The 399,761-nt window shown below is 60.9% G+C and carries 356 protein-coding genes, 8 tRNA genes, 1 other RNA gene, 4 pseudogenes and 2 riboswitches (1 of these 371 cut by a window edge); of the genes and pseudogenes, 178 read left to right on the top strand and 191 right to left on the bottom strand.

The features are described 5' to 3' along the window. Positions 1-71 precede the first annotated feature (71 nt). From dut to HB633_RS08745, 6 genes are all read right to left on the bottom strand, one after another. The gene (dut, locus tag HB633_RS08770) at positions 72-518 is read right to left on the bottom strand and encodes a dUTP diphosphatase (protein ID WP_213777674.1); all 447 of its coding nucleotides are present in this window, start codon (positions 516-518) and stop codon (positions 72-74) included. Beyond that, positions 515-1,528, bottom strand: a complete 1,014-nt coding sequence (locus HB633_RS08765) for an LLM class flavin-dependent oxidoreductase (RefSeq protein WP_213777673.1) — start codon at positions 1,526-1,528, stop codon at positions 515-517. The genes dut and HB633_RS08765 overlap by 4 nt, the downstream gene beginning before the upstream one ends. A 14-nt stretch (positions 1,529-1,542) precedes the next feature. Then, positions 1,543-2,760 (bottom strand): bifunctional phosphopantothenoylcysteine decarboxylase/phosphopantothenate--cysteine ligase CoaBC, encoded by a 1,218-nt coding sequence (gene coaBC, locus HB633_RS08760; protein WP_213777672.1) that lies wholly within the window; start codon positions 2,758-2,760, stop codon positions 1,543-1,545. A 32-nt stretch (positions 2,761-2,792) separates the two neighbouring features. Continuing rightward, positions 2,793-3,293 (bottom strand): signal peptidase II, encoded by a 501-nt coding sequence (gene lspA / locus HB633_RS08755; RefSeq protein WP_213777671.1) that lies wholly within the window; start codon positions 3,291-3,293, stop codon positions 2,793-2,795. Continuing rightward, positions 3,293-6,127, bottom strand: coding sequence for an isoleucine--tRNA ligase (gene ileS, locus HB633_RS08750; protein ID WP_213777670.1), 2,835 nt, complete (start codon positions 6,125-6,127; stop codon positions 3,293-3,295). The genes lspA and ileS overlap by 1 nt, the downstream gene beginning before the upstream one ends. 135 nt (positions 6,128-6,262) lie before the next feature. Further along, on the bottom strand, positions 6,263-7,252 hold the full coding sequence (locus HB633_RS08745; protein ID WP_213777669.1) for a bifunctional riboflavin kinase/FAD synthetase: 990 nt from the start codon (positions 7,250-7,252) through the stop codon (positions 6,263-6,265). A gap of 168 nt (positions 7,253-7,420) precedes the next feature. Here HB633_RS08745 and purN point away from each other — a divergent pair, with 168 nt between their 5' ends. The 15 genes from purN (at position 7,421) to hutG (ending at position 24,144) form a co-directional block, all read left to right on the top strand. Further along, a complete protein-coding gene (purN, locus tag HB633_RS08740; RefSeq protein WP_213777668.1) occupies positions 7,421-8,071 on the top strand; it encodes a phosphoribosylglycinamide formyltransferase in 651 nt (216 codons plus the stop codon). Then, positions 8,068-9,369, top strand: a complete 1,302-nt coding sequence (locus HB633_RS08735; protein ID WP_213777667.1) for an RsmB/NOP family class I SAM-dependent RNA methyltransferase — start codon at positions 8,068-8,070, stop codon at positions 9,367-9,369. Before purN ends, HB633_RS08735 begins: the two co-directional genes overlap by 4 nt. 279 nt (positions 9,370-9,648) lie before the next feature. Beyond that, entirely contained in the window at positions 9,649-10,845 is a 1,197-nt protein-coding gene (locus HB633_RS08730) for a fatty acid desaturase (RefSeq protein ID WP_213777666.1), read from the top strand. Positions 10,846-10,988: 143 nt separating this feature from the next. Further along, the gene (gene nadA, locus HB633_RS08725; RefSeq protein WP_213777665.1) at positions 10,989-12,119 is read left to right on the top strand and encodes a quinolinate synthase NadA; all 1,131 of its coding nucleotides are present in this window, start codon (positions 10,989-10,991) and stop codon (positions 12,117-12,119) included. After that, positions 12,120-13,007 (top strand): carboxylating nicotinate-nucleotide diphosphorylase, encoded by an 888-nt coding sequence (nadC, locus tag HB633_RS08720; RefSeq protein ID WP_213777664.1) that lies wholly within the window; start codon positions 12,120-12,122, stop codon positions 13,005-13,007. Between the two features lie 315 nt (positions 13,008-13,322). Further along, on the top strand, positions 13,323-14,189 hold the full coding sequence (locus HB633_RS08715) for a transporter substrate-binding domain-containing protein (RefSeq protein ID WP_213777663.1): 867 nt from the start codon (positions 13,323-13,325) through the stop codon (positions 14,187-14,189). Between the two features lie 52 nt (positions 14,190-14,241). Then, complete coding sequence (locus HB633_RS08710; RefSeq protein ID WP_213777662.1) at positions 14,242-14,964, top strand: ABC transporter permease subunit; 723 nt, start codon at positions 14,242-14,244, stop codon at positions 14,962-14,964. 27 nt (positions 14,965-14,991) lie between these two features. Further along, positions 14,992-15,777 carry an ABC transporter permease gene (locus HB633_RS08705; protein WP_213777661.1) on the top strand — a complete coding sequence of 262 codons (786 nt, stop codon included), beginning with the start codon at positions 14,992-14,994 and terminating at the stop codon, positions 15,775-15,777. 17 nt (positions 15,778-15,794) lie between these two features. Beyond that, a complete protein-coding gene (locus tag HB633_RS08700; protein ID WP_060856811.1) occupies positions 15,795-16,586 on the top strand; it encodes an ATP-binding cassette domain-containing protein in 792 nt (263 codons plus the stop codon). Between the two features lie 90 nt (positions 16,587-16,676). Then, positions 16,677-18,185, top strand: coding sequence for an aromatic amino acid lyase (gene hutH / locus HB633_RS08695; protein ID WP_213777720.1), 1,509 nt, complete (start codon positions 16,677-16,679; stop codon positions 18,183-18,185). A gap of 261 nt (positions 18,186-18,446) precedes the next feature. Further along, a complete protein-coding gene (hutU, locus tag HB633_RS08690; protein ID WP_213777660.1) occupies positions 18,447-20,129 on the top strand; it encodes a urocanate hydratase in 1,683 nt (560 codons plus the stop codon). 1 nt (position 20,130) lies between these two features. After that, positions 20,131-20,727, top strand: coding sequence for a HutD family protein (locus tag HB633_RS08685; RefSeq protein WP_213777659.1), 597 nt, complete (start codon positions 20,131-20,133; stop codon positions 20,725-20,727). Then, on the top strand, positions 20,714-21,949 hold the full coding sequence (gene hutI, locus HB633_RS08680) for an imidazolonepropionase (protein WP_213777658.1): 1,236 nt from the start codon (positions 20,714-20,716) through the stop codon (positions 21,947-21,949). The genes HB633_RS08685 and hutI overlap by 14 nt, the downstream gene beginning before the upstream one ends. Then, positions 21,946-23,331, top strand: a complete 1,386-nt coding sequence (locus tag HB633_RS08675; RefSeq protein ID WP_213777657.1) for a formimidoylglutamate deiminase — start codon at positions 21,946-21,948, stop codon at positions 23,329-23,331. Before hutI ends, HB633_RS08675 begins: the two co-directional genes overlap by 4 nt. 12 nt (positions 23,332-23,343) lie before the next feature. Next, the gene (gene hutG / locus HB633_RS08670) at positions 23,344-24,144 is read left to right on the top strand and encodes an N-formylglutamate deformylase (RefSeq protein ID WP_213777656.1); all 801 of its coding nucleotides are present in this window, start codon (positions 23,344-23,346) and stop codon (positions 24,142-24,144) included. On the opposite strand, the gene nadB is transcribed toward hutG, so the two are convergent. The 4 genes and pseudogenes from nadB to radC form a co-directional block, all read right to left on the bottom strand. Next, on the bottom strand, positions 24,141-25,739 hold the full coding sequence (nadB, locus tag HB633_RS08665; protein ID WP_213777655.1) for an L-aspartate oxidase: 1,599 nt from the start codon (positions 25,737-25,739) through the stop codon (positions 24,141-24,143). The two genes, hutG and nadB, sit on opposite strands and share 4 nt — an antisense overlap. Positions 25,740-25,965: 226 nt before the next feature. Next, positions 25,966-26,133, bottom strand: a complete 168-nt coding sequence (gene rpmG / locus HB633_RS08660) for a 50S ribosomal protein L33 (protein ID WP_006478046.1) — start codon at positions 26,131-26,133, stop codon at positions 25,966-25,968. A gap of 11 nt (positions 26,134-26,144) precedes the next feature. After that, positions 26,145-26,378 carry a 50S ribosomal protein L28 gene (gene rpmB, locus HB633_RS08655; RefSeq protein ID WP_031359861.1) on the bottom strand — a complete coding sequence of 78 codons (234 nt, stop codon included), beginning with the start codon at positions 26,376-26,378 and terminating at the stop codon, positions 26,145-26,147. Positions 26,379-26,673: 295 nt separating this feature from the next. Then, positions 26,674-27,356 (bottom strand): annotated as a pseudogene (radC, locus tag HB633_RS08650) (DNA repair protein RadC). A gap of 381 nt (positions 27,357-27,737) precedes the next feature. Here radC and HB633_RS08645 point away from each other — a divergent pair. The 7 genes from HB633_RS08645 to HB633_RS08615 all read left to right on the top strand — a co-directional run bounded on the left by HB633_RS08645 (position 27,738) and on the right by HB633_RS08615 (position 34,742). Then, positions 27,738-28,193 (top strand): peptidylprolyl isomerase, encoded by a 456-nt coding sequence (locus HB633_RS08645; protein ID WP_213777654.1) that lies wholly within the window; start codon positions 27,738-27,740, stop codon positions 28,191-28,193. A gap of 2 nt (positions 28,194-28,195) precedes the next feature. Beyond that, a complete protein-coding gene (ispH, locus tag HB633_RS08640) occupies positions 28,196-29,158 on the top strand; it encodes a 4-hydroxy-3-methylbut-2-enyl diphosphate reductase (RefSeq protein ID WP_213777653.1) in 963 nt (320 codons plus the stop codon). 440 nt (positions 29,159-29,598) lie between these two features. Then, complete coding sequence (locus HB633_RS08635) at positions 29,599-30,870, top strand: branched-chain amino acid ABC transporter substrate-binding protein (RefSeq protein ID WP_213777652.1); 1,272 nt, start codon at positions 29,599-29,601, stop codon at positions 30,868-30,870. Positions 30,871-31,055: 185 nt separating this feature from the next. After that, on the top strand, positions 31,056-32,006 hold the full coding sequence (locus HB633_RS08630) for a branched-chain amino acid ABC transporter permease (protein ID WP_213777651.1): 951 nt from the start codon (positions 31,056-31,058) through the stop codon (positions 32,004-32,006). 15 nt (positions 32,007-32,021) lie between these two features. Next, positions 32,022-33,191: an ABC transporter ATP-binding protein gene (locus HB633_RS08625; protein ID WP_061998740.1), complete on the top strand. Its 1,170-nt coding sequence runs from the start codon at positions 32,022-32,024 to the stop codon at positions 33,189-33,191. Positions 33,192-33,213: 22 nt separating this feature from the next. After that, the gene (locus HB633_RS08620) at positions 33,214-33,990 is read left to right on the top strand and encodes an ABC transporter ATP-binding protein (RefSeq protein WP_056351686.1); all 777 of its coding nucleotides are present in this window, start codon (positions 33,214-33,216) and stop codon (positions 33,988-33,990) included. A 47-nt stretch (positions 33,991-34,037) separates the two neighbouring features. Beyond that, a complete protein-coding gene (locus HB633_RS08615; protein WP_213777719.1) occupies positions 34,038-34,742 on the top strand; it encodes an ABC transporter ATP-binding protein in 705 nt (234 codons plus the stop codon). A gap of 48 nt (positions 34,743-34,790) precedes the next feature. On the opposite strand, the gene HB633_RS08610 is transcribed toward HB633_RS08615, so the two are convergent. From HB633_RS08610 to HB633_RS08600, 3 genes are all read right to left on the bottom strand, one after another. Next, positions 34,791-35,219, bottom strand: a complete 429-nt coding sequence (locus tag HB633_RS08610) for a GNAT family acetyltransferase (protein ID WP_213777650.1) — start codon at positions 35,217-35,219, stop codon at positions 34,791-34,793. Beyond that, positions 35,216-36,400 (bottom strand): acetylornithine transaminase, encoded by a 1,185-nt coding sequence (locus HB633_RS08605; protein ID WP_213777649.1) that lies wholly within the window; start codon positions 36,398-36,400, stop codon positions 35,216-35,218. Before HB633_RS08605 ends, HB633_RS08610 begins: the two co-directional genes overlap by 4 nt. 291 nt (positions 36,401-36,691) lie before the next feature. Then, complete coding sequence (locus HB633_RS08600; protein ID WP_213777648.1) at positions 36,692-37,723, bottom strand: CDP-6-deoxy-delta-3,4-glucoseen reductase; 1,032 nt, start codon at positions 37,721-37,723, stop codon at positions 36,692-36,694. Positions 37,724-37,782: 59 nt separating this feature from the next. Here HB633_RS08600 and HB633_RS08595 point away from each other — a divergent pair, with 59 nt between their 5' ends. Continuing rightward, entirely contained in the window at positions 37,783-38,859 is a 1,077-nt protein-coding gene (locus HB633_RS08595; RefSeq protein WP_213777647.1) for an NAD-dependent epimerase/dehydratase family protein, read from the top strand. Here HB633_RS08595 and HB633_RS08590 read toward each other — a convergent pair. The 3 genes from HB633_RS08590 to HB633_RS08580 all read right to left on the bottom strand — a co-directional run bounded on the left by HB633_RS08590 (position 38,825) and on the right by HB633_RS08580 (position 40,766). Beyond that, positions 38,825-39,001, bottom strand: a complete 177-nt coding sequence (locus HB633_RS08590; protein WP_167353928.1) for a hypothetical protein — start codon at positions 38,999-39,001, stop codon at positions 38,825-38,827. The genes HB633_RS08595 and HB633_RS08590 overlap by 35 nt on opposite strands. Positions 39,002-39,115: 114 nt before the next feature. Then, positions 39,116-39,988 carry an alpha/beta hydrolase gene (locus HB633_RS08585; protein ID WP_213777646.1) on the bottom strand — a complete coding sequence of 291 codons (873 nt, stop codon included), beginning with the start codon at positions 39,986-39,988 and terminating at the stop codon, positions 39,116-39,118. A gap of 64 nt (positions 39,989-40,052) precedes the next feature. Further along, a complete protein-coding gene (locus tag HB633_RS08580) occupies positions 40,053-40,766 on the bottom strand; it encodes a 16S rRNA pseudouridine(516) synthase (protein ID WP_213777645.1) in 714 nt (237 codons plus the stop codon). A gap of 212 nt (positions 40,767-40,978) precedes the next feature. Between HB633_RS08580 and poxB the strand changes: the two genes are divergently transcribed. Continuing rightward, on the top strand, positions 40,979-42,700 hold the full coding sequence (gene poxB, locus HB633_RS08575; RefSeq protein ID WP_213777644.1) for a ubiquinone-dependent pyruvate dehydrogenase: 1,722 nt from the start codon (positions 40,979-40,981) through the stop codon (positions 42,698-42,700). A gap of 85 nt (positions 42,701-42,785) precedes the next feature. After that, the gene (locus HB633_RS08570) at positions 42,786-43,082 is read left to right on the top strand and encodes a hypothetical protein (protein ID WP_213777643.1); all 297 of its coding nucleotides are present in this window, start codon (positions 42,786-42,788) and stop codon (positions 43,080-43,082) included. 63 nt (positions 43,083-43,145) lie between these two features. On the opposite strand, the gene HB633_RS08565 is transcribed toward HB633_RS08570, so the two are convergent. Further along, entirely contained in the window at positions 43,146-44,798 is a 1,653-nt protein-coding gene (locus HB633_RS08565; protein ID WP_213777718.1) for an NYN domain-containing protein, read from the bottom strand. A 122-nt stretch (positions 44,799-44,920) separates the two neighbouring features. Next, positions 44,921-45,826 carry a LysR family transcriptional regulator gene (locus tag HB633_RS08560; protein WP_213777642.1) on the bottom strand — a complete coding sequence of 302 codons (906 nt, stop codon included), beginning with the start codon at positions 45,824-45,826 and terminating at the stop codon, positions 44,921-44,923. Positions 45,827-45,943: 117 nt separating this feature from the next. Here HB633_RS08560 and HB633_RS08555 point away from each other — a divergent pair, with 117 nt between their 5' ends. After that, the gene (locus HB633_RS08555) at positions 45,944-46,969 is read left to right on the top strand and encodes an NAD(P)-dependent alcohol dehydrogenase (protein WP_213777641.1); all 1,026 of its coding nucleotides are present in this window, start codon (positions 45,944-45,946) and stop codon (positions 46,967-46,969) included. A gap of 106 nt (positions 46,970-47,075) precedes the next feature. Here the strand turns inward: HB633_RS08555 and HB633_RS08550 are convergent, their stop codons facing one another. From HB633_RS08550 to HB633_RS08535, 4 genes are all read right to left on the bottom strand, one after another. Continuing rightward, positions 47,076-47,369 (bottom strand): hypothetical protein, encoded by a 294-nt coding sequence (locus HB633_RS08550; RefSeq protein WP_213777640.1) that lies wholly within the window; start codon positions 47,367-47,369, stop codon positions 47,076-47,078. A 191-nt stretch (positions 47,370-47,560) separates the two neighbouring features. Beyond that, positions 47,561-47,645 (bottom strand) — tRNA-Leu (locus tag HB633_RS08545). A gap of 122 nt (positions 47,646-47,767) precedes the next feature. Next, positions 47,768-48,928: an ABC transporter substrate-binding protein gene (locus HB633_RS08540; RefSeq protein ID WP_213777639.1), complete on the bottom strand. Its 1,161-nt coding sequence runs from the start codon at positions 48,926-48,928 to the stop codon at positions 47,768-47,770. A gap of 40 nt (positions 48,929-48,968) precedes the next feature. Continuing rightward, a complete protein-coding gene (locus HB633_RS08535) occupies positions 48,969-49,910 on the bottom strand; it encodes a CysB family HTH-type transcriptional regulator (protein ID WP_061998752.1) in 942 nt (313 codons plus the stop codon). 219 nt (positions 49,911-50,129) lie between these two features. On the opposite strand from HB633_RS08535, the gene HB633_RS08530 reads away from it, so the two are divergent. The 6 genes from HB633_RS08530 to cobA all read left to right on the top strand — a co-directional run bounded on the left by HB633_RS08530 (position 50,130) and on the right by cobA (position 56,237). Next, positions 50,130-51,809 (top strand): nitrite/sulfite reductase, encoded by a 1,680-nt coding sequence (locus HB633_RS08530; RefSeq protein ID WP_213777638.1) that lies wholly within the window; start codon positions 50,130-50,132, stop codon positions 51,807-51,809. Between the two features lie 12 nt (positions 51,810-51,821). Beyond that, complete coding sequence (locus HB633_RS08525; RefSeq protein WP_213777637.1) at positions 51,822-52,358, top strand: DUF934 domain-containing protein; 537 nt, start codon at positions 51,822-51,824, stop codon at positions 52,356-52,358. Further along, a complete protein-coding gene (locus tag HB633_RS08520; protein WP_213777636.1) occupies positions 52,355-53,086 on the top strand; it encodes a phosphoadenylyl-sulfate reductase in 732 nt (243 codons plus the stop codon). Before HB633_RS08525 ends, HB633_RS08520 begins: the two co-directional genes overlap by 4 nt. A 67-nt stretch (positions 53,087-53,153) precedes the next feature. Further along, a complete protein-coding gene (cysD, locus tag HB633_RS08515; protein WP_213777635.1) occupies positions 53,154-54,116 on the top strand; it encodes a sulfate adenylyltransferase subunit CysD in 963 nt (320 codons plus the stop codon). Between the two features lie 30 nt (positions 54,117-54,146). Continuing rightward, entirely contained in the window at positions 54,147-55,472 is a 1,326-nt protein-coding gene (locus HB633_RS08510; RefSeq protein ID WP_213777717.1) for a GTP-binding protein, read from the top strand. Between the two features lie 9 nt (positions 55,473-55,481). Then, positions 55,482-56,237, top strand: coding sequence for a uroporphyrinogen-III C-methyltransferase (gene cobA / locus HB633_RS08505; protein WP_213777716.1), 756 nt, complete (start codon positions 55,482-55,484; stop codon positions 56,235-56,237). A 58-nt stretch (positions 56,238-56,295) separates the two neighbouring features. On the opposite strand, the gene HB633_RS08500 is transcribed toward cobA, so the two are convergent. The 5 genes from HB633_RS08500 to lptF form a co-directional block, all read right to left on the bottom strand. Continuing rightward, positions 56,296-57,600, bottom strand: coding sequence for a HipA domain-containing protein (locus HB633_RS08500; protein ID WP_213777634.1), 1,305 nt, complete (start codon positions 57,598-57,600; stop codon positions 56,296-56,298). Continuing rightward, the gene (locus HB633_RS08495; protein WP_213777633.1) at positions 57,590-57,931 is read right to left on the bottom strand and encodes a helix-turn-helix transcriptional regulator; all 342 of its coding nucleotides are present in this window, start codon (positions 57,929-57,931) and stop codon (positions 57,590-57,592) included. Before HB633_RS08495 ends, HB633_RS08500 begins: the two co-directional genes overlap by 11 nt. Before the next feature lie 182 nt (positions 57,932-58,113). Then, positions 58,114-58,482, bottom strand: coding sequence for a CbiX/SirB N-terminal domain-containing protein (locus tag HB633_RS08490; RefSeq protein WP_213777632.1), 369 nt, complete (start codon positions 58,480-58,482; stop codon positions 58,114-58,116). Between the two features lie 24 nt (positions 58,483-58,506). Then, entirely contained in the window at positions 58,507-59,655 is a 1,149-nt protein-coding gene (gene lptG, locus HB633_RS08485; protein ID WP_213777631.1) for an LPS export ABC transporter permease LptG, read from the bottom strand. A gap of 3 nt (positions 59,656-59,658) precedes the next feature. Beyond that, the gene (lptF, locus tag HB633_RS08480; protein WP_213777630.1) at positions 59,659-60,756 is read right to left on the bottom strand and encodes an LPS export ABC transporter permease LptF; all 1,098 of its coding nucleotides are present in this window, start codon (positions 60,754-60,756) and stop codon (positions 59,659-59,661) included. Between the two features lie 222 nt (positions 60,757-60,978). Here lptF and HB633_RS08475 point away from each other — a divergent pair, with 222 nt between their 5' ends. From HB633_RS08475 to HB633_RS08465, 3 genes and pseudogenes are all read left to right on the top strand, one after another. Then, positions 60,979-62,490, top strand: coding sequence for a leucyl aminopeptidase (locus HB633_RS08475; protein ID WP_213777629.1), 1,512 nt, complete (start codon positions 60,979-60,981; stop codon positions 62,488-62,490). Between the two features lie 37 nt (positions 62,491-62,527). After that, positions 62,528-62,959 carry a DNA polymerase III subunit chi gene (locus tag HB633_RS08470; protein ID WP_213777628.1) on the top strand — a complete coding sequence of 144 codons (432 nt, stop codon included), beginning with the start codon at positions 62,528-62,530 and terminating at the stop codon, positions 62,957-62,959. A 278-nt stretch (positions 62,960-63,237) separates the two neighbouring features. After that, positions 63,238-63,468: pseudogene (locus HB633_RS08465) on the top strand (DUF2486 family protein); the annotation flags it as partial. A gap of 9 nt (positions 63,469-63,477) precedes the next feature. Here the strand turns inward: HB633_RS08465 and HB633_RS08460 are convergent. Then, the gene (locus HB633_RS08460) at positions 63,478-63,822 is read right to left on the bottom strand and encodes a c-type cytochrome (RefSeq protein WP_213777627.1); all 345 of its coding nucleotides are present in this window, start codon (positions 63,820-63,822) and stop codon (positions 63,478-63,480) included. 105 nt (positions 63,823-63,927) lie between these two features. After that, entirely contained in the window at positions 63,928-65,601 is a 1,674-nt protein-coding gene (gene ilvD, locus HB633_RS08455; protein ID WP_213777626.1) for a dihydroxy-acid dehydratase, read from the bottom strand. Between the two features lie 105 nt (positions 65,602-65,706). Here ilvD and HB633_RS08450 point away from each other — a divergent pair, with 105 nt between their 5' ends. Beyond that, positions 65,707-66,654 carry a LysR substrate-binding domain-containing protein gene (locus HB633_RS08450; protein WP_213777625.1) on the top strand — a complete coding sequence of 316 codons (948 nt, stop codon included), beginning with the start codon at positions 65,707-65,709 and terminating at the stop codon, positions 66,652-66,654. A 21-nt stretch (positions 66,655-66,675) separates the two neighbouring features. Then, positions 66,676-67,581 carry a prolipoprotein diacylglyceryl transferase gene (lgt, locus tag HB633_RS08445; protein ID WP_213777624.1) on the top strand — a complete coding sequence of 302 codons (906 nt, stop codon included), beginning with the start codon at positions 66,676-66,678 and terminating at the stop codon, positions 67,579-67,581. A gap of 76 nt (positions 67,582-67,657) precedes the next feature. On the opposite strand, the gene HB633_RS08440 is transcribed toward lgt, so the two are convergent. From HB633_RS08440 to HB633_RS08420, 5 genes are all read right to left on the bottom strand, one after another. Further along, positions 67,658-68,326, bottom strand: a complete 669-nt coding sequence (locus tag HB633_RS08440) for an SIMPL domain-containing protein (RefSeq protein ID WP_255580823.1) — start codon at positions 68,324-68,326, stop codon at positions 67,658-67,660. 144 nt (positions 68,327-68,470) lie between these two features. Next, a complete protein-coding gene (locus HB633_RS08435; RefSeq protein WP_213777622.1) occupies positions 68,471-68,929 on the bottom strand; it encodes an EVE domain-containing protein in 459 nt (152 codons plus the stop codon). 150 nt (positions 68,930-69,079) lie between these two features. Next, positions 69,080-69,261: non-coding RNA, 6S RNA (ssrS, locus tag HB633_RS08430), on the bottom strand. A gap of 151 nt (positions 69,262-69,412) precedes the next feature. Then, positions 69,413-69,727 (bottom strand): cell division protein ZapA, encoded by a 315-nt coding sequence (locus HB633_RS08425; RefSeq protein WP_056351781.1) that lies wholly within the window; start codon positions 69,725-69,727, stop codon positions 69,413-69,415. Beyond that, on the bottom strand, positions 69,724-70,107 hold the full coding sequence (locus tag HB633_RS08420; protein ID WP_213777621.1) for an ATPase: 384 nt from the start codon (positions 70,105-70,107) through the stop codon (positions 69,724-69,726). Before HB633_RS08420 ends, HB633_RS08425 begins: the two co-directional genes overlap by 4 nt. Positions 70,108-70,467: 360 nt before the next feature. Next, positions 70,468-70,778: riboswitch (cobalamin riboswitch) on the top strand. Between the two features lie 73 nt (positions 70,779-70,851). Between HB633_RS08420 and HB633_RS08415 the strand changes: the two genes are divergently transcribed. The 6 genes from HB633_RS08415 to cobC are packed head-to-tail and all read left to right on the top strand — an operon-like array spanning position 70,852 to position 76,887. Continuing rightward, a complete protein-coding gene (locus HB633_RS08415; protein ID WP_213777713.1) occupies positions 70,852-72,717 on the top strand; it encodes a TonB-dependent receptor in 1,866 nt (621 codons plus the stop codon). 11 nt (positions 72,718-72,728) lie between these two features. After that, entirely contained in the window at positions 72,729-73,721 is a 993-nt protein-coding gene (locus tag HB633_RS08410; RefSeq protein WP_213777714.1) for an iron ABC transporter permease, read from the top strand. Then, positions 73,718-74,503: an ABC transporter ATP-binding protein gene (locus tag HB633_RS08405; protein WP_213777620.1), complete on the top strand. Its 786-nt coding sequence runs from the start codon at positions 73,718-73,720 to the stop codon at positions 74,501-74,503. Before HB633_RS08410 ends, HB633_RS08405 begins: the two co-directional genes overlap by 4 nt. 8 nt (positions 74,504-74,511) lie before the next feature. Continuing rightward, positions 74,512-75,561, top strand: coding sequence for a nicotinate-nucleotide--dimethylbenzimidazole phosphoribosyltransferase (cobT, locus tag HB633_RS08400; RefSeq protein WP_213777619.1), 1,050 nt, complete (start codon positions 74,512-74,514; stop codon positions 75,559-75,561). Between the two features lie 7 nt (positions 75,562-75,568). Beyond that, positions 75,569-76,330 carry an adenosylcobinamide-GDP ribazoletransferase gene (locus HB633_RS08395; RefSeq protein WP_213777618.1) on the top strand — a complete coding sequence of 254 codons (762 nt, stop codon included), beginning with the start codon at positions 75,569-75,571 and terminating at the stop codon, positions 76,328-76,330. Next, positions 76,315-76,887 carry an alpha-ribazole phosphatase gene (gene cobC, locus HB633_RS08390; RefSeq protein ID WP_213777617.1) on the top strand — a complete coding sequence of 191 codons (573 nt, stop codon included), beginning with the start codon at positions 76,315-76,317 and terminating at the stop codon, positions 76,885-76,887. The genes HB633_RS08395 and cobC overlap by 16 nt, the downstream gene beginning before the upstream one ends. 2 nt (positions 76,888-76,889) lie before the next feature. On the opposite strand, the gene HB633_RS08385 is transcribed toward cobC, so the two are convergent. From HB633_RS08385 to cobU, 4 genes are read right to left on the bottom strand one after another with little or no spacing between them, the layout of a single operon-like run. Further along, positions 76,890-77,780, bottom strand: coding sequence for a cobalamin-binding protein (locus HB633_RS08385; protein ID WP_213777616.1), 891 nt, complete (start codon positions 77,778-77,780; stop codon positions 76,890-76,892). Between the two features lies 1 nt (position 77,781). Next, complete coding sequence (cobD, locus tag HB633_RS08380; protein ID WP_213777615.1) at positions 77,782-78,780, bottom strand: threonine-phosphate decarboxylase CobD; 999 nt, start codon at positions 78,778-78,780, stop codon at positions 77,782-77,784. Further along, complete coding sequence (cbiB, locus tag HB633_RS08375; RefSeq protein ID WP_213777614.1) at positions 78,773-79,714, bottom strand: adenosylcobinamide-phosphate synthase CbiB; 942 nt, start codon at positions 79,712-79,714, stop codon at positions 78,773-78,775. The genes cobD and cbiB overlap by 8 nt, the downstream gene beginning before the upstream one ends. Before the next feature lie 2 nt (positions 79,715-79,716). Beyond that, positions 79,717-80,253: a bifunctional adenosylcobinamide kinase/adenosylcobinamide-phosphate guanylyltransferase gene (gene cobU, locus HB633_RS08370; protein WP_213777613.1), complete on the bottom strand. Its 537-nt coding sequence runs from the start codon at positions 80,251-80,253 to the stop codon at positions 79,717-79,719. 57 nt (positions 80,254-80,310) lie between these two features. On the opposite strand from cobU, the gene HB633_RS08365 reads away from it, so the two are divergent. Next, positions 80,311-81,786: a cobyric acid synthase gene (locus HB633_RS08365; RefSeq protein WP_213777612.1), complete on the top strand. Its 1,476-nt coding sequence runs from the start codon at positions 80,311-80,313 to the stop codon at positions 81,784-81,786. 20 nt (positions 81,787-81,806) lie between these two features. Here HB633_RS08365 and HB633_RS08360 read toward each other — a convergent pair whose 3' ends face one another. Beyond that, the gene (locus HB633_RS08360; protein WP_213777611.1) at positions 81,807-82,226 is read right to left on the bottom strand and encodes a PaaI family thioesterase; all 420 of its coding nucleotides are present in this window, start codon (positions 82,224-82,226) and stop codon (positions 81,807-81,809) included. Between the two features lie 178 nt (positions 82,227-82,404). Between HB633_RS08360 and HB633_RS08355 the strand changes: the two genes are divergently transcribed. Further along, the gene (locus HB633_RS08355) at positions 82,405-83,031 is read left to right on the top strand and encodes a ParA family protein (RefSeq protein ID WP_056351823.1); all 627 of its coding nucleotides are present in this window, start codon (positions 82,405-82,407) and stop codon (positions 83,029-83,031) included. 54 nt (positions 83,032-83,085) lie between these two features. Here HB633_RS08355 and panD read toward each other — a convergent pair whose 3' ends face one another. The 5 genes from panD to HB633_RS30795 all read right to left on the bottom strand — a co-directional run bounded on the left by panD (position 83,086) and on the right by HB633_RS30795 (position 85,931). Continuing rightward, on the bottom strand, positions 83,086-83,472 hold the full coding sequence (gene panD / locus HB633_RS08350; protein WP_213777610.1) for an aspartate 1-decarboxylase: 387 nt from the start codon (positions 83,470-83,472) through the stop codon (positions 83,086-83,088). An 11-nt stretch (positions 83,473-83,483) separates the two neighbouring features. Next, complete coding sequence (panC, locus tag HB633_RS08345; protein ID WP_213777609.1) at positions 83,484-84,317, bottom strand: pantoate--beta-alanine ligase; 834 nt, start codon at positions 84,315-84,317, stop codon at positions 83,484-83,486. Positions 84,318-84,417: 100 nt separating this feature from the next. Beyond that, positions 84,418-85,203 (bottom strand): segregation/condensation protein A, encoded by a 786-nt coding sequence (locus HB633_RS08340; RefSeq protein ID WP_213777712.1) that lies wholly within the window; start codon positions 85,201-85,203, stop codon positions 84,418-84,420. A 110-nt stretch (positions 85,204-85,313) separates the two neighbouring features. Then, the gene (locus tag HB633_RS08335) at positions 85,314-85,502 is read right to left on the bottom strand and encodes a DUF3460 family protein (RefSeq protein WP_172811963.1); all 189 of its coding nucleotides are present in this window, start codon (positions 85,500-85,502) and stop codon (positions 85,314-85,316) included. Positions 85,503-85,805: 303 nt separating this feature from the next. Then, the gene (locus tag HB633_RS30795; RefSeq protein ID WP_255580808.1) at positions 85,806-85,931 is read right to left on the bottom strand and encodes a hypothetical protein; all 126 of its coding nucleotides are present in this window, start codon (positions 85,929-85,931) and stop codon (positions 85,806-85,808) included. A gap of 152 nt (positions 85,932-86,083) precedes the next feature. On the opposite strand from HB633_RS30795, the gene HB633_RS08330 reads away from it, so the two are divergent. Both HB633_RS08330 and HB633_RS08325 read left to right on the top strand, forming a co-directional pair. Beyond that, positions 86,084-87,817, top strand: coding sequence for an autotransporter assembly complex family protein (locus tag HB633_RS08330; protein ID WP_346730287.1), 1,734 nt, complete (start codon positions 86,084-86,086; stop codon positions 87,815-87,817). 28 nt (positions 87,818-87,845) lie between these two features. Beyond that, positions 87,846-91,892, top strand: coding sequence for a translocation/assembly module TamB domain-containing protein (locus HB633_RS08325; RefSeq protein ID WP_213777607.1), 4,047 nt, complete (start codon positions 87,846-87,848; stop codon positions 91,890-91,892). 64 nt (positions 91,893-91,956) lie between these two features. Here the strand turns inward: HB633_RS08325 and metG are convergent, their stop codons facing one another. Both metG and HB633_RS08315 read right to left on the bottom strand, forming a co-directional pair. Then, positions 91,957-94,071, bottom strand: a complete 2,115-nt coding sequence (metG, locus tag HB633_RS08320; protein ID WP_213777606.1) for a methionine--tRNA ligase — start codon at positions 94,069-94,071, stop codon at positions 91,957-91,959. Positions 94,072-94,436: 365 nt separating this feature from the next. Then, a complete protein-coding gene (locus tag HB633_RS08315; protein WP_213777605.1) occupies positions 94,437-95,093 on the bottom strand; it encodes an OmpA family protein in 657 nt (218 codons plus the stop codon). A gap of 268 nt (positions 95,094-95,361) precedes the next feature. On the opposite strand from HB633_RS08315, the gene apbC reads away from it, so the two are divergent. The 4 genes from apbC to HB633_RS08295 all read left to right on the top strand — a co-directional run bounded on the left by apbC (position 95,362) and on the right by HB633_RS08295 (position 100,333). Then, positions 95,362-96,450 (top strand): iron-sulfur cluster carrier protein ApbC, encoded by a 1,089-nt coding sequence (gene apbC / locus HB633_RS08310; RefSeq protein WP_213777604.1) that lies wholly within the window; start codon positions 95,362-95,364, stop codon positions 96,448-96,450. A 106-nt stretch (positions 96,451-96,556) separates the two neighbouring features. Beyond that, positions 96,557-97,150, top strand: a complete 594-nt coding sequence (locus HB633_RS08305; RefSeq protein WP_213777603.1) for a superoxide dismutase family protein — start codon at positions 96,557-96,559, stop codon at positions 97,148-97,150. 200 nt (positions 97,151-97,350) lie between these two features. Then, positions 97,351-97,920, top strand: coding sequence for a dCTP deaminase (gene dcd, locus HB633_RS08300; protein WP_056351848.1), 570 nt, complete (start codon positions 97,351-97,353; stop codon positions 97,918-97,920). Between the two features lie 115 nt (positions 97,921-98,035). Next, the gene (locus tag HB633_RS08295; protein WP_213777602.1) at positions 98,036-100,333 is read left to right on the top strand and encodes an arginine/lysine/ornithine decarboxylase; all 2,298 of its coding nucleotides are present in this window, start codon (positions 98,036-98,038) and stop codon (positions 100,331-100,333) included. A gap of 54 nt (positions 100,334-100,387) precedes the next feature. On the opposite strand, the gene HB633_RS08290 is transcribed toward HB633_RS08295, so the two are convergent. The 7 genes from HB633_RS08290 to HB633_RS08260 all read right to left on the bottom strand — a co-directional run bounded on the left by HB633_RS08290 (position 100,388) and on the right by HB633_RS08260 (position 106,497). Next, the gene (locus HB633_RS08290; protein WP_213777601.1) at positions 100,388-101,329 is read right to left on the bottom strand and encodes a bestrophin family ion channel; all 942 of its coding nucleotides are present in this window, start codon (positions 101,327-101,329) and stop codon (positions 100,388-100,390) included. Between the two features lie 69 nt (positions 101,330-101,398). Continuing rightward, on the bottom strand, positions 101,399-101,842 hold the full coding sequence (locus HB633_RS08285; RefSeq protein WP_213777600.1) for a DNA-binding protein: 444 nt from the start codon (positions 101,840-101,842) through the stop codon (positions 101,399-101,401). Then, complete coding sequence (locus tag HB633_RS08280) at positions 101,808-102,413, bottom strand: nucleotidyltransferase domain-containing protein (protein WP_213777599.1); 606 nt, start codon at positions 102,411-102,413, stop codon at positions 101,808-101,810. Before HB633_RS08280 ends, HB633_RS08285 begins: the two co-directional genes overlap by 35 nt. 60 nt (positions 102,414-102,473) lie before the next feature. Further along, complete coding sequence (argH, locus tag HB633_RS08275; RefSeq protein WP_213777598.1) at positions 102,474-103,880, bottom strand: argininosuccinate lyase; 1,407 nt, start codon at positions 103,878-103,880, stop codon at positions 102,474-102,476. A 139-nt stretch (positions 103,881-104,019) separates the two neighbouring features. Further along, a complete protein-coding gene (locus HB633_RS08270; RefSeq protein WP_213777597.1) occupies positions 104,020-104,805 on the bottom strand; it encodes an anti-sigma factor in 786 nt (261 codons plus the stop codon). Continuing rightward, complete coding sequence (locus tag HB633_RS08265) at positions 104,805-105,389, bottom strand: sigma-70 family RNA polymerase sigma factor (RefSeq protein WP_056351862.1); 585 nt, start codon at positions 105,387-105,389, stop codon at positions 104,805-104,807. The genes HB633_RS08270 and HB633_RS08265 overlap by 1 nt, the downstream gene beginning before the upstream one ends. Before the next feature lie 283 nt (positions 105,390-105,672). Next, on the bottom strand, positions 105,673-106,497 hold the full coding sequence (locus HB633_RS08260) for a helix-turn-helix transcriptional regulator (protein WP_213777596.1): 825 nt from the start codon (positions 106,495-106,497) through the stop codon (positions 105,673-105,675). A gap of 143 nt (positions 106,498-106,640) precedes the next feature. On the opposite strand from HB633_RS08260, the gene HB633_RS08255 reads away from it, so the two are divergent. Beyond that, on the top strand, positions 106,641-107,393 hold the full coding sequence (locus HB633_RS08255) for a class I SAM-dependent methyltransferase (protein ID WP_213777595.1): 753 nt from the start codon (positions 106,641-106,643) through the stop codon (positions 107,391-107,393). Between the two features lie 46 nt (positions 107,394-107,439). Here HB633_RS08255 and ppc read toward each other — a convergent pair whose 3' ends face one another. Beyond that, complete coding sequence (gene ppc, locus HB633_RS08250) at positions 107,440-110,424, bottom strand: phosphoenolpyruvate carboxylase (RefSeq protein WP_213777594.1); 2,985 nt, start codon at positions 110,422-110,424, stop codon at positions 107,440-107,442. Positions 110,425-110,773: 349 nt separating this feature from the next. On the opposite strand from ppc, the gene hemC reads away from it, so the two are divergent. Genes hemC through HB633_RS08235 form a run of 3 tightly spaced genes read left to right on the top strand, consistent with a single transcriptional unit; the run spans position 110,774 to position 115,184 of the window. Beyond that, complete coding sequence (gene hemC / locus HB633_RS08245) at positions 110,774-111,775, top strand: hydroxymethylbilane synthase (protein ID WP_213777593.1); 1,002 nt, start codon at positions 110,774-110,776, stop codon at positions 111,773-111,775. Beyond that, entirely contained in the window at positions 111,775-113,991 is a 2,217-nt protein-coding gene (gene hemDX / locus HB633_RS08240; protein WP_213777592.1) for a fused uroporphyrinogen-III synthase HemD/membrane protein HemX, read from the top strand. The genes hemC and hemDX overlap by 1 nt, the downstream gene beginning before the upstream one ends. Then, positions 113,991-115,184 (top strand): heme biosynthesis protein HemY, encoded by a 1,194-nt coding sequence (locus tag HB633_RS08235; RefSeq protein ID WP_213777711.1) that lies wholly within the window; start codon positions 113,991-113,993, stop codon positions 115,182-115,184. The genes hemDX and HB633_RS08235 overlap by 1 nt, the downstream gene beginning before the upstream one ends. Before the next feature lie 54 nt (positions 115,185-115,238). Here HB633_RS08235 and HB633_RS08230 read toward each other — a convergent pair whose 3' ends face one another. The 6 genes from HB633_RS08230 to trxB form a co-directional block, all read right to left on the bottom strand. Continuing rightward, positions 115,239-116,741 (bottom strand): TolC family outer membrane protein, encoded by a 1,503-nt coding sequence (locus tag HB633_RS08230; RefSeq protein WP_213777591.1) that lies wholly within the window; start codon positions 116,739-116,741, stop codon positions 115,239-115,241. A gap of 33 nt (positions 116,742-116,774) precedes the next feature. Further along, positions 116,775-117,098 (bottom strand): rhodanese-like domain-containing protein, encoded by a 324-nt coding sequence (locus HB633_RS08225; RefSeq protein ID WP_213777590.1) that lies wholly within the window; start codon positions 117,096-117,098, stop codon positions 116,775-116,777. Between the two features lie 128 nt (positions 117,099-117,226). Next, the gene (locus HB633_RS08220; protein WP_213777589.1) at positions 117,227-117,880 is read right to left on the bottom strand and encodes a protein-L-isoaspartate O-methyltransferase; all 654 of its coding nucleotides are present in this window, start codon (positions 117,878-117,880) and stop codon (positions 117,227-117,229) included. A gap of 184 nt (positions 117,881-118,064) precedes the next feature. Further along, a complete protein-coding gene (locus HB633_RS08215; RefSeq protein WP_213777588.1) occupies positions 118,065-118,685 on the bottom strand; it encodes a TRIC cation channel family protein in 621 nt (206 codons plus the stop codon). A 2-nt stretch (positions 118,686-118,687) separates the two neighbouring features. After that, the gene (locus HB633_RS08210) at positions 118,688-119,515 is read right to left on the bottom strand and encodes a Smr/MutS family protein (protein WP_213777587.1); all 828 of its coding nucleotides are present in this window, start codon (positions 119,513-119,515) and stop codon (positions 118,688-118,690) included. 211 nt (positions 119,516-119,726) lie between these two features. After that, positions 119,727-120,722, bottom strand: coding sequence for a thioredoxin-disulfide reductase (gene trxB, locus HB633_RS08205; protein ID WP_056351891.1), 996 nt, complete (start codon positions 120,720-120,722; stop codon positions 119,727-119,729). Between the two features lie 352 nt (positions 120,723-121,074). On the opposite strand from trxB, the gene HB633_RS08200 reads away from it, so the two are divergent. Both HB633_RS08200 and lolA read left to right on the top strand, forming a co-directional pair. Beyond that, a complete protein-coding gene (locus HB633_RS08200; RefSeq protein ID WP_213777586.1) occupies positions 121,075-123,381 on the top strand; it encodes a DNA translocase FtsK in 2,307 nt (768 codons plus the stop codon). A gap of 44 nt (positions 123,382-123,425) precedes the next feature. Next, positions 123,426-124,106, top strand: a complete 681-nt coding sequence (gene lolA, locus HB633_RS08195; RefSeq protein ID WP_213777585.1) for an outer membrane lipoprotein chaperone LolA — start codon at positions 123,426-123,428, stop codon at positions 124,104-124,106. Between the two features lie 45 nt (positions 124,107-124,151). On the opposite strand, the gene cytX is transcribed toward lolA, so the two are convergent. Continuing rightward, positions 124,152-125,483, bottom strand: coding sequence for a putative hydroxymethylpyrimidine transporter CytX (cytX, locus tag HB633_RS08190; RefSeq protein WP_213777584.1), 1,332 nt, complete (start codon positions 125,481-125,483; stop codon positions 124,152-124,154). Between the two features lie 214 nt (positions 125,484-125,697). On the opposite strand from cytX, the gene HB633_RS08185 reads away from it, so the two are divergent. The 3 genes from HB633_RS08185 to HB633_RS08175 all read left to right on the top strand — a co-directional run bounded on the left by HB633_RS08185 (position 125,698) and on the right by HB633_RS08175 (position 128,666). Next, complete coding sequence (locus HB633_RS08185) at positions 125,698-127,008, top strand: replication-associated recombination protein A (RefSeq protein ID WP_213777583.1); 1,311 nt, start codon at positions 125,698-125,700, stop codon at positions 127,006-127,008. 137 nt (positions 127,009-127,145) lie between these two features. Continuing rightward, on the top strand, positions 127,146-128,444 hold the full coding sequence (gene serS, locus HB633_RS08180; protein WP_213777582.1) for a serine--tRNA ligase: 1,299 nt from the start codon (positions 127,146-127,148) through the stop codon (positions 128,442-128,444). A gap of 132 nt (positions 128,445-128,576) precedes the next feature. Beyond that, positions 128,577-128,666: transfer RNA gene (locus tag HB633_RS08175), tRNA-Ser, on the top strand. A 53-nt stretch (positions 128,667-128,719) separates the two neighbouring features. On the opposite strand, the gene HB633_RS08170 is transcribed toward HB633_RS08175, so the two are convergent. Further along, the gene (locus HB633_RS08170) at positions 128,720-129,088 is read right to left on the bottom strand and encodes a hypothetical protein (RefSeq protein ID WP_213777581.1); all 369 of its coding nucleotides are present in this window, start codon (positions 129,086-129,088) and stop codon (positions 128,720-128,722) included. 367 nt (positions 129,089-129,455) lie between these two features. Between HB633_RS08170 and HB633_RS08165 the strand changes: the two genes are divergently transcribed. Further along, the gene (locus tag HB633_RS08165) at positions 129,456-130,007 is read left to right on the top strand and encodes a porin family protein (RefSeq protein ID WP_346730286.1); all 552 of its coding nucleotides are present in this window, start codon (positions 129,456-129,458) and stop codon (positions 130,005-130,007) included. A gap of 71 nt (positions 130,008-130,078) precedes the next feature. Here the strand turns inward: HB633_RS08165 and HB633_RS08160 are convergent, their stop codons facing one another. Next, the gene (locus HB633_RS08160; RefSeq protein ID WP_255580806.1) at positions 130,079-130,447 is read right to left on the bottom strand and encodes a hypothetical protein; all 369 of its coding nucleotides are present in this window, start codon (positions 130,445-130,447) and stop codon (positions 130,079-130,081) included. A 230-nt stretch (positions 130,448-130,677) separates the two neighbouring features. On the opposite strand from HB633_RS08160, the gene map reads away from it, so the two are divergent. The 6 genes from map (at position 130,678) to HB633_RS08130 (ending at position 134,841) form a co-directional block, all read left to right on the top strand. After that, positions 130,678-131,460, top strand: coding sequence for a type I methionyl aminopeptidase (map, locus tag HB633_RS08155; protein WP_213777580.1), 783 nt, complete (start codon positions 130,678-130,680; stop codon positions 131,458-131,460). Between the two features lie 180 nt (positions 131,461-131,640). Continuing rightward, a complete protein-coding gene (locus tag HB633_RS08150) occupies positions 131,641-132,162 on the top strand; it encodes a GNAT family N-acetyltransferase (RefSeq protein WP_213777579.1) in 522 nt (173 codons plus the stop codon). Positions 132,163-132,359: 197 nt separating this feature from the next. After that, positions 132,360-133,115, top strand: a complete 756-nt coding sequence (gene minC, locus HB633_RS08145) for a septum site-determining protein MinC (protein WP_213777578.1) — start codon at positions 132,360-132,362, stop codon at positions 133,113-133,115. A gap of 96 nt (positions 133,116-133,211) precedes the next feature. Beyond that, positions 133,212-134,027, top strand: coding sequence for a septum site-determining protein MinD (gene minD, locus HB633_RS08140; RefSeq protein WP_213777577.1), 816 nt, complete (start codon positions 133,212-133,214; stop codon positions 134,025-134,027). Between the two features lie 9 nt (positions 134,028-134,036). After that, positions 134,037-134,291 (top strand): cell division topological specificity factor MinE, encoded by a 255-nt coding sequence (gene minE, locus HB633_RS08135; protein WP_056351927.1) that lies wholly within the window; start codon positions 134,037-134,039, stop codon positions 134,289-134,291. Between the two features lie 244 nt (positions 134,292-134,535). Continuing rightward, positions 134,536-134,841, top strand: coding sequence for a YXWGXW repeat-containing protein (locus tag HB633_RS08130; protein WP_213777576.1), 306 nt, complete (start codon positions 134,536-134,538; stop codon positions 134,839-134,841). 177 nt (positions 134,842-135,018) lie between these two features. Here the strand turns inward: HB633_RS08130 and HB633_RS08125 are convergent, their stop codons facing one another. Then, a complete protein-coding gene (locus HB633_RS08125) occupies positions 135,019-136,389 on the bottom strand; it encodes a chloride channel protein (RefSeq protein WP_213777575.1) in 1,371 nt (456 codons plus the stop codon). Between the two features lie 645 nt (positions 136,390-137,034). On the opposite strand from HB633_RS08125, the gene HB633_RS08120 reads away from it, so the two are divergent. After that, a complete protein-coding gene (locus HB633_RS08120) occupies positions 137,035-138,168 on the top strand; it encodes an OpgC domain-containing protein (protein WP_213777574.1) in 1,134 nt (377 codons plus the stop codon). A 7-nt stretch (positions 138,169-138,175) separates the two neighbouring features. On the opposite strand, the gene HB633_RS08115 is transcribed toward HB633_RS08120, so the two are convergent. Both HB633_RS08115 and HB633_RS08110 read right to left on the bottom strand, forming a co-directional pair. Next, positions 138,176-139,483, bottom strand: coding sequence for an MFS transporter (locus HB633_RS08115; RefSeq protein WP_213777573.1), 1,308 nt, complete (start codon positions 139,481-139,483; stop codon positions 138,176-138,178). 270 nt (positions 139,484-139,753) lie between these two features. Then, on the bottom strand, positions 139,754-140,236 hold the full coding sequence (locus HB633_RS08110) for a TonB family protein (protein WP_346730283.1): 483 nt from the start codon (positions 140,234-140,236) through the stop codon (positions 139,754-139,756). 113 nt (positions 140,237-140,349) lie between these two features. Between HB633_RS08110 and HB633_RS08105 the strand changes: the two genes are divergently transcribed. After that, positions 140,350-140,508 (top strand): hypothetical protein, encoded by a 159-nt coding sequence (locus tag HB633_RS08105; protein WP_213777572.1) that lies wholly within the window; start codon positions 140,350-140,352, stop codon positions 140,506-140,508. Between the two features lie 14 nt (positions 140,509-140,522). On the opposite strand, the gene HB633_RS08100 is transcribed toward HB633_RS08105, so the two are convergent. Further along, complete coding sequence (locus HB633_RS08100; protein WP_213777571.1) at positions 140,523-140,900, bottom strand: hypothetical protein; 378 nt, start codon at positions 140,898-140,900, stop codon at positions 140,523-140,525. Between the two features lie 24 nt (positions 140,901-140,924). Further along, positions 140,925-141,839 carry a transcriptional regulator GcvA gene (gene gcvA, locus HB633_RS08095; protein WP_213777570.1) on the bottom strand — a complete coding sequence of 305 codons (915 nt, stop codon included), beginning with the start codon at positions 141,837-141,839 and terminating at the stop codon, positions 140,925-140,927. A 138-nt stretch (positions 141,840-141,977) separates the two neighbouring features. Here gcvA and HB633_RS08090 point away from each other — a divergent pair, with 138 nt between their 5' ends. From HB633_RS08090 to HB633_RS08080, 3 genes are all read left to right on the top strand, one after another. Continuing rightward, positions 141,978-142,754: an SDR family NAD(P)-dependent oxidoreductase gene (locus HB633_RS08090; RefSeq protein WP_213777569.1), complete on the top strand. Its 777-nt coding sequence runs from the start codon at positions 141,978-141,980 to the stop codon at positions 142,752-142,754. A 132-nt stretch (positions 142,755-142,886) separates the two neighbouring features. Beyond that, entirely contained in the window at positions 142,887-143,165 is a 279-nt protein-coding gene (locus HB633_RS08085; protein ID WP_213777568.1) for a BrnT family toxin, read from the top strand. Then, the gene (locus tag HB633_RS08080) at positions 143,158-143,427 is read left to right on the top strand and encodes a BrnA antitoxin family protein (RefSeq protein WP_255580805.1); all 270 of its coding nucleotides are present in this window, start codon (positions 143,158-143,160) and stop codon (positions 143,425-143,427) included. The genes HB633_RS08085 and HB633_RS08080 overlap by 8 nt, the downstream gene beginning before the upstream one ends. A 193-nt stretch (positions 143,428-143,620) precedes the next feature. Here the strand turns inward: HB633_RS08080 and HB633_RS08075 are convergent. The 5 genes from HB633_RS08075 to rph form a co-directional block, all read right to left on the bottom strand. Beyond that, a tRNA-Ser gene (locus tag HB633_RS08075) sits at positions 143,621-143,710 on the bottom strand. A 106-nt stretch (positions 143,711-143,816) separates the two neighbouring features. Beyond that, entirely contained in the window at positions 143,817-145,007 is a 1,191-nt protein-coding gene (locus tag HB633_RS08070) for an MFS transporter (protein WP_213777707.1), read from the bottom strand. Positions 145,008-145,046: 39 nt separating this feature from the next. Beyond that, positions 145,047-146,285: a radical SAM family heme chaperone HemW gene (hemW, locus tag HB633_RS08065; protein WP_213777566.1), complete on the bottom strand. Its 1,239-nt coding sequence runs from the start codon at positions 146,283-146,285 to the stop codon at positions 145,047-145,049. Continuing rightward, positions 146,282-146,884, bottom strand: a complete 603-nt coding sequence (gene rdgB / locus HB633_RS08060; protein WP_213777706.1) for an RdgB/HAM1 family non-canonical purine NTP pyrophosphatase — start codon at positions 146,882-146,884, stop codon at positions 146,282-146,284. Before rdgB ends, hemW begins: the two co-directional genes overlap by 4 nt. Before the next feature lie 7 nt (positions 146,885-146,891). Beyond that, positions 146,892-147,638 (bottom strand): ribonuclease PH, encoded by a 747-nt coding sequence (rph, locus tag HB633_RS08055; protein WP_276572788.1) that lies wholly within the window; start codon positions 147,636-147,638, stop codon positions 146,892-146,894. A gap of 290 nt (positions 147,639-147,928) precedes the next feature. On the opposite strand from rph, the gene HB633_RS08050 reads away from it, so the two are divergent. From HB633_RS08050 to HB633_RS08030, 5 genes are all read left to right on the top strand, one after another. After that, positions 147,929-148,864 carry a YicC/YloC family endoribonuclease gene (locus tag HB633_RS08050; protein ID WP_213777564.1) on the top strand — a complete coding sequence of 312 codons (936 nt, stop codon included), beginning with the start codon at positions 147,929-147,931 and terminating at the stop codon, positions 148,862-148,864. Between the two features lie 6 nt (positions 148,865-148,870). Then, positions 148,871-149,536 (top strand): guanylate kinase, encoded by a 666-nt coding sequence (gmk, locus tag HB633_RS08045; RefSeq protein WP_213777563.1) that lies wholly within the window; start codon positions 148,871-148,873, stop codon positions 149,534-149,536. Between the two features lie 56 nt (positions 149,537-149,592). Beyond that, complete coding sequence (rpoZ, locus tag HB633_RS08040) at positions 149,593-149,796, top strand: DNA-directed RNA polymerase subunit omega (RefSeq protein WP_031359151.1); 204 nt, start codon at positions 149,593-149,595, stop codon at positions 149,794-149,796. 83 nt (positions 149,797-149,879) lie between these two features. Continuing rightward, positions 149,880-152,312, top strand: a complete 2,433-nt coding sequence (locus HB633_RS08035) for a bifunctional (p)ppGpp synthetase/guanosine-3',5'-bis(diphosphate) 3'-pyrophosphohydrolase (RefSeq protein ID WP_255580804.1) — start codon at positions 149,880-149,882, stop codon at positions 152,310-152,312. A 108-nt stretch (positions 152,313-152,420) separates the two neighbouring features. Beyond that, on the top strand, positions 152,421-152,912 hold the full coding sequence (locus HB633_RS08030) for a phage protein NinX family protein (RefSeq protein WP_213777562.1): 492 nt from the start codon (positions 152,421-152,423) through the stop codon (positions 152,910-152,912). 67 nt (positions 152,913-152,979) lie between these two features. Here HB633_RS08030 and HB633_RS08025 read toward each other — a convergent pair. Together HB633_RS08025 and HB633_RS08020 are read right to left on the bottom strand one after the other, a co-directional pair. Then, positions 152,980-153,056 (bottom strand) — tRNA-Arg (locus HB633_RS08025). A gap of 89 nt (positions 153,057-153,145) precedes the next feature. Then, positions 153,146-153,222, bottom strand: a tRNA-Arg gene (locus tag HB633_RS08020). Positions 153,223-153,361: 139 nt separating this feature from the next. Here HB633_RS08020 and greB point away from each other — a divergent pair. Beyond that, a complete protein-coding gene (gene greB, locus HB633_RS08015; protein WP_213777561.1) occupies positions 153,362-153,922 on the top strand; it encodes a transcription elongation factor GreB in 561 nt (186 codons plus the stop codon). Between the two features lie 83 nt (positions 153,923-154,005). On the opposite strand, the gene HB633_RS08010 is transcribed toward greB, so the two are convergent. Then, the gene (locus tag HB633_RS08010) at positions 154,006-155,160 is read right to left on the bottom strand and encodes a porin (protein WP_213777560.1); all 1,155 of its coding nucleotides are present in this window, start codon (positions 155,158-155,160) and stop codon (positions 154,006-154,008) included. A gap of 566 nt (positions 155,161-155,726) precedes the next feature. Beyond that, positions 155,727-155,978 (bottom strand): hypothetical protein, encoded by a 252-nt coding sequence (locus HB633_RS08005; RefSeq protein ID WP_255580820.1) that lies wholly within the window; start codon positions 155,976-155,978, stop codon positions 155,727-155,729. 324 nt (positions 155,979-156,302) lie between these two features. On the opposite strand from HB633_RS08005, the gene HB633_RS08000 reads away from it, so the two are divergent. Further along, entirely contained in the window at positions 156,303-157,448 is a 1,146-nt protein-coding gene (locus HB633_RS08000; protein ID WP_213777559.1) for an exonuclease domain-containing protein, read from the top strand. On the opposite strand, the gene HB633_RS07995 is transcribed toward HB633_RS08000, so the two are convergent. The 9 genes from HB633_RS07995 to pepN form a co-directional block, all read right to left on the bottom strand. Then, on the bottom strand, positions 157,445-158,053 hold the full coding sequence (locus tag HB633_RS07995) for a chorismate mutase (protein WP_213777558.1): 609 nt from the start codon (positions 158,051-158,053) through the stop codon (positions 157,445-157,447). The genes HB633_RS08000 and HB633_RS07995 overlap by 4 nt on opposite strands. A 193-nt stretch (positions 158,054-158,246) precedes the next feature. Beyond that, a complete protein-coding gene (locus tag HB633_RS07990; RefSeq protein WP_200945671.1) occupies positions 158,247-158,393 on the bottom strand; it encodes a hypothetical protein in 147 nt (48 codons plus the stop codon). A gap of 538 nt (positions 158,394-158,931) precedes the next feature. Next, a complete protein-coding gene (locus tag HB633_RS07985) occupies positions 158,932-160,473 on the bottom strand; it encodes a TolC family protein (RefSeq protein WP_213777557.1) in 1,542 nt (513 codons plus the stop codon). Next, a complete protein-coding gene (locus HB633_RS07980) occupies positions 160,460-162,454 on the bottom strand; it encodes an FUSC family protein (RefSeq protein ID WP_213777556.1) in 1,995 nt (664 codons plus the stop codon). The genes HB633_RS07985 and HB633_RS07980 overlap by 14 nt, the downstream gene beginning before the upstream one ends. Then, the gene (gene mdtN, locus HB633_RS07975; protein WP_213777555.1) at positions 162,435-163,484 is read right to left on the bottom strand and encodes a multidrug transporter subunit MdtN; all 1,050 of its coding nucleotides are present in this window, start codon (positions 163,482-163,484) and stop codon (positions 162,435-162,437) included. Before mdtN ends, HB633_RS07980 begins: the two co-directional genes overlap by 20 nt. Next, entirely contained in the window at positions 163,481-163,801 is a 321-nt protein-coding gene (locus HB633_RS07970; protein ID WP_213777554.1) for a YtcA family lipoprotein, read from the bottom strand. The genes mdtN and HB633_RS07970 overlap by 4 nt, the downstream gene beginning before the upstream one ends. A 244-nt stretch (positions 163,802-164,045) precedes the next feature. Next, positions 164,046-164,121, bottom strand: a tRNA-Thr gene (locus HB633_RS07965). 53 nt (positions 164,122-164,174) lie between these two features. Continuing rightward, entirely contained in the window at positions 164,175-165,200 is a 1,026-nt protein-coding gene (locus HB633_RS07960; RefSeq protein WP_213777553.1) for a class 1 fructose-bisphosphatase, read from the bottom strand. A gap of 152 nt (positions 165,201-165,352) precedes the next feature. Continuing rightward, positions 165,353-168,064: an aminopeptidase N gene (gene pepN, locus HB633_RS07955; protein ID WP_213777552.1), complete on the bottom strand. Its 2,712-nt coding sequence runs from the start codon at positions 168,062-168,064 to the stop codon at positions 165,353-165,355. Between the two features lie 267 nt (positions 168,065-168,331). Here pepN and HB633_RS07950 point away from each other — a divergent pair, with 267 nt between their 5' ends. The 8 genes from HB633_RS07950 to HB633_RS07915 all read left to right on the top strand — a co-directional run bounded on the left by HB633_RS07950 (position 168,332) and on the right by HB633_RS07915 (position 176,522). Beyond that, complete coding sequence (locus HB633_RS07950; RefSeq protein WP_213777551.1) at positions 168,332-169,066, top strand: DUF4136 domain-containing protein; 735 nt, start codon at positions 168,332-168,334, stop codon at positions 169,064-169,066. A 201-nt stretch (positions 169,067-169,267) separates the two neighbouring features. Next, a complete protein-coding gene (locus HB633_RS07945; RefSeq protein ID WP_213777550.1) occupies positions 169,268-169,975 on the top strand; it encodes a CDP-alcohol phosphatidyltransferase family protein in 708 nt (235 codons plus the stop codon). Next, positions 169,972-170,790 (top strand): 2OG-Fe(II) oxygenase, encoded by an 819-nt coding sequence (locus HB633_RS07940; RefSeq protein WP_218626691.1) that lies wholly within the window; start codon positions 169,972-169,974, stop codon positions 170,788-170,790. The genes HB633_RS07945 and HB633_RS07940 overlap by 4 nt, the downstream gene beginning before the upstream one ends. Then, positions 170,787-171,794, top strand: coding sequence for a flippase-like domain-containing protein (locus tag HB633_RS07935; RefSeq protein WP_213777549.1), 1,008 nt, complete (start codon positions 170,787-170,789; stop codon positions 171,792-171,794). The genes HB633_RS07940 and HB633_RS07935 overlap by 4 nt, the downstream gene beginning before the upstream one ends. 21 nt (positions 171,795-171,815) lie before the next feature. Continuing rightward, positions 171,816-172,583 carry a phosphocholine cytidylyltransferase family protein gene (locus HB633_RS07930; RefSeq protein ID WP_213777548.1) on the top strand — a complete coding sequence of 256 codons (768 nt, stop codon included), beginning with the start codon at positions 171,816-171,818 and terminating at the stop codon, positions 172,581-172,583. Continuing rightward, positions 172,580-174,286: a phosphoenolpyruvate mutase gene (aepX, locus tag HB633_RS07925; RefSeq protein WP_213777547.1), complete on the top strand. Its 1,707-nt coding sequence runs from the start codon at positions 172,580-172,582 to the stop codon at positions 174,284-174,286. Before HB633_RS07930 ends, aepX begins: the two co-directional genes overlap by 4 nt. After that, positions 174,283-175,458, top strand: coding sequence for a phosphonopyruvate decarboxylase (aepY, locus tag HB633_RS07920; RefSeq protein WP_213777546.1), 1,176 nt, complete (start codon positions 174,283-174,285; stop codon positions 175,456-175,458). The genes aepX and aepY overlap by 4 nt, the downstream gene beginning before the upstream one ends. Positions 175,459-175,463: 5 nt before the next feature. Beyond that, entirely contained in the window at positions 175,464-176,522 is a 1,059-nt protein-coding gene (locus HB633_RS07915; protein ID WP_213777545.1) for a 2-aminoethylphosphonate aminotransferase, read from the top strand. Positions 176,523-176,599: 77 nt separating this feature from the next. On the opposite strand, the gene HB633_RS07910 is transcribed toward HB633_RS07915, so the two are convergent. The 9 genes from HB633_RS07910 to HB633_RS07870 form a co-directional block, all read right to left on the bottom strand. Next, positions 176,600-177,040: a hypothetical protein gene (locus HB633_RS07910; RefSeq protein ID WP_346730282.1), complete on the bottom strand. Its 441-nt coding sequence runs from the start codon at positions 177,038-177,040 to the stop codon at positions 176,600-176,602. A gap of 144 nt (positions 177,041-177,184) precedes the next feature. Then, entirely contained in the window at positions 177,185-178,528 is a 1,344-nt protein-coding gene (gene guaD, locus HB633_RS07905) for a guanine deaminase (RefSeq protein WP_213777543.1), read from the bottom strand. Positions 178,529-178,552: 24 nt separating this feature from the next. Continuing rightward, a complete protein-coding gene (locus tag HB633_RS07900; RefSeq protein ID WP_213777542.1) occupies positions 178,553-179,914 on the bottom strand; it encodes an NCS2 family permease in 1,362 nt (453 codons plus the stop codon). Between the two features lie 14 nt (positions 179,915-179,928). Further along, the gene (locus tag HB633_RS07895; RefSeq protein ID WP_213777541.1) at positions 179,929-180,957 is read right to left on the bottom strand and encodes an adenosine deaminase; all 1,029 of its coding nucleotides are present in this window, start codon (positions 180,955-180,957) and stop codon (positions 179,929-179,931) included. A gap of 26 nt (positions 180,958-180,983) precedes the next feature. Beyond that, positions 180,984-182,009, bottom strand: a complete 1,026-nt coding sequence (gene xdhC / locus HB633_RS07890) for a xanthine dehydrogenase accessory protein XdhC (protein ID WP_213777540.1) — start codon at positions 182,007-182,009, stop codon at positions 180,984-180,986. Positions 182,010-182,020: 11 nt separating this feature from the next. Further along, positions 182,021-184,471 carry a xanthine dehydrogenase molybdopterin binding subunit gene (gene xdhB / locus HB633_RS07885; RefSeq protein WP_213777539.1) on the bottom strand — a complete coding sequence of 817 codons (2,451 nt, stop codon included), beginning with the start codon at positions 184,469-184,471 and terminating at the stop codon, positions 182,021-182,023. Between the two features lie 55 nt (positions 184,472-184,526). Further along, positions 184,527-186,029, bottom strand: coding sequence for a xanthine dehydrogenase small subunit (gene xdhA, locus HB633_RS07880; RefSeq protein WP_213777538.1), 1,503 nt, complete (start codon positions 186,027-186,029; stop codon positions 184,527-184,529). A 320-nt stretch (positions 186,030-186,349) separates the two neighbouring features. Further along, complete coding sequence (locus HB633_RS07875; protein ID WP_213777703.1) at positions 186,350-186,859, bottom strand: disulfide bond formation protein B; 510 nt, start codon at positions 186,857-186,859, stop codon at positions 186,350-186,352. Positions 186,860-186,976: 117 nt separating this feature from the next. Next, positions 186,977-188,353: an amidase gene (locus HB633_RS07870; protein ID WP_213777537.1), complete on the bottom strand. Its 1,377-nt coding sequence runs from the start codon at positions 188,351-188,353 to the stop codon at positions 186,977-186,979. Between the two features lie 521 nt (positions 188,354-188,874). On the opposite strand from HB633_RS07870, the gene HB633_RS07860 reads away from it, so the two are divergent. Beyond that, positions 188,875-189,336: a DUF2442 domain-containing protein gene (locus HB633_RS07860; RefSeq protein WP_213777535.1), complete on the top strand. Its 462-nt coding sequence runs from the start codon at positions 188,875-188,877 to the stop codon at positions 189,334-189,336. Between the two features lie 37 nt (positions 189,337-189,373). On the opposite strand, the gene HB633_RS07855 is transcribed toward HB633_RS07860, so the two are convergent. The 3 genes from HB633_RS07855 to hemN all read right to left on the bottom strand — a co-directional run bounded on the left by HB633_RS07855 (position 189,374) and on the right by hemN (position 195,238). Beyond that, positions 189,374-192,547, bottom strand: a complete 3,174-nt coding sequence (locus tag HB633_RS07855) for an efflux RND transporter permease subunit (RefSeq protein WP_213777534.1) — start codon at positions 192,545-192,547, stop codon at positions 189,374-189,376. A gap of 12 nt (positions 192,548-192,559) precedes the next feature. After that, positions 192,560-193,744, bottom strand: a complete 1,185-nt coding sequence (locus HB633_RS07850) for an efflux RND transporter periplasmic adaptor subunit (protein ID WP_213777533.1) — start codon at positions 193,742-193,744, stop codon at positions 192,560-192,562. 120 nt (positions 193,745-193,864) lie between these two features. After that, positions 193,865-195,238: an oxygen-independent coproporphyrinogen III oxidase gene (gene hemN / locus HB633_RS07845; RefSeq protein WP_213777532.1), complete on the bottom strand. Its 1,374-nt coding sequence runs from the start codon at positions 195,236-195,238 to the stop codon at positions 193,865-193,867. Positions 195,239-195,364: 126 nt separating this feature from the next. On the opposite strand from hemN, the gene HB633_RS07840 reads away from it, so the two are divergent. The 3 genes from HB633_RS07840 to HB633_RS07830 all read left to right on the top strand — a co-directional run bounded on the left by HB633_RS07840 (position 195,365) and on the right by HB633_RS07830 (position 197,222). Further along, a complete protein-coding gene (locus HB633_RS07840) occupies positions 195,365-195,670 on the top strand; it encodes a YkgJ family cysteine cluster protein (protein ID WP_213777531.1) in 306 nt (101 codons plus the stop codon). A gap of 38 nt (positions 195,671-195,708) precedes the next feature. After that, positions 195,709-196,308 (top strand): DUF1439 domain-containing protein, encoded by a 600-nt coding sequence (locus HB633_RS07835; protein WP_213777530.1) that lies wholly within the window; start codon positions 195,709-195,711, stop codon positions 196,306-196,308. 80 nt (positions 196,309-196,388) lie between these two features. Then, entirely contained in the window at positions 196,389-197,222 is an 834-nt protein-coding gene (locus tag HB633_RS07830) for an undecaprenyl-diphosphate phosphatase (protein WP_213777529.1), read from the top strand. A gap of 82 nt (positions 197,223-197,304) precedes the next feature. Here HB633_RS07830 and trmB read toward each other — a convergent pair whose 3' ends face one another. The 4 genes from trmB to HB633_RS07810 form a co-directional block, all read right to left on the bottom strand. After that, positions 197,305-198,060 (bottom strand): tRNA (guanosine(46)-N7)-methyltransferase TrmB, encoded by a 756-nt coding sequence (trmB, locus tag HB633_RS07825; RefSeq protein WP_213777528.1) that lies wholly within the window; start codon positions 198,058-198,060, stop codon positions 197,305-197,307. 116 nt (positions 198,061-198,176) lie between these two features. Continuing rightward, positions 198,177-198,251, bottom strand: a tRNA-Gly gene (locus tag HB633_RS07820). 62 nt (positions 198,252-198,313) lie between these two features. After that, complete coding sequence (locus HB633_RS07815; RefSeq protein ID WP_056352069.1) at positions 198,314-198,886, bottom strand: YggT family protein; 573 nt, start codon at positions 198,884-198,886, stop codon at positions 198,314-198,316. A gap of 103 nt (positions 198,887-198,989) precedes the next feature. After that, entirely contained in the window at positions 198,990-199,310 is a 321-nt protein-coding gene (locus tag HB633_RS07810) for an EthD family reductase (RefSeq protein ID WP_213777527.1), read from the bottom strand. A 1,081-nt stretch (positions 199,311-200,391) separates the two neighbouring features. Between HB633_RS07810 and HB633_RS07805 the strand changes: the two genes are divergently transcribed. Both HB633_RS07805 and HB633_RS07800 read left to right on the top strand, forming a co-directional pair. After that, a complete protein-coding gene (locus HB633_RS07805) occupies positions 200,392-200,715 on the top strand; it encodes a hypothetical protein (protein WP_213777526.1) in 324 nt (107 codons plus the stop codon). Between the two features lie 180 nt (positions 200,716-200,895). After that, complete coding sequence (locus HB633_RS07800; protein ID WP_213777525.1) at positions 200,896-201,861, top strand: threo-3-hydroxy-L-aspartate ammonia-lyase; 966 nt, start codon at positions 200,896-200,898, stop codon at positions 201,859-201,861. A 16-nt stretch (positions 201,862-201,877) separates the two neighbouring features. On the opposite strand, the gene HB633_RS07795 is transcribed toward HB633_RS07800, so the two are convergent. Genes HB633_RS07795 through ubiD form a run of 3 tightly spaced genes read right to left on the bottom strand, consistent with a single transcriptional unit; the run spans position 201,878 to position 205,221 of the window. Beyond that, positions 201,878-202,552: a LysE family transporter gene (locus HB633_RS07795; RefSeq protein ID WP_213777524.1), complete on the bottom strand. Its 675-nt coding sequence runs from the start codon at positions 202,550-202,552 to the stop codon at positions 201,878-201,880. Positions 202,553-202,594: 42 nt separating this feature from the next. Further along, entirely contained in the window at positions 202,595-203,617 is a 1,023-nt protein-coding gene (locus HB633_RS07790) for an asparaginase (RefSeq protein ID WP_213777523.1), read from the bottom strand. Continuing rightward, positions 203,617-205,221: a 4-hydroxy-3-polyprenylbenzoate decarboxylase gene (gene ubiD / locus HB633_RS07785; RefSeq protein WP_213777522.1), complete on the bottom strand. Its 1,605-nt coding sequence runs from the start codon at positions 205,219-205,221 to the stop codon at positions 203,617-203,619. Before ubiD ends, HB633_RS07790 begins: the two co-directional genes overlap by 1 nt. A 621-nt stretch (positions 205,222-205,842) precedes the next feature. On the opposite strand from ubiD, the gene HB633_RS07780 reads away from it, so the two are divergent. Continuing rightward, a complete protein-coding gene (locus tag HB633_RS07780) occupies positions 205,843-207,009 on the top strand; it encodes a transglycosylase SLT domain-containing protein (RefSeq protein ID WP_213777521.1) in 1,167 nt (388 codons plus the stop codon). Positions 207,010-207,095: 86 nt separating this feature from the next. On the opposite strand, the gene HB633_RS07775 is transcribed toward HB633_RS07780, so the two are convergent. The 9 genes from HB633_RS07775 to hemL form a co-directional block, all read right to left on the bottom strand. Then, positions 207,096-208,289 carry a pyridoxal phosphate-dependent aminotransferase gene (locus HB633_RS07775; RefSeq protein ID WP_213777702.1) on the bottom strand — a complete coding sequence of 398 codons (1,194 nt, stop codon included), beginning with the start codon at positions 208,287-208,289 and terminating at the stop codon, positions 207,096-207,098. 20 nt (positions 208,290-208,309) lie between these two features. Further along, entirely contained in the window at positions 208,310-208,747 is a 438-nt protein-coding gene (nusB, locus tag HB633_RS07770) for a transcription antitermination factor NusB (protein WP_213777520.1), read from the bottom strand. Then, positions 208,744-209,247, bottom strand: coding sequence for a 6,7-dimethyl-8-ribityllumazine synthase (ribH, locus tag HB633_RS07765; protein ID WP_047896193.1), 504 nt, complete (start codon positions 209,245-209,247; stop codon positions 208,744-208,746). The genes nusB and ribH overlap by 4 nt, the downstream gene beginning before the upstream one ends. Before the next feature lie 53 nt (positions 209,248-209,300). After that, complete coding sequence (gene ribBA, locus HB633_RS07760) at positions 209,301-210,473, bottom strand: bifunctional 3,4-dihydroxy-2-butanone-4-phosphate synthase/GTP cyclohydrolase II (RefSeq protein WP_213777519.1); 1,173 nt, start codon at positions 210,471-210,473, stop codon at positions 209,301-209,303. Between the two features lie 141 nt (positions 210,474-210,614). Then, positions 210,615-211,130, bottom strand: a complete 516-nt coding sequence (locus tag HB633_RS07755; protein ID WP_213777518.1) for a hypothetical protein — start codon at positions 211,128-211,130, stop codon at positions 210,615-210,617. Between the two features lie 3 nt (positions 211,131-211,133). Then, positions 211,134-211,481, bottom strand: coding sequence for a hypothetical protein (locus tag HB633_RS07750; RefSeq protein ID WP_213777517.1), 348 nt, complete (start codon positions 211,479-211,481; stop codon positions 211,134-211,136). A gap of 69 nt (positions 211,482-211,550) precedes the next feature. After that, positions 211,551-212,180: a riboflavin synthase gene (locus tag HB633_RS07745; protein WP_213777516.1), complete on the bottom strand. Its 630-nt coding sequence runs from the start codon at positions 212,178-212,180 to the stop codon at positions 211,551-211,553. A 25-nt stretch (positions 212,181-212,205) separates the two neighbouring features. Further along, on the bottom strand, positions 212,206-213,330 hold the full coding sequence (ribD, locus tag HB633_RS07740; protein ID WP_213777515.1) for a bifunctional diaminohydroxyphosphoribosylaminopyrimidine deaminase/5-amino-6-(5-phosphoribosylamino)uracil reductase RibD: 1,125 nt from the start codon (positions 213,328-213,330) through the stop codon (positions 212,206-212,208). Positions 213,331-213,363: 33 nt separating this feature from the next. Then, positions 213,364-214,647 (bottom strand): glutamate-1-semialdehyde 2,1-aminomutase, encoded by a 1,284-nt coding sequence (hemL, locus tag HB633_RS07735; protein WP_213777514.1) that lies wholly within the window; start codon positions 214,645-214,647, stop codon positions 213,364-213,366. 353 nt (positions 214,648-215,000) lie between these two features. Between hemL and HB633_RS07730 the strand changes: the two genes are divergently transcribed. Further along, the gene (locus tag HB633_RS07730) at positions 215,001-216,224 is read left to right on the top strand and encodes a Bcr/CflA family multidrug efflux MFS transporter (RefSeq protein WP_213777513.1); all 1,224 of its coding nucleotides are present in this window, start codon (positions 215,001-215,003) and stop codon (positions 216,222-216,224) included. Positions 216,225-216,240: 16 nt separating this feature from the next. On the opposite strand, the gene HB633_RS07725 is transcribed toward HB633_RS07730, so the two are convergent. From HB633_RS07725 to HB633_RS07705, 5 genes are all read right to left on the bottom strand, one after another. Then, complete coding sequence (locus tag HB633_RS07725) at positions 216,241-218,355, bottom strand: prolyl oligopeptidase family serine peptidase (RefSeq protein WP_213777512.1); 2,115 nt, start codon at positions 218,353-218,355, stop codon at positions 216,241-216,243. A 191-nt stretch (positions 218,356-218,546) separates the two neighbouring features. After that, entirely contained in the window at positions 218,547-219,665 is a 1,119-nt protein-coding gene (ugpC, locus tag HB633_RS07720) for a sn-glycerol-3-phosphate ABC transporter ATP-binding protein UgpC (protein ID WP_213777511.1), read from the bottom strand. Positions 219,666-219,777: 112 nt separating this feature from the next. Beyond that, positions 219,778-220,635 (bottom strand): carbohydrate ABC transporter permease, encoded by an 858-nt coding sequence (locus tag HB633_RS07715; RefSeq protein WP_075359593.1) that lies wholly within the window; start codon positions 220,633-220,635, stop codon positions 219,778-219,780. Beyond that, complete coding sequence (locus HB633_RS07710; RefSeq protein WP_213777701.1) at positions 220,625-221,503, bottom strand: sugar ABC transporter permease; 879 nt, start codon at positions 221,501-221,503, stop codon at positions 220,625-220,627. Before HB633_RS07710 ends, HB633_RS07715 begins: the two co-directional genes overlap by 11 nt. A 195-nt stretch (positions 221,504-221,698) precedes the next feature. Beyond that, complete coding sequence (locus tag HB633_RS07705) at positions 221,699-222,952, bottom strand: ABC transporter substrate-binding protein (protein ID WP_213777510.1); 1,254 nt, start codon at positions 222,950-222,952, stop codon at positions 221,699-221,701. Between the two features lie 520 nt (positions 222,953-223,472). Between HB633_RS07705 and zwf the strand changes: the two genes are divergently transcribed. The 3 genes from zwf (at position 223,473) to HB633_RS07690 (ending at position 227,733) form a co-directional block, all read left to right on the top strand. Continuing rightward, positions 223,473-224,933 (top strand): glucose-6-phosphate dehydrogenase, encoded by a 1,461-nt coding sequence (gene zwf / locus HB633_RS07700; RefSeq protein WP_213777509.1) that lies wholly within the window; start codon positions 223,473-223,475, stop codon positions 224,931-224,933. A 162-nt stretch (positions 224,934-225,095) separates the two neighbouring features. Further along, positions 225,096-225,827 (top strand): 6-phosphogluconolactonase, encoded by a 732-nt coding sequence (gene pgl / locus HB633_RS07695; RefSeq protein ID WP_213777508.1) that lies wholly within the window; start codon positions 225,096-225,098, stop codon positions 225,825-225,827. Then, on the top strand, positions 225,805-227,733 hold the full coding sequence (locus HB633_RS07690; RefSeq protein ID WP_213777507.1) for a bifunctional transcriptional regulator/glucokinase: 1,929 nt from the start codon (positions 225,805-225,807) through the stop codon (positions 227,731-227,733). The genes pgl and HB633_RS07690 overlap by 23 nt, the downstream gene beginning before the upstream one ends. Positions 227,734-228,284: 551 nt before the next feature. Here the strand turns inward: HB633_RS07690 and HB633_RS07685 are convergent. The 4 genes from HB633_RS07685 to hisQ all read right to left on the bottom strand — a co-directional run bounded on the left by HB633_RS07685 (position 228,285) and on the right by hisQ (position 232,243). Then, entirely contained in the window at positions 228,285-229,436 is a 1,152-nt protein-coding gene (locus HB633_RS07685; RefSeq protein ID WP_213777506.1) for a porin, read from the bottom strand. A 542-nt stretch (positions 229,437-229,978) separates the two neighbouring features. Continuing rightward, on the bottom strand, positions 229,979-230,758 hold the full coding sequence (locus HB633_RS07680; protein WP_213777505.1) for an ABC transporter ATP-binding protein: 780 nt from the start codon (positions 230,756-230,758) through the stop codon (positions 229,979-229,981). A gap of 21 nt (positions 230,759-230,779) precedes the next feature. Further along, positions 230,780-231,493, bottom strand: a complete 714-nt coding sequence (locus tag HB633_RS07675; protein WP_061998912.1) for an ABC transporter permease — start codon at positions 231,491-231,493, stop codon at positions 230,780-230,782. 60 nt (positions 231,494-231,553) lie between these two features. Further along, positions 231,554-232,243 carry a histidine ABC transporter permease HisQ gene (gene hisQ, locus HB633_RS07670; protein ID WP_060817068.1) on the bottom strand — a complete coding sequence of 230 codons (690 nt, stop codon included), beginning with the start codon at positions 232,241-232,243 and terminating at the stop codon, positions 231,554-231,556. A 579-nt stretch (positions 232,244-232,822) separates the two neighbouring features. Between hisQ and HB633_RS07665 the strand changes: the two genes are divergently transcribed. Beyond that, positions 232,823-233,521: a pirin family protein gene (locus tag HB633_RS07665; RefSeq protein ID WP_213777504.1), complete on the top strand. Its 699-nt coding sequence runs from the start codon at positions 232,823-232,825 to the stop codon at positions 233,519-233,521. A 104-nt stretch (positions 233,522-233,625) separates the two neighbouring features. Here the strand turns inward: HB633_RS07665 and HB633_RS07660 are convergent, their stop codons facing one another. Further along, positions 233,626-234,219 carry a periplasmic heavy metal sensor gene (locus HB633_RS07660; protein ID WP_213777503.1) on the bottom strand — a complete coding sequence of 198 codons (594 nt, stop codon included), beginning with the start codon at positions 234,217-234,219 and terminating at the stop codon, positions 233,626-233,628. A gap of 268 nt (positions 234,220-234,487) precedes the next feature. Here HB633_RS07660 and HB633_RS07655 point away from each other — a divergent pair, with 268 nt between their 5' ends. Beyond that, positions 234,488-235,210: a response regulator gene (locus HB633_RS07655; protein WP_031362548.1), complete on the top strand. Its 723-nt coding sequence runs from the start codon at positions 234,488-234,490 to the stop codon at positions 235,208-235,210. Further along, positions 235,194-236,540 (top strand): ATP-binding protein, encoded by a 1,347-nt coding sequence (locus HB633_RS07650; protein WP_213777502.1) that lies wholly within the window; start codon positions 235,194-235,196, stop codon positions 236,538-236,540. The genes HB633_RS07655 and HB633_RS07650 overlap by 17 nt, the downstream gene beginning before the upstream one ends. Positions 236,541-236,575: 35 nt before the next feature. Here HB633_RS07650 and HB633_RS07645 read toward each other — a convergent pair whose 3' ends face one another. Then, entirely contained in the window at positions 236,576-236,839 is a 264-nt protein-coding gene (locus HB633_RS07645; RefSeq protein ID WP_056352150.1) for a hypothetical protein, read from the bottom strand. 107 nt (positions 236,840-236,946) lie between these two features. Then, positions 236,947-238,623, bottom strand: a complete 1,677-nt coding sequence (locus HB633_RS07640; RefSeq protein ID WP_213777501.1) for a sensor domain-containing diguanylate cyclase — start codon at positions 238,621-238,623, stop codon at positions 236,947-236,949. Positions 238,624-238,673: 50 nt separating this feature from the next. Here HB633_RS07640 and HB633_RS07635 point away from each other — a divergent pair, with 50 nt between their 5' ends. The 4 genes from HB633_RS07635 (at position 238,674) to HB633_RS07620 (ending at position 245,793) form a co-directional block, all read left to right on the top strand. After that, positions 238,674-239,003: a hypothetical protein gene (locus tag HB633_RS07635; RefSeq protein ID WP_213777500.1), complete on the top strand. Its 330-nt coding sequence runs from the start codon at positions 238,674-238,676 to the stop codon at positions 239,001-239,003. Between the two features lie 141 nt (positions 239,004-239,144). After that, positions 239,145-240,932 (top strand): ABC transporter permease subunit, encoded by a 1,788-nt coding sequence (locus tag HB633_RS07630; RefSeq protein WP_213777499.1) that lies wholly within the window; start codon positions 239,145-239,147, stop codon positions 240,930-240,932. Between the two features lie 83 nt (positions 240,933-241,015). Continuing rightward, a complete protein-coding gene (locus HB633_RS07625) occupies positions 241,016-242,359 on the top strand; it encodes a nitrate/sulfonate/bicarbonate ABC transporter ATP-binding protein (protein WP_056352159.1) in 1,344 nt (447 codons plus the stop codon). A gap of 329 nt (positions 242,360-242,688) precedes the next feature. Beyond that, positions 242,689-245,793 (top strand): autotransporter outer membrane beta-barrel domain-containing protein, encoded by a 3,105-nt coding sequence (locus HB633_RS07620; protein WP_213777498.1) that lies wholly within the window; start codon positions 242,689-242,691, stop codon positions 245,791-245,793. A 27-nt stretch (positions 245,794-245,820) separates the two neighbouring features. Here the strand turns inward: HB633_RS07620 and HB633_RS07615 are convergent, their stop codons facing one another. From HB633_RS07615 to HB633_RS07605, 3 genes are all read right to left on the bottom strand, one after another. Beyond that, positions 245,821-246,336, bottom strand: coding sequence for a hypothetical protein (locus HB633_RS07615; RefSeq protein WP_213777497.1), 516 nt, complete (start codon positions 246,334-246,336; stop codon positions 245,821-245,823). Next, complete coding sequence (locus tag HB633_RS07610) at positions 246,333-246,845, bottom strand: hypothetical protein (protein WP_255580819.1); 513 nt, start codon at positions 246,843-246,845, stop codon at positions 246,333-246,335. The genes HB633_RS07615 and HB633_RS07610 overlap by 4 nt, the downstream gene beginning before the upstream one ends. A 289-nt stretch (positions 246,846-247,134) precedes the next feature. Continuing rightward, a complete protein-coding gene (locus HB633_RS07605) occupies positions 247,135-248,205 on the bottom strand; it encodes a sigma-54 dependent transcriptional regulator (protein ID WP_213777495.1) in 1,071 nt (356 codons plus the stop codon). A gap of 512 nt (positions 248,206-248,717) precedes the next feature. Between HB633_RS07605 and HB633_RS07600 the strand changes: the two genes are divergently transcribed. The 9 genes from HB633_RS07600 (at position 248,718) to HB633_RS07560 (ending at position 255,527) form a co-directional block, all read left to right on the top strand. After that, positions 248,718-249,029: a hypothetical protein gene (locus tag HB633_RS07600; RefSeq protein WP_213777494.1), complete on the top strand. Its 312-nt coding sequence runs from the start codon at positions 248,718-248,720 to the stop codon at positions 249,027-249,029. Between the two features lie 55 nt (positions 249,030-249,084). Continuing rightward, complete coding sequence (locus HB633_RS07595) at positions 249,085-249,402, top strand: DUF883 family protein (RefSeq protein ID WP_213777493.1); 318 nt, start codon at positions 249,085-249,087, stop codon at positions 249,400-249,402. Between the two features lie 43 nt (positions 249,403-249,445). Then, on the top strand, positions 249,446-249,700 hold the full coding sequence (locus HB633_RS07590; protein WP_213777492.1) for a hypothetical protein: 255 nt from the start codon (positions 249,446-249,448) through the stop codon (positions 249,698-249,700). Between the two features lie 336 nt (positions 249,701-250,036). Then, a complete protein-coding gene (locus tag HB633_RS07585; RefSeq protein ID WP_213777491.1) occupies positions 250,037-251,437 on the top strand; it encodes a sigma-54 dependent transcriptional regulator in 1,401 nt (466 codons plus the stop codon). A gap of 278 nt (positions 251,438-251,715) precedes the next feature. Next, positions 251,716-251,958: a hypothetical protein gene (locus HB633_RS07580; protein ID WP_213777490.1), complete on the top strand. Its 243-nt coding sequence runs from the start codon at positions 251,716-251,718 to the stop codon at positions 251,956-251,958. A 167-nt stretch (positions 251,959-252,125) separates the two neighbouring features. Then, the gene (locus tag HB633_RS07575; RefSeq protein ID WP_213777489.1) at positions 252,126-252,386 is read left to right on the top strand and encodes a hypothetical protein; all 261 of its coding nucleotides are present in this window, start codon (positions 252,126-252,128) and stop codon (positions 252,384-252,386) included. 198 nt (positions 252,387-252,584) lie between these two features. Beyond that, entirely contained in the window at positions 252,585-254,027 is a 1,443-nt protein-coding gene (otsA, locus tag HB633_RS07570; protein WP_213777488.1) for an alpha,alpha-trehalose-phosphate synthase (UDP-forming), read from the top strand. A gap of 120 nt (positions 254,028-254,147) precedes the next feature. Further along, positions 254,148-254,501, top strand: a complete 354-nt coding sequence (locus tag HB633_RS07565) for a chemotaxis protein (RefSeq protein ID WP_255580801.1) — start codon at positions 254,148-254,150, stop codon at positions 254,499-254,501. Between the two features lie 135 nt (positions 254,502-254,636). Then, entirely contained in the window at positions 254,637-255,527 is an 891-nt protein-coding gene (locus HB633_RS07560) for a YihY/virulence factor BrkB family protein (RefSeq protein WP_255580800.1), read from the top strand. Positions 255,528-255,582: 55 nt separating this feature from the next. Here HB633_RS07560 and HB633_RS07555 read toward each other — a convergent pair whose 3' ends face one another. Further along, positions 255,583-257,064, bottom strand: a complete 1,482-nt coding sequence (locus HB633_RS07555; RefSeq protein WP_213777487.1) for an RNA polymerase factor sigma-54 — start codon at positions 257,062-257,064, stop codon at positions 255,583-255,585. A 490-nt stretch (positions 257,065-257,554) separates the two neighbouring features. Between HB633_RS07555 and HB633_RS07550 the strand changes: the two genes are divergently transcribed. Further along, entirely contained in the window at positions 257,555-257,887 is a 333-nt protein-coding gene (locus tag HB633_RS07550; RefSeq protein WP_061998928.1) for a BON domain-containing protein, read from the top strand. Between the two features lie 167 nt (positions 257,888-258,054). After that, complete coding sequence (locus tag HB633_RS07545) at positions 258,055-258,348, top strand: hypothetical protein (protein WP_213777486.1); 294 nt, start codon at positions 258,055-258,057, stop codon at positions 258,346-258,348. A gap of 63 nt (positions 258,349-258,411) precedes the next feature. Here HB633_RS07545 and HB633_RS07540 read toward each other — a convergent pair. From HB633_RS07540 to HB633_RS07510, 7 genes and pseudogenes are all read right to left on the bottom strand, one after another. Continuing rightward, positions 258,412-258,663: pseudogene (locus HB633_RS07540) on the bottom strand (flavin reductase family protein); the annotation flags it as partial. A gap of 175 nt (positions 258,664-258,838) precedes the next feature. Further along, positions 258,839-259,294: a PA2169 family four-helix-bundle protein gene (locus tag HB633_RS07535; protein WP_213777485.1), complete on the bottom strand. Its 456-nt coding sequence runs from the start codon at positions 259,292-259,294 to the stop codon at positions 258,839-258,841. 113 nt (positions 259,295-259,407) lie between these two features. After that, a complete protein-coding gene (locus tag HB633_RS07530) occupies positions 259,408-260,013 on the bottom strand; it encodes a hypothetical protein (RefSeq protein ID WP_213777484.1) in 606 nt (201 codons plus the stop codon). Positions 260,014-260,079: 66 nt separating this feature from the next. After that, entirely contained in the window at positions 260,080-260,445 is a 366-nt protein-coding gene (locus HB633_RS07525; protein WP_346730281.1) for a DUF1488 domain-containing protein, read from the bottom strand. Then, positions 260,442-261,038 carry a DUF4142 domain-containing protein gene (locus HB633_RS07520; protein ID WP_213777483.1) on the bottom strand — a complete coding sequence of 199 codons (597 nt, stop codon included), beginning with the start codon at positions 261,036-261,038 and terminating at the stop codon, positions 260,442-260,444. Before HB633_RS07520 ends, HB633_RS07525 begins: the two co-directional genes overlap by 4 nt. Before the next feature lie 112 nt (positions 261,039-261,150). After that, a complete protein-coding gene (locus HB633_RS07515) occupies positions 261,151-262,518 on the bottom strand; it encodes an MFS transporter (protein WP_213777482.1) in 1,368 nt (455 codons plus the stop codon). Positions 262,519-262,617: 99 nt separating this feature from the next. Further along, positions 262,618-263,121 (bottom strand): YbhB/YbcL family Raf kinase inhibitor-like protein, encoded by a 504-nt coding sequence (locus HB633_RS07510; protein ID WP_213777481.1) that lies wholly within the window; start codon positions 263,119-263,121, stop codon positions 262,618-262,620. 189 nt (positions 263,122-263,310) lie between these two features. Between HB633_RS07510 and HB633_RS07505 the strand changes: the two genes are divergently transcribed. Next, positions 263,311-264,795: a sensor domain-containing diguanylate cyclase gene (locus HB633_RS07505; protein WP_255580799.1), complete on the top strand. Its 1,485-nt coding sequence runs from the start codon at positions 263,311-263,313 to the stop codon at positions 264,793-264,795. 13 nt (positions 264,796-264,808) lie between these two features. Here HB633_RS07505 and HB633_RS07500 read toward each other — a convergent pair whose 3' ends face one another. Continuing rightward, on the bottom strand, positions 264,809-265,264 hold the full coding sequence (locus HB633_RS07500) for a hypothetical protein (RefSeq protein WP_255580798.1): 456 nt from the start codon (positions 265,262-265,264) through the stop codon (positions 264,809-264,811). 187 nt (positions 265,265-265,451) lie between these two features. Between HB633_RS07500 and HB633_RS07495 the strand changes: the two genes are divergently transcribed. Together HB633_RS07495 and HB633_RS07490 are read left to right on the top strand one after the other, a co-directional pair. After that, positions 265,452-266,174, top strand: coding sequence for a TetR family transcriptional regulator (locus tag HB633_RS07495; RefSeq protein WP_213777479.1), 723 nt, complete (start codon positions 265,452-265,454; stop codon positions 266,172-266,174). 79 nt (positions 266,175-266,253) lie between these two features. After that, positions 266,254-266,412, top strand: a complete 159-nt coding sequence (locus HB633_RS07490; RefSeq protein WP_213777478.1) for a hypothetical protein — start codon at positions 266,254-266,256, stop codon at positions 266,410-266,412. 8 nt (positions 266,413-266,420) lie between these two features. On the opposite strand, the gene HB633_RS07485 is transcribed toward HB633_RS07490, so the two are convergent. Both HB633_RS07485 and HB633_RS07480 read right to left on the bottom strand, forming a co-directional pair. Next, complete coding sequence (locus HB633_RS07485) at positions 266,421-266,714, bottom strand: hypothetical protein (protein ID WP_213777477.1); 294 nt, start codon at positions 266,712-266,714, stop codon at positions 266,421-266,423. Between the two features lie 81 nt (positions 266,715-266,795). Then, complete coding sequence (locus HB633_RS07480; RefSeq protein WP_213777476.1) at positions 266,796-267,194, bottom strand: DUF1090 family protein; 399 nt, start codon at positions 267,192-267,194, stop codon at positions 266,796-266,798. A gap of 163 nt (positions 267,195-267,357) precedes the next feature. On the opposite strand from HB633_RS07480, the gene HB633_RS07475 reads away from it, so the two are divergent. The 4 genes from HB633_RS07475 to HB633_RS07460 all read left to right on the top strand — a co-directional run bounded on the left by HB633_RS07475 (position 267,358) and on the right by HB633_RS07460 (position 268,298). Beyond that, on the top strand, positions 267,358-267,579 hold the full coding sequence (locus HB633_RS07475; RefSeq protein WP_213777475.1) for a hypothetical protein: 222 nt from the start codon (positions 267,358-267,360) through the stop codon (positions 267,577-267,579). Positions 267,580-267,638: 59 nt separating this feature from the next. Then, a complete protein-coding gene (locus tag HB633_RS07470) occupies positions 267,639-267,842 on the top strand; it encodes a hypothetical protein (RefSeq protein ID WP_213777474.1) in 204 nt (67 codons plus the stop codon). Positions 267,843-267,884: 42 nt separating this feature from the next. Then, the gene (locus tag HB633_RS07465) at positions 267,885-268,046 is read left to right on the top strand and encodes a hypothetical protein (protein ID WP_213777473.1); all 162 of its coding nucleotides are present in this window, start codon (positions 267,885-267,887) and stop codon (positions 268,044-268,046) included. Between the two features lie 81 nt (positions 268,047-268,127). Continuing rightward, a complete protein-coding gene (locus tag HB633_RS07460) occupies positions 268,128-268,298 on the top strand; it encodes a hypothetical protein (protein WP_155524181.1) in 171 nt (56 codons plus the stop codon). A 78-nt stretch (positions 268,299-268,376) separates the two neighbouring features. Here the strand turns inward: HB633_RS07460 and HB633_RS07455 are convergent. Next, a tRNA-Arg gene (locus HB633_RS07455) sits at positions 268,377-268,451 on the bottom strand. A 300-nt stretch (positions 268,452-268,751) separates the two neighbouring features. Here HB633_RS07455 and HB633_RS07450 point away from each other — a divergent pair. After that, positions 268,752-269,078, top strand: a complete 327-nt coding sequence (locus HB633_RS07450) for a hypothetical protein (protein WP_213777472.1) — start codon at positions 268,752-268,754, stop codon at positions 269,076-269,078. Between the two features lie 89 nt (positions 269,079-269,167). On the opposite strand, the gene HB633_RS07445 is transcribed toward HB633_RS07450, so the two are convergent. Then, the gene (locus HB633_RS07445; protein ID WP_213777471.1) at positions 269,168-269,470 is read right to left on the bottom strand and encodes a hypothetical protein; all 303 of its coding nucleotides are present in this window, start codon (positions 269,468-269,470) and stop codon (positions 269,168-269,170) included. Between the two features lie 128 nt (positions 269,471-269,598). On the opposite strand from HB633_RS07445, the gene HB633_RS07440 reads away from it, so the two are divergent. Both HB633_RS07440 and HB633_RS07435 read left to right on the top strand, forming a co-directional pair. Continuing rightward, entirely contained in the window at positions 269,599-270,402 is an 804-nt protein-coding gene (locus HB633_RS07440) for a hypothetical protein (RefSeq protein ID WP_213777470.1), read from the top strand. Positions 270,403-270,425: 23 nt separating this feature from the next. Next, the gene (locus HB633_RS07435; protein ID WP_213777469.1) at positions 270,426-271,178 is read left to right on the top strand and encodes a class I SAM-dependent methyltransferase; all 753 of its coding nucleotides are present in this window, start codon (positions 270,426-270,428) and stop codon (positions 271,176-271,178) included. A gap of 20 nt (positions 271,179-271,198) precedes the next feature. Here the strand turns inward: HB633_RS07435 and HB633_RS07430 are convergent, their stop codons facing one another. Beyond that, positions 271,199-271,381, bottom strand: a complete 183-nt coding sequence (locus HB633_RS07430; protein ID WP_056352901.1) for a rubredoxin — start codon at positions 271,379-271,381, stop codon at positions 271,199-271,201. A 357-nt stretch (positions 271,382-271,738) separates the two neighbouring features. Between HB633_RS07430 and HB633_RS07425 the strand changes: the two genes are divergently transcribed. From HB633_RS07425 to HB633_RS07400, 6 genes are all read left to right on the top strand, one after another. After that, the gene (locus HB633_RS07425) at positions 271,739-272,143 is read left to right on the top strand and encodes a DUF4399 domain-containing protein (protein ID WP_213777468.1); all 405 of its coding nucleotides are present in this window, start codon (positions 271,739-271,741) and stop codon (positions 272,141-272,143) included. Between the two features lie 192 nt (positions 272,144-272,335). After that, positions 272,336-274,273, top strand: coding sequence for an ATP-binding cassette domain-containing protein (locus HB633_RS07420; RefSeq protein WP_213777467.1), 1,938 nt, complete (start codon positions 272,336-272,338; stop codon positions 274,271-274,273). Positions 274,274-274,529: 256 nt separating this feature from the next. Beyond that, positions 274,530-276,545 (top strand): DNA topoisomerase IV subunit B, encoded by a 2,016-nt coding sequence (locus HB633_RS07415; protein ID WP_213777466.1) that lies wholly within the window; start codon positions 274,530-274,532, stop codon positions 276,543-276,545. A gap of 52 nt (positions 276,546-276,597) precedes the next feature. Then, positions 276,598-278,910: a DNA topoisomerase IV subunit A gene (gene parC / locus HB633_RS07410; protein WP_213777465.1), complete on the top strand. Its 2,313-nt coding sequence runs from the start codon at positions 276,598-276,600 to the stop codon at positions 278,908-278,910. Between the two features lie 145 nt (positions 278,911-279,055). Then, complete coding sequence (locus HB633_RS07405; RefSeq protein ID WP_213777464.1) at positions 279,056-279,514, top strand: CopD family protein; 459 nt, start codon at positions 279,056-279,058, stop codon at positions 279,512-279,514. A 217-nt stretch (positions 279,515-279,731) separates the two neighbouring features. Next, positions 279,732-283,664, top strand: a complete 3,933-nt coding sequence (locus tag HB633_RS07400; protein ID WP_213777463.1) for an autotransporter outer membrane beta-barrel domain-containing protein — start codon at positions 279,732-279,734, stop codon at positions 283,662-283,664. 16 nt (positions 283,665-283,680) lie between these two features. Here the strand turns inward: HB633_RS07400 and HB633_RS07395 are convergent, their stop codons facing one another. From HB633_RS07395 to HB633_RS07380, 4 genes are all read right to left on the bottom strand, one after another. Beyond that, positions 283,681-286,080 (bottom strand): EAL domain-containing protein, encoded by a 2,400-nt coding sequence (locus HB633_RS07395; RefSeq protein WP_213777462.1) that lies wholly within the window; start codon positions 286,078-286,080, stop codon positions 283,681-283,683. A gap of 519 nt (positions 286,081-286,599) precedes the next feature. Beyond that, positions 286,600-287,064: a RidA family protein gene (locus HB633_RS07390; protein ID WP_213777461.1), complete on the bottom strand. Its 465-nt coding sequence runs from the start codon at positions 287,062-287,064 to the stop codon at positions 286,600-286,602. A 30-nt stretch (positions 287,065-287,094) separates the two neighbouring features. Next, complete coding sequence (locus HB633_RS07385) at positions 287,095-288,291, bottom strand: PLP-dependent aminotransferase family protein (protein WP_213777460.1); 1,197 nt, start codon at positions 288,289-288,291, stop codon at positions 287,095-287,097. A gap of 77 nt (positions 288,292-288,368) precedes the next feature. Further along, positions 288,369-289,241 (bottom strand): VOC family protein, encoded by an 873-nt coding sequence (locus tag HB633_RS07380; RefSeq protein ID WP_213777459.1) that lies wholly within the window; start codon positions 289,239-289,241, stop codon positions 288,369-288,371. A gap of 275 nt (positions 289,242-289,516) precedes the next feature. Here HB633_RS07380 and HB633_RS07375 point away from each other — a divergent pair, with 275 nt between their 5' ends. Then, entirely contained in the window at positions 289,517-290,959 is a 1,443-nt protein-coding gene (locus tag HB633_RS07375; protein ID WP_213777458.1) for a PLP-dependent aminotransferase family protein, read from the top strand. Between the two features lie 143 nt (positions 290,960-291,102). After that, positions 291,103-293,010, top strand: coding sequence for a molecular chaperone HtpG (gene htpG, locus HB633_RS07370; RefSeq protein ID WP_213777457.1), 1,908 nt, complete (start codon positions 291,103-291,105; stop codon positions 293,008-293,010). Between the two features lie 166 nt (positions 293,011-293,176). Here the strand turns inward: htpG and HB633_RS07365 are convergent, their stop codons facing one another. Further along, positions 293,177-293,434 carry a hypothetical protein gene (locus tag HB633_RS07365; protein ID WP_200945675.1) on the bottom strand — a complete coding sequence of 86 codons (258 nt, stop codon included), beginning with the start codon at positions 293,432-293,434 and terminating at the stop codon, positions 293,177-293,179. Between the two features lie 123 nt (positions 293,435-293,557). On the opposite strand from HB633_RS07365, the pseudogene HB633_RS07360 reads away from it, so the two are divergent. The 6 genes and pseudogenes from HB633_RS07360 to HB633_RS07335 form a co-directional block, all read left to right on the top strand. Next, positions 293,558-294,106, top strand: a pseudogene (locus tag HB633_RS07360) (chorismate lyase); the annotation flags it as partial. 14 nt (positions 294,107-294,120) lie between these two features. After that, the gene (locus HB633_RS07355; RefSeq protein ID WP_213777455.1) at positions 294,121-294,594 is read left to right on the top strand and encodes a DNA-deoxyinosine glycosylase; all 474 of its coding nucleotides are present in this window, start codon (positions 294,121-294,123) and stop codon (positions 294,592-294,594) included. Then, entirely contained in the window at positions 294,591-295,493 is a 903-nt protein-coding gene (locus HB633_RS07350) for a spermidine synthase (RefSeq protein WP_213777454.1), read from the top strand. Before HB633_RS07355 ends, HB633_RS07350 begins: the two co-directional genes overlap by 4 nt. Before the next feature lie 239 nt (positions 295,494-295,732). Continuing rightward, positions 295,733-295,987: a DUF3311 domain-containing protein gene (locus tag HB633_RS07345; RefSeq protein WP_213777453.1), complete on the top strand. Its 255-nt coding sequence runs from the start codon at positions 295,733-295,735 to the stop codon at positions 295,985-295,987. Further along, positions 295,987-297,537, top strand: coding sequence for a sodium:solute symporter (locus tag HB633_RS07340; RefSeq protein WP_213777696.1), 1,551 nt, complete (start codon positions 295,987-295,989; stop codon positions 297,535-297,537). The genes HB633_RS07345 and HB633_RS07340 overlap by 1 nt, the downstream gene beginning before the upstream one ends. 110 nt (positions 297,538-297,647) lie before the next feature. Next, complete coding sequence (locus HB633_RS07335) at positions 297,648-298,757, top strand: FUSC family protein (RefSeq protein WP_213777452.1); 1,110 nt, start codon at positions 297,648-297,650, stop codon at positions 298,755-298,757. Between the two features lie 14 nt (positions 298,758-298,771). Here HB633_RS07335 and HB633_RS07330 read toward each other — a convergent pair whose 3' ends face one another. From HB633_RS07330 to HB633_RS07310, 5 genes are all read right to left on the bottom strand, one after another. Continuing rightward, positions 298,772-299,188: a VOC family protein gene (locus tag HB633_RS07330; protein ID WP_213777451.1), complete on the bottom strand. Its 417-nt coding sequence runs from the start codon at positions 299,186-299,188 to the stop codon at positions 298,772-298,774. 167 nt (positions 299,189-299,355) lie between these two features. Further along, positions 299,356-300,309, bottom strand: a complete 954-nt coding sequence (tal, locus tag HB633_RS07325; protein WP_213777450.1) for a transaldolase — start codon at positions 300,307-300,309, stop codon at positions 299,356-299,358. A 280-nt stretch (positions 300,310-300,589) separates the two neighbouring features. Further along, positions 300,590-301,777 carry a benzoate/H(+) symporter BenE family transporter gene (locus HB633_RS07320; RefSeq protein ID WP_213777449.1) on the bottom strand — a complete coding sequence of 396 codons (1,188 nt, stop codon included), beginning with the start codon at positions 301,775-301,777 and terminating at the stop codon, positions 300,590-300,592. A 105-nt stretch (positions 301,778-301,882) separates the two neighbouring features. Further along, positions 301,883-303,058 carry a VWA domain-containing protein gene (locus tag HB633_RS07315; RefSeq protein WP_213777448.1) on the bottom strand — a complete coding sequence of 392 codons (1,176 nt, stop codon included), beginning with the start codon at positions 303,056-303,058 and terminating at the stop codon, positions 301,883-301,885. A gap of 11 nt (positions 303,059-303,069) precedes the next feature. Continuing rightward, positions 303,070-303,912 (bottom strand): MoxR family ATPase, encoded by an 843-nt coding sequence (locus HB633_RS07310; RefSeq protein WP_213777447.1) that lies wholly within the window; start codon positions 303,910-303,912, stop codon positions 303,070-303,072. 360 nt (positions 303,913-304,272) lie between these two features. On the opposite strand from HB633_RS07310, the gene HB633_RS07305 reads away from it, so the two are divergent. Together HB633_RS07305 and HB633_RS07300 are read left to right on the top strand one after the other, a co-directional pair. Next, a complete protein-coding gene (locus tag HB633_RS07305; protein WP_056352325.1) occupies positions 304,273-304,638 on the top strand; it encodes a c-type cytochrome in 366 nt (121 codons plus the stop codon). Positions 304,639-304,724: 86 nt separating this feature from the next. Beyond that, a complete protein-coding gene (locus HB633_RS07300) occupies positions 304,725-305,096 on the top strand; it encodes a c-type cytochrome (RefSeq protein ID WP_213777446.1) in 372 nt (123 codons plus the stop codon). Positions 305,097-305,177: 81 nt separating this feature from the next. Here HB633_RS07300 and HB633_RS07295 read toward each other — a convergent pair whose 3' ends face one another. The 4 genes from HB633_RS07295 to HB633_RS07280 form a co-directional block, all read right to left on the bottom strand. Beyond that, entirely contained in the window at positions 305,178-305,609 is a 432-nt protein-coding gene (locus tag HB633_RS07295; protein WP_061998960.1) for a DUF1841 family protein, read from the bottom strand. 84 nt (positions 305,610-305,693) lie between these two features. After that, positions 305,694-306,338, bottom strand: coding sequence for an endonuclease III (gene nth, locus HB633_RS07290; protein WP_213777445.1), 645 nt, complete (start codon positions 306,336-306,338; stop codon positions 305,694-305,696). A 4-nt stretch (positions 306,339-306,342) separates the two neighbouring features. After that, positions 306,343-307,182, bottom strand: coding sequence for an electron transport complex subunit RsxB (gene rsxB / locus HB633_RS07285; protein ID WP_346730280.1), 840 nt, complete (start codon positions 307,180-307,182; stop codon positions 306,343-306,345). Positions 307,183-307,435: 253 nt separating this feature from the next. Further along, positions 307,436-307,627: a hypothetical protein gene (locus HB633_RS07280; protein ID WP_213777443.1), complete on the bottom strand. Its 192-nt coding sequence runs from the start codon at positions 307,625-307,627 to the stop codon at positions 307,436-307,438. 9 nt (positions 307,628-307,636) lie between these two features. Between HB633_RS07280 and HB633_RS07275 the strand changes: the two genes are divergently transcribed. Beyond that, entirely contained in the window at positions 307,637-308,269 is a 633-nt protein-coding gene (locus tag HB633_RS07275; protein ID WP_056352913.1) for a TetR/AcrR family transcriptional regulator, read from the top strand. Between the two features lie 85 nt (positions 308,270-308,354). Here the strand turns inward: HB633_RS07275 and phaZ are convergent, their stop codons facing one another. Next, the gene (phaZ, locus tag HB633_RS07270; RefSeq protein WP_213777442.1) at positions 308,355-309,626 is read right to left on the bottom strand and encodes a polyhydroxyalkanoate depolymerase; all 1,272 of its coding nucleotides are present in this window, start codon (positions 309,624-309,626) and stop codon (positions 308,355-308,357) included. 247 nt (positions 309,627-309,873) lie between these two features. Further along, entirely contained in the window at positions 309,874-311,721 is a 1,848-nt protein-coding gene (locus HB633_RS07265) for a glycoside hydrolase family 15 protein (RefSeq protein WP_213777441.1), read from the bottom strand. A gap of 250 nt (positions 311,722-311,971) precedes the next feature. Here HB633_RS07265 and HB633_RS07260 point away from each other — a divergent pair, with 250 nt between their 5' ends. Further along, a complete protein-coding gene (locus HB633_RS07260) occupies positions 311,972-312,220 on the top strand; it encodes a hypothetical protein (protein WP_213777695.1) in 249 nt (82 codons plus the stop codon). Between the two features lie 187 nt (positions 312,221-312,407). Here HB633_RS07260 and HB633_RS07255 read toward each other — a convergent pair whose 3' ends face one another. Next, complete coding sequence (locus tag HB633_RS07255; RefSeq protein ID WP_213777440.1) at positions 312,408-312,560, bottom strand: DUF3096 domain-containing protein; 153 nt, start codon at positions 312,558-312,560, stop codon at positions 312,408-312,410. A 113-nt stretch (positions 312,561-312,673) separates the two neighbouring features. On the opposite strand from HB633_RS07255, the gene HB633_RS07250 reads away from it, so the two are divergent. Next, on the top strand, positions 312,674-313,966 hold the full coding sequence (locus tag HB633_RS07250) for a lactonase family protein (protein WP_213777439.1): 1,293 nt from the start codon (positions 312,674-312,676) through the stop codon (positions 313,964-313,966). 119 nt (positions 313,967-314,085) lie between these two features. Continuing rightward, a complete protein-coding gene (locus HB633_RS07245; RefSeq protein ID WP_218626688.1) occupies positions 314,086-315,147 on the top strand; it encodes a transporter in 1,062 nt (353 codons plus the stop codon). A gap of 4 nt (positions 315,148-315,151) precedes the next feature. Here the strand turns inward: HB633_RS07245 and HB633_RS07240 are convergent, their stop codons facing one another. Both HB633_RS07240 and HB633_RS07235 read right to left on the bottom strand, forming a co-directional pair. Further along, positions 315,152-318,508: a DNA translocase FtsK gene (locus tag HB633_RS07240; protein WP_213777438.1), complete on the bottom strand. Its 3,357-nt coding sequence runs from the start codon at positions 318,506-318,508 to the stop codon at positions 315,152-315,154. Between the two features lie 177 nt (positions 318,509-318,685). Next, positions 318,686-319,261 (bottom strand): META domain-containing protein, encoded by a 576-nt coding sequence (locus HB633_RS07235; protein ID WP_213777693.1) that lies wholly within the window; start codon positions 319,259-319,261, stop codon positions 318,686-318,688. Between the two features lie 226 nt (positions 319,262-319,487). Between HB633_RS07235 and purT the strand changes: the two genes are divergently transcribed. From purT to HB633_RS07210, 5 genes are all read left to right on the top strand, one after another. Further along, a complete protein-coding gene (purT, locus tag HB633_RS07230) occupies positions 319,488-320,729 on the top strand; it encodes a formate-dependent phosphoribosylglycinamide formyltransferase (RefSeq protein ID WP_213777437.1) in 1,242 nt (413 codons plus the stop codon). Between the two features lie 63 nt (positions 320,730-320,792). Then, positions 320,793-320,963 carry a DUF6726 family protein gene (locus tag HB633_RS07225; protein WP_213777436.1) on the top strand — a complete coding sequence of 57 codons (171 nt, stop codon included), beginning with the start codon at positions 320,793-320,795 and terminating at the stop codon, positions 320,961-320,963. A 49-nt stretch (positions 320,964-321,012) separates the two neighbouring features. After that, positions 321,013-321,408, top strand: a complete 396-nt coding sequence (locus tag HB633_RS07220; protein WP_213777435.1) for an MliC family protein — start codon at positions 321,013-321,015, stop codon at positions 321,406-321,408. A 243-nt stretch (positions 321,409-321,651) separates the two neighbouring features. After that, positions 321,652-323,121, top strand: a complete 1,470-nt coding sequence (locus HB633_RS07215) for an aldehyde dehydrogenase family protein (protein WP_213777434.1) — start codon at positions 321,652-321,654, stop codon at positions 323,119-323,121. Between the two features lie 425 nt (positions 323,122-323,546). After that, the gene (locus HB633_RS07210) at positions 323,547-325,163 is read left to right on the top strand and encodes a DEAD/DEAH box helicase (protein WP_255580795.1); all 1,617 of its coding nucleotides are present in this window, start codon (positions 323,547-323,549) and stop codon (positions 325,161-325,163) included. 69 nt (positions 325,164-325,232) lie between these two features. On the opposite strand, the gene gluQRS is transcribed toward HB633_RS07210, so the two are convergent. Together gluQRS and HB633_RS07200 are read right to left on the bottom strand one after the other, a co-directional pair. Next, complete coding sequence (gluQRS, locus tag HB633_RS07205; protein WP_213777433.1) at positions 325,233-326,117, bottom strand: tRNA glutamyl-Q(34) synthetase GluQRS; 885 nt, start codon at positions 326,115-326,117, stop codon at positions 325,233-325,235. Beyond that, positions 326,114-326,983 (bottom strand): sulfurtransferase, encoded by an 870-nt coding sequence (locus HB633_RS07200; protein WP_213777432.1) that lies wholly within the window; start codon positions 326,981-326,983, stop codon positions 326,114-326,116. Before HB633_RS07200 ends, gluQRS begins: the two co-directional genes overlap by 4 nt. Before the next feature lie 239 nt (positions 326,984-327,222). On the opposite strand from HB633_RS07200, the gene dnaE reads away from it, so the two are divergent. Both dnaE and HB633_RS07190 read left to right on the top strand, forming a co-directional pair. Further along, the gene (dnaE, locus tag HB633_RS07195) at positions 327,223-330,786 is read left to right on the top strand and encodes a DNA polymerase III subunit alpha (RefSeq protein WP_213777691.1); all 3,564 of its coding nucleotides are present in this window, start codon (positions 327,223-327,225) and stop codon (positions 330,784-330,786) included. Beyond that, positions 330,786-331,883, top strand: coding sequence for a glycosyltransferase family 4 protein (locus tag HB633_RS07190; protein ID WP_213777431.1), 1,098 nt, complete (start codon positions 330,786-330,788; stop codon positions 331,881-331,883). The genes dnaE and HB633_RS07190 overlap by 1 nt, the downstream gene beginning before the upstream one ends. Here HB633_RS07190 and HB633_RS07185 read toward each other — a convergent pair. After that, on the bottom strand, positions 331,852-332,619 hold the full coding sequence (locus HB633_RS07185) for a glycosyltransferase family 2 protein (RefSeq protein ID WP_213777430.1): 768 nt from the start codon (positions 332,617-332,619) through the stop codon (positions 331,852-331,854). The two genes, HB633_RS07190 and HB633_RS07185, sit on opposite strands and share 32 nt — an antisense overlap. Before the next feature lie 397 nt (positions 332,620-333,016). On the opposite strand from HB633_RS07185, the gene HB633_RS07180 reads away from it, so the two are divergent. The 6 genes from HB633_RS07180 (at position 333,017) to msbA (ending at position 340,842) form a co-directional block, all read left to right on the top strand. Then, on the top strand, positions 333,017-334,114 hold the full coding sequence (locus tag HB633_RS07180) for a glycosyltransferase family 4 protein (RefSeq protein ID WP_213777429.1): 1,098 nt from the start codon (positions 333,017-333,019) through the stop codon (positions 334,112-334,114). Next, complete coding sequence (locus tag HB633_RS07175) at positions 334,111-334,929, top strand: polysaccharide deacetylase family protein (protein ID WP_213777428.1); 819 nt, start codon at positions 334,111-334,113, stop codon at positions 334,927-334,929. The genes HB633_RS07180 and HB633_RS07175 overlap by 4 nt, the downstream gene beginning before the upstream one ends. A gap of 75 nt (positions 334,930-335,004) precedes the next feature. Beyond that, positions 335,005-336,285 (top strand): nucleotide sugar dehydrogenase, encoded by a 1,281-nt coding sequence (locus HB633_RS07170; protein WP_213777427.1) that lies wholly within the window; start codon positions 335,005-335,007, stop codon positions 336,283-336,285. A 103-nt stretch (positions 336,286-336,388) separates the two neighbouring features. Continuing rightward, the gene (locus HB633_RS07165; RefSeq protein WP_213777426.1) at positions 336,389-337,525 is read left to right on the top strand and encodes a glycosyltransferase family 9 protein; all 1,137 of its coding nucleotides are present in this window, start codon (positions 336,389-336,391) and stop codon (positions 337,523-337,525) included. After that, positions 337,522-338,808: an O-antigen ligase family protein gene (locus HB633_RS07160; RefSeq protein WP_213777425.1), complete on the top strand. Its 1,287-nt coding sequence runs from the start codon at positions 337,522-337,524 to the stop codon at positions 338,806-338,808. The genes HB633_RS07165 and HB633_RS07160 overlap by 4 nt, the downstream gene beginning before the upstream one ends. 315 nt (positions 338,809-339,123) lie before the next feature. Next, complete coding sequence (gene msbA, locus HB633_RS07155) at positions 339,124-340,842, top strand: lipid A export permease/ATP-binding protein MsbA (protein WP_213777690.1); 1,719 nt, start codon at positions 339,124-339,126, stop codon at positions 340,840-340,842. A 45-nt stretch (positions 340,843-340,887) separates the two neighbouring features. Here the strand turns inward: msbA and HB633_RS07150 are convergent, their stop codons facing one another. From HB633_RS07150 to HB633_RS07140, 3 genes are all read right to left on the bottom strand, one after another. Next, positions 340,888-341,535, bottom strand: coding sequence for a VC0807 family protein (locus tag HB633_RS07150; RefSeq protein WP_213777424.1), 648 nt, complete (start codon positions 341,533-341,535; stop codon positions 340,888-340,890). 31 nt (positions 341,536-341,566) lie between these two features. Then, positions 341,567-341,866: a hypothetical protein gene (locus HB633_RS07145; protein ID WP_213777423.1), complete on the bottom strand. Its 300-nt coding sequence runs from the start codon at positions 341,864-341,866 to the stop codon at positions 341,567-341,569. An 81-nt stretch (positions 341,867-341,947) separates the two neighbouring features. Beyond that, positions 341,948-345,139, bottom strand: coding sequence for a multidrug efflux RND transporter permease subunit (locus HB633_RS07140; protein ID WP_213777422.1), 3,192 nt, complete (start codon positions 345,137-345,139; stop codon positions 341,948-341,950). A 1,132-nt stretch (positions 345,140-346,271) separates the two neighbouring features. Here HB633_RS07140 and HB633_RS07135 point away from each other — a divergent pair. Then, positions 346,272-346,502 carry a hypothetical protein gene (locus HB633_RS07135; protein ID WP_213777421.1) on the top strand — a complete coding sequence of 77 codons (231 nt, stop codon included), beginning with the start codon at positions 346,272-346,274 and terminating at the stop codon, positions 346,500-346,502. 29 nt (positions 346,503-346,531) lie between these two features. Here HB633_RS07135 and rng read toward each other — a convergent pair whose 3' ends face one another. The 9 genes from rng to upp form a co-directional block, all read right to left on the bottom strand. Beyond that, on the bottom strand, positions 346,532-348,001 hold the full coding sequence (gene rng / locus HB633_RS07130) for a ribonuclease G (protein WP_213777420.1): 1,470 nt from the start codon (positions 347,999-348,001) through the stop codon (positions 346,532-346,534). A 7-nt stretch (positions 348,002-348,008) separates the two neighbouring features. Next, entirely contained in the window at positions 348,009-348,629 is a 621-nt protein-coding gene (locus HB633_RS07125) for a Maf family protein (RefSeq protein WP_213777419.1), read from the bottom strand. Between the two features lie 60 nt (positions 348,630-348,689). Next, a complete protein-coding gene (gene rlmH / locus HB633_RS07120) occupies positions 348,690-349,160 on the bottom strand; it encodes a 23S rRNA (pseudouridine(1915)-N(3))-methyltransferase RlmH (RefSeq protein ID WP_213777418.1) in 471 nt (156 codons plus the stop codon). Positions 349,161-349,226: 66 nt separating this feature from the next. Then, entirely contained in the window at positions 349,227-349,667 is a 441-nt protein-coding gene (gene rsfS, locus HB633_RS07115; RefSeq protein WP_213777417.1) for a ribosome silencing factor, read from the bottom strand. 4 nt (positions 349,668-349,671) lie between these two features. Then, positions 349,672-350,394 carry a nicotinate-nucleotide adenylyltransferase gene (locus HB633_RS07110; RefSeq protein ID WP_255580794.1) on the bottom strand — a complete coding sequence of 241 codons (723 nt, stop codon included), beginning with the start codon at positions 350,392-350,394 and terminating at the stop codon, positions 349,672-349,674. Positions 350,395-350,431: 37 nt separating this feature from the next. Then, positions 350,432-351,355: an oxygen-dependent coproporphyrinogen oxidase gene (gene hemF, locus HB633_RS07105; RefSeq protein ID WP_213777416.1), complete on the bottom strand. Its 924-nt coding sequence runs from the start codon at positions 351,353-351,355 to the stop codon at positions 350,432-350,434. 134 nt (positions 351,356-351,489) lie between these two features. Next, positions 351,490-352,779, bottom strand: coding sequence for a phosphoribosylamine--glycine ligase (gene purD / locus HB633_RS07100; RefSeq protein WP_213777415.1), 1,290 nt, complete (start codon positions 352,777-352,779; stop codon positions 351,490-351,492). A 349-nt stretch (positions 352,780-353,128) separates the two neighbouring features. Continuing rightward, complete coding sequence (locus HB633_RS07095) at positions 353,129-353,857, bottom strand: YebC/PmpR family DNA-binding transcriptional regulator (protein WP_213777414.1); 729 nt, start codon at positions 353,855-353,857, stop codon at positions 353,129-353,131. A 303-nt stretch (positions 353,858-354,160) separates the two neighbouring features. Beyond that, the gene (gene upp / locus HB633_RS07090) at positions 354,161-354,814 is read right to left on the bottom strand and encodes a uracil phosphoribosyltransferase (RefSeq protein WP_056352410.1); all 654 of its coding nucleotides are present in this window, start codon (positions 354,812-354,814) and stop codon (positions 354,161-354,163) included. 339 nt (positions 354,815-355,153) lie between these two features. Here upp and HB633_RS07085 point away from each other — a divergent pair, with 339 nt between their 5' ends. The 5 genes from HB633_RS07085 to kdpE all read left to right on the top strand — a co-directional run bounded on the left by HB633_RS07085 (position 355,154) and on the right by kdpE (position 361,178). After that, a complete protein-coding gene (locus tag HB633_RS07085; protein ID WP_213777413.1) occupies positions 355,154-355,933 on the top strand; it encodes an SDR family oxidoreductase in 780 nt (259 codons plus the stop codon). Positions 355,934-355,968: 35 nt separating this feature from the next. After that, positions 355,969-356,361, top strand: a complete 393-nt coding sequence (locus tag HB633_RS07080) for a methylglyoxal synthase (protein WP_213777688.1) — start codon at positions 355,969-355,971, stop codon at positions 356,359-356,361. A 48-nt stretch (positions 356,362-356,409) separates the two neighbouring features. Beyond that, on the top strand, positions 356,410-357,384 hold the full coding sequence (locus HB633_RS07075; protein WP_213777412.1) for an NADPH:quinone reductase: 975 nt from the start codon (positions 356,410-356,412) through the stop codon (positions 357,382-357,384). Between the two features lie 267 nt (positions 357,385-357,651). Then, entirely contained in the window at positions 357,652-360,483 is a 2,832-nt protein-coding gene (locus HB633_RS07070) for a sensor histidine kinase KdpD (RefSeq protein WP_213777411.1), read from the top strand. After that, complete coding sequence (kdpE, locus tag HB633_RS07065; RefSeq protein WP_213777410.1) at positions 360,480-361,178, top strand: two-component system response regulator KdpE; 699 nt, start codon at positions 360,480-360,482, stop codon at positions 361,176-361,178. Before HB633_RS07070 ends, kdpE begins: the two co-directional genes overlap by 4 nt. On the opposite strand, the gene HB633_RS07060 is transcribed toward kdpE, so the two are convergent. The 6 genes from HB633_RS07060 to HB633_RS07035 form a co-directional block, all read right to left on the bottom strand. Further along, positions 361,154-361,810, bottom strand: a complete 657-nt coding sequence (locus tag HB633_RS07060; RefSeq protein WP_213777409.1) for an SDR family oxidoreductase — start codon at positions 361,808-361,810, stop codon at positions 361,154-361,156. The genes kdpE and HB633_RS07060 overlap by 25 nt on opposite strands. A gap of 76 nt (positions 361,811-361,886) precedes the next feature. Beyond that, positions 361,887-365,195, bottom strand: coding sequence for an efflux RND transporter permease subunit (locus HB633_RS07055; RefSeq protein ID WP_213777408.1), 3,309 nt, complete (start codon positions 365,193-365,195; stop codon positions 361,887-361,889). Positions 365,196-365,199: 4 nt separating this feature from the next. Next, entirely contained in the window at positions 365,200-368,319 is a 3,120-nt protein-coding gene (locus tag HB633_RS07050) for an MdtB/MuxB family multidrug efflux RND transporter permease subunit (RefSeq protein WP_213777407.1), read from the bottom strand. Between the two features lie 33 nt (positions 368,320-368,352). Continuing rightward, positions 368,353-369,720 carry an MdtA/MuxA family multidrug efflux RND transporter periplasmic adaptor subunit gene (locus HB633_RS07045; RefSeq protein ID WP_213777406.1) on the bottom strand — a complete coding sequence of 456 codons (1,368 nt, stop codon included), beginning with the start codon at positions 369,718-369,720 and terminating at the stop codon, positions 368,353-368,355. Between the two features lie 497 nt (positions 369,721-370,217). Continuing rightward, positions 370,218-371,048 (bottom strand): IclR family transcriptional regulator, encoded by an 831-nt coding sequence (locus HB633_RS07040; protein ID WP_213777405.1) that lies wholly within the window; start codon positions 371,046-371,048, stop codon positions 370,218-370,220. 601 nt (positions 371,049-371,649) lie between these two features. Continuing rightward, positions 371,650-371,952, bottom strand: a complete 303-nt coding sequence (locus tag HB633_RS07035) for a hypothetical protein (protein WP_213777404.1) — start codon at positions 371,950-371,952, stop codon at positions 371,650-371,652. Between the two features lie 262 nt (positions 371,953-372,214). On the opposite strand from HB633_RS07035, the gene HB633_RS07030 reads away from it, so the two are divergent. Both HB633_RS07030 and HB633_RS07025 read left to right on the top strand, forming a co-directional pair. After that, positions 372,215-372,718: a hypothetical protein gene (locus tag HB633_RS07030; RefSeq protein ID WP_213777403.1), complete on the top strand. Its 504-nt coding sequence runs from the start codon at positions 372,215-372,217 to the stop codon at positions 372,716-372,718. Positions 372,719-372,844: 126 nt separating this feature from the next. Next, positions 372,845-375,421 (top strand): mechanosensitive ion channel domain-containing protein, encoded by a 2,577-nt coding sequence (locus tag HB633_RS07025; RefSeq protein WP_213777402.1) that lies wholly within the window; start codon positions 372,845-372,847, stop codon positions 375,419-375,421. A gap of 4 nt (positions 375,422-375,425) precedes the next feature. Here the strand turns inward: HB633_RS07025 and HB633_RS07020 are convergent, their stop codons facing one another. Next, complete coding sequence (locus HB633_RS07020; protein ID WP_213777401.1) at positions 375,426-375,974, bottom strand: cysteine dioxygenase family protein; 549 nt, start codon at positions 375,972-375,974, stop codon at positions 375,426-375,428. Positions 375,975-376,119: 145 nt separating this feature from the next. Between HB633_RS07020 and HB633_RS07015 the strand changes: the two genes are divergently transcribed. Then, on the top strand, positions 376,120-376,596 hold the full coding sequence (locus HB633_RS07015; protein WP_213777400.1) for an Lrp/AsnC family transcriptional regulator: 477 nt from the start codon (positions 376,120-376,122) through the stop codon (positions 376,594-376,596). 127 nt (positions 376,597-376,723) lie between these two features. Next, positions 376,724-376,930, top strand: coding sequence for a hypothetical protein (locus tag HB633_RS07010; RefSeq protein ID WP_213777399.1), 207 nt, complete (start codon positions 376,724-376,726; stop codon positions 376,928-376,930). A gap of 21 nt (positions 376,931-376,951) precedes the next feature. On the opposite strand, the gene HB633_RS07005 is transcribed toward HB633_RS07010, so the two are convergent. Then, complete coding sequence (locus HB633_RS07005) at positions 376,952-379,435, bottom strand: FUSC family protein (RefSeq protein ID WP_213777398.1); 2,484 nt, start codon at positions 379,433-379,435, stop codon at positions 376,952-376,954. A gap of 224 nt (positions 379,436-379,659) precedes the next feature. Here HB633_RS07005 and recC point away from each other — a divergent pair, with 224 nt between their 5' ends. Genes recC through arfB form a run of 4 tightly spaced genes read left to right on the top strand, consistent with a single transcriptional unit; the run spans position 379,660 to position 389,109 of the window. After that, the gene (gene recC / locus HB633_RS07000; protein ID WP_213777397.1) at positions 379,660-383,061 is read left to right on the top strand and encodes an exodeoxyribonuclease V subunit gamma; all 3,402 of its coding nucleotides are present in this window, start codon (positions 379,660-379,662) and stop codon (positions 383,059-383,061) included. Then, the gene (gene recB, locus HB633_RS06995) at positions 383,058-386,735 is read left to right on the top strand and encodes an exodeoxyribonuclease V subunit beta (RefSeq protein ID WP_213777396.1); all 3,678 of its coding nucleotides are present in this window, start codon (positions 383,058-383,060) and stop codon (positions 386,733-386,735) included. The genes recC and recB overlap by 4 nt, the downstream gene beginning before the upstream one ends. After that, a complete protein-coding gene (locus HB633_RS06990) occupies positions 386,732-388,699 on the top strand; it encodes an AAA family ATPase (RefSeq protein ID WP_213777395.1) in 1,968 nt (655 codons plus the stop codon). The genes recB and HB633_RS06990 overlap by 4 nt, the downstream gene beginning before the upstream one ends. Positions 388,700-388,704: 5 nt before the next feature. Next, positions 388,705-389,109, top strand: a complete 405-nt coding sequence (gene arfB, locus HB633_RS06985) for an alternative ribosome rescue aminoacyl-tRNA hydrolase ArfB (protein WP_213777687.1) — start codon at positions 388,705-388,707, stop codon at positions 389,107-389,109. Positions 389,110-389,125: 16 nt separating this feature from the next. Here the strand turns inward: arfB and HB633_RS06980 are convergent, their stop codons facing one another. The 4 genes from HB633_RS06980 to thiC form a co-directional block, all read right to left on the bottom strand. Then, positions 389,126-390,724, bottom strand: a complete 1,599-nt coding sequence (locus HB633_RS06980) for an L-lactate permease (RefSeq protein ID WP_213777394.1) — start codon at positions 390,722-390,724, stop codon at positions 389,126-389,128. A gap of 535 nt (positions 390,725-391,259) precedes the next feature. Continuing rightward, positions 391,260-391,730, bottom strand: a complete 471-nt coding sequence (locus HB633_RS06975; protein ID WP_213777393.1) for a hypothetical protein — start codon at positions 391,728-391,730, stop codon at positions 391,260-391,262. Between the two features lie 209 nt (positions 391,731-391,939). Next, positions 391,940-392,152 carry a glycine zipper 2TM domain-containing protein gene (locus tag HB633_RS06970; RefSeq protein WP_213777392.1) on the bottom strand — a complete coding sequence of 71 codons (213 nt, stop codon included), beginning with the start codon at positions 392,150-392,152 and terminating at the stop codon, positions 391,940-391,942. A 221-nt stretch (positions 392,153-392,373) separates the two neighbouring features. Beyond that, a complete protein-coding gene (gene thiC, locus HB633_RS06965) occupies positions 392,374-394,305 on the bottom strand; it encodes a phosphomethylpyrimidine synthase ThiC (protein WP_213777391.1) in 1,932 nt (643 codons plus the stop codon). A gap of 228 nt (positions 394,306-394,533) precedes the next feature. Further along, positions 394,534-394,663, bottom strand: a riboswitch (TPP riboswitch). Positions 394,664-395,064: 401 nt separating this feature from the next. On the opposite strand from thiC, the gene HB633_RS06960 reads away from it, so the two are divergent. Then, entirely contained in the window at positions 395,065-396,171 is a 1,107-nt protein-coding gene (locus HB633_RS06960) for an EamA family transporter (protein ID WP_213777390.1), read from the top strand. A 67-nt stretch (positions 396,172-396,238) separates the two neighbouring features. Here HB633_RS06960 and HB633_RS06955 read toward each other — a convergent pair whose 3' ends face one another. Continuing rightward, entirely contained in the window at positions 396,239-396,379 is a 141-nt protein-coding gene (locus tag HB633_RS06955) for an entericidin A/B family lipoprotein (protein ID WP_056352444.1), read from the bottom strand. Positions 396,380-396,696: 317 nt separating this feature from the next. Beyond that, positions 396,697-398,091: a sensor histidine kinase gene (locus tag HB633_RS06950; protein ID WP_213777389.1), complete on the bottom strand. Its 1,395-nt coding sequence runs from the start codon at positions 398,089-398,091 to the stop codon at positions 396,697-396,699. Positions 398,092-398,296: 205 nt separating this feature from the next. On the opposite strand from HB633_RS06950, the gene HB633_RS06945 reads away from it, so the two are divergent. The 4 genes from HB633_RS06945 to HB633_RS06930 all read left to right on the top strand — a co-directional run. After that, on the top strand, positions 398,297-398,473 hold the full coding sequence (locus HB633_RS06945) for a DUF1328 family protein (RefSeq protein WP_213777388.1): 177 nt from the start codon (positions 398,297-398,299) through the stop codon (positions 398,471-398,473). Positions 398,474-398,602: 129 nt separating this feature from the next. Then, positions 398,603-398,764 (top strand): DUF1328 family protein, encoded by a 162-nt coding sequence (locus HB633_RS06940; protein ID WP_075643217.1) that lies wholly within the window; start codon positions 398,603-398,605, stop codon positions 398,762-398,764. A 132-nt stretch (positions 398,765-398,896) separates the two neighbouring features. Further along, entirely contained in the window at positions 398,897-399,490 is a 594-nt protein-coding gene (locus HB633_RS06935; RefSeq protein ID WP_213777387.1) for a ferritin-like domain-containing protein, read from the top strand. A 112-nt stretch (positions 399,491-399,602) separates the two neighbouring features. Then, positions 399,603-399,761, top strand: partial view of a response regulator transcription factor gene (locus HB633_RS06930; RefSeq protein ID WP_060817169.1) — the 5' end (the start) only. Its footprint extends 474 nt past the window's final position; only the first 159 of its 633 coding nucleotides appear in the window; its start codon is at positions 399,603-399,605; its stop codon lies off the right edge, out of view.

Below are 399,761 nucleotides of genomic sequence, written 5' to 3'. Positions count from 1 at the left end.
GTGTTTGCCGCGTGGGGCCCAGTACCGATTTCGGCCTCGCTGCGTGCACTTGAGATCGATCGTTTAGAAGCTCAGTGCTTGCCCGTGCTGCCGAAACCGCCGGCGCCGCGCTCGCTCTGGGCGAAGTCATCGACTATATTGAACGTTGCCTGAACCACCGGCACGATCACCAGTTGCGCCAAGCGTTCCAGCGGGTTCAACGTGAATGCGGTCTGGCCGCGATTCCACGTCGATATCATCAGTTGCCCCTGATAATCCGAGTCGATCAACCCGACCAGATTCCCAAGCACCACGCCGTGCTTATGGCCCAGACCGGAACGCGGCAAGATCAGCGCCGCATAACCCGGATCTTCGATATGAATCGCCAACCCGGTCGGCACGAGCGTCGTCTGACCCGGCTCGAGCGTGATGGGCGCGTCCAGGCACGCGCGCAGATCGAGGCCGGCGCTTCCCGGCGTGGCGTAAGCGGGCAGGTAATCGCGCATGCGCGCATCGAGGATCTTGATGTCGAGTTTCATGGGTTCTGTTTGTTGAGTTCAAACGCTTCGGCCAGCAGTTCATACGAGCGCAGCCGCGCCTGATAACTTCCTGCAACGGTCAGCACGATCAGCTCGTCGGCATCGAAGCGTTGCTGGAGTTCGTGCAATTGTTCGGTCACGCGTTCGGGCGTGCCGATAATGCTGCGATTCTTTTCGCGCGCAATCACGCCCAGTTCGCGCTCGCCGAACGCCTGGTTGGCGCCCTGTGCAATCGATGGAATCGGCATGTTCAGCCCATAAGCCATCTGCACGCGACGCAAATCCACGGCGCGTTCGAGCGCGGCGGCTTCGGTTTCGGTATCGGCGCAAATCACGAACACGGCGGTCGCAAGATAAGGCTTCGATCCATTACGCGACACGAACCGCTCGCGATACGCCTCCGCCACCCTGTGCCCATATTGCGCGTTGATGAAGTGCGCGAACGCGAAGCGAATGCCCAATTGTGCCGCGAGCAAACCGCCAAAGTCGCTGGAACCGAGCATCCATAATTCGGGACGCGTTTCGATTTCCGGCTGCAGCAAAACGCCATGCGCGAGATGATCTTCAGGCAGGGTTCCGTCGAAGAGACCAACGAGTTCGCCGACCTGCTGCGGGAAAATATCGCCGCGATTGTAGTCGCCGGCGGCCACCGCTTGCGCCGTGCGCATGTCGCCACCGGGCGCACGTCCAACACCCAGATCCACGCGATTCGGAAACAGCGCTTCGAGCATCAGGAATTGCTCGGCCACCTTGAACGAGCTGTAGTAGGGCAGCATGACGCCGCCCGAACCAATGCGAATTTGTTGCGTGATGCTGCCAATGCGCGCAAGCAAAACTTCCGGACACGGATTCGATACACCCCGCAAACCGTGATGCTCCGCGCACCAGTAGCGCGTGTAGCCGAGTTCATCGGCGAGACGCGCGAGATCGAGCGTGGCCGCGATGGCGTCCGCGGTGGTATGGCCGTGAATGACTGGCGTTTGATCGAGTACGGAGAGTTTGATTGGCATGGCGGATTGACCGGTCAGGACAGCAGCGAGCCGCTGCGCGGCGCACGCTTCGCAATCTCCGCGATAAGCAAACGGGCCAGCAGTTTTTTATCGGCGCGAGGCAGGCGCGTGATGCCCGACGCTTCGAACAGCACGACCTCGTTGTCATCGAGGCCGAACGTCAGCGGCCCGAGGTTGCCAATCAGCAAAGGCACATTTTTGCGCGCGCGTTTCTCTTCGCCGTGCACTTCCAGATCGCCGCTTTCCGCCGCAAAGCCCACGCAATACGGCGGGTTCGGCAGACGCGCGACGGTCGCGAGAATGTCCGGATTTTCGATGAAAGTGAATGTAGGCATTGCGTGATCGGCGGCCTTCTTGATCTTGTGTTCGCTGACATGATCGACGCGCCAGTCGGCGACGGCCGCCACCGCGATAAAGATGTCCGAATCCGCCGTGGCGTGCAGCACGGCGTCGTGCATTTGCTGCGCGGTCTGCACGTCCTCACGATACACGCCCCAGGGCGTTTCAAGTCCAACCGGCCCAGCCACGAGATGCACGTCCGCGCCGGCCTGAGCCGCCGCACGCGCCAACGCAAAACCCATCTTTCCGGATGATCGATTGGTGATGCCGCGCACGGGATCGAGTGGTTCGAACGTCGGGCCGGCCGTGATCAACACGCGATGCCCGTGCAATATCTTCGGCTGGAAGAACGCGCAAATCGCTTCGAACGTAGCCGATGGCTCCAGCATCCGGCCATCGCCCACTTCGCCGCACGCCTGGGCGCCGGAATCCGGGCCGAGCACTTGCACGCCGTCGGCACGCAGTTGCGCGACGTTGCGTTGCGTCGCCGGGTTCTGCCACATCTGGCGGTTCATCGCGGGGACGACGAGCAGCGGACAATCGCGCGCCACGCACAACGTGGAGAGCAGATCGTCGCAATTCCCATGTGCAAGCTTGGCGATAAAGTCGGTGGATGCCGGTGCGATCACGATTGCATCGGCTTCACGCGACAAATCGATATGCGCCATGTTGTTCGCAATCCGCGCGTCCCATTGCGACGTGTACACGGGCCGCCCGGACAGCGCCTGCATGGTCACGGGCGTAATGAATTGCGTGGCGGCTTCGGTCATGACAATCTGAACCGTCGCGCCGGCTTTCACCAGCAAACGCGTGAGCTCAGCGATCTTGTAGCAAGCGATACCGCCCGACAGCCCAAGTACCAGATGCTTTCCTGCGAGTTCTGCCGTGTCCAACGCTGCCTCCGTGAGTCTCGCCATAAGGCGGGTTACTTCGCTCCGCGCACGCGCCGCAGTTCGTCGAATACGAGCAGCACCGCGCCGATGGTAATCGCGCTGTCGGCAAGATTGAACGCCGGCCAGTGCCACCCGTTGACGTGGAAATCCAGGAAATCGATCACATGCCCGTAAGCCACGCGATCGATCACGTTCCCCAGTGCGCCGCCCATGATCAGCGCAAGCGCCGTGCAGAACAAACGCTGCGTGCCGTGGCGCTTGAGCAAATAGATGATCACGATCGCCGCGACCACGCCGAGCGCCGTGAAACCCCAGCGCTGCCATCCGCCGGCGGCCGCCAGAAAGCTGAACGCTGCCCCTTTGTTATAGACGAGGAACAGGTTGAAGAACGGCGTCAGTGCGTGCGGTTCGGCATAGCTGAACACGCGCGCAACGGCGATTTTCGAAAGTTGATCGAAGAGAATCACGATCAACGACACACCCAGCCACGGCGCGAGTGAACCACTGCTTTGTTTCGACATCGTTCTTGCCATTATGCTGCGCTCCGCTTTTCGCCTTCGCCGAAGAGGTTGCTGATACACCGGAAGCACAAGCCCGGATGTTCCGCCGAAGCCCCCACGTCCTCCGTGTAATGCCAGCAGCGCTCGCATTTCAGGTACTTCGATGCAACCACATCGACGCCTTCGTCCGCTTCCTTCGCCACTTCCACAACCTGCGCCGCCGATGTAATCAGCACGAAGCTGAGATCGTCGCCGAGACTGGTCAGCGCCTGATAACGCGCGCCGCTTGCCCGCACTTCGACTTCAGCCTGCAACGACGAACCGATCAGGTTGGCCGTGCGCGCTTCTTCCAGCGCCTTGGTGACGTCGCTGCGCGCCGAGCGGATCAGCGTCCACTTGTCGAGCAACTCGCCCGCATCGGGCACTTGCGGATAGTCGTGATAAACCTCGGTGAAGATCGTATCGCGGCCGGGTTGCAGGACCTTGTACGCCTCTTCCGCCGTGAACGACAGATACGGCGCGACCAGTCGCAACAAACCATGCGCGATGTGATGCAGCACCGTCTGCGCCGCGCGGCGTTCGTGCGAATCGGGCTTCATGGTGTAGAGCCGATCTTTCAGCACGTCGAGATAAAACCCGCCGAGGTCTTCCGAGCAGAACGTCGCGAGCTTCGATACCACCGGGTGGAACTCGAACTTCTCGTAATGCGCGAGGACATCGTCTTGCAGGTTCTGTGCGAGTGCGACCGCGTATTTATCGATTTCAAGCCAGTCTTCGACAGGACGCGCGTCTTTCTCGAAGTCGAAATCGGAGAGATTGGACAAGAGGAAACGCAAGGTATTGCGAATCCGCCGATACGTCTCCGTCACACGCTTCAGGATCTCTTCCGAGATCGCGAGTTCGCCCGAATAATCCGTCGATGCAATCCACAAGCGGATGATTTCCGCGCCCAGCCGGTTAGCGACGTCGTGTGGATCGATACCATTACCAAGCGACTTCGACATCTTCCGGCCTTCGCCGTCGACGGTGAAGCCGTGCGTGAGAAGGGCGTTGTACGGCGGACGGCCATCGAGCATGGAAGCGGTCAGCAACGACGAATGGAACCATCCGCGATGCTGGTCCGAACCTTCAAGATACAAGTCGGCCGGGAACTGCAGCGAATCCTTGTGCGAGCCGCGCAGCACGTGCCAGTGCGTCGTGCCGGAATCGAACCACACGTCGAGCGTGTCGCGATTCTTCTCGTACATGTTGGCTTCGTCGCCGAGCAGTTCTTGCGGGTCGAGCGTTTGCCACGCCTCGATGCCGCTCACCTCCACGCGCTTCGCCACTTCCTCGAGCAATTCCAGCGTGCGCGGATGCAGTTCGCCGGTTTCCTTATGGACGAAGAACGCCATCGGCACGCCCCATTGACGTTGACGCGAAAGCGTCCAGTCCGGGCGATTCGCGATCATGCTGTACAAACGCTGCTTGCCCCACGCCGGGAAAAACGCCGTGTTTTCGATACCTTCCAGCGCGGTCTCGCGCAACGTGCGGGACGTATCGTTCGGCTTTACATCCATGCCCGCAAACCACTGCGACGTCGCCCGATAGATGATCGGCGTCTTGTGGCGCCAGCAGTGCATATAACTGTGTGTGTACTTCTCGGTCTTGAGCAGCGAATGCGCGCCGCGTAGCGCTTCGATGACTTGATCGTTCGCTTCCCAGATGGACAGGCCGCCGAAAAGCGGCAACGATTCGATGTAGCGGCCATCGCCCATGACCGGGTTGATGATGTCGGAGTCGGTCATGCCGTGCGCCTTGCACGACACGAAGTCTTCCACGCCATAAGCCGGCGACGAATGCACGATCCCCGTACCGCTTTCCGTTGTCACGTACTCGCCGAGGTACACAGGCGCCGTGCGTTTGTAGCCCGGATGCGCTGCGCTCAACGGATGATGAAAGCGCAGGCCGCTCAGCTTCTCGCCCGTCGTGGTCGCGATGGTCGTGCCTGTAACGCCGTACTGCTTCAGGCATTCCTCCACGCGATCTTCGGCCAGGATCAGCAGACCCTTTTCAGTATCGACGAGGCTGTAGACGATTTCCGGATGCACGTTCAGCGCCTGATTGGCCGGAATCGTCCAGGGCGTCGTGGTCCAGATCACGATGCCGCCATCCTGCTTCGGCAACTCGGCGAGTCCGAACGCCTGGGCGGTTTTCTCCGGCTCGGCGAAAGCAAACATCACGTCGATGGTCGGATCGGTCTTGTCCTTGTATTCCACTTCGGCTTCGGCCAAAGCCGAGCCGCAATCGAAACACCAGTTCACCGGCTTCAGCCCGCGATACACATAACCCTTCTCGAGGATCTTGCCCAACGCGCGAATTTCACCCGCTTCGTTGACGAAGTTCATCGTCTTGTACGGGTTGTCCCAGTCGCCCAGCACGCCCAGGCGGCGAAAGCCGACCTTCTGCTTTTCGATCTGCTCGCTGGCATATTTGCGGGCTTTTTCCATCACTTCGCGCGCCGGCAGCGACTTGCCGAACTGCTTCTCGATCTGGATTTCGATCGGCATGCCATGACAATCCCAGCCCGGCACGTAGACCGCGTCGAAGCCCGCCAGATTGCGCGCCTTCACGATCATGTCCTTCAGGATCTTGTTCACCGCGTGGCCGAGGTGGATGTCGCCGTTCGCGTATGGAGGGCCGTCGTGCAGGATGAACTTCTTGCGGCCTTGGCTGGCGGCGCGGATCTTCTCGTAGATCTTGTTGTCCTGCCATTCCTTGACCCATTGCGGCTCGCGCTTGGGCAAGTCGCCGCGCATGGGGAACGGTGTATCGAGCAGGTTGACCGGATATTTCGACTGGGGCTTGGCTTCTTTCTTGTTGCTCATGGATGACTCGATATGTATTCGATGAAGCGGCGGTTCCGGATTTGACTCGCATCCGGGAACGGGCTCGAAGTGCTTGATATGGGGTGGACGAGGCAGCGGGCAGCGCGTCGGGACTTGCGGCCCGGCACTACGCGCTCACCTAATTCGATCTGTTGCCGACGTTGCGAAACCGCTGTCACGGCCGCTTGAATTGACGTCGGCGGCGAAGTACGCGCGCGCGTTGGTCACGTCGCGGGCGATGGCCGCCGTCAGGGTTTCGAGGTCCACGTACTTTTCCTCGTCACGCAGCTTTTGCAGGAACTCGATCCGCACGAGCTTGCCATAGGCGTCGCCATGCCAGTCGAGCACGAAGGTTTCGAGCAGGACACGGCCGGAATCGTCGACGGTCGGGCGTATTCCAAGACTCGCCACGCCCGGCAGCGGGTCGGCTGCGAGCCCATGCACGCGCACGGCAAAAATCCCCGCGAGTGCCGGCCGCTTGTGCGCAATCGGAACGTTGAGCGTGGGAAAACCGAGGTCGCGCCCGAGCTTTTGCCCGTGCACCACGTGGCCGCTGATGACATAGGGGCGGCCGAGCGCAAGGCGGGCTGCGTCCAGATCGCCCGCAACCAGCGACGCCCGCACGCCCGAGCTCGAAATGCGCGCGCCGTTGAGGTCCGCGACGGTCGCCATTTGCTCGACTTCGAAGCCGTATTTGCGTCCCGCCGCTTCAAGCGATTCGAAATCGCCGGCGCGTTTGGCGCCGTAACGGAAATCGTCGCCGATCATGACCCAGCGCGCGTGCAGCCCGTTCACGATCACATCTTCGACGAACCTGTCCGGCGACTGGGCGGCAAAAGTCTTGTTGAAATGCTCGACCACGACGCGATCCACGCCGTTCGTGCGCAGCGCTTCGAGCTTGTCGCGCAGCATGGCGATGCGTGGCGGCGCGCCGGCGGGATTGAAGAATTCGCGGGGATGCGGCTCGAAAGTCATCACGCAGACCGGCAGCCCGCGGGCGTCGGCGGCGGCGCGGACGTGGGCGAGCAGTGCCTGGTGACCGCGGTGGACACCGTCGAAATTGCCGATGGTCAGCGCGCAGGGCGCACGGCTTTCGGCATTGGGTAGGCCGCGGAAGACTCTCACGATATCGGCTGGGTCGGCGGTTGGCGGTTAAATTGGCTGCAGCGCTTGAAGCACGGATGCCGCAAAGCGTTCGATTATAAACGCTCGAACGGATCGGCGGACGCCGCGCCCGCTTTGGGCGGTGCCGAATCGGACGGTTTTACGGGCATCGAATGATAAAATCGCCCGATGAAAAAAATCGTCATCCTGATTTCCGGGCGGGGAACCAATATGGAAGCCGTCGTGCGGGCCTGCGCGCGTGAAGGCTGGCCGGCCCGGGTGGCGGCCGTTATCTCGAATCGGCCCGATGCCGCCGGACTTGCGTTCGCGGCGGCAAACGGCATTGAAACAAACGCGGTCGATCATCGCAAATTCGAGACACGCGAAGCCTTCGATCAGGCGCTTTCACGCAGTATCGATCGTTTTGAACCGGATCTGGTCGTGCTCGCGGGCTTCATGCGCGTGCTGACTGACGCGTTTGTCGAACGCTACGCGGGACGCATGATCAACATTCATCCGTCGCTGTTGCCGGCCTTTCCAGGGCTGAAAACGCATCAACAAGCCCTGAATGCCGGCGTGCGCGTGCATGGCGCAAGCGTTCATTTCGTCACACCGGCGCTTGATCATGGTCCGATCATCGCGCAGGCAGCGGTGCCGGTCCTGGCCGGCGACGACCCAGCCGCGCTCGCCAACCGGGTGCTGGCTGTAGAACACATTATTTACCCACGCGCGGTGCGCTGGTTTGTCGACGGGCGTCTTGCCATCGACGGCGAGCGTGTCGTGCTCACGCCACCAGAGCCGCAATGGCTCTTTGCCGACATTGCCGGGGAGGGCGTATGAGGCTTCATGGATTTTTGATAGGACAGACAGAGACGTTGCTGGCTGACGTTTTGCGTTTCAGTGGTCCGGCGGACGCCGCGACCAGCCGGTTTTTCCGCGCGCATCCCAAGCTCGGCCACAACGAACGCGGGGTTATCGCCGAGGCGGTATTTGCGGTCTTGCGCCGGAAAATGGAGTTTTCGCATCTCGCGGAAAGCGGCGCGGGCAACCAGGCGCGGCGTCTCGCATTGCTGGGCCTGATGCAGACGGCGGGTTTATCGGCGGTAAAACCGTTCATCTCCGCCGACGAATACCAGTGGCTCAACCAGGTTTCGAAGATCGATCCGGGCAGTTTGCCGGTACGCGTGCGCACGAATCTGCCGCAGTGGATCTACGATTCCATGACCAAACGGTTCGACACCGACGAGCTTGCCCAGCTCGCCGCCGCGCTGAATTACCCGGCGCCACTCGATTTGCGCGCGAACCCGATCAAGGCGACGCGCGACCAGGTGATCAAGACGCTGACCGAAGCGGGTATCGATGCCGGTGAAATGCCGTTCGCGCCGTATGGCGTGCGGGTCGACGGCAAGCCGGCGCTGACGCGCCTGCAACCGTTCCAGGACGGCTGGATCGAAGTGCAGGACGAGGGCAGCCAGCTTCTTTGTTCGCTCGTCGCGCCCCGTCGCGGAGAAATGATCGTGGACTTCTGCGCGGGCGCGGGCGGCAAGACGCTGGCGCTCGGCGCGATGATGCGTTCCTCGGGCCGTCTCTACGCCTTCGACGTCTCCGACCGACGCCTCGCGAAACTCAAGCCACGCCTGGCTCGCAGCGGTTTATCGAACGTGAATCCGGTGTTGATCGACAGCGAACATGACGCGAAGATCAAGCGGCTGGCCGGCAAGATCGACCGTGTTCTGGTCGATGCTCCCTGTTCCGGCCTCGGCACGCTGCGGCGCAATCCGGACCTGAAATGGCGTCAATCGCCGGAATCGGTTGCTGAACTGACGCCGAAGCAGCTTTCCATCTTGACCAGCGCGTCCCGACTCGTGAAAGTGGGCGGCCGTCTCGTATATGCCACGTGCAGCATGCTCGAAGCTGAAAACGAAGGCGTCGTGACGCAATTCCTTTCGACGCATCCGCAGTTCAAGCTGGTTCCGGCGAAAGACGTGCTGGCGGAACAACGTATCGATCTCGATACCGGCGACTATCTGCAATTGTGGCCGCATAAGCACGGCACGGACGGTTTCTTCGCAGCTGTGCTCGAACGCCTGCCAAATCCGGCAAAAGAGACGCCGACGGATGAGGCCGCTGCCGAATAAGTGGTATCTGCCCATGTTGACTACGGAATGGCGTCAATCCGTGGTCAATCTCACTAAACAGGGGAAATTGGTGTTAACCGCGCTAAACACGACGGGAAATCAGCGGTCAAAATTCCCGTTGCTTTTGCGCGAAATCAAAAATTTCCTCCATCGACACAAAGACTTGGAACGCATGACGTAAAATGCCGTCGAACCACGTGCATAATCCTTTCATGCACCCAACAGCCGTCGATTCTGTTTTCGTTCGGCTAAATTTCACCGCCTTTTAGGTAAATTGCCTTGCTGAATTCATCGCTTGAATTTCTCGCCAACGGTTTGCTGGACCTCACGTGGTGGCAGATCCTGTTGTTCACGCTCGTGATGACGCATATCACGATCATCGGCGTGACCGTTTATTTGCATCGCTGCCAGGCGCATCGCGCGCTGGAGCTGCATCCGGTCGTCAGCCATTTCTTCCGCTTCTGGCTGTGGATGACCACAGGCATGTTGACCGGCCAATGGGCCGCGATTCACCGCAAGCATCACGCCAAATGCGAGACCGAAGAAGATCCGCATAGTCCGCAAACGCGCGGCATCTGGAAAGTCCTGCTCGAAGGCGCCGAGTTGTATCGTTCGGAAGCCAAGAACGAGGAAACCATGCGCAAGTTCAGTCACGGCACGCCGAACGACTGGATGGAACGCAACGTCTACACGCGTTATCCGATTCTCGGCATCAGCATCATGATGGTCATCGACATTGCGCTGTTCGGCATTGTCGGTCTGTCGGTCTGGGCCGTGCAGATGATCTGGATTCCGTTCTGGGCTGCGGGCGTGGTCAACGGTCTGGCTCACTGGTGGGGTTATCGCAACTTCAATTCGGCTGACGCGAGCACGAACATTTTCCCGCTCGGCATCCTGATTGGCGGCGAAGAACTGCACAACAATCATCACACGTACGCGACGTCGGCGAAGCTGTCGAACAAGTGGTACGAATTCGATATTGGCTGGATGTATATCCGCATCATGTCGGCGTTCAAGCTGGCCAAGGTCAAGAAGATTGCTCCCACGCCGCGTTTGTCGACGTCGAAGCCCGTGCTCGATCACGACACGCTGCAAGCCGTTTTGTCGAACCGCTATGAAGTGATGGCGCGTTACGGCAAGGCGATGAAGCGTGCGTATCGTCAGGAACTGCTGAAGCTGAAGGACGGCGGTTCCACGGACAAGTACCAGTTGATGCGCGGTGCGCGTAAGTGGGCGCACAAGGAAGAAGCGGGTCTCGACGAGCCGCAACGCCAGCAATTGCCGGCGCTGTTCTCGGACAACCACAAGCTGCGCACTTACATTGAACTGCGTCAGGATCTGGCGGCCATGTGGGACCGTTCCAACGCATCGCGCGAACAGTTGCTCGCGCAATTGCAGGACTGGTGCCATCGGGCGGAGCAAAGCGGGATCAAGGCGCTGCAGGATTTTGCTTCGCGCCTGCGCCGATACGCCTGAACCTCGGCTTGAAACGCAAGAACCTTCGTCACTGATATCCGTTAAAATTTCATGACGTTACGAGACCCCGCTCTGGCGGGGTTTTGTCGTTTTGGAGCGGCGATAAAACGCGCCGTTTTCACGATATCGGAGACAGGCAAGCGATGGAGCAGGCGATAAAAAGCGTCGAGTACGACCGGCCGCAAGGACTGACGTGTGGCATTGGTCAAGCATGGGCGAAAGTGCCCGATACGCCGTCGCGCGAAGAAAAGCGCGCGTTGAAGGAGCGCATTCGCGCGTTGCTCGTGCGAGAGAAGGCGGTGCTGGTCGCGCATTATTACGTCGATGCCGAGCTGCAGGAACTCGCCGATGAAACCGGTGGATGCGTCGCGGATTCGCTGGAAATGGCGCGCTTCGGGCGCGATCACGCCGCGCAGACGCTGGTTGTGGCCGGCGTGCGTTTCATGGGCGAGACGGCGAAGATTCTCAGCCCCGAAAAGCGCGTGCTGATGCCCGATCTGGACGCCACGTGTTCGCTTGACCTCGGTTGTCCCGCCGACGAATTCTCGGCTTTCTGCGATGCTCACCCCGACCGGACGGTCGTTGTGTACGCGAATACCAGTGCAGCCGTGAAAGCGCGCGCGGACTGGATGGTGACATCGTCGATTGGGTTGGAGATCGTCGCCGACCTGCACGCGCGCGGCGAGAAAATCCTCTGGGCGCCGGACCGGCATCTGGGCTCCTACATCCAGAAAAAAACCGACGCCGACATGCTGCTGTGGCAAGGCTCATGTCTCGTGCACGACGAGTTCAAAGGTATCGAGCTCGATTTGTTGCGCGCCGAATATCCCGATGCAAAGATTCTCGTTCATCCGGAATCGCCCGAAGGCGTGGTTGCGTTGGCGGATGTGGTTGGATCGACAACGCAATTGATCGATGCCGCCGTGAAGCTCGACGCGAAGCGTTTTATCGTGGCGACGGATCTCGGGATTCTGCACAAGATGCGGCTCGCGGCGCCGGGCAAGGAGTTCATCGAAGCGCCGACCGCCGGCAACAGCGCGAGCTGCAAGAGTTGCGCGCATTGCCCGTGGATGGCCATGAACGGCTTGACCAATCTCGCCGCGGTCCTCGAGCGCGGCAACAACGAGATTTTCGTGGACCGTGCGATTGGAGAACGGGCGCGTGTGCCTATCGACCGGATGCTCGATTTCGCCGCGCGTCACAAGAAGCGCGTGCAGGCAAGCGGCGATCTGGCGAAGGATGGTTCGTTGTTTTCAAATGTCGGAGCGGCGTGAATGTCTTCTGCAAGTCAGTTGGTGAGTCCTTTATTCGATGAAATCCGCACGCAATACGGCGCGGCCTTTGAGCAAGCGCTGGAGCGCAACGTGACCGATGCGCTTGCCGAAGATATCGGCGATGGCGACCGCACTGGGCTTCTTGTGCCGGCGAAGATCGAACGGACGGCGCGCATCATCGTTCGCGAGGAAGCGGTGCTGTGCGGCGTGCCATGGTTCGAGGGGGTGATTCGTCGCGTAGATGCATCGATTCGCGTTGAATGGCTTTATCAGGAAGGTGCGCGCATGCGTGCCGATTCGCCTGTCGTGCTGCTGCGCGGTCCGGCGCGCGCGTTGTTGACGGCCGAGCGTAACGCATTGAATTTCCTGCAGTTGCTGTCCGGCGTGGCGAGCGCGACGCGGCGGTATGTCGATGCCATCGAAGGCACGCGCGCGCAGATCCTCGATACCCGCAAAACCTTGCCCGGCTTGCGTCTCGCGCAGAAATACGCGGTTCGTGTGGGCGGCGGCGCGAACCAGCGTCTGGCGCTCTACGACGGCATCCTGATCAAGGAAAACCACATTGCTGCAGCGGGCGGCGTGGGCGCGGCAATGGACGCGGCGCTGGCGTTGAACGCCGGCGTACCTGTTCAAATCGAAGTCGAGACGCTGGAACAACTCGAAACGGCGTTGGCGCATCGGGCGGAATCGATTCTCCTCGATAACTTCAGCTTCGACGCCATGCGCGACGCCGTGGGCCTGACTGCCGGGCGCGCGGTACTGGAGGTTTCGGGCGGCGTGAACTTCGACAGCGTGCGCACGATCGCCGAGACCGGCGTGGACAGGATTTCAATCGGCGCCTTGACGAAGGACGTTCGCGCCACGGATTATTCGATGCGCCTGGAATAAGCCATCCAACGCAGTGACGATCATGGCGTGCAACGCGCCATGATCCTGAACCTCTCCTGCTGTACGCGTAACGTCGTGTCTAGACAACTTTGTGACGTTCCCTCCAAAGCGCGCTGATTCTTCTCCGAATTTCCTCCTATTGTCCTCGTAACTTCCCCGTAAGCCTTATCTGTCAAGCCGGTCGGTATTTTCCCTAACTTTTCGCGCTTGCAAACAAAAACCGTTGCCAGTCCTTTTTGTTCAATGCATGCTTGTCTATACAAGTTGGCGATTCGCCAATCGGTCAATCACTCATTTTCGGAAAAGTGGCTCAACATGACAGGCAAAATGAACTTGCTGGCGCGACTGGTGGCATCGGTGGCCGTTGGTGTTATCGCCTTTGGCGCTGCCAGCGCGCAGGCCAAGGACTGGAAATCCGTCACGATCGCTACCGAAGGCGCGTACGAACCGTGGAACCTGACGCTGCCGGGCGGCAAGCTCGGTGGCTTCGAGCCTGAACTGATCCAGAACGTATGCGACCGCATCAAGATTCAGTGCAAGCTCGTGACGCAAGATTGGGACGGCATGATCGCCGGTCTGCAAGCGGGCAAGTTCGACGTGCTGATGGACGCCATCTCGGTCACGCCTGAACGTGAAAAAATCATCGCGTTTTCGAAGCCTTATGCGTCCACACCCGCAGCGTTCGTCGCTTCCGGTGACGCGCCGGCCGCGCTCGCCAAGCAGCCGGGAGCAGGGCAGATCGTCAAACTCACCGGCGACGCAGCGCACGACAAAGCCACCGTCGACGCACTTCGCGTGGCGCTGAAGGGCAAGACCATCGGCATTCAATCGGGCACGGTATATACGAAGTTCATCGATACGAACTTCAAGGACGTCGCCACCATCCGCGAATACAAAACCGCGCCGGAGCATGACCTGGATCTGGTAGCGGGCCGTATCGACGTCGCGTTCGACGACAGCACGTATTGGGCATCCGCGTTCGCGAAGCCGGAAAACAAGGGCCTGGCATTCACGGGACCGAAGATCTCGGGACCCGTCTGGGGACCGGGCGAAGCGCTCGCATTTCGTCAGTCCGACAAGGACCTCGTAGCGAAATTTAACGAAGGCATTACCGCGGCGCTCGCCGACGGCACCGTCAAGCGTCTCTCGATGAAGTGGATGAAGGTCGACGCCACGCCTTGATTTGATCGCTGCTGATCAACGCCCGACGATGCACCACCGCAGGAGATAAACGATGAATCTGGTTCAACTACTCGGCTTCGGCGAGCAAGGGTGGGGCGGCGCGCTGCTGGTTGCGCTGCTCATGACCGTGCTTCTGACCATTGCCGCGCTGGCCGTGGGCGCTGTGTTCGGCGCGATGGTCGCGTCGGCGAAACTGTCGCGCAGCCGCACGCTGAGGGTTATCGGCGACGCTTATACAACGCTGTTTCGCGGGATTCCCGAACTGCTGATCATCTATCTCTTTTACTTCGGCGGTTCTTCGGTGGTCACCGCCGTCGGGCAGTTCTTTGGCGCCGATGGGTTTATCGGCGTACCGCCGTTCGTGGTTGGCGCGCTCGCCATCGGGCTGATTTCGGGCTCGTATCAGGCGGAGGTTTACCGGTCGGCCGTGCTGGCGGTGTCGCGTGGGGAAATCGAGGCGGCGCGCGCCATAGGCATGTCCATGCCGACGATGTGGCGGCGCGTGCTGATCCCGCAAGTCGTGCGTTTTGCGCTGCCGGGGATCGGCAACGTGTGGCAGTTGAGCCTCAAGGATTCGGCGTTGATCGCGGTGACGGGGCTCGCCGAACTGATGCGCACAAGCCAGGTCGCGGCTGGATCGACGCATCAATATTTCACGTTCTACGTGGTCGGCGGCGTGCTTTATCTGATCCTCACGAGCCTCTCGAACCGTGTCTTCGATCGCGCAGAAGCGCGCATCGGCCGGTCGTTCCGCGGCACGCTCGCGCGCCATTAAGACAAACGTCCCCAAGGAAATCCGACCATGAACATCGATTTCGAATTTCTCGGCGATACGTTGTCGAAACTCCTTGCCGCCGTCCCGACCACGCTAGGGCTTTTCTTTGCCTCGCTGATTATTGGAGGGCTGCTTTCCCTCGTGATCGTCGCGATGCGCGTGAGCCCGAACTGGGCGGTCAACCGTTTTGCGCGCGGCTACATTCTGGTATTCCGCGGCTCGCCGCTCTTGATCCAGATGTTCCTTGTCTATTACGGGCTCGGGCAATTTCCCGCAGTCCGTGCGAGCTTTGTCTGGCCCGTGCTGCGCGAACCGTACGCGTGCGCGATCCTTTCGCTGGCGTTGTGCACGGCCGGATATACCGCCGAAATCATTCGCGGCGGTCTGCAATCCGTGCCGCACGGCCAGATTGAAGCGGCGCTCGCGTGCGGCATGTCGCGCTGGACCGTGTTGCGCCGGATCATCGCGCCGATCACGCTGCGCTACGCATTGCCCGCGTATTCCACCGAAGCCGTGCTGCTCGTCAAATCGACCGCGCTCGCAAGTCTCGTCACCGTCTGGGACGTGACCGGCGTCGCGCAGCAAATCATTCAGCGAACCTATCGGACGATGGAAGTCTTCATCTGCGCCGCGGCCATTTATCTCGTGCTGAATTTCATCATCGTGCGTGCGCTCGGGATGCTCGAAAAGAAGCTCTCGCCGCATCTGCGCGACCGTAACGGCACGGCGGCGAAGAAGTCTGCGCCTGCATCGGCTTCTTCGCCTTCTTCGCTCAAGACGGCGACGGTGCCAAACACGCATATCGATTCGTGAATCAGAGGGAGAAACTCATGAACACCAGCAACTCCATTGCGCTTTCGGCGAGCAACATCCACAAATCTTTCGGCGATGCGCACGTGCTCAAGGGCATTTCCCTCGACGCGCACGAAGGCGACGTGATCTCGATTCTCGGCGCGAGCGGCTCGGGAAAAAGCACGTTCCTGCGCTGTATCAACATGCTCGAAACGCCCGATGACGGTGAAGTGAAACTGGCGGGCGAAGCCATCGAAATGAAGCGTGGTCGCGATGGCCGCCTGCAGCCCGGCAACCGCAAACAGGTCGACCGGATTCGTTCGCAACTCGGCATGGTGTTCCAGAGTTTCAACCTCTGGTCGCATATGACGGTGATGCAGAACGTGATCGAAGGGCCGTTGCGCGTGCAAAAGCGCACGCGCGCCGAATGCGTTGAAGAAGCCGAACAATTGCTCACGAAGGTCGGTCTGTACGAGAAGCGCGATGCATATCCCGCGCATTTATCGGGCGGCCAGCAACAGCGCGTCGCAATTGCGCGCGCGCTGGCGATGCACCCCAAGGTCATGCTGTTCGATGAACCCACGTCCGCGCTCGATCCCGAACTGGTAGGCGAAGTGCTTCGCGTGATGCGCGCGCTCGCCGAAGAAGGCCGGACCATGCTGGTCGTCACGCACGAAATGGGCTTTGCGCGCCATGTGTCGAACCGGGTGATGTTCCTGCATCAAGGACAAGTCGATGCCGAAGGCGCGCCCGACGACCTCTTTAACGGACGATGCTCGGAGCGCTTCCAGCAGTTTGTATCGAGTCATCATTCCCGTACCGCAAACTAATTTGCAAGCGAGGTTGACGTGCTGGCCAGTTCCCTTTTACAGGCGCCATCGATTGATTCCGTGGTCATCGGCGCCGGGTTGAATGATGGTATTGATCATGGATATAAAACGGCCGTGGTGAATCTCGATGCACCTTTAGGCTGGCGCGATATCGCGCGGATCGCGCTTGGCGCGAAGCTGGTTTTATCGCCTGATGCGCGCGCTCGCGTCGATCATGCGCGCGCGCTGGTCGAGCAGATCGTCGAGCGCCGGATTCGCGCTTATGGCGTGAACACGGGCGTGGGCGCGCTGTGCGATGTGATCGTGTCGCCGTCCGAGCAGCGCACGTTGTCGCGCAATATCCTGATGAGTCACGCGGTGGGCGTGGGCGAACCGCTGCGGCGCGAGGAAACGCGCGCGATCATCGCGGCGGCGGTGAACAACTTCGCGCACGGGAAGTCGGGCGTGCGCCTCGAACTGGTCGATCTGCTCGTCGCGCTGCTCGACAGCGGCGCGATTCCCGAAGTGCCGGCGTTCGGTTCGGTCGGATATCTGAGCCATATGGCGCATATCGCGCTGGTGTTGATCGGCGAAGGTTTTGTCCGCGATGACACCGGCCGGATCAGCGCGGCGCGTGCGCTGCAGCGGCTCGAGCGCGAACCGCTGGTGCTCGAGGCGAAGGAAGGCCTGAGCGTGGTCAACGGCACGCCATGCGTGACGGGGCTTGCGTCGCTTGCTTTGGCGCGCACCGAACGCCTGTTGCAATGGGCCGACACCATCTCCGCGATGACCTTCGAGAACTTGCGGGGCCAGGCCGCCGCTTTCGACAGCGATTCGCTCGCGCTGCGGATATCGCCGGGATTGTCGGCGGTGGGCGCGCATTTGCGCGAGCTTCTCGCCGACAGCGGGATCATCGCGGCATCGTTTGGGCGCAGCACGCAGGACCCGCTGAGCCTGCGCACGATTCCCCATGTTCACGGCGCGGCGCGCGATGTGTTCGTGACCACCGCCGAAGTCGTGAACCGCGAACTGGCGTCCGTCACCGATAACCCCGTTGTCACCGGTACACTCGCCGCGCCGCGCGTGTTTTCGCAGGCGCATGCGGTGGGTGCGTCAATCGGCCTCGCGATGGACAGCCTGAGCACGGCCGTTGCCGAAGTCGCGGCGATGGCGGAGCGGCGTATCGACCGGCTGGTGAATCCGTTGGTAAGCGGCCTACCCGCGTTTCTCGCCGATAGCGGCGGCACGTGTTCCGGCTTCATGATCGCGCAGTACACGGCGGCGTCGCTGGTCGCGCACAACCGGCGGCTTGCGATGCCCGCGAGCCTCGATGGCGGCATCACGTCCGGTTTGCAGGAAGACCATTTGTGCCACGCGACGCCGGCCGCGCTGAAGGCGCTGGAGATCATCGCGAACGCGGAGCGCATCTTCGCCATCGAGTTGCTTGCGACAACACAAGCTTACGACCTGCAACCCGCCGACCTGGCGCGTGCGCCGAAAACGGACGCGGTGTACCGGAGCGTGCGTGCCGTGATCTCGCAATATCGCGATGACCGGCCTCTCGCCGGCGATATTGCCGCCGCGGTCGCCTTCGTCTGCGAAGCCGCCCCAGCGTTTTAAACCCTGCTGTATAGACAGATTCGTGCCGCCATTTGCTGGCGGCACTTCCATTTGTTTCGCTCGCCGCCCCCCGCCAGGCCTCGCTCTCGTCTCATTAAAGTAAACCCCTACGCGATTGGATAAAGCTTCGCTTGCACTCCTTTTTATTTTAATTCAGACTTGTATATACAACTTGTCGGCCCAGCGCGCAAAGCTCATTGAAAGCCGCGCCACCGGCCTCAAGACACCGAATATTCCCCATCCTGTCCGAGGAGTGCTTTGATGAAAAACCACAATCCGCGTCCCCTGCGCGCACCGCGCGGCACCGAACTCACGTGCAAGAGCTGGCTCACTGAAGCGCCGTATCGGATGTTGCTGAACAATCTCGATCCCGAAGTCGCCGAGAACCCGGACAAGCTGGTCGTGTACGGCGGTATAGGCCGCGCCGCGCGCAACTGGGAATGCCTCGACAAGATCCTGGAAACGCTGCAGCGCCTGGAAAACGATGAATCGCTGCTCGTGCAATCAGGCAAGCCGGTTGGCGTGTTCAAGACGCACGCCGATGCGCCGCGCGTGCTGATCGCGAACTCGAATCTCGTGCCGAAATGGGCGACGTGGGAACATTTCAACGAACTCGATCGCAAGGGTCTCTTCATGTACGGCCAGATGACGGCCGGAAGCTGGATCTATATCGGCAGCCAGGGGATCGTGCAGGGTACGTACGAAACGTTCGTGGAAGCAGCGCGCCAACATTTCAACGGCAGCTGGAAAGGCCGCTGGATTCTGACGGCGGGTCTCGGCGGCATGGGTGGCGCGCAGCCGCTCGCGGCCACGCTCGCGGGGGCGGTATCGCTGAATATTGAGTGCGATCAGACGCGTATCGATTTCCGGCTGCGCACGCGTTACGTCGATAAACAAGCGAAGGACATCGATCACGCGCTCGAACTGATCAAGCAACACACGGCCGCCGGCGATGCAATCTCGATCGCACTTTTGGGCAACGCCGCCGAAGTGCTCCCGGAACTCGTGCGTCGCGCGAAGGCCGGCGCCATCAAGCCGGATCTGGTCACCGATCAAACCTCGTCGCACGATCTGATCAACGGTTATCTGCCGGCTGGCTGGAGCCTGGAAAAGTGGCGCGCGGCATCGCTGGATGCATCGCAACATGCCGAACTCAAGGCCGCCGCGCAACGCTCGTGCGCCCAGCACGTCCAGGCCATGCTGGATTTCCACGCAATGGGCATCCCCGCCGTCGATTACGGCAACAACCTGCGTCAGGTCGCTTTCGATGACGGCGTGAAAAACGCTTTCGATTTCCCCGGCTTCGTTCCCGCGTACATTCGCCCGTTGTTCTGCGAAGGCAAGGGCCCGTTCCGCTGGGTCGCGCTTTCCGGCGATCCGGAAGACATCTACAAGACCGACGCCAAGCTGAAAGAATTGTTCCCGCACAATGCCGGCATGAACCGCTGGCTCGATATGGCGCGCGACCGCATCGCGTTCCAGGGTTTGCCGGCGCGCATTTGCTGGCTGGGCCTGGGCGAACGTCACGTCGCCGGTCTCGCATTCAACGAGATGGTGAAGAACGGCGAGCTGAAAGCGCCGATCGTCATTGGCCGCGATCATCTGGACACGGGTTCTGTCGCAAGCCCGAATCGCGAGACGGAAAGCATGAAGGACGGCACGGACGCCGTGTCCGACTGGCCGTTGCTGAACGCGCTTTTGAACACGGCCGGCGGCGCGACGTGGGTCAGCCTGCATCATGGCGGTGGCGTGGGCATGGGTTATTCGCAGCACGCGGGCATGGTGATCGTTGCTGATGGCACGGACGCCGCTCACAAGCGTCTGGCGCGCGTTCTCGTGAACGACTGCGCATCAGGCGTGATGCGTCACGGCGATGCCGGTTACGAGCAAGCCATCGAATGTGCTAAAAAGTTCGGTCTCGACCTTCCGTTCATCACGACCTGATATGTCATTTGCCTTCAGCATCATCCGCGCGGCCGATTTGAAGGCCGTGCCGTGGAAAAACGGCGGCGGCGCAACGCGTGAGATCGCGGCGTCACCGAAGGGCGCCGCGTTCGATGCATTCGACTGGCGCGTGAGCGTCGCGGATGTATCGGCGGCGGGCGCGTTTTCGGTGTTCGAGGGAGTCGATCGCGTGCTGACGCTGATCGAGGGCAAGGAGATGGTGCTCATCGATTCAGACGGGCCGGAGTACGTCCTCTCGCGCTGGGATTCGGTCGCGTTTGCGGGCGAGTCGTCGATCAGCGCGGAACTGCCCCACGGTCCCACGCGTGATCTCAACCTCATGTTGAGGCGCGATCGCGTGTCGGGAAAAGTGACGGTACGGCGCGCTGCCGAAACGCTTCAAGTGGAGCAGGGCAGCGTCGTGCTGGTCTGCGCGCTGGGCGAGTTTGCGGTGGACGGCGAGCGACTAGCTCAAGGCGATGCGTTGGTTATCGATGCAAGCGAGAATGGCGCGCTGAGCATCGAGCCGCTTTCGCACGAGGCGGTTCTGATCGATGCCCGCATCGTTTCAAAGGATCCCGGCCATGGCCCTCGATAACGTTTTGCAGGTCTGGCGCAACGCACGTCTTGCGCCGCGCGCCGATCCGGCGGACGTCGTGGAAAACGCGGCGATCGTCGTACGCGGCGACCGCATTGAATGGTTCGGCGCGGAAGCCGATTTGCCGTCCGGGTTCGCCGACGCTTCAAATCATGATCTGCAGCAGAGAATCGTCACGCCGGGTCTGGTCGATTGCCATACGCACCTCGTCTACGCCGGAAACCGCGCCGAAGAATTCGCGATGCGCCTCGAAGGCGCGAGTTACGAAGACATCGCGAAACGCGGCGGCGGCATCGTCTCGACGGTGCGCAACACGCGCGCGGCGAGCGAAGACGAATTGTTCGCGCAATCTCTGCGACGCCTCGACGCGCTGCTCGCCGAGGGTGTGACGGCGCTTGAGATCAAGTCGGGTTATGGCCTGGATCTGGCGACCGAACGCAAGATGCTGCGTGTCGCGCGGCGCCTAGCCGAAACCCGGCCGGTAACGATTTCCACGACGTTCCTCGGTGCGCACGCGTTGCCGCCGGAATACGCCGGTCGCGCCGATGACTACATCGCCCACGTCTGCCAAGAGATGTTGCCGACGCTCGCGGCCGAAGGTTTGATCGATGCCGTCGATGTCTTTTGCGAGCGCATTGCGTTCACGCTGGAACAAGCCGAGCGCGTGTTCAACGCGGCATCGAAACTGAATTTGCGCGTGAAGATGCACGCGGAACAGTTGTCGCTGATGGGCGGCGCGGTGCTCGCGGCGAAGCATCACGCATTGTCCGCCGATCACCTCGAATTCCTCGATGAAACCGGCGCCATCGCCATGCGCGAAGCCGGCACGGTGGCCGTGTTGTTACCCGGCGCGTTTTATTTCATCCGCGAGAAGCAGTTGCCGCCGATCGACCTGCTGCGCCGTCACGGCGTGCCCATCGCGCTCGCAACTGACAGCAATCCGGGTACATCGCCGAGCACGTCATTGTTGTTGATGCTCAACATGGGTTGCACGTTGTTCCGGCTGTCGGTGGCCGAGGTGCTTGCGGGCGTCACGCGTCACGGCGCAAAAGCGCTCGGTCACGCCGATGTCGCCGGCGAAATCAAGCTCGGCGCGAAGGCGGATTTCGTCGCGTGGGATATCGAGACGCTCGCGGAACTGGCGTACTGGACCGGGCTGGACCGCTGCGCGCTGGTCGTGCGGCACGGCGCCATCACCGTAGACAAACGGAAAATCGCATGACAAAAAACAGCCTGTTTGCCGAACACGCGCGTTTGCAGGATGGCTGGCGCCGCGACGTGCTGCTCGAATGGGACGATCACGGCACGTTGATTGCCGTGACACCGGACACCACGCAGCCGGCGGGCGTGCAGAAAGCCAACGGCCCCGTGCTCGCCGGCATGCCGAATCTCCACTCGCACGCGTTCCAGCGCGCGATGGCCGGCCTCACCGAATATCGCGCGAACCCCACGGACAGTTTCTGGAGCTGGCGCGATCTGATGTATCGGTTCGCCGCACGGATATCGCCGGAAAGTCTGGGCGATATTGCGCGCTGGCTTTACATCGAAATGTTGAAGGCGGGCTATACGTCGGTCTGCGAATTCCATTACGTGCACAACACGCCCGACGGCGCGCCCTACGCGAATCCCGCCGAAATGGCCGCGCGCGTGGTCGGCGCGGCCGAGCAAACCGGCATCGGCATGACGATGCTGCCCGTGCTGTACCAGTTCAGCGGCTTTGGAGCACGCGAGCCTACGCCGGGCCAGGCGCGCTTCATCCATACGCCGGAAAGCCTGCTGGACGCGCTCGTTTCATTGCGCTCGACTCAACCGGAAAACGGCAATCGCCGATATGGCGTCGCGCCGCACTCGCTGCGCGCGGTATCGAAGGAGACGTTGGGACGGATGCTCGCCGGCCTCGACCGCGAATTTCCCGGCGCGCCGGTGCACATCCATGTCGCGGAACAGACGGCGGAAGTCGATGCCTGTCTCGACGTCCTGAAAGCGCGCCCGGTGCAATGGCTGCTCGACAACTTCGACGTGAACGAACGCTGGTGCCTCGTGCACGCAACGCACGTCGATGAAAACGAAGTCCGCGCGATGGCCGCAAGCCGCGCCGTAGCGGGTTTGTGCCTGACGACCGAAGCCAATCTCGGCGACGGCATTTTTCCGACGCACGCCTATCTCGCCGACAACGGCCGCTTCGGGCTCGGCTCGGACAGCCATATCGCGCTCGACTGGCGCTCCGAGCTGCGTCTGCTCGAATACGGACAACGTCTTACGCGGCGTGAGCGCAACGTGCTGGCATCGGAGAAGCAAACGCACGTCGCCGATCGCCTGTTCGATGCCGCCATGCAAGGCGGCGCGTACGCGACCGGCCGCGCGGTCGGTGCGCTGGAAACGGGACGCCGTGCGGATTTCATCGTGCTCGATCCCGACCATTCGGCCATCGCCGGGCAGGCGCCGGACGCGTGGTTATCGGGTGTCGTGTTCTGCGAACATGGCGAGACGCCCGTGCTGGATGTTTGTGTCGGCGGTAAAGTCGTGGTCGAAGCGCGCCGGCATCGCGATGAACGCGAGGCATTCGGGCAGTATCGGAAAACGCTGGCGGGCTTGCTCAAATAAAGGAACGCATCCATGACCGATCAGGTTTTCACCTTGAAGCGCGGCACGGCGCCGCTGCTGATTTCCATCCCGCACGCCGGCACGCAGATTCCGGAAACTATCGCGGCAACAATGAATCCCATCGCCCGCGAAGTCGACGACACCGACTGGCATCTCGAACGCCTCTACGCGTTCGCCGTGGACATGGGCGCGTCGATCCTGGCGCCGTTCAATTCGCGCTACGTGATCGATTTGAACCGTCCACCCGACGGCGCAAACCTCTACCCAGGACGCGATACAACCGGCCTGTGTCCCGTCGATACCTTCAACAGCGAACCGCTCTACCCGGAAGGCGGCGCGCCGACGGAAGCGCAGATCGCCGATCGTCGAGAAAAATACTGGCGGCCGTATCACAACGCGCTTGCCGAAGAACTCGCGCGTCTGAAAGCCACGCACGGCAAGGTGCTGTTGTGGGAAGCACATTCCATCCGCTCGCACGTGCCGCGTTTCTTCGATGGCAGGCTCTTCGACTTCAACCTCGGCACAGCGGGCGGCGAAAGCGCGGTGCCGGGTTTGGCCGAGAATCTCGAGGCGCTGGTCGCGGAGAACGGCGCATACACGGCTGTTGCAAACGGGCGCTTCAAGGGCGGCTACATCACGCGGCACTTTGGCAAGCCGCAGGACGGCATCCACGCGGTGCAACTGGAGCTCTCGCAAATCACGTATATGGAAGAAACGCGTCCATACAAATACGATGAAACACGTGCAGGGCAGGTCGCTCCGGTAATTCAGACCCTCGTGCAGCACGCGCTGGACGCGGTACGCGCGGCTTAACTTTCCCGCCGCCTGAGCACCGGCGGCGTGAGCACGGTCGGTAGCGCCTTCGGCAAGGTCTCCGGCCAATCGCGGCTGAAGTGCAGGCCGCGGCTCTCACGCCGCGAACATGCGCTTTCCACGATCATCGAAGCGACATCGACCAGATTGCGCAGTTCGAGCAAATCCCGGCTCACCTTGAAATTCGCGTAGTACTCGTGGATTTCATCGCGCAGCAATGCAATCCGATGCTGCGCGCGAGCCAGGCGTTTATCGGTGCGCACAATGCCCACGTAGTTCCACATCAGCCGGCGCAACTCGTCCCAGTTGTGCGCGACGACAACTTCTTCGTCCGGATCGGACACGCGGCTTTCGTCCCATGCCGGCAGCGGTTCGTGCGCACTCGTGGCATAGCCTTCGGCCTCCATAGCCTGCGCCGCAGCGCGTCCGATCACGAGACATTCGAGCAGGGAATTGCTGGCAAGCCGGTTCGCGCCGTGCAGACCGGTGCACGACGTTTCCCCCACGGCATAAAGCCCGGCGCGATCCGTGCGCCCGGCCAGATCTGTGACCACGCCGCCGCACGTGTAATGCGCGGCCGGCACGACGGGAATCGGCTCCTTGGTTATATCGATGCCAAATTCGCGACAGCGCGCGAGGATGGTAGGGAAGTGCTCCTGCAGGAACGCTTCGGGTTGATGGCTGATATCGAGATACACGCAGTCGATACCGCGCTTCTTGATCTCGAAGTCGATCGCCCGGGCCACGATGTCGCGTGGCGCCAGCTCGGCGCGTTCGTCGTGCGCGGGCATGAAACGGGTGCCGTCGGGTAGACGCAGGATGCCGCCTTCGCCGCGAACCGCTTCGGAGATCAGGAACGACTTGGCGTACGGATGAAACAGGCAGGTCGGATGGAACTGGATGAACTCCATGTTCGACACGCGGCAGCCCGCGCGCCAGGCCATCGCAATGCCATCGCCCGTCGCGGTATCCGGGTTCGTGGTGTAGAGATAGACCTTCCCGGCGCCGCCGGTCGCGAGCACGGTATGTGGCGCTTCGATGGTGACGGTGCGTCCGCTGGCAATGTCGAGCGCATACAAGCCGTGACATCGATGCCCGGGAAGCCCGAGGTGCTCCGACGTGATCAGGTCGATGGCGTGATGATCTTCGAGAACCGTGATGTTCGAATGATTGCGCACGCGCTCGTTGAGCGTGCTGACGACGGCGTGGCCGGTGGCGTCGGCGGCGTGAATGACGCGCCGGTGGCTATGGCCGCCCTCGCGCGTCAGATGAAAGCCGAGCTCGGCGGAAACATCCTTGGTGAACGGCACGCCTTGCTCGATCAACCATTCGATAGCGGCACGCCCGTTGTCCACGATGAACCGCGTGGCCGCCGCGTCGCACAGCCCGGCGCCGGCGACGAGCGTGTCATCGAAGTGATTGTCCGTGCTGTCGCCGGAATCGAGCACGGCTGCAATGCCGCCTTGCGCCCAGTCGCTCGCGCCCTCGCTCACGCTGCGTTTGGCGAGGATCACGACGCGCCGTGTGTCCGCAAGATTCAGGGCGACGCTCAGGCCCGCCAACCCGCTGCCGATGATTGCCACATCGAAATTCATCCTGCCACGTCTCCGTTTTTGATTGTCCGCCATGACCTTTTCGATTCACGCCGATGGCATGTGAAAAAGTATGGTCGATAAGCATAACGTGCGGCATGCAATCCGGTCACTTTGCCGTTCGGGCAGTAGGGGCAGAGGACGGCCGATGCGCAAGCGCTGGCGCAAAGCAAAAAGCCTCGCGTGAGCGAGGCTTTTTTTGTGCAGCGATACAACCGAAACCAAGACCTTATTTGATCTTCGTTTCCTTGTACTCAACGTGCTTGCGGACAACGGGATCGAACTTCTTGATCGCCATCTTTTCCGGCATGTTGCGCTTGTTCTTCGTGGTCGTGTAGAAGTGACCCGTGCCAGCGGTCGATTCCAGCTTGATCTTGTCGCGTGCGCCCTTGGCCATATTCGTGCTCCTTAGACTTCACCACGTGCGCGCAAATCTGCGAGCACGGAGTCGATGCCGTTCTTGTCGATCAGGCGAAGGCCGGCGTTCGAGAGACGCAGACGAACCCAACGGTTTTCGCTTTCAACGAAGAAGCGACGGTTTTGCAGATTGGGCAGGAAACGACGCTTGGTGCGGTTGTTCGCATGGGAAACGTTGTTGCCGCTCATCGGCCCCTTCCCGGTTACTTGGCATACACGTGCCATGAGAGCACTCCTAAGACGCTTTAATTCTGAGTTCGAACGGCAAGTACACTTTGGACCGCTACGGGCTAGCACAATGGCATGCCCGAAATGACTGCGTACGCTCGGAACAGGTTGGTTGAAAGAAGCAAACCGAGATTCTACCCGCAAAAAACTAGCAAAATCAACTCTTTTTGGTATCGGACGAGGTACCCGGCGACGCCATGGACGGCGGGTTTCGTGGCATTTTCGCCTCGCACAACGCCGTTACAAGGCCGTCCGGGCAAGGTTTCGCGGTTGTTCGTCCAATGAAGCCGTGTCAGCCCGGCATCCAGCCCTGTCGCGAAAAAGAAAATACTTCGTTCGACGCCACGACCAGATGATCCAGCAGCCGGATGTCGATGAGCGCGAGCGACTCGTGCAGCAGACGCGTAAGCCGGCGGTCACTCGCGCTTGGCGTAACGCCGCCGGACGGGTGATTATGCGCAACGATCAAGCTTGCGGCGTTCAGCGACAGTGCGCGGCGCACGATTTCCCGCGGATACACGGCGACTCGCGAAAGCGAACCTTTGGCGGATTCGTCTACGGTTATCAGGCAATGCCGGATGTCCAGGAACAGTGTGACAAACACCTCGTTGTGCCGGTTGCCGATCAGCCACTTCAAATAGTCTTCCACGGCCTGGGGTGCGTCGAGCAACGGCCGGTCGCGGGTTTTCTCGGCCAGCGCGCGCTGACACAACTCGGACACCGCCAGCAGCAGCGCCGCCTTGGCCGGTCCGATTCCCCAAACCTGCGTAATTCGGTCGCGGTCGCGCCAAGCACCCCGCGGATCGACTCGAACCGGGTGAGAAGGTCGCGCGCGACATCCACTGACGTCATGCCCGGTCGCCCGGTGTTCAGGAACAACGCCAGCAATTCAGCATCCGATAACGCGTGCGCGCCCTGCTGCAAAAGCCGTTCTCGCGGACGATCATGTTCCGGCCAGTCCAGAATGCGGGGCACGGCCGGGTTCTTGTCGTCGGAGAAAGGCGGCGGCAGGGATTCGGTGAGGCTGACGGCGTCGGCCTGCACTAAATCAAGACGGGCGTTCATGGCACGCTCCCGCCAAGGGCAAAATGGTTGCAGTGGGTCACAAGTTGTCTCGAAGAGCCGTCGGCGTGGCCCGGGCACTGTGGCTTACAATGGGGGTTTCGCGCCTGCCCGGGCGCCTTACCGATGGCTTGTCGGGCATTTACGTTCAACATCAGCCCTTTGGTAACGCGACTCCCGGGCGTCAGCCGGGCTTTTGCCACTGTTGCGTTCCGTCCGGACGCACGGCCCTTCATTGGGCGGCGAGGCTGGCTGACCAGGTGATTACGGCTTTTACGGCTAATACGATCAAACATGAGCATCATCGATATCTCCGAAGTGAAACCCGGTTCGCACGTTACGCTTCACTACCGGCTGGCGCTTGAGGATGGTGCGGACATTGTCAGCACGTTCGCCGACAAACCCGCCACGCTTTTGTTGGGCGAGGGCCACCTTGCTCCGCCGCTTGAAGACATTCTGCTGGGTCTGAAGGTGGGGCACCACTCGACCTTTCGGCTGACGCCTGAGCAGGCGTTCGGCCCGCGCAATCCTGAAATGCTGCAGTGGGTTTCGCTCGCCACGCTGCGTGAGAACGCCATGATCGGCGAGAACTTCTCCCCCGGCGATCTCGTGGAATTCAACGCGCCTGGAGGCGGCCGCTACGCCGGCGTGCTCAAGGAAGTCGGAGAGACCTCCGCGCTGTTCGATTTCAACCATCCGCTTGCCGGCCAGCCGCTGGCGTTCGAAGTGAAAATCATCGGAATTCTGTAGCCATGAGCTCCACTGACACCCTTCTCGATGTCGAAATTCTCCTCGCCCAGCCGCGCGGTTTCTGCGCGGGCGTCGATCGTGCGATTGAAATCGTGGAGCGGGCGATCGCGCTTTTCGGCGCGCCCATCTACGTGCGCCACGAGATCGTGCACAACGCTTATGTGGTCGAGGACCTGCGCAAGAAAGGCGCGGTGTTCATCGAAGACCTGGCGGATGCGCCCGAAGGCAGCACGCTGATTTTCAGCGCGCACGGGGTGTCGAAGGCGGTTCGCGCCGAGGCCGAAACGCGCGGTCTGCGTGTGTTCGACGCCACCTGCCCGCTCGTGACCAAGGTGCATATGGAAGTCGCCAAAATGCGTCAGGACGGCTTCGATATCGTCATGATCGGTCACAAGGGCCATCCAGAAGTGGAAGGCACCATGGGTCAGAGCGGGCAGGGCATGCACCTCGTGGAAGATATCGAGGACGTGGAGGCGCTGGCGCTCGCGGACCCGGACCGGATCGCGTATGTGACGCAGACCACGCTCTCGGTGGATGACGCGTCGGCCATCATCAATGCGTTGAAGTCGAAATATCCGTCGGTGAAAGAGCCGAAGAAACAGGATATTTGCTACGCCACGCAAAATCGTCAGGATGCGGTCAAGTTTCTGGCGCCGCAATGCGACGTGGTGATCGTGGTCGGCAGCCCGAATAGCTCGAATTCCAGCCGCCTGCGCGAAGTAGCCGAAAAACGCGGCATTCCTGCTTATATGGTGGATTCGCCCACTCAAATCGATCCGAAATGGGTGGAAGGGAAAAAGCGCATTGGCGTGACGGCGGGTGCATCGGCGCCGGAAGTGCTGGCGCAAGCGGTGATTGCACGGCTGCGTGAACTGGGCGTTCGGAATGTGCGGCCGCTTGAGGGGATCGAAGAGAAAGTGTCGTTTCCGCTGCCACGTGGATTGACCTTGCCGTCCGAGAAATAATCGCTTTTATATACATATAGGGCGCACCCTTCAAGGATCAGGCTGGAAAAGCCGCTCCAACTCATGTTGGCGCGGTTTTTTTTCGTCAAGAAATCGCGCTGGATGTCGTCAACAAGACGGCAGTCACACAAAGCGCCTTTGACATTGGCCGAATTGATGCACTAACAAGGTGCATCGACTAAAGATCCGCGATCCCGGGGACCAAATACTCACATCGGTGTTTACCCACAGCGCCAGTCGATGGTGCAACTGATGCACTGCTGCGGGGCGCAACCTGGTTGCGCTTTTAAGCGATTTCAAGCGCTAAAGAGGGGTTGCAATGGAGGAAAACCCCTGTCATTCAACAATATTGCACGTCTCAAAAACCGAGTTACAATGCGCGCGTTCCAAGCCGGATGGGCTGGAAACACCAGCTTTTCAAGGCGCCGGAGACCTACTGAATGCGAATTAAGTTTGGCTTTGTCGTGACCATCGCAGCCGCAGTTGCAATGGCAACGGCATGCAGCAAAAAGAGTGAAACCGAGCCGGCCGCGGGGGCATCGGCTGTGTCGGAAGCATCGGCAAGCGTCGCGGCGACTGCGCCGGCGGCATCGGCGGCGGATGTATCGGCGAGCGCGGCTTCTGCCCCCGTTCCCGCGAGCAATGCGACCGTTGTCAGGATTGGCCACGTGGCGCCGCTCAGCGGAGCGCTGGCTCACCTCGGGCAGGACAATGAGAACGGCGCGCGGCTGGCTATCGAGGAGATCAGCGCGCAGGGATTGACCATCGACGGTCATGCGATTCACCTCGAACTCGACGCGCAAGACGACGCCGCCGATCCAAAGAAGGGTGTCGCCGTGGCACAGCAACTGGTGGCGGATCACGTGGTGGCGGTGGTCGGTCATCTGAATTCGGCGGTATCGATTCCGGCATCGAAGATCTATAGCGACGCGAATGTGGCGCAGATTTCCGGCACGACGACGAACCCCGCGTTCACCCAACAAGGTTTCAAGACGACGTTCCGCGTGATCCCGACGGACGCTCGCCAGGGCGCTGTGCTCGCGGGCTACGCGGTGAAGACGCTGCGCGGCAAGCGCATCGTGGTCGTGGACGATGCCAGCATCTACGGCCGCGGCCTGGCGAATGAATTTGCGAAAGCGGTGGTGGCGAGCGGCGGCCGGATCGCGGGTCATGAAGCCACGACCGACAAGTCCAAAGACTTCAAGGCGATCCTGAACAAGATCAAGCGAGTCCAGCCCGACGTGGTGATGTTCGGCGGCATGGACGTGACCGGCGGCCCGTTTGCGAAACAGGCGGCGGCGCTTGGACTGAAGGCGAAGATTCTCGGCGGCGATGGAATCTGTTCGGCCGACCTGGCCACGCTCGCGGGCAACGCGTTGCCGAACGTGGTCTGTACGGAACTCGGCGTGGGCCTGCCGAAACTCGATAAAGGCGCGGATTTCGAGAAGCGTTACGAAGCGCGTTTCCACTCGCCGGTAGAAAGCTACGCGCCGTTCACGTACGACGCGGTCTATGTCATTGTCGATGCAATGAAGCGCGCCAATTCCGTTGAAGCGCCCAAGGTGCTGACGGCAATCGGCTCGACTGATTTCAACGGGCTGACGGGTCACATATCGTTCGATGACAAAGGCGATCTGAAGGGCGGCGGTGCGATCACGCTTATCGATTTCAAGGATAACAAGAAGAACGTCATTGACGTCATCACGCCTTAACCCCGTGCTGCAGCGCCGCGCGGCGCTGTACCGGACTTAAGGCAATCCCCTAGATATGTAGTCAGTTTCGGACGTTTTAAAGTTTTTTTTCAAGTACGCGCGGTGCCGTTGCGTTTTTTTCTTCCCTTCGGTTTATCGGCCAGCGATAAAGCGTAAATCTAGTCGCACGGGCTAAGGAGCCTTCAATGGATATTTTCATCCAGCAGATTATCAACGGGCTGGTGCTAGGCAGCGTCTACGCCATCATCGCGTTGGGTTACACGATGGTGTACGGGATTCTCGGCATCATCAACTTTGCGCACGGCGACGTGCTGATGGTCGGCGCCATGGTCGCGCTCTCCGCCATTGGCGTAATGCAGAATCATTTTCCAGGCATGAACCACGCGTTGATGCTGGTCGTCGCGCTGGCGGTCGCGGCAATTGTCTGCGCAGTGGTCGGCTACACCATCGAACGCGTGGCGTACCGGCCTTTGCGCCGCGCACCGCGTCTGGCGCCGCTGATCACGGCTATCGGCGTGTCGATTCTTCTTCAGACGCTCGCCATGATGATCTGGGGCCGCAATCCGCTCGCCTTCCCGCAACTGCTGCCAACCGATCCGATCAACGTGATCACCGCCACGGCCGATCGTCCGGGCGCCGTCATTTCGATGACCGAGATCGTGATCATCGTGGTGGCGTTCCTCGTGATGGGCGGCTTGTTGCTGCTGGTCCACAAGACGAAACTCGGCCGCGCGATGCGCGCCATTGCCGAGAACCCGGGCGTCGCGTCGTTGATGGGCGTGAACCCGAACTTCGTGATCTCCGCGACCTTCATGATCGGTTCGGCGCTGGCTGCCCTGGCCGGCGTGATGATCGCGTCCGAATACGGCAACGCGCACTTCTACATGGGCTTTATTCCTGGGCTGAAGGCATTTACCGCGGCGGTGCTGGGTGGTATCGGCAATCTCGGCGGGGCGATGGTCGGTGGCGTGCTGCTGGGGCTGATCGAGCAACTGGGGGCGGGGTATATCGGCAATCTGACGGGCGGGGTGTTCGGCAGTAACTATCAGGACGTGTTCGCGTTCGTGGTGCTGATCATCGTGCTCGTGTTCCGTCCGTCGGGCCTGCTCGGCGAACGCGTCGCAGATCGCGCTTAAACAGGGAGACCAAGAATGACTTCAATTCAACCGATCGAGCCGTCGACCACGCTCATCCCTGAACGTAAAACGGCGAAGAACTACGCGGTCACCGTACTGGTCGCCGCGCTCGTGATCCTGGCGCCGATGATCATCGGCGCGGCCGGCGGCAATTACTGGGTTCGCGTGCTGGACTTCGCGATGCTGTACGTGATGCTCGCGCTGGGCTTGAACGTGGTGGTGGGTTTTGCCGGGCTGCTGGACTTGGGCTACATCGCGTTCTATGCGGTTGGCGCTTATGTAGCCGCGTTGCTTTCGTCGCCGCAGCTGACTTCCCAGTTCGAATGGATCGCGCATCTGTTCCCCGGCGGCCTGCACGCGCCGATCTGGGTGATCGTGCCGTGCGCAATGGCGCTGGCCGCCACGTTCGGCGTGCTGCTGGGTGCGCCTACATTGCGTCTGCGTGGCGATTACCTCGCCATCGTGACCTTGGGCTTCGGGGAAATCGTCCGGATCTTCATGAACAACCTGGATCGTCCGGTCAACATCACGAACGGGCCGAAGGGGATTACAGGCGTCGATCCGGTGTCGTTGTTCGGCTTTGATTTATCGAAGACGCATTCGTTGTTCGGATTCAATTTTCCATCTGTCTACAACTATTACTACCTCTTCGTGCTGTGTTCGCTGTTCGTGATCTTCGTGTGCGTGCGCTTGCAGCACTCGCGCATCGGCCGTGCATGGGCCGCGATCCGCGAAGACGAAATCGCCGCGAAAGCGATGGGCATCAACACGCGTAACGTGAAACTGCTGGCGTTTGCGATGGGTGCATCGTTCGGTGGTTTGTCGGGCGCGATGTTCGGCACGTTCCAAGGCTTTGTATCGCCGGAATCGTTCACGTTCTGGGAATCGATCGTGGTGCTCGCCTGCGTGGTGCTCGGCGGCATGGGCCACATTCCGGGCGTGATTCTGGGCGCGGTGCTGCTCGCCGTGTTCCCCGAATTCCTGCGCTCGACCATGGGTCCGCTGCAGAACGCCATCTTCGGTCATCAGATCGTCGATACCGAAGTCATCCGCCAGTTGCTGTACGGCCTCGCGATGGTGCTGATCATGCTGTATCGCTCGGAAGGCCTGTGGCCGTCGCCGAAACACGAAGACAAGATCGCGAAGATCGCAAAGCGCGCCGGCAAGAAGCCGGTCCGCGCCTGACGCCACAAGCGGAGAAAACACAATGAGCGATAAACCCATTCGACTGTCGGTCAAAGGCGTGAACAAGCGCTTTGGCGGTTTGCAGGCGCTGTCAGAAGTCGGCCTCGAAATCAGGGAAGGCCAGATCTACGGTTTGATCGGCCCGAACGGCGCCGGCAAGACGACCTTCTTCAACGTGATCACGGGCTTGTACACGCCGGACTCGGGCTCGTTCGTGCTCGACGGCACGCCTTATACCCCGACCGCCGTGCATCAGGTGGCGAAGGCCGGCATTGCGCGCACGTTCCAGAACATCCGTTTGTTCGGCGGCATGACCGCGCTCGAAAACGTGATGGTCGGGCGGCACGTTCGCACGAAACACGGCTTGATCGGCGCGGTGTTGCAGACGCCGTCCGAGCGTCGCGAAGAGAAGGAAATCAAGGAGCGCGCGCTCGAATTGCTCGAGTACGTGGGCGTGCTGCAATACGCGGATTACACGTCGCGCAACCTGTCGTACGGTCACCAGCGCCGTCTGGAAATCGCGCGTGCGTTGGCGACCGATCCGAAGCTTCTCGCACTCGATGAACCCGCCGCCGGCATGAATGCCACGGAAAAGGTCGAACTCACGCGCCTGCTCGACAAGATCCGCAGCGACGGCCGCACGATCTTGCTGATCGAACACGATGTGAAACTGGTGATGGGATTGTGCAACCGGATGACGGTGCTCGATTACGGCAAGGTGATCGCCGAGGGTCTGCCGCAGGACGTGCAGAAGGACCCGAAGGTGATCGAGGCTTATCTCGGGGCAGGGGTTCACTGATGGCGACGACGAACGGTATGAATAACGGTATGACGGCCGGCACGGCGATGCTCAAGATCAAGGGCCTGCAGGTGAGCTACGGCGGCATTCACGCGGTCAAGGGCGTGGATCTGGAAGTCGGGCAGGGCGAGCTCGTGACGCTGATCGGCGCGAACGGCGCGGGCAAGACGACCACGATGAAAGCCATCACGGGTCTGAAGCCGTATTCGGCGGGCGATATCGAATACATGGGCAAGTCGATCAAGGGCGTGCCCTCGCATGAATTGCTCAAGCGCGGCCTCGCGATGGTGCCGGAAGGCCGTGGCATTTTCGCGCGCATGTCGATCCTCGAAAACATGCAGATGGGCGCGTACTTGCGCAACGACAGTGACGAGATCCAGAAGGACACCGATCGCATGTTCGGTTTCTTCCCGCGTTTGAAGGAACGCGCGGCGCAATACGCGGGTACGTTGTCGGGCGGCGAGCAGCAGATGCTGGCCATGGCGCGTGCGTTGTTGTCGCGTCCGAAGCTGCTCTTGCTCGATGAACCGTCGATGGGTCTTTCCCCGATCATGGTCGAGAAGATTTTCGAAGTGGTCCGTGAGATTTCTTCTGAGGGCCTGACGGTGTTGCTGGTCGAGCAGAACGCACGGCTCGCGCTGCAGGCGGCAAATCGTGGCTACGTGATGGATTCAGGTCTCGTCACCATGTCCGGCGATGCCAAGACCATGCTCGATGATCCGAAGGTTCGCGCGGCTTATTTGGGTGAGTGAAGTGATGTTGATAAAAAACCGCATGCCTTTATCAAGCATGCGGTTTTTTTACGTCTGAAGCCGTTTGCCGAGGCTCACGACTTCATCCATCTGATACCCGAGCTTCGCGTAAAACGCGCGCGTCTCTGGCTTGTTCGCCATGATCTGCAGATTGAGCTTCGGGCATCCGATCGATGCAAGCGCGCGTTCCGCATGTTCAACGAGCGCGCGCCCGTAGCCATTCCCGCGTTGATCCTCGGCGACGGCCAACGAATAAAGCCATCCGCGATGCCCGTCGTAACCCGTCATCACGGTTCCGATTACACGCTCGCCGAGCACGCCGACAAAGAACAATTCGGGCTGCATGGCCAGCTTGTTTCGTATCGATAAACGCGGATCACGCTGCGGTTTTCCCGGCACGGCATACTCCGGAAAAACAGTGGACCAGAGCGCGAGCACGGCATCCGTGTCGCGCTCATCGAAAACGCGGATTATCACAATTTGTCGAGGATGGAACGCAGCATCGACATCATCTGGTCGATCTCGTCCTTCGTCACGTTCAGCGCCGGCATGAAGCGCAACAGGTTCGGGCGCGCGGCGTTCAGCAGCAAACCGTCCGGGCCCATGTCGCGCGCCATTTCGACGATCTTCGGACCGTTGTCATTGTTCAACAGCAGCGCGCGCAGCAAACCTTCGCCGCGTTCGCCGTTGAAGCCGCGTTCTTCAGAAAGCTGCAGCAATTGCGCCTTGAGATACTCGGCGCGTTCACGCACGCCTTCGAGGAAGCCCGGTGCGGTAATTTGCGAGATCACCGAGAAACCCACGGCGGTCGTCAACGGATTGCCGTTATACGTACCGCCCTGATCGCCGGGTTCGAAGCATGCGACTTCTTTCGTCGACAACAAGGCCGCCAGCGGCACGCCGCCGCCAATGCCCTTGCCAAGCGTCATGATGTCCGGCTCCACGCCCGACAACTCATACGCGAACAAAGTGCCGGCACGGCCACAACCGCTTTGCACTTCATCGACGATCATCAGCAAGTTGTGCTTCTTCGTCAGCTCGCGCAGGGCCTGCATGAACTCGCGCGTCGCCGGGATCACGCCGCCTTCGCCCTGGATGGGTTCGAGCATGACGCCGACGGTTTTATCGGTGATGAGTTTTTCAACCGATGCAATGTCGTTCAGATCGGCCTTCGGAAAGCCCGGCACCTGCGGTGCGTAAATGGTGTCCCAACCCGGTTTGCCCGATGCCGACATGGTCGCGAGCGTGCGCCCGTGGAAGCTGTGATCGAAGGTGATGATCTCGTACGCGCCGCCCTTGAACTTCTTGCCCCACTTGCGCGCGAGCTTGATCGCGCCTTCGTTCGCTTCGGCGCCGCTGTTGGCGAAAAAGACCTTGTCGAAGCAGCTATTGGCGGTGAGCAGACCGGCAAGCTGGGCCATCGGCGCGTTGTAGAACGCCGGCGACGGGTTGATCAGCGTGCGCGCCTGCTTGTTGATGGCTTCGATCATGCCGTCGTTGCAATGGCCGAGACTGTTCACGGCCCAGCCCTGGATGAAATCCAGGTATCGCTTCTCGTTGTTGTCGTAGAGCCAGGAACCCTTGCCGTGCGTGAACACGATCTCGGGACGGTTCGTGATGAACATCAACGATTCGACGGGATACTCTTGGAAATTCATGACGGCGGGCTCCACAAAAACAACAAAGGAAAAAAGCGGCGAAGTTTGAGACGGCGCCAGAAATGCAAAAAGCCACGGATGTCCGTGGCTTCATGTTGGCGAAATGTGCGCAGGCTTGAGATCAAGCGCCAATCCGTGACGAGCCAGCGGCATCCCTAAGGGAGCAGCGAGCGGCGACGTCGAAGATTAGTCTGGAGGCTGAGCATTTGCGAAGAATACGATAGGAAGTTCCTGCGTGTAAACCGTGACGGCCGAAATTTATTGAACCGCCACGTCCGGAATTTGAAACGATCAAACCGGATTCGCGAGATCGGCCGCGCTGGTGAACGAATCGGCGAAGAACTCGTCCTCCGGCAAACGGTGATGATTCGTGAAATCGCGTTGCGCCGATTCCACCATCACCGGCGCGCCGCACGCGTACACCTGATATGCGCTCAAGTCTGGCAGATCTTCAATGACAGCACGATGAACAAAGCCGGTCCGGCCGGTCCATGCATCGGACGCGTCGGGTTCGGACAAAACCGGTACGAACGAGAAGTTCGGCACTTCTTTCGCCCAGGTTTCTGCAAGTTCCATCATGTACAGGTCCTGCTTGCGGCGGCCGCCCCAATAAAGCGTCATTGGACGGTTCAGATTCTTGAACACCGCATGTTCGATGATCGCCTTGATCGGCGCGAAACCTGTTCCGGAGGCGAGCAGAATGATCGGCTTGTCGGAATCTTCACGCAGGAAGAACGTGCCGAGCGGGCCTTCGAAACGCAAGATGTCGCGCTCTTTCATGTTGCCGAACACGTGATCCGTGAACGTGCCGCCGGGCATGTGACGAATGTGCAGCTCAATCGGGCCTTCGTGATGCGGGGGGCTTGCCATCGAATAACTGCGGCGCTTGCCGTCCTTCAAGATGAATTCGATGTACTGCCCGGCCAGATATTGCAGCCTTTCATTGGCCGGCAATTGCAGCTTCAGTTCCACGACATCCGTGCCTTTGCGCTCCAGCGCGTTCACGCGGCAGGGCAGCTTCTTGACCTGCACGTCGCCAACGCCGGCGACTTCACGCACATCGACTACGAGATCGCCCTTGGGCGTCGCGCAGCAAAGCAGGGCCATGCCGCGGGTTTTTTCGTCGTTGGACAATGCTGACGACGAATGGGGCGCCTGCTCGACTTCGCCGGACACGACCGTGCCCTTGCACGACCCGCAGGCTCCGTTCTTGCAACCGTAAGGAAGTCCGATGCCCTGGCGCAGCGCTGCGAGCAGCACCGCTTCGTCAGGTTCTACCTGAAACTGCCGGCCGCTTTGCCGGAGCGTAACGTTGAAAGCCATAGATCCTGGATGAGTTGGATGAAACAAAAGCCAAAGCGCTCGCGGCTACAATCGACAGCATGATCGCCACTCGAAAACTCCGCCGCGCGCGCGTGCTGATTGCCGGTTGCGGCGATGTCGGCCTGCGCTGTGCGCCGCTACTTGCCCGACGTGCAGCAGCACCCCGCGTGATCGCGTTGTCCAGCCAGCCCACGCGCGCCGCCGAACTGCGTGCAGCTGGTACGACGCCGCTGATTGGCGACCTCGACGATCGCCGCAGTCTGCGTCGCCTCGCCGGTCTCGCGCGCACGGTGCTGCATCTTGCGCCGCCCCAAAAAACCGGCGACGACGACTTGCGCACCCGTGCACTGATTGCAGCATTAAGCGCGCCGCGACGTTCCGTGGCGCGTGTTGCCACCGCAGCCGTAGCGCGACAACGGGCGTGGCGCGGATGGTTTCGGGCGACTTTCAGGCGCGGTGCCGGAGCCACAAAAAGACCGTCTATTGTACCCGACCGCGTATCGCCCACCGCCGCTCGCGGCCAGCCGATACGCGTGGTTTACGCGAGTACGTCCGGCGTTTATGGCGATTGCGGCGGCGCGTGGATCGATGAAACCCGCCCCGTGCGGCCGGACAACGGGCGGGCGAAACGGCGGGTATCGGCGGAAACGCAATTGCGCCGGGCGACACGACGCGGCGTGATGAGTGCATCGATTGTGCGGATTCCCGGCATTTACGCGGGAAACCGCTTGCCGCTCGCACGGCTGCAGAAGGGTACGCCCGCACTCGCGCCCGCCGACGATGTCTTCACCAATCACATTCACGCCGACGATCTCGCGGCCATCATGGTCCTGGCGATACAACGCGCCCGGCCGCAGCGCGTGGTGCATGCGTCGGACGATAGCGAACTGCGCATGGGCGATTACTTCGACCGCATCGCCGATGCCTACGGCCTGCCGCGCGCCCCGCGTGTTTCGCGCGAGCAAGCCGAAGCGCAACTCGAACCGATGATGCTCTCGTTCATGCGCGAATCGCGGCGTCTGCAGAACATCCGGCTGCGTGACGAACTGCGTTACGTGCTGCGTTATCCGAGCATCGACGATTTTTTGAAGAGCGTTCCGGTCACATCAGGACCGGCAACGTCTCCAGCAAAATGAAACACAGCAATGCGCCGATAAGCGCCCCGATCAGGTTCGGCTGATAACGGTGGCGAAGGTGCATCGTCACCATCAAACCGACAATAAACACCACGCTGATTGCCACGAACGCGATCATTGCAATGGTCATGTGGGCGGCCATGATGGCCCTCCTGCTTTTTTTAATAGTCGTGAAAGCAGTATAGATTTAGGTCCGAGGAAAGGCATGCTGCAGTGCGGCTACAGCGTATTGCGTTTTTGCAACGGTATAAACGGCTCAGCGTGAATCGATAAACGCCGAGACGTCGGCCAGCACGGTCGAGCGTCCGCGCAAAGGCAACGCCAGCGCCGAAACAATGCGCACGTGGCTGAAACCCTCGTAGTGTTTCACTTCCACCGAATCACCGTGACGGCGCAATACGGCTGCGAGGCGGTCGGTGTTGCCCGGATCGACGGTGGTGTCGTCGGTGCCGGCGGCAAGGAACATCGGCGGTTCGTGGCCGGTGACGTAGTTGACCGGCTGGCTTTCGGGGCGGGTCGTGGCGGGGAAGACGTCGAGCAAGGTGCGGTCTTTTATCGGCAGGAAATCGTAAGGGCCGGCCAGGCCGATCACGCCGCGCAGATCGGCCTTAGACATCGATTGCGACGCCAGGTAACGCGGGTCGGTCGCGATCAGCGCAGCCAAATGCGCGCCAGCGGAATGGCCCATCACGAACAAACGGCCCGGATCGGCGCCAAACTCGTGTGCGTGATCGCGCGCCCAGCGCACGGCGGCCGCGGCGTCATCGACAAAACCGGGAAAGGCCGTCTCAGGATATTTCCGATAATCGGGCAACACAGCCGCATAACCGCGCGAAGTCAGCGCTTGAGCGACGAATAGGTAGTTGCTGCGGCTACCGTTTTGCCAGCTTCCGCCGTAGAAAAACACGACGACCGGGCGCTTTTCTCCCGGCGCGGCAGGGTGCGAGGGAACGTAGACATCGAGTTCCTGTTCGGGGTCCGAGCCATAGGCAATGTCAGCCGTTCTCCGGTAGCCGCTCGAAGGAATCGCGGCGTTCAGGAGCTTGACCGGGCTGCATGCGGCCAGCGCCGTGGCGCATAAGCTGGAAAAACCGAGCATGAGGGTGCGGCGTTTTTGTTGGTCTGGCATGAAATTCTTGATGCGAAGGGTTGCCAGGATCTACGTCTGGCGCGCCCGGATGGATGCAGTGGGTTCAACCCTGCCTGAGCATCGCAAGGTCCGAATCGGTCAGCCAGCGCCACCGGCCTTCAGCGAGATCGTCCGGCAAACCGTATCCGCCAATCCGTTCCCGATGCAGCCCTTCCACGCGATTCCCCGACGCCGCGACCATGCGTTTGACCTGGTGATACTTACCCTCCAGCACGGATAGTTCCAGCAGCCGCTCGCCGCGTCGATTTGCCGAGACGGCGGCGATCGGTTGAGACTCGCCGTGCAGCAGGACGCCATCGCGAAGTGCGGAGAGCTGGGTTTCATCTATTGGATGCTTCGTGGTCGCGAGATAGACCTTCGGCACCTTCTTTTTCGGCGATGTGAACGCGTGGACGAACGCGCCGTCGTCGGACAGAAGCAGAAGGCCGGTCGTATCCTGGTCGAGCCGTCCGACGCACTGCACGCCGCGCTCCGCCAGTTGCGGCGGCAGCAAATGGAACACGCTCAAATGATGCTGCGGATCACGCGAGCATTCGTAGCCGGGTGGCTTGTTCAGCGCCAGATACGCTTTCTCGCGATACTGCCAGTTCGTGCCATCGACCTGGAACTCGAAGGACGCGAGGGCATCGGACGTGATCGTGTTGTCCGGATTGGTGCACGCCGATCCGCCGATAAACACCCGCCCGTCGGCAACCAGCGCGCGGCATTGGCGGCGCGAGCCGAAGCCCTGTGTGAAGAGAATGCGTTCGAGATCCATCGGGGCGTTGTCTGGCGCAATTGATAAGAAGGGCGGGCGCACATTCTAGCAAGGCGCGCGAAACGCCATCTTTCATGGATATGCCACCGAGCGCGGCCTATGCTTTTCCAGATCACGAACCACGAACCACGAACCACGAGCCACGAAAGGAAGCTGAAACCGCATTGACGCATCATCCATCGACACCCCTCTTTTTCCTCAAGGAGCAAGACATGGCAAAAAACACGGTCGCGGAGTTTCTGGCGAAGACATTGGCCGCAGCGGGCGTCGAACGAATCTGGGGCGTGACGGGCGACAGCCTGAACGGACTTGCCTACAGCCTCGACCAAGTTGGATCGATCAAGTGGATGCACACGCGGCACGAGGAAGTCGCGGCGTTCGCAGCCGGCGCCGACGCGGCATCCACAGGCAAGCTCGCGGTCTGCGCCGGGAGTTGCGGCCCGGGCAACCTGCATCTGATCAACGGTTTGTACGACTGCCACCGGAACCAGCAGCCGGTTCTGGCGATTGCCGCGCACATTCCGTCATCGGAGATCGGGCTCGGGTACTTCCAGGAAACGCATCCGACCGCGCTTTTCAAGGAATGCAGCCATTACGTGGAGCTGGTTTCCAACGCCGCGCAGTTTCCACGCGTGCTCGCCCGCGCAATGCGCACGGCGATTGAAGAACGCGGCGTGGCCGTGATCGTGCTGCCGGGCGATGTTGCGTTGAGCGAGGCGCCTGCCGAGACGCCTTCGTGGTCGCCGACGGGACCATCGACCATCCTGCCATCGGATATCGATATTGAACGGCTCGCGGCCATGCTGAACGAGTCGGACGCGGTCACGCTCATGTGCGGCAGCGGCACCGCGGGCGCGCATGACGAAGTCGTCGCACTCGCCGACGCGCTCGGCGCGCCGGTCGTGCACGCCATGCGCGGCAAGCAGTTCATCGAATGGGACAACCCGTATGACGTCGGCATGACGGGGCTGATCGGCTTCAGCTCCGGTTACCACGCAATGATGTCGTGCGACACGCTGCTTTTGCTCGGCTGCGATTTCCCGTACCGCCCGTTCTATCCCACCGACGCCAAGATCATCCAGATCGACTGGCGCGGCTCGAAACTCGGCGCGCGCGCACCGTTGTCGCTCGGACTCGTGGGCACGGTGAAGGAAACGGTCGCGGCCGTGTTGCCGAAGATCACGCGCAAGCCGGACCGCGATTTCATCGATACCGCGCGCAAGCACTATGCATCGGCAAGAAAAGGGCTGGATGAACTCGCGACGCCCTCCGGTCCCGGCCGGCCGATCCATCCGCAATACCTGACGAAGCTGATCAACGAAGCCGCCGATGAAAACGCCATTTTCACCGCCGATGTCGGTACGCCGACCGTCTGGGCCGCACGCTACCTGACCATGAACGGCAAGCGCCAGCTGCACGGCTCGTTCAACCACGGCTCCATGGCGAACGCGATGCCGCAGGCGCTCGGCGCGCAGGGCGCGCATCCGGGGCGGCAGGTGATTTCTTTATCGGGTGACGGCGGTTTATCGATGTTGCTCGGCGACCTTTTAAGCGCACGCCAACTGAACTTGCCAATCAAAGTGGTGGTTTATAACAACAGTCTGCTGGGCTTCGTTTCCATGGAGCTGAAGGCTGCCGGTTACCTCGATACCAACGTGGATCTCGCCAAGACCGACTTCGCGGCGATTGCGCAGGGCGCGGGTATTTTCAGCATCCGCGTGGAAGAGTCGGAGGACATCGCAGAGGCGCTGCAGAAGGCTTTCGCGCATCCTGGGCCGGCGCTGGTGGACGTGGTGACGTCCAAGCATGAGCTTGCGATGCCGCCCAAAGTCGAGCTGGCGCAGGCCAAAGGATTCAGCCTCTACATGCTGCGGGCGATCCTGAACGGTCGCGGCGACGAAATCGTGGAGCTCGCGAAAACTAATTTCCGATAGGAATATTCTGATTTCGTTGAAATTCTAGCTATTTCGAACAACAATGCGGTGCTGCAATCGATTTACAACTCCAGGGAGATTGGCAATGAAGAAGTTCTCGCAAATTGCATTGGTTGGTGCACTCGCATTCGCGTTTGCAGGCGCGGCAATGGCTCAGGGCGCAGGCGGTGGCGGCGGTTCGAAGACCGACGAAAGCAAGCCGCCGGTCAGCCCCGTTGAACCGAAGCCGCATCTGCCGCACTTGAAGCATCACAAGAAAGCAGCATCGGAAGCAGGCGGTACGACGTTGCACAAGCAGGACAAGGCATCACACCTGAAGGGCGCATCGGCTGCCGCAGCTGCATCGGCGCTGGGCACGAACGACAAGGGCGCACCGCAGTAAGCGGCCCTGGAGTAGATATGAAAAAGCGGCACGCGTGAGCGTGCCGCTTTTTTTCGTGTCGTTTTAGTCTTCGTTTGTCGCCGCAGCCTTCGGGCCACGGCTGCGCGGCGCTGTCTTGCGTGCCGTTTTCTTCGCCGCCGCTTTTTTCGCCGCGGGCGCTTTCTTCGTCTCTGTGCTTTGGGCTACTCCCGCGCTCTCGACCAACTCGGCCTGTGCCGGAGTCGCCGCAGCTTTCTTCGACGCAACCTGACGTCCACGCCGCGCCGCGCCGCGTTTCGGTTCCGGCGCCTCGTTGATCTCGCTCAGCAAGGCAAGCGCTTCTTCCTCGCGCTCCTTGATGGCGGGTATCGGTGCGATGGCAGGTTCTTCCGCGGCCGGTGGCGCCGGTTCGAAGAAGGGTTGGTCATGAACCGCAGCGGGTTGAACGCCGGGTGCATCGGCGAACAGCGGTTCACGCGCCTGCTGCGGCCGGGGATTGCGTCCGTTCCTGCGATTGCGTTCCCGGCCCGGGCCCTGACGCGGTTCCGCTTGAGATTCGGGCTGCACGTCGGTCTGCACCTCGGGCTCTTCTTCATAAAACGGCGATACCGGGCGTCGTGACTGCTCGCTCGGCGCGCTTCTGCGTTGCCATTCGTCGCCGAAATCAGTCTGCGCCTTGACCGGGGGGGCGGGTTGCACAGCGGCCTGCACTTCGGCAGGCGCATCAACTTGCGCCTCGGCGAAGAGCGGCTCGGAAGCTTGCGGTCGCGTATTACGGCCTCTGCGGCGATTGCGTTCGCCGCCCGATCTCGCCGCCTGGCGGTTTTCCGTTGCAGCGACCGGTGCTTCGACCTCGCGCGTCATTTCCACGACCGACGTTTCCACCGCGGCCACCGTCTGCGTCCGATACACAAACGCGCCCGACTTTTCGTCGCGTCCGACTTCGAGCAAACCCCGCGATTGCGCTTCCTCGAGCAGATTGCCGAACGCGCGGAAGCCGTAGTACGACTCGTTGAAGTCGGGCTTGCGCCGCTTGATCGCGCTCTTCAATACCGATGCCCAGATCTTCCCGCTCTCGCCGCGTTCGGAGGCGAGGTCATCGAATGTCTCGACCGCAATCGCGATGGCCTTCGCCTTGCGCGCCTCGATTTCCTGCTTCGGCTGGCGGTCGTCGTCGGAGCCGCGTTTGTTCGATGAAGACGCCGATGCCGCCGCCGCATTCGCGTCGCGCGCATCGCGGGCTTCACGGGCCTCGCGTGCTTCACGTTTGGCGATGGCGCGTTGCTGCTCGCGCACGAGGTCATCGTAGAAAATGAATTCATCGCAGTTCGCGACGAGCAGATCGGAGGTCGAATTCTTCACGCCTACGCCGATCACTTTCTTCGCGTTTTCGCGCAACTTGGATACGAGCGGCGAGAAATCCGAATCCCCGCTGATGATGACGAACGTATCGACGTGCGACTTCGTATAACAAAGGTCGAGCGCATCGACCACGAGGCGGATATCCGCCGAATTCTTGCCTGACTGACGCACGTGCGGAATTTCGATCAACTCGAAACTCGCTTCGTGCATGGCGGCTTTGAAACCCTTGTAGCGGTCCCAGTCGCAATAAGCCTTTTTCACCACGATGCTGCCCTTGAGCAGCAGCCGTTCGAGCACCGGCATGATGTCGAACTTGTCGTACTTCGCGTCGCGCACGCCGAGGGCGACGTTTTCGAAGTCGCAAAACAACGCCATGCTGACGCTTTCGGGGAATGAGGCCATAGAAACTCCAGCAGAATGCCGGGTGTGCACGGCAGTATTGAATTGTGCGCACATGATATCTGTTTGTGCGGCGGGGTTTGAGGCGCGGGAAACAATCAGTGCTCGGCGGAAGGCGCCGCTGGAAAACATCGCTCGCAAATAAAGTCGATGAACACCCGCAACTTCGGCGCCACATGTTTGCCCGAAGGCCACATGATGCGAAACGTCCCGCCGGTCTCCGAGCAGTCATCGAGCACGCTCACGAGCCGGCCCGATGCCAGATGCTCGTGAATTGCGAAGTCCGGCAAATAGGAGATTCCCACGCCTTGCAACGCGAAGCCGATCCGCGCTTCGAGGTTGTTGCAGACAATCGATGGCGGCAGCTGAAAATCGGATTGCACATCGTCACGATGAAGAGGCCAGACCTCCAGCTTTCCAGTATTGGGATAGCGGAATTGAATGCATGTGTGCTGCATCAAGTCGTTCGCACGCTGCGGTTTTCCGTGCGTCTCGAAGTAGGCCGGCGACCCGGCCAGCAGCATCCGGTACGCACCTATGCGCCGGCTCGTCAGCCGTGAGTCGAGCACATCGCCGGTGCGGATGACGGCATCGAAACCTTCTTCGATGATATCCACCTGCCGGTCCGTGAAATCCAGATCGAGATCCACCGCCGGGTACGCCAGTTTGAAGGCCGCCATGACATGCAGGAACGGCTCGGTGACGAGCGGGAGGCTGACCCGCAAGCGGCCGCGCGGCGCGACGTTCACTTGAGACAACTCGGCTTCGGCCGCCTCGATCTCCGCGAGAATGCGCCGGCTTCGTTCTAGAAACAGCGCGCCTTCGGACGTCAGCGTCACGCTGCGCGTGCTCCGATGAAAAAGCCGCACGCCGAGTCTTTCTTCCAGCGCGCTCACGCGCTTGCCAACTGCAGACGCCGATACCCCGAGCAGCCTGCCCGCCGCGACGAAACTGCGTGTCTCCGCGACCTGCACGAATACGTTGAAGGCGCTGACGCTGTCCATTTTTGGCTCCAATTGCGGAGGGTAGGCTCCGCACAGAGCGGAACTCTAACCTACTTACTCCGGAGCGGACCGTTCCCTACGATAAGATTTCGTCATTTATTTACGGAGTTCAATGCCATGAGCACCACGATCAATCGCTGGGAAATCCCGTCGCTGGGTCTTGAAACACTCGCTTTACACAGCGCACCGCGCCCCGTGCTGAAACCGGGCGAAGTGCTCGTGGAAGTCGAAGCGGTATCGCTGAATTATCGCGATGCCGAAGTCGTCGACAACGGCATGGGCAACGCCCTGCAATTTCCGTTCACGCCGGGCTCGGATATGGCCGGACGCGTTGTGGAACTGGGCGAGGGCGTGACGCGCTTTGCCATCGGAGATCGCGTGATTTCGGCTTATATTCCGGGCTGGATCGATGGCGCGCCGCGCTCTTGGGCCGAAGCGCCTACGCAAGGCGGACCGCTGCCCGGCATGCTGTCCGAGTTCATCGCGACGCCGGCTGAGTGGTGCGTGGCGGCGCCGGCAACGCTCACGCCCGCCGAGGCCAGCACGCTGCCCGTCGCGGCCGTCACGGCTTGGATGGCGCTCGTCGAACTTGGTCATCTCAACGCTGGTCACACGGTTGTGGTGCAAGGGACGGGTGGCGTGTCGCTGTTCGCGGTCCAGCTCGCGGCGGCCAACGGCGCGAGGGTGATCATCACCAGCAGCAGCGATGAAAAAATCGCGCGCGCGCTCGAACTCGGCGCCACGCACGGGATCAACCGCCACAAGACGCCAGATTGGCAGCACGAAGTTCGCGCGCTGACCGATGGCCGCGGCGCCGACCATATCCTCGAAATGGCCGGCGGCGATAATCTCGCGCGCTCGTTGCAGGCCGTGGCGACGGGCGGACGGATATCGGTGATTGGATTGCTGGAATCGAATGAACTGACGTTGCCTATCCTGCCGCTGCTTGGCAGCAGGGCGTCGATCGTGGGAATTGCCGTCGGGCCGCGTCGCGTGCTGGAGGACGTCGTGCGCATGATCGACCGGCACGGCATCAAGCCGGTTATCGATGCGGTTTATCCGTTTGAACAAGTGCCGCACGCGTTTGAACATCTGAAGCGTGGTGCGTTCGGCAAGGTCGTGGTGCAGGTCGCCAAATCATGACCCACGCGATAAAAACCCTCCAGCGCCATGTCGTACATTGCGCTGGGATTGTTTGGGTTCTATACGCTTGATTGATGGTGATCGTGGCGGCCCAGCCTGGTCGACTTTAGTCAACGCGCCCGTAGCCCATGTCCTGCAGCAGCAATGCGTAGGCGCGTTGTTCGTCGCCGCCGCATTCCGCGATCAGGCTTTGCCAGTTGCGTCGCGCGAAGTATCGGCGAATGACGGAAAAGACAGCGAACCGCATCGTCCACGCAACCAGCGTCACCCCGATGTATTGAACAACGGGCATGAAGTACCAGGCGCTCAAGGTGAAGCCGGTGAGGGCGAGTGTGACCAGCACCATCAGCGCATTGACCGTCGCCATCTGCATGTAGAGTCTTCGCGCTGGGTCTGCCATGTCGTTCTCATCGCCTTGCGTTGCTGGACGCCCGGAAAGCCATGCGTTTCCCGAGACTATGGGAGGCTTTACGGCAAATTTTGGGGAAACTTGAGAACGCCGGTTCGTGTTCGCATGACGAGGAACACGACCTGTAGCCAAGAACGGCTTGCTGCGTAACGATTCAAACGAGAACTTTCAGATATTTTGCGTGGTGCCCGGGGCCGGAATCGAACCGGCACGCCTTGCGGCGGGGGATTTTGAGTCCCCTGCGTCTACCAATTTCACCACCCGGGCAAACAGCATTTGAACCTGCCGGCAGACACGGAGTAAATCCGACGCCAACCGGCAAGTCAGCGATTATGCCTAAATTCGTTTCCGGCGGCAAGCCTCTGGATGTTTGCCCCGGATCACGATGTTCACTGGCTCAGATACGTGAACTGGCCGTTCTTGACGATGCCCATCACGCTCGCCCGCTGATCGAGTCCAACGTGATCCGTGACGCTGGTATTGACCACGCCGTTCGGCACGACCAGCTCATGCGCGTGTTCCAGTTCCGCGCGCAACGCGACGCGAAACGCCGGCGTTCCCGGTTGCCCCGCTTTCAACGCGCGCCCGACCGCATCCTGCAAGCGCGGATAAACACCGGCCGCATCGCCGGCAAACTGGGTCACCGTGTTCTTGCCGTATTTGGCTTCGTAGGCATCCACAAAAACAAGCGCCGCTTTCTTCGATGGATGATCCGAAGGCAGCGTCCGCGCGACCACGACCGGTTGTGTCGGGAACAACGTGCCTTCCACGTCCTTTCCGCCGAGCTTGATGAACTCGGGCGTTGCAATGCCGTGCGTCTGATAGATCGCGCCCTTGTAGCCGCGCTCGACCAGCGTGCGCTCAGGCAGCACGGTCGGCGTACCCGCGCCCGCGATCAGCACCGCGTCCGGCTTCGCCGCCATCAGCTTCAGGATCTGGCCGGTCACGCTGGCATCGGTGCGATTGAAACGCTCGCTCGCGACCACCTTGATATGCCGCAGCTCGGCGAACTTCGAAAACTCGTTGAGCCAACTATCGCCGTAACTATCCGCGAAACCGATGAAACCCACCGTCTTCACGTTGCGATTGACCATCGTGCGGGTCATGACGTCGGCCATCGCGCGGTCGGTCTGGGCCATCTTGAACGCCCACACCTTCTTGCCTTCCTGCGGCTCGACAACGGACGCCGAGCCAATCAGCGTGATCATCGGCGTCTGATATTCAGCCACCGGATCGAGCGCCGCGAGCGCTGCCGGCGTGATGTTCGGTCCGACGATGACATCGACCTTGTCTTCGGTGATCAGCTTGCGGATGTTGCGCACGGCGGCGCCCGGGTCCGATCCGTCGTCGAGGATGATGTATTCGGCCTGCTGCCCCGCGATGGTCTTCGGCCACATCAGCATGGCGTTCTTGCTCGTGATGCCGATCGCCGCTGCCGGCCCCGTACTCGACAAATCGATGCCGACCTTCAACTGCGCGCTGGCCGCCGCGCTAAAAAAAGCGACCGCGCTGAACACGAGCGCCGGCCGCATGAACTTCGACAACTTCATTGGATGGTCTCCGCGAAGAGGTGTGGTTTGGGAAAACGGGTCAAAGCTCGTAGCTTTCGTGCTCGCCGGAAAGCGCCTGCTCAATGAGCTTGCGGTTCATCGAAGGCGAAAGCAGTTCCACGAGCGTGTATACATAACTGCGCAAATACGCGCCTTGTTTCAGCGCGAGCCGCGTGACGTTCGTGCCGAACAGGTGGCCGACGGGCATCGCGCGAAGATGTTTGTCGCGTTCCGGATTGAAGGCGATATCCGCGAGAATTCCCACGCCCAACCCGAGTTCTACATATGTCTTGATCACGTCGGCATCGATTGCTTCCAGCACGATGTCCGGCGTCAGGTGGCGCAGAGCAAACGCCTGATTGATCTTCGAGCGGCCGGCGAAGGCGTTGTCGTAGGTGATGATCGGGTATTGCGCCAGGTCGTCGAGCGTCAACAGCTTGCGCTCGAGCAGCGGATGATCCGGCTGGACCACGGCCACGTGATGCCACTGGAAGCACGGCAGCGAGACTAATTCTTTATAGTTGGCGATTGCCTCGGTCGCGATCGCGATATCCGCCTGATCGTGGATGACCATCTCGGCGACCTGCGTCGGGCTTCCTTGCAAAATTGAAAGGTGAACCTTGGGAAAGCGCTTTTTGAACTCGGCAATGGCCGTCGGCAGCGAATAGCGCGCCTGAGTGTGCGTGGCGGCAATGACGAGGTTGCCCTGGTCCTGCGCGGCGTAATCCTTGCCTACACGTTTCAGGCTTTCGACTTCCTGCAAGATTTTTTCCACCGATGCCAGGATAATTCGACCCGGCTCCGTCAGCGAACGTACCCGTTTGCCATGACGCGTGAAGATTTCGACCCCGAGTTCATCCTCAAGCTCGATGATCGCCTTCGATACCCCCGGCTGCGACGTGAACAGCGCTTTAGCGGCTTCGGTGAGGTTGTAGTTCTGCCGGACGGCTTCGCGCACGAAGCGGAACTGGTGCAGATTCATATATAACCCATCCGCATATCAAAGTAATTTATCAGTCGTTTGCAATATATAGGAAGTTTATTACCATCGAGACAATTTTTCCAATATCGATATCTGTATTTGTCATAAGCAAATGAGAGCAATGTCCGAACGGCGTTGCGGCACATGACTCTACTCATAACGATGTGCGGCGTGGCTAGGACGCCGTACTGATGGAACTACTAAAACTGGGGCCCCCGAATGTATCAATACGATCAGATCGACCAGAAAATCGTCGACGAACGCGTCGCTCAATACAGCGACCAGGTACGCCGCCGTTTGTCCGGCGAGTTGAGCGAAGAGGAATTCCGTCCGCTGCGCCTGCAGAACGGTCTGTACATGCAGCGCCACGCCTACATGCATCGCATCGCGATTCCTTACGGCAATCTGCGCAGCGACCAGATGCGCATGCTGGGCACCATCGCGCGTGAACACGACCGCAATTACGGCCACTTTTCGACGCGTACCAACATTCAGTTCAACTGGATCCAGCTCGAAGAAACGCCGGAAATCCTGCGCAAGCTGGCGTCGGTGCAAATGCACGGCATTCAGACGTCGGGCAATTGCATCCGCAATATCACGGCTGATCAATTCGCCGGCGTCGCGCCCGATGAAATCGTCGATCCGCGTCCGTGGGCCGAAATCCTGCGCCAATGGTCCACGTTTCACCCCGAGTTCGCGTGGTTGCCGCGCAAGTTCAAGATCGCGGTGAACGGTTCTGTGGAAGATCGCGCGGCCGTGCAAGTGCACGATCTGGGCGTGTATCTGAAGAAGAATGCGGCCGGCGAAGTGGTTGCGAACATTCTTGCCGGCGGTGGGCTGGGGCGGACGCCGATCGTGGGCGCGGTGATCAAGGAAGATCTGCCGTGGCAGCATCTGCTGACGTATTGCGAAGCCGTGTTGCGTGTGTATAACCGCTACGGTCGTCGCGACAATATGTATAAGGCGCGCATCAAGATTCTCGTGAAGGCGCTGAGCCCCGCGAAATTCGCACAGCAAGTGGAAGAGGAATGGGCGCATCTGAAAGACGGCCCTTCCACGCTCACGCAGGAAGAGCTTGATCGCGTGTCGCAATTTTTCGCACCGCCCGCGTATGAAAAGCTGCCGGATACGGATGCATCGTATGAAAAACATCTCATCGACAGCAAGCCGTTCGCGCGCTGGATCGAGCGTAATGTGCGTCCGCATAAAGTGCCGGGGTATGCGTCTGTGACGTTGTCGCTGAAGCCAACTGGCATTGCGCCGGGCGACGCAACCGACGTGCAGATGGAAGCCGTCGCCGATCTCGCCGATGAGTTCTCGTTCGGTGAAATCCGCGTCTCGCACGAGCAGAACCTGATTCTCGCGAACGTGAAGAAGCGCGACTTGCACGCCGTGTGGGAACGCGCGAAGGCGCTGGGTTTCGCGACATCGAACATCGGCTTGCTGACCGACATCATTGCGTGCCCGGGCGGCGATTTCTGCTCGCTCGCAAACGCTAAGTCGATCCCGATTGCGCAAGCCATCCAGGAACGTTTCAGCGACCTCGATTACGTGTACGACCTGGGCGACCTGACGCTGAACATCTCCGGTTGCATCAACGCGTGCGGCCATCATCACATTGGCAACATCGGTGTTCTCGGCGTCGATAAAGATGGCTCCGAGTGGTATCAGGTCACGCTTGGCGGCGAGCAAAGCTCGGGCGCAACGGGCGCGCATCTGGGCCGCGTGATCGGACCGTCGTTTTCTGCGGAAGAGATGCCCGACGTCGTGTCGCAAGTGATCGATACCTTCGTTGAGAATCGCATCGAAGGCGAGCGGTTCATCGAAACGTATGGCCGTATCGGCATTGCGCCGTTCAAGGAACGCGTGTACGCGTCGCGCCAGCCGGCGCATGCCTAAGGAATAAAGCACATGGCTTTGATTATCAAGAATCGTGAAGTGGTTGAAGACGACTGGCACGTAGTGCGTGCCGGTGAAGACGGCACGCTGCCCGCAGTCGATGCGTTGTTGCCGGGGAAGGTGATCGTGCCGTTCACGTGGTGGAAAGAGCACAAGACCTCGCTTGGCTCGGCGCACAAGAAAGAACCCATCGGCATCTGGCTCGCACCCGACGATGAACCCGCTGAACTCGTCGAAGACTTCGACAAGATCGCGCTGATCGCCGTGGACTTTCCGAAGTTCAGCGATGGCCGCGGTTTTAGCATCGGCAGTTTGCTGCGTGAGCGTTATCACTGGAAAGGCGAATTGCGTGCCATTGGCGATGTACTGCGCGACCAGTTGCGCTTTCACGCGCGTTGCGGTTTCGATGCTTTCGCCGTTCGCGCCGACAAAGACATTCACGACGCATTGAACGCGTTCAGCGAACTGAGCATTCCGTATCAAGGCGCATTCGACGATCCGAATCCGCTGTTCCGCCGCCGTGAAAAAGCTGCCGGAGCCGCTGCATGAATGTCGAACTGCAAGCCAAAGTCGAACGTCTTGACGCACTGCTCGATTCCATCGCGCAACGCCATGCGAACGTCAAACTAGCCAGCAGCCTCGCCGCAGAAGACATGTTGCTCACGCACGCGATTCTTTCGCGCGGCGTGAAGATCGGGATCTTCTCGCTCAACACCGGACGTCTGCATGCCGAAACGCTGGGCATGATCGACCGCGTGAAAGAGCGCTATGGCTACGACATCGAACAGTTTCATCCGCAGCCCGAAGCGGTCGAGGAATACGTTCGCGACCACGGTCTGAACGCGTTCTATGAAAGCGTCGATCTGCGTAAAAGTTGTTGCGGCATTCGCAAGGTCGAGCCGCTGAATCGTGCGTTGAGCAACGTGAGCGCATGGGTCACGGGTCAGCGTCGCGAACAATCGGTGACGCGTGTGGAGTTGCACGAGGAAGAACACGATGCGCCGCGCGGTATCGCCAAGTTCAATCCGCTTGCGGACTGGACCGAGGCGGAAGTTTGGGATTACCTGAAAGCCTTCGATGTCCCCGTCAATCCGCTGCATGCACGCGGTTATCCGAGCATTGGCTGCGAGCCGTGCACGCGTGCAATCCGTCCGGGCGAGGACAGCCGGGCAGGGCGCTGGTGGTGGGAATCGCGGGACACGAAGGAATGTGGCTTGCACATCACGAACATCAAGATTGTGGAAGACCGCAGCGCCGCGCCCAGTTCGGCGCTCTGAACGTATTTGATATTGACGCATGGCGCCTCCATCTGGTGCTGTGCAAAGTAACCGAGGAACGACGCATATGAGCAGCACGCTCGATTCAACAGTCAACGCGCCCATCGCCAATCGCGGGACGCGGATGGACCATCTCGACTGGCTCGAAGCAGAGTCGATCCATATCCTGCGCGAACTCGTCGCCGAATGCAGCAAGCCGGCGTTGCTGTTCTCGGGCGGCAAGGATTCGGTCGTCGTGCTGCATCTTGCGTTGAAGGCGTTTGGTCTTGGATCGGGCCGCAAGACCGTGCTGCCGTTCCCGCTGGTTCATATCGATACCGGTCATAACTTCGATGAAGTCATCGATTTCCGCGACCGCCGTGCGGCTGAAATTGGCGCGGAACTCGTGGTCGGCCATGTCGAGGATTCAATCAAGAAAGGCACGGTGCGTCTGCGTCGCGAAACGGATTCGCGTAACGCCGCGCAAGCGGTGACGTTGCTTGAAACCATCGAAGAACATGGCTATACGGCGTTGATCGGCGGCGCGCGTCGCGATGAAGAAAAGGCGCGTGCAAAAGAACGCATCTTCTCTTTCCGCGATGAGTTCGGCCAGTGGGACCCGAAAGCGCAGCGCCCGGAATTATGGAGCATCTATAACGCGCGCTTGCATAACGGCGAGCATCTGCGCGTGTTCCCGATTTCGAACTGGACTGAACTGGATATCTGGCAATACATCGCGCGTGAAAAGCTTGAGTTGCCGTCCATCTATTACGCGCACGACCGCGAGATCATTCGACGCAACGGCTTGCTCGTGCCGCTGACTCCGCTCACGCCGCTGCAGGAAGGCGAAGTATCGGAAGTCGCGCAAGTGCGCTTCCGGACAGTGGGCGACATCAGCTGCACGTGCCCGGTTGCAAGCGACGCCGACGACGTGGAAAAGATCATCGCGGAAACGGCCGTGACGGAAATCACGGAACGCGGCGCCACGCGCATGGACGACCAAGCGTCCGAAGCCGCGATGGAAACCCGCAAGAAGCAAGGTTATTTCTAAGCATCACGCTGCATTAAGGAACAGGGAAACATCATGAGCATTCATCAACCCGAAGACCTCGGCGTGTTGCGCTTTATCACCGCGGGCAGCGTGGACGACGGCAAGAGCACGCTGATCGGCCGCTTGCTGTTCGATAGCAAGGCAGTGCTGTCGGATCAGTTGTCGGCCTTGTCGCGCGCAAAGAACAAGCGCACCGTCGGCGATGAAATCGATTTGTCGCTGCTGACCGATGGCCTCGAAGCGGAGCGCGAGCAGGGTATTACCATCGACGTGGCGTATCGTTATTTCGCGACGGCGAAGCGCAAGTTCATCATCGCCGATACCCCCGGCCACGAGCAGTACACGCGCAACATGGTGACGGGTGCATCGACGGCGCATGCCGCGATCATTCTCGTGGACGCCACGCGCGTCACGTTCAAGGACGGCGTTGCGCAATTGCTGCCGCAGACCGTGCGTCATAGCGCGATCGTCAAGTTGCTCGGGCTGCAGCACGTGATCGTCGCGATCAACAAGATGGACCTGATCGACTTCAGCGAGTCGCGTTTCAACGAAATACGCGATGCCTACGTAGGCCTTGCGCAACGCCTTGGCATCAGCAATGTGCGCTTCGTGCCGGTATCGGCGCTGAAGGGCGACAACATCGTGACGGCCAGCGAGCGCATGCCCTGGTACGCCGGTGAACCGCTGCTCGATCTGCTCGAAGCGCTGCCGGTGGCGCAGCCTGTTGAGCAGGCGCTGCGTTTTCCGGTGCAATGGGTCGCGCGTCAGGATGGCAGCAAGGCCGACGATTTCCGTGGTTACATGGGCCGCGTCGAGTCGGGCGAAGTGAAGCTCGGCGACTTGATCACCGTGCTTCCCGCGAATCGCGATGCGACGGTGGCCGAGATCATCGCGCCGGTGCCGGGCGGTGTCGGGCAAGTGGATCGCGCGTTCGCGGGTCAGACGGTGACCATTCGCCTGGCGGAAGATATCGATGTGTCACGCGGCGATACGTTCGTGCCGCGTAACGCCAGCGGCGTGAAAGTCGAGCCGGCAAAGAAGCTCGACGCCGACCTGTGCTGGTTCGACGAAGAGCCGCTTTCGCCGCAACGCAAATACTTGCTCAAGCAGACCACGAACACGGTGTTCGCGCGGATCGGTGCGATCAAGGAAGTGCTCGACGTGCATACGCTGCTGCATTCGGTGGACCGCCGCGACCTGAACATGAACGATATCGGCCGCGTGGCGCTGACGCTGCAAAAGCCGATCGTTTGCGATGCCTACGATACGCATCAAGGCACGGGCGCGTTTGTTCTTATCGATGAAGCGACGCATCACACGGTTGCGGCCGGGATGATTCGCTCGTTCTCGGCTTAAACGATGACTATGGGTAAGGTTTATCTGATCGGCGCGGGGCCTGGTGCTGCGGACCTGATTACGGTTCGCGGCGCGCGCTTGCTAAGCCAGGCACAGGTGGTTCTGCACGACGCGCTGATCGAGCCCGCCATGCTCGACTACGCGCCCGATGCGCGCAGGATCGCGGTTGGCAAGCGCTGCGGACAGCGTTCGACGGCGCAGCATTTCATCAACAAGCAGATCGTCGATGCCGCGCGCGAGCATGACATCGTCGTGCGTTTGAAGGGTGGCGACCCGATGCTTTTCGGTCGCGCCGACGAAGAGATGCGCGCGCTCGAAGCGGCGGGTATCGAGTACGAAGTGGTGCCGGGGATCACGGCGGCGCTGGCGAGCGCCGCCACGTTGAAGCGATCGCTGACGCTGCGCGGGGTGTCTCGAAGTGTGGCGTTGGCGACCTATAGCCGCGCGCCGAACAGCGACGAAATCCGCGAGCAGGCGAGCGCCGACTCCCTCGTGTTCTACATGGGCCGTGACAGCGCGCCGGAAATTGCGCGCCAGTTGATCGATTCAGGGCGGGCGGGATCGACGCCAGTGGCTATCGTCGAAGCGTGCAGTACCGAGCGCGAGCGTTCGTTGACGCTGACGTTAGGCGAAATGGCGCGTGGCGATGCACAGGATTGGCTCGATGCATCGCAGCCGAGTTTGTTGATGATCGGCGAGGCGTTTGCCGAGCGCGCGTTGGGAATGGCTGAGCAGGTCGAAGCAGCTTTGCAAGTGGCGGCTTGATGATTCCATACTGAAAAATCCCCTGCGGGTTGATAACCGGCAGGGGATTTTTTATTGCCTAAACCTTCTCCACTTCGCGCAGCCCGATGCTCTGCGGCTTGCGAAAAGCCGACGCGATCTTGTCGCACTCGGACTTGGGGACATCGAACGCCTCGAAATAGGTTCGCCACTCGCGCACCACGCCAGACAGATGCTGGATTATCTCAGCTGCGGCGTGTTTCAGCAGCCCAAACCGCCCTGCGGCGGAGAGCGCATTATCGAGCGTCGCCAAACGTCCCTTCGCCGGACCGACGCCGAGCACCAGGAAACGTTCGGAGCCGACCTGAGGTTTCGGTACAACATCGTAAAGGTCGCTCAGGCGCCAACCCTTGTTCGCACCGTCCCAAACAAACGCATGATTGCGAAGATGATCGTCGTCGTTCGTCACGAGGATGTTGTATACCATGCGTTTGAACAGCTCGAGTTTGTCAGTTGCGACGAAACCACGCGCACCATGCTCGCTCAACGTATCGGCCAGATCCGTGTAGTTGGCGGAGGCGGTATCGCTTTCGTGCATCTTGAGCATGGTGAGGGCGCTGACGACGTGCCGTTTGCCAAAACCTCCGTCTGGCAATGGCACGCGATCGAACCGCTCGATCAGCATGACGTCGCGGCCATCCGGAAGGTGAATGGACTTGGTCGCTGGAACCCGCATGCCGCACTGGCGGGCTAGCTCCAGCGTTGCGCGTTCCACCAGCGGCACGTTGAAACCGTCCCGGGCGACAGGGAATTTCGCGACCCACTGGCGGTTATTGTCGAGCAGCACGGCCTTGGGCCGGGCACCACCAAACGTCGCGCCCACGCTAAAAAGTAATTGCAGTCTTTTCGGGACCGGCTTGCCTTCCTGAATCATCGCGGCGGCATCGAGTAAATAAGACAGCGCTTTTGCATCCGGCAACTTTCCTGGCTCCGCGAGTGCGGTCGGCGAGTCCCTGAAATCGAGCGCGCCCGTACGATGCGGACCGGCGTGCGCCAGATATTCGGTTTCCGGCAGTCCATCGGGCGCGGCCCGCAGCATATTCTCGATAACGCGCCGGCCCCATGAGTCTGGCGCTGCGTCGCGAATTGCGCCAAACAATGCCAGTCCCGCTGGCGGTTGAAACACCACTTCCTTCGTTTTTTTTGCCTCGTCCAAAGGCATGCTGACGGGGTCTACCGCCGTGGCGTTTGCGCGTTGCAAATACTTGTTTCCGTAGACGAAGGTCGATGCAATCGGTCTGATTCCTTCCTCGAGGAGTTCGAGCTTGCCGGCGGGTACGGCCTCCGACGCCCCTTCCAGTGTAATGAAGACGTATTTGCTCCATGTCGAGGTATTAAAAATCATAGTCGTCGGTCTTCGCTGCGCTCTTGCGTGGGCGCACACGGGACTCTATCTGGCGGCGTGCTTCGCCTATCCGATCGTTTTGGGGATTGGCGAGCGGCTCGAGCGTTCCAAGAAGGCCTGCGCGGTCGAATGCCTGGAGCCAGGACGCGAAACTCACCGACACATCGCCGCTTTCGATGCGCGCCAGGGTGCTCGGGCTCATGTTGGCCCGCTCGGAAAAGTCTTGCCGCGTCATGTTGCGCGCGATGCGGGCGGCAGCAACCGCACGGCCGAACGTGGTCGCCCGTTGGTCCAGTTCCGAGGAGATGAAGTCCTTGTTGTTGCGTTTCATTAGTCTTATCTGACATATAAACGGGCTTAATTAGTCAGTATAGACAAATTCAGCGATACATCAATTACTTGTCCCCAAAAAAATAGTCATATCTGACCAATTAAGCGGGCTAATTGGTCAGATATGACTATTTCTGGAGTTAAGCTGATGCGCTTGCTTTGCAACGCGTGAACCCGTGCGGCTTATCCCGCCTGCCGCACGCAATACGCCGCCACCGCGTCAAGCACCGCGTCGTCTTCCCCGACAGCGACGGCACACCTGATTTCAATCGATGGAAACATCCCCCGGCATCGATCCAGCAATGCTGGAAGATCGCGCCGGATATGCCCGCCCTGGCCGAAAAACACGGGCACGACGGTGAGAACATCGCACCCGTCCGTCCCGAGCTTTTCAATCGCCGTAGGCAAATCCGGCGTCATCAATTCGAGAAACGCGAGCGACACCGGATCGCTGCGCTGGGCGCGCAGCTTCGTCGCGAGCCGTTCGAAGGGCTCGGCCCAACGCGGATCCCGCGCGCCGTGTCCAAACAAAATCATGCCGTGCTTGTTCATTGCGTGCTCCGCAGAGGGCAAAACCTAGTGCCGATCGACCCAGCGCAGGCCAATCAACCCGACTATCAGATAAGCCAGCGCAGGCGCCGCGGCCGTCACGGGCGCGGGCCACGTATTCAATGTACCGATGTGAGAAAACAGCGTGTTGATCAGCTGGAAACTCATCCCGATCATGATCCCGCCAAACACCTTCACGCCCACCACGCCGGCGCGCGTATGCAGGTATGCGAACGGCAGCGACAACACCAGCATTACCAGCACCGCGAGCGGATACAGAATCTTGCGCCAGAACGCGATCTGATAGCGCTGCGAGTCCTGGTGGTTCTCCGTCAAATGCTGGATGTAGCGGAACAGGTTGAACATCGACATCCGGTCCGGCGAAACCAGCAGCACTGACAAGATCTGCGGCGTCAATTCCGAGCGCAACGAATACTCGGGCAACGTAGTCTGCTGCGCACGATAAACAGGATTCAGCGCGTCGCCGGGATTCACCTTTTGCGGCGGTGCATCGACAAGTTGCGTATCCGTCACGCCCGTCAGCTTCCAATGTCCCGGCGGCTGAAACACACCGCTCTTTGCAATGCGCACATTGGTCAGGCGCAACAAGGAATCGAACTCATAGATGCGTACGTCCGCGATCGTCGTGTCCGGATTCAGCGTGCCCACGTTCACGAAACGCGTGACTTGCTCGCCGTCGGCGCGCGCGGTAAGCGTGTCCTTCACCCAGACGCCGGATTCGAAGTTCATCGATACCGATGACCCCAGCGCCTCCAGCCGCACCTTCTCCGAAAGCTGATCGGAGTAGGGACCGACGACTTCGCCGATAACGTAGGTGAGCAAAACCATCGGAATGCCGATCTTCAGCAGCGAGCGCAGCGCCTTGCCGGTCGACAACCCCGAAACACGGAAAATGGTGAATTCCGACGCCGCGGCCATTTGCGCGAACACATAAATGGCGCTGATCAACGCGGCGACGGGGATGATTTCGTAGAAGCGCGACGGTGTTTGCAGCGCCACGCGCAGCACGGCCAGACCGAATTTGTAGTTGCCGTGCCCGACCGTGTTCAGCTCGTTGATCAGATCGAAGAAGAAGAACAGGCCGGAGAATGCAAACAGAATGAAAATGAACGCGAGATAAATCTGACGCGCGAAGTACCGTTCGTAAATGCGCATGCGTCAGGCCCCTTCCGAACGCGTCAGGTTCGACAGCCGGAACAGCGGCCGATTGCGAATGCGCATCCAGAAGATGAACGCGACCAGCACCGAAACAAGTATATGCAGCCCGACCAGCCCGACGACGAACGACACACGTCCCTGTTCGATCCACGACTGCACCACGTTCAGCAGGTTCGAATAAGTCAGATAGATTAGAACGGCCATGACGAGGTTGATGGTGCGGCTGCGTCGCGGATTCTGGTACGAAAGCGGGATGGCCAGCAGCATGAGGTTGAGCGCGATAAGCGGCAATCCGGCGCGCCATGCGATTTCCGCGAGATTCGTGCGGCTTGGATCGGCGAGAAGTTCGTTCGTGTACATGCCCGTGGTCGATGGCGTATTCACGAACTGCTGGCTCTGAATTTTCACGCCATACCGCTCGAATTCCATGATCCGGAAATTCGGCTGTCCGGGAATGCCATCGTACCGGCGGCCGTTTTCGAGCACCACGAAACGGTCACCGTTCGCGTGCGTTTCGGTATGACCATTCTTCGATACCACCACGTTCACCTTGCCGCCTTCCGTGCTGGTCACGAAGACGTTCTGCACGTGCCCCTGATCCGGCGACATCTTTTCGATGAAAAACACGCGGTGACTCGTCTGCGATTCGCGGAACTGGCCGGGCGCGAGCAGCGACACTTCATCGCGCTGCTGGAAACGTGCCTTGATGAGCTTGCTCTGCTGGTTCGACCACGGCCAGCCGACGAACGCGAAGAAGATGATCAAAATGATGATCGGCGTGGAAAACACGGCGACTGGCTTGATCAGCGCGGTCTGGCTGACGCCGGAGGCAAGCCACACGACCATCTCCGAGTCGCGATACCAGCGTGTGAGCACGAAGAGAATGGACACGAACAGCGTGACGATCAGCATCACGGCGAGATAGCCGATCACGGTAAGCCCGATCAGCACGACGACATCGCGCGGATCGACCTGGCCTGAGGCCGCGAAACCGACAATGCGGATCATCATGGTGGTTAGCATGATGGTCAGCAGCACCATGAAGACGGCGCCGGCGGTGTACGCGAGTTCACGCTGAAGGGAGCGTTGGAAGATCATTGATTGATAGCTTGAAGCCGGCGGCGACGGACGGTTGGACGATGTGCGGGCCCATCTTGGCGGTCGCATCCGGCCGCCATGCGATGACAAACGTACGAACTGGACGAAGTCATGAGGGCAGACATTCGATCCGGGCATCGCTACCTGTGACCGCCTCGGAAAAAATAGCGGATAATTGCGGCTTTCATCCTTCAGCCAAGATTTTATCCGAGGATAAGCGCGATGGACTTTAGCATAAAAGCCTGTGATTGGAGCAAAGGCTCGGCAAATGGTTTCCTTAACGGAAAAGCCGATGTAGTAGTGCTCGGCGTGTTCGAAGCGCAGACGTTGACGGGCGCAGCCCGCGAGATTGATTTGGCGACCAAGGGTCTGCTCACGCGCACGGTGAAAGCCGGCGACATGAGCGGCAAGGCCGGTTCCACGCTGATGCTGACCGAAGTGACGGGTCTGGGCGCATCGCGTATTTTGCTGGTTGGCCTCGGCAAGCAGGACGGTTTCAACCAGAAGGCTTACACGGAAGCTGCACGCGCCACGTGGCGCGCGTTGCTTGCCACGAAAATCGCGAATGTCGCGTTCACGCTGGCCCAGTTGCCCGTGCCCGAGCGCACCGGCGACTGGGGCGTGCGCGCGGCGATTCTTGCGCTGCGCGAGCAGACCTACAAGTTCACGCAGATGAAAAGCAAGCCGGAAAACGGCGATCGCGCGTTGAAAAAGGTCGTGTTCAGCATCGACGCAACCGACGAAAAACCCGCGAAGCTCGCGGTCAAGCACGCCACGGCGCTCGCCAACGGCATGGACTTGACGCGCGATCTCGGCAACTTGCCGCCGAATGTCTGCACCCCCACGTATCTTGGCCAGACCGCGAAAAAACTCGGTAAGGAATTCAAGCTGAAAGTCGAAGTGCTCGGCCAGAAGCAGATCGAAGCGCTCGGCATGGGCTCATTCCTGTCGGTGGCGAAGGGCTCGGTCGAACCGCCCGCGTTCATCGTCATGCATCATCAGGGCGCGGGCGCCAAGGCCGCGCCGGTCGTGCTCGTCGGCAAGGGCATCACGTTCGATACCGGCGGTATTTCCATCAAGCCGGGCGACAGCATGGACGAGATGAAGTACGACATGCTCGGCGCCGGTTCTGTGTTCGGCACAATGCGCGCCATCGCAGAAATGGGGTTGAAGCTCAACGTGATCGGCGTGGTTCCGACCTGCGAAAACATGCCGGCCGGCAACGCCGTGAAACCGGGTGACATCGTAACGTCCATGTCCGGCACGACCATCGAAGTGTTGAACACCGACGCCGAAGGCCGCCTGATTCTCTGCGACGCATTGACCTACGTGGAACGCTTCAAGCCGGCCGCCGTGATCGATATCGCCACGCTGACCGGCGCGTGCGTGGTCGCGCTTGGCCATCACAACACGGGCCTGTTCTCGAAGGACGACGCGCTCGCGGGCGAGTTGCTGGATGCATCGAAGGAAGCGATCGATCCGACCTGGCGCATGCCGCTCGACGACGAATATCAGGACCTGCTGAAGTCGAATTTCGCCGATGTCGCGAACATTGGCGGACGCCCGGGCGGCGCGATTACGGCCGCATGTTTCCTGTCGCGTTTTGCGCAGAACTACCCGTGGGCTCACCTCGATATCGCGGGCACGGCGTGGAAGAGCGGCGCGGCGAAGGGCGCAACCGGCCGGCCGGTGCCCTTGCTCACGCAATTCCTCGTGGATCGCGCGGGGCAATGAGTTTGCCCGCAGCAGACGCCAAACCGGAGGCGCGGGCATGACGCGTATCGACTTTCATTCGAATGTGGGTGACTCGATCGCGTATGCCTGCCGCCTCGCGCGCAAGGCGTACATGAGCGGCCAGCCGTTGATCGTGCTGGCCGAACCCGAGCGGCTCAAACGTTTCGACGAAGAGTTGTGGACGTTCAAGCCGCTCGAGTTCGTGCCGCATTGCATGGCGGACAGCGCGCTGGCGGCAGAAACGCCGGTGTTGCTGGCCGCGTCGCTGGATGCGGTGCTGGAAAACCAGCAGCATCAGATCCTGCTGAATCTGGCCGCCGCCGTGCCGGCGCAGTTCGCGCGCTTCGAACGCCTGCTGGAAGTGGTCGGCAATGACGAGCAGGAGCTCGTGGCGGGGCGGGAGCGCTACCGGTTCTATCGCGATCGCGGGTATGTGCTCAACAATTACAAGCAGGGCGCCGGAGCGTGAAACCTCCGGGATGGCGCGCGGCGGCGTACAGGGTATGATCCCCGAAAACGCCGGCCGCTATCCCTAAGGCGTGCCTGCCATCAAGACGGAGTCCACTCGTGCCCATCACCACCGCGCCCGATACGGCTGATTCACCCGATAACTTCGATTCCTCCATTCCTGTTCTCACCGATGTCATCGTGCCGGGACGCGCCGAGCGCGCCCGCGTGGCGCCGCGTGCGCCCGAACCGGTGTTGTCGCCGGCGGTTCCGGCGCCCGGCGGTGTTGTGCATGGCACCGACCGCGACGCCGATCAGATCGCGGAAAGGCTGCGCGGACGTTTCACGCATTTCCTGACCGGAGACGGACGCGCATTGATTGAAGAGCGATGCCGCGAATCGTTGCAGGAACACTCAACGTGGCTCGTCAGCCAGATCACGCGCGAAGTCGCGCTGGCGCTCGAAACCGAGCTGACGGAGTGGGTGCGGGAAGCGGTTGCGGACGAACTGGAACGGCGCGGCCGTTCATAGCTTCGGCTCTTACTTCAGTGAAAGAATCCAGTCTGCCAGCGCATGCGCCTGTTCGGGCGTGACCTGCGTGTTGGCGGGCATCGGCACGATACCCCAGTCGCCCACGCCACCTTCCGCAATCTTGTGCGCCACGATCTCGCGAGCGTTGGGGGCATCGGCATATCGGGCGGCCACATGTTTGAACGACGGTCCCATGAAATCCCGCGATATTGAATGGCAACTCATGCAGTTGCTGGCCTGAGCGAGCGCGAGACGCGAATCGGGACCTTGCGATTGTTGCGCGTGGACATTTGCTGCGCCGCAAACAAGCGCCCATGCAATCCCCAACTTCCTCAATCGAATACCGAACGCCATGTGGTCTCCGCTGGTTTTAAGTTCGCCGTTTGCGCCACAGTATAAAAGACAAGGGCGCACGATCTGCATCGTGCGCCCCCTGGACGTTCGGCTGCGAACCAAGAATCAACCCGTCACAGCGCCCTTGTTCGCCGGTTGCGCCAGCGCGGCGTATTTGGCCAGCACGCCGCGCGTGTAACGCGGTGCGGGTTTCTTCCATTCACTGCGGCGGCGTTCGATTTCCTTATCGTCCACGTTGAGTTGCAGGAGCAGCTTGTGGGCGTCGATGGTGATCGAATCGCCTTCTTTCACGAGCGCAATCGTGCCGCCCACGAACGCTTCCGGCGCGACGTGGCCCACGACCATGCCCCAGGTGCCGCCGGAAAACCGGCCATCGGTGATGAGGCCCACGGATTCGCCCAACCCCTGGCCGACGATCGCCGACGTCGGCGCCAGCATTTCCGGCATGCCCGGACCGCCTTGCGGCCCGAGATAACGCAGCACGACGATGTCGCCCGCCTTGATCTGCCCCGCGACGATCGCGGTCATCGCGGTTTGCTCGTCCTCGAACACGCGCGCTGGGCCCGTGATCACCGGGTTTTTCAGGCCGGTGATCTTGGCGACGGCGCCGTCCGTGGCCAAATTGCCCTTCAGGATCGCGAGATGGCCTTCGTCGTAAAGCGCTCGGTCGATGGGGAAAATCACATCCTGGTCAGCGCGCGGCTTCGACGGAATGTCCTTCAGTTCTTCCGCGATGGTCTTGCCCGTGATCGTGATGCAATCGCCGTGAAGCATGCCGGCGTCGAGCAGGATCCTGAGCACTTGCGGAATGCCGCCGGCCTTGTGCAGGTCGGTCGCCACGTATTGGCCCGACGGCTTCAGGTTGCAGATCACCGGCACTTTCTTGCGCATGCGCTCGAAGTCGTCGATGGTCCATTCCACTTCCGCCGCGTGTGCGATTGCGAGGTAATGCAGTACGGCGTTGGTCGAGCCGCCCGTTGCCATGATCAGCGCGACGGCGTTTTCGATCGATTTCTTGGTGATGATGTCGCGCGGCTTGAGGTCGGCTTTCACGGCTTCGACCAGGACGCGCGCCGATTCCGCGGCCGAGGTGACTTTTTCCTCGTCGGGATTCGCCATTGTCGATGAATACATCAGCGACATACCCAGCGCCTCGAACGAGGAGCTCATGGTGTTGGCCGTGTACATGCCGCCGCACGAACCGCTCGACGGGCACGCGTTTTTCTCGATGCCGTCGAAATCTTCCTTCGACATCCGCCCGGCCGAGAACTCGCCCACGGCTTCGAAAGACGACACGATGGTCAGGTCCTTGCCCTTCCAGTTGCCCGGGCGAATCGTGCCGCCGTACACGTAGATGCCCGGCACGTTCATGCGTGCCAAGCCGATCATGCCGCCCGGCATATTCTTGTCGCAGCCGCCGATCACGACCACGCCGTCCATCCACTGGCCTTGCACCGCCGTTTCAATACAGTCCGCGATCACTTCGCGCGAAACGAGCGAATATTTCATGCCTTCGGTGCCCATCGACATGCCGTCGGAAATGGTCGGCGTGCCGAACGTCTGCGGATTTGCGTCGGATTTTCGGATCGACTCAACGGCGGCGTCGGCCAGCTTTTGCAGGCCCGAATTGCACGGCGTAATGGTGGAATGACCGTTCGCGATGCCGATCATCGGCTTGTCGAAGTCTTCTTCCTTGTAGCCGAGGGCGTAATACATCGAGCGGTTCGGGGAACGCGCGACGCCTTGCGTGATGTTTTTCGAGCGGCGATTGAAGGCCATGTGGGGGCTCCTGGAGATATTTTTGTTTGATCGCAGAAGCATGGAGCCTCTGCGAACGCGTGTCCAATATATTATTCAGGGTCTATAAGGTCGCGGAAGGTATCAGTGGAGACGCGGAACATCGAACTTAGATTGTTGCGTTATTTTGTGACGGTTGCCGAAGAAATGCACTTCGGGCGGGCGGCGGGGCGGCTCGCGATGACGCAGCCGCCGTTGTCGCAGGCCATCCGCTCGCTTGAGGAGATGCTGGGCGTGGCCTTGTTCGTGCGAACCAAGCGTTCGGTCGAGCTAACGCCCGTGGGCAAGGATCTGCTGCCGGAAGTTCGCCGGCTGTTGGCGGGCGCCGATTCGCTGAGGCCGCTTGCGCAGTCGCTTGCGCGGGGTGAGGCGGGGGTTTTATCGCTGGCATTTGTTTCCACCGCCGATTACGGTCTCTTGCCCTTGTTGCTGCGCGATTTCGGCGCGCGTTATCCCGGCGTGCGGCTGCAACTCGTGGAGGCGACCAGCGACGTGCAGGTGGAAGAACTGGTGGCGGGGCGTATCGATGCCGGTCTGGTCATTCCGCCGCTGCCGCCGCGTCACGCGGTGGCGTTGTCGTATTTGCCGATCGCGCGCGAACCGCTCGTGATCGCGATGTCCAGTGACGCCGCCGCCGAATTGGGCCAGGGCGCCGATGAATGGTCCGATACGCCGGTCAGCCTCCATCAACTCGCCGATGCCCCGCTCGTAGTCTTTCCGCGGCGTCTCGCGCCGGGTTTCTATGACATGATCATGGGTTGCTACGGCGCTGCCGGCCTGATGCCGCGCATCGGGCAGGAGGCTATCCAGATGCAGACCATCGTCAGCCTGGTATCGGCCGGGATGGGCGTCGCGCTCGTGCCGCAATCGCTGCGTCATCTGCGAAGGACCGGAGTGGTGTATCGTCCGTTGCTCGAATCGGGGCCGGTCGTCGAGACCGGGCTCGTGTGGCGCGCGGCGGAGGTCAGCCCGGTGCTCGCCGGTTTTATCGATATAGTGCGCGCTCATGCGGCCACCGCGCCCGCGCTGCCATGACTCCACCACGTAAATAGAAACATGCTCATTCACCCGAATTTCGATCCCATCGCCATTCATCTCGGCCCGCTCGCCGTGCGCTGGTATGGCCTCATGTACTTGCTGGCTTTCATTCAATGCATTGTGATCGGCCGGATCAGGTTGCGTTTGCCTTACGTATCGGCGCAGGGCTGGACCACGAAGGATATTGACGACATCCTGTTCTACGGCGTGCTCGGCACGATTCTGGGCGGCCGGCTGGGTTATGTGGTTTTCTACAAGTCGAGTTTCTATCTCGCCCACCCGCTCGATATCTTCAAGGTATGGGAAGGCGGCATGTCCTTCCACGGCGGCATGCTTGGCGTGATCACGGCAATGATCCTGTTCGCGTGGCAGCGCAAGCGAACGTGGCTGCAAGTCACCGATTTCGTGGCGCCAATGGTTCCGCTCGGTCTTGCTGCCGGCCGCTTCGGCAACTTCATCAATGGCGAGTTGTGGGGCCGCGTGACGAACCCGAACGCGCCATGGGCCATGCTGTTCCAGAACGCTTCGCCTGATGACGCCATCTGGCTGCAAAAACATCCCGACCTCGATGCGCAATGGCATCTGCGCGAAATTTTCGATCGATACCAGATGTTGCCGCGCCATCCTTCGCAGTTGTACGAGATTGCGCTGGAGGGGTTTGCGTTGTTTATCGTGATGTGGCTGATGTCCCGCAAGCAGCGACCGGTCGGCGCGATTTCGGCGGTGTTCCTGATTGGTTATGGCATCGCGCGATTCACGGTGGAATTTGCTCGCGAGCCGGATGATTATCTGGGCTTGCTGGCCGCGAATCTTTCGATGGGACAATGGCTTTCGTTGCCGATGATCATCGTGGGGATCGGAATGCTGGTCTGGTCGTACAAGAGGGGACGCATGGTGCCTTCGGACGCGGCGAAGGTTTCCTGAACGGCGAATCGGCTTGTGCAAAACGAAAAAGCCTCGCGTATAGCGAGGCTTTTTCTTGCCGAAGATGGGCCTAAGTTTATCGATTCATCTGCACTGATCCCGACACATTCACCGTCACGGTTGACGTACCGGCTTCCAGCGCCATGGGCGCGGCCATCTTCGCGTCCGCGTTCATGCTGCGGGCTGCCATCATCATCACCGGTCGCGGCGATGACCCGTTATGCCCGATATTCACTTCGCGAATCGCATAACCGCTATACCCAAATGCCTGCGATGAAGCCTGCGCCTGCTGCTTGAAAGAGGCAATCGCGCGCGTGGAGAGCTTCTGCTCCGCTTCGCGCTGCGCTTCGGGCGACAGCGAGAACGTCACGCTGCCCACCTGCATGGAATCGCTCATCTTTCCCGCAAGCTTGGTTGCGGCCGTGAAGTCCTTCGATTCCAGCACGACCTCGGTGCGACCGCGCCACGCGGAAATGCGGCCGTCACGATCCGTTGACGGATACACCGTGAACGCGCCGCTATGTGCCGTCACGTTATCCACACCCTTCGCCATGCGCAGCGCAGCATCGGCACGCTGATTGAGCACGCTAGTGAGCGATGCCGCGTCCTTCGCTTCCTGCTCGTAGAAGAGCGTGATGTCGACGACATCCTGAGGCACTTCTTCGCTCGCTTGCGCAGCCAGCGACAGCACGCCGGACGGCTGTGCCTGCGTGACCGTGCTTTGCGCCGACGCATTCTGCGCCATGGCAGCGCCTGCAAGCAGGGCGATGGCCGCGAGTGTCGAAGTGGTATTTTTCTTTGTCATCGTTTAACTCCGTAAGCATGAGTGCACGTCATTGTGACCGATGCTTAGGTGACACTCGCACTCACGAAGTTCCCTACAATCGAGTTACAAAAGATGTTCGGTGATAAAGCGCCATTGTGCTTCGGTGAGAGGCGTGATCGATAAACGATTACCTCGCGCAAGCACCTGCATGTCTGCAAGCTCTGCGTGATCGCGCAGCGTGGAGAGGGGAATAAGTGTTGTCTTCTTGACGAAGTGGACATCGACGAGAAGCCAGCGTGGCTTGTCCTGCGATGACTTTGGATCGTAGTAAGGACTGGATGAATCGAATTGCGTGGGGTCGGGATAAGCCGCGGATGAAACCTTCGCGATGCCGGCTATACCCGGTTGCGGGCAACTCGAATGATAGAACAGCACACCGTCGCCAATCTGCATGCCGTCACGCATGAAATTGCGCGCCTGGTAATTGCGCACGCCGGTCCAGGGTAAGGTTTTTTTTGGAGCATGAGCGAGATGGTCGATGCTCGCTTCGTCCGGTTCCGACTTCATCAGCCAGTAGCGCATGAACGTCGCCCGAGAGAAATGTGCACTGCTTCAATGTTCACAAAGCGCGCACGGTACAAAAGAAAACGGCATCGGAAAAATTCCGACGCCGTTAGCTTGATCAACCTTTTGCTTGCAGCTTTGCGCCTGAAAAAACGCATGCTGCAGAATGAGGTCCCCGCCCAAGCCGCTAGGCCGGCATCCTGAACCTGGGTTCAAGATTGGTCGCAGTAAGCAGCACCTTGGGCTCATCAGACAGAGTGACGCGCTCGCCAGTGCTACAAGATCCCACAACCGTGCACAATGGCATTGGTTCAAGGAATATATGACCTTGGCAAACCAGGCAGGGAGCAACCACTGTACACCAATCGCCCCGCCGATGCAGCACTGATGCAGGAAAACTTTATGTCTCCGATCAGGTCACTCGCGCAATGCAATAACGTTCTTGACTTTGCACGCGCGGGATTGACCAATCGAGGCGTCAGCAAACATCTGCGCGTTTATCTACTGCGCTTCGTATTGTGAAATCACGACGCCGAGTTGTTCGTTCATTTGATGCATCGTGCGGCGAATTTCTTCAGCTGGAAACGCTTCGCCGTGGCGTACGCTGCTCTGCAGCTTGAGCAATTCCGATGCGAGCGACAACGCCGCCATCACCGCAATCCGGTCCGTACCGCGCACGCTACTTGCATTGCGCACCTTCGACATTTCAGCATCCACGCGTGCGACTGCTTCACGCAATGCGGCTTCGGTTTCCGGCGAGCAAGCGAGCCGGTAGGGCGCACCGAGAATGGATACCTCGATCTGCTTGGTCGTCATGCCTTTTCTCCGTGATGGTGTGATTCTTCATGCAACGCGCCGTTCGCCGCTTCGGCGGTGTCCGGTTGGCTGCTGGCATCGGGAGGCAAAAGGGCAAGCTGGTTATCCGGCTCGGGTACGCTTTTCGCACGCGGTAATTTTTCGAGAATCGCGTTGAGGCGAACTTGTGCGTCGTCGATTTTCGCCGATAACGAATCGCGCTCCGCCACCAGGGCGTCGCGTTCTTCGCGCATGTTCGCGAGCTCTTCCTGCGCGAGTGCAAACTCCGCGCGCAACTGGTCGAGTTGCTGGGCGAGTGCGTCGTGCGCTTGATGATGGCGTTCGCTGATTTTTATCAGCCGGCCGATATTTTGTGACAGTGATTCGAGTTCGTTGAGCATGTGCTGCGTCCTCTTAAGACCTCGCATTTTAGCGCGCTTCGCTGGCGCTTCAGAAATTTGGTTCGTTTCCAGACGTAACAGCAGTTTGATGTCAATGCATCGGCGCGAGCCTTTATTCGTAAGGGGAAATGATTTATCGAGTTGTCTTTCGCAGTTTTTTAACGCTTGTTAAATGGCTCGCAAAACGGCTTCTTAAGGCACTCGAATACGTGTCTCGAAGCGCCGCTTCAATTGCATTCAAATTCTTCCGCATGCGCGGAACCGCCGTTGAATCATGAGCTCGATCGAGTGCGGAAACGCTATCCCAGGCAACCCGTGCGACCCATGGTCCAGCTTTCTTGACGGGTCCGTGTGCCGCTCTTAAACTCGCGGCACCTTGGTGCTCGCGCATGCTTGATCCAGCGTGCGCAGTTAAACGGGAAGCAGGGAGCAAAGTCCGCCTGGACCGCGCCAACCTGCGCTGCCCCCGCAACGGTAAGCGACCGCAACGCAAGTTGCAAGCCGGTTCCACGCGTGACTTCCGCTCGCCTCACAGCAGTTTGATGGCATTTCACTAACTGAAATGACCCGAAATGGCGCGGACGACACGCTCATGCCACTGCGTTTAATGCGCGGGAAGGCGGGCCGATGCGTCGCCAGCCCGGATACCGGCCTTGGGGAGAGCACGGCTTCGCGGCTGCGCTCGTCACGCATGGACCCGCGGGGAGCGGGTCACGCATGCCTTTACCGGATCTTCCTGCAACCATGGTTTCACCCATTACCCGCGCTGTCCTGCTGCTTTTCGGCAGTTTACCCGTTGTCGCGAATGCTCAGTCCTCTCCGGATTCCTCCGGCGCGGCGTCCGACCCCGTCATGCTTCTGCCCGTCGTGGTGACGGCCACCCGCGCGCCGCAAACGCTCGCCGATTCTATCGCGCAGACAACGCTCTTCGACCAGCAGGACCTCGCCGATTCAAACGCCACCGACGTCGCCGGCCTGCTTGCGCTCGCCCCCGGCGCGCAGATCACGCGCAACGGCGGCCCGGGTTCGAGCGCGAGCTTGTTCTTGCGCGGCGCGTCATCGGCGCAATCGCTTGTGTTGATAGATGGCGTGCGCGTCGAGTCCGCCGGGCTCGGTGCGGCGCAACTTTCGCAACTCATGCTCGACCAGATCGATCGCGTGGAAGTGGTGAACGGTAACGTGTCGGCGCTGTATGGGTCGAATGCGGTTGGCGGGGTCGTGCAGATATTCACGAAGGACGGTGGCAATCACCCGCCGCGCTTCAACTTCGAGACCGAGGTGGGCAGCTATCACACGCAGCGCCAGCAGGCCGGCGCGAACGGCGCGCTCGATAAAGACGGCCGCACCACGTTCAACGTGACGCTCTCGCGCGAGAAGACGGACGGCTTTTCATCGATAGATCCCGCGACTTCACCAAATGTGAATCCGAACGCGAACGGGTATCTGAACGAAAGCGTATCGGCGACGTTGCGTCATCAGTTCAGCGATAAATGGGACGCCGGCGTGCGTTTCCTGCAGTCGAACGGCATCAACAGTTTCGATAACGCTTACGGCCAGCCCACCGACGACAACGAATCGCATAACCGCGTGCGTTCCACTTCGGTCTTTGCAAACGGCAAGATCACCGACAACTGGACCACGCACTTCACCGTCGCGCAGGGTCAGGATCGCGCGGACACGCAGTTGAACGGCGTGTACAACAGCAAGTTCAACTCGGAAAACCACCAGTACACGTGGCAGAACGACCTTGCACTGACGCCGGATCACAAATTCGTATTTGGCTACGAACATCTCGATCAGACGCTTGATTCGGACCAGGTCACGGCTCCCGATCGTCATGTGAATTCGGGTTTCGCGGGATATGTGGGCAACATCGGGGCAAACCAGTTTCAGGCGAACGTGCGACGCGACCAGTATTCGGATTTCGGCGGCGCCAACAGCTATTACCTCGGTTACGGCTACCGTTTCGACGCGCACTGGAAAGCCACGTTCAGCTATTCCGATGCATTCCGCGCGCCGACCTTCGACGATCTGTACTATCCGTTCAGCGGCAATCCATCGATACAACCCGAGCGCAGCCATTCGCTCGAAGCCGCGTTGCAATATGCATCGAGTACGGTCGGCATCTTGCGGCTGACCGCCTTCCAGACGCGTTACACGAACCTGATCGATTACGTATCGGATGGCAGCGGGTTTTTCATCGCGCAGAATGTGGGGCGGGCGAAGGTGCAGGGGCTCGAGGGATCGTGGCAGGGCCACGTGGGACGCACGGATGTCCGCGCGTCGTTCACGCTGCAAAATCCCATCGATGAAATCAACCAGCAGGATCTCACGCGCCGTGCCCGGCGTTTTGCGACGCTCGCGGTGAACCGGTCGATAGGCGGCTGGCGCGTCGGCGGCGAATGGATCACGAGCGGCGCGCGCGAAGATTTCGATTCGACGCTTGGCGGTTATGGTTTGGTGAATCTGTCGGCACGATATGACATCACGAAGTCGTGGTACGTCGGCGCGCGTCTCGACAACGTCTTCAACAAGGACTACCAGCTTGCATATTCGTACAACACGCCGCGTCGCGGTGCCTACATCACGCTCGGGTGGCAGCAGCGGTGAGCGTTAGACGCATGGACGCCCGGCGCGCCGTGACCGTCTGGATCGCGCTCGCTTTCGCGGCGTTTGCCGTGTTTGTTGCGTCGCTCGCGATTGGCAGCGTGCCCATGTCGCCCGTGCGCGTGCTGCACGCGCTTGTATCGCCGGGTAATGACGTGCTCGATGAAATCGTGCGCACGCTGCGTTTGCCGCGTGCGCTTGGCGGTTTTGCATCGGGCGCGTTGCTCGCGATGGCCGGCGCGTTGCTGCAAGTGTTGTTGCGCAATCCGCTGGCTGAACCATATGTGCTTGGCGTATCGGGCGGCGCGGCGGCGTTCGCGCTCGCCGCGATGCTGTTTTCGATGTCATGGTGGAGCGTCGATCTTGCCGCATTCGCGGGCGCGTTTTTATCGATACTACTTGTCCTCGGCCTCGCCCGGCGCGAGCTGTGGCGTGGCGAACCGCAGGATGCATCGCCGAGATTGTTGTTGACCGGCGCGGTGATCGCGGCGGGGTGGGGCGCGTTGATCACCTTGATGCTGGCCGTTGCGCCTGAAAACCGCTTGCGGGGCATGGTGTTCTGGCTGACGGGCGACTTGAACGGCGTCGCGATGCCATGGCCCGCTTTGATCGCGTTGCTGGTCGCGCTGATCGCGATCGTGCCGGCCGCGCCGCAACTCAACGTGCTGCTTCGTGGCGATATCGCGGCCGAAGCGCTCGGCGTGCGCGTCGTGGGTTTGCGTTTGCGCGTGTATCTGGTGGCGTCGCTGGCGGCGGCCGCTGCCGTTACGACCGCCGGGACGATCGGGTTTATCGGGCTGGTCGTGCCGCATGTGTTAAGGCTCGCGTTCGGCAACGACCAGCGCATGTTGCTGCCGGCATCGGCGTTGACCGGAGGACTTGCGGTGATGGGCGCCGACCTGATCGCACGCACCGTGATCGCGCCTGCGCAGTTGCCCGTGGGCGTGATTACGGCGTTGATCGGCGTTCCGGTGTTGTTGTGGATGCTGCTGAGGCGCGCGCGATGAACGGCCTACATGTCAAGCAACTCACTTTGCGCGCGGCGGATCGCGTGTTGATCAACGATCTCACGCAGACGTTCGCGCCCGGCGAGATGTGGTGCATCGCGGGGCCGAACGGTGCAGGGAAGACGACGTTGATATCGGCGCTGGCGGGGTTGGCGAAGGACGCATCAAGCGCGATTTATCTGGATGAACGACCGCTCAAGGAATGGCGTTCGAATGAGCTGGCGCGTCGCCGCGCGTTGATGCCGCAAGCCTCGCACGATGCATTCAGCGCCACCGTCCTGGATACCATCCTGCTCAATCGCTTCCCGCATTTGACCGGCTGGGGTTGGGAAAGCGATGCAGACCGCGCGGCTGCGCACGCCGCTTTGGAAACGCTTGGCCTTGCTTCGTTTGCATCGCGCGATGTCCAGTCGCTCTCCGGCGGCGAGCGTCAGCGTGTATCGCTCGCGGCGACCCTATGCCAGGACGCGCCGCTTTTGCTGCTCGATGAACCCCTCTCGCATCTCGACTTGCATCATCAGATCGATTGCCTCGAAGCGTTGAGCGAATGGGTCAACGCGCGCGAACGCAGCGTTATTTTCTCGTGTCACGATCTGAACCTCGCCCGGCGTTTCGCCACGCACGCTCTTCTGCTCGACGGCGCCGGCCACACGCATGCCGGACTCGTCCGCGATGTCCTCACACCCGAGCGCGCAAGCGCCGCGTTCGGCTATCCGCTAACCTTGATTCAGCAGGACGGACACGAAGCGCTCGTGCCCGTGATGCGCTCAATTCCACGATGAACCCGACCATGCCCGAAAATCTTCCGCGCCCCGAACCGCTCGACCGTTCGATGACAGCCGAGCTTCAACATGTCATCGATACAAAGACCAAACCGCCCGGCAGTCTCGGACGGCTCGAATCGCTCGGGCTGCAGATCGGCCTGATTCAGCGGACGGTGCGGCCGCGTATCGAACGTCCGGCGATGATCGTTTTCGCCGGCGATCACGGCATCGCGGCCGAAGGCGTGAGCCCGTTCCCGCAGGAGGTGACCGTGCAGATGGTCGCGAATTTCATTGCGGGCGGGGCGGCGATCAACGCGTTATCGAAGGCGTCGGGCATGACGCTGGAGGTCGTGGATGCGGGCGTGGCGAGTGCATCGCCGGCGGCGGAAGGTTTCGTCGATGCCGCCATCCGTCGCGGCGGCACGCGCAACTTCGCGCACGAACCGGCCATGACGCGTGATGAAGCGTTGCAAGCCATCGCGCGTGGCGCCGAACGCGTGCGGCATCACGCGGCGCTCGGCACGAACGTGATCGGCTTCGGCGAAATGGGGATCGCGAATACGTCGGCGGCGGCGTGTTTGATGAGCCGTATCTGCAAGATTGAAATCGATGCATGCGTTGGACGCGGTACAGGACTCGACGATGCCGGCCTGAATCACAAGCGCGACGTGCTTGCCGCAGCGTTGAAAAAGCATGCGTTGTCCGCCGATCCAATCGGTACGCTCGCCACGTTCGGCGGTTTCGAAATCGCAATGATCGCCGGCGGTTTTCTTGCGGCGGCCGAAGCGCGGATGACGATTCTCGTCGACGGTTTCATTGTCACGTCGGCGCTGCTTGTTGCGCACGCGATCAATCCGGCCGTGCTCGATTACTGCGTTTTCGCGCATGCGTCCGATGAAACGGGACACGCGCGAATGCTCGATTTTTTCGATGCGAAACCTTTGCTGCAACTTGGGCTTCGGCTCGGCGAAGGCACCGGCGCCGCGCTCGCGCTGCCCTTGTTGCGCGCGGCCGTCGCGTTCATCAACGAGATGGCGAGCTTCGAATCGGCGGGTGTATCGGACAAGGCTTCATGATTGCGCTATGAACCGGCCATCGCAGGAACTTCGATATTTTTTCACCGCGCTCGGGTATTTCACCCGCGTGCCGGTGCCGCGTTGGGTCGGCTTCGAGGCGCATTATCTGAACGCGGCGGCGCGGTATTTTCCGTTGATCGGCGTGTTGATCGGCGGGGTTGGCGCGGTGGTTTATCTCGGCGCGCTGCAGGTTTTTCCGGCGGGCGTGGCCGTGTTGTTATCGATGGCGGCAACGCTTCTTTTGACCGGCGCGTTCCACGAAGACGGTCTCGCCGATAGCGTCGATGCCTTCGGCGGCGCGTACACGCGCGAGGACGCGTTGCGCATCATGCATGACTCGCGCATCGGCGCGTTTGGCGCGATTGCAATGATCGTGGTGCTGGCTTTGAAGTGGCAAACGCTCGCTTCGATGTTGCCCTTGCGTACTGCATGGATGATCGTCGGCGCGCACGCCGCGAGCCGCACGTTCGCGATCAGCTACCTCTGCACGCTCGACTACGTTCGTGCTGAAGGCAAGGCGAAACCGGTCGCGCAGAAGATGAGTTTCGGCGCGTTCGTGTTGGCCGTGGTGATCGGATTGCCGTGGCTATTTTGGCCCGATTGGCGGCTTGGCTGTGTGTTGATTGTGGCGCTTGTGGTGATGCGGTTATTTATCGGGCGGTATTTTGTCAGGCGCATCGGTGGATATACCGGCGATTGCCTCGGCTTCGCGCAGCAACTCTTCGAACTCGCCATCTACTTGATCGGACTTGCATGGATCTCGTCCTGATTCGCCATCCGGCCGTGGGTATCGATGCCGGGATTTGCTACGGCCGTACCGACGTTCCGCTTCTCGCGGACGCAGCCGAATCGGCGCGCTTGATTAAAGCGCGTTTGCAAACGCTCAAGGCGCCTGACCTGAATGGCGCCTGGCACACCAGTCCGTTAAGCCGATGCCGCCTATTGGCCGAATCCCTTGGCCCAATCCAAACTGATCCACGCCTGCAGGAACTCGATTTCGGCACATGGGAAGGCGCGCGTTGGGACGGTATCGATCGCGCGATGCTCGATGCATGGGCGGCCGATCTTGAGCACGCGCGCGAGCATGGCGGCGAGAGCGTTGCGCAGTTTGCCGGGCGCGTCGCTGGTTGGGCGGATTCGGTTTTTGCGGTTGACCGGGAAGGCCCGGTACACGTCGTCACGCACGCCGGCGTCATGCGCGTTCTGACCGGCCATCTGCTTGGTTTAAAACGCGCGAACGTCATTCAATGGCCGCTCGATTTCGGCGCGATCGTCTGGCTCAAACGCGTGCGCGGCGAATGGTTGCTCGTGCGATGGAACGCTTGAACCTACTTCGGACGCCTCGCGCGCGCCGCGTCCAGATCCTCGCATAACGCCTTTGCGCCGAGCGCGAGACGCGGTGTTGGACGATTGATCAGATCGCCGTCGATACCAAACAGATTGCCGCGCGCGACGGCTTTCATCGAAGGCCATTTCCGCCATGTTTCAAGCGATGGCAACGCGCGTTCCGATTTCGTCGCGCCAGGCGTCGCCGTGACGATGGCTTCAGGGTCGGCCGCGAGGACGGCTTCGGTCGAGATCGTCGGCGCGAGCGGTTTCAGATCGGCGAACACGTTTCGCCCACCGCACAATTCGATCACTTCGCTGACCGTGCTCGAACCATTGAGCGTCATCAGCGGATCGTCCCAGACTTGATAGAACACGCTCACGGGAGATTGCTTTGCGTAACGCATTCGCAAGTTGTCGATGTCGTGGCGAAACGCATTCGACGCCTTGTTCGCCTCATTCGATGTGCCGAGCAGGACGCCGAGTTTATCGATGGTCGCGGGAATGTCTTCAAGTTTGTGCGGCTCGCTGAAGAACATCGGCACGTGGAGTTCGCGCAACCGATCGAGTTGGCGCAGCGCATTGCCATGCCGCCACACGACGATCAGGTCGGGTTTCATCGCGACGATGCGTTCGAGGTCGAGCGATTTGTTATCGCCGACGCGCGGTATCGATTTCGCTTGCGGCGGGTAATCGCTGTATTCGACCGCGCCGACGATTCGATCGCCGCCGCCCGCCGCATAGAGCAGTTCGGTGACGTGCGGCGCGAGGCTGACAATACGTTGCGCCTGGGCATTTAGCGTGACGGTTGCGCCGGAATCGTCGGTGACGGTGAGCGCGTGGGCTTGCGTGGTGACAAAAAAGAAGAGCGCAACAAGAAAGCGGAAGGTCATGTCATTGTTTGCCAACGGCTTGTTCAAACGCCTCCGAGAACCTCGACCATTCGCCTTCCGTGCCCGTCAGTCCAATCCGCAAACTCGGCGATGCGCCGTGCTCGAACAGCCGCGTCCAGATGCCTTTTTCCGCAAGGGCGCGTTGCAGATTTGCGGCGTTCGGGGTTTCGAACCACGCGAAAAGCGGCGTTGAATACGGCTTGAAACCCTGAGCGCGGATCAACGCGGAGAGCCTCGCGCTTTCCCGCGCCAGTGTTGTGCGCGTTTCCGTCTGCCAGGCGTGATCGTTGAACGCGGCCGACACCGCATGCCGCGCCGGCCCGCTCACGGTCCACGCGCCGAGCGTCTCGTTCAAGGCATCGCGTAACGGTTGGGACGCGAGCACGAAGCCCGCGCGGATTCCGGCCAGACCGTAGAACTTGCCGACCGAACGCAGCACGACCAGACCTTCACGGTAAGTCTCCGGCGCCAGCGAAGCATTGTCGTAAGCATCGGCGAAAGCTTCATCGATGATCAATGTGCCTGCACGTGCCGTCAGTTGCTCGTGCCATTCGAGCAAAACATCACGATCGATACGCTCGGTGGTTGGATTGTTAGGATTGGCGACGATCACGTGATCGACGTCTTTCGGCAAAGTCGCGGACACCACATCAAGTGCCACAACACGATGCCCCGCGCGTTCAAACGCCGGCGCGTATTCGCCGTAGGTCAGCGGCGCAACGGCCGCGACGCCTTTTGGAAGCAAGCCTGGCAGCGCGCGAATTGCCGCCTGGCTACCGGCAACGGGCAACGCGCCCGGCGCGCCATAGTGTTTCGCGGCGAGTTCGGCGAAACCATCGGCGTCTTCGGGCAAGCGGCGCCATGCATCGACGGGCACAGGAGGCACCGGATAAGCCCGCGGATTGATCCCCGTCGATAAATCCAGCCAGTCAGCGAGCGCAATGCCGTATCGCGTCGCGGCTTCGCGTAAGTTGCCGCCGTGTCGTATCGGTTCAGCCATGAAATCCCACGCCCGTGAAAGCCAGCACCAGCAATAGCACGAGCCAGAGCACCGTGGTGCGTTCGACCAGCCGCAGCGCCGCGACCACATGTTTCGGCGCGGCGGTCATGCCGAAGCCCAGCACGGGGCGCGTTTCGAGCGTGCCGTGATACATCGCGGCGCCGCCGAGCAGCACGTTCAAACTCCCCGCGCCCGATGCCATCACCGGCCCCGCGTTCGGGCTGTCCCAGAGCGGCGCTTGTGTTTGCCAGCAGCGCCACGCCGTGCGGGTATCGCCAAGAAGCGCATAACTCGCCGCCGTGAGGCGCGCGGGGACGTAGTTGAGGACATCGTCGAAACGGGCGGCCGCCCAGCCGAAGCGCGAATAGCGCGGCGTCCTGTAACCCCACATGGCATCGAGCGTGTTGGCCAGGCGGAACATCAGCGCACCCGGACCGCCCGCGATCACGAACCAGAAAAGCGCGCCGAAGATCGCATCGTTGCCGTTTTCCAGCGCGGATTCGACGGCCGCGCGGGAGAGGGCGGCTTCATCGGCGTTGGCGGTTTCACGCGATACGATCCGCGCCGTCAGCGAACGCGCCTCCGGAAGATCGCCGCGCCCGAGCGCACGCGCGATCGGCACGATGTGATCGCGCAGGCTCTTGGCGCCGAGCGCGAACCATAAAAGCGCGACGTGGACGGCGCAAGCGGCGGCGAACGGCAGCACGCTCACGAGAATCCAGCTGATCAAAACCGGCGGCACGACGGCGACGAGCCACGCGAGAATGCCCGCCGGGCGGGCGCGGAACCCGGTGTTCATCCGCGCTTCAATACGCGTTGCCAAGCGGCCGAACGACACCAGCGGATGCCGCGTCGCCGGTTCGCCGAAAATCCTGTCGACGACCACGCCCGCTATTGCGAGCATTGCCGTGACGTAAAACGAGAGCAGCAGCATTGTCAGCCTTTGAGGACGAGTGGCAGGCCCGCCACCATCACGGTCACGTGCGTGCTCGCGGCGGCGACGCGCTGGTTCAGGCGGCCGAGTTCATCGACGTAAAGGCGTGTCACCGATCCCATCGGCACGACGCCCAGTCCTATTTCGTTACTTACGATGATCACTTTCCCTTTGACCTGTGACAGGGCGGCATCGAAGGCGTTGAACGCTTGCAAAGGCGGCCCGTCGGGCGTGGTGCCATCGGCGGGGAAAAGCAGGTTGGCGAGCCACAGCGTCAGGCAGTCGATCAGCACCACATGTCCCTCGCGATCCAGCTCGCGCAGCACGCCGCCCAGATCGAGCGGCGCTTCGACCAGCGCCCATTGCGCCGGCCGGCGTTCGCGATGCAGCTCCACGCGCGCCGCAAATTCGCTATCGCCAACGCGCGCCGTCGCCACATAGGTGACGGGCAAACCGCTATCCGTGGCGATGCGTTCGGCATGCGCGCTCTTGCCCGAGCGCGCGCCGCCGAGAATGAAAGTGAGATCGGGGGAAGTCATCGCAATATTGTACCGGCGGGCGCTAACATAGCGGCTTGCCTAATACCCACGACCGATATGCACTTCGCACCGCGCGGCACGCTGATGATCCAGGGCACGACTTCCGATGCCGGCAAGAGCACGCTGGTCGCAGGTTTATGCCGGCTGGCCTTGCGTGGCGGCATGAAAGTCGCGCCGTTCAAGCCGCAAAACATGGCGCTGAACAGCGCGGTCACGGTGGACGGGGGCGAGATTGGCCGCGCGCAAGCCTTGCAGGCGATCGCGGCGGGCGTGGATGCCGAGATCGACTTCAATCCCGTGCTGCTCAAGCCCACCAGCGATCGCGGCGCGCAGGTGATCATCCACGGCCACGCGCACGCCAATCTCGATGCCCGCGCGTACCACGCGTACAAAACCATCGCCTTCGATGCCGTCCTCGCCTCGTACGCCCGTCTTCAGCAGCGATTCGACACGATCATCGTGGAAGGGGCGGGAAGCCCGGCCGAAGTAAATCTGCGCGATCGGGACATCGCCAATATGGGTTTTGCCGAGCGCGTGGATTGCCCGGTCGTGCTGGTGGCGGATATCGACCGCGGCGGCGTGTTCGCGCATTTGCTCGGGACGCTCGCGTGTTTATCCGAGACGGAACGGGCGCGGGTTCGGGGGTTCGTGATCAACCGTTTTCGCGGCGATATCAGCCTGCTGCAGCCCGGTCTCGACTGGCTCGAAGCGCAGACCGGCAAGCCCGTGCTTGGTGTTGTGCCTTATCTGCACGGCCTGACGCTCGATGCCGAGGACATGTTGCCGAGCCAGCTCCACACGCGCGGAGCGGGCGCGGAGGTGCTGAAGGTAATCGTCCCGGCCTTGCCGCGTATAAGCAATCACACCGATTTCGATGCCTTGCGCGCCCATCCCCAAGTGGATTTTTCATACGTGCGTGCCGGAACCGCGCCGCCGCCGGCTGATCTGATCGTGTTGCCGGGATCGAAAAGCGTGCAACGCGATCTCGCGTGGTTGCGGGAGAACGGCTGGGATCGCGCGATCGAGCGGCATCTTCGATACGGCGGCAAAGTCCTGGGAATTTGCGGCGGCATGCAGATGCTCGGCCGTACCGTCGATGACCCGGAAGGTTTCGAAGGCCCTGCCGGCTGCGTGAACGGCCTGGGTTTGCTCGAACTCGATACCACGCTGACCGCCGACAAGCTGCTCGATAACGTGAACGGGCGCTTGACCATCGGCGATGCTTCAGCCCCGGTGCGCGGCTACGAAATCCACATGGGCCGCACGACGGGCGCGGCGCTTTCGCGGCCGGCGGTCTTGCTCGACGGTGATCGCCCGGACGGCGCCATTTCCGCCGATAACCAGATCGCCGCGACCTATCTGCACGGCGTTTTCGATACCCCCGAGGCCTGCACGGCGCTGCTCGAATGGGCCGGTTTGCGCGATGCCCAGGCGCTCGACTATCCTGCGTTGCGTGAAGCGTCGCTGGATCGTCTTGCGGACACGCTGGGCGAATCGCTGGATCTGAAAGCGCTCGCAGCTTTATTTGCCTGAAGGCCGCTTTCGTTTTTCGGTCAATACAGGATCATCTGCGTGCATCGAAACAACGCGATGGTTTTACCGTCACCATTCGTGACAATCGCGTCCCAGACCTGCGTGCTGCGCCCGAGGTGCACGGCGGTCGCCCGAGCGATGATCACGCCGTCGCGCGCGGTTCCCACGTGATTGCTCTTCAACTCGATAGTCGTGAAATTCTTCGCACCCTCGGGCAAATGCGCGATACACGCGTAGCCGCAACATGTATCCGCCAGCCCGACGACGGTCGCTGCGTGCAGGAAACCATTGGGCGCGAGGACTTCCGGCCGCACCGCTAGTTTTCCGGTGAGCGCGCCGCTTTCAACCGATACCACTTCCACGCCCAACAGATCGGGCAGCGTGCCGCGCTGGCGCTCGCGCAAATGTTCGAGGGTGACATCGGGGCGAAGTACGGCCATTTGGTTTAGTCCTTGGCTGAATGGGTGGGTGATTGACGCGTGCGTGGATTGAAACAAGCAAATCCGATAGTATCAACGGCTCGAACTTTTCACTTATTACAGCGCTTACAGCACGACCGGGTCTCGCAGACCGCATCACGAGGCCCCGTCGCGCTGGCAAAACACGTGGAATGGATCTATGACGGTGATCGTGGTGGCAAATCCGAAAGGCGGCGTGGGCAAAAGCACGCTTTCGACGAACCTGGCCGGATATTTCGCGGCAAACGGCGAATGGGTCGCGCTCGCGGATCTTGACAAACAGCAGTCCGCGCATGGCTGGCTGGGGCTGCGGCCCGACACGCTGCCGAAGATCGAGGAGTGGACCACTAACGTGGACGCCCCGACCAAACCGCCAAAAGGCCTGGAAAAGGCAGTTATCGATACCCCGGCCGGAATCCACGGCACGCGCCTCGCGCTGGCGCTGGAACTGGCGGACAAGGTGATCGTGCCTCTCCAGCCATCCATGTTCGATATCCTCGCCACCCAGGAATTTCTCGTCCGGCTCCAGAAGGAGAAGGCGATCCGCAAGGGAAGCATCGAGGTGGGCGTGGTCGGAATGCGTGTCGATGCCCGCACGAAATCGGCGGACCAACTGCATCGGTTTGTTGAAGGACTCGACCTGCCGGTGCTCGGATATCTGCGCGACACGCAAAACTACGTGCAGGCCGCCGCGCACGGACTGACCATCTGGGACGTGGCGCGAAGCCGGGTGGAGAAGGATCTCGAGCAGTGGCAGCCGATTATCGAGTGGGTGTCAAAGAAGTAGGGTTTCACCAAGAAAAACGCCGGTGGCTTTTTATGGCCGCCGGCGTTGTTTTATTCAGGTCCAGTTCTGCGTTGGGACATGATCGCGGTTTCCCTTGATCCGGTTTTTTCCATCGACGAAAACCAGGTCCGGCTTCCAGCCTGCTTTCAACTCGGCTTCATCAACGAGCGCGAACGCCGCGATGATCACCAGGTCGCCCAGCTGCGCGCGGCGTGCCGCCGACCCATTCAGCGAAATCATGCCGCTGCCGCGCTCGCCCTTGATGGCGTAGGTGGTCAGTCGCTCGCCGTTGTTCACGTTCCAGATATCGATTTGCTCGTTTTCAACCAGATTTGCCGCTTCCAGCAGGTCCTCGTCGATTGCGCACGAGCCTTCGTAATGCAATTCGCAATGCGTCACCGTTGCGCGGTGAATCTTCGACTTCAACAGCGTTCGCTGCATGCGTTCCTCGTTCAGATTTCCAGATTGTCGATCAGGCGCGTTGTGCCGAGCTTGGCGGCGGCCAGCACGACAAGCGGCGCGTCCGTGTCCGCCGGCCCCGGCGGCAGCAGATCCACGCGCTTTCTGACCGCGATGTAATCCGGTTGCCAGCCGCGCAGTGCGAGCGAATCGACGGCTTCTTTTTCAATCGATGCAAAGTCGCGATTGCCCGAAAGCACCGCGTCGCGCACGCGATTCAGGGCTTGCGCCAGCACCGGCGCTTCGGCGCGCTCGGCGGCCGCCAGAAAGCGATTACGCGAACTGAGCGCAAGGCCGTCTGCGTCGCGCACGGTTTCGGCGGCGACAATCTCGGTCGGCAGCGCGAATTGATGGCACATCTGCCGCACGATCATCAGTTGTTGATAATCCTTTTTGCCGAACACGGCCACGCGCGGTTGGACGCAAGACATCAGTTTCATCACGACCGTGCACACGCCCTGGAAAAATCCGGGGCGGAATTCGCCTTCCAGGATATCGCCCAGGTTGGTCGGCGGATGCACGCGATATTGCTGCGGCTCCGGATACAAATCCGCTTCCGTGGGCGCGAACAGCACATACACGTTTTCGGCCTGAAGTTTCTCGATATCGTCTTGCAGCGTGCGCGGGTATTTATCGAAATCTTCGTTGGGGCCGAATTGAAGCCGGTTTACGAAAATACTGGCGACGACCGGATCGCCGTGCTGGCGCGCGAGGCGCATCAGCGAAAGATGGCCTTCGTGCAGGTTGCCCATCGTGGGGACGAAGGCGGTTCGGTTCTGGCCGCGCAACTGGTCGCGCAGTTCATGGATCGAGCTGATGACTTTCATCTAGCGGGTGACTCCTTGCGGGCAACGCGAAGAACACGCGGCTCCGAGGGAAAAAAGAGAAGGGTTATGCAAGATCGCGCCAGATGAACAGGATTCACGCTCAAGCCGGTGAATACGCGAGCCTCACATAGATAGGCGCATACGGCTCGGCCTGGGTAATCTCGATCAGCGATTCGCGCGACAGCTCCAGCATGGCGATGAAATTCACGACCACGACGGGCACGCCGCGCGTGGGGTCGAAGAGATCGCCGAATTCCATGAAACGAGCGTTTTGCAGACGCCGCAAGATCACGCTCATGTGTTCGCGCACCGACAATTCTTCGCGCGAGATCTTATGATGTTCGACCAGCCGCGCCCGTTTGATGACGTCGGCCCAGGCGGCCCGCAGGTCGTTCACATCGACGTCGGGGAAGCGCTGCGCCGAGCTTTGCTCCACATACACTTCGGCGCGCAGGAAGTCGCGGCCTAGTTGCGGAATGTGGTCGAGTCGCTGCGCCGCGAGCTTCATTTGCTCGTATTCGAGCAGGCGCCGCACAAGTTCGGCGCGCGGATCCTCGGCTTCTTCGCCGGTATCCGCTTTTTTCACCGGCAGCAGCATGCGCGACTTGATCTCGATCAGCATGGCCGCCATCAGCAGATATTCTGCCGCCAACTCCAGATTCGATTCGCGAATCTGATCGACGTAGCCCAAATACTGGCGCGTCACGTCCGCCATCGGGATGTCGAGGACGTTGAAGTTCTGCTTGCGGATCAGGTACAGCAGCAAGTCGAGCGGGCCTTCGAACGCCTCGAGAAAAATCTCGAGCGCGTCCGGCGGGATATACAAATCCGTCGGCAGCTTCCAGAGCGGCTCGCCGTACAAATGCGCGAACGCTACGCCGTCAATGGTATTCGGCGTGGAATCGGTCGCAGGCGCGGCGCGCGCGGCGGCGCGATCGTCCTTATCTGTTCCCGAATGATCCGCAGCGTGCTGCGCGTCGCGCGCTGAACTCACGTTCAGAAGTTCTGGTAATAGACGTAGGACGTTTGCTCGACCCGCGACGTTTTCAGCTTCGCGCGTTCGTCGAGGTCGACCGGCTGCTTGTCCCACAGGAGCGCGCGGCCCTTGCGCTGTTCGTCTTCCAGCGACGGCTTTTGCTCTTTGAGCTTGTTGATGAACTGGGTGATGTCCGACTGGTACATGATTCGACTTCCGTTGGATCAAAGCGATTCAGAAACGGGTGCGGCATAACGTAAGGTGAAACGCCGCCGGGAACAAACGCAATTTTACCGCAAGCATCAGGGCGTGGAGCGGAAACCGGACGGGAACAGCGCGCGTTGGCCATCCGGTCTATAAAAATGGCCCGCTTCGTTGCGAAACGCCGGCTTGGTAAAAACCCTGTCATTAATTGCAAAATCGCGGAACAAGCACGGCAAAGCGCCGTCCAAGCCGCACCTCCGCGTTTTTCGGATCGTGACGGAACGCTTGTCCTGCGTGCCTGAGCGCCGTCATGGCGCGAGAAATCCGGGTGCTGTGCGCATGACCTGTATGGGCGCTTCGGGACAGCCGGCGCTGCCGATGTGGTGAAATAGCGCCTGCCGGATCATCCGCTCGTCTGGCGGAAGTTTTCTCATTGCCCAACTCTTTGTTTTATCCAACCCGGAGGTCACGTTTGGCGGGGCGCCTGTTTGATCCGCTGCGCTTCAAGCGCGGGCAAGCCGAGCACCGGCGGCTGAAAACGCCGCTGGTTGCATCGTCGAAAGCGCCTTCCCGTGCGTCGTCACTCGTGCGACGCGCCGTCTGGTCGCTCCACGCGCTGGCGCTCTGCGTCTTCGCCGTGCCCGCACACGCCAAATATGACGTGGATATCGACGCTCCCCGCAGCGTCAGGTCGCTCTTGAAGGACCATCTGGATTTGTCCCGTTTCAAGAAACGCGACGATATCAGCGACGAACAATTCGACTTCCTCGTGACGGCCACACCACAGGAAGTGCGCGATCTCGTCTCCACCGACGGCTATTTCACGCCCGTGGTGCGCACCGACGTCAAACGCGAGGGCGACAAACGCTCCGTCACGATCTCCGTCGATCCCGGCCCGCAAACCAAGGTCGCCTCCGTGTCGCTCACCTTCAAGGGCGCGATCACGGAGGAGGATCGCGCGCAGGAAAACACCGCGCGCTTTGCGTTTTCCGTTCACGAAGGCGATCCGTTCTCGCAAGGCGCGTGGGACGATGCGAAAAATGCCTCGCTGAAAGCGCTTCAGTCGCGGCGTTATCTGGGCGCGAAGATTTCGCAATCAAAGGCGCGAGTCAACCCGCGCACGCATATCGTGGATCTCTCGGTGACGTTCGACAGCGGCCCGACCTTCACGTTCGGCAAGCTCGACGTGTCAGGCGTGCGGCGCTATCCCGAACAGATCATTCACAACGTGAACCCCATTCACGAGGGCGATATCTACGACGTAGCGCGCGTGAACGAAATGCAGCGCCAGTTGCAGAACACGCCGTATTACGCGTCGGTTGCCATCGACGCCGATAACGACGTCACCAAGCCCGTCGAAACGCCGATGCACCTGAAGGTCAGCGAATACCCGTATAACAGCGTGCGCTACGGCGTGGGTTACGCGACCGATACCGGGCCGCACATCCAGGGCGCCTACAGCTATCTGGATACGTTCGGGAAGGCTTATCCATTCACGGTGTCGGGCCGTATCGACCAGACGCAGCAATATGGGCAGGTCCAGCTCGCCATGCCGCCGGGCAACCGGGCGTGGGTGAACAGCGTGCTGGCTTCGTACACCAACACCAATGTGTCCGATACGCGCATCTACAGCGCGCGCGCCGGCGTGCAGCGTTCGCGCTCGCTGCAGAACATCGACACCACGTATTCGCTGCTTTTCTATGCCGATCGGCTAACGCAGAACGTCGGACCGCCTACAACGAGCCGCGCGCTGGTACCTTCGTGGCAATGGGTGCGCCGCAACGTGGACGACCCGCTGTTTCCGCGCTCGGGCAACTTGATTCGTGCCGAGGCTGACTTTGCTGTCAAAGGCATTCTCACCGACCAGACGTTTGGCCGCGTGTACACGAACCTGCTGCAATACCTGCCGCTGAGCAAGAGCGACTTGTTCGTCTTCCGCGCGGAGTTCGGCGGCGTGTTCACCACGGGCGGGTCGAGCGGAATTCCGGCGTCGCTGCTGTTTCGTGCGGGTGGCGCGAATTCGGTACGGGGTTACGGCTATCAAAGTATCGGTCACGACGTCGATGGCTCGGTGTTGCCGGTCAAATACCTGTTGACCGGCAGCACGGAATATCAGCACTGGTTTACGCACGACTGGGGCGGCGCGGCATTCTTCGATATCGGCGCGGCCGCCGACACCTGGAGCGAGCGCGTTTTCGAACCCGGCGCGGGCGTGGGCGTGCGCTGGCGCAGTCCCGTCGGACCCGTGAACGTGGATATTGCGTATGGTTTCAAAAACCGCGATATCCGTCCGTACCTGACGCTTGGAATTGCCTTTTGATGAATTTGCTTAACGTGTTCTTTCGCGCATGACGGAACAGAATGGCCAACCGCCCGCAGACCGACCGGACCCTTCGAAGGGCCGGGGAGACGGCGCGTCCGAAGGCGGCAAGCCGGTTCCGAAGAAGCGCGGCGGCTGGCGGCGGTTCGCAAAATGGCTGGGCGGTAGTGTTCTCGTGCTGGTGCTGTGCCTGGCGCTTGGTCTCGCAATGATTTTGTACGGCCTGAGCAGCGAGCGCGGGACACGTTATGTCTGGCAGGCGGCAACGTCGCTGCTTGGCGGGCGTTTGAGCGGCACGCTCGATGGCGGTGCGATCTCGACCGGCCTGCATTTGCGCAACGTTCACTGGAAAGGCGCCGACGGTACGGACGTCGCCGTGGACAAGGTCTCGGGCAAGTGGGAACTGACGCGCGAGCCGTTGCGTTTCACCATCGACTATTTGCATGTCGGAACGGTCGATGCCCGGATAGCGCCATCGCCGAAAAGTACCAGCCCGGTCGAGTTGCCGAAGGATCTGCGCTTGCCGATCCAGCTTGTCATCAGCGACGTCACGCTCGACAAACTGCGTCTTCACGAAGGCGCGACGACCACGGAATTTTCCCGGCTCGCGTTGTCGGGTCATAGCGATGGCCGTCATCACGCGGCCACCGTCCAGCGCCTCGATACGCCGTTCGGCGCGGTCACGGCGGCGCTGAAGCTCGACGGCGGCGCGCGGCCGTTTCCGCTGACGGGCGATGTCGGTTATTCAGGCAAGGTAAGCGACGAAACCGTACAAGTTGCCGCGCGCCTTTCCGGGTCGCTCGAGAACCTGACGGCGGATATCGATGCCAGCGGCATGAAGCTGAAGGGCAATGCGCACGTGGAGGCCGAGCCGTTCGGCGACGTGCCGCTCAAGCGCGCGCTCGTCACCGTGGATCATGTCAATCCGCAGGCGTTCAGCGCGAGCGCGCCGTTCGCGGATCTGGCGTTGCGCGCCGAACTGAAGCCCGATCCGGCAACCCCGAACGCGCTGGTCGTGACCGGGCCGGTTTCTATTGTGAATGCGAAGCCGGGTACTGTGGACAAGCAGTTGATCCCCCTGATCGACGCCCATGCGAACGTGAAGCTCGATGCCTCCGAGCAAATCATCTCTGGTCTGAACGTGCGGCTTTTGAAGGATGCGACGCTCACGGGCGGCGGGACTCTGAAAGACGGCAAGGGCGAGTTCGACCTGAAAGTGGCAAAGCTCGATTTGAATCAAATTCAATCGACCATCCGGCCGACGCAGTTTGGTGGACCGATCGGTATCAAGCTTGCTGGCGATACGCAGACCATCTTGCTCGATCTGAACGACGCCAAGGCCGCGCTGCGCGCGCAGGGCAAGATCACCCTCGATCCGAAGCAAACCGCCTTCGACGCCGTGAAGGTGAGCGTGGGGAAGGGGCATGTCGAGCTGAGCGGCGCGCTCAAGAAAGATGTGCATTCGAGCTACGACCTGAAGGCGAAGATCGTCGATTTCAATCCGTTGTTGCTGTCCGATCAACTGCTCGCAACGCCGCCGCCGGCGAAGGGCGCAAAGCGACCGGCCGCGAAACCGCGGACCATAGAAGCGCGCGTCAACGGCACGCTTTCCGCGACCGGCGTACTCGCGCCGACACTCACCACGAAAGCGCAATTCAAGCTCGGCGACAGCGTCTACGACAATTTGCCGCTAACCGGCTCGGGGACCGTCCAGGTAGTGGGAACGCGCATCTTGCCGAGCAATGCGACGCTTTCCATCGCGGGTAATAACGTCGATCTGAATGGCAGCTTCGGTACGCCGAGCGATCGCTTGCGTTTTCGAATCGATGCACCGCAGCTCGAGCGCCTTGGCTTCGGCCTGGCGGGCCTCGTGAAGGCGGACGGCGATCTCACCGGTTCGTTTGCGCATCCGAACGTTGCGGCGAACTATCAGGCCGACAGCGTGGTGTTCGGCGCCAATCGCGTCGGCCACGCAGAAGGACGGGCCGAGGCGCGGGACGGCGCGAACGGGGCGCTCGTGTTCACGTTGAAGGCGCGCGATGTCAGCACGGACGGCGTCGACCTTTCGAGCTTCGACGCTGACCTGAACGGCACGCGCGCCAATCACACGCTCAACGCGACGGCCGTTGGCAAGTTGCGCGGCAATGCGGTCAATCTGACGCTTGCGGCGAACGGGCGCCTGACGGACGCCCGCGACGGCGCGCATTGGGACGGCACGGTCACGCGTTTATCGAATAAGGGCACGCCGAACCTGAATCTCGACGCGCCGCTGACCGTGAGTTACGCGCCTAATCATGTTGCGCTGGGCGCGACGCGATTGTCGGCGGAGGGCGCCGTGCTCGACCTGAAATCGTTCGCATTCGACAGCGGACGGATCAGTTCCGTGGGGTCGCTCACCAATCTCTCCGTTTTGCGAATGCTTGAAATCCGTCAGGAGCTGATGGGGGGGCCGCCGCCAATCAAGACCGACCTCGTCTTCGATGGCGACTGGAACTTCGCGCTCGGCGCGACCGCGACGGGCTATGTGCAGGTGAAGCGGCGTGGTGGTGACGTTTCCATCGATGCCGCTCGTGGCGTCGCCGCGCTCGGCATCACGGACATCGCCGCGCGCGCCGATTTCACCGGCGGCAATCGGCTCAACGCCACGTTGCACGCGCAGGCGTCGCGCATCGGCGTGATCGATGCCAACGTCCATACAACGCTGGTTTCGCGCGATGGCGTGCTGACCGTGTCCGATGAAGCGCCTGTGAGCGGCGGCATTGAAGCCAATGTGCCGACGCTGCGCACAACGGGCGGATTGATCGGCCCGACCTACCTGCTCGATGGCCGGATTGGCCTCAAGCTGACTATCGCGGGAATCGTCGCCAAGCCGACGGTGTCCGGCATGCTGACGGGCGACGGGTTGTCGGTGACGGTCATCGATCAGGGCGTGCAGTTGAAGGACGGCGTGATCCGAATTGCACTTTCCGAGAACCTCGTTGATCTGCAGCAGGTCGAGTTCCACGGCGCGAGCGGCACGTTGCGCGCCACCGGCAAGGTTCGGCTCGATCAGGATCAGCCGGATCTGACGGCGAGCATCATTGCGGACAAGCTGGAACTGTTTGCGTCGCCGGACCGGCAGTTGCAATTGTCAGGTAGCGCGTCGGTGGCGAATGCGGGGTTGAAGGGGGGCATGAATATCGACGGCAAGTTCACTGTCGATCACGCGCTTTTCGATCTGCCGGAGCAATCGGCGCCTTCGCTCGGCGACGACGTCGTGATCGTGCGGCCGGACGGCACGGTGAAGGGCGAAGACCAGGCTGTGGTGGCCACCGGCGACAAACCCGTGGGCGCGTTTGCGCCACGCGCGAATATCGATATCAACCTTGGGCAGAAGTTCCGTTTCCGTGGCGCGGGCGCCGACCTGGGTCTCGCCGGAACCATTACCGCGATGAGCGCGCCGAATATGCCGTTGCGCGCGGTCGGCAACGTGCGGGTGACGCCCGGTTCAACGTACACGGCGTTCGGGCGAAAACTCGGTATCGAGAACGGATTCTTCACGTTCAACGGGCCGGTCGCTAATCCCGGCATCAACATCCTCGCAATGCGCCGCAATCAGGAAATCGAAGCCGGCGTGCAAGTGACGGGAACGGTGCAGGCGCCCAATGCCAAACTGATTTCCGAGCCGAACGTGCCGGACAACGAAAAGCTGTCATGGCTGCTGTTCGGTCATGGCACGGATCAGGGCAACAACGTGGGCCAGCAAAGCGCGATGACCAACGCATTGGCATTGCTTGGAAGCGCGAGCGGCAAGCGGATCGCGCAGACCTTCGGGCTGGATGAATTTTCTATCGGCACCAGTGAGGTCGGACTGACTGATCCGCAAGTCGTGATGTTGTCGAAGGCGATCAACGAACGCCTTGTGCTCGGCTACGAGCAGGGCCTGCAGTCCGCAAGCAACGCCATCAAGATGACGCTGAACCTCTCGCGTTTCTGGTCCGTTTCCGCATATGGCGGCACGTTCCAGGGGCTCGATCTGCTTTATACGCGACGCTTCGATTCGTGGGCGCGAAGAAACGGGCCGTCGGAGAAGTAGGCATGTAAAAAGAGCCGTTCAACGCGAGTTGAACGGCTCTTCACTTTACGCTTTGCCCGGGACTTTACTTCACGCGCATTCCCGGCTTAGCGCCGCCGTGCGGTTCGAGGATATACAGGCCCGGTTCGGCTTTCTCGTCCGCCGCCGATGCCGCCAGCACCATGCCTTCCGACAATCCGAACTTCATCTTGCGCGGCGCGAGATTCGCGACCATCACCGTGAACTTGCCGATCAGGTCTTGGGGCTGATACGCCGACTTGATGCCGGAAAACACGTTGCGCGTTTTTTCTTCGCCAACATCCAGCGTCAGTTGCAGCAGCTTGTCCGAACCTTCCACGGCCGTGCAATCCACGATCTTCGCAATACGCAGATCGACTTTCGCGAAGTCATCGATGGAAATTGTGCCTTCGGCTTCCGGCGCTTTTTCCTTCGCGGCTTTCTTCGATGCGGGCGCAGCAACTGCCGCAGCCGCAGCTTGTCCCGGCGCGATCGATTCGCGGTTCGCCGCAATCAATGCCTCAATCTGCTTCGGATCGACACGTGTCATCAAGTGTTTGTACGCGTTGATCGGTTGCGACGAGCTGAGCGGCGTGGTTGTATCTGCCCAAACCAGCGGCTTGATACCCAGAAACGCTTCCACCGATTCCGCCAGCAATGGCAACACCGGCTTCAACGCGAGTGACAGCAAACGGAACGCTTCCAGGCTGACGCTGCAGGTTTCGTGCAGCGCGGCCGCATTCGCCGGGTCCTTTGCTTGATCCCAGGGCTTCGCGGTATCCACATATCCGTTGACAGCATCGGCGAGATCCATGGTCGTGCGCAGCGCGCGGCCATATTCGCGCGCTTCGAACAGCGCGGCAATCTGCGGAACCGCCGCGCGCAATTGCTGTAGCAGCGGATGGTTCATCGCGCTGTCCTGCACGCGGCCATCGAAACGCTTGATCAGGAAACCCGCCGCCCGGCTCGCAATATTCACGTACTTGCCGACCAGATCGCTGTTTACGCGCGCCTGGAAATCATCGAGATTCAGGTCGATGTCTTCCATTGTGTGGTTCAGCTTCGCGGCGAAGTAATAGCGCAGCCACTCCGGATTGATACCCGTGTCGATCACGCTTTTCGCCGTGATGAACGTGCCGCGCGACTTCGACATCTTCGCGCCATCGACGGTCAGGAAACCGTGGGCAAAAACGTTCGTTGGCGTCCGATGACCGGAAAACTGCAGCATGGCCGGCCAGAACAGCGTATGGAAATACAGAATGTCCTTGCCGATGAAGTGATACTGCTCCGTCTTCGTTCCCGGCCGGATCCACTCTTCGAAATCGAGGCCGCGCGCATCGGCCAGGTTCTTGAAGCTGGCGTAATAGCCGACAGGTGCATCTACCCACACATAGAAATATTTGCCCGGAGCGCCCGGAATTTCAAAGCCGAAATACGGCGAATCGCGCGAAATGTCCCAGTCTGCGAGCTTGGCTTCGCCTTTGTCGCCAAGCCATTCGCGCATCTTGTTCGTGGCTTCCGGCTGCGCCAGGCCGCTGACCCAACCGCGCAGGAAGTCTTCGCAGCGGGGATCGGATAGGCGGAAAAAGTAGTGCGTCGATGTCTTGCGCACGGGCGTTGCGCCCGAGACCACCGAATACGGGTTGATCAGGTCGAGCGGCTGGTACGTCGAGCCGCACACTTCGCAATTGTCGCCGTATTGGTCTTTGGCGCCGCACTTCGGGCATTCGCCCTTGATGAAGCGGTCCGGCAGGAACATTTCCTTGACCGGGTCGTAGGCTTGCTCGATATCCCGTGCATCGATCAAGCCGGCTTCCTGGAGCGACTTATAGATCGATTCACACAGGACGCGGTTTTCCTCGGCATCGGTCGAGTAGTAGTTATCGAAGGAAATGCCGAAACTGTCGAAATCGCGTTTGTGCTCTTTGCCAACGCGTTCGATCAATTGTTTCGGCGTGATGCCTTCCTGTTCGGCGCGCAGCATGATGGGCGTGCCGTGGGTATCGTCAGCGCCGACGTAATACACCTCGTGACCGTGCATTCGCAGCGTCCGGACCCAGATATCCGTCTGGATATATTCGACCATATGGCCGATATGAATCTGGCCGTTCGCGTACGGGAGCGCGGACGTGACGAGGACTCGACGGTGGGCGGGTGCGGAAATCGGTGCTGACGATGACATAAGGCGCTGACCTGCGGTTGAAAGTCGATGATTGCGTGAAAAAGCGAACCACGATTCTAGCAGGAGGCGAACAGCACGCTGGGAGCGGGGGAAGGTGACGCAGGCTGGGCCAAAACCCGGCAGTGCGCAAATTCTGGGCGAAAAAAAACCGGGGCGATATAGCGGGCCCCGGAGCAACAACGACAAGAGGAGAATGGCACGTGGCGGCACTGCCAGCCACCTACCGCTAATACAGACACGCGGTGTGCGGCCAAAGTTTCAAATATTTTCCGGCTTTCTCGCGATTCTTCGCGATATTTTCCAGAACCGGTCAAAACCTTGGCTGCGCCGCCAAAAGTGTCAATTCCCCTTGTAAATCAATCTGCTTACTGCACTTGTCCCGGTTGTGCCGTCGCGCGCAGATAAATCTCTACGCGGCGATTTTGTGCACGGCCGGCTTCGGTGGCGTTGTCAGCGATAGGCTGGGTCTGTCCCATGCCCGAAGCTGCCAGACGCTGAGCGGCAACGCCGTGTCCGGCGAGGTACGACGCCACGCTTTGTGCACGATTTTGCGACAAGGTCTGGTTGTAAGCCGCCTGACCGGTGCTGTCCGTGTGGCCAACCACTTGGGCGATCAGCTCCGGATGCTGCACCAGCGTTTGCGTAACCTGGTCGAGCACAGGCGCGAACGTCGGCTTGATGGCGTAGCTGTTGGTATCGAAGGAAATTGCGTTGGGGATGTTGACCTTCAGCGATCCGTCTTGCTGCTCGGTCACTTGCGTGCCCGTGCCTTGCGTTGCGCCCGTCAGCTTGCCCTTGATGGCCTGCCAGTTGTAACCGGTGATGCCGCCCGCAGCAGCGCCGACGCCTGCACCGATGGCCGCGCCCTTGCCGCCGCCGAAGATCGCGCCGATGCCGGCGCCGGTCGCAGCGCCAATGCCGGTGCCCACAGCAGCGTTATTGCCCTGCTGCGAAGCGCAACCGGCGACCAATGCACCGGCTACGGCGATTACGGACAAGCGCGTCATCATTTTCGAGTTCATTTCATTTCTCCAGGATTCAATCGAGGCAGCCGCCCGGCTTGCACGGAAGTTCCCTGTGGGGTCTTCCGGCGTGCCGTTGCGCCTGCCACTACAATACGGCCAAGGATTCAAGCGCTTAAAACGATGCGTCCCCAGACCATGGCAGCGTGGGATAGTGCAGCGCACGCGTCCGCCACGCAATGTCGTGCAACAATTCCTTTCAAATTTCATACCACGTGCGCGAAAGTGTTCGATCCCTATTCGCAACAAGCGTTCCCACGGAGTCTCGATGAGTCTTGATCGCGCCCAGATCGACACCGCCCTTGGCGGCCTGATCGATCCCAATACCAGCCGCACTTTCGCGGACGCAAAAAGCATCCGCAACGTGACCATAGACGGCGCCCATGTCACCGTCAACGTCGTGCTGGGATATCCGGCAAAGAGTCAGTTCGATGCAATTCGCGCACTAATCGCGGAGGCTGTCGCCAATGTTTCGGGCGTCCAGGACGTGAAGGTGGACGTTTCGTCGCAGGTCGTGGCTCACGCAGTCCAGCGCGGGGTGAAGTTGCTGCCGAATGTAAAAAACATTATCGCCGTGGCGTCGGGTAAGGGCGGAGTCGGCAAAAGCACGACTGCCGTAAATCTTGCGCTCGCACTTGCGTCGGAAGGTGCATCGGTCGGCATGCTGGACGCCGATATCTACGGTCCTTCGCTGCCCATGATGCTCGGCATCAGCGGGCGCCCGGAATCGCCCGACAACCAGTCGATGAACCCGCTTGTCGGCCACGGCATCCAGGCGAATTCCATCGGCTTTTTGATCGAGCAGGACAACCCGATGGTCTGGCGCGGCCCGATGGTCACTTCCGCGCTCGAACAGTTGCTGCGTCAGACGAACTGGATGGATCTCGATTATCTGGTCGTTGATATGCCGCCGGGCACGGGCGACATTCAGTTGACGCTGTCGCAGAAAGTCCCGGTGACGGGCGCCGTGATCGTGACCACGCCGCAGGACATCGCACTGCTCGATGCCAAGAAGGGCTTGAAGATGTTCGAGAAGGTCGGCATTCCCATTTTGGGAATCGTCGAGAACATGAGCACGCATATCTGCTCGAATTGCGGCCACGAGGAACACATCTTCGGCGCAGGCGGCGGCGAGCGGATGTCGAAGGAATACGGCGTGCCGGTGCTCGGCAGCTTGCCGCTGGACATCGCTATCCGCGAGAAAACCGATGCCGGCCAGCCCACCGTGGTGTCGCAGCCGGACAGCAAGATTGCCGACGCGTACCGGTCGATCGCGCGCAAGGTGGCGATTTCGATTGCGGAGCGCCAGCGCGACATGACGTCGATGTTCCCGAGCATCGTGGTGCAGAACACCTGAGCGGCCACGGAGGTCAGGCCTCATGCGTGTCGCGGTATCATGTGGCCTTCGATTGGCGCGGTCAGGCGAGCACACGGGGTGGTCGCGAGGTCGCCATGAGGATTGCATGAAACGAAGATTCGACGGGCCTGGATCGAACAACCTGCCTGCCACGACAAACCCGGCCCTGGGCCTGATTGCACGCTGGAGCACGAGCGCGGCCACGGGGTTCGCTCTTACCGCCGGCACTTTGCTGCTCGGTGGCTGCGGCATTTTGTTCCAGAACCACGAAAAACGCGCCGACGCGACGCTGCAGCCTACCGCGGGCAGTAGTGCGAGCGGGTCGTTGACGTTCATCGAACGCGCGGATGGCGTGCAGGTTTCATACAACCTGTCCGGCATGCCGCCCAACAGCGAGCACGCGCTGCAGATCCACGAGCGCGGCGACTGTATCGTCTCCAATTCGTCCGACGGCGGCCCGGTCTTCTCACCGGCGGCCGATCGCAGCCGGTCATCGAAAGTCGAAGGCGACCTGGCAACCATTCGGGCCGACGCAAACGGATCGGCAACGGGGTTTATCGTTGCGCCCGATCTCTCGCTCGATGGCGTGCGCTCGGTTCTCGCGCGCGCGGTGCTGCTTCATCGCGATACGTCCGACTCGTATTCGCTCAGCCCGCGCGGCGCCGGTCCCGCACTCGCGTGCGGCGTGATTCGTCAATAAAATCAGGCCTCTAAAACGTTTGGCCTGGCTTCTTGGCCAGGTCCCGTCGCGTGGGCCACCACATCAAGTAAAATACGCGCTTCTCGGCGGGTCCCGCTGGCTTTGGCATGCATCTGCATGCAATCCAGGTTCCCGGCCACGCCCTGTTTCATGCACGGCGGCTTCTCTCAAGCCGCTTCTTTCGTTGGGTAGCGTTCCCTATGAGCATCAAGTCCGACAAGTGGATCCGGCGCATGGCCGAAGAGCACAAGATGATCGAGCCGTTCGTGCGCGATCAGGTGCGTGTGTCAGAAGACGGCAGGAAAATCGTCAGTTACGGCACGTCGAGCTATGGCTACGATATTCGCGTGGCCGACGAATTCAAGATCTTCACGAACATCAATTCCACGATTGTCGACCCGAAAAATTTCGACGAAAAATCGTTCGTCGACTTCAAGGGCGACGTCTGCATCATTCCGCCGAATTCCTTCGCGCTGGCCCGTACGGTTGAATACTTTCGCATTCCGCGCTCGTGCCTGACCGTGTGCCTGGGAAAATCCACGTACGCGCGCTGCGGGATCATCGTGAACGTGACGCCGTTCGAACCCGAATGGGAAGGCTATGTGACGCTCGAATTCTCGAATACGACACCTTTGCCTGCCAAAATCTACGCGAACGAAGGCGTGGCGCAGGTCCTGTTCTTTGAAAGCGACGAAATCTGCGAGACTTCCTACGCTGATCGCGGGGGCAAGTATCAAGGGCAAAGCGGCGTGACGCTGCCGAAAACCTGACGGATCTGTCACGGCATTTGCTGTATAGAAACGTCATTGCAACACTTTTTGAAAGACCGCTGGACTCGAGCATGCACAACTCGGTCAGCGGTCGTTCCATTTGGAGATTCGCCTGATGAAGTTCCGTTTTCCCGTCGTCATCATCGACGAAGATTTTCGTTCCGAGAACATTTCGGGTTCCGGTATTCGCGCGCTCGCCGAGGCGATCGAGCGCGAAGGCGTCGAGGTGCTCGGGCTGACGAGTTACGGCGATCTGACGTCGTTTGCGCAGCAGTCCAGCCGTGCGTCGTGTTTTATCTTGTCGATCGATGACGACGAGTTGCTGCCTTATGCAGACAGCAACGTGGTGCTCGCCGAGGGCGACGCGCCGGAGCTGGCCTCCGCGATTGTTGCGTTGCGCGCGTTCGTGCAGGCGGTGCGCCGGCGCAACGCGGATATCCCAATTTTCCTGTACGGCGAAACGCGCACGTCGCGGCATTTGCCCAACGACATCCTGCGCGAACTGCACGGTTTCATCCACATGTTCGAGGACACGCCGGAGTTCGTCGCGCGCCACATCATTCGCGAGGCAAAGGTGTATCTCGATGCGCTTGCGCCGCCGTTCTTCAAGGAACTCGTGCAATACGCCGAAGAGGGTTCGTACTCGTGGCACTGTCCCGGACACTCGGGCGGCGTGGCATTCCTGAAGAACCCCCTTGGCCAGATGTTCCACCAGTTCTTCGGCGAGAACATGTTGCGGGCGGACGTCTGCAACGCCGTCGATGAACTCGGCCAATTGCTCGACCATACCGGTCCGGTGGCGGCATCGGAACGAAACGCGGCGCGTATTTTCAGCGCGGACCATTTGTTTTTCGTGACCAATGGCACGTCGACATCGAACAAGATTGTCTGGCACGCGACCGTCGCGCCCGGCGACATCGTGCTGGTTGACCGGAATTGCCACAAGTCGATCCTGCACGCCATCACCATGACCGGCGCGATTCCGGTGTTCCTCACGCCGACACGCAATCACTTCGGGCTGATCGGACCGATTCCGCGCGACGAGTTCAAGCCGGAAAACATTCGCAAGAAGATTGAAGCAAATCCGTTCGCGCGCGAGGCGATCGCGAAAAATCCGAATGTGAAGCCGCGCATCCTGACGATCACGCAAAGTACCTACGACGGCATTGTCTACAACGTCGAGATGATCAAGGATCTGCTTGGCGACATGCTCGACACGCTTCACTTCGACGAAGCCTGGCTGCCGCACGCCGAGTTCCATGAGTTCTATCAGGACATGCATGCCATTGGCGCCGGCCGTCCGCGTACGGGCGCGCTGGTGTTCGCCACGCACTCGACGCACAAGCTGCTCGCGGGGATTTCGCAGGCATCGCAGATCGTTGTTCAGGATTCCGAGAACAGCACGTTCGACAAACATCGCTTCAACGAAGCGTATCTGATGCATACGTCGACGAGCCCGCAATACGCGATCATCGCGTCGTGCGACGTGGCCGCGGCCATGATGGAACCGCCGGGCGGCACGGCGCTGGTGGAGGAATCGATTGCTGAAGCGCTCGATTTCCGCCGCGCAATGCGCAAGGTCGATGACGAATACGGCAACGACTGGTTCTTCAAGGTCTGGGGCCCGGAAGCGTTGGCCGAAGAGGGCATCGGCGATCGCGAAGAATGGGTGTTGAAGCCGAACGATCATTGGCATGGATTCGGCGCGCTCGCCGAAGGCTTCAACATGCTCGACCCCATCAAGGCGACCATCATCACGCCGGGACTCGATGTGGACGGCGAGTTCGGCGAGTCGGGCATTCCGGCCGCGATCGTGACGAAGTATCTGGCGGAGCACGGGATCATTGTGGAGAAGACCGGGCTGTATTCGTTCTTCATCATGTTCACGATCGGGATCACGAAGGGCCGCTGGAACTCGATGGTCACCGAACTGCAACAGTTCAAAGACGACTACGACAACAACCAGCCTTTGTGGCGCGTGCTGCCGGACTTCATTGCGCAGCATCCGTCGTACGAGCGCATGGGATTGCGCGATCTTTGCGAGCAGATTCACAGTGTTTATCGTGCGAACGATATCGCCCGGCTTACCACCGAGATGTATCTGTCGAGCATGGAACCGGCCATGAAGCCGTCCGAAGCGTATGCGAAGCTGGTGCATCGCGAGATTGACCGGGTGCCTATCGATGAACTCGAAGGACGCGTGACAACAATTCTGCTGACGCCGTATCCTCCGGGCATTCCGTTGCTGATTCCGGGCGAGCGGTTCAACAAGACCATCGTGGATTACTTGCGTTTTGCGCGCGAATTCAACGAGCGTTTCCCTGGCTTCCATACGGATATCCACGGGCTGGTTGGCGAGATGATCAACGGACGGATTGAGTATTTCGTGGATTGCGTCGCGCTCGAGCGTTAAGGCGGCGTTATAGAGTGCAATGAACAAGGCCCGCAGAACGCGGGCCTTGTTTGCTTAAGTCACGATAAACCTGCGTCCAGTCACGCCCGGCTCCGGCAATCCTTTCGGCGGCCGCTTGAAATCGGGATCGGCGGTCATATCGTAGAGCATGGTTTCGAGCGCATCGCAGAGCGCGCTCAGCGCCAGATCGTTTTCTTCCAGGCCGAATGGGTCTTCGATCTGCGCGGCGATCGCTTCCAGCGACATGAACGCGTACGCGACCAGCAGCGCGAACAAAGGTGTCAACACGCCCGCGCCATCGACAAGACCAAACGGCAGCAGCACGCAGAACAAATACACGGTTCGATGAATCATCACCGAGTACGAGAAGGGCAATGGTGTAGAAGCGAGCCGCTCGCAGCCGCCGATTACACCCGACAACTCGTTGAGATTCTGCTCGAACGCGAGCGTGCCGTAGCCATCGAGCGCGCCTTCGCGTGCACGGGCGGCAGACCATTCGCCGAGCCAGCGCAAGATTGTTGTCGATCGATTTTGCGCTTTGACAGTGCGCTGATATAACGCAGGCGTCAGCCGCGTGGCGAGATCGGGAAGGGGATCGGTGCGGCGCATTTCGTGGCGCAGCGCGTGACCAAGCGCTCCGATCGCCGCGATGAACTCACGCGTGTCCTCGCTCTTGACGCCGCGCGGCAGGGTCAACGCTTGACGCGCCAACGAACGTCCGTGAATGGACAGTGATCCCCAAAGTTTGCGGCCTTCCCACCAGCGCTCATAACTCGCACTATTCCGAAAGCCGAGGAACACCGCGAGCGCGATGCCTACCAGCGCGAACGGCGGCGTGCCTAGCCCGACGGGGTAATTGCGCACGTGGTCATGCATCACGATTGCCGCGATGGACAGCACGAAGATCAGCGCAAGCCGCGGCAGGAGTTGCGGCAGCACGGACCCTCGCCAGACGAACAACATGCGGAACCAGTGGAGTTTGGGGCGGATGATCATGGGCGCTTGGTTCCAAGGGATGAGCGAATTATCCCGAAAATCTTCGGACGCTGCCGCCGTTGATCTCGCTCAGTCGCCAGCAAACTCCGGCCGGTTATCGGTGAGCCACGCTTGAACTTTATCGAGAAGAGCCGAGGCGCTCGATATGCATTCGTGCACCGCGGCATCTGTTACAAGATCACCACCGTAGTCGGAGAGATTGCGTTGTTTCCTCAACGCCTCGAGAACGATCATCCGTTCCACCGGCAGGCCGATGGTGAGCGTTAATGACTGGATCGCGGTCTGATGATGTCCAGGCCGGCTGGTAAGCGGTCGGAAACCGTTAGCGTTGAGTGACAGCATGGCAAGTTGCATGATCGCTTTATACGCTGCGTCGAAGCGATTTTCCGGGCTTAATGCTTCAAGCCGTGCATCGAGTAAATTGCGTTGCGCGGCCGCGAGCAACCGTCCAATCGTCTCTCGATTCGGGGTAATTGCATCAAGGGTGATTCCCAACAAGTTCTGCAAGGTCATGCTCATTACCCACCACGTAGATCTTCGGCTTGTTCATCAAATCCAGCGCGAACCCGTCCTTGCGCTCAACGGTTGCGCGCCATTCCTGTGCCGACATCACTTTCGGATTGATTTCGCGTCCCAGCGTGGTTTGCGCCGGATACAAGCGCCTGACCGCCTCGGCAAAACTGATTTCACCGAGAATCATTACATCGATATCGCTATGCGCAGTTTCTTGTCCGCGCGCAATCGAGCCGAATACGAAAGCGACATCGACAGACCCCGCACAGGGAGCAAGCGCATTCGCGATGACGTCGTTCAAACCCGAGGTTTTCCGCATGATGCTGGCCAGTTCATCGTAGATCGGCGACGCGCGATTGGCCATATAGACCAATTGGTTAGCACGCCGCTCGGCGACCAGAATGCCAGCCTCGGCGAGCTTGGTAAGTTCTTTATGGAGCGTGCCGGCGGAGGTGCCGGTAAGACGTGCGATCTCACGGACGTGAAAGGACTCATCCGGTCTTAGCAGGAGAAGTCCGAGGACACGTCGGCGATAGCCACTGAAAAGTGTTTCAACGGGCGAATGTAGCATGATTGGCTACAATCGTAGCCGAATCGGCTACGATATTCAAGTTCGCTCTTAACCAGTTGATTATCCCAAAGCCGCCCGAGCCGCCTTCGCCGCCGCCCGAACCTGTTCCGGCGCCGTCCCACCAGCGTGGTTCCGGCTCGCCACCGATCCTTCCAGCGTCAAATATTCGAACACATCTTCACCAATCAGATGCGCAACGTTCGGCAACTCCAAGCGCATTTCATCAAGCGTCAGATCGGCCAGATCACAACCGCGATCCACGCAAATGCGCACGGCGAGCGCCACGGCCTCGTGCGCATCGCGGAAGGGCAGACCGCGCTTCACAAGATAGTCGGCGAGGTCCGTCGCCGTCGAAAATCCCTGCAGCGCTGCTGCGCGCATGGCGTCCGGCTTGACCGTGATACCCGATGCCATTTCGGCAAAAATGCGCAGGGTGTCGGAGACGGTATCGACGGTATCGAACAGCGGTTCCTTGTCTTCCTGATTGTCCTTGTTGTACGCGAGCGGTTGGCCCTTCATCAGCGTCAACAAAGAAACCAGATTGCCGTTCACGCGCCCCGTCTTGCCGCGCGCGAGTTCGGGCACGTCGGGGTTTTTCTTCTGCGGCATGATCGACGAGCCGGTGCAAAAGCGGTCGGCCAGATCGATGAAACCAACCCGCGGGCTCATCCACAGCACGAGTTCTTCGGAGAAGCGCGACACGTGCGTCATGATCAACGCCGCAGCCGCCGTGAACTCGATGGCGAAATCGCGATCGGAAACGGCATCGAGCGAATTGGCGCAGATGCTATCGAAGCCGAGCGTTTTCGCAACGGCATTGCGGTCGATCGGATAGCTCGTTCCTGCCAGCGCCGCGGCGCCAAGCGGCAATCGATTCACGCGTTTGCGGCAATCGATCATGCGTTCGCTGTCACGCGTGAACATCTCCACATAGGCGAGCAGGTGATGCCCGAACGTCACCGGCTGCGCAACCTGCAAATGCGTAAAGCCCGGCATGATGGTTTCCGCATTCTGCTCGGCGATATCGATCAGCGCGCGGCGCAGTTCAATCAGCAATTCGCCGATCCGGTCGATCTCGCCGCGCAGCCACAAACGGATATCGGTTGCGACCTGGTCGTTGCGCGAACGGCCCGTGTGCAGGCGTTTGCCGGCATCGCCGATCAGCGCTGTCAAACGCGCCTCGATATTCAAATGCACGTCTTCCAGGTCGAGCTTCCATTCGAACTCGCCGCGCTCGATCTCGCCCTGGATCTGCGTCATGCCTTTCTGGATGGCCTGGAAATCCGCATCGCCGATGATCTTCTGCGCGGCCAGCATGGCAGCGTGGGCGAGCGAACCCTGGATATCGACGAGCGCCAGACGTTTGTCGAAGAACACCGATGACGTATAGCGCTTGACCAGATCGGACATTGGTTCGTTGAAGCGAGCCGACCAGGCTTCGCCTTTCTTGTGCAGTTGGGACGTCATAGTGAGGTTCGTAAGAGGACAAAAAACCGCGGAACTGCCGATTTTACAGGCAATGACAAACCTGCAGCCAAACGTACGCAGCGCGCAAAAGAAAAGGGCGTCTCTCGACGCCCCTTGAAGATTCACCGCGTGAAAACCATCAAGCTGCCGGAATGACCTTACCCGTATAAACCACTGGCCCGGTCGGCCCGTTCGGATTCGGCGATCCGCCGACCGGCTCGACAGAAACCGCCAGCACCGGATAAGCGCTCACAGAAGCCGCCTTGAATTTCGCCGTTCCACCGACCGGCAGCACGCCGAGCGACACCGGATGGCCTTCCTTCGGCAGGCCCCAGAGCTGCATGGATTTATCGGAGGGATCGGACGAGCCGCTCAGGCGGCGCACCGTCACTTCGGAGGTCCGGTCATCCCACGTCACGAGCATGCGGGCGTTGGACTTCTCGTCAGCAAGCGTTGCCACATAGCCGATGCGCGGTTCCTGCGCCACTTGCGGCACGGGCGTAGGCACGGGCACGGGGGCGACGGTCGAAAGCTCGCGGATCGACACGACCAGCGCGATAGCAGCGATCGCGGTCGCCGCGATCGACCAGCCGCGCCAGAACGAGAGGTTCTCGAACCAGCCCGGCTTCGGCCGGACGCGTTCGGGCACTGCCGGAACCGGGCGAGCTGCCGCCGCATCGCGCCGGGCATTGACGAGATTCAGCCGCCGTTCGATAGCCGTCCAGATTTCGGGCGGCGGTGCGACAGCCGGTCCGAGCTCGGTCATGGCCGCGAGCCGCAAACGCCAGGTTTCGACGGCCAGCCTTATGGCCGGATCGTGCTGGGAAATACTTTCGAAGCGTCTTCGCGAACCACCCCGCAGCACGCCGAGCGTGTATTCGGCTGCGAGCTGATCGACAAGGCCTGCGTATCGATGCAGATCCATCACAACCCTCCCAGGCACGTCTTGAGTTTTTCCAGGCCGCGACGAATCCACGACTTCACTGTGCCGAGCGGTACTTTGAGAACATCGGCCACTTCGCTATGGCTCTGGTCACGCAAATATGCAAGCGCCACGGCCTGGCGCTGATTGGCTTCGAGCCGGTCCATGCAGATGGCGAGTTGCCGTGCTTCCTGGCTCATCAGCATCTGGTCGGAGGGATCTGCCTCGTTCGCCGGCAGGGTATCGTCCAACGCATCGCTCCATTCGGTTTCGGCGCTCGCCCCGTTGGCTTTCTGCCGCCGCAAATAATCGAGTGCCCGGTTGCGGACGATTGCCGCCATCCAGGTCATTGGCGCGGACAGGCCTGCTTTGTAGTCCCCCGCGTATCGCCAGATATTGACGAACGCGTCCTGCAAAACTTCTTCGGCCCACTCGCGCTTCACCAATATACGAAGCGCGAGGCCAAACAGTTTCGATGAAGTTAAATCGTAGAGCGCGCGCAACGCGGCGGCGTCTTCGCTGGCAACACGGTCGAGCAATTGCACGAGGGTGTCGGGGGTCGGGTCGTGAGAGAGGATTGTCGTCATGGGACCGGTCGGGTGGGCGGCGCGATCGATATTACCGAAATAATCGCTTTGAGCCGCATTGGTTTTTTTGCATCCGGATGAATCCGTTTCGCTTTTTCAAACGTAATAACGGATACGAGCCCGCTTTGGGTTGCGCAAGAGTTTCGCGCAATCGGCGTAGCTCACCATGTGTCCCCGTTCTCCTCTGGCCTTGGCCGAGGAGAAGCGGCTTTGCCCGGTCCCAATAGGCCGGGCATTTTTTTGTGCTGCGTGCTCGTGCTTCAGATCTCAGTATTCGTCTGCCTTAAACGCCGACAAGCATCACGAGCTTCAGATCTTCGCGATGCGCCGGCTTGAACGTAATCTGGTCATAAACGAGGCGGCCGCGCGTCGGATGGTTGAATTCCCGCGTGCCGCCTTCACGCTCACCCACGTCCTGCGATGCCCAAAAGCGCCCAAAAGCGTCGCTCGCCGCGCTGAGTGAATCGATGAGCGCGCGGGTCGGGGCATCGTTCAGGTGACGGATCGAATCAGCCCTGAACTCGGCCACCAGCCGGCGCGCACGCGTTTCCCAATCGACGATCAGACTTTGTGCTCCGGCCCCGGTAAAGGTGAAAGAGAGCAGATTCCGATCCCGCTCCCCATCCAGCCAGCCCACGAACAATGCCGCAGCTTGCGCATTCCATCGCAGGGCGTTCCATTGGCGGTCGAGAACGTAGGCGGGGGCGTCGATCAATTCCACCGATTTCAGCAGCGAAGCCGGTGCGTCCTGCGCCGCCGGGTCGGGCTCGGCAGGATCGCGCTGGGCGGCGAGTTCGAACAAATAAGCCCGCTCGGCACGCGAAAGCTGCAACGCCACGGCGATCCGCGCGAGCGCATCGGCGGAAGCGGACACCGGCCGTCCTTGCTCGATCCACGTGTACCAAGTCGGACTCACGCCGCACAACTGCGCCACTTCCTCACGACGCAAACCGGGCGTGCGGCGGCGCGGGCCCGGCGGGAGGCCGACGGCCATCGGAGAAAGACGCTCGCGATGCGCACGAATGAACTCGCCAAGCGCGCGAGCCGGGGTGGCATCGAGTGGTGGCGCGGCGTGGGCGGCCAATGGAGACGCGGACGACAAGGTCATGAATGCACGTTTGAAATGAGTTCGATGCGCGTTCGGGTACTTTAGATACCAGAATAACTGCACAACTTGTACCGGTACAAGGCGGCGCTTATTGTAGCGTTGCTGTCGCCGATAAAACACTGACAAAAACCTGGAGTTGCCCCATGAAACATCACGATCAGGTCGCCGACGCGTTCGGTTCGACCGCCGCCGCCTATCTCACCAGCGCCGTCCACGCGACGGGCGCGGATCTGCAGGAACTCGCGCGCGAAGTCGCGGCCGTTCCGGACGCGGTCGTGCTCGACCTGGGCTGCGGTGCGGGTCACGTGAGTTTTTCAGTCGCGCCGCACGCTAGAAGCGTGGTGGCGTATGACATCGCGGAACAGATGCTGACGACGGTCGCCGCCGCCGCGAAAGATCGCGGGCTTGAGAACATCACGACGTACCAGGGTCCCGCCGAACGCCTGCCGTTCCCCGATGCCACCTTCGACCGCGTGTTGAGCCGCATGAGCGCGCACCATTGGCACGACGTGCCAGCGGCGCTCAAGGAAGTCCGGCGCGTTCTGAAGCCGGGCGGGCGCGTGGTATTCGTGGATATTGCGGGCGCGGATCATCCATTACTCGATACCCATATTCAGGCCGTCGAAGTGCTGCGCGATGGTTCGCATATCCGGGATTATCGTGGGGATGAGTGGCTGGCTTTGTTCGCGCAAGCGGGATTCAACGCGGAGATTCGCAGCCGGTGGCGCCTGCCGCTTCAATTCGATACGTGGGTTGAGAGAATGCGTACGCCGCCGGAAAGAGTGACGGCGATTCGCTCGATATGGAAGAACGCACCCGATGAAGTGCGCCAGTATTTCGCGGTTCAGGACGATGGATCGTTCGAACTGGATGCGTTGATGGTCGGGGCGGAATAATTAAAAAAGCCGGGTGGGTTCGAAGCCACCCGGCTGCTAAGCAAAATCACCCCGTATTCCGCAAGCCCGCCGCAATCCCATTGATGGTCAAATGAATCCCGCGCCCGAGCCGCACGTTGTCATCCCCAGCTCGATGCCGCTTGAGCAACTCCACCTGCAAGTGATTCAGCGGATCCAGATACGGGAACCGGTTCTTGATCGAGCGCGCGAGCAGCGGGTTATTCGCGAGCCGTTCGCTGTGTCCCGTAATCTCCGACAACACGTTCGACGTCCGTTCCCATTCCGCCACGATCCGGCTGAACACGTGCTTGCGGAGTTTTTTATCGGTGACGAGCTGGGCGTAACGCGATGCCACCGCAATGTCCGTCTTCGCCAGAACCATGTCCATGTTCGACAGCAGATTCGCGAAGAACGGCCACGTCTTGTGCATCTTCTTGAGCGTGGCAAGACGCTTGGTGCGCTCGGAGGCGTCCGGTGCGGTATCGAGGAAATCCGTCACCGCGCTGCCGAAGCCATACCAGCCGGTCAGCAACAAACGGCATTGGCCCCACGAAAAGCCCCACGGAATCGCCCGCAAATCCTCGATCTTGCGCTGCTTCGGATCCTGAAGTTTGCGCGATGCCGGCCGGCTGCCGATATTCAACTCGGCAATCTCGGAGATGGGCGTCGATTCGAAGAAATACTCCTTGAATCCGGGTGTCTCGTAAACCAGCGCGCGATACGCGGCCATCGCCGAATCCGATAGCGTCTGCATGGTTGCTTCGAACGCGGGCAACTGCGCGGGCGTATTTTCGTGCGGCAAAAGCGACGCTTCCAACGTAGCGGCCACCACGAGTTCAAGATTGCGCCGGCCGATTTCCGGATTGCCGAACTTGCTCGCGATCACTTCGCCTTGCTCGGTCGTACGGATCTGGCCATCGACGGTACCCGGCGGCTGCGACAGGATTGCCTGATACGTCGGACCGCCGCCGCGCCCGACCGTGCCTCCGCGACCATGAAAGAGCCGCAGCGTGGTCTTGTGCTGCTTGAACAAAGCGACGAGTGCCAGTTCGGCCCGGTACAACTCCCAGTTCGATGTAAGAAAGCCGCCGTCCTTGTTGCTATCGGAGTAACCGAGCATGACTTCCTGCTCGCCGCCTTGCAGCTCGACCAGTTTTTTCACGCCAGGCAGCGCGAAAAAGTCGCCCATGATGTGCGGCGCATTGCGCAAGTCGGCGATGGTCTCGAACAGCGGAATCACCATCAAGCCATCGTGCGCGGGATCCTTCGCGTGACCCAGACGCCCCTGCAGCAAGCCGGTTTCCTTTTGCAGCAACATGACTTCGAGCAAGTCGCTGACGGTTTCCGTGTGCGAAATGATGTAGTTGCGCACAGCCCGCGTACCGAACTTCTCGCGCGTCACGCGCGCCGCTTCCAGCACGCCGAGTTCGCTCTTCGCGAGGTCCGAGTAGTCGAAATAGGGCAGGCGCAGCGGCCGTGGCTGGGCCAGTTCGTTGAGCAGCAAAGTGATCTTGTCGGCTTCGGGCAGTGCGGCGTAATCGTCCTGAACGCCCGCGCGTGCCAGCAGTTCGGCGATCACCGCTTCGTGGATGTCCGAACTCTGACGCAAGTCGATGCTCGCCAGATGGAAGCCGAACACTTCCGCCGCGCGCGCCAAAGGCGACAAACGCGGCGCCGACAGATACTCGCCATGGTGCGCGGCCAGCGATTCGATCAGCACGTTCAGATCGGCGGCAAACTCAGTCGCCGATGCATACGGTTTCGCCGGATGACGGCTGCGCGCCGCGACCACGCCGGCGCCGAGACGCTCATCGGCGGAAGCCACGAGCCGTGCGTACACGCCGATCAACGCGCGCCGATAAGGCTCGTCGGTCCGATGCGGCGACGAATCCGGGGAAGCATCGGCGAGTGTTTTGAGCGCATCGCTCGCGCCGGCCAGCAAGTTCGACACCGATAATTCCGCGCCGAGCTTATGCACTTGCTCCAGATAGTGTTCGAAAATCACCGTGGCCTGGCGCGTGATGGCGTGAACCAGCGTGGGCGCGGTGACGTTCGGATTGCCGTCGCGATCCCCGCCAATCCAGCTTCCCATTTGCAGGAACGCCGGCAGGCGCGCGGGCAGGCCGTGTTCGGCGAGCGCGGCTTCAATGTCGGCGTAAAGCGCGGGGATTTCTTCGAGGAAGGTCGCGCGGTAATACGAGAGCGCGTTTTCGATTTCATCGGCGACGGTCAGGCGCGCGTCGCGCAACATCCGCGTTTGCCAAAGCGATGTGACGCGGGCGCGCAGCATCGATTCGTTGTGGGCGCGTTCGCGGACGGTCAGCTCCTGATCGCGCTCGGCGAGCAAACGCGCGACTTCGTGCTGCGCATCCAGAATGCTCTTGCGCGAGACTTCGGTCGGATGAGCGGTCAGAACGGGCACGATCAACGCGTCATCGAAGAACTTTTGCAGCGTGGCTTTCGCCGACGAGGCATTCGGACTCGCCTTCAACCGTTCGATGGCATAAGCCATAGTCCCGGCTTGCGGCGTGGAACCCGCAAGCGCATGAATCCTGCGACGCCGGTTGTGATGCCGGTCCTCCGCGATATTCGCCAGATGTGAAAAATAGCTGAACGCGCGCACGACGCTCACCGTTTGCTCGGGCGAAAGCGATTTCAGGCGCTTGTCCAGCGCCTGCGACGCCTCGCTGTCTTCCTCGCGACGAAACTTCACTGCGGTCTGACGAATCGTTTCGACGACATCGAAGACCTTGTCGCCTTCCTGCTCGCGCACGACGTCGCCGAGGAGACGCCCGAGATAGCGGATGTCTTCGAAGAGCGGCAGGTCCTTGTCGTCGCGCGTTCGCGATGTGGCTTTTGACGGCTTGGCGGCCACCTTCACAGCGGGTTTCTTGACAGCGGGGGCACGCGCTTTGGAAGCTTTCGTAGCAACCGACACATCGGCCGCGATGGCCTTGACCGACGAACCTTCATCCTTCGATGCCGCATTGCGGCGGGGGCGGGCATTGCGCGCCGATCCGGGAGACGTCACGTTGAGTTCCTCTTGTTAGCCAACTTTAAAGCCACAGACTAAATATGGAAGCGTGCGGGCGCCGCGCATGAAACGACGTCCGCTTGCTCCGCCAAGCTGCCTACAGTGTTACTGGCGTTGCGGCTGAAACTCGAGAAATCAAAGGCGGTCGGGCGTGGCAGCGCTGAAGAATGCGTGCCCCGTCCACGACGCGCGCCGCATGTTGCGGCTTTTTGCCCTGCTGTCTCCGTCTTGCCGCATCGCGCCCGGCCCGTTTGCGCGGCGCTTCGGCGCGGCTCGGACTGTAATTGGGCTTTGGCGTGCGTGCTACCATTGTTTGTTATCCATCCCGTCATTCGATTGACCCGCAATGAACTCCGAGACGCCTTCCACGCCACCGCCCCGTACTTTAGTCATTGCCTCGCGGGAGAGCCGTCTTGCCATGTGGCAGGCTGAGCACGTGCAGTTTGCGCTGCACAAATTATATCCATCTTGCGACGTCAAAATCCTCGGAATGACAACTCGTGGCGATCAGATTCTTGACCGGACCTTATCCAAGGTCGGCGGCAAGGGACTCTTTGTGAAGGAACTCGAAGCGGCGCTTGCCGACGGCCGTGCCGACCTCGCCGTGCATTCGCTGAAAGACGTGCCCATGGAGTTGCCCGACGGCTTCACGCTGAGCACGATTCTCGAGCGCGAAGATCCCCGCGATGCCTTCGTTTCGCCGCACTTTGCATCGCTCGCGGAATTGCCTCACGGCAGCGTTGTGGGGACGTCGAGCTTGCGTCGCGAAGCCATGCTGCGCATGCATTTCCCTCACCTCGATGTACGTCCGTTGCGTGGCAATCTCGATACCCGTCTCGGTAAGCTCGATCGTGGCGATTACGCGGCGATCATTCTTGCGGCCGCCGGCCTGATCCGGCTTGGGCTGGAATCGCGGATTCGCGCATATCTGTCGCCGGAAGAGAGTTTGCCGGCGGCGGGGCAGGGCGCACTCGGCATCGAAATCCGTGCCGGTCGTGAAGATCTCGCCGCGTGGCTCGCGCCTTTGCATCACGAGGCCACGGCCGCGGCGGTCGAAGCGGAACGCATGGTGTCGCGCTCGCTTGGGGGCAGTTGCGAAGTACCGCTCGCCGCGTACGCCGAGTGGCGCGAAGGCGCGCTGCATTTACGTGGATGTGTATCGACGGTTGATGGCACGCGCGTCCTGCGTGCCGAAGGCTCGTCGAGCGCGGCCAATGTTGAAGCCGCGCTCGATCTAGGCGCCCGCGTCTCCGCTGAACTCGAAACCCAGGGTGCAATGGACATCGTCCGCGAGCTGAGCACGGCGAGCGGCGCGCGCATTCCTCCTGCTGCAACGCCTGCCGACTGATGGCGAGCGCTCACGATTCCACGCAACCACCGGCCGAGGCCACCCCGCGGCGCACCACCGTTGTCATCACGCGTCCTTCCGGCCAGTCGGCGGAACTTGTCGCGCTGCTCGAACGCGCGGGTTTCGCGCCGTTCGAGTTTCCGCTCATCGACATAGGCCCCGTCGCCGATACCGCCCCGCTGCAAGCCGCGCTCGGCGAGCTTCATGCGCCCGCGGCACTTGGCTTCGCGCTGGTCGTGTTTGTATCGCCAAATGCTGTCCAGCATGCGTTTGCCGCGCTCACCTCGCCCTGGCCGACGCATGTCGCCATTGGCGTGGTCGGTCCGGGCAGCGTGGCGGCGCTGGCGCGCCAGGGCATCGCCGCGCCCGCGTACACGGTGATCAGCCCCGGCGCCGACGCCACCATTACCGAAACCCCCACCGATCCCCGCTACGATTCCGAAGCGCTGCACGCGGCGATCACGGCGCATTTCGGCGCCGATGGCCTCAAGGACAAACGCGTTCTGATCGTGCGTGGCGATGGCGGCCGTGAATGGCTGGCCGACACACTGACCGAAGCCGGCGCGAACGTGGAGAAAGTGGCGGCGTACACGCGCATCGTGCCCGAGCCGTCCATGCGCGACTGGGAACGCATCCACGAGCTGCTCGCGGGCGAACCGCACGCGTGGCTGCTCACCAGTTCGGAAGGCGTGCGCAATCTTGAAGAACTGGCGCGCGAATATCTCACTGCCGACGAAACCCTGACGCTCAAGCACGCGCCGCTCGTGACGCCGCATCCGCGTATTGCCGAGGCCGCGCGGCAGGCGGGTTTTGATAGGATTACGGTGTCCGGCGCCGGCGACGAACGCATTGTTCAGGCGTTCAGCACGCTCTTCGCCACTGCTTCGGGACTGGATACAAAAGCCGCAGCCGGAGACGAACCGGACGCGCAGGTTGCAGAGGCACAAAAACATGGACACACGGCCTCGGCGGCAACGCCGTCCGGCCAGTCCAGTCAAAAAACCAACCAGGAGTCCGCGCCGACGGATTCCAGGCCGGCCTTCGCGCCGGCTCACCAACCGGCTCAATCACGCATGACTGATTCGATCGATTCCAGCAAGACCGCTTCAAAATCCGATGCCAAGTCCACGGCGTCGGCTCCGCCTTCGAATCCACCCAACACGCCGTTCACGCCGTATGAATCACAGTTGAAAGAGCGGCGCGGCGGCGCGGGCACCGCGCTCGTCTGGCTGGTGCTCGTGATCATCATCGTGGTGGCGGGCGTGGGCGGTTTCATGCTCAACCGCAAGTTCGATCAACGCGATGCGCAGCTCGCGCAACGTTTGCAGGCGAGCGATGCGCAAACCGCCGCGTTGCGCGCGCAAGCCGATCAGGCTGCAAGTTCGGTCAACGCCATCAACACGCAGATCATCCAGTTCCAGGGCAAGCTCACGGACGCGCAGGCGCAAAGCCAGGCGCTGCAACAGCAATATCAGGATCTCGCCAGCAATCGCGACGACTGGACGCTGGCCGAGGTCGAGCAGATCCTGTCGAGCGCAAGCCAGCAGTTGCAGCTCACCGGCAACGTCCAGCTCGCGCTCTTCGCGCTGCAAAGCGCCGATACGCGTCTTGCCGCCACCACCGGCCCGCAGATCGTGACAATCCGCAAGGCCATTGCGCAGGACATGGACAAGTTGCGCGCAACGCCATCGACTGATTTGACGGGCCTTGCCATCAAGCTCGATACCGCCATCGACCAGATCGACCGTTTGCCGCTCGCCGGCGAAGCGCCGATCGTGCCTTCGACGGCACACGCCGATACCCCCGGCGACAGCGCCGCCATCGCTGCCGCGACCAACCAGCCGCGCTGGAAGGTCTGGCTGCAGCAGATCGCGGGCGGCATCGGGCAGCAGTTGTCGAGTCTGGTGTCGGTGCGTCGTATCGATAACGCCGACGCCATGCTCGCCTCGCCGGATCAAGGTTATTTCGTGCGCGAGAACGTGAAGCTGCGCTTGCTGTCGGCGCGTTTGTCGCTGTTGTCGCGCAGTGAACCGGCGCTCAGGTCGGACCTCAACGCCGCGGATACCGCGCTCGGCCGATACTTCGATCCGTCGTCGGGCAAGGTCAAGTCCGTGCGCGATCTCGTCAAGCAGGTCAACGACGCGTCGACCGCCGTCGCCGTTCCCGACCTGAACGCGAGTCTCGCGGCGGTCCATCAGTTCAAGCGAGGCGGATGATGACGATGCGTGGACTCATCTGGTTTGTGCTCCTGTTCGCGGCGGCCGCAGCGCTCGCGCTGGTCGGTGTGTTCGACGGCGGCCAAGTGCTGCTCGTGATCCCGCCGTATCGCGTGGACGTGTCGCTGAACCTGTTCGTGGTGGCGCTGGTGGTGTCGTTCATCGTGCTGTACGCGGTGCTGCGCGCCATTCGCAGCGTGTGGAAAATGCCGCAGCGCGTGTCGGCGTATCGGACGCGCTCGCGGCTCGCGAAGGCGAACGCGGCATTGCGCGATGCCATCGGCCACTTGTACGCCGGGCGCTTTTCGAAGGCAGAAAAGTCGGCGCGCGATTCCTTGAACGTCGATGAAAACGCCGGTGCGGCCGGCCTGATCGGTGCAAAAGCGGCGCATGAGATGCATGAGTACGCGCGCCGCGACGAATGGCTCGCGAAGGTGACGGACAGCGACTGGCAGGACGCGCGTCTGATGGCTACCGCCGACATGCGCGCCGATGGCCGCGATGCCGACGGCGCGCTCATCGCGTTGACCGAAATGCAGGCGCAGGGCGGGCGTCGGTTGCACGCGCAGCAGATCGCGTTGCGCGCTCAGCAGCAGTTGAAGAACTGGGGCGAAGTGCTGAAGCTCGTGAAGACGCTCGAAAAACGCGAGGCGCTGCATCCGGCGGTTGCGGTGCGTTTGCGTCAGGTCGCGGCTGAAAATCTGCTGCGCGATCGCCGGCACAATCCGGATGCGTTGCTGGAATTCTGGCAGACGCTATCGCCGGTAGAACGGCAATCGCCGCGTCTGGCCGATCTTGCCGCCGAGTTGCTGATCGCGCTGGATCGACGCAACGACGCGCGCAAGATCGTCGAGGAAGCGCTCAATCACAACTGGGACGCGCGTTTGTTGCGCCGGTATCCGGATTGCGCATCGCCGGGCGACGCGCTGCCGTTGATTCAGCGCGCGGAAGCATGGCAGAAGGAACGTACGGAAGACGCTGATTTGCTGTTCACCCTCGGCCGTCTGTGCCTGCATCAGCAGTTATGGGGCAAGGCGCAGGCGTTCCTGGAATCGGCCTTGAAACTCGCCGATAACGAACCGCTTAAGATCCGCACGCATCGCGCGTTGGCGCGTTTGCACGAACAACTGGGCGATAGCGACAAGGCGAGCCAGCATTATCGTGAGAGCGCGCTGGCGATGAACGTGGTCTGAGTTTTTACTGCTTTGGAAAACCGCGAGCTTCCTGTACGAAGGCTCGCGGTTTTTTTATTGAGGCAGGGAACGCCGGCCGGATGCCGGATTTCCCGTGCGCGGATGCGGCACGCTCGGAACGACGGGCAGGGCGGTGAGCGCCGTGTCGTCGGTGGGAGAAAGCAGGGAGTTCAGCGACAGCACGTCGCTGTCGGTGAGACTCGCAGTGGACGCCTTGAGCTTCAGCGAGTTGATCAGCGTGTCGTAACGCGCCTTCGCCAAGTCGCGCCGCGCCGAGAAAAGCTGATCCTGCGCGTTGAGCACGTCGATATTGATCCGCACGCCGACCTGATAACCCAGCAAGTTGGATTCAAGCGATGTCCGCGCCGACCGCTCGGCGGTTTCGAGTGCTCGAACCTGCGCAAGTCCGCTCGATACCCCCAGAAACGCCTGTCGCGCCGATAGCGCCGCCGATCGCCGCGCGCTGTCGAGGTCCGACGCCGCCTTGTCTTCGAGCGCGAGCGTTTGCCGCACGCGGCTTTGCGTTGCGCCGCCTTCGTACAACGGAATGGTGAGCTGAACGCCGACCGTCGCGTTGGTGTAATACGCGCCGAAGTTGCCGAGTTCGGCCGCCGCTGCCGGGATGCCCGGGCCGATCGACCCTGCGCCGCTGCCAAACCCACCGCCAAAATTTCCGCCGAAGTTGCCCGCGCCAGCCGCGCCCAGGCTGCTTTTTGAATAACTTGCGACGAGATCGAGCGAAGGATAGTGACCCGCCTTCGCCTTCAATGTCTCGCGCTGCGAGTTCGCCGTCGCCAGTTGCTTGAGCACGACGTCGTAGTTCGCGTCGCGGGCCATGTCGACCCATTGCTGCATGTCGGCGGGAACGGGCGGCGGGAGTGTCACGCCGCGAGCGAGGCCATCCACGCGCGTCACCGGATGCCCGACGATCTGTTCCAGCGACGCCAGTTTCACCTCGAGATCGTTCTGCGCCGCGATTTCCTGCGAGACCGCCTGATCGTATTTGGCCTGGGCTTCGTTGGTATCGGTGATCGTGGCGCTGCCGGCGTCGAAGGAATGTTTCGCTGATTCGAGTTGCTCGGCAATCGATGCCTTTTGCGAGCGCACAATCGCGAGACTGTCCTGAGCCGATAGCGCGTCGAAATAAGCCTGCCCGAGCCGGACTATCAGGTCCTGACGGGCGGCGGCGAACTGCGCTTGAGCCGTTGTCAGCGCGATCTGGCCTTGCTGGTAGCCTTGCCAGTTCGCGACGTTGATGAGCGGTTGAGTCAGCGAAACAACAAAGCCGTTACTGTTTCCATTCGATGCCGGCAACCCCCCGCCAAACTCCGTGCGCTGTTCATTGGCGGACACCGATGCCGACAATTGCGGCAATAATTTCGCGCGTGCTTGCGGCAATTGTTCGCTGTCGGCGCTCAGGCTGGCGCGCGCGCTCTGGAGCTGCGCGTCAGTATTGAGCGCTTCGTCGTAGAGTTGATCGAGGCCCACGGCCATGGCCGGTGAGCACGCTAACCCGGCGCTGATGCTGGACAGCGCCAGCGCAAACATCGGGCGCATGGAAATTCCGTGATGACTAAAAAGGCCTGCGAATCAATACGTGGGGATTGCCGGATCGACCTGCTTCGACCAGGCGTCAATGCCGCCAAACAGATTGAAAACTTGCGTGAAGCCACGCGACTCCAGGAACATGCCGACTTGCGCGCTGCGGGCGCCGTGGTGGCAGATGCAGACAATTTGCGCTTCGTCGTCCAGTTCTTCGCTGCGGGCAGGGATGTCGCGCATGGGAATCGCGACAATGTTGGCCATCTTGGCCGTTTCAAGTTCCCACGGTTCGCGGACGTCGAGCAGGACAGGGGCGGGGCGCGATGAATCGGCGAGCCATTCGGCCAGTTCGGGTGCGGACAGATTTTGCATGGGATTCCGGTGGAAGCGGCAAGCATGGGCAAGCGGATTTGCTTGGCCGATGTGCTGTCTGAGTTTGCCAGTTGGAAGAATCGGGCCCGCGCGGTTCAACCCGCACGAGCCCGAATTTCCGGGAAAACTTAAAACTTGAAACGTGACGGCTGTACGGCGTTCTTGAGCGGCCCGATCAGCGTTTCGAAAATATCTGCGACGCGGAATTGCTTTTCGTCCACGCGCGTGATGATCTGCGCTTTCATGACTGGCGCGCTGCCAACGAACGCCGCCAGCCGGCCGCCGATCTTCAACTGGTCGAGGAACTCCTGCGGCATGACCGGCAAGCCGCCCGAGACACAAATGATGTCGAAGGTTTCGCCCTGGTTCCAGCCTCGCGCGCCGTCGCCGAGTGCGACTTGCGCGTTCGACACACCATTGGCGGCCAGATTCTCTTCGGCCAGCTTGGCAAGTTCCGGTTCGATTTCAACGGTCGTCACGGAGCGGCCGCGTGCGCCGAGCAGCGCTGCCATGTAGCCCGTGCCCGCACCGATTTCCAGCACGATCTCGTGCTTTTTCACGGCCAGTTCCTGCAACACACGCGCTTCGACGCGTGGAAACAGCATGTGCTGGCCGGCCGGCAGCGGAATCTCGAGATCCGCGAACGCGATGTTCCGGTACGCGGCGGGGACGAAATTTTCACGCTTGACGATCGACAGCAGGTTCAGGACGTCCTGGTCCAGCACATCCCAGGGACGGATCTGCTGTTCGATCATGTTGAAACGCGCTTGCTCGATGTTCATGTTCAGTCTGCGGGTCGATCGACCGTTGAGGGTGGAGTTGACCTATTGACGAGCGCCGCGACACAACGCGATGCCGTAAATAAGCCGAAAATCGAACTCGGATTGTAGCAAATCGACAGGCGCCGGAAAGTTGTGGCGACAAGCGTTGGCCATTCGGCCGAGGAAAAGCGCCCGGGCGAAGACATCAATGGGGCAACCGCACGTCCAGTTTCAGCGTCACCAGCCTCGCGACAAGAATGAATGCCGTGGACAGCAGGACGTTGTAGACGCCCAGAACGCCTATTGCGTCAAGTCCGAGGTACAGCCAGCAACCCGCGAACGCACACACCGCGTAGGGCCGCGAGTCGCGCAGGATCAGCGGCACCTCGTTGCACAGCACGTCCCGGATGATGCCGCCAAAAACGCCCGTCACCACGCCCATCAAGGCGGCGGTGAACGCGGGCATTTGCGCATCGAGCGCGATCGACGTGCCCGAAATGCTGAACAGACCGAGGCCGATGGCATCAGCGACAAGCAGGGCGCGCTGGTCGAACAGGCGGGTCGTGAGGCGCAGGAATATTGGCGCCGTGAGCGCCAACGCGAAGATCACGATCACATAATCCTGGTGCTCGACCCAGTAAAACGGCCGGCGCGAAAGCAGGACATCGCGCACGGTGCCGCCGCCGAATGCCGTTGCAAGCGCCACCAGAAAGGCGCCGACGGCATCCAGCCGGCGCTTTCTGGCTTCAATGAGACCTGATATTGCGTAAGCGAAAATCGCGAGCCCCTCCATGATGGAGATCGCCAAAGTAAGCCTGGGATGCACCGTCAAGGCCTCTTTCGCTGTTCGCGGTGGCTACGGATATCACGATCTTGCGGATGTCCGTGGTTGTGCGAAGTGCTGGCCGGCTGGAGCAGCACAAGCACGGCGCCAGCGCCGCCATCGTGCGCACGCGCCTGACAGAATGCGATCACTTCCTCTTTCTGCACGAGCCACGCGCGGACCTTGCCCTTCAGCACGGGCTCGCGGCCAATCGATCCGAGGCCTTTGCCGTGAATCACGCGCAGACATCGCAGGCCGCGTTTTACCGATTCCCTGATGAATTCCGATAACGCCTCGCGTGCCTCCTCGCGCCGCATGCCGTGCAGATCGAGCTGCGCTTGCACGATCCACGCGCCGCGCCGGAGTTTCCTCACCACTTCTTCGCGTACGCCATGGCGGCAATACGAGAGGCTGTCGTCGGTATCGAGCAGGCTTTCGGGGTCGTAATCGTCGGAGAGCGCCTCGTGCAACACGGCTTCTTCGTCAAGGCGCGTCTGGAGGGGCAAAGGCGAGGGCGGCACGCGCGGCAACGGTACCCGCTCCGCGACGTTCAGCGGCTCGACTTCGCCGATGGCGCGGCGGAACACGTCGGCATCGGCGAGTGCTTCGCGTTCGGCCACGATAGCGGCGGCGCGCTGGGCCCGGTGCAGAACGGCTTGCTCCTGGAGCGATTCGCGCAGCGCGGCAAGTCCGGCGAGCCCCTCGCGTTTAAGCGCCGCCGCCAGTTCTTCCGGCGTCGGCGGGGCTTTCAACGATGCCACGGCTACGCCCGGCGCCGTGTCGCGCGGGCGTCTGGGCCGGGGTTCATTCGGATGGGGCAGGTTCTTGGGCATTGCTGGGCAGAAGAAAACGCGCGGCGGCGCAACGCGGATCGGCCGCTTCCGGTGCCTCTTTTTAACATGGGAGCCGGCGAAATGGACGCGCCCAAAGCTCACCCAGGCGATATTTGCCGCACCCGAAACAAAAACGCCGGCTGATCCTTAAGATCGCACCGGCGTTTGATCGTTTCCGAAGCTTCTTGCTTCAGTGCAACGTTTCGGCGGATTAACGTTCCGCTTCGGCGCTCATGGAACGGACAGCCGGGTTTTCGTGGATGCTTTCCAGATAGCGCTGCGCGTCGAGCGCGGCCATACAGCCCGTGCCGGCACTCGTAATGGCCTGGCGATAAATGTGGTCCTGCACGTCGCCGGCGGCAAACACGCCGTCGATGCTCGTGCCCGTCGCATTACCCTGCAGGCCGCCGTTCGTGATGATGTAACCGTTTTTCATCTCCAGCTGACCGGCGAACAGGTCCGTATTCGGCTTGTGGCCAATCGCGACGAACACGCCTTGCAGCGGCACTTCGGTCGTTGTGCCGGTTTCCGTGCACTTGATCTGCAGGCCGGTCACGCCGGTCGCGTCGCCCTTGACTTCATCCAGGACGTGGTTCCACTTGATGTCCACCACGCCTTCTTTTTCCTTCGCGAGCAGACGGTCGATCAGGATCGGCTCGGCGCGGAACTTGTCACGGCGATGAACCACCGTGACCTTCTTCGCAATACCCGCCAGATACAGCGCTTCTTCCACCGCCGTATTGCCGCCGCCGATCACGGCCACTTCGCCGTTCTTGTAGAAAAAGCCGTCGCAGGTCGCGCACGCCGACACGCCCTTGCCCATGAACGCTTCTTCCGAAGGCACGCCAAGATATTGCGCCGATGCACCCGTCGCGATGATCAGCGAATCGCAGGTGTATTCGCCCGAGTCGCCGATCAGGCGGATTGGCCGTTCGGTCAGCTTGGCAGTGTGGATGTGATCGAACACAATTTCCGTATTGAAGCGTTCGGCGTGTTCCAGCATGCGTTGCATCAGTTCCGGACCTTGCACGCCCAACGGGTCGCCGGGCCAGTTTTCCACGTCGGTCGTGGTCATCAACTGGCCGCCTTGCGCCAGGCCCGTGATGAGCAGCGGCGACAGGTTCGCACGCGCCGCATAGACGGCGGCGGAATAGCCGGCGGGACCGGAACCGAGAATCAGCACTTTTGCGTGTTTGGGCGATGACATGAGAGCAATCCGTTTGGTTAGAGCCAAACCGCCGGGCGAACAAGCGGTTTATGGGCAAAAGGCGCGGGCGGTCAGAAAAACTGTACCGGAGGCGCTCCAGTGCCGATGACCTGTAAATAGGCGCGAATTCGCCATTATAAAGAGTGTCTCCAGGCCCCGCCGAGTGATCCTTTCAATGGCGGCCATAGCGTGGGCGGGCGTGGGAAACGAGGCCAAGGCGTGTCTTGCGGGTGTTACAGGGTGAAACCGTCGCCCATTTTTGTCCGATCATCGCAATGCAGCGTTTACAATGCGTCCTTAACTCTGTCGGCTCGCCGTGGCTTTCATAGCGGGTCAAAAGCCTTACGGATCAATGGCAAAAGCTACCTATTCTGCAAGTGCGCAGGCATTGCCTCACCGCATGTCGCGACTTTTTACCGAGATTCGATGGATCCTGCAGGTCGCGCTCGGCGTATTCCTGCTCATGGCGCTCGTAAGCTACAGCCGCCACGATCCAAGCTGGACCCACGCCGCTCAGGTCGACCAGATCGCCAACTGGGCGGGGCGCGTAGGCGCCTGGACCGCGGACATCCTGCTGCTGCTCTTCGGCCTTTCCGCGTACTGGTGGGTCGTGCTGCTCGCGCGGCGCATTATCGCGAATTATCGGCGGATCACGAATCAGGAAGCGGCCGGCGAGCAACCGGCGAAAGACCGCACGTGGCTCGCCGAGGCGTTCGCGTTCGTGCTCGTGCTGCTGGCGAGCGACGGCATCGAAGCGCTGCGCATGTGGTCGCTCAAGGTTCAGGTGCCGCGCGCGCCGGGCGGCGTGGTCGGCGAGGCTGTGGCCCATGCCGTTTCCCACGCGTTCGGCTTTACCGGCGCCACGCTCATTTTGTTGATCGCGCTCGCGATTGGCTTGTCGCTGTACTTCAATTTTTCCTGGCTTTCCGTCTGCGAAAAAACCGGCGACGGCATCATGGCCACCATCACCGGCGCAAGACTACGCCGCGAAGCGGGACGGGACCGAAAGCTCGGCGAAGTGGCGGCGGAGAAGCGGGAAGGCAAGGTGGTGCGCGGCCGGGTCAAGATCGAAGAGCAGGAACCGGTGATGATCGTGCCGCCGGTTGCAACGGCGAAATCGGCGCGGGTCGAGAAGGAAAAGCAGGTACCGCTTTTCACCGATCTTCCCGGCGATTCCACGCTGCCGCCGCTGGCCTTGCTGGACGCCGCGCCGGAAGTGAAGGAAACCATTTCCGCCGACACGCTCGAATACACGTCCCGGCTGATCGAGAAGAAGCTGAAGGACTTCGGCGTGGAAGTGGCCGTGGTCGCGGCTTATCCGGGACCGGTCGTGACGCGTTACGAAATCGAGCCGGCCACGGGCGTCAAAGGTTCGCAGATCGTCGGCTTGGCGAAGGATCTGGCGCGTTCGCTTTCGCTCGTTTCCATTCGCGTGGTCGAGACCATTCCGGGCAAGAATTTCATGGCGCTGGAATTGCCGAATCAGCGCCGCCAGACCGTGCGCTTGTCGGAGATCCTCGGTTCGCAAGTTTATGCCGATGCCGCTTCGCCATTGACCATGGGTCTCGGCAAGGATATCGGCGGGAAGCCGGTGTGCGCGGATCTCGCGAAGATGCCGCACTTGCTGGTGGCTGGCACGACGGGTTCGGGCAAATCGGTGGGTATCAACGCGATGATCCTGTCGCTGTTGTACAAGGCCACCGCCGACGAAGTGCGCATGATTCTCATCGATCCGAAGATGCTCGAAATGAGCGTCTACGAAGGCATTCCGCATTTGCTCTGCCCGGTCGTGACCGACATGCGGCAAGCCGGACACGCGCTCAACTGGGCCGTGGCCGAAATGGAACGCCGCTACAAGTTGATGAGCAAGATGGGCGTGCGAAACCTCGCGGGCTTCAACAACAAGATCGACGAAGCGGCGAAACGCGACGAGAAGATTCCTAACCCGTTCAGCCTGACGCCGGACGAGCCGGAACCGCTGAATCGCCTGCCGACCATCGTGGTCGTGATCGACGAACTGGCCGACCTGATGATGGTGGTCGGCAAGAAGGTCGAGGAGTTGATTGCGCGGATCGCACAGAAGGCGCGCGCGGCCGGCATTCACCTGATTCTCGCGACGCAGCGGCCGTCGGTGGATGTAATCACGGGCTTGATCAAGGCGAACGTGCCGACACGGATGGCGTTCCAGGTTTCATCGAAGATCGATTCGCGGACCATTCTCGATCAGCAAGGCGCCGAGTCCTTGCTGGGCATGGGCGACATGCTTTATCTGCCGCCCGGTTCGGGTTTGCCGGTGCGCGTGCATGGCGCGTTTGTATCGGATGAAGAAGTGCATCGCGTGGTGAACAAGCTGAAGGAGCAGGGCGAGCCGAATTACATCGAAGGGATTCTTGAAGGCGGCGTGGTCGGCGACGGCGAAGAAGGCGCGCCGGGCGGGGCTGGCGGCGGGGATGGCGAAGCCGACCCGCTTTATGATCAAGCCGTCGAGATCGTAATCAAGAACAAGCGCGCGTCCATCTCGCTTGTGCAGCGGCACTTGCGGATCGGTTATAACCGTGCAGCGCGGTTGCTCGAGCAAATGGAAAATTCGGGACTGGTGTCAAGCATGTCTTCGAACGGCAATCGCGAAATTCTCACGCCGGCGCGCGAAGCGGAATAAATGCAGCGGAATAGGCGGAACAGGTTTCTGGAGGTTTTATTTATATGCAGTCAGTGTTGAAGTCGATTCATCGGGTTGTTCAGGCAGGAGTTTTGGGTGCTTCCATGCTGCTGGCATCGCAGGCGTTTGCAAGCGGCACGGAACAATTGAAGGCGTTCGTTGCGCAGGTTCATGCGGCGCACGGCACGTTTGTCCAGCGTGAGGTGAAAGCGCCGAGCAAGGCGGCATCGGCCACGGCCACCCAGAGCGCCGCGCCGAAAACCTCGGGCACGGCGAGCGGCACATTCACGTTCGCGCGGCCCGGCAAGTTTATCTGGTCGTACGAAAAGCCCTACGCGCAAGTGCTCCAGGCTGACGGCGACAAGCTCTATGTCTACGACAAGGACTTGAACCAGGTTACCGTGCGCGAGTTGGGCAATGCGCTCGGCGCGAGCCCCGCGGCGATCCTCTTCGGCAGTAATGATCTCGACAAGAATTTCACCTTGCGCGACGCGGGCGTGAAGGACGGCATCGACTGGCTGGAATTGACGCCGAAAGCGCAGGACACGCAGTTCCAGCAAGTTGGCATCGGCTTCAGGAACGGCAATCTGGAAGCAATGGAATTGCACGATGTGTTCGGTAATGTGACCTTGCTCACGTTCTCGAATATCGAGAAAAATCCGCCGCTGAAGAGCAATCAGTTCAAGTTCGTGGTGCCAAAAGGCGCCGACGTGATCAACGGCTAATAGGCGTTCCGATAAGCGAGGCGGCGAGCGCCTCGCTTTCTGCCATCAGGCCGACGACCGGTTTTCTTCCCGCCGTCCCGCGCCCATCACCAACGCCAGATAGGCCAGCGCGCCAATCGCGAGCGCCGGCAGCGTCGCGCCAAGATTCGGCATCCATTGATTGATTGCGTGATATGCCGCGATCCCGAGCGCCCAGGCAACAAACCCGCTGACATGCCATCCGCCCGAGAACGCGTACGGGCCTTGGGCGTCGGTGAGCGCGGCCACCACCACGCGGCGTTTGCGCACGATGAAATGATCCGCGAGCACCACGCCGAAAAGCGGAGCGAAGACCGAGCCGATCAGCAGCAGGAAGTTCTGGTATTTGCCCATCTGCACCAGCAGCGCGATCAACGTGCACAACCCGCCAAACGCCGCCGATAACAACGGCACGCTCGCTTTCGCCCAGAAGGTGCCGGTCGAGACGGCGGCGGAATGGATATCGGCGAAGGCGTTGTCGATTTCATCGATCAGAATCAGCAGCAGCGCAATCCCGCCCGCGGCTTGCGCAAACGCCACGGTCAACAGTGCGTCGCCACCGCCCGCAGCCAGGCCGTAGAACGCGCCGAGCGCATAGAACCAGATATTCGCGATGCCGTAACCGAACAGCGTGCCGCGAAACGTGCCGCCCGCGCTGCGGCCAAAGCGCGTGTAATCGGCGATCAGCGGCAGCCATGAAAGCGGCATGGCTACAACCAGATCGATACCCGCGCCGAACGGCATCTCGCCGGTTCCGGGCCGGTTCATCAACGCGCCGATGTCCTGTTTCGACAGCAGGTTCCACGTCAGCCATCCCGCGCCGCCGAGCAACAGCCACATGCCCCACGTGCGCAGGAAACGCCGCACGAAGGACAGCGGTCCGGTGATCGCCAGGACCGTTGCCAGCACGCCGAAGATCAGCGTCCAGATGAGCGGCATCGAAAAACCGAAGGATTGTTTGGCGAGGGCATCGGCGGAATCGCGCATCACGATGATTTCGAACGATCCCCACCCGACCAGTTGCACCGCGTTGAGCACGGCGGGGACGGACGCGCCGCGAAGTCCGAGCGTCGGACGCAACGACGACATGGCCGCGAGCCCGGTATCCGTGCCGGCCACGCCGGCGAGCGCGAGCAACAACACGCCGATCACCGTGCCGATTGCGATAGCCGCAAGCGCATGCGGCAACGACATGCCGGGCACGAGCAGGGCGCCCGCCTGCGCCACCAGCAAGCCGATGCCAAGCGAAAACCACAACGCGAATGCGTCCGACGTCCCAAACGCGCGGCGCGCGGCGGGAACCGGCAGCAAAGGCGCGTAGGTGGAGGTGGCCGTGTCGGTGGTGCTGTCTTGTGCCATTCGGTTTCGTCCTTACTTGCAGATGTTGGCCGGCTCGTGCGCGGTTTTGCCGGTGCAATCGCCGAGGCGATCGCCCGGGCAATCCCCCGAAGCGGCAACTGTCATAATCGACCATCGCAGCATTTTGAAGCAGCGCGGGCATTCGTCTCGAAAAGTGCTCGATTATCGCTGTCTTCGCCGTTGTCCAGACACATTTGGAACCCCTCATCGCGCCATGTTCGAAGAAAACCGTGCCAATGTTCCCCTCGCCGAGCGTCTGCGTCCTCGTACCATCGACGAGGTGATCGGCCAGAAACACCTTCTCGGCCCCAACAAGCCGCTGCGCGTTGCGTTCGAATCCGGCGAAGCGCATTCCATGATTCTCTGGGGGCCGCCGGGCGTCGGCAAGACCACGCTCGCGCGCCTGATGGCTGCGGCGTTTCATGCGGAATTCATCTCGTTGTCGGCGGTGTTGTCGGGCGTAAAGGACATTCGCGAAGCCGTGGAACTGGCGCAGATTCATCGGGCGAACGGGCATCAGACGCTGGTTTTCGTCGATGAAGTGCATCGGTTCAACAAAAGCCAGCAGGACGCGTTCTTGCCGCACGTGGAGTCCGGGTTGTTCGTGTTCGTGGGCGCGACGACGGAGAATCCATCGTTCGAGGTGAACAGCGCGTTGTTGTCGCGGGCTGCGGTGTATGTATTGAAGAGCCTGGACGAGAGCGAGCTCGACGAATTGCTGGAACGCGCGCAGGGCGAACTGGGCGGCCTGACTTTCTCCGATGACGCGCGCGCCGCGCTTATCGGTTCCGCCGACGGCGACGGCCGCAAGCTGCTCAACAACCTGGAAATCGTGGCTCGGGCCGCCGCGCAACAGAAGTCGACGCATATCGACGGTGAATTGCTCGGCAGTGCGCTCACCGAAAACCTGCGTCGTTTCGACAAAGGCGGTGACGCGTTCTACGACCAGATCAGCGCGCTGCACAAATCGGTGCGCGGCAGCAATCCGGACGCCACGCTCTACTGGTTTTGCAGAATGCTCGATGGCGGCGCCGATCCGCGTTATCTCGCGCGGCGAATCGTCCGGATGGCCTGGGAGGATATCGGTCTCGCCGATCCGCGCGCGGGGCGTATCGCGCTCGATGCCGCTGAAACCTACGAACGCCTGGGAACGCCGGAAGGCGAACTTGCGCTGGCTCAGGCGCTGATCTACCTCGCGGTCGCGCCGAAGTCGAACGCCGGCTACATGGCCTATAACGAGGCGCGGCGGTTTGTCGGCAAGGATCAGTCGCGAGGCGTGCCGGTTCATTTGCGCAACGCGCCGACCAAGCTGATGAAGGAGCTTGGATACGGGCACGAATACAGATACGCGCACGATGAACCCGACGCCTACGCGGCCGGCGAAACCTATTTGCCCGATGGCATGCGCGACCCGCACTGGTACGAGCCGACGCCGCGCGGGCTCGAGGGCAAGATCGGTGAAAAGATGGCGCGTCTTGCGCAGCTCGATGCCCAATGGCGGCGCGATCACAAGGACGAGAAATAAGCGTCGCCCGTCTCCTATAAATACAGAAACGCCGCGTCCCATTAGGCCAAACGGCCAACGCGGCCAAACCTCGCCAACTTGCCTGCCTCGCTGCGCTAAAATCGCAGATTCGCATACTTGGAAGAACCGGCCCTGCCATGCTCGACATTCAACTCCTGCGCAAAGATCCCGACGCTGTCGCCAAGCGCCTGGCCCAACGCGGCTACACACTCGACGTCGCTGCGTTCGCGGCAATTGAAGCAGAACGGCGCGAAATCCAGACGCGTACTGAAGAGCTGCAAATGCGCCGCAATACGCTGTCGAAGCAGATCGGCGCAATGAAAGGGCGCGGCGAAGACACCACGGCCGTGATGGGGGAGGTGGGCGGTATCGGCGAAACCATGAAGGCTTCGGCCACGCAGCTCGATGACATCCAGAAACGTCTGGCCGATCTCATGCTCGGCGTGCCCAATTTGCCGCATGAAAGCGTTCCAATCGGCGCCGACGAATCCGGAAACGTCGAAGTGCGCCGTTGGGGCGCGCCGCGGTCGTTCGACTTCGAGGTGAAGGATCACGTTGACGTTGGCGCGCCGCTCGGCCTCGACTTCGAAACCGGTGCGAAACTATCGGGCGCGCGTTTCACGTTGCTGCGCGGACAGATTGCGCGTCTGCATCGTGCGTTGGCGCAGTTCATGATCGACACGCACACCGAGCAGCACGGTTATACCGAGGCGTACACGCCGTATATCGTGAATCCGGAGATTCTGGTCGGCACGGGCCAATTGCCTAAATTCGCCGAAGACATGTTCCGCGTGGAGAAGGGTGGTGAGGAAAACACGGTCACCCAATATCTGATTTCCACGTCCGAAATTTCGCTGACAAATACGGTGCGCGAAAGCATCCTCGAAGCGTCGGCGCTGCCGGTCAAGTTGACGGCGCACTCACCATGTTTCCGCTCGGAAGCGGGCTCCTACGGACGCGATACGCGCGGCCTGATCCGTCAGCACCAATTCGACAAAGTCGAGATGGTGCAGGTTGTATCGCCGGAAAAGTCTTACGACACGCTCGACGAAATGGTCGGCCACGCCGAAGCCATTTTGCAGAAGCTGGAATTGCCGTATCGCGTAATTACGCTGTGTACCGGCGACATGGGGTTCTCTGCGACGAAGACGTTCGATCTGGAGGTCTGGCTGCCGGCGCAGAACACGTATCGCGAAATATCGAGCTGTTCGAACACCGAGGCGTTCCAGGCGCGGCGGATGCAGGCGCGTTTCCGCAATGCGCAAGGCAAGCCGGAGTTCGTCCATACGCTGAATGGATCTGGGCTCGCGGTCGGCCGAACGCTGGTCGCGGTGCTGGAGAATTACCAGAATGCGGATGGATCGGTGACGGTGCCCGTGGCGCTGCGGCCGTACATGCGTGGCGTTGAGAAGCTCCAGGTTTCGATCGCGGAATAATGCGGCCCTGTTGTAACAAGCTCACGAAAAGGGGCTTGGAAATCAGTTTGGAGTCGTCTATAATCTTTCTCTCGCTGGACATCGACCCGTTCAGCGAGAGCCGCAACATGCGTGGTGCGGTTTGCAGTATCTGGAAAGGTGGCAGAGTGGTCGAATGCGCTGGACTCGAAATCCAGTGTACCTTTAGGGGTACCGTGAGTTCGAATCTCACCCTTTCCGCCAAATTCAAAAACCCCCGCTGATCGCAAGATCAGCGGGGGTTTTGCTTTGTACGGTCAGCATTTGGGCAGCAGGCCTTGGATATCGGAGATCGTCTTTCCGTCCGGATTTTTGCCGATCGAACTCCGGGTCAAATTATTCGACGTCCGGCAAGCCCAGTTGTCCGGTTTCTCGAGCGGCGGCGTCTGGCGATTGGCCCATTCGTCAACGCCTGACGCGGGCTTCGGTTCGGCAGGCTCGGGTGACGTTCCCATGATCGATGGTGGGCGGTACGTGTACTTGGGCGTTATCGACAGTGATACCGGGTCATCCGGCGGTCGTGCAGCGGGATCAGCAGCCTTGACGACTGACAAAAAGCACAGCGAGTTGGCAACGACGACGGTGGACATCAGGCTTCGGCGGATTCTGAAAACAGGCTGATTCATGCGTTATTCCACTTGAGAAATCTGCTCGCAGCACAGAAAACGGCGCTCTCTTTCACGATAAAAATTTCGCGTTTTGAAATACGATTGAGCAGTTTATTTCTTGAAAGCGTTCGAATTACCCGTTTATTCAATCTATTAAATCGGGATAAGCTAACGATTTCGATCGAGATACCGTTGTCCAGAAGCGACAGAATAGTGCGACGCCCCACGCTGCGGGCGCTCGCGCATTTGACTGCCCTATAAATAATAACCTCAAAAATCCAATTAAGACCGCTCTTATGGGTCTCCCGCATGCCTGCAATTTAATCTTTCGATTCGTTGCGCAATTCACGCCGCAAGCGCCTGGAAATTTAGCATTCGCTTGACCGTGCAACGAACGCGGCAATTAATTTTGCTTTTCGATTCAACGTTATGTATTCATGTCATGTTCAACTTCAAAAGAATTTTTGCCGCGCTGGTTATTACTTTGACCGGCCTGTCTGCAGCACAAGCGAGTGAGTTCTCCGGCCCGTACGCAGGCCTGAAAGTGGGTGAGAACTGGTCCGACGCTTCAGGCGTTGTCAACGTCGGATCTCACGCATCGACGTTCCTCGGCCTTACAGCCGGATATAACTTCGACGTCAGCAGTTTTGTTATTGGTGCGGAAGCCTTCGCGGATTTTCATAATTCGTCGACCACGTATAAAGACGCTGGTATCGATGCAAAACTCGGTCTGCCGTTTAATACGGTAATGCCTTACGTGCGTCTGGGTGCAACGGGGAGCTGGCCGAACGTCCGTTTCCATACGGGCCTGGGTGTCGAATACAAATTTATCAAGCAGGCGAGCCTTGCGCTGGAATGGACGGCTGATCAAAGCAAGCATGATGGCACTACGCGCCACAACAACAGCGTCACGCTGGGCGTGCATTATTTCTTTTAAAGCCAGCTGAAAATTGAAAGCCCCGGTGAATTACAAAATTCACCGGGGCTTTTTTACATCCGCAGCACAAATCAGGTTGTGCATCGAGCAATATCGAAGCGCATTTCAGGCTCCGGTAAACCGCCGTAGTCTCCATCCGATTCCTGCACTTTCACGGTCGATCCGTATTGCGACGGCGTCAAGGTCACAAGCCACGCGTTCGGTCCGACCACGAGTTCCGAAGCGTTACCCGATTTTGACGTTGAAACGGAGGGCAGGCGGTCTTCGAGGCAATTGAAGACATCCGAAGGCGCGCGCCGCGACGACACGTATATCAGCGGGTTCGACGCACGAAGTTCGGGACCACTCGTGGAACTGCACGCCGTGAGGGCGAACGCCGCAAACATGGCGGTTGAAACCGGACCGATAAGAGCAAAGGAAATGACACGACTTGAGATCATTAGCGAAAGACGATAGTCAAAACAATGAGCGAATAGAGCGTAAACCGCTCGAAGAGGCAAGCCTGAATCACAACGGACGCGGCGCTTCGTGGTTGCTTGGCGACTCGGAAACCATTGGAAAAAGAGCGGGAAAGCGCGCGATGCTATCATCGCCGGCATCCTGAAATAATGCGCGCCGGATACATCGATTTCGTATCGAAATTACACGCGCGCCGACACACCAACGCTCCATGGCCATCACACTCAAGTCGCCCGCCGACATCGAAAAGCTTCGAATCTCCGGACGCCTCGCCGCAGAAGTCCTTGCGATGATCGGAGAGCACGTCAAGCCCGGCGTCACCACCGAAGAACTGGATGCGATTTGCAACCGCTTCATTGTCGATGAGCTGAAGGCGATTCCGGCGAACGTAGGCTACATGGGTTTTACCAAGACCATTTGCACGTCGGTGAATCACGTGGTCTGCCACGGCATTCCGAGCGCGCGGGAATTGAAGGATGGCGATATCGTCAACATCGACGTCGCGATCATCAAGGACGGCTATTTTGGCGATACAAGCCGCATGTATTACGCAGGCACGCCGAGCCGGGAAGCCAGGCGCCTTTGTGATGCCACGTACGAAGCCATGCTGGCCGGCATTCACGCGGTGCGTCCGGGAGCAACGCTGGGCGACGTGGGTCATGCAATCCAGACAGTCGCGAACCGTGAAGGTTATTCGATCGTGCGGGAGTATTGCGGACACGGAATCGGACGGGTCTATCACGAAGATCCGCAAGTCCTGCACTACGGACAACCCGGCGCGGGTTTGCGCCTGAAACCGGGACTGGTCTTCACCATTGAACCGATGGTGAACGCTGGTCGTGCTGCAACGCAGCAATCACGCGATGGCTGGACGGTAACAACGAAGGACCGGTCGCTTTCGGCGCAATGGGAACACATGGTTGTCGTCACGGATGATGGCTACGAACTGCTCACACCCTGGCCCGATGGCACGGGCGAATACGCGGCGCCCTGAGCCGGGACTCGCCTGGAACGTCATTAGGGCGGCTTCGCACGTTGCCTGCAATAATGATTTGACTCGTTTGCCTGTTCAGTTGAAGCTACGAATTAGACTAAGCTGGCTAGGACAGCCTAAGAACATAGCCTAAGAAGACAGCTTAAGAAGCTTGTGAAAGCTTGAGAGAAAAACACCCGCATGAGTCCTTCACTAACTGTTCACCGGATTGCCTCGCATCAAGGCGCTGTCCTGCGCGAACTTCGCACGGCCTCGTTGCGCGAAGCACCGTATGCGTTCGGGGAGACGCTGGAGGAAGCCTTGTCCGCCGATGTCGCAAGCTTCGACGAAACGGCGGATCGCCACGCGAACTCCGACATCACGGCATCGTTTATCTTGTACACGGAAGGCCATCCGGCGGGTCTTGTCGGCGCGTTCATCGAAGAGGCGGCTGAACCGCGCGCCTTCGTCTACGCGTTGTGGGTGGCGCCGGCGGTGCGGCATCTGCGAGGCGGCGAGCTACTGGTGAACGCCGCTACGCAATGGCTCGCGGAACGTCGCGTGCACGACGTCTTTGCGTGGATCGCCGATGGCAACCGCAACGCCATGCGCTTCTACGAACGCCTGGGCTTTGGTCCGACCGGCGAACGGCGCCGCATTCCTGCGCATCCCGAGGAATTCGAAACGCTGCTCGTGCGCCGCGTAAGCGATAACGCCGCGTAACTTCCGGCGCGCGTTTGCGGCAATCGTCGCAACAAGAGGGGCCATGCGTGATAACGTGGCCCGTCGTTCGTATCCTCTTCGCTGTCCTCTTTCTTTCCAGCTGAACTTCACGACGGCCAACATTGCGACGGCAATCTGAAATTTTCCTGCTGTCCGCGCTCACGCCTGTAAAATACGCAAAAATTTTGGCTTTACCTATGTCGCTCAAAAAAACGCCCTTTTTCGAATTGCGCAGCGGCTCTGTCGACACGCTTTTGTTTGTCGTCAAGACTACCGACCTCGACGCGCTGCGCACGGAACTCACGCGGCGCTTCGAAGCGACTCCCGAGTTTTTCGCCAACGATACCGTCGCCATCGACGTGCGCAAGCTTGACGCAGGCGAACGTATATCGGTGAGCGAGCTCGCGGCGTTGCTCGACAGCGTGCGCATGCGTCCTGTCGGCGTGGTCGCGCTGCCGGAACAGACCTGGGCCGCTGAGGGCGCGTTGCCGCTGCTCGAAGCGCGCGACCGGCGCGGCGCACCCAAGCCATCGGTCGATGCCAACGTCGAGAACACCGAGGCCGTCGCCGTGATCGAAGCTGCAGTGGCGCAAGCGCCGCCGCCGAGCGCGCCGGTGCCGAAGACCACGATCATCGACCGGCCGTTGCGTTCGGGGCAGCAGGTGTATGCGAAGGGCGATCTCGTCGTGCTCGGGCTCGTGAGCTACGGCGCGGAAGTGATCGCGGAAGGCAACATTCATATTTATGCGCCGTTGCGCGGCCGGGCGCTCGCGGGCGTCCACGGCAATCTCGACGCGCGCATTTTCTGCACGTGTCTTGAACCGGAACTGATTTCCATCGCCGGGATTTACAGGACGACGGAAACACCGCTCGGCCCCGACGTCCTGGGCAAGCCGGTGCAGATCTGGCTCGACGAAGAAAAATTGATGATCGAACCGCTGCGGCTGACCTGATTGGCCTGATAGGAATCAGCCAGGCGCGCCCGATGGGGACGGCGCGCTCTCGGACAGAACGCCAGCGGATTTAATTGACGAACACAAGGTACAGGAATGGCAAAAATCATTGTGGTGACTTCGGGCAAGGGCGGCGTCGGCAAGACGACCACCAGCGCGAGCTTCGCATCGGCCCTCGCATTGCGCGGGCATAAGACGGCCGTGATCGACTTCGACGTCGGCCTGCGCAATCTCGATCTCATCATGGGCTGCGAACGCCGCGTGGTGTACGACCTCATCAACGTGATCCAGGGCGAAGCGAACCTGAACCAGGCGCTGATCAAGGACAAGAAGTGCGAGAACTTGTTCATCCTGCCGGCATCGCAGACGCGCGATAAAGACGCGCTGACGCAGGAAGGCGTGGAAAAGGTCATCAACGACCTGATCGCGATGGACTTCGAATACATTGTCTGCGACTCGCCGGCGGGGATTGAATCGGGCGCGTTGCTCGCCATGCATTTCGCCGACGAAGCGCTGATCGTGACCAATCCGGAAGTGTCGTCGGTGCGTGACTCGGATCGAATCCTCGGCATTTTGTCGTCGAAGACGAAGCGCGCTATAGAAGGCAAGGAGCCGGTCAAGGAACATTTGCTGATCACGCGTTACAACCCGAAGCGCGTGAGCGAAGGCGAGATGCTGTCGCTCACCGACATCCAGGAAATCCTGCGCATCGATCTGATCGGCGTGATTCCGGAATCGGAAGCGGTGCTGCATGCATCGAACCAGGGTTTGCCGGCCGTGCACCTCGATGGCACTGACGTAGCTGAAGCATACAAGGACATCGTTTCGCGCTTTCTCGGCGAGGAAAAGTCCCTGCGCTTTACCGATTATCAGAAGCCAGGTCTGTTGCAACGCATCTTCGGCAACAAGTAAGGGGACGCAATGTCGATTCTTTCGTTTTTGCTGGGCGAGAAAAAGAAGTCCGCTTCGGTCGCGAAGGAACGCTTGCAGTTGATCATCGCGCACGAGCGCGCGGGTGGCCAGCCGGCCGCTGATTATCTGCCGGCGTTGCAACGAGAACTCGTTGCCGTGATTTCCAAGTATGTGAAGATCTCAAGCGACGATATTCGTGTGAGCCTGGAACGTCAGGACGATCTCGAAGTGCTCGAGGTCAAGATCGAGATTCCATCGGCGTGACGTAACTCGTGTAACTCGAAAGCTGATGAGAAAGCCGGAATCGTAGGTCGATTCCGGCTTTTGCGTTTTTAAGGTTTATCGTTTGCGCGCCCGTGCTCGTATGGACGACGCCGAATTACATCAATATTCCGTTGCAGTTTAGCCATCGCGGTTACACGGGCGGTGTCGGCTGGATCATGGCTTCGCGCATTGATTGGGTATCGCTGCAGATTGTGTGTGCGGCGATCCACTCAAGAGGCCGATCATGAAAATTCGTTTGTTTATCGCCCAGGCGGCCATTGTCATGGCCGGCGTTGCGGCCGTCGCGGGAAGCGCGTCGGCTGAAGTCATCATCGTCGCTCCGAATGCCCCGCCGCCCGTGCGCGTGGAGGCCGCGCCACCCGCGCGCGTTGGATATGTGTGGGATCAGGGCCATTGGCGCTGGGAGCACGGCCAGTACGTGTGGAACCCGGGGCATTGGCAAGTCGAGCGCGTGGGGTATCACTGGGTGCCGGGGCACTGGTTCGCACGTCATGGCGCGTGGCGTTATGCGCCGGGGCATTGGGCCTGAGGTTCGTCGCCGACGCATTGGGCGGCGTTCACGCGCCGCCCCAACATACCGGAGCACCACATGAAAACGAAACTCCTGATCATCACCTTGCTGGCGACGCTGCTGGGCGGTTGTATCGTCGTGCCGGCACATTCTTATGCGTACAGGCCGGCGGCGCGGGTTTACGTTTATTGAGCGTTATTTGGTCGCCGGCTCTTCTGCTTCGACCGAAGCTTCGGGCACTTCCGGCGATGCCTTTGGCACCGGCGCGGGCAACGGCGTCATGTAACGCTGGGCCAGCGCCTCGTACAGCGGCGGCGCGAAAAAGCGCGACACCCGGCTCGCGATCAACGCTGTCGCCATGAGTGAAATCACGAGCGCGTGGCCGTTGATCATCTCCATGACGATCACGAACGACATGATCGGCGACTGCGTGACGGCCGCGAGATAACCGACCATGCCGAGCGCGATGAGCATCGACAACTGCATGTCGCCGAAGACCATATGCAGCACGTTGCCAAAACCCGCACCGATCGATAGCGATGGCGCAAAGATGCCGCCTGGAATGCCGGGCAGATACGAGCCGATCATCGACACCATCTTGAGCAGCGGATAAAAGACCGAAAGCTGTTCGTGCCCTTCGAGCAATCCGCGCGCTTCGGCGTAACCGCTGCCGAATGTCGTTCCCCCTGAAACGAGGCCGACGATTGCGATAATCAGGCCGCAAATCATGGCGAAAACGACGGGCTTCGATGCATGTAATTCGCGCAGGCGCGTGGGAATCCACTTCGATGTATTCAGCAGCAACCAGCAGAACAGGCCGCCCGCGATTCCTGTCACGACGGCCGTCAGCACCACGGCGAGCGCGAGCAGGTTGGGAAAATGCGCGCCGACCTCGATGGTCCCGAAATACGTGTAATTGCCGTTCAGCCCGAGCGCGACGATCCCCGCCAGGATGATCGCGGTGATCAGCACGCCGCTCGTGCGTGCTTCGAAGCTGCGTGTCAGTTCTTCGATTGCAAACACGATCCCGGCGAGCGGCGTATTGAATGCCGCCGATAACCCCGCCGCCGCGCCCGCCAGCACGAGCTGCCGCTCAATGCGCGCGTTCGATCGCGGGAACAGGCGGCGAAGGTTGTACATGAGCGCCGCGCCGACTTGCACGGTCGGACCTTCGCGGCCGATGGTGAAGCCGCCGAGTATCGCGAGAAAGGAGATGGCGATCTTCGCGATCACGATTCCCGGCGATAAAAGCCGCGTTCCAAGTCCCGGCGGGCTGTGCAACACCGCGATGACCTGGGGAATGCCGCTGCCCTCGGAGCCGCGAAAAAACTTGCGCGTAAGCCAGACGGACAGCGCCGCGACCGCCGGCGTGAGGATAAGCGGCAACCAGACGTGATCGTGCTGGAGCGCGCGAAAGCTGTTGTAACCCCAGTCGATCAGCCGCGCGTAGAGCACAGCGACCAGCCCGACCACGATCGCGCCGACCCAGAAAATGCCGTATCGGTACCAGATGCTGCGTGCGCGCCGGATGGTCAGCCGGGGGAGGGAACTGAGCAGGCGATTCATAAGCGGTGAGCCATGCGACCGGCTGTCGGCAAAGCGGTGATTATATCGATGCGCGTGTCGTCGATTTAAAAGGGTTATATCAATTCGGATCACAAAGAAAAATGGGACGCTGGCAATGAGCCTGCGTCCCATAAACACTCTCGTCGGGGTGGCGAGAGCGGAGAGAAGTTGGTAATCAAAAAGTAAGATTAATCGAAGCCTTTTGTACGAGGCGCAAACGTTTGAACAAACGCACAGGTGAATGAAAGATTTATCGACTAGTGTTAGAGGAGCTGCGAGTTGGCGGTGGTACTTAATTCAAAGCAGCGCGGAAATTTTCCTGATTCGTGAATCATTTCGAACGCAATGACGGCGTCAATTGCGCCCAGATTTGCGATCAAGTCCCTGAACGCGATGCCACATCAATCCCAGTCTCATTTGCGTACAAGCTTTGTTCGAGTATAGACAGCGCATCCCGGTACGCAAGTTGCGATTGTCCGGACGAGAGCAAGCCCCGCTGATTTGTTGTTGTAAGTGAATGATCTGACGGGAATTTCCAGAAGGTATTCAGTACTAACCCGAATTCGCCGCATGAACTGATTTTTCATTGCTGTTTATAACCACTTCGCGTTCTTGCAGACACGTTGTATCCACGGAGTCGCATCCATGAGTTCCTCGAATCGCCGTTCCCTTGAAGTCGATTTTTTTCGAGGACTCGTGCTGCTCATCATCGCCGTGGATCACATATCGGGAAGCGTGTTATCGCATTTCACCCTTCATAGTTATGCCTTTTGCGATTCCGCCGAGGTATTTGTATTCCTTGGCGGCTATGCATCGGCTGCGGCCTATACGTCGCTCGAAGCGAATCGCAGTCATTCAGCCGCACTCCGGCGTTTCCTGAAGCGCAGCTGGGAAATCTATCGCGCGTATCTTTTTACGGCGGTGATGATGCTGCTCGGCGGTGCATTGCTGATGTGGCTGCGCATCGATACCCCCATGTTGCAGATCACCGAATGGCCCGCATTCCTGGCCCGGCCGCTCAGCCTTTCCTTCGATATCGCCACGTTGCGGCATCAGCCGTATTTATCGTCGGTATTGCCGATGTACGCCATGTTCGCGCTCGCCGTGCCGTTTGTCGTGCCGCTCGCCGAGAGAAAGCCTGTGGTCGTGCTGTTTGGCAGTCTGGGCATGTGGCTGTTTGCGTCATCGCTTGCGCAATGGCTGCCATCTGCCTACGCCGAGGGCTGGTCGTTCAACCCGTTTGCATGGCAGTTGATGTTCGTGATGGGGATTCTTGCACGCGTTCAGCCGATCAGCGCCGAATTCCACAATTCGAAAACTGCGCGCTGGCTCACGCGCGCCGCGATCGTCGTGTTCCTGACGTTTGCGTTCGCGAAGCTTTTCCTTGAGACGCAGGCGCCGCCAGGATATATGAAGCAGAACCTTGCGACCCTGCGCATCGTCAGCTTCGTGGTGGTCGCGTGGTTGTTCGCGCAGGCGGTGCACGCGGGCTGGATCCGATCAACCGCGGAAAGTTTGCCGAGCGTGGTGAACGTCGGCAAACAGGGGCTCGTGTGTTTTATCGCGGGCGCGTGCATGTCGCTGGTTATCGATACAGCCTTGCGCGTCGTATCGCTCGGCTCATATCAGTGGATGGCGGGGCTGACCGGCGACGCCATTGCCATCGGCAGCCTGATCTGGCTCGCCGCGTTCTGGCGCGACCGGAAGGCCGCGCAGCGCACGCGCGTACCCAAGCATCCCGCCGTGCCGGCGCATGCGGCCAACCGGCGGGATCGATAAAGCGCGGTTAAAGCTTGATCCCGCGTGTTTCCCGCATGCACAGCACGCCGATCAGACTGATCGCCGCCGCTGCGGAAACATAGCCGCCGACCCAGGACAGGCCGCCGCGATTCGCGAGCAATTGCGCGATATACGGCGCCACCGACGCACCCAGAATCCCGCCCAGGTTGTACGCCACGCCCGCGCCGGTGTAGCGCACGTTGGTCGGGAACAGCTCTGGCAACAGTGCGCCCATCGGGGCGAACGTCACGCCCATCAGAAACAGCTCGATGGTCAGAAACAGCGCGACCGCGTAGGTGTTGCCGCTGCCGAGCAGCGGCGCCATCGTGAAGCCGGAAAGGATCGCCGCGATACAACCGACGATCAACACCGGGCGACGGCCGAATTTATCGCTGGCGAGTGCTGAGAGCGGAGTGGCAATCGCCATGAAAATGACCGCGAAGCACAACAGGCCCAGGAATTTTTCGCGCGTGAAATGCAGCGTGGAAACGCCGTATGACAGCGAGAAAACCGTCGAGATGTAGAAGAGCGTGTAGCAGACGATCATCGCGATGGCGCCAAGCAGCGTCGGGCCAAGATAGCGGCTGAGCAGCGTGGCAACAGGCACGCGCACGCGTTCTTGCTTCTCGATGGCCGCCCGAAACGCCGGCGTCTCCGAGATTTTCAGGCGCACGTAGAGTCCGAGCGCCACCAGCACCGCGCTGACGATAAACGGCACGCGCCAGCCCCAGCTGCGGAATTGTTCATCGGTGAGGGAAAGCGCCAGGCCGAAGAACAATCCGTTCGATGCCAGAAATCCCACCGACGGCCCCAGTTGCGGGAACATCCCGAACCAGCCGCGCTTGTTTTGCGGCGCATATTCGGTCGCAAGCAGCGCGGCGCCGCCCCATTCGCCGCCAAGGCCAATGCCTTGCCCGAAGCGCAAGATGCACAACAGCACGGGCGCCAGACTGCCGATGGACGCATAACCCGGCACAAAGCCGATCAGCGTCGTTGAAACGCCCATCACCAGGAGCGACGCAACCAGCGTCGATTTCCGCCCGATCCTGTCGCCGAAATGGCCGAACACGAATGAGCCGATTGGCCGCGCGATAAACGCGATCCCGAACGTGACGAACGCCGACAACGCCTGCGCGGCCGGCGAACTGTGCGGGAAAAACACGGGGCCGATCACGAGCGCGGCGGCGGTGGCGTAGACGTAGAAGTCGTAAAACTCGATCGCCGTACCGATAAAACTCGCGAAGATGACGCGGGAACTGCTCATTTTGGCATCGCTTGCAGGCGATGCGGGCAGTGAAGATGAAGCTGACGACATGGCGTCTCCGTTTTGCCCATCGCACGCGTTTCCGGAACGCCTTGCGGGGCATTTTATTAAGGCAAATGAGGCGGGCAGACTACGTCGAACGGCGCGCGGGTGCGGCGCGGTATCGAGCGGGCGGGGCGCATTGCACCGACGCTGGATGGGCGGCGGCGATGGCCTGACCGGCATGGCCGGTCACGATGTAACGGATGGGTATCGAAAATTATAACGACCGTGCGTGGCGGCGGGCAAGGAACTGTTTCTGGAAGTGCAATGAAAGTTTCTTCAATCGATAGTCGTTGCCTGCGGCGAATGCGCGCTTCTTAGCTGAAACTGGCCGTTATCGTTGAAAAGCCAGCCTTCGAAGAGATCGAGATGACCGTTGCCATCGAGCAGGCGCGAAGGCGGTGGAGGCAACGGCGAAGAACGGCGCAGCGAGGCGAGCGCGGTGGCTTCGGCTTCGTCGTCGCCATTGGTCCGATACACCGCCGAGCGAATCACGCGCCCGTTGCGGTCCACCGTGTACGCGACCACGACGAGCGAGCGCAGCATGGCTTGCGGCGTGCCCTTGAGCACCAGTGACGGGTTGCGCTCAAAGATATGCTGCGCCACGCGCACCTTGTATTGATCGAGCGTGGCGCCCGCAACCGCTGCGGCGGGTTTAGGCGTTTCCAGCGCCCCGGGCGGCGGCGTGATCGTGCACGCCGCGAGCGTGGCCAGGAGCACGACGCCAGACGCCAACTGCCCGTTTTTCAAGCTGAAGATCACGGTCGACTAAGCTCCACGGAAAAACTCTGCAAATACTTCAACGATACCCGCCGGGACCACGTCTTGCTGCCCTAATTTGCATACCCACAGCATCATGATGCAAGGAGAGAACCATGAGCAGCGATCCGACCGACCTGAACAACCCGCAGCCTGCAGAACACAGTGACAACGAGGCGAGCAAGATGCCCGAGCGCGACGATGAGCACCGCAAACAGGCGCCGAGCGACCAGCCTGGTAAAAAGCCCGGAGAAGGCGAGCCGGACGTCGGGTAAAGCGTCCAATCCGTCTACGCCGGCGCAGACTTCTTGCTACGCCGGCGTGGCTTTGGCTCGACGCCCACACGGTCATCGCGAGCGAGCACGAGCTCCGTGATTCTTTTCACGATGTCTTCAAAAGCCGGATCGTCCTGCGATATATAGAGCCATTTCCCCAGCACTGGATGTGGCTGCAAGGCCGGCATTTCATCGATCAGCGCAGCGTGTCGGTCTTGCGACGTGCAGATCAGCAATCCATTCCACGGGTCTCCGCGATCGGCGGCGACCAGACACAAAAGTCCATCGATATAAGCTGCATCACTCCCAAACATCCGTTTGGCGATATAGGTCGGGTCGCGCTCGAATGCTTCGAAGATCCAGGCGAGAGAGTTGTGGACGGCAGAAGGCATGAGTGTTTGGTCCCATTGTGCAAGTCATATCTCGGCGGTCTCGCTCAAAAGCCATTCGCGGAACGCAACAAGCCTTGGCAGCGCTGCGCATTCTTTCCTGTAGACGACGAAGTACGCGAGCGCGGACGGCAAAGTGATCTCGGGAAACAGGCGGATCAACCGGCCGGAATTGAGATCATCGCGCGCGAGAACGCTTCGCGCCAATGCGACACCGTGACCATCTATCGCCGCCTGCAAAACCGCCGCCGAATTGTTGATCTTCAAACCCGCGCGACCCGCGACCACTGTCGTCCCCACGTTTTCGAGCCACGTTTCCCACGTGACAAAGCCGGATTGGCGGTCGACGGAAAGATCATCGATCAAAGTCAGTCCTGCCAGATCGGCCGGAGTGCCCAGGCGAGGATGACGCTCGAGGAATTCGTGCGAGCAAACGGGAAATACCTCTTCGTCCATCAGCTTTTCGGCTTCGAGTCCTGGCCAGTGGCCGGCGCCATAGCGCACGCCGATATCGATGCCCTGAATCGCGAAATCCATGAGTTTCAGGCTGGTGTCGAGACGGACATCGGTTTCCGGCCAAGCGGCCTGAAACCGGTCGATGCGAGGTAAAAGCCATTTCGCCGCGAACGCCGGACTGACCGTAACCGTCAGCACGCCGCCCGTCGATGCTTCCTTGAGCCGCGCGAGCCCGAGGTTCAAGCGGTCGAATCCTTCGCGGATGTCGGGGAGCGCCCGGATCGCGATATCCGTTGGGACGAGACGCGCCCGCCCGCCGCCACTTCTGTGAAATAGCGGAAAAGCCAGCCATTCTTCAAGGCTTCGAACCAGCTGTCCGACGGCCGCCGGCGTTACGTTCAATTCTGCCGCCGCCGCGGAAAAACTCTGGTGTCGTGCGCTTACTTCGAATGCCCGGAGTGCGTTCAGGAAAATTGGCGTCGTCATGCCGACAAAGATTTTCTTTTAGAGGCGGACAGAATAACTCATTTGTGGATGCGTCAGTTCAAGCCAACAATACGCTCTATCAAGGACGCAGGGAGCGGGTCGTTCCTTGCCTTGGAGAAACTTTTCCGGAGTATTGAAATGCATAGTTTTTCTTCTAAAGTGGCAATTGTTACGGGCGGTGGATCGGGTATCGGCAAGGAGGTTGCGGCGCGCCTCGTGCAAGCTGGCGCGAGCGTGGTTATCGGTGGTCGTGACGAGGCAAAGCTCAAGTTGGCAGCGGCTGAAATCGATCCGACGGGCGCCAAGATTCGCGTCTTTGCGGGCGATATCGCATCGCCTGCGACGGCTGCCGGTCTCGTCAGTCTGGCGACGCAAGCCTTTGGCGGCGTTGACATCCTGATCAACAACGCTGGAGTGTTCGCGCCCAAGGCGTTCCTCGATGTGACCGAGTCGGAATACGACTGGTTCATCGATACGATTCTCAAAGGCAAGTTTTTCATGGCCCAGGCCGCGGCACGTGCGATGAAGCTTCGCGGCGGCGGCGCTATCGTTCAAACGGGCTCGTTGTGGGCGTTGCAGGCCATCGGCGCGACGCCCTCGGCGGCGTATTCGGCGGCGAACGCGGGCGTGCATGCATTGACGCGCAATCTCGCGATCGAGCTGGCATCGGAAAATATTCGCATCAATACGGTGGCCCCGGCGGTCGTGGAGACGCCCGTCTACAACACGTTCATGACGGACGATCAGGTCAAGGCGACGCTGCCGACGTTTAACGCGTTTCACCCGCTCGGGCGCAACGGCCAGCCTGCGGATATCGCGGAGGCGATCCTGTTCTTTGCATCGCAAAGTGCGTCGTGGATCACAGGTACGGTGCTTCCCGTCGATGGCGGCGTCATGGCGGGGCGTCAGGCTTGACCGAAAATGCAGGATTCGCCAAGTCGCCAGACCCGAAGCCAGTTGTTTCGGGCGCGATAGAGTGCACGGGTGCGCATCGCGCGCAGCCCTTGCACCTTGCGCAGTAAGTATTTTGTATATACAATTAGATCCATGCACGTCACGTTTGATCCGAGCAAGAATTCCCGAAACATTACCGAGCGTGGCCTTTCCTTCGAGCGTGCAGTGGACTTCGATTTCGGCACCGCTCTCATTGGTTCGGATGAGCGACGCGAGTACGGCGAGGTTCGCTATGTTGCACTCGGCTTCCTCGACGGCCGTCTGCATGTGCTGTGTTTCACTGAAACCGTCGATGGGATCCGCGTAATTAGTTTTCGCAAGGCCAATTCGAGAGAGGTAAAACGCTATGACAGCACGCAAACCCATGATTGATGAGCACGGCGAAGTGCGCGAACTCACTACTGACGATCTGAAGACGTTCGAGCGCGGTGACAAGGCGTTGCCGCCTTCTTTGCGCGCGAAGATTGGGGTGCGAGGTAGCCAGAAGGCTCCGACCAAGATTCCGCTTTCGCTGCGCTTGTCGCCGCAGGTTCTGGAAGCATTCAAGTCGACTGGAGACGGTTGGCAGACGCGGATTGATCTGGCGCTGTCCGAATGGCTCAAAACACATTCGCCGAAAGAATTAACGGTATAGCGCAGCTCGAACGCCAAGCCTGAAGGTCGATTTCGGAAATGCCCCTGCGGTGGTTCCACGTGTGAAACCGAATACGCACACGGTTCCCGGGAAACGCAATGATTCCGGATACTTGCTTTTGGGGTCTTGCGCTGAAAGCCTTGTGAGATAAAGGTTTGCGCGATTGATTTAGAGGGGGTTCAGATAGGCGTTCTGGCGGAAGCGGTGAGATTCGAACTCACGGAAGGGTCACCCCATCGCTAGTTTTCAAGACTAGTGCCTTAAACCACTCGGCCACGCTTCCACGTTTCACAAATTACAACTAAAGCAACCACCGGAACAGCACACCCTTCCGGCAAGGCGCGTATTGTAGCGCAACTTCGCCGGCTGTTTAAGCCTTCAGAAGCGCGTCATCCTTCCAGCGATTTTGTTGCCCGCAAACCGGGAAACAGGCGCATCCAGAGCAGAGCTACAACGATCGTCCCCACGCCGCCGATCAACACCGCCGGCACCGCGCCGAACAGCCCCGCGGTCATTCCCGATTCGAACTCGCCAAGCTGATTCGATGTCCCGATGAACAACGAATTGATCGCGCCGACGCGGCCACGCATATCGTCGGGCGTTTGAAGCTGGACGAGCGAATTGCGCACCACGACGCTGATCACATCCGACGCACCCAGCGCGGCCAGCGCGAGCATCGAAATGATGATGTTGCTCGATAACCCGAACACGATCGTGGCAATGCCAAACGCGATCACGCCGCCGAATAGCGCCGTTCCCGCGCGCTGCCGCAACGGAAAGTGCGCGAGATAAATCGATCCCGCGAGCGCGCCGACCGCGGGCGCCGCGCGCAACACGCCTAGCGCCCAAGGGCCGGCGTGCAAGACATCGCGGGCGAACACCGGCAACAAGGCCGTTGCGCCGCCCAGCAGCACGGCAAAAAGATCCAGCGACAACGCGCCGAGAATCACCGGCTTGCGTCGAATGAAAGCGATGCCCGAAAACAGCGATTCAAGTGAAACCGGCGTACGCATGCGCACGGCTTTTTCGATTTTTATCGATGCAAGCAGCAGCGCCGCCCCGACAAACGCCACGCTCACCGCCCCGTAAACCACGAGCGCGCCGAGTCCGTAGAGCAAACCGCCCATCGCGGGCCCGAGGATCTGCGCGGTCTGGTTTGCTGATGTCGACCACGCGGTCGCGTATTGCAACTGCGCGCGCGGAATCAGGTTGGGCAATAACGCGGACATCGACGGCGATTCGAATGCGCGCGCTGACCCGGCAACCGCCGCGATCACATAGATTAATTCCTGGCTCGTCACCCCACGCCACGTGGCAATGCACAAAGTCAACGCCGCCACGCCCTCGATCGCCTGACAGATGAACGCAATGGTGCGCCGGTCGTACCGGTCGGCAACGTGGCCGACCACGAGAGTGAGCATGAACATCGGCAGGAACTGGGCAAGGCCGACAAGGCCGAGTGCGAACGCGCTGTGCGTGATCGAATAAATCTGCCAGCCGATGGCAACCGACATCATCTGGAACGCCACCGATGACATCACCCGAGCGCTCCAGAAGAGCGCGAAGGGCCGGTGGCGCATCACCGAACCGGGCGGTACAGCAGGAGAGGAGGCGCTCAATTAACGGTTGTCCTTGGTCGTTTTCGAGTCGGGGTTCTTGAGGAACAGCGCCTGGAGATCGTTGAGAAAATCCTGGCCGCGCTGCGTTGGCGCAATGGTTTCGATATCGCGCGTGATCAGGCCGCGCTTCTCGGCTTCGACCAGTGCCGGTTCGATTGCGGACATCGCAAGGCCGGTTCGTTCATTGAACGAATGCACCGGGAATCCTTCGACGAGTCGCAACGTGTTGAGCATGAATTCAAACGGCAGATCGCGCGGTCCGACTTCGTTTTCTTCCTGCACGGCCGCGCCCGCGAGCGCTTCGTCCATGTAGGTGGCGGGATGTTTGTATCGGACTTGACGCACGATTTTCTGCGGGAACGACAGCTTCGTATGCGCGCCTGCGCCGATGCCGAGATAGTCGCCAAAGCGCCAGTAATTCAGGTTATGCCGGCTCTTGCGGTTCGGCTTTGCATACGCCGACACCTCATAACGCTCATATCCCGCCGACGCCGTGCGCTCGTGGATCCAGTCCTGCATGTCGGCGGATTCGTCGTCATCGGGAACGGGCGGCGGGTATTTCGCGAACATCGTGTTCGGCTCGAGCGTCAGGTGATACAGCGACAAATGCGGCGGCGCGAAACTGATCGCGGTTTCTATGTCTGCGCGGCATTCGTCGAGCGTCTGCTTCGGCAACGCAAACATCAGGTCGAGGTTGAAATTATCGAAGTTCTTCGCGGCGATTTCCACGGCTTGACGCGCTTGCGTTGCATCGTGGATCCGGCCGAGCGCTTTCAGATGCGTTTCGTTGAAGCTCTGGATTCCTATCGATAACCGGTTCACACCGCTCGCCCTGAATTGCGCGAACTTCGCCGCTTCGAACGTGCCGGGGTTGGCTTCGAGCGTGATCTCGGCGTCGGCGTCGAGGGGCAGCAATGCGCGGGCATCGGAGAGAAGACGGTCCAATCCCTTCGCGGACAACAAGCTGGGTGTGCCGCCACCGATGAATATCGAATGCACCTGACGGCCCCAGACCATCGGCAACGCGTGTTCGAGATCGGCGCGCAAGGCGTCGAGATAACGGTCTTCGGGGAACGTCTGGCCCTTCCACTCGTGCGAATTGAAATCGCAATACGGACACTTCTTCACGCACCACGGGAAATGCACATAGAGCGACAACGGCGGCAACGACGTCAGCCTGATACTGCCCGGCGACGTGAATGCCTTGACCACGTTGATGGTCTGCGGACCTGTGCTCACGATGCGTCCTTCAGCCGTTCCAGCAAATGACGCAGCGCGATCGCGCGATGGCTGCTGGCGTTTTTCACCGCGGGATCAAGTTCGCCGGCAGTTTTGCCAAGCGATGGCACGAAGAAATGTGCGTCGTAGCCAAAACCGTTCGCGCCGCGCGGTGCATCCACCACTTCCCCATGCCAGCGGCCTTCCGCAATCAGCGGCTCGGGATCGTCGGCATGACGAACGAGCACGAGCACGGAGAAGAAATATGCGCGACGATCGGCTTCATTCGCAAGATCCGCGACGAGCCGCGCATTGTTCGCGGCGTCGCTTTTTTCACCACCGTTCTGCAACTGCGCGTAGCGCGCGGAATAGACGCCGGGCGCGCCGCGCAATGCATGGACGCAAAGGCCGGAGTCGTCGGCGAGAGCGGGAAGTCCCGTCGCTTTCGATGCATGCCGCGCCTTCGCCAGCGCGTTCTCGACGAAGGTCACATGCGGTTCCTCGGCCTCCGACACACCGAGTTCGCCTTGCGTCACCAGATCGATGCCAGCCGTGCTCAAGAGCGCAGCAAACTCGCGCAACTTGCCCGGATTATTCGAAGCAAGGACGAGCCGTTTCATTGCGGTATCAGACACTGAGCAACTCCAGCGCGACTTTCTGCTTCGCAATCAACGTTTCGATACCGCTTTGCGCCAGATCCAGCAGCGCGTTCATTTCGGCACGCGTGAACGGCACGCCTTCGGCCGTTCCCTGAACCTCGACGAAACCGCCGGCGCCCGTCATGACCACGTTCATGTCGGTATCGCATTGGGAATCTTCGTCGTAGTCGAGATCGAGCACGGGCTGGCCGTTGTACACGCCAACCGAGATCGCCGCGACGAATTCGTTGATCGGCGATTCCGCGATCTTTCCATCAGCGATGAGCTTGGTGACGGCATCGTGGGCCGCGACGAACGCCCCCGTGATGCTGGCCGTGCGCGTGCCGCCATCGGCCTGGATTACATCGCAATCGATATGCAGCGTGCGCGCGCCGAGTTTGTTCAGATCGAACACGGAACGCAGCGCACGTCCGATCAGGCGCTGGATTTCCTGCGTGCGCCCGGTCTGCTTGCCGCGCGCGGCTTCGCGATCGTTACGCGTGTTCGTCGCGCGCGGCAGCATGCCGTATTCGGCGGTGAGCCAGCCCTGGTCGCGGCCGCGCAGGAATTCGGGCACCCGCTCGGAGATGCTCGCGGTGCAGATCACTTTGGTATCGCCGAATTCGACGAGGACCGAACCTTCCGCGTGCTTCGTGTAGTGACGCGTGATGCGCACGTCGCGCAACTGGTTCGCGCGGCGGCCGCTCGGGCGTGCGGACGGGGCGGGCGAGGTCAGCGGGGAATCTGTCATGGAGCGATCTGGTGATAAAGCGATGAAGGAGGGCCGTCGCCTAACAACGAACAAAGTGCAAGGACGCCGGGCCGGAACACAAATTTTATCCGCAATCGGGAAGAGCGTCTGTCCGGGCGTGTATGTGCGGCACGCGTTTCCCCGGCTTTTACGGGCCATATCGGCAAAAATGGGATAATGCCAGCTTCCCCGCCCGGCCAACATTGCATGCCATTCGCGCAGCCTCACGCCGGGCGTACCGAAGTGAACATCGATCTTCAAAAACGGACGCGACAATGATCTACAGCATGACAGGCTACGCCAGCGCCACGCGCGAGGTAGCGTCGGACGGTGCGGGCGCAAACGGCTCGGGCGTGGGGGTATCGGTGGAATTGCGCACGGTGAATTCGCGCTTTCTCGACATGAATTTCCGCATGCCGGAAGACGTTCGCGTGTGCGAACCGCAACTGCGCGAAATGCTGATGAACAAGCTTTCGCGCGGCAAGGTCGATATCCGCATCAACCTGAATCGCGCCGAGCAAACGACCATTTCCGGCGCGCTTAATCGCGATGCGCTGTCGCAACTAGCCGCGCTGGAGCGCTCGGTGCTGGACGTTTTCCCCGATTCCGAACGCATGCGCACGGGCGAAATCCTGCGCTGGCCGGGCATTTTGTCGGAAAGCGGCGTGTCGGCGGAAACCCTGCGCGACGCCGTGCTGGCGTGCGGCAAGCAGGCAATTGCTGAACTCATCGATGTCCGCGCCCGCGAAGGCGCCGCCCTCAGCGCCGTGTTGATCGCGAACGTGACGGAAATGGAAGCGATCGTTGCGCGCATCACGCCGCTCGTGCCGGAACTGATCACGAAGCATCAGCAGAAGATCGTGGAGCGCCTGCAGATTGCCCTTGGCATTGCGGCGCCGGAAGGCACGACGCAAACGAGCATTCCGCGCGAAGAAATCGCCGAACGGATTCGCCAGGAAGTGACCATGTACGGCATCCGTATCGATATCAACGAGGAATTGCAGCGCCTCACCGCACATCTGACGGAAACGCGTCACGTGCTGCAAAAGGGCGGAAAAGTGGGCAAGCGGCTCGACTTCATGATGCAGGAACTCAATCGCGAAGCAAACACGCTCGGCTCGAAAGCAGCAGCTAAAGAACTTGCAGATGCATCGATGACACTCAAACTGCTCATCGAACAGATGCGCGAGCAAGTGCAGAATCTGGAGTAAGCGCACATGAACGACGCTCAACGCAACACCTACGCCGGCGTTTATCCGGGCAACCTGTTCATGGTCGTGGCGCCGTCGGGCGCGGGCAAGTCGACGCTGGTCAACGCGCTGCTCGCGCAAGACCACGCGATTCGCCTGTCCGTGTCGTACACCACGCGCGACCCGCGCCCGGGCGAAGAAAACGGCGTGCAATACCATTTCGCTTCGATCGACGATTTCATGGCGCGTCACGACGCCGGCGAATTCCTTGAAAGCGCTGAAGTGCACGGCAACTACTACGCAACGTCGCGCGTATGGATTGAAGAACAGATGAAAAGCGGCCATGACGTGCTGCTTGAAATCGACTGGCAAGGCGCGCAGCAGGTCAAGAAACGCTTTCGCAATGCGGTGGAAATCTTCATTTTGCCGCCGTCGCTGGATGCGCTGGAAGAGCGTTTGAAAAAGCGCGGTCAGGACTCGCCGAACGTGATCGTGCGGCGTTTGCTGGCTGCCGGCAGCGAGATGGCACATGCGCCGGAAGCGCAATACGTGCTGATCAACGAGAACTTCGAGCAGGCGCTGACGGAACTGCGCTGTCTCGTTGCCGCGACACGTCTGCGGTTTGGTTCGCAATATGCACGCCATACGCAGTTATTCGTCGAGTTGGGCATACACTCGCCCCACGCCGAGTGAGCGGGCTTTCCGGTCACATAAGGTAGAATGAAGAACATATCGAGAAGGAATCAACCATGGCCCGCATCACTGTCGAAGACTGTCTGAAAATGATCCCCAATCGCTTCGAGCTCGCGCTCGCAGCAACGTACCGTGCGCGTCAGCTCGCTCAAGGCCATACGCCGAAGATCGAAAGCCGCGACAAGCCGACCGTTGTAGCGCTGCGTGAAATCGCGGCGGGTCAGGTCGGTGTGGAAATGCTCAAGAAGGTCCCGGTCTGAGTTAAAGCTCGGGTTGTCGGCCAGGGCAATTTTCGAATTAACGCGCATCTTCGCTAAAGCGTCAGCTAACCACGGAGGCGACCATGAATCCTGTTCCATCGTCCGTCTCTGTGGATATTCACCACGACGCGCCAGGCACTGACGCCCAGGTTGAGCTGAATGCCGACAATCACGCGCATGATCATGATCATGATCACGACGGAGATTCCCCGTCGGCTGCGCGCAAATACATCGACGCGGTCCTCGAACAATCGTTTCGCCATCTGTTCGGGCCGACCGCCACGCCGGAAAAACCGCGCCGTCACGACGTCGTTTCCATTGCGAAACTGACAACCGAACTGGCCGCGTATCTTTCGCCGGAAGAAATCAAGCAGGTCAAACAGGCTTTCCATTTCAGCGACGAAGCCCATCTCGGGCAGTATCGTCAAAGTGGTGAGCCGTACATCACGCACCCTGTTGCGGTCGCGGAAATCTGCGCGAGCTGGAAACTCGACGATCAATCCATCATGGCGGCATTGCTCCATGACGTGATCGAAGATCAGGGCGTGACGAAAACCGAAATCGCGGAGCGATTCGGGCCCAAGGTTGCAGAACTTGTCGATGGCTTGTCGAAGCTCGACAAAATGGAGTTCCGTAATCGCGAGGAAGCTCAGGCGGAAAACTTCCGCAAGATGCTGCTCGCCATGGCGCGCGACGTCCGCGTGATTCTCGTGAAGCTCGCAGACCGGCTGCATAACATGCGGACGCTCGGCGCCGTGCCGCCGGAAAAGCGACGTCGCGTGGCGCGCGAGACCATCGACATTTACGCGCCCATCGCGCATCGGCTCGGGCTGAACAATACGTATCGCGAATTGCAGGATTTGAGTTTCGCAAACTTCAATCCGCATCGATACGCCACGCTCGAGCGCGCCGTCAAGGCCGCGCGCGGCAATCGGCGTGAAGTGGTCGGCAAGATCATGGAAGCGGTGCAGCGGACGATCGCTGACGCAAAGATCAAAGCCGACGTCACAGGCCGCGAGAAAACCATCTTCAGCATCTACAAGAAGATGCGCGACAAGCAATTGTCGTTTTCGCAAGTGCTCGACGTGTACGGATTTCGCGTCGTGCTGGATACGGCATTGGAGTGCTATACGTGCATTGGCGCGTTGCATGCGCTCTACAAGCCGGTTCCGGGCAAGTTCAAGGACTACATCGCGATCCCGAAGGTGAACGGTTATCAGTCGTTGCACACCACGCTCGTGGGTCCGTTTGGCGCGCCTATCGAATTCCAGATCCGTACGCGCAAGATGCACGAGATCGCGGAAGCCGGCGTGGCTGCTCATTGGCTGTACAAGAACGGCGGCGCGGATCTCAACGATGTGCAAAAGCGTGCGCATCAGTGGCTCAAGTCGCTGCTCGACATTCAAAGTGAAGCGGGCGATTCCAGCGAATTCCTCGAACACGTCAAAATCGATCTGTTCCCGGATGCGGTGTATGTGTTCACGCCCAAGTCGAAAATCATGCCGTTGCCGCGTGGCGCCACCGCGCTCGACTTCGCGTATTCCATTCACAGCGACCTGGGCAATCAATGCGTCGCGGTGAAGATCAACAACGAATTGTTGCCGCTGCGCACGGAGTTGAAGAGCGGCGACATCGTTGAAGTGATTACCGCGCCGTATTCGAAGCCGAATCCCGCGTGGCTTGGCTTCGTGCGCACGGGCAAGGCGCGTTCGGCGATTCGTCATTATCTGAAGACGATGCGCCTGAACGAATCGGTGCAATTGGGCGAACGTCTTGTCGATCAATCGCTCAAGGGCTACGGCCTGGCGCTTTCCGAAGTGACGCCGGAAGTCTGGGAGAAGCTGGTCCAGTGGACCGGCAACAAGAGCCGCCAGGAAATTTTCGCGGACATCGGCCTCGGCCGGCGTGTGGCCGCGGTGATGGCCAAGCGCATTGAAGTATTGATGAACGGCCGGGACGACGACGATTCCCCGCGCGAGAGTTTCACCACGAACACTGCGCCGCCGGTCGTGATCACCGGCACGGAAGGCATGTCGGTGCAATTGTCGGCGTGTTGCCGCCCGATTCCTGGCGACGACATCATGGGTTATATCGGCATTGGGCTGGGTATGGCGATTCACACCACCGAATGCCGCGTCGCGCAGCGCATCCACAGGCGCGATCCCGGCCGATGGATCGACGTCGCCTGGGCGCCGCAACCAGGCCGTCTTTTCGATGTCGCCATCAAGGTGCTGGTGAGCACGTCGAAGGGAGTATTCGCCCGCGTGGCCGCTGACATTACGTCGGCAGATGCCAACATCGTCCACATTGCCATGGACGAGGACGTGACGCAGGAATCCACCGTATTGCGCTTTGTGATCCAGGTCAGCGACCGCGTGCATCTGGCGAACGTGATGCGGCGTGTCCGGACCAATCCGGACGTGATGCGCATTGCGCGTGAGCGGCCGAGTGACGAGCCACATCATCGCAACAACGAAGGCGGCATGCGGATCGATCGCGAACGCGGCGACTACTGACGTCCCGGCGTCCGACCTTATCGGAGCGGCCGGCGCGCAGTTTCAACCGCCGCCGCTGGAACGCGACCTGCGTGCCCTGTACCCATTCTGCGTACAACGAGGGCACTTATGAAAACATCAGAACTGGAAGGCGCCGAGCTCGACTATTGGGTCGCACGCGGGCTGCATGACTTCATCCGCGAAATCCATTTCACCGATGGCGGCCAGACGCTTGCCATTCGCGGCAACGACCGGGGACGGGCGTGGGATGGGCGGTTTTTGCCGTCATCGTCGTGGGAAGCTGCGTCGGTCGTGCTGGAGCGCGCGTGCAGGCTGGAAATGAGCGACCACGGACGTGGCGAAGTGGTTTGCACGGCGGTATTCGGGAAAGCCGGGGAAGAGGTCGAGGGGCGCGGTGCGTCGCTGAGAACTGCGTTGCTTCGCGCATTTCTGCTGCACGCGTTCGGCGAAACCGTGGACGATGAATACCCGCACCGTTCGCAAATGCTGCTTGGTGAACGCGCGGAGCCGCTGGGTGAGCAGAGCGCGGTTGCATCGGTGGACGATGCTCCTGCGCCTGATGGCCGAATTGGCGACATTGGATCGACGGCGCGGCAATAACGCCCGGGCAGCACAAAACTGCTGCACAAACAAAAAGGGCCTTCCGCGAGGAAGGCCCTTCTCAAATTGGTGCGGCTGGCAGGATTCGAACCCACGACCCCTTGGTTCGTAGCCAAGTACTCTATCCATCTGAGCTACAGCCGCATGTGCAACAGGGTAATACAAAAATCGATAACAACAAACTACTACGTGTAACGCCCGCAATGTACGAACAACAAAGCGCTTTGAAGAAGTGGTGCGGCTGGCAGGATTCGAACCCACGACCCCTTGGTTCGTAGCCAAGTACTCTATCCATCTGAGCTACAGCCGCACGCGAGACCAAGAGTATAGCCAAGCTCTCCCAAAAAAGGAAGAGTTATGCCACGATTTCTGTAATGCCGATCTCCTTCGTGTTACCTTGCCTGGGAGCGATCTCGCTTTTCTACACGTCATTTTGAGCGGTTTGCACCATGAATAAAGCATTTGTCAAAGAGTCGGATGAAAGTGACGACGACCTCGATATTGAACAGCCGCCCGGCGTTCCACCCGGCACTAAAAACTACATCACGCCGGCGGGGCATCAGCGTCTGCGTGACGAACTGCTGCATCTACTCGATGTAGAGCGTCCGGATGTTGTGAAGCTGCTCTCGTGGGCGGCGTCGAATGGCGACCGGTCGGAGAACGGCGATTACATCTACGGCAAGCGGCGTCTGCGCGAAATCGACCGGCGTATCCGTTTTCTGACGAAGCGGCTGGACCTGGCCGAAGTCGTGGACAGCAGCCGGCAGGAAAACGTCGATCAGGTGTTTTTCGGTGCAACGGTCTCGTACGCCGGCGACGATGGCGAAGAGCAGACGGTGACGATCGTTGGTGTGGACGAGGTGAATCTGGACGTCGGGCACGTGAGCTGGATATCGCCCGTTGCGCGCGCGTTGCTCAAGGCAAAGGTCGGCGACACGGTGACGCTTCACACGCCGGCCGGCGTGCAGCAGATCGATATCCTCGACGTTCACTATCCACCGAAGGGTTGAGCAGCAATAACGCAAAACCTCGGGACGAAAAAAAAGCGCCGCAAGCGGCGCTTTTTTCACATCGGTGCTACCTGAATCAAAGCTTAGAAGCGGTGACGAATGCCAACCGTTGCCGACACTTGATTCGGGGTCGACGACATGCCTACGCCCGTGATCGGAGCGCCAAGGCCCGTGCCGTCCAGGTCGATTGCGTGAACGTACTCACCTTGCAGGTACACGTCAGTGCGCTTCGACAGCGAGTAAGCCGTTTGCAGGGCGAACTGATGGAACGACGGCTTTTGACCATCGATACGTGCGTCGGTGTACGTGTACTCACCAGCCAGGCTCAATGCCGGGGTCAGCGCGTAACGGCCGTTCAACTCATAGTTGTTGAAGCGGATGTAGTTGCCGGTATTCACGCCATTGGTCGTGCCGATCGCGCCGCCAGCAATGCCAACTGCGTCTTCAAACTTCGATTGCGTGAACACGAAGCCAACCGTTGCCGGGCCGAACGCGTAGTTCAAGCCAGCACCGAACGTACGCTGCGTGCCAGCCACGAAAGTGTTGTCGCCGGCAACCGCGCCGCCGGTGTTCGACAGTGCGGCATTCACGTTAGCGCCGGTCGTGTCGTTGTTCAGTTGCAAGTAAGCAGCAGCGATGTTCAACGGACCGTAGTTATACGATGCGCCAACGCTGTAAGCACGGTTGTTTGCGAAACCGTCAGCCTGGTTCGAGAAGCCGTACTGCGCGCCGAACTTGAAGCCAGCGTAGTTCGCGCTCTGGTACTTGACCGAGTTATTGATACGGAACGAGTTGTCGAGGTTGTCGTTGTCGAACGGGTGGGCGAACTGCGTACCACCGTACTGCGTGCCGGTCAGAGCCAACGGGCCCAGGTAGTCAACCACGGAGTCATATTGACGACCGAGGGTCACAGCACCATATTGCGTGCTCGACAAACCAACGAATGCTTGACGGCCGAACTCGCGACCACCTTGACCCAGCGTGCCGTTAGCAATGCTGAAGCCGTTTTCCAACGTGAAGATTGCCTTCAGGCCGCCACCGAGGTCTTCAGCGCCACGCAAACCCCAACGGCTGCCGTTGACCGAGCCGCTCGTCATCTTGAAGTTGTGTTCGCCGCCTTGGTTGTTCGTGTACGTCAGGCCAGCGTCGATCAAACCGTACAGCGTCACGCTGCTTTGTGCGTGAGCAGCGGTTGCAAATACGCCCGTCAGGGCGGCGACCATGAGAGTCTTTTTCATCTTTGTAACTCCGAGAGCAGTTTGGGTCTGACAACCCAGGCTTGAAGGAAACCTTCACTCCGACGCGCTGCGAGAGGCGCTGTCAGGTGATTTCATGTGCAATGAATTGACACAGTCGTTTCCGGACCAGACGAAGTGTAAAGACGGTGTTACAGCGATGGCATTCCGATTTCCGCAATAAAGTATTCTGCTATCGGCAATGATGGAAAAAACTCGGCGAAGGCTTTACTGGAAAGGGTTTGCGGGGGATTGGGAAGAACGCAAGGCACATGTCAACCAAGTGTCGTTGCGCAATTGCTACAAGTTCTATCGTTAAAATACAACGCCAATAATCCGAAATGTCGATTGTTGACGGAACCGCAATAGATGATTGCCAGAACTGGGGATGATTCCCAAGTAATGCATGGCTATACTTAAATTGCTGCTTTCCGAAGCAGACTTTTTCGTTGACGGAAAAGATCTCCAAACCTTGTCAGCGCGACTTCCCAGTCGCGCTTTTTTTTGCCCAAAGCAAATCCATGCGGGATTTGCTCCAGGTGATATCTAATGAGTAGCCACGTCGAAAACTAGTAAGCCGGCTCCATTTCCTCTTCCGGGTGCTCGCGCGTTTCGGCGGCTTCACTGTTGTCAAAAACCGGCGGGATTGCGATCGTCCAGTCTTCCATTACATAGCGGCGCGCATCCATTGGCGACGACAACAGGTTTTGCCAATGATCGCCGTGCCACGCTGGATCAAAATCGAGTAAGGACGTCGTTTGTGCTTCCGATGCTTCCACTGCGGGCTGAGGCGCTACCCAGGTCCTGATCCACGAAAACATGCTTTTGAGTTCGGTCGCCACGGCATGACCTCCTTAAAAAGTGTTTGCGGTACAGGTTTATGATGCCGAGCGTCTCCTTCGGTAACAAGACTCGTAAACGCTTACGATTCGATAAACCTGGTTACATACCGAGTAAATAATTCCGATGTGCGCCCGTTTGCGGCTGCAACCGCAAACTTTGCGATGAAACCTCCTTTCGGCTCCGGGATCCCATAGTTAGATTGGCAGACATTAAGGAACCTCTTTATCGTGGGCTAAAATGTGCGACCGGTTCATCGCGCCGTGCGCATTGCGCCTAAATCTCTTTTTTTGCGGTCAGCGGCCTTGCTCCCAAACCTTCCCAATCTCTTTTCCGCCGAGCCGCTGGTTTTCGTCGACCTGGAAACAACGGGTGGCAGCCTGGGTGTTCATCGAATTACTGAAATTGGCGTGGTCGAAGTCGGGCCATCGGGCGTGACGCAGTGGAGTTCGCTCGTCAATCCGCAGCAGCCCATTCCGTTTTTCATTCAGCAACTCACCGGAATCAACGACTCGATGGTGCGCGACGCGCCAACCTTCGACGTCCTCGCCCAGGATCTTCTCGCGCGCCTCGACGGCAGGTTGTTCGTGGCTCACAACGCGCGCTTCGATCACGGCTTCCTGCGCAGCGAATTCAAGCGCGCGGGCATGAGGTTCCAGCCGGACGTGCTATGCACCGTGCAGCTGTCGCGGGCGATCTACCCGACCGAACGCCGGCATGGTCTCGATGCGCTGATCGAACGTCACGCGCTCGTCCCGTTCGCGCGCCATCGCGCACTCGCCGACGCCGATCTCCTCTGGCAGTTCTGGCAACACCTCCACAGCACGCATTCCGCCGATACCCTGCGCGGCCATATAGAACAGGTGACGCGCCGTTTCCGGCTGGCCGGGGATATCGATGAAGACACGATTGAGCGCATCCCGGCAGGTTGCGGCGTGTATGTGTTCTATGGCGAAAACGACGTGCCGCTGTATGTAGGGCGAAGCGTGCGGTTGCGCCAGCGGGTGCGCGCCCATTTGTCGGGCGTGAAGCGCTCGGCCAAGGAGCAGCGGCTCGCCGAACAGGTGAAACGCGTGGAGTGGACCGCGACCGGCGGCGAGATCGGCGCAATGCTCGAGGAAGGGCGCTCGATCGCGCGGCTTGGTCCGGCGCACAACCGCGCATCGAAAATACGCCGCGATGATCCGCGCGGCGCGCCGTGGATGCATTCCGGGGCGATTGCCATTGAAGAAACGGACGCCGAGACGGGCGCGCGCGTCTGGCATGTTGTCGATGGGTGGCAGTTCTTCGGCACGGCCACATCGCTGGATGAAGCCGCGCGCCTGCGTTCATCCGCAGCGTCGGTGACCTTCGAGTTGGCGACTTACCGGATTCTCAGCGAGCGTTTGTCGCGGGGATTGAAGATCGTGCCGCTCGGCGCCACGATGCTGGTCAACCGCGAAATCGCCTAACCTACAGCGCCTAGGCCCCCGGCTGCGCAAACATGCGATAACGAGCGGGCAAGCGGCGCGTTCTGTGCCGAGTCGTAACGCGTCAGGTGTTTCCATCGTGCGATGCTGTCGGCGAGACGCAGCGGACAATCGTCGGCGTGACGCAAGGGCTCAACGCGCGCCAGCGCACCGAGCAGCGAGTCCGTTACGCGGTCGAGTTGCGGGCGAGTATCGCGCGCGAGATCCGGAGGCGTGCCTTCAGGCGGTCGGGATTTGCGCCAGTTATCGAAGAGGGCGTTCTGCACATCCTTGCTCGCCTCGATCTGATCGCGAAAGAAAGCTTGCGCGAATGCCGGATCGATCCCGGCAGCCTTCGCGCGGACGTCGATGCGTGCGAGCAGCGCGGCTTCGCGGGGTTCGTCGGTGATGGATTCGTGACGCGCCCACTTCCAGCGTGCGACCGGCTCGGCCAAAGCCAGCCGTTGCGACGACAACGCGATGAGGTTGGTGAGCGGGGTATCGTCGCCATCGGCGAAAGCCTTCGATGGAAACGCCGTGACGATCGTCATGGACGTGGCCGCTAAAGCGATGGCCCTCAGACTGCGCAAGAAGGTAGTGGAAAGCATGAGTGGCCGGTGGCGTACAAAGAGCCGCAGCTTAACTCATGGTGTGTGAAATGCCCGTTTCGCGCGATGCAGGCGTGTCAACGCGGCATCGCTAAAGAGAGATGCCGCGATGTTCAGGCGTGCAGAAGCCGCAGTCCGCTCGAGGTCCGCACAAAGCGTGCATGCGCCGGGCGCACGCGATGAGTTGCAGCGATTACTTCGAGTCGCACAGGTTGCGTTGTTCGTCGAAGAAGGCCCGGACATGCTCCGGCAATTCCGCGAGGAATTCGACTGCGACCGGGTCTTGATCCGGACAACGCACCGTGTCGGGTGCCGGGATTTTGGTCGGTTTGGCGTCCATCACTTTCTCTCCTTGTATAAGGTCGATTATCAATCTCGACTCTGGCTTCGCGCTAGCGTCGAATGCGCGGCTGGAACTTTTCTCTGTTCCTTTGTTGCTTTAACGGAACACCAATGGCGTGACTTAAGCGCGTCACAGTTAATAACCCGAAATTCGGCGTTATCCCTTTATTGCCGATACCCCATGCTGCTTTGCGGCAAATATTTCATCAAGCGCTTCAAACTCTTCTCGATGCGCCAAGTGCGTTACTACCCACGGCGCAAACCGCCGTATAACGCGTCCTCCTGATATTGATAACGGCAGTATTTCGGCGCGGTTGACCGATTTATTATCTTTTAAAAAACTTTCTGTTTTCGATGTGTTTGGAAGCGCACACAGCTATACAAACGAATGTTCGCAAATCAGATAAATCCGAAACGTCGATAAAGCGACGCGAAAATGTTTGTTTTTGCAGCGAGTTTAAGCAGCGCGCTTAAAGCGTTACTTTAAGTATTCGACGCTAAGCATTACCGCGAAACGCGTATCGCTTGCAGGGAAATTAGTTGTTCTGCGCTGCGATCGAGTCGACCGCGCCTGTTGCAAGCGCCAGGGCGGCGGCCGCCGACAGCGCGCCGCTGTAACTGTCCGCGCTCGCATTCTTTGCCACGAGCAGTTGGTTTTGTGCGAGAAGCGCGTCGGTAATCGAGCCGACGCCCTGGCGGTAGGCATCGAACGCGGCGTCGTAGGTAGTCTGCGCGGCGCCCAGCAGTTCTTTGGCGGCAGCGTTCGCGGCGAGACTCGTCTGCAGCGTGTTCTGCGCAGTGACGATCTGACGCACAGCTTCCTCGCGGCTTCGGGCGAGGCGGGTCGAGGCGCTGTCGGCATCGTTGCGTGCCTGCGCGAGTACGGCCTGGCGCAAGCCGCCGTCGTACAGCGGGATCGTTACGCCGACGATCACGCTGCCGCCGTAACGACCGCCGCTCAGATTCACCGTTGGCAGTTGCTGGCCGATACTCGGAACCGCCGATATAGAAGAGCTGCCGGTGTTGTACGCGCCGTTCGCCGAGAGAAATACCTTGGGCATGAATTCCGACTCGGCCAACTTCACTTTCGCGAAGTTGATCCGCTCGGCAGCGTAGGCGCTCAGGACGTCGGGACGCCGCGCGATTGCGTCCGAGACGATCCGTTCGATGGAATCGTTCACGGGCGAGGGCAGTGTGCGCGCCGGCATTTCGGCGACTGCGGGTTTCGATAATGGCGATATTCCCATCGCGGAGATCAGCGTCAGATAGGCGTTGCTCTCGACGCCCTGCGCCTGGACAAGTGCGAGCTTCGCCTGCGCCCGGTTCTGCGTGGCCTGCGCGACTTCGATCACCGTGCCGATCCCATGCTTGAAACGCGATTGCGCCGCGGCAAGGATTGCGTCGGCGTTGTCGAGACCTTGCCGAGTTGTGACGATGCGCGCGCGCGCCGCCTGATACGTATAGAACGCGACGCTGACATCGAAGATCACTTGTTGATGAACCGCGGTGAAGCCGATGTTCGCCACCACCGATCCCTGTGACGCAGCCTCGACGCGCGCCGCGCGGCCGCCGAAATCGAACAGCAGCCATTGCAGCGACAACACCGACGTCGCGCCATGCCCCGACCCGTTGAGCGACGACCCATCGAGCGCCGATGAGTTCGGGCCTTGGGCGTTCGCGTATTGGCCCATTGCCGCTATCGACAGTTGGGGAAGGTAAGCGCTTTTCGTGATGCCCGCCGCGAGTGCTGCATTGCGTGCATCGTTCCAGGCAATACGAGTCAGCGGATTCGACGCTTCCGCCAGATCGATGAGTTCGGCCAGCCCATACGCATGCCCTTGGGAAAGCGCCGGAGGAGGCGGAACGGTGGCGAGCACGGGGTTCGCGGGCAACTGGTAACTGCTTGCCGATGCCGTTGTTTTCGCTGCCGGACCCGGCACGATGGCGCCGGCTGCGTCCGTCCTCGGCCGCCATGGACGCTCGGGGCTATCCGGCGCCATGTCGATAGACGATGTGGCGCAGCCGGCCAGACCCGCCGTCAGGATTGCAAGCGCGAAGGGAGGCTTAAACCGCGGCATGAGTCGTGAAGCCCTTCGCCGCGCCGGTCGGCGCGGCGTGTTCGAGTTGGGTGAGGCGCGCATTGCCGAGGTTCAGCAAAGCGGCGCGTGTGTCGTTGTCGGCATCGGCGGGCAGCGCTGGTGGCGTTGCATCGGCAGCGCTACCGTTTCCGCCCGAAAGCCGGCTGATCCAGGCATCGATGGCGGTATCGCCTTGTTTTCTTTCGGCGAGCAGGAACATCGGCGTTTCGAGGGCGTCGAGCCTGGCCAGCGCGTAGCGGCGTTCGGCGATCCATTGCGCATCCGGACGGACCCACGACGGCTCGTAATGCATCATCGCAATATCCTGTTCTAGCGCGCCGCACTGGGCCATTGCGCTTGCTGCCATCGCGCGGCGCGTTCGGCCGTGGGCCAGCAACGCGATCCGCTTCCACTGTTGTTGCAGCCCGATGAGGCCGGCATCGACGCGCGCCGCAACGCTGACCGGCCACACGCGCGTGAAGATCAGATAGACGACCACGTTGCCGATCAGGATGCCGATCGTGCGATCCCGCGCGATGGTCAGATCGAAAGCGGGCGCCGGCCCCTGGATCACGCACATGAAGAACACCAGCGCGATCTGGAATCCCGCATAGGCGATGCGCGGCGAGCCGAATGCGATCCAGGCAGCGAACCACGTGCCGATGAACACAATCGCCATCAAGCCGAGAACGGACGTTGTCACGGGCATGAGGAACACGATCGCAGCCGTACCAAGAATCGCGCCGATGAAACACCCGCCGAGACGCAGCGTCATTTTCTCGACGGTCTCGGCAGTGGTCCCGAGCGACACCATATAGACGGTAATGAAGCAGGTGTGTATGCCCGGCCAGTTGATTTGCGTGTAGAGCAGATAGCAGAACATCGCGGCCACCGTGGTTTTCAGCGCGTAGCGGACGTGTTCGGGATTTGTGAAGGCGTCGGGCAGGAAGAAGCCGCCGGACTTGGCGGCGGGTGGCGGGCTTTCTGTGTTGGCTTCGGATTGGACCACCGCGAACTGAATGATCGCGCGCTGCAAATCCTCAACCGCGATTCGTGCGAGCGGCGGCAGTCCTGTCATGTCGGGCAGACCGAGTTCGATATCGACCGGATAACCGCCCGCTTCGAGCATGCGCGCCATGTTTTCCAGCGTTTCGGCGATCGGCGCGGCGAACGATTCGGGCAGCCGGCCTGACGGCTCGCGGGAAGCGAGGTCGGCTGCGACGAGAATCGCGAGCGTCGACGATACCGCTTGCCCGAGCGCGGGAACGTCCGCGCGCGCCGACGAGCCATCGACAACCGAGAGCTTCAGCCACGTGCTGATCTGTGCATCGCCCTCGCGCAGGCAGGCGCTGAGCGCGTCGCGAGCGTTGTAGGTTTCTCCTGCCTCGACAAGGCTCCGGGCCGCAACCCGCAGGCGCTTGCCGAGCGCGCGGCCCGCGAGCCGCCGCGGCGACGGCGCAAGTAGCACGTTGACGCAGACCGATACAGCGAACGGAATCGCCGTCATCAGCCAGGCGTAGAGCAGGGCGCGCGTTGCCACTTCGCCGAACGGCACGCTGCCGAGTTCATCGAGCAAAAAGCCGATGATCATTGCGAGGATTGCACCCACCGGCCGCAGCTTGCTCGCCGACGTCACGAACAGCAGTCCGAACGAAAGCCCCGCGATGCATGCGACTCGCCAAAGAGGATTGTCGAGCGCAAACATGGTCACGACCAGCACGATGCCGATAAACAACGTGACAAGCACGATCATTGCGACGCTTTGCACGACGCTCATCACCCGGTCGGGCTGGTTCAGGAAGAACACGACATAGGCGGAGATCGCGGCTTCCATCGTGCCGTAGGCGCTCGTCACATACGCCGTCAGCGCGCAGATCAACGCGATCCTGCATGCCATTGCCGCTCGCCCGGGAAAGGGGGCGAGCAGTTTCAGGATGTCGGCGGCGCCAGGCCGGGTCAGATCACCGGCAGGCTGCGCCATGCCGCACCTCGACCATCGCACTCGCACCGACGCGGACCAGTTGAGCGGCCGGCTCGTCCAGACGCACGCGCACGGGGAAGCGCTGGGCGACGCGCACCCAGTTCACCGACTGCTGCACGATAGGCAACGAACGCGGCAGGTTGATCCGGTCGGAATCCGAGACGCCCGCGCCGATGCCCGTCACCTTGCCGTGAATCGCCTGGCTTCGGTCGATCATCGAATAGACGGTCGCGCAGTCGCCGGGCTGGATGCGTGCAAGTTCCGTTTCGCGGAAATTCGCGACGGCGAACCATTCGTCCGCGTGGACGAGCGTGAAGATTGACTGATTCGGCGCGACGGTTTCGCCCGCGAGCACCGACAGGCCCGTAACAAAACCGTTGTGCGGCGCGCGCACGATGCTCGACTCGAGGCTATGTTGCGCAATCGCGAGTGCAGCTTCGCGCGCAACCACGATTGCAACTTCGCCTGCATCGTCGCCGATCGTCTGCGCGGTTGCCTGCTTCTGTTCCTGTGCCTGTTTGAGGGACAACGCCGCGTCGCGTTGCGCGACTTGCGCCTGATCGAGTTGCTGGACGGGCACATAGCCCTTCGCCGCGAGCGGCGTGAGCCGCTGCACGCTGCGCGTCGCAAGTTCGTAATTGCGGGCCGCTTTTCCGCTCTGGTCTCCGGCGATCACCGCATTTGCGCGCTCGCCGATGATCCTCCTGCGGCGCGTCTCGAGCGCTGCCCGCGCCAGATCGAGGTCGGCCTGAGTTTGTACGACCAAAAGACGAAACGGAACCGGATCGATCTCGAACAGCACGTCGCCTTTTGCGACCCGCTGGTTGTCAGTTACATGCAACTGGATAATCCGGCCGCCGACCGGCGACGCGATGTGAACGACATCGGCATCGATTGTCGCGTCATCGGTCGAAGGGAAGCGGGTTGTGCGGTCGTAGGCGAAATACGCTGTTGCCAGACCGAGCGCGATGATGACGCCCGCGATCACGCGGCCTTTGAGCGAGCCTTGGCGCTTGCCGGCGATTTTCATAGGAGATGCCCTGTTCCCGCGAGCCAGAAAAGCACGGCGACCATCACGCCGATAGCCAAACAGACAAAGAGTTGAAACGGGACGATCTGCGCATAACCGGTTGAAACGAAGATCCGATGCGCGATCAGCCCACCGACAAATCCGATCAACGCGCTCACCAGCCAGAGCGGAAAATAAGCGCCAAAGATTTCATATGATGGCGCGCCGTGCAGCGTGCATCCCTGCAGGAACAAGCTGAGGGCAGCAGTAGCCGGGAGTGGCTGCGTGCGATGGAGGATTAGGTCGCGGGCGCTTACTTGATTTGACTTGGGCGGCATTGCGGGCGCATCTGGTTGAAAAAGACCCTGTGGAAGCAATGTTAATCAGGGCACTTTACCAGCGCGTCATATTCATTTCGACAAATTCCGAGAATGCACAACTTTTATTACGTATTCACGAAGAACATGCAGTAAATAGAAATTATGAGATGTGCTTCGCGTTGCGTTTCTTCATGCGCACGCCAAATCGAATCCGCAAAACAAAAAGCCCAGTCCGGGGACTGGGCTTGGTGCTTGATTCTGTTGGTGCCGGAAAGAGGAATCGAACCCCCGACCTTCGCATTACGAATGCGCTGCTCTACCGTCTGAGCTATTCCGGCATCAGAGAAACGAGATTATAAGGACCCTTCGCCGAGTTTGGCAAGCCCCCGGGTCAATTCTTTTCCGCGTGATATTGCGTGACGCGCTCGACCTCGCTCTTCGAACCAAGGAAGACCGGCACGCGCTGATGCAGGCTGGTAGGAACGATGTCGAGAATGCGCTGCTCGCCGTCGGTCGCGGCGCCCCCCGCCTGCTCGACAATGAACGCCATCGGATTCGCTTCGTACATCAGGCGCAATTTGCCCGGACGATCGGGCGTGCGTTTGTCGGCGGGATACATGAACACGCCGCCACGATTCAGGATGCGGTGTACGTCGGCGACCATCGACGCAATCCAGCGCATGTTGAAGTCTTCCTTGCGCGGACCGTCCTTGCCTTCGTTCAGCTCGTTCACATAACGCTGAACCGGCGCATACCAGTGACGGCTGTTCGATGCGTTGATCGCATACTCGCGCGTCTCAGTGGGGATCTGCATGTTGCTCTGCGTGAGCACCCACGAACCCAGTTCGCGATCGAGCGTAAAGCAGTTCACGCCATAACCCGTCGTCAGCACGAACACGGTTTGCGGACCGTAGACCGCATAGCCAGCCGCGACTTGCGCCGAACCTGGCTGCATGAACGCCTGCTCGCTCGGTTCCATGCCGTCCGGGCATCGGAGCACGGAGAAGATCGTCCCAATCGATACGTTCACGTCGATGTTCGACGAGCCATCGAGCGGATCGAACGTCAACAGATAGTTGCCCTTCGGGTAACGATTCGGGATAGGAAAGATTTTTTCCATTTCCTCCGATGCCATCGCGGCGAGGTTGCCGCCCCATTCGTTGGCTTCGAGCAGGATTTCGTTCGAAAGAATGTCGAGCTTCTTCTGCACTTCGCCCTGTACGTTCTCGCTGCCGGCCGAGCCGAGCGCTTCGCCCAATGCGCCCTTGCTGACCTGATAGCTGATCTGCTTGCAGGCACGCGCCACGACTTCGATCAACAAACGCAGGTCGGCGGGAAGGTTTTGATGTTCGCGCTGCTGCTCAATCAATAACTTGGTCAGCGTGGTGCGACGGGAAATCGATGAAGGGGTCGACATTGCGTTGGGCTCCGGGAGCGTTAAGACGAATGCCCCAGATTCTACCCGCTCGGGTTGTGTGTCTTGATGTCACAGAAAACATGGCACCTATACGACACAAAAAAACCGGCGCCGAAGCGCCGGTTTCGGTGAAAGAGTGAGCCCAACGCAAATTATTGACCGAGCGCTTTCTCTACGATTTCCCGCACATCCCGCGATTTGACCTTCGATGCAACCTGTTCCAGCGCCGCATGCGCCTTTTCGCGCAAGGCCGGCGTGTACCGGCGCCATTGTTCCAGCGTACGTGCCAGGCGCGCCGCGACTTGCGGGTTCATCGCGTCGAGCGCAATCACCTGTTCCGCCCAGAACGCGTAGCCGGAACCATCGGCGGCGTGAAATTGCGCCGGATTGGCGCCGCAGAAGCTGAAAATCAGCGAACGGGCGCGGTTCGGGTTTTTCAGCGTGAACGCGGGATGTTGCATCAGCTTGCGCACAATACCGAGCACATTGCGTTTTGGGCCGCCACGCTGCGTAGCTTGCAGCGAGAACCATTTGTCGATGACAAGCGGTTCGTTCTCGAAACGTTTGTAGAAGTCGCCGAGCGCGGCGTCGGCGGCGGAGGTGTCGGCGGAGCCCGATGCACCGGCCGTCAGCAACGCCGACAAAGCCGCCGAGCGGTCCGTCATGTTGTTGGCGGCGTCGTATTGCGCGCTCGCGAGTGCAATGGCGCGCGCCGGGTCGTCGAGCTGGCTCAGGTAGGCGAGGGCGAGGTTCTTCAGGCCGCGCTTGCCGGCGTGGTCTGGCGTCGCGCGATATTCGCCGGGCGTCCGGTTGGCTTCGTAGACGGCGAGCCACCGGTCGCGCAGGCCCGTGGCGAGGCGTTTGCTCACGAACACGCGGGCGGCATGGACGGCGGCCGGGTCGGAAACGGCCATTTGCTCGGCAAGATATCCCTCCGACGGCAACATCAGCGCGAGTTCGCGGAACGCGGGCGTGAGGGTTGAGTCATCGAGGACCTGGGCGAAGGCCGATACCACCTGGTCGTCGAGCGTGAGTTCCTCTCCCTTCGATGCACGGTCCGCCAGTGTCAGCAATTCACGCGTGGCGAGGCGCTGGCCGGCTTCCCATCGATTGAACGGGTCGCTGTCGTTCGCCAGCAAGAACGCCAGTTGTTCATTCGTATAGTCGTACTCGACGACCACCGGCGCTGAAAAATTGCGCAGTAGCGACGGCAACGGTTCTTCGGTGACGTCCGTGAAAGTGAAGGTCTGTTCGGGTTCCGTGAATTCGAGCACGCGCGTCGTGCCTTGGGCTTCTTTCTCGCGTTCCAGTTTCAGCGGAAGATCAGCGCCGCTCTTGGCAATCAGACCGACAGAGAACGGAATCAGCAACGGGCCTTTTTGCGTCGCGCGCGCGGCTTCGGACGCTTCGCCGTAACCTTGTTTGAGGGTAAGCGAATAACGCTTCGCGGCTGCGTCGTACTGGGTGCGCACCGTTACGCGCGGCGTGCCCGCCTGGCTGTACCAGCGCTCGAATTGTGCAAGATCGCGGCTGTTGGCGTCGGCCATGGCGTGACGGAAATCGTCGCACGTCACGGCCTGGCCGTCGTGCCGCTGGAAGTAGAGGTCCATGCCGCGCCGGAAACCGTCGCGTCCAAGCAGCGTCTGGTACATGCGCACGACTTCCGAGCCTTTCTCGTAGACGGTCATCGTGTAGAAATTGTTGATCTCGACGTAGCTCTCCGGGCGGACCGGATGCGCCATCGGACCTGCGTCTTCCGCAAACTGCATCTGGCGCAGAACACGTACGTCGTCGATCCGCTTGGTCGCGCGCGCAGCGTCGGCGGCGGCGCCCGGTTCGAGGCCGGCGGCCATATCGGCGGAAAATTCCTGGTCGCGGAACACGGTCAGACCTTCTTTCAGGCTCAGCTGGAACCAGTCGCGGCAGGTCACGCGGTTGCCGGTCCAGTTGTGAAAATACTCGTGTCCGACTACCGCTTCGATGTTCCCGAAATCGACATCGGTCGCCGTTTCCGGATTGGCCAGCACATACTTCGTGTTGAAGATGTTCAAGCCCTTGTTTTCCATTGCACCCATGTTGAAGTCGCTCACGGCGACGATCATGAAGCGGTCCAGATCAAGCTCGAGCCCGAAGCGCCGTTCGTCCCATTCAATGGAATGAACCAGCGAATCCATGGCGTGCTGCGTTTTGTCCAGATCGTGCGGCTCGACCCAGACCTGCAGCAGTTTTTCCTTGCCCGAGCCCGTCTTCATGCGTTGTTCGAGCTTGACCAGCTTGCCCGCGACCAGCGCAAACAGGTAACTCGGCTTCTTGAACGGATCTTCCCAGCGGGCGAAATGCCGGCCGTCGTCCAGATCGCCTTCTTCAATCAGATTGCCGTTCGATAACAACACCGGATACGCCGCCTTGTCGGCGCGCAGCGTGACCGTGTAAGTGGCCATTACGTCGGGCCGGTCGAGGAAGTAGGTAATCCGGCGAAACCCTTCGGCTTCACATTGCGTAAAGAAGTTGCCGCTTGATACATACAAGCCGGACAAGGTGGTGTTGGCCGCCGGATTGCACGTACTTTCGATGGTCAATTCGAATGCGTCCGGAATATTGTTCACCGACAAACCGTTTTCAGTGACATGGACGTCCGCGTGCGGGCGCCCGTCGAGCGTGGCGCCGAGGAACTCCATGTGTTCGCCAATCAATTCCAGGCTGGCCGCCGGCGAGGCGTCCGGATTGCGGCGCAGACGCATGGTGTTGCGAACGACGGTTCGCTCAGGCACGAGATCGAACTCGAGCGCGACGGTATCGATCAGGAATGCGGGCGGCGTGTAGTCGGCGCGGCGGATTACGGCGGGGGCGGTCGAGTTGGACATGTCGGTTCGAATTGAGTTGGGAGCTTTGCCTCGGCTTCAGGTCAATCGAGGCGGCCTTGTGTCGGATCATTGTACAAAGGCTCGGGCAAACGTGGGCTCGAATCCGGAGGGGTCGGCCGATTGGTCTATTCCCCGAACTTCGATAGGGCATTACAGTCTTTCAACAGGCAGGACGAGGCAATATTGACGTGGTGCTTGTGATTCTCGGCGCCGCCGGGCTCGCGGAAATTCAACGCAAGAAAATTAACGGAAACAAAGAGGTCGGCCATGACGTTCGGACGCTTGTGCGGGGAATTGAAAAGTGCGGCGCGCGTTGCGCTGATCGCGGGTTTCGCGCTGCTCGGAGGGTGCACGACGTACGTCCAGACGCAGGTTTCGGCATTTTCGGACTGGTCGGGAAGTGACACCACGCGGACTTACGCGTTCGCACGTTCGGCGGAGCAGCAAAACAGCATCGAACAGAAAACGTATGAAACGCTTGTTTCCAATGAACTCAGCACACATTCGTTTCGTCGGGTGCCGGACGCAAGCGCGGAGTATCGGGTGGAACTGTCGTATTCAATTCGCGGCGACTTCGTGACTGTACGGCAACCGGTCTATTACGATCCGTGGCCCATGTACGGCGGCTGGTACGGCCGCCCGTATGGCTGGGGCGGTTACGGGGCGTGGGGCGGCTGGGATATGGGCCCGGCAGGATACGTGGATCAAAGCTACCCGGTGTTTGTCCATGCGCTCCAGATCCGCCTGACGGACAGGGCGAGCGGGCGCGAGGTGTACAAGGTGAGCGCGAGTAACTCGGGCGGCGAATCGTCGCTGGTGCGAGCAATGCCTTACCTGATCCGCAGCGCGCTGACAGACTTCCCGCTCGGTAATGGAACGGTGCGCACAGTGAAGATTCCGCTCGACAAAAACGGCGGGGCAAGCAATGAAACCGCGGTTGCGGCGGGAGACGCCGGTAGACCGGCGAGCGCGCCGGCGGCTGTGCCCGTACCGCTTCAATAGTCGGCGAAAGAAAAAAATACCGACATGGCCACGGGCTGCCCGCCCGTGCCACCGTTTAGCTGGACCGCCTGAAACATCCAAACAAGCGCCAAAAGCCAGCGTTGCATTGTGACCAAATCCGGACAGAATGCGGCTCTTGCGTGCATCGGATCCGGTGGCCCCATATATGCAATTAAGTTCGAAACGAGATATATTTCGAGCATGAACAATCCCCGCAACGCTACACTCCGAGCCCTTCCTGAGCCTCCAACCTGGGATGCACGGCTCGCCCGGCGCCTGGTAACGCCGCTCGTTGGTACCCCGATCACCCCGAACCACCTGACGACCCTGCGCCTGCTCATTGGTGTGGTGGGCGCATACTATCTGTCGGTGGGCAGTTTCTGGGCGTGCAGCCTGGGCGCCTTTCTGATTGCAGTGTCGAATTTCGTTGATCATACAGACGGCGAACTGGCGCGCATCAGCGGTCAATCGAGCAAAATCGGTCATTTTTACGATCTCGCATGTGATTCCGTGGTGACTGTATTGCTGTTTGTGGGACTCGGCTTTTACGTAGGTGTGCATCATCCGTCGATGATCGTCCCGGCTGAGTGGCTGGGCGGTGCCGCGGGCGTTGCAGTTGCGCTGATCTTTTTCCTGCGCATGCGTATTGAATCTTTGGCCGGTAAGACCGGGACAAAGCAGGCGTCAATGGCGGGCTTCGAAACGGAAGACGTCTTGTATCTGCTGCCCGTGGTGACCTTGCTCAACGGCATGACGCCGTTTCTTATTGCTGCGTCCATCGGTGCGCCGTTGTTTGCCGTATGGGTCGTAGTGGACTATCAGCGCGTGGTACGCCGCGTCGCACGCAATACGGCCTCCAATGCGGGCGACAAGGACGCCGACGGTCAAGACTTGCAGGCTGTTCAATGAATTCAACTGTCAATCCGGCATCCACGCACACTTTCGGCGGCAACGCTGTCGGGCGCAGGGGCGTGCAGGCCGTGGACGAAACCCTCGCTGCGCATCTCGAGCGGTCCTCCTCGGATCGCCAGCCGGCGAAGCTGCACAAAACCTTCGATGACCATGGCGCGTTCCTCTATCTCGAAGACTTCCTGCCGCGCGAGTTCACGGAAAAGCTGGTCGAGGCGGTGCGTGCCGTTACGCCCGCGATCAACCGGAACTACATTCCGGGGCACAAGGCGGGCGGCAGCGTAAGCCGCCACGCAATCGACGAACTGGCGCCGTTCATTGCCGAGTTGTACCGTTCGCCGGCCCTGATCAACTGGCTGGAAAAGATCAGCGGCGACACGCTTCAGGAGTCTCCCGCCGACGATCCGCACGCCTATGCGCTGTACTTTTATACGAAGGCAGGGGATCACATCGGCTGGCATTACGATACGTCGTACTACGAAGGCCGCCGTTACACGCTGCTGCTCGGCGTGATGGACGATTCGTCGTGCCGCCTCGACTACGAGTTGCACACGCGCACGCCGGAGATCGCCGATCAACCTGGTTCCGTGCAGATTCCGCCGGGCGGCCTTGTATTCTTCGATGGCGACAAGCTTCGCCATCGCATCACCCCTGCGCGCGCGAACGAATTCCGCGTATCGCTGACTTTCGAGTACGTCACGAATCCGAACATGCGGCCGTGGCAGCGCTTCATTTCGAACATGAAGGATTCGATCGCGTACTTTGGTTTCGGCCAGGTGTTCCGCCGCAAAGGCGGGAAGAACAGCGCAGCATGAGCCGCGCTGGAACTGTCCTTCTGTCGCTCGGCGTGGTGTTGTTCATCGCGCTGCTCGGCTGGCAGGGTTTCGGTTCCGTCGCGACGGCGCTGGCGGCCGCGGGCTGGGGACTCCTCGCGGTCGCGATGTTTCATGTCCTGCCAATGGTGATCGACGCACTGGCGATCGAAACTCTCTTCGCGCGCAATCAACGCGATGTCACATTCCGCGACGCATTGCTCGCGCGCTGGACCGGCGAGTCGGTGAACAGTCTGATGCCAGCCGGCCAGATTGGCGGTCCCATGCTGATGGTGCGTTATCTCTCTCAGCGTGGCATGCGTTCCCGCGACGCCGCCGCCGTGATCACCGTCAGCACGACCATGCAGTCCGTCGGCCAAATGATTTTCGCGATGATCGGCCTTGCGTTGCTGAGCAGCTATGCATCGGGTGTTGGCATGCTGCTGCCGGTGCTGATCGTGATCGTGGTGTGTTCGCTGATGGTCGTCGGCTTTTTCTTCGCCCAACGCGCCGGATTGTTCGGACGGGCAACGCGCTTTGCCTCCCAGTTCGCTGCGCGCTTTTCGAAGAAGCGCGACTGGTCGTCGCTGGTGTCGCGTGCTGAAGCCGTCGATGGCGCCGTGCTCGAGCTCTACAAGAAACCCGGACCGGTTGCCGCCAGTTTTGCGCTGAGCCTGCTTGGCTGGATCGTGGGCACGGGCGAAGTCTGGCTTGCGTTGCATCTGCTCGGCTCGCCGGTTGGCTGGGGAGAAGCGCTGATGCTGGAAAGTCTCGGCCAGGCCATTCGTGGCGCGGCGTTCGCGGTGCCCGGTTCGCTCGGTGTGCAGGAGGGCGGATATCTGCTGCTCGCGCGCCTGATCGGTTTGCCGCCCGAAGCCGCTCTGGCGCTTTCGCTCGCCAAGCGCGCGCGCGAGTTGTTGCTGGGTTTGCCGGGCATCGTTTATCTGCATTTCGCTGAAAAGGGCTGGCAGCGCCGTCGTCTCGCGCGCGTGCCGGATATCGAATAAAGCCTTACCCATAGGATCAACATGCGCGCAATCATCCTTGCCGCCGGCATGGGATTACGTCTCGTGCAGCCAGAAGGGCAGCAAAAGCCGAAGTGCCTGCTGCGTTTTGGCGAATCGTCGCTGCTCGAACGGCACTTGCAACTGCTGAAAACCGCGGGCGTCGATGAGATCGTTTTCGTGCTCGGTTTCAAGCACGAAGTCGTGGAAGAGGAATTGGCCACGATCGCCTGGAAGCCGCATACAGAAGTGGTGGTGAACAACGAGTTTTCGCTCGGCAGCGTGCTGTCCGTGCATACGGCCGCTGAAGCGTTGACGCGGGGCGGCGACGTGCTGTTGATGGACGCCGACGTGCTGTACGACGAGCGCATTCTCGAACCGCTGGTTGCGGGTGCCGGGCCGGTGAACCGTTTGTTGATCGACCGTGATTTCGAAGCCGGCGACGAACCCGTGAAACTCTGCGTGGCGAACGGCGTACCGGTGGAGTTGCGCAAGCAGGTGCTGGCGGATCTGCAATATGACGTGATAGGCGAATCGGTGGGATTTTTCCGTTTCGATGAAACCGCGGCACGCCGTCTGGCCGAGATCGTCGCGGGTTATGTCGCGACGGGCCGCGCGAACTTGCCGCATGAAGAAGCCGTACGTGATTTGCTGCTGGAACGCAGCCAGGTATTCGACGTCGCCGATGTGACCGGCGCGCCGTGGATCGAAATCGATTTTCAAAACGACGTTAAACGCGCGGCCGACGAAGTCTTGCCGCAACTGCGTCAGCTTGCTGGAGCCCTACGATGAACGCACCGTATCAATTACCCGCGGCTTATGCCCGTTCCCTTCGTCTGCGCGAGATGCTTCAAAGCAACGAGCTGGAATTCCTGATGGAAGCGCACAATGGCTTGTCGGCGCGCATCGTCAAGGAAGCCGGATTCAAGGCGATCTGGGGCTCGGGCCTGACGATCTCCGCGCAGTTCGGCGTGCGGGACAACAACGAAGCGAGCTGGACCCAGGTGGTCGACACGCTCGAATTTATGGCCGATGCCAGCGACCTTCCTATTCTGCTCGATGGCGACACGGGTTACGGCAACTTCAACAACGTTCGCCGGCTGGTGAAAAAGCTGGAACAGCGCGGTATCGCGGGCGTGTGTATTGAAGACAAGCAGTTTCCGAAGACGAACAGCTTCCTGAACGGCGAGCGTCAGCCGCTCGCCGAGATGGACGAGTTCTGCGGCAAGATCAAGGCCGGCAAGGATTCGCAAAGCGATCCGAACTTCTCGATCGTCGCGCGTGTTGAAGCGCTGATTGCCGGCTGGGGCATGGAAGAGGCGCTCAAGCGCGCCGAGGCGTATCGGCAGGCCGGTGCGGACGCCATCCTGATTCACAGCAAGCTGTCCAAGCCCGATGAAATCCTCACGTTCGCGCGCGAATGGGCCGGTCGCGGTCCGCTCGTGATCGTGCCGACCAAGTACTACAGCACGCCCACCGACGTATTCCGCCAAGCGGGCATCAGCACTGTGATCTGGGCGAATCATTTGCTGCGCGGCGCGGCTTCGACCATGCAGGCTATCGCCAAGGAAATTCACAGCAGCCAGACGCTCGTGAATGTGGAAGACCGCGTGGCGAGCGTGAACGAGATTTTCCGTCTGCAGGACGCCGAAGAATATTCAACGGCTGAGAGCGTGTACCTGTCGTCGGCGAGTGCATCGCGTAACGCGGTCGTTTTGGCGGCAAGCCGGGGAGCAGGCCTCGAAGCCGTCACCGCCGATAAACCCAAGGTCATGCTGCCAATCGCGGGCAAGCCGTTGCTGCGCCGGTTGGTTGAAGCGTTCAAGAAGGAAGGCATTAACGACATCACGGTGGTCGGCGGTTATCGCGCGGACGCTATCGATACGTCGGGCATTCGCCTGGTTGTGAACGAAAAGCATGAGCAAACGGGCGAACTGGCGTCGCTCGCTTGTGCCGCGAAATCGTTCACCGCGGACACTGTGATTTCCTACGGCGACCTCTTGTTCCGCAGCTACATTCTTCGGGATCTGGTCGAGTCGGACAGCGACTTCTGCGTGGTCGTGGATTCGTCGCAAACGCCGCAAGCGGGTGTTGCATCGACAGACTTTGCTTACTGCTCCACCGCCGATGACCGTGCGCTCTTCGGCCAGAAAGTATGGCTCGAAAGCGTCACGAGTTCGGCTGGTCCGGCGAACGTGGAATCGAAGACGCCGCAAGGCCGCTGGATGGGCTTGCTGAACGTGCGCGGCGCGGGCCGCGAGCGTCTGGTCGCCAAGCTCGAACAGTTGCAGCATCGCGATGACTTCGCCAAGCTCGACATGGCCGCGTTGCTCAACGCGCTGATCGCGGCGGGCGAGCGCATCGAAGTGCAATACGTGCATGGCCACTGGCGCGGCGTGAACGATCTCGACGAACTGCGTCAAGCCGGTGATTTCGCGCACGGACAAGCGCCGTACGGATCGAACGGATCGGCGGGCGCGGAGGCAGGCGCGTGATCGAAGCTGCACAATTTGTCGAAGCCGCGCGCGAGCGGGGTTTCGACTGGTACGCGGGCGTGCCGTGCTCGTACCTGACGCCGTTCATCAACTATGTGCTTCAGGACGAGTCGCTGAACTATGTATCGGCGGCGAATGAGGGCGACGCGGTCGCGTTGATCGCGGGCGTGGCGCTGGGTGCATCGGGCGCGTTCAAGAAACGGCGCGGTGTATCGATGATGCAGAACTCCGGGCTCGGCAACGCGGTGAGTCCGCTGACGTCGCTGACTTGGACGTTCAGGTTGCCGCAATTATTGATCGTCACGTGGCGCGGCCAGCCCGGTGTCGCCGATGAACCCCAGCACGCGCTGATGGGTCCGGTCACGCCGGCCATGCTCGATACCATGGAAATCCCGTGGGAATTGTTCCCCACCGAAGCCGATGCAATCGGCCCCGCGCTCGATCGCGCGACCGCGCACATGGACAGCACCGGCCGGCCTTACGCGCTCGTGATGCAGAAGGGCAGCGTCGCGCCTTATAAGCTCACGAAGAAAGGCCTGAGCGGCGTACGCCGGCGTGCGTTGAACGAGCGCGCTGAAGTCACGGCGCAATTCAGGAACGGCGAACTTTCGTCGCGTCACGACGCGCTTGAACGCGTGATCGCGCATACGCCGGAAGATTCCACGGTCGTGCTGGCATCGACGGGATTTTGCGGGCGCGAACTCTACGCCATCGATGACCGCGAAAACCAGTTGTATCTCGTTGGATCGATGGGATGCGTGACGCCCATGGCGCTTGGCCTGGCTTTATCGCGGCCGGACCTGAACGTGATCGCGCTCGATGGCGACGGCGCCGCGCTTATGCGCATGGGCGTGTTCGCCACGCTCGGCGCGTACGGCCCGTCGAACCTCACGCACGTGTTGCTCGACAACGGCGCGCACGAGTCCACGGGCGGTCAGGCGACGGTGTCGCAGGGTGTGGAATTCGCGCGCATTGCGTCAGCGTGCGGGTACGCGCTGGCGCTCGACGGCGACGATCTTTCGGTCATCGACCAATTGTTCGAAGCGAAGGATATCGATGGCGTTCGTTTTGCCCGGCTGTCGATCAACACCGGCACGCCCAGCGATCTGCCACGGCCGTCGATCACGCCGGAAGACGTGCGCGCGCGCCTGCAACAACATATTGGACGCTAGACATCATGCTGCTGCTCAATCCTGGTCCCGTCACGCTGACCGAACGCGTGCGCAACAGCCTTTTGCAAACCGATTTGTGTCATCGCGAGCCGGAATTTTTCGACCTGCAGGACGAAGCGCGCGAGCGTTTGCTTGCGGCTTATTCGCTCGATCCGAACGTCTGGACGGCTGTCTTGATGACGGGTTCGGGCACGGCTGCGGTCGAAAGCATGATCGCGGGAATGGTGCCGCAAGGCGGCCGTTTGCTGATCGTCGAAAACGGCGTGTATGGCGAACGGATCGCGCAGATCGCGACGCAATACGGCATCGATCATGAGGTCGTGAAGTACGCGTGGATGGAAGCGCCGGACACGGATGCGATCATCGCCAAGCTGGACGGTTTTACGAACGTTGCGATCATCCATCACGAGACCACGACGGGCCGTCTGAACCAGATCGACGCGTTGAGCGCGGCGTGCAAGGCGCGCGGCATCGGCTTGTTGCTCGATGGCGTGAGCAGTTTCGGCGCGGAGCATATCGACTTCGATGGCGGCGGTATCACCGCGGTCGCCGCGACCGCGAACAAATGCCTGCACGGCGTGCCCGGCGCGGCCTTTGTGATCGCGAAGCGCGATGCGCTGAAACATGCGGCGAGCCGCACGTATTACCTCGGCATCACGCGTCTCGCCAGGTTGCAGGACGAGCGCAACACGCCGTTCACACCGTCCGTGCACGCGTATTACGCGCTGGTTGAAGCGCTGCGCGAGTTCGAGGACGAGGGCGGTCTGCAGGCACGTCACGCGCGTTATGCGGCGCTAGCGGAGCAAGCACGTTCGGCGCTGGCTGCATTGGGTATCGAAGGCGCGTTGCCGGATGGCGAATCATCGGTCGTGTTGCGCGCGTACCGGTTGCCGGCGGGAATCACGTATCCGGTTTTGCACGACGCGTTGAAGTCAGAGGGTTTCGTGATCTACGCGGGGCAGGGCGGTTTGTCGAACGAACTATTCCGCATCTCTACGATGGGCGCTCTGGACGCTGCGGATATCGACCGGTTGATTGCATCGATTGCGAAGATCGTGCGCTGACTTTCAAAGAAATCTTTAAAACGAAGAAGGCCGCGACAACGTCATGTTGTCGCGGCCTTCTTCGTTTTTGGAACTCGTCAATCGCGGTTGCAGAAAATCGCCGTGATGAACGGTGCAACGTGATGGATGATGGCGTCGCTGCCGGCGGCGCGGACTTTCTGTTTCACCGATTCTTCCCCGCCGATCACCACCGCGCCGTACGCCGATTCGGCAATCGGCGCGCCCGTGCCGGTTTTGAAGATTGCGTCGTCTTTCTGGAAACCGACCACGGCGAACACGCCGAAGTCGAAGGCGGTCAGATGGCTGCCGCGCGTGGGCTTGAACGCGTTGATGGAGTTGTCCTCCACGCGCATGGGCGTGGCTTCGATCACATGATCCTGCTGCAGCGGCGCAATGAACGCGTGCGCATCCGCCTTGCAATCAAGCGAGGAATCCAGCGCGTACGCCGAAGCGTGCGCGGAAGTAGCGGCAATCAGGACGGCCAAGCCGAGTCGGACGGCTCGATTGAGTGCTTTCACGAGTGGCTTCATGAACGGTAAGTGAGCGCTCTAGCGTTGCCAAAGGCTAAACTTTACCGGGAAGCGGGAAAACGCGCTCAATCTGTAATATTGTCCGATTCGACTTTCATTTCCGTAATAACAAAAGTCGTCCCACGCGTCGCGTCACGCGGCGGCCAACTCCGCTGTCGCGTGCCGCCGTACACCTCGCTGATGCACGCATTGACCCGCCGAATACGTTTCGAACACGGCGCGGTCATCGCCGAGCATGGCGAACGCGAACAACAGTTCTTCCAGCGATTCCGCCCGTGTCGTGCGGCGTGCGAGAAGCGGCGTGCCTGCCGGATCGAGCACGACGAAATCCGCCTCGCTGCCGGGTTGCAGCGTCCCGACCTTGTCGGCCATGTCGAGCACTTGCGCCGCGCCTGTCGTCGCCAGCCAGAACATGCGCGCCGCGGTCAGATGGTGCCCCGTCAGGCGCGCGATCTTGTGCGCTTCGCCCATGGTTTGCAGCATCGAAAACGATGTGCCGCCGCCTACGTCGGTTGCGAGCGCCACCGGCATTTTCGCCTCGCCGGCCTTTTCGATATCGAACAGACCGCTGCCAAGAAACAGATTCGATGTCGGGCAGTGCGATGCCACCGCACCTGTTTCGGCCATGCGCTGACGATCGGTATCGTCGAGGAAGATGCAATGGCCGTAGACCGCACGCTGACGCAGCAAGTCGTAGTGATCGTAGATGTCCAGATAGCTGCGATGCCCCGGGAACAGGCTCTCGACCCACTTGATCTCGTCGGTGTTTTCCGCAACGTGGCTCTGGATATACACGTCCTGGTGCTTGCGCGCGAGCACGGCGCAGGCTTCGAGTTGCGCTTCCGTGGAGGTCGGCGCGAAACGCGGCGTCAGCGCGTATTCCTGCCGGCCGCGGCCATGCCATTTCGCGATGAGTTCGGCGCTGTCGTCGTAACCCGATTGCGCCGTGTCACGCAGATATTCCGGGCAATTGCGATCCATTAGCACCTTGCCCGCGATCATGCGCAGGTTGCGCGATTCGCTTTCGCTGAAGAAGGCATCGGCGGATTGCTTGTGGACCGTGCAATACACGAGCGCGCTGGTCGTACCGGAAGCCAGCAGTTCATCGATAAAAAATCCCGCCGTTTCACGCGCATACGCCGGGTCTTCGAACTTGCGCTCGGTCGGGAACGTGTACGTGTTCAGCCATGGCAACAAACCGGGCGCGGGTGAGGCGATCATGTCGGTCTGCGGATAGTGGATGTGCGAATCGATAAACCCCGGCACGATCAGCTTGTCGCGCAGATCCTTCACGACTGCGTCCGGCGCAATCCGGTCGCGCAACGCTGCATACGCGCCCGCCGCCACCACGCGGCCATTCTCCACCAGCAACAAGCCGTCGGTTTCATACACGGCGTTGCTGTCGGAGAAAGCGGGATCGTCGCGGAACGTGAGAAGTTGCGCGCGGTAGGCGGTCTGGCGGGCGGGCGTAGGCATTTGAAACGTCTCCAATAAAGCGTGTTATAGCTGTGTCAAAAGCAGCAACGAAAGCGCGGCGACAATCCACATCGCCGGCTTGATTTCTTTTCTGCGGCCCGTGAAGAACTTGATCACGACAAACGCGAGGAAACCGTACGCGATGCCATCGGTGATCGAGTAGGTCAGCGGGATCAGGATCATCGCGAGGAAGGCGGGGATGGCTTCGTCGAAACGGCCCCATTCGATCTTCGTGATCGACTCCATCATGAACACGCCGACAAGCACGAGCGCGGGCGCCGTCGCGATGGCCGGCACGAGCGAAAGCAGCGGCGAGAGAAACAGGAACGGCAGAAAGCACAAACCTGCAATAACCGCGACAAGACCCGTGCGTCCGCCCGCCGAAATTCCCGCTGCCGATTCAATGTAGGCGTTTGCCGGGCTTGTGCCGAGCGGCGCGGAAATGAGTGCGGAGAACGAATCGACCATCATCGATTCGCGGATGTTGCGAGGGTTGCCGTCTTTGTCGTAGAGCTTGCCGGCTTCCGAGATCGCCATGAAGGTCGAAAGCGCGTCGAAGAACGACGTGAACAACATCACGAAGATGAACGGCCAGTAGATCACCTTCAACGAGCCGAAGATATCGAGCTGGCCGAGCGCCGAAAAGTCCGGCGCAGAGAACAGGCCGTTCCAGTTCACAAGCGTTTTCGTGGCGATTGCGGCGGGCCAGTAAGCGGTGCCGTCGCCCCAGAACCGGCCGATCGGAATCGCGATGACGGTCGTGAAAACGATGCCGAGCATCAACGCGCCGGTCACCTTGCGCGCGACCAGGATGGTGGTCACGGCGAGCCCGATCAGGAACGTGATGACCACCGGATTGAGCGACGCCGAATGTACGATCGTCACCGGATCGCCGACCACGAACTTCGCGTTGACCAGCCCGATCAAGCTGATAAACAGTCCGATACCGCACGATACGGCGTGCCGCAAGTTCGCCGGAATTGCATCGACGACGAGCTTGCGCGCGTTGAACAACGCAAGCACTGCGAAGATCACGCCGGCCCAGAACACGCAGCCAAGCGCCGTCTGCCACGGCATCTTGCCGCCGTGGACCATGACGAACGCGAAGAGCGCGTTCATGCCCATGCCGGGTGCAACCAGCACAGGGTTGCGCGCGTACAAACCCATCGCGCAACTGCCGAGGAAACTGACGATCACGGTCGCCGTCAGCGCCGCAGGGAAGGGCACGCCCGCCTGCGACAAGATCCCGGGATTGACGACGATGATGTACATCGCCGTGAGGAAGGTCGTGATGCCCGCGACGATTTCCGTCTTCGTGCGCGATCCCGCCGCGCGGATGCCGAAGAAACGCTCGAGCGTAGTGCTGTCCTGAGTAATCGATGCCATGACGTTCCCGCGCGTCAGGCCGCTGCGTGCCAATAGGCATCGAGCTTGGCGACCATCGCGTTGCGTTCTTCGTCCGTCACGAACGACGCTTCCAGGCTGTTTTTCAGCAGCGTGTAGACCTCGGCATCGGTGAGATTCAGGGCTTCCTGGATCGCGAAATAGTTGGCGTTCACGTAGCCGCCGAAATACGCCGGATCGTCCGAATTGATCATCACGGCCACGCCCCGATCGAGCAGCGCCTTGAGCGTGTGCTTGGTCATGTCGTCGAAGACGCGCAGCTTCAGGTTCGACAACGGGCAGACGGTCAACGCAATGCGGGTATCGGCGAGACGCGCGACCAGCGCCGGGTCTTCCATGCTGCGCACGCCGTGATCGACGCGATCGACCTTCAGCAGATCGAGTGCTTCGTACACATACGCGGGCGGCCCTTCCTCGCCCGCGTGGGCCACGAGCTTGAGGCCCTTGTCGCGTGCCTTGGCGAACACGCGTTCGAACTTCGATGGCGGATGACCGCGCTCGGACGAATCCAGCCCGACGCCGATCAGCCGATGCTTGTATTGATCGAACAAGGGCAGGGCTTCATCGAAGGTCTTGAGCGCGTCTTCTTCCGGCAAATGGCGCAGGAAGCAGAGAATCAGCTTGCTCGTCAGGCCGCGTTTCTCGCCTTCAGCCAACGCGCTTTCGATACCCGCAACCGCCGTCGCGATGGACACGCCGCGCTCGGTGTGCGTTTGTGGATCGAAGAAAATTTCGGTGTGCGTGACATGGTCCGCGAGCGCACGTTCCACGTACGCCAGGGTCATGTCGTGGAAATCGCGTTCGTGCAGCAGCACGCTCGCGCCGGCGTAGTAGATATCGAGGAACGATTGCAGGTCGGTGAACGCGTAGGCCGCGCGCAACGCTTCGATGGAATCGTACGCAAGCGTCACGCCGTTGCGCTTCGCGAGTTCGAAGATCAGTTCGGGTTCGAGCGAACCTTCAATATGAATATGGAGTTCGGCTTTGGGCGCGCGGGCGATCTTGTCGACGAGAGTGGGATTCATGTTGTTGTGCTTAAAAAAGGTCTGGATCACGCGGTTTGCGGATGCTGCGCGGAATTGTAGCCGTGCGCGGCGTGTTCCTCGACCTTCTGCAACAACTGGGCTGCAACTGAGACGGCGATCATTTCCGGGGCTTTGTCGGCAATGCCGGGCACGCCGATGGGGCAGGTCATGCGCCCAATCCGCATGGGTTCGATCCCGCGCGCCGCCAGCTTTCTCTCGAACTGAACCTTCTTGGTGTGCGAGCCGATCATGCCGAAAAACGCAAAATCGCCGCGATGCAGGATGCGTTCGGCGAGCGCGAGATCGAGCGCGTGGTTGTGCGTCATCACGAGGAAATAGCTGTTGGGCTGAGCTTCGTCCACGGCGGATTCCGGTGTGCCGCTTGCGTCCATGGTGACGTTGTCGGGAAGATGCTCGACCGGCGGGAAGGTTTCGTCGCGTTCATCGACCCAGACGACGCGGCACGGCAAATTTGCCAGCACCTTGACGATCGCAGCGCCCACATGTCCCGCGCCGAACAGAACCACTTGAAATTCGCGCAACGCGATGGTTTCGGTGAGCAGGGCGCCGCTTTCATCGAATCCGGCGCCGTCCCAAAGCAGGCAATCCTGCGTGTCCACGCCGGGTTCGGGATCGGACAGCATCACCGCTTCCGGCAAGGGTCCGAAGCCAACGCTGCGCACGGTCGAATGGCCCTGCGCCACGCGTTTGTTCAGCGACGTCACCCATCCCAGATCGCCGATATCCAGCCGCTCGAAAGCCAGCACGACTGCGCCGCCACAGCATTGGCCGAGGCTTGGGCCGAGCGCAAAGCGCTCCAGCCGCCGCATGCGCGGGCTGCGCGCGCCGTCTTTCAGCACTTGCCGCGCGGTTTCAATCGCCTTCCATTCCAGATGACCGCCGCCGATGGTATGACGCGTATCGTCGCGCGTGACGAGCATCTTCGTGCCGGCTTCGCGCGGCGCCGAACCCTGCACGCGCGCGACCGTCACGAGCACGACGGCATCGCCGTGTGCGAGAAGGTGTTGCAGATCGTGCAGCCAGGCTTGCATTGTGTGCGCTCCTAGTTGACCGTCGCGGGCTGCGCGATGTCCGCGGCGGCCTCGACTATTTGCTTCGATGCCTGCGCGTCCAAAGCGTTCAATATCGATTCGGGCGTGGCGGGGGCGCGCAAGACGGGGGCATCGACGGAATCCGGTGCGACCGACGCAATGGCCGCACGAATCGCAAGCAGCACGGAGAAGCCGAGCAGCAGCGGTGGTTCGCCCACGGCTTTCGAGCGAAATACGGTCGGCTCGACGTTCTGATTCTCGAAGAGCTTCACGTTCATTGCCGCGGGAATGTCGCTTACTGATGGAATCTTGTAAGTCGATGGCGCGTGCGTCATCAGCCGGCCATCGCGGTTCCACCAGAGTTCTTCCGTTGTCAGCCAGCCCATGCCTTGCACGAAACCGCCTTCCACCTGGCCGATATCGAGCGATGGGTTGATCGACTGGCCTGCGTCGTGGAGGATGTCCGCGCGCAGCAAACGCCATTCGCCGGTCAGCGTATCGACGACGACTTCCGAGATCGCGGCGCCGTACGCGAAGTAATAGAACGGCTGGCCGGTCAGCGTCTTCGAATCCCAGTTGACCTTGGGCGTGGCGTAGAAACCGTCGGACCACAACTGAACCCGCGCAAGATAGGCGGCCGCGACGAGTTGATCGAAGGGCATCTGGCCGCCGTTCGATTCCACCACGCCGTTATGAAAACGCACGTCCTCGGGACGTCCGCCGAGTTGCTTCGCGGCAAGTTCCGCGAGCCGCGCGCGAACGGTGAGCGCGGCGGCTTCGGCCGCCTTACCGTTCAGGTCGCTTCCCGTCGATGCCGCCGTCGCCGATGTATTGACGATCTTCGACGTATCCGTAGCCGTCACGCGAACCCGCGATAACGCCACGCCCAACGCATTCGCCACGACCTGCGCGACCTTTGTGTTCAAGCCCTGTCCCATCTCCGTGCCGCCGTGATTCACGAGCGCGGAGCCGTCCTTGTAGACATGCACGAGCGCGCCGGCCTGATTCAGGAACGGCACGTTGAACGAGATGCCGAACTTGACCGGCGTGAACGCGATGCCGCGCTTGAGCACGGGGCTTGTCGCGTTGAACGCGGCGATTGCCCGACGCCGCTGCACATATGCACTCGATGTCACCAGTTCATCGGTCAAAGGCTGAAGCACGTTGTCTTCCACGGTCTGGCCGTAGGGCGTCACGTTGCGCTCGCCGATGCCGTAATAGTTCACGCGACGGACATCGACGGGATCGCGCTTCAACCGGTGCGCGATTTCATCCATCAACACTTCCATCACGAGCGCGCCTTGCGGACCGCCGAAACCGCGAAACGCCGTGTTCGATTGCGTGTTCGTGCGGCAGCAGAGCGCGGTGATATCGACGTCTTTCAGGAAGTACGCGTTATCGAAATGGCAGACGGCGCGTGTTGCTACCGCGCCCGACAGATCCGCCGAATAACCCGCGCGCAACGCAATTTCCACGCGCGCGCCTTGCAGGCGGCCGTCGTCATCGAAACCGGCTTCGTAGGTGTAGACGGCGTCGTGGCGCTTGCCGGTGATCATGAAGTCGTCGTCGCGATCGGCGCGCAGTTTGACCGGCTTGTGCAGCAAATGCGCCGCCAGCGATGCAATGCACGCAAAGATCCCCGACTGCGATTCCTTGCCGCCGAAACCGCCGCCCATCCGGCGGCATTCGCACTGGACGTTGTGTGTCGGCCAATCGAGCATGTGCGCAACCAGATGCTGCATTTCGCTTGGATGCTGGGTCGAGCTGTAGACGAGGATTGCGTCGTGTTCCTTCGGAACGGCGTACGCGATCTGCCCTTCGAGATAAAACTGTTCCTGGCCGCCGACTTCAAATTCACCTTGAAGCCGATGTTTCGCCGCGGCCATTTTTCCATCGGGATCGCCGCGCTTCAAATGCAGCGGTGGCAACACGAATTCCTTCTTCGCCTTCGCTTCGCGCGGCGTGAGGATGGCTTCGAGCGGTTCGTATCGAATCACTTCTTCGCTTTTGGCAAGGGCCGCCGCGCGGCGCGCCAGATCGTGCGTTTCCGCGATAACCGCAAACACCGGCTGCCCGAGGTAATGCACTTCGTCTTTCGCGAGAATGGGATCGTCATGCAGCACGGGGCCGCAATTGTTCTCGCCGGGGATGTCGTCGGCGGTGAAGACGGCGATCACGCCGGGCGCGGCCAGCACAAGGTCGAGGTTGATCGAGACAATACGCGCATGGGCATGGCGCGACAGGCCGAGCGCCGCATGCAATGTGCCGCGCACTTCGCCAATGTCGTCCACATATGTGGCCTCGCCGCTGACGTGCAGATGCGCCGATTCGTGCGGCAAGCCGACGCCAATCGCGGCGCGCTCCGGCTTTTTCGCCGATGGCGCGTCGAAGGTTTCACCGGTGCGCGCCGTGATTTCGCTGTCGGCGGCGCTGTCGAGGAGGGGATCGGTACGCTTGTTCATCGCGTGGTCCTTGGTGCTTTGGGTGCTGCGTTTATGCGGCTTGTGAAAGATCCGCTTATTGCGTGTCGAACGCGAAGGCGTTGACGTCGTGGAGTGCGAGCGGCTCGTTCTCGTGCGTTTCCAGGAAGAAACGCCACAGCACGTTGCGCGCCACTTTGCTTCTGTAGGCGCTCGACGCGCGCATGTCGGTGAGCGGCTGGAAATCGACGTCCAGCGCGAGCATGGCGGCCTGCACGTTCGCCTCGTTCCATTCCTGGTTCACGAGAACAGCCTCGGCATTCGATGCCCGCTTCGGCGTCGCCGCCATGCCGCCGAACGCGAAACGCGCGGCGGTGACACGGGTTCCATCGAGTGTCACGGCGAACGCCGCGCACACGGCCGATATGTCCGAGTCGTAGCGCTTCGAGACCTTGTACGTGCGGAAACGCAAATTCGCCGATGCCAGCGGCACGCGAATCCCCGCCACGAACTCGCCCGGTTCCAGCGCTGATTTCTGGTAGCCGAGGTAGAACTTGTCGAGCGGCATCGAGCGGGTTTTCGTCGAGCGTTGCAGCACGATTTCGGCATCGAGCGCGATCAGCGCGGGCATGGAATCGCCGATGGGCGAACCATTCGCCACGTTCCCGCCGAGCGTGCCAGCGTTGCGGATCGGCCGCGACGCAAAGCGCGTCCACAATTCCGCGAGTTCGGGATAAATGGACGCGAGCGCGCCATAAGCATCTTCCAGCGACGCCGCTGCGCCAACCGTGAGCCATTGCGCGTCGCGGGTAATGGACTTCAGCTCGGCCACGTTGCCAATGAAGAGGATATCGCCGAGATTGCGGAATTGCTTGGTGATCCACAAGCCGATGTCCGTGCTCCCGGCAAGAATCCGGGCGTCCGGATGTTCGGCGCGCAGCCGGGCAAACTCCGCAAGCGTCACCGGCGCGAAAAACGTCGGACGGCCGAACGCGGCGCCGCGTGCGTCGGGCGCGGTGTATTCGAGCGTGTCCGTGCGCTGTACGGATTCGAGCTGCTCTTTCAGCTTCTCGCGATCGAGCGCCACGCGCGGGTATTCGAACATTTTCTGCGATGCATCCACGATCGGCCGATACCCCGTGCAGCGGCAGAGATTGCCGGAGAGCGCGGCGTTGATTTCATCGCGGGTGGGCAAACCGGCGTCGCTGGGCTGGTTCTGGTAGAGCGCCCACATCGACATCACGAATCCCGGCGTGCAGAAACCGCATTGGGAACCGTGGCAGTCGACCATGGCCTGCTGGACCGGATGCAGCGTGCCGTCGTTCGCGCGCATGTCTTCGACCGTGAAAAGCGCGCGGCCATCGAGCGTCGGCATGAACTGGATGCAGGCGTTGACGGCCTTGAGTTGCGGGTGCCCTTCGCCATCCAGCTCGCCGATAACGACCGTGCACGCGCCGCAGTCGCCTTCGGCGCAGCCTTCCTTGGTGCCGGTGCATTGGTCATGCTCGCGCAAATGCTGGAGCACGGTGCGGGTAGCGGGTACGTCGTGCACTTCGCGGATTGCGCCGTGCTGAAAAAACCGGATGGTTTGCGTTGTCATATAGAAGTCCGAGACATTGCGGATCAGGCGCGCGTTACGCGAAATCGGCGCCGGGCAACAAAAATCGCCGGCCGAAAGAGCGCACGTGGATCGCCATCCAGAAAATAAGATATCACCGCAATATCTTGAAAAGATTCCGATGAGCGTATCCAGATTATGCGAAGAGACGAATGAGGGCGGAAAGCGCGGGTGGGCGCGTTTTGAGGCGGAACGGAAGACAGGCGCAGGATTTGGGGCGCGACGGCCCGGATTCCGCGTTTTGAGAGGGGCAGGAGGTGGTTGGTTCGGCGAAGGCCTGATGCCATCGCCGAATCTGTTTATCAGCCGCGCAGCTTACGTTTGGACCACAAACTTCCGGCGACCGCCAAGAACATCACGGTGAATGCGATCAGGCCCCACTGCGGAAGCGAAAGTCCAAGAATGGGCGGATAGGGCGTTTCGCACAGTCCAGCGACCTTGAATACTTGTGGCAGCCACTGCGCGGGCGGAAGGGAATCCACGAGGGGCTGCAGCGCGTCGAAACCGCAACTGAAACCCGGATGCGCCTGAACGTAGACGTGCCGCGCCGAAGCAACCATGCCGCCCAACGCCGAAAGCACGACGAGCACCTCGAGCAGCGCGATCCCGCGCCAGCCCCTGAACGACGCGCCAAGCAGCGCAAACACCGCGATCAACACGAAGAAATAACGCTGGATGATGCACAACGGGCAAGGGTCTTCACCTTTCACGAACTGCAGATACAGCGCCCCGCCAACCAGACCGAGGCTTACCAGCGCAAGCAGGACCAACAAGCGTCGTTCGCGGCGAATCACGCGATCGTCCCCGTGCATGGTGAAGTGATTCAAGGAGTTATTCATATTTCCGACTTGTTCGAGAAAAAAGCACCTGAAATTGCGTATCCAGCGACGGAATTCTATCGCGTTGCTTTTGTGTGGTTTATTACCGGTTTATCGGGTGGTCTCAAGCACGGCTTCGACCGCACGGCCGATCGCAAGCAACGCGTCGTCGCCAAACGGCGCACCCGCCAGCATCAGTCCGACCGGAGCTTCGCCGCGCGGATGGCAAGGCAACGACAATGCGCAACTATCGAGGAAATTGAAGGCCGACGGATTGCGCAAGATCAGCGCATTGATCCGGCCGAAGGTTTCATCGTCGTGTTCCAGGTCGGCCACGCGCGGCGGCACGACCGGCACGGTCGGGCACACGATTGCATCAAACCGTTGCCAGAGCGTGCGCGCCTGTTCGATCATCGCGGCGCGCGCCTGCAAGAGGTCGAGATAGTCGGCAGCGGTCGCCGGCGCGCCTTTCACAATTCGCGCGCGGACGCGGGGGTCGTATTGATCGGCATGCGCCGCGAGCAACGGCCGGTGCCACGCGTACGCTTCCATGGACGCGAAGCTGAAGCGGCTGATCTCGCCCATGCGGTCGAGCGGGCCGAATCGCACGTCCTCGACCAGCGCGCCTGCCGCCGATAAATGCCCGATGGCGGCCGAATACGCGCTTGCGACGGTCTCGTCGACGTCGTCCATCACGAAGTTGGTCAGCACGCCGAGGCGCACGCCATCGAGCGGCCGGGTTGCAGGCACCACGGCGTCGCGGCCGGCCAGGATCCGGTCGACCAGGGCGCAACACGCCACCGACAGCCCGATCGGCCCGAACGAATCAAGCGTTGTGGATAAAGGCACGCCGCCTTGCGTAGGCACGCGCGCGGCGGTGGGCTTGAAGCCGGTCAGCCCGCAGAGCGCGGCCGGGATGCGAATCGAGCCGCCGGTGTCCGTGCCGAGCGCAATCGCCGCCATGCCGTCGGCGACCGACGCCGCCGCCCCTGAAGATGAGCCGCCGGCGATACGTTCGTCGCCTGGAACATCGCTTCGATACGGCGAGCGCGGCGTTCCGTAGTGCGGGTTCAGCCCCAGTCCGGAAAACGCGAATTCGCTCATGTTGGTGCGCCCGACGATCACGCCGCCCGCGCGCCGCAGCCGCGCGACGGCAACGGCGTCGGCCTTGGCGGGGGGCGCGCCGGCCAGCACCCGGGAGCCCGCACGCGTGACCTGGCCTTCGATATCGAACAGATCCTTGATCGACACCGGTATGCCCGCGAGCGGCGACAGGACAGTGCCGGCCCGGCGCAGCGCGTCATGCGCGTCGGCGGCGGCGCGGGCGCTGTCGGCATCGACATGGATGAATGCGGTCGCGCCCTGGCCTGAAGGATCCGCAATGCGCTCGAGCGCCTGTTCGACGAGCGTCCGGCTAGTGGTCTTGCCGTCGCGAAGGGCTGCGGCGAGCTGCGCGAGTGGAGCGAATTGCGGCGAAGTGATGGGCATGTTCGACAAGGATCGGTGACGTGGACGGGGCATGCAGCGGGGGCGGCGCGCGGGAGGTCGGCCGTGCCCGAAAGTGGCTGTCATTCTATGCCAGCCGGATGCTCCGGGTAATGATTACTCAGTGGAAAAGCTCGCGTTAGCCATCTGGCTGATAGCGGCGGCGGGGCTTCGTCCATAAGCTTGGGTTTCCGCCTGCTGCGATTGCCCGCATGCAGAAAACAACGATACAGGTAAAAACCCAAGCGATTGGGTTTACTTGCGCGCTCCCAACGGATAGAGTGAACACATGCCAACGATTTTTCGCATCGGCGCTGCCCGCGTCGTGATTTATTTGAACGACCATTTGCCGGCCCACGTTCATGTGCTGGATGGAAATCAACACGCGGTTTTCAACTTGCAGTGTCCGCATGGACCGCCGGCGCTGCTCAAAAACCACGGTTTTTCACATGCTGCTGCAAATATCTTCGCCCGCCGGATGCAGAACGTGGTCGGCTCGCTGTGCACTGAATGGAAGACACTTCATGACTGCTTTAGTTGAAATCACCGAACGCCAGATGCGCGAAGCCGAAGAGCGCGCGCGCAAGCACGTTGCGGAAAATCCTGTCGCGCTTTCGGCAACGTTCCTTCCGGAAGACGGCCGGCTCTCAATCGAGTTGTCGAACGGTGCATCGTTCGCCATTCCGGCGCGCTTGATCCAGGGTCTGGAAAACGCGTCGAACGAAGAGCTCGGTGAAATCGAGATCACCGCTTCGGGTACGGGCCTCTATTTTCCCGCCGTCGACGCCGATATTCTCGTGCTTCCGCTTCTCGCGGGCGTGCTTGGGTCGCGTTCATTCATGGCCAGGCGGATGGGCAAGGCGGGTGGCGCGAGCCGCAGTGCTTCAAAGGCGGAAGCAGCGCGAGTCAACGGCGCTCGCGGTGGGCGGCCCCGCAAGGTCGCCGCGCAAGGCGACAAAGACGGCGCGGTCCGGGCGAAAAAATAGCCTTGGGCCCATGCGACCGGTTCTCATTGCGTGGACGTCAGAGCGGTCCCATGTCCGTTGCGGGCTTTGCCTTGTTGCGCCATTTCCGCGATGCCCACGCGCCAAAGTCATCCAGCACCGTATAGACCACTGGCACGACCACCAGCGTCAACAAAGACGACGTAATCACGCCGCCAATCACGGTCTGCCCGAGTGGACCGCGTTGCTCGCCGCCTTCGCCCAGGCCGAGTGCGAGCGGCAGCATGCCGAAGATCATCGCGAGCGTGGTCATCAGAATAGGCCGCAGACGCACGCGCGCGGCTTCGAGCAGTGCGTCGCTGCGGGACATGGCGTGACCCTGGCCGGATGCATCGAGCAAGGTTCCACGCCGCGCCTGATTCGCGAAATCGATCAGCAAAATTGCGTTCTTTGTCACAAGCCCCATCAGCATGATGAAGCCGATGATCGAAAACATGTTGAGCGTGCTGCCGAACAGCAGCAACGCGGCCAGCACGCCAATCAGCGTAAGCGGCAAGGACGCCATGATCGCAAGCGGCTGCAGGAAGCTGCCGAATTGCGACGCAAGAATCATGTAGATGAAGATCACGGCCAGCGCCAGGGCCTGGACGGCGTAGATGAACGATTCGTTCATGCTCTTCGTGGAGCCGCCGAAGCGGTATCGGTAGCCGGCTGGGAGGTGCATGTCGTCGAGCGTCTTCTTGACGTCGGCGGCGACTTCGCCTGGCGAGCGGCCGGTAACGTTGGCCGAGATCTCCACTTCCCGCGACAAATCCCGCCGGCTGATCACATCGGGCCCCGCAGTTTCAGTGATCGCAGCGACCTGGCGCAGCGGCACGAGCAGGGGCGCGCCGTTGGCGTCGGTGCGGCTGGTGGCGATCATCAGTTTGGACAGGTCGTCAACGTTGCGCCTTTCAGCCGATGGCAATCGAACACTGACGTCGTAATCCTGATCGTCGGGCGCGCGCCATGTGCTGATGGCGTCGCCCGAGAGCAGGGGGCGCAGCGCCTGACCGACTTCGGCCACGCCAACGCCCAGGTCCGAGGCGAGTTCGCGGCGGATATCGATGGCGACAATCGGCTTGTCGTCCTTCAGGCTTGCGTCCAGATCCACGAGGCCGGGGATTTTCGCAAGGCGTTTCTGGGCCTCGGCTGAAAGACGGCGCAACTCGTCAAGGTTGTCGCCCTGAAGGCTGAACTGAACGGCCTTGTTCGATCCCGCGCCGTCGGACATGCCGATCTCGGTCACGGTAATCCCGGCAATGCTCTTCAGCCGTTCACGAAAGACCTGGTTCAACTCCTGCACGCCACGCGTACGATCGCGCCGTTCCTTCAAATGCACGGTGATCAATGCGTTGTTCTTGCCCTGCGCGTTGCCGGAGTTGATGGTGGCGTAGCTGTAGCGGACCTCCGGGTATTGTGTGAGCACGGTTTCGACTTGGCGGACCTTGTCGGCGGTGGCTTCCAGCGACGTCCCCACCGGCGTGTTCAAGCCGATCTGCGTGGTGGAGAAATCGGCGTTCGGCACGAACTCGGTTCCAATCAGCGGCACGAGAAAAAGGCTGCCGATAAAAGTTGCGGCCGCGACCACCAGGGTCGCCACGCGATGCCTGAGCGACCATCCGAGCAGCCGCTGATAAAACCGTGCAAGCCGCTCCACGCCGTGTTCGAAGTACGCAAGAAAGCGCGCCAGATATTTCGTGCCGCGAACATGCAGCGCGGGATCGGGCCATATCGATGAAAGCATCGGGTCGAGCGTAAACGACACGAACATCGATATCAGCACGGCAGCCGCCACCGTCACGCCGAACTGATGAAAGAAGCGCCCGATGATCCCGCTCATGAACCCGACCGGCAGGAACACGGCGACGATGGAGAATGTTGTCGCCAGCACGGCGAGCGCGATTTCCTTCGTGCCGTCGAGCGCGGCGGTGCGATGATCCGCGCCAAGCTGAACGTGCCGCACGATGTTCTCGCGCACGACGATTGCGTCGTCGATCAGCAACCCCACGCACAGCGAGAGCGCCATCAGCGTGATCACGTTGATGGTGAATCCGGCCATGTACATGAACGCAAATGTGCCGATCAACGCAATCGGCAGCGTCAGCCCGGTGATCACGGTGCTGCGCCACGAGCCGAGGAACAGGAACACGATCGCAATGGTCAATAGCGCGCCTTCCAGCAACGTGCCCTTGACCTCGCTCACGCTGTTTTCGATCTCGCGGGAAGAATCGTCGGTGATATCGAGTTTTACGCCCGGCGGCAGGGATTTTTGCAACGCTGCGACTTCGGCGCGAATGCCGTGCGCCACATCGACGGTATTCTCGCCCTGCGCCTTGATCACCGATAAAAACAGCGCCCGGTTGCCATTGAGTAACGCCATGCTGTCGGGCTCTTCCTGCCCGTCGACCACTTGCGCGACCTGGTCGAGGGTGACCGCATGGCCCGCATTCGAGGCTCCCCGCCGTGCAACGATGATCCGTTTGAAGTCATCGGGCGTCTGGAAACGGCCCTTCACCTGCACGGTCTGCTCGATTCCCGCCGACGTCAGCGGCCCAGCCGGAATCTCCTGATTCTCGTTCTGCACGGCGCGAATCACCTGATCGACGCCAACTGAAAGTGCTTGCAGCCGGTCGGGACTGACATCGATACGAACCTGCCGCTTCACGCCGCCCACAATGCTCACCGATCCCACGCCGCGCACCGTTTCCAGGCGCTTTCGCACGATCTGATCAGCGGTGGTCGTGAGATCGCGCGTGCTCAGCAATGAACCCGGTGCGTTTGAGACGGCAACTGTGACGATAGGCATATCGGCCGGGTCGTAGCGCAGCACGCGCGGTTCCTTCACGCCGTCGCGCAGGTCGGGGCGGATCAGCGCCACCTTGTCGCGCACGTCCTGCGCTGCCTGCATCACGTTCACCGACAGGTCGAACTGGACGATCACCACCGACAACGCGTCGTACGAATGCGACGAGATTTCGTCGATACCGCTGATCGTGTTGACCGCTTCCTCGACTTTGCGCGTGACGTCGGACTCGACCGATTCCGGCGATGCACCCGGATACGCCGTCTGCACGACGACCACGGGAAAGGTGATATCGGGAAACTGATCGACCTTCAGGCGCTGATACGAGAACAGGCCGATCACGAGAAACGCCGCCATCATCATGGCGGCGAAAACCGGATTGTTGATACTGATTCGCGTGAACCACATGGCGCGGCTCCGCTATTTAGAAGTGCCGGGCGACGAAGCCGCGGCGCCTGTGTCCGAACCAACCAGCCGCACTTTGCTGCCGATACGCAACGCCCCCAGGTTGTTCTTCACGACCTGCTGGCCTTCCTTGAGCGGTGAATCCACGAGTTCGGTCCAGCTCGAGCCGTCGGCTTCGCCGGTCCCGCCTGTCGTGACCGGGACTTCAACGAGCTTGCCACCGGTGATGGCGTAGACGCTATGGCGCGGACCGTCCGTGCGAACCGACGTCGCCGGCACGACCACGGCGCTCGCCGTGCTGCCGACTATTACGTTGCCGGTTCCGAACATCCCCACGCGCAAGGTCGACTGCGGATTTGTCACGCGCACATAAATCATGATCGAGCGCGAGCCGGCTTGCGCCGCCGGGTTGATGCGCGTGACCGTGGCGCTGACGGGAGAATCGATGCCATCGAACCGAATGCGTACCGGCTGGTCAACCCGCACCCGTCCGATCTCGCCCACGGGCACGGGCGCTTCGAGTTCGAGCTGGGTCAGATCGACGACATCGAAGAGTTTTGCGTCCACGGCCACATGCTCGCCCGGTTCCACGTTACGCGATGCAATCTGGCCGCCGAACGGCGCGCGCACGATGGTATCCGCCACCGACAAATTCGACGACGACAACGCCGCGCGCGCTGCTGCCAGATTCGCGGCGGCGATGGCGTACTGGCTTTGGGCGGTATCGAAGGCGTTCTTCGAGATGAAGCCTTTCTCAACGAGCACGCGATTGTTTTCCAGCGTCTGTTTCGCGATATCCAGTTGACCCGCCATTGCTGCCATTTGTCCGCGCGACTGGTCGGCGCGGGCCGCGTAGTCGCGGGCATCGATCGTGGTCAGGATTTGTCCGGCCTTGACCGTGTCGCCTTCTCGGGCTCGTACTTCGAGCGCCGAACCCGCGACCTTCGCCTTCACGGCCGCTTGCGTGACCGCGCGCAGCGACCCGGTGAGCGGCAGCGTTTCGGACAGCGTATGACGCGTGACGGCGGTGAGATCGTCCGGCGTGAATTCGATGACTGCCTCATCGGCCGGCGAGGAAGGCGCTGAAGCCTGCGCCCCGGCCGCTGCGCGTTTTTTAAGCGAATGGACCACGCCGATCGCCAGCAAAACAACGACGACGATAATCGCAACGACGCTGGCCCGTTTTCTAGATAAATGCATTGCCTGCCTGTGGAACGTGGAGCACGCCGCACGATAGCGCGTTTCACGGCGACGGGCGGCAAAGTTGCCAAAGGTATCGCGAGGAGGCGGGCGCTGCAAGGGCAGCGGGGTAAGGACGGATCAGATGGTTCTTGAAAAGCGCTGGGGCGCGGTTTTCCCGAGATACCGGTCGAAGATCATCGCCACGTTGCGCACCAGCATGCGTCCGTCGGCGAGGACGTTGATGCCGCTGGTCGTCACTTCGATCAGCCCGTCCGCCACGAGCGGTTCCAGCCGTTCCAGTTCGCTCGCGAACGCGGCTGGAAAGCGGATGCCATATACCGCCTCGATGGCGTCGAAGCGCAGCGAAAATTGACACATCAGTTGAGCAATGACGTCGCGCCGCATGCGGTCGTCAGCGGTGAGACGCACGCCGCGCGTGATTGCCAGCTCGCCCCGGTCGATAGCCTCGCCAAAACCCGCCATGTCCTTCGCGTTTTGCGCGTAGACGTCGCCGACTTTGCTTATCGATGAAACCCCGAGGCCGATCAAATCGCAATCTGCCTGCGTGCTGTAGCCCTGGAAGTTGCGTTGAAGCGTCCCCGCGCGCTGGGCGATCGCGAGCTCGTCTGTGGGAAGCGCGAAGTGATCCATCCCGATATACACGTAACCCGCCCCGGTCAGCTTCTCGATAACCCGTTCGAGAATCGCGAGACGCACGGCGGGCGAGGGTAGCGCGCTTGCATCGATATGCCGCTGCATCTTGAAAAGGCTCGGCATATGCGCGTAGCCGAATACGGACAAACGATCCGGCGCGAGTTCGATGATCGTGTCGAGCGTGCGGCTGAAACTCTCCACGCTCTGATGCGGCAAACCGTAAATCAGGTCGACGCTGACCGACTTGTAGCCTTCGGCCCGCGCCGCCGACATCACCGCTTCGGTCATCTCGAACGGCTGCACGCGATTGACTGCGTGTTGCACGCGCAAGTCGAAATCCTGCACGCCGAAACTCAGCCGGTTGAAGCCCAGTTCGCGCAACAGATGGATGGTATCCGCCGACGCCTCACGCGGATCGATCTCGATGGAATACTCGGCCTGCGCGTCGGGAAGCAGCATGAACGACTCGCTGGTTGCGACCATCAACTCGGTCATTTCATCGTGCGATAAAAACGTCGGCGTGCCACCGCCCCAATGCAATTGCGAGATGGGGCGGGTTGTATCGAAGCAGGCGGCCTGCAATGCAAGTTCACGTTTTAGCCGGTCAAGATATGGCCTTGCGTGCGCGCGATTTTTTGTCGCAATCTTGTTGCAACCGCAATAGAAACAAACTGTGTCGCAGAAGGGAATATGGAAGTACAGCGAAAGATCCGCCGATGCCGCGCCGGGGTCTGCCGCCGCCCGTTTGTAATGGTCGCGATCAAAGGATTCGGTGAACTGAACGGCGGTTGGATAGGACGTGTAGCGCGGCCCGGCCGCATCGTATTTCGTGAGCAGATCGGGGCGAAAGAGGGACATTGCTGACAGACCGAGAATAGATCGTCCGAGTCTAGCCTACGAATTTCCACGATTCTTGCGTGATAACGCCGCAGCGGCCAAGTGGCACAATGCCGGGTTACCGGTATTGAAAAAGTCGCGCTATTCATGGACGTTGTCCCCGATCACAACAGGTTTGTCCACGCGTGCCGCGAAGCGTGCGGCGCGTGCTGCATCGCGCCGTCCATCTCGAGCGCCATTCCCGGCATGCCCAACGGCAAGCCGGCGGGCGTACGCTGCGTGCAGCTTGGCGACGATCTGCGTTGCGCAATTTTCGGCGATCCGCGCAGACCTTCTTGCTGCTCGGGCCTTCAGCCATCGGAGCAAATGTGCGGATCTTCCCGCGACTTCGCACTCGCCTGGCTCACGCAACTCGAAATCGATACACAACCCGAGCAACCCGAGCGCATCTGAACGGTCGAATGCTCATTCAAGTCACTGGAGAAACACGCATGACTCAAGCCGTCGCGCCGAAACGGCGCCGGTTCCTGCTCGCGGCCGTCGGCGGCGCGGGCGCTGTGGCGCTGGGAACTCAACTCATTGATCCGGCACGCGCCGCATCCATCTTCCCGTTCATCCCCGATCACTACACATTCAGCCGCGCCGAAGTTCAGGACGCGGTGCAGCGCAAATTCCCGCTGCAGCGCACGGCATCGCAGATTTTCGATGTGACGCTGGCCAATCCGCTGGTCGGTCTCGCGCCGGATCGTAACCGCATTACCGTGCGCGTCGATGCACGTCTCGCGACGCCGTTCATGCCGAATCCGGTGACCGGCGTGTTCACGCTATCCAGCCAACTGGCCTACGACGCAGCCAGCCATTCGGTCATCCTGATGTCGCCGACGGTCGACGACAGCCAGGTTACCGGCGACGCCGCGCAGTACAACCAGCAGATCAACGCAGCCGGCGCGGTCATCGCGACGCAGTTTCTGGATCGTTACCCCATCTACACATTCAAGTCCGAACAATTACAGTTTGCCGGAGTTAATTACGAACCCGGTACAATCACCGTCCTTACAAACGGCATACGCGTGCAGATCGTCGAAAAGTAACTTTTTTCGATGAATCCGCGCCAGCGGCATGCCGGAACGACCGGCCGGCAACGGCCGACCAATGGCAAAAGGGCGGAGCGATGGACGGGATTCTGTTTTGCAAGGCGCTGATTCTGGGCGTGGTGGAAGGTTTGACCGAGTTTTTGCCGGTATCGAGTACGGGGCATTTGATCGTTGCCGGCAGTTTGCTGAACTTCACGAACGCCCAGGCGAAGACATTCGACGTCGTGATCCAGTTCGGGGCGATCCTCGCCATCGTTTGGGAATACCGGCGCAAGATCGGGTCGGTCGTGGCGGGCCTTCCTACGCAACCCAGCGCGCGCCGGTTCACGCTGAACGTGATCATCGCGACCATTCCGGCCATCGTGCTCGGGCTTTTGCTCGAAAAGCACATCAAGGCGGTGTTGTTTGCGCCGGTGCCGGTTTCGGTGGCGCTGATCGTCGGGGGGCTGGTGATCCTGTGGGCGGAGGCGCGCAACCGCGACAGGAATGTGGCGCCACGCGTGACGTCGGTCGAAGACCTGACTTATTCCGATGCGCTGAAGGTCGGGCTTGCCCAGTGTTTCGCGCTGATTCCGGGCACCTCGCGTTCGGGATCGACGATTATCGGCGGGATGTTGTTCGGGCTTGAGCGCAAGGTTGCGACCGAGTTCTCGTTCTTCCTCGCGATCCCGATTATTTTCGGCGCCACGATCTATGAGCTTGCGAAGGACTGGAAGTCGCTGACGGTGGATTCGCTTGGCCTCTTCCTGGTCGGGCTCGTGGCGGCGTTCATCAGCGCGTTCATTTGTATCCGATGGCTGCTGCGCTACGTCGCCACGCACGATTTCACGGCGTTCGCCTGGTATCGGATCGGATTCGGGTTGCTGATCCTGATTGTCGGCTACAGCGGCGGGTTGAGCTGGGCTGAGTAAGTCTTCGCCGCCAATGCATGTGAAACAGGCCGATCCAACGTGAGCTGGATCGGCCTGTTTCGTTTTTCAGCGATGCGTCTTATCAGCGGCGTTTGAATACCAGATCCCACACGCCATGACCAAGCTTCAACCCGCGACGTTCGAATTTCGTCACTGGCCGATAATCCGGACGCGGGGCATAACCGGCATCGGATGTGTTTTCGAGCGCCATTTCCGCCGATAACACTTCAAGCATCTGCTCGGCGTAGTTCTGCCAGTCTGTCGCGAGATGCAAATATCCGCCCGGCTTCAGCCGTGACACCAGCAACGCGACGAACGTCGGCTGGATCAGGCGGCGCTTATGGTGACGCGCCTTGTGCCAAGGATCGGGGAAATAAATGTGAACGCCGTCGAGGCTTTCCGCCGCTATCATTTGCTCAAGCACCTCCACGGCGTCGTGCTGAACGATCCGAATGTTCTCGAGACTTTGTTCGCCAATCAATTTCAACAGCGCGCCCACACCAGGCTCGTGCACTTCGACACCGAGAAAATCGTCATTGGGACGCGCCGTGGCAATTTCCGCCGTTGTCGCACCCATGCCAAAGCCGATTTCGAGCACGCGCGGTGCTTTTCGGCCGAAGGTCGCGTCCCAGTCGAGCGGACGCGGCGCGAACGGCACGACGAAACGCGGGCCGAAGTCATCGAGCGCGCGCCGTTGTCCTGTCGATACCCGCCCGGCACGCGTCACGAAACTGCGGATGCGGCGGTGCGGACGGCCGTCAGAAGCGTGCTCGCCTTCGGTTGCACCGTCGTTGGCCGCTTCGGCGTCGTCGTGGTCTGGGGTGGGATCGTGGATCATCGGTAAGGACGGATTCGGTGGTTGGGCGAAGTCAAAGCAGCGGGGAACGCGGGATACGATCAGGCCGCATCAAATCAAAAAGCCGCCTACGAGGGCGGCTTTTTGCACATCAAAACTGGAGCGGGCGATGGGAATCGAACCCACGTCTGTAGCTTGGGAAGCTACGGTAATGGCCATTATACGACGCCCGCAGAGACGGCGATTTTACGCGGAACGGCCGGGTTCCCGCAACCTCGGCGCCTTGTGAAGCATTTCAGACGCCGAACGTGGTCATCGTCACGGCAAGGCGCGTCACGATCATCAGCAACACCTGCACGATCACGAACAGCAGGATGGGCGACAAATCGATGCCACCCATGCGCGGCAAGATACGCCGCAGCGGCTCCAGAAACGGCGCCGTCAGCTGATAAAGCAGCGGCATGGCCGGCGATTGCGGATTGAGCCATGACAGCAACGCCATCAGTATCGTCATCCAGATGATGAGATTGAGCGCCCATTTGATGACCGTGATCACCGCGACAAGCAACAGCGTGGGCAGCAGTACCGGCAGGCCTGCCGGATCAACCCCGGCCAGCAGCACCATGAGAATCAGGAACACGAGCGCGGCAATGAACGCCGCAATGATGCTCGCCAGATCGATGGACTTCGTGGCCGGCAAGATCTTGCGCAGCGGCAAGACGAGCCAGTTGGTCGCCTGCATTACGGCGTTCGATACCGGGTTGTAGGGAGGCATGCGGACAAACTGCATCCAGGCGCGCAGCAGCAGCGCGGCGCCGAATAGCGTAAAGACGGTGTTGAGTACAAAACGGGCGATCTCGCCGAACATCTCAAATCCTTTTCAAGGCAAAAGCGCGGCACTCGCGGCCGCACGGGGTGTCACGAGGGCAGTATAGAAGCGGCGCACAAGCGCCGCGTAACCGGTTCGCGGCTCAGCTGGTGGCGCGAATTTCGCTGATCTGCACTACCGGCGGATCGCCGTCGGTGTAGTTCGGCATGTCGTCCGAAAACGCTTTCATGTGCGGCGAGACGGCCGCCGTGAACGCATCGACGGAATCGAACAGCAGATGGCCCGCGCCCGCATACGTGGGCTTCGAACCGGGGGCGCCGCCGCCAATGCCGACATCGGCCGACCAGCCTTTCAGCGCCGCGCCCAGCAAGCCGGCAACCCATGGCATATGGTGCGAGCAGTAGTAATCGATGTCGAAGCGCGCATTCTCGCGATACGGATACAAAAAGCTGACCTTGATCATTGTTCTTTCTCGTAGCTGAATGGATTGGCGTCGAGGGCGGCCGGAGTTTCGGGCGTCCCCGACCAGCGTTCAACCAGGGCATTCGAACGGGTATTTTGCAGCATCGGTCCGGCACGCCTGCCGAATCCCCCGGCGGCTTTGCCACATTGGCGCACCGGGCATCACCATAGCATGGCTTGAGCGCGCCTTGGGGCGGTTGCCGTACGCCCGGGTAAGACACGCGTGAGCGACCGGACTGGTCGATTCCGGCCTCCATGCGTTCGCCGTCGCACCGATGGCGTCGTCCGAGAGGGTTAAAACTACAACAAGGGCATGCCGGCAGGGTTTTCGGATCGCGGATGCGCTACGGATCATGCCGGGACACGCTGCCAGACAAAGGGCACGGTCTTTGCTCAGAGGAAATGTAACGACTGAATTGGGCTAGGTGCAGTTCATTGCGAGCGCCGCTTTAACGCCGAGGGGCATAGCGATTTCGCCTATCAATTCATTTGTCAGTGCTGGATTCGCAACGTTCGGGGGTCACCATGAGTATCTTTGCTTATCGGAAACATCTTCGCTTTCTCAGTGAGACGCATCGGCGTCAGTGGTGGGATCAACGCAAAAGGCTGACGCCACGGGTTCGAATCAGCGGAGCGTACGTTCCGCCCAGCGTTACCCGCGAATTTGCCTATGTAAAAGTGGGTTGAGCAGCGTACTACCGCTTTACTGCATCGAGTTTTGGTCGCAAAAAAATACAGCCCCGTCCGATGGTTCTCCATCAGCGGGGTTTTGTTTTTTCCAGATTTGACAGTCAAATGTAATTATTCATTTCTTTGGTGACATTTGGAATAAACCTTCCATGCAAGGCGTAACTGGCAGCGATTCCGGCAAACCCTTAATATCGCTCGCTAAGCGGTTATAGCTATGCCGGATGACGCAAGCAGGCGCCTGAAAATCGTCGAAAAACATCCACGTTTAGGACTGTGCCAATTGCAATTTGCAACAAATGCTTAAGGTAGGTTTCAGGGTTTTTAGCTACATTGAATGCATGTCGTTGCGTTATCCCGTCATGTGCACGGGTCCCGCAGCGGGGAGAAGAAAAGTGAAAAAGTTAGTCCCGTATTTGGTTGCTGCAGCCCTCGGAGCAGGCTTTGCGAGCGCTGCCCAGGCTCACGTCTCAGTGGGTATCGGCATCGGGGTGCCGGCTTATCCGGTCTATGCCGCACCACCGCCGCCCGTGTATTACGCGCCGCCGCCCGCTCCGGTTTATTACGCTCCGCCGCCCGTGGTTTATGCGCCCCCTGCGGTGGTGGTTGGCGGTGGTTATTATGGCCGGCCGTATTGGGGTGGCTATCACGGCGGGTACGGTTACCGTGGCGGCTATCGCGGCGGATACGGCGGCGGCTATGGCGGATGGCGTCATTGATTGCCGGCTTGGCGAATCGAGCCAAGCCACTGTTTGATAGAAGCGGCGCAACACGGCTCGACCGGTTGCGCCGCTTTGGTTTTTAGCGGGGTTTTATCGAACAATGGCTATTCGGCCGGCTTTTCAGAGATGGCCGTCTGCTGGGACAATGGCGTTCCTCCCAACCGCCGCCTGATCCAGATGCCTATCCTTTCTGCCCCCACCTATGCCGACGTAACCGACGCCGCCGAGCGTATTGCCGGCGCCGCGCACCGCACGCCGGTCCTGACCTCGCGTACGGCCGACGCCCTCACTGGCGCCAGCCTGTTCTTCAAGTGCGAAAACTTCCAGCGCATGGGCGCATTCAAGTTTCGCGGCGCATTCAACGCGATCTCGCATTTCTCGGATTCCCAACGCAAGGCCGGCGTCCTGACCTATTCATCGGGTAATCACGCACAGGCAATTGCCTTGTCGGCACGAATCGCCGGCATCAAAGCGACCATCATCATGCCGGAGGACGCGCCCGCCGCAAAAATGGAAGCCACGCGCGGTTATGGCGGCGAGGTGATCACGTACGACCGGTACTCGGAGGATCGCGAGGCTATCGGCACGAAGATCGCCGAAGAGCGCGGCATGACGCTGATTCCACCTTACGACCATCCGCATGTGATTGCCGGGCAGGGGACGGTCGCGAAGGAGCTGATCGAAGAGACAGGGCCGCTGGATTATCTGTTCGTGTGTCTCGGCGGCGGCGGGTTGCTGGCCGGCTGCGCGTTGGCGGCGGCCGAACTCAGTCCGTCGTGCACGGTGATCGGCGTGGAACCGGAAGCGGGCAACGACGCCCAGCAGTCGCTTGCGCGCGGTGAGATCGTGCATATCGACGTGCCGCGCACCATTGCGGATGGCGCCGCGTCCACGCATGTCGGCGAATACAACTTTCCTATCCTGCAGCGTCTCGTGGACCGTGTCGTGACCGTGAGCGACGACCAGCTTGTCACCACCATGAAGTTCTTTGCCGAGCGCATGAAGATGGTCGTCGAGCCCACCGGATGCCTCGCCGCCGCAGCGGTGCTTCAGAACGTCGTGGCGGTGACTGGCAAGCGCGTGGGCGTGGTGATCAGCGGCGGCAACGTGGACATGGTCCGGTTCGCGGGTTTTATCGGCTGATACGGGCGTGGCGACGTCAGATCGCCGCGCCGCCGTTCAGGATCAGATCGCGGTACCCGTGCACGATGACGCTATACGAGAAGTAGGCGAACAGCACCGCCGATAAAACGTGGCAAGCGCGTAGCAACGCCGTCCCTGCGCGCTTGCGGCCATGGCTCGCGAGCGTGCAGATAAAGACAGTCCAGGCGAGGCCACCGAAGAGGAACCCGGCGAGAAATACCGACGCACTGATCTTGCCGGTAGCGCCAGCTTTCGCGATGAGCGCGCCGCCCACTGCGGCGAACCACAAGATGGCGCTCGGCGATGAAACCGCGAGCAACACGCCACGCAGAAAGCTGCGCAGATGCGAGGGTCGTGGCGTGGCGACATCGGCTTCGCCTGCGACCGGAGGCGCCGATGCCGGATAGAGCGCTTCGCGCGCCATCTTGAAGGTCAGAAACAGCAGCACGATCGAGCCGCCGATCCATACGACCCAGCGCACAGCATCGAACTGAAGCAGCGCCGCCATGCCCGCGAGCGCCAGCGCGGCATACACCAGGTCGCCAGCACATGTACCGAGGCCCAGCATCATGCCGGGCTTGAAACCGTGCGAAAGCGTCAGTGAAATGATCGCGACGTTTGCAATTCCAATATCCAGACACAACGACAACGACAGAAAAAATCCATCCGACAACAACGGCAACGCGTGCATCCAGGCTTGTCCCTTTTTGATTGTTATTAAGTGAGGCGGTGATTACAGGCGTTCGAGCGGCACGGAAACCGCGAGCCGCCCTGTTTCGATACCCATGGTGTTGCTCATTTGCGGATTGCGATAAGTGCTGAGCTTTTCGCGTTGTGCGTTGGTGCCAATGTCTAGCTGCCTGAGCACGTCCGTCACGATCGCGTAGAGCGCGGTCGTGTTGCCGTCCTCCACTTTCACGGCGATGCCTAGAGCCTCCCGCGAGCCCGATGCCCGCACCCCGATCGCATAACTTGCCTCGGCGCCGACCTTGCCGACGAGTTCACCATCGAAGGCACGCATCAGCGCGGTACAAAATCGTCGTTCGCCAGCGACGAGTTCGGGATACGTGGTCATCGCGCGATAGATGCGGGCGAGGGCGGCCAAACGTGGCGCGGTTTCCGGCCCCGTGCTGGCGTCCGCGATCTTGACGAAAAGCCGCGCGAGCCGATCCAACGGAAATGCCGGCGTGGGCAGGTTGCATCCGTCAGTCGCCCAATGCACGCCGTCGTCCGGAAGATCGCAAATCTCGGCCATGGTCCGCTTGACCTGGACCTGCATCGGATGATCGGGCAAGTGATAGTCCGCGATCGCTGCGCCCAGCGCCTGCGCGCCCGCCAGCATCCCCGCGTGCTTGCCCGAGCAGTTGCTGCATACGACCGTTGGCGTGAAGTCGCGCTTGATCCACTCCTTCCAGACCGCGTCCGATAGCGGCGGGTGGCCCCCGCATCGAAGATCGGCTTCGGTTGCGTGCGCCTTGGCAAGCATTGCCTGCACGCGTTCGATGTGACGCGGCTCGCTGTTGTGCGATGCGCACATCAGGGCGAGATCGGCGTCATCGAAGCCAAAACGCTCGAGCGCGCCCGTTTCCAGCACGGCCAGCGCTTGCGCGGGTTTCGCAGCGGAACGCGCGAGCGTCATGCGCGTCGGATCGCCGAACGCATATAACAAGCGGCCTTCGGCATTGACCACCGCAACGTGCGCGGCGTGCGTGTTTTCCACCGATTCCCCACGATAAACCGTCGCCGCAATGCTCATCAACGTGTTCCTCCCGAAAAGCCGATCTCGTCCCACAGCGCGTCGACGCGCCGCTTGATCGCATCGTCCATCACGATCGGTCGGCCCCATTCGCGATCCGTCTCGCCCGGCCATTTGTTCGTGGCGTCGAGCCCCATCTTCGATCCGAGCCCCGCTTTCGGCGACGCAAAATCCAGATAGTCGATCGGCGTGTTATCGACGAGCACGGTATCCCTCGACGGATCGATGCGCGTTGTAATTGCCCAGATCACTTCTTTCCAGTCGCGGATGTTGACGTCGTCATCGACCACTACGATGAACTTCGTATACATGAACTGCCGCAGAAAACTCCAGACACCGAACATCACGCGCTTGGCGTGTCCCGGATAGCTCTTCTTGATCTGCACGATCGCCATGCGATAGCTGCAGCCTTCGGGCGGCAAATAGAAATCCGTGATCTCGGTGAACTGCTTTTGCAACAGCGGCACGAACACTTCGTTGAGCGCCACGCCGAGCACTGCGGGTTCATCGGGCGGCTTGCCTGTATAGGTAGAGTGATAAAGCGCGTCACGGCGCATGGTGATCTTTTCGACCGTGAAGACGGGGAACCACTCTTGTTCGTTGTAATAACCCGTGTGGTCGCCGTAAGGACCTTCGAGCGCGTGCTCGTATTTGCCCGACGCTTGATTCGACGGCCTCGGCGGCGCGCCTTCGGGCGCTTGCGGCGCCGGACCGTCTTGCGGACAAATGAATCCTTCCAGCACGATCTCCGCGCGCGCCGGAACCTGCAGCGTATCGACGCCCGGCGTCAGGCACTTCGCCAGTTCTGTCTTCGCGCCGCGCAGCAATCCGGCGAATTGATATTCCGACAGCGAATCCGGCACGGGCGTGACCGCGCCAAGAATGGTCGCGGGATCGGCGCCGAGTACAACGGCTACCGGATACGGCTTGCCCGGATTGGCGAGCGCGAATTCCCTGAAGTCGAGCGCGCCGCCCCGATGTGCGAGCCATCTCATGATGAGCTTGTTGCGCCCGATCAGTTGCTGCCTGTATATGCCGAGGTTTTGCCGCGTCTTGTTCGGACCGCGTGTGACCGTGAGTCCCCACGTGATCAGCGGCCCGGCATCGCCTGGCCAGCATGTCTGAATAGGAAGACGCGCAAGATCGACGTCCTGGCCTTCCCACACGATCTCCTGGCACGGCGGCGAACTCACCGTCTTCGGCGCCATGTCCCACACGGCTTTGGCGAGCGAAAACAGCTTGCCGGCGTCTTTCAGTCCCTTCGGCGGCTCAGGCTCCTTGAGAGCGGACAGCAAGCGGCCGACATCGCGAAGGGACTCGAGGGCGGCCTTATCGCTGAGAAGACTGGGGTCCGAAGCGGCTTGCGCCTCCGTCTCTATGCCCATTCCGAGCGCCACGCGCCGCGGCGTGCCGAACAGGTTGGCCAGCACCGGCATGGAGTGTCCGGTGGGCGTCTGGAATAGCAACGCAGGGCCGCCGGAACGTAATACGCGATCCGACAACTCGGTCATTTCAAGCACTGGCGAGACGGGCTGCTTGATACGGCGCAACTCGCCGAGCGTTTCGAGGCGGGCGGTGAAGTCGCGCAGGTCTTTGTATTTCATCGGCTGAAGAGTCGGGGCCTGCAAGGAAAGGAGGACTGCAGCCGGGTCGCTCGGGGTGGCTCGTGAGAGGCCCCTGAGCGCGCGCGGGCGATTGTCGATTTTACCTGTCTTGGTGTCGGTACGTCAGGTCACACAACGGCACAACTCGGGCTTGACCGCTGGAAAACCGCTTGGGGAGGTGGTTTGAGCCTCCTGAACGGTGTTTATAATAACCAGAAGTAATAGCTTTTACATTTCTCAGCATTGACGGATCATTTGAGGCTGCTAGAATCCATCGACATTGACAACACCGATTGCAACTTTTTACTAGTGCCACGGGTCTTTTGAAACGACGCGTTGCGTCACCCGGCCGGATTGTTCCGGTAAGTAGTGGCATTGGTCTTCTTGCCGGCGCTCTTCTTCGCCGGTTTTTCGCGTGGTGGCCTGTGTGCGCGCCCCGGCATGTTCTTCGTGCCGCGCGCACCCGGAATCGAAGTATTCCGGTTAAGGCTGTCCCAACGGTTTGTGCCGTTTTCCCGATACCGCTCGTGGGCTGTCCCAGAGCTGGCGGTATCGATTTCTGCGTGGCGTAGCGGTTTTTAACGTTTACATCTGTAGAAATCAATGCATTTGGGAGCTCCAATGAATGCTTGGTTGTCGTGGCGTCCTGACGCTCGCTTAGCGCTGTATCTGCGCGCTGTGCTGCGTCGCGCCAAACATATGAGTCTTACCGTGTTCAGCCTGGTCGGCTGCGCGGCCGTGGTTACGGCGCTTGCGCTGTGGCTGCTTCCCGCCTGGCGCGGCTCCTTCGCCGCAAAGCTGATGCCGCTGGTTTCCGCCGCCGTCCAGGCCGGCCCGGCGCGTTTGCTCGCCGGCCAGCCATTGCCGCCGTTTGCAATTGGTCATCAGCGTGAAGAAGCGTTGCGCAACGGCGAGGCAACCTCCCTCGGCTCGGCCGCCAGCGACGACGACAGCACCCGCAAGCTGACCGGCGGACTGAGCCTGGCGGTTTCGCCGAACGGGCTCGATCCGCGCACTTTGCCGACGGTTTCGACGCTCGCCAGCGCGATCTCGTCGCAGCGTGTCGTAGCCGACGCTCGCGACGATCGTGTGCTGGTTTCGTCGCGTGAACAGAACCTCGTGGCGAACTTCATCGCGCGGCGTTATCACGTCGCTCAGGATCCGGTGAGCGAGCTGGTGCGTGCAGCGTTCGATACGGGCCGCGAAGTCGGCCTCGACCCGCTGCTGCTCCTTTCGGTGATGGCGATCGAATCCGGTTTCAATCCCTACGCTGAAAGCGGCGTGGGTGCGCAGGGCCTGATGCAGGTGATGTCGAAGGTTCACTCAGACAAATTCCAGTACTTCGGTGGTTCACACGCCGCGCTCGAGCCGCTTGCAAATATCAAGGTGGGTGCGCTGGTGTTGAAGGATTGCATCGCGCGTGGCGGTTCGGTGGCTGGCGGCCTGCGGTTCTACGTAGGTTCGACGTCGCAGGACGACGGCGGCTACGGCGCGAAAGTTCTCGCCGAACGCGCACGTCTTCGCGACGTAGCCCGCGGCCGCAATGTGCCGATCAACGCGCCGCAGGCGCCGGCACAGCCGGTTGCGCCGAAAACGGTGGTGGCATCGGCCAATGCGCCGGCCAATGGTTCCACCGAAAAGCGGGTGCATTTCACGCTTGACGGTGTTCCGCCGATCACGGCGCCTGCCAAGGCAACGTCGCCGCAAGCGAGCGATCGCAACGAAACCGACGACGCCGAGGCGCAAGCCAAGCATGAACATGGCGGATCGTGGGAGTTTGGCGCCTAACCAGCCCTTGCACGTATAAAAAAGCCGTTCCCGCATCGAGCTGGAACGGCTTTTTTAATGGCTGAACGGCCTTGCAGTGTGGGCGGCTAAACCCGGAACAAGGTCCCTAGCCGCTGCACGGCCTCTTCGAGTTTCGAATACGCGGTCGCATACGAGAGCCTGATGTAATCCCGCGGCGCATGGACGCCGAAATCGTTGCCGGGAACGAGCACTACACCCGCATCGTGCAGCATCGAACGAGTCAGCGCCGTGCTGTCGCCTGCGGCCGGGTGCGCGACATGGCGTGTATCGGCGTAGACGTAGAACGCGCCATCCGGGATCACGGGCACTTCGAACCCGAGCGTGCGCAATGCCGGCACGATGAAATCGCGCCGGCGAGCAAATTCCAGTCGGCGTGATTCATAGATGGCAAGCGTGGCCGGCTCGAAGCAAGCGAGCGCCGCGTGCTGTGCGAGCGCGGACGCGCAAATGAACAGATTCTGCGAGAGCTTTTCGACCGTCGAGACCATTTCGGGCGGCACGACGAGCCAACCGAGCCGCCATCCGGTCATGTTGAAGTACTTCGAGAAGCTGTTCACCGTGACTACATCGTCACCGAGCGATAACGCCGACACCGGCTTCGCGTCGTAGCTCAGGCCCTGGTAGATCTCATCGACGATAGTAAAACCGCCGTGCGAACGCACGACATCGACGATTTTCGCCAGTTCCGCCGGTTCGATGGACGTCCCGGTCGGATTTGACGGCGAGGCCAGCAACACGCCCCGCGTAGCGGACGTCCAGTGCGCCTCGACCTGTGCCGCGGTCAGTTGAAACCGTTCGGCCGGACCGCTTGGAATCAGGACCGGACGGCCTTCGGTCGCCGCCACGAAATGTCGATTGCACGGATAGCACGGGTCGGGCATCAGGACTTCGTCGTCGCGATCGACCAGCGCGGTGCACGCCAGCAGCAACGCGGCCGATGCCCCCGCCGTCACCACAATGCGCGCCGGATCGATATCGAGCCCGAATGCATCGCGATATTGACCGGAAATCGCCTCGCGCAACGACGCCAGTCCAAGCGCGTTCGTGTATTGCGTGACGCCGCGCCGCAGAGCGTCGGTGGCGGCCGCTATCACCGGTTCGGGCGCCGTGAAATCGGGCTCGCCGATACCCATATGGATGATGTCGCGTCCCGCGCGCTCCAGCGCCTGCGCTTCCTTCGCCAGTTCCATCACGTAGAACGGCTCGATGGCGTCGACGCGCGCGGCGTAGCGAATCGCTTTTTGCGAGACCGCGCGCAATGGTTCCTTGGCGAAGTTCATCAGCTTCGCTGGCCGCGGCCTTGTGCTTCCGTCGGGCGCAACTGGACAGCAAGCTTGTCGAGCACGCCGTTCACGTACTTGTGACCGTCTGAGCCGCCGAAGGTCTTGGTCAGCTCGATCGCTTCGTTGATCACCACGCGATACGGAATGTCCAGGTGATGCTTGAATTCGAAGGCGGCGACCATCAGCACCGCGCGTTCGACCGGCGAAAGCTGTTCGAGCGGCCGGTCGAGGCACGGCTGGAGTTCGGCGGAAATGATGTCCGCTTCCTTGATCACGCCGTGCAGCAGGGCGTCCAAATGTTCCTGGTCGGCTTTATCGTAGCCTTGCGCGCCGCGTAGCTGCGCGTCGATCTCGCCGCCGGGCGAGCCCGACAGCAACCATTGGTAAAGCCCTTGCGTCGCGAGTTCGCGCGAGCGGCGTCGAGCGCTTTTCATGCACGGTCCTCGTCGTCTTCATCTTCATCGTCGCCGCCGAGCTGTTCCAGCGCGACCGAAAGGTTGGCCATTTCAACCGCCACGCGCGCGGCGTCGCGGCCCTTTTCCGTCATGCGGGCGACGGCTTGTTCGTCGTTTTCGGTGGTCAGGACGGCGTTTGCGACCGGCGTGCCGAAGTCGAGCGCAATACGCGAGATCCCCGCGCCGCTTTCATTCGATACCAGCTCGAAGTGATACGTCTCGCCGCGAATCACGGCGCCGAGCGCGATGAGGGCATCGAACTGACCTGATTCAGCCAGCTTTTGCAGCGCCAACGGGATTTCCAGCGCGCCCGGCACGGTGACGAGCAGCACGTCTTCACCGATTACGCCAAGCCGTTCGAGTTCTTCCGTGCAGGCATCGACGAGGCCATTGCACACAGGTTCGTTGAAGCGCGATTGCACGATGCCGATGCGCAGTCCGTCGCCATCGAGGTTCGGTTGGTATTGTCCGATTTCCATTATTTATCCGTTTTCAGTATTTACGTGTGGTGTTGTGCCGGCCGAACCTTGGGTCAGACCGAGCGCAAATGGGCGATCGCGGCGGCATCGCCAGATTCCGTGGATGGCGTTGCAGGGCAGCCAGGCATGGGAATGAAGCCCGTCACTTCGAGTCCGTAACCGGACATGCTGCCGAGCTTGCGCGGATTCGACAGGACCTGCATCTTGCCCACGCCCAGTTCACGCAAGATCTGCGCGCCGATGCCGTAGGTCTTGAAGTCGATCGGCCTGCGTTTCAGTTCAGCCGCTTTGTCTTCCTGTTCGAACGCCTCGAAGACTTCGACCAGATGCTCTTTTGTATCGCCGCAATTGAGCAGCACGATCGCGCCCAGGTCGCGCGCGGCGATCTCTTTCATGGCGGCATCGAGCGTCCAGGAATGCGTGGACGAATCCACTTCCAGCAGATCGAGCACCGACAGCGGCTCATGCACGCGCACCGGTGTTTCGCGATCCGGCGTTGGCCGGCCGCGCACCAATGCAATATGCGGCGAACCGCTCGGCTGGTCGCGATACAAAACCGCGCGAAATGCGCCGTGCGCAGTCTGCATGGTGCGTTCGGCGACGCGTTCCACGATCGATTCGGTCCGCGAACGGTAATGAATCAGGTCGGCAATCGTGCCGATCCTGATGTCGTGCAGTTCTGCAAACTCGATCAGATCGGGCAGGCGCGCCATTTCGCCGTCGTCGCGGATCACTTCGCAGATCACCGACGCCGGCGTCAATCCCGCCAACGCCGTCAGGTCGCAACCCGCTTCGGTATGTCCTGCGCGAACCAGCACGCCGCCGGGTTGCGCCATGATCGGGAAAACGTGCCCCGGCTGGACGATGTGTTCGGCTTTCGCGTCGGGCGCGACGGCCGCCTTGATCGTGCGCGCACGGTCCGATGCCGAAATGCCGGTTGTCACGCCTTCGGCCGCCTCGATGCTCACCGTGAACGCCGTGCCGTATTGCGTGCCGTTTTTCTGCGTCATCAGCGGCAGATTCAATTGGCGTGCGCGGTCCGGCGTGATGGTCAGGCAGATCAGTCCACGGCCGTGCCGCGCCATGAAGTTGATCGCTTCCGGGGTCACGAAATCGGCGGCGATGACGAGATCGCCCTCGTTTTCGCGGTCTTCTTCGTCGACGAGAATCACCATCCGGCCTGCTTTCAGCTCAGCGATGATCTCTGGAGTGGAGGCGAGCGTCATTGCGATGGTCGTCCGTTCGGGAAAGGGCGTATTTTACGCCACCAGGGAGGGCAACGCGGGGGTTTTGCCGGTTTTGAGGCGTGTCGGGCGTCAGCGGAAGCGGGCGGCGCCGGGGTCGACGTTGATTCGTTGCCCGGCAAGTTAGTCAGGTGGGAAGCGAATTTGCGAAAAGTGCCTTCCCGCAAGGATCGCCTTGCGCTCGATTTGCGCCGCTGAGTCAATCAGACCGCGTTGTTCCAGAAACATGAGATAGGCGCGAGTGGAAACTTTCCTGCAGTTGTCCGGCACCAGGAAACTCGCGCGCGCAATCTTGTGATCCTCGAACAGGAAGACGCCGGTCCGCTTTTCATCGAGGCCGAGGCCGTTCATTGCTTCCTGGATGGCTAACTCGCCGAGATTTGACTTGCGGGCCGGGGCCGCCTTGTCAGACTGCATGTAATGGTGAAGGACTTTGGTCTCGATAACAGGCGTGCGGTGTTTGCGGACCCAGGCAGCAATCCGCTCGCTCATCGGCGTCTGGTTGCGCGTCACTTCGTGCAGCACCATATCGACCAGTTCGACAGACCAGCCCGGCTCGCGCAAAAGGTCGAGCGCATCCGCGTAAGCGAGCGTGATCAGCGGCCCTGCATCGGGGAGCAGGGTAGTGTTGGCCGGCATCGATTATTTGCGCAGCGCGTTCAGGTCGTCGATCATGCCGCTTACGGCGGCTTCAGGTAGCCGCGGCATAGGCAGGTGAGCTCGCGCCATGAGCAGGAACAGGTCCTCGTCGCTGTCGATACCGAGCGCCAGCATTGCCTGATTGTCGTCGATGCGCCCCAGCGAGAAGTCGAGCAGCGTGCGGAAGTTCTGGTTGTTGCCGGCTTCCGCCGCTTCGAAGGTTTCGACTAGATAGCGCAGTTCGGCGTTAAAGAGCGCGTTAATCGACGTATCGGACTTTGCCGCGAGAATCTTGGCGCGCTTGAGCAGGTCGCGATCGACCGCGCCGGTGAAGTTGACCGTTTCTGCCATCACGTACCTCTTCCATAAATAAGGGAAGAATTTAACACACAATCATGTGTTGCACATAATTGTGTGTTTTTAGTTCGCCGTTCCCGATGTGCTCAGAATCCGCTCCACATACCGCGCGATCAAATCGATTTCCAGGTTCACGTTCGAACCCGCCCTGAGATGCCGCAGCGTCGTCACCTCCACCGTATGCGGGATCAGGTTGATCGAAAACTCGCATCCATCCGGCCGGTCGCTCACGCTGTTCACCGTCAGGCTCACGCCGTTCACGGTCACGGAACCTTTGTAAGCCAGATATTTGCCAATATCTTTCGACGCCAGCACCCGCAGCTCATGCGATTCACCGACGGGTTCGAAGCGCGTCACTTCGCCAAGGCCATCCACGTGTCCCGAAACCAGGTGCCCGCCCAGCCGGTCATGCGCGCGCAAGGCCTTTTCCAGGTTGACGTCGCCGGGTTCGGACAGGCCGGCCGTCTTGTTCAGGCTTTCGCGCGAAACATCCACCGCAAACGATCCCGCCGATTTTTCGATCACGGTCATGCATGCGCCCTGAATCGAGATGCTGTCGCCGAGTTCAACGTCCGCGAGATCCAGTCCGCCCGATGCAACCGTGAGGCGCACGCCGGTATCGGCATCGGCGGGGGAGCCGAGCGGGGTGACAGCTTCGATGCGGCCGACCGCCGCGACAATTCCTGTGAACATCGTCGAAATTCCTTGGAGTGATGCGTTAGCTAAGAGGTTGCGCGTCCGCTTTCACGTCTGCAAAACGCGCGAGGATTCGCACGTCGTCGCCCATCCGGTCGATTCGATGAAACCGCAAATGCGGCCGCGCTTCGAGCGTTCCGGGCGGCGTGAAGTCGAACATGCCGGGCGCGTTGCCAAGCAGGCTCGGCGCGAGATAGACCAGCAATTCATCGATGCAGCCTTCCCGCAGCAGCGAGCCGTTGAGCTTGTGGCCGGCTTCAACGTGCAGCTCGTTGATGCCGCGATCGGCAAGTATGCCGAGCATTGCCGGAAGATCGACCTTGCCGTGCTCGTTCGTAAGCGGCGTGAACTCGATACCCCGTTCACGCAGCGCATCGGCTTTCGTGGGATCGGGTTCGGCGCCGCAAAAAATCCACGGCGGCGCGCCTTCCAGAATGCGTGCTTCAAGCGATACATCCAGACGGCTGTCGATCAACACCCGCTGCGGCTGGCGCGGCGTCTCCACCGCGCGCACGGTGAGCTGCGGGTCGTCCTCGCGCACGGTCCCAATGCCCGTCAGGATCGCGCATGCGCGCGCGCGCCACGCGTGGCCATCGGCGCGGGCGGCTTCACCGGTGATCCATTGGCTGTCGCCGTTCGGCAAACCCGTACGGCCATCGAGCGTAGCTGCGACTTTCATGCGGACCCATGGCCGGTGCCGCGTCATGCGCGACACAAAACCGATGTTCAGCTCATACGCTTCGTTGGCGAGCAGGCCGCAGCGTACATCGATACCGGCATCGCGAAGAATCGCCAACCCGCGTCCGGACACGGCCGGGTTCGGATCTTCCATAGCCGCGATGACCTTCGCGACGCGCGCCTCGATCAGCGCGTTCACGCACGGCGGCGTGCGGCCAAAATGGCTGCACGGTTCCAGTGTCACGTAAGCCGTTGCGCCGCGCGGATCGTGGCCGCGCGCGCGTGCGTCCTTCAGCGCGCGGATCTCGGCGTGATCCTGGCCGGCGGGCTGCGTGAAACCTTCGCCGATGACATCGCCGTCCTTCACCAGCACGCAGCCGACGCGCGGATTCGGCGTGGTCGTGTACATCCCGCGCGCGGCCAGCGCCAGCGCGCGCTCCATGTGCGAGAAATCGGTCTGCGAGAACATTGCGGCGGCCTCTCTTGTTTCTACTCGAATGGCTCAGGCGGCGAGCCGGGCAAAGGCGCCCCGGGCGGCATCGAGCGTGGCGTTGATCACCGCGTCATCATGGACGATCGAGACAAAACCCGCCTCGTACGCCGATGGCGCAAAGTACACGCCCGAATCGAGCATTTCATGGAAGAAAGCATTGAAGCGGTTCGTGTCGCCTTTCGTGACCTCGGCGAAGCTCGCCGGAATGCTCTCGGCGAAGTAAAGACCGAACATGCCGCCAATGGCGTCAGCCGAGAACGGCACGCTGGCTTCTTTCGCGACCGCGGCGAGGCCGTCGGCAAGACGGCGCGTCTGTTTTGTCAGCGTCTCGTAGAAACCCTGCGCCTGGATCAGTTGCAAGGTCTTCAAACCGGCCGCGACCGCGATCGGGTTGCCGGACAAGGTGCCCGCCTGGTACACGCCGCCGAGCGGCGCGAGATGCGCCATGATGTCCCGCCGGCCGCCGAACGCCGCTGCGGGCATGCCGCCGCCGATCACCTTGCCGAGGCACGTGAGGTCCGGCTTGATGCCGTAGACCTCTTGCGCGCCGCCGAGGGCAACGCGAAAGCCGCACATGACTTCATCGAAAATCAGCACCGAGCCGTATTCGTCGCAACGCGCTCGCAAGGCTTGAAGAAACTCCGGCGAGCCTTTCACAAGGTTCATGTTGCCGGCCACCGGCTCCACGATCACCGATGCAATCTCCCCGCCGAACGCGGCAAACGCCTCGTTGAGCTGCTCGACATTGTTGTATTCGAGCACCGTGGTGTGTTTGGCGATGTCCGCCGGAACGCCAGCCGACGTGGGGTTGCCGAACGTCAGCAGCCCCGATCCGGCTTTCACGAGCAGGCTGTCCGCGTGGCCGTGATAACAGCCTTCGAACTTGATGATCCGGTCGCGCTTCGTGAAGCCGCGCGCAAGGCGCAGCGCGCTCATGGTCGCCTCGGTGCCGCTCGAGACCATGCGAACCTGTTCTATCGATGGAACCAGCTTGCAGATTTCTTCAGCGATCTCGATTTCGGATTCGGTAGGCGCGCCGAACGAGAATCCGTTTGCCAGGACGCGCTGCACGGCTTCGAGTACTTCCGGGTGCACGTGACCGAGGATCATCGGCCCCCACGAACCGATGTAGTCGATGTACTGCTTGCCATCGGCGTCCCAGAAGTACGCACCGTGTGCGCGTTCGATGAACCGTGGCGTGCCGCCGACCGAGCGGAACGCGCGCACGGGCGAATTCACGCCGCCCGGAATGGTTTTCTGGGCGCGTTCGAAGAGAGCTTCATTTCTGGACATGACTGGACCTGCGCTGGATGACGGGTTCGGCTTGAGAGGGCTGCGGCCGCGGGCTTTTGATCGGAATCATCATGCTTCGATCAGGCGCCGGAGGATGGCCCGGCGCGTCGGCGCGGCTGCAGGAAATCAAGCTGAAATTGTACCGGAGTCGCCTGGATCAAGCCGCAAGGGCTGCGTGCGCGTGGCCGCGGGCGGGGCCTGCCAAACCCGGGCGCGTACAATACTTACATTGTTAAGGCTGCGTTCAAGTCTGTTTTTGTCCGACGCGCGCCATGCCCCGGGCTTCTGCACGGGTCTTGCGACTCGCGGGTGCAAAGCCTCGCGCCGTTCCTCCAAGTTCCTTTTCGTCTCTCATGCCCGAAATAATCAAGCGCCGTTCCGACCGCCGGCTGATCCTTCTTCTCGGCGCGCTGGCGGCGTGCGGTCCGCTTTCCATCGATATGTATTTGCCGAGCCTGCCGTCTCTCGCCGATGCATTCGGCACGACAGCGGCCGCCGCGCAGATTACGCTGACCAGTTTCATGCTCGGGTTTTCGCTCGGCATGCTCGTGTACGGACCGCTGTCGGACGCTTATGGGCGCAGGCCCGTGCTGCTCGGCGGCATCATTTTGTATGCGCTTGCGAGCGTGGGATGCGCGCTGTCGTTTTCCATCGATTCGCTGGTTGTGATGCGCTTTTTGCAGGCGCTCGGCGCAGGGTCTGCTTCTGTGCTCGCACGAGCGATTGCACGCGATGCCCACGCGCCGTCGGATGCGGCGCGGGTGTTGTCGATGTTGGCAATCGTGACGTCCATCGGGCCGTTGCTCGCGCCGCTTATCGGCGGGCAATTGTTGCTGCTCGGCGGATGGCGCGCGGTATTCGTCACCTTGTCGTTGTTCGGGCTGCTGTGTGCCGTGACCACGTATTTGCGCGTACCCGAAACGTGGCCGCGCGAGAAACGCGCTTCTTCAGCGGTCGGGCGCTCGTTCGCCGCCTACGGCCATTTGCTCAGCGATCCCGTCACGTGGGGTCATATGCTTTGCGGCGGCATGGCGTTCGCGTCGATGTTCGCGTACATCACCGCGACGCCGTTTGTTTATATCGACTATTTTCATGTGAAGCCGCAGCACTACGGGTTCTTCTTCGGGATGAACATCATCGGGATCATCGGCTGGAACGTGGTCAATACCCGGCTGGTCGGCGTGCTCGGGTCGTTGAAGCTGATATCGATTGCATCGTTTGTCAGCGTCGTCGCCGCGCTTTCTACCGCGTTCGTTTGTATCACCGGATTCGGCGGGTTGTGGTCGATCGTCGGGTGTCTGTTCTTCGTCGTGGGCGTGGTGGGGCTGCTTTCGGCGAATTGCACCACCGATCTCATGCATCGGTATCCGCATAACGCGGGTGCCGCAGCGGCTGTTTTTGGCGCCGTGCAACTGGCGTTGGGCGCGCTCGCCAGCCTCGCTATCGGAATGCTCCACGATGGCACGCCAAAGGGGATGGGCATTGTTATCGCCGTAACGGGCGTGTTGACGTTTGCCGGACGGACGTTGGTGTTGCGGTGGCATGGCACGCCGGTGAAGGCGCGCCACGCGGCGTGAATGGGGCTTTGTTGCGTCAGCCGATCATCTTTTTCAAGAACGTGAATGCCGTCGCTTCCACCCTCGCAATGCTTTCCGCTTCCACGCCCGCGCCGTGGCCGCCGTCGCGATTTTCCAGGTACCACACGCGTTCGTGGCCCTGCGCCTGCATTTTCGCTGCCATCTTGCGGGCGTGGCCAGGATGCACCCGATCGTCCGTCGCCGACGACGTGAACAGCGCCGGCGGATAAGCCACATCCGCCTTCACGTTCTGGTAGGGCGAATAGGTCATCAGAAAGCGCAAGTCGGCGGCATCGTCTGGATCGCCATACTCGTCTATCCACGATGCACCCTGCAACAACAAATGGAACCGCGCCATATCGAGCAGCGGCACCTCCGATAACACCGCGCCAAACAATTCCGGCCGCTGGACGAGCATGACGCCGGTAAGCAAGCCGCCGTTGCTGCCGCCACGCACGGCGAGTTGTTTCGATGTCGTCACGCCCGATGCCACGAGCGCTTCGACAACGGCGATGAAGTCATCGAAGGCGACCTGGCGCTTTTCCCGCTGCGCCGCCTGATGCCAGTCCGGGCCGAACTCGCCGCCGCCACGAATGTTCGCGATCGCGTACAGACCGCCGCCCTCGAGCCATGCCATGCCGGTGGTTGCGTCGTAGTGCGGGTCGAGCGCGACTTCGAAACCGCCGTAGCCGTAAAGCAGACACGGCGCTGATTGCTCACCTTTGATGTTTTCTTCGCGGCCGACCAGCCAGTAGGGGATCTTGACGCCATCGGGCGCCACGGCGTGACGGCGTTCCGCAACAAGACCGGTGGCATCGAACTGAGCCGGAAGGCGCGCGAGCAATTGCCATTCGTTTTCGGGCGCGGCCAGATCGGCGAAATACAGGGACGGCGGGCTCAGAAAATGTTCGACGTGCACGAGCACGGTGTCGTCGCGTTCACTATCGATGGAATCCACGTACGTCTGGCTTGCGGCCGGCAACGCAAAGTCGCGGCGCGTCCAGTCGCCCGTCAGGGCAACGGGCGGCGCGCACAGCTCGACGTGCGGCGAGCCGTCGTTCATCTGCGATACCAGCAGCCAGTGCTTCGTGAAGTCGATATCCGCAAGAACGTTGCGGCCCGACGGCGCGAACAGCACGGTGAAATCACGATCGCCACTCAGGAGCGCGTCGCGGCGGATGACGAGCAAGGAGCCGCCGGCATGGACTCGGCCGTTGACGTCGTATGGTTCGCGCGGCGTCACGAAGAGCCAGCCGTTCCAGTGTTCGAGCTCGGCGTGGGGCGGGACATCGTATTGTTGCCACTCGCCGGTGGTTTCATCGAGCCAGTATTGCAGCGTTTCGAAGAACGACGTTGCGCGCGACGCGAGGTGCAAATTTTCGAGCTGATCGTAGTCCACGCCCGCCGATACATCGCGCCGCTTGCCTTCGAAAACGATGGGCGCGTCGGCCAGCTTCGTGCCGCGCTTCCACTTGCGGGCCTGGCGCGGGAAGCCAGACGTGGTCAGCGCCGGTTTCTTGCTGTGCGCGCTATCGTCCCAGCCGACGTACACCGTGTCGCGATCGATCCACGAAATGCCGTGCTTGCCGACATCGGGAAGCTCGAAACCTTCCTTTATGAAGGCGCGTGATTCGATATCGAATTCGCGCACGAGACACGCGTCCGAGCCGCCTGGCGACAGGCTCACCAGCGCGCGGTCCCAGGTGGGGTAGAGCATGTCGAAGTCGTGCAGGGCCCAGCGGGTTGCATCGGCGGGATTGTTATTGAGGTCGAGCTTGTCCACATCCAGGACGATCTGCCATTCCGCCTTGCCCGCAAGCCATGCAGCCCACGGCGTCCGGCGCACGATGCCGAGCGGATTCGCTTCGTCCTGCCATGTGTTGTAGCCCCAGTCGCCATATCGCGAGCAGGACACGATGCGTTCCTGCGACGTGTACGCGGTCTTCAGGCGCGCGGTGAGCGCATCGGTTTCCGGCGTCTTGCCGAAGGCGGTCGTGGTGCGCGCGTTCTGCGAATCGACCCACTGGTCGACGCGGGCATCATCGAGCGCCTCGAGTTCGATGAACGGATCGGCGTCTCTGCCGGTGGGCCATTCGAGTTCGGGATGTCGGCTGAGGAAGGTGTCGGTCATCTGAGGAGGCGCGCCTGCTTGATCGGAGTTGGAACGGCAATTGTGCCTGATGGCGCGAACCGGAGATGTCTCGTTGCCCGGTCGGGCCGGCTCAATGCAGTTCGACCAGACCGGGGCATCGACCGACACAAACAAAAATGCCGCGCGGTCCTGAGGACCACGCGGCATTTCTTCGTTCGACCAACTGGCTATCAAGCCAACCGTTCTTCCGTCTTCGAATCGAACAGCACTGCCTTCGATACATCGAACAACAGCGTCATGTTCGTGAGCGGTTGCGGGTTCGCTGCCGGATGCACGCGGCTCACCACGCGCTTGCCGTTCACCTGCGTGAACACGAGCGTATCCGGGCCCGTCGGCTCGATCACATCGATCTTCACCTCAATCGGCTGCAAGCGTGCGTCTTCGACATTGTGCGCGCTGCGGGCATCCGTGATCCGCTCCGGACGCAGACCAAGAATCACGTTCTGCCCGATCTTGCCGCGCACAGCGGCAGCATCGAAGGGCAGGTTCAGCACGGCACGCGACACGCCCGTATCAAGTTCGATACCCACGCCCGATCCGGCCTCGACCAGCTTGCCATCGATAAAATTCATCGGCGGCGCGCCAATGAACCCCGCCACGAACAAATTCGACGGCGAATCGTAGATGTCCTGCGGCGCGCCGAACTGCTGCACCACGCCGTCCTTCATCACCGCGATCCGGTCGCCGAGCGTCATGGCTTCGATCTGATCGTGCGTCACGTACACGATCGTCGTGCCCAGGCGCTGATGCAGTAACTTGATTTCCGAACGCATCTCGATACGCAGCTTCGCATCGAGATTCGACAGCGGTTCATCGAACAAAAACATCACCGGATCGCGCGCCAGGGCACGGCCCATTGCCACGCGCTGACGCTGACCGCCCGACAACTGGCCGGGTTTGCGGTCGAGCAGATGCTGGATCTGCAGCGTGTCCGACACACGCTTCACAATGGTCGCCTGTTCGTCCTTCGGCACCTTGCGGATGTTCAGGCCAAACGAGATGTTCTCGCGCACCGTCATGGACGGATACAGCGCGTACGACTGGAACACCATCGCAATGTCGCGATCCTTCGGCGAGAGGTTGTTCACCGTCTTGCCGTCGATCATGATGTCGCCCTTGGTGACCGTTTCCAGTCCGGCGATCATGTTGAGCAACGTCGACTTGCCGCAGCCCGAACCGCCGACGAGGATCAGGAACTGACCATCCTCGATATCGATGTTCACGCCCTTCAGAACGGGAACGCCGTTCGCATAAGTCTTGTATACGTCGCGGATTGAAAGGCTTGCCATGCTATGAATCCTTTAATGTCTCTGCGCCGGGTGTGGTCGTCCGCGCATCTGTTGATCTTTATCGCGTGCGCCGTTCAGTTGTTGACGGCGCCCGCAGAAATCAGCCATTAGGCTAGCCCTTCACCGCGCCCGCTGTCAGGCCGCGCACGAAGAACCGGCCGGCGACCATGTAGACGAGGAGGGTGGGGAGAGCCGCGATGATCGCAGCAGCCATGTCGACGTTGTATTCCTTCACGCCCGTCGATGTATTCACGAGGTTGTTCAGCGCGACCGTGATCGGCATTGAATCCACGCCCGAGAACACGATGCCGAACAGGAAGTCATTCCAGATCTGCGTGAATTGCCAGATCAGGCAAACCATGAAGATTGGCAACGATACCGGCAGCAGGATCTTGGTGAAAATCGTGAAGAAACCCGCACCGTCGATACGCGCCGCCTTCACTAGTTCTGCCGGAATGCTCACGTAGAAATTGCGGAAGAACATGGTTGTGAACGCAATCCCGTAGACCACGTGCACGAGCACAAGACCGGTTGTTGTATTCGCCAGTCCCAGCATGCCTTGCAGGCGCGCCATCGGCAGAAGAATGGCCTGGAAGGGGATGAAGCAGCCCACCAGCAAGAGCGTGAACACGAGGTCCGCGCCACGGAAGCGCCAGTGCGTGAGCACGTAACCGTTGAAGGCACCGATGATCGATGAAAGCAGCACCGCCGGAATCACCATGCGCACGGAGTTCATGAAGAACGGTTCCATGCCGTCGCAGCGCACGCCGGTACACGATTGCGACCACGCCTTGACCCACGGCGCGAACGTGAACGAAGTAGGTGGCGTGAGCAGGTTGCCGGTGCGCAACTGGTCGAGGTCCTTGAAGGACGTCGAGAGCATCACGTAGATCGGGAACAGGAAATACAGGGCAAACAGGACCAGCGCCGCATAGATGACGGCGCGGCTGATCGTCATCTTAGATTCCATTGCGGGTGCTCCTCGATTCCAGATACATGAGCGGCACGAGCACGGCGACGACGGTTGCAAGCATCATCATCGATGAAGCTGCGCCCAGGCCAAGCTGACCGCGGTTGAACGAAAACGTGTACATGAACATGGCCGGCAGCGACGACGACGTGCCCGGACCGCCCGCGGTCAATGCGACCACGAGGTCGAACGTCTTGATGGTGATGTGGCAGAGAATCAGCAGCACGGAAAAGAACACCGGGCGCATGCTCGGAATCACGATCTTGCGATAGATGCGCGGCAACGACGCGCCATCCATTTGAGCCGCCTTGAAAATTTCCGCGTCCACGCCACGCAAACCGGCGAGGAACAGCGCCATCACGAACCCGGTCGATTGCCACACGGCCGCGATCACGACGCAGAAAATCGCCTTGTCCGGGTTGCCGAGCCAGTCGAACGAAAAGCTCGTCCAGCCCCAGTCGTGGAACACTTTTTCGAGGCCGAGACTCGGGTTCAGGATCCATTGCCACGCCGTTCCCGTCACGATGAACGACAGCGCCATCGGGTACAAAAAGATCGCGCGCAACGCACCTTCATTGCGGATTTTCTGGTCGAGCAGGATGGCGAGGAACAGCCCGAGCCCGACGCAGATCCCAATGAACGGAATGCCGAACCAGCCGAGGTTCGCGGCGGAGGTCCACCAGACGTCGTTTGAGAACAGCTCGGTGTATCGCTGGAAGCCGACGAAATCGTAGCGCGGCATCAGTCGCGAGTTTGTCAGCGACAGATACCCGGTGATCAGAATGAAGCCATACACGAACACGAGCGCAATCAACACGCTGGGTGCGAGTACTAGCTTGGGAATATATGTATCGGCAAGCGCCGCCATGGGCGACGTGCGGCGGGGCGGGGTGCGCGATGTCTTGCTCGCGATACCGCTAGGGGAGGCAGCCACTTCTCGACTCCTGAAAATTTGCCGGCAAGAGTCTCAGGCCGGAACAGGGATACAGCGGTTTTTACGGTAATCAGCTTGTGCTTCGGGCGCGCTTCCAAGGGAACGCGCCCGTGCGTCACACTAAAACGCTTACTTCGTCTTCGCTGCGTTCGCGAGAGCGGCAACTGCGCTCTTCGAATCTTGCGTCGAGTTCATGAACTTCGTGACGACGTCGGTGATGGCGCCGGCGGTTGCATCGCCTTGTGCCATTCCGTGCGCCAGCGACGGAACATAACCGCCCGACTTCAGGGCCGTTTGTTCATCGGCGTAGGACTTCTTCGCGCAGTCGTCGAACTTGGCCATCGGCACGCCCAGGCGAACCGGGATGGAACCCTTGTTCAGGCTGAACTGCTCCTGGAACTCAGGCGTCATGATGGTCTTCGCCAATGCCAGCTGACCCGGCGTTGCGTCCTTCGCGCCCTTCTGCTGGAAGAACACGAACGAATCGACGTTGAACGTGTAGGCCTTTTCCGTGCCCGGAACTGCTACGCAGACATAGTCCGTACCCGACTTCTTGTTCGCGCCGGCGAATTCGCCCTTGGCCCAGTCGCCCATGAACTGCATGCCGGCCTTGCCGTTGATGACCATGGCGGTTGCCAGGTTCCAGTCACGGCCGGTGCGGCCGTTATCGAAGTACGACTGAACGTGACGGACCGTGTCGAACACCTTGACCATCTGGTCCGACGTCAGCGTCTTCTGGTCCAGATCGACAATCGCCTTCTTGTAGAAATCCGCGCCTTGCGACAGCACGACGTCTTCCCACAGCGTCAGGTCTTGCCACGGCTGGCCGCCTGCTGCCACCGGAACGATGCCGTTCGCCTTCATCTTGTCGGCGAGGGCGAAGAATTCCGGCCACGTGGTCGGGGCCTTGCCGCCTGCCTTGTCGAGCGCGTCCTTGTTGATATACAGCCAGTTCACGCGGTGCACCGAAAACGGCGCGCCGACGTAGTGACCGCCTGCGTGCATGACCTTGTCGATTTCCGGCGGCAGGTTCTTCTTCCAGTCGCCCGTTACCGAGTCGATGTTCACCAGCACGCCCTGGTCAGCCCATTCCTGGATCAGCGGACCCTTGATCTGGGCAGCGGACGGGGCATTACCCGAGATGACCTGCGTCTTGAGTGCGGTCATGGCCGCGGCGCCTGCGCCACCGGCAACGGCGAAGTCCTTCCAGGTGTAGCCCTGCTTGGTCATGTCGTCCTTCAACACGCCAATAGCCTTCGACTCACCACCCGAGGTCCACCAGTGCAGCACGGAAACGGCTTCTGCAGCCTGAACCGCTTGTGCCGTCACGCCGCACAACAGACCTGCAGCGCCGAGCGCGCCCATGAGCTTGCGAAATTTCATTGTTTATCTCCTCCGAACACCTGAACAAAAAACGATTGGCCCCTGATGCCGCCAGGAAGCGATGGCTGGAACTGAACAGACTTGAAGTGGCCGGAGTCGGCGGTGTCAGCGGGATAAGACCGGTTTGCCCCAGCAATGAACCGTAGGCGCGCCAGTCTGGCCGGCAGACCGAACCTCGGCCGCACGGCTCTCAAGAGATGAGTGTGTCGAATCGCAACTGTGTCTCCTCTTTTGATTTTTGCCCGTTCACACTGGCAGACCAGCGTGGCGCGCGTCCGGGGTCTTGCATCCTGCGGCTCCGGCCTTCCCAATGACATTGCCTTACGGCGAAAGCGTCATTGGCTCAGGTCCATTACCATGCAACCAGACATGAATCTCCGGGAAAACACGCATGTTCTATTGACTAAGTGTTTTTTTCCGAGATCACGTTACCCCTTGATTTGAATTGTAGTTAAACTACAATTCAGTGTCAAAAAAAATTTTATCGGACTACGGTCCTTCAGAACCCCTGCGGAGACACATGCAAAACGACTCGAATTTCACCTTCGTTCTATTCGGCGGAACGGGCGATCTTTCGATGCGCAAGATCCTGCCGGCGCTTTTCGAAGCGCATCGTGGCGGAATGCTGGCGCCGAGCGGAAAAATCGTCGCGGTGGCGCGCGCGTCCGAAGATCGCGAGGCGTATCTGAGCTGGGTCGACGAACACGTCAAGCCGCACGTCTCGAAGAACGGAGTGGACGACGCGGTGTGGAAGGGTTTCCTCGAGCGTATCGACTATGTGCGGCTCGATCTCGGCAAGCCCGAAGACTTCAAGCTGCTGCGCGACGCCGTGAACAAGCATGGCGGCACGCGAGTGTTTTACCTCGCGACCGGGCCGTCGTTGTTCGTGCCCATCTGCCGTGCGCTCGCCGACGTGGGCTTGAGCGAAAACGCGCGCATCGTGCTTGAGAAGCCGCTGGGCTATGACCTGAAGTCATCGCAGGCAATCAATGACGCGGTCGGCGAAATCTTCGCGGAAGAACAGATCTACCGGATCGACCATTACCTCGGGAAAGAGCCGGTGCAGAACCTGCTCGCGCTGCGCTTCGGCAATGCGCTCTTCGAACCGTTGTGGCGGCGCGAATGGGTGGAAAGCATCCAGATCACGATTGCCGAAGAGCTCGGCGTGGAAGCGCGCGGCGACTTCTACGACAACACCGGCGCCTTGCGCGACATGGTGCAGAACCACTTGCTGCAACTGCTTTCCATCGTGACCATGGAACCGCCGCATTCCATGGATTCCGATTCCGTGCGCGACGAAAAGCTGCGCGTGCTGCGCGCGCTCAAACCCGTCGATCCGCGCGATATCAGCAAGGTCGCCGTGCGCGGCCAATATCATGCGGGCGTGATCAAAGGCACATCTGTGCCGGCCTACGCCACGGAGCATGGCGTGCGTCCTGACAGCCACACGGAAACGTTTGTCGCGTTGAAGGTGGAGATCGAGAACTGGCGCTGGGCCGGCGTGCCGTTCTTCCTGCGCACGGGCAAGCGGCTCGCGGACCGCACGGCTGAGATCGTCGTGAATTTCCGGCCCGTGCCGCATTCGGCGCTTGGCGCCAACGCGTTGCGTGCGGGTACGAATCGCCTCGTGATCCGCCTGCAGCCGAACGAAACCATTCGCCTTTATTGCCTCGCCAAGCAGCCGGGCGAAGGCATGAATCTCGCAAGCGTCCATCTGGATCTCGCGTTCGACAAGTTCTTCAAGGAAGGGCAGATGGAGGCCTACCAGCGCCTTCTGCTCGATGTCATCAACGGTCGTCTCGCGCTCTTCGTGCGGCGCGACGAGCAGGAAGCGGCGTGGCGCTATGTCGAGCCGATCCTGGACGAGTGGGCTGCATCGCCTAAACCGCCGAAGCCCTATGCATCGGGCACGTGGGGACCGGCGGCTGCAAGCGCCATGCTGGCGCAACACGGCACGTGCTGGCTCGAAGAAGAGAATTAAGCCCGTTTGTTCAACGGGTCGGTGGGAACGTGTTCCAGGACGTTTGTGCTGTAGACATGTTGCAATTAAAGCCGAGACAAATCCCGTCGTGTGGCGCTTCCAGGGTTCGGGGGCGGCTACGGCGGGCGAAATGAAACCAAAACAAGGCAGCATGGAGGAGCAGTGATCCAGCTTCATACTTTTGATGAGCCAGGCGCCCAATCCGACGCTTTGGCAGAAGCGGTGGGCGACGCGCTCGCCGCGACGCTCGCGGCTCGCGGAGCCGCGTCGGCGGATGGCGCTGTGTCGGGTGCATCGGGTAACCAGACCCAGCACGCAACGCTGGCCGTTTCGGGCGGGACGAGCCCGAAGCCGTTCCTGAAAACGCTTTCGACGCACGCGCTCGACTGGGCGCATATCGATGTAACCCTCGTCGATGATCGCTGGGTGCCGGAAACGGACAACGCCAGCAACGCGCGCCTCGTGCGCGAAACGCTGTTGCAGAACGCAGCGAGCGGCGCGTATTTCCTGCCGCTCGTGGATACGTCGCGTGGGCTGGATGCGCACATCGCCGACCTGAACGCCGATGCACAACGCCGCGTGCCCGACGTCGCCGTGCTCGGCATGGGTGAGGACGGCCACACGGCATCGATTTTCGTCGATGCCCCCGAGTGGGATTTTGCGATCAGCACGTCGGACCGGTTCGTCTCGGTTCATCCGGGCAGCGCGCCGCATGCGCGCGTGTCGCTATCCATGTCCGCGCTCAAGGGCGTGCAGCAACTGTTTCTCTTCATCAGCGGACAGAAAAAGCTCGATGTACTGAACGCCGCGCTCGCCGCACCGCAAAAAAACGCCATCTCCACGTTGGCAAACGCACAAGGAGTCAGGCTCGATGTCTACTGGTGTGCAAAGTAAGGCCGCAACGATAGCGGCCCAAAGCCAGCACGCTGATGGACCCCGGCTTTTGGCTGACATCGGCGGCACCAACGCGCGGTTTGCGCTCGAAACGGCGCCGGGGGTTATCGGTGAAATTCGCGTGTATCCGGGCAACGATTACCCGGGCATTGCCGAAGCGATGCAGCAGTACCTCAAGGACACGAAAGTCAGCCGCGTGAATCATGCGGCCGTGGCGATCGCGAATCCGGTGGACGGCGATCACGTTTCGATGACCAATCACGACTGGAGCTTTTCCATTGAAGCCACGCGCCGCGCGCTGGGTTTCGATACCTTGCTCGTCGTCAACGATTTCACCGCTCTGGCCATGGCGCTTCCGGGTCTGACCGACGCCCAGCGCGTGCAAGTCGGCGGCGGATCGCGCCGGCAGAATAGCGTGATCGGTTTGCTTGGACCCGGTACGGGCCTGGGCGTGTCCGGCCTGATTCCCGCCGATGACCGCTGGATTGCGCTTGGCAGCGAAGGCGGCCATGCCAGCTTTGCGCCATCGAATGAAACCGAGGACATCGTCCTGCGTTTTGCGCGCCGGAAGTTCCCGCATGTTTCGTTCGAGCGCGTCTCGGCCGGTCCCGGCCTGTTGCTGATATACCAGGCGCTGGCAGAACGCGACGGCGTGGCGGTGTCCGACGATCTGGAGTCCGCGAGCATCACGCAGCGCGCGCACGATGGCGAGCCGCTCGCGCTCGAAGCCGTCAACTGTTTCTGCGGCATTCTCGGCACGTTCGCCGGGAATATTGCGGTGACGCTGGGCGCGCTGGGCGGCATCTTCATTGGCGGCGGCGTGGTGCTCAAGCTCGGCGAGCTCTTTACGAAGTCGCCGTTTCGCGAGCGCTTCGAGGCCAAGGGGCGCTTCCAGCAGTATTTGTCGAGCGTGCCGACGTTCATCATTACCGCGGAGTATCCGGCGTTCCTGGGGGTATCGGCGATATTGTCGGAGCAGTTGTCGAACCGCGCGAACGGCGGCTCGTCCGCGGTGTTCGAGCGCATTCGCCAGATGCGCGATGCGCTGACGCCCGCCGAGCGGCGCGTCGCCGACCTTGCGTTGAACCATCCGCGTTCGATCATCAATGACCCGATCATCGATATTGCGCGCAAAGCCGACGTCAGCCAGCCGACCGTGATCCGCTTTTGCCGGTCGCTCGGGTGCCAGGGTTTATCGGATTTCAAGCTGAAGCTCGCGACCGGTCTGACCGGCACGATTCCGGTGAGCCATAGCCAGGTGCATCTCGGCGATACCGCCACGGATTTCGGCGCAAAGGTTCTCGACAACACCGTCTCGGCGATTCTTCAGTTGCGTGAGCATTTGAATTTTGATCATGTGGAACGCGCCATCGACATTTTGAACGGTGCGCGCCGGATCGAGTTCTATGGCCTGGGCAATTCGAACATCGTGGCGCAGGACGCACACTACAAGTTCTTCCGTTTCGGTATCCCGACGATTGCTTATGGCGACTTGTACATGCAGGCGGCGTCGGCGGCGTTGCTGGGCAAGGGCGATGTGATCGTGGCGGTATCCAAGTCGGGCCGCGCGCCGGAGTTGTTGCGCGTGCTTGAAATCGCGATGCAGCAGGGCGCGACCGTGGTGGCCATTACGTCGAGCAATACGCCGTTGGCGAAGCGTGCGACGGTTGCGTTGGAGACGGATCACATTGAGATCCGTGAGTCGCAGATGTCGATGATCTCGCGCATTTTGCATCTCGTGATGATCGACATCCTGGCGGTGGGCGTAGCGATCCGCAGGGCGGTACCAAACGCGAGCGCGGACGTGAGTGAAGCGATGACGAAAGTGCGTGAAGCGGGCGATGACGACACGGGTGCGGTGCTGGACTGGCTGAGCCACGGCGCGGCGGGCATAGCCCGCGACTAAAGCGCAGAAGTAAAAGCAAAATGCCGCCGATGCGAATTCGCATCGGCGGCATTTTTCGTTTGGGGAGAGCCGTTAGCGCGGCGTGAGCTATTAGCGCAGGTCTAAATTGACTGCCACAGACACTGGTGGCGAAGCGTGTGGGTATCTGTTGACGGAGGGGGAGGGTTTCAACGGGACGTGGTTATTCGCCGAGCGTGCTTTTGGGGTACCAAGCAGTTGGAACTGCACGCTTTGGACACTTATGAGCCGATTGTGGAAAGGCGTTTTCTTTGCTTCGTTTCTTTGTCGCCGTTGGACAAAGAAATGAAGTGCCGCCACGCACAGTGGCTAATAGTGCTTAAAAAATCAGATAGCAAAGAACGCGCGAAGACCCAAAAAGCAGGAAAAACCGTCCACCGGTGCCAACAATAAAAAACGGTGCGATGCCCTTTCGAACACCGCACCGATACGCGCCTCTCGCAGCAGCGTGAAAACCAATTAAAGCTATAAAAACCTATGCTTTAAACAAACTCTCTCTGTCGTTATGCTCCGGCCAACCGCTCTAAATCAAATTAGAACGAGTGCTGGATACCGGCATAAACGCCGGTTTGGCTGTGACCCGGCAGCGGGTTGTCAGTGCTGACCGCCGTACCTGCATTGTTCGCATTCAGGCCGTAGTTAGCACCCTTGCTGTTCTGAGCCGTTGCAACTTGAATATCAAGCAGCGTGCGCTTCGACAGGTTGTACGAGCCGCCGACCGTGTAGATCGTCGCATTGCCTGAACCGTTGTTACCGTTCACGTGATAAGCGGCCGCAATGATCGCAGCTGCAGGCGTTGCTTGCCACGTAATGCCGCCCCATTCGTGATCGAGCGACGTCGGTTGGCCCGGCAGAACGTTCGTTGCGCCCGAGGTACGGATAGCCTGGTAAGCGCCCTGGATCTTGAACTGACCCAGGAACACGTTCACAGCAGCCGTGTATTCGCGCGATGCCGCAAACACGCCGCCCGAAACGTTGCCCGCATTGATGTCGCCCGGATTGATACCGTACAGGCCACCATTGTTCGCGTTGCGGATTTCATCGTACAAACCGCGGATCTGGAACAGGGACGTCGTGTAGGTGACCTGTGCGCCAGCTTCACGGCCTTGCGGCGTCGTGCCGTTACCGTTCCAGTTCGTCGCATTCGACAGCGCGTATTGACCGTAGAAGTCAAAACCCGCGACCTTCGGCGACTGGTACGAAATGTTGTTGCTCGATTGCGGCCAGTTGCGGCCACGCACCAGCGAAGCCGACGACCAGTTCGACTGACCGAACGGATCGAAGTCCCACACGCCGTTGGAGATGAACAGTTCGCGACCCAGCAAGAAGGTACCGAACTGGTCGTTGGCGATACCCACCGTCGCCCAACGATTGAAGATGCCGTTGTTGCCCGGGCCTTGACCGGTCATGGTATTGAAGCTGCCTTCCAACTGGAACACGGCCTTGTTGCCGCCACCCAGGTCTTCGACGCCCTTCATGCCCCACAGGCTGGTACCCCAGTCGCCGCTTTCTGCGCGGAAACGGTGGCCGCTGCTGTTGGCAGCGCCGGCAGCATTCGAGCCCGTCGGCACGCCCGTCATGTATTCCAAACCGGCGTCAAGACGCCCGTAGAGCGTCACGCTACTTTGAGCGTGTGCCGCAACGCCGACCGTCAGCAGCGAAGCCGCGAGCAAAGCTTTCTTCATCATCTCCTCCAACCCTGTCAAAAAATAGAAGCCCAAGTGCGGCGGTAGTGGCCCGGTGCCAGCGCACCGAACCGGAAACTATTTAGAGGGATGACACGCAAGGGGCGGTGTATCCGTGAACCAGGCAAAGAGACCGCCCACGTCACAACCGACCCAGCGGATCGGTGTCTCCTCAGTTCTTTTTGAAGTAAAACTACTTTTAATGAACTTCGTTTCCGTACTTTGATTACTAATTTAGCAAATTACCTTTGTGCCGCCAAAAAAATTTATCGTCTCCCAATCTTCTGTCTCAAAAATGCAATGGTTGGTGTGTTGCGACACCGGCAAAAATAATCGATTTCCGGGCTAAATCCTTATGGAATAAGGCTGACCCGCATTTCGACACCTAACGCTATGGATTGCATCTATTGACGGACGTTGCGTCTGCCGCTAAAGCAAAAACCGATAAGCGAGCCGGGCGTGTTTAGAGATGCAGACTAAAAAAGCGCCCGTTGGGGCGCTTTTTTTATTGATACAGGACGAACAGCTGCGTCTCTGTAGTTTTACTTCAGGCTTCCCGACAAGAACTGCCTCAGCCGTTCGCTGCGCGTATTGCCAAAAACCTCGTCGGGATGACCTTCCTCTTCAATCAGCCCCTGATGCAGGAACACAACATGGTTCGAGACGTTGCGCGCGAACGCCATTTCGTGCGTCACCACGATCATCGTGCGGCCTTCTTCGGCTAGCGTCTGCATCACCTTCAGAACCTCGCCCACGAGTTCGGGGTCGAGCGCGGACGTGGGTTCATCGAAGAGCATGACGTCGGGGTGCATGGCGAGCGCCCGTGCAATTGCGACCCGCTGCTGCTGGCCGCCCGAAAGATGCGACGGATACTGCTTTTCCAGCCGCGGCGCGAGTCCGACCTTCTCGAGATACTTGCGGGCGCGGTCCTGGGCCTCCTGCTTCGACAACCCCAGCACCTTCACTGGCGCTTCCATCACGTTTTCGAGCACGCTCAGGTGCGACCACAAGTTGAAGTGCTGGAACACCATGGAAAGCCGCGTGCGCATGCGCTGCAACTGCTTCGGTTCGGCCACTTTCAGCGCGCCGAATTTGTCCTTGAGCGTGCGGATTTCCTCGCCATCGACAAATATCCGGCCCTGGTTTGGCTGTTCGAGAAAATTGATGCAGCGAAGCATCGTGCTCTTACCCGACCCTGACGAGCCGATGACGCTGATGACATCGCCTGCTTTCGCGCGCAGCGACACGCCCTTGAGGACTTCGTGGTCGCCGTACCGCTTGTGAAGGCCATCGACGAAAAGCTTGGTTGCCGGAGAATTCATTGTCTGCATGGTCCTTGGGGCTTATTTACCTTGCGGCCGCAAGTAGGCGAGCCAGCGATGTTCCGCGCGCCGGAACATCCATACGAGCGCGAACGAAATGCACAGATAAAGCAGCCCGGCGATGCCGAACGCCTGAAACGATTGATACGTGGCCGAGTTCACATCGCGGGCGATCTTCAGGATGTCCGGCACGGTCGCCGTGAATGCGACGGTAGTCGCGTGCAGCATCAGGATCACTTCGTTGCTGTAATAGGGCAGGGCCCGGCGCAACGCCGACGGCAAGATTACCCGCCGATACAGCGTGAACGACGACATGCCATAAGCCCGCGCGGCCTCGATTTCACCGTATGGCGTGGCGCGAATCGCGCCGGCGAAGATTTCCGTGGTGTACGCGCAGGTGTTCAGCGTGAATGCGAGCAACGTGCAGTTCATGCCGTTACGGAAAAATTCGTTGAGCAGGACGTGATCGCGGACCACTTGCAAGCTGTAGAGGCCTGTGTAGCAAAGCAGAAGCTGCACATAGAGCGGCGTGCCGCGGAACACATATGTGTAGACCCAGACGCTGCGCGAGAGCAACTTGTTCTTCGATACCCGCGCGACCGCCAGCGGAATGGAAAGACAGAAGCCGAGCACGATCGATACGACCAGCAGCCACATCGTGATGGCGAGACCGGTGATGCGATAGCCGTCGGTGAAAAGATAATTGCGCCAGTATTCCTGGATGATTTCGAGCATGGATTCCGCCGCGTGGATGTGCTGGTGTCTTTTTTAGGGAGCCTGATTGGTGCTGAAGGCCTACAAATCGGCCTTGCGCACGCCGGAGGAATAACGCTTTTCCAGCCACATCAGCACGAGATTCGACAGCGTCGTGATCACGAGATAAACAGCGCCCGCGAGCAGCGTGAAAAAGAAGAACCGCAACGTGCCCTTGCCGGCGTCCTGCGCGGCCTTGACGACATCGGCGAGCCCGATGATCGATACCAGCGCCGTCGCCTTCACCATCACCTGCCAGTTGTTGCCAATGCCGGGGAGCGCGAAGCGCATCATCTGCGGGAACATGATCCGCGAGAAGGTCTGCCACGGTGTCATGCCGTAGGCCGCGCCCGCTTCGAGCTGGCCGCGCGGCACCGAGAGGAATGCGCCACGGAAAGTCTCGGTGAAATACGCGCCGTAGATGAACCCGAGCACGATCACGCCGGCCACGAACGGATCGATATCGATCTGATCCCAGCCGAGCAGGTCGGTCAGGTGGTTCAGCCAGATCTGGATGCTGTAGAAGAGCAGCAGCATGAGCACGAGGTCCGGAACGCCGCGAACGAGCGTGGTGTAGACCGTGCCGACGCCAGATGAAATGCGGTTTCTCGACAACTTCGCCGCCGCCCCGATCAGGCCGATCACGAATGCGAACACCAGCGACAAAACCGCCAGCTTGACGGTTTGCCATGTGCCCGAGAGGATGAGCGGCCCGTAGCCTTGCAGAAACATGGTGATTCCTTGATGACGTGCGCGTGGGGCGAGGGCTTGCGCCTTTTGCCCTTCCAACTGCGCTGTTGCCTGTTCAGCCGCGCTTTTTTCCCTGAAACTTCCGTTCGACCGCTCGCCTGATCCCTTTCACCGGCTCGCCCGGGTGTTCCAGTTCCTTGCGCCTCTTTTTACGTCTTCGTCCCGCTCCAGCCCGTGGCTGGCATGCTTGAACGCATGCCGCTGCAAGCCCTGGGCGGTGCCTATTCTAGATGTCCAAAATTGGTGCGCAGGGCCCGAAAGACGATTGAAAAGATAAAAAGCGCCTCGTCCCTGAACGCGAGTGATTGGCCTGAGCCGCTTTTGCTGCCTCTTTACTACTGTTCAACCGGCGGTCCGGCGCCATCCGGCCCGGAAAAGGCCGGTATTCTACCCGAAGCTCTTATGGCCACCAGTACCCGCGCGGCTTGCCGGCCTCACCCCGACCCCCGCGCCATATCGATTACACGCATTTTCAGGAAGGTGTGGTGCCTTCGCGGCCAGTTGTTCCGAAGCGTGTGCGCCCTTACATTCTCTCCATCGCAACATCACCGGGAGTTCGAAATGTTTGAAATTCGACGCGCAAACGAACGTGGCCACGCCAACCACGGGTGGCTGGACTCGTATCACAGTTTTTCTTTTGCAGGCTATGACGATCCTAAGCACGTGCATTTCGGCGCGCTGAGGGTGATCAACGAAGATCGCGTCGCCGCCGGCCAAGGGTTCGGCACGCACGGACATCGGGATATGGAGATCATCAGCTACGTGCTCGAAGGCGGCCTTGCGCACAAGGACAGCATGGGCAATGGCTCGACCATCCACCCCGGCGATGTTCAGCGTATGAGCGCCGGCACCGGCGTTCGGCATAGCGAATTCAATGGTTCAGCCACCGAACCCGCGCATTTCCTGCAAATCTGGATCATTCCGGACGCTGCGGGCGACGCGCCCGGCTACGAAGAAAAGCATTTCGACGACGCTGAAAAGCGTGGCCGCCTGCGGGTGATTGCATCGCCGCAAGGGCGGGACGGCGCGGTGAAGCTGGGCGCCGACGCGGAGCTTTACGCCGGTCTCTTCGATGGTGACGAGCGCGCCGAGTTCGACGTGCCCGCCGGGCGGCGCGTCTACGTGCACGTGGCGCGGGGCGCGATTTCGGTGAATGGCGAAGCGCTTTCTGCCGGCGATGCCGCGAAGATCGAGGATGTATCGAAGGTGACGCTTGACCGGGGAACCGGCGCTGAAGTCCTCCTGTTCGATCTGGCTTGAGGCTGATCACACGCGCTATTTAGCGAGTCGTAGCTGAAGAAAAGGCCGTGGACCAAAAGTCCACGGCCTTTTTATTGCGCAGGGTGACTCAATTAATCAAAGCATCAAGGTTGTACCGCCGATGCTCCCGCCGCCGGCGCGCCACGGTGCTGCTCCCAGCGCTGATGCATCTTTTCCTGGCGCTCGTGCATCTTCGCGAAACGCGCTTTCAATGCCGAACTGACCGTGGTCTTTTGCTGGTCATTCAGCGCGTTATAGAAGTTCAGCCACGCGGCGCTGGTCTGGTCACGCAACTGGGCGTTCTGCGCTTCGATCTTCTGATGCGCCGCATACATGGCGTTCAGATCCAGGATGGGCTGGTTCTTCATGGATTCCATTTGCGAGCGCATTTGCTGATGGCTTGCGCGCATTGCTTCATGGTTCTGTTTCATGGTTTGCAACGCGGATTGCCACAGCTTTTCCTGATCCGCGTTGAGATTCAACTGGCCGTGCAGCTTGTCCAGTTCCTTCTTCATGCGCATTTCCATGCCATGCCCGCGATGACCGCCGGGGCCTCCGGGACCACCTTCGGCCATCATCATGCCTGGGCCGCCCGGGGGCGGCGCATCCGGCGTGGCGGCGCTCGCGACGTTGGCTGTACCAATGGACAGCGCAAGCGCCGCCGCGGTAATGGCGAGGAATCGGGACTGCTTCAACATGGCGTACTCCTTTTTTGATTTGCGGAGCCCCATTGATTTGATCCGGTTTGTGGCCGGGTTCAAGCGGGGCTGATCCGATCTGGCAGCGTCGTCTCAGTCGTCGCGCCTTCGGTAAGACACAGCGTAGAGATTCGAGGCGATGCTCGTGTTACGAGCCGCCGCTGCGGTATTACGCCGGTTTACGCGCCGCTTTCGTAGTAACACCCGGTAACTGTTTACGGAGGGTTTGCGGCATCGGGAGGCCCGGACTGGCGTTAAACTGCGTCGCATGGCTACTCAAATACTTGTCGTCGACGACGACTCCGAACTGCGCGACCTTTTGCGCGACTATCTGGTCCGGCAGGGCATCGAGGTATCGGTGCTGCATGACGCGGGCACGCTCGAACGGCGCCTCGAACGCGAGCGCCCCGATCTGATCGTGCTCGACCTCATGATGCCGGGTGTCGACGGATTGACGGCGTTACGCAAGCTCCGCGCTTCAGGCGACGATATTCCGGTGATCATGCTGACCGCGCGTGCTGACGACGTGGACCGCATTGTCGGACTTGAACTTGGCGCCGACGATTACCTCGGCAAGCCGTTCAATCCGCGGGAACTGCTCGCGCGCGTGCAGGCCGTCTTGCGCCGCCGCCGCACGATTCCTTCGGCGGCGCCCGAGCAGCGCGAGCCGTTTTCGTTCGGGCGTTTCCGGCTGGACTTCCAGTCGCGCACGCTGCATCAGGACGAGACGCCGCTGACGCTGTCCGGCAGCGAATTCGCTCTGCTGAAGATTTTTGTCAATCACCCCATGCGCACGCTTACGCGTGAACGTCTGCTCGAACTGCTGCACGGTCCGGAATACGACGGCACGGACCGGGGTATCGACGTCCAGGTGTGGCGTCTGCGCCGGATTCTGGAGACAGATCCGTCCACGCCGCGCTTTATCCAGACGGTGCGCGGACGCGGTTATGTGTTCGTGCCCGACGGCGAGCAAAATGCGTCGGCCCATTGATTCGCTGTTCGGCCGGCTGGTCGTGCTCGTCATCGGCGTGCTGGTGTTGTCGCACGTCGCGTGGTTCGCCGTCATCCGGGTCGAGCGTGATCAGACGCAAACGCGGTATGCAGTAGAAGAGGCCACGTTTCTGGTCGACGCCGTGCGGCAGCACATCGCGAATTCGCCGGACCAGCCGCTGCCCTCGAGCGTCCATGTGGTCGCCCCGACCAGTCCCGACGTTCCTCGTCCACTCGCCGACGCCGATACCGATCGCGTGCCGCCGCCGTTCGCGCGGTTTATCGAAGACTTGCGGGATCGTCTGCCCGATGGCACCGATGTCCGTGTCGGCGAACCCGGCGGTCCGCCAAGTCTGTGGGTGCGTGGCGCACGCGATGCGAACTGGATCGTCGTGCCCGTTCAACCGCTGCGTCCGCCGCGTTCGCGCGACCGCATGCTGCTGTGGCTCGCCATCATTTTCACGACTGCGGTCATGGCTGCGTTGCTCGCCGCCTGGCAGCTCCAGACACCGTTGCGTTCGCTTGCACAAGCCGTTGGGCGTTTTGGCCGTGGCGAGCCTACGCCGCCGGTTCCGGAACGCGGCCCGCGCGAGTTGCGGCAATTGACACATGGTTTCAACCAGATGGTGCGCGAAGTGGCGCAGGCGGAAAGCGATCGCGCCGTGATGCTCGCGGGCGTGGCGCACGATCTCAAGACGCCGCTTGCGCGGCTGCGTTTGCGCGCCGAAATGATGGAAGAGGCGAAGCTGCGCGATGGCGTGGTGCGCGACGTGGACTCAATGGCGCATATCGTCGATCAGTTCCTGGTGTTCGCGCATGACGGCACGGACCGGAGTGAACCGGTGGAAGTCGATCAGCAGTGCGAGCGGATCGCGCGGAGTTACCGGGCGGTTGCGCCGGGCGCTCAGCCAGTCCAGACGCGGCTCACCGCGGGGCGCGGGTTTGCAATGCCTGCGGCGACGCTCGACCGGTTGCTGTCAAATCTTCTCGACAACGCTCACGCCTACGGCGCGCCCCCCGTTGTGATCGAGACCATGCGCGGCGCGAATGGCTGGGTTTTGCGCGTGAGCGATAGCGGCGGCGGCATAGCCGCACAGGATCTCGTCAAGGCCAGCCGGCCGTTCGTTAGGCTCGATCCGGCGCGCGGCGGCAGCGGCCACAGCGGGCTGGGTCTTGCTATTGTGGAACGGCTGGTGCGGCGCGCGGGCGGCGAGTGCGATATCCGTAATCGCGAGGAAGGCGGCCTGTCGATCGCAATGACTTTCCCGTTCGATGTCGTGGCGAAAGCCGCGGAACAACTGCACGTTGACGGCGTACTGAAGCACGCCTGAGGTGGGGCGTTGAGCTGCCCCCCGTCGGCCAAGCTTCAATCAAACAAAGTATTGAGCGCGGAAGCCGCTTCACTGTCGACCGTGTTGTAGGTCACGGTGGCGGCCTCGAAAATATAGTGCGTGGTGTATTTCCCCAGCCTTCCCAGAATCTCTTCCTGAATGACTTCAGGCGCCACATCGAGCCTCAAATACCAGGTCGTGGACGAGAGCCGCGTCTGGAACGCGCCATACTCGGCCAGTAAGTGATCGAATGCTTCAGCGTCCTGATCGCGGCAGACAATGACCAGATTTCCCTTCATTCACCCCTCCTGATAACGGCAGATATTCGACTTCAAAAGTCGATAATACCTGCTGTCACGCCGCTTGCCCCAGTAGCCCTTCCGGCCAACCCTGCGTCCAGGCAATATCAGGCGGTCTCGGGATGACGCGGCATTGGCGGGATGCTGTCGGCGGGATGCACTTCGCTGCGGTCGCGGCCGCCCGATTTTGCCGCGTAGAGCGCCAGGTCGGCGCGTTTGAGCAGGTTTTCCGCCGTGTCGCCATCGCACAACGCGGTGATGCCGATGCTCACGCTCAAAGCGGTGTCGTCAGGCAGATGAGCGCAATGCTCCTGGTTGAAGCGCTTGCGCAGGCGTTCGAGCACCGCGTGGGCATCGGCGAGAGACGTTTGCGGCAGCAGCAGTCCGAATTCCTCGCCGCCAAGCCGGCCGACGCCATCGCTTGCGCGCAGTTGTTCCTCGCACATCCGCACGAAATGCTCGAGCGCGCGGTCGCCGGTCGCGTGGCCAAAACGGTCGTTGACCTGCTTGAAATGGTCCAGGTCGGCAATCGCGACGGACAAAGGCGTACCCGAGGCGCGGGCGATCTCGACTTCGCGGCGCAGGGTGTCGAGGAAATATCGCCGCGATAAAGCGCCGGTCAGCGCGTCGTGGCGCGCCTCTGCCGAAAGCAGCGTGTTGGCCGACTGCAACTGGTTGGCAAGATGCCGCGTCGCCCGGTGCAAGCGGCGCTCACGCAGGTACGACACGGTAATCACCACAGCCAGCCCGACCACGCCGAGCGCCGTCAGGAACACGAGCAGCTGGTCGCGCCGCTGATTGCGCACGATCTCGGACCAGTTCGGCAGCGGATGCACGATATGCGCTGCAAGCCCGGAATTGAGCCCGGTGCGTTCGTCGTAAAGCGCGGGCGCCGCGCCATCGCTGGTGCTGAACAAGCCGCTCGAAAGCGAGGGCGACAGCCACGGCGCGTCCGCCCGCACGCGCTCGCCTATATTGGTGATCCGCAAGGTCTGAAAGTCGACGCGCCGGTAGGCGTCGAGCCGCTCAGTGCGCGACATCTTCAGCACGGGCGAATCAGGCAGCACGCGGTTTTCGAGCTGGCTTTCGTTGGCCATCACGACCACGCCGTTGCTGTCGGTCACAAACGTCCCGGCGCGCGACACCCAATGCCGCAAGCGGTCGATACTCACTTTCGCAATCACGGCCCCGACAAGAAAGCCGTCGCGGTAAATCGGGGTAGCGATAAAAATCCCCGGATCGCCGTTCGTGCGCCCGACGCCGTATGTCTCGTTGAACGCGCCGAGCAGCGCCTTCTGGATATAGCCGCGCGCCCGCATGTCGATGCCGACAAAGCTGTTCGAATCGATGGCATTGCTCGACGCCACGCAAAACCCCTGAGTGTCGACGACCCAGATGTAGTCCAGCCCCGTAAAGCCGCGTGCGTTGCGCAGGAAGTTGTCGACTTTTTCGAGCGCCGGCACGGTCAGCCACTTCGCGCGCCGGTCGGCCGCGTTCAGCGCGGCGTCGGCGGAAAAGCCGTGCGGCTGAACCAGCGCGAGCTGGATCATGTCCATCTCCGCGATCGTCGCGGGAATGGCCCGGGACATGGCAAGGTCGCTGGCAATGATCTGCGCGGTGTTATCGACGATGGACGCCGCCATTTGGCGTTCCACATGCATTGAAGTGGCCAGTTCTTGCTGTACCATTCGGTCCGACACCAGTCCGGCGGCAACCCAGCACACGCATGCAAGCAACGCGCAACACAGCATTGCGATCGCACGGTGGAAGGTTGTCTTGTTCATCTAATCTGGCCTGTCTGACTGTCCCGCGGCCCCGCGCGACGAGCAATGTTATGAGTTTTGTGCCGGCACATGAGCATCTTACCGGGCGCGGCCGCGCGCGCCGATGGTACTTGCCCCAAGTGCTGTTGCTGATCGCCGACAGTCGCGCCGGTGAAAAAAGATGCATTGCCTGCCCGGAGCCGGAAACCTCGTCTGGAATGACTCCGAACCGGCTTCAGTTATTCCCGGATGTTCTGATTGGACGACGTTTTCTTTCGTCCATCAAGTTCCTTATCGGCGAGAACGTGCTTTTCTTGAACGATGCAGCGCGATTTGGCGTTTCCACCGGAACGCCCCGCCAGATAACGAAACGTAAACCAGCAGGCTGCGGTTGTGCCTGAAACAAAGGTTGGTGTAGTGTCGTGCCGTCCTGAAACAGGCGTGAAACCGGTACAGCGCCGGCAGACAAGAATACAGACGCCGGACGACGCCCTGGATTTGGGCGCACCGGCCGCAACAAGCCTCAACGGGGAGGGCGTGTAATGGATTTTGGCTTTAACCTGACTCGCACGGCGAATGCTTCGGCGTGGCGTCTATTACCGAATCGATGGGACTTCGTCGCGTTCCCGCTGATCATCTGCATCCTCGCACTGACGGCGGTGGGTTTTCACGAGACGCTCGCCCCCATCTCGACGCTGCAGACGCAGGCCATCTCGCTGGATCCGTCGAATCTGCCCGAGTACGCGTTGCGCACCACGCTGCGCATGCTCGCCGCGATGGTGGCATCGCTCGTATTCACGTTGATCTACGGCACGCTCGCGGCCAAGAGCCGGCGCGCGTCGATTGTGCTCGTGCCGATCCTGGACATCCTGCAGTCGGTGCCGGTGCTCGGCTACATTTCGTTTACGGTCACCTTCTTTCTCGCCCTGTTTCCCGGGCGCGTGTTCGGCGCCGAACTCGCGGCGATCTTCGCCATTTTCACGAGTCAGGCGTGGAACATGACGTTCAGCTTCTATCAGTCGCTGCGCACGGTGCCGCGCGACCTGGACGAAGTCTCGCGCGGCTTTCACCTGACGAACTGGCAGCGCTTCTGGAAGCTCGAAGTGCCGTTCTCCATGCCGGGCCTCATCTGGAACATGATGATGTCGATGTCCGGCGGCTGGTTCTTCGTGGTCGCCTCCGAAGCAATCGTGGTGGGCAACCGGACCATCGTGCTGCCGGGTATCGGCGCGTATCTGGCCACGGCTATCGGCGAGCGCAATCTCGGCGCGATCGGCTGGGTGATCCTGGCCATGACGGTCGTGATCCTGGCCTACGATCAGCTCATGTTCCGCCCGCTCGTCGCGTGGGCCGACAAATTCCGCATGGAAAACACGAGTTCGGGCAACGTGCCGGAGTCGTGGCTGCTCGACCTGATCCGGCGCACGCGCCTGATTCACCAGTTGCTGGTGCCGGCCGGCTGGCTGATCGGCAAGCTCGCGCGCGTGCCGCTGAAGTTGCCGTCGCTGCAAGGCGTGAAGCTGCCGCTTCTGGCGAGCGCCGCGACCGTGTTCACATCGACGCCGGGGAGGGCACGCAATGCTTCCCGCATCGGCGATATTGTCTGGGCGTCGGTTGTCGTGGCGCTGACCGTGCTGGTGGTCTGGAAGGTCACCGTCTTCGTCTCGTCTGGCGTGTCGTGGGGCGAAGTCGGACATGTGTTCTGGCTCGGGCTGATCACGCTCTTTCGTGTTGTGGTGCTGATCGCGATTGCATCGGTGATCTGGGTGCCGATCGGCGTGCTGATCGGGCTGCGGCCGGCGCTTGCGAGCAAGATCCAGCCGCTCGCGCAGTTTCTCGCGGCTTTCCCGGCGAATTTGCTGTTCCCGGTGTTTGTCGTGGTGATCGTGAAGTTCAACCTGAATCCGGATATCTGGCTTTCGCCGCTGATCGTGCTCGGCACGCAGTGGTATATCCTTTTCAACGTGATCGCCGGCGCGACGTCGTATCCGAACGATTATCGCGAGGCCGCGGCCAATTTCCAGATCAAAGGCTGGCAATGGTGGCGCCAGGCCATCTTGCCGGGCATCTTCCCGTATTACGTGACTGGCGCAATCACGGCGTCGGGCGGGGCGTGGAATGCGAGCATCGTGGCCGAAGCGGTATCGTGGGGAAACACGAAGATCGTGGCGCACGGGCTTGGCGCGTACATCGCGGAAAGCACGGTCAACGGCGATTATCCGAAGATCATTCTCGGGATCGCGGTGATGTCGCTGTTTGTCACGCTCTTCAACCGGCTCTTGTGGCGCCCGTTGTTCGCCTTCGCCGAAGCGCGTTTGCGGCTGGATTGAGCAGCCGGTCAGGTCAGCCGAATTTTTAATGTCAGGTCGCGAGCGGCCACACCATTTTTGTAATCAGCAACACGCGAGCGCCCATGCCAACGCAGACGAATCCTTCCACCCATACGCCGCCGTCGTCGCCCACGCCTCCGCGTCTCGGCCGCGAAATATTGCACGTCGATCAGGTCAGCCGCGGCTTCAACAAGACGCAGGGCGAGCTGCTCGTGCTCGAAGACGTGAACCTGAAGCTGCACGAGGGCGAGATCGTAGGACTTCTCGGCCGTTCCGGGTCGGGGAAATCGACGCTGCTGCGGATCATCGCCGGCCTGATCGAACCGACGGGCGGCCAGGTCACCTATCTGAACGAACCGCTGAACGGCCCGGCAAAGGGCGTCGCGATGGTGTTCCAGACCTTCGCGCTGTTCCCGTGGCTCACCGTGCTGCAGAACGTGGAAGCGGGTCTGGAAGCGCAAGGCGTGCCGTCCAAAGAGCGGCGCGAGCGCGCGCTGGCCGCAATCGACCTGATTGGTCTCGATGGCTTCGAAAACGCGTATCCGCGCGAGTTGTCGGGCGGGATGCGTCAGCGTGTGGGCTTTGCGCGCGCGCTGGTCGTCGACCCGACGTTGCTGCTCATGGACGAGCCGTTCTCCGCGCTCGACGTGCTGACCGCCGAGAACTTGCGTACCGATCTGCTCGACCTGTGGACGCAAGGCAAGATGCCGATCAAGTCGGTGCTGATCGTCACGCACAACATCGAGGAAGCGGTGTTCATGTGCGACCGGATCCTAGTGCTGGCATCGAATCCGGGGCGGGTGATGGCCGAGATTCGTGTCCCGTTCAAGCACCCGCGCAATCGTCTTGATCCTGCGTTCCGGCGCCTGGTCGACGATATCTACGCCAAGATGACCGCCCGTCAGCTCGGCGAAGAAAAGAAGAAGGGGCTGGAACTGAGCAGCTGGTTGCCGCAGGTATCGACCAACCTGATGGCGGGCTTGATCGAGACGCTTGCCGCAGATCCGTACCATGGCCGCGCGGACATGCCGGAAATCGCGCGGACGCTGCATCTGGAAGTGGACGACCTGTTCCCCGTTGCGGAAGTGCTGCAGCATCTCGGTTTCGCCGATGTCCGCGAAGGCGATATTTTCCTGACGCCGCCGGCGCGCGTATTCGCCGAGTTTGGCACGCAGGAACGCAAGATGATGTTCGCGGAGCATTTGCTGCGGCATGTGCCGCTCGCCGCACGGATCAAGAAGGTCCTGAACGAGCGGCCGGGGCATCGCGCGCCGCGTGTGCGTTTCGAACAGGAACTGGAAGATTTCCTCTCCGATAAAGCCGCCGAGGAAACGCTCGACGCCGTCATCAACTGGGGCCGTTACGGCGAGATTTTCTCGTACAACGACCAGACGGAGATTTTCAGCCTGGAAGACGTGGAGTCTTGATGTTCCATTGAGACGCCCGTCATACGGCGCGGGATAAAAAACGCGGCGCTCTGGAAACAGACGCCGCGTTTTTTGCATTCTGACGTGCTGAATCTTGTAGCCGATAGACCGTTTTGCTTCTATTCGATCGACGAACGCGGGTGATTGCATGCGTGTACCGCAACGTCACGACAGGCTGTTTCACATTGGCCGAAAACCCTTACCCATTATGGCGTCCAGCGGTTTCAAAAGGCTGCATCGGATCGCTTTCCACAAGATTGATGAAGCGCAAAACGTGCTCTACGCTGGGAATCCCGTCTCGCTGGCAGCGAAACAAGGAGCCCGGAACGATGCGTCTTCCCCGCTTGCCGTTAGCACGCAGAAGGTTCCTGCGAACAAAACGGCTGTCGAGTTTCACGATTGGCGTGACGTGGCTGTTGCGCATGCCTTCCGCGCTTGGCAACTGCGATAACTTCGCGCCCGTCAGCGGCGAAACCGCCACGTGTGACTCGAACTTGCCGAATCCATCGGCGGCGGGTGTTGTAGCCGCTGCGGGAAGCACCAGCGTGACCGTGCGCATTCAGCCGGGCGCCGGCATCAGCGTGAGCGGCAGCAGCGCTGTCGTCGTACATGATTCGAGCATGGTGATGAACCGCGGCGCGCTGCAAGTGACAGGTGATTTCTCCGATGCCATCGACGCTCTAGGCAGTCGTAACAGCCTCGTCAACGACGGAGCGATCACAACGACGGGCGTGCGCTCGTACGGCCTCTACGCAAACGGGACGCCGGGCAATAACACCCTGACGAACCACGGTTCCATCGATACCTATGGTTCGAACGGACACGGCATTGTTTCCCTCGATGCCTCGCCCGGTCTGGTCACGAACACGGGTTCCGTCGTTGCGCACGGACCCGACGGGCTTGGCGCATTCTTCGCGCAGAAAGTCACGCTGGTGAACGCGGCCGGAGCGCACATCGCGAGTGACCGGGACAACGGCATCGACGCCAACGGAGGCGGCGTCTTCACCAACGCCGGGACGATCGCAGGCGGCAATGTGGGGATTTCCGTTGTCGGCGGCGATGCGGATATTGTGAATAGCGGCGCGATCACGGGCGGCAGCAATCTTGCGATTTCGTCCACTGGTCCGTATGCCGTCACGATCACGAATACGGGGACGATTGCGAGTGGCGGCGGTGTCGCCGTGTGGACCGACACCGGCACGAACACATTCAACATGAATGGCGGCACCGTGAGCGGGCTGATCCGGCAAGGCACGGGCGTCAACACGTTCGTCATGCGTGCAGGCCAGGTCGATGACATCGATCAGGGCGGCCCGCAGCCGCGCTTCACATTGAGCGGCGGTCGCGTACTCGGGAATTTGACTAACGGCGGCACGGCGACGATTACCGGTGGCCGCATCGGCAACGTTGCGCTGACGGCAGCGCAAAACACGTTCGCGATGTCGGGTGGGGTGATTGACGGCGCGGTGACGCTCGGCAACGGCGCGAATGCCATCACGGTGTCGGGCGGCTCCATTGCACGCGGGCTCGCAGCGGGCGATGGACAAAACACGTTCAGATGGCTCGAAGGCGGGGTGATTGGCGGCGCAGTCACATTCGGCGCGGGACAAACCTCGGCCACGCTGTCGAACCTGAGCGACGCGCAACTTGCGTCCACATCCATCTTCGATGCCGGCACGGGCCTCGACACACTCACGTTCGATCACGTCGATGCAAACGCCCCAAGCCGTTTCGTGAACTGGGAAAGCATTGCAGTGACGAACGCCAGCCGTCTGACGCTCGATGCCCGAAGCATCACGCTTGGCGATGCCGGGACACGAACGGGCTCGCTCAACATCGATTCAACCAGTTCACTTGCGTTCAATGGCGGCGGTTTATCGGCGATCACGGCGATCACGGCGATCAGGGCGGCCGCGCCCGGCGCGCGCGTGGTGGTGAACAATGCGGGCATCATCGACTTGACCGGCGGCACGCGCAATACGCTGGTGGTGGGCGGTGACTATGTGGGGCGCTCGGGCCGCCTGTTCGTGCAAAGCGTCCTGGGTGCGGATGATTCGCCGAGCGGAAAGCTGGTGATATCGCAGGGAAGCGCCACAGGCGATACGTCGATTGGCGTGAGGAATGCGGGTGGCGCGGGCGCATTGACGCTGGCCGATGGAATCATGGTCGTGCAGACCGTCCAGGGCGCAACGACGGCGCCGACGGCGTTTTCGTTGGCAAGCCCGGTCAAGGCAGGCGCGTTCACCTACTACTTGTTTCGAGGCGGCGGTGCTGCCGGAACTGCCGATAACTGGTACTTGCGTTCAAGCGTGGCGACGGTCCCTCCGGTAACGCCAGTGCCACCGGTCACGCCGGTGCCTTCAGTCACACCTGTGCCGCCGGTAACGCCAACCGAGCCGCCAGCGCCTCCGGCGCCATCGGAGCCGATTGCGCCCCAGCCGCCGCCTTTGCCACCTTCAACTCCATCCACATCAACGCCGCTCTATCGTATTGAAGTACCGCTCTATGCTGCGATCCCGTCGCTCACGCGCGATCTCGTCATCGATCAGATCGGCACTTTTCACGACCGGCACGGCGACCAGTCGCAGCTCGATGAAACCGGCACGCTGCCCGCAACCTGGAGCCGCGTCTGGGGCGACCACGCGCGCGTCAGCAGCGACACGGGCGTCGATCCCCATTTCAGCGGTTTTACAGGCGGCACGCAGATCGGCCAGGACATCTACGCCGATACCACCCCGTCAGGACATCGGAATCACTATGGTTTGCTGTTGGGCGCAGCACGCGCCTCGGGCAACGTCACTGGCTTCGCGCTCGGCATGCCATCGGCTCCGGCGGGCGATGTGGCTGTGGATTCGGCGAGCGCGGGCGCGTACTGGACGCATATCGGTGCGGGCGGCTGGTACACCGATACGATCGTCACCGGCAGCGCGTTGACGATCAAACCGTCATCGAACGATGGCGTCAGGTTGACCACGCATGGCCGCTCGATTGCAGGATCGGTAGAAGCGGGGTTGCCGCTCGTGCTGCCGGCGGAATTGCGCATTGAGCCGCAGGTGCAGGTGATCTGGCAGCACGTGTCGATAAACGACGTGAACGACGGCATCTCGAGCGTCACCTTCAGCAACCCCGGTTCGTTCGCGGCCCGTCTGGGACTGCGCCTGTCTGGCCGCTGGCAAGCGGGCGGGGCCGCGTGGCAGCCGTACGCGCGTGTCAATCTCTGGCGTTATTTCGATGCGTCGAGCAACGTAGGCTTTGGCGATTCCACCACGATGCCGGTGCAATCATCGGCGACGCTGGCTGATTTTCAAACCGGCGTGGCAGTCAATATCGGCGTGCGCGCAAGCCTGTTCGCAAACGTCCATTACGCGATGAACGTGGGCGGCGCCACGCGGGCGACCGTAGGCGGCGATGCGGGCGTGCGCTGGCGCTGGTAGGCGCACGGCCAGGCTCGCGCCGATGCGTTACTGCAGGTTCCCCCAGCGCGCGACAGCCGGTTCCGCCGATGCCCACTTCCAGCCGCCGGTATTGTCGTTGCCCTTGCAGGCCTGGGCGAGGAACCAGTCCTGATGCGCATCGGGCTTGTCGCCGTCGGCCACCGAGAACGCGAACTCGCGGCAGGTCGCAAGCGCGCTGCTGAACTCGCGCAACACGCGCACGTTGCCGTGACCGTTCTCCACCGGCAACGCATGCTTCACCTGCCACGCTTTTTCATCGCCGACTGGCAGATCGCCCGCTGTCGTCGCAATGGCGATTTGCTGGTCGCTGTGCAGGCGCTTCATGAGGCGCGCGACGGCTTCGTCGGTGGCCGCCTGGACGGCAATGCCCACGCCAAAACCGATCGCCGGATTGCTCGTGACGACACCCGTGGATACGCCCGCTGCCGCACCGGCCGCCGCGCCAATCGATGCACAGCCGCTCATGAATACACAGCTCGCCGCCACGCCGGCCGCGAGCATCAGGCTAAGGCCGGGCCTCATTGCAGCGCACCCCAACGCGGCGTGGCAGGTTCCGCCGACGCCCACTTCCAGGTCTGTCCGTCACGGCAGATCGAGGCCACGTAGAAGCCGCTGTCGGCGGGCTTGTCCTTCTTGGCGTCGGTGTCTACCGAAAAGACGATTTCCTTGCAGTCGAGCGTGCCGGTGCTGATGGTGCGGCTGACCGTCACGCGGCCCTTCTCGTCGGGCTCGATCGGCACGGTATGCACCGCGGCCCATGTCGCCACCGCGCCGACCGCGAGCGGTCCGGCCGCGCCCGCGATCCGGTCTTGCGTGTAGGTATGCATCACGCGCTGGCTGTACTGAACGCCGGCCTTCGCGGCCGCAACCGCGCCCAGGCCGATACCGGTCGCAACGGCAGCATTGCTGGTCACGCTGCCCGCAATCGCCGCACCGCCGATACCCGCGCCTGCCACAGCGCCTTCGCTATATAGAGAGTTACAACCTGAAAGGGTGAAGCATGCGATGGCTCCCATCAGGAGCGTTGCCATTGTCGCGGCGTGAGCCGGACGCCGGTGAATCGATTTCTGCATGATGCTGTTCCTTCCTCACCTTTCTTTATTCTTTCGATGACGGCAACCGGCTTGCTTGTGCGAAATCCAAGCGAGCAACACATAGCAAACGGAGCGCCCGGGCATTTTGAATGACGTAACGAAGAGGCGGGCGAAGAAATTTGCAAGAAATTGCAAATAAGGGGAACGTGTTGCGTCGAATGAAAAACTGGCGTGACAGTTGGGAGTGTCGATGGACCCGGCGAACGGATCCATCGACTTCTTGCTTTCAGCCTTCCGTCCCGGCCGGCGCCGAGGGCTCCGCCTCACCGCCTTCGTCCTCATAAGTGCCGAGGCGGTTATAAAGCGTCTTGAGACTCACGCCGAGTGCCTTGGCGGCGCGGCGTTTATCGCCACTGCAATGCTTGAGCGTGCCGAGGATGATCTGCTTTTGCGCATCGGCGAGGGGCGTACCAACCCACACGTTCATGGCATCGCCCTGCGTGACCGGCTTCTTCACGCGCGACGCCAGATGCGGATGCGCGATCTCCACCGTCTTCTCGGCAAGAATGAATGCGCGATAGACCGTGTTCTTCAACTCGCGCACGTTGCCTGGCCACGAGTACGTGCGCAACATGTCGATGGCGCGTTTGCTGAACGATTTGCTCGTGCCTTCCTGTGCATTCATCTCGGCGAGAAAATGCTGCGCCAGGAATTCACGGTCGCTGTCGCGTTCGCGAAGCGGCGGCGCGCGTAAGGGAAACACCGCCAGCCGATACATCAAATCCTCGCGCAAGCCATTCTCTTTTACCGCCACGATAGGATCGCGATTGGTCGCAGCGATTACACGAACGTCGGAATGAATCAGCTCATTACCGCCAACGCGAAAGAACGTTCCAGTTTCAAGCGCGCGCAAGAGCTTGACCTGGCGCACGGGCGACATCTCCGTCACTTCATCCAGAAACAACGTTCCGCCATTTGCATGTTCGAAATAACCAAGGCGTCCCTGGACCGCGCCTGTAAAACTGCCTTTCTCATGCCCGAAGAGTTCGGGTTCGATGAGGTTATCGGGAATCGCGCCGCAATTGACCGCAACGAACGGGGCGTCGCGCCGGGCGCTTTGATCGTGAATGGTACGAGCAATGAGTTCCTTGCCCGTTCCCGATTCACCGATGATCAACGCGGTGGCATCCGTACCGGCCACGCGTTCGATTTGCGAATAAAGCTCCATCATCACGGGTGATGAACCGTACAGAAGTCCATACGACTTCAGCCCGGCGATTTCTCCCGCGTTACGTTTCTTCTGCGATGGCGTATCGCCGGAGGCGACGGCCGGCGAGTCCAGATCGGTTGACGCCATGAGTCTTATGTCCTGCAAATGTTGTTCGGGCGACAGAGTTGGCCGGGCGCCGGGACAAGGCGGCAGCGCAGTGCTGCGCTGATTCCCACCCTATGTTGGCAGGGACGCAGGTTCGGCTCACTATCGCTGAAGGTGGCGAAGCATCGTTTTAATGACAGCAGGCGCGGGCGTTTCAAAGAAACGCGCGAGCGTGCAACTCATCTCGTAATCCGTATTTAACCATCCGCAACGACTTAGCGGCAACGTGCTTTGTTCAGCGCGAGTAATCGCAGCGGTATTAACCGCGCGATACGCCATATTGCGCGCAAACTCCGGAAAGCTTCACCGATAGAAAGCCGCATTTACACGCGCCGCACGTAATTGTTACGTGTGTTCTGACGATTTATGCAACCGAGGATCGTGCAGCGCGGCTGCGCCCGATCCACTGCCATCATGTCCTGGCCGATATGGCACGGTTTCTGCGTAACAGGTGGCATCTGCAATAGAACGGCCGTGACCCGGCACAGACAGCCATGGAAGATTCCCTTCATTTCGACATCCACGTGCAACAGCGCGCACGCCCCGTACGTCGTGCTCGTGCGCCGCATCGTGCCGACGAACGTCCGGAACTCCTGGCAGCCGAGCCGATCAACGTATATCACTGGGCCGCCGTGGCGTTCGTGACCGCGCTCATGTGCGTGGTGATGGCATGGGCCGCGGGCACACCCGCGCTTTCCCGCGCGGCGGGCGTGACGAGCTTCGTGTTCGCAGCGCTCGGCAGCGCGCTCGTGCTTGGCGGCATGCTGCGAGCGCTGCACACGCGTCGCACTGCGTCTGCATCGTGACGGGCGCAGGGCTGCGGCCGATCAATCACATGTCAATGGCAAGGGGTTTCAAAACATGAGTCAAACGACAGTCCAGATCTCTCTGGGCAAGCAGAAGATCATCGAGGACATCAAGGTCTTGTTGAACGATTCCGAGGAACTGGTGCGCCTGAGCGCATCGTTGCCTGCCGAAGGAGTAGACGCGTTGCGCACCCGCTTGCGCGATCACGTCGATACCGCCCGCCACGCACTGGAAGCCGCGCAAGCGGGCGCGCAGGACAGGTATCGTGCGAGCCTCGACGGCACCGTGCGCTACACGCGCGATAACCCGTGGCAAGCGCTCGGCATTGCAGCGGGCATCGGCTTTCTCGCGGGCATCATCGTTTCACGCTAAGCCATACCAAGACCCCGATCATCTGAAAACAAGGAGAGAAACAATGGCACGACCGAAGATCGGCTTGTTCGGCGCGTTGTTCGCGGTGGGAAGCGTACTCGCGTGGAAATGGGCGCAGGCGAAGCGCGACACCGCGAGACGCATCCCGCGCGACCTGAACCGGTGGGAAGACGAAGGCGGCAAGGTAATAACGCCCTCGACCACGGCAGCATCCGCGGCCCGGCCTCCCAAGGGAGCAAATGGAAGCAACGGGGCTATAGGAAGCACGCCGGACGCGTGGCACTTTCCGCACAGCTAAGTAAGCAACCAAGGGTCCGTGAATCGAGTCATGGAATGATTCAAACGCACGCTCCGGCGTGCGTTTCATCTTGATAAAGCCTTATAATCAATGTACCCACGGCAATAATCACGCTGTATGGCAATAGTTGCTCGACGCAGTGACGTTCCATCCGGCGAATCGGAAATACTTTCATCTTTCGGCGTGCTTGAGTTCAATCGGTGCGCATTCGGCCTGGTGGGCAAGCCTTGGTTGTTATGCGTTTCTCGCGTATGACGATGGTTGGCGCTCCCCGGAGACCTCCACGATGCATTCAGCATCGTGTGACCCTCAACGCTTTGGATAAATTCGAGACGCATGCCACACGTATTGATTGTCGATGACGATCCCAGTACCCGCGAGGCACTAGCCGCGATCATCGGCGAAGACGGACTGACGACAGCAACTGCCGGCGACCTGCGCGAAGCGCGGATTCAGCTCGTGCGCCAGACCCCCGACGTCGTGTTCACCGATCTCAAGCTGCCCGATGGATCGGGCGTCGACCTGTTCGAAGATCTCGATCCGCGTTCGGGCGTGGAGATCATCGTCATCACCGGACACGCGACCGTCGAGTCCGCCGTGAACGCGCTGAAAATGGGCGCGACGGACTACCTCGTCAAACCCATCAACATGCAGCGCGTAAAGGCGATCCTGAGCCGTCTGCCGCGCCCTGGCGACCTGAAGGCCGAGATTGGCACGTTGCGCGGCGAACTGCGCCGCATGGGCCGCTTTGGTTTGATGCTCGGCAATTCGCCAGCCATGCAGACCGTCTACGACCAGGTCGGTCGCGTGGCGCCCACGGCTGCTTCCGTGCTGCTGATCGGCGAGTCGGGAACCGGCAAGGAAGTCGCCGCGCAGACGCTCCATGAGCTGAGCCTGCGCCGCAAGCATTCGTTTATTGCTGTGAACTGCGGGGCGATCTCGCCGAACCTGATCGAATCGGAAATGTTTGGTCACGAGCGCGGGTCGTTCACCGGCGCCGACCGTCAGCACAAGGGTTATTTCGAACGCGCCAACGGCGGCACGCTGTTCCTCGATGAAATCACCGAGATGCCTATCGAGCTGCAGGTGAAACTCCTGCGCGTGCTGGAGACGGGCATGTTCATGCGCGTTGGCACGACCAAGGAACTCGAAACCGATGTACGCCTGATCGCTGCGACCAACCGCGATCCCGAGCAGGCCGTGCTCGAAGGCAAGCTGCGGCTTGACTTGTATCACCGGCTCAACGTGTTCCCGATCAACCTGCCGCCGTTGCGCGATCGGGGTACGGACGTGGAATTGCTCGGTCAGGCGTTCCTCGATGAACTCAATTCACGCTACAACACGAAGAAGACGTTTCCGGCTGCCGTGCGCGACATGCTGGCGTCGTATCCGTGGCCGGGTAACGTGCGTGAGTTGAAGAACTACGTGCAGCGCGCTTACATCATGTCGGGCGCCGAGTCGGACAGCACGGCGACGGTGCCGTTGCAGATCTCGTTGTCGAAGCCATCGGCGGGAACGGCCGTGACGATTCCGTTCGGCACATCGCTCGCCGAAGCGGATCGCCAGTTGATCCTTGCGACGCTCGAGCAATGCGGCGGTGTGAAGACGCGGGCCGCCGAGATCCTCGGCATCAGCCTCAAGACGCTCTACAACCGTCTGGTCGAATACGGCGACGACGCCGCCAGTAAAGCCGCAGAAAGCGAAGCGAGCGAAGTAGGCGACGCCGGTAGCCGCTAGTCACGTCTTTGCTGGAGCGACGCCCGTTCATCGGGACATCGAAAGATGTCTGCTTTGGACGGGCGTTTTTCGTTTGCACGCGCAATCTGAGCGCCGATAATGCAGGTGGGGCGCCGTGAATTGCAGGGCATGGCCCTTGCTGTGACTGGATGGTCGGCTCGCGGGTGTTGGTTCAGGCGTTTCGCAACATCAGATGTGAGCCGAATCGAGAGTCCTTGGCCGGATCCGCTTCGCGGGTCCGTACGAGTGTCACCATCATAAGATCCAGGGAGCCCGCCATGATCGATCTCGCCTCGCTGCAAAATGCATCACGTGCCAGGTTGCTCGCAATGTTGCACGCGCAGACCCCGCAACCGCCTGATCCTCCATTCACGCCCGAGCAACCGGCGCCGTCGCCGCAGGAACCGCCTGATACCGTTCCGGATCCGACACGCGAGCCGCCGTCGCCACCGAGCCAGCCGATCGGCGATCCGCCTCCTGCGCCGAACGAAACACCTCACGTTTCAGGCGCGTTTCATTGATAAGACGGCGTGCCGAGTTGCTTGAAGAATTTTCCATCCCGCTGTAGGCATTACAACGCATCAGGCAATAATGACCGAATAAGTTGCCATCATCCGGTCATTATTGCTTGACATATAGCGATCCGCCGCCGATTCAATCCCCGACGGCCTTCTTACCGGAGGCATCCATGAGGCATCCCGCACTGCGCCGTTCCGCGCGTCACACGTCCCGCCGCGAGGCACGCGCCGATTCCCTCAAGTCCTCGATGCCCCCAGCCCCCGAGACGCCGGTGGCGCCAGAAGTGGTCAAGGACCAACCGTCGGCTGATCCAGCCGGCCAGAACCGTCCCGCGCCGGGAACGCGACCTGACGGCGATCACAATCAGGGCGGGGTCCGCAAGGAAGGCATCGACTATCAGCGCGATCTGGGCTCCGAACAGGACGCCTGAATTAAGGCAGCGAAGCCCGCGCAAGCGCGTAACCGCAATCAAAAATCTTCTGTGCCGCACGCTCTTGTCAGAGGTTTTTGTTCGTCTGTCACATTTATACACACTTTTTATTTTCTGAATTGTAAAAACGGCACGTGTCTTGCATTGCTATTCCGGTCAATTCGAACGAGCAACGACAACTGATGAGGTGAAGCTGTAATGAGCAGATTGATCGTGGTATCGAACCGCGTCGCGCCTATCCAGGAAGGCAAGCCTGCTGCCGGCGGCTTGGCGATCGGCGTGCTGGACGCGTTGAAGGAGACAGGCGGTGTGTGGTTCGGCTGGAGCGGCGAGATCGTGGGCGAAGCATCGGCCCCTGTGGTGGAAAAGCGCGGCAACGTCACTTACGCGACGGTTGGGCTGACGCGGCGCGATTATGACCAGTACTACCGCGGTTTTTCGAACGCGACGCTTTGGCCGACGTTTCATTATCGGAATGACTTGTCGCGGTTCGATCGCGAGGAATACGCGGGTTACGCACGAGTCAATGCCGGCCTTGCGAGGCAGCTGAAACCCTTGCTCGAACCCGATGACATCATCTGGGTTCACGACTACCACCTCCTGCCGTTCGCGCAGGAATGCCGCGCGGCCGGCATCAAGAATCCCATCGGTTTTTTCCTGCACATCCCGTTTCCTGTCCCTGAGGTGCTTCGAACCGTGCCGCCGCACGAAGAACTGATCAAGGCGATGTGCAGCTATGACGTCGTCGGATTCCAGACCGATGCGGACAAGCAGTCGTTTGTGGATTACATCGAACGCGGAAACCTCGGGCATCTCAGCGAAGACGGCATGCTGCAAGCGCACGGCCACATGCTGAAAGTCGGCGCGTACCCCATCGGCATTTATCCGGATGCGATTGCTAAGGTCGCGGAGCAGTTCTCGAATCGCAAGCCGGTGAAAAGCCTGCGCGACAGCTTGCGCGGCCGGAAGCTGATCATGAGCGTTGACCGGCTTGATTATTCGAAGGGTCTCGCCGAACGTTTCCAAGCCTTCGAGCGCCTGTTGCTGCATGCGCCGGGATGGCATGGGCGGGTATCGATGGTGCAGATCGCGCCGCCGACACGCTCCGATGTGCAAACCTATCAACGCATCCGGCAGAACCTCGAGGGTGAAGCCGGGCGTATCAATGGCCGCTTTGCGCAGCTCGACTGGACGCCGATCCAGTATCTGAATCGCAAGTACGATCGAAATCTGCTGATGGCGCTGTTCCGCTTATCGCAAGTAGGGTATGTCACGCCGTTGCGCGACGGGATGAACCTCGTCGCGAAAGAATATGTGGCGTCACAAGATCCCGCCGATCCTGGCGCGCTTGTGTTGTCGCAGTTTGCGGGCGCGGCAGACCAAATGCCAGGTGCGCTCGTGGTCAATCCGTTCGACTTGTCGCAGATGTCCGAGGCGCTGGAACGGGCCTTATCGATGCCGCTTGCAGAGCGCCAGTCGCGTCATGCGGACATGATGGCGCCGCTGCGTGAGAACAACCTCTCCGTCTGGCGCGATTCCTTCTTGCAGGATCTGCGCAGCGTGGCCACTGCTGCCTCAGTGACGAAGAAAGCAGTACGGCAGGTTTCTGAAGCAAAGCGGCCGGCGCGCGTAGCAAGTTAAAACGCTTGCTCGCGCAGCAATACCCCGCGCCTGTTTATCCGGCGCGGGGTTTTTATTTGTGCCGGCTGTGCATGCGGAACGGCGTTTGCGTCAATGCCTGTACGCAATCAGGAGGTCATCATGAGTGGAAGCACATTGGATCCGGACGAAGAAGGTGGTGTGGAAGTTGGCAAGGGGCACGGAACTGGCGCATTAGGACCGAGCGATTCATCGGATAGCGGATCGGACGTGCAGGGCGAGAAGCGTTATCCCGGCGATATCGAAGACGAACTCGATCAGCACGCGCTCGGCCAGTCCGCCGCGGAGCTGAACAGCGATACAGACCGCAACGGAACTGGCGAGACGGCATCCGCGGATGGAGATAACAATCTCGAACTCGATTCGGACATCCTGCCCGATGAGGTGGAAGACGAAACCCGCGCAATCGACGATGAAACCGCCGACCCGGCAAACGATGAGGAAGAAGAGCCCTAACATTCATTGTGGTTGGACAAAGACGGCGCGCCCCCGAAGGCGCGCCGTTTTGCTTTGCGCTGACTCGCTTGCGCCAACCAACTCCCGATTCCGCGCTACCATCGCGAAAAAAGAACATCTGCGGGAGCGCATCTCTTGAACACGGCAACAACCAAGCCGAAAGCGCGAAGGCTGAAACTCTTCTGGTCATGGATCCAGGAGCCGATCGTCCAATGGTCGCAGGATCACTGTGTGATGTTCTCGGCTTCCATCGCGTTCTTCGCGGCATTTTCGCTCGCGCCGACGCTGGTGATCATCATCGCGGTCGCGAGTATTTTCTTCGGCGCCGATGCCGTGCAGGGGCGCCTGTTCGGCGAGATAGCGGGCGTCGTAGGCGCGGATGCGGCGCACGGCCTGGAAGCGATCGTCGCAAACGCCTGGCACGCCGATATCGCCGCACGCACCGCGATTCTTTCAGGCGTTGGCGTTCTCGTCGGGGCGTCGGCGACATTTTCATCGCTGCATACGGCGCTCAACGTAATCTGGCCCGCGCCCGTTTCAAGCACGCGCGACAGCATCCTCGCCATCCTGCGCGTGCGGGCGATTTCGTTTGCGTTCGTGGTCGGCGCGGGCTTGCTGATCGTGGCGTTGCTCGTACTCGATGCCTTTGTCGTCCTTGTCGGCCAGTGGGTACTCGGCACGAGCGGACCTTCGTTCCTGATTGCAGCTTTGGCGCAACGCGCGATATCGCTGTTCATGATGATGCTGGCCTTCGCGGTGCTGCTGAAGTTCCTGCCGAGTTCGCGCATGAAATGGCGTGACGCTGCGCTGGGTGCATCGGCGGCGGCGTTGCTCTTCGAATGCGGCAAGCGGTTGTTCGCGTTATACCTGCAGCACGCGGGCATGACCAACACGTTCGGCGCGGCCGGTTCTCTCGCGATCATCCTGATGTGGTTGTATTACTCGGCGGCGGTATTCCTGCTTGGCGCGGAAGTATCGGCAACGGCGGGGCGCAGGCGCCGGCAACACCTCTCCGGCTGGCGATAAAAAAAGCGCCCCTGGAGTCATCCGAGGGCGCTTCTTCAATTCAAGCAGGCCTGCTTCAAGCGCGACGCAACTCGGCCGGCGGCACTTTCATCAAGTGACGATATTTCGCCACCGTGCGGCGCGCGACGATCACGCCCTGATCAGCGAGCATCTTGGCCAGGCTGACATCGGAAAGGGGTTCGCTGCTGCTTTCCTTCGCGATCATTTCCTTGAGCAGTGCGCGCACTGCGGCGGCGGAACACGTACCGCCGCTTTCCGTGCTGAGCTCGCGCGGGAAGAAATGCTTGAACTCGAAAATGCCGCGCGGCGTCGACATATATTTGTTACCCGTCGCGCGCGAAATGGTCGACTCGTGGAGTTCGAGTTCGTCGGCGACATCGCGCAGAACCAGCGGCTTGAGCGCGATTTCACCGTAGTCGAAGAACGCCTTCTGATGCGAGACGATGCATTCCGCCACACGCTGAATGGTCGTGAACCGTTGCTGGGCATTGCGAATCAGCCAACGTGCTTCCTGCAGTTGCTGGGCAAGCGGTGAACGGCTTGCGCCCGCCGATTGCGCAAACAGTTCCGCATACATGCGATGGATCCGCGCGCGTGGGAGAACTGCCGGGTTGATCGTCACGACCCAGTTTTTCTTGACCTGGCGCACGATCACATCGGGTACGACGTAGTTGTCTTCCGCTGCGCCATAATTCGAACCGGGCTTCGGGTCGAGCTTGCGCACAAGCGCACAGGCCACGCGCAGTTCATCCGCGCTGCAGCCAATTTTCTTTTGCAGCTCTGCCTGTTCACGGCGTGCGAGCCTTTCCAGATGGTGCATGACGATCTCGATCGCCACCGCGCGTCCCGGCGTTTCCGGCTCGAGCGCGTCGAGCTGCAAACGCAGGCATTCAGACAGTGTGCGTGCGCCGACGCCGGGTTTGTCGAGCGATTGCACGAGCTTCAGCGCAATGTTCAATTCGTCTTCCGACAACGCCGGCTCGATATCGACCAGTTCCGATAATTCCTGCAGGTCCTGGCGCAGGTAACCGTCGTCATCGAGTGCTTCGATGATGAGTTGCGCTACGGCACGGTCACGGTCGTTGATCGGATAAAGGCGAAGCGTATCGTGAAGCGTTTCATGCAAGGACGGTTCGATACGAACCCAATCCGCAGGGTCGGAGCCATCACCGTCGCCGTTGTTTCTCGTCGACGTACGGCCGAACGGATCGGACGAGAACTCGCTCATGGAGTCCTCGTGCGACTGCGAATCGTTGTCCGAACCGTCGTTGCTGCTCTCGGCGGTCATCGGTGTATCGACGGGCGCGGTGGCTTCACCGAGCGTCGGCGCGTCGCTAAGCGAGCTGCCATTGTCAGTGGAAAGTGCGTTGTCTTCTGCCTGCGTCTCGTCGTACTCGAGGAAGGGGTTGGTATCGAGCGCGTTGCGCAATTCCTGCTGGAACTCGAGCGACGAAAGCTGCAGCAGACGAACCGATTGCTGAAGGCGCGGCGTGAGCGCGAGACTTTGCTTGGTACGTAGTTCGAGGGAAGGCGGCATTGCGTGTTGTTCCTATGTTAGGTCTTTCGTGCGTCCCTTAAAAGCAACACTCGTGCCAAGCGAGTCACCATCTGCACGCAGCGTATGTGAGTGCACGATTTAATAGACTTTTCTCTTCGCGACTTTTGGCGCCGCAACCTGGTTCGCGTTCTTATTCGCGCACTTTTTACACGTGCATCGGCAAAGCGCGGCGGTCCTGAAGATTGGGAATGCGCGGCTTTTCAACTTCAAACATCACATGTTTAGACCACGTGGCACGCTTTGTCACATAAGGTTTCCACAGCTTTGCCAAGGTCGAATTTGCCGACCGTCGGCAGCGTCCCGGCACACTACTTGCGATAGCTGCCTTGCTACCGGAAATGCTTTTGGCACGCCCGGTATGAACGAGCAGGTTAGTGCAGCAAGAAGCTGCGGCCGTGCGAGGCGGCCTGCGATCAATCAGGACAGCGGACTCCGCGGTCCTCTTAATTCGATAAGAAGGAGAATTTCTATGAAGTCGACCCAATTCCTGAAGGCAGCCGGTGGTATCGCTTGTGTCGTGTTTGCGCTGAACGTCAATGCACAAACCGCTACGCATGCAACAGGTGCTTCCACGTCGATCGGCACCAAGGTCGATGACTCTGCAATCACGACGAAGGTCAAGGCCGAGTTGCTGGGCGCGAAGAACGTCAAGTCCACGCATATCCATGTGAAGACGCGTGCCGGCGTTGTATCGCTGACGGGCACGGTGCCGACCGCCGATGACAAGAGCGGCGCTGAAGAAGTGGTAGCGAAGGTAGATGGCGTTGACTCGGTCAAGAATCACTTGAAGGTTGTTCAATAAGATTGACCAATCGATGCGGATGGGCTGAGAGCCGTCCGCATCTTTTCTTGCTTTATCGAAAAATGCAGGCGCTGGGCACAATTGATCAGAAGTACGAAGAAGTCAATCAAACGTCCGGGCGCTCGGCTTTCACGAGACGTCCGGCTTACAAGGAATTGGAGATGAACATGAAGAACACCCAAAAATTTGCCTTGCTCGGCGCGCTTGCGCTGGCTTTTGCCGGACCCGCGATGGCTCAGTCAGGCGGTGGTGCAGCAGGCGGTGGTGGCGGGAATTCGGGCGGCCCGAATTCAGCGACGGGCGACCCGGAAATGTCGGCGTCGGCTCCAATGGCCATGCACAAGAAGGGATCGGGCGGCACGACGCTGCATCAAATGGACAAGAAGTCCCGGCTGCATGGCGCGTCGGCGGCAGCTGCAGCATCGGCTTTGGGCACGAACGACAAAGGCGCGCCGCACTAACGTCATTCGCGGTGTACCTCGCAGCACACTTAAAGCCGGGTTAAAAGTCGAACCCGGCTTTTTCTATGCGCGGGCGAGTTCTTCGCCGGTCCGGGCGCGATCGATATCCGGACTGCGGTACGCCGACTCGGGAATATCCGCGAGCCGCGATCCATGCACTTGTCCCGCTGCCAGGCCGTAGAACCTCTGGAAACTCATGATCAACGGGTTCCATTTGTCTGGATCGATACGGTTGGGGTTTCCATCCATCAGCAGGTCCGGACGCACGTGCACACGCAACACTCGCAACTCGAAGATATCGATGGCGCCGCGCAGTCGCGCATTGTCCTTTTGATTGTTCTGCATTGTTAAGCGAGAACACAGTGTCATGCGTGCGTCCTGCGGACGCTCCGGATCTTGCGCTGCCATTCCCCGATCCCGCCAAGTCACAAAAAAAGCCGCCGCGCCCTGAAGCGCGGCGGCTTTCGCCATGCATTACTATGTAGCTGATTTACGACTTCGCAGCCGCAGCGTACTGGTTGCGCAGATCGCGAATACGATCGTGATTCTGGATCACGCCCTGATACTGACGCTCGACAACCGCGCGGACATCAGCGGGAAGTTCCTTGTCCAGCGCCTCGCGATAATTCTTCTTCGCGACATCTTCGCCGCGTTCGCATTCTTCCAGGATCGCGTGGTCCGTGCGATGGCTCACTGCCGCCTTTACGTCCACCCAGCCGCGGTGCAATGCGCCGCCAACGGTGCCGCCTGTCTCCGGCTTGCCGCCAAGACCCTGAACTACACCTTGCAGTTCGCTCGCGCCGCGTGCGCAGTCGTCTGCGCGGCCTGCAAACAGTTGCTTGAGCGATGCATCCTTTGTATCTTCTGCAGCCTTCCTGAAGCCCTTTTCGCCGTCCTTCGACGTTTCAATCAGATCGTTGAGTACCGAGACGATGTTCGTGCTCATAAGAACCTCCTGTGAGTTATCGAAGATGGCCCGCGGCCGGGTTATCGCAAGAGAAGTCCTGCGAAATTCCCTTCGGACCGTGGTCTTTCTACAGTCGCAACGGGCGTGCCTGACTAAGCACGCGGTTCTGCAAATTCCTGCACGGGTTCCGGCGGTATCACCGGATCAAAATCCGCCCAGCGTCCGTTCCTCCATTGTCCCGAGGCGCGTTCTACTTCCATGCCGCCGGCATCGCGCAGAATTGTCGCGGCTTCGGTCTGCTGTTCCGGCGAGCAATGTACAGCTACAAGCACACCGGACTGGCGCGCATCGATTGCATTGGCCGAGCCATGGTTGTCGGAACTGGTTTCGTCTTGCGGCGCGCGTTTTCCCGACTTCGAATGCGACATCGCGCCTGCCAGAGATCCAACATAAGCACCTACACCCGCTGCAACCGCCGCGGCCAGCCACGGCGCCTTGAAAACCAGAAAAATAGCTGCGCCGATAATTGCGCCGAGCACCGCTCCGATCGTGACGCCTTTACCCGCGCCTTTCGACGAGTCTTTTGCGCCGGCGTTCGCATTGTGGTCTCCGCCGGTATTCAGGCGCGAGTGCTGGCCGCTCGGAGAGACGTAAAAGAGCGTGACGTCTTCCTCTACAAAACCGCGTGCAAAAAGACGTTGTGCCGCTTCTTCGGCTTTTGGAAACGTCTGAAACCGTCCAGCGATGATCAAGGACATAGGGACCTCCAGAGAACGTTGAATCAGATCAAATCGGACCAGCGCATATACGCGCGATGCACACCTTCAGTCGGGTTCCATGCCCGCGACGCGAAACAGGCCACTGCGCAGTACGACGCTGTCACCACCATTGCGATCGAGTGCTTCAGCGCACACCGAGCGAATCCGTGCGCGGCCCTGCTCGAACGCGTTCAAGAGGTCTTCTTCTCGTGCAGACGCCGCGCCGAAATGATCTTCGAGTGCCTCGGCCGAAATGGAGCAAACCACGGGATCGGAATCGACGAGCGCCGTGAAATGCAGCGCGAAATCGTCGCCGTCGTAGACGGGGGAACTGTCGGCAAACTGGATATGCATGGTCGAATCCTCATAGGCCGGCCGGGGAAGCTGATCGCGCGTAGTCTGCGTGACCATCGTGCCCGGAGAGGCGGTCATGATGCGATGCCTTTCGCCTTGGCCAGTTGCTGCGCCATGGCGTAATGATGTTTGATGATCGGCAGCGCTCTGGCTGCGGTGTTCTTGAGCAACGCGTCGTTGCCCTTCATGCTTTCCGTGCTGAAGACAGTGATCGCCTTCTGATGGCCGGCTAGTGCAACTTGCAGGATGTAGGCTTTATCGAAAGCGTCGCCGTGCAGCGTTTCAAGGCTTCCCGTTACCGATGCATCCGCGCTCGGCGCCGCCGTAATTCCACGCTGCTTGGCAGCGACATCGAGGTTGCGCGCGAGCCGCGTGTGATCTGCGAGCATTCGCTGAGCAAAGCTCTTGACGTGTGCATCGGACGAATTCGATAACGCCAGTTTGCTTGCGGCAATCTCAGTCGCGCCAGCAGTCCCCGCGTCCTGCACAAACTGCTGGTCGATAGTCGATAACGTGTCGTGCGCCGAACTCGCCGATGCGGCCGCCTGACTATCTGAACCGCGACGCGCGGGCGCCACTGCGTTCCCGTTTTGGGCGTACGCGGCCGAGGGCGCGTACAGCGCGCTCAGCGCGAGCCCAATGGCAAATCCGGATCGTGCGAATCTTGTCATTCGAATCTCCATAACCCCCTTCGCGCAATCAGAAGCCGGTCCCCATGAGAGGACTGGCGTTCATGAACGCAGCAAAGGGTGTGCCCAGAGATTTGAAGGGAAAGGGCGGTACTTAGGCCGCTGCGGCCGTCTTGCTGCGCGAGATGCGCAACAAACTGACGAGTGCCGCCGCTGCCGCAAAACAGGCCGCGACAACCAGCGTGATGGTCGCGCCGTGCTGCGGTGCAATACCAAAGATGAGTGCAACGAGCGCCGCGCCCAGCGTCTGGCCTGAGAGCCGCGCAGTGCCGAGCATGCCGCTTGCGCCGCCGCTGCGGTTGCGCGGCGCGGACGACAACATTTGCCGGTTGTTGGGCGACTGGAACAGGCCAAAGCCAAGACCGCAAAGCGCCATGCGCCACGCGATATCGAACGGCGCTGGATGCGCGCCCGTGGTTGCGAGCAACAGCAACCCGGCGCTCAGGAGCGCAAGGCCGATACCGCCCAGCACGCCGGCCGAATACCGGTCCGAAAGCATGCCCGCGACCGGCGCGATGAACACGATCACCATAGGCCACGGTGTCATCAGGAAGCCGGTCTCGACTTGCGTCATGCCGAGCGTGTTCTGCAACAGGAAGGGCAGCGAAACGAACGTCAGCATTTGCGCAGTGAACGAGCAAAACGACGTCGCAATCGACAACGCGAAAACGGGAATCCGCAGCAGATCAACGGGCAAAAGCGGCGCCGTCTGCGTCAGTTGCCGGCGCACGAAGAAGTAGCCGATCACGCCCGCCACCAGGAACTCCGCAATCACATACGGACGATGTTCGCCGTGGCCGAGTCCATCGACCGCGGTAATCGCGAGGCCGAACACCGCGGCGTTCATCAATGCGCTGATGTAGTCGTACGGCCGGCGATGCCCCGGCGTGCGCGGCAGCGCTTTCCAGCCGACAGCGAGCGCCGCGACGCCAATCGGCACGTTGATCGCGAACAGCCACGGCCATGGCGCAATGGCGAGCACGCCGGACGCAACCGTCGGTCCGATCACCGCCGATACCGCCACCACCGACGCGTTGATGCTGACCCCGCGGCCCAGATGCTCGGGCGGGTAGATCATGCGCACCAGCGCCGTGTTGACGCTCATGATGCCCGCTGCGCCGAAGCCCTGAATCACGCGCGCGACCGCCAGCGACGTCAGCGACCCTGACAGTGCGCATCCAAACGATGCCAGCGTGAACAGCGCCAGACCGCCCATGTACACGCGCCGGTAGCCGATCCGGTCGCCAAGCGACGCCAGTGGCAACAATGAAACGGTGATCGCGAGCTGATACGCGTTGACGACCCAGATGGAGTCGGCGGGACTCGCATTGAGATTGCGTGCGATGGTGGGAAGCGCGACGTTCGCTATTGCGCCGTCGAGCACTGCGAGCGTAATGCCGAGCGCGACGACCAGGATGGCCCAATAACGCTGGGGATACGGAAGGCCTTGTTCAGCGTCCATCGATTTGGAAGAAGAGGGGAGCCGCGAAGTTTAAGGCTCGCGCCTTTCAAGCGGGTTACTTTATTGCGGCGGCCACGAGCGGCCGCCGGTCAGGCAGACCTATTTCAATTCGTAAAGCCCGGTATAGGTCGCCGAATCGATCTCGTTCAAATGCGTCATGAAACGCGCGACGGCGTTGGTCGTGGAGGTATCGACGGGCAGGTGGGCGGCTTTCAGCGCATGAATCCGGAAGATGTACCTGTGCGCCTTGTCGCCACGCGGCGGCGCCGTGCCGCCAAAACCCACCGTGCCGTAATCATTGCGCAGTTGCAGCGCGCCGGCCGGCAACAGGCTGCCGTCGGCCTTGCCGGCGTTTTGCGGCAGCGAGTGCGTGCCGGACGGAATGTTCACCACGACCCAATGCCAGAAACCGCTGCCTGTAGGCGCGTCGGGGTCGTAGATGGTCAGCGCGAGGCTCTCGGCTTCGGGCGGCACGCCCTCCCACTGTAGCGCGGGCGAGATGTTCTCGCCATCCACGCCGAATGCCTCCTGATCGAACTCGTGCGTCTTCGATAAATATCCGTTGGCCGCGAACTCATCGGACCAGATACGAAAATCAGCCATGGGACATCGCCTCCTGTGACGGTTGTGTATTCATCGCCGCGCGCAGCAAACATGCCCGGTGTGCGTGAAAGATGAACAAGGCCGCTCAACTGCGCCCCGGACTTTTGGCATTCAGCATATTTTTGAGACGCGTGCGCATAAAATGATGCAAATCGGAAAATTTCAAGCACGTTTTTGGGAAGGATGAACATGCCGAACAACCTGGGACGCGCGTTGCACAGCGTGAGCGCAGCGCCAAGCCAGCCCGCGGACGACGCCGATATGTTCGAACTCGCGCCCGTCTCGCTGTGGCTCGAGGATTTCAGCGCGGTGCGCGAAGTGTTCGAGGGTTGGCGCGCAGACGGGATTGCCGACTTGCGTGCTTTCCTGCGTGCCGATACCGCGCGGATCGCCGATTGCTCGTCGCGCATCCGCGTGATCAAGGTCAACCAGCGCACGCTGACGCTCTTCGGCGCGAAGGACCTGGACCACCTCGTCGTCAATCTCGGCGCGGTTTTCCGCGATGACATGCTGCTCACCCACGCCGACGAACTCGAGCAACTCTGGTCCGGCAAGACGCAATTCGTGAGCAAGACCGTGAATTACGCGCTTGACGGAAAGCGCCTCGACGTATTGCTCAAGGCAGTCATCCTTCCTGGCCACGAAGCGACGTGGGACCGCGTGCTCGTGACGGTGGAGGACATTACCGAGCTGGAAAACGTGCGCCGCAAGAACGCGCTCAGCGAACTCTACGCGCGCGGCCTGTTCGAGCATTCACCGGTCTCGCTCTGGGTGGAAAACTTCAGCACGGTCAAGTCGCTGCTCGACGATATCCGCGAACGGGGCATCGTCGACTTTCGCACCTTCACGAACGTGCATCCGGAATTCATCGAGCGATGCATGCAGGAAATCCATGTGCTCGACGTAAACCAGCACACGCTCACCATGTTCGGCGCGTCCGATAAAGCCGCGCTGCTGAGCCGCCTCGGCGATGTTTTCCGTGACGAAATGGTCGGCCATTTCCAGGAGCAGCTCATCGATTTGTGGGAAAACCGCCTGTTTCACCAGCGCGAAGTCATCAACTATTCCCTCGAAGGCCATCAGCTGAACGTGCATTTGCAGTTCTCGGTGTTCCCCGGACACGAAGCGGATTGGGATCTCGTGCTGGTCGCGCTCACGGACATCACGGCGCGCAAGAAAGCCGAGGCCTACCTCGAATTCCTCGGCAAGCACGACGCGCTGACGAAGCTGAAAAACCGCTCGTTTTATATCGATGAAATGAACCGGCTCGAGCGCAAGGGCCCGTTCCCGGTCACGGCCGTCGCGGTCGATGTCAATGGTCTCAAGGCCGTCAACGATCAGCTCGGCCACGCCGCCGGCGACGCGTTGCTGCGGCGCGCAGGCGAAGTGCTGGGCAAGGCGGTGGAGAAGCCGAGCCACGCCGCGCGCATTGGCGGCGACGAGTTCGTGCTGCTGTTGCCGGGTGTCGATGAACGCGGCGGCGCGGCCGTGATCGACAGCATCCGGCAACTGGTCGACGTCAATAACCAGTTCTATTCAGGTCTGCCGCTGAGTTTCGCGATGGGCGCCGCCACCGCACAGGACGGCGAGCGGCTCGAAGCCATGATGCAACGCGCCGACGCCGCCATGTACCTTGAAAAGCGCGCGCATTACGGCACGCCCGACCAGGCATAGGCTTGCGTTGTGGCTACTGGCCGGCTGTCGATTCATCGATACCGCGCGCAAGCGCCGGGCACGCCTCGCCGATCTTCTGCGCGTACTCTTGCGGGTTGCTCGTCTTGAGCGCCGCGAAACGATCGACAGTCGATTGCGCTTCCTTGTAACCAAGATTCCACTCGCCGTCGAAGTCGGGCGCGTCGGTAAAGTTCTTGCGCGCGACCGCTTTGAAACGCGCGATTTTCGATGCTTCGATATGGCAGATGTCCGCCGCGCCGCGCGCAATGTTCGCGCTCGTGCGCACGCCCTCGGCCGCGACGCTTTGCGGCGATGGCTGCTGCACCGCCGGATGGCCCGGTGGCAGCGCTTGCGCGGTCGAGGGCTGCGCGGGCTGCTTTTGTGCATGCGCGGCAAACGGAAAAGCGCAGGCGAAGACGCATGCAATTAGCGCGTTTTTAACGCGCGGCGCGGCGTGTCGAAGAATCATGCGAATCCTTGTATTGGGGCCAAGTCGGGGCCTGCGGGCGGGTGGAGAAGTATAGCCAAAGACCCTGCTGCAAGCTTCATCAACGCGTGTGCATGACGCAATGCGAGGCTGGACATTGTGCGAAAAGCCCTTGAAAAACCCATGCTAAACTTATTTTCATCTCAGGCGCTCTGCACACAATTAGCCGATGAAAAAAGCAAGCAAAGTTACAGCGCCGGTTCGTTCGAGTCTTCGTTCAGGCCCTCGAAAAAATGGTTCGGTATCCGTATCGGTTCAGGAGAAACACGATGCGAAACGAAAATACGATCCAGAACAAACGAAAAGCAACATCATCGAGATCGCAACCGCCGAGTTCGCAGCAATGGGTTTGAGCGGTGCGCGGGTCGATGCCATTGCAGAGCGCACCAGCACCACAAAGCGCATGTTGTATTACTACTTCGGCAGCAAGGAAGGGCTGTACGAAGCGGTAATCGAGGAGGCGTACAAGGAGATCCGCGCGCTCGAACAAGCGTTGCGCCTCGAAACCATGGAGCCGCGCGAAGGTCTGCGCCGGCTGGTCGAATTCACCTTCGATTTCCACGATACACAACGCGACTTCGTCCAGCTGATCGCCGGCGAGAACATCAGCGGCGGCAAGCACGCAGAGCATTTGAAAGCCTTCAAGGCGCGCAATTCGAGCGCGATGAAGACAATCAGGAACCTCATCGAACGCGGCGTCGCGGCCAAGGTGTTTCGCGAGGACATCGATCCCTTCGATCTGCATCTGATGATCAGTTCGCTGTGCTTTTTCAGGGTTTCCAACCGGCATGCTTTCGCCATGGCGTTCGGACGTGATCCGGCTGGCCCAAGGTCACGAGCGCGCCATCGGGCGATGATCGTCGACGCAGTATTGCGGTTCGTGGCGCGCTGAAACGCGTATCTTCGATTACCCGTTTTTGAGCGCGTGACCTATGCTTGAGTCATGGCTGTCGACCGGAACGGAGGGCGCCATGGACGGCTTTGAACATATTTTTGTTGGCCTGGCATTGCTGGCCGCATTGGCGATCGGTCTGCTCGCGCACGACTGGCGCGACGATTTTCGCGAACGCATGATGGGCCGCTCGGTCCACGATTCGCTGCACGACTGGTGGATGCGGCATCGGCATTGAACGCGGTGTCAGCCGCCGGTATCCGGCGTCACTTCGGACGCATCCTGCATCGTCCGATGCGATGCCTCATACGCATCGATCTGCAAATACAGCCTGTGGACTATCTGAATTTGCGTATGCGACAAATGTGATGCCCGCGCGACCAGCGCGAGGCGTTCCCGCCAGTAGGCCGGGGGAAGAATTGGGCTCAGCGCGTCGTCGATGAGCGAACGCCGCAGCACCAGTTCGAGATGCGACAACTCCTGGTCCGCCAGCATTGCGGAAAATGCGCCCTGAGGCTTGATGTCTGTCATAAGGTTCATCAGTGCTCAACGGCTGCAATTCTTCAAACTTTAGGTATTTGCGGGTTAGTGCAAACCCTTGGGCGCGGCGTCCCCGATTCCTTACTGGATGGGCCGCGCGATCGCCCGGTCCAGATCCGCACGCGCCCGGTTCACCTTGCGTTGCCACGCGTTGATATTGAGCTGGTCCGTGCCTTTCTTCTGCGCCCGCGCGAGTTCGCCTTCCCACGCGCGCAGCGTGTTTCTTGCCTGGGCGATGGCGTCGTTGTGGCGTTTGAGCGCGCCGGACCTGCGTTGCTCGATGGCCTCTGGCGTGCATTCGGCGTTGGTTTTATCGAGCGCCGATTGCAGCGAATCGAGTTGCGCCGTGTCGTCCCGGTTGAGCGCAGTGGCCATCTGCCGCTCCAGGCTTTGACGATGGGCGTCGCATGCATCGGTTTCCGGCGAGGCGTGAGCAACCGACAAACACATGCTGAGCGCGACGGCGACGAACAATTTCATGGCGGAATCCGTGACTGACTAGATTGAGCGTGGGGCCTGCGGTGTGTCCCGCCCTTATCCTGAGCAGGCGAGGTCGGCGTATTTTAGCCAGATGTGGATTGAGCGCGGAATGAGTTTTGCGCGGTTTGCACTGACTGATTACTTTTTTACGAGGAATATGCTCATGCGTTTCGATTACGAAGGCTTTCACGTCGACTGCCGGTCGCGGCACGATCAGGACGGCCTCTACTACGCGCAGGCGCATATCACGAGAGCCGCCGTCAAAGGCAACGCACACCCGGAGCGGCACGAGTCCGGCGACATCGACGCATTCGATAACGACGGCGACGCCATTGCGTGCGCCCGGGCGTGGGCCATCGACTGGTGTAGCGAACATGCAACCTGACGCGGCCCGGCCACATGGGACCCGCGTGCTAGGATCGCGGCCTGCCAACGGGAGAAGCCATGCACTATTTGCACAATGAACATGCCATTGACGTGTTCGTCGAAAAGCGTGGGGACCGCTGGGACTGGTCTGTTCAGGCAGGCGCGTTGCCGCTCAAGAAGAACACGGGCGAGATGGCGCCGACCAGCAATGTCGCGGAAAATGAAGCGCTGATGTGGGCGAAGCGCGAGCTGGATAGAAGGTTTCCGGTCGAGCGCGAATAGGACCAGCTTAAAGTTCGGGTAGAGCGCGCCGTTAGCATGGGCATGGAACCTTCAAACCGCACCTCCGATGCCTCCCGCGATCTCATCCGGGCAGCAGGCGAAACCCTCGAACTGATGTGCCGCTTGCGCGGCATTTCACTCGAAGCGCTCACCGACGACGAACTCGGCGAGTTTTTCCTCAACGCAATGGCGGTCGAGGCCTGAAGGCATCGTCCAGTCAGCCGGCAAAATTTCCTGCAGTTTTCTCAAGTTGTGTCCGGCGCGGCCGTTATCCGGGTCATGGACATGACCAATCCCACCGCGACCGCGTTCCGCAATCTCGTGCTTGCCGCTGACGAGACCCTCCACCTGCTATGCCGCCTGCGCGGCATCACCATCGATGACTTGTCGGAAGACGCGCTGGAAGCGTTTTTCTTCGAAGCGCTCGATGACGAGTTCTGGGTGAATTCGCGGTAGGGCGCGGTGGGGTTTGGGAAGGTGGCTTGGCGCTTATGCCGAATCCAGTGCGGATACGTTGAAGAGGCGGCCGTCATCTGGTCCCCCTGGCAGGAATCGAACCTGCATCTAGCGCTTAGGAGGCACTTGTTCTATCCATTGAACTACAGGGAGATGGATATGAGCGATGGTGGGCGTACGTCACGGCTGACCGCCTCTTCCTAACAGAAGCGCCGACGCAGCGGGCAGAGTATAGCAAAGAGCGCTGGAACGAAGGGCCGCCGCCGCGTCGCCATGCTCCACACAAACCCGACCGTTCACGCGTCGTCGGCAGCCGCAAGAAGCAAATTGCGCGCATTCGGCCGATAACACCGCGCCACCCTAAAGTTTGTCTGTCAGATGCCGATATTCCCGGCCTGAGCCGTCGGATTCACGGCGCCTCGAAATCCTCTCCAACTCAATAAGGAAAAAAAGATGAGTATCGCCAGCGACGACGCCGTTCAGGGGTCCGGTGGACTGATGTCACTCGGTAAAGCATTTGGGTATTACGCGGGCGCTGTGGCAGCGTTGATTATTGGCGCAATCATAGCTAGCGTAAGCAAGGCGCCGATTGCGTACTTTATCGTTTATTTCGCCTGCGGAATCTTTTTGAACCGGACGGTCTTGCGTAATCTGATCACGTTTCATCCAGTCTATAACACGCTTCAAAACGTATTCTCGACCAAAGTTCGCGCAGTGATCTTCTGGCCGATTTATTACTTGGCGCTGATTGGTAAAATTGCTGTAGTTCGGGCGATCTGACAGGGCGCCCCCCACAAAGTGTCTCCGACTGCCCGCGCGGAGACACGCTTGCGTGTTGCCGGTTCGCGCTTGAAAACGCTCGATCGAGCCTAGAACGCTGACCGGTTGCCGCAGACATTTGAAGGTCCCGAATGGTAGCCGCCGCTTGCCACGCCTGTGAGCAACACCAGACCGGCGCGCAATGCATCGTCGGAGAACGAGCTGTCCTTCGGCCGGGCGAATGGCCGGATCGAGCGGTTCGTGCATTCGTTGCCAAACGTGCCATTCTGAAGCGGCGTTGCGCTGAGCCGGACATTGTCGGCGGCGGTATTGGCGTTTGCGTTTGATACCACGCAAGCAACACCACCGGCGCTCAGAAAAAACATAGCCATCAGGCGCGAAATTTTGTTCATTGATAAAACTCGATAATGTGTGCAAAACAGCGAGTCGATTATGGTGCGAGTCGGTAATAGCGTCAATTTCCGGCGTGCGGTGAATAGCGTAGGTTCTGCACAATGATCATTTCCATCGAACACGGCCCATGACTGAATTAGAAACTGCTTCGGTCGTTTTTTTCTTCCTGCTGGCGGCGGCTGGCGCTGGTGTTGTCATACGCCCGTTGTTGCCCGAAGAGCACAAGGCGTTCGAAACGGTGCAATTGCTGAAATTGGTGATCGGCATGCTCGTCACGTTCGCGGCGCTGGTGCTGGGCTTGCTGACGGCATCGGCGAAAACCTTGTTCGATACCACCAACAACGACATCCGCACTTACGCCTCCGCGCTGATCCAGCTCGACAACAGTTTGCGCCAGTACGGCCCCGACGCCGATACCCCTCGTCAGATCTTGCGCACCTATACGGCGGCCGCGATTGCAACAACGTGGGCGCAGGAACCGCCGCCTCCCGGCGATTACTTCCCGAAAACCCTCGCACCCGAACCAAGCGCTGATCACCTCGACAGCCGCGAACTGGGAAGTCTTCTGGAGCGAGCACAGCATGAAGTGCGGGAACTGCAACCGCGTGACGCCTACCATCAAAAAATGGATAACGAGGCGCTGCTGCGGTTCGACGATCTCATCCAGCAACGATGGAAAATCGTCCAGGAGGCGCGCGGTTCGATATCGACACCGTTCGACCGCATCCTTGTCTTCTGGCTGCTCGTCATTTTCCTGTGCTTCGGGCTGATCGCGCCGCGCAACGCGCTGGCGTTCGTGATCATCACGCTCGGCGCGCTATCCATAGCGTCCGCGGTCCTCGTGATCCTTGATCTCGATACGCCATTTACCGGTTCCATACTCGTGCCCAGTCAGCCCATGCGTGACGCGCTCGCGTATTTGAGCCGCTGACGTCCGCCAACTATTGCAACTACATGCCCTCGACCCCCTCGACCCCCTCGACCCTTTACACCGATCCACGCCTCGTTGCGCTTTACGACACGCTGAACCCTCCCGCCGCCGATACCGCCTTCTACCTCGCGCTCGCCGCGAGCCGCGACCGCGTGATCGATCTGGGTTGCGGCACAGGCTTGCTCACGTGTGAGCTCGCAGCGCTGGGCGCACGCGTGATCGGCATCGATCCGGCGAACGCCATGCTGCAGGTCGCGCGTAAGCGGCCGCATGCAGAGCGCGTGGACTGGATCGAAGGGGACGCGGGCGCGCTCGCCATATTGCCGCCAGCCGATCTCGTGCTGATGACGGGACATGTGGCGCAGGTTTTTATCGATGACAGCGCTTTTCTCGCAACGCTGAAGGCCGCCCGGCACGCGCTGCGTACCGGCGGCGAACTATCCTTCGAGTGCCGCAATCCGGCGGCGCGCGCATGGGATGCGTGGACGCCCTTGCGCTCGCACAGAAAAATCGCGGTGGAAGGGATTGGCGAAGTGGAAGTGTGGCTCGCCGATGCCGTCGAAAGCCCGCAATCGGTCGTTCGCTTCACGACGCATTTCAAATTCCAGGCTTCCGGGAACGAGCTGATTTCGGCGAGCGAACTACGATTTCGCAGCCAGGACGAACTGACTGCGCTGCTGAATCAAGCTGGTTTCAGCAGCCTGACCTGGTTTGGCGATTGGGATGGGACGGGGGTATCGGCAGGCAGCCGCGAACTGATTGTGATCGCGCGATAAAGCGCGACCGGTCCAGGCGTTCAGAACTCGACCGCCACAAAGTCTTCCTTGCCCACGTCGCACAGCGGGCAGCGCCATGTATCAGGGATATCGGCGAAGCGTGTTCCGGCCGCGATACCGTCTTCCGGCAAGCCATCTTCTTCGTTGTAGATCCAGCCGCAAATCAGACAAACCCAGCTTTTATATTCTAAAACTTCACTCACGACAGACTCTTTCTTCTCGTTCAACAGAAAATAGCAAATTTAGTGCGGGCCAAATATTACGATCCCGCCCGACTACCATTGCTACCGGCGAACCGAATGTTACCGGAATGTCGAAATCCGCTCTTCGCAAGGGGAGATCCGACGCGTAATAAACGGTATTTCGCGCCCGCCGCGATGGAAGTCATGCGACATGCGTTTCTTTCGCGAGGTCGGTGTATCCTCTGCCGGGCGGATTTTGTGCACTTCCGCGAGGGCCTTTCGCCAACGGGTTTGAGCGATGCCATCGCGCGCTGCACGCAGCCGTTTTGGCGGCCGGGATTGTTCATCGGCAGCCGCACTCTTCTTGGGAGCAAAAAAATGACGTTCAAGAAACTGTTGTCGGGATTGGTGTTGTCGAGCATGTTCCTCATGACCGCCGCGGCGCATGCCGAAGCGCGCGTCTTTTTTGTAGAGCCGAAAGACGGCGCGACCGTGACAAGCCCGGGGCACGTGGTGTTCGGCCTGGAAGGCATGGGGCTCGCGCCGGCAGGCGATCTCGATCCCAATAAAGGCCATCACCACCTGTTGATCGATGCCGGCCCCATGCAAAAGGGTCTCGTCATCCCGGCTAACGACAAGTCGTTGCATTTCGGCAAGGCCCAGACCGAAGCGGACGTGAAGCTGCCTCCCGGCGACCACACGCTGACGCTTCAATTCGGCGATGGCGCCCACCAGTCGTTCGGTCCGGAAATGAGCCAGACGATCAAGATCCACGTGAAGTAATACCGTCGAAAATGCGGCGCGGCGGATGTCACAAAGATGTCCGCCGAAATCTCAAAAATGGCGCCGGCCGCATCGTCTAGTTGTAACCAGGCAGGTCCCTTTATTAGGCCTGATGGCAGAGGGGCCCGGGCGCACCGGCCAAGACCGGTACAATGGCCGCTTCCAGTATTTGCACTTTTCCGGCTGCCTCCCATGTCGCTTTATTCCATTTCCGACGCGCAACTCGCGTTCGGCCACGTCGCGTTGCTCGATCACGCCGACTTTTCACTCGAAGCGGGCGAACGCGTCGGGCTTATCGGGCGTAACGGCGCGGGCAAGTCGTCGCTGCTGAAGATCATCGCCGGATTGGCGAAGCCGGACGACGGCCTGGTCACGCGCCAGAACGAGCTCACGACCGTCTATGTGCCGCAGGAGCCCGAGTTCGACCTCGAGGCGTCGGTGTTCGACGTCGTCGCGTCGGGCCTGTCGCACGCGCGGCAATTGCTCGATGACTACGACGCCGTTGCGCACCAGCTCGCCGATGCACCGCACGAAGGTCCGGAGCACGACGCGCTGATGTCGCGCATGAACGCGCTGCAATCGTCACTCGACACAACCGATGCGTGGAACTGGCAGACCCGCGTTGCGACCACGCTGCAGCAGATCGGCCTGGATGGCGACGTTCGTTCCGGCGCGCTTTCGGGCGGCATGAAAAAGCGTGTCGCGCTCGCGCGGGCGCTGGTCGTTCAGCCGGACGTACTGCTGCTCGACGAACCGACCAACCACCTCGATTTCGAAGGGATTCGCTGGCTCGAAGAGTTGCTGGTCACGCTGCGTACGGGCCTGCTGTTCATCACCCACGACCGGGCGTTTCTGGACAAGGTTGCAACGCGTATTGTCGATCTGGATCGTGGACGTTTGCTTTCGTATCCGGGCAATTACACCGCGTACCAGACGCGCAAGGCGCAGCAGCTTGAAATCGAACAGGTCGAAGCGGCCAAGTTCGACAAGCTGCTGGCGCAGGAAGAAGTATGGATTCGCAAGGGCGTGGAGGCGCGGCGTACGCGCAGCGTCGGGCGGATTGCGCGGCTGGTTGAAATGCGTAACGAACGTGCCGAACGGCGCAACGTGCAGGGCAATGTAAAGCTCGACGTCGGGCAAGGCGAACGCTCGGGCAAGATCGTGTCGGAACTGACGGATGTGACGAAGAAGTACGGCGACAGAACCATCGTCGATAACTTCACGGCCACCGTCATGCGCGGCGACAAATTCGGTTTCATCGGCCCGAACGGTGCGGGCAAGACCACGCTGCTCAAGATGATTCTCGGCGAACTCGCGCCGGACAGCGGCACGGTGCGCACCGGCACGAATACGCAAGTCGCGTATTTCGACCAGATGCGCGCGCAGCTCGACCTCGATAAAACCCTCGCCGACACCATCAGCCCCGGCAGCGAATGGGTCGAAGTGAACGGCGTGAAGAAACACGTGATGAGCTATCTCGGCGACTTCCTGTTTGCGCCCGAGCGCGCGCGTTCGCCCGTGCGGTCGCTTTCGGGCGGCGAGCGCAACCGGCTGCTGCTGGCGCGCCTGTTTGCCCGGCCGGCGAACGTGCTGGTGCTGGACGAGCCGACCAACGACCTCGATATCCAGACACTCGAGCTGCTGGAAGAGCTGCTCACTGATTACGACGGCACGGTTCTTCTGGTGAGCCACGACCGGCAATTCCTCGATAACGTGGTGACGTCTGTGTTTGCATCGGAAGGCGGGGGCAAGTGGCGCGAGTACGTCGGCGGCTTCACCGACTGGCAGATCCAGAGCGACCGTTCTGAAAAAATAGCGGCAGACGCCGCCCGCGATACCGCCAAGCAAGCGAAAAAGGACGACGGCCCGAAGGACAGCGGCGCGGGACGCAATTCACAGCGATCCAACAAGCTTCCGTACAAGGAAGTTCGCGAACTGGAAGCGTTGCCGGCGCAAATCGCGGCGCTCGAAGCGGAGCAAAAGTCCATCGCGGCAAAGCTGGAAGACGGTTCCGTTTTCGCGAAAGATCCGAAGGAAGGCACGCGATTGAGCGAACGGCACGCGGTGATCGATGAAGAACTGCTGGTCGCGCTCGAACGCTGGGAAGAACTCGAAGCAAAGCGCAAGTAAGGCTATCTTCGGTGCCACGCCGTTCGCTGTATCGAAAAGTTTGTCGAAATCAGTAAAATACGTCGCGTTTTCGGGCGCGCTGGCTTTAAGGCCGCAGGTTGGCTGCAAGCTGGCGTTCGCCGTCGCGGTTTCAGGTTATCGACGCTCAAATCGGTGCCCCGGCCGGGGCCACACCTGGCCGGCCGCACCGGATTGGCCCGTACTGTTCACGCATTCGCCGGTCGTCCCCCCCGGACTGCCGGACCACCGTCCAGACATGTCCACGAAAAAACCCAGCGCCGCCGACGGCGGCAAGAACAGCGGATACAGCGAAGCATCGATCAAGGTGCTGAAGGGGCTCGAGCCGGTCAAGCAACGGCCCGGCATGTACACCCGCACGGAAAATCCGCTGCACATCATTCAGGAAGTCATCGATAACGCCTCGGACGAGGCGCTCGGCGGCTATGGCAAGCAGATCACGGTGACGCTGCATGCGGACCATTCGGTGTCCGTCGAAGACGACGGGCGCGGCATTCCCTATGGCCTGCATCCGGAGGAAGGCGTGCCGGTCGTCGAGATCGTGTTCACGCGCCTGCATGCGGGCGGCAAGTTCGACAAGGCCGCCGGCGGCGCGTACACGTTCTCGGGCGGCTTGCATGGCGTGGGTGTATCGGTAACGAACGCGCTTTCCACGCGGCTCGACGTAACTGTCTGGCGCGACGGAAAGGTGGCGGAACTGGGTTTCGCCAACGGCGACGTTGTAAAGCCGCTCGAAACCCGCGCGATGAATCGCGGCGAGAAGAGGTCCGGCACGCGCGTCACCGCCTGGGCCAATTCCAAGTATTTCGATTCGCCGAACCTGCCTGTGGCCGAGTTGCAGCGCCTCTTGCGCTCCAAGGCCGTATTGCTGCCGGGCGTGGAAGTCACGCTCATCAACGAAAAAACCGGCGAACGCCAGACCTGGAAGTACGAGGACGGCCTGCGTGGCTACCTGCTCGAAGGTATGGGCGGCAGCGACCTGCTGATCCCGTTGTTCGAAGGCGAGCGTTTCGCGGGCAACGCGAAGTCGAGCGAAGAGACGTTTGCCGAAGGCGAAGGTGCGAGCTGGGTCGTCGCGTGGAGCGAAGAAGGGCCGTTGCTGCGCGAGTCGTACGTCAACTTGATCCCCACGCCCGCCGGCGGCACGCACGAATCCGGCCTGCGCGACGGCTTGTTCCAGGCGGTCAAGAGCTTTGTCGAGTTGCATAACCTGCAGCCCAAGGGCGTCAAGCTGCTCGCGGAAGACGTGTTCGCGCGGGTGTCGTTCGTGCTGTCGGCGAAGGTGCTCGATCCGCAGTTCCAGGGGCAGATCAAGGAACGTCTGAACAGTCGCGACGCCGTGAAACTCGTGTCGTCGTTTTCGCGGCCGGCGCTTGAATTGTGGCTGAACCAGCACGTCGAATACGGCAAGAAGCTCGCGGAACTGGTGATCCGTCAGGCTCAGGCGCGCACGCGGGCGGGGCAGAAGGTCGAGAAGCGCAAGAGCTCGGGTGTGGCGGTGCTGCCCGGCAAGCTGACCGATTGCGAATCCACCGACATCTCGCGCAACGAGCTCTTCCTCGTGGAGGGTGACTCGGCGGGTGGTTCGGCAAAGATGGGCCGCGACAAGGAATTCCAGGCCATCCTGCCGTTGCGCGGCAAGGTGCTGAACACGTGGGAAACCGAGCGCGACAGGCTGTTCGCCAACAACGAAGTGCACGACATCGCGGTGGCGATCGGCGTGGATCCGCATAGCCCGGATAGCCTCGACAACAAGGCGGATCTTTCGAACCTGCGTTACGGCAAGATCTGCATCCTGTCGGACGCGGACGTGGACGGCTCGCACATCCAGGTTCTCCTGCTCACGCTGTTCTTCAAACATTTCCCGCAACTGATCGAGCAGGGCAACGTGTGCATTGCGCGGCCGCCGCTCTTTCGTGTCGACGCCCCCGCTCGCGGCAAGAAGCCGGCGCAGAAACTCTATGCCCTCGATGAAGGCGAACTCGAAGCCATCCTGGACAAACTCAGGAAGGACGGCGTGCGCGAAACGCAATGGTCGATCAGCCGCTTCAAGGGCCTGGGCGAAATGAGCGCTGAGCAGCTCTGGGACACGACCATGAACCCCGACACGCGCCGTTTGCTGCCGGTCCAGCTCGGCGACCTGGGCTTCGACAACACGGTCACGCGCATGACCATGCTGATGGGCAAGGGCGAAGCCGCATCGCGACGTAGCTGGCTGGAAGAGAAGGGCAACGAAGTCGAAGCGGATATCTGAGCTGCCGCGAGTCTGCCCCTGAACCTCGTCAACGCATAACACTGGAAATTCGATGGACGATCTCTTCGCGGAACAAGAAGCCGCGCCCGATGGCGAAAAACTGACGCTTGGCGATTACGCCGAGCGCGCGTATCTCGACTACGCGGTGAGCGTGGTCAAAGGCCGTGCGTTGCCCGATGTCAGCGACGGCCAGAAGCCCGTGCAGCGCCGCATCCTGTTCGCCATGAACGAGATGGGCCTGGCAAACACGGCCAAGCCGGTGAAGTCGGCCCGCGTGGTGGGCGACGTGCTCGGTAAATACCATCCGCACGGCGATCAGTCGGCCTATGACGCGCTGGTGCGTCTCGCGCAGGCCTTCTCGATGCGTTATCCGCTTATCGACGGCCAGGGCAACTTCGGTTCGCGCGACGGCGATGGCGCGGCGGCCATGCGGTACACGGAAGCGCGCCTCACGCCCATCGCCAAGTTGCTGCTCGATGAAATCGACATGGGCACCGTCGACTTCATGCCGAATTACGACGGCTCGTTCCAGGAGCCGAAGCTCCTGCCCGCACGCCTGCCGTTCGCGCTTCTGAATGGCGCGTCGGGGATCGCGGTGGGTCTCGCGACGGAAATTCCATCGCACAATTTGCGCGAAGTCGCGGCCGCCGCGGTCGCGATGATCCGCAATCCGAAGATCGAACACGCCGAGTTGATGGACATGGTTCCGGGCCCGGATTTTCCGGGCGGCGGGCAGATCATTTCCAGCCCGGCGGAAATCGCGGCGGCCTATGAAACCGGCCGCGGCAGCCTGAAAGTGCGTGCGCGCTGGAAGATCGAGGAGATGGCGCGTGGTCAGTGGCAACTCGTGATTACCGAATTGCCGCCGAGTACTTCGGGCCAGAAGGTGCTCGAGGAAATCGAGGAACTGACAAACCCGAAAATCAAGCTCGGCAAGAAGGCGTTGAGCCCCGATCAATTGCAGACCAAGCAGACCATGCTTGCGCTGCTTGATACAGTTCGCGACGAATCGGGCCGCGACGCACCCGTGCGCCTTGTGTTCGAGCCGAAGTCGAGCCGCATCGACCAGACGGAGTTCGTGCATTCGCTGCTCGCGCATACGAGCCTTGAATCGAACTCATCCATCAATTTGGTCATGATCAGCGCCGACGGCCGGCCGCGTCAGAAGGGTCTTCGCGAAATCCTGCACGAGTGGATCGGTTTCCGTTTCACGACGGTCACGCGGCGCACGCAGCATCGGCTTGGCAAGGTGAACGACCGCATCCATATTCTCGAAGGACGAATGATCGTCTTCCTGAATATCGATGAAGTGATCCGCGTGATTCGTGAAGCCGACGATCCCAAGGAAGCGCTGATGGAGCGGTTCAAGCTCAGCGAGCGCCAGGCCGACGACATTCTCGAAATCCGGTTGCGGCAACTCGCGCGGCTCGAGGCAATCAAGATCGAGCAGGAATTGAAGGATCTGCGCAGCGAGAAGGAAAAGCTCGAAGAATTGCTGAACAGCGACGCCGCCATGAAGCGCCTGCTGATCAAGGAAATCGAAGGCGATGCCAAGACGTATGGCGACGATCGCCGCACGCTGATCCAGGCGGAAAAACGCGCGACGTTCGAAGCGCGCGTGGTCGATGATCCGGTCACGGTCGTGGTATCGCAGAAGGGCTGGGTGCGCGCGTTGAAGGGTCACGGGCTCGACCCGGCGAGCTTCCAGTTCAAGGCGGGCGATGGCATTTATGGCACGTTCCTCGCGCGCACGCCGGACGTATTGGTCGCGTGGGGCAGCAACGGGCGCGTGTATTCCGTGCCGGTTGCCATGTTGCCGGGCGGCCGCGGCGACGGCGTGCCGGTGACGTCGTTGATCGAGCTGGAGTCGGGAACGCATCTGCTGCATTACTTCGCGGCTTCGGCGGATCAGCCGTTGCTGCTGGCATCGAGCAACGGTTTTGGTTTCATGGCCAAGCTTGGCGACATGGTCAGCCGCGTGAAGGCGGGCAAGTCGTTCATGACCATCGACGAAGGCGCTGCTCCGCTGATACCCATGCCTGTGCTGGCGGGCGCCACGCACGTCGCGTGCTTGACGAGCAATGGGCGCCTGCTGGTGTTCGGTATCGATGAAATGAAAACGCTTTCGGGCGGCGGTCGTGGCGTGATCCTGGTCGCGCTGGAACCAAAGGAAACATTGCGGCAGGCCCTGGCCATCGACAAGCGCGGGATCGTGTTGACGGGCGCGGGACGCGGCGGCAAGGTGCGCGACGAAAAGCTGAGCTCGGCAGCGCTCGAGGCCTATGTCGGCAAGCGTGCGCGCAAGGGCCGTGCGCCGGATGTCACCATCAAGGTGACTGATCTGCGTCCGGTTCTCGAGGGCTGAAACCCAGCGTTCGTCTGAAATGCCCGGGGGTATTCGACCCGGGCATTTCTTTATCTTGAAAAATACTTGAACTGGTTTCATTCGAGCGAGTCGAATGCCCGAATGTCGCATTCAGCGGCAGATAAACCTGCAATCAGGAACCCGGATGAACAAGGCAATTGAAGTGGCGCTGTTCCTGCATTTATTGGGAGTAGCGGTCTGGATTGGCGGAATGATATTCGCGCATTTTTGCCTGCGGCCGGCAATCGCGGATTTATCGCCGCAATTGCGTTTGCCTCTGTGGGAATCCGTATTTGCCCGGTTCTTCAACTGGGTCGCGGCATCGGTGCTCGTGATCCTGCTGACCGGTGGATTTCTGTTGTCACAGTTCGGCGGCGGACATGCGCCCTGGCCGTTGCATGCAATGGCCGGCATCGGCATTGTGATGATGTTGATATTCGGGCATATCCGCTTCGGCGTATTCCCAAAGATCCGTCGTGCGGTTCAATCGCAGAACTGGCCCGATGGCGCGCGCTCCGTCGGCACCATTCGCCGTCTCGTGCTGATCAATATTGTGCTGGGAGTCGTGACTATCGGCACGGCGGTTTTATCGCGCGGACTATAGCGCGCTGCTGCTTTATAAACGAAAGATCGAAGCATTTCACTCCTTGTTTTACTGCTTCATTACCCATCGCCAACGCGTTCTCGACAGACTAAAGTGCTGAGTCGATTCGTTTTGGAAACGGGTAATGAGCGCTTCGAAAAGATCAAAGAGACAGCCCGGCGGTTCGGTATCCTGGGTAAAAAAAGAGCATCGCTGGATCGGCCTGCCAATAACAATATTGGCTTTCGCCAATCTCGCTGTCGATACCGCGAATGCCACTGATCTGGCTGGTTCCCAAACCGGCTACTCGCTGAATCCGGCTGACAATCCGTTCACCGTAGTTCCGGATGCGGTTATCGATACAACCGCGCAAGGCAGCGTCGCGATCTTCGGAAAATCGGATAACGCAATTACGTGGACGCTGACCAATAACGGCGTTGTTGTTGGCGGCTATTTCGCCGTCGAATTCGACAGCCCTGTATCGATCCTGAATAACGGTTCTGTGCGCAGCAACACCACGACCGGAATTGCGTTGTACAGCGGCGGCGATATCGTCAATGCCGCCGGCGCGTCGATCCTGGGTCATCTTGACGCCGTCTACGCCAATCGCTCGACCAGCACCGTGACCAACGCGGGTACGATCAGCGGCTCGGCGGAGGACCTGTCAAGCACGCAGTCGGGCGTTCACTTGCCGAGCGGCGGCACCGTGACAAATCTCGTCACGGGGACGATCGTTGGGTATGGTCCCGCCATTCTTTCCAATTCGGCGACAACGGTTTTCAACGACGGACTGATCATTTCGCTGAACGGCACGGCAATCGACCTGAGCGCGGCCGCAACGGGTAGCGCAGCCGGGACCGGCAGCTTCGTTTCGAATAGCGGCAGCATCAACGGGACGGGCGGCACGGCAATCCTGTTCGGACCAAATGACGACGCGCTACGGCTGACGGGTACAGCGACCATTCTCGGCGTCGTCGATGCGGGCGCTGGAACGAACACGCTGATTCTCGGCGGCACGAACGACGGCAGCTTCGACATATCGGCCTTGGGTGCATCGGCGCAATATCGCGGCTTCACGATCTTGCGCAAGGATGATCCGGGCACCTGGACTTTCACCGGCGCAAATGGCGGCGGGCAGACGTGGCTCATCGATGGCGGCGGCGTTGCAGTGGCCGGGCAGTTGAGCGGCAGCCTCATCGCCCAAGCCGGCGTCACGGGTGTTGACATAGAAGTGTTGCCGGGCGGATCGGTCGCGGCGAGCGCGGGGAACGCGGTATCGGTGAATGACAAAAGCCGGGTCGTCAACCGCGGTTCGATTTCGAGCAGCGCCGACGGCGTGGCCGCGGTGCTCGCAACCGGCGATGCTACAAGCGTGGAGAACGCGGGCTCCATTGCGTCGCAAGGGGCGAAATCTGTCGGCGTTCTAATCGTTTCTCCTGCGGGCGCGGCGAGCCTGACGAACGAGCGGGGCGGATCGATCACGAGCGCGGCCGGGGATGCGGTCAAAGCTTCGGTTCAGTCCGGCGCGAGCGTTTCGATCATCAATGCGGGATCGATCGCGGGAAGCGCGGACAACGGAAGCGGTGTTCTGATCGATGCAACTTCCGGTACCGCAAGCCTCGCGAATCAGCAAGGCGCATCGATCAAAGGCGCGTCCGGAGTTCTGGCGCCGGGCTCCGTGAATGTATCGATCACAAACGCGGGAACGATCGTGGCGGGTGGCATCGACGGAACCGGCGTCGCGATCGATGCACCCTCGGGCGTCGCTGTGCTGAGCAACGAGCGGGGCGGATCGATCACGAGCGTAGCGGGCGACGCGGTCAAGGCGGGCTCGAACGTATCGATCAGCAATGCGGGCGCGATCGAAGCAAGTGGCACAACCGGAGCAGGTGTTGCCATCGATGCCCCCTCGGGTCCCGCGAATCTCGTGAACAAGGCGGGCGGGTCGATCACGGCTGCGGGCGGCAACGCGGTGCAGGCGGGATCGAATGTGTCGATGATCAACGCGGGGCGCATCGCATCGAATGGGAACAATGGGGCCGGCGTTGCGATCAATGCGCCTACGGGTCAGACGAGCTTGCTCAACCAGCGCGGCGCATCCATCCACGGCGCCAATGGCGTTTTGGCAGTGGCCGGGACGGATGTTTCCATCGAGAACGCGGGGTCGATCGCGGCGCAAGGCGTGAACGGAACGGGCGTTTCCATCGATGCCCCCGGCGGTGTTGCGAGCCTGACGAACGAGCAGGGCGCATCGATTACCAGCGCGACGGGCGTCGCCGTCATCGCCGGATCGAATGTGTCGATCGTCAACGCAGGAACGATCATCGGCCAGTCCGCCGCCGTGCGTTTTACCGGGTCGAACAACCGCTTGACGCTCGGCAGCGGAAGCAACGTAACCGGCGATCTTGACGGCGGATTGGGTTCGTCGAATGCATTGACGTTGCAAGGCGCAGGCACGTTGGCGAGCCGGACATCGGGCTTTTCCACGCTGACCATGCAGGACGCCAACTGGACCTTGTCAGCTCCGGTATCGATAACCTCGGCCAGCACGATCAGCCACAGCACGCTGACGTTGACCGGCAACCTGACGAGTCCATCGGTCACCATCGCGCCCGATTCCACGCTCAATGGCACGGGCGCGCTGAAAGGCGCGGTTTCGATGCAAGGTGTCATCGCGCCGGGCGCACCGACCGTTGCGGCAATTGCGGGACTTCAGCGTTTATCGACGGGCACGCTTTCAGTTGCCGGCTCATATACGCAGGCTTCGGGAAGCCATTACGAGGCCGATATCACGCCGGACGGCCACGACCTGATCGCCGTCGCTGGAACAGCGGCGCTGCAAGGCGGTCTCGTGCGCGTGCGTCTGCGCGCGGCGTCCTTCACGCCCACCGACACGTACACCATCCTGTCCACGACCGCCGGTCTCACGGGTGTCTTCTCCGGCTTGGAGACGCGCAATCCGTTTGTCTCGGCATCGCTCTCCTACGATGCCAGCAACGCTTACCTTCACGTGCAGCGCGGCTTCCAGTTCGCCGGTGGCACCCCGAACCAGATCGCGGTCGAAGCGGCGCTCGATCATGGCGTGGCGGGCATCGGGTCGGGCGTTGCGCCAACGCGTGATTTTCTGTCGGTCGCAGGCGACTTGCTGAGCCTTGAAGGTTCATCGGCATATGCGGCGCTCGACCAGTTGAGCGCGGAAGCCTACGCCGCCTTCCCGAACGCGCACTTCGAAGCCGCGCGCCTTAGCATGAACGCAATCGATGACAGGCTGAACGCCGCGCGCTTCGCCGGCGAATGCGCGGCGGACGTTGCGACACCGTCGTCGGCCAATCCTGGGCGTGTGTGCTCGTGGATCAGCGTGCTCGGCAGCACCGGCAAGCTCGGCGGCTACGACACCTGGCTTGGCCAGCAAACGAGCATAGGCGGCGTGATATCGGGCATCGATTACAGGATCGTGCCGAAGGTCACCGTCGGCGCGGCGCTCGCCGCCATGCACGGCAATACTTCGACCAGTACGTTGCCCGTTCACGGCCAGTTCGATACCTACCAGGCAGCGCTGTACGGCAGTTATGTGCCGGGCGCGTACTGGCTGCAGGCATCGGCGGGATATGCGCGCAACAGTGACGACATGAAGCGCTCGATCTTCTTCACCGATACCCCGCGCACGGCGCTCGGCAGTGTCGGCGGGAACCAGTACTTCGCCACGCTCAGCAATGGCGTGGATATATCGATGGGAAAGATCGGCGTGGTGTCGCCGTTCGTAGCGCTTGAATTGCAGCGGGCAGAGACGCCGGCGTTCAACGAAAGCGGCGCCGATTCGGTGAACCTGGCCGTGTCGGCGAACACCGCAAACTCCATACGATCGTCATTGGGCGCGCGCTGGCGCAATCAATTGGAATTGCTTGGCCATGCATGGAGCCTCAATGGCGAACTGGCGTGGGTGCATCAGTACGGCGCGCGAACACAGGCGGTCAGCGCGAGTTTCGAAGGTGCGGCGAACAGCGCTTTTGCCGTGCACGGCAGCGGCGCGGCGCGCGACGCAATGCAGGCAGGAATAGGCGTGCGTGTTGCGCTGGGACGGCGAGTGCATGCCGGATTGCGCTACGACGGCGAGTTCGGCGGAGGCGGCCACACGCATGCGGGAAACGTGGGTTTGGACTACCGCTGGTGAAGCTTCGAGAAGAAGTTCAATCCACCGCATTCGATGGCGCTTCGCCAAACGGCAGCGCGACGACATCGGATACGAGTCCCAGACCGCAAACCCCGAACCGGTCGAGCAACGCCTGAACGCCTTCGGCCGGCACCGCGCGAGAAAACAGAAACCCCTGTGCCTCGATAGGTCCAAGCCGCGACAGCCACGTGATTTGCTCTTCGGTCTCGGTGCCTTCCACGACTACGGTCAGCCCGAGCGATCGCGCCAGATTCACGATCGCCGAAACCATCACGCAAACGCTTCGATCATGCGGAATGGCCTGGATAAACGACCGGTCCACCTTGAGGGTATCGACGGCAAAACGGTTCAGGTATGACAGTGACGAATACCCGGTGCCGAAGTCATCCAGCGCGATCCGCACGCCGAGCCGCTTCAACGCCGCAATCTTTTCCGCCACGATATCCGGAAACTCCATCATCACGGTTTCCGTGATCTCAAGCTCGAGCTTGCCCGGCGCGATGCCGCTTTCGCGAATGGCGGCCGCCACCGTTTCGAGCAAATCGCCGCGCCAGAACTGCACCGCCGAGATGTTCACCGCGAGCGACAACCCGTCATACCCTTGGCCCTGCCAGATGGCCAATTGCCGGCACGCGGTATGAATCACGAAATCCCCGATCGGCACGATCAAGCCCGTGCTTTCCGCGACCGGAATGAATTCGTTCGCGGGGATCAGACCGTGTTGCGGATGGTTCCAACGGGCGAGTGCTTCGAAGCCGGTGATGCACCGGCGCGTCAGGTCGATCTTCGGCTGGTACGCAAGGAACAACTGGTTTTGCGCGAGCGCGACCCTTAATTGCTGTTCCCACTTCATCAAATGGTCCGCGCGATGCGACAACTGCGGCGAATAAAACTGGTAGCAATTCTTGCCCGCGTCCTTCGCGCTGTACATGGCGAGATCGGCCTTTTTCAGCAGGTCGATTTCGCTTTCGCTCGATACCGAATACAACGCAATGCCCACGCTTGCATGCAGCACGAACGCGCTGCCGCGGACGTCGAAGGGCGTGGCGAACATATGTGACACCGCTTCGGCCATTTCGACGGCCTGCCGCTCGACATCGGCGCCTTTCACTACGACCACGAACTCGTCGCCGCCGATGCGCGAAAGCGTGCCATGGTCGCCGACGGTTTCCGCGAGCCTCGATGCCGTCATCTGCAGGACGATGTCGCCGGCATTGTGGCCGAGCGTGTCGTTGACGGTCTTGAAGTTGTCGAGATCGATGAAAAGCAGCGCGAGGTGACCCACGTTCTCGGGTTTCACCACATCTTGCCTGAGCGTCTGCAGCGTTGAATAACGGTTGCGCAATCCGGTCAGCAAATCATATTCAACCAGATGCGTCATCTCGCGCTCGCGCCCGAGCAGCTTGCCGATCAGGCCCGTCGCCACCGCGAAGAAGCCGAGCATGGCAAGCGAGATGAACGTTGCCATCAGCAGATAGACGCGGCGCGTGTGGTTGAAGTCGGTGAACTCCTCGGCCTGCGAAAGACCTACCAGCACGCCGAGCGGATAACCATCGATATGCCGGTACGAAACGATGCGCGTGACGTTATCGATAGGATCGACGTAGATACCCGACGCGTGATCTGACGTCGGATACACGCCGCTTGCAGTGAAGACGCTCGCCGAGTCGCTGCCGGGTTCGCCCATTCTCATCATGCGGCCGTTGGCCTTCGACGTGAACGAACCCGCGCCGGTACTGCGCGCCAGCACGGAGCCGTTATCCGAGATCACGGCAACGACGCCTTCACGACCGATCGACGCAACGTTATAAAAATCACTCGTGAAATAGCTGGGGTTTTCCGAGACGACCACCACGCCCGCAAACGAGCCATCGGGATGATTCAGGCGCCGCGTGATCTGCAGCGTCCATTGACGCGATACGCGGCCAAGCACCGGCTTGCTGATATACAGCAAGTCATCGTTCGATAGCGCGTGAACCTGGAAATGCTCCCGATCCGACAGATCGACGGGTCTGGGTTTCGATTCGGCGGTGGTCGCGGTGAGGATGCCGTGTTCATCGATAAGAGACACTTGCACCAGCGTGTCGCTTTGCACCACGCCTTTTTCAACCGTGCTCGCCAGGTTGAACTGACCCGGCGTCTTCTCGAACTCGTATTTGACGAAACGGGTGATCTGGTCGACCTGGTGGATCGCCTTGATCGTGTGCTGTTCGAGCGCCGAAGAAAGGATGGCGGCTGATGCCATGGACGCGTGCGTCGCCGCTTCGCGCTCGACCGAAAGCCGCGCGAAGATGACCGTCCAAAGCAGCACGAGCACGAGCGCCCCTAGCGCGGGGATGGCGAACAATGCGCGACGCCTGCGGGGAAAGTCCGCGTGTTTCATGTCGCGTGGCGTTCTGGGCCGTGATCGGTTCATGGGTTCGGTCAGTTCATGGACCCGGTGACGTAGTGGCGGGCGGGTGGTCCGGATCAAATTGGCGGTCCGGTGGTCCGCTGCTGACTCAATCCAGTTCGTGGCTCAATCAAAACTGGATGCGTCTTCGAAATCGTTTGCAAGTTTGCGCAAATTGCTCCACGCGCATCTTGCATTTCTTACAGTTATTTATTGAATATGGATACTTAAATCTCGCAGCATGTAGGCTTCATGCTCGAAGCCGCAGCTCAGATATTACCAATGCGGGCCGGCTTAGATATTACTGAAGGCGACCCGTTTAAGGAAGCTCAGAGGTTCGATGGCGCATCGAGGTATACGCGGATAGGCTGAAACGCCCGCCTGGTAAGCCTCAGCGCCATGAAACGTTGTTTCGCAGATGCGATTTATCGATATAAAAAGCATCCGGATTCACCATCCCGATGCCGGGCGGCATCGGGGAAAACAAACGCGTGTAATAAACGCGGCGTTCGAAAACGCCTTTAACGTTTAATTCTTGACCGTTCAGGCGACTTCGGCGATCAATTCAATCTCGACGCATGCGCCAAGCGGAATTTGCGCCACGCCGAAAGCGGAGCGGGCATGCTTGCCGCGCTCGCCGAACACCTCGGCGATCAGTTCGGATGCGCCGTTCGTCACCAGATGCTGTTCGGTGAATTCGAACGTTGAGTTGACGAGGCTCATTACTTTCACAATCCGCGTGACCTTGTTGAGGTCGCCCACGTGCGCGTGCAGCGTCGCGATCAGGTCGACGGCAATCGAGCGCGCAGCAACCTGGCCTTCCGCGGTCGTGAGCGTTGCGCCCAGTTTGCCCGCCCACACCTTGCCGTCCTTCTTCGCAATGTGGCCGGAGAGGTAGACCGTATTGCCGCTTTGCGCACTCATGACATAGGCAGCGGCAGGAGCGCCGGCTGTCGGCAATTCAATGCCGAGTTCCTTCAGCTTGTCGTACACGTTCAGTTGAGCCATGTGAGTTTCCCTTGAAATGAGTGGTGAAAATCAAACCTGCGCGCGAATCAGCGCGCCGAGCTTTGCAACGCCTTCGTCGATCTTGGCCGGCGGCACCGTCACGAACGACAAGCGCAGCGTGTTGTGCTCGGCTTCGTTCGCGAAGAACGGTCCGCCAGGGACGAACGCGACGTGTTGCGCAATGGATTGCTCGAGCAGTTTCATTGTATCGATGTGCTGTGGCAGCTTCACCCACACGAACATGCCGCCTTCCGGCCGGTTCCACTCCACGCCCGCCGGCATGTGCTTTTCAAGCGATGCCAGCATGGCCGCGCATTGATCCCGATACAGCGCGCGGATCTTCGGAATATGCGTTTCGAGGAATCCGTCCTTCACGACCTCATGCACGATGCGCTGTGTGAGGCTCGGCGTATGCAGGTCGGTTGCTTGTTTGGCCTGGACGAGTTTGAAGTGCAGTTCCTCGGGCGCGATGATGTAACCCACGCGCATGCCCGGCGACAACACCTTCGAAAACGACCCCAGATGCACGATGTGATCCGGCGCCATGGAAAGCATGGTCGGCAGCGGCGTACCGGCGTAGTCGAGCGCGCCGTACGGATCGTCTTCGATCACCGGGAACCCGGCACGTTGCGCAAACGCGGCGAGCGCCGTCCGGCGTTCGAGCGACAAGCGACGGCCAGTCGGGTTCTGGAAATTCGGCTGCGCGTACAAGAGGCGTGCGCCCGCGGTAAGCGTGGTATTCAGCGCTTCGGGAATCAGGCCGTGTTCATCGGTTGGAACTTGTACGTAGTTCGGCTCGTACATTGAAAACGATTGCAGCGCGCCAAGGTAGGTCGGCGTTTCGACCAGCACGCGGCTCGCCGGATCGATCAATACCTTGCCGAGCAGATCCAGCGCCTGCTGCGATCCGGTCGTGATCAGCACTTGCGAAGCACGCACCGACGCGCCATTCACCGAATACCGTTGCGCGACCCATTCGCGCAGCGGCAGATAGCCTTCGGTCGCGCTGTATTGAAGCGCGGCGGCCGGACTGTCGCGCAGGATGCGGTCACACGCCACGCGCATCTCTTCGACGGGAAACGTCGCCGGCGAAGGCAATCCGCCCGCAAACGAAATGACCTCGGGACGCTCCGTGACCTTCAGGATTTCACGAATTGCCGAACTGGTGAGCTTTCTAGCGCGTTCGGAAAGTTGCCACGGCTGGGCTTGAAGGTCGGCTTGATTCATGGGGTCCTCGGTCGGTCTTGGTGGGCGGTACGGGTCAGTCGGTCAGGGGCGCGGCGGATGCTTATTATCCCGCCGCCTCAATGTTCTTGGTGCTCTTCGTGCTGCCCGGTTTCGCCGGGCATTGAATCGCTTGCGGTTTCCATATCTTCAGCGGCTTCGGTTACGTCTTCCGCCTTCTTGCTTTTCGCGCGCCTGCGGGCGGGTCTGGCGGCGGCTAGTTCAGCTTGCCTCGCTGCCTGCATTGCGGCTTCGATTGCCTCGGAGGTTTCACCCATCGTGACGATGGAGCCATCCGGCAGCTCGAATTCCGCGACCAGAACCGGCGCGCCTTGCGTCACTTCGACGTTCATCAAATGCGATGTGCCGAGCCACGCCATCTGTTCCAGGAGCAAATGCGCACGCGGATGAAACCCCGTCATCGACTTCACCGCAATACCTGTTTCAGGCAACGATGCACTCGGATGCCGCGCCGTATCCCATTGGATCAATGAGGGCAGAAGTCCATTGCCGGAACCTTGCCATGCGGGAAACGAGCCATCGTCGGGCACGGTCAGGTTCCAGCTGTTCGTGCCGCGCGACATGGCTACGACGGGCGCGATGCGCTCAGGGTATTGCGCCTGCCAGCGCGTCAGCAATTTCGGCCGATCGACGCGCGCGACCCAATGCACGAGTTGCGGGCCCGTTTCGAGCCGTTCGAGAAACGCGGGGTCATCGAGTGCGAAAAGACGAGCGTGCGGAGATTCCGTGGCGGCTGCAGCGGGATCGATTGCGATCACTTCCAGATATGCGCCGCCCCAGAGGTTGAGTAAGCGGTTATGCGTGCGCATCAGCGGATGGGCGCCGCCCTCGCTCGTCTCCACGCCCAGTTTCGCGGCGATGAAACGCGCGCCTTCTTCAAGCGTGCGGGCGGCGATCACGAGATGGTCGAGTTGCAACGGCGGAGCGGTCATGGTGCACGGACAACGTAAATACGACGTGAATGAGATGCGTGGAAAACCACGGCCAAGCTCGCCAGCATACCCGTTTCGCCTGGCAGCGCGGTCGCATTAGCCATTCGGCCGGGTATTCGGTACTCACCAGGATCTCGCTGCAAGGCTACAAAAGCGGCCAGATTAGCATCAGCGCGATCTTAAAATGTATCGGCTAGGACCGTGACAGTAACGGTACAATCTATCCGATACTTCTCGGTACAGTCACCGCACGCATTCATCCGATGGAGCCCGGCATGTCCGTTCCGCTCGACCAGATTCCCGCCCCGCACGGCGCGCCGCAGCTTACGCTTGTCGACCAGCTGGTTCAGTGGGGACGGCGCCGTATTGATGAAAGGGTGTTTCGCCCCGGCATGCGGATGCCGTCGATCCGCAAGCTCGCCGTGGATAAAGGCGTGTCGCGCTTTACCGTGGTCGAGGCGTACGAACGGCTGGTCGCGCACGGTTATCTGGATTCACGCCGTGGGTCCGGGTTTTTCGTGCGCGACCGCAGCGGCTCGAACGACGCTCACGTGCATCCGCAATCGGCCAGCGAACCGCAGCCGGTCACGAGCACCATCGACGTGGTCTGGCTGCTGCGCAACATGCTGCATACGTCGAGTCCGGCGAAGGGGCCGGGCATCGGCTATCTGCCGTCCAGTTGGCTGAACGGCGAATTGCTAACCGGCGCCCTGCGGTCGATCAGCCGGCAAAGCGGCGGGCAAATGCTCGGATTCGGCACGCCGCAAGGCTTCCTGCCGCTGCGCCAGCAGTTGCAGACACGGCTGGAAGAGCTGGAGATTGGCGCATCGACGCAGCAAATCGTGATGGTGTCGGGCGTGACGCAAGCCATCGACTTGATTGCACGCGTGTTCGTCAAGCCGGGCGATACGGTGATCGTGGGCGACCCTGCGTGGTTCCAGATGTTCGGCCGCTTCATCGCGCAAGGCGCGCGGCTCGTCGGCATGCCGTACACGCCCGACGGCCCCGATCTCGATGCCCTCGAAAATCTCGTGCAGACGTGGCGTCCGAAGATGCTCGTGATCAATTCGGTCCTGCAAAATCCCACGGGAACGTCGCTTACGGCAGCGCAGGCTTTTCGGATTCTCCAGCTTGCGCAGACCTATGATTTCATCGTCGTGGAAGACGATATTTACGGCGACCTCTGCCCGACCAACTTCGCGGCCACGCGTCTCGCAAGCCTCGATCAGCTCAAGCGCGTGATCTTCCTCAACAGCTTTTCCAAGACGCTCGCGCCGAATTTGCGCGTGGGGTACATCGCGTGCGCGCCGGAAGTGGCGAATGCAATTGCCGATCAAAAGATGCTCGTTGGCATGACCAGTCCGGAACTCAACGAGCGCGTCTTGTACAAAGTCCTCACCGATGGCCACTACCGGCGGCACGTCGAGCGCCTGCGCGTGAAACTCGATGGCGTGCGCGAGAAGACCGTACGCATGTTCGAAAAAGTGGGCTACAAGCCGTATCTCGTCCCGGCGGCCGGCATGTTTTTATGGGCCGATACCGGCGTGGACTCGGAAGGTCTCGCGGCCTTCGGGCACGAGGCCGGGTTCCTGTTGACGCCGGGAAGCCTCTTTTCCCCGCATCAACTGCCGAGCACCTGGATGCGCTTTAACATTGCCAATTGCGGCGATCCAGGGCTGCCTGCAATGCTCACCGAATACGCCGATCGCATGGGTTAGGACGGATCGGGCCGCAGTGGCGCTTTGAACGGCGCCCCTTGAAATTCCCGACGGCGACCTCATGTGTCGCAGAATTCGCGCGGTGTTTTTCCGCACCGCTGCCGCTTAAAACCCGTCAACACTAGACAAAAGAGGAACCGACCATGGCACAAGAAACCATGAGCTTTCAGGCAGAAGTGAAGCAACTTCTGCATCTGATGATCCATTCGCTCTACAGCAACAAGGAAATTTTCCTGCGCGAGCTGATTTCGAACGCATCGGACGCGGCGGACAAGCTGCGTTTCGAAGGCATCGAAAACGGCGCGCTGTACGAGAACGATCCGGATCTGCGTATCCGCATCTCGTACGACAAGGCGGCGCGCACGATCACCATCGACGATAACGGCATCGGCATGAGCCGCGACGAAGCGATCGCGAACCTCGGCACGATCGCGCGTTCGGGCACGAAGGAATTCTTCTCGAAGCTCTCGGGCGATCAGCAAAAGGACGCTGCGCTGATCGGCCAGTTTGGCGTGGGCTTTTATTCCGGTTTCATCGTCGCGGACAAGATCACGGTTGAAACACGCCGCGCCGGGTTGCCGGCGAGCGAAGGCGTGCGCTGGGAAAGCGCGGGCGAGGGCGATTTCGTGGTCGAGCAGATCGAGCGCGCGCAACGCGGTTCGAGCATCACGCTGCATCTGCGCCCGGAAGAAGACGAGTTCCTGTCCACGCACAAGCTGAAATCGGTTATCCAGAAGTATTCGGATCACGTCGCGCTGCCCATCCTGATGAAGCAGGAAGAATGGGACGCCGAGAAGTCCGAGATGGTCACGAAGGACGAAGACGAGACGGTGAACCAGGCAAGCGCGTTGTGGACCCGCGCGAAAAGCGACGTCACCGATGAGCAATACAAGCAGTTCTATCAGCACATCTCGCACGATCACGACGAACCGCTCGCGTGGACCCACAACCGCGTGGAAGGCCGCAGCGAATACACGCAATTGCTGTATGTGCCGAAGCACGCGCCGTTCGATATGTGGAACCGCGATCATCGCGGCGGGCTGAAGCTTTATGTGAAGCGTGTGTTCATCATGGACGACGCCGAACAATTGCTGCCGGCGTATCTGCGTTTCGTGAAGGGCGTGGTGGATTCGGCCGATCTGCCGCTCAATGTATCGCGTGAAATCCTGCAGGAAAGCCGCGATGTGAAGGCGATTCGCGAAGGCGTGACGAAGCGGGTTTTATCGATGCTGGAAGAAGTGGCATCGTCGTCCGCGGAAGCCACGGATGACGCCGATAAAGCCAAATACGCGTCGTTCTGGAAAGAGTTCGGACAAGTGTTCAAGGAAGGGATCGGCGAGGATTACGGCAATCGCGAACGCATTGCGAAGCTGTTGCGGTTTGCATCGACGCATACGGATTCGTCGTCGGAACAAACGGTGGCGCTGGCCGATTACGCGTCGCGCATGAAGCCCGAGCAGACGAAGATCTATTACGTGACCGCCGACACGTGGCAGGCCGCGAAGAACAGCCCGCATCTTGAAGTGTTCCGCAAGAAGGGCGTTGAAGTGCTGCTGCTGACGGATCGTGTCGACGAATGGATGCTCTCGTTCCTGAACGAATTCGATGGCAAGCCGCTGCAAAGCGTGGCGCGCGGCGATCTGGATCTCGGCGCGTTGAACGACGAAGAAAAACAGGCGCAGGAAAAGGTCGGCGAGGAACTGAAGCCGCTGGTGGAAAGCATGAAGGCCGCGCTGGAAGGCAAGGCCAAGGACGTGCGCCTGACGTTCCGCCTGACCGATTCGCCGACGTGCCTCGTTGCCGACGACGGCGACATGAGCGGTTATCTGCAGCGCATGCTGAAGCAGGCCGGTCAGGCCGCGCCGCAAATGCAGCCGATTCTGGAAGTGAATCCGGAACATCCGCTGGTGAAGAAGCTCCACGCGGATGATCCGAATTTCAGCGACTGGTGCCATCTGTTGTTCGATCAGGCGATGCTGGCCGAAGGTGGATCGCTGGAAGATCCGGCGAGCTTTGTGAAGCGGACGAATGCGTTGTTGCTGGCGCGATGAATTAAACAAGCTTGACGTTGTGGATGCGCCCTTCGGGGCGCATTTTTTTTTGTGCCGGCCCAAGCGGGGTAGCAATTCGTTAGTTCGGTAATCCGCGCGCGGGATCAAGCGCGGATTATCGAAAACGATCAAGCCGTTCCGGGAGCGACTCCGGAACGGCTTGTTTTCATTTGGCTTTGCGTTCCTTGTTCGCCTGGGCTACCACCGACGCCGCCAGCGTCTTGGTCTCTTTCGAATACTTGTCGCTGTGAAGAACGAGTGAGGCCTTGTGCTCCATTTGCGCGCCGGTCTGATTTTTCGTATGCGTTTGCGATAAAGCCGATGCTGCCAGACTCTTTGCAATCGCCGAAGCCTTCGGATCATGCAGCGTATGCGATGCGAGCGTAGCGACGGCCTTCGACGTTTGTTTTGTATTCACCGACATGTCTTTCCTCTCTGGTTGATTGATTGCCGGTCATCTCCCGACCGGTCTCCAAGTCTTCCCCGAGCCCAAGCTGACATCTATACGATTCGTCCTATTTACACGCCTGGTTTTATAATCTCGCGCATGCTGAATACCCTTATTGCGGCGCCCGGCGACTGGCGCATTCGTCCGCTTCCCGCTTTCACCGCCGACCAGAAAGACTGGCTTACGCGCGGCGGCTCGCTCACCGCGCATCTGCGTAAGCTCGGCGCCGTCACCGTCGATGTCACCCGCGAGACCGTGAGCCAGCCTTGGCGCGACGAATCCAGCGCGTTGAACATCACGCCGCGTACGCCCGTGTGGACGCGCGAAGTCGTGCTGAACGTGGAGGGCGTGCCGTTCGTCGCGGCGCACAGCATCGTGCCGCTCGATGTCAGTTCGGGCGTGTGGCAAGCGATCCGCCGTTTGAGAACGCGTCCGCTGGCCGAGCTTTTATACAGCGACAGCAGCGTGTGGCGCTCGCCGCTGACGTCGCGCAGGATTACGGCACGTGATCCGCTTTACGCACTCGCGGCGGCGCAAGTGCATCGTGAAACGCCGCACGCCTTCCTTGCGCGCCGTTCTGTATTCGTGCGAAAAAGCGCGCCGCTCATGGTCACCGAATGCTTTCTGCCGGCGCTCTGGTCGTTCCTTGAGCGCCGCGAACCATGCTGAAAGGCTTCCCGCCCATCGCCGATGAAAACACGCACACGCTGATACTCGGCAGTTTCCCGGGCGTTGCATCGCTCGATGCCGCGCAGTACTACGCTCATCCGCGCAATCAATTCTGGCGTCTCGTGGGAACGGTGATCGGCGAGCCGTTGAGCGAGCTTCCCTACGGCGAGCGTGTTCTCAAGTTGCTCGAACATGGCATCGGCTTGTGGGATGTGCTCGCGGCGTGCGAACGGGAAGGCAGTCTCGACAGTGCAATTCGCAATGCAAACCCCAATGACTTCGCGTCGTTTCGTCGGCACGCGCCAGGTTTGAAAAAGCTCTGCTTCAATGGCAAGACATCGGGCCGTTTCGAGCCGGTGATTCGCGAAGCGGGCTACGAAACCCTCGTCCTGCCGTCGTCGAGTCCCGCGAATGCTATCCTCTCGTTCGATCAAAAATTGCGCATCTGGCGCGACATCCTTAAATGACCCAATTAATCAAACGCGCGTCGGCTGAAGCGCGCGCGTTCGGCAAGCGCCACGACAAGAAGCACGATAAAAAACGCGCCAAGCGTGAACGCGATGACGACCTCGAAAACGCGCCGCGTATCGATGCCCCGCGCAAACCGCGCTTCGCGCCCGTGACGTTCTCGGAAGAGGGCGGCGTGCGTTTCCTGCATTTCGGCACCGAATGGGTGCAGGGCGCGATGCGCCTGAAACGGCCCAATCACATCGAACTCGAATACGCGCAGCAGATGATGGCGTGGCTGTTGTTCATCGAGACGCCCAAACGTGTGGTGCAACTCGGTCTGGGCGCGGCGGCGCTCACGAAGTTCGCGCACGCGTTCCTGAAGCGCGCGAAGGTCGAAGCGGTCGAGCTGAACCCGTCAGTCGTGATCGCGGCGCGCACGATGTTCGAGCTGCCCAACGACGACGCACGTCTTACCATCCACGAGCAAGATGCCTACGATTTCGTCAATGACGCGGCGAATCACGGCAGCATCGGCGCCTTGCAGATCGATGTCTACGATGCCACCGCGCGCGGCCCCGTGCTCGACAGCGTCGCGTTCTATCGTGCGTGCCGGGCTTGCCTGACGCCGTCGGCGGGCGTGGTGACGATCAACCTGTTCGGCGATCATCCGAGCTTCGTGCGCAACATGAAGCGCCTGAACGAAGCCTTCGATGGCCGCGTGATCGCATTGCCTGAAGTCCACGATGGCAACCGCATCGCCATTGCGTTTGCGGGTCCCGGGCTCGACGTGCCGTACACGCAACTGGAACAACGCGCGAAGCTCATCGAAAAGGAACTGAAGCTTCCCGCACGTCAATGGGTGAAGGCGTTGGCGATCAGCGCCGAAGCCGGCGATACCCCCAACTTTTCCATCTAGCCTGACGACGAACCCGAAGCCATAACAGCGGCCCGGAAAGCCAAAATTACATAATGCTTTCTTGGTCCATTACGGTTCGGGTTCGCCCTGCTTGACCGGCTTTTATGCGTCCATATACTCCACGTGTTATTTCGGGGCGCTATTTAGGCTGGCGCTTTGCCACACGCCGTGCAAGTCCGTGCATCAAGCCGCGCAGCCGCTAGCCGAGCAGCAATTTCAAGAGAAAAGAGGAGACCGTCATGGCTCAAGATGCGGTGACCGCCACTGGGCAGGTCCGCAACAAACAGTGGCTTTGGCTGCTGATACTTCCCTGGATCGCCGTTGTCTGGGTGCCGTTTTACAACAAGATCGAACCGGTGCTCTGGGGCTTTCCGTTCTTCTATTGGTATCAGTTGCTCTGGGTTCTGATCAGCGCGGTTATAACCGCCGTGGTCTACAAGAAAACCAAGCCCATCCACAGTGCTTCCAAGCTCACGCCCGGGAGCCCGCGATGATGAACGCCACCGCAACCTTCGTCTTCGTCCTGTTCTTCATAGGCGTGACGATCCTGGGTTTTGTCGCCGCTCACTGGCGCAAGGCCGACCTTGGTCAACTCGATGAATGGGGCCTCGGCGGCCGTCGCTTCGGCACGATCGTCACGTGGTTCCTGCTGGGCGGCGACCTGTACACCGCATACACGTTCGTCGCGGTTCCGGCGCTCGTGTTCGGCGCGGGCGCAACTGGCTTCTTCGCGTTGCCGTACACCATCCTGATCTATCCGTTCGCGTTCGTCGTGTTCCCGAAGCTGTGGTCGATATCGAAGAAATTCGGCTATGTCACCGCCGCCGACTTCGTGCACGCCCGCTACAACAGCCGCATGCTCGCGTTGGCGATCGCCGTCACGGGTATCGTCGCCACGATGCCGTACATTGCGTTGCAGCTGGTCGGTATTGAAGTGGTGATCGGCGCGCTCGGATTCGATACCAAGGGTTTTGTCGGCGATCTGCCGCTGATCATCGCGTTCGCGATTCTCGCGGCCTACACGTACACGTCGGGCCTGCGCGCGCCGGCCATGATCGCGGTCGTGAAGGACGTGCTGATCTACATCACGATCATCGCCGCGATGATCATCATCCCCGCGCAGCTCGGCGGTTTCGGCGCGATCTTCCATGCGGTCGATCCTGCCAAGATCCTGTTGAAGGCGCCGGATGCATCGAGCCTGAACGGGTATAGCGCCTATGCAACGCTTGCGGTCGGTTCGGCGCTTGCGCTGTTCCTGTATCCGCACTCGGTGACGGCGGTGTTGTCGTCGAAATCGGGTAACACGATCCGCCGCAACATGGCTTTGCTCCCGGCGTATTCGCTGGTGCTCGGCTTGCTCGCGTTGCTGGGTTATATGGCGCTGGCATCGGGCGTGAAGGACATGCCGGAATTCGCGCCGTACTTCAAGGCGTACGGTTCGAACTTCGCAGTCCCGGCGCTGTTCCTGCATTTCTTCCCGTCGTGGTTCGTGGGCGTGGCGTTTGCGGCGATTGGTATCGGCGCGCTGGTGCCTGCCGCGATCATGTCGATTGCAGCGGCCAACCTGTACACGCGCAACGTGCATAAGGAGTTCGTGAACACGAACATGACGCCGGAGCAGGAAACCAACGTGGCGAAGCTGGTGTCGTTGCTGGTGAAGGTCGGCGCGGTCGTGTTCATCCTGGCGCTGCCGCTGACGTACGCCATTCAGCTGCAACTGCTCGGCGGGATCTGGATCATCCAGACGCTGCCGGCGCTGGTGCTCGGCCTTTACACGCGGGTTCTGGATCACCGTGGTTTGCTGCTTGGCTGGGCTGCGGGGATTGCCACCGGCACGTGGATGGCGGTATCGCTGAAACTGGCTGGATCGATTTTCACGATCCATCTGTTCGGCTACGCCATTCCCGGATACGCCGCGGTATGGGCACTGGTCGTGAATCTGGTGGTATCGATTGTGGTCAGCATTCTGGTGCGCGTGATCGGCCTCAAGCGCTCCGATGACCGCACGAGCCCCGAGGATTATCTGGATGTAGCGGAAACCTGATCCTCGACGAGCCGAAAGCTGGTAAAACGCCCGTAACGGATGTTGCGGGCGTTTTCTTATTCCGGAGGCCGTTTTATTGTCAGGGTGTAATTCGTTATCCACGGAACCGCATGACCGCAACCGAACCATCCAAGCCCCTTCGAAGCCACACGCGCCGCACGCTGCATGTGCTTGGCTCGCCTTACTTCCGATACCGCCACGCCAAGTACCTTCACGCGGCGCGGGTCGCGCTGGCGCTGCTTGCATCGATCGCGCTGACGTCCGGCATCGATATTCCCCACGGCGAGTGGTCCACGGTGACCTTGCTCGTCGTGATCGGCGGCTTGCAGCATCACGGCAATATCCGCAAGAAGGCGGCGGAACGCGCGGTCGGGACCTTGCTTGGCGCGTCGCTTGGACTCGGGTTGATCCTGCTGCAATCGGTGACGCACTCGACCATGATCACGTTCGGCTTATTGGCCGTCATTGCGGGCGTGTGCGCGTATCACGCGATCGGCAAGCCGGGGTATATCGCGTTGCTCACGGGCATCACTACCGTGATCGTCGCGGGGCACGGGAATTTGTCCATCGATGTCGGCCTGTGGCGCACGCTGACCGTGTTGATCGGCATTGTGATCGCGCTGGCGTTTTCGTTCGTATTGCCGCAATACGCGACGTATTCGTGGCGTTATCGTCTCGCCGATAACATGCGTGACAGCGCGCGGATCTACGGTGCGATCGTGGAAGGGCGCCGCATACCGGTCGAGGTCATGACAAAGCGCTTCGTCACGATGAACGCCCGGCTGGTTTCATCGCGTTCGCTGCTGGCGTCGGTCGCGAAGGAAATCAACGCACCGGTCGCCGTGCTCGAGGACATCCAGCGCCAGCATCGCTCGATCATCACCGCACTCGAAATGATGGCGTCTTCCGTCCCCGACGACGCGCCTGGGTTGGCCGCAAGCGGCCACGCCGAAGAACGCGCCGTGCGTCATACCTTGATGTTGATGGCGCGCGCATTGCGATTCGGACGCGTGGGTTTGCTGCATGCGGCGACCGGGTCGCCGGCTGCCGCCGCGCGACTGGAACGGACCGCGAGCATCGCGGCCGACCTTGCGCCCGATTTGCAGGGCCCATACTGGCTTGCAAAGCGGCTGGCGGAACAAGTGGACCGGCTGCGCTTGCGGCTGATCGAAATCGAGCGGCAATGGAACCTTGAAGGCGCGCAGCCGTTTCATCGATAAAACTCTCAGCTTACTCAGCCGCCGAGATCGTCCATCACGCTGACTATCCACGGGATGCCGAACTTGTCGGAGATCATGCCGAAACCGGTGCTCCAGAAGGTGGGTTGCCACGCCATCCGGACGTTACCGTCCACGCTCAGTGCTTCGAACATGCGTTGGCCTGAAGCGTCGTCGTCGGCGACGATCGCGATGCTGAAACCGGAGAAGACCTGGGGCGCAGCGTTCACGCCATCGGAAGCCATGATGATGCTCGAGCCTATCCTGAACGTGGAGTGCATGATCTTGTCCTGCCATTCGGGCTTCGCGGTCACGCCTTCGGGAGAGTCCTTGAAACGCAGTACGGACAGTGTTTCCGCTCCGATCGCGTGCTGATAGAACACGAGCGCTTCTTCTGTGCGGCCGTTGAAGTACAGATAGGGTTCGAGACGCATTGGCACTCCTTTATCGATGGGCGGCCCTCCGCCCGTCTCAAAAGTCTAGCCCACGCTTAAGGGCTAAAAACGCCCTGCACGGCCTCGACCCGCACAAAAAAAGGCGCCGGCGAAATAGCGCCGGCGCCCGTTTCCAGACACGTAGTCTCTGTATTGCAGCCGCCAAATTACTTCAGCGCTTCGATCAGTTTTTCGAGCTTGATGGCGTCGGCCGCGAAACCGCGAATGCCTTCTGCCAGCTTTTCGGTCGCCATGGCGTCGTCGTTCAGGAGGAAGCGGAAGCTCGATTCATCAACGTTGATCTTGTCGACCTTGTCGTTCGCAACGGCTTCCGGCGACAGCTTGCGCTCGACCTTGTCATTGCTGTCGGCGAGCTTCTTGAGCAGGTCCGGGCTGATGGTCAGCAAGTCGCAGCCGGCCAGTTCGGTGATCTGGTTGACCGTGCGGAAGCTCGCGCCCATGACTTCGGTCTTGTAGCCGAACTTCTTGTAGTACGCGTAGATCTTGCGCACCGACTGCACGCCCGGATCGTTCGCGCCGCCCATTTTCACTTCGTCCCAGTCCGCGCCCGCCGACTTCTTGTACCAGTCGTAAATACGGCCAACGAACGGCGAGATCAGTTGCGCGCCCGCGTCCGCCGCAGCCGCTGCTTGCACCGGTGCGAACAGGAGCGTCATGTTGCAGTGAATGCCATCCTTCTGCAGCGTTTCCATTGCGCGGATGCCTTCCCACGTGGAGGCGAGCTTGATCAGGATGCGCTTGCGGTCAATGCCCGCGTCTTCGTACAGCTTGATGATCTCGCGGCCTTTGTCGACGGAAGCCTTCGTGTCGAACGAAAGACGTGCATCGACTTCAGTCGATACGCGGCCCGGGACGATCTTCAGGATTTCCTTGCCGAATGCCACCAGCAACTGGTCGATGATGTGACCCGTCGACTTGCTCGCGTGATCCTTGACGGTCTTTTCGAGCAGCGGCTTGTAGTCGTCGTTCTGGACGGCCTTCAGGATCAAGGACGGGTTCGTGGTCGCGTCCTGCGGCTTGAATTCGCCGAGTTGCTGGAAATTGCCGGTATCGGCGACGACGGTGGTGTATTGCTTGAGCTGGTCGAGAGCGGAGGTCATATCTGGTCTTCGGCGCTTGGCCGTTGTCAAAGATGCGGAGTGCCCGCAGTGAAAGGGAGTTGCGAGGCCGCTCGTGCCGCAGCGGCGCCAAGGCTTCTGGCAATCGTCTCGCCCAAGAGTGTCATTCTAGTCCTGCTGCGCAATTTAGCGTGAGTAGGGCGGATAGCGGTGATGTTTCCCGCTGCCGCGAACCTGCTGCAATTCGAGTGCCTGTGCCCGAAGAGGTTCCGCAGGCCATTACACGCGGACCTTGTGAATATTTCGCGTCGTCCCGATAAATCTACGCCCGCCGCGCGTTCAGCACAATCTGCGTGATGACGCCGGCGACGAGACCCCAGAACGCCGATCCTATCGATAAAAGCGTGAGTCCCGAAGCCGTCACCATGAACGTGACGAGCGCCGCTTCCCGCTGACGCACGTCCTGCATGGCATTGGTGAGACCGCTCATGATCGAGCCGAACAGCGCGAGCGCCGCGACCGATACCACCAGCGCCTTCGGCAACGACCCGAACAGCGCCGCGATGGTGGCCCCGAATATCCCGGCGACAAGATAAAAGATGCCGCACCAGACGGCGGCCATGTATCGGCGGGAACGGTCTTCGTGCGCCTCCGGGCCGGTGCAGATTGCGGCGGTGATCGCGGCCAGATTGACGCCGTGCGAGCCGAACGGCGCAAGCACGAGTGACGCAATGCCCGTCGTCGCGATCAACGGCGCCGACGGCGTATCGTAACCGTCCGCCCGCAAAACGGCGATGCCGGGCACGTTTTGCGAGGCCATCGCCACCACAAACAGCGGAACGCCGATGCTGACCGCCGCCGCGAGCGAGAAGTGCGGCACGGTGAAGACCGGGTGCGCGAGCGCGACGTGGAACCGGCTGAAATCCAGCAGGCCGAGCATGCCGGCCGCCACGATGCCGACCAGCAGCGTTGTCAGGATCGCGTAGCGCGGCGCCAGGCGCTTGACGGCGAGGTAGGTAAAGAACATGGCCAGTACGAGCGCCGTCTGGAACTGCGCGGCCCTGAAGATTTCAATGCCGATCTCGAACAGGATGCCCGCCAGCAACGCCGCCGCGATTCCGGCGGGGATCTTGCGCATGAGGGTATCGAACCAGCCGGTCAGCCCAACCACGGTCAGCAAGACCGCGCACACGACGAACGCGCCGATGGCGTCCGCATAAGGCACGTTGGGGAGCGACGTCACGAGAAGCGCCGCGCCCGGCGTGGACCACGCAATCACGACCGGCGCGCGAAACCTGAGCGACAAGCCGATCGTGCAGAGCGCCATGCCGATGGAAAGCGCCCAGATCCACGACGAGATTTGCACATCCGACAAATGCGCGGCGCGCCCCGCCTGAAACATCAGCACGAGCGAGCTGGTATAGCCGGTCATCATCGCGACAAAACCGGCGACCATTGCCGAGAGGGATGAGTCGGCGAATGGCCGGAAAGCCGTGGCGGACGGATTCATTTGAAGCCTTTCGAGAACGTTTCGCGCGGATCGTACTCGTGGGAAGGCTGGAAGGGCAGGCACAGTGTGAAAAATAGTGACCGTGCCACTTGAGCGGTTTCTGGTTTATTTGGAAAGCGCGCGCATTGCGCTTTCAAGCCCGGCGAGCGTCAGGCCGTACATGCGTCCGCCCAGAATCTGCCGGATTATCGATACCGACTGGCGATATTCCCAAAGCCTTTCCGGTTCAGGATTAAGCCACGCGAAACGCGGGAATTGATCGGCGAGGCGTCTTAACCAGACTGCGCCGGCTTCGGCGTTGTTGTATTCCACCGACCCGCCGGGTTGCATGACTTCGTAGGGGCTCATGGTGGCATCGCCGACGAAAATCAGTTTTGTATCCGGCGAAAACTTGTGCAAAACGTCGAACGTAGCCGTCCGTTCTCCATGTCTGCGCTTATTATTCTTCCAGAGATAATCGTAGACGCAATTATGGAAGTAATAGAATTCAAGATGCTTGAACTCGGATTTCGCCGCCGAAAATAACTCTTCCACGCGTTTGATGTGATCGTCCATAGAACCGCCGACGTCCAGCAGCATCAAGACTTTCACATTATTGTGGCGCTCCGGCACCATTTTAAGGTCCAGCCACCCGGCATTCGCCGCCGTACTGCGGATGGTGTCCGGGAGATCAAGTTCATCGGCGGCGCCTTCACGCGCGAAACGGCGCAGACGCCGCAAGGCGACCTTGATATTGCGCGTGCCGATTTCGACCTGATCGTCGTAATCCTTATAAGCGCGTTCATCCCAGACTTTGACGGCGCTCCGGTTTCCCGCGGAATCGCCGCCAATGCGAATCCCTTCGGGATTGAAACCGCCATTGCCGAACGGCGACGTGCCGCCCGAGCCGATCCATTTGCTGCCGCCTTCGTGCCTTTCCCTCTGCTCTTCAAAAAGCTCTTTCAGGCGCTCCATGAGCTTGTCGATCCCGCCCAGCGCTTCAATCTGGCGTTTTTCTTCAGGCGTGAAATCGCGATCCAACTTTTTCTTCAGCCATTCGAGCGGAATATCGAGCGCGTTTTCATCGATTGCCTCGATGCCGTGAAAATACGTGCCGAAAGCCTGATCGAATTTATCGAAATATTTCTCGTCTTTAATCAGCGTCATGCGCGCGAGAAAATAAAACTCGTCGATGGACGGCCCGATTACCTGCGCCTTCAACGCTTCGAGCAAGGTCAGGTATTCCTTGACCGATACCGGCAGCCTGGCATTGCGCAACGAATAAAAGAAGTCGATCAGCATGACCGGCGCGCTTAACGATTATTGCGGTTCATGAACAGGAGGCGCTCGAAAAGACTCAGGTCCTGTTCATTTTTCAGCAACGCGCCATGCAGCGGCGGGATGATCTGCTTCTGGTCGGTCGAGCGCAGCGCGTCTGGCCCAATATCCTCCGCGAGCAGCAGCTTGAGCCAGTCGAGCAGTTCGGACGTCGAAGGCTTCTTCTTGAGGCCAGAAACATTGCGCAGCTCGAAGAAGCTTTGCATGGCGGCGGCAACCAGATCTTCCTTGATGCCCGGGAAATGCACCTCGACGATCTGTTTCATCGTCGTGGGTTCGGGGAACTTGATGTAGTGGAAAAAGCAGCGCCGCAGGAATGCGTCGGGCAGCTCTTTCTCGTTGTTCGACGTGATAATCACGAGCGGCCGGTGCTTTGCCTTCACCAACTCGTGCGTCTCGTACACATAAAACTCCATGCGATCGAGTTCGCGCAGCAAATCGTTCGGGAATTCGATGTCGGCTTTATCGATTTCATCGATCAGGAGAACGGTCGGCACGTCGGCATCGAAGGCCTGCCACAGCACGCCCTTCACAATGTAATTGCGGATGTCCTTCACGCGTTCGTCGCCGAGTTGCGAGTCTCGCAGACGCGAGACAGCGTCGTATTCGTACAGCCCCTGTTGCGCCTTCGTGGTCGATTTGATGTGCCATTGCAAGAGCGGCATGCCGAGCGCGGCGGCGACTTCCTCGGCCAGCATGGTCTTGCCGGTGCCAGGCTCGCCCTTGATCAGCAGCGGGCGTTGCAGCGTGATCGCGGCGTTGACGGCGAGCTTGAGGTCGTCTGTGGCGACGTACTGCGATGAGCCTTCAAAACGCATGACGCATCTCTCGAAGAGGGAAAATTGCAGTATAAGTCAGATGCCGTTTTGCCATTGAGCGTCCAAATACCGGGTATTCGGGCATTTTAAAGATGTCCATTGGACACATTGTCGCAGGCCGCCGGGCCTTGATCGGCGGGGCTTTGCGCGATGCAGGCCTTCCCGCCGCGGCCTGTGGACGCAGGGTAGGTCGCGCGGTACAATTAGCGCGATTTTTTTGGCCCGTGTGGCTGTAAATCGGACTTGTCTCAAAGTGATCTTGCGCATTTGAGGTTCGGCCGATTGACCAGTCCCGAGAAAGTCCCGGAACGCCAGGCCTTTATAAGGTGCCGGATTTCCCCTCATGCCAGGTTAGAAGCTATGAATAAATTCGTCGGCAAATGTGCCGTGATCGCAGCGCTGTCGGGGCTTGCCGGCTTCGCGACCCAGGCATCCGCCGATGTCGTGGGCAACGCGAAAGCGGCCCAGGGCAAGGTTGCGATGTGTATCGGGTGCCACGGCATTCCCGGTTATCGCACCGCGTATCCGGAGGTGTACCGGGTTCCCATGCTCGGCGGCCAGAGCGCCCGCTACATTGAGAACGCGCTGCAAGCCTACAAGAAGGGCGATCGCCATTTCGAGACCATGCACGGCATAGCGGTCACGCTGACCGATCAGGATATCGCCGATATTGCTGCGTACTACGCCGCGCAAACCCCCTCTTCGAAGAACAATCCCGACAAGTGATCCCGCGCGTGGGTCCTGATCACGCAAAGACATCAGGCCTGAGACGCACTCACTCGGCACTCACCATTCGCGGGATAGGAGAATTCATGAAGGCACTCGAAACAGTGTTGAAAACAGCATGTACGGCAGCCGCGCTGGCCGGCGTGATCGCCATGCAGCCGGCGTTTGCCGCCGATGCCAGCAACGGCAAGGTCCTCGCCGAAGCACACAATTGCGCGGCCTGCCATGGGCCGAACCTGAACAAGCCGGTGAGCGCGGAGTATCCGAAGCTCGCGGGCCAGCACGCCGATTACATCTATTGGGCGTTGCGCCAGTATCAGATGGGCAACGGCAATCCGAACTTCGGTCGTGCGAATGCCATCATGTCGGCGCAGGTGCAGAACCTCTCGCAGGCGGATTTGAAGGATATCTCGGCGTATATCGAGTCGCTCAAGGGCGATCTGGTGCTGAAGAAGTAGGCTCTGCCAGCTGGTTCGCGCATAAAAAAACACCTCGCTTGCGCGAGGTGTTTTTCGTTTTAGGCGCACTTCAGGCGAGTGTCAATCCCGCGAAGCCCGCTGCTCGATCAACGCAAGATAGGCGTCGGTGTCAGGCGGCGTGTTGTTGCGCTGCGCCTCCCAGATGATCTGCCCGAGGCATTCCATGATCGCGTGCTGCGCGTCATGCGTCGAACCCAGCCGCCCGACCAGGCGCTCATGCGCGCGGCGAATCCCCGGCGGTTGATCGATGGAAAGCTGCTCGGTAATCGCCAGATGCATCGACAAATGCAGGAACGGATTGCTCTTGCCCTGATCAGGCGAATAATCGGCATGGGCGACGTCCGGATCGGCGAGTTCCTGCTGGTATTCCGGATGCTCGCCAATCCAGTCGGCTGCGATGCTTTCGAGCGGCGTCAGGACGCCGCCTTGCCGCTGCTTGCGCCAGGTTTCGGTGAAAAATTGGCGAACTTCGTCGCGGCTCGGGTTGAACATGGGGCTGTGTCGCTTTAGCTGAATCGTTGTCAGACAGTCATTTTAAGCTGCATCGACGTGGCTCGCTCGGGACCGCAGCAACGCTCATTCGATGGGAGCGGGCGTCTTCGGCCGGTATTCGCACAATGGCTCGATCGCGCAATGCCAGCACTCGGGCACGCGGGCGCGGCAGACATAACGTCCGTGCAGGATCAGCCAGTGATGCGCGTCCTGCTTGAACTCGTCGGGGACGAACTTCTCCAGCGCCATTTCGACTGCCCGAACGTCCTTACCCGGCGCAAGACCCGTACGGTTCGATACGCGAAAGATATGGGTATCGACGGCGATGGTCGGGTGCCCGAACGCCGTATTCAAGATCACATTCGCCGTCTTGCGGCCGACGCCCGGCAGCGCCTCGAGCGCCTCGCGGTCATCGGGAACCTCGCCGCCATATTGCTCGACGAGAATCCGGCACGTTGCGATCACGTTCTTCGCTTTCGTCCGATACAAGCCGATCGTCTTGATGTATTCGGTCACGCCTTCTTCGCCGAGCGCCAGCACCTTGGCCGGCGTGTTGGCGACCGGGTACATGCGGCGCATGGCCTTGTTCACGGAGACATCGGTGGCTTGCGCCGAGAGCAGCACGGAGATCAGCAACTCGAACGGCGAGTTGTGTTCGAGTTCGGTGGTCGGGTGCGGGTTCAGGCTCTGCAGCGTTTCGAAGATCGCGCGGCGTTTTTTCGGGTTCATCGGATCAGGCGTCGGGGTCGTAGTCGGAGTCGTTGCTCAGGTCAGTCAAACCGAGGCGGCGACGGCGGGCTTCGGCTGCATCGATTTGCGCCTGGACCTCCGGGCTCACCGAATCGATGTTCTTCGGCCCCGCGCCGAGCTTCGCCAGCTCTTCCTTTTTCTTGCGCGCACGTTCCATCGCGGCCTGGATGATCGCGCGTTTCTTGGCCTGCGCTTCGTCTTCCGGCGTGACGGTTTCTGTTTTGACTGCGGTTGCGTCGGTTATGACCGGTTCCACCGGTTTGGCCGATCCCGCCACGCGCGCTGCCTTGCGCGCTTCGGCGGCGTCGCGTTCGCGCGCGAGCCGCGCCACGTGCTGGTCGTGCCGGGCGCGCGCTGCATCGGCTTGCGTCTGCGTCCATGCGTCCCAGCCGGTTTGTTCGCCGGTAACGGGGATCATCGCGATGCAATCAACAGGGCAGGGCGGCACGCACAGGTCGCAACCGGTGCAAAGCTCGGGGATGATCGTGTGCATCTGCTTGGCCGCGCCCACGATGGCGTCCACCGGACAGGCCTGAAGGCACAGCGTGCAGCCAATGCACAGGTTTTCGTCGATGAACGCAAGCGGTCGCGGCCGCTCAAAACCGTTCTCCGGATTCAGCGGGATGACCGGCTTGCTGAGCAGCCTGGCGAGCCGCACTACGCCTTCCTGGCCGCCCGGAGGGCATTGGTTGTAGCTCGCCTGACCCGTCGCGATGGCCTCGGCGTAAGGTCGACAGGCGGGATAGCCGCATTTTGTGCACTGGGTCTGCGGCAGCAGGTCTTCGATCTGGTCAGCGAGGGTGGTGGGGGAAATTGCAATCACTGCAGTCACATTAACGGCTTGGGGAAGGCGGCGCTGGTGGCGCATTGATCCGGGTGGACGCGAAGCGGACGGCCGGATGCGCCGAAACCACTTCGACACAACAGACGATTCGCGGATTCACGCGATCAATACGACTTATTTCGGCGACGACTCGTGGGGATATGTTCAAGCGCTTATGTTCGCGCTCGTTTTGATATCGCGTTTGCGCGTTCGGGCATTCGGCCTGTTTCGATGCGTTGTGCCCGAGGCGGCATTATCGCTGAAATTCAAGCAGTTCCCAATCATTCCCAATTGCCAACGGGCCAACGATGTGCACATAATCAAATCGCTTTAGATTGACTGCAGGACGGTATTTCCAATCACGTTGGCGCAACCGATCCATCGCATGCTTCTTTAGGACACAGGAATGCATGACGCTACTCTCAAAACGCGGTTTGTCGATCATGAAGCCACCATGAACCAGCCAAAAATCAAAAGAGATCCCGAGGGCACGCGTCGCAGAATCCTGCTTGCCGCCGCTGAGGAGTTTGCGGCGGGAGGCTTGTTCGGCGCGCGCGTAGACCAGATTGCCCGCCGTGCCGAAACGAATGAGCGAATGCTCTACTACTACTTCGGCAGCAAGGAGCAGCTGTTCACCGCCGTGCTCGAACATGCGTTCACAGCGCTCACAGATGCCGAAAAGTCGCTCGATCTGGACGGTGTGGCGCCTGTCGAGGGCGTGACGCAGCTGGCGCATTTCATCTGGAATTACTATCGTGAGCACCCCGAGCTTTTGCGGCTTGTGAATAACGAAAACCTTCACGAAGCGCGATACATAAAGGGCTCAACGCGTATCCGCGAGCTTATTTCGCCAGTGGTCGCCAAGCTTGGGAAGATACTGGAACGTGGTCAGCAAGCCGGACTGTTTCGCAATAACGTGGATCCATTGCGCTTCTACGTGACCTTGTCGGGGCTCGGGTATTACATCGTCTCGAACCGGTTCACGCTGGAAGCCACGTTTGGACTCGATTTCAGCGCCGACGCCGAACGCGAAGAAATCATCAAGATGAATACCGAACTGCTGCTCGCCTATCTGATGCGGCGTTAACCCGTGCAACGGGCATGTCCCAAATGAAACACGCCGCGTAAGAACGCGGCGTGCGGTGTCATGCTTGATTCGATCGACCCATTGCTCAGGCCGGAACTGCTTCTTTCTTCGGCGCCTTGTCGTGCGCGAGAATGAATTCACGCAGTTGCGGATACACCATCGTGCGCCAGCGGCGGCCCGAGAAAATACCGTAGTGGCCGGCCTTCTCGGCGGTGTAGTGGCGCTTGTTCTTTGCCGCAATGCCGGTGCACAGGTCGTGCGCGGCGCGCGTCTGGCCACTGCCCGAGATGTCGTCGAGTTCGCCTTCAATGGTCAAGAGCGCCGTGTGCTTGATGTCCTCGGGACGCACACGCTCGCCGTTCACATCCCACGTGCCTTCGGCAAGCTGGAAATCCTGGAACACGATGCGAATGGTATCGAGGTAATAGTCCGCGTCCATGTCGAGCACGGCGTTGTATTCGTCGTAGAAACGGCGATGCTGCTCTGCATCTTCGTCGTCGCCACGCATCAGGTTCTGATAGAAATCCCAATGCGCGGTGACGTGACGCTCGGGGTTCATCGCGACGAAACCAGCGTGCTGCAAGAAGCCCGGGTACACCTTGCGGCCCACGCCCGGATAGTTCGCCGGGACCGTGTAGATCACGTTGTTCTCGAACCACTCGTACGAATGTTCGCTTGCAAGCGAATTTACGGAGGTCGGGCTGCGCCGTGCATCGATAGGACCACCCATCATTGTCATGGTCCGCGGCGTGTCTTCACCGCGGCTCGCCATGAGCGAGATTGCAGCGAGCACCGGCACGGTCGGCTGGCACACCGAGATCACGTGCAGATCCTTCGCGCCGATATGACGGATGAATTCCTGGATATATTCCACGTAGTCATCGAGATGGAACGAGCCGTCTTCGAGCGGGACCATGCGTGCGTCCAGCCAGTCGGTCAGGTAGACCTTGTGGTCCTGCAGCAGGGTCTTGACGGTATCGCGCAGCAGCGTGGCGTGGTGGCCGGAGAGCGGCGCACACACCAGCACGATAGGTTCCGTCTTCAGGTCGGTGACGGTAGCGCTGTCGTCGGAGAAACGCTTGAAGCGGATCAGCCGGCAAAACGGCTTCTCAACAATGATCTGCTCGACGATAGGAATGGCGTGACCGTTCTTTTCTATCTGGTGCAGCTCGAATTGCGGCTTTTCGTAATCCTTGCCAAGCCGGTAGAGCAGTTCATAACCGGCCGCGAGGCGCGTGGAGCCGGGAACATATGCTAGAGGACTGGAAGGGTTGGTGAACGACTTCGACGCCGCTTCCGCCCATGCCGTAAGCGGGCTCAGCATGGCCCGCTGGAATTCGTGAAGTTGATAGAGCATGTTTTACCCGTGTAGAACCGGTAGCGCCTGCAGTCAGGCGCGGGTCCGGCGATTGGCGTACTGCAGGCGCTTGTTTCGTTCACCGGCGGATCGGGCTGCATTGTTTCGCCGAACGACCGGTCGGAAACCTTCTCCGATCATAGCCGCGAACGTCGTTTTGTGCAACGCAACATACGTGTCGTTTACCTCAGTCGGGCGCCGGTTTTGTCGCGGATTTCGCCAATTTCAGGCAAATATTGGCTGAAAATTACGAAGTGCTTTCGTTTGCACTCTCCTGGCGTTGCGCCGGCTGGCCCGTTGCCTTGGCCATTCCTTGCTCATGCTTCATCAGGTTCATGCCGGTGTGCACGAGCGCGACATGCGAAAAAGCCTGCGGGAAATTACCAACCTGGCGTTTCGCGACAGTGTCGTATTCCTCGGCAAGCAGGCCGACGTCGTTAGCAAGTCCCACCAGGCGTTCGAACATCGCAAACGCCTCGTCCAGACGGCCTTGAAGCGCAAGGTTATCGACGAGCCAGAAACTGCATGCGAGAAACGTTCCTTCGCCAGGCGGCAGCCCATCCTGTACTTCGGCGGTGTGGTAACGCTTGACCAGCCCGTCGTGCGTCAGGTCGCGTTCAATGGCGTGCAACGTCGCGATAACGCGCGGATCTTCAGGTGGCAGGAAACCGAGCAGCGGGATCAGCAACAGGCTCGCATCGAGATCCTCGCCGCCGTACGTCTGCACGAACGAATTCATCGATACATTCCAGCTCTTCGAGCACACGTCCGCGTGAATGACGGTGCGCTGGTTGCGCCAGTGTTCGAGCGGACCTTCCAGGCCAAACTGTTCCGCCGACTTGATCGCGCGGTCATACGCGACCCACGCCATGACCTTCGAAAACGTGAATTGCTGGCGGCCGCCGCGCGTTTCCCAGATACCTTCGTCGGGTTCCTGCCAGACGGTATCGAGGTGATCGAGCATCGCGCGCTGGATCGACCAGACGGTATCATCGCTTTGCAGGCCGCCTACGCGCGCGAGGTGCAGCGCATTCATCACTTCGCCATACACGTCGAGTTGCAACTGATCGACCGCGCCATTGCCGATACGAACCGGCTTCGAATTTTCATAGCCCGGCAGCCAGTCGACTTCCCATTCAGGCAGGCGCCGTTCGCCGGCAATGCCGTACATGATCTGGATCTGTTGCGGAGAACCCGCCATCACGCGGCCGAGCCATGCGCGCCATGCGCGGGCTTCGTCGTAATAACCGCTGCGCATCATGGCCAGCAACGTAATGGTCGCGTCGCGCAGCCAGCAGTACCGGTAATCCCAATTGCGGGTGCCACCCAGTTGCTCCGGCAGCGACATGGTCGGCGCCGCGACGATGCCGCCGGTCGGTTCATAGGCGAGCGCCTTGAGCGTGATCAGCGAGCGGCGGATGGCAGGACCCCAGCGGCCGGCGAGCTTGCTGCGGCCCGACCATTCGAGCCAGTAATTCTCGGTGCGCGCGAATTGCGTATGCGGATCGCGGGCGGGCGGCAAGCGCAAGTGGGATTGCGAATACGCGAGCGAGAAGGGCACGCGCTCACCCTCGTTCACAGTGAATTCACCGACCGTGCGCATGTTCTCGCCAGACAGTTCGATGGGCGTGCGCAACACGCACAGATCCGGACCGGCGATGGCGCGAATGCCGCTGTCGTCAGGCAGGCGGCTGACCCACGGTATCGATGACCCGTAGTCAAAGCGCAGCACCAGTTCCATTTTCATCTTCACGCTGCCGCGCCGGCCGACGACGATCCGCACGAGGTCGGACATACCGTCGCGAACGGGCATGAAGTCGATGAGCGAGACCCGGCCCTCGGGCGTTTCGAAATCGGTTTCGAGGATCAGCGTGTCGCCGCGATATTTGCGTGTGATCACGGGAGGCGGCGCGCCTTCGGGCAGATCGGGCGTGATCAGCCAGCGGCCGTTTTCGGGCGTGCCGAGCAATGCGGCAAAACACGCGCCGGAATCGAAGCGCGGCCAGCACAACCAGTCGACGGATCCCTCTTTCGATATCAAGGCGGCGGTGTGGCCGTCGCCAACCAGGGCGTAGTCTTCAATCAGTGCGGGCATAGGCAGGGGGTGGTTTCGATGAGCCGATGGAGCGGTCGATTATGAAGCGCATTTGTGTTTCGTGCCTTGGCGCGTGCTTGCTGTCCCGGCGCGCTGGGCATTTGAACGGAAAACGTAAGCTCAACTTGAAAATAAGCTGGACGCACGCCTAGAATGAAAGTTCGCGCCTGAGCGATGCCAACCGTCGAACCTGATCGCATCACGCGTCCACGCTTGCCTGACGTCTTCGAGGAAATCGAACGTGAAAGCCATGCCGAATCCGTTGAGAGCCGATTGCATCGCCATCCTGTCCGCTGCGAGCCGTATTTCGGATACGTCCACGCTCATTGATCTCGATTACAAACATCTGGGCCTGTCGAGGAATGGCATGGAGGTCGCCGCCACATTCCTGATTGAACGCGATTGCTTTACGCGGCATCGGGAAACGAACGGGGCTGTTGCTGTCGGCGGGCTTTCGCTTCAGGGCCGCATGAGGCTTGAGCAGCTTGCCGACGGGTGATGAGCGGCCTTAGCCGCGTCCAACAAGTTTTCAATTCCATTGCCGCCGCCTAACGCGGGATCGTCATCAATGATCTCGCGCGGCCTGGCGCGCGTCTCGTTGGAACCTCATTCCCAAAGCACCGTCTTACCTGACCCTGCTTCGCGCATCAGCGTGGGCGGGACGGCGCTTGGGGCATGCATCCGTGTCACAAATGCGTCGCGCTCAATCCGAACACGCCGATCAATCCGATGATGATCAGATAGATTGCGACAATAAAGTTGAGCAGCCGCGGCACGACCAGGATCAAAATGCCTGCGATGAGCGCGACCAGAGGACCAAGGCTCAGGTGGATATCCATTATTGCTCCTTTGTTTTGATAGAAATGATGGTTGCGAATGGTTGGTCAAGGGCATGCATCGTGCGCCGCATAACCTGAAACAAGCCGTAATAACGAACGATCAGGAGGTTTCCATGCATTCCGTTTTTACTTCTTTTTCCCCGCGTAGCGCCCCCGCGCAAACTTCGTGCCGCAAAGCGAATTTCTTCACGAAGAGCTTTGCAGCGAGCGTTGCGATCGGACTTTCTCTCGCCGCGGGACAAGCCATGGCGCAAGGCGCCGGCACGGCGCCCGGCGCGTCCGCAACGCCGTCCGGCTCAACCGATGGCAACGTGTACAACCTGCTGGTCGGCACGTACACAGGCAGCGGCAAGAGCGAGGGGATCTATGTGTATCGGTTCGATACCGCCAGCGGCAGCATCACGCGTCTCGCCTCGGCGCAGACGGTCAATCCGTCGTATCTCGTAGTCAGCAAGGACCGGCAGCACGTGTATGCGGTCAATGAACTGCCCGGTGACAACGGTCCCGCGTCGCAACGCGGCGGCATCAGCGCGTTTCGCTTCGATCCCGCGAGCGGTCAGCTCACCTTCGTGAACCGCGTCTCCTCCGATGGCAACGATCCCGCCTATCTCGCGTTGTCGCCGGATGGACGGTACCTGCTGACGGCGAACTATTCGGTGGCATCGAATCCGGGCGGCAGTTTCGCTGTGTTTCCGCTGGAAGGCGAACGCGTCTTGCCGTCCATCCTCACGGTTCATCACGACGGCAGCGGTCCTGTAACGGGACGCCAGGATAATTCGCACGTTCACTCCACGGTGTTTTCGCCGGACGGCCGCTACCTGTTCGCGCAGGACCTGGGCGCCGACAAGCTCTATTCGTACCGATACACCCCCGACGGCACACGCGGCCTGTTCGGTCCGACCGAATCGCGCTACACACTGGTCAAGCCGGGTTCAGGACCGCGCCACATGGTCTTCGACGAAGCGGGAAAACACGCTTACGTGACGACCGAGATGAACGCGTCCGTGCTCGTCTACGATTATGACGACGGCAAGCTCACCCTCAAGCAAACCCTGCCAATGACCGCGCCGGATTTCAAGGGCAAGATTGGCGGCAGCGCGATCCATTTGTCGCCTGACGGGCGCTTCCTGTACACAACCAATCGCGGCGATGCAAACGAGATCCTGACCTACGCCGTCAATCCGGCCGACGGTCAACTCAAGCTACTCAATCGCCGTTCCACGCTGGGCAAGAGCCCGCGTGAATTCGCCATCGATCCGACCGGCCGGTGGCTGATCGTCGGCAACCAGGACAGCGACAGCGTTTACTTCTTCCGGCGCAATCCGGAGACGGGTGAACTGGCATCGGACCCGAAAAAGATCGAAATCGGCTCGCCGGTTGATTTCAAGTTCGTTTCGCCTTCCTGACGGTTTTGCATCGTAGTCATATGCCGGACCGCCGCGTTTCGAGCGGTCCGGTTTTTGCAGCATAAAGTTGGTCCAACCCGCGGCGCCCGCCGGTCAACGGTCAAGCAAGGAATCAAACGTTGAACATCACGACAGCATCGAATAGAGAAGCCGCCCGTCCGAATGCAAGAGCGCCCGACGATTCCAAGGCGCCGCCCGGTTTCATCTGCGCGTTTCGTTTTTCCGGGGCCGAGGCGCTGCGCCTGTCCTGGGACGAAGCGCGCCGGGAGATCGTGGGCGAAGGTCCGACCTGGCTGCATCTAAGCGCCAACGACGACACGGTGGAAAGCTGGCTGACCGGCGTCACCGCCATGCCCGACGTCGCGCGCGAGTTTCTGAACGGCGAAGACAAGCGGCCGCGCGTGCATATGGGATCGACGTTCATGTATGGCGTGGTCGCGGATCTGGAGCGCGTGGCGGAAACACCCGACGCCGATCCGAACGCGCAAGCCACGCGCCGGGCGACAGGTGCGCTGCGTTTTTACGTCGATAAAAACCGCATGGTCACCGTGCGCGCCCAGCCCTTGCAATCGACTGACCGGCTGCGCCACGCGGTGCTGGAAGGCACGATGTTCCGCGACACCGTCGATCTCTTTGCCGGGCTGATCCGCGCGCTGAACGATACGTTTGCAGATCGCATCGATGAAATCGGCGACCGGCTCGACGACGTGGAGGAGGGCGTGCTCGACGGCCGTCATTCGAACTGGCGCGCGGAACTGGGATCGGTGCGAAGACGGCTAGTCGAAGTGAAGCGGTTTGTCGATCCCGAGCGCAACGCGCTGACGCAGCTCGTGACGCGGCGGCTCGACTGGGCCGAACCTCGGTCGATGGAAACCTTGATCCAGGCCATCCAGGTGCTGAACGGGCTCGCCGCCGGCCTCGAAGCGCAGTACGAACGCGCGAAGCTGCTGCAGGATGAAATCGCGGCGCTGCTTTCCGAGGACATCAACCGCAAGTTGCTGTGGCTCGCGATCATGTCCGCGTTGCTGATGCCCGCGACGCTCGTCTCGGGCATCTTCGGCATGAACGTGGCGGGTTTGCCCGGCACGCACGACCACTATTCGTTCGCGGTCGTGATGGGCGTGATGGCGATATGCGCCGCCGTCACGTTGTTCCTGCTAAGACGGCTGCGCTTGTGGTGAACGCTTATTCCGGCTGGCCCGGCGCGAGCACTTCGCGATTGCCGTTGGTTCCCATCGGCGAAACGAGACCGGCTGATTCCATCTGTTCAACGAGCCGCGCGGCCCGGTTATAGCCAATCCGCAACTGCCGCTGAACCGATGAAATCGATGCCCGTCGCGTACGCAAGACGAACGCAACGGCTTCGTCGTAAAGGGGATCGGCTTCGGCATCCTGCGTTTCGCCGAACAGGTCGGGCGTGCCGCCTTCAGGCGTCGGCCCCGACAAGATCCCTTCCTCGTACTCCGGCTCGCCGAACTGCTTCAGATATTCCACGACGCTGTGCACTTCTTCGTCGGCGACAAACGCGCCGTGCACGCGTTGCGGGTAGCCGGTGCCGGGCGGAAGGAACAACATGTCGCCGGCGCCGAGCAGCGACTCCGCGCCCATCTGGTCGAGAATGGTCCTTGAGTCGATCTTCGATGAAACCTGGAACGCCACGCGCGTCGGAATGTTCGCCTTGATCAAGCCGGTGATCACGTCCACCGACGGCCGCTGCGTCGCGAGAATCAAATGGATACCGGCCGCGCGCGCCTTCTGCGCGAGGCGCGCGATCAACTGCTCGATCTGCTTGCCCGCGACCATCATCAGGTCGGCGAGTTCGTCGATCACGACCACGATCATCGGCAGCTTGGCGAGCGGTTCGGGCGCGTCGGGCGTGAGCGAAAACGGGTTCGTCAGCTTCTTTCCGGCCGCTTCCGCGTTGCGAATCTTCTGGTTGAAACCCTGCAGGTTACGCACGCCCACCGCCGACATCAGCTTGTAGCGCTTCTCCATTTCCCCGACACACCAGTTCAGCGCGTTCGCGGCGAGCTTCATGTCGGTCACGACCGGCGCGAGCAGATGCGGAATGCCTTCATACACCGACAATTCGAGCATCTTCGGATCGATCATGATCAGGCGCACGTCTTCGGGTTTCGCCTTGAAGAGCAGCGAGAGGATCATCGCGTTGATCGCCACCGATTTGCCCGAACCGGTCGTGCCCGCAACCAGCATGTGCGGCGCGCGCGCAAGATCGGTGACCACCGGATTGCCGATGATGTCCTTGCCCATTGCAATGGTCAGGAACGACTTGGAATCGCGATAGACATCGGCTTCGAGAATCTCGGACAGCCGGATCATCTGCCGTCTGGCGTTCGGCAATTCGAGTCCCATGCAGGTCTTGCCGGGAATGGTCTCGACCACGCGAATCGATGTCAGTCCAAGTCCGCGCGACAAGTCCTTCATCAGGCCCACGATCTGGCTGCCGCGCACGCCGAGTGCCGGTTCGACTTCGAAACGCGTGATGACCGGCCCCGCCGAGGCGCCGACGACCGTGACCGGAACCTTGAATTCCTGCAGGCGTTGTTCGATCAGCTGGCCCGTGTCCGCGAGATGTTGTTCGGAGACGGGTTCGACTTCGTCGGACGCCGCTTCGAGCAGGTCGAGCCCCGGCAGATCCACCGCCGATGCCGCCGGTGCATGAAACTCGAATTCCGTCGCGATGAAACCACGTACGGGCGGGCGCGCGTCTTGTTGCGGCGGGGTTTGGGGCATCGGCGAAGGCGTCGGCACGGGCGCGACTGCGCGCGGGAAGTGAACGACGTTGGACGGGTTCGGGATGGAGTCTTCGAAGCCTGCGTCCGGCTCTGCTTCGACTTCCTCTTCGATCTCGTTTATTGGCGGCAGGGGAGGGCGCGGCGTGCTTGCGGCCGTTTGCCATGCCGGCGTCACGTCGCGCCCAGCGCCGTCGCCCAGCGCCTGATCGCCACGGGTGGCCCATGGGGGAAGATCGGAGGGCCGCGACGGCTCTGCGGGCGCGATGGTCGCTGTTTCCTCGACGATCTCGTCCAAATCAACCGGCGCGTCCGGCAACGATTCGACTTGAGCGTCGCCGTCACTTGCTTTTGTAACGGGCGGCGTGTCGTCCGATGTCGTGTCCGTCGTCGCGCCGAAGTCCTCGTGCAACGGAACGGCGGGTGAGTACTCGCCCGCGGCGCTGAATGTCGCCGATGGCTCAGGAATGGCCGGCGCCGGTTCTGTCGGCGGGTCTTGAACCACGTTCGCGAAAGTCTTCTCGGCGGCACCGGGCTCCGGCGAATGCTCCGCGCTGCGAGGCGCGGTTTCCTCGCCGGTATTGCTTTCGGATGTTGAAACGGCCGGCGTCTCGCTACGGGCCATGTCGGCCCGCGTCGTCCACTGCGCTGCAGTCTGCTCGATGGAACGCAGCGCCTCCTTGATGCGGTCGGGTTCCGGCGGCGGTCCGGCCGGCTTCGCGGGCGCGTTCCCGGCGGTAGACGCAGCAACCGCAAAGAACGATTCCTTCGTCACCACGGGCGCAAACACGTTGCCGCGCGTGGATGTGGGCGACGGGCTCGCCGATGGTCTCATCGATGAATTGCGCGCCGCCTGAGCCGCGCGAGCCGCCGACGATCCGATGGAACTCCCAGGGGCGCTTCTCGTTATGGTCGAACGCGATACATCCGGACGGCGAGGCGTGGGTGCGTCCACAGCGCGTTCGGCCGGGCGCTGCGAGTGCGTGGAGCTTGAGGGCGCCGCGGCCTTGCTCGGCGTACCGCCCGTCTTCAGCCATCCTGCGGGCGCGACGGGTTCGATCGGTTCAATCGGTGCGGCACTACGTCCATGCATGTCCCGGCGTTCACCAAACGATGGTTCCACCGGACGAGCCGCCTCGGGTCCTCGCGCTTGCCGTTCGGCATCGCTGCGTCTGGCCGGTTGTGGCCGCCAGACCGTCGGCCGCTGATAGCGGCTGCCTTGGCGCGGTGTGGCGGGCGGAATGCCGAGCGGAGGTGCATCGGGCGAAATTCTGCTCGACGAACCCGCCGCGCCCGCAATGCCGGCGCCGGTTCTTTCTGCTTTTTCCCTGGGTGCTTTTTTGCGCGACTGTTTCTCGCGGCCCGCACGTTCGCGTGGAGCGAACGAGCCGGAGTCGAATCCCAGGCCGAACGCAACGTTGGCCCATGCAAACGCTTCGCGCCATTGAAAATCGAAGAACCACGGCAGGCCGGTCAACAGCACGACGGCTGCGCCGGCACCCACGGCGAGCGCGCCCTCCGAGCTGATCACGCCGCCGTGGGACGCGAGCGCATTCAACAGCGCGTGACCCAGATGGTCGGCACTGGCCGCGAATTCAAACGAGTGGAACAGGGCGGCTTCGAGCGCGCAACTCGCGAGGAGCACGCAGAAAAAACCAAGCCACAGCCGGATCGTGCCGGGGCCGCGCAGGCCGCCGCCGTTCGGCAGAACGGACTTGACGATGCGCCAGAGAAGAGGGATGAACCAGACGGCCGAGATACCGAACCAGCCGAAAACTACCGTGTGCATGCAAGGAACCAGGAATGATGTAAGCGATGTGAGCAGCGAACCAAGGCTCGGAAAAATGCTAAACCAGAGATAAAACCATACTGTCGAGTTTAACCGCCATGGACCCGAAGATGATTCGAAGAACCTCGCTCAAGTTCTCGATTTCCGGTCCCGGCCGTCACCCTGCAGAAATTGTCCTCAGGGTTGCGTGTGTTCGTTGAACGTCAGCACGTCGCCGGTTTTCAGCGTGATCTGCAACTCCTTTGGCGGCCGCATCTGAACCCCGGTCTTGTCGATACCGGCCAAGCCTTGCAAGAACGGCTGTTCCAGCGCGCTTGCCGGTCCGGGCGCACACGCCATCCGCGTGCTGGCGAGCGGGCCGAACGAGAGCTTGCCATCGGTCAGGTCGTACGTGCCGGTAAAGCGGTTGCATCCGGAGAAGCCGTTTGCGCGGCGCTGGCCGCCATCCGTCGATAAATTCAGTGTGATGGGCGTGGTGTCCGGAATCTGGCGCGCACGGCCGGTTGCGTCGGTCCAGGTGGACAGTTGCCATTGGGTATCGTCGAGAAGCTGGGTCGCGGCCGGATTGTACGGATCGGTCGGCGGCGCGGCGCTGTCCGGGTGGGTCGGCAACGTGCAGCCAGCGAGCGCGCCGCCCAGAACGAGCGCCGCGGCCGAAAAACAGGCCGCGATGGAGAGCCGGGAATGGGCGGAAGCAGCATGGACGTGGCTACGCGCCGAATGGGGCGCCAGGCGCGAACGGGAAGGCTGCATCGACATGAAATATCCTCAGGCTGGCAAAACCGTAAGGGTATCGCACTCATCAGGCGATTGACCAAGGGCGTTTGCATCGGAATCGTTGCGATGTGTAAAGAAAGGTCATGCGCGGCGACCTTTCCCGCAGGGGAAAACGCGCTGCCGGACGGGCTGCGAATCGTGTCTGCAAAGGGGCCGCGTGTTAACATCCTGGGCTTTACAGGCCTCTTTTTCCGGAGCATTCATGCAGAGCGCGAAGTCCGCTGCGTCCCCCTTTCAAGCTGGCACCATCGGCACACCGCTTTCTGCCGGCGCGACCCGCGTGATGCTGCTCGGCGCGGGCGAACTCGGCAAGGAAGTGATCATTGCGCTGCAACGGCTCGGCGTGGAAACCATCGCGGTCGACCGTTACGCCGACGCCCCCGGCCACCAGGTCGCGCATCGCTCGCACGTGATCGACATGACCGACGGCGCGGCGCTGCGCGCATTGATCGAAGCCGAGAAGCCGCATTTGATCGTGCCGGAAATCGAGGCCATTGCAACCGACACGCTGGCCGAAATCGAAGTGGAGGGGCTTGCCGTCGTGATCCCGACCGCGCGGGCGACCCAGCTTACGATGAACCGCGAAGGCATTCGCCGCCTCGCTGCCGAAACGCTCGGCCTGCCGACGTCGCCCTACGCTTTCGCGGATTCGCTCGATGAAATGAAGGCGGGTATTGGCAAGATCGGTTTTCCATGTGTGGTGAAGCCGGTGATGTCGTCGTCAGGGAAGGGACAGTCGGTGCTCAGGAGCGAGGCCGATATTGAACCCGCATGGCAGCACGCCATGGCCGGCGGCCGTGTGAATCACGGGCGCGTGATCGTGGAGGGGTTTATCGACTTCGAGTACGAGATCACGCAGCTCACCGTGCGCGCGATCAGTCCGCAAACGGGCGATTTGCAGACGTATTTCTGTGATCCGATCGGCCATGTCCAAGTAGCGGGCGATTACGTCGAATCGTGGCAGCCGCAAGCCATGAGCGCGACGGCGCTGGCGAAATCGCGCGAGGTCGCGGAAAAAGTCACGACGGCGCTGGGTGGTCGCGGCTTGTTCGGCGTCGAGTTATTCGTGCGCGGCGACGATGTCTGGTTCTCCGAGGTCAGCCCGCGACCGCATGACACGGGTCTCGTCACGCTCGCCACGCAGCGTTTCTCGGAATTCGACCTGCATGCGCGCGCGATCCTTGGTCTTCCCGTGGATACGACGTTGCGCGCGCCGGGGGCATCGGCGGTGATTTACGGTGGACTCGACGAAGCTGGCATCGGCTTCGAAGGCGTGGCCGAGGCACTCGCGGTGCCGGATTCGGACCTGCGCCTTTTTGGCAAACCCGAAAGCTTTACGAAACGCCGCATGGGCGTGGCGCTCGCGACCGGACGCAATACTGACGAAGCACGGGAACGCGCGAAGCTGGCAGCGTCTAAGGTAAGACCCGTCTCCATTCGATGACGGCAACACGCTGTCCGTCTCGCGCGCACCACGCGCTTCGCACGGGCGGCACGGAGGTTTCAAGTGAAATTGTGTGTGGTAGCCGTGTTGTGCGCGGTCGTGGTCGGATTGAGCGGGTGCGGGTTGGCAGCGGCGCCGTGCCGTATCGCGTCGGCGGGGTTGAAGATCGTGCCGGTGGTCGGTCATGTCGCGGCGGCGCCGACCGACGCGTGCGCTGGGGTAATCGATCCTTGATTGCGGCGCGGCGCATGACCGCACAAACCACGAACGAAGGGATATCGAGATGGAACGATTTTTTGAACGGACGCACGGAATCAGGAGAAAGATCGCTGCGACCCTCGGCGCGTTGTGTCTGGCGTCTGTAGCGCAGGTGGCGTTCGCCATGCCGCTGACCGTGCCCCAGATCCAGACGGCAACGACGAACACGCTGCGCTACAAGTGCAACGGCGGTCACGTGCTGACCGTCCAGTACATGAACACGAAGAACAAGCAGAGCTTCGCGTTGCTCACGGTAGACAATCGCAAGATGCTGTTTGTCAACGTGCTCGCCGCGTCCGGCGCGAAATACGTCGGCGACCACTACACGTGGTGGACGAAAGGCCCGGAAGGCACGCTCACTGACGAAACCGCCGACCCGAAAGCCGCGCCCATGCTTGCCGAGTGCAAAACTGGAACCTGATCCGGTCCGTGTTTGATATGCCCTGAAAGCCCGTTTCGATGTTGGTCGAAGCGGGCTTTTTTATTGCCGCCCGTTTGCCGGAAATATAGGCCGAATGGCTAACGTGAAGGGCCGTCGCGGCATCGAACGGCTATCCGGAGTATGGTTGCTATCGGGATGTCGGCACGCGCAAACCGCGACCTGCATCGAAGAACCGGCGGCTGCCGCGCGAGCGCGCAACTTTGAACAGAGTATGAGGCTGACATGCTGAAGAAAACCTACCCGTACTATCTTGCGAACGAAGCCGTGGCGGCCAACACGGACCTGGAAGTTACCGATAAATTCAGCGGCGAAGTCGCGACCCGCGTGGCGATGGCGGACGCGAAGGCAATCGATGCTGCAATCGGGCACGCCGTTGCCGCCCAGCGCGCAATGCGCGAATTCAAGCCGTATCAGCGGCAAGCGGTGCTCGATCATTGCGTGAAGCGTTTTCGCGAACGTTTCGATGAACTCGCGGAAGCGCTGTGCATAGAGGCGGGCAAGCCCATCAACGATTCGAAGGGCGAGGTGACACGTCTTATCGATACCTTCAGGGTCGCGGCCGAGGAATCAGTGCGTATCGACGGCGGCATGATCAATCTGGAAATCGCGCCACGCGCCGCCGGATACCACGGCTACTACAAACGCGTGCCGATTGGTCCGTGTTCGTTCATCTCGCCATTCAATTTTCCGTTGAACCTCACGGCGCACAAGGTTGCTCCCGCAATCGCCGCCGGCTGTCCGTTCGTGCTCAAACCCGCAAGCCGAACGCCGGTCGGCGCGCTAATCATGGGCGAAGTGCTTGCCGAGACGGATTTGCCGAAGGGCGCGTTTTCAATTCTCCCGGCCCATCGCGACGGCGCGGATCTTTTTACTGCCGACGAACGGTTTCGCTTGCTGTCGTTCACCGGTTCTCCGGCGGTCGGCTGGGAGCTGAAGAAAAAAGCGGGCAAGAAGAAGGTCATTCTGGAGCTGGGCGGCAACGCGGCGGCGATTGTCGATCGTGATCAGGCCGACCGGCTGGATTACGTCGTGGACCGGTTGACGTTCGGCGCGTTTTACCAATCGGGGCAAAGTTGCATCGGGGTGCAACGCATCCTGGCGCACGCCGACATCTACGACGCGTTGCGCGAAAAGCTCATCGCAAAAACGAGGTCGTTGAAGATGGGCGACCCCAAGGATGAAAAAACCTTCGTTGGCCCGATGATCTCGGAATCCGAATCCAGACGGCTGGCCGGCTGGATGGAAAGCGCCGTGTCGAATGGCGCGAAGATCATCGCGGGCGGGAAGGTGGACGGCGCCATGTTCGAAGCCACGTTGCTGGAAGGGGTGAAGCGCGACCAGGATTTGTATCGCAAGGAAGCGTTTGGCCCGGTTGCGATCCTCGAAAAGTTCACGGATTTCGCTGAGGCGCTCGAAACGGTCAACGACAGCGACTTCGGCCTGCAGGCCGGCGTTTTCTCCGACAGCCTCTCGAACGTCAATCTCGCCTGGGACGAGCTGGAGGTGGGCGGCGTGGTGGTCAACGACGTGCCGTCGTTCCGCGTTGACAACATGCCGTATGGCGGTGTCAAGGACTCCGGGCTCGGACGCGAGGGAGTCAAATATGCGATCGAGGACATGACCGAACTGCGGTTGATGGTGGTTCGAGATATACCTAAACCGGCGTCGGACGCCGCGCCAAAAGCGAAATAGCCCGTTGCGGGCGCTGCGCGGTAACGCGGGGAAGCCCGGCCGGCGGGGTTTTACGGCGTCCTGGCGCTCCGTACGATCTGAGCGTGGCGCCAAGCGGCGCAGTGCTACAATATCGGGCTTTCCCGTAGTTTGGGCGCCGCGACCGGCGCAGCTGCGGGGAAGATCGTGACCGGTATGCTTTCATGCTGGTTGCCGTCGAGGTAGCGCCACGCGGCCTGCTGCATTTACTCGCCACTTGTACTTTGCCGTTTGAGCCGTTTGTACTATTTGCAGGTACTACGCTGTCCGGTTGAATCAGACTGGATCGGGCAAAAATTCGCAGAGGTCGAAACCTTGCGAATCCGAAGTCCGCGCGTTGATCGCCGATTGCCAGTTGCAAGGCGAAACACGCGGCTTCTTTCTTCACGAAGTCCATGAGCGGTGGAATGACCGCTCGCGCGCCGCTCCGGCGCATTTTTAGCGAAAGCGAAGCCACCAAAGTCACCATGTCAGATCCCGTCGTCACGAACCCGTCCGCCGCTCAATCCGACGCACCCGGCGCCGCTTCCAGCGCTGAAGTCAGCGTTGCGCCTCAGGCAGCCGCAGCGCCTCTGCCCGTACCCACATTCGATCAGTTCGGCTTGTCCGCCGACATCTTGCGCGCCGTGGTCGAATCCGGCTACACGATCCCTACGCCTATCCAGGCGCAGGCAATTCCCGTGGTGCTCGCCGGTCGCGACGTCATGGGCGCCGCGCAAACCGGCACGGGCAAGACCGCGAGCTTCTCGCTGCCGATCATCCAGCGCTTGCTGCCGACGGCCAGCACGAGCGCATCGCCGGCCCGCCACCCCGTGCGGGCGCTGATCCTCACGCCCACGCGTGAGCTCGCCGACCAGGTCGCCGCAAACGTGCAGGCTTATTCCAAGCACACGCCGTTGCGCAGCACTGTGGTGTTTGGCGGCGTCGACATGAATCCGCAATCCGAAGCCTTGCGGCGCGGCGTGGAAATCCTGATCGCGACGCCGGGACGCCTGCTCGATCACGTTCAGCAGAAAACGCTGAACCTGGGTCAGGTACAAATGCTCGTTCTCGACGAAGCCGACCGCATGCTCGACATGGGTTTCCTGCCGGATCTGCAGCGCATCCTGAACCTGTTGCCGAAGGAGCGCCAGACGCTGCTTTTCTCGGCTACGTTCTCGGGCGAAATCAAGAAGCTCGCCGCGACTTATCTGCGCAACCCGCAGACCATCGAAGTCGCGCGCAGCAATTCTACGAACGCGAACGTGCGGCAAATCGTGTTTGAAGTCGCCGAAAGCGACAAATCAGGCGCGGTCACGCAGTTGATTCGTGAACGCGGTCTGAAGCAAGTCCTGGTGTTCTGCAACAGCAAGATTGGCGCAAGCCGCCTCGCGCGCGTGCTGGAAAAAGATGGAATCATCGCGACGGCCATTCACGGCGACCGCACGCAAGGCGAGCGCATGCAGGCCCTCGATGCATTTAAGAAAGGTGAAATCGAAGCGCTGGTCGCAACCGATGTCGCCGCGCGTGGTCTCGACATCACCGATTTGCCGGCTGTGATCAACTTCGATCTTCCGTTCAGCGCCGAAGATTATGTTCACCGCATTGGCCGGACGGGGCGTGCGGGCGCGACGGGCGACGCGTTGTCGCTGTGCAGCCCCAACGAGCGCAAGCAACTTGCCGATATCGAAAAGCTGATCAAGCGGCCGCTCGAAGTCATGACGCTGAAGGTCGACGTGCCGGTTCGGCGCGAATCGTCCACGGGTCGCCGCGACGAACGGCCGGCCCGTGCGGAGCGCGGTGAACATCGGCATGCGCGCAGCGAGGAGCCGCGCCGCCGTTCTACATCGTTCGAACGTTCGCATTCACGCCAGCAACCTGTCGATGATTTTTTCTTGAAGCCCTATGTGGCGTCGCCGGCATCGGCCAGGAAAGCACAGGACGAAGCCGCGGCGGAAGCCGAGCGCAAGAACACGCCGCGTCAACCGCTGGCTGCGTTGCTGGGTGGTTTGGGTATGCCGCGCAGGACGCCGTCGGAGTCTTGAGGAATATAGGCAGCTTGTAGCGAAAAAGGCGGCAGCAATGCCGCTTTTTGCTTTCTGGAAGATACAGAACTAAGTTCCGAACCTTCGCGCCCATTGCGCCGTAGCGTCGGAGAAAAAAGTTTCCAGCGAGCCAGTAGGCGGTTGTTCAAGGCCAAGATGCTTTGCCGCTTGCATCAATGCAGGAAGAGGGCGGTGCGTGTCCAGCGCCGTTGCTCCCGTCTGTTTGCTGAGTTTCTCGCCGTGCTCATTTTCGACCACGGGAACGTGCAGATAAACGGGCGTTGGGACAGCCAGACATTGTTGCAAGTAGATTTGGCGCGCGGTCGAATCCAACAAGTCGGCGCCACGAACGATATGGGTGATGCCGCATTCCGCGTCGTCAACGACAACGGCAAGTTGATAAGCCCATTCGCCATCGGCGCGCTTGAGTACGAAGTCGCCTACCTCAGTTGCCAGATTCTGCGTTTGCACACCCTGCCAGCGATCCTCAAAGGTCAGCACGGCGGCATCGCCGTCCGGCACGCGCAATCGCCAGGCGCGCGGCAGCTTGCCATGCAGCCCGTCGCGGCACGTTCCCGGATAAGCAAGCGTGGCGTGCCGCAGATGAGCATGGCCGAGCGAGTCGGCGATCTCGCGGCGCGTGCATCCGCAGGCAAACACAAATCCCGCCGATAACAACCGGTCGAACGCACGCTGATACGCGTGCTCCCGTTGACTCTGCCAGATGGGTTGCTCGTCGGACCGCATGCCGAACTTGCGCAGCGTGTCGAGAATATCTTCTGCCGCGCCGGGTACCGTGCGCGGACCGTCCACATCTTCAATCCGGACAAGCCATGTTCCTCGATGCGCGCGTGCATCGAGGAAACTGGCCAGCGCGCTCACCAGCGAACCAAAGTGAAGGGGTCCGGTGGGAGAGGGCGCAAATCGCCCGCGGTACGCGGGCGCCGCTTTCATGTCTTGTGCCGCTGCTCGCCCGGGCCGGGAAACGAAGCCCGGCCGTCGGCGGTGATCGCAGCGTGTGCTTCATCGCTATTGGCGGTTTCGTCTTCCGTGCCCGAGGCGTCGCCATTTTGTAAATTTGCCGCCGGTTCCAGCGCCGCATTCAAGGCTGTCCGGTGATCGAACACGAAACACTCGCCGTGGTAGTGCGCGCCTCCTACTTCCTCGAAGTACTTGAGAATGCCGCCCTCGAGCTGATAAACGTGATCGATGCCAACTTCCTTCATGTGAATGGCGGCCTTCTCGCAGCGAATTCCGCCGGTACAAAACGACACCACCGTCTTGCCTTCCAGATCCGCGCGATGCGCTTCAATCACGCCGGGAAATTCGCTGAATTTATCGATGCGGTAATCGAGTGCCTGATCGAACGTGCCCACGTCGACTTCAAACGCATTGCGCGTGTCGAGCATCACGACCGGGCGGCCGTGGTCGTCATGTCCACGGTCGAGCCATGCTTTGAGCGTGGCCGCCGGCACGGACGGCGCACGACCCAGTTCCGGCTTGATTGCCGGCTTTTTCATGGTGATGATTTCACGCTTCAATTTCACCAGCATCTTGCCGAACGGCTGCGTGGCCGAGATGCTTTCCTTGAACTCCAGATCGGTGAATTTCCCCTCGAAAAGCGCATCTGTCCGAAGGTAATGCATGAATGCGTGGATGGGTTCCGGCTCGCCCGCGACAAACAAATTGATACCCTCGGGCGCGAGCAGGATCGTGCCGCGCAGGCCGAGCGACATGCAGCGCTCGACAATCAGAGGCCGCCAGTCGGCGCCGTTCTCGATGGTCACAAATTTATACGCAGAAAGATTGATGATGCTCATGACGCGAATGCTCTTAAAAGTGCTTGAAACGGGCGTTGCCGGATGATAAAGCGGGTTCGACGCGCGAAAAACCGCATCTGTCGAATCCGTATTATCCCGCAAACGGCCCGCGCTTCCGACTCGGCCGATCGGCCAACGATGCGGCACTTTTTTCATGATGTGGATCGGACTTGTTCGACCCCTGACCGAATGGCTAACGCGCGCTCCGTGAGGTATTTTCGCGAATAGGCGCATGTACAATATCGGTCATGTCAGATCCCCGTTTTGTCCATCTTCGTGTTCACTCCGAATTCTCGATTGCCGACGGCATCGTGCGCCTTGACGACGTCGTCAAGGCCGCAGCCAAAGACGGCCAGGGCGCGCTCGCGCTGACCGATCTCGGCAATGCGTTCGGCCTCGTCAGGTTCTATAAGGAAGCGCGTAGCAAGGGCGTGAAGCCCATCGCCGGCTGCGACGTCTGGATCACCAATCCGGCAGATCGCGACAAGCCTTCGCGCCTGTTGCTGCTCGTCAAGAATCAGCGCGGGTATCTCAACCTGTGCGAGCTGCTTTCGAAAGCCTGGCTCACGAACCAGTATCGCGGGCGTGCGGAAGTCGAATATGAATGGCTCGAAGGCGGGTTGTCGGAAGGCTTGCTGGCGCTGTCGGGCGCGCAGCATGGCGATATCGGCATGGCGTTCGCCGCCGGTAACGACCAGGCTGCGCTTCGTCACGCCGAGCGCTGGGCCAAATTGTTCCCGAGTGCGTTTTATATCGAATTACAGCGCGCCGGACATCCGGGCGGCGAGACTTATATACAGCAAGCTGTCGCGCTTGCAGCGCAGTTGAAGTTGCCGGTCGTCGCCACGCATCCCATGCAGTTCATGACCCCGGACGATTTCACGGCGCACGAGGCGCGCGTGTGTATCTCCGAGGGCGACATGCTCGCGAATCCGCGCCGTCAGAAGCGCTTCACGACCGAGCAATATTTTCGTACGCAAGAGGAAATGTGCGCGTTGTTCGCGGACATTCCGTCGGCGTTGGCGAACACGGTTGAAATCGCGAAGCGCTGCAATCTGAAGCTGGAGCTCGGCAAGCCGAAACTGCCGCTTTTCCCGACGCCCGACGGCATGTCGCTCGACGACTACCTCGTGCATTTGTCGAAGGAAGGGCTCGAGAAGCGCCTCGCCCAGCTTTATCCCGATGAAGCCGCGCGCGAGGCGCAGCGCGAGACGTATTACGCGCGCCTGGAATTCGAGTGCAAGACCATCATTGGCATGGGCTTCCCGGGCTACTTCCTGATCGTCGCCGACTTCATCATGTGGGCGAAGAACAATGGCGTGCCGGTCGGCCCGGGTCGCGGATCGGGCGCGGGTTCGCTGGTCGCGTACGCGTTGTTCATTACCGATCTCGATCCGCTCAAGTACAACCTGCTGTTCGAACGATTCCTGAATCCCGACCGCGTGTCGATGCCTGACTTCGACATCGACTTCTGTCAGGAAGGGCGTGACCGCGTCATTCAGTACGTGAAGCAGAAGTACGGCGCCGACGCGGTATCGCAGATCGCAACCTTCGGCACGATGGCCGCAAAAGCGGCCGTGCGTGACATTGGCCGCGTGCTCGATCTCGGCTACATGTTCACCGACGGCATCGCGAAGCTGATTCCTTTCAAGCCGGGCAAGCACGTCACCATTGCGGACGCGCTGAAGGAAGAGCCCACGCTGCAGGATCGCTTCGACAACGAAGACGAAGTGCACCAGCTGATCGAACTTGCACAGCGCGTGGAAGGGCTCACGCGTAACGTCGGCATGCACGCGGGCGGCGTCCTGATCGCGCCGGGCAAGCTCACGGATTTTTGCCCGCTCTATACGCAAGGCGAAGACGGCGGCGTGGTCAGCCAGTACGACAAGGACGACGTGGAAGCCGTCGGGCTCGTGAAGTTCGACTTCTTGGGCCTGACCACGCTCACCATTCTCGACTGGGCTGAACGGTATATCCGCCGGCTGGATCCATCGAAGAAAGACTGGAACCTGTCGCAGGTCCCGCTCGACGATCCCGCTTCGTTCCAGATCCTCAAGAAAGCGAATACGGTCGCCGTGTTCCAGCTGGAAAGCCGCGGCATGCAGGGCATGTTGAAGGACGCGCAGCCTGACCGGTTCGAAGACATCATTGCGCTGGTGGCGTTGTATCGTCCGGGCCCGATGGACCTGATCCCGAGCTTCTGCGCGCGTAAGCATGGCCGCGAGATCGTGGAATATCCGGACCCGCGGGTGGAATCTGTCCTGAAAGAGACCTACGGCATCATGGTCTATCAGGAGCAGGTGATGCAGATGGCGCAGATCATCGGCGGATACTCGCTTGGTGGCGCCGACTTGCTCCGCCGCGCGATGGGCAAGAAGAAGGCCGAGGAGATGGCCGAACATCGCGAACTGTTCCGGCAGGGCGCGGCGAAGAATGGCCTGACGGCCGGCAAAGCCGACGAAATCTTCGACTTGATGGAAAAGTTCGCGGGCTACGGTTTCAACAAGTCACACGCGGCAGCGTATGCGTTGCTCGCGTACTTCACGGCGTGGCTCAAGGCGCATCATCCGGCCGAATTCATGGCGGCCAACATGTCGCTCGCCATGGACGACACGGACAAGGTCAAGATCCTGTTCGAGGATTGCCTCGTCAACAAGATGATCGTGTTGCCGCCGGACATCAATCAGTCCGCTTACCGGTTCGAGCCGGTGGCCGAAGCCGACGGCAAGCGTTCCAAGACCATTCGATACGGCCTCGGCGCGGTGAAGGGCAGCGGGCAGAGCGCTATCGAAGAAATCTTGCGGGCGCGCGAAGAAGCACCGTTCACGGATATCTTCGATTTTTGCATGCGCGTGGATCGCCGCATGGTGAACAGGCGCACGGTGGAAGCGCTGATCCGGGCCGGCGCGTTCGATTCGCTGCATGACAATCGGGCGCAACTGATTGCATCGGTGTCGCTCGCCATGGAAGCGGCGGATCAGGCCGCGGCCAACGCCATGCAGTCCGGTCTCTTCGACATGGGCGACGAACCCCAACAAGGCCACGAACTCGTCGATGAACCCATGTGGTCTGACAAGAAGCGCTTGCAGGAAGAGAAAAGCGCGCTGGGCTTCTATTTGTCGGGCCATCTCTTCGACGCCTACAAGACCGAAGTCCGCCGCTTCGTCCGCCAGAAGATCGGCGAGTTGAAGGAAGGGCGCGAGAAGCTCGTGGCCGGCGTGATCACGACCATGCGCACGCAGATGACTCAGCGCGGCAAGATGCTGATCGTGAATATCGACGACGGCACGGGACAGTGTGAAGTCACGGTGTTCAACGAACAGTTCGAAGCGAACAAGGCGCTCTACAAGGAAGACGAGTTGCTCGTCGTGCAAGGGCAGGCGCGCAACGACGCGTTCACCGGCGGCATTCGCTTTACGGTCGAAGCGGCAATGGATCTTGAGCGTGCCCGCAGCAAATACGCGCAATCGGTGAAGGTCGAAATGAACGGCAACGCCGACGCATTGCGATTGAAGAAAGTACTGGAAGCTCATAGTGCGCCGCCCGAGCAAGCAGCGGCGCCAGCGGCGGTTCAGGCTTCGTCGCGCGGCGGCGCTCGGGGCGGGGACCGCGACGGCGGCGGCCGCGGCCAGCGTGCGCCGGTGCAGATCCCAAATGGCCTCAACGTGAGCATCCTGTACAGAAGCGAGCACGCGGAAGGCGAAGTGCGGCTTGGCGACGAATGGCGCGTCAAGCCAACCGACGATCTCATCACGGCGTTGCGAGGAGAGTTCGCGGGTAGCTCCATCGAAATCGTTTATTGATGCGCGCCGGGAACAAGGCGTGGCCGAATCTCGGCATCTCCGCCAACGCGCTCAAACAAAGTGGCGGGCTCGAGCGTTACGCGCTCGACCTCGTTCGCGGACTGAACACGGCGGGTTTCATTGACGAGCACAAGCCGGCGTTTTTTGCCCGCAAGTTCGATACGTCGCAGCCCGAAAGCGCAATGGTCGCCGCGCATAGGATCAACGTGTCGCTGCTGCCATCCAAGCTGCGCGACACGTATTTCAACTGGGCGCTCAAGCGTGCGCGCAAGCATGCGCAAGTCGATGTGCTGATCGGATGCAATCGCGTGGAGTCGTCGGAGATCGCGATTTGCGGCGGAACGCATATTGGCTTTCTGGCCGCGAGCAAACGGGATGAACGCCCTTCTGATAGCCGTCAGATCAGGATCGAGCGTTTGCAGTATCAGCAGGCCAAGGTCGTCGTTGCGCACTCGGAGATGATGCGCGACGAATTGCGCACGCTCTACGCGGTGCCCGATTCGAAAATCCGCGTGCTTTATCCGCCCGTGGACGGTACGCGGTTTTCGGTGGTGTCGGCGCAAAAGCGCGCGGCGCTTCGCAAGCAATTTGGCTTTGCCGATAACGAAATCATCCTGCTCTTTCCATCCAGCAGTCACGAGCGCAAGGGTTTGCCGCTGATCGAAGCGGCGTTGCGAGACAGTGGTTTGCCCGTCGTGATCGCGGTCGCAGGCAGGCCGCCTGCACAGACGTCGGACAAGATCAGGTACATCGGATACGCGAAGAACATCGAGGACGTGTATCGCGCGGCGGACTTCACGATTCTCGCGTCGACCTATGAGCCGTTTGGGCTTGTGGGTATCGAGTCCGTGATGTGTGGAACGCCGGTGATTTTTTCGACGAACATTGGTTGCGTCAGCGCGATTGCGGACAGTGCGAAGTTCACGTTTCAGCCCGGCAATGCCGACGACTTGCGCCGCGCCGTGCAGCGCGGGCTCGACGCAAAACCGGCAAACGTATCGGCTGCATCCATTCTTTACGACACAAGCATCGCCGCGCACGTCGGCGCATTACTTGAGCTTGCCATCAGTGCGGCTGGTTCAACTGCGCGAGCTTGAGAAAACGGTAATACACGGTCTGAGCATTAAAAACGGCGATCATGAAACCGGCGCGGCCATCGAGAAAACCGCGTCGTAGAAAGTAGGTGCGCATGAACGCCCACGCGCCGCGCAGCACTGCCGTGCTGAAGCTGCCGCGTTTTCCCGCCGCGTGACGTTGTTGGGCGCCGGCCGTCGAGTAAGTATCCAGCTTGCGCAACACGGTCTCGAAGTCCTCGTACGAGTAGTGCATCAGCTTGCCGTTCAAGCGCGCGACCTTTGTTGCGTCCGGCTGCGAAAGCACGAGTCGCTCGTGCACGAGGTCATCGGAGAAACGCGCGGTGCCGCGCTTGAAAAGTCGCGGAATCCAGTCCGGATACCAGCCGCTGTGATAAATCCAGTTCCCGCAAAAATTCGATAAACGGTCGACCGCGTAGACATCGGCTTGTGGTTTTGCGAGCGCTTCGCGGATTGCAAGCCCCAGCTCCGGTGACACGATTTCATCGGCGTCGATGGACAACACCCAGTCTGTCGTCAGCGCATCGAGCGCACGGTTTTTCTGCGGGCCGAAGCCGGGCCAATCCCGTACTTCTATTACGCGCGCGCGATGCGCCTCCGCTATGCCGGCCGTGGCGTCGGTGCTGCCGCCATCGATCACGATGATTTCATCCGCAAATGCAACAGCCTCGAGACATTGCGCGAGACGGGCCGCTGCATTAAAAGTGATAAGGGCGATGCCGAGCGTTGGGCGGGTCATGGGCCGAATATAGGGTACGTGAATTGCTATAATTTGACGCTAAAAGCACCAGCCGCGAGTGCTGCGTTTATAGTCGCTGTCACGGCGATTTGCTTCGGCGGGCCGCACCTCTTTGTGCGCGTTTGCAAGACCGGACGAAGCACGAATCAAGCACCATGCAAGCACCGCACGGTGCGTGGCACCTGAAGTCCGCCGACCGGACATCGTTATACCAGACTCCGGCTGTCCGGCTTGTTGCCGGAACGAACGCACGGGGAATACACGCGTCAATTTGTCCTCGCGGGCACGACCGTTGAATCATATCGATGCATGAAACGAACGCACGGGTAGTACCCACAATACAACCGCCTGGCTCGCGCAGCGGATCATAAAGAATCACTCGGAGTCCATCACTGCAATGAAACCGCTGAGAATTTTGCACAGCGAATCGTCCAACGGATGGGGCGGTCAGGAACATCGCACGTTCAAGGAAATGCTTGCGCTGCGTGATCGCGGTCACACACTGGAACTCGTCTGCGTACCCGGCGCGCGGCTCGGCGAGCGGCTGGGCGCCGAAGGATTCACAATCCACACAACGCCCATGCGTTCCGGCATGGACATCAGCGCGGTTGCGCGCATGCGGCAGCTTTTGAAGGAACGCAGCTTCGACGTGCTCAACACGCACAGTGGCCGCGACAGCCTTTTGGGGGGCGCCGCGGCGCGGCTTGCCGGAACGCCGCTGATTGTGCGTACGCGCCACCTCGCGCTTGCCATCACGTCGCGCGCGACCTACACGTGGCTGCCGCACAAGGTGGTGGCGGTGAGCCAGTCAGTGCGGCGTTATCTGGTCTCGGAAGGCGTGCCGGAAAAAGATATCGTGACAATCTATACGGGTATCGTGAAACCGCCTTCGGTGAGCCGGGCAGCGTCGACTTTGCGCACGGAACTCGGCCTCGGCGAAGATGCGGTGATCGCCGGCACGGTTGCAATCCTGCGCGACAAGAAAGGCCACGCGGACTTGATCCGGATTGCGAAACCTCTCATAGAACAAAGACCGAATCTGCATTTTGTCTTCGCCGGCGACGGACCGCTCTTCGATGAAATCCGCGCCAGCGTGCAGGGCAACGGTCTCACGGATCACGTCCATATGCTCGGCCTGCGCCGCGATATCCCCAACGTGCTGGCAGGCTTCGACCTCTTCGTGTTGCCGACGCATCAGGAGGCGCTGGGTACGTCGTTCATCGAGGCCATGGCTGCCGGGTTGCCGGTCATCGGCACGGCGGTGGATGGCGTGCCTGAAGTGATCGACGACGGCGTGAACGGCCTGCTCGTTCCAGCGCACGACGATCGCGCGCTTGCCGCCGCGTTGCTGCGGCTGGTCGATGCGCCGGATGAACGCCGCCGCATGGGCGATGCCGGTTTGGCGGTGACACAGACGCGCTTTTCCGTCGATACCATGGCAAACGAAATGGCCGCGTTCTACGTCAGCAGCCTGAGCGAGCGGGGTCTTGCATGAAGACGGCGCGCGCCGTGCCGGTGCTGATGTACCACCACGTGAGCCCGGCGCCGGGCGCGGTGACCGTGTCGCCGGCGAATTTCGCGGATCAGATGGCAATGCTCGCGCACGAAGGCTATACCACGCTCGGCGCAAACGCCTTCAGTGCGTATCTGGCGGGCGAGCCGGTGCCCGAAAAGTCGGTCGTGCTCACCTTCGACGACGGTTACCTCGACAACTGGGTTCACGCGCATCCCGTACTTGCACGGCATGGTTTCACGGCGATCGGGTTCCTCGTTTCGGGATGGGTCAACGACGGACCCGTGCGACCGAACATGTTGGGTGCATCGCCGGGCGTCCTCCAATTGCTGGGCCATACGGCGTCGAAGGCGGCCATCGAGTCGGGCAAGACTGACAAGGTCATAGCGCGGTGGTCCGAAATTCATGCAATGCGCGAGGCCGGGACGTTCGAATTCCATAGTCACACGCATACCCATACGCGCTGGGATCGCGTGAGCGCAGACCCGGCCGCCAAGCGCACCGGCCTTCGCCACGATCTGCTCGAAGCCCGGGCAACGCTCGAGCGCAATCTCGGTGAGACATCGGATCATCTTTGCTGGCCGCAAGGTTACTTCGACGCCGACTATCTCGAAGAGGCGGCAGCCGCGGGTTTTCGCCATCTCTACACGGTGCAACCGGGCACGAATGTCCAGCGTGGCGATCCGGGCAATATCCTCCGGCTCGACGTACGCAATAAACCCGCGCCCTGGCTGAAAAGCCGCTTGTGGGTTCACAGCCGACCGCTTCTCAGCCGCCTTTATCTGAAAATCAAATGACGATGGACCGATGCAACCGCAGTCGCGACGCATTCAGGCCCACGCAAGTCCTGACATTTACGAGTATTTACCGCCATGCATGATCGACACGTCTCCGTTATCGGCCTGGGCTACGTGGGTTTGCCCGTCGCCATCGCTTTTGGCATGCAACGCCGCACGATCGGCTTCGATGTCAGCCCGAACCGGCTCGCCGACCTTCGCGCGGGCCTGGACCGGAACGGCGAAGTCAGCCGCGACGAACTGGCTCGCGCGCAGATCGAGCTGACCGATAGCATCGAGACCTTGAAGCAAGCCGATTTTCACATCGTGGCGGTACCCACGCCGATCAGCGCTGGCGCGCAGCCCGACCTTCAGCCGGTGATCCGCGCATCCGAAACGGTCGGACGGGCGCTCAAGCGCGGCGACATCGTGGTATACGAATCAACGGTTTATCCGGGCGTCACCGAGGAAATCTGCGTGCCGATCCTCGAGCGCGAATCGGGCTTGCGCTTCGGCACGGATTTCACGGTGGGATACAGCCCCGAGCGCATCAACCCCGGCGACAAGCTGCACCCGTTCTGCAATATCGTGAAGATCGTCTCCGGGTCGGATGCAAGGACGCTCGATCTGGTCGCCGAGGTGTACGGCTCGGTCGTGACGGCGGGGGTGTACCGCGCCGGGTCCATCAAGGTGGCGGAGGCCGCGAAGGTGATCGAAAACACGCAGCGCGACCTGAATATCGCGCTGATGAACGAGGCGGCGATCATTTTCGATTATCTCGATATCGATACCCGCGAAGTGCTGGACGCCGCCGGCACCAAGTGGAATTTTCTGCCGTTCACGCCCGGGCTGGTGGGCGGTCATTGCATCGGCGTGGACCCTTACTATTTGACGCACAAGGCCCAGGTGTCCGGCTACACGCCGCAGGTGATTCTGGCCGGGCGGCGCGTGAACGACGGCATGGGCCGGTTCGTCGCCGAGCGCGCCGTGAAGACGCTGATCCGGACCGGACGGGCGCCGCTTGGCGCCAAGGCGGTCGTGCTCGGACTTACGTTCAAGGAGAATTGTCCGGACCTGCGCAATTCCAAGGTGATCGATATCGTTCATCACCTGGAAGACTATGGCCTGAACGTCCAGCTCCACGATCCACTCGCGGATCGGGAAGAGGCTTTCGACGAATACGGCGCGACGCTGACACCTTTTAGTGCGCTGGAACCGGTCGATCTTGTTGTTCTCGCGGTGCCGCATCGAGATTTCCTGCAAAATACGGGCGCATTGATCGCGCTGGCGAAACCGGGCGCCGTATTTGCCGACGTCAAGTCGAGTTTGCCGCTGGAGGAGATCCGCGCGGCGGGGCTCGTCGCCTGGCGTTTGTGAACGGCTTGGGAGCCTGAATCGCTTGATCGCTGACTCGGGCGTGGTTTTGACGCGCAACAATCGCAACCCACACACTCCAATTCTCAAGCAGGAACGCTGTCCGATGAGCCGACTTTCTGGACGCATGCGCATCATGACCCGCGCATTGCCCCGGCTGACGTTAAAGCCGTTGCGCCGGAAGCCGCAGGTGGTCACGCGCGTTCTGATCGCGCATCACTTGTTGCTTGGCGACACGCTGCTGCTGACGCCGCTCATCGCCAAATTGCGCGCGCAACATCCGGATGCGCAGATCGTGCTGACCTGCCCGAAACCCATCGTGCCGCTTTATGCCGGCAAGCCGTTTGGTGTCGAAGTGATTCCTTTCGATCCGCGTGACGTAGGGTCGGTGAATGCCGTGCTGCGCTCGGGACCGTACGATCTCGGCTTCGTGGCAGGGGACAATCGTCATGCGTGGCTTGCGCTCGCGGCCGGATGCCGGTGGATCGCCGGCCATGCGCACGATGTCCCCGCATGGAAGAACTGGCCGCTCGACGAAGCCGTGCCGTACCCGGGCCAGCCCGGCGCCTGGGCCGACCTGGCTGCGCGGCTGGTCGAAGGGCCGCCGCCGCGTCCATACAGGACGACTGACTGGCCGGCGCCCGCGCCCGCGGCGCTCGCAGAAGACGATGCCCGTATCTTGCAGAAGCCTTACGTGGTGCTGCATCCGGGGGCGAGCACCGACGTCAAGCGCTGGCCGGACGACCGCTGGCGCGCGCTGGCGGCGTTCGTTGAAACGCTCGGGCTGGCGCCGGTCTGGAGCGGCGGCCCCAGCGAAACAGCGCTGATCGACGCTATCGATCCGGCCGGCCGGTATCCGAGCTTTGCCGGCCGTATCGACCTGCGTCAGGCATGGCATATGTTTGCCGGCGCGCGGGCGATCGTCTGCCCCGATACCGGCGTGGCGCACCTCGGGCGTCTGACCGGCGTACCGACCATCGCGCTGTTCGGGCCGGGCAACGCGCTGATACACGGCGCGGGAAACTACTGGCGTGATGCGCCGTTCACGCCGGTTACTATCGCTGACATGCCGTGTCGTGATCAGCCCGATATTTTCAGGCGGTATGTGGCGTGGGCGCGCCGCTGTGATCGCAATACATCGACGTGTGTCGCGTGGCGCGGCGACCATGCCGATTGCATGGGATTTATTTCGCTCGAAGCTGTCTGCAACAGCTTGCGGGCGGCTCTTCCGGGAGTGCAATGACGAAGATGTGCATGCAGGTGGAACGCGTTCTGTGGGTGGCGTGTCCAGTCATTATGTTTGTCGCGATGTTCGCCCACATGACCGCGCTCGAAAACATGGCGCTGGGGCTTGTGGGTATCGGCACGCTTGCTGCGGCTTTTTCGCCGGAACGGCCATCGCCGTTGCGCTGGCCGTTGCTGTGGCCCATCGCGGCGTGGGCTGCTTGGGCGTTGATATCCGTTTCATGGTCGCCGTTTCCGCGCGACAGCATGCATGCGTGGCTCGACGAAGTGCTGTATCCGCTCGTGTCGTTCCTGGCCTTCTGGCTCGTCGGTACGCGCACTGAGCGGCCGCAGCAGATCGTGCTGATCAACTGGGTCGCGTGCCTGCTGCTCGCGGCCGGCAGCTTGTACTACTGGGGCCGCTTGCAGCCGCCCACCGATCCCGCCGATGTGCTTCTGCATTACTACAACCGGGTGGGTCACACGAGCACGCTCGCCATCTTCTCGATAACGCTTTTCACCGGGCTCCTGATGGATCGCCGCTGGAGGCTCTGGGGGCTGAGCGGAATCGTGCTGGCGCTGGTCATCGGCCTGGCGACGCTCAACCGTTTTTTCTGGCCGGCTGCGGGGCTCACGCTGGTGATCGCGGCTTACCCGTTGTATCGAAGGCATTTGTTGCTTGCGGCAGTGAGCGTTGTGGTGATCTGCGTCGCCGCGGTGGGAACGCTCGAGCTGAGCGTGCGCTTGCGCCTTGGGCACAACATGCCGAAACCGGCGGCGCGCGAAGTCACGGTTGCCGGGGACAAGATGTACGTGCCGGAGGTTCTGGCCGGTATCGGCGATGCAATGTCTTCGGACACGCGTCCCAAACTTTGGGCTTTTTATGGCAGGGAAGGTGAGGCGCGCACGTGGACAGGCGTTGGTTTTGGCAAGCCTTTGCCGGGACGGGTCTTTCAGGCCGAGATTCCGCCGAGCTTGCTAGAGCGTGAGCCGCAGGCGTTGACGCACGCGCACAACCTGTTTTTGAACACGTGGCTGGAGACGGGCATCGTCGGCGTGGTGCTCGAGATATCGTTGTTGCTGGCGTTGATCTGGCGATTCTGGCGGCTACGTCACGCGGTGCCGTGGGTGAGTGCAGCGGGAATAGCGTTGGTGATGGGCATGGTGGCCAAGAATTCGACCGATGACTTCATGTGGCAGACGACAGCCCTCGCATTCTGGTGCTTCTCCGGGTTCTTGATGGGCCAGGGCGAGAAGATGGCGGGAATGATCCCGGGAGCGCGAGAGGACGCAAAGGGCTGAGAGACAGGGGCGTTACTCTTCCATGAGCGCTTTGGACCTGCCTGAGCGCGGTGAGCGCCGCAAAACCTGCAAGCTTACGCATCGGCCAGCCCCGCGGGTCTTAATGAGACACAGCCCCTCGCCGGATTACAATGTCGGTTTGCCGAATCGGCACCGTGCAAGGGCATGACAAGTCCATAAGGCACAGGCGCCGCGCGAGCGGCAACCCCCGGCCCGCGCGCGCAGCAAGCACAACAAAGGAAACAACTCTTGAGTCAAAAGCCCACCTTGAGCAAAACGATCGGCGGCGGCAAGGCCACTTCGCCGGCCGCCGTCATGACCCGGCTCTGGCCATACATCCGGCCGCTGCTCGGCATTGTTGCGCTCGGCCTGATCGCGATGGGTTTTGTCGCCGCGAGCGAAGCGGGTATCCCCATGCTGCTGAAACCGCTGCTCGACCATGGTTTCGGCGCGCACGGCAGCGCGAGCGCCAAGTGGATCGTGCCGGCCGCCGTTGTCGGACTTGCGGTCGTACGCGGCGGCATGCAATACGCGTCGGGCTATCTGCTTTCGTATGTGACCAACAAGATCCTGCTCGAACTGCGCCTCAAGATGTTCGACCGGATGATCAACACCAGCGCCGGATTCTTTCAGCGTGAAACGGCCAGCACGATCATCAACGCCATCGTTTTCGAGGTGAACCAGATCCTGAGCGTGCTGCAAAGCGTTGTCGTGACGCTCGTGCGCGATTCGCTGACGGTGATCTTCCTGCTTGGCTACCTGTTCATTCTCAACTGGCGGCTGACGCTGGTGATCGCGGTGATCCTGCCGGCTATCGGCTGGCTTGTCAGCAAGATCAACCGGCGCTTGCGGCGCCTCAACCGCGAACATCAACTGCTGACGAACGAACTGTCGTACATCGTGGAAGAGACGGTCGGCGGGTACAAGGTCGTGAAGGTGCACAACGGCCAGAAGTACGAAAACGACCGCTTCACCGACATGAGCAACCGCCTGCGCGGCTACTCCATGCGCATGACGGTGTCCGGCGGTCTCGCGCAGCCGCTCACGCAATTCCTGGCATCGATTGCGCTCGCGATCGTGATCACCATCGCCGTGGTGCAATCGGCGAACGACCAGACCACAGTCGGCGGCTTCGTCGCGTTCGTCACGTCCATGCTGCTCGTGATTTCGCCGCTCAAGCATCTGATCGATATCAACCAGCCGCTGCAGCGCGGCATGACGGCGGCCGAGCTGATCTTTGGTCTTATCGATGAACCCGTGGAGCCCGAAGGCGGCGGCCGTCCATTGGAGCGCGCGCGCGGCGAGGTCGAGTTCCGCGATGTCTCGTTCAGCTATGGCGCAAGCGCCGGGCCCACGCTGGACTCTGTGTCCTTCAAGGTCGCGCCCGGCGAGATGGTGGCGCTGGCGGGTGCATCGGGCAGCGGCAAGACAACGCTGGTCAACTTGCTGCCGCGTTTCTTCGATCCGGCCGGCGGCGCGGTGATGGTCGACGGCGTGGCGCTTACCGAATACAGCCTGCACGACCTGCGCAGCCAAATGGCGATGGTGAGCCAGGACGTAGTGCTCTTCAACGATACGATCGCTGCCAACGTCGCGTATGGCCAGACCCCGGATCGCGAACGGGTGAGGGCGGCGCTTGCCGCGGCGAATCTCGTGGACGTGGTGGAGGCGATGCCGGAAGGCATGGAGACACGCGTGGGCGGCAACGGCATGCGGCTTTCGGGCGGCCAGCGCCAGCGGCTTGCGATCGCGCGGGCCATCTACAAGGACGCGCCGATCCTGATTCTGGATGAAGCCACCTCCGCGCTCGACTCCGAGTCGGAGCGGCACGTGCAGGAAGCGCTAGAAACGCTGATGAAAGGTCGCACGACGCTGGTCATTGCGCACCGGTTATCGACAATCGAGCGCGCGGACCGCATTCTCGTCATGGACGCAGGCAAGATTGCGGAGCAGGGCAGCCATGCCGAATTGCTGCGGCTGAACGGGCTGTATGCGAATTTGCATCGGATTCAGTATCAGCAGCAGGCGGCTTGAAGCAGGCAATCGCTTCGAACAAAAACGCGCCCGAGGGCGCGTTTTTTATTGCGCGGAATCCGGAACCGTATTGTTTGACGTGGCCATTTCGCGCGCTTTCATCCGCTTGCGGTAGATAAGCGTCCACACGGTCAGCCCACCGTAAATGCCGTATCCGACAAACGGCGAAACCAGCAGGAAACGTTCGATCGGCCAGTGCCATGCAAGCCATGCGCGCAACAGGTTTTCACCGGTCAGTCCCAGCCCCCAGGCGAACGTCATCAGGCGAATCGAACGGCGCAGTTGAGGACGGCTGTCCCATAGTGTTTCGAAGCGTTCGGCGCCGCCATCGGATTCGCGCGCCACCGTCGCCCGCGCCAGATAGAACGTCAGCGGCCGGCGCGCGGCAAGCGACAGCAGGAACGCAAGGCCAATGGCACCGGAGGCCATCGATTCACGCATCAGCAACAGGCGCGGACTGCCGCCAAGCGCCATCAGCACAATGGACAACGCAATGCCGATCAGCACGAGCACGCTCAACGCATCGACCCGGCGGGTCCTCGCAAACTCAACCAGGCTCCACACAATAGGTGGAACGGCCGACGCGTAGAGCGCCCCAAGCTCGCCCCAATACGGCAACGCGAGCTTGTACGCGAGCCAGGGCAATACAAGATTCACGACCAGCTCGATCACCTGGTCAGCGCGAATCTTCATATTGAAGGGTGGTTTTTTCAAGAGCGCGTGTTCACGTGAAAATCGATACGACGATCGCGAGCCAGAGCGCGCCCACGCCTGCCAGAAATGCGCGCCGTGCGTGGCGGATCAGTGAATCATCGTCGGGATGATCGACCGGGGACGTTGCGAACCACGGCACCAGACCGAGACATATGAAGCCGGCAAGCGCAAGGACGGCAACGGTGACATCGGCGAAATGCCATTGGGTTGATTCGTGGATGCCCCAATAGCCCAGGAACACGATGCCGATGGAAAACACCGTCGCCGCCGCCGAACTGAGTGCCGCAACGGTACCTGCGGGATAGGCCATTCCCAACCTCCACAACCGCGTAAAGCGCGGATTGTAGCAATCATAGGTGATTGCGTTGACGTGATCGGGAAAGCAGCCGGCTCAGCCTTCTCCGGAGCGCTGGACATCGGCGCGGGGCAGGTCGTCGAGTTCAGTATTGGCCAATACTTTCTCGCGGGTCATCGACTTGAATTTGCGCTGCATGAACCTTTGCGCCGATACCACGATGAAAAACGCCAGCGGCGTGAATACGAGCCCGAGAACGGTCGCCGTGATCGCGCCGCCGAATACGCCGGTGCCGATCGAGCGCCGGCTTTCCGCGCCTGCGCCGCTTGAGATCAGCAAGGGCGTGACGCCCAGCAGGAACGCCGCCGATGTCATCACGATCGGCCGGAAGCGCGCGCTCGCCGCGGCGACGATGGCTTCGGCGAGCGCCATGCCATCGGCGTGCAGCGTGCGCGCGAATTGCACGATCAGAATCGCGTTTTTCGCCGATAACCCGATCACCGTGATCATGCCGACCTTGAAGTACACGTCGTTCGGCATGCCGCGTGTGTACATCGCGATCACGGCGCCGATCATGCCAAGCGGCACGATGGTCAGCACGGCCAGCGGAATGGTCCAGCTCTCGTAAAGGGCGGCAAGCGCCATGAAAACCGCCAGCAGCGACAAGCCGATCAGCACCGGCGTGAGCCGCGCCGCACGGGTCTCTTCCAGCGCGGTATCGGTCCAGTCGAAGCCGACGCCAACGGGCAGCATCTGCGCGAGGCGCTCCATCTCGGCCATTGCCGCGCCGGAGCTCACGCCATTGGCGGGGCGGCCGCTGACATCGAGAGAAGGCGAGCCGTTGTAACGCGTGAGCACGGAAGGGCCGGTTGTCCAGTGCAGCGACGCCACCGACGACAGCGGCACCATCTGTCCCGCCAGATTGCGCACGGAGAGGTTCATGAGATCGGCTTCGGTCATGCGCGAGGGCGCGTCGGCGGCGATCATCACGCGGCGCATCCGGCCGCCCGAGGGGAAGTCGTCGATGTAAGTCGAGCCGAACGTATTGCCGAGCGCATCGCCGATCCGGTCGAACGAGACGCCGAGTGCGTAAGCCTTCGCGCGGTCGATATCCAGCACGATGCGCGGCGCGTCGGGTAGCGCTTCCGAGCGCACATCGGCGAATGCGGGATTGCGTCTGGCTTGTTCGAAGAGCTGCTCGCGCGCCGCGGTCAACGCCTGAATGCCGATACCGCCGCGATCCTCCAGCCGCATCACAAAGCCTTCCGAATGGCCCATGCCGGGCACGGGCGGCGGCATTTGTGCGGATACGGTTGCGTCCATGATGGCCGAAAGCGAACGATTGAGCTTGTCGCGCAACGCGCTTGCATCGATATCGCGTGAGGACCAGTCTTTCAGGTCGACAAAACACATCGCCACATTCTGCCCGCTGCCCTGAAAGCTCCAGCCAACCACGCTCGTGATATTCGATACCGCCGGTTCACGCCGAAGAATGGCCTCGGTCTGTTCGACCGCCGCGAGCGTACGCGCCTGCGTGGCGCCGGCCGGCAACTGGACCATGACCTGAAGCTGCGCCTGGTCTTCCTGAGGCAAAAAGCCATTCGGCATATGCAAGTAAAGCAGCGCGCATGCGCCGGCAAGGACGAGATACACCACGAACATGGAACCCGCCCGCCGCAAGACACGCGTGACGAGGCCGCTGTATTTGCGCGAGGTCCAATCGAACATCGCGGAAAAGCCGGACGAGCCATGCGCTCCGTGAGCGCCATGGTTCGGCGGTTCGCGTGGTGGCGCCTTCAGCAAGTTCGCGCACAGCGCGGGCGTGAGCGACAACGCGGTGAACGCGGAGACGAGGATCGACGCGATCATCGCCACCGTGAATTGCCGGTAGATCCCGCCCACGCTGCCAGGGAAAAATGCCATCGGCACGAAGACGGCGGTCAGCACCGCCGTGATGCCGACAATCGCGCTGCCCATCTGTTGCATTGCCCGACGGGTGGCGGCTTTGGGCGCCAGGCCTTCCTCGCGCATCACGCGATCGACGTTTTCGACGACCACGATGGCGTCATCGACGAGAATCCCGATGGCGAGCACCAGCGCGAACATGGTGAAGACGTTGATGGACATGCCGAGCGCATAGAGCGCGAGCAACGCGCCGGTGAGCGCAACCGGAATCACGACGGTCGGCACCAGCGCATAACGCAAGTCGCGCAGGAACAGCCACATGACCAGGAACACGAGCAGCACGGCTTCGAGCAAGGTCAGCGCCACTTCGTGCAGTGCGACGTGGACGAACCTGGAGGTATCGAAGGGGATTACGACCGACACGCCCGGCGGCAGGCTGCGCGACAGATCGGCGAGTTTGGCGCGGATCGCATCCGATGTCTCGATGGCGTTGCCTTGCGGCGAGAGCTTGATGCCGACCGTTGCCGATGGCTTGCCGTTCAGCCGCGAGAACGACGCGTAACTGTCACGGCCGACTTCGACCCGTGCGACGTCTTTCAGCCGCACCGCCGAGCCGTCAGGCCGCGCCTTCAGGACGATCTCGCCGAATTCATCCGGCGAGATCAGCTGGCCGCGCACCGTCACGGTCGCCGTCAATTGCTGGCCCGCGACAAACGGCACATCGCCCAGCGTGCCGGCCGTCACTGTGGAGTTTTGCGTGGCGATGGCTTGCGTCACATCGGCGGCGGCGAGGTTGTATTCGCGCAGCTTCATCGGGTCGATCCAGACACGCAGCGCCTCGCCTGCGTCCCACAAATCGGCCGCGCCCACGCCGGGCGCGCGCTTCAAGTCGCGCAGCATGTAGCGGTTGACGTAATCGCTCAGCACGACGGAATCGCGCTTGCCGTCGGTGGAGGTCAGCGCCACGAGCATCAGGAACGTGCCCGTGGACTTGAACACGCTGATACCTTGCTGCACGACCTGCTGAGGCAGCCGCGATTCGATCTGCTTCATGCGGTTCTGGACATCGACCATGGCGATGTCCGGATTCGTGCCCGCCGAAAACGTGGCAGCGATCTCGAGTTCGCCGAGGCTATCGCTTGTCGTCTCGTAATACTGCAGGCCTTCGGCGCCATCGAGACTTTCCTCGATCACGCTCGCAACCGTGTTGTCGACGCTTTCAGGAGCCGCACCCGGATACATGGCCGAGATCACGATGCGCGGCGGCGTGAGCCGCGGGTATTGCGCGACCGGCAGGAACGGCGTGACGAGTGCGCCCGCGACGAAAATAGCGAGCGCTACGATCCATGCAAATACCGGACGATCGATAAAAAAAGACGACACGCAGGTCCTGACGATTTAACGGGGTTATTCCGCCGGGCGTGCACGCGCGGGCAGCGGAGCCAACGGAAAATCGATCTTAGAAATATAAAAAGACGGTGTCCAGTCTTATTAAATAAGGAGGTCAGGATCAGGCGCGTTCATATTTTTTTAATAATGGGCCAGCATCGGATTTCCGCATTTTACGAATGCCGAATATATCTTTAATGCATTGGCTATTATTAAACCTGATATGGGTGGGGTTGAAGCGAGTGGTCAAAAGACGCTAAGTGCTTGATTCGGACGCGCGAGCGCCGGCAGGCCGCCTTCGGCGCCTGCCGGAACGCAAGTTCTGCCGGTTCAGCCTTTCTCAGCCAAAGCTCGATGCAGGGCTGGAATCTGTTTCTTCGAGCATCCGGATGACGGCGTTGATCTGTCCAATGCGTTTGCGTTGGGCCGGCATAAGCGTCATGGATAGCATTGAATCCACGCGCTTTCTCCAATACGATAAAGACAGCCCATGGCTCGAAGCAATTCTGTTTACCACGCGTTCCAGATGCGCGAGGTCTTTTTCAACGAGATAGTTATTCAATTTGATTCCCCGGTTGCGCCGTCATTTTTCGGTCGCTGTTTAATGTTGATCTGCTTGATTCAAGGCTTTTGCGCCTTTTGTAATCAATAGAGCGTTTGCCGCTTTCAGACTTCGCACTGGTCGATGCGATGCGTTCTCTCTCCGCATGAGTCGTGCCACGTTCGCGCAAGCAGGGCGACGAGCGCCATGTCGTGCGGGAGCCGTATGGAACGGTTCGGGATCTTTGGTTTGTTACGCCGGTTCGTTACGTTACGTACGCGAATGCGTCGTAACGGCTATGGGCTATGAATGGGCTATCTTTGCCGCAATCTCACTGTCGAAGCGTGGACCGGAGTTTGCATACGCCTTTCAATCAAGCGTTACCCGACGTTCGCCCATTCATTGGTAAAAAAATATCTGGGCGCGATGCGGCGCGGCTGAATCTGGCCGCAGTTTGCGTGCGTATATTCGATCGGTATCGATCGAGGGGCCGTCGATTTTCGATTCTTGAAACGGCCGTATTGATGCCAGTCGCATTTTTGTCTGCTCCAGAAAACGATGGTCATTTGAAGATTGGAGAGAGCAATGCACAACGACCTCACCGAATTCGAACTGGACTGGCTGCTTGAACTGGCAATAAACGGAAGCGGCAGAATACCCGCCGCGATTGCCACGCATTTTCGCGAACTGGGTTACGCCGAGCTGATTTTTTCGACAACCTGCGTCACCCGCAAAGGCCGCGAAACATTGATGGCGGGCATGCAGGCAGGAATCAGGTCGAAGATCAGGGTGAGGCCGGGGGTGTTGCTGGATTGAAAGCGGGGCGTGCGACACCCCGGCGACGGCTACATCAAAACAATATCGTACTGTTCCTGGCTCAGGTTCGACTCGACCTGCAACGAAACCGGCTTGCCGATGAAGTCCATCAGCATGGCCAGATGTTGCGACTCTTCTTCCAGGAACAGATCGATTACTTGCTGCGAAGCCACCACGCGAAACTCGCGCGGATTGAATTGACGCGACTCGCGCATGATCTCGCGCAGCACGTCATAACACACGGTTCGCGGCGTCTTGACCTGACCCTTTCCGTCGCACGTCGGGCACGGCTCGCACAACACATGCGCGAGCGATTCGCGCGTGCGCTTGCGCGTCATTTCAACCAGCCCGAGTTGCGAAAATCCGTTGACCGTCACGCGCGTCCGGTCGCGCGACAACGCCTTCTTCAATTCGCCAAGAACCTGATCGCGATGCTCGACGTTCTCCATGTCGATGAAATCGATAATGATGATCCCGCCCAGATTCCTCAAGCGCAATTGCCGGGCAATCGTATGGGCCGCTTCCAGATTCGTTTTGAAAATGGTGTCGTCGAAATTCCGCGCGCCGACATAACCACCCGTATTCACGTCGATGGTCGTCATGGCCTCGGTCTGGTCGATCATCAGATAACCGCCCGACTTCAAATCCACGCGTCGCGATAAAGCACGCTGGATCTCCGCTTCGATGTTGTACAGATCGTAAAGCGGCCGCTCGCCCGCATAGTGATGCACGCGCGAAGCCACGGCAGGCGTGAACTCGGCCGCGAAGTCAGCAAGCATTTGGTACGTCTCGCGTGAATCGACTTGAATGCGTGAGGTCTCGTCGTTGACGAAATCGCGCAAGACGCGCTGCGCCAGATTGAGATCCTGATGCAGCAGTGATGTGGGCGCCACGCGCGTTGCTTGCGCTACGATCGTTGCCCACGTCTTGCGCAGATACGCGACATCGGCAGCAAGTTCTTCGCTCGTTGCATCCTCCGCGATCGTGCGCACGATGTACCCGCCTTTTTCGTCCACGGGCAGAACCGCCGTGAGCCGCGCGCGAATGGCCTCGCGCTCGGCCTCGCTCGCGATCTTCTGCGAAATCCCGATATGTGGTTCCTGCGGCAGATAAACCAGCGTGCGCCCCGCGATGCTCACTTGCGTGGAAAGCCGTGCGCCCTTCGTGCCGATAGGGTCCTTCACCACTTGCACCATCAGCGCCTGCCCTTCGAACACGATCTTTTCGATGGGAATATGCGGCGCGTTCGAATGCGTTTCGCCCGCAATGCGCGGATGCCAGATGTCGGCCACATGCAGGAACGCGGCGCGCTCGAGACCAATGTCGATAAACGCCGATTGCATGCCCGGCAACACACGCACGACCTTGCCCAGATACACATTGCCCACACGCCCGCGCGACAACGTGCGCTCGACGTGAAGCTCTTGCACCGCGCCTTGCTGAACGAGGGCAACGCGGGTTTCCTGCGGTGTGACGTTGATCAGGATTTCTTCGTTCATGGACGGTTTAGAAGTCGACGCGCGCCACGCGCAGGAGTGCAGCTGTTTCGAAAAGAGGCAGGCCCATGATACCCGAATAGGACCCTTCGATCCGTTCGATAAACGCCGCCGCGCGTCCCTGAACGCCATACGCACCGGCCTTTCCGAGCGGTTCGCCAGTGGCGGCGTAACGTTGCAGTGCAGCACGGCCGACCGAGGCGAAGCGCACGGTCGAACGTGATAACACGGGCTGCAGCAAGGTACCTTCGGCATCGACTACGGCGAGCGCCGTCAGCACTTCGTGATCGCGCCCGGAGAGGCGTTCGAGCATCGCGACGGCATGGTCGGCGTCATCCGGCTTGCCCATGATGGCGCCATTGAGCGTGACGGTTGTATCGGCGACCAGGATGGGTGAGCGCGCGTGCTCGCCTTTTAACCGTCGAGCATATGCAGCCTGTGCTTTCGCCGCGCATACGCGCAGGACATAGACGTCGGCTGCTTCGCCGGGAAGCTCGGCTTCGAGCGCTTCGGCGTCTTCATCGGGGCGGGGCAGCAGCAACTCGTACTTCACCCCGAGTTGCTGCAGAAGCTCTTTGCGCCGGGGACTTTGTGACGCGAGATAAACAAACGGGAACGTGGTCGATGGCATTGCGGCAATCCTCGAAGCGCACGCGTTGGCGGTTCAGCGCCTTCGATGGCCCGTTGCCGTTCACGCGCGATGATAGGGGTGGTTCTGCGTGATGCTCCACGCGCGATAAAGCTGTTCGGCCAACAGCACGCGGACCATGCCATGCGGCAGCGTCAGACTCGACACACGCAGCAACACATCGGCACGTGCCTTGATTTGCGGATCGAGACCATCCGCACCGCCGATCACGAAGGCCACGTCGCGACCGTCTTGCTGCCAGTCGGGCAGGGCGCCGGCGAGTTGCATCGTGGTCCAGTCGCGGCCGCGTTCATCGAGCGCGACAAGACGCGCATTCTTCGGCAACGCAGTTTCGATGCGCGCACGTTCAGCCGCCATCACGCTCTCGGCGTTACGGCCCGACGAGCGCTGTTCAGGCTTGATCTCGCGCAACTCTATGCGCAGCTCGGGCGGCATGCGTTTCGCATACTCGTCGAAGCCGGTTGCGATCCAGTCGGGCATCTTGTGGCCGACCGCGAGGATATGGAGTTTCATGGCAGCGTACGGCGCACGAACTGTCCGCCTTCAGGCAAAGCGGCACGTTCGCACTGAACCTGGATTTCAGCGGCGCGTGGTCTTGCGCGCTGGCTTGGCTGCCGGCTCGTCTTCTTCGTCGTCCTCGTCTGCGGTGACGCGCGCCCCGCCAAATCCGCCCGCGCTTTGCAGCTTCACGCGCACGGGTTTGTCGCCCCAGACTTCTTCGAGGTTGTAGTACTGGCGCAGCGCCGGTTGCAGGATATGGACGACGGCGTCGCCGCAATCCACCAGCACCCATTCGCCGATTTCCTCGCCTTCGGTGCTGATGACGTCGCCGCCCAGCTCCTTGACCTTTTCGCGCACGCTATTGGCCAGCGCCTTGGTCTGACGATTCGACGTGCCGCTCGCGACGATCACGCGGTCGAAGAGGGCGGTCAGGTGCGTGGTGTTGAACACCTTGATGTCCTGCGCCTTGACGTCTTCAAGACCGTCGATGATCGCGCGTTGAAGCTTTTGAATTTCCATATTTTTACCGATGGTACAAGTGGTGTTGAACAATATAGTCCCATACGGCGGACGGAACATTACTCTCGGCAGCGATCCCGCCCGCCGCGTGCGTTTTGAGGCGTTCGCCCGACTGCTCGCGGATTTCGGTGGCGGACACTTCGAGCGCCAGCGCCGAGTCGATCAACAGATGCCCGTGCGGCGTGGATTGGAGCACGTCCGCGCTAGCGCTGCGCGCTGCGATCTCCTCGGCCACGGCGGGTGAAACCGTCGATACATCGAACCCCGCGCGCGTTTCCACGCACACGTGCGCAAACTCGAAAAGGCGTTTCCAGTCGCGCCACGAATCCAGATGCACGAGCTGGTCGGCGCCTATCAGCAATGCCAGCGAAGCGTCCGCGCCTTCCCGCTCGCGCCAGCGCGCAAGGGTCTCCACGGTATAAGTCGGGCCGTCGTGGTCGATTTCGTCGGTTGCGACGGTGATCTTCATGCCTTCGATATGCAGCGATTCCGCGGCCGCACGAGTCATTGCAAGCCGATGATGCGCCGGCGTCACGTCTTTTTTCTGCCACGGCTGGCCCGCCGGCAGGAAAACGAGTTCAGTCAGGTCGAGCAACTCGGCGAAACGCCGCGCGAGCGCCATGTGAGCATTGTGAATCGGGTCGAACGTGCCGCCCAGCAAGCCGACGCGGTGAACGCAAGGAAGATTGGGTTTCAGTGGACGGTCCTCTTTGGGGACGGAATGCAACAGATACAGCGCCGGTTTCTCATGTTTCCGTGGCTATTTAAACCCACTCTCGAGCAACAAGGAAATCGGAATAAAGCCGCGCTTCGGGCGTGCCGGCTTCCGGTTTCCAGTTGTATCGCCACGAAACGGCCGGCGGCATGGACATCAGGATGGATTCTGTACGGCCGCCGCTTTGCAGCCCGAACAGCGTGCCGCGGTCGAAAACCAGGTTGAATTCGACGTAGCGGCCGCGCCGGTACGCCTGGAATTCGCGCTCCGCTTCGCCGTACGGCATGTTCCGCCTGCGTTCGATGATCGGCAGATACGCACTCAAAAAGCTGTCGCCGACGTTCCGCATCATCGCGAACGATTCGTCGAAACCGGGTTCGGAGAAATCGTCGAAAAAGATCCCGCCGATTCCGCGCGGTTCGTTGCGATGTTTGAGATAAAAATACTCATCGCACCATTTCTTGAAACGCGGGTATAAATCTGCGCCAAACGGCGCGAGTGCGTCACGGCAGACGCCGTGAAAATGCTGCGCGTCTTCCTCGTAGCCGTAATAGGGCGTGAGGTCCATTCCGCCGCCGAACCAGAACAACGGCGCTTCGCCGGGTTTCGTTGCGATCAGGAGGCGCACATTCATATGCACGGTCGGACAATGCGGATTGCGCGGATGCATGACGAGCGATACGCCCATCGCCTCGAAGCCCCGGCCGGCTAGTTGCGGGCGCGCCGCACTCGCCGATGGCGGCAAGGAATCACCCGCCACATCCGAAAAACCGATGCCGCCACGCTCGAAAAACTGTCCGCCTTCCAGAATCCGCGTGCTTCCGCCGCCCCGCAGCCGCTCCTCGGGACCGCGCTGCCAGGAATCGACGGCGAATTCGGTGCCATCGAACGCGCCGAGCGTGTCCGCAATCTGCTTTTGCAAACCGGTGAGATAGGTGCGGACAGCCTGTACGTCGTAGGTCGAATCGGTCATCGTGCTGCTTTGCTTGGTCTCGTTTGCGGGAAAGCGGGCGCGGAGGCAGTTTGCCGCCATTGAGCGCGTTTCTTCCAAAAACGCACTGCCGGACGCGAAGGTCCGGCAGTGCTGTGCTTGCTTGCGGTGCTGAATCAGCCTTGGCGCTCCGACGCCTTGCGATTAAGCGCCCGATACCCAATGTCCCGCCGATACTGCATGCCGTCGAACGCGATCTGGTTGATCGTATCGTAGACGACCGATTGCGCGCCGCGAACCGAATCCGACAGGCCGACGACACACAAGACGCGCCCGCCCGACGTGGTCAGCTTGCCATTTTCAAGCGTGGTGCCGGCGTGGAAGGTCACGGCCTCCGGCGTTTCTGCGGGAATCCCGTTGATCCGGTCGCCCTTGCGCGGCGTGTCCGGATAGTTGTGCGCGGCCAGCACCACGCCAAGCGCCGTGCGCCGATCCCATTCGATCTCGGCCGTTGCGAGCGTCCCCGCGATCGCCAGCTCGACGACCTTCGAGAAATCACCCTTCAGACGCGCCATGATCGGCTGCGTTTCCGGGTCTCCCATGCGGCAGTTGAATTCGAGCGTCTTCGGGTTGCCGTGCGCGTCGATCATCAGGCCCGCGTACAGGAAACCGGTATAGCGAATGCCTTCCTGCTCCATGCCGCGCACCGTCGGCAGGATGATTTCCCGCATCACGCGGGCGTGCAACTGCGGCGTGACGATCGGCGCGGGGGAATACGCGCCCATGCCGCCGGTGTTCGGGCCTTTGTCGCCGTCGAGCAGGCGCTTGTGGTCCTGGCTCGACGCCAGCGCCAGCACGTGCTTGCCGTCCACCATGACAATAAAGCTGGCTTCTTCGCCATCGAGAAATTCTTCGATCACCACCCGCGCGCCTGCGTCGCCCAGTTTGTTGTCGGCGAGCATGGAATCGACCGCTGCGTGCGCTTCTTCAAGCGTCGTGGCAACGACCACGCCTTTGCCCGCGGCCAGGCCGTCCGCCTTGACGACGATGGGCGCGCTCTTCGTGTCCAGATAAGCGTGCGCAGCCGCGATGTCCGTAAACGTTTCGTACTCGGCCGTGGGAATGGCATGGCGTTTCATGAACGCCTTGGCAAAGTCCTTCGAGCTTTCGAGTTGCGCCGCTTCCCGGGTCGGGCCGAAAATCTTCAGGCCGCGCGAGCGGAACAGATTGACGATGCCCGCCGCCAACGGGCCTTCGGGGCCGACCACGGTCAGCGCGATCTGCTCTTTTTCGACGAAATCGGCAAGCGCGGCAGGATCTGTGATGTCGACATTCAGCAGACGTTCATCTTGAGCCGTGCCGCCGTTACCCGGCGCGACATAAACCATCTGCACGCGCGGCGACTGCGCGAGCTTCCACGCGAGCGCATGTTCGCGACCGCCCGAACCGACGACGAGTAACTTCATTTAAACCTCGAAGACCTTAAGAAATTCGTGGCGGCTGGCTGCGTGAACCGGTTGGGTTTCTGGTGAACCGTTTCTTCGCGCCTCCGCGGTTTTGCTTTGCTGCTTTCCGGGTGACTGCCCGTGCCGCGCACTTTGAGAGAAGGGGAGAAGGCTCGCGCCGGTAGCGGCTGCGTCACACGACTCCCGGCTGTCAAACGCCGTTTGCGGCTTTCTCTGTGCAGGTTCGGATCGGCTGCTGAATGCGCATGCACCAATCGGGCCAGATACGCCCGGGCGATCTTGCTTCTGGATGCCGCGAGTTCAAGCACGCTCAAGACAAGCCCGTCGCCAAATGGCGATCAACCGGCGATTACTCTTCGTCGATTGTTGCGTTGGTGAAGACCTCTTGCACGTCGTCCAGATTTTCCAGCGCGTCGAGCAATTTCTGCATTTTTGCCGCGTCTTCGCCCGTGAACTCGACTTCGGTCTGCGGCTTCATGATCACTTCGGCGACTTCGGCCTTGAAACCGGCCGCTTCCAGCGCGTCCTTCACTTTCTGGAAGTCATTAGCCGGACAAACCACTTCGATACTGCCGTCGTCGTTCGTCACCACGTCGTCCGCACCCGCTTCGAGCGCCGCGTCCATCAGCTTGTCTTCGGGCGTGCCAGGCGCGTACAGGAACTGGCCGACGTGGTCGAACATGAACGCCACCGACCCGTCCGTGCCCATGTTGCCGCCGAACTTCGAAAACGCGTGGCGCACTTCCGCGACCGTGCGCGTGCGGTTGTCCGTCATGGTGTCCACGATGATCGCCGCACCGCCAATGCCGTAGCCTTCGTAGCGGATTTCCTCGTAGGTCGCGCCGTCCACACCCCCCACGCCGCGCTGAATTGCGCGGTTGATATTGTCCTTAGGCATGTTGGCGTCGTAGGCCTTTTCAACGGAGAGCCGCAGCCGCGGATTCGTGTCGATTTCCCCGCCGCCCATGCGCGCCGCAACCTGAATTTCCTTGATAAGACGCGTCCAGACCTTGCCGCGCTTGGCGTCGGTGGCTGCTTTCTTATGCTTGATGTTGGCCCATTTTGAATGACCCGCCATACCTTTCTCCATCGCGCGCGAGCTTTTCTCGCACGCCTGTGTGTCAATTTCGTCGCCAATTTTGCCGCTTTATGCAGCTTTCTAGCCCAGCGTTTTATGCCGGCCGGCGCATTATGTTCGCGTTGCTTACATGGCAGGGCGTGTCCGGTAAGGACGATCCGCATGCCCGTGCGTACTTCCGTGGACACCTTTCACCCGTGCACTGCGCATTTGGCGGACCCGAATTTTATCATGGCGCGACCCTCCGGCAGGCTTAGCCCTACGCCGGAATTGCCATCGCCCGCATGTCTGCGGGGTTTCACGTCAGTTTTTGGTACCGAACAGGCGGTCGCCGGCGTCGCCCAGACCCGGGACAATGTACGCGTGCTCGTTCAAATGCGAATCAAGCGATGCAACGTAAAGCTTCACGTCGGGGTGGGCATCGGAGAAGACCTTCACGCCTTCGGGCGCCGCAACCAGCGCCACGAAGATGATGTTCTCGCCCAGCACCTTACGCCGTTTCATGACGTCGACCGCGTGCACCGCCGAGTAGCCGGTCGCGAGCATGGGGTCGCACAAGATGAACACGCGCTCTTCCAGGTCGGGGGGCAGGCGCACGAGGTACTCGACCGGCCGGTGATCTTCCGCCCGATACACCCCGATGTGGCCCACGCGCGCCGACGGAATCAGGTCCAGCAGGCCGTCCGACATGCCTATGCCGGCACGCAGCACAGGCACGATAGCGAGCTTCTTGCCCGCGATCACGGGCGCGTCGATGGTGACGAGAGGCGTCTCGACACGCTTCGTGGTCAGCGTCAGGTTGCGCGTGATCTCGTAGCCCATCAGGAGCGTAATCTCGCGCAGCAATTCGCGGAATGTACGTGTGGACGTGTCCTTGTCCCGCATGTGAGTCAGCTTGTGCTGGATCAGCGGGTGGTTGAGGATAAAAAGATTCGGAAAGCGGCTGTCCTGGTTCATGGTGTTCGCGCGGTTGCCGCGGCATTAAATGTGGATTTGGGTAATGCTTGATTTGCAGCTTGCCGATGCAGCTACTTTCAAAACCGCGCGTGGCGGGCGGTTTTATTTGCTGAGCTTAGGCAGTGCCGTCAGTTTACCCAAATTAGGGGCGCGAAAAGCGGAGATTGCGGGCGATAGGCCATCCGGTCTATTGCGCGGCCGACGTCCGATCCCTCATTCTTCTAGAATTGCATGACGCGTTTCCAAAGCGTGATTGCGATCCGGCACTCGGCTCGACACTCAAAACCTCGTCTCGACGGTGCAAACCGGCGAAGCGCGGGCAACTACAAAGGGACAGCAATGGACATGGGAATCAAAGGGCGCACAGCGCTCGTGTGTGCGGCCAGCAAGGGTTTGGGACGTGGTTGCGCGGAAGCGCTGGCCGCCGAGGGCGTCAACCTCGTAATCGTGGCACGCACGGCGGGGCCGCTGGAGGCTACGGCCGAGCATATCCGCACGACCTACGGCGTGAACGTGACAGCAGTGGCTTGCGATATCACATCGCCTGAAGGACATGCCGCGTCGCTGGCGGCGTGCCCGGCGCCTGACATTCTCGTGAACAACGCGGGCGGGCCGCCGCCGGGCGACTTCCGCCAATTTTCCCGCGATGACTGGATCAAGGCGCTCGACTCGAACATGCTTACGCCAATCGAGCTGATCAAGCAGACGCTCGACGGCATGATCGATCGGGGTTTCGGCCGGATCGTGAATATCACGAGTTCGTCGGTTAAGGCGCCTATCGATGTGCTGGGCTTGTCGAATGGGGCGCGCTCGGGGCTGACCGGGTTTATCGCGGGATTGTCGCGAAAGGTTGCAGCAAGTGGCGTCACCATCAATAACCTGCTGCCAGGTTCCTTCGATACCGACCGGCTCGTCACCACGTTCGCCGCCGACGCAAAGGCGAACAACATCAGCGTGGAAGAAGCCAAGAAGCGCCGCATGAGCAAGTTGCCCGCCGGGCGCTTTGGCTCTGCCGAAGAGTTCGGCAAGGCGTGCGCCTATTTGTGCAGCGTGCATGCGGGCTACATCACGGGACAAAACCTGCTGATCGACGGCGGCGCGTATCCGGGCACGTATTGATTCCAGACCAACAATAAATCACAACGGAGAGACATCTGATGAACCCACGCGTCGCGTTGATCGCGCACGACATGAAAAAGGATGACATCGTGGCGCTGGCCGGCGAGTTTGCGGCGACGCTCGCGCAGTGCCGGCTGCTGGCAACCGGCACGACCGGCGCGCGTATCGCGGCAGCGCATGGACTGGAAGTGGAGCGCAAGTTGTCCGGGCCGTTCGGCGGCGATCTGCAGATTGGCGCTGAACTGGCGGAGGGCCGGGTGGACCTGGTGATCTTCCTGCGCGACCCCATGACGCCGCAGCCACATGAGCCGGACATCAACGCTTTGGTTCGCGCCTGCGACGTCCATAACGTTGCGTGCGCCACGAACCTTGCAACGGCGCGCATGATCCTCGACGATTTGAAGCTACGCCTTGGCAGGGCCGCGTAGCGCTTGCTGTTCATTGGACGCGCGAGCGTCCAAAACACGGAGACAACGGTGACAAAAGCAATTCGATTCGAAAAAACGGGTGGCCCTGAAGTACTCAAATGGGTCGATGTGGACGTCGGCGCGCCCGGCAAGGGCGAAATTCGCGTGAAGCACCACGCGGTGGGCCTGAACTATATCGACGTGTATTTTCGTACCGGGCTTTATCCGATGCCGCTGCCTGGCGGTATCGGAATGGAAGCAGCGGGCGAGGTGACCGCGGTGGGCGAAGGCGTGACCGGGTTCAAGGTGGGAGACCGGGTGGCCTACGCTTCGCGGCCGCCCGGCGCCTATGCCGAGGAACGTGTCATGTCGACGCAATACGTGGTGAACCTGCCCGATGCCATCAGCTACGAGGACGCTGCCTCCGTGATGCTGCAGGGTTTGACCGCGCAATATCTGTTACGCAGGACGTATCGCGTGAAAGCGGGCGACACCGTGCTGATTCATGCGGCGGCCGGCGGAGTAGGCATGCTGGCTTGCCAGTGGGCCAAGGCGCTGGGTGCGACGGTGATCGGTACGGTTGGGTCGGACGCAAAGGCCGCGCTCGCCAAGGCGCATGGCTGCGATCATCCGATCGTCTATACGCGCGAGGACTTCACGAAGCGCGTGCGCGAAATCACGAATGGCGCGGGCGTCCCCGTGGTCTACGATTCGATCGGCCGCGACACGTACACGGCGTCGCTGGATTGCCTCGCGCCGCTCGGCATGTTCGTGAGTTTCGGCAATACGTCGGGTCCTTTGCCGCCCATCGATTCGTCGGAATTTGCCGGGCGCGGTTCGCTTTATTTCACCCGCCCGACGTTGTTCAGTTATATCGCCAAGCGCAGCGATCTCGAGCAGATGGCGACCGAGCTCTTTGATGTATTGACAACGGGACAGGTCAAGACAAGCGTACGGCAACGTTATCCGCTGGCCGACGCAGCGAAGGCTCACGAAGACCTCGAAGCACGCCGGACGACCGGGTCCACGATCTTGCAGCCTTGAAGGAGCGTGTGACGGCGTGTCATTGAGGCGGCGCGGCCTGGACTGATCTACGCCGCGCCGGCCTTCGCGTTTACGTAATTTTTATGCATGGATGGCGACCTTTGACCCGGTCTTTACGCCGACGCGCTTAATGTTCGAGCCATTGCACATTTACCCGCGACCCGCGTGTAGGCAACCACACGTCATAGGCCAAACGGCGGAGGATACAAGTCAGCCTCGGTTGAGCATACTGGGACAGTTGCATATACCGATCCTGAACGCTAGAACATGAACCGCCCGAACCCAGACGAGCTGCTGGACAAGCTGCAAAGAGAAGAAGAAAAGCGTCATCGCGGACGGCTGAAAATTTTTTTCGGCGCATCGGCGGGCGTAGGGAAGACCTATGCCATGCTGCTCGCCGCGCGGCGGCGCAAGGAGCAGGGGGACGACGTAGTCATCGGCATCGTGGAGACGCATGGGCGCTCCGATACCGCCGCGCTGACCGAAGACCTGGAGCACTTGCCGCTTGCGCAGATTGCTTATCGTGGCCATGCGCTGCAGGACTTCGATCTCGACGGCGCCTTGCTGCGTCGACCGCAACTCATTCTGGTCGATGAACTCGCGCATTCCAACGTCCCGGGCGCCCGCCATTTGAAGCGCTGGCAGGACGTGCATGAACTGCTCGACGCGGGTATCGACGTTTACACCACGGTCAACGTTCAGCATCTGGAGAGTCTGAATGACATCGTGGGGCAGATCACGCAGATCCGCGTTTTCGAGACGGTGCCTGACCGTGTGCTGGATCAAGCCGACGAAGTGACGCTCGTCGACCTGCCGCCCGAAGAATTGCTGGAGCGGCTGCGTGACGGCAAGGTTTATATGCCGCAGCAGGCGGAACATGCCGTGCGCAATTTCTTTCGCAAAGGCAACCTGATTGCGCTACGGGAACTGGCGTTGCGTCGCACGGCAGATCGTGTCGATGCCCAGATGCGCGAGTATCGGGCGGACCGCTCCATCGAGCGAATCTGGCAAGCGCGTGAAAGGCTGGTGGTCTGTATAGGGCCGGGATCCGAGGCCCCCACGCTCGTGCGGGCGGCGGCGCGGCTTGCTGCAAGTTTGCGTTCGGACTGGATTGCGGTGTACGTCGAAACGCCACGCCTGCAAAAACTATCCGATGCCCGTCGCGAACGCACGCTCGCAGCGCTCAAACTCGCGGCCGAACTTGGCGCGGAGACGGTCACGCTGGCTGGCGCCGATGCCGTGGCCACGTTGATTGGTTATGCGCAGGCTCGCAATGCATCCAAGCTCGTTGCGGGCGCATCCACGCGGAACGGTTTTGATCGCTGGTTGAAACGGCCGTTCGGCGAGCGTTTGGCAGAACGCGCAGGAGACCTGGACCTCACGCTGATTCGCGCGCGCGAAGGCGAGAAGGGCGCTGCTCACGCGGCAAAAGAAGATGGCGCCGGACCCGACTGGCGCGACGCGCTGAGTACTGCGCGCGAGCAACGCTCGGCGCCGCGCGGTTACGTGTACGCGGTCGCCATCTGCGCGGTCATCACGTTACTTGCCAGCCAGATTCGCGACCGGATCGATCTCGTCAATCTCGTGATGTTGTATCTGGTCGGCGTAATCTATGCGGCGGCGCGAATCGGGCGCGGTCCGGGCGTGCTCCTGTCGTTTCTGAGCGTGGCAGCCTTCGACTTTTTCTTCGTGCCGCCGCGCATGTCGCTGTCGGTAACCGACACGCAATACCTGCTGACCTTCACCGGCATGTTGCTGACTTCGCTCGTGATCAGTCACCTGACGTCGAGTCTGCGGCGCGAGGCGCGCGTTGCATCGAAACGTGAACGCCGTACAGGCGCCATGTATGCCATGGCCGGTGAACTCGGCGCGGCGCTCGCGACCGAGCAGATCGTAGGCATCGGCATGCGCCACGTGAGTGAAGTGTTTCGCGCCAAGGTTGCCATCCTGCTGCCCGATTCCGCCGACAAGGTTCGCCAGAAGCTCGACCCCTCGGAACCTTCGGCCGAGGCATGGCTGCTGAAGGAAAGCGTGATCGACCTGGATGTCGGCCAATGGGTCTATGACCAGCAAAAGCCAGCCGGCCGGGGGACCGACACGCTGCCCGCATCTGCGGCGCTTTATTTGCCTTTGAAAGCGCCGATGCGCACGCGCGGCGTGCTTGCGGTGACCACGCGCAATGCAGGTGAACTCGATGTGCCAGAGCAGAAACGGATGCTCGATGCATTCGCCGCGCAGATCGCGCTTGCGCTTGAGCGCGTGCATTACGTGGATATCGCGCGAGATGCGCTCGTCAGCATGGAGTCGGAGCGGCTGCGCAATTCGCTGCTGTCTGCCATCTCGCATGACCTGCGCACGCCGCTTACAACCATTGTGGGATTTGCGTCCATGCTGGCCGAAGCCCACGGCGACGCGCGTTCGCCAGCAAATGCCGAGTTGATCGCGGCGATTCACGACGAATCGCTGCGCATGACGAGTATCGTCACGAATCTGCTGGATATGGCGAGGTTGCAGGCCGGCGGCTTGCGCCTGAACCTGCAATGGTCGCTGCTCGAAGAAACGGTAGGCGCTGCCTTGCGTGCCTGCCGCCGAGTGCTGGACGGCCGCCCGGTCGAAGTCCGGTTGCCGGCCGATCTGCCCTTCCTTCAACTGGATGCCGTGCTGATGGAACGGCTCTTTTCGAACCTGCTGGAAAACGCCGCGAAATATACGCCGCCGGGCTCGAAACTCGTGATCGGCGCCGAGAACGTCAGTGTGGCGGGCGAACCGTTCGTACGCGTGTATCTGGACGATAACGGTCCCGGTCTTCCGGCGAACATGGAAGACAGCGTCTTCGAGAAATTCACGCGCGGAGAGAAGGAGTCGGCGAAGCCAGGTATCGGCCTCGGGCTCTCGATTTGCCGCGCGATCGTAGAGGCGCACGGCGGTACAATCGGCGCGAACAACCGCCTGAACGCGAGCGCTCCGGATGCGCAAATAGACGGCGCGCGCTTCTGGTTCACGTTGCCCGTCGAGCCACCGCCGCCCGTCCCGTCTTTCTCCGATGAAGCCGAACAGGACTTCGCCGATTTCCCTCCGTCCGACCCGAAAAGTTCATGAGCGAACCCACTGTCACTGTCGTGCTGATCGAAGACGAAAAGCAGATTCGCCGCTTTGTGCGAGCGTCGCTCGAGGCTGAAGGCATCACCGTGCACGAAGCCGAAACGGGCAAGCAAGGCTTGGTGGAAGCGGCGACGCGCAAACCCGATCTTTTGATCGTGGATCTCGGCTTGCCGGATACGGATGGGCTCGACGTAATACGCGAGCTGAGAAGCTGGACCGAGTTGCCGGTGATCGTGCTGTCGGCGCGCACGCAAGAGGAAGAGAAAGTTGCGGCGCTCGACGCCGGCGCGGACGACTACCTCACCAAGCCCTTCGGTGTCTCGGAATTGATGGCGCGGATTCGCGCGCATTTGCGCCGGCGCAACCAGGCGGCATCGAGTGAATCGCCGTTGGTGAAATTCGGTGAAGTGTCCATCGATCTCGGTCTGCGTCAGGTCACGCGAGCGGGTGCGCCGGTGCATCTGACGCCGATCGAATACCGGCTGCTTTCCACGCTCGTGCGACACGCCGGCCGGGTGCTGACGCATCGCCAGTTGTTACGCGAAGTGTGGGGGCCTTCTCACGTGGAAAGCCACCACTATCTGCGCATCTACATGGCGCATCTGCGGCAAAAGCTGGAGCGCGATGCCGCCCAGCCGGAACACATCGTGACCGAGACGGGCGTGGGTTATCGGCTGGTCGGGGCCGTTTGAACGGTGTCGAGCGCCGCGTCTATGGGTGTGTCGCCGCCGACAAAGCCAATCACTTCGTCACGCACGTCACGGGTAATGCATGCAACGGTGACGCGCGCCACGTCATCGCGTGAGACCGGCAAGGTGCTTGCGTCGCGCTCGGTCGCAAGGCCAATCGTGCCGCGGCCGATTTCATCGGACAGCGCACCCGGCCGCAAAATCACATAGGGGACGCCGCTCGCCTGGACGTAATCGTCGGCTTCGCGTTTCATCTTCGAGTAGTGCTTGAGCTGGAGCGTGCTGGCTTCCGGCCAGTAAGCCGAGATCGCGCTGATGACCACCAGCTGCTGCGTGCGGCGGCGTTTGGCGTAGTCGGCTGTGCGTTGAACGGCGTCGCGATCGATCGCGCGCTCTTCGTTCACGCCTTCGCTCTCCGCCGATCCCGCTGCGTAGATGACGTGCGTGACGTCGTCGAAGGCGTGGGAGAAATCCTGTGTCAGGTCGCCGAGCACGATTTGCGCGCCGAGCGCTGCGAACTCGCCACGTTGCGCCGATTTGCGCAGCAAGACCTTGAACGGAAGAGATGCGGCACGCAGTTGCCGGGCAACGTGACGGCCGGTGCGGCCGTTTGCGCCGATGAGCAGGACTTTCATCGCTGAAACGCTCCTTCTGTGGGTGGACAGAAAGAAACGTTAAGCCATTTTCGAGAATCCTGCTGACCGAGCCTTGTTACTCCGTCACGCTCGCCGGCCTTTGCGGACCCCTGCGAGCCCGGCGGTTCTCGGACCAGATCCGCACCCGGTCCATATAAAGATACACAACCGGCGTGGTGTAAAGCGTCAGCAACTGGCTCACGATCAGCCCGCCCACAATCGCGATCCCGAGCGGCGCGCGCATCTCCGATCCTTCGCCGGTTCCGAACGCGAGCGGCAACGCGCCGAGCAACGCGGCGGCGGTGGTCATCATGATTGGCCGGAAGCGCAGCAAGCACGCCTCTTCGATTGCCGCGCGCGAAGTCGATGCCCCATGCCGCTGTGCCTGAATTGCGAAGTCGACCATCATGATGGCGTTTTTCTTCACGATCCCGATCAGCAAAATCACGCCGATCAACGCAATGATGCTGAACTCGGTGCGGAACAACAGCAGCGCAAGCAATGCGCCGATACCGGCCGAAGGCAGCGTGGAAAGAATGGTGATCGGATGAATATAGCTTTCGTACAGGATCCCCAGCACGATATAAACCGCCGCGAGCGCCGCCAGGATCAGGATGGGCTGGTCCTTGGTCGAATCCTGGAATTGCTGCGCCGTGCCTGCAAAACTGCCACGAACCGTGGCCGGCACGCCGATGGTTGCCATCGTCTCGTAGATGGCGGCGGTGGCGTCAGAAAGCGACTTGCCGGGCGGCAGGTTGAACGAAATCGTCGATGCCACGAACTGGCTCTGGTGATTCACCGAAAGCGGTGTATTGCCCGGCCCGAACTTGGCGATGGAGGAAAGCGGGATCATGGTTTCCTTCGACGTCGACACCGCCGCGCCTGAAGACGAACTCGACTTGCCGCTGGCCGCAATCGCGTTGGTCGCGCTGTTGCGAATGGATGCCAGCGCGAGCGCGCTGTTCACGCTCGTTGAGGCATCGGCGGCCGTGGTCACGCTGGTCGCGGAGGTAGAGGCGGTTGTGGTCGTTGCGTTCGTCGATGCCGCTCCGTTCGCCGATCCGCCCGACGTGCTGATGTAGATCTGCTTGAGCATCTCCGGGTCCTGCCAGTACTTCGGCGCGAGTTCCATCACCACGTGATACTGGCTCAGCTCGTTATAGATGGTCGATACCTGGCGCTGGCCAAAGGCATCGTAAAGCGTGTTGTCGATCTGCGCCGGTTTGATGCCATAGCGCGCCGCGGTCGCGCGGTCGAACGTGACAAACGATTCCAGACCGCCTTGCTGCTGGTCCGAATTCACGTCGGCGAGTTCAGGGCGGGCGAGCAGGGCGTCGGTGAGTTTCGGGCCCCACTTGTATAGATCCGCGGTGGAATCCGCAAGCAACGTGAATTGGTATTGCGCATTCGATTGCCGGCCGCCCGAGCGGATGTCCTGAACGGCTTGCAAGAAAGTGCGCGCGCCCGCAACGTTCGACAACGCCGGACGCAGGCGCTGGATCACGGCATCGGCGGAAACCTTGCGCTCTTTCTTGGGTTTCAGCGAGATGAACATGAAGCCCGAATTCGTTTGCCGGCCGCCCGTGAAACCCGCGACGCTTTCCACGGCGGGATCGGCTTGCACAATTTTCATCATGTCCGAAAACTTGCCTTTCATCGCCTGGAACGACGTGCTCTGGTCAGCCTGGATGCCGCCGACAATCCGCCCCGTATCCTGCTGCGGGAAAAATCCCTTCGGCACGATGATGTACAAATAAACGTTCAACCCAACTGTCGCGATCAGCACCAGCAACACGATTCTCGGATGCGCAAGCGCGACGCCAAGCGTGCGTCCGTAACCGCGTTGCATGGTATCGAACTGACGTTCGAGCCAGCGCGAAAAACGGCCGGGCGGTTTCTGGTTGTGCGGTTCCTGCAGGAGCCGCGCGCACATCATGGGCGTGACCGTTAGCGACACAACCAGCGAAACGGCAATTGCGAGCGACAACGTCAGCGCGAATTCCCGGAACAGGCGCCCGACAATACCGCCCATCAGCAAGATTGGCAGGAACACGGCGACGAGCGAAATGCTCATCGACAGCACTGTGAACCCCACTTCCTGCGCGCCGAGAATCGCGGCTTTCATGCGCGGCACGCCGTTTTCTATGTGCCGCGAAATGTTTTCGAGCACCACGATGGCGTCATCGACCACGAATCCGGTCGCGATGGTCAACGCCATCAGCGAGAGGTTGTCGAGCGAGAAGCCGAGCAGATACATGGCCGCGAACGTACCGATGATCGATATGGGCACCGCCACGCTCGGAATCAGTGTCGCGCGCCAGTTGCGCAGGAACAGGAACACGACCATCACGACCAGCGCCACCGCGATGATCAGCGTGGCTTCCGTGTCGTGCAGCGAAGAGCGGATCGTGATCGAGCGGTCCGCGGTCGGCGTGATCTCGATGTCGGCGGGTAGGGCGGCCTGCAATTGCGGGACCATGGCCTTCACGCGATCGATGGTATCGATGATGTTCGCGCCCGGCTGGCGATACAAGATCACCAGCACTGCGCGCTTGCCGTTGATCAGGCCGAGATTGCGCAGGTCTTCGACGGAATCGACTACTTCGCCCACATCGCTCAGATGCACGGCCGCGCCGTTGCGGTAAGCCACCACGAGGTCGCGATACTGCGCCGCTTTCGTGGCCTGGTCGTTGGTGTAGAGCTGGAAGTGCGTGCCGTTGAACTCGATTGCGCCCTTCGGACTGTTCGCATTCGCCGATGCCAGCGCGGCGCGCACGTCTTCCAGGCCGATGCCGTAGTGAAACAGCGCGCCCGGTTCGAGTTCCACGCGCACGGCTGGATTCGCCGAGCCGCTGACATCGACTTCGCCGACGCCGGGCACCGTCGACAAGGTTTGTTGCAACACCGTCGCCGCGGAATCGTAGAGTGATCCGGCCGTGCGGGTAGGCGAGGAGAGCGCCAGGATCAGGATAGGCGCGTCGGCAGGATTGACCTTGTGGTACGTTGGATTGCTTCTGAGCGACGTCGGCAGATCGGCGCGCGCCGCATTGATGGCGGCCTGCACGTCGCGGGCGGCGCCATCGATGTCGCGGTTCAGGCCAAATTGCAGCGTGATCCGCGCCGAGCCGACCGAACTTTGCGACGTCATTTCGGTGACATCCGCGATCGAACCAAGGTGGCGTTCCAGCGGGCTTGCCACGCTGGTCGCAACCGTCTCCGGACTTGCGCCCGGCAAGCTCGCCTGCACCGAGGTGGTCGGGAAGTCGACTTGCGGCAGAGGCGCGACCGGCAACTTCGTGAACGCGAACAAACCGGCCAGCGCAATGCCGATGGCAAGCAGCGTGGTGGCGACCGGGCGCGCGATGAACGGTTGCGACAGGTTCATGCGCTTACTCCACTTCCGCCGCGGGGCGGGGCGGCGCGTTCCGGTTGAAACGCGCACGCACGCGGCGGCCTAGCGAATCGAAGCCGAGATAGATCACCGGCGTGGTGAAGAGCGTGAGCGCTTGCGACACGATCAACCCGCCAACAATTGCGATCCCCAAAGGTCTTCTCAGCTCCGACCCCGCGCCCCAGCCGAGCATCAGTGGCAACGCGCCGAGGAGCGCGGCCATGGTCGTCATCAAAATGGGCCGGAAGCGCAGCAAACACGCCTGGTAGATGGCTTCGCGCGGCGTCTTGCCTTGCTCGCGCTCGGCTTCCAGCGCGAAGTCGATCATCATGATCGCGTTCTTCTTCACGATCCCGATCAGCAACACAATGCCGATGATCCCGATGATGTCGAGATCGTGCCCGCTGATCATCAGCGAAAGCAGCGCGCCGACGCCGGCGGACGGCAGCGTCGAGAGGATCGTGATCGGATGGATGAAGCTCTCGTACAGCACGCCCAGCACGATATACATGGTGACGATCGCGGCAAGGATCAGGAACAGCTCGTTCGAAAGCGATGCCTGGAACGCAAGCGCGGCACCCTGGAAGCGGATCTGGAACGACGCCGGCAGGTTGATGTCCTGCTTCGCCTGGTCGATGGCTTTTACCGCCGCACCGAGCGACGCGCCCGGCGCGAGATTGAACGACACCGTGGTCGCCGGGAACTGGCCGAGGTGGGTGACGAGAAGCGGCGCGGCGCGTTCATGGAACGTCGCGATGGCGGACAGCGGCACTTGCCCGTTCGAGGCCGTCGACGACGGCAGATAGATGCCGCTCAGGATTTCGCTGTAATGCGCGTCGGTCGGTTCGTTTTCGAGGATCACGCGGTACTGGTTCGATTGCGTGAAGATGGTCGAGATGATGCGCTGGCCGAAGGCATCGTAGAGGGCGTTATCGACCGTTGCCGGCGTGATGCCGAAACGCGCGGCCGTCGAGCGGTCGATTTCCACGTACACCGATTGCCCGTTCTGCTGCAAGTCGGTGGCGACATCGGCGAGTTCCGGCGACTGTTGCAAACGCGCTGTCAGCTTCGGCACCCATTCGGCGAACTCGGCCGAGTTGGGATCGGTCAGCATGAACTGGTATTGCGTCGGGCTGACCGTCGAGTCGATGGTCAGATCCTGCACGGGCTGCATATAAAGCCGGATGCCGGGAATGTTCGCCACGTCCTGCTGCAGGTTGCGGATCACGTCGCTCGACGTGCTGCTGCGGTCGTCTCGCGGTTTCAGATTGATCAGCATCCGGCCGCTGTTCAGCGTGATGTTGGTCCCGTCCACGCCAATGAACGACGTCAGGCTTTCAACGTCCGGATTTTTCAGGATCTGCGCGGCGAGCGCTTGCTGCTGCTGGGCCACCGCCTGGTACGAAGCCGCTTGCGGCGCCTGTGTGATCGCCTGGATCACGCCCGTGTCCTGGATCGGGAAAAATCCCTTCGGAATCCAGATGTAGAGGAGGGCGGTGAACACGAGCGTGAGCAACGCGACAACCAGCGTGGCGCGCTGCCGGTCGAGCACCCATGTCAGCGCGACGGCGTAACGCCCGATCACATAATCGATGAACTGATGCGCTCGTGCGGAGAACCGGTGCGTCTCGGTCGGCGGCGTATGGCGCAGCAGCTTTGCGCACAACATGGGCACGAGCGTCAGCGACACGATCGCCGAAATCACGATGGTCACCGCCAGCGTGATCGCGAACTCGTGGAACAAACGGCCTACGACATCGCCCATGAAAAGCAGCGGGATGAGGACCGCGATCAGCGAAACCGTCAGCGAGATGATCGTGAAGCCGATCTGCTTCGAGCCTTTCAGCGCCGCTTCGAGCGGTCCCTCGCCTTCTTCCACGTATCGGGCGATATTTTCGATCATCACGATGGCGTCATCCACCACGAAGCCGGTCGCGATGGTCAATGCCATCAGCGAGAGGTTGTCGAGCGAGAAACCGCACAAGTACATGACGGCGAGCGTACCGATCAACGAAACCGGCACGGACAAGCTTGGAATTAGCGTGGCCCAGACGTTCGCGAGAAACAGATAGATCACGAGCACAACCAGCACCACGGACAGCGCCAGTTCGAACTGAACGTCGCGAACGGACGCGCGAATGGTCGTGGTGCGGTCGGTGACGATGCGCACGTCGAGCGCGGCGGGCAGCGCCGCTTGCAACTGCGGCAGGATCTTCTTGATGCCGTCGACGACCGCGATCACGTTCGCGCCCGGCTGGCGCTGCACGTTCAGGATGATGGCGGGCGTGTTGTCCACCCATGCGCCGAGCTTGGTGTTTTCCGGACCCGAGACCACGGTCGCGACGTCCGTCAACATCACGGGCCGGCCGTTCCTGTATGCGATGACCGCGCTCTGGTAGGCGTTGGCATCGGTCAACTGGTCGTTCGCGTTGATCGTGTAGGCGCGTGACGGACCATCGAAATTACCCTTCGGCGTGTTGACGTTCAGGTTCGAAATGGTCGTGCGCAAGTCATCGATGTTCAATCCGTACGACGCCAGCGCGCGCGTATTGGCCTGGATTCGCACGGCCGGCCGGTTGCCGCCGCTGACCGACACGAGGCCCACGCCCGCAACCTGCGAAATCTTTTGTGCAAGACGCGTGTCGGCGAGATCCTGGACCTGCGTGAGCGGCAAGGTTTTCGAGCTGATCGCGAGCGTGATGATCGGGGCATCGGCGGGGTTCACCTTTGCGTAGATCGGCGGCGCGGGCAGGTCGGACGGCAGCAGGTTGCCCGCCGCGTTGATGGCGGCCTGCACTTCCTGCTCGGCAATATCGAGCGGCAAGTCGAGACTGAACTGCAGCGTAATGACGGACGCGCCCGCCGAACTCTGCGACGACATCTGGTTCAGGCTCGCCATCTGCCCGAACTGCTTTTCCAGGGGCGCGGTGACCGACGTGGTCATCACATCCGGCGACGCACCCGGGTAGAACGTCTGCACCTGGATGGTCGGATAGTCGACGGCCGGCAAAGCCGATAGCGGCAGGAAGCGCAGCGCGACGAGGCCGACCAGCATGATTGCCGCCATCAGCAGCGCCGTGCCGACCGGACGCAGAATAAAGGGACGCGATGGATTCATGCGGTATCGGTGCGGTTAGGGAGCATCAATGCGTTATTGCGGCTGTGAGCGGTGACGGCCATGATGCGCGCCAGAAGCACCACGCGCGCCTGATGCCGCCGACGCCCCCGCTACACCGGATGCGCCCGACGCGCCCTTCGGTGCATCGGCAGGGATGGTGATCTTCGCGCCTTCCTTCAGCCGGTCCGAACCGTCGATTACCACGCGTTCACCCACTTGTAGACCTGTCTTGATACTGGTGCGCTCACCGTCGATGGGACCGATCTTCACATTGCGCACCGTCACTGTATTGTCCGGCTTCACCACATACACGAATGCACCCGATGAACCGTTGAGCACGGCGGGCGTGGGGACAATGGTCGCGTCTTTAATGACATCGACCAGGAGTTTTGTGTTGACGAACTGGTTGGGAAACAGCAGCGATTCCTTGTTGTCGAAGGTCGCGCGCAGCTTGACCGTGCCGGTGGTGGTGTCGATCTGGTTATCGACTGTTTCCAGATATCCGCTTTCGAGCGACGTTGTGTTGGCCCGGTCGTAGGCCGTCACCGACATCTTCGAGCCCGCATGAAGCGGCTTCAGGATAGCGGTCAGATTGTCCTCGGACGTCGTGAAGATCACGCTGATGGGCTGAAGTTGCGTGATGACAACCACACCGTTCGTGTCACCGGTCGTGACATAGTTGCCTGGATCGACCTGCCGCAAGCCAACGCGGCCCGACACCGGCGCCGTGATGCGTGCGTAGTTGAGGTCGAGCTTGAACGTGTCCACGTTCGCCTGATCCGACTTTACAGTCCCTTCGAGCTGCTGCACGAGCGACGCTTGCGTGTCCACCTGCTGACTCGCGATGGAATCTTGCGAAAGCAGCACCTTGTAGCGCTGCAAATCGAGCCGTGCGGTCTGCAGCAATGCCTGGTCTTTCGCAAGCGTACCTTGTGCGTTGCGCAGCGAGATCTCGTACGGACGCGGATCGACCTGCGCGAGCAAATCGCCTTTCTTGACCATCTGGCCTTCGCGGAACGCGACTTCCTGCAACGTGCCGTTGATTTGCGTCTTGACTATCACCGATGCCAGCGGCGTAACCGTGCCGAGCGAGTTGATGACCACTGGCATTTCGCCTTGCGTGACGGTTGCGACATGCACGGGCTGCGGCTGCGCGCCCATACCCGGAGCGCCGCCGCGCCGGCCGCCTGCCTGGCGCGCTTGCTGCGAGTTGTCGGCGCTGCCCCGGTTCCACGGATGCCACGCGAACAAGCCGATCACGATCAACACCAGCACCACGATCCACAGCAGCTTGCGGCTGCGGGGCGGGGATGCGGGTGGATGGGGAGTGGAAGCCTGGGAGGAGGGCGAACGCGGTTCAGTATGAGGCGGTGGCGCTGGGTGTTTTTTTTGTTCGTCCATCGTTTCAGTGGCTCGGTGAGTCGGTGGGCTCGGAAAATATCTTCATGCGGTGTCTTGATGCGCTGGTGCGAGGCCTTGCTGAACGTTCGCACTGACGGTCCGAAAACCGGCTCGGAACTGGCCGATTTTGAGGCCGAGTCGGCGCCACGCGTAGGCCTGGTATGGGCGCGATGGCGCCCGAAGCGGTTGCGCGAAGCGTCGAATGATAGCGTTCAAGCGATGGCCGGGCGCGCGAAGCATGATGCTACGTCCCGCGCTTCCTTGCAGTCCAGTTATCTTTCTTTCGATTGATTACGAGCGTTACATGACCATGCTGGCGCTGCGGGAGAGTGTGGAGTGGCGGTTCGTTGGCAGGATGTTTTCGCTGTGGCGGGAAATGCGCACAACAAGTGGGTTGATTGAAATGAAAATGAAAGTTTGAGCGCGGGGCCATCGCTCGATGTAAAAATTGGACGCCGCACCGGCATGAACGGTGCGGCATCCATATAAGCAGCGCTTTATTCGCTCAAGCGTGCGGTCGGCGTGCCACCGATCTCATTCGTGATCTTCACAACACATTGAAGGAGCGCGGGCGCCACCGTTTCGAGAAGCGCTTCTCGGGGTGCCTGATACTCGGCGCCGCCGCAATTTACTGCGTACCGTTGCCCGGACGGTCCGACAAAACCTGCAGCAACTGCGTTCAGCCCGTGATGCCATTCGCCGGTCGAAATGGCGAAGCCACGAAGCAATGCGTCTTCGAGTCCGGGCTTCAAGCCGCTATCGATGCTCGGCCAATCATCGCCCGACGCTATGCGCAGGCTCTCGAGCAGGCTGTCGCGCTCGGTCTCACCCAGTGCGGCCAAGTACGCCCGGCCGACTGCGGTACGTCCCAGGTCCATGCGCGCGCCCACTTCGAGCCGCGACACCAGCACAGCGGAACGCGGCCGGATGGTATCGATGACGACCATGTCCAGACGGTCGCGCACAGCCAGATGAACGCTCAAGGTCGTCCGGTCCGCAAGTTCGATGAGAAACGGTCGCGCGCGTGCCCTGATGTCGAAGTTGCGCAGGAAGCCGTTGCTCAGTTCGAGAACGGAGGCCGTGAGCACAAAGCGCTCGCTGTCGGGCAATTGAAATAATAGGTTTGCGCTGACAAGGGTGGCTGTCAGGCGCGAAATGGTTGGCTTGGGAATGCCGGTCCATTCCGCAAGCTCCCGGTTGCTGACGGGAGCATCAGCAGCGGCGATCCGCCTCAGGACATCCAGCCCTCGCGACAATGCAACCACTTCTTCTCCGTCGCGCCCTTTTTCTTTTTCCCGGCTCGATGGCCGGCTCTCAGTTGTGTGCATTTATTTTTCGGAACTTGGTTTCGTTGGGAAGGGTGTTGGCCATCGATCGTTGATGCTGACCGACGGCGAGCGTCCCCGCTTATCGGAATCGTATCAACCAGCGACTATAAGATGCATTCACTGGACCCGTTTTTGTCATTAAACCTGTGTACCGTATCGTTGGATAGTCGCTCACCCCCCGAAATTTCGCTTGACTCGGTTTCGCATAACGTAAAAAATGGAACCCGATTTCGAAAGTACTGGTTGGAGACGTTTTCACGGCTCGCCAGGCACTTGATCACCGGCTCTCAGGTTCTAGCACGGCCCTCGGAATGGCTAGAACTTTTAAGGCGCTACGGCAACGTAGCGCCTTTTTTTTGCCTGCGTCATGCGCTCGCCACTTCAGGATCCCCACGACATTGGGTCTATACACCGCAGAACGTGTAATCCGTATGGCATCCTACTTTTCCGATTCATTCAACTACTTTGCTTTTGTTTAGTGCTTTGTAGTGAACTCGGGGTGCTGGCCGCGATCCCGGCGCCAGATGTCGATCCCGGATTCTTATCCCGCGTGCTCAGGCGACATGTGTAGTACCCCACATAACTGCACGCTTGCACTCCTTCAGTGCGAGAACATCTTGCGCGGCTTGAGCAGGCGGGTGCCCCGCCAAGCCCAATAGATTCCCGCCGCCGCGAGCAATGCTGAACTGCTCAGGACCAGAAGCGGAGATACCTGCTGAGGCGAAGGCTCGCTCGTTGCGATGATCAGCGCCGCGAACAGCGCCGCGCCCGCCTGAAGGAAAGCGCGTTTCGCGCGATTGCGATGCCGTGTAAAACGGACGGAGCGCGAGACGGGTGCGCGCGTAAACGGTTCGAACAGGATCAGTCCGGCGATCAAGGCGACCAGCAAGTTCATGAGAATCATGACGACACTTCAATGTGGAGACAAGGATGGTCCGCACTATAGAAAGAGCCGCTCATGAAATGAATCAGAAGGGTCTGAAAGCAGGTCAATTCGTTAACATTCAGGACTGTAAGGTTGAGATAAACCAGGCCGAACGGCTAACGTCATGCCGCGATCGGAAGACAGGGAGCATCGGCGGTTATTATTGTCCGGCATGAGTTGCGGAATTTTCGAATGGACACTGGGTGTGTGCGACAGGTGCGCCGAGTAAGGAAGATGAGAAATGAACAAGTTGCAAACGAAAGGAATTAACCGGCTGGCAAGTGCGGTCATCGTGATCGGGTTTCTTGCTGCATGCGAAAAACACGACGCAGCGGCAGGGCAGGCCATGGGCGCGTTGAATGGCGTTGCGAGCCAGGCCGGGCAGAGGTTTGATCAAGCCGCGAACTATGTCGGGCAGCACGTCGATTCAGTCAAGCAGTCGGCGCAGCAGAACATCCAGTCTGCGGGCACGTTGCCGGATATGTCGGCGAGCGGGATCGCGGCGACGGCGCGCGCAAACCTGGATGGCGCCGCAAGTGCGACGAATGCGGCTATCGCGAACGCGGCGAGCGATACCGGAGCCGGTCTGCAAACAGCCGGACGCAAGCTGCAGGAGTGGTCGGCAGGCGGAGCGTCTACCTCTCAAGGCTCGTCGAGTGGAGTATCGAATACGGGCGCGGGCGGTTCGGGCGCGCCGTCCGCTTCATCCGATCCAGGAAACGCCCGCGCGGACATGGACAAATGACGGTCAGTGGCTACGGTCTGGCAAACCGCTCTATCGCTACATTTCGTTACGCGGCTGACCGTTTCGTCTAAAGATAATTTCAAGACAGCGGCTAAACTGGCGGTCTTTTACATCATCCATACCGCCATGAAGCCAAGCCGAATCCGGGCGCTCGCTGGCGCGCTGGTATCTGCTGCGATCTTTTTCGCAGCCTTCACAGGTTTTTCCCTTGATGCGGATGCGGCGCCGCCAGCGCTGGCGTTGCCGTCGTTTCAGGAACTTGTCACCCCGCCGGCCGCGTCAGATGCCGCCGCCGTCCCCGCATTCACGACCGGGGCGTCGGATACGCCCGCCAGCCCCGCGACCAATGCAGAACTGACGCACTCGCTCGACACGGTGATTTCGGCGCTCGATAGCGACCGCCAGCGCACGGCGCTTGTCACCCAGTTGAAGAAGCTCCGCGACGCCAGGCGCGACGCCGAGTCGGGCACGTTGCCGCCAGTCACTGCAAGTGCAACGGCTGCGGACGGCTCCGCCCTGGCGGCGAGCGCTGCGGTGGAGGCGTCATCGGCGAGTTCCACAACGGCCGCGTCCTCCGTCGTAGCGGCAATTACGCCGAAGACCGGGCTGCTGGGAGCAATCGCGTCGGGTTTGGCGAACGTCGAAGCCGATATCAGCCGCGGTCACACGCCGTTCAATTACTGGGGTGGGCGTCTGAACGCCGCCGGCAACGAGTTGTTCACCATCGCTTCGGGCCAGAGCCGCGAATCGTTTGGCCGCACCCTGCTCAACTATTTCCTCACGCTGGCGGGCTGGGGCGCTTGCGCGTTTCTACTCGTGTACCTTCAGCGGCGCATTCACGCCCGTTACAAGATCCACTTCGGGCTGCGTCCCAATCCGACCACCCGCGAGTTGCTGATTTTCACGCTGCGCAGAGTGGGCCCTTATTTGTTCGCGTTCGTGGCGGCGCTGACCTTTGTGCGCATGATGCCGGTTTCCCTCGGGCGCACGCTCGCGATGGTGACGGCTTATGCGATCGTCGCGGGCGCGATTTTCTCGTCGATCTGCCTGATCATGTTTTCGCTGTTTGGCTCGGCGCACCGGCGGGTGGCGGTGAACGTGCTGATCGTGCACGCACGCCGGCTGCTGTTTGTAATCGGCACGCTCGGTGCGCTCGGGGATGCCGCCGCCAACTATGACGTGGCTCAGCAGCTCGGAACGAACCTGTCGGCGCTGATTTCGACGATATCGAACATGTGCGCCGCGATCCTGACCGGCTATTTCGCACTCGCGTTCCAGCGGCCGGTCGCCCACCTGATCCGCAGCCGTTCCTATGAGCAGCGCAGCCGCCACAAGGCCGCGACCGAGACCTTTGAAGTGTTCGGCTCGCTATGGCATCTGCCCATGCTGCTGCTCGTTGCCGTGTCCGTGATCGGGACGCTGGCGGGTATCGGCACGTCGGAAAACGTGCTGCAACTCGATATCGCCAGCGCCGGGTTGCTCGTGATCGGCCTGTTTCTCAGCGCCATCGTGCTGCATGTCACTAAGCTGCCCGAGCGCAAGACGCGCCGGCAATCCGCTTATGTTCGTCGGCTTGTCAGATATTTTGGCCGCTTGCTGGTTCTGTTTATCTGGCTCGGGTTTCTCGAGTTGTGGTCGCATCTCTGGGGTTTTTCGCTTGCCAATCTGGCGGAGGAAAGCGTCGCCGCGCGCGGCATTACGCACGCGGTCAGCGCCATCTTGCTGACCATTTTCATCTCGTGGCTGGTGTGGATCATCATCGATACGGGGATTCAAGAGGCGCTCAATCCCAACGCGCCGCGCGGCAAGGGACGCGGGCCGAGCATGCGCGCGCGCACCATGCTGCCGCTGATCCGCAATGTCGTTTTTGTGGCGTTGCTGACCACCGCCGCGATCGTGACAGCCGCGAATCTCGGACTGAACGTGACGCCGCTGCTTGCGGGTGCGGGTGTGATCGGGTTGGCGGTCGGTTTTGGCGCACAGTCGCTGGTCGCCGATCTGATCACCGGGCTTTTCATCATCATCGAGGACACGATTTCCGTTGGCGATTCCATTGAAGTCGACGGAGGGCATGCGGGCGTGGTCGAGACGCTGACCATCCGTACCGTGCGTTTGCGCGACGGGCAGGGCGCCATTCACGCAATTCCGTTCTCGCAGATCAAGATTGTGAAGAACCTGTCGCGTGATTTTGCCTATGCCGTGTTCGAGGTGCGGGTGCCGTTCTCGGCCGATGTCGATCACGTCACGCAAATGATCCGCGAGGTTGGCGCTGAGCTTAAAGCCGATTTCCGCTACCGGCGCGAGATGCTCGGGCCTATTGAAGTGTGGGGGCTTGACCGTTTCGATCCCAACTGGATGGTGGTGAAAGGGCAGATCAAGACGCTGCCGCTGAAGCAGTGGAGCGTTGCACGTGCGTTCAACGTCAGGGTCAAACGGAAGATGGACGAAGTCGGAATGGACGTTCCGGTGCCGCAGATGCAATTGCGGGTATCGAAGGAATCGTCGGGCAAGGACGCACCGTGGGACGATCTCGACGAAGTGAAGGAACCCTCGCCGATGTCACCCATGTCGCCGGTCGCACGCCGCGCCGCTGCGGACGCACGCGATATTTCGCACGAGCCGCAACCCGCGCCGCCGGCAACGGATCAATCCGTGCAGGTCCCGCCTCAAATTCCGACGGCGGCGGCGCCGGGCAAGGCGTAGGCCGTCAGGCGGCTCGCACGACGTCGTTCACGTGCGTCGAGATTTGCGCGCCCGTCACGCCGTAGACATGAATGGAGACAGCGGTTTCCCCGGTGGTCGACGCGTTCCCGAGGCGGTGTATCGCACCGCGGCCGGCGCCCACTACCGAAACTGCGCCGTGAACCCGCTCGTGCCGGCGCGTTTCGACTGCGCGATGTGTATTGGTATCCCAGGAAAACAGCGTTTCTGTCAGCGTCCCTTCAATGACCGTGTAGGCGCACCACGTATGGTGGCCATGTATGGGACTTATTTGGCCGGGGCGCCACACCAGGGCGGCGACGGCGTAGCGGCCGAGTGGATCGGCAAATAGCAGATGCCGGCTGTAAGAGTCCGGACAGCTTTCACGCTGCGCCTTCGATAAAAGCTCGGGTTCTTCGGCCAGACGGGCAAGTGCGGCCCGCACGCCCTGCATGAAGCCAGGCGATGCCGGGTCGAAGCAGCACGCGGTATCGAGTGTCTGGGACAACCGGGCAAGCGGCGATTCGATGTCGACGGTGTCTTGGAGCAAAGGCATGGCGAGTTCTTAGGTCAGCAAAAGGAAGGCGAATCTGCGTTCTTCGGTAACTCATTTATACCGGTTTGCTTGTGGAAAAAGTTTCCATATAATTTCGTGAAGTAGCGCAAAAGTAGAATAATTTCCTACAAGGGGCGGCCTGGGCATGGACCTTATCGATCGCAAGTTGCTGGAACTGCTTCAGGAAGATGTCACGATGCCCATCGCCGAGTTGGCGACACGGGTCAACCTTTCGCAGACGCCGTGCTGGAAGCGTGTTCAGCGACTGAAAGAAGCCGGCGTGATACGCGCGCAAGTCGCCCTCTGCGATCCACGCAAGCTCGGCGTGGGAACCACGGTATTCGTGGCGGTGAAGACGAACCAGCACACGCAGGATTGGGCCGAGGAGTTTACGCGCGCCGTGCGGGATATTCCCGAGGTGGTCGAGGTGTATCGGATGAGCGGGGAAACGGACTACTTGATGCGCGTGGTGGTGTCGGATATTGACGACTACGACCGTGTGTACAAGTCGCTGATTCGCGCCATTCCGCTTTACGACGTGAGTTCGAGTTTTGCCATGGAACAGATCAAATATTCCACGGCGCTGCCGGTCAGGCCGCCGCTCGGCGCGACGGGGAATTAGTCCAGGGCAGGCCAGGTGGACCACGTCTTGCGCACGTCTCGGAGGCGGGCGCCGCAATCCATCTGAAATCAGTGTCGGGTAAGATCGTGCGCTTCGTCCAATCTCAAAAAAAAGAGCCTCGATTTTCATGACCGATGACCGCCGCAAACAGGCCCCGACGCGCAGGAACCCTACTTTCGCGATCAGCATTCTTATTGTGGTCGTGGTGCTGCTTGTGATCGGAACACTGTTCTTCAACGCGATCCGCGAAAAGCGCGACTACGAGCATGAAAACGCAACGCCTGCATCGAGTACCACGGTACCTGCCGTTCCTTCTACGGGCGCTTCACAATAAGGGCGTCGGGTCGCGCGTCGTTCACTCCGGCAAATTGATGAGGCTCGCGTCCTTGCGAATCAGAAACGAGGCCGTCAGCATCTGCTTGCACTGATGCGCCAGAAGCTTCAGGTCCTGAACGGCGTCGGACGGAATATCTTCCGCGCGTTCCGCGCCGACCACCATTGAATCCAGTTCGACTGTCAGTTGCTTCGATTGCTCGGCTTGGTCGTCGGGCGCCGGCACGCCGTCTTGCGCCTGCGTTAAATTGTCGCGAATCACGCTCAACGCGCGTTGAACCGGTTGGGCGGCGTGACCCGCCGCGGATTTCCCCACGGATTGCAGCAAAGGCCCCGCGGCCGTGATCTGGGATGCAAGCACGTGACTGCGCACCAGCAGGTCGTTGAGCTCGGGAACGAATTTTTGCTGCGCTTTCGGCTCGAGCATCATGCGCTGAAAAGCCTGGCCGAGATTTGCGAATGCAATGTGCACGTTCTTGCGTGCGAGGCGGTATTTGAAATCGCTGTCCAGTGCCGACGCCGCTTCGGCCGCCGCTGCAGACGCCCCCGACTGCGCGGTCGCCGCAGTGCTTTCGCCTGTCACCGGTTTGGGTTTGGCGGTGCTAGCGCTCGGAGCAGGAGCTTGCCCTGTGGTTGTGGGCATCGGCGAGTTTTCAGCCTCCGCCGATAACGCCAAGGCAGGCGTCTCCGCCCTTGCCAGCGCCGCTGTAGTGGCTTCAGCGGTTGGCGCATTGGAGTCGGCGAAAACATTCGGGTTCGCTGCCGCGTTCTTTGTTTCCTGCGTGGCCGGTTTGCCCGTCCACCACCAGCTCGCTTCGAGGTAATTGCGCATTGCGCCGATCATGTCGTGCACTTGCTTGCCCATCAGCCGGTATTCCCAGTACGGAAACAGATGGCTCGCGGCAATGGCGATGGCGCAGCCCACGGCGGTATCGATTGCCCGTTCGCCGATCAGGCGCATTCCGCCCGGCGCGAGCAAGTGCAGCATCAGCAGCACATAAGCCGATGTGAACACAACGCTTGCCGTGTAGTTGAAGAGCAGGAGGCTATAGCTCATCACCATGCAGGCGAACATGGCCACCAGCAGCACATGCGGATCCTTCACCACGAAAATCAGGCCGACGCAGGCCGTGCATCCAATCGCCGTGCCAATGATCCGCTGTACGTTTCGCTGCTTGGTGAGCGAATAGCCTGGCTTGAGAATGATGACCGTGGTCATCACGATCCAGTATGCGTTGGTGAGCGGCAGCAAACGCCCGAGCCAGAAGCCGATACCAACCGCAATCGTCACCCGCAGCGCATGACGAAAGCTCGGCGACGACATTGTCAGGTTCGAGAAAATCTGCATGAACGGCACGCGCCGGCTCGACACGAAACGCGCGAGCTTCGGATCGACTCGAATTTCCGTTTCAGTAATGGCTGGGTCATGTCGCGTCTGGCGCCGCATTTTATCGATGAGACGAGTCGCGCTCCATAACCGCCGGAACGCCGACGACACCGCCGAATACGCCTCCGGATTTTTCTGCGGAACCTCATGTTTGCGCATTTGATCGAGCTCGTACTCGATCGCGCGCAACTCCGCTTTCACGTTGATCTTCGGGCGCGCCGGCCGGTTCTGCAGCACGGCTAGACCAATGTCTTCCAGGTCGAGCGCGGACTTTCGCATCAGGTCGCGATAGAAGACCAGGATGTCCGCGCCGCCGAAGGTGTTGCGCACGAGCGGATAATCCGTGTGCGCGCCCACGAACATCTCATGCAGATCCACTGCGTTGATGAACAGGTTGAAGAGCATGGCACGGCGTGGATCGAGCTTGCCGCTGCGCAACTTCGGCAGGTTGCGCAGCACGATGTCGCGTGCTGCGTCCTGGCGTTCGACTGCCTGAATCTGCTTTTCAATCAGCTTTCGATAACACTCGTCAATATTCGTGTCGAGATCGTAGAACTCGGAACGTGCGAGCAGATATTCGGCGCAGCTGAAGACGCTTTCCGCGAGCGCCTGCCGTTCGATCCGATACACCATCCAGCGGCTCACGAACGTTGCCCAATACGTGTACCAGAGGCCGCCGAGCAGGATCCACGACGCATAGATCAAGGCCTGCATCGGCGTGAAATGCTCTTCCAGCGTCACGATCATCATGAAGAGCGTGGCGAAGCTGATCTGCGGCCAGCGGTTGCCGTACACCACGATCAGCGACAACACGAACGTGAGCGGCACGACGGTCAACCACAACGTCACCACGTTCGCGCTCGCAATTCCGGTAGCAAGCGCCGACAAGAATCCGATCACCGTGCACGCCAGCATCTCGTTGTGCTTGTACTTCAGCGGGCCCGGCATATCGACCACGCACGCGCCCAATGCTCCGGTCGCTATCGTGAAGCCGAGTTCGCGGTTGTGAAAAATAGTCAACATCAGTACGGCCGGCAGCGAGACGCCGAGCGCGATGCGCAAGCCGCCGAAAAAGTACTGGCTATAAATGAATTTTCTGATCTCTAGCGAGTAACGCATCGACTTCCTAATTTCCCGGCGTGGTCCCGTTTGCCATATGAGGCTCGCGGACCCGCCTTTCATTGTGGCTTCGAGTCTAACCCAACTCGACAGCGTCGAAACCTAGGCCGTTCGGTCGAATCGCCGGGGAGAACGGCCTTTGCTATCCTGTTGTTTCACCTCGCGACACGTCCCTGGCTTTTGCCGAACGAGCCGTTGCCTTTCACGCTCAACTAGCAGGATCCATGCTCGAACTTTTCTATTCGAACCGTCATGAAACGCTGTCGCAGGCGTTGCTGGACGACGTCGCCGCGTTCGCGCTCAACGACGGCAATCCGTTTGCAAGCCAGACCATCATCGTGCCGAGCGCCGCCGTGCGCAGGCGGCTGGAACTCGACATGGCGGCGCGCTTCGAGATCTGCGCAAACGTGGACTTGTGCTATCTGGCGCAATGGCTGTGGGCGCGTATTGGCGGCGTGTTGCATGTGCCCGAGCATTCGCCTTTCGCGCCAGACCGGCTGGTGTGGCGCTGCTTTCGGCTGCTTGGCGAACTTTCCGACGTGGCGCCCGAGGGGGCGTCGCGGCTACATGCGTACCTCGATGCCGCCGACGATTCCATGCGCTACGAACTCGCCCGCCGAATCGCGACGGTGTTCGACCACTATCTGACATACCGGCCGGAATGGCTGCAGCACTGGCAGGCGGGCGGTTCGATCCTGGCGTCGGCCGGCGGGGCGATCGATGCGAACGGTCCACGCTTGCCAAATGCAACAGCGATCCAGCGCGAAGACGAACGCTGGCAGGCTAAGTTGTGGCGCGCGCTTCTTGCCGACCTCGCGCTCGACACCGAGGCAGGCGACCCCACGCCGCCCGCATACAAGTTCCTGACCGAATCGCCGAAACTCGACCTCGACGCCGTGATGAAAGCCGAGTGGCCCGAGCGCGTGAGCGTGTTCGCTTTGCCGACCATGCCGCCGCTGCATATTGCACTTTTGCGCGAATTGTCGCGCTGGATAGACGTTCGTATTTACGCCATCAACCCGTGCCGCGAATTCTGGTTCGATATCGTCAGCGAGGCGCGGGTAGAGCAACTCGAACTTGCCGGCAAGCTGGATTTCCAGGAGGTCGGACATCCGCTGCTTGCCGAATGGGGCCGCCAGACCCAGGCTCAACTGCATATGCTGCATGAGTTGACGGAAAGCGCGGCATCGCGGGAAGCCAGTCATTTCGAGCACAATGCCGCACCGACCTGGCTGGCGCATGTGCAGAACGCCATCCTTGATCTCGGCGAGCAGTCGGAACCGGATGACGCGCTTTCGCTCGAACCCGGGATCGAGATCCATGTTTGCCACAGCTTGTCGCGTCAGCTCGAAGTACTGCATGACCGCTTGCTGGGATGGTTCGACGAGGTCGACGGGCTCCAGCCCTCGGACGTGCTCGTGGCGTTCCCGGATCTGGCCGCGGCCGGGCCGCTTATCGATGGCGTGTTCGGCACGGCGCCGGCCGGCGTGGCCGGTGAGCGCCGCCGGATTCCGTATCGGATCACGGGGTTGCCGCCATCACAGGCGAATCCGGTCGCGCGCGTGCTGCTAGATTGGCTTGCGTTGCCCGAGCGCAGCGTGGGCGCGCCCGAGCTGATCGAATGGCTGCGGGTGGATGCCGTTGCGGCGCGCTATGGCATCGATGCCGTCGCGCTCGAAACCGCGCAGACATGGCTGGCGGCGGCGGGTGCGCGCCGTGGTCTCGCGCCTTTGGCAGTCACCGGCGAGGATGTTCCCGCTGCTCGCCACACGTTCTCCGATGCGCTGACGCGGCTTTTCCTCGGTTATGCGTTGCCCGATGGTGGCGCTCCCGTCGACGAATGGCTTCCCGTCGAGGGCGCGCACGGATCGGATTCGGAATTGCTTGGCAGGCTGACGCGTTTTATCGACGACATCGATGCCTTCGGTGAGCGCGTCGCCATACCGCGCACGCCTGCGGCCTGGACGCAAACGCTGCTCGACGCGCTCACGCAATTCTTCGACGCAGGCCTGCCATTCGCGGATTCGATCGCCGACGTGCGCGCAACGCTCGACTCGCTGATGCTTTCGATGAACGAGGGCGCGGCCGAAACGGAAATTTCCGCCGATGTCCTGCGCACGGCGCTGACCGATGCGCTCGACGACGCCGCGCGTGGCGGCGTGCCTTGGGGCGGCGTGACGTTTTCGTCGCTGACGAGTTTGCGCGGCTTGCCGTATCGCGTGATTTGCTTGCTCGGCATGGACGACGGCATGTTGCCAAGTCTCGCGCGCGCCGACGAATTCGACTTGATGGCGAGTTTCGGCAAGTTGGGGGACCGTCAACGTCGCGACGACGAACGTAACCTGTTCCTCGATTTGCTATTGTCGGCTCGCGATCGATTGATGATCGCCTACACGGGACGCAGCATTCGCGACAACGCCGCGCTGCCACCCGCTGCGTTGATCGATGAGCTGCTCGATCATCTGGCAGAAACTTTGGCCGGCAAGGATGCATCGCCGAAAGAACTCGAAGCGGCTCGCAGCCGGTTCGTATTCGAGCATCCGCTGCAACCGTTCGCGCCCGAGTACTTCAGTGAGCCATTGTTCACTTACGAGCCTGAGCGTGCAGAACTCGCGCGAACGCTGGTGCTTGGCAAGACTGAACCGTCTGTCAGATTCTTCAGTGTGCCGTTGCCGGCGGAAGACGTCGAACCTATCGCCTTTGATGACTTCGAGCGTTTCTGGCGCCATCCGGCGCGTGCAATCTTGCGAGATCGTCTCGGCATCGCATTGTTCGATGCTGAAACCGAACTCGGCGACACCGAACCGTTCGAGCTCGAATATCATGGCCGCGCGGCACTTGCCGATCGTGTGCTGCCGTCGCTGCTCGCGCTCACCGCTGACAGTGAAGCTCGCGCGCTCGATCGTGCTCGGCGAGTCGCGCGTGCGAGTCCCGAAATGCCAGGTGGCGCGACCGGCGGCGTATGGCAATCGCGCGAGATCGGCGCGTTGCATTCGCTTGCCAACCGCGTTCGAATCGCAACGGAAGAAGGCGCGTCGCATTTGCCTTTTGCGCTGGACATCATGCCGCGCTGGCCGAACGGCGAGCCCAATGGCGAGCTGTTCGGCCGCCACGACGCCGCCTTGCAACCGGATGCCGTTCAGCCAATGCAAATTCACGGCACCCTGAATTTGCTGACCGACGAAGGCCAGATCATTTACCGGTACGACGTCCCGCGTGCGCGCGATTACCTTTCCGCGTGGCTTGCCCATCTCGCGTATTGCGCCGCGCTGCCCGATGGACCGCGACGCACTGTATGGCATGGACGCGGCGCGCAATCGAGCGGTTTCGAATTGATGCCTGTTGCTGATCCTCATGCACATCTCGCGACACTTGCGGCTTTGTATCGCGCAGGGCGGCGCTTGCCCTTGCGATTTTTCCCCAAGAGCGCGTGGACGTGGGTAACCGAGAGCGAGTCCAAGGCGCAGGGCGTGTGGGTATCGGATAGAACGCGCGGCGAGTCGGACGATCCTGCATTACGCATCGCGTTTCGCGGCGCGGACTTGCTGCGACTCGATGAAACCTTCGCCACGCTTGCTCGTATCGTTTTCGAGCCGCTGAAGCAGCACATGCGGAGCGACGCATGATGGATACGCAAACAACAATGACTATCGACGAACTCGATGTCTTCGAATGTTCGCTCGATGGCGTGAACCAGATCGAGGCATCGGCGGGAACAGGGAAGACGTGGAATATCTGCGCGCTTTATGTACGGCTGCTGCTTGAAAAGAAGCTCGCAGCTGATGCGATCCTCGTCGTCACTTTCACGAAGGCGGCCACGGCCGAGTTGCATGAGCGCATTCGCTCGCGGCTCGTGCAGATCGCGCACGCAATGGAAACGAGCGACTCGGCGGGTGACGCGTTCATCGAGCGCCTGTTTGAAACAACGCTCGAGCGCGTCGATCCGGAAGAGGCGCTCAAGCGTATTCAAATCGCGCTGCACACGTTCGATCAAGCCGCCATCCACACCATCCACGCGTTTTGCCAGCGCGCGTTGCAGGAAGCGCCGTTCGCCGCGACCATGCCGTTCGCGTTCGAACTGGAAGCCGACGACAGCGCGTTGCGGTTCGAAATGGCGGCGGACTTCTGGCGTGAACGGATCGAACCCGCGGCGGCGCGCGATCCGTCTTTTGCCGCATGGCTCGTGAGCAAGGGCGCGGGGCCGGCATCGCTCGACGCGCAACTCTCGCGCCGCTTGAAAAAACCGCTCGCGGCGCTGCGCTGGGGCGAACTGGAAGCGGGCGCGCGGGAAGATGCGCGAGCATTGTTCGATACCGCGTGCGCGCTCTGGCATGCAGAGCGCGATTCAATCGTGCAACTGCTCGTGGATGCCGAAGCGAAGCTCAGCAAGACCACGCACAAGCGCGCGTTGATCGATGCCGCGATTTCCGCATGGTCCGATTATTTCGCCGATAACGACTGTCACGCCGCGCCGCCGAAGGAAGCGCTGAAGCTGACCGCGAGCGCGTTGAAGAAAGGCACGAAGGTCAAGAACGAGCCGCCCTCACATGCGTTCTTTGAGCATGCAGAGACACTTGCCGCAGCCGCTGCGGCCGCGGAAGCGGCGCAGCGCGCAGCGTGGCTCGGGATCGTGCGCGAATGGCTCGACTACGCGCCGCTCGAACTGGCAGCGCGCAAACGCACGCGCCGGGTGGTCTCCTTCGACGACTTGTTGTCCAACCTGTACGAGGCGCTCGAAGCCAATCCGTGGCTCGCCGATGCCCTTCGTGCGCGTTATCCGGCTGCGTTGATCGATGAATTCCAGGATACCGATCCGCTGCAGTTCGCCATTTTCAGCAGGATCTTCGCGCCGCAAGGGCCGCTCTTTCTTGTTGGCGATCCGAAGCAGGCCATCTACAGTTTTCGCGCGGCGGATTTACATACGTATTTGAAGGCGCGCAAAGAGGCATCCGCGAGATACACGCTTGCGGTCAATCAGCGTTCCACGGCGCCGATCATCGATGCCTGCAATCGCATTTTCAGTGTAAATCCGTCGGCCTTCATTCTTGATGGCCTGACGTATCAACCCGTGCGCGCGGGGACACGCGAGCGCGAACCGTTAATCGATAACACGCCTTCAGCCGCGTATTCCGATACCGCCGACTTTTGCGTGTGGCTCTTGCCGCAAGGTGAATCGGTGTTGTCGAAGACGAACGCTAACCGGCAAGCCGCCGAGGCGTGCGCTGCCGAGATCGTGCGCTTGTTGCGCGGCGCGCAGAACGGCGAAGTCCTGATAGGCGAAAAGCCGTTGTCGCCAGGACAGATTGCCGTGCTCGTGCAGACGCACCGGCAGGGCAGTCTCGTCAAACGGGTGCTTGCGAACTGGGGTGTGGGCAGCGTGGAACTCGCGCAGGCATCGGTGTTCGGCACGCTCGATGCCGAGCAGATCGAGCGCGTGCTCGCGGCTATCGATACCCCCGGCGACTTGCGTCGTCTTCGCGCCGCGCTTGCAACCGACTGGCTTGGCCTGGATGCAACCGCGCTATGGAACATGGAACATAGCGAGACCGTCGAAACTTCGGCTGACGCCATGAGCTGGGTCGAACGATTTTCCCGATACAGGATGTTGTGGCACGAGCGCGGCTTCGCGGTCATGTGGCGCACGCTCGCGCGCGAGTTGTTCATCGCGCAGCGGCTGGTTATCGGTCCGGACGGCGAACGGCGCCTGACGAACGTCAATCATCTCGCCGAGCTGATTCAGGCGCGCGGCGCGGTGCAACCGGGCATTGCGCCAACGCTGCGCTGGCTCGCCGCGCAACGTGCCGAGCAAGGCGGCGGAGAAGACGCGCAATTGCGGCTCGAGTCGGACCGCAATCTCGTGCAAATCGTGACGGTGCATAAATCGAAGGGCCTCGAATACGCGGTCGTGTTCTGTCCATTCCTGAACGATGGCGCATTGCGTGATCAACCCTCTTCAGGACTTCCCGATGCCCGCGAGTATCACGACGACGGCTCGGCCGTCCTGCACTACGGCTATACGGACGAAGAAGGCGAGCGCGCTTCAGGGCTCGCCACCCGCGAGCAGGCAGCCGAACGCGCACGGCTCGCGTACGTCGCGCTGACGCGCGCGGTGTACCGGTGTTATGTGGTGGGCGGCGTGTATCTGATCGGCAAGTCGGCGAAGGAGTCACGCCGCAGCGTGCTCAACTGGCTGGTGGCGGGCGCGGGCCGCGAGTTCGGCGACTGGCTTGCCGAGCCGCCTGAAGAGGACGATGTGATCGGCGCCTGGCAAGCGCTCGCGACCGGATCGATTTCAGTCGAGCCCTTGCCGGTCATCGAGGTCCGCGAACCATTGATCGTGCGCCGCGATGCCGCGTTTGCGCCCGAGTCGCGAACAAGCCGTCGAGTGTTGCGCGATAGCTGGCGTACCGCGAGTTTCAGTTCGATGATCGCCGCCGGCGCGCGCGAGGAATCGAACCAGCCGCAAGCCGCCGATGAACGCCCGGACCACGACGGCCGCATCGACGCAATCGTGTCGGCCGAGCCTCAACCGCCCGAGACTCCAGTTCCGCTCGATCCCGACGATTTCTTGTCGTTCCCGCGCGGACCGTCGGCGGGTGAGTGTCTCCACAGAATGTACGAGCTGGCGGATTTCACGGACGCGCAAACATGGCGTGACGCAATCAAGAAAGCCTTGCACGAACATCCCGTCCCGCTTTCCGCCTTCGATGCGCCTGACACGGATCTTCCCTTGATGATGTCGCGTGTCCTGACAGACACGGTCAAAACCGAACTCGTGCCGGGCATGCGCCTCGACATGATTCCACCCAAGCGCCGCATGAACGAACTCGAGTTCCTGTTCCCGGCGCAATCGCTTGATTTCGCGGCATTGCGGCGTGTGCTCGTAGCGCACGGTTTCCCTGATGTCGCACTTGAAGCCGCGACGTTGCGCGGTTTTGTGAAAGGGTTTATCGACATGATCGTGGAACACGAAGGCCGCTTCTGGATCATCGATTGGAAGTCGAATCATCTTGGCTTGACGCCCGCTGATTACGCGAGTCCGTCGCTCGACGCCGCGATGGCCTCGCACGCCTATCACCTGCAGGCGCTCTTTTACGTGGTCGCGCTGCATCGTTATCTGAAGATCCGGTTGCGCGATTACGCGTTCGAACGGCACATTGGCGGGTATTTGTATTTGTTCATTCGCGGCGTGCGCCCGGAATGGCGCGACAGCGGCAAACCCGCCGGCGTGCATGTCGGCAAGCCGTCGTTCGAATTGATCGAGGCGCTCGACCACCTGATGCAGGGAGTCGCTGCATGAACGCGCCGGATCAGAATCTCATCCCCGACGAAAGCCTGGCGCTCGCCGATGGTTTCGCGCGCAGGATCGGCGTGTTATCGAAGCGCCTTCAACGCGATGCCGGCAACACCCGCTGGGCGCAGCGCGCCGCGTTCGCGGTGAGCCGGGCGACGACGCAGGGCCACGTGTGCATTGCGCTCGATGCACTGGCGCGGCGCTACGGAGAACAGCCCGGCATCGTGCGCACGGCTTTGCTTGCGAGTGGCGTTGCGTGCGATGGGAAAGAAGCGGCTGCGGACTTGTTGCCACTTGTCATCGATTCCGGTCAGCGCATCTATCTTGCGCGTTATTTCGATTACGAACGGCGGCTCGCGCGTGCGTTGGTCGAGCGGTCCAAGACGGATTTCACCTCGATGGATCCGGACGAGTTGAAAGCGCGAGTGGGGCGTTACTTTTCGGCCTCGAAAAACGCCGGCGATGGCATCGACTGGCAGCGCGTAGCGGCGATGGTCGCGTTGTCGGGACGCCTGACGATCGTCAGCGGCGGACCGGGAACGGGCAAGACAACAACCGTCGTCGGCGTGCTTGCGTGTTTGCTCGACCAGAACCCGGGTTTGCGCGTTGCACTTGCTGCGCCCACGGGCAAGGCCGCGCAGCGTATGCAGGAAGCCTTGGCCGAACGCGCCGGCGATCTGCCGCCCGAGCTGGCAGCGCGCCTGCCCAATACATCGTTCACGTTGCAGCGGCTGCTTGGCACGCAGGTGAACGGGCGCTTCCGGCATCATCGGGATAATCCTCTTCCGTTCGACGTGATCGTGATCGACGAAGCATCCATGATCGATGTCGCGCTGGCCGCGCATCTGCTCGAAGCGGTCGCGCCGGATGCGCGCCTCATCATGCTGGGCGACAAGGACCAACTGGCGGCCGTGGAAGCGGGCGCCGTGTTCGCGGAATTGAGCGCGCGACCGGTTTTCAGCCAGCAGAGCGCGGAGCGGATTGCCGGGGCGTTGTCGGTGCCGGTGGAACGGTTTATCGCTGAATTGCCGGGCGCTGAAGAAGATCACGCGCCGCTCATGCCGGACGTCGAGCCCGTCTGGTATCCCATGTCGGATGACGAGGCCTATGCCGAACTCGACTGGCATCCTTCCGCGCCTGCCATCGTGATGGCTGAAGCGCAAAGTCCACTGACCGATTGCGTGGTTTGGCTGCAGCGGAACTACCGGTTCGGGCTCGAATCGGATATCGGCAAGCTGTCGGTTGCCATTCGCGGCGGTTCGGTGGACGAAGCGCTTGCAACGTTGGCGGCCGAAGGCAGTGCGTCGTTCATCAGTGACGCCGGTCAGCATCTCTCCGACCGCACATTCGCATTGCTCAACGCTGGCTTCGAACCCTACGCAAGGGCACTCGCCGAAGCGCTGGCGACGGGCAGCAACGCGGCGCCGCTATTCGATGCACTCAACCGCTTCCGCGTGCTCGCAGCAACGCGCCACGGGCCACGCGGCGTCGATGAAATCAATGCTCGTGTGTCGGCGTGGGTGGGAGCGGCGGCATCGGTGACGCTGGGCGCGGGCGCGCAATGGTTCGCGGGCCGGCCGGTGATCGTCACGCGCAACGACTACGCGCTCGGCGTTTTCAATGGCGACGTGGGCATTGCGCTGCCGGCGCCGGGCGGTGCAATGCAGGTCTGCTTCCGTCTGGCCGACGGCACGTTGCGCGCCGTATCGCCCGCCGCGTTGCCGCCGCACGATACGGCTTTCGCGTTGACGGTTCACAAATCGCAAGGCTCGGAATTCGATCACGCCGCGCTCGTATTGCCGAGCGCGTTCGGCCGGGTGTTGTCGCGGGAACTGGTTTATACGGCGATCACGCGTGCGCGCAGCCGCGTCGATGTGGTCGGTTCGGCAGCGGTTTTCGCTCAGGCCGTCCAGACGCCGACGCGGCGTGACTCGGGACTGGCGGCGCGCATTGTGGAGGCGGCATCGTGAACTACCTGATCGACTATGTAATCCAGCCGAACGAAGTCGAGCTGATCGCGGTGCGCGCGCAGGGCGCGGGCGGGCAGAACGTTAACAAGGTATCGAGTGCAATCCACTTGCGCTTTGATATTCGCGCGTCGTCGTTGCCGGAGTCGATCAAGATGCGTCTTCTTGCGTTGCGCGACAGCCGTATCACGCGGGACGGGGTGATCATCATCAAGTCGCAGGAACATCGGACGCAGGACATGAATCGTGCAGCTGCGCTTGCCCGGCTCGACGAGATGATCCAGCGCGTGAGCATCGTCCGACGCACGCGTGTGGCGACAAAACCAACGCGTGCATCGCAGGTAAGAAGAGTCGAGGGAAAGGTTCGCCGCGGCGCCGTGAAAGCGACGCGCGGACGGGTGGTGGGAGATTAAAACGTTGCCAGCAGTTTCAATGAGGAATCATCCACGTCAGCACGTTTTGCTGCAGCCAGACGAGCAAGCCGAGCAGCACGGTCAGCAGGATTGAATGCTTGAACGTCTTGGCGAACACCACGCCTTCCTTGCCCTTGAGTTCCGTGGTGGCAACGCCCGTCGAGATGTTTTGCGGCGAGATCATTTTCCCCATCACGCCGCCCGACGAGTTGGTCGCGGCCATGAGGATCGGATTGAGGTTGAGCTGGCGCGCCGCGACCACTTGCAGATTGCCGAAAAGAGCATTGCCGGATGTATCGCTGCCGGACAGGAACACCGCAACCCAGCCGAGAAATGCCGAGACCAGCGGGAAAAACGCGCCCACGGACGCCACGCCCAGTCCCAGTGTGTAGTTCATGCCGGAGTAGTTCATCAGGTAAGCGAGCCCGACGATCGTCGCCACAGTCAGGATTGCGATGCGCGTCTGAATCCAGGTATCGGCAATCGATGCACCGAATTCACGCGCCGGCAACTTTACGATCAACGCGGTAATGATGGCTGCAACCAGGATCGCCGTGCCTGTGGCAAGCGGCTGGAAATCCCAGATCGCGGCGTAAGGCTGGTTGTAGAGCGTGATGAAGACCGCTTTGTCGAGTCCCGGCCAGGCCACTTTTACATCGCCGATCATGAAGACCTTCGCCACCGTCCATACGATCACGACCACCGACACCACGATCCACGGTATCCAGCCATGTCCGCCAGAGAGTTGCCCGCGCGTCTGCGCGACGCGATCCACGTTCACGGCGAAGCGTTCGTCGGGTGCCGGCTTCCAGACTCGCAGGAACGCGATCGTCAGGATGAGCGAGACGAGTGAGGACAACACGTCGGTGAGCGCGTAGCTGATGAAGTTCGATGTCACGAATTGCGTGAGCGCAAAGGTCCCGCCGGCGACGAGCAACACGGGCCATATCTTGAGCATGTTGCGAAAGCCCGCATACACGCCGATCACGTAGAACGGCAGCATCAGCGCGAAGAACGGCAACTGGCGGCCGACCATCTTCGCGAGGGCATCGGTGGGAAGATGGGTGACGGCGCCGAGCACGGTGATCGGCACACCGAGCGCGCCGAACGCAACTGGCGCGGTATTGAAGATCAGCGTGAACGTCAGCGCTTCGAGGGTTGGAAAGCCGAGCAGGATCAGCAGCGAACTGGTGATCGCGATTGGCGTGCCGAAGCCGGAAATGCCCTCGAGCAACGCGCCGAAAGAAAATCCGATCACCACCAGTACGATGCGCCGGTCATTTGGCAGGTTATCGATCATCCACATGCGAAACGCTTCGAAACGCCCGGAGCGTTGAGCGATGTTGTAAAGCAGGATCGCCGCGAACACGATCCACATCACGGGCCATACGGCGAAGACCGCGCCCGCCGCCACTGAGTCGATGGCAAGTCCCACCGGAAAGTGCCACACGGCAATCGCGACCACGATTCCAACAACGAGTCCGGCAAGCGATGCCTGCCACGCAGGCCTGCGCGCCCATCCGAGCAACACGAGCACGACAACAATAGGCAATGCCGCCACGAGGAAGGACCAGCCGAGCGACCCGCCGACTGGCGTCAGAATCTGATGGAACATAACGTCTCCTGGTTTTTATTTTTGAAGGACGCGCGGCGGTTCCGATTCTGGCAATCGGGAATGCGATTCAACGTCAGCGCGTTTTCGACGCGTTATTAAGCGTCCGGCTAATGCGTCTCGACTAAGAATAGAGCGATGTGGACAGACGTCAAGGAACGAATCCTTACTACTTCATTGCTGCAGGGAATGGTCGCAGTGAAGTGTTTCAGTGAACCGTCGGCTCTTGCGCAGAAGTACCCGGCGAAACATCGGAAGACGATGCATCGCGCAGTACCCATACGGAAAGCACACCGAGGCAAGCTGCAAGCCAAAGCAGGATCAACGCGAAGACCAGCATATGAGGATTCCCCTGACGGAGCGCACGACACGGCGCTTTCGAGGGAGTCGAGAGCTAAAAGCGTGCCAGATCGTTTGAGATAGGCCGTCGCTGCATTTACGGCTCATGCAACAAACAAGCCGCGCTCAGAAGCGCGGCTTATGTGAAAGGCTTACATCGAGTGAGTAAGGCGGGAGTAAGGCGGGAGTAAGGCGAACCCTAGTGGTAGTGACCGTGGCCACCACCGCCGTGCCAACCGCCACCACCGCCGTGCCAACCGCCACCACCGTGGCCGCCACCCCACCATCCAAAGCCGATCGAGACAGATGGGCCGCCGTAACCATATCCGTACGGATAACCGTAATACGCCGGGTAGGGCGCGTAGACCGGGTAACTCGGGTAATAAACCGGCGGCGGCGCATAAGTCACGGGTGGCGGCGCAGCCGAGGCATAGCTGCTTGCGTTTTGCTGCGTGTCTTGCGTGTTGTCATTCGGCTGCGCGGCGCCAGGGCCGGCATTGCTATCAGGCGCAACGGGCATCTCCCGTTGTGCCTGAGCGGTGCCAACGACGGGCGTGCCTGCATAAGCCGGATAGCCAGGGTAGGCGGGGTAATAACCGTAGGGCACGTAATAACAGCCGCTCAAGCTCAAGGCGCCCACGAGGGCGGCTACTGCGAGCTTCGGGTTCATGATGCGACTCCTGGGTTGCGTCGAAACGCGATGTTCGGAAGAACGAAACAGATATCAGGAGCCTAGCGCATCGGTGAAACGCCGGAAAGCATTGACGAGAGCGCGAATATTTCCACGTGTTTCATGCCGCTGAACCAACAACAAGCGGGGCCCGGCCATCAAAATCAAGTCAAGCGGCCGGGCTGATTAAACGATCTACCCAACAAGACTCACTTGCCGACCTGATTGCCGATAATCCCGCCCGCCGCAGCGCCGCCAACGGTCGAAAGCGCGTTTCCACCAAGCGCCGCGCCTGCAACGCCGCCGATACCGGCGCCAACTGCGGTATCGCGTTGACGGGTGCTCATTTGATCGCAGGCAGACAAGCCGCCGAGAAGTGCCACAACGAGAGCAGCAGCGCCAATTTGTTTGATCTTGTCCATTTCAACTCTCCAAATCGATGATTCAAGTAGGTGTGACAGCGTGTTGCGGAAACGGCTCGATCCTGCGTCGTGTCCACCCCGGACAACAAAGACAGTTCCTGCCGATTCTTTCATTTGAGAAGCAGAAACAGTGCCCGATCGGCATATTCCGCAGATCAAAGCAAACGGCCCGTCACATTCAACCTGTGCGGGCCGTTTTTACATCGTGCTGGCGTCAGCTTTTACGTGCGCTGATAAATCTCCGAGCCTTTCTTCACGAACTCGATCGCCTTGGTCTGCATGCCTTGCTTCAACGCCTCGATATCCGATACCCCTTGTTTCGCCGCATATTCACGCACGTCCTGGGTGATTTTCATCGAGCAGAAATGCGGGCCGCACATCGAGCAGAAGTGCGCGACCTTGGCGGAATCCTTGGGCAGGGTTTCGTCGTGGAATTCGCGCGCCTTGTCCGGATCGAGGCCGAGGTTGAACTGGTCGTCCCAGCGGAATTCGAAGCGCGCTTTAGATAGCGCGTTGTCCCGAACCTGCGCGCCCGGGTGGCCCTTGGCCAGATCGGCGGCGTGCGCCGCGAGCTTGTACGTGATGATGCCGGTCTTCACATCGTCCTTGTTCGGGAGGCCCAAGTGTTCCTTCGGCGTGACGTAGCAGAGCATCGCGGTGCCGAACCAGCCGATCATCGCGGCGCCAATGCCCGACGTGATGTGGTCGTAACCCGGCGCAATGTCCGTTGTCAACGGCCCGAGCGTGTAGAACGGCGCTTCGTCGCACCAGTCGAGCTGCAGGTCCATGTTTTCCTTGATGAGCTGCATCGGCACATGGCCCGGACCTTCGATCATCACCTGCACGTCGTGTTTCCATGCAATCTTCGTCAACTCGCCGAGCGTCTTCAGCTCGCCGAGCTGGGCTTCGTCGTTGGCATCGTAGATGGAACCGGGGCGCAGGCCGTCGCCGAGCGAAAAGCTCACGTCGTAGGCCTTCATGATTTCGCAGATGTCTTCGAAGTGCTCGTACAGAAAGCTTTCCTTGTGATGAGCCAGACACCATTTCGCCATGATCGATCCGCCGCGCGAGACGATGCCCGTCATGCGGTTTGCAGTCATCGGCACGTAGCGCAGCAACACGCCCGCATGGATCGTGAAGTAGTCGACGCCTTGTTCCGCCTGTTCGATCAGCGTGTCGCGGAAGATTTCCCACGTCAGGTCCTCGGCCTTGCCGTTGACCTTTTCGAGCGCCTGATAGATCGGCACCGTGCCGATCGGCACCGGGCTATTGCGGATGATCCATTCGCGCGTCTCATGAATGTGCTTGCCGGTCGAAAGATCCATGACCGTGTCGCCGCCCCAGCGGATCGACCACGTCATCTTGTCGACTTCTTCGCCAATCGATGACGTCACCGCCGAATTGCCGATATTCGCGTTGATCTTCACCAGGAAATTGCGCCCGATGATCATCGGCTCGCTTTCCGGATGATTGATGTTGTTCGGGATGATCGCGCGGCCGCGGGCAACTTCCTCGCGCACGAATTCGGCTGTGATTTCCTTCGGCGCGCCATCGCCGAAAGCCTTCGCGCCGAACGCCTGGCCAGGATGCTGGCGGCCCATCATCGCGGCGAGCTTTTCGCCGTTCGGACCGCTCGTCCTCAGCGATTCGAGATATTCGGCGCGGCGCTGGTTCTCGCGGATCGCGACGAACTCCATTTCCGGCGTGATGATGCCTCGGCGCGCGTAGTGCATCTGCGAGACGTTTTTGCCGGCTACGGCGCGGCGCGGCGTGCGGTGCAAACCCTTGAAGCGAAGATCGGCCGTGGCGGGATCGGCGGCGCGTTCGCGGCCGAAATCGCTGGATAGACCGCTGAGCGATTCGGTATCGCCCCGTTCTTCGATCCATGCCTGGCGCAACGCGGGCAGGCCCGAGCGGATATCGATGCTTGCGTCCGGGTCGGAATACGGGCCGGAAGTATCGTAGACGTAGACGGGCGGGTTCTTCTCGCTGCCGAAACTTTCGTTCGTGTCGGATTGCGTGATTTCGCGCATCGGCACGCGGATGTCCGGACGCGAGCCCGTCACGTAGATTTTGCGCGAATTGGGCAGCGGGGCGATGGCGGCGGCGTCGACGACGGCGTCAGCGGACAGGAACTTCGGGTTGGCGTTCATGCGGTTTCTCCTGTGTCGACCGGAGTCAGCGCTTTCGGGCTGACTCCGGTCCCATGCAGATGGTTGCTATGGGGACGGTGTTCCCAGCCGGACGGCGCGCATGCAGGAAAGCAACGCGCACGAATTCAGCTGAGCCAAACGCTAGCAACGGGAGACCGAAGAAAAAGCAGAGAGAGGAGGCGGCGGATTCGGCGAGGATGCGCGAGAAGAAAGAGAAAGACCCCGGCGCGGCAAAATCCGAACGCTTCCCTGCGCTGGCATTATCCAGATCAGGTTCAAAGGGTATTTCTCACCCGCGACACACGGACAATCCAACAAACAGATTGCGATGTGCAGCGCAGGACCCCCGCGTTAGCAGCCGCAACAATACACCGCGCCGTAGCGTGTTGGCAACCATCTGTAACGTTCTTGCGTAAGCGCGCGGCGCTTACTGCATAATGGCGTCCACCGCGTGCTGCCACGGTGTTTTCCCGGATGCGCCCCGATTTTTTTCGTGCTCTCCGGCCAGACCTCGGCTTCGCGGCGGTTCGTGCCGGCTTTCGAGTCGGTTCCGAGCTTCGGCATGGTGATGCCCGACCCTTTTCTGCTGCTTCCGACATGTTGTTCTGCCTTGCCCGTTTTGCCGCGATACTCGAGCGGCATGCGCGCCGTTCATCGGTTCACCGGTTGTTCGCGGTCGACCCAATGCCGGCGGTCCTGAGCGTTTCTTCAGGTTTGGCCGCATGGCCAGCCGGCATCGCCATCTGCGCGGAGTGACGGATGTCTACATCGTTGCCGCCGCCGCAGTCTTCATCGACATCATCTCCTTCGCAATACGTTCCGCCCGCGCCGGATCATTCCGCCGACATCCTGCCGTTCCCGCAGCAGGCCCCCGAAGCGCCGGCGCAGTCCGACGCTTTCGCGTCCGGCGTGACGCAGCCTCAAGCCGGAATCGATGCCATCCCGCGCCGTCCGTTCAACCTGCCCGGCTATTTTCCGTTTCGGCTTCCCGCGACACGGAGCGGCCGCATCGCGCTGGCGCTTGGCGTGGTGTATCTGGTCTGGGGCTCGACCTATATGGCCGTGCACTTGTCGCTGGAATCATTTCCGCCGCTGATGCTTTCCGGCTTGCGCAATTTGTTCGCGGGCATCGGTTTGTTCATCTTCGCCGCGCGCCGCAATCCGGTCTGGCCCACGGCGGCCGAGGTCCGCAACGCGGCGCTGGTGGGCACGTTGCTCGTGGGTTTATCGAGCGGGATGCTTGCGTTCGGCATGCGTACCGTCGAGACCGGCACGGCCGCTGTCATGGTGGCGACCGTGCCGTTGTTCGCCACGGTCATTGCCGCCATTGCCGGGCGCAAGGTGGCGAAAGGGGAATGGGTCGCGGTCGGATTGGGTCTGGTCGGAATCGCGTTGCTGAACCACGGCGACCCGTCGTCGGGCTCGACAGCCGGCAGTCTCGCCATTTTATGCGGCGCGATCTTCTGGGCGGGCGGCTCTCATCTTGCAAGCCGTCTCAAGCTGCCGTCGGACTTGCTGGTGTCCACCGCATTGCAGATTGGCCTCGGCGGGCTGATGGCGACCATCGTGGCGTGGGTGTCGGGCGAGCGGATCGTGAGTATGGGATTCACGCCGTTCCTGTCGTATCTCTACCTGATGCTCGTGGGTTCGATGGCCGCGTACGTTGCGTACGCATACTTGATCCGGCACACGAGCCCGATTATCGCGAGCAGTTGCATGTATGTGAATCCGGTCGTGGCCGTGGTGATCGGCGCGTTGTTTCTGGGCGAGGCGATCACGAAGTGGACCGTGATGGCTACATTGATCATCCTTGCGAGCGTGGGCCTGTCGTTCTGGTTCGACTACAAGCGCCGCGGGCTGGTTTGATCATTCGCGCGCAAGACAAAAAAAGAGCCTCCGAGGAGGCTCTTTTTGCATTCGGGTACGTCTTGCGTTATTCCGCGCCGTGTTTGTCGGCCGAATTCGTGAGCGCGTTACCAGCCTTCGAGATGTCCTGGCCGGCGCCCGCCGTCGTGTTGCAGCCTGCGAGTGCGGCGGTTCCTGCGATCAACAGCAAAGCGATGAGTCGAGTCATGAGCAATTCCCCTTGAGTATGCTGCGATGGATATAGGCGGTCGGCTTATTGTCGATAAGCCTGTAAAGCGTGCCCGAAGTTCGAATCCCGGCCATTCAGCGTAATCAGCTAACACGTCGTGGCTTTGGTAACGACCGATCCTTGAAACGATTTGGCCTGACTTCAATCATTGGCTGCATCGTTTCGATCGACCACACCGGTCTGAAGAATCTTAAAAAATTGGCTGGCTGCGGGCTGTAGGCGCGGATGTTTTTATCGTGTAGGTGCGCTCTGCAAGTTGTGTCGGCGGGGTCCTACATGGGCGTTTGGGTCAGTGCTCACGCCATGAAGTTACGCACACGGGGCATGGTCACGCGGATGTCCGTGCCATGCGGCTCGCGCCGCTGGATCTCGATGCGCCCGCCACGCGCGCTCACTCGCTGGCGCATGCCGAGAAGCCCGTGCGTATGCGTGCGCTGCAAATCCTGCGGGCGGATGCCGACGCCGTCATCGGCGATATGCATGGACACGCGCTCATCGTCGAGAGCCAGTGCAATCGAAACCCGCGATGCCCGCGCGTACTTCGCGGCATTCGTGAGCGACTCCTGCGCGACGCGAAACAGCGCGATCTCCACTTCCTCGCCGAGCTTGATGTCGTCCTCGGGCAGTGCGAGGTCGAGCGTCCAGCCGGTGCGCTGGGCGGTTTCATCGGCGAGGGTGCGCAGCGCCGTGACGAGACCGAAGTTCGCAAGCACGGTAGGCCGCATGTCTTCAATAATCCGCCGCTTCAACGCAATACCCTGATCCAGATTGGCCAGCGCGCGACCGAGTTTTTCGGCCATCGCCGGTTCCATGTTTTTCAGCTTGTTGGTCACCCAGGCCACGTCCATTTTGCTGGCCGTGAGTATCGAGCCGAGCTCGTCATGAAGCTCGCGGGCCAGCTCTGTCTTCTCGTTTTCACTCACGGACTGCAAATGCCAAGCGAGCGCTTCGAGTTGCCGCGTACGCTCGAACACGAGCTGATCGAGCTCCTCTTGCTGCGTGATCAGCTTCTGCTGCACCCGGTCCTGTTTGTCCAGCTGGATGCCCAGGTTGCGGAACAGCAAAAGGAATAACACGATGTTCAACGCGCACAGCGCGCCCACGCAAAACGTGGAAATGCGTTGGTCGGCGCGGCTGGCATCGAGTGCGGACTGCGCGCGATGTTCTTCATTGAGGCGTAGCAGGGCGAGGGCTGTATCGAGCGTGTCCGAGTCGGGCGCGGCCTGCGTGCTTAGTCCGGCGTCGATGCGCGTATTAAGGATCGCACTGAGCTGGCGGAAGCTGGCGAGCGCTGTGTCGTCCGCTTTGCGGCGGTAGTAAGCGTCCAGCAAAGCCACTGAATTTCGTATGCGGCTCGCCGTAGCCTTGTAATCCGCGATGGTCGCCGCGTCCGGAACCGGATGCGATGCGCGCTCGTCGGCGTTCAGGGACGCAATGTCACCGTTAAGCGCCGTCAACAATGTGGTCGCGCCTTTGGCCTCGAGCGCGGTCTCGTACTCTGCGGCAATGCGCATGCGGCCGGATTCGAGGATCACGAGACCACCAACCGTAATCACGATGGCGACGGTCATCGCAACGGCCCAACTCCAGCGGCGCATCCAGCCATTGATTCGCGCGTTGAGCCGGGCTGCGCGCTGCGCGACGCCGGGCGCCGTGGCCGCTTTGCTGCCGTCGTGTGAAGAGGAAGTCATCAATCTCGCCGGTTTTTTCACGCAGCCAGTGTAACTTTTCAAGTCGATCGAAGCCTGTGAATCAGCGCAAAAGAGCAACGATCCAAGACATTTGAAAGCGAATGTCGGCGCTGTCCTACAACAAAAACGGCCAGCGTCCAGATGGACGGCGGCCGACTCGCCGCTACCATCCGACTATCAAGTCCAACTCTATGGGGAAACGATCATGTTGAAGTGGGCATTGTTTTTCGCGATCATCGCCGTCGTTGCCGGCTTGCTCGGCTTCACTGGCGTCGCAGCGGGTGCGGCCGGCATTGCAAAGTTCCTGTTCATGCTGTTCCTGATCGTTTGCGTGGTGTTCCTCGTACTCGGCTTCGTGGTGACGAAGAAAATTGTCGATTAGGTTCCGACGCATTCTCTTCTCGCCCGATCATTCCTCGATACGGATAGCGGTGCGTGAAGCTGGTCTCAATGCAGATTGGCTTTGCGCAACCAGTCTCTTGAAAATCCAAAACAGACGGGGAGGTCGTCCATGCTTCATTACGCCGTCATCTTTTTCATCATCGCGATCATTGCGGCGGTGTTCGGTTTCACGGGAATTGCCGCGGGCGCTGCCGAGATCGCGAAGATACTTTTCTATATTTTCCTCGTGGTGTTCGTCGTGACGTTGTTGCTCGGCGTGTTTCGAACGTGACGACCAGGCACGCGGTATGCGGACGATGAAAAAAGCGACCGCAGACGCCGGGCCTGGCAAATGCAGATGCCCGGCAGTCGTGCGGATTCCGTCCAATCGCTGATTACAGAACCCCAAATTTGGAGCACATCAATGTCGAAATCGTCTGCTGTAAAAGCTGCCCCGGTCCAACCCAATGCAGCGGGTCAAAAGTCGGATCCGTTCGTGCTGGACGTTGAAAAGATTCGCGCCGACGCCCGTCAACATATGGACGATGGACCCGTGACATCGACCTATGGCGCCGACAAAGAGGTCGTGCTGAAGCTGCTGAACGATGCGCTTGCGACAGAGATCGTGTGCGTGTTGCGCTACAAGCGCCACTATTTCATGGCGAAGGGCATCCATTCGGAAGCCGTTGCTACCGAGTTTGCCGAGCACGCGACCGAAGAGCAGGAACATGCCGACACCCTTGCTGAACGTATCGTCCAGTTAGGCGGCGAGCCGAACTTCGCGCCGGACAGCCTCGCCTCGCGTTCGCATTCGGAATACAAGGAAGGCGGCAATCTCATCGACATGATCCGCGAGAACCTGATCGCCGAACGCATCGCCATTGATACGTATCGGGAAATCATTCGCTACCTCGGCGAAAAGGATGTCACCACGCGCCGGCTGTTCGAAGAGATTCTGGCGGTCGAAGAAGAACACGCCGACGACATGGCCGACTTGCTCGATGGCCTCGATGGTTGAACTGCATTGAAGTAACGGATGACTGAAAGCGAAGGACGACGCGCGACGGAATGATTTCCGCCGCGCGTCGTCAGTACAATGGGTCAATATAAAACGGCCGCGGGCGGCGCAGATGATTCGAGTGTTGATAGCGGACGATCACGCCATCGTGCGAAGCGGGTTCCGGCAATTCGTCGCCGATGAACCCGACATGGAAGTGGCAGGTGAAGCGTCCACCGGGGACGAGACTATCGCACTCGTGCGCGAAAGCGCGTTCGACGTGGTCTTGCTC

The sequence above is a fragment of the Caballeronia sp. dw_276 genome (assembly GCF_018449635.1).
Classification (GTDB): domain Bacteria; phylum Pseudomonadota; class Gammaproteobacteria; order Burkholderiales; family Burkholderiaceae; genus Caballeronia.
The sequence above is the reverse complement of the archived record's forward strand: the minus strand, read 5'-3'. Positions and strand labels throughout refer to the sequence as shown.

Excerpts from the sequence above, each read along its gene's own strand:
- HB633_RS07610 (WP_255580819.1), bottom strand. The coding sequence starts at position 246,845 with ATGGCAACGCTCCTGATGGGAGCCATCGCATGCTTCACCCTTTCAGGT.
- HB633_RS07305 (WP_056352325.1), top strand. The coding sequence starts at position 304,273 with ATGAATAAATTCGTCGGCAAATGTGCCGTGATCGCAGCGCTGTCGGGG.
- HB633_RS07025 (WP_213777402.1), top strand. The coding sequence starts at position 372,845 with ATGAAGCCAAGCCGAATCCGGGCGCTCGCTGGCGCGCTGGTATCTGCT.
- minC (WP_213777578.1), top strand. The coding sequence starts at position 132,360 with ATGTCGCTCAAAAAAACGCCCTTTTTCGAATTGCGCAGCGGCTCTGTC.
- HB633_RS07020 (WP_213777401.1), bottom strand. The coding sequence starts at position 375,974 with ATGCCTTTGCTCCAAGACACCGTCGACATCGAATCGCCGCTTGCCCGG.
- HB633_RS07160 (WP_213777425.1), top strand. The coding sequence starts at position 337,522 with ATGACGAAGATGTGCATGCAGGTGGAACGCGTTCTGTGGGTGGCGTGT.
- HB633_RS08705 (WP_213777661.1), top strand. The coding sequence starts at position 14,992 with ATGAACATCGATTTCGAATTTCTCGGCGATACGTTGTCGAAACTCCTT.
- HB633_RS07460 (WP_155524181.1), top strand. The coding sequence starts at position 268,128 with ATGACCAATCCCACCGCGACCGCGTTCCGCAATCTCGTGCTTGCCGCT.
- thiC (WP_213777391.1), bottom strand. The coding sequence starts at position 394,305 with ATGAACGCCAACCCGAAGTTCCTGTCCGCTGACGCCGTCGTCGACGCC.
- cytX (WP_213777584.1), bottom strand. The coding sequence starts at position 125,483 with ATGGCACAAGACAGCACCACCGACACGGCCACCTCCACCTACGCGCCT.
- HB633_RS07580 (WP_213777490.1), top strand. The coding sequence starts at position 251,716 with ATGATCGATCTCGCCTCGCTGCAAAATGCATCACGTGCCAGGTTGCTC.
- hemN (WP_213777532.1), bottom strand. The coding sequence starts at position 195,238 with ATGTCCCTCTTTCGCCCCGATCTGCTCACGAAATACGATGCGGCCGGG.
- xdhB (WP_213777539.1), bottom strand. The coding sequence starts at position 184,471 with ATGAACAAGCGTACCGATCCCCTCCTCGACAGCGCCGCCGACAGCGAA.
- hutU (WP_213777660.1), top strand. The coding sequence starts at position 18,447 with ATGAAAAACCACAATCCGCGTCCCCTGCGCGCACCGCGCGGCACCGAA.
- HB633_RS07605 (WP_213777495.1), bottom strand. The coding sequence starts at position 248,205 with ATGGCGTCAACCGATCTGGACTCGCCGGCCGTCGCCTCCGGCGATACG.
- HB633_RS07275 (WP_056352913.1), top strand. The coding sequence starts at position 307,637 with ATGAACCAGCCAAAAATCAAAAGAGATCCCGAGGGCACGCGTCGCAGA.
- HB633_RS08170 (WP_213777581.1), bottom strand. The coding sequence starts at position 129,088 with ATGAATCAGCCTGTTTTCAGAATCCGCCGAAGCCTGATGTCCACCGTC.
- HB633_RS07330 (WP_213777451.1), bottom strand. The coding sequence starts at position 299,188 with ATGCGTCTCGAACCCTATCTGTACTTCAACGGCCGCACAGAAGAAGCG.
- recC (WP_213777397.1), top strand. The coding sequence starts at position 379,660 with ATGCTCGAACTTTTCTATTCGAACCGTCATGAAACGCTGTCGCAGGCG.
- HB633_RS07235 (WP_213777693.1), bottom strand. The coding sequence starts at position 319,261 with ATGCAGCCTTCCCGTTCGCGCCTGGCGCCCCATTCGGCGCGTAGCCAC.
- HB633_RS07970 (WP_213777554.1), bottom strand. The coding sequence starts at position 163,801 with ATGCCGCCCAAGTCAAATCAAGTAAGCGCCCGCGACCTAATCCTCCAT.
- HB633_RS07790 (WP_213777523.1), bottom strand. The coding sequence starts at position 203,617 with ATGAGCATTGCGGCGACGGTTTATCGTGGGGAATCGGTGGAAAACACG.
- HB633_RS07310 (WP_213777447.1), bottom strand. The coding sequence starts at position 303,912 with ATGCGTTTTGAAGGCTCATCGCAGTACGTCGCCACAGACGACCTCAAG.
- HB633_RS06950 (WP_213777389.1), bottom strand. The coding sequence starts at position 398,091 with ATGACTTCCTCTTCACACGACGGCAGCAAAGCGGCCACGGCGCCCGGC.
- HB633_RS07085 (WP_213777413.1), top strand. The coding sequence starts at position 355,154 with ATGGACATGGGAATCAAAGGGCGCACAGCGCTCGTGTGTGCGGCCAGC.
- HB633_RS07125 (WP_213777419.1), bottom strand. The coding sequence starts at position 348,629 with ATGCCATCGACCACGTTCCCGTTTGTTTATCTCGCGTCACAAAGTCCC.
- HB633_RS07660 (WP_213777503.1), bottom strand. The coding sequence starts at position 234,219 with ATGTTGAAGCAGTCCCGATTCCTCGCCATTACCGCGGCGGCGCTTGCG.
- HB633_RS07840 (WP_213777531.1), top strand. The coding sequence starts at position 195,365 with ATGGACGTTGTCCCCGATCACAACAGGTTTGTCCACGCGTGCCGCGAA.
- HB633_RS07855 (WP_213777534.1), bottom strand. The coding sequence starts at position 192,547 with ATGTGGTTCACGCGAATCAGTATCAACAATCCGGTTTTCGCCGCCATG.
- lptF (WP_213777630.1), bottom strand. The coding sequence starts at position 60,756 with ATGATCTTCCAACGCTCCCTTCAGCGTGAACTCGCGTACACCGCCGGC.
- lspA (WP_213777671.1), bottom strand. The coding sequence starts at position 3,293 with ATGGCAAGAACGATGTCGAAACAAAGCAGTGGTTCACTCGCGCCGTGG.
- HB633_RS08425 (WP_056351781.1), bottom strand. The coding sequence starts at position 69,727 with ATGACGACCAAGCAGATCGAGGTATCCATTCTCGGTGCGCCCTACCGG.
- HB633_RS07070 (WP_213777411.1), top strand. The coding sequence starts at position 357,652 with ATGAACCGCCCGAACCCAGACGAGCTGCTGGACAAGCTGCAAAGAGAA.
- HB633_RS07395 (WP_213777462.1), bottom strand. The coding sequence starts at position 286,080 with ATGAACCGATCACGGCCCAGAACGCCACGCGACATGAAACACGCGGAC.
- HB633_RS08325 (WP_213777607.1), top strand. The coding sequence starts at position 87,846 with ATGACGGAACAGAATGGCCAACCGCCCGCAGACCGACCGGACCCTTCG.
- HB633_RS08710 (WP_213777662.1), top strand. The coding sequence starts at position 14,242 with ATGAATCTGGTTCAACTACTCGGCTTCGGCGAGCAAGGGTGGGGCGGC.
- HB633_RS08550 (WP_213777640.1), bottom strand. The coding sequence starts at position 47,369 with ATGGCAGACCCAGCGCGAAGACTCTACATGCAGATGGCGACGGTCAAT.
- metG (WP_213777606.1), bottom strand. The coding sequence starts at position 94,071 with ATGTCATCGTCAGCACCGATTTCCGCACCCGCCCACCGTCGAGTCCTC.
- HB633_RS08460 (WP_213777627.1), bottom strand. The coding sequence starts at position 63,822 with ATGGCGTTCGGTATTCGATTGAGGAAGTTGGGGATTGCATGGGCGCTT.
- HB633_RS08280 (WP_213777599.1), bottom strand. The coding sequence starts at position 102,413 with ATGCTACATTCGCCCGTTGAAACACTTTTCAGTGGCTATCGCCGACGT.
- HB633_RS08435 (WP_213777622.1), bottom strand. The coding sequence starts at position 68,929 with ATGCGCTACTGGCTGATGAAGTCGGAACCGGACGAAGCGAGCATCGAC.
- rpmB (WP_031359861.1), bottom strand. The coding sequence starts at position 26,378 with ATGGCACGTGTATGCCAAGTAACCGGGAAGGGGCCGATGAGCGGCAAC.
- HB633_RS08410 (WP_213777714.1), top strand. The coding sequence starts at position 72,729 with ATGGACGCCCGGCGCGCCGTGACCGTCTGGATCGCGCTCGCTTTCGCG.
- HB633_RS07690 (WP_213777507.1), top strand. The coding sequence starts at position 225,805 with ATGTCTACTGGTGTGCAAAGTAAGGCCGCAACGATAGCGGCCCAAAGC.
- HB633_RS07575 (WP_213777489.1), top strand. The coding sequence starts at position 252,126 with ATGAGGCATCCCGCACTGCGCCGTTCCGCGCGTCACACGTCCCGCCGC.
- apbC (WP_213777604.1), top strand. The coding sequence starts at position 95,362 with ATGAGTCTTGATCGCGCCCAGATCGACACCGCCCTTGGCGGCCTGATC.
- HB633_RS07060 (WP_213777409.1), bottom strand. The coding sequence starts at position 361,810 with ATGAAAGTCCTGCTCATCGGCGCAAACGGCCGCACCGGCCGTCACGTT.
- HB633_RS08305 (WP_213777603.1), top strand. The coding sequence starts at position 96,557 with ATGAAACGAAGATTCGACGGGCCTGGATCGAACAACCTGCCTGCCACG.
- HB633_RS07365 (WP_200945675.1), bottom strand. The coding sequence starts at position 293,434 with ATGTCGGTGAATACAAAACAAACGTCGAAGGCCGTCGCTACGCTCGCA.
- lgt (WP_213777624.1), top strand. The coding sequence starts at position 66,676 with ATGCTCATTCACCCGAATTTCGATCCCATCGCCATTCATCTCGGCCCG.
- HB633_RS08630 (WP_213777651.1), top strand. The coding sequence starts at position 31,056 with ATGGATATTTTCATCCAGCAGATTATCAACGGGCTGGTGCTAGGCAGC.
- HB633_RS07945 (WP_213777550.1), top strand. The coding sequence starts at position 169,268 with ATGAACAATCCCCGCAACGCTACACTCCGAGCCCTTCCTGAGCCTCCA.
- HB633_RS08500 (WP_213777634.1), bottom strand. The coding sequence starts at position 57,600 with ATGATTTTTAATACCTCGACATGGAGCAAATACGTCTTCATTACACTG.
- hemF (WP_213777416.1), bottom strand. The coding sequence starts at position 351,355 with ATGACCGATTCGACCTACGACGTACAGGCTGTCCGCACCTATCTCACC.
- HB633_RS07375 (WP_213777458.1), top strand. The coding sequence starts at position 289,517 with ATGTCCGTTCCGCTCGACCAGATTCCCGCCCCGCACGGCGCGCCGCAG.
- nadA (WP_213777665.1), top strand. The coding sequence starts at position 10,989 with ATGGAGCAGGCGATAAAAAGCGTCGAGTACGACCGGCCGCAAGGACTG.
- HB633_RS07875 (WP_213777703.1), bottom strand. The coding sequence starts at position 186,859 with ATGCACGGGGACGATCGCGTGATTCGCCGCGAACGACGCTTGTTGGTC.
- HB633_RS07045 (WP_213777406.1), bottom strand. The coding sequence starts at position 369,720 with ATGGACGAACAAAAAAAACACCCAGCGCCACCGCCTCATACTGAACCG.
- tal (WP_213777450.1), bottom strand. The coding sequence starts at position 300,309 with ATGACCTCCGCTCTCGACCAGCTCAAGCAATACACCACCGTCGTCGCC.
- HB633_RS07990 (WP_200945671.1), bottom strand. The coding sequence starts at position 158,393 with ATGGACGCCAAACCGACCAAAATCCCGGCACCCGACACGGTGCGTTGT.
- HB633_RS07135 (WP_213777421.1), top strand. The coding sequence starts at position 346,272 with ATGCACAACGACCTCACCGAATTCGAACTGGACTGGCTGCTTGAACTG.
- HB633_RS08395 (WP_213777618.1), top strand. The coding sequence starts at position 75,569 with ATGAACCGGCCATCGCAGGAACTTCGATATTTTTTCACCGCGCTCGGG.
- HB633_RS08645 (WP_213777654.1), top strand. The coding sequence starts at position 27,738 with ATGAGCATCATCGATATCTCCGAAGTGAAACCCGGTTCGCACGTTACG.
- hemDX (WP_213777592.1), top strand. The coding sequence starts at position 111,775 with ATGGCGAGCGCTCACGATTCCACGCAACCACCGGCCGAGGCCACCCCG.
- HB633_RS07755 (WP_213777518.1), bottom strand. The coding sequence starts at position 211,130 with ATGCCGGCCAACACTACCCTGCTCCCCGATGCAGGGCCGCTGATCACG.
- HB633_RS07565 (WP_255580801.1), top strand. The coding sequence starts at position 254,148 with ATGAGTGGAAGCACATTGGATCCGGACGAAGAAGGTGGTGTGGAAGTT.
- HB633_RS08360 (WP_213777611.1), bottom strand. The coding sequence starts at position 82,226 with ATGGCCGTACTTCGCCCCGATGTCACCCTCGAACATTTGCGCGAGCGC.
- HB633_RS08290 (WP_213777601.1), bottom strand. The coding sequence starts at position 101,329 with ATGATCATCCGCCCCAAACTCCACTGGTTCCGCATGTTGTTCGTCTGG.
- HB633_RS07860 (WP_213777535.1), top strand. The coding sequence starts at position 188,875 with ATGACTGCTTTAGTTGAAATCACCGAACGCCAGATGCGCGAAGCCGAA.
- HB633_RS07335 (WP_213777452.1), top strand. The coding sequence starts at position 297,648 with ATGACCGCAACCGAACCATCCAAGCCCCTTCGAAGCCACACGCGCCGC.
- HB633_RS07630 (WP_213777499.1), top strand. The coding sequence starts at position 239,145 with ATGGATTTTGGCTTTAACCTGACTCGCACGGCGAATGCTTCGGCGTGG.
- HB633_RS07900 (WP_213777542.1), bottom strand. The coding sequence starts at position 179,914 with ATGGCATCGATTACTCAGGACAGCACTACGCTCGAGCGTTTCTTCGGC.
- HB633_RS07635 (WP_213777500.1), top strand. The coding sequence starts at position 238,674 with ATGAGTTTTGTGCCGGCACATGAGCATCTTACCGGGCGCGGCCGCGCG.
- HB633_RS08100 (WP_213777571.1), bottom strand. The coding sequence starts at position 140,900 with ATGCCTTCTGCCGTCCACAACTCTCTCGCCTGGATCTTCGAAGCATTC.
- HB633_RS08120 (WP_213777574.1), top strand. The coding sequence starts at position 137,035 with ATGAGTTCCTCGAATCGCCGTTCCCTTGAAGTCGATTTTTTTCGAGGA.
- cobA (WP_213777716.1), top strand. The coding sequence starts at position 55,482 with ATGGGTAAGGTTTATCTGATCGGCGCGGGGCCTGGTGCTGCGGACCTG.
- HB633_RS07385 (WP_213777460.1), bottom strand. The coding sequence starts at position 288,291 with ATGAATCAAGCCGACCTTCAAGCCCAGCCGTGGCAACTTTCCGAACGC.
- HB633_RS08495 (WP_213777633.1), bottom strand. The coding sequence starts at position 57,931 with ATGAAACGCAACAACAAGGACTTCATCTCCTCGGAACTGGACCAACGG.
- dcd (WP_056351848.1), top strand. The coding sequence starts at position 97,351 with ATGAGCATCAAGTCCGACAAGTGGATCCGGCGCATGGCCGAAGAGCAC.
- ribD (WP_213777515.1), bottom strand. The coding sequence starts at position 213,330 with ATGTTCTCGCAGACCGATTTCTCGCACATGGAGCGCGCGCTGGCGCTG.
- parC (WP_213777465.1), top strand. The coding sequence starts at position 276,598 with ATGGACGATCTCTTCGCGGAACAAGAAGCCGCGCCCGATGGCGAAAAA.
- HB633_RS08105 (WP_213777572.1), top strand. The coding sequence starts at position 140,350 with ATGAGCAGCGATCCGACCGACCTGAACAACCCGCAGCCTGCAGAACAC.
- HB633_RS07095 (WP_213777414.1), bottom strand. The coding sequence starts at position 353,857 with ATGGCGGGTCATTCAAAATGGGCCAACATCAAGCATAAGAAAGCAGCC.
- HB633_RS07530 (WP_213777484.1), bottom strand. The coding sequence starts at position 260,013 with ATGTCCTTGATCATCGCTGGACGGTTTCAGACGTTTCCAAAAGCCGAA.
- HB633_RS08115 (WP_213777573.1), bottom strand. The coding sequence starts at position 139,483 with ATGTCGTCAGCTTCATCTTCACTGCCCGCATCGCCTGCAAGCGATGCC.
- HB633_RS07405 (WP_213777464.1), top strand. The coding sequence starts at position 279,056 with ATGAACAAGGCAATTGAAGTGGCGCTGTTCCTGCATTTATTGGGAGTA.
- HB633_RS07495 (WP_213777479.1), top strand. The coding sequence starts at position 265,452 with ATGAAAAAAGCAAGCAAAGTTACAGCGCCGGTTCGTTCGAGTCTTCGT.
- HB633_RS06960 (WP_213777390.1), top strand. The coding sequence starts at position 395,065 with ATGTCTACATCGTTGCCGCCGCCGCAGTCTTCATCGACATCATCTCCT.
- HB633_RS07490 (WP_213777478.1), top strand. The coding sequence starts at position 266,254 with ATGGACGGCTTTGAACATATTTTTGTTGGCCTGGCATTGCTGGCCGCA.
- HB633_RS07830 (WP_213777529.1), top strand. The coding sequence starts at position 196,389 with ATGGACGGGATTCTGTTTTGCAAGGCGCTGATTCTGGGCGTGGTGGAA.
- HB633_RS07500 (WP_255580798.1), bottom strand. The coding sequence starts at position 265,264 with ATGATTCTTCGACACGCCGCGCCGCGCGTTAAAAACGCGCTAATTGCA.
- HB633_RS07655 (WP_031362548.1), top strand. The coding sequence starts at position 234,488 with ATGGCTACTCAAATACTTGTCGTCGACGACGACTCCGAACTGCGCGAC.
- HB633_RS07650 (WP_213777502.1), top strand. The coding sequence starts at position 235,194 with ATGCGTCGGCCCATTGATTCGCTGTTCGGCCGGCTGGTCGTGCTCGTC.
- HB633_RS08675 (WP_213777657.1), top strand. The coding sequence starts at position 21,946 with ATGACAAAAAACAGCCTGTTTGCCGAACACGCGCGTTTGCAGGATGGC.
- HB633_RS08005 (WP_255580820.1), bottom strand. The coding sequence starts at position 155,978 with ATGTTTTCGTGGATCAGGACCTGGGTAGCGCCTCAGCCCGCAGTGGAA.
- HB633_RS08125 (WP_213777575.1), bottom strand. The coding sequence starts at position 136,389 with ATGAATCGCCTGCTCAGTTCCCTCCCCCGGCTGACCATCCGGCGCGCA.
- HB633_RS07315 (WP_213777448.1), bottom strand. The coding sequence starts at position 303,058 with ATGCTGATCGACTTCTTTTATTCGTTGCGCAATGCCAGGCTGCCGGTA.
- HB633_RS06935 (WP_213777387.1), top strand. The coding sequence starts at position 398,897 with ATGTCGAAATCGTCTGCTGTAAAAGCTGCCCCGGTCCAACCCAATGCA.
- HB633_RS07345 (WP_213777453.1), top strand. The coding sequence starts at position 295,733 with ATGGCTCAAGATGCGGTGACCGCCACTGGGCAGGTCCGCAACAAACAG.
- HB633_RS08565 (WP_213777718.1), bottom strand. The coding sequence starts at position 44,798 with ATGGCGTTGTTTTGCGACTTCGAAAACGTCGCCCTCGGCGTGCGCGAC.
- lptG (WP_213777631.1), bottom strand. The coding sequence starts at position 59,655 with ATGCGCATTTACGAACGGTACTTCGCGCGTCAGATTTATCTCGCGTTC.
- HB633_RS06945 (WP_213777388.1), top strand. The coding sequence starts at position 398,297 with ATGTTGAAGTGGGCATTGTTTTTCGCGATCATCGCCGTCGTTGCCGGC.
- HB633_RS07725 (WP_213777512.1), bottom strand. The coding sequence starts at position 218,355 with ATGACCGACACCTTCCTCAGCCGACATCCCGAACTCGAATGGCCCACC.
- HB633_RS07730 (WP_213777513.1), top strand. The coding sequence starts at position 215,001 with ATGCCCGAAATAATCAAGCGCCGTTCCGACCGCCGGCTGATCCTTCTT.
- HB633_RS07665 (WP_213777504.1), top strand. The coding sequence starts at position 232,823 with ATGTTTGAAATTCGACGCGCAAACGAACGTGGCCACGCCAACCACGGG.
- HB633_RS07420 (WP_213777467.1), top strand. The coding sequence starts at position 272,336 with ATGTCGCTTTATTCCATTTCCGACGCGCAACTCGCGTTCGGCCACGTC.
- HB633_RS07445 (WP_213777471.1), bottom strand. The coding sequence starts at position 269,470 with ATGAACAAAATTTCGCGCCTGATGGCTATGTTTTTTCTGAGCGCCGGT.
- lolA (WP_213777585.1), top strand. The coding sequence starts at position 123,426 with ATGCAGTCAGTGTTGAAGTCGATTCATCGGGTTGTTCAGGCAGGAGTT.
- phaZ (WP_213777442.1), bottom strand. The coding sequence starts at position 309,626 with ATGCTCTATCAACTTCACGAATTCCAGCGGGCCATGCTGAGCCCGCTT.
- mdtN (WP_213777555.1), bottom strand. The coding sequence starts at position 163,484 with ATGAAAATCGCCGGCAAGCGCCAAGGCTCGCTCAAAGGCCGCGTGATC.
- HB633_RS07645 (WP_056352150.1), bottom strand. The coding sequence starts at position 236,839 with ATGAAGGGAAATCTGGTCATTGTCTGCCGCGATCAGGACGCTGAAGCA.
- HB633_RS08475 (WP_213777629.1), top strand. The coding sequence starts at position 60,979 with ATGGACTTTAGCATAAAAGCCTGTGATTGGAGCAAAGGCTCGGCAAAT.
- HB633_RS07215 (WP_213777434.1), top strand. The coding sequence starts at position 321,652 with ATGCTGAAGAAAACCTACCCGTACTATCTTGCGAACGAAGCCGTGGCG.
- HB633_RS08265 (WP_056351862.1), bottom strand. The coding sequence starts at position 105,389 with ATGACGACAATCCTCTCTCACGACCCGACCCCCGACACCCTCGTGCAA.
- HB633_RS08525 (WP_213777637.1), top strand. The coding sequence starts at position 51,822 with ATGGCTTTGATTATCAAGAATCGTGAAGTGGTTGAAGACGACTGGCAC.
- HB633_RS07940 (WP_218626691.1), top strand. The coding sequence starts at position 169,972 with ATGAATTCAACTGTCAATCCGGCATCCACGCACACTTTCGGCGGCAAC.
- HB633_RS07055 (WP_213777408.1), bottom strand. The coding sequence starts at position 365,195 with ATGAACCTGTCGCAACCGTTCATCGCGCGCCCGGTCGCCACCACGCTG.
- HB633_RS07450 (WP_213777472.1), top strand. The coding sequence starts at position 268,752 with ATGAGTATCGCCAGCGACGACGCCGTTCAGGGGTCCGGTGGACTGATG.
- HB633_RS07145 (WP_213777423.1), bottom strand. The coding sequence starts at position 341,866 with ATGGCCTATCCCGCAGGTACCGTTGCGGCACTCAGTTCGGCGGCGGCG.
- HB633_RS07850 (WP_213777533.1), bottom strand. The coding sequence starts at position 193,744 with ATGCATTTATCTAGAAAACGGGCCAGCGTCGTTGCGATTATCGTCGTC.
- HB633_RS08600 (WP_213777648.1), bottom strand. The coding sequence starts at position 37,723 with ATGGCTTTCAACGTTACGCTCCGGCAAAGCGGCCGGCAGTTTCAGGTA.
- rlmH (WP_213777418.1), bottom strand. The coding sequence starts at position 349,160 with ATGAAACTCCATATCCTCGCGGTCGGCCACAAGATGCCCGACTGGATC.
- HB633_RS08355 (WP_056351823.1), top strand. The coding sequence starts at position 82,405 with ATGACGGTGATCGTGGTGGCAAATCCGAAAGGCGGCGTGGGCAAAAGC.
- ileS (WP_213777670.1), bottom strand. The coding sequence starts at position 6,127 with ATGAGCAACAAGAAAGAAGCCAAGCCCCAGTCGAAATATCCGGTCAAC.
- HB633_RS07615 (WP_213777497.1), bottom strand. The coding sequence starts at position 246,336 with ATGAGGCCCGGCCTTAGCCTGATGCTCGCGGCCGGCGTGGCGGCGAGC.
- HB633_RS07015 (WP_213777400.1), top strand. The coding sequence starts at position 376,120 with ATGGACCTTATCGATCGCAAGTTGCTGGAACTGCTTCAGGAAGATGTC.
- HB633_RS07040 (WP_213777405.1), bottom strand. The coding sequence starts at position 371,048 with ATGCACACAACTGAGAGCCGGCCATCGAGCCGGGAAAAAGAAAAAGGG.
- HB633_RS08420 (WP_213777621.1), bottom strand. The coding sequence starts at position 70,107 with ATGCTCAACGAACTCGAATCACTGTCACAAAATATCGGCCGGCTGATA.
- HB633_RS07240 (WP_213777438.1), bottom strand. The coding sequence starts at position 318,508 with ATGCACACGGTAGTTTTCGGCTGGTTCGGTATCTCGGCCGTCTGGTTC.
- HB633_RS08535 (WP_061998752.1), bottom strand. The coding sequence starts at position 49,910 with ATGAATCTGCACCAGTTCCGCTTCGTGCGCGAAGCCGTCCGGCAGAAC.
- cysD (WP_213777635.1), top strand. The coding sequence starts at position 53,154 with ATGAGCAGCACGCTCGATTCAACAGTCAACGCGCCCATCGCCAATCGC.
- HB633_RS08210 (WP_213777587.1), bottom strand. The coding sequence starts at position 119,515 with ATGCCCAAGAACCTGCCCCATCCGAATGAACCCCGGCCCAGACGCCCG.
- purN (WP_213777668.1), top strand. The coding sequence starts at position 7,421 with ATGAAAAAAATCGTCATCCTGATTTCCGGGCGGGGAACCAATATGGAA.
- HB633_RS07895 (WP_213777541.1), bottom strand. The coding sequence starts at position 180,957 with ATGAATCCCACTCTCGTCGACAAGATCGCCCGCGCGCCCAAAGCCGAA.
- trxB (WP_056351891.1), bottom strand. The coding sequence starts at position 120,722 with ATGTCATCGCCCAAACACGCAAAAGTGCTGATTCTCGGTTCCGGTCCC.
- panD (WP_213777610.1), bottom strand. The coding sequence starts at position 83,472 with ATGCAGCGAACGCTGTTGAAGTCGAAGATTCACCGCGCAACGGTGACG.
- HB633_RS07170 (WP_213777427.1), top strand. The coding sequence starts at position 335,005 with ATGCATGATCGACACGTCTCCGTTATCGGCCTGGGCTACGTGGGTTTG.
- HB633_RS08385 (WP_213777616.1), bottom strand. The coding sequence starts at position 77,780 with ATGACCTTCCGCTTTCTTGTTGCGCTCTTCTTTTTTGTCACCACGCAA.
- HB633_RS07350 (WP_213777454.1), top strand. The coding sequence starts at position 294,591 with ATGACCCAATTAATCAAACGCGCGTCGGCTGAAGCGCGCGCGTTCGGC.
- HB633_RS08520 (WP_213777636.1), top strand. The coding sequence starts at position 52,355 with ATGAATGTCGAACTGCAAGCCAAAGTCGAACGTCTTGACGCACTGCTC.
- rng (WP_213777420.1), bottom strand. The coding sequence starts at position 348,001 with ATGAACGAAGAAATCCTGATCAACGTCACACCGCAGGAAACCCGCGTT.
- HB633_RS07675 (WP_061998912.1), bottom strand. The coding sequence starts at position 231,493 with ATGCTCGAAATCATCCAGGAATACTGGCGCAATTATCTTTTCACCGAC.
- HB633_RS07620 (WP_213777498.1), top strand. The coding sequence starts at position 242,689 with ATGCGTCTTCCCCGCTTGCCGTTAGCACGCAGAAGGTTCCTGCGAACA.
- HB633_RS08010 (WP_213777560.1), bottom strand. The coding sequence starts at position 155,160 with ATGAAAAAGACTCTCATGGTCGCCGCCCTGACGGGCGTATTTGCAACC.
- cobD (WP_213777615.1), bottom strand. The coding sequence starts at position 78,780 with ATGGCTGAACCGATACGACACGGCGGCAACTTACGCGAAGCCGCGACG.
- HB633_RS08160 (WP_255580806.1), bottom strand. The coding sequence starts at position 130,447 with ATGATCTCAAGTCGTGTCATTTCCTTTGCTCTTATCGGTCCGGTTTCA.
- HB633_RS08625 (WP_061998740.1), top strand. The coding sequence starts at position 32,022 with ATGACTTCAATTCAACCGATCGAGCCGTCGACCACGCTCATCCCTGAA.
- HB633_RS07505 (WP_255580799.1), top strand. The coding sequence starts at position 263,311 with ATGCCGAACAACCTGGGACGCGCGTTGCACAGCGTGAGCGCAGCGCCA.
- HB633_RS08255 (WP_213777595.1), top strand. The coding sequence starts at position 106,641 with ATGAAACATCACGATCAGGTCGCCGACGCGTTCGGTTCGACCGCCGCC.
- HB633_RS07715 (WP_075359593.1), bottom strand. The coding sequence starts at position 220,635 with ATGGAATCTAAGATGACGATCAGCCGCGCCGTCATCTATGCGGCGCTG.
- pepN (WP_213777552.1), bottom strand. The coding sequence starts at position 168,064 with ATGTCCAACTCGACCGCCCCCGCCGTAATCCGCCGCGCCGACTACACG.
- cobU (WP_213777613.1), bottom strand. The coding sequence starts at position 80,253 with ATGACTTCCCCCGATCTCACTTTCATTCTCGGCGGCGCGCGCTCGGGC.
- HB633_RS08735 (WP_213777667.1), top strand. The coding sequence starts at position 8,068 with ATGAGGCTTCATGGATTTTTGATAGGACAGACAGAGACGTTGCTGGCT.
- HB633_RS07415 (WP_213777466.1), top strand. The coding sequence starts at position 274,530 with ATGTCCACGAAAAAACCCAGCGCCGCCGACGGCGGCAAGAACAGCGGA.
- HB633_RS07300 (WP_213777446.1), top strand. The coding sequence starts at position 304,725 with ATGAAGGCACTCGAAACAGTGTTGAAAACAGCATGTACGGCAGCCGCG.
- HB633_RS07535 (WP_213777485.1), bottom strand. The coding sequence starts at position 259,294 with ATGAGCACGAACATCGTCTCGGTACTCAACGATCTGATTGAAACGTCG.
- HB633_RS06940 (WP_075643217.1), top strand. The coding sequence starts at position 398,603 with ATGCTTCATTACGCCGTCATCTTTTTCATCATCGCGATCATTGCGGCG.
- HB633_RS07625 (WP_056352159.1), top strand. The coding sequence starts at position 241,016 with ATGCCAACGCAGACGAATCCTTCCACCCATACGCCGCCGTCGTCGCCC.
- cobT (WP_213777619.1), top strand. The coding sequence starts at position 74,512 with ATGCCCGAAAATCTTCCGCGCCCCGAACCGCTCGACCGTTCGATGACA.
- poxB (WP_213777644.1), top strand. The coding sequence starts at position 40,979 with ATGGCAAAAAACACGGTCGCGGAGTTTCTGGCGAAGACATTGGCCGCA.
- ribH (WP_047896193.1), bottom strand. The coding sequence starts at position 209,247 with ATGGAAATCGGACAATACCAACCGAACCTCGATGGCGACGGACTGCGC.
- gmk (WP_213777563.1), top strand. The coding sequence starts at position 148,871 with ATGAACGACGCTCAACGCAACACCTACGCCGGCGTTTATCCGGGCAAC.
- HB633_RS08085 (WP_213777568.1), top strand. The coding sequence starts at position 142,887 with ATGCACGTCACGTTTGATCCGAGCAAGAATTCCCGAAACATTACCGAG.
- xdhC (WP_213777540.1), bottom strand. The coding sequence starts at position 182,009 with ATGCAAGCCTGGCTGCACGATCTGCAACACCTTCTCGCACACGGCGAT.
- hutG (WP_213777656.1), top strand. The coding sequence starts at position 23,344 with ATGACCGATCAGGTTTTCACCTTGAAGCGCGGCACGGCGCCGCTGCTG.
- gluQRS (WP_213777433.1), bottom strand. The coding sequence starts at position 326,117 with ATGAAAGCGGCGCCCGCGTACCGCGGGCGATTTGCGCCCTCTCCCACC.
- argH (WP_213777598.1), bottom strand. The coding sequence starts at position 103,880 with ATGACGTCCCAACTGCACAAGAAAGGCGAAGCCTGGTCGGCTCGCTTC.
- cbiB (WP_213777614.1), bottom strand. The coding sequence starts at position 79,714 with ATGCTGCTGCTCTCGTTTTACGTCACGGCAATGCTCGCAATAGCGGGC.
- HB633_RS08295 (WP_213777602.1), top strand. The coding sequence starts at position 98,036 with ATGAAGTTCCGTTTTCCCGTCGTCATCATCGACGAAGATTTTCGTTCC.
- HB633_RS06980 (WP_213777394.1), bottom strand. The coding sequence starts at position 390,724 with ATGTTCCATCAGATTCTGACGCCAGTCGGCGGGTCGCTCGGCTGGTCC.
- ispH (WP_213777653.1), top strand. The coding sequence starts at position 28,196 with ATGAGCTCCACTGACACCCTTCTCGATGTCGAAATTCTCCTCGCCCAG.
- dut (WP_213777674.1), bottom strand. The coding sequence starts at position 518 with ATGAAACTCGACATCAAGATCCTCGATGCGCGCATGCGCGATTACCTG.
- HB633_RS07210 (WP_255580795.1), top strand. The coding sequence starts at position 323,547 with ATGACCGCTCGCGCGCCGCTCCGGCGCATTTTTAGCGAAAGCGAAGCC.
- HB633_RS07485 (WP_213777477.1), bottom strand. The coding sequence starts at position 266,714 with ATGAACCTTATGACAGACATCAAGCCTCAGGGCGCATTTTCCGCAATG.
- HB633_RS08580 (WP_213777645.1), bottom strand. The coding sequence starts at position 40,766 with ATGGATCTCGAACGCATTCTCTTCACACAGGGCTTCGGCTCGCGCCGC.
- HB633_RS08470 (WP_213777628.1), top strand. The coding sequence starts at position 62,528 with ATGACGCGTATCGACTTTCATTCGAATGTGGGTGACTCGATCGCGTAT.
- nth (WP_213777445.1), bottom strand. The coding sequence starts at position 306,338 with ATGAACCCGAAAAAACGCCGCGCGATCTTCGAAACGCTGCAGAGCCTG.
- HB633_RS07010 (WP_213777399.1), top strand. The coding sequence starts at position 376,724 with ATGACCGATGACCGCCGCAAACAGGCCCCGACGCGCAGGAACCCTACT.
- HB633_RS07995 (WP_213777558.1), bottom strand. The coding sequence starts at position 158,053 with ATGCTTTCCACTACCTTCTTGCGCAGTCTGAGGGCCATCGCTTTAGCG.
- HB633_RS07480 (WP_213777476.1), bottom strand. The coding sequence starts at position 267,194 with ATGAAATTGTTCGTCGCCGTCGCGCTCAGCATGTGTTTGTCGGTTGCT.
- cobC (WP_213777617.1), top strand. The coding sequence starts at position 76,315 with ATGGATCTCGTCCTGATTCGCCATCCGGCCGTGGGTATCGATGCCGGG.
- HB633_RS08700 (WP_060856811.1), top strand. The coding sequence starts at position 15,795 with ATGAACACCAGCAACTCCATTGCGCTTTCGGCGAGCAACATCCACAAA.
- purD (WP_213777415.1), bottom strand. The coding sequence starts at position 352,779 with ATGAAGTTACTCGTCGTCGGTTCGGGCGGTCGCGAACATGCGCTCGCG.
- HB633_RS08185 (WP_213777583.1), top strand. The coding sequence starts at position 125,698 with ATGTTCGAAGAAAACCGTGCCAATGTTCCCCTCGCCGAGCGTCTGCGT.
- HB633_RS07960 (WP_213777553.1), bottom strand. The coding sequence starts at position 165,200 with ATGTCGACCCCTTCATCGATTTCCCGTCGCACCACGCTGACCAAGTTA.
- rdgB (WP_213777706.1), bottom strand. The coding sequence starts at position 146,884 with ATGAAACGGCTCGTCCTTGCTTCGAATAATCCGGGCAAGTTGCGCGAG.
- HB633_RS07815 (WP_056352069.1), bottom strand. The coding sequence starts at position 198,886 with ATGTTCGGCGAGATCGCCCGTTTTGTACTCAACACCGTCTTTACGCTA.
- HB633_RS08230 (WP_213777591.1), bottom strand. The coding sequence starts at position 116,741 with ATGCGCCCGATGTTTGCGCTGGCGCTGTCCAGCATCAGCGCCGGGTTA.
- HB633_RS06970 (WP_213777392.1), bottom strand. The coding sequence starts at position 392,152 with ATGGACAAGATCAAACAAATTGGCGCTGCTGCTCTCGTTGTGGCACTT.
- HB633_RS07355 (WP_213777455.1), top strand. The coding sequence starts at position 294,121 with ATGCTGAAAGGCTTCCCGCCCATCGCCGATGAAAACACGCACACGCTG.
- HB633_RS07175 (WP_213777428.1), top strand. The coding sequence starts at position 334,111 with ATGAAGACGGCGCGCGCCGTGCCGGTGCTGATGTACCACCACGTGAGC.
- HB633_RS07710 (WP_213777701.1), bottom strand. The coding sequence starts at position 221,503 with ATGGCGGCGCTTGCCGATACATATATTCCCAAGCTAGTACTCGCACCC.
- htpG (WP_213777457.1), top strand. The coding sequence starts at position 291,103 with ATGGCACAAGAAACCATGAGCTTTCAGGCAGAAGTGAAGCAACTTCTG.
- minD (WP_213777577.1), top strand. The coding sequence starts at position 133,212 with ATGGCAAAAATCATTGTGGTGACTTCGGGCAAGGGCGGCGTCGGCAAG.
- HB633_RS08070 (WP_213777707.1), bottom strand. The coding sequence starts at position 145,007 with ATGCGCCACCGGCCCTTCGCGCTCTTCTGGAGCGCTCGGGTGATGTCA.
- HB633_RS08605 (WP_213777649.1), bottom strand. The coding sequence starts at position 36,400 with ATGAATTTCCAAGAGTATCCCGTCGAATCGTTGATGTTCATCACGAAC.
- HB633_RS06955 (WP_056352444.1), bottom strand. The coding sequence starts at position 396,379 with ATGACTCGACTCATCGCTTTGCTGTTGATCGCAGGAACCGCCGCACTC.
- HB633_RS08220 (WP_213777589.1), bottom strand. The coding sequence starts at position 117,880 with ATGAACATCGAGCAAGCGCGTTTCAACATGATCGAACAGCAGATCCGT.
- HB633_RS07190 (WP_213777431.1), top strand. The coding sequence starts at position 330,786 with ATGCGCGCCGGGAACAAGGCGTGGCCGAATCTCGGCATCTCCGCCAAC.
- xdhA (WP_213777538.1), bottom strand. The coding sequence starts at position 186,029 with ATGACAACGCAAACCATCCGGTTTTTTCAGCACGGCGCAATCCGCGAA.
- HB633_RS07390 (WP_213777461.1), bottom strand. The coding sequence starts at position 287,064 with ATGGCTCAACTGAACGTGTACGACAAGCTGAAGGAACTCGGCATTGAA.
- HB633_RS08765 (WP_213777673.1), bottom strand. The coding sequence starts at position 1,528 with ATGCCAATCAAACTCTCCGTACTCGATCAAACGCCAGTCATTCACGGC.
- trmB (WP_213777528.1), bottom strand. The coding sequence starts at position 198,060 with ATGATCCACGATCCCACCCCAGACCACGACGACGCCGAAGCGGCCAAC.
- panC (WP_213777609.1), bottom strand. The coding sequence starts at position 84,317 with ATGAAAGTCATCAGCTCGATCCATGAACTGCGCGACCAGTTGCGCGGC.
- HB633_RS07030 (WP_213777403.1), top strand. The coding sequence starts at position 372,215 with ATGAACAAGTTGCAAACGAAAGGAATTAACCGGCTGGCAAGTGCGGTC.
- HB633_RS07835 (WP_213777530.1), top strand. The coding sequence starts at position 195,709 with ATGACTCAAGCCGTCGCGCCGAAACGGCGCCGGTTCCTGCTCGCGGCC.
- rpoZ (WP_031359151.1), top strand. The coding sequence starts at position 149,593 with ATGGCCCGCATCACTGTCGAAGACTGTCTGAAAATGATCCCCAATCGC.
- HB633_RS07150 (WP_213777424.1), bottom strand. The coding sequence starts at position 341,535 with ATGAAGATTCGCGCTGACCAGGTGATCGAGCTGGTCGTGAATCTTGTA.
- HB633_RS06990 (WP_213777395.1), top strand. The coding sequence starts at position 386,732 with ATGAACGCGCCGGATCAGAATCTCATCCCCGACGAAAGCCTGGCGCTC.
- HB633_RS07640 (WP_213777501.1), bottom strand. The coding sequence starts at position 238,623 with ATGAACAAGACAACCTTCCACCGTGCGATCGCAATGCTGTGTTGCGCG.
- HB633_RS08080 (WP_255580805.1), top strand. The coding sequence starts at position 143,158 with ATGATTGATGAGCACGGCGAAGTGCGCGAACTCACTACTGACGATCTG.
- HB633_RS07930 (WP_213777548.1), top strand. The coding sequence starts at position 171,816 with ATGCGCGCAATCATCCTTGCCGCCGGCATGGGATTACGTCTCGTGCAG.
- HB633_RS08570 (WP_213777643.1), top strand. The coding sequence starts at position 42,786 with ATGAAGAAGTTCTCGCAAATTGCATTGGTTGGTGCACTCGCATTCGCG.
- HB633_RS07950 (WP_213777551.1), top strand. The coding sequence starts at position 168,332 with ATGACGTTCGGACGCTTGTGCGGGGAATTGAAAAGTGCGGCGCGCGTT.
- HB633_RS07320 (WP_213777449.1), bottom strand. The coding sequence starts at position 301,777 with ATGAATCCGTCCGCCACGGCTTTCCGGCCATTCGCCGACTCATCCCTC.
- HB633_RS08415 (WP_213777713.1), top strand. The coding sequence starts at position 70,852 with ATGGTTTCACCCATTACCCGCGCTGTCCTGCTGCTTTTCGGCAGTTTA.
- msbA (WP_213777690.1), top strand. The coding sequence starts at position 339,124 with ATGACCCGGCTCTGGCCATACATCCGGCCGCTGCTCGGCATTGTTGCG.
- HB633_RS07260 (WP_213777695.1), top strand. The coding sequence starts at position 311,972 with ATGCCGAATCCGTTGAGAGCCGATTGCATCGCCATCCTGTCCGCTGCG.
- HB633_RS08715 (WP_213777663.1), top strand. The coding sequence starts at position 13,323 with ATGACAGGCAAAATGAACTTGCTGGCGCGACTGGTGGCATCGGTGGCC.
- HB633_RS07475 (WP_213777475.1), top strand. The coding sequence starts at position 267,358 with ATGCGTTTCGATTACGAAGGCTTTCACGTCGACTGCCGGTCGCGGCAC.
- hutI (WP_213777658.1), top strand. The coding sequence starts at position 20,714 with ATGGCCCTCGATAACGTTTTGCAGGTCTGGCGCAACGCACGTCTTGCG.
- HB633_RS07280 (WP_213777443.1), bottom strand. The coding sequence starts at position 307,627 with ATGATCGACAAACCGCGTTTTGAGAGTAGCGTCATGCATTCCTGTGTC.
- kdpE (WP_213777410.1), top strand. The coding sequence starts at position 360,480 with ATGAGCGAACCCACTGTCACTGTCGTGCTGATCGAAGACGAAAAGCAG.
- HB633_RS07745 (WP_213777516.1), bottom strand. The coding sequence starts at position 212,180 with ATGTTCACAGGAATTGTCGCGGCGGTCGGCCGCATCGAAGCTGTCACC.
- HB633_RS07050 (WP_213777407.1), bottom strand. The coding sequence starts at position 368,319 with ATGAATCCATCGCGTCCCTTTATTCTGCGTCCGGTCGGCACGGCGCTG.
- HB633_RS08530 (WP_213777638.1), top strand. The coding sequence starts at position 50,130 with ATGTATCAATACGATCAGATCGACCAGAAAATCGTCGACGAACGCGTC.
- map (WP_213777580.1), top strand. The coding sequence starts at position 130,678 with ATGGCCATCACACTCAAGTCGCCCGCCGACATCGAAAAGCTTCGAATC.
- HB633_RS08620 (WP_056351686.1), top strand. The coding sequence starts at position 33,214 with ATGAGCGATAAACCCATTCGACTGTCGGTCAAAGGCGTGAACAAGCGC.
- HB633_RS08150 (WP_213777579.1), top strand. The coding sequence starts at position 131,641 with ATGAGTCCTTCACTAACTGTTCACCGGATTGCCTCGCATCAAGGCGCT.
- upp (WP_056352410.1), bottom strand. The coding sequence starts at position 354,814 with ATGAACCAGGACAGCCGCTTTCCGAATCTTTTTATCCTCAACCACCCG.
- HB633_RS08490 (WP_213777632.1), bottom strand. The coding sequence starts at position 58,482 with ATGAACAAGCACGGCATGATTTTGTTTGGACACGGCGCGCGGGATCCG.
- ubiD (WP_213777522.1), bottom strand. The coding sequence starts at position 205,221 with ATGAAATACAAAGACCTGCGCGACTTCACCGCCCGCCTCGAAACGCTC.
- HB633_RS08050 (WP_213777564.1), top strand. The coding sequence starts at position 147,929 with ATGATCTACAGCATGACAGGCTACGCCAGCGCCACGCGCGAGGTAGCG.
- HB633_RS08405 (WP_213777620.1), top strand. The coding sequence starts at position 73,718 with ATGAACGGCCTACATGTCAAGCAACTCACTTTGCGCGCGGCGGATCGC.
- HB633_RS08540 (WP_213777639.1), bottom strand. The coding sequence starts at position 48,928 with ATGAAGTTGTCGAAGTTCATGCGGCCGGCGCTCGTGTTCAGCGCGGTC.
- rsfS (WP_213777417.1), bottom strand. The coding sequence starts at position 349,667 with ATGGAAATTCAAAAGCTTCAACGCGCGATCATCGACGGTCTTGAAGAC.
- hemL (WP_213777514.1), bottom strand. The coding sequence starts at position 214,647 with ATGTCCAGAAATGAAGCTCTCTTCGAACGCGCCCAGAAAACCATTCCG.
- HB633_RS07470 (WP_213777474.1), top strand. The coding sequence starts at position 267,639 with ATGCACTATTTGCACAATGAACATGCCATTGACGTGTTCGTCGAAAAG.
- ribBA (WP_213777519.1), bottom strand. The coding sequence starts at position 210,473 with ATGACGCTCGCCTCCACTCCAGAGATCATCGCTGAGCTGAAAGCAGGC.
- guaD (WP_213777543.1), bottom strand. The coding sequence starts at position 178,528 with ATGCCTACGCCCGCCCGCCAGACCGCCTACCGCGCGCAACTTCTCACG.
- HB633_RS30795 (WP_255580808.1), bottom strand. The coding sequence starts at position 85,931 with ATGAGAAAACTTCCGCCAGACGAGCGGATGATCCGGCAGGCGCTATTT.
- HB633_RS07180 (WP_213777429.1), top strand. The coding sequence starts at position 333,017 with ATGAAACCGCTGAGAATTTTGCACAGCGAATCGTCCAACGGATGGGGC.
- serS (WP_213777582.1), top strand. The coding sequence starts at position 127,146 with ATGCTCGACATTCAACTCCTGCGCAAAGATCCCGACGCTGTCGCCAAG.
- purT (WP_213777437.1), top strand. The coding sequence starts at position 319,488 with ATGCAGAGCGCGAAGTCCGCTGCGTCCCCCTTTCAAGCTGGCACCATC.
- HB633_RS07800 (WP_213777525.1), top strand. The coding sequence starts at position 200,896 with ATGCCTATCCTTTCTGCCCCCACCTATGCCGACGTAACCGACGCCGCC.
- HB633_RS08200 (WP_213777586.1), top strand. The coding sequence starts at position 121,075 with ATGGCAAAAGCTACCTATTCTGCAAGTGCGCAGGCATTGCCTCACCGC.
- HB633_RS07525 (WP_346730281.1), bottom strand. The coding sequence starts at position 260,445 with ATGACCGCCTCTCCGGGCACGATGGTCACGCAGACTACGCGCGATCAG.
- HB633_RS07515 (WP_213777482.1), bottom strand. The coding sequence starts at position 262,518 with ATGGACGCTGAACAAGGCCTTCCGTATCCCCAGCGTTATTGGGCCATC.
- hisQ (WP_060817068.1), bottom strand. The coding sequence starts at position 232,243 with ATGTTTCTGCAAGGCTACGGGCCGCTCATCCTCTCGGGCACATGGCAA.
- HB633_RS07035 (WP_213777404.1), bottom strand. The coding sequence starts at position 371,952 with ATGATTCTCATGAACTTGCTGGTCGCCTTGATCGCCGGACTGATCCTG.
- HB633_RS07915 (WP_213777545.1), top strand. The coding sequence starts at position 175,464 with ATGCTGCTGCTCAATCCTGGTCCCGTCACGCTGACCGAACGCGTGCGC.
- HB633_RS07440 (WP_213777470.1), top strand. The coding sequence starts at position 269,599 with ATGACTGAATTAGAAACTGCTTCGGTCGTTTTTTTCTTCCTGCTGGCG.
- HB633_RS08260 (WP_213777596.1), bottom strand. The coding sequence starts at position 106,497 with ATGACCTTGTCGTCCGCGTCTCCATTGGCCGCCCACGCCGCGCCACCA.
- HB633_RS07595 (WP_213777493.1), top strand. The coding sequence starts at position 249,085 with ATGAGTCAAACGACAGTCCAGATCTCTCTGGGCAAGCAGAAGATCATC.
- HB633_RS07590 (WP_213777492.1), top strand. The coding sequence starts at position 249,446 with ATGGCACGACCGAAGATCGGCTTGTTCGGCGCGTTGTTCGCGGTGGGA.
- HB633_RS08365 (WP_213777612.1), top strand. The coding sequence starts at position 80,311 with ATGCACTTCGCACCGCGCGGCACGCTGATGATCCAGGGCACGACTTCC.
- HB633_RS07165 (WP_213777426.1), top strand. The coding sequence starts at position 336,389 with ATGAGCCGACTTTCTGGACGCATGCGCATCATGACCCGCGCATTGCCC.
- HB633_RS08590 (WP_167353928.1), bottom strand. The coding sequence starts at position 39,001 with ATGGCCGCCCACATGACCATTGCAATGATCGCGTTCGTGGCAATCAGC.
- ilvD (WP_213777626.1), bottom strand. The coding sequence starts at position 65,601 with ATGGCCTTCAATCGCCGCTCGAAAAACATCACGCAAGGCGTCGCGCGT.
- HB633_RS07705 (WP_213777510.1), bottom strand. The coding sequence starts at position 222,952 with ATGAAATTTCGCAAGCTCATGGGCGCGCTCGGCGCTGCAGGTCTGTTG.
- HB633_RS08560 (WP_213777642.1), bottom strand. The coding sequence starts at position 45,826 with ATGGACAGCGTCAGCGCCTTCAACGTATTCGTGCAGGTCGCGGAGACA.
- HB633_RS08225 (WP_213777590.1), bottom strand. The coding sequence starts at position 117,098 with ATGCAAAATCTGTCCGCACCCGAACTGGCCGAATGGCTCGCCGATTCA.
- HB633_RS07265 (WP_213777441.1), bottom strand. The coding sequence starts at position 311,721 with ATGCCCGCACTGATTGAAGACTACGCCCTGGTTGGCGACGGCCACACC.
- HB633_RS07780 (WP_213777521.1), top strand. The coding sequence starts at position 205,843 with ATGAATGCTTGGTTGTCGTGGCGTCCTGACGCTCGCTTAGCGCTGTAT.
- HB633_RS07520 (WP_213777483.1), bottom strand. The coding sequence starts at position 261,038 with ATGACAAGATTCGCACGATCCGGATTTGCCATTGGGCTCGCGCTGAGC.
- HB633_RS07585 (WP_213777491.1), top strand. The coding sequence starts at position 250,037 with ATGCCACACGTATTGATTGTCGATGACGATCCCAGTACCCGCGAGGCA.
- HB633_RS07680 (WP_213777505.1), bottom strand. The coding sequence starts at position 230,758 with ATGAATTCTCCGGCAACCAAGCTTTTCGTCGATGGCCTTCACAAGCGG.
- HB633_RS07980 (WP_213777556.1), bottom strand. The coding sequence starts at position 162,454 with ATGGCGCAGCCTGCCGGTGATCTGACCCGGCCTGGCGCCGCCGACATC.
- HB633_RS07185 (WP_213777430.1), bottom strand. The coding sequence starts at position 332,619 with ATGACCCGCCCAACGCTCGGCATCGCCCTTATCACTTTTAATGCAGCG.
- HB633_RS08595 (WP_213777647.1), top strand. The coding sequence starts at position 37,783 with ATGATCGCCACTCGAAAACTCCGCCGCGCGCGCGTGCTGATTGCCGGT.
- minE (WP_056351927.1), top strand. The coding sequence starts at position 134,037 with ATGTCGATTCTTTCGTTTTTGCTGGGCGAGAAAAAGAAGTCCGCTTCG.
- HB633_RS07250 (WP_213777439.1), top strand. The coding sequence starts at position 312,674 with ATGCATTCCGTTTTTACTTCTTTTTCCCCGCGTAGCGCCCCCGCGCAA.
- greB (WP_213777561.1), top strand. The coding sequence starts at position 153,362 with ATGAATAAAGCATTTGTCAAAGAGTCGGATGAAAGTGACGACGACCTC.
- HB633_RS08585 (WP_213777646.1), bottom strand. The coding sequence starts at position 39,988 with ATGCCAGACCAACAAAAACGCCGCACCCTCATGCTCGGTTTTTCCAGC.
- aepX (WP_213777547.1), top strand. The coding sequence starts at position 172,580 with ATGAACGCACCGTATCAATTACCCGCGGCTTATGCCCGTTCCCTTCGT.
- HB633_RS06975 (WP_213777393.1), bottom strand. The coding sequence starts at position 391,730 with ATGAACCCGAAGCTCGCAGTAGCCGCCCTCGTGGGCGCCTTGAGCTTG.
- HB633_RS08130 (WP_213777576.1), top strand. The coding sequence starts at position 134,536 with ATGAAAATTCGTTTGTTTATCGCCCAGGCGGCCATTGTCATGGCCGGC.
- HB633_RS07795 (WP_213777524.1), bottom strand. The coding sequence starts at position 202,552 with ATGCACGCGTTGCCGTTGTTGTCGGATGGATTTTTTCTGTCGTTGTCG.
- HB633_RS07935 (WP_213777549.1), top strand. The coding sequence starts at position 170,787 with ATGAGCCGCGCTGGAACTGTCCTTCTGTCGCTCGGCGTGGTGTTGTTC.
- HB633_RS07810 (WP_213777527.1), bottom strand. The coding sequence starts at position 199,310 with ATGATCAAGGTCAGCTTTTTGTATCCGTATCGCGAGAATGCGCGCTTC.
- HB633_RS07435 (WP_213777469.1), top strand. The coding sequence starts at position 270,426 with ATGCCCTCGACCCCCTCGACCCCCTCGACCCTTTACACCGATCCACGC.
- hemC (WP_213777593.1), top strand. The coding sequence starts at position 110,774 with ATGAACTCCGAGACGCCTTCCACGCCACCGCCCCGTACTTTAGTCATT.
- HB633_RS07550 (WP_061998928.1), top strand. The coding sequence starts at position 257,555 with ATGAAGTCGACCCAATTCCTGAAGGCAGCCGGTGGTATCGCTTGTGTC.
- HB633_RS07870 (WP_213777537.1), bottom strand. The coding sequence starts at position 188,353 with ATGCCCATCACTTCGCCGCAATTCGCTCCACTCGCGCAGCTCGCCGCA.
- HB633_RS07465 (WP_213777473.1), top strand. The coding sequence starts at position 267,885 with ATGGAACCTTCAAACCGCACCTCCGATGCCTCCCGCGATCTCATCCGG.
- HB633_RS08030 (WP_213777562.1), top strand. The coding sequence starts at position 152,421 with ATGAAAACATCAGAACTGGAAGGCGCCGAGCTCGACTATTGGGTCGCA.
- HB633_RS07255 (WP_213777440.1), bottom strand. The coding sequence starts at position 312,560 with ATGGATATCCACCTGAGCCTTGGTCCTCTGGTCGCGCTCATCGCAGGC.
- rpmG (WP_006478046.1), bottom strand. The coding sequence starts at position 26,133 with ATGGCCAAGGGCGCACGCGACAAGATCAAGCTGGAATCGACCGCTGGC.
- HB633_RS07555 (WP_213777487.1), bottom strand. The coding sequence starts at position 257,064 with ATGCCGCCTTCCCTCGAACTACGTACCAAGCAAAGTCTCGCGCTCACG.
- HB633_RS07340 (WP_213777696.1), top strand. The coding sequence starts at position 295,987 with ATGAACGCCACCGCAACCTTCGTCTTCGTCCTGTTCTTCATAGGCGTG.
- HB633_RS07545 (WP_213777486.1), top strand. The coding sequence starts at position 258,055 with ATGAAGAACACCCAAAAATTTGCCTTGCTCGGCGCGCTTGCGCTGGCT.
- HB633_RS08270 (WP_213777597.1), bottom strand. The coding sequence starts at position 104,805 with ATGGATCTGCATCGATACGCAGGCCTTGTCGATCAGCTCGCAGCCGAA.
- recB (WP_213777396.1), top strand. The coding sequence starts at position 383,058 with ATGATGGATACGCAAACAACAATGACTATCGACGAACTCGATGTCTTC.
- HB633_RS08035 (WP_255580804.1), top strand. The coding sequence starts at position 149,880 with ATGAATCCTGTTCCATCGTCCGTCTCTGTGGATATTCACCACGACGCG.
- HB633_RS08440 (WP_255580823.1), bottom strand. The coding sequence starts at position 68,326 with ATGGCGCAGAATGCGTCGGCGCAAAGCACGGTCACGCAGGCACAGCCG.
- HB633_RS08285 (WP_213777600.1), bottom strand. The coding sequence starts at position 101,842 with ATGACCTTGCAGAACTTGTTGGGAATCACCCTTGATGCAATTACCCCG.
- HB633_RS07005 (WP_213777398.1), bottom strand. The coding sequence starts at position 379,435 with ATGCGTTACTCGCTAGAGATCAGAAAATTCATTTATAGCCAGTACTTT.
- HB633_RS07750 (WP_213777517.1), bottom strand. The coding sequence starts at position 211,481 with ATGGCAGAAACGGTCAACTTCACCGGCGCGGTCGATCGCGACCTGCTC.
- nusB (WP_213777520.1), bottom strand. The coding sequence starts at position 208,747 with ATGAAAAGCGCTCGACGCCGCTCGCGCGAACTCGCGACGCAAGGGCTT.
- nadB (WP_213777655.1), bottom strand. The coding sequence starts at position 25,739 with ATGAATTTCGATGTGGCAATCATCGGCAGCGGGTTGGCGGGCCTGAGC.
- HB633_RS08235 (WP_213777711.1), top strand. The coding sequence starts at position 113,991 with ATGACGATGCGTGGACTCATCTGGTTTGTGCTCCTGTTCGCGGCGGCC.
- HB633_RS08090 (WP_213777569.1), top strand. The coding sequence starts at position 141,978 with ATGCATAGTTTTTCTTCTAAAGTGGCAATTGTTACGGGCGGTGGATCG.
- zwf (WP_213777509.1), top strand. The coding sequence starts at position 223,473 with ATGCAAAACGACTCGAATTTCACCTTCGTTCTATTCGGCGGAACGGGC.
- HB633_RS07985 (WP_213777557.1), bottom strand. The coding sequence starts at position 160,473 with ATGCCGCGGTTTAAGCCTCCCTTCGCGCTTGCAATCCTGACGGCGGGT.
- ugpC (WP_213777511.1), bottom strand. The coding sequence starts at position 219,665 with ATGGCAAGCCTTTCAATCCGCGACGTATACAAGACTTATGCGAACGGC.
- HB633_RS08315 (WP_213777605.1), bottom strand. The coding sequence starts at position 95,093 with ATGAACTCGAAAATGATGACGCGCTTGTCCGTAATCGCCGTAGCCGGT.
- HB633_RS08615 (WP_213777719.1), top strand. The coding sequence starts at position 34,038 with ATGCTCAAGATCAAGGGCCTGCAGGTGAGCTACGGCGGCATTCACGCG.
- HB633_RS07295 (WP_061998960.1), bottom strand. The coding sequence starts at position 305,609 with ATGTTCAACCCGAGCCGCGACGAAGTTCGCCAATTTTTCACCGAAACC.
- HB633_RS08555 (WP_213777641.1), top strand. The coding sequence starts at position 45,944 with ATGAGCACCACGATCAATCGCTGGGAAATCCCGTCGCTGGGTCTTGAA.
- gcvA (WP_213777570.1), bottom strand. The coding sequence starts at position 141,839 with ATGACGACGCCAATTTTCCTGAACGCACTCCGGGCATTCGAAGTAAGC.
- HB633_RS07200 (WP_213777432.1), bottom strand. The coding sequence starts at position 326,983 with ATGAGCATCATCAATCTTTCTGCGTATAAATTTGTGACCATCGAGAAC.
- HB633_RS08685 (WP_213777659.1), top strand. The coding sequence starts at position 20,131 with ATGTCATTTGCCTTCAGCATCATCCGCGCGGCCGATTTGAAGGCCGTG.
- nadC (WP_213777664.1), top strand. The coding sequence starts at position 12,120 with ATGTCTTCTGCAAGTCAGTTGGTGAGTCCTTTATTCGATGAAATCCGC.
- HB633_RS07685 (WP_213777506.1), bottom strand. The coding sequence starts at position 229,436 with ATGAAGAAAGCTTTGCTCGCGGCTTCGCTGCTGACGGTCGGCGTTGCG.
- HB633_RS07380 (WP_213777459.1), bottom strand. The coding sequence starts at position 289,241 with ATGACCGCTCCGCCGTTGCAACTCGACCATCTCGTGATCGCCGCCCGC.
- HB633_RS07220 (WP_213777435.1), top strand. The coding sequence starts at position 321,013 with ATGGAACGATTTTTTGAACGGACGCACGGAATCAGGAGAAAGATCGCT.
- HB633_RS07510 (WP_213777481.1), bottom strand. The coding sequence starts at position 263,121 with ATGGCTGATTTTCGTATCTGGTCCGATGAGTTCGCGGCCAACGGATAT.
- HB633_RS08635 (WP_213777652.1), top strand. The coding sequence starts at position 29,599 with ATGCGAATTAAGTTTGGCTTTGTCGTGACCATCGCAGCCGCAGTTGCA.
- HB633_RS07600 (WP_213777494.1), top strand. The coding sequence starts at position 248,718 with ATGGAAGATTCCCTTCATTTCGACATCCACGTGCAACAGCGCGCACGC.
- otsA (WP_213777488.1), top strand. The coding sequence starts at position 252,585 with ATGAGCAGATTGATCGTGGTATCGAACCGCGTCGCGCCTATCCAGGAA.
- HB633_RS07425 (WP_213777468.1), top strand. The coding sequence starts at position 271,739 with ATGACGTTCAAGAAACTGTTGTCGGGATTGGTGTTGTCGAGCATGTTC.